This is a genomic window from Sphingobium sp. LB126 (assembly GCF_002795205.1).
Lineage (GTDB): Bacteria > Pseudomonadota > Alphaproteobacteria > Sphingomonadales > Sphingomonadaceae > Sphingobium > Sphingobium chungbukense.
Genome location: NZ_NETV01000001.1, coordinates 1,019,372 through 1,470,573 on the forward strand (window position 1 = coordinate 1,019,372; position 451,202 = coordinate 1,470,573).

Sequence of the window (451,202 nt, forward strand, 5' to 3'; positions counted from 1 at the left end):
CCCGTCACAGCGCGGCGGGCGAGTGGCTCTATGGCTATGAAATGGCCGTCGATCCCAAGCTGCGCGGCCTGCGCATCGGCCAACGCCTCTATGACGAACGCAAGGAACTGGCCGAGGAACTGGACCTGCACGGCATCGTCATCGCCGGCCGCATGCCCGGTTATGCCCGCGCCAAGCGACGCGTCCATGGCCCGGCCGATTATCTGGACAAGGTCGTCACCGGCAAGCTGCGCGACCAGGTGATCAGTTTCCAGCTCAAGAACCAGTTCGAACCGCTGGGCGTCCTGGAAAACTACCTGCCCGAAGACAGGCAGTCGGATGGCCACGCCGCCCATCTGGTCTGGCGCAACCCCTATGTCGATCCCGACGAAGCGCCCGAAATGCGCGTGCCCCGCGGCGTCGAGAGCGTCCGTCTCGCCACCTGCCAACTCCAGGCCCGCGCCGTGCAGGATTTCGACGAATTCGTCCGCAACATCGAATATTTCGTCGATGTCGCAGCCGATTACCGCTCCGACTTCATCGTCTTCCCCGAACTCTTCACCCTTCCCCTGCTCTCCTTCGAGACGAAGAAGCTCTCTCCCGTCGAGGCGATCGACAAGCTGACCGGCTACACCCCGCGCCTGACGAAGGAACTCACGCGGATGGCGCTGGAATATAATATCAACATCATCGGCGGTTCCCACCCGACCCGCGCCGAGGATGGGGATATCCAGAACATCGCCTATGTCGCCCTTCGGGACGGTTCGGTTCATACCCAGGAAAAGATCCACCCGACGCCCAACGAAGCCTTCTGGTGGAACATCAAGGGCGGGGATTCGCTGGACGTGATCCAGACCGATTGCGGGCCGATCGGCGTGCTCATCTGCTATGACAGCGAGTTTCCGGAACTCGCCCGACGGCTGGTGGACCAGGGTGCGCGGATCATCTTCGTGCCGTTCTGCACCGACTCGCGGCTGGGTTATATGCGCGTGCGCTATTGCGCGCAGGCCCGCGCGATCGAGAACCAATGCTATGTCGTGATGTCGGGCAATGTCGGCAACCTGCCCAATGTCGACAATATGGACATCCAATATGCCCAGAGCGCGATCCTGACCCCCTGCGACCTACCCTTCGCGCGCGACGGCATCGCGGCGGAATCGACGGAGAATGTCGAGACGCTGACCATGGCCGACGTGAACCTTGCGGACCTGAGCTGGGCACGGGCGGAGGGCACGGTCCGCAACCTGCGCGACCGGCGCTTCGACCTCTATCATATCGACTGGGACAGCAATCCCGACCATGCCCATGCGCAAAGCGGCGGCCCTGTGCCCGCGGGCGGGCATAACGCGCCGGGTGGCGGGTGATGATAGCCCGCACGACGGATGGGAGTGAAGCGCGGACATAACCGCCTCTCCCAACGGGAGAGGGAATGTCTGCAACCGGCCAACTCTGTTAAAAAAGGATGCCGCCTCAGGCCGCCTTGCGCGCCTTGTTCAGCTTCTTCATCAGCATGTCGCGCTTCAGGCGCGAGAGATGGTCGATGAACAGCACGCCCTGCAAATGATCCATCTCATGCTGGAGACAGGTGGCGAGCAGCCCTTCCAGCCGCTCTTCATGGATGCGCCCGTCACGGTCCATCCAGCTTGCCCGGATGCTCGCAGGCCGCTCGACCTCGGCAAACTGGTCGGGAACCGACAGGCAGCCCTCATTATAGACCGACAGGTCGTCCGAACCTTCGAGAATCTCGGGATTGATGAACACCAGCGGCTTCTTGACCGGCGGTGCGTCTTCCTCGTCCGATTCCGGTTCCTGAAGGTCGATCACCAGCATCCGCTTCGGCACGCCCACCTGGATCGCGGCCAGGCCGATGCCCGGCGCGTCATACATGGTCTCGAACATATCGTCGATCAGGCGCTGCAAATCGTCGTCGATCGCCTCCACCGGAGACGAAATGGTACGCAGGCGCGGATCGGGCGCCTCCAGGATGGGAAGAATGGCCATGCCCCCAAAATAATCGGACGGGCGGGAAAATTCAAGCGACCGCCCGATTCAGCCTGAGGCCGGCTTCAACCCAGCGGACGACGCGCCCGAAGCGCCTGCGCCAAAGTGCCTTCGTCCAGATAATCCAGTTCCCCGCCGACCGGCACGCCATGGGCCAATTGGGTCAGGCGCACGGGAAAGCGTTCCAGCCGCTCCGCCAGATAATGGGCGGTCGTCTGCCCCTCCAGCGTGGCGTTCATCGCCAGCACCACCTCGTCTATGCCGCCCGCCTCGACCCGCGCCACCAGTGCGTCGATGGAAAGATCCTCCGGCCGGACCCCTTCCAGGGCCGACAAGCGCCCGCCCAGCACATGGAAGCGCCCCGGGAACAGCCGCGACTTGTCCAGCGCCCAGAGATCGGCGACATCCTCCACCACGCAGAGCGCCCGCGCGTCGCGGCGCTGGTCGGCACAGATGCCGCAGGGATCGACGGTATCGACATTGCCGCATATGCCGCACGTCACCAGCCGGTCGTTCACCGCGTCCAGCGCCCGCAACAGCGGCTCCAGCGCGGATTCGCGCCTCTTGAGCAGGTGCAGGACGGCACGCCGCGCTGAACGCGGGCCAAGGCCGGGCAGGCGGGAGAGCGCCTGCGTCAGCGCTTCGATCTCTGGAGAAGCCATGGAACCGAGATAGGGGCTTGCAAGTCGTCGGCACAAGGTCTTTGAGGTGGCGTCATGCGCATAATCTATATGGGAACCCCCGATTTCGCCGTTCCGGCTCTGGTCTCGCTGGCCAAGGCAGGGCACGAGATCGTCGCGGTCTACAGCCAGCCGCCCCGTCCGGCGGGTCGGGGCAAGGCGCTGCGCCCCTCCCCCGTCCATGCCAAGGCCGTGGAAATGGCGATCGAGGTCCGCACGCCGGTTTCGCTGAAGGACCCGGACGTGCAGGCCGCCTTCGCCGCGTTGCAGGCCGATGTCGCGGTGGTCGCCGCTTACGGGCTGATCCTGCCGCGCCCGATCCTGGATGCGGCGCGCTTCGGCTGCATGAACATCCATGCTTCCCTCCTCCCCCGCTGGCGGGGCGCCGCGCCGATCCAGCGCGCCATCCTCGCCGGCGACAATGTCACCGGCGTCACCATCATGGACATGGAGGCGGGCCTCGACACCGGGCCGATGCGGGCCAAGCATGTCACCCCCATCGAAGGCAAGACCGCCGGCGAATTGACCGAGGAACTGGCTGAAGCCGGCGCGGAGCTGATGGTCGAGGTACTGGACGATATCGCGCTGCATCCGCCGGTGCCGCAGCCGGAAGAGGGCGTCACCTATGCCGCCAAGATCGACAAGGCGGAAGCGCGCATCGACTTCGGCCGCGACGCCCATCAGGTCGAACGGCAGATACGCGCCTTCAACCCGTTCCCCGGCGCCTTTTTCGAATATCGCGGCGAGCGTTTCCGTATCCTCGCCGCGCATGTCGAGGAAATGGCGGGCCCGGCCGGGGAATTGCTGGACAACAGCCTGCTCATCGGCTGCGGTCATGGCGCGATCCGTCCGACGCTGATCCAGCGCGCGGGCAAGGGCGCGATGTCGGCGGGCGAATTGCTGCGCGGCTATGACATGCCCGCGGGCAGCCGGGTCGACGCCTGAGCCGCCATGCCCCAGCCAACGACGCGCTTCGCCTTCACCGTCGAATTTGACGGCCGCCCCTTCATGGGCTGGCAGCGACAAGCCCATGGCCCCAGCGTCCAGCAGGCGATCGAGGACGCGATCTTCGCCGTCACGGGCGAGCGGGTCGCGATCCATGCCGCCGGACGCACGGACGCGGGCGTCCATGGCCTCGCCATGCGCGCCCATGCGGACATTGCGAAGGACATGGCGCCCTTCCGCCTGATGGAAGCGCTGAATGCGCGCCTGCGGCCCGATCCGGTCGCGATCCTGGCCTGCGAAATGGTGCCGGACGACTGGCATGCGCGCTTTTCCTGCACGGGCAGATCCTATGTCTATCGCATCGCCAATCGCCGGGCGCCGCTGACCTGGGAGAAGGGGCTATGCTGGCGGGTGATCCAGCCGCTGGACGAAGCCGCCATGCAGGAGGCCGCGCAACTGCTCGTCGGACGGCATGACTTCACCACCTTCCGTTCGGCCCATTGCCAGGCGGAAAGCCCGGTCAAGACGCTGGACCGGCTGGATGTGGAACGATCGGGCGATCGCATCGCCATCCATGCCGAGGCACGGTCCTTCCTGCATCATCAGGTGCGATCGATGGTGGGATGCCTGGCCATGGTGGGCATGGGCCGCTGGTCGATCGGCGATCTGGAGGCGGCGCGCGACGCGAAGGATCGCGCCGCACTGGGACTCAACGCGCCGCCGGACGGGCTGTATTTCGTGAGCGCCCGTTATCCCGACGCTCTATGAGAGGCTGGCGCGGAAGGGCGTGAAATTGGTGCCCTCATCGAACACGTCCAATCCCTCGGCACGCTTGAGGCCGCCGACCACCATATAGGTCACGGGCGTCAGCACCGCTTCCCAGGTCACCTTCATCAGCCAGTTGGTGATCATCACCGTCACCACCTGCGCATTGGTCCAGTCGCCATAGAAGGCCAGCGGATAGAAGAGCAGGCTGTCCACCCCCTGCCCCACGACCGTCGACCCGATCGTGCGCATCCACAGATGCTTGCCCTGCGTCAGCAGCTTCATCTTGGCGAGCACGAAGCTGTTGGCGAACTCACCCGCCCAGAAGGCGGCGACGGACGCGAAGACGATGCGCCAGGTGCTGCCGAACACCGCTTCATAGGCCTTCTGGTCGGGCCAGCCCTCCGACGGGGGCAGCTTCACCACCACCCAGCTCATCAGCGCCATGAACAGCATCGCGCCGAAGCCCGCCCAGACGCAGCGCCGCGCGCGGGCATAGCCATAGACTTCGGTCAGTACGTCGCCCAGCACATAGCCCAATGGGAAGAACAGGATACCCGCGCCGAAGGTGAAACCGCCCACGGTCGACAGCTTGGCCGCGCCGATCAGGTTGGAGAGCAGCAGGATCGCGACGAACCCCGCCATGCAGAAATCGAAATAGCGCAAGGGACGAGCGCCCAGCGCATAGGCATCGATTTTCCTGACCCCCGGTTCGCTCATGCCCCTGTGCATAAATAGCATTCCGGCAAAAGCAATGCCGCGCATGATCGCGCCACATGATTGCGCCACATGATTGCACTGGCGCCCAAGCCCGGCTATCGAACGCGCCGACGGCCCCGTAGCTCAGCTGGATAGAGCATTCGCCTTCTAAGCGAATGGTCACAGGTTCGAATCCTGTCGGGGTCGCCAATCCCGGCCTTCAGCCCTTCGACCCGCCGGCGCGCGCCGGCTTCATCGCCTCATAGACCATGCCCGTCAGCATCAGGCTGCCCTGCCGCGACAGATGATCGTCGTCGGAATAGAGCGGCACGCCCTGCGCCGTCATCGCGCAATGGCCGGTCCGGCACAGCAGCCGGTGCGGATAGAGGATCTTGACCGGGAAATGGCGCTGCATCTGGTCGAAGGCACTGAAGACGCCGCGCTGCCGACGCATATAGTCCGCCCTTGAAAGCACCAGCGGCGCCGGTTCGCTGTACAGTTCCGCCCGCGCCAGGGCCTCGGGCACATTGCGGCGGAATTCGGGAATGGGCGCGACCAGGATCACCTGCTTCCCCATGGCGGAGAGCGTCCGCACCGTTTCCTCAAGACCCGCCCGGAACAGCAGGGCGTCGCGGCCAAGGCTCCGGTCGTCATCCTCGCCCCGGCCGAGATAGCAGGGCGTGCCCCCTTCGGGCCGCTTGCCATTGGCGCACAGCCCCCAGCGGGACACGAGAAAGACCGTGTGGATGGATGGGCTGATGCGGAGCGTTTCCAGCACCAGCCGGTTGAACTCGCTGCAATCATGGGACGGCGGCTGGTCGAGCCGGTCGAGGCCGAGCAGCGTCGGGCAGGCGGGATAGGAGGCGATCCGTCCCGACAGCCCCAGCGCACTCCCGGCCCGGTCGAACGCCGGCTTCAGCGCATGGGCGTGGGAATCGCCCCAGAGGAGGAAGCTGGGGGCCGACCCGTTCCGCGCGCCGACCGGGCAGAGGCGGTGACGCCGCGCGGGCACCATGCCGGAACAGCGCGCGGGCAGATAGGCCATGCTCCGGCTGGCCGCGTCGAGCGCCGCGACCGACGGCGCGACCCGCGACGGCAGCCCGCCGGTCAGATACAGCATCGCCCCTGCGCCGCAGCCCATCATCACCATCGCCCCGGCAAAGGCGAAGGCGCGGCTTGTGGTGAAGCGGCGCGTCCGTCTGAACGGCTCCTCGATGAAACGCCAGGAGAGAAAGGCGACCGCGAGCGACAACAGCATGACCAGCATCTGCTCCCGCAAACGCCAGTCGCCATCGGTGCGGTAGGTCCAGAAGACGATGATCGGCCAGTGCCAGAGGTAGAGCGAATAGGAGATGCGGCCGATCGCCACCGGCACGGCGCTGCCCAGCAGCCGGTTGACCGCCGATCCGGCCTGTCCCGCATGCAGGATCAGCATGGCGCCGAGGACCGGGAACAGCGCATGGGCGCCGGGAAAAACAGTCGCATTCGAAAAGTGCAGGATCGCCCAGCCGATCAGCGCCAGTCCGGCGAGCGCGCAGAACTGCGCCGCGACGGCGCTGCGAAGAGCGGGCATCCGGCCGGTCCCCAGCAACGCCCCGCCCAAAAACTCCCAGGCGCGCGGGAAAGGCAGGTAGAAGGCCGCGACCGGTGACCGATCCACCAGCAGCAGCGCCGTACAGAAGGACAGCAGTGCCAATGTGCCGAGCAACAGGCGGAAGCGGCCTCCCACCCGGAAGGCGGTCAACATCAGCAGCGGGAAGAGGATGTAGAATTGCTCCTCCACCGCCAGCGACCAGCCGTGGAGCAGCGGTGCTTCCTCCGCCGCGCTGCCGAAATAGCCGCTGTGCCGCGCGAAATAGAGGTTGCTGGAAAACAGCACGGTCGCGACCGCGCTCATGCCCAAGGCGCGATAGTCGAGCGGCAGCAGGATCAGGCTGCCCACCGCGATGGTCACCGCGATCATCGCGAACAGCGCCGGGAATATCCGCCGGATGCGCCGCGCATAGAAGCCGGTCAGGCTGAACCGCCCCTCTTCCAGTTCGCGCGCGATGATCGAGGCGATCAGATAGCCCGAAATGACGAAGAAGATGTCGACCCCGACAAAACCTCCGGAAAAGGGCCAGAGGTCGAGATGGAAGAACAGCACCGGCAACACCGCCAGCGCGCGCAACCCGTCAATGTCGCGGCGATAGGCAAGGGCAGTCTGCCCCCCGCCTGCCGGCGAAACCGGCATGGCGGCAAGGGATGCGCTGGCAGCGATGCTCTTTCCCTCCGGTTTTCAAGGGGCTTGGGGGTAGAGCCATGGTGATAGCCGCTATGCCCGCCAGCGCATCGGCGCATGAGGGGCAGCGCGCAGGGCAAAGGTGGTAGGGCGATCGGTCAGGCGCGCGAACGCAGCAGCAGGTCGTCGGTCACGGTCATGGTGAAGATGGGATCGGCATCCGCCGGCACCTCCGCGATGGCATCGACGAAGGCGGCGCGCGTTTCCGGATCGTCATAGACCATCTTCCGGTCGAAAGCCGCCCGCCAGGTCGCTTCGTCGGGCCATTCGGCATAGCCGACGAAGCGCCCGTCCGCATCGCGGTGCAGGCGTGATCCGTAGCTGCCATATGTCTCGCGGATCAGATCGGTTCCCCGACGCCAAGCCTTGCGGAACTGTTCTTCCTTGCCGGGGTGGACGCGCCACCAATAGACCGCGACGAACATCGGCTCTCTCCTTTTGGAGGAAAGAATGATGTGGGTCGGCGGAGGTTGCAATCACCGTGCTCCTGCTTCCGCAGGAGCACGTCATTCCCCGGGGTCAGGCCTTGAAAATCAGAGAACCGACTGGCCCGTCTTCTCCCAGTCCGCCAGGAAGCCGGCAATGCCCTTTTCGGTCAGCACATGGTTGAACAGCGCCTTGATGACCGAAGGCGGCGCGGTCATGACATCCGCGCCGATCTTCGCGGCTTCCAGCACATGGATCGGGTGACGCACGCTCGCGACCAGGATTTCCGTGTCGAACGCATAATTGTCATAGATGAGGCGGATATCCTCGATCAGCTTCATGCCATCGAAGCCGTTGTCGTCATGCCGCCCGACGAAGGGCGAGATGAAGGTCGCACCCGCCTTCGCCGCCAGCAGCGCCTGATTGGCCGAGAAGCAGAGGGTCACGTTCACCATCACGCCCTCGCCGGTCAGCGCCTTGCAGGTCTTGAGCCCATCGATGGTCAGCGGCACCTTGATGCAGACATTGTCGGCGATCTTCCGCAGCACGGCGGCTTCCTTCATCATCGTCTCATGGTCGAGCGCGACGACTTCGGCCGACACCGGGCCTTCCACGATGCCGCAGATTTCCTCGACCACTTCCAGGAACTTGCGGCCCGACTTGTGGATCAGCGAAGGGTTGGTGGTGACGCCGTCCAGCAGGCCCGTAGCGGCAAGCTCGCGGATTTCACTGGTGTCGGCGGTATCGACGAAGAATTTCATATATCTGCTCCGGGGAGGGAAGGACGAATCGCGTTCCCTTTAGCGGCTCCATGACGGATTAGCCATTATTGCCCGAGTCCGGCCCTTTACCTGACGCCCGGCGCAACATTATGACGGCGGCACCTTTCCAAAGGACCGATCCATGCCTCGCTTCCGGCGTCCCCGCACAATATGGGACGCGCTTGCCGCCATCGCAATGGCCGCCGCCACGCCCGCCGCCGCCGCAACCAGCGAAACCCAGGGGTGGATGACCGAATCGCTGATCATCAAGGCCGGCGATGCCAATATGGTCAGCCTCGACATCAGCGAGCGCTTGCGCCGCGATGCCTCCAATGGCGACCAGCAGACCTTGCGTGTCATGATCGACCATCGCATCGCGACCGGCGTGCAGGTCGGCGGCGGCCTTGCCTATTTCCATTCGGGACCGGAGCAGGAAATGCGGCTGTTCCAGCAGGTCACGCTGACCCAGGGGATATGGATGAGCCGCACCCGGATCGAACAACGCTTCTTCGACACCGCCGATGAGGCGAGCTGGCGGCTGCGGCAACGGGGGCAGGCGTCGATCCCGCTCGACCGGGCAAAGCGATGGACGCTGGTCGCCGCGACGGAGCTGATGTTCCATCTCAACCGCGCCAAGCCCGGCGACAAGATGGGACTGGCCGTGATGCGCAACCAGGTCGGCCTGCGCCATCCGATCGGCAAGGCGCTCGAGGCGCAATTGCTCTATATGCGTCAGCAGACCTTCCGCGACGGACGCCCCGACGCGGTGGCGCACATCCCCTGGCTGACATTGAGCTGGAAAATCTGACGCTTCCCGACCTTGCGCGCCCCGCCCCTGCCATTAGGGAGGGAGCCATGAATTCGCGCGCCCGTGTCATCCTGCTGAACGCCGCCCTGGGGCCGCTGGATTATCGCGTGCCGCACGGGATGAGCGTCAAGCCGGGCAGCATCGTCGTCGCGCCGCTCGGCCCGCGCCAGATCGTCGGCGTGGTATGGGAGGAGGACAGTTTCCCAGACATAGAGACGGTGGGCGACAACCGCCTGCGCAACATCGCGGGGCTGGTCGACGCGCCGCCGGTGCCCGAAACGCTGCGCCGCCTGATCGAGTGGACGGCGGACTATTATCTCGCCCCTGTCGCCGCCGTGCTGCGCATGACGCTGGCGTCGATGGCCGCGCTGGAGGGCGCGCGCACCGTCATCGAATATCGCGCGACCGGCGACCTGCCGGACCGCATGACGGAACAACGCGCCCAGGCCATGGAACGCATCGGCGAGCGGCAGGGGCTGATCCGCGAACTGGCGATGATCGGCGGGGTCAGCGACGCGGTGATTCGCGGGCTGGTGAAGGCGGGCGCCTTCGAGGCGGTGGAGGTGAGCGTCGACACCCCCTTCCCCATGCCGAATCCCGACCATGCGCCGCCGCTCCTGTCGGACAAGCAGGGCGCGGCCGCCGACCAGTTCATCGAAGCGGTCGGCGCGCGGGAATTCGCCCCGTTCCTGCTGGACGGCGTCACCGGTTCCGGCAAGACGGAGGTCTATTTCGAGGCCATCGCCGCCGCCATCCGGGAAGGCCGGCAGGTGCTGGTGCTGCTCCCCGAAATCGCGCTGACCGAGCCGTTTCTGGAGCGCTTCGAAAAGCGGTTCGGCACGATCCCGGTGAACTGGCACAGCGGCCTGCGCCAGAGCGAGCGGCGGCGGGCATGGCGGGCGATTGCGGCGGGCGAGGCCTCAGTGGTCGTCGGCGCCCGCTCGGCGCTGTTCCTGCCCTATCCCGATCTCGGCCTGATCGTCGTCGACGAGGCGCATGAAGCCAGCTTCAAGCAGGAGGATGGGGTCCACTACCATGCCCGCGACGTGGCGGTGATGCGGGGCCTCATCGAAAAATTCCCGGTCATCCTCGCCTCCGCCACGCCCGCTATCGAGACCCGGCACCAGGTCGAACTGGGGCGTTATCGCGAGATCAAGCTCCCCTCCCGCTTCGGCGGAGCGGCGATGCCGGATATCGAGGGCATCGACCTGCTCACCGACCCGCCCGAGCGTGGCCGGTGGATCGCGCCACCGCTGGTCAAGGCGATCGACGAGACCATGGCGAAGGAGGAGCAAAGCCTCCTCTTCCTCAACCGCCGGGGCTATGCGCCGCTGACGCTCTGCCGTCATTGCGGCTATCGCTTCCAATGCCCCAATTGCACGGCCTGGATGGTCGAGCACCGGCTCACCCACCGCCTCGCCTGTCATCATTGCGGCCATGTCATCCCGGCGCCCCGCTTCTGCCCCGAATGCAAGGAAGAGGACAGCCTCGTCGCCTGCGGCCCCGGCGTGGAGCGGATCGCGGACGAGGTGAAGGCGCTGTGGCCCAATGCCCGCACCGCCATCGTCACCTCCGACACCCTCTGGTCCCCGGCCAAGGTGGCCGAGTTCGTGAAATCGGTGGAGGCAGGCGCGATCGACATCATCGTCGGCACGCAACTCATCACCAAGGGCTATCATTTCCCCAACCTGACGCTGGTGGGCGTGATCGACGCCGATTTGGGCCTGGAGGGCGGCGACCTGCGGGCGTCGGAGCGGACCTTCCAACAGATCGTGCAGGTGGCCGGCCGAGCAGGACGGGGACAAAAGCCGGGCCGCGTCTTCATCCAGACCCGCATGCCGGAGGCGGAGGTCATCAAGGCGCTGATCGCGGGGGATTCGGAACGTTTCTACGAAGTGGAAACGGCCAACCGCCGCCACGCGGGCGCCCCACCCTTCGGCCGCTTCGCCGCGATCATAGTTTCCAGCGAAAATGCGGACGAGGCCGCCGAGGTCGCCCGGCTGATCGGCAAATCCGCTCCGTCGATCGAGGGAATGCACGTCTACGGCCCCGCGCCCGCGCCGCTCTCCGTCCTGCGCGGGCGGCACCGCCACCGCCTGCTGATCCACGCCACGCGGCAGGTCGACGTGCAGGGCGCGATCCGCGAATGGCTGGGCAATCTGACCTGGAAATCGGGCACGAGGGTCGCCGTCGACGTCGACCCCTACAGCTTCATGTGATCGCCTGAGACCCCCATGGAAAGCCCCTGCGTCAACATCTGCAAGCTGGACAAGGCGGGGCGCATCTGCACGGGGTGCGGCCGCACGACGGATGAGATCGCGCGCTGGAGGGGCATGAGCAAGGCCGAGCGAAGGACGATCATGGAACGGTTGAGGAAAGGCTAGGCGCGCTTCTCCCTTTCCAGCAAGGCTTTCTTGCGCTCCACACCATAGGCATAGCCGCCCAGACTCCCGTCGCTCCGCAAGACCCGGTGACAGGGGATCAATACCACCAGCGCATTGTCGCCGCAGGCCGTCCCCGCCGCCCGCACGGCGCCAGGCTTGCCGATGGCCGCAGCGATTTCGCCATAGCTGCGCGTCTCGCCCGGCGGTATGGCGCGAAGCGCGGCCCATACGGCTTGCTGGAAAGCCGTGCCGCACACATCCAGCGGCAAATCCAGCGGACGCGCCGGATCGTCGATCAACTGCTCGACCTGCGCCGCCAATCCCTCCAGCCGGGCATCGGCGGGCAATATCGTCGCCTTCGGGAAGCGCTGCCGCAAATCCGTTTCATCCTCGTCGAAGCTGATCCGGCACAGACCCCGCTCCGTCCCGGCCACCAGCACCGGACCAAGGCTGGTCGCCCGCTCGGCATAGCGAATCACCACCCCCCGGCCGCCATCCTTCCAGGCGCTGGGCGTCATGCCCAGATGCCGTTCGGCATCGGCATAGGCACGGCTGGGCGCGTTATAGCCGGCTTCGTAGATCGCACCGGTAACGCTGCCGCCTTCCTCCAGGGCGTTCTTCAACCGTTCGGTGCGCAGCGAGCGGGCATAGGCCGCGGGCGTCATGCCCGTTTCCCGCTTGAACAGCCGGTGGAAATGATGCGGCGCATAGCCGGCATGGGCAGCCACCTGCTCCAGCGAGGGCGGTGTTTCGGCGGCGGCGATGAAGGCGACAGCCGCCTCCACCGCCAGCCGGTCGCGCCCCACCTCATCGGGGCGACAGCGCAGGCAGGCGCGGAACCCCGCCGCCCGCGCCGCCTGCGGGTCGGCCAGGAAGACCATATTCTCCCGCCGGGGATGCCGCGCGGCGCAGCTTGGCTTGCAATAGACGCCGGTGGTCAGCACGGCGCCCACGAATCGCCCGTCAAGGCCGCGATCCCGGCGAAGAAACGCATCCCAGCAGGCCTCCGCGTCCGGCATGGCTGGGGTCGGGGCTTCCATCTGTCTCATCTCGGTCATGCATATGGGATAGACGTCCCGACGTCGCCAGCCTTCCCGCCGCTTGCGGTCAAAAAGCGATGCCGCGCTTTTTGCGCATTGCCTCAATCCCATCATCGCATATGAATGCCCGAATTCATGGTCGCATTATTCCGTCGCCTCGCCCTGATCCTTGCCCTCATAGCGCCGCTGAGCGCGCGTGCGGAACAGCAGGATATCGCCGCCGCCGCCCGCGGCGTTGTCCGCGTCGTGCTGGTCGCGACCAACGGCTCCGACGCCTATTTTGTCGGCCATGGCAGCGGCTTTGCGGTCGCCCCCGACAAGATCCTCACCAACGCCCATGTTGTCGAACTGACCCGGCAGGAGAAGGATCTCGTCATCGGCGTCATCCCGTCGCAGGGGACCAAGACCTATGGCGGCAGGATCGTCGCCTATTCGCCGGGCAACGACCTGGCCCTGATCCAGCTGGAGGAAGGCAGCCTGCCGGTCAGCACCTTCTACGCCGGGGCGGTGAGCGACGGGCAGCATGTGACCGCCATCGGCTATCCCGGCACGGTCGACCGCGCACAGGGCCTGGGCCTCAAGCAACTGGTCGAACCGCTGGGGACGGTGAAGACCAGCGGCAATGTATCCTCCGGCCGGGCCAGCCAGAGCTTCGACACGGTGCTGCATACCGCGCCGCTGGCCGCGGGAAACAGCGGCGGCCCGCTGGTCGACGATTGTGGCCGGGTGCTGGGCGTCAACAGCTTCGGGTCGGTGTCCGACGGCAATGATGCCGAATTCGGCTTCGCGGTGTCGTGGCGCGAAATCGCCTCCTTCCTGCGGCAGGCCGGGGTGTCTTCGCTGCACACCGTCGTCCCCTGCCGCTCCATGGCGGAGGCCGACGCTGCCGAAGCGTCCCTCACCCAGCGCGAGGAAGCACAAAGCGAGCAATCCGAACGCGCGCGCGCCGACGCGCGCGAAGCGGCGATGAACAAGGCCCGCGACACCGCCGAACGGGACGTCATATCCGCGCGCGAAAACGCGATGGCGGGGGCGGCCGTGCTGCTGGCGCTGGCGGTGCTCGGCCTCGGTGCGGGCGGCCTGTTCTACAGCCAGGGCCGGGAAAAGCGTGCGACCTGGTGGCTGGCCGGGGGCGGCATATTGCTGTTCGGCGCGATCGGGCTGTTCTTTTTGAAGCCCAGCTTCTCCAGCATCGACGAACGCATCAAGCTGCCCGAGGACAAGAGCGTCACCGGCAATAACGCCTATGCCTGGGCCGGCGACAATATCTGCCGGGTGGACGTCAATCGCAGCCGCCTGACCATATCGGAACCCAATGACATCGGCTTCCACTGGGCCGATGGCGGCTGTGTCGACGGTAACAGCCAATATGTCACGTCGGGCACCGGCTGGCAGCGGGCCAACATCCCCGATGACCGCAATTTCGTCACCGTCAGCCGCTTCGATCCCGCCACCGGCACATTGCGGGTCCAGCGCTGGCTGCCGGACCTCGACACCATGGCGAAGGCCCGCGCCCTGCTGAAGAACGGCCCGATCAGGGGATGCGGCAGCGACTCCGCGCTCTTGGGGAAAATCGCCTCCCTACAGAATGATCTTTCCGCCCTGCTCCCGGCCCAGCCCAATGAGCGGATCGTCTATCACTGCCAAAAGGGGCGGCTGGCCCCGCTCGATGCCGGGAATAACCCATAAAAGGCGTTATTCGGGCATCATAAAAACTCAGTCAAATCGCGATGATTTCATCCTGAGGGTCGAATCGCGTTCCATGACTTGCATAGTCACAATCCCACTGCTAACCGGCCCCCCAACAGGGGACCGGGACGGATCAGAACCGCGCCCCCTTTTTGCATGACCGGCACATCAATTGCCAGGAATCAAGTGGAGGACGGTAAGCGCGTGGAGACGACCGGCGGTATTCAGGCCAGCCTCAGCGGCCGCTATGCGGTGGCGCTGTTCGATCTGGCCCGCGACGGCAAGACGCTCGACACCGTCGCGGCGAGTCTTGCGGCGCTCAAGGCGGCATTGGCCGAATCGGCTGATTTCAAGGGGCTGATCAACAGCCCGGTGCTCAGCCGCGACGCACAGGGCAAGACGATCGCCGCCGTCGCATCCTCCATGGGGATCGACGCGCTGACGACGAATTTCCTCGGCGTGCTGGCTCAGAACCGCCGCCTCTCGCAGCTGCCGGCGGTCATCCGCGCCTATGAGACGCTGCTGTCGAATCACAAGGGCGAGGCCCGCGCCGAAGTCACGAGCGCGCATCCGCTCAGCGGCACCCAGATCACCGCTCTGCAAAAGAGCCTGAAGGCCCGCGTCGGCCGCGAAGTCGCGGTCGATGCCAAGGTCGATCCCGCGATCCTGGGCGGGCTGGTCGTCAAGATCGGCAGCCAGATGATCGATTCCTCCATCCGCACCCGTTTGAACACGCTCGCCCACGCGATGAAAGGCTGAAAGGCTGAACATGGATATCAACGCCGCAGAAATTTCGAAGGTCATCAAGGACCAGATCGCCAATTTCGGCACCGAAGCGCAGGTGAGCGAAGTCGGTTCCGTGCTGACCGTGGGTGACGGCATCGCCCGCGTCCATGGCCTCGACAACGTCCAGGCGGGCGAAATGGTCGAGTTCGCCAATGGCGTGCAGGGCATGGCGCTGAACCTCGAAGCCGACAATGTCGGCGTCGTGATCTTCGGCTCGGACGCCGAAATCAAGGAAGGCGACACCGTCAAGCGCACCGGCACGATCGTGGACGTTCCGGTCGGCAAGGGCCTGCTCGGCCGCGTGGTCGACGGCCTGGGCAACCCGATCGACGGCAAGGGCCCGATCCAGTATACCGAGCGCAAGCGCGTCGAAGTGAAGGCGCCGGGCATCATCCCCCGCAAGTCGGTGCATGAACCCGTGCAGACCGGCCTCAAGGCGATCGACGCCCTCGTCCCCGTCGGCCGTGGCCAGCGCGAGCTGATCATCGGCGACCGCCAGACCGGCAAGACCGCCGTCGCGATCGACACCTTCATCAACCAGAAGGGCATCAACGCGGGCGACGACGAATCGAAGAAGCTCTACTGCATCTACGTCGCCGTCGGTCAGAAGCGTTCGACCGTCGCGCAGATCGTCAAGCAGCTCGAAGAAAATGGCGCGATGGAATATTCGATCGTCGTCGCCGCGACCGCTTCGGAACCCGCCCCGCTCCAGTATCTGGCGCCCTATACCGGCGTCACCATGGGCGAATTCTTCCGCGACAACGGCATGCATGCCGTGATCGTCTATGACGATCTTTCCAAGCAGGCCGTCGCCTATCGCCAGATGTCGCTGCTGCTGCGCCGTCCCCCGGGCCGCGAAGCCTATCCGGGCGACGTCTTCTACCTGCACAGCCGCCTGCTGGAGCGTGCAGCCAAGATGAACGACGCCAACGGCAATGGCTCGCTGACCGCGCTGCCGATCATCGAGACGCAGGCGGGCGACGTGTCGGCCTACATCCCGACCAACGTGATCTCGATCACCGACGGCCAGATCTTCCTGGAAACCAACCTCTTCTATCAGGGCATCCGTCCGGCCATCAACGTCGGCCTGTCGGTGTCGCGCGTCGGCTCGGCCGCGCAGACCAAGGCGATGAAGAAGGTTTCCGGCTCGATCAAGCTGGAGCTGGCCCAGTATCGCGAAATGGCGGCCTTCGCCCAGTTCGGTTCGGACCTCGACGCTTCGACCCAGAAGCTGCTGAACCGTGGCGCGCGCCTGACCGAGCTGCTGAAGCAAGCCCAGTTCTCGCCGCTGCCCTTCGAAGAGCAGACCGCGTCGATCTTCGCCGGCACCAACGGCTATCTCGACTCGATCCCGGTCAAGGACGTGACGCGTTATGAAGAGCTGATGCTCGCCTATCTGCGTCACGACCATGCCGATGTCCTCGCCGTGATCCGCGACAGCAAGGATCTGGGCGATGAGCCCAAGGCGAAGCTGAAGGCCGCGCTGGACTCGTTCGGCAAGACCTTCGCGTAACGCACCAACCCCGTCATCCCAGCGGAAGCTGGGATCTCAGGCCGGATAGGGCGACCCTAGAGGCACGAGATGCCAGCTTTCGCTGGCATGACGGAAAAAAGGAAGAACGAAGCTGCGATAATGCTGACCGCCCAATCCCTCCTCGCCTGGACCGTGATGTCGATCGGTCTGGTGCTGCTGCCGGGACCGGACACCATGTTGGTGGCCGGTCACGCGGCGCGCCGTGGGTTGAAGGCGGGGATGGCGGCGATCGGCGGCATCCAGCTCGGCGGGCTGTTCTACATGGCGCTGTGCGGCTTCGGCTTCCTGAGCGTGCTGAACGCCGTGCCCGGGCTGTTCATGGCGGTGAAGATCGCGGGCGCGATCTACCTCGCCTGGCTCGGCCTTTCGATGCTGCGTGGCGCTGTGAAGCCCTCACCCGCTTCGGAAGCGCCCAAACTGCGGATCGGCGGATCGCCCTTCACCCAAGGGTTCATCAGCACCGTGCTGAATCCGAAGGTCGCGATCTTCTTCCTCGCCGCGCTGCCGCAGTTCGTCGGCACCGGCCCGGACGCGCCGTTTCAGGGCATGCTGCTGATCGCGATCGTCTATGCGCTGGGTTTCGTCTGGTGCGCCCTCCTCGCCGTGCTTGCCACCAAGGCGGGGCGCAAGGTCGGGCAGAGCAGCGCGATGCGCTGGTTCGAAGGCGCCATGGGCGTCGGTTTCTTTGGTCTCGCGGGCCGTCTGGCCCTTGCTCGGAATATTTGAACTATGGCTAGCCTCAAGGAACTGAAGCTGCGCATCGGGTCGGTGAAGTCGACCCAGAAGATCACCAAGGCCAAGCAGATGGTGGCCGCGGCCAAGCTGCGCAAGGCGCAGGCTGCTGCCGAAGCTGCCCGCCCCTATTCGAGCCGCCTGGAAGCGGTCGTCGCCAGCCTCGCCTCGAAGATCGCGGGCGGTTCGGGCGAAGGCGCCTCCCCGCTGCTGGCGGGCACCGGCAAGGATGAAGTGCATCTGCTGGTCGTCGCCAACTCCGACCGTGGCCTTGCAGGCGCGTTCAACGCCAACATCGTCAAAGCCGCCCGCGCCAAGGCGGACGAACTCATCAAACAGGGCAAGACCGTCCGCTTCTACCTGATCGGCCGCAAGGGCCGCCCGGTCATCAACCGCACCTTCCCCGGCATGATCGTCGCCCAGTTCGACACGACCGGCGCCAAGGAACCGGGTTATGCACAAGCCGAGCAGATCGCCCACGAACTGACCGACATGTATCTGAACGGCAAGTTCGACGTGGCGCACCTGTTCTTCTCGCGCTTCAAGTCGGCCCTTGCCCAGATCCCGACCGAACAGCAGATCATCCCGGTCAAGATCCCGGCCGACGCCGACCGCGACGCCATCGGCGCGACGGTGGAATATGAGCCGAGCGAGGAAGCGATCCTCGACGACCTGCTGCCGCGCAACGTCACGGTGCAGATCTTCAAGGCGCTGCTGGAAAACAACGCGTCCGAACAGGGCGCCTCGATGACCGCCATGGACAATGCGACCCGCAACGCAGGCGACCTCATCAACAAGCTGACCATCCAGTATAACCGCAGCCGTCAGGCAGCGATCACCACCGAACTGGTCGAAATCATCTCGGGCGCCGAAGCCCTTTAAGATCACGCACGCAAGGAAGCAGTCATGGCAACCACCAACAATGTAGGCCGCATCTCGCAGGTCATCGGCGCTGTCGTCGACGTGACCTTCCCCGATGCTCTCCCCTCGATCCTCTCGGCGCTGGAAACCAGCAACAACGGCCAGCGCCTGGTGCTGGAAGTCGCCCAGCATCTGGGTGAGAACACCGTTCGCACGATCGCGATGGACTCGACCGACGGCCTGACCCGCGGTCAGGAAGTCACCGACACCGGCGCGCAGATCAGCGTTCCCGTCGGCCCGGCCACGCTCGGCCGCATCCTGAACGTCGTCGGTGAGCCGATCGACGAGCGCGGCCCGGTCGGCACCACCCTCTCCGCCCCGATCCACGCCAAGGCGCCTGAGTTTGTCGACCAGTCGACCGACGCCAGCATCCTCGTCACCGGCATCAAGGTCATCGACCTTCTCGCCCCCTACGCCAAGGGCGGCAAGATCGGCCTGTTCGGCGGCGCGGGCGTCGGCAAGACCGTGCTCATTCAGGAGCTGATCAACAACATCGCAAAGGGCCATGGCGGCACCTCCGTGTTCGCGGGCGTGGGTGAGCGTACCCGCGAGGGCAACGACCTCTATCACGAGTTCCTCGACGCCGGCGTTATTGCCAAGGACGCCGACGGCAACGCGATCAGCGAAGGCTCCAAGGTGGCCCTCGTTTACGGCCAGATGAACGAGCCGCCGGGCGCCCGCGCGCGCGTCGCCCTGTCGGGCCTGACCATCGCGGAATATTTCCGCGACCAGGAAGGCCAGGACGTGCTGTTCTTCGTCGACAACATCTTCCGCTTCACCCAGGCGGGCGCGGAAGTGTCGGCTCTGCTCGGCCGTATTCCTTCGGCCGTGGGCTATCAGCCGACCCTCGCCACCGACATGGGCGCCCTTCAGGAGCGCATCACCTCGACCAACAAGGGTTCGATCACCTCGGTGCAGGCCGTGTACGTCCCCGCGGACGACTTGACCGACCCGGCGCCGGCCACCAGCTTCGCGCACTTGGACGCCACCACCGTTCTCAACCGCGCCATTTCGGAACTGGGCATCTATCCGGCGGTCGACCCGCTGGACTCGACCAGCCGCGTTCTGGAACCCCGCGTCGTGGGGCAAGAGCACTACGAGACCGCCCGCGCGGTTCAGGCGATCCTCCAGAAGTACAAGTCGCTTCAGGACATCATCGCGATCCTGGGCATGGACGAGCTGTCCGAAGAGGACAAGCTGACCGTCGCCCGCGCCCGCAAGATCCAGAAGTTCCTGTCGCAGCCGTTCCACGTCGCCGAGGTCTTCACCGGCATCTCGGGCAAGTTCGTCCAGATCGAAGACACGGTGAAATCGTTCAAGGCCGTGGTCGAAGGCGAATATGACCATCTGCCCGAAAACGCCTTCTACATGGTCGGCGGCATCGACGAAGCCATCGAAAAGGCGAAGAAGCTGGCTGCCGAAGCGGCGTAAGCGAACTCATGACACCCCTCCCCACGCGGGAGGGGGCATAGGACATACAGAATGGCACTGCATTTCGAACTCGTGACCCCCGAAAAGCTCGTCCGCTCGGAAGAGGTCTATCAGGTCGTCGTCCCCGGCACCGATGGCGACTTCGGCGTGCTGGAAGGCCACGCGCCCTTCATGTCGACCGTCCGCGACGGATCGATCCAGATCTTCGCCAGCGCGGGCGCAGCACCGGAAGTCATTCCGGTCCGCGGCGGCTTTGCCGAAGTCAATGAAAAGGGCCTGACCGTCCTTGCGGAGCATGCCGGCTAGAGCGCGCTGCGTTAAATCGTACGCAAGTCGCGCGCTCTCAGCTTTTGTTGTCGCATCGCTTTAAGCGCAAAACCGGTTCCCACTTTTGCGCACGATGCTCTAGCGCAACGCACGGCCTGACCGCAAACCGAACCAAAAAGGCCGCGCTCCACCAAGGAGCGCGGCCTTTTTGGTTAAGCTGCTCTGTATAGCGGCCACTATCCGGCAGTATGCGCGTCGGCCGGCAACGCATCCGGCTGAGCGCGCGCCGCCCCGCGCTTCGTCACCCCACCATCCCCTCCGCATTAGCCATTTATCAAAGTTTCCACCCTATTCACCTTTAACCATCAGAGCTGATCCAGATCATTTCGGCGGAGAATTATGAGCGCGTTTGGACGAAAAAATGGACCCGCGGGCATCAAGCCGGGCTTCGGCATTGCCCGCCCCATGCAGGGCGGCGCGCCCCGGGAAGAGGTCAAGGGAGGCGAACAATTCCCCCCCTGGACATGACGGCCCTGCCCAGCGAGGCTCCCGTCGATCCGCTTTCCGCTCCAACCGGCCAGATGCAGCGCAACGCCGATGCCATGCAGCGCCTGTCGGAGCGCGCCAATGCCGAACATGCGACCGACACCGGCCCGCAGGGTTTTGAAGCATCGGTCCACACGATCAAGGAGCAGGTCCTCCCCCGCCTGCTGGAGCGCGTCGATCCCGAAGCCGCAGCGACGCTGACCAAGGATGAACTGGCCGAGGAATTCCGCCCGATCATCATGGAAGTGCTGGCGGAACTGAAGCTGACCCTCAACCGGCGCGAGCAGTTCGCGCTGGAAAAGGTACTGGTCGATGAACTGCTCGGCCTTGGCCCACTGGAGGAATTGCTGTCCGACCCGGACGTCACCGACATCATGGTCAACGGTCCGGAGCAGACCTATATCGAAAAGAAGGGCAAGCTCCAGATCGCGCCGATCAAGTTCCGCGACGAGGAGCATCTGTTCCAGATCGCCCAGCGCATCGTGAACAAGGTCGGCCGCCGCGTCGACCAGACCACGCCGCTGGCCGACGCCCGCCTGCCCGACGGCTCTCGTGTGAACGTGATCGTGCCGCCGCTGTCGCTGCGCGGCACCGCCATCTCCATCCGTAAATTTTCCGCGAAGCCGATCACGCTGGACAATCTCGCCCAATGGGGCGCGATGAGCCAGAAAATGTGCACCGCACTCAAGATCGCGGGCGCCTGCCGGATGAACATCGTGATTTCGGGCGGTACGGGTTCGGGCAAGACCACCATGCTCAATGCCCTGTCGAAGATGATCGATCCGGGCGAGCGCGTGCTGACGATCGAGGACGCGGCCGAACTGCGCCTGCAACAGCCGCACTGGCTGCCGCTCGAAACCCGCCCGCCGAACCTGGAGGGTCAGGGCGCGATCACCATCGGCGATCTCGTCAAGAACGCCCTGCGCATGCGTCCCGACCGCATCATCCTGGGCGAAATCCGCGGCGCGGAGTGTTTCGACCTGCTCGCCGCGATGAATACGGGCCATGACGGTTCCATGTGCACGCTCCACTCCAACAGCCCGCGCGAATGCCTGGGCCGTATGGAGAACATGATCCTGATGGGCGACATCAAGATCCCGAAGGAAGCGATTTCCAAGCAGATCGCCGATTCGGTCGACCTGATCGTGCAGGTGAAGCGCCTGCGCGACGGCTCTCGCAGAGTCACCAACGTGACCGAGGTGATCGGCATGGAAGGCGACGTCATCGTCACCCAGGAACTGTTCAAGTTCGAATATCATGACGAGGACGACAGCGGGAAGATCATCGGCGAATATCGCTCGATGGGCCTGCGCCCCTACACGCTGGACAAGGCGCGGCAGTTCGGCTTCGATCAGCCCTTCCTGGAAGCCTGCCTGTAATAACCGGGCTATAACGGCCGGGCCATGACAGCCCGACCGTAACAATCTGTTTCCGGCGGCGAATTTCACCGCCGTGCGGCTTGCATCGCGGATACGCGAACGGCACATCGGGAAACCTCACGATCAGGAGAGGATTCCCGATGAACCGTGTCGTCCATGCCGCCGCCCTGCTGACCGGCCTTACCCTGCCCCTTGCACCGCTCGTCGCGCAACATGCGGGGCATGGCGCGCATCGGACGGCCGATCCCATCGCGGCGGCCGTCGCGGCCACCAGCCGCACCCCGGCCAATCTGGCGCGCGACCGCTATCGCCACCCCGCCGAAACCCTCGCCTTCTTCGGCGTCAGGCCGGACCAGACGGTGGTGGAATATTCGCCGAGCGGCGGCTGGTACACGGAAATCCTCGCCCCGCTGCTGCATGACAAAGGCAGCTTCTACGCGCTCCAGCCGACCGGACGTTCCCTGGATAGCTACAAGGCTTTTCTCGCCGCCAAGCCGGAGGTCTACGGCAAGGTCACGCTGGTCCCCTTCCCCGACCAGACCGGCCTGATCCCGGCGGGCAGCGTCGACACGCTGCTGACCTTCCGCAATATCCACAATATGGTGATGGGCGGCACGGAAACGGCCACCTTCAAGGTCTTTTACGACCTGTTGAAGCCCGGCGGGACGCTGGGCATCGTCGATCACCGCCTGCCCGAGGGGCGCGACACGGCGCTGGAGAAGAGCAGCGGCTATCTCAAAGTGTCGACGGTCCGCCGCATCGCGGAGGCCGCCGGGTTCGAATATGTCGGATCATCGGAGGTCAACGCCAACCCGAAGGATACGGCCGACTGGGAAAAGGGCGTGTGGACGTTGCCCCCGACCCTGCGCAATGGCGAAGTCGACAAGGCGAAATATCTCGCCATCGGCGAGAGCGACCGGATGACGCTGCGCTTTCGCAAGCCAGTGAAGTAAGGCGGCGCGAATGGCGGTTTCGAAGCGATCGGAACCGATCGCCAGTCAAGAAATCGCGGCAAACAAAAGGCTTGGAGCGGCGATCTGATGCCATCAGATCGAAAACCGCTCTAAGCGGTTGCATCATGCTTCCGCCGGGCTAAGGCGATGCGGTGTCACCCGCTTCGCCTTCCGCACGCCCGCATCGCCCGCTCGCGGCCATCGGCCTGCGGCTGATCGCTGTGATCTGCCTGTCGGTCATGTTCATCGCGGTCAGGCTGGCCGATGCGCGCGGCGTGCATATCGTCGAATCGCTCTTCTATCGCCAGGCGCTGGCGCTGCCCGTGGCCGCCCTCTGGATCGCCATGACCACAGGCGTCGGATCGTTCCGCACCAGCCGCGTCGGCGCCCATGCCACACGCATGATCGTCGGCCTGACCGGCATGATCCTCAACTTTCTCTCCTATATCCTGCTGCTGCCGGCGGAAGCCGTGACCATCGGCTTCACCATGCCGATCTTCGCCACCATATTGTCCGCCCTGATCCTGCACGAAGCGACGGGCATCCACCGCTGGAGCGCCGTTCTGCTCGGCTTTGTCGGCGTGATCATCATGGTCCGGCCGGATGCGGGACATTTCCCCGCCACCGGCGTTGCCGTGGCTCTTGCCGGCGCGCTCTTCACCGCCAGCGTCAGCCTGATCCTGCGCCAACTGTCCCGGACGGAAAATTCCGGGACGATCGTCTTCTGGTTCACGCTGTTGTCCTTGCCGCCGTTGGGCGTCGCCATGCTATTCTATGGGCAGGCCCATGATGCCGCGACCTGGGGACTGCTGATACTCATCGGAGTCGCCGGTGGCATTGCGCAGATATGCATGACCGCCGCCCTGCGCTGGGCACCCGTGTCGGTGGTGCTGATGATGGATTATAGTTCCATCATCTGGACGACGCTGCTCGGTTGGGCGATCTGGGGCAATTGGCCGATGGTGACGACCTGGATCGGTGCCGCGCTGATCGTGGCCAGCGGTCTTTATATCACCTGGCGCGAACAGATCCGCGCCAGGCGCCTGACTTCAACTCAATAATTCGGCATCCAGGCTGATTTCGGCATTCAACAGCTTGGATACCGGGCAATTGGCCTTCGCCTTGGCCGCCAACTCCTGAAACTGCGCCTCTTCCGCGCCGGGAATCGTCGCCTTGAGGTTCAGCCTGCTCGCCGTGATGGCAAAGCCGCCATCCTGCTGCTCCAGCGTCACGACGGCATTGGTCTCCATCTTTTCCGCCGTCAGCCCCGCCTCGCCCAAAATCAGCGACAGCGCCATGGTGAAGCAGGAGGCATGGGCGGCCGCGATCAGTTCTTCGGGATTGCTGCCGGGCACCCCTTCGAATCGCATCGCAAAGCCATAGGGATGGGCGTCGAGCGCGCCGCTCTGAGTCGAGATCGCGCCCTTGCCGTCCTTCAGGCCCCCGCTCCAAACGGCCGACCCGCTGCGATTGATCTTCATATCCGTCCTCCTATGTTCCCGGAGGAACCCCGCCGGTCCCCCTTGGTTTCACCAGCATAAGGCGAAATTGCGCAGGAGAGTGACAATGACGGGTATGGCGATGGAAAATCATGGCGACCTGATCGCATCCGACCGGGTCGAAGGCACGGCGGTCTATAATCGCGCGGGCGAACGGCTGGGCCATATTTCCAATTTCATGGTCGACAAGCGCAGCGGGCAGGTCCGTTATGCCGTGCTGTCGTTCGGCGGTTTCCTGGGGATGGGACATGACCATTATCCCCTGCCCTGGTCGATGCTGAGCTATGACATCGACCAGGGCGGCTATGTGGTCGATCTGGCCAAGGAAGTCCTGGACGACGCCCCCCGGCACGAGCCGGACGAGCGCCCCGATTATGACGAAACCTACGGCCGCAGCGTCTTCCAATATTATGGGCTGGTCTATCCCTGGTAAGGATTTTCAAGGACTTGGTTTCTGGCCGCCGGACAGGGCCCGTGCGCCCTTGCGGCCTGCCTGCATGCTGTTGCCGAACGACATCCTTTGCGTTTGGCAGACGATGTTTTTAACATGAACGCCAGATGAATCGGGCTGCCTAAATTCAGACACATTTTGTCGCTTGCCCATTGTCTACTTAATAAATAGAATTATCTCTGTGCCTCAAACAGGATGAGGATGAGTCCATGGAGCGATTCGGACATTCAGGTGACGCGCGCCAGCCGGTCGTGCTGACCATTCCGGGCCTCAACAACAGTGGCCCCGGCCATTGGCAAACCCTTTGGGAAGAGACGCGCGGCGATTGCGAACGCGTCGATCTGGGAAGCTGGGCCAGCCCCAACCGCAACAGCTGGGTCACGCGGCTGGATGCGGCGATCCGGGCGGCGGATGGACCGATCATATTGGCCGCGCACAGCCTGGGCTGCCTGGCGGTCGCCTGGTGGGGCGCCTTGCAGAGCCAGGCCTATGGCTGGCCGGTGACCGGCGCGCTGCTGGTGGCGCCGCCCGATTGCGACCGGATGGAAACGCCCGAGACGATCGGCGGATTCGGCCCGACGCCGCGCGCGCAACTGCCCTTCCCCTCGATCGTGGTGGCGAGTCGCAACGATCCCTATATCTTCTTCGAGCGCGCCCACAGCATCGGCAAGAATTGGGGCAGCAGCTTCGTCGACGCCGGCTTTTGCGGCCATATCAACGCGGAATCGGGCCTGGGCGAATGGCGTTTCGGCCAGGCGCTGCTCGAAAAGCTGATCGACAACGCGCATGAGCAGGCCTCTGCCATGCGGCAATTACGGCCCGCCATACCTCTGGCCCATCAGGAGCGGCGACTGGCGGCGCTGAGGGTCAACGGCTGAGTTTTTCGGGGCGCGACAAGAGAAACTTGAGCGCCCCTTATATTTGCTTTTTTGTCTATCATAATAGTTGAGATAAAAGCGGCGAAGAGGTGTTTATGAGTGAAAACCGATCGATTGAATTTGCCCGGAACGGTCGCAGCGATGGGCAGCGCCATGATATCGCCGTTACGATCGACAAGGTGCGCAACGTATTGGAAGCGCTTCGTTTCGGATCTGTCACACTGACCGTGCACGACGCGCGCGTCGTGCAGATCGACGTGACGGAAAAAACACGCCTGACCGCCTGAAGGAAGCGCGGGGGCAAACAGGGTTGCTGAATAAAGGCCGCCTCAGGGCTGGCCGGATAACAGGCGGCAAGGGGTGGGCCGCACTTTACCATTCCCACGACCAACGGCTTTGAGCGGATCACCGCAGAGGCCGCGATCAACATTCACCGGACATCCGGAAGGGGAATTATCATGATTGCGCGTTTTCTGTGGCTCGCCGGGGTGGCGAGCGCATCCATCATTGCGTCCAACGCCCATGCGCAGGACACGGCTCAACCCGTTGCGGACAGCGCCGAACAGGCCACTGCCCGCGGGGAAGTGATCATCGTCACCGCCCGACGCCGCGCGGAAACCGCGCAGGAAGTGCCGCTGGCGATCTCCGTCATCCGCGGCGACAGCATAGAGGCCACAGGCAACTTCAACGTCGTGAAGCTCCAGCAGCTCGCGCCGACGTTGCAGGTCTACACCACCAATCCGCGCAACACCTCGGTCAACATCCGCGGCCTTGGCGTGCCGTTCGGCCTGACCAGCGACGGCTTCGAGCAGGGCGTCGGCATCTATGTCGATGACGTTTACAACAGCCGCGTCGCCGCCGCGACCTTCGACTTCCTGGACGTCGCCCAGGTCGAGGTGCTGCGCGGCCCGCAGGGCACGCTTTACGGCAAGAACACCACGGCCGGCGCGATCAACATCACGACCAACCAGCCGACCTTCGATTTCGAGGGCCGCGCCGAACTGACCGTCGGCAACCTCAATTACAGGCAGGCAAAGGCCGCCGTCTCCGGTCCGCTGTCGGATACGATCGCCGCCCGCATCGCCGTCGCCGCGACCAGCCGCCGGGGCACGCTGTACAACACGGTCACCAACCGCTGGATCAACGAACAGGACAATCTGGGTCTCCGCGGCCAGTTGCTGTTCAAGCCCTCCGACAATTTCAGCCTCACCTTGTCGGGCGACTACAGCAAGCAGGACCCGGAATGCTGCGGCACGGTGTTCGTGCGGGTGGGCACGACGCAGCGCCCGATCACGCGTCAATATGATGCGCTGGTCGCCGCGATCAACGCCGCCAATCCCGGCCGCAATTACGCAGTGCCCAGCCGCAATCCCTATGATCGTCTGACCGATCTCGACAGCAACCTGAACGCAGGCAACAAGATCGGCGGCGTCTCGGCCAAGATCAAATGGGATGTCGGCCCCGGCACGCTGACCTCCGTCACCGCCTGGCGCTTCTGGGACTGGAAGCCGGAGAATGACCGCGATTTCACCGGCCTCTCGGTCGTGTCGAAATCGCAGAACCCCTCGCAGCAGGACCAGTATAGCCAGGAATTCCGCTATAATTATGAAAGCCAGAAGATCGACTTCGTGGTCGGCCTGTTCGGCTTCAAGCAGCGGATCGACACCCAGGGCACAGAGCAACAGGGCGCCGACGCCAGCCGCTGGAGCCTGACCGGCACGCAGGCCACCACGCCCAGCATCCTTCAGGGTCTGACGGCCAGCAACACGCAATGGCTCAAAAGCACGAGCGCGGCGCTGTTTGGCCAGTTGAGCTGGAAGGTTACCGACGCGCTGACCATCCAGCCGGGCGCTCGCCTCAACTATGACAAGAAGTCGGGCTTCTACCAGCGTATCGTGACCAATGGTGCGGGCCAGGTCATTTCCTGCACGCCCACGCCAACCGCCGGCTCGGTGCTGGCGGCACAATGCGGCGTCTACCAGCCGCAGGTCAGTGCGCCGTCGGACAGCGCCTGGAACTTCACCTACGACTTCAACGTCAATTACAAGATCGCTCAGGACATCCTTGCCTATGCGACCTATGCCAAGAGCTTCAAGACGCTGGGCATCAACCAGAACGGCCTGCCGCTCAATTCGGACAATACGGTGAATTACGCCGCCGGCACGGTGAAGCCGGAATCGGTCAACCATTTCGAAGTGGGCCTCAAGACCCAGTTCTGGGACCGCCGCGCTACCTTCAACCTCACCGCTTTCCGCACGGACATCAAGAATTTCCAGGCGACGGTGAACGGCGGCCAGTTCGGCACGGTGCGCGGCTACCTTGCCAATGCGGACAAGGTCCGGTCGCAGGGCATAGAGGCCGACTTCAAGATCGTCGCCAGCGACCGCTTCACGGCCTATGCGAACGGCGCCTACACCGACGCCAAGTACAAGAAGTTCACCAATGCCCCCTGCCCGCCCGAACTGTCCGGCGGCACCTTCGTGACCGGCAACCAGACGCCCGATGCACCCGGCCAGGCCGGCAACACGCCCAGCCATCCCACCGCGTCGCTCAGCCCGCGGGCCTGCGACATCTCGGGCCAGGGCCTGCCCGGCGTGTCGAAATGGGCCTTCTCCTACGGCGCGGAATATAACATTCCGGTCACGCTGCTGGACAAGGACGGCCAGCTCTATCTGGGCGTGGACGGCAATTACCGGTCGCACTGGAACTCCAACGCCTCGCCGTCGATCTACACCGAGGTGAAGGGCTATGCGCTGACCAATTTCCGGGCTGGTTTCCGTGGCGAAGGGTTCGACATCTTCGGCTGGGTCCGCAACGCCTTCGACGTGAACTACATCGAAAACCTACAGGTCGCGCCTGGCAACACCGGCCTGATCGCCGGCCAGCCCGGCGACCCGCAGACCTGGGGCGGAACGATCAAATTCTCCTTCTGACCCTTTAACGAGGTTCACCCCCTGCGGGGAGCGACACAGCCCTGTCGCTCCCCGCATTTTTCGATGCCGCCCTGAACCGACTGGATACCTGCCCGATTTGCGCCCGGCGCGCCGCTGCGGTAGAGCGCGTGCCATGTCCACGACCTTCACGCTCGACACGTCGACCAGCCGCGCCAATCCGACCCCCGCGCCGATGAAGCGCCTGACCGTGCCCGCCATCCAGCGCCGCAAGTTCGAGGGGAAGACGGAACAACCGCTGGTGATGCTGACCGCCTATACGGCGCGGCAGGCGCAGTTGCTCGACCCGCATTGCGACATGCTGCTGGTGGGCGATTCGCTGGGACAGGTGATTTACGGCCTTCCCTCCACCCTTGCCGTCACGCTCGACATGATGATCGCCCATGGCGCCGCCGTGGTGCGCGGCAGCTACCACAGCGTCGTCCTCGTCGACATGCCCTTCGGCAGCTATGAAGCCTCACCCCAGCAGGCCTTTGCCAGCGCCAGCCGCATCATGGCCGAAACCGGCTGCGCGGGCGTCAAGCTGGAGGGCGGGGCCGCCATGGCCGAAACCATATCCTTCCTCAGCCAGCGCGGCATTCCGGTGATGGCGCATATCGGCCTCACCCCACAGGCGGTGAACGCGCTGGGCGGCTATGGCGCACGCGGCAAGAGTCAGGAGGAGCATGCCAAGATCATCTCCGACGCCCGCGCCGTCGCACAGGCAGGCGCCTTCGCCATGGTGCTGGAGGGGGTGATGGAAGACATCGCCGTCACCGTCACCGACAGCGTGGACGTGCCGGTGATCGGCATCGGCGCATCGGCCCATTGCGACGGCCAGGTGCTGGTGACGGAGGACATGCTGGGCATGTTCGAACGCGTGCCCCGTTTCGTGAAGCGCTATGAAAATATCGCGGAAACGATCGATCAAGCGGCCGCCCGCTATGCCGAGGATGTCCGAAACCGGAACTTTCCGACCGAAGATCAGGTCTATCGGCCCAAAAAGTGATTTGCGTGAGCCAAGAGCGCCGCTAATGATCGCGCCTTCCGCCTGCCTTTTCTGACGAATTTCTGGAGACCCAAGTGGCCCTGACGCCGCAAAATAGCGAAGCCTTCATGCGCGAGGTCGACGAGGCCGTCCGGCAGGACCAGTTGCTGACCTTCTGGCAGCGCTTCGGCCGCTGGATCGTTGCCGCGGTCGTCATCGGCCTCGCGGTCTTCGCCGGCTGGCTTTATTGGCAGCATTACACCAAGACGCAGTCGCAGGCCGTGTCCGAGCAAATGGACAAGGTGATCGCCACGGCGGTCGGCGGCGGCACGCCCGATGCGAAGGAACTGGACACGCTCACTCAGGCGAGCCAGCCCGGTTTCCGCGCGTCGGCCCTGCTGGTGAAGGCCGGGACTGCCGCGCGCAAGGGCGACAGCAAGGCCGCGATCGCCGCCTATAAGGCGATGGCCGATGACGGTTCGCTCGACCAGCCCTATCGCGACCTGGCGCTGATCCGCCAGACCACGCTGGAATATGAAAGCCTCGCTCCGCAACAGGTCGTCGACCGGCTGAAACCCCTGGCGGTCGAGGGTGCGCCCTGGTTCGGCAGCGCCGGGGAACTGGTCGCCATCGCTTATATGAAGATGCGCAAGCCCGACCTCGCCGGGCCGCTGTTCGCCGCCATGGCAAAGGACAAGAACGTGCCCCAGTCGATCCGTTCACGCGCGCGACAGATGGCGGGCTTATTGGGTGTGGATGCAGTCGAGACGCCGGACGCGGCGGGACAGGAATGATGGGGCGCATGGGGATGCACAGCATGACGAAATTTTCGGGCGCCGGTCGCGCCGTGACTGTTGCCATGATGATCGCCCTGCTTGCAGGCTGCGGCGTGATCGGCGGCAAGAAGGGTGGCCCCAAGACCCCGGTGGTCGGCAAGCGCACCTCGATCCTCAGCAATGAGCAGGGGGTGGAGGTCGACCCGACGCTGGCCGATGTGCCCGTGACCCTGCCCGAACCCTATGCCAACGACCAATGGTCGCAGCCGGGCGGCAGCCCCGCCAAGACGATGGGCAATCTGGCGCTGGGCGCGTCACCCTCGCAGGCCTGGACCGCCTCCATCGCAGGCAGCACGCCGCAGGCCCGCCTCGCCTCCGCCCCGGTGGTGGTCGGCGGCAAGCTCTATGTCATCGACGCCGATGCGCGGGTGATCGCGTTCGACGCCAATAGCGGTGCGAAGCTGTGGCAGACCGCCCTGCCCGCCGAGGGCAGCGGCCGCGCCCTGTTCGGCGGCGGCGTCAGCGTGATCGACGGCAAGCTCTATGCCAGCACCGGCGTGGGCGACGTTGCCGCGCTAGACGCCAATACGGGCGCGGTCCTGTGGAAGAAGCGCCCCGGCGGCCCGCTGCGCGGCGCGCCGACCCTGGCCAACGGCCATGTCTATGTGATGGGCCAGGACAATCAGATCTTCGCCCTCAATCAGAGCGATGGCGAAGTGCAGTGGACCGACAGCGGCACGTTGCAGGTCACGGGCATTTTCGGCGTGGCGGCTCCGGCCGCGGCGCAGGGCACAGTGATCGCTGGCTACAGTTCGGGCGAACTCACCGCCTATCGCTATGAAAATGGCCGGACGCTGTGGGGTGACGCACTCTCGCGCACCAGCATTTCCACCGCCGTCGCCACGCTCACCGACATCGACGCCGATCCGGTGATCGATCGCGGCCGGGTCTTCGCCATTGGCCAGGGCGGCCGCATGGCCAGTTACGAACTGGTGAGCGGCCAGCGCCTGTGGGAAATCAACATTGCGGGCATTTCCACCCCTTCGGTCGTGGGCGAATGGGTGTTCGCCGTCACCAGCGACGCGAAACTGCTCTGCGTCGCCCGCGCCACCGGCAAGATTCGCTGGATCAGCCAGCTTCGCCGCTGGGAAAAGGTGAAGAAGAAGGACAAGGCGATCCGCTGGACCGGCCCGCTCCTGGCGGGTGGGCGCCTGATCCTGGTGTCGACCCATGGCGACCTCAATTATGTCGATCCGACGACCGGCAAGATCGAGGCGGAACGCGACCTGAAGAAGTCCATGTCGCTTTCGCCGGTAGTGGCGAACAACACGCTGTATATCCTCGCCGATGACGGAAAGCTGACGGCGTTTCGCTGACGCCTTCAATAATGCTAAGTAACCGTGCTCCTGCGCAGGCGGGAGGCCAGTTCCGCCTTCTGGACTGGACTCCCGCCTGCGCAGGAGCACCACTATTTTAAAGGATACGGGCCTCTCATGCTGCCCACCGTTGCCATTGTCGGGCGCCCCAATGTGGGAAAGTCCACCCTCTTCAACCGTCTGGTCGGCAAGAAGCTGGCGCTGGTCGACGATCAGCCCGGCGTGACCCGCGACCGGCGGGAGGGGCAGGCCAATCTGCTCGGGGTCGATTTCACCATCATCGACACTGCCGGTTACGAAGATGAAGACCCGCAGACCCTGCCCGGCCGGATGCGCATGCAGACGCAGGCGGCCGTGGAAAATGCCGATGTCGCCCTGTTCGTCGTGGATGCCCGGGCCGGCATCACCCCGCTGGACGAGGAAATCGCCCGCTGGCTGCGCGAGGGCGACGCCCCCGTCGTGCTGATGGCCAACAAGGCCGAGGGCAGGGCAGGCGACGATGGCGTGATGGAGGCGTTCAGCCTGGGCCTGGGCGACCCTGTCCCCTTCTCCGCCGAACATGGCCAGGGACTGGCCGATCTGTTCCAGGCGCTGCTCCCCTATATCGACCGCGAGGAGGAGGAAGAGGAGGCTGAACCCGAAGAGGCCGATCTCGAATCCGCGCCGCTGAAGCTCGCCATCGTCGGCCGCCCCAATGCGGGCAAGTCGACCCTCATCAACCGGCTGCTGGGCGAAAACCGCCTGCTGACCGGCCCGGAAGCAGGCATCACCCGCGATTCCATCGCGGTGGACTGGCAATGGATCAGCCCCGACGGCGAAGAACGCCCCGTCCGCCTGATCGATACGGCGGGCATGCGCAAGCGCGCCAAGGTGCAGGACAAGCTGGAAAAGCTGGCCGTTTCCGATGGCCTGAACGCTGTGAACTTCGCCGAAGTCGTGGTGTTGCTGCTCGATTCCACCCGTGGGCTGGAGGCGCAGGACCTGCGCATCGCGGACAAGGTGATCGAGGAAGGCCGCGCCCTCGTCGTCGCGCTCAACAAATGGGACACGGTGGAACATGGCTCGGCGCTCTATCAGGGCATCAAGCAGGCGCTGTCGGACGGTCTCGCGCAGATACGCGGCGTGCCGATCATGACCGTCTCCGCCGCCACCGGGAAGGGGTTGGACGACCTCATCCGCGTCGCCTTCGAAACCCGCACCGCTTGGTCGCAGCGCGTTTCGACCGGCATCCTCAACCGCTGGTTCGAACGCGCGCTGGAGGCCAATCCGCCCCCCGCCCCCGGCGGCAAGCGGATCAAGCTGCGCTACATCACCCAGAACAAGACCCGTCCGCCGACCTTCGTGCTGTTCGGCACGCGGCTGGACGAACTGCCGGAAAGCTATCGCCGCTATCTGGTGAACGGCATCCGGAAAGAGCTGGGCTTTGGCGCGGTGCCGGTGCGCCTGACGCTGCGCAGCGCCAAAAACCCCTATGCCAGCAAGTGAAGGCGTGCATATCGACGCCAGGGGCATGAAATGTCCCTGGCCCGCGCTGCGCGCCGCCCGCGCCATGCGCTCGGCCAAGGCCATCACCATCGAGGCCGACGACCCCATCGCTCCCGCGGAACTGGAAGCGCTGGCCCGGCAACAGGGCTGGATCTTCACGGCCAGGGGACCGCATCTCTTCGCGATCGCCCTTGCGGTAACGGCTTAACCGGCTGTTTACGCCCCTCTTCTATACAGGCTGCGGCAAAACAGGGAGTGTCGCGAAGGTGTCATATCAAGAGGCCGAACTGGTCAACTGGACCGAGTTTGCCAAATCGCGGGGGGAACTGGGCAGCGCATTTCTGCGCATTCTCGGCTATTTCCGAGAAGATGGCGAAAAGGCCATCGGCGTGATCGAGGAAGCCTTCCGCGCACGCAGCGCCACTGCCCTGGTGACGCCCGCGCACACGCTGAAGGGCGAATCGGCCCAGTTCGGCGCCTATCGGCTGAGCGCCCTGGCGGAAAAGATCGAGATGGTCGCCCGCCGCTGCGTGGAAACCCGCGAAGAGCCCGATGAGCTGATCGAGGATGTCGTCGCCCTGCGCCCTTGCTTCACCGAAACCATGGCATTGCTCGACCGTGACGCCAATCCGCTGGTCGCTCGGCGCCCCACGGGTTTCGGCCGCCGCGTCGACGCACCGGCCCAGGGTTTCGGCCGCGCCGTCTGATCCTGAAAATCAGGTATTGAAATAAAACGGGTTATCGCCCCATATCCGGGGCATGACCCGTTTTTCCGTTTTGGACCTTGTCCCCGTCAATGAAGGCAGCACCCCCGGCGAAGCGCTGGAGCGGGCCGCAGCCTTTGCCGCCCATGCCGAAGCCCTGGGCTTCCATCGCTATTGGGTGGCGGAACATCACGGCATGGCGGGCATCGCATCGGCCGCGACTGCGGTGGTGCTGGCGCATATCGGCCGGGCGACGAGCCGCATCCGCATCGGCGCGGGCGGCATCATGCTGCCCAATCATGCGCCGCTGCTGATCGCGGAACAATTCGGCACGCTTGCGGCGCTGTTTCCCGGCCGCGTCGACCTGGGGCTGGGCCGCGCGCCCGGTTCGGACCAGCGCGTCGCCCAAGCCATGCGCCGGACGCTGACCGGCGGGCCGGACGAATTTCCCCGCGACGTCATGGAATTGCAGGCCTATTTCGCGGGCGACGCCCGCCTCGGATTTCAGGCGACACCCGGAGCGGGGGAGGATGTGCCGCTCTGGATTCTGGGTTCCAGCCTCTATGGCGCGCAACTGGCCGCCGCGCTCGGCCTGCCCTATGCCTTCGCCTCCCATTTCGCGCCCGGAGCGCTGGACGAGGCGATCGCCATCTACCGGCGCGATTTCAAGCCTTCGGCCCAGCTCAAATATCCCTATGTCATGGCGGGGTATAATGTCTTCGCTGCCGACACGGACGAGGAAGCGCGCCTGGTCGCCACCTCCATGCAGCAGGCCTTTGTCCGCCTGCGCACGGGCCAGCCGGGCAAGTTGCAACCGCCGGTTCCCGGCTATTATGAAAGCCTGCCACCGCAAGCGCAGGCGATGCTGGCCGATGCGCTGAACGCCTCCACCATCGGGACGCAAGCCGATGTCGAGCGCGACCTTGCCGCCTTCATCCGTCGCACCCAGGTCGATGAGATCATATTGGGCGGCCAGATTCATGATTTCGACGCCCGCAAACGCAGCCTGGAAATCGCCATGACCGCCGCGAAAGCAGTGTCAGGCGGCCATGAGGCGGCCGCCGCTGAGTAGCTTCGCCAGCCGCGGCGAGGCGCGGCTGAGCAGCGATCCCAGCAGGATCACGGCCACCAGCACCAGCAAAGGCTGCACCAGCAGATAGGCGGGATAGAAGGGCGAGCCGAGCTTTCCGAACAGCGCGCCCAGCACCGGCCCGCCCAGCCAGATCAAGATCAGGTGCGAGCAGAAGAGGAAGAAGGCGAACGGTTCGATCCGCAGCAGCATCCCCCGCGCCACGCTGGCAGCGAGGCTCCAGGCGAACCGCCAGAAGAAGACCGCTGCGGCGATCCGCACCGCCATGTCGAGCGTGGAAATGGCGACGCCCGGCATGCCGCTGCCGGGATGCAGCGAAACATAAAGCTGCGCGCTCATCAACAATGCGAAGGGCGCCGCCGCGACCATCCAGGGAAGCCCGGCCACCCGATCGGCCAGCCCTTCGCGGCGGGCGATGATGCCGATGACGAAGAAGAACAGGATCGACGCCCGCATCAGCACCGGCGGTCCCCAGCCCATGATCTGGCACAGCGCCGCCATGACCGCGATCGACCCCAGCAGCCAGCCGGGCAGCCGCACGAACAGGGGTGCCGCGAGCATGCACAGGAATAGGTCGCGCAGGAACGGCATCTGGACATTGATGTCGGGATTGCGGCTGACGATGAACAATTCCTGGAACATCCAGCCGGTCGACGACGGCACCGGCGCCGCCAGACCCAGCGCCCAGGCCGCGCCCGACACGAACAGGATCGCCAAACCGTTCCACAATATCATCGGCAACAATATGGTCCGGGCCTTGCGCCCGACATGCCGCACCCAGTCTTGCGTGCGCGCCGATCCGCCCACCAGCCAGCCGGAAATCAGGCCGAGCAGCGGCACCGCGCTCCGCCCGAAAATCTCCATCAGCGTCCAGCGCAGGCTTTCCTGAGGCGTGCCGCGCAGACCTTCCAGATCATGACCGCTCAGGCCCGTCCAGGCATGGACATAGACCACGCCCAATATGCAGATGACGCGGGCGATGGAAATCGCATCGGATCGGCGCGCCGCGTCGGTCGTCAGCATCTGGATCAAATGATTTTCCCGATTGTTGGCAAGTGTTTGAACGGCCAATTCCGACACAGGGTTCCTCTGGGCATCACGGCCCGAGCGATCGGCCGTTCCATCTTTATGGGGCCGGGATAAGCATATTCTTTACCAGTCCCCGGTTAAATCGGTCCGACGTGCCGGAATCCGGTCGGGACGAAAGGGGAAATAAAGGCTCATGACCCATATGCAAGGTGCTGAACATTTCGTCGGCGCGCAGGCGCACGCTTTTCAGGCACCTGCCGACGCCATGGGTATGGTTTTCCAGATCGCCGGGTCAAGCTCCCAGATCATCATCGACAGCACCCGGATCGCCGTTCTGGCCCATGATCCCGATCCCTGCATCGCCATGGCCGGACAGGTCGGCAGTCAGGTGAAGATGCGGGTCGGCCATGTCTGGCTGATCGCCAGCGTCCGGGCCATGGCGATGGACCGCCGCGACAGCAACAGCATCATCGTCGACATCGATTTTCTCGGCGAAGGTGACGAGGAAAAACTGACCGGCCGCATCTACCGCTTCCGCCGTGGCGTCACCCGCTATCCTGCTCCGGGGACGGAAGTCTATCCGGTGTCGAGCGCGGACATGCAGCAAATCTATTCGGCCGACGATCGCCCCCATGTGCAGATCGGTACCGTCTATCCGACCGCCGACACGCGTGCGGCGCTCTATGTCGATTCGATGCTGGGCAAGCATTTCGCGCTGCTGGGATCGACCGGCACCGGCAAGTCGACCAGCGCCGCGCTGATCCTCCACCGCATCTGCGACCTGTCGCCGCAGGGGCATATCGTGATGATCGATCCCCATGGCGAATATGGCGCGGCTTTCCAGACCAATGGCGCCGTGTTCGACGTCAACAACCTCGCCCTCCCTTATTGGCTGATGAATTTCGAGGAGCATTGCGAGGTGTTCGTCACTTCCGAGGGTTCGGAGCGGACGGTCGACTGCGACATCCTCGCCAAATGCCTGCTGGCGGCGCGATCGAAGAATCGGCTGGCCGAGAGCATCGGGCGACTGACGGTCGATTCGCCGGTTCCCTATCTGCTCTCCGACCTCACCAACATCCTCCAGAACGAGATGGGCAAGCTGGACAAGGGCACCGGATCGCTGCCCTATATGCGGCTGAAGACCAAGATCGACGAGATCAGGAGCGATCCGCGCTACAGCTTCATGTTCTCCGGCATGCTGGTCGCAGACACGATGCAGGAATTCATCGCCAAGATCTTCCGCCTGCCTTCGGGCGGCAAGCCGATCTCGATCATCGACGTATCCTCCATGCCGTCCGACATCACGTCGGTCGTCGTGTCGGTGCTCTCGCGGCTGGTGTTCGACTATGCCCTGTGGGCGCGCGACGAGCCGCAGCGGCCCATCCTTCTCGTCTGCGAAGAGGCGCATCGCTACATCCCCAGCAGCACCACCGGCGGCGGTCAGGCGGTACGGCGCATATTGGAGCGTATCGCCAAGGAAGGCCGTAAGTATGGCGTTTCGCTGGGGCTCATCACCCAGCGTCCGTCCGATCTGGCCGAAGGCGTGCTGTCGCAATGCGGCACGATCATCTCGATGCGCCTCAACAACGACCGCGACCAGGCCTTCGTCAAGGCGGCCATGCCCGAAGGCGCGCGTGGGTTCCTCGATTCCATCCCGGCGCTCCGCAATCGCGAAGCGATCATCTGCGGCGAAGGCGTCGCCGTGCCGATCCGCGTGGCGCTCGACAATCTGGAGGAGGAACGGCGTCCCGCTTCGGGCGATCCGAGCTTCACCGAATTGTGGCGGCAGTCCGGCGGCGAATCGGATATTCTCGACCGCACCATCACCCGTTGGCGCAGTCAGGGACGTTAACCTGCCGGAAGGCAAGCGGACCGCAACTCAGCCCGTCGGTGCAATCCGCCCGGCGGGCTCCCCTTCCGCATTGATCGCTTCGCGGCATTCCTCCTCATTGGGCGGCGCGAGCAGCTTCGCTTTCTTCCACCCGCCGCGGATATAATAAGCGAGGGCCAGCAACAGCGTCGCGCCCGATCCGATCGGGAAGCTCAGCCATAGCGCGTCCGCACCGATCGATCCGTAGCTGAGCTTGTAGAAGCCCAGCCGGACCACGAACATGGTGAAGGCCAGGATGATCAGCGGTCCCACCACGACGCCGTTCGCCCGCATCACGCCGAAGAAGATCATCGAGCAGCCGAAGAAGATGAAGCTCCAACTGGCCAGCAATTGCATGTGCCAGGCGACCGGAATGGCGGGACTGCCCGATCCCAGGAACAGCGCCAGCAAGGCTTCGTGGAACAGGAGCATCACCGCGACCATCGCCCCGGTGACGAGCAGCAGATAGCCGATGCCATAGGAGGCGATCCGCCCCACCCGGTCCCATCGCCCCGCGCCGATATTCTGCGCCGCCATGGCGCTGACCGCCGCGCCCATCGCCATGGCGGGCATCTGCAAATAGGTCCAGAGTTGCTGCGCCGCGCCATAGGCGGCGGTCGTCACCAGCCCCTCCCGGTTGACGAGGCCAATCATCACCAGCCCGGACGCCGACATGACGATCATCTGCAAACCCATGGGCAGCCCCTTGCCCACCAGCAGCCGGACCTGCTCAGCGGTGGGCAGCAGATAGGCGAGTTCCTCGCCCCGCAAGCGCAGCGGCAGGTCGTTGCGGTATATATAGACGATGACGCCGATCAGGCTGACGATGCCCGCCGCGGCGGTGGCGGTGGCCGATCCGGCTATGCCCATCTCCGGGAATGGCCCGATGCCGCGGATCAACACCGGGTTCAGCACCAGGTCGACGCCGACGCTGACGAACATGAAGATCAGCGGCGTGCGCGCATCACCCGTGCCGCGCAGCCCCATCATGATCATGACGCTAAGCAGCGTGGCAGGCATGGCGATGAAGATCACGCGCAGATAGACGAGTGCAGGATCGAAGGCTTCGGCGGGCGTCGCCAGCAGGCGCAGCAGGGCGGGCGCGCCCAGCCATCCCGCCAGCGCGACGACCAACGCCAATATCGTGCAGAAACCCACCGCCGAGCCGAAGGCCCGCCGCGCCGAGGCGATGTCCCGCGCACCGAAGGATTGGGCGATGACCACCGTCGCCGCCATGCCGAACCCGAAGACGATGGAGAACATGAGGAACATGATGATGTTCGCATTAGCCGTCGCCGCCAGCGCCCGCTCGCCCAGGAAGCGGCCGACCCAGATCGCGTTGATCGATCCGTTCAGCGATTGCAGCACGTTGGAGCCGAGCGTCGGCAGCGCGAACAGCAGCAGGGCCGGGCCGATCGGCCCCCGCGTCAAATCCCGTCCCTTTGCCCCTCCGTCCATCGTCCCTCTTCTTATGTCCTGTCGTCGATGGACGGAAGGCCGATCAGGCCAAGCGCTCCAGCGCAGCCTTCAATCTTTCGGCTTCGGCAGCCTTTTCAGCATGGTCCTCCCGTGCCTTGGCGACGGCTTCGGCTTTGGCCTTTTCGACGAAGCTGGGATTGGAAAGACGCCCGGAGAGCGAGTCCCGTTCCTTCTCCGCGCTGGCAAGCGCCTTGGCGAGGCGCGCCTTTTCTGCGGCGATGTCGATCACCCCTTCCAACGGCAGGATGAAGGTGGCTTCGTCGACAACGATCTGCGCCGCGCCGCCTTCAACCTTGTCGCCGAAAGACAGGCTCTCGACGCGGCCGAGCCGCGCCAGCGCCGTACCCTGACGATCAACGCGACGGCGGGTTGCCTCAGACGAGTCATGGACGACAACGCCCAGCTTCGCGCCCGGCGGGACGTTGAGTTCCGTGCGCGCCGTGCGCATCGCGCTGATCAGGCGGATCAGCCAGTCGATCTCGGCCTGCGCCTCACGGTCCACGGCATACAGAGCCTGCGGCCAGCGGGCGACGATAAGCTGCGTCTCGCGCGTACCGGTCAGGCTCCACAACTCTTCGGTGATGAAGGGCATGAAGGGGTGGAGCATCACCAATATCTGGTCGAACGCCCAGCCCGCGACGGCCTTCGTCTCCTCATCCATCGAACCCTTGGTGAGTTCGATATACCAGTCGCAAAACTGGTCCCAGACGAAATGGTAGATGGCGTTCGCCGCCGCGTCGAAACGCAGTTCGGCCATGGCGGTGTCGATCGCCTGCACGGTCGCGACCGTCTCGGCGACGATCCAGCGGTTGACCGGGGCGTCGGCATGGGGCGCCTCATGGCTGGTCGAGGCGGTGACGCCGTTGGATTGCAGGAAACGCGCCGCGTTCCACAGCTTGGTCGCGAAGTTGCGATAACCCTCGACGCGCTTCTCATCCATCTTCACGTCGCGGCCCTGGCTTTCCATGGCCGCCATGAAGAAGCGCAGCGCGTCCGCGCCGAACCTGTCGATCAGGCCCAGCGGATCGACGACATTGCCCTTGGACTTGGACATTTTCTGCCCGTCGGCGGCGCGCACCAGCCCGTGCAGGTAGAGTTTGCGCCACGGCACCTTTTGCTGCGGGTCGCTCCGCTCCGGGCCCATGAACTCCATCCCCATCATCGCCATGCGCGCATCCCAGAAGAACAGGATGTCGAAGCCGGAAATCAGCATGTCGTTGGGATAATGGCGCTTGAGCGTCTCCGTCTCTTCCGGCCAGCCCAGCGTGCCGAAGGGCCACAGCGCAGAGGAGAACCAGGTGTCGAGCACGTCGGGATCGCGGATGAGCTTCTTGTTGCCTGCGAGAGCCTGCGCCTCCCCTTCGCTCTCCGCGACATAGGGATTGCCGTCCTCGTCATACCAGGCCGGGATCTGATGTCCCCACCAGAGCTGGCGGGAGACGCACCAGGGCTGGATATTCTCCATCCAGTTGAAGAAGGTCTTTTCCCAGCTCTTGGGGACGATCTCGATCCGTCCGTCGCGCACCGCCTGCATGGGGGCAACCGCCAGCTTCTCCGCATCGACATACCATTGATCGGTCAGCCACGGCTCGATCACCACGCCCGAACGATCGCCGAAGGGGGTCTGGATCGTGCGCGGCTCGGCGTCGGAGAGGACTTCCTCGCCGTCCTTGGACTTGGTGACATGCGGCACCAGCAGACCCAGCGCCTTCATCTCCGCCACCACCAGCTCGCGCGCGCCGTCCACGCCGTCGCGGCGGAAACGGTGCAGCCCAAGGAAGCGATCCGGGATCAGACCGTCCGCGGTCTGCACCACATTCGCGTCGGCATCGAACATGTTGAGCATGTCGGCGGGTTTGAAGCCCGCCCGCTTGCCGACCTCGAAATCGTTGAAGTCATGGCCCGGCGTGATCTTGACCGCGCCCGACCCCAGTTCCGGATCGGCATGTTCATCCGCCACCACCTTGAACCGGCGGCCGGTAATGGGCTGGAGAATATCCTTGCCGATCACATCCTTGTAGCGCGGGTCCTCCGGATTCACGGCGACCGCCATGTCGGCCAACATGGTTTCCGGGCGCGTGGTGGCGACGACGATATGGTCCGCGCCGTTGGCCAGCTTCACGCCATCCGCCAGCGGATAGCGGAAGTGCCAAAAGCCGCCCTTCACTTCCTTCGTCTCCACCTCCAGATCGGAAATGGCGGACCGGAAATGCGGGTCCCAGTTCACCAGCCGCTTGTCGCGATAGAGCAGGCCGCGCTGGTGCAGTTCCACGAACGTCTTGATGACAGCCTTCGAAAAGCCCTCATCCATGGTGAAGCGCTCATTGGCCCAGTCCATCGAACAACCCAGACGACGAAGCTGGCGCGTGATCGCGCCGCCGCTTTCGGCCTTCCATTCCCAGACCTTGGCGACGAAATCGTCGCGGCTGAAGTCGGTACGCTTCTGGCCCTGCGCGTTCAATTGCCGCTCGACCACCATCTGCGTGGCGATACCCGCGTGGTCGGTGCCCACCACCCACAGCGCATCCTTGCCGCGCAACCGCTCGTAGCGGATCACGATATCCTGCAACGTATTGTCGAGCGCATGGCCGATATGCAGGCTGCCCGTCACGTTCGGCGGCGGATTGACGATGGTGAAGGGTTCCGCGTCCGGCCGTTCCGGGCGGAACAGACCCTTTTCCTCCCAATGGGCGTACCAGCGGGATTCGATTTCTGCGGGGTCGAAGGTCTTGGGCAATTCGGTCATGAGAAGGCGCCTTAGAGCATCGCGCGAAAAAGTGGGAACCGGTTTTTCGCTCCAAAAGGTGCGACCGTCAAAAAATCGGCCGCCTTCTCACGCCAATCCGCTTTACTTGCCGGTCCACTTGTCCAGCCAGCCCAGCGCCTCATCATACCATTGCAGCGAGTTGCGCGGCTTCAAGACCCAGTGATTCTCGTCCGGGAATACCAGCAGCTTCGACGGCACTCCCCGCCGCTGCAACGCAGTGAAGGCCGCCAGCCCCTGGGTGTAGGGGATGCGGAAGTCCTTTTCGCCGGTCACCACCAGCATCGGCGTCTTCCAGCTCGTCACATGGTTGACCGGGTTCCATTTCTCATATTGCCCGGCCTGTTCATGATAAGGCCCGCCATGTTCCCATTCGTCGAACCATAGCTCTTCGGTCTCATAGGCCATGGCGCGGGCGTCGAACACGCCGTCATGCTGGACCAGGCATTTGAACCCGTCGGGCCAGTTACCCGCGATCCAGTTCATCATATAGCCGCCATAGCTGGCGCCCAGCGCGCAGGCATTGCCCGCATCGACCTGCGCGTCCTTCGCCGCGGCCGCCGCGAGGCCGAGCTTCAGGTCCTCCAGCGGCTTGCCGCCCCAATCCTGGTTGATGCTGTCGACAAAGGCCTGGCCATAGCCGGTCGACCCGTGGAAATCGACGATCACCGCCGCATAGCCATGGCTCGCGAATGCCTTGGGATTCCAGCGATAGGACCAGCTGTCGTTGAAGCTGCCCTGCGGCCCGCCATGGACCAGGAAAGCCACCGGCAGCTTGCCCACCGCGCCTTTGGGCTTCACGATCTGGCCCCAGACGGTATCGCCATTGGCGCCCCTGAAGCTGTAGCGCTGGACCGACACATCATCGATTCCGGCCAGTTTCTCCGCATTGACGCTGGTAAGGCGCGCCGGCTTGACACCATTGCCCTTGCCGCCCGGCATTTTCCAGAAATCGGCGGGCGACTGTATGCTGTCGAGCGTATAGACGAAACCGCCCCTGGGCAGCGGCACGACGCTGCCCGCATGGCCCGCCTGCGTCAGCCGCACGACCTTGCCCGAAGCCGCGTCCACCCGGAACACCGGATGATCCAGCACATCATCGGCGGTCACGAGGATGCCCTTGCCATCCGCCTCCCAAACAATGGAGGCCACCGAACGGTCCCAGGCGTCGGTCAGCGCCTTCGTCTCGCCCGTCGCCAGGTTGCGCAGCATCAGCACCAGCCGGTCGCTCTCATAACCGGGCCGCTTCATCGCCGCATAAGCGAGCCATTTCCCATCCGGTGACACGGCGGGCATGGTGTCGGTCGCATCATTGGCATCGGTCAGGTTCACGGGCGCAGCGCTGGCGTCCGCCGGGACCGCGAAAATATCAAGATTGGTCGAGAGCGATTCGATCCGCCCCGCCTCGCGCAGCGCAAAGAACAGCGTCTTGCCGTCCTGACTCCACGCCATTTCCTCCGCCCCGCCAAAGGGTTTGGACGGGCTATCCCCGACCAGCGCTCCCATCACCGACACAGCCTTGCCGCTCCCGGCGCCACCGTCCAGCGGCATGACGAAGATTTGCGAGCGCTGTCCATCCGCCCATGTGTCCCAATGGCGCACGAACAATTGCTCATAGACGCGCCCGGTCCCCGCGCCGGGCGGGGGCGCCGACTTCGCATCGTCGAGCGTCTTCGCGCCGACCGGCCGGTCCGCCCACAAGGCGACCCGATCGCCCGCCGGGCTCAGCAGGAAACCCGAAATCCCGCCCGGCGCCTGCGTGACCTGCTCGGTCTGACCGCCCGTGACGGCCACCCGCCAAAGCTGATCGTCGCCGCTCTGGTTGGAGAGATAGTAAAGCGACTTGCCGTCTGTCGAAAAGACCGGCGCGCTTTCATTCTTGTCCGCGGCCGAGGCGATCATATGCGGAACCGCGCCCGCCTTGCTCAGGTCCAGCAGATAGAGATCCGTCCGCCCCTTGTTCCCGGCGAGATCGGTCGTGCGCAACTGATAGGCGAGCCACTGCCCGTTGGGCGAAACCGCGGGCGCCGACACGCGATACAGGCCGACCATATCGGCGGGCGTGAACGGCCGGGCAACGGCCGGTGCGGCAGCCAACGCCGCCTGGGCCAGAGCCAGCGCGCTCAGCCCCCTGTACAGAAGATCTTTCATGGAATGACACCCTCGGATCGGATCGCGCCGCGCCTTTTCAGAAGCGGCGACAGCTATGCGGGAGGGTGTAAGCGGCGCCTTGCCGACGCGCAAGGATCAATCACCGACGCGTAATAAAGAAACAAAGGCCGACTTTGCGATCATCCGGACGGCACAGCAAGCGATCGGGAAGGATGAGCCGTTCCCCCGCTTCCCATCCGTTCATGCGGCTATCTCAGCGGCCGGTGATCCGGGCGATTTCCTTCGCCACCATGTCCTCGACCATCTGCGGCAGCCGGGTGTCCAACCATTCCTTCAACATGGGCTTCAACAGCGAGCGGACCAGGCCGTCCAGCGTATTGTCCTCGCCATCCTTGGGCGCCACCAGCATCGACGACAGGGCCGACAGAGAATGACGCGCGGCCACCTCACTCTCGACCGATAGGATGGATGCGTCCGCTTCTTCAACGACGGGACGCGGCGCACGGGACGTTCGATGGGCAGGCATGGGTTCCTCCACAGCAACCGCGTCGGTCAATTCCAGCACTTCGTCGATCGCAGCTTCCGGCGCCGATTCCTCGGCAGCCTCCGGCGCGACGGGACTCCGTGGCGGCGCCTTGGGCGCGGCCTCGCCTCTTACCCGGCGCGGCAGCGTCTGTACGACCTCCTCGCCCTCTTCCGCGATGATCCGCTTGATGGACGAGAGAATGTCCTCCATCGAGGGTTCCTTGCTCATGTCGCCCATGGTCAACCCCTATTCCATTCCCCGTAACGCCATACCACCAAAGGAACGCTCTTGGGGTTAAAATTGCGTTAAGGCTGCGCCAAACCGGGGTCCACATTGGCATTTTGCGCCGGCGAGTCAACGGTCCGCGTCGCCTGCACCCGGGGTGGAGCATCGAAATCCCAGTCGAACCATTTGCCCTTCACCCGGTCATAATTGACCATCGGGTCGTAGAGCGTGCCCGCTTCGAGGCTAAGGTCGTCCGCCTCCGCATGCCCCATGGCGGCGAGCAGGGTGAAGCCCGCAACATAGGCATTACGCCGCGCCGTCACCAGTTGGACCTTGGCATTCACCGCTTCCTGCTCGGCATTCAATATGTCGAGGATGGTGCGGCTACCGACCGAATTTTCCGCCCGCACTCCCTCCAGCGAGAGGTTCGCGGCATCGACCGCCTTCTGGTTCGACTGGATGCTCTCCAGCGACGCCTGCCAGCTCGCATAGGCGGATCGGGCCTGCGCGATCACCGAGCGTTCGACCTCGATCTCCTTCTCCATCGCCTGCGACTCGAGCGCCTGGTTGCGCCGCACCTGCGCCGCCGGACGGCCGCCCTGATAGAAGGGAATGTTGAGCTGGACCCCGGCGGCCGCCTGCTTGTTGATCTGGGACCCTGTGGCGCTGCTGGTCAACGTGTCGAGATAATTGGTGTAACCGGCCTGGGTGAAGGCGGACACCGTCGGCAGCACCGTGCCCTTGGCCGCGCGCACGTCATATTCCTGCGCCTCCCGCAGCTTTTTCGCGGCGAGAATGTCAGGATTGTCCTTGAGCGCCACCTGCACGGCCGTGTCAGCGGAGGCGGGCAGGCCCGGCAGGGGCGGCGGCGGTTCCAGATTTTCCGGCACCTCGCCCACCAAAGCGATGTAATTTTCGCGGGCGGTGATGAGATTGGATTCGGCGCCTTGCAGATCGGACCGCGCGAGCGCGAGACGCGACTCGGACTGCGCGACGTCGGTGCGGGTCACATCGCCCACCTCGAAACGATCGCTCGTCGCCTGGAGATTGACCTCCAGCGCCCGGACATTGGCCTGGTTGAGCGCAACCACCGCGCTGTTGCGGATGACGTCCATATAGGCGGCGACGACCTGCGAAAAGATGCTGGCCTCCGTGCCGCGCAGATCGGCCTGTCCGGCCGCCACCCGCGTCTTGGCCGCCTTGATGCCGTTGCGCACGCTCCCGCCCGTATAGAGCGGCACGCTCAATTGCGCGTTCGCGCTCACCGTCCGCTGCGGCGAGGTGAAGCTGATCGTCGGCTTCAAGATGCTTTCGGAATAGTTGGCCGTCGCGTCCAGCGCAGGGCGCCCGGCCGCCTTCTGGATCGGGACATTTTCATCCACCGCCCGCTGGCCCGCCCGCGCGCCGGTCAGGACCGGGTTCGAGCGATAGGCCTTGGCCAGCGCGCCCTGCAGCGTTTCCGCCTGAACCGCCCCGGCCATGGCTGAGGAGACGAGGAGCAAAACCGATACGGCGTAACGCCGAACAACCTGATGCCTTGCCGTCATGTCGCCCCCAAGCTGTTCCTTCAGAACACAAATCGTTCCGGCGCGGCAAAGCCCGGAAGCACAACCATTTCCAAATCGGCGAGGCTGGCAAGCCCCAGCGCGCCGGCCACGACGCGGCCGCTGCACAGGCGCGTGACGCCACGTTCGACGATTCCCGTCGACACACGCGCGCCGTCGGCAAGCTGCTCAACGAGTGCGGCGGGAACTTCCTCCACCGCGCCTTCGATGAGCAGCACGTCATAAGGCGCACCGGCAGGGGCGCCCGCGTTCAGCGCGCCGCGCACCACGGTCACACCGGGCACGGCGATTTCCGGCCCGCCTTCTTCCTCGACCGCCGTCACCTGCGCGCCCATCGACGCCAGCAGCGCCGCGCTGTAGCCGGTGGCCCCGCCGATCAGCAGCACCTTGTCCCCCCGCGCGATCTGCGCTTCCTTGAGCAGGCGGCCCGTCACCAGCGGCGGATTGAGCGAGCGGCCGCTGGAGAGCGGGATCGGACGGTCGACATAGGTCATCGCACGACGCTCTGCCGGCACGAAATCCTCACGCGCGACATGCGCCATCGCGGCGATCACGCGCTGATCGTCCACATCGCTCGTGCGAAGCTGGCTTTCGACCATGGCGGTCCGCATCGATGAAAAATTCTGCTCGGTCACGACAATTCCCCGATTGGCACAACTGTATTATGAAAGCAATACAGCAAGGACATAATCGGACCTCTAAATCAGCGGACAGGCCACGCCAAGCGGCTTTGCGTGCGCCATCGCCAGAATCTTGCCCGACAATATCACAGCGCTGCTTGACTTTGCATCAAAAGCCGCACATTTGCGGCCACCCACGCCGAGGCCCGATGGCGGAGTGGTGACGCAGCGGACTGCAAATCCGTATACGCCGGTTCGATTCCGGCTCGGGCCTCCATAGTTTCGGCGATCAAGCGATCAGGCGCCACCCCACCACCACCAGCACTGCCGCCAGCAAGGGCTGGAGCACGCGGTCCGACGTGCGGGTGGCCAGCAGCGATCCGATCACGATACCGGGCAGCGATCCGGCCAGCAGGTTGACCAGCAGCGTGGGATTGACATTGCCGATCCACAAATGGCCCAGGCCCGCCACCAACGTCAGCGGCACGGCATGGACGATGTCGGTCGCCACCAGCCGGTGCATCCGCATGCGCAACGGATAGAGCGCCAGCAGCAGGGTCGCCCCGATCGCGCCCGCACCGACGGAGGTGAGCGTCACCATCGCACCCAGCAGCGCGCCCGCCAGCACGGTCAGCGCCGGTTGCCAGCGGGTGAAGCGGTCAGCCGTACCGACCCTGCGGGCCAGCGCCCAGGCGTGGAAACGCCCGCGCAGCAGCGTCGCGACCGCCGTCGCGATCAATACGATACCCAGTGCCCCTGTGATGACCCCGGTCTTGATCTGCCCCACATGCATTTGGGACAGGACCGTCAGCATGATCAGCGAGGCGGGAATGCTGCCGATCATCAGGCGCTTGATGACCTCATAATCCGGCCCGCCTTCGGGACCGCCATGATGGTGGTGCACCGCGCCGCCAACGGCCTTGGTAATGGACGCGAACCAGAGGTCGGTGCCGACCGCCGTCGTCGGCGCGACGCCGAACAGCAGGATCAAGATCGGCGCCATCAGCGACCCGCCCCCCACTCCGGTCATGCCGACCATCAGGCCGACGAACAAACCGGCGACCGCGTGCAACCAATCCATATTCCGCCCCGAATTCTCTATGATTAATTTGGTAGACATCTAGGGCTCAAAGGCCTCGCCAGCCAGCCCCCTTTTGGATTGGAAATTTATCGCCGCGGAAACAATTGCTGTTCGGGCGGAAGACGTGACGACGGCGATCCTCTCGACTTCCCTTCCCTCCCGCGTCTAAGACAGACGCATGATGAAGCTGTTCATTGGCAACAAGGCCTATTCGAGCTGGTCGCTGCGCGGCTGGCTGGCGTGCAAGCTTTCCGGACTGCCGTTCGAGGAAGTCGTGGTCCCGCTCTATGACGAAGCGTGGGAGAAGCGGCGTGAGGGCGACGAGTTCGCGCCCTCCTCAGGCAAGGTGCCGATTCTGTGGGATGGCGACGACATCGTCGTGTGGGACAGCCTGGCCATCGTCGAATATCTGAACGAGAAATCGGGCGGCGACATGTTCTGGCCCGCCGATACCGCCGCGCGCGCCATGGCCCGGTCGATGGCGGCGGAAATGCATTCGAGCTTTGCGGCGCTGCGGCGCGAGCACAGCATGAACATCCGCCAGATCTATGCGCCGGTTCCCCCGTCCGAAGCGGTGGCGCAGGACATCGGCCGCATCATGCAGATCTGGGCGGAGGCCCGCGCCCGTCATGGCGGCCAGGGAGAGTTCCTGTTCGGGGAGTTCGGCGCGGCGGACGTGATGTTCGCGCCGGTCGTGACCCGCTTCATCACCTATCAACTGCCCGTGGCCCGCTTTGCCGAGGCCTATATGCGCGCGGTCATCAACCATCCCTGGATGCAGGAGTGGATCGGCGGCGCCCAGGCCGAAGAATGGGTCATCGACAAGTTCGAGGCGCCACCGCAACCGGAGTGAGGTGGGTTTTGGCTAGGACCGGACATAAGCCCTTCACGCCCCGGGTTTGGTCCCGGACGGTGGGAAGGGCTGGAATCCACCCCGATCGGCCACGAAAAAGGGGCCGGCAGCACATCGCCCCGGCCCCTTTTCTACCACTGTCGTGCCGGATCAGCCGACGATTTCGTCAGCCTTGAAGAAATAGGCGATCTCGATCGCGGCATTTTCCTCGCTGTCCGAACCGTGGACCGAATTGGCTTCGATCGATTCGGCATAGTCCTTGCGGATGGTGCCCTCATCGGCATTGGCCGGGTTGGTGGCGCCCATGATGTCGCGGTTGCGCTTCACGGCATCTTCGCCTTCCAGCACCTGCACGACCACCGGGCCGGAGATCATGAAGGCGACGAGATCGGCGAAGAAGGGGCGTTCCTTGTGAACGGCGTAGAAGCCCTCGGCCTGCTCGCGGCTCATGCGGATGCGCTTGGAAGCGACGACCCGCAGGCCCGCTTCCTCCAGCTTCTTGGTCACGGCGCCCGTCAGGTTGCGACGGGTCGCGTCGGGCTTGATGATCGAAAAAGTGCGGGTCACGGCCATGAGGCTCAAAAGCTCCGAATTATGTGGGATAAGATGGCGCGCCCTTTAGACCGGGCCGAAAGCTATCGCAAGAGGGACTGGATTCACGGTCGCGCTAGGGACCTTGCACCCATTTTCGGCCTTCCTGCCGCCAGAATCGAGGCGTCACACCCTCGCGCTTGGCGAGATCGCGCCAGCTTGCGCGTGCCCCCTCGACGGTTTCCGCGTCGAAGAAATAGAAGACCCGCTCGAAACCCAGCGCTTCCTCTCGCCAGAGGCCGTCCACCAATGCGACATGCCGTGCCCCATTAGCGGCAGCACAGTCCATCGCCAGCAGCACCGGCTGTACCGACTCGGCGCCTTCGCCCGCCCGGCCATGCGCCAAGAAGCTCTCCGGCGGCCCCGCCCAGAGGCCTGCGGAAATCCGCTCCAGCCGATCGGGCTCCTGCGCCACCACCAGCAGCCGCGCGCCCATATCCAGGATGCGGCCGGCAATCGCGGGCAACACCTGTTCCACTGGATCGCGGCTGAGCTGGTAGAAATCGACCTGCATTATTGCTCGAACTTGTCCGCGACATAGCGGTCGAGCAGCCGCACGCCATAGCCGGTCGCGCCCTTGTCCCACGTCGCGCCGGGCTTGTCGGCCCAAACCATGCCGGCAATGTCGAGATGCGCCCATTTGACGCCATCATCGACGAAGCGCTTGATGAACTGCGCCGCCGTGATCGACCCGCCATAGCGCGGCCCGATATTCTTCATGTCGGCGATCGGACTGTCGATCAGCTTATTATAGGCATCGCCCAGCGGGAAGCGCCACAGCGGGTCGCCCGCCGCCTTGCCCGCCGCGATCAGATCGTCGGCGAGGCCGTCGTCATTGGAAAAGATGCCCGCATATTCATTGCCGAGCGAAATGACCATCGCCCCGGTCAGGGTCGCGAGGTCAATGACAACCTCCGGCGCGTAGGTCTTCTGCGCCCAGGTGATGACGTCGCACAGCACCAGACGCCCTTCGGCATCGGTGTTCAGCACCTCGATCGTCTGCCCGGACATGGAGGTGACGATGTCGCCCGGACGCTGCGCATTGCCGTCGGGCATATTCTCGACCAGGCCGCAAATGCCGACGACGCGGACCTTCGCCTTGCGGCCGGCCAGCGCCTTGATCGCACCTGCGACGGCGCCCGCGCCGCCCATGTCCCACTTCATGTCTTCCATGCCCGCGCCGGGCTTCAACGAGATGCCGCCCGTGTCGAAGGTCACGCCCTTGCCGACGAAGACCAGCGGCTTTTCGGTCGCGCCGCCAATCCCCGCCGAAGCCGTTCCGTCCCATTCCATCGCCAGCAGCCTGGGCTCGCGCACCGAACCCTGCGCCACCCCCAGGAGCGACCCCATGCCGAGTTCCGTCATCGCCGCCTTGTCGAGCACGGTGATCTTGACGCCCAGCTCGGCCAGATGCTGGCAGCGCTCGACGAAGCTTTCGGGATAAAGGATATTCGCCGGCTCCGACACCAGCTCGCGGGTGAAGGCCACGCCCGCCGCCACGGCCGCCTTGCGTTCCCAGGCCGCACCTGCGTCCGCCGAAACCAGCGTGATCTTCGCCAGGGTGGGCTTCGCCTTTTCCGCCTGTCGCGTGCGATAGGTATCGATCCTCCAGCCGCGCAAGGACGCGCCGAAGGCCAGCGCCGCCGCCTTGTCGCCGCTCGCGCCGCCGAAAAACTCGACCGCCGCATGGACGGCACCGCTGGTCGACAGGCGCGCCGTCAGAGCGCTGCCCGCGCGCTCATAATCGCCGTCGCTGCCCGCGCCGGTGCCGACCAGCACCACGCGGAGCACCTTGCCGCCTTCATCCACGAAACTCTCGAAGCTCGATCCCGCTTCGCCCGTGAAGCGTGCCGCCACGGCACCCGCCGCCAGCACCGGCGCGGCACTCAACGGCAGGGCGTCGAAACCGCCCTTGGGCACGGCGAACACCAGCGTATCGGCTTCGGGACGGACGGGGCTGAAAGCGATTTCCATCAAGGGTCCTTTATTTCCTGCAAGACTTTATATCTGTATCCCTTCAGATAGTGCGGGTTCGGTCGTCTGGCAAAGCCGTTCGACCGATTTTCCGGCAAAAGACTGGCCTTGAAAGATTGCGGCGCGCGCAAAGCAGTGCGATAGGCGGGAAACAAAGCGCCCCCGAAGAGGCCCCACCCTTTGCAGATTTCCCCTTTCCCCTTGCGTTTCAAACAGGCCCTGGCCGCGGGCGTCGCCTTTTCGTGTCTGGGCGTCGTCCCGCACGCAACGGCGCAGCAGCTTCAGGAACCGCAGACGACCGTCAGCGCCCCCGATGCCCCGGTGCCCGAAAGCGACGAGCAGATCGGCTTTGCCGCCGATGCGCTGGAATATGACAACAACAGCGAGGTCGTGACCGCCAGCGGCAATGTGCAATTGCTGCGGGAGGGCAACCGGCTGCGCGCCGACAAGGTCGTGTGGAACCGCAATACGGGAAAGGTCGAGGCGACCGGCAATGTTTCCGTCACCGACCCGGAAGGCAATATCGCCTATGGCGACCGGTTCGACGTCACCGACAGCCTTCAGGACGGCATGGTGCAGAACATGCTGCTGGTGCTGCAATCGGGCGGGCGCCTCGCCGCGGCCAATGGCGAGCGGGTGAAGGGCGTCTACACGCTGCACAAGGCCGCCTATACCGGCTGCGTGGTCGAGGACCATGATGGCTGCCCGAAGGAGCCGACCTGGCAGATCAAGGCGGTGAAGGTCGTCTACGACCCGGTGAAGGCCCGCGTCAAATATACCAATGCCAGTGTCGAGCTGTTCGGCCTGCCGCTGATCCCGCTGCCCGGCTTTTCCCATCCGGTGGGCGACAATGGCGGCAGCGGCCTGCTGGTGCCGAACCTGCGCTATGACCGGAACAACGGGTTCGAGGTCGCCCTGCCCTATTATCTGAAGCTGGCGCCCAATCGCGACCTCACCATCACGCCGCATGTCTACACCGGCACGCTACCGATGCTGGAAACCAATTACCGGCATTTGTGGGATCGCGGCGCCTACCAGATCACGGGCTACGCCACCTATGGCAGCCGCCTTGCCACCAGCGGCGCCGCATCCACCATCCCCGCAAACTCGCAGAAGGATTTTCGCGGCTATCTGGACGCCAGCGGCGCGCTGCAACTGACACCCGAATGGCGCATCGGCGGATCGATTCGCGCCACGACCGACCGGACCTTCCTGCGCCGCTACGACATCAGCAATGACGACCGGCTGCGCTCAACCCTCAATGCGCAACGGATCGGCGAGAGGAGCTATTTCTCCATTGCCGGCTGGGCGGTTCAGACGCTCCGCTCCGGCGATTCGCAGGGACAGCAGCCGATCGCGCTGCCCGTCATCGATTACCGCCTGCGCATGAAGGACCCATGGCTGGGCGGCATGGCCCAGTTCCAGCTCAACAGCCTCGCCATCACCCGCACCCATGGCGAGGATACGCAGCGCGCCTTCGCCGCCTTCGAATGGAACCTGCGCAAGCTGACCGGCATGGGGCAGGAACTGACCTTCACCACCTATTTGCGTGGCGACATCTATCACAGCAGCGACAATCTGCTGAGCAGCGTGGCGAGCTATGCCGGCGATCCGGGCTGGAAGGCGCGCGGCATCGCGGCGGCGGCGGTCGACATGCGCTGGCCCTTCATGGGAGAAGCCTTTGGCGGCGTGCAGCGCATCGCCCCGCGCGTCCAGATCGTCGCGGCGCCCAAGATCGCCAACCTTTCCGTCCCCAATGAGGACGCCCGCGCGATCGATCTGGAGGATAGCAACCTCTTCGCGCTCAACCGCTTTTCCGGCTACGACCGGTTCGAGGATTCGACCCGCGTCACCTATGGCCTGGAATATAGCCTGTCCTTGCCGAACTTCTCGCTGGAGACCGTGGTGGGGCAGAGCTATCGCCTCAACAGCCGCGAGAGCATCCTGCCCGACGGGACCGGCCTGGCGGATCGCCTGTCCGACATCGTCGGGCGCACCACCATCCGCTACAAGGATTTCATCAGCTTCACCCACCGTTTCCGCGTGGACAAGGACAAGCTGGCCGTCCGCCGCAATGAAATCGACGCGACCATCGGCAGCAAGAAGACCTACGCGATGGTCGGTTATCTGAGGCTCAACCGCGATGCCAACCTCAATCTGGAGGATTTGCAGGACCGTGAGGAACTGCGCCTGGGAGGCCGAATCCAGTTCGCGCGTTTCTGGTCGGTGTTCGGCTCGACCGTCATCGACCTCACCGATGCGAAGGAAGATCCGCTGAGCATGGCGGACGGCTATGAACCCGTACGCCATCGCCTCGGCATCGCCTATGAAGATGACTGCCTGACGCTCGGCCTCACCTGGCGGCGCGACTATCAGGTGCTGGGTGACGCACGAAAGGGCAACAGCTTCCAGCTTCGGCTGGCTTTTCGCAATATTGGCATATAAGGATCAGCCTTCCCGCTTCCTGCTCAGGGCCGGTTAAGGCGGATCGGCGCATCTCGTGCCGAACCGATTGGAGAGTTTTGTCGACGATGCAGCCTGTCGTTTTCCCGTTTTCCCGCCTTGGCAGCACGGCCACCAAGGGCCTGCGCACCCTGTTCCTGTCTTCCGCCCTGCTGGCGACAGGAGTGCATGGCGTAGCCGCCCAGACGGTGGGCGACGACGATGCCGTCGCCTCGCAGCAGCTCAACCTGCCCAAGGATGTGACGATCTTCGGCAAGAGCGATCCCAATGTCCGCAAGGCGACCGCCATCGTCAACGGCCGCATCATCACCGGCACGGATGTCGACCAGCGCCTGGCCCTGATCATCACCGCCAATGGCGGCAAGGTGTCGGACGAGGAGAAGGAGCGGCTTCGCGTCCAGGTTCTGCGCAACCTGATCGACGAGACGCTCCAGATCCAGGAAGCCGCCGCCAACGACATCAAGGTCGACAAGGCCGAGATCGAACAAAGCTATGAGCGGGTCGCGGCCAATTTCCGCCAGTCGCCCGCCCAGTTCGACCAGTATCTGCGTCAGCAGGGCAGCGCGTCCGCCAGCATCAAGCGGCAGATCGAGGGCGAACTGGCCTGGAGCCGCCTGCTCCGCCGCAACATCCAGCCCTTCGTCAACGTGTCGGAGGATGAGGTGAAGTCGGTGGTCGACCGCATGAACGCGGCCAAGGGCAGCGACGAGTTCCGCATCGGTGAGATCTACCTGTCGGCCACGCCGGAAAACCAGCAGCAGATCGTCGCCAACGCCCGCAACATCATCGAACAGATCAAGCAGGGCGGCAGCTTCGCCGCCTATGCGCGGCAATTTTCCGAAGCCTCGACCGCTGCGGTCGGCGGCGATCTGGGCTGGGTCCGCCCGGCACAGTTGCCCGATGAACTGGCGCAGGCCGCGAACGAGATGCAGGTCGGCCAGATCGCCGGCCCCATCAGCGTGCCCGGCGGCGTGTCGGTCATCTATGTCATGGACAAGCGCAAGGTGCTGACCGCCGACCCGCGCGACGCCCTGCTCAGCCTCAAGCAGCTTTCCGTCAGCTTCCCCGCCGGCACCACCAAGGAACAGGCGAGCACTAGGGCCGCCGCCTTCGCCGCGCAGGTCAAGACGATCAAGGGCTGCGGCCAGGCCAATGAGCTGGGCGGCAAGATCGGCGCCGACGTGGTCGACAACGACAATGTGAAGCTGCGCGACCTGCCGCCGCAGTTGCAGGACATTTTGCTCAACCTCCAGGTGGGTGAGGCGACGCCGCCCTTCGGCTCGATCGCGGACGGTGTGCGCGTGCTGGTCGTCTGCGGCCGTGACGAAGCATCCTCCGCTGCCGCGCCCAATGCCGAACAGATCATGGCGCAGCTTGAGGAAGAACGGGTGAACAAGCGCGCCCGCATCTACCTGCGCGACCTTCGCCGCGATGCCGTCATCGACTATAACTGATCCGGCGGACCCCCAGGCAATGGGGCCGCCCTTCGCCGTGTCGCTCGGTGATCCGGCGGGCATCGGCCCGGAAATCGTCGCCAAGAGCTGGGTGATGCGGGAGGCGCGCGGCCTGCCGCCCTTCTTCGCCGTGGGTGACGCCGCGTCGTTGCGCGCGGTCTGGCTCGGACCGGTCCAGACAGTCAGCACGCCGGAGGAGGCGGCCGATGTCTTCGACACCGCCCTCCCCTGCCTGCAAGTCGCGGACGCGGGAGACATCATGCCCGGCACGCCCAGCATCGACGGCGCACGCACCGCCTTCCAGGCGCTGGAAGTCGCGGTCGGCCTTGCGCGCAGCGGATCGGCGGCGGGCATCGTCACCGCCCCCGTGGGCAAGGAACAGCTTTACGGCGTCGGCTTCACCCATCCGGGCCAGACAGAGTTCATCGCCGAACGCTGCGGCGTCGCGCCGCACAATGCGGTGATGATGCTGGCCGGGCCGTCGCTGAAGGTCGTGCCGATCACCATCCATATCCCGCTGGCCGATGTCCCCTCCGTCCTCACGATCGACCTGATCCGCGCCCGCGCGATCACCACCGCCAAGGGGCTCCAGCGCAATTTCGGCATAGGCCGCCCGCGCCTCGTCGTCGCCGGTCTCAACCCCCATGCCGGCGAAGGCGGTGCGCTGGGCCGGGAGGAGATCGACATCATCCGGCCAGCGGTGGAGTCACTTCAGGCCGAGGGCTATGACATTACCGGTCCCCTCGCCGCCGATACGCTGTTCCACATACGCGCCCGCGAAACCTATGACGCGGCGCTCTGCATGTATCACGACCAGGCGCTGATCCCGATCAAGACGCTGAATTTCGATGAGGGCGTCAACATCACCCTGGGCCTACCCATCGTGCGCACCTCGCCCGACCATGGCACGGCCTTTGGCATAGCGGGCCAGGACAGCGCCAATCCCGGCGCGATGATGGCGGCGATCAGGATGGCCGCCGAAGCCGCCCGCGCCCGCCTGACCCCCGGTTGCTGAGGCCCATGACTGCCGATACCCGCACCCAGCTCCCGCCGCCCAAGCTCCCACCACTGCGTGACGTCATCGCCGCTCATGGCTTGCAGGCGAGCAAGGCGCTCGGCCAGAATTTCCTGCTCGACGAACAGTTGCTGGACCGCATCGCAGCCATTCCCGGTTCGCTCAGGGATCAGCCCGCCTTCGAGGTCGGCCCCGGCCCCGGCGGCCTCACCCGCGCGGTCCTGCGCGCGGGCGCGAAGCTGGTCGCCGTCGAGCGCGACCAACGCTGCCTTCCTGCCCTCGCCGAACTGTCCGATGCCTTTCCGGGCCAGCTCCGCGTCCTGTCCGGCGACGCCATGCAGGTCGACGCCCGCGCCGAAGCGGGTGACGGCGCGCATATCATCGCCAACCTACCCTATAATGTCGGCACCGCCCTGCTGATCGGCTGGCTCTCGGCGGAATGGACCCCGCTCCCCTGGTGGTCGACGCTGACGCTGATGTTCCAGATGGAGGTGGCGGAGCGCATCGTAGCAAAACCGGGCGGCGACCATTATGGCCGCCTGGCCGTGCTGTCCCAATGGCGCAGCGACGCCCGCATCGCGATGAAGGTCCACCGCAGCGCCTTCACCCCGCCGCCCAAGGTCATGTCGGCGGTCGTCCACATCACCCCCAAGCCCGCTCCCGAAGGCGTGCAACTCAAACATCTGGAGCGCCTGACCGCCGCCGCATTCGGCCAGCGCCGCAAGATGCTGCGCCAGAGCCTCAAGGGCCTTCCCGGCGCGCTCGAAGCGCTGGAAGCGATCGGCATCGACCCGCAGCGCCGCGCCGAAACCGTCAGCGTGGGAGAATTTGTCGAAGTCGCGCGTATAATGGGTAAATCCTGAACCGATAGGGGTGTCATGATCGCCAGAATCGCTCCGCTGACGCTCCTCGGCATGGCCCTTCTTCCAACGGCTGTCCGGGCGCAATTGCGCGACCTCTGCCCGGAACGGCCCGGCCTCGATACACCGCCCTGCATCCTCGACAAGGGACATGTCCAGATCGAAATGGGGCTTGCGGACTGGACCCGCGACCGCGACGCCGCCCAGTCCACCACAACCCTTTCACTGGGCGATACCGAATGGCGCTACGGGCTGGACGGCAACACCGAGCTGCGTGCGAGCTGGACCGCTTTCATCCGGCAAAGCGAGCATGACCGGATCAGTGGCGACCGCAACCATGCCTCAGGCACCGGAGATTTGAGCGTCGGCGTCAAGCATGCGCTATTCCATCCCGACGGAAGCGGCTTCTCGCTGGCGATCGCCCCGGGCATCACGCTGCCGACGGGCAGCCACGACGTCAGTGACGGCACATGGAGCGCTTCCCTGCTGATCCCGGCCAGCTATGCGCTGACAGAGGACATCAGCCTCATCGCCACGCCCGAAATCGACGCGGCCCCCGACGGGGACGGCCATGGCCGTCATCTCGCTTATGGCAGCGCGGCCGGTCTGTCCGTCGACCTCGACAAACAGGTCAATGTCTCTGTGGAAATGCAGGCCATCCACGATCGCGATCCTGCCGGCCCATCGACCCAGGCGCTGACGTCCCTCTCGCTATCGTTCCAGCCGGGCGCGTCATGGATGCTCGACGCAGGCGCCAATTTCGGCCTCAATCATGCCAGCCCCGACGCGGAAGCCTATATCGGCGTATCACGCCGCTTTTAGGACAACAGATAGCAGGCGAAGTTGTTTGGAAAGGCAGGAAGCCCACGCCTTTCCCATCCGCTGCATCACGGCGTTTCCGTGGCCTGCGCCTTGGGGGCGGGAACAACATCCTTGGCGCTCAGGACCGTAGCAGGCGGCCCCTTCTCGATCGCCGCAGCCAATTGCCCGACGGCCGCGCAACCCTGTTTACACAGGCTCTGTGCCTGGGCGAGATTTTCCTTCGCCTTGGCGATGGCGCCCTTCTCGACCATGGCTTCACCCTGGCCCACCAGCGCGGCGACATCGTTGGGTTCCAGCAGCAACGCCTCGCGGTAGAGACGGATCGCCTTGCCCTGCAAACCCTGCGCCCGTGCGACCTGCGCCAACTCGATATAGGCGATGCGATTGCGCGGATCGACGGCCAGCGCGCTTTCCAGCGCATCGGTCGCGCCCTGATAATTGCCCGCCTTGCGCGCGGCCTCACCCGCCTTCTGCCATTCGACCGACAGCGGTGAAATCTGCGAATCCGGCCGCTGCGAAAGGCCCGCGCTGGAAACGGTGGTCAGCAGGACAGCGAGAGCAATCGAAGCAGGGGTAAAGCGCATGCACAACTCCAGCCATGTTTCAGGCGTTGATTCCAGCCCGGAAGTGTCGCGATTTTGCGCCCGCTTGTCCATGACCTCTTTCACGGCATTCGTCGCAACCGGGCGAAATAGAAACCGTCGGTGCCATCATGCCCCGGCGTCAGCAGCCTTCCGTCGCCATGGGACCGCCCGAGGACGGCCGTCAGCGGTTCGACGGTCCATCCGTCATGCCGGTTCAGAAATGCCCGCACCTGATCCCGCCCCTCCCGGTCCGTCAGCGCGCAGGTAGCATAGACCAATGCGCCACCCGGTGCCAGCAAGGGCGCGGCAAAATCCAGAATCCGCGCCTGCTCCGCCGCCAACCGGTCGAGCCGGGCGGGCGTCAGCCGCCAGCGCGCCTCCGGGTTGCGTCGCCAGGTCCCCGTGCCCGAACAGGGCGCATCGACCAGCACGACATCCGCCCGCCCATGAAGGCGTGCCAGCGCGCCCGCCTCATGGCCCTGATCGAGCAGCAGCGTTTCGATGAAGGTTGCCCCTGCCCGCTCGGCGCGGGGGCCGAGCCGGGCCAGACGCGAACGGATGGTGTCGGCCGCAATCAGCGTGCCCTTGCCCGCCATCGCACTTGCCAGCGCCAATGTCTTGCCGCCCGCCCCAGCGCACAGATCGATCACGGTCATGCCCGGCCGGACCGCGCAGGCCGCCGAGATGAGCTGGCTTCCCGCGTCCTGCACTTCGACCAGCCCCTGTTTCCAGGGGTCGCTCTGCTCGACCGGCGCACCTTCGGGCAGACGCAGCGCATCGGGCAATCCCGCAAGTTCCACCGCATCGGGAAAGCAGGGCGCGACCCCGGCTGGCGTGGCCTTGAGCCGGTTGACGCGCAGATCGACCGGCGCCCGGCCGAGAAGCGCATTCCGCTCCACCGGCGCGGCCAGCAACGGTTCGATCCAGGCCGGCACGATACCCGGCGGGGCTCCCGTCTCCGCGATCGCGATCGGCGCAGGCGCATGGGTGGACCCATCGAACAAGGCAGCCAGTTCGGGCCGTTCGCTCGCCAGCCCCACCATGGCCGCGCGTCCGTCGACGGGCCGCTCCGCCACCCGGCGCACCGCGTCATAGACATGGTCGCGCACCGCCCGCCGGTCGCGCGACCCGGCATAGCGGCGTTCCTTGAAATAGCGGGCGATCAGGGTATCCGCCGCCGGTCCGCCGTCCCGCGCGGAGGCGATGATGGCGTCCAGCAAATCGATCGCGGCCTGCACCCGCGCGGAAGGCGTCATATGACGGCAGCCCGGTTTTGCCGCAGCAGCACATGGTACGGAAAACCGGTACCCACCGTCGCGCGCAAGGCTTCAGCGCGTCGGATAATTGGGCGCCTCGCGGGTGATCGTGACGTCATGCACATGGCTTTCCGACAGACCCGCATTGGTGATCTGGACGAAACGGGCGCGTTCCTGGAGGTCCTTGATCGTGCGGCTGCCGGTATAGCCCATGGCCGCCTTCACGCCACCCACCAGCTGGTGGATGACATCCTTGGCCGGCCCCTTGAACGGAACCTGGCCCTCAATGCCCTCCGGGACCAGCTTCATCTGGTCCTTGATGTCCGCCTGGAAATAGCGATCGGCCGAACCGCGTGCCATCGCGCCGACGCTGCCCATGCCGCGATAGCTCTTATAGGCGCGGCCCTGGTAGAGGAAGGTTTCGCCAGGTGCCTCCGCGGTGCCCGCCAGCAGCGAACCGACCATGACGCAGCCTGCGCCCGCCGCCAGCGCCTTCGCCACGTCGCCCGAGGTGCGCAGGCCGCCGTCCGCGATCACCGGCACCCCCTGCTTGGCGGCTTCTTCCGCCGAATCCATGACGGCAGTGAGCTGCGGCACGCCGACGCCCGCGACGACGCGGGTGGTGCAGATCGATCCCGGCCCGATGCCGACCTTCACGCAGTCCGCGCCCGCGCCGATCAGCGCCTTGGTCGCTTCGGCAGTGGCGACGTTGCCGGCGACCACCTGGACATGGTTGGACAGCTTCTTCACCGCCTCGACCGCGACGGCCACCTGCTTGCTGTGGCCATGGGCGGTGTCGATGACGATCAGGTCGCATTCCGCGTCGATCAGTGCCTTGCTGCGCTCCAGCCCCTTGTCGCCGACGGTCGACGCGGCGGCGACACGCAGGCGGCCCGAGGCATCCTTGGTCGCCTGCGGATAGGTGACGGCCTTTTCGATGTCCTTGACGGTGATCAGGCCGACGCAGTGATAATGGTCGTCCACCACCAGCAGCTTTTCGATCCGGCGCTGGTGCAGCAGGCGCATCGCCTCGTCCTGGCCCACGCCAGCCTTCACGGTGGCGAGGTTGTCATGCGTCATCAGCTCGCTGACCGGCTGGGTGGGGTTTTCGGCAAAGCGCACGTCGCGGTTGGTGACGATGCCGACCAGCTTGCCCGACGCCTCGACCACCGGAATGCCGCTGATCTTGTGGCGCGCCATCAGCATCTGGGCATCGGCCAGCGTCGCATTGGGGGTGATGGTGATGGGATTGACCACCATGCCGCTTTCGAAACGCTTGACCGCGCGCACCGCATCAGCCTGCTCCTCGACCGACAGGTTGCGGTGGAGCACGCCGATCCCGCCCAGTTGCGCCATGACAATCGCCATGTCGGCTTCCGTCACCGTGTCCATGGCGGAGGAGAGGATCGGGATGTTGAGCTTGATCTCGCGGGTCACATGGGTGCTGGTGTCCGCCTGGCTGGGCAACACATCGGATTCGGCGGGCTGCAACAGCACGTCGTCGAAGGTGAGGCCGAGGCGGATATCCATGTGAAAGCCACTTTCTGCTGCGCGGGCCGGGGGCAGGCCGCTGGGGATTCGTGGCGGCCCATGTAACCATTAAGCAGGAAAACGACCAGACCCCTTGGGGCATTTTATTGCGCGATGCGTCGGATCTGCCCGGCAGCACAGGATGAGGCGTCCGTCACCGGCCGACCTTTCCGCTTCAACCGTCGCTCTCGCTTGCCAGTCGATCCAGCCAGAGCTGCGCCTGTTTGGGTTCGCCAACGGCATGCGCGCTGACCGGACCGCGTGCCGCGAGAAATTGCTGCTGCAACGCGAACGGCTCCATCATCAACTGTTCGCGCAGATCATCGATCGCTTCGCCGATTTCCGCCAGATGAGCGATGACGGGCGCGGTCGCCGCGCGGGCCGCACGATCGCCATTATGATCGAAAAGACCCCATTTACCCGAAGCCGTGACCCGCAACGCCTCCAGCAGCGCGGCGCGATAGTCGGCCTCCAATTCCAGACGGCGGACGTCCATGCGTTCAAGTCGGTCAGCTTTGGCCATGCTCCGCCCCTATCGCACCAAGGCTGCCGTCGCAATCGTGCCTCTCCCGCGCCCGATAGACGAAGAAGGGCACCACCTCCCGGCAGCGCCCCTTTTCCCTGTCAACCCGAATATATCAGGCCCCGGCGGGCGTCGGATCACCGAACGGCCCCTTGCGCCGCCGCGTCTTCGGGATGGAAGACCCCGCCGCCGGAATCACCGAAGGCTTGATCGTCGTGCCGTCGTCGCGGGTGATCTCACCCTTGTCGAGCAGCGTCTTGATCTCCTCTCCACTCAGCGTCTCATATTCCAGCATCGCATTAGCGAGCAGGTGCAGCTGATCCTCATGACCCTTCAGCACTTCCTGCGCCCTTGCATAGCCCTGCTCGACCAGGCCACGGATTTCCTTGTCGATCAGCTTCGCCGTCTCGTCCGACATATGGACGCGCTGGCTCTGCGAATAACCGAGGAAGGTCTCGCCCTGCTGCTCCTCATATTGCAGCGGCCCCAGCTTGTCCGACATGCCCCATTGGGTGACCATGTCGCGCGCCAGCTTGGTGGCGTACTGGATATCGCCCGACGCACCCGACGACACCTTGTCGTAACCGAAGATGATCTCCTCGGCAACGCGGCCGCCCATGGCAACGGCCATGTTCGCGTGCATCTTGTCCCGGTGATAGCTGTAGCTGTCCCGCTCCGGCAGGCGCATCACCATGCCCAGCGCGCGGCCGCGCGGGATGATCGTCGCCTTGTGGATCGGGTCGGACGCCGGTTCGTGGACCGCGACGATGGCATGGCCCGCCTCATGATAGGCGGTCATCTTCTTCTCATCGTCGGTCATGACCATGGAGCGGCGCTCGCTGCCCATCATGACCTTGTCTTTGGCCGCCTCGAACTCGTCCATGGCGACCAGACGCTTGCCACGACGGGCCGCCATCAGCGCCGCTTCGTTGACCAGGTTCGCCAGATCAGCACCCGAGAAGCCCGGCGTGCCGCGCGCAATGGTGCGCGGATTGACGTCGGGCGCCAACGGCACCTTCTTCATATGGACGGCCAGAATCTTCTCGCGGCCCTCGATGTCGGGGCGCGGCACCACGACCTGACGGTCGAAACGGCCCGGACGCAGCAGCGCGGGGTCCAGCACGTCGGGGCGGTTGGTCGCCGCGACGATGATGATGCCTTCATTCGCCTCGAAACCATCCATCTCGACCAGCAGCTGGTTCAGCGTCTGCTCGCGCTCGTCATTGCCATTGCCCAGGCCCGCGCCACGATGGCGGCCGACCGCGTCGATTTCGTCGATGAAGACGATGCAGGGCGCATTCTTCTTCGCCTGCTCGAACATGTCGCGCACACGGGACGCACCGACGCCCACGAACATCTCGACGAAATCCGAACCCGAAATGGTGAAGAAGGGCACGCCCGCCTCGCCCGCAATCGCGCGGGCCAGCAGCGTCTTGCCCGTACCGGGCGAACCGACCAGCAGCGCGCCCTTGGGAATCTTGCCGCCCAGCCGCGCGAATTTGCTCGGGTCCTTCAGGAATTCGACGATTTCCTGCAATTCCTCGCGTGCTTCGTCGATGCCTGCAACGTCATCGAACGTCACCTTGCCATGTTTTTCGGTCAGCAGCTTGGCCTTGGACTTGCCGAAGCCCATGGCGCCGCCCGCGCCGCCGCCCTTCTGCATCTGGCGCAGCACGAAGAAGGCGATGCCCAAAATCAGCAGGAACGGCAGCGACTGGTAGATCAGGATCATCCAGAAGCTGGGCTGCTCCTCCGCCTGGCCGGAATATTTGACATTATAGTCGTCCAGCAGGCCGGTGAGGCCCGGATCGTTCACCGGAACCGTGCTGAATTTCTGCCCACTCGACAGCGTGCCGGTGATGCGGTCGGTGGCGACGGCGACGTCCTTGACCTGCCCTTCCTGCACCTTGGCGCGGAATTCGGAATAGGCGATGCCGGTCCCGGCGCTCGACGCCGTGCGGCTGTCGAACATCGACACGAACAGCAGAAGGGCGACAATCACCCCTGCCCAAATCATCGCGCTCTTGATCCAGGGATTACCCTGCGGGTCCTTCTCGTCGTTCATTCACCACTCTCTTTCACCCGGCAAGATAGGATGCCGCGGCAAAATCGCAAGCATGTGTCGCCCGCAGGCCGGCCGTCACCCGCCGACAAATTGCGACAGGGCAATATAGGCCAGGATCACCGCGATCCCCGCGGAAAGGCCGCACAGCAGATAGCCCGTGCAAAGCAACATCGGCGGATGCGGCAGTGCCAGCCGCCGGTTACGCTGCGCCGCCGAAAGGATGACACTGGCCAGCAGACCATAAGTCAGTGCCGCGAATTCCACCATGAATCGAAAATTCCCACGCTCTTGCATCCTCATTAACCAGCATAGGCGTTAAGGAAAGGTCATTGCGCCCTATCAATTCGACGGATTGTGGGAGTCGCGCGGTGGCCCGTGGAACTTTTCCGTAACGACCGTCATTGCCATCGTCGTGGGGGAGCGATCCGCATGGTCCAACACGGCCCGCCCTTCAACACCACGCGTCCCAGGCTGATCTTCGCCCCCGCACGGGCGGCGGCAATCGCCCGATCCAGAGCCTCACCACGCGGCGTGGCGGCCTCTGGCACCAGGCGATCCATCATCAGCAGCACCAGACGGCGCAACAATTCGCGCGGCAGGTCGGTCCGGTTCAACACCCATCCCTCGCCGTCGGGCAGGACATAGCGGGCCGCCAGCCCGTCCACCGTCCAGCCGAGCGCCTCTTCGGCCTCCGCCAGCGCCGTGGCGCTGCGGCCGACCGCCTCCGCATCGATCCAGTCTACCCCAGCCAGAGCCGTCCGCAGCGCAGCCCGATCGAAACGCGGATCGCTGTTTGACGGATCTTCCGCAAAAGGCAGCCTCCTCTCCTTCACATGATCCAGCAGGTCGGACTTGCGCAGAGCCAATAAGGGCCGCAGCACGACGCCCTGCCGCGCCCGCACCCCGGCCAGGCCGCCGACACCCGCGCCCCGGTTGAGCCGCATCAGCAGCGTTTCCAACTGGTCATCGGCATGATGCGCGGTCAGCAGCCAGTCCAGCCCGCGCTCGGTCCGCCAGCCCTCCAGCAAGGCATAGCGCTGCGCCCGCGCCCAGCTTTGCACATTGCCCCGCACCGCGCCGGATGGGTGCAGCGTGGCATGGGCGATCCCGGCATCCCGGCACCAGTCGGCGACCATCGCCGCCTCCGCAGCGGACGCCGCGCGCAGGCCATGATCGACCGTCGCTGCCTCCACCTGCCCGACGAAAAGGCGGGCCATGAGGTCCAGCAAGGCCATGCTGTCCGGTCCGCCCGAAACCGCGACGCCGAAACGCGCGTCGGCAGTATCCCCCACCAGCGCCCCGATCGCCTGCTTCAGGTGCGTTTCAAGGCCGCCTTCAGCCATGGGGCCTTCAGGCGCTGCACTTCGCCCTGGCACGGCCCTTGTCCATCATGCCGCGCAGGCTGGCCGACAGGCTGCCGCCATAGACCTGCTCCAGTTCCGCATAGACCTTGCAGGCATCGGCGGGTTTCTTGAGCTGGATCAGCGCTTCGCCCAGATAGGCGAGGCTGTCGGCCGCACGGTCGCCCTTGGGCCGCTTCTGGTAATTTTCATAGAAGGCAACGGAGGCCAATGCCGGCTTGCCGTCGTCCAGATAGGCACGGCCGAGCAGGTTAGCCGCCTTGCTCGCCACCGAAGAGGTGCCGAACTTGTCGACCGTCGATTTGAGCTGCGTCTGCGCCTCGGGATAGAATTTCGCGCCCCACAGGCGGAAGCCGTAGGTGTAGGCGTCGTCGGCTTCATTGCCGGTCGAGGGCCGCTCGATCGCGGCGACGGCGGTCTTGCGGTCCTCGCTCGCGCCCGTCGCGGCGGCCGGCTTTGGCGTGCTTGGCCGGGTCGCGGCGGGCGCGGGATCGGCTGGACGCGTGGCTGGGGGCACGACCACCGGCGCAGCCCGGCTTTCCTGCTCGGCCTTGTAGCGGTTGAACGCCTCCTCCAACTGCTTGAGCTTGAAGCCGTTTTCCTCGACCTGCCCGGTGATCGAGGCAAGCTGCGATTCGAGCGCGTTCACCCGCGCTGTCAGGTCCGCCACCGGCGTCGAACTGGGCGAACCCGGCACGACCGCGGGCGCGGCGGGCCTGGTGATCTCGGCCTCCAGCGGCGCGCCCGCCGGAAACACCTTGCGCTGCACCGCGCGCATTTCCTTTTCAAGCCGATCCACCCGCACGTCGACGCTGACATTCTGAGCCGCTACCGGTGAGGCCGACGCGAGCAGTACAGGCGCGAGCAACACAGGCGCGCCCAGCGCCAATGGGCCCGCAAGAAAGGCGTTACGCATGATCATCCCCGACTAAATATTCATCCTTAACCATAAGGCGAGATTTCGCGCGGTAAAGCACGACATTGACCGCCGGACGCCGAAGCGCTCCTGCTTGTCGCCTCAATCGTTCGCGGCAGGCGCGACGGGCACGGGCGCGGGCACGGCGGGTGCCGGTGCGGGCTGCGCCGATGCAGCAGGCGGAACCGGCGCCGTCACCTGGGAGGCGGGAGCAGCGCGGGCCAACAAGGCCTCCGCATTGACCGGCACGTCGGATATGGTGCGGTCCGGCGCCCCCAGCGGAGCCACCGGCTTGCCACCCACCGTCACCGTCAGTGCCTGCGGACGCCCGGTCAGGATCATCGGATTGCGCGCATTGGCGGGAAGGGTGAAGCTTTCGCCCTTCTTCATCAGGCCGTCCTTGAGCCGCTCGCCCGTTTCGTCATAGATGCGCAGCCATACATCGTCATTGGCGGTGAAGACGACCGTCTGGACCACCGGCGCGGCGGGCTGCGTGCCCGCGGCCGGCTTGGCCGCGGCGGGGGCTGGCGCGGTCTGCTGCGCGGCGATTTCCTCGGTCGTGGGCGGCGTCATGACCTGCGTGCGCCACACCGCGAAGCCCGCCACCAGGATCACGACGATCGCCGCCGCCGTCCAGGCCAACATGCGCGAAGGCACCCGCGCCGGATCGGCCGGTTCGAAGGCCTCGTAACGGTTCGCGCCCATATCCGAATTATGCACGGCATTGCGCACGTCGGCCGCGATCGCCACCTCGTCCACGTCGATGGCGCGCGCATAGGCGCGGGCGAAGCCGACCGCATAGGGAATGCCGGGCAGAGCGGCATAATCGTCCCGCTCGATCGCCTCCAACTGCCGCTGGGCGATGCGGGTGCGGGTCGCGACATCCTGTATCGACAGGCCTTGCGCCTCCCGCGCGGCGCGTAGGCGTGCGCCGGGAGTGCCTGGCCGTTCCGGCGCCGCGACGCCGGGTTCCTGTTCAACTTCTTCTGCCATGCTGCTCCGTGTCTCATTCCGAGACGGGGATTGTCAACGCCGCTTGCGGCCCGGTCGAACGGAAAAGGCCGCCACAATCCCGTTAATTCAATTCGATACCCCGTTCATCCGCCCAATCGGTCAGTGCCGCACGCATATCCACGACCCCCTTGTCCAGCAGGTCGCGCATCAAAGCGCGCAATTCCGCCACGTCGATGGCGCGGATCATCGCCTTGACCGGCCCGACCGAAGCCGGGGTGATCGACAACCGCCGCACACCCAGGCCGATCAGGGCCATCGCCTCCAGCGTCCGCCCGCCCATCTCGCCGCAGACGCCAACCGGCACCTCATAGGCCTCGCACGTGCGCACCACGCGGTCGAGGAAGCGCAATATGGCGATGCTCAGCCAGTCGTAGCGCTCAGCCAGCTTGGGATGGGCGCGGTCGGCGGCGAACAGGAACTGGGTCAGGTCGTTGGTGCCGATCGACAGGAAATCCAGCTTGGGCAGCAGCAGGTCCAGCACCTCCGCCAGCGCCGGCACCTCCAGCATCGCGCCATAGCGGATCGCCACCGGCAGCTTCTTCTTCTGCGCCACCAGCCATTCGCGCTGATGTTCGACCAGCGCCCTGGCCTGCTCATATTCCCAGGGTTCCGACACCATCGGGAACATGACGTGCAGCACCTTGCCCGCCGCCGCCTCCAGCAATGCGCGGGCCTGCGCCTTCATGAGGCCATCCCGGTCCAGCGCCAGCCGCAACGCGCGCCAGCCCATGGCGGGATTGTCCTCCAGCTCCTCCTCATCGTCGCGCGACATGTAGGGCAGCGCCTTGTCGCCGCCGATGTCGACGGTGCGGAAGATCACCGGCCGGTCGCCCGCCGCATCCAGCACGTCGCGATAGAGACGCTGCTGCTTCTCCCGCTGCGGCAGGGTGGCGGAAACCAGGAACTGGAACTCGGTGCGGAACAGGCCGATGCCGTCGGCGCCGACGATATCCAGCGCCTGCGCATCCTCGCGCAGGCCGGCATTCACCATCAATTCGATCCGCTGCCCGTCGGTCGTGACGGAAGGCAGGTCGCGCATCGCCGCGAATTCGGCCCGGCGCTTCTGCGTGACATGCAGCTTGTTCTCGAACGCCTCCTCCATGTCGGGCGTCGGGCGGATCAGCAGATTATTGTCGGCGACGTCCATCAGGATGAGGTCGCCCTCATTCACCTGACGGCGGATGTCGCGCACGCGGCCCAACACCGGCACCCCCATGGCCCGCGCGACGATGGTGACATGGGCGGTAAGCGATCCTTCCTCCAGGATGACGCCCTTCAACCGTCGCCGGTCATATTCGAGCAGCTCTGCCGGCCCCAGATTGCGCGCGATCAGGATCGCATCCTGGCGCAAGCCGAGTTGCGCCGCCGTCCCCAACTGCCCCGACACGATGCGCAGCAGCCGGTTCGCCATGTCCTCCAGGTCGTGCATCCGGTCCTGGAGCAGCGGATCGTCGATCTGGCGCATCCGCATGCGGGTGCGCTGCTGCACGCGCTCGATCGCCGCCTCTGCGGTGAGACCGCTGTCGATCGCCTCGTTGATGCGCCTGATCCAGCCCTCGTCATAGGCGAACATCTTGTAGGTTTCCAAAACCTCCTGATGCTCGCCCTCGGTGCCAAACTCGGCCGTGCCGGTCATCCGGTCGATCTGTTCGCGCATCTTGGTGAAGGCGGAAATGACGCGCTGGCGCTCGGCCTCCGTATCCTCGGCGACGGTATGTTCGATATGGACACGCGGCTGGTGGAACACCGCATGGCCGCGCGCCATGCCCATGACGAGTTGCAGCCCATGCAGGATCGCCGTGCCGGTATCCTGCACCCGCGCGTCGAGCGGCCCGTCATCGGCCAGTTCGGCATTGGCGATCAGTTCCGACAGCACCATCGCCACGGTCTGAAGCGCCTCGATCTCCACTTCCTCGTAGCGGCGGGGTTCGACATGCTGGACGCAGAGCACGCCGATCGCCCGTTCCCGCCGCACGATCGGCACGCCGGCGAAGCTGTGGAACAGTTCCTCACCGGTTTCGGGCCGATAGCTGTAGTCGGGGTGGGAGGCCGCTTCATCAAGGTTCAGCGTCTCGACATTGGTGGCGATCATGCCGACCAGCCCTTCGCCCATCGCCATGCGGGTGACGTGGACGGCTTCCTGTTTCAAACCCCGGGTCGCGAACAGCTCCAGCAACCCCTCGCGCACCAGATAGATGGAGCAGACCTCGCTCGACAGGGACTCGCCGATGATCTCGACCACCTTGTTGAGCTTCGCTTGTGCGCTGGTGCGCGCGGCCATGACTTCCTGCAAACGGATGAGGATCTGTCGGGCGGCGGCGGCGGGCGTACTGGGCATGATATGAGCGCTAACAGATCGCACGCCCGCTTTCCAAGGCGAATATGCGCGGTTGCGGCGGATTTTCCCTGCATGGACATGGCGGAAATGGAGCCTAGTTTCGTCTACAGCCGTAAAATCTCTTAAGTCAGCGAGTCAGGGAGACGAGCATATGGCAGAAATCGACACCCAAGCCTTCGAACAGGATCTGATCGACCGCGGCTATTCCCGCCGCCAGATGGGCAAGGTCGCTGCCCTGCTGGGCGCGGGCGCCGTCGCGATGCGCGCCGTCGGCGCTGCCGCGCAACAGGCCGCCAAGCCTGTCGAAGGCGCGGTGCGCATCGGCGCCAACGAATGCTGGACCGGTCCCTTCCCGATCGCCGCCGAAGCCGCCTTCAAGCTGGTGCAGGAAGGCAATCGCTACGAACCCAATGACGAGCATGCCAAGCTGTTCGCCGCCGTCGCCGCCGCGGAGGGCATCCCGGCAGACCGCATCACCGCCTGGCCGGGCTCCAGCGACCCGCTCAGCCGCGTCGCCGTTGCCTATGCCTCGCCCACGCGCGGCATCGTGACCGGCAACCCAGCCTATGAAGCGATCTGGCGCACCGGCGACTGGCTGGGCGCCAAGGTGACGAAGGTGCCGCTCACCAAGGATTACGCTCACGACGTGAAGGCGATGCTGGCGGCCGATCCCAATGCGGGGGTCTATTATATCTGCTCGCCCAACAATCCGACCGGCACGATGACGCCGCTGGCCGATATCCAGTGGCTGGCCGACAACAAGCCCAAGGACGCGATCCTGGTCGTCGACGAAGCCTATATCCACTGGTTCGACGGCCCCAATGCCGCGAAGATGGCGGCGACCCGTGACGACGTGCTGATCCTGCGCACCTTCTCCAAGCTGTTCGGCATGGCGGGCATGCGCCTGGGCCTCACCTTCTCCAGCCCTGCTATCATGGAAAAGATGATGCGCTATGACGGCGGACAGGTGACGGCGATGCTGCCGATGACCGCAGTCGCCTGCGGCACGGTGTCGGTGGCACAGGCCGACCTCATCAAGCAGCGCCGCGCCGAAATGGTCGCCGCCCGCGAAATGGCGATCACCCATCTCAAGAAGAAGGGTATCAAGGTCATTCCCGGCAGCCAGGCCAATATGTTCATGGTCGATTGGGGCAAGCCCGCCAAGGACATGCAGGCCGCGATCCTCGCGGAAAAGGTGCAGATCGGCCGCAACTGGCCGATCTGGCCCAATGTCTCGCGCATATCGGTCGGTTCGGCGGAGGAGATGAAGGCTTTCTGCGATGCCGTCGACAAGGTTTGGAAGGCCTGAGCCCGAACCCACGCATAAAATTCAAAATTTCCGGGGCGGCGCATTGTGGAAATGTGCCGCCCCTTTCGTTTCCCCCTTCGGAATAGGCGCAGTTTTGGAACAACAAGGGGAACAGACGACATGACCATGATGTTGGAAAAGGACGCCCGCGAAGACCTGCTCGAACGGGGTTATTCACGCCGCACGATCGGCAAGCTGTCCGCGCTGATGGCCGCCGGCGCCGCCGCCAATTCATTGCTGATCCAGCCCGCTTTCGCGCAGCAGCAGGCCGCGCGCGGGATCAAGGGCGCAGTGCGCATCGGTTCCAACGAATGCTGGACCGGCCCCTTCGAACCCGGCGTTCAGGCCGCCGCGAGGGCCGCCGCGCTCGGCAACTGGTATGACCCCGACAATTACAAGGGCGATCTGGTCGCGACCATCGCCAAGGTGGAGGGCATCCCTGAATCGCACGTCATGCTGTGGCCCGGTTCCGGCGGCCCGCTGGTCAGCACGGTCGCGGCCTTCTGCTCGCCGACCAAGGGTCTGGTCACCGCCGATCCGACCTTCGAATCCGCTTGGCGTACCGCCGACTATATGAACGCGCCCATTGCCAAGGCGCCCCAGGCCATCGGCAAGGGCCATGACGTCAAGGCCATGCTGGCCGCCAATCCCAATGCGGGCCTCTATTATATCTGCACGCCCAACAATCCGACCGGCACCGTTACGCCGCTGGCCGACATCGAATGGCTGCTCGCCAACAAGCCCAAGGATTCGGTGCTGCTGGTCGACGAAGCCTATATTCACTTCTCCGAAGCGCCGAGCGCGGCGAAGCTGGTAGCGGGCCGCAAGGACCTGATCGTCATGCGGACCTTCTCGAAGCTGTTCGGCATGGCGGGCGTTCGCCTGGGCCTGACCTTCGCGGACCCGGAAGTGCAGAAGCGGATCGGCCTGTTCGGCCCGACGGCGGGCGGCCTGTCGATCACCGCCATGGCCTGCGGCAATGCCGTCTATCCCGAAGCCGGCCTGATCAAGGCCCGCCGCGCGGAGATGATCGCCAACCGCGAGGAAACGATCGCCTGGCTCAACAAGAAGGGCCTGATGGTCCAGCCCGGCAGCCAGGCGAACATGTTCATGGTGGATTGGAAAAAGCCCGCCAAGGAAGTCCAGACGGCGCTTCTCGCTACCCCGGAAAAGGTGCAGATCGGCCGCAACTGGCCGATCTGGCCGACGGTATCGCGCGTCACCGTCGGCTCGGCGGACGACATGGCGAAATTCCGTTCCGCCGTGGAAAAGGTCACCAAGGCCTGAACCCTCCCAGAGGGCCCGGTGAAGGGCGCCCGGTGCGATCCGGGCGCCCTTTCTTCATGCGCTCACGGCCGAAGTCTCGCAAAGCGCCTTGAACTGCTCGGCCATCTGGTCCCAGCCCGGATGGAATCCCATTTCCTTGTGCTTCTCCAGCGCCCGCGCATCCCAATGGCGTGCCGTCGCGGTGAAGCACGTCCCCTCGCCCTCCTCGGCAAAGTGCCAGATCGCGGTCATGAAGGGCATCTGCGGAATCCAGCCCGAAGCATAGGCATCGGTCGTCACCACCTTTTCCTGGGGCACCACCTCCAGGATAATGCCCTCCATCGGCCCTGTATCCTCGCCATCGGGGCCAAGCATCCGGACAGCGCTGCGCCCGCCGGGCCGCAAATCCTCCTCGATCACCTCGGCCCGCCACGGCCTGGGGCAGAACCATTCGTCCTTGAGGTCGGTCCAGACCTTCCACACGATCTCCCGCGGCGCGGCGATATGGCATGTCACCGAGAGTTCGAATTCGGCCGCGCTCATACGCTTTCCCCTTCGAAAGCGGCCTTCATCCGGGCTGCGTCCAGCTTCTGCATGGTCATCATCACCGCCATCATCCGCTGGATGCCCGGCCCGTTGCCGCTCTTGTAGAGGGCCATGATCTCCCGCGGCACGATCTGCCAGGACAGGCCATATCTGTCCTTGATCCAGCCGCATGGCCCCGGCGATCCGCCCTCGGCGGTGAGCGCGTCATGGACCCGATCCACCTCCGCCTGATCCTTGCACGAAACCGACAGCGACACCGCTTCGGTAAAACCGAATTCCGGACCGCCGTTCAGCGCCTGATAGCTTTCCCCGGCCAGCGTGAATTCGACCATCAGCACTTCGCCCCCCTTGAACGGGCCGGGCGTCGGCTGATCATCCGGATAATGGCTGACGAAATCCACCGATCCGCCCAGGACCGAGACGTAGAAGCGCGCCGCTTCCTCCGCCTGCCCATTGAACCACAGGCAGGGTGAAATCTTCGACATGGCTTCTCTCCTTATGTCAGTTCCGGCGCCCGCATGCCGACCAGGGCGAACATCGCCCCCTGCGGATCGGTAGCCTGGATGATCCAGGCCCCGCCCGGCACCTCCATCGGCCCGTTCAGCACCGTTCCGCCGCCGGACCGCACCTTGTCCGTCGCCACGTCAATGTCGGGCACGACGAAATAGAAGAGCCAGAGGGGCTGATGCATTTCCTTGGGCAACGCCATGATGCCGCCGCTCATCTGCTGGAAATCCGTGGCCCCGCTTTGCGAAACGAGTTGGTAGCTGCCCATCTCGCCCATATCCATGGCCTCGCCCTTTCCCCATCCGAACTGGGATGTGTAGAAGCCGAGGTCGGCGTCGAAATTGCCGCTGTACAGTTCATGCCAGCCGACATGACCGTCCGCCATCGGCGGCGGGGCATCCATCCCATCCGGACTGGAGCCCTTGAGCAGCATGAACACCGCGCCGCCCGGGTCGCTCATCACCGCGAAGCGGCCGACACCCGCTATATCCTCCGGCGCCCGTTTCACAGTGGCGCCGGCCTCCGCCAGCCTTTTCACATCGGCATCCACATCGGCCGATCCGACATAGCCGCCCCACCAGGGCTTCATGCCGCATGATGCTGCCTCCGCGGGGATCGCCATCACCCCGCCCATGGGTCCGGCGCTGCCGGAAACCACCTGATAGTCATGGCCGCCGCCAAAGGCCTGCGCCGTCCAGCCCACCACATCGCCATAAAAGGCCAAGGCCGCCGCCGGATCGCTGGTCATCAGTTCGTACCAGAAGAATTTGCCGTTCAGATCGGTCATCTCACCTCTCCCGTTCAGGCCTTCGCGTCGAGCAACACCTCAAAGCCGCCATAGATCAGCCGCGCGCCGGAAAAGGGCATGTCTTCCCCTTCCTTCGGCTGCATCCGGGGATCGGCCATCACCTTCTCCGCGCCCGCATCGCGCGTCGCCTTGTCCGGCCATTCGATCCAGGAAAAGACGACGTCCTCATCCTCCTCCGCAATGACCGCGGTGCGGAAGTCGTTGACCTTGCCGGGCTTGATGTCGTTCGCCCAGCATTCCACGATCCGCAGCGCACCATATTCGATGAAGATCGGCGCGGCAAAGGCCGCGATTTCCCTATATTTCTCCTTGTTGCCCTTGGGCACCGGGATCACGAAACCGTCCATATAGCTCATGGCATCTCTCCTCTGCGCCCGCATTACGATCAGGCGGTGGCTTCCTTGTTCGCCGCCAGCGCCGCTTCGAGGTCCATCCATGTCACTTCCCAGATATGGCCGTCCAGATCGGCAAAGCTGCGGCCGTACATGAAGCCATGGTCCTGTTGCGGATTGGGTTCCGTCCCGCCCGCCGCCAGCGCCTTTCCGGTCGTGACATCGACCTGCTCGCGATTCACCTCGCTCAACGCCAGCAGCACCTGCGCGGTTTCATGCGCGTCGGGAATCCTGCGCGGCGTGAAACTGGTGAACCGCTCATGCGTCAGCAACATGACATGGATGCTGTCGGAAAAGCTCAGCATCTGGGCACTGTCGTCCGCAAAATCCTTGTTCGCGACCGCACCCACTGCCTCGTAAAAGGCGATCGAGGCGGACAGGTCCTTCACCGGCAGGTTCACGAAAATCATCTTCGGAGCGGAGGCATTCGACATCACACATCTCCTCTGGATTGTCTGGTCGCGATTCTCTTGCACGACTCATCGGCTTGAAACTTATGGACTGGTGGATTATTTTTAACAACATTTAAGTTATAAAAGATAACTAGAGGCGCAGGCAGGTGAAAAAAAGAGTATATCAGGACGGCTGCGCGACGGCCCATGCGCTGGATCTCGTCGGGGATCGCTGGGCCATGCCGATCATGCGGGAATTGATGCTGGGGCCCAAGCGTTTCACCGATCTGCGCGCCAGCCTGCCCGGAATCAGCGCCAATGTGCTGACACAAAGGCTGGAGGAGCTGGAGGCTGCCAGCATCCTCATCCGCCGCCGCCTGCCCCCCCGGCCGCCAGCCAGATCTACGAACTGACGGAATGGGGTCGCGAGTCGGAGATATTGTTCAAGGTGCTGGGCCGCTGGGCCTGCCGCTCGCCCACGATGCGGCCGGGCATGCCGATGAGCATCGTGTCGGTGATCCTGTCGATGCGTACGATGATCGACCACAGCCGCATCGGCGACATGGACGCCACCATCGGCCTGCGCTTCGGGGAGGAGGAGTTCCGCCTCGTCCTGAAGGACGGCGACTTCACTGCGGACCGCGGCCGGGCAACGGGTGCCGACGTGATATTTTCCGGCGACCAGAATGCATTCGCGGCCGTCGTTTATGGCGGCGTGCCGTTCGAGGATGTCGCGGGTGCGCTGGAGGTGGAGGGGAACAGGAGGCTGGCAGGGCGATTCGTCCGCCTCTTCCCCCTGCCTCCGAAGGCGCCTTCGACCGTCATGCCAGCTTCATGAGCACCAGTCCGCCCAGGATCATCATCGCGGCCAGCAGGCGCATGGCCGTCGCCGCCTCCCCGAGGAAAGCGATCCCGACCAGAAACGCGCCGACCGCGCCGATCCCGGTCCAGATCGTATAGGCGGTGCCGAGCGGCAGGCTTTTCATCGACAGGGACAGCAGGGCGAAACTGCCGATCATCGCGCCCAACGTCACCACGGTCGGCATCAGCCGCGAAAAGCCCTGCGACTGCTTCATCGCAAAAGCCCAGACGATTTCGAGCAGACCGGCAATGATGAGATAGACCCAGGCCATGGGACGGCCCTCCTTTGCAAGAGAGCCGGGCCGTCCCGGACTTGTATCCGCCATGCGGAGGAGGACGTGGCCTCGCTTGCAAGATGGGGTAGAGGGTTGGTTTCGCCTTCGCAAGCGAAGGACGGCGCAAATCCTCCCCATCGCTCGACAGGGAGGATCTAATCCCCGCTCAATGCGCCTCGTTCAACATCCCGAGCACCTGCGGGAACGCCCCGCGTTGCTCCGCTTCGCGCAGGAACTTCACCCGCTCGACGCAGATTTCCTCCAGCGCCGGTTCCTGCCGCAGCAGCCCCATGACCTCGGCAATATACTCGTCCAACGGCATCATCTGCGGATTGTCGGTTTGGCCGGGCATCAGGTCGGTCTGCACACCCGGAGGAGCCAGTTCGATCACCTCGACATGGGTGTCCTTGAGCTGATGCCGCATCGACAGCGACCAGTTGTGAAGCGCCGCCTTTTGCGGTGTCTGGGTCTGAGCGGAGCGCAATCTCGAGGCGGTGGAGGAATCGCGCCACCGCTTCGATACGCGCGGCAACACATGACGGCGCGCTATTTTACCGGAACAAATGTCTCGCGCATCGGCGTCAACGGAAAGGTCGGCACCTCGACCCGCACCGGCGCGCCCGGCATCATGGCCGACGGAGGCGTCATCGGAGCGCCATTGGGCGTAAAGCCCGGCGTCACTTCCCTGGGCGCCATGGGCGGCGGCGGCAGGGGCGTGGGCGACACCACCACGGTCACCGTCCCGCCGAAGCGCGATTGCCACTCCGCCAGGCGCCGCAGATAATCGGCATAGGCCTGGTAGAAATCCTGGAACGGCTTCTCCAGCGCGGTCAGCGCTTCGGGGGCATAGGCCAGCAACTGGCTGGAAGGCATGGCCAGGATTTTCGTGCCAACCTCGATCGCCACGGGACAGAAGCTTTTGGTGACCGGCGGCAGGGCGAAGAAATTATAGACGACGGTGTTCAGCAACTCCCGCGCCTTGAGGCCGCCGGTGCCGTACGCAGCCAGATAATTGCGGTCGACCGCCGCGTTGGCCTCCCGCAACGCCGCCTCATGCACATGCAATATCTGGTTATACTGAATGCGTGCGGGTTCATGGACGCCATGGCACGAAAGTGCCGCCACATTCAGCGCCATCCGCACATGCCACAGCGCGGTATTGGCGGTCACACCGCGATTGGGCGTCAGATATTCGCCGTCATCGCCGACTTCGGGGATGCTCATTTCCTCCACCGCGCCCATTGGCGGCAAAGGCTTGATCGTCGGCACGACCGGCGGCGGCGGCGTGGGCGGCGCTTTCTTCGCGGGCGTCGAACACCCTGCGATCAACGCCAGCACTGCTATCGATGCGATTCTGTAATTGCGACGAACGCCGGTACGCGACGGCACCCTCAAATCCTTTGTTCATGATCCGGACAGAGCAAACTCATGGCAAAGCCATGCGTTCCTGACGACTAAGCCACCGCTCGATCCGTCCGGCGAAGGATTCGCTTCGTCGCGTTCAGCCGCGCCGTTCCAGCGCCACGGCGGCTTCGTCCATCAACTGGGCGATGATGTCTGCCACCGGTTCCTCCTTCGACACCATGCCGACCGACTGGCCGGCCATCAGCGAACCGCCTTCGACATCGCCGTCGATCACCGCGCGGCGCAGCGCGCCCGCCCAATAATGTTCGATCTGGAGCTGCGCCTCGCCCATGTCGACCGCGCCGCTGTCGAGCAGATTGGCGACCTCGCGCTGCTTGGCGGTGAAGGCTTCGGTTCCGGCATTCTTGAGCGCACGCACGGGGATGACCGGCAGACGCGGGTCGATCTGCACGCTGGCGATCGCGTCGCGGGCCGAAGCGCGAAAAAAGCTCTTCTTGAAATTGGGATGGGCGATGCTCTCGGTCGCGCAGGCGAAGCGGGTGCCCAACTGCACGCCTGCCGCGCCCATTTCCAGATAGGCCGCGATCGCCTCGCCGCGCCCGATCCCGCCCGCGACGAACACCGGCACCTGCGATGCCATTTCGGGCAGGATTTCCTGCGCCAGCACGCTGGTCGCCACGGGACCGATATGGCCGCCCGCCTCCATGCCCTCGACCACCAGCGCGTCCACGCCCGAGCGCACCAGCTTCTTCGCCAGCGCCAGGGCCGGAGCGAAGCAGATCAGCTTCGCGCCCCCCCTCCAACCCGAGGCGCCTTGATCGCCTCTATGCTGCCCTTGGGCGGCAGGCCACCAGCGAGCACGACATGGCCGACCTCATGCCTGGCGCACACATCGATCAGATCGAACAATTGCGGGTGCATGGTGATCAGATTGACGCCGAAGGGCTTGGACGTCAGCGCCTTCGTCGCCGCGATCTCCCGGTCGAGCAGTTCCGGCGTCATGGCGCCGCAGGCGATCACGCCGAAGCCGCCCGCATTGGAGATCGCCGCCACCAGGTTACGTTCCGAAACCCAGCTCATCGCGCCGCACATGATCGCGACCTCGCAGCCGAGAAATTCGGTGCCGCGAGCCATCAGGGAAGCGAGTTTGGCGTTCGTCATAGTCCGTTCCATCGAATCAAAAGCCCCTCCCGCGCAGGGAGGGGGCATTGACGGGCAATCCGAAAGACCACCCTTCCGTCATTATCTTCCCTGACCGGGAGAAAGCCGGCGGTCAAGCCACCGGCGCGTCGAGGCCATAGGCCGTGTGCAGGACACGCACCGCCAGTTCGGTTTCATCCTCGTCGATCAGGACACTGACCTTGATCTCGCTGGTCGAGATGGCGAGGATGTTGATCCCGCGATCGGCCAGCGCCTTGAACATGGCCGATGCCACGCCCGCATGACTCTTCATGCCGACGCCGACGACCGACACCTTCGCGACCTTCGTATCCGGGATCACGCGGTTGAAGCCGATGACGTCCTTCTGACTTTCCAGCACGTCCAGCGCGCGGGCGAGGTCCGCGCCCGGCACGGTGAAGGTGACGTCCGTCTCGCCCTTGTCGCGGCCGACATTCTGGATGATCATGTCGACATTGATCGCGGCATCGGCCAGCGGCCCGAAGATGTGCGCCACGGCACCCGGACGATCCGGCACGCGGGTCAGGGTGATCTTCGCCTCATTCTTGTCATGGGCGATGCCGGTGATGAGCTGACGTTCCATCTTGTCTTCCTTGAGCTTGGCTTCCAGTTCCTCTTCGCTGACGATCAGCGTGCCGGGGAGGTCGTCCTGGGTGGGATCATCGAAGGAGGAAAGCACCTGCACGACCACGCCTTCCTTCATGGCGAGGCCGACCGAGCGGGTCTGGAGCACCTTGGCCCCGACCGAGGCCAGTTCCAGCATTTCCTCATAGGTGACGAGGTCGAGTTTGCGCGCCCGCGCCACGATGCGGGGGTCGGTGGTGTAGACGCCGTCGACGTCGGTGTAGATGTCGCAGCGATCGGCCTTCAGCGCCGCCGCCACGGCCACCGCCGACGTATCCGAGCCGCCACGGCCCAGCGTCGAGATGCGGCCATCCTCCATCATGCCCTGGAAGCCGGGAATGACCGCGACCGTGCCCGATCGCATGGAGGCGAGCAGGTCGATCGTATCGATCTCCCCGATGCGCGCCTTGGCATGGGCTTCGTTGGTGCGGATAGGGAGCTGCCAGCCGAGCCAACTGCGCGCATCGACGCCCATCGCCTTCAGCGTCATGGCGAGCAGACCGCTCGTCACCTGCTCACCGCTGGCGACGACCACATCATATTCCGCCGGATCGTAGAGCGCGGAGGCTTCCTTGCAGAAACCGACCAGCCGGTCCGTCTCGCCCGCCATGGCGGACACGACGACGGCGACTTCATGGCCCTGCTCGACGACATGTTTGACGCGCGCGGCCACGTTGCGAATTCGCTCCATCCCCGCCATGGAGGTGCCGCCGAATTTCATCACGATGCGCGCCATTTGCTTGTCGAGCCTGCCTGGTTGTAAGAAAGAAAATGTCCCGTAGGTACGAAAACGGCGCCTCTCTTAGCAGCGGAATTGAATATGGCAAGCAAACCCACCACCATCGACCCCCGTGAGGCCGCGCATTTCGGGACGATGGCGGCCGACTGGTGGGACCCGCGTGGATCGAGCGCGATGCTGCACAAGCTGAACCCGGTCCGGCTGCACTATATCCGCAACGCCATCGATCATCATTGGCCTCAGGGAAATGGCGGATTCCGGCCGCTGGAGGGCAAGCGGGCCATCGATGTCGGCTGTGGCGCGGGGCTGCTGGCCGAGCCGCTGGCGCGCTTGGGCGCGACCGTCACGGCGCTGGACGCCGCGGAGGAAAATATCGCCGTCGCCCGCGCCCATGCACAGGGCCAGGGTCTTGCCATCGACTATCGCGCAACGCCGGTTGAAGCGCTGGAGGCGGAGGGATTCGATCTCGTCACCTCAATGGAAGTGATCGAGCATGTCGCCGACCCCGCCGCCTTCGTCGCCGCACTGGCGGGCAAGCTGGCACGGGACGGGCTGCTGGTCATGTCGACGCCGAACCGCACGCCGCTGTCGCGCCTGGCCATGATCACCATCGGCGAAAGCATCGGCGGCATCCCCAAGGGCACGCATGACTGGCACAAATTCCTCAATCCGGAGGAACTCGCCGGCCTGCTGGAGGGAGCCGGGTTGGAAGTCACCGACGTCACCGGTCTCAGCTTCGATCCACGCTACGGCTTCGCCCTTTCGGCGAACAAGGCGATCAATTATCTGCTGACCGCCCGGCACCCGCGGGGCTGAGCCGCCACTGCGACCAAGCCGAGGGCGATGCCTGCATCGGACCTAAGGACATTCAGGCGGTGCCACGCTCCCCAACGGCGCGGTTCCCTTTCCGCCGGTCTCAGCTTACCGGCTTGGCCGACGCCATGACAGCCGGCTGTGCCTCAACCTTGCCGTCCGCAGGCGCATCCGCTGTCGCGGCAGGCTGCGTCTTGAGCGATGCCGCCGCCGTATGAAGCGCCGCCGCCGCCGCTTCGAGCGCCGCTGCCGCCGATTCCGGCGTCACTTGCTGAGGAACAGCAGGTGCGGCCGCAGCTGCGACAGCCGGGGCCGCGGGCGGATCGCTCGCCACCACCGTTTCCTTCGCCACGACCGGCGCACTCGCCGTTATCGCGCAGACATCGCCGACCCCGGCGGGTTTTTCCGAAAAATTCCGCGCGAGCACGGCGAATTCACTGTCATTGGCGTTGGTCGCCAATCCCAGCAGCGTATCCGCCATCTGGCAGAAACTCGCCGACTGCATATCGCCATGACTATTGGCCAGCCTCGTCAGAAAGTCATTATACGCGTCCTGCCCACCGGAAATCCCATTTTCCCGCATGAAACGCAGCTTCAACGCGTTATTATATTTATCGAGACCTCCCGATTTTGCATAAAATTGATCATATTTCGTTTGTATCTCGCTGTTGGTCGCCCGGCATTTCAGTGCACCGAGCATCAGCATGATTTGTAGATCTCGGACGCGTGCCGCCTCTACTTCATAAGGCTGCCAACATTGCGACTCCCCTGCCGCGGCAACCCCGCCGAAAAAGAGCGCGCCAAAACAGCAGGCGGCTCCCACCGCCATCCGCAATCTAGACATGATGGACCTCGCAGACTCACCCAGACCCCGCAAAGGAAATATTAACATTTTGCCATGAAATTGCCATGTTTATTCACTTGACAGTTGCAAAAAAGACGCAGCCGAAACGACTGCAAAAACTCCCCGCCTTTCTCTTCACTTACCGGGGAGCCACCCCTTCTCTCGCCACAGCGCCGAGGCGGAAAATTGTGCCGGAATGGGAAATCGCGGAATCTACAGCTTGCTTGCCCTATTCCCCCACGGCTTCCGCTCTGGCGATAAGCGCCTTGGCTTCCGCGACATGCATGCCTTCGACCATGCGCCCCTCGAAGCGCTCCGCGCCGCCCGTCACCGCCTCGATCAACCGGCGCGCATCCGCCACGGCCTGCGGGTCGGGGCCGAACACCTGATTGGCGACCGGCACCTGGCTGGGGTGGATCAGCGTCTTGCCGTCGAAGCCCAGCCCATGGCCAGCAGCGCATTCGGCCTCGAACCCAGCCTCGTCATCCAGCCGGTTGAACACACCGTCGAACACCGCGATCCCCGCCGCCCGCGCCGCGAGGATGACCGATTGCAGGGACAGCGCCAGCCCCTCGCGCCCGACCGACGGCGGGATGCCCAGATCCTGCCGTAGGTCATTATTCCCCATGAACAGCGCGGCGCAGCCTTCCACCGCCGCGATCGCGGGCGCCGCCATCACGCCCGCCGCGCTTTCGATCATCGCGATCACCGGTTTCTGGCAGACGCTGAACACATCCTTCACCTGTTTGGGATTTTCGGCCTTGGGCAACACCACATAATCAGCGGCAGACCCCTTTACCGCCACCATTTCCCGCCCATGCCAGGGCGTGCCCTCGATATTGATGCGCACCGCGACCAGACGTCCGCCGAACCCTTCCGCCACGGCATCGACCGCATGGGCCAGCGCCTCGTCCTTGCGGTCGTCAGGCACCGCGTCCTCGAGGTCGAGGATCACCAGGTCGCACGGCAGGGTCCGCGCCTTGGCGATGGCGCGGGCGTTCGATGCAGGCAGGAACAGCAAGGATCGGGCATGGCGCAACAACATGATGAAACTCCTATCGCTTTGCCTTTTCCCATTCATGATTTCACGTCATAGTCCAAGCGGATTCCGGGGGAGTACAGCCATGCTGACGACATTCGCGCTGACGGTGACATTTCTGGTGCTCTTCTATCTGGCGGTGAGCGTCAAGGTGGTGCGCCAGGGCTATCAATATACCATTGAACGGTTCGGCCGCTTCACGGAAGTCGCGCGCCCCGGCCTCAATTTCTATCCCGCCTTCTTCTATGCGGTGGGGCGGAAGATCAACATGATGGAGCAGGTGGTCGACATTCCGGGGCAGGAGATCATCACCAAGGACAATGCCATGGTCTCGGTCGACGGCGTCGTGTTCTTCCAAGTGCTGGACGCGGCCAAGGCGGCCTATGAAGTGTCGGAACTTTATGTCGCGATCATGCAGCTCGCCACCACCAACCTGCGCACGGTGATGGGGTCGATGGACCTCGACGAAACCCTATCCAAGCGCGACGAGATCAATGCGCGGCTGCTTTCGGTGGTCGATCATGCCACCAATGCCTGGGGCATCAAGATCACCCGCGTCGAACTCAAGGACATCCGCCCGCCCGCCGATATCGTCAACGCCATGGGCCGCCAGATGAAGGCCGAGCGCGAAAAGCGCGCCCTCATCCTGGAATCGGAAGGCCTGCGCGCATCGGAAATCCTGAAGGCGGAGGGACAGAAGCAGAGCCAGATCCTGGAAGCGGAAGGCCGCCGCGAAGCCGCCTTCCGCGACGCCGAAGCCCGCGAGCGCGAGGCGGAGGCCGAAGCCAAGGCGACGCAGATGGTCTCCGAAGCCATCGCATCCGGCAATGCGCAGGCGATCAACTATTTCGTCGCGCAGAAATATGTCGAGGCGGTCAGCCAGTTCGCCACCTCCCCCAATGCCAAGACCATTCTCTTCCCGGTCGAGGCGACCCAGTTGATCGGCACGCTGGGCGGCATCGGCGCGTTGGCGAAGGACGCACTGGGCGGCGAGACACCGCCCCCTGTCCCGCCCCGGCGCGCTCCCTTCGGACAGGGGCAAGGCTGATGGAATGGCTCAGCCTGCTGGACGACCATTGGGGTTGGCTGGTCTTCGCCGCGCTATTGGGCGTGGGGGAAGTGCTGCTGCCCGGCGTATTCCTCATCTGGGTGGCGCTGGCGGCGGCCGTGACGGGGCTGGTCGCGTTAATTCTTCCTGTTCCGCTGCCGGTGCAATTGCTGTTGTTCTCTGCGCTGTGCCTGGTTTCGGTCTGGGGCGGGCGACGCTGGTACAGCAGCAATCCGGTGGATTCGCAGGATCCGCTGCTCAACGACCGCACGGCGCGGCTTGTGGGCGAGATCGTCACTGTGGTCGAACCGATCGACAATGGCCGCGGACGGGTGAAGGTGGGAGACGGCGTCTGGTCCTGCCGTGGACCCGACGCGCCGGCAGGCACCAGAGTCCGGGTGATCGGCGCGGAAGCTTCGGTGCTGAAAGTGGAACTGGCCTGAGGGTGGTTTCGCATCCTTTCCCGTTCGTCAACCCCGACCGATCCGGTATCCCGCTTCCTATCATGGACGAAGCCAAGCGGCCTGTCCCCCAACTGGCCGAAGGGCTCCGCGGCGACGATCGTTGCATGATCGGGGGATAACCCGCTATCCCTTTCCCATGCCTCAGAATCATCTCTACCTCGTCGACGGCAGCGGCTACATCTTCCGCGCCTATCACCAGCTTCCGCCGCTCACCAACAAGCATGGCCAGCCCGTCGGCGCGGTCTATGGCTACACCACCATGCTCTGGAAGCTGGCGGACGAGTTGGGCAAGGCCGAGGGTCCGACCCATCTCGCGGTGGTGCTGGACAAGGGCAGCCACACCTTCCGCAACGACATGTACGACCAGTATAAGGCGAACCGCCCGCCCGCGCCGGAAGACCTGGTCCCGCAATTCCCGATGATCCGCGACGCCACCCGCGCCTTCTCCCTCCCCTGCATCGAGGAAGCGGGTTTCGAGGCCGACGACATCATCGCCAGCTATACGAAAGCCGCCGTTGCGGCGGGCTGGCACGTCACCATCGTCAGCTCCGACAAGGATTTGATGCAGCTCATCCAGCCCGGCGTCGACATGTATGACACGATGAAGAATGAGCGGCGCGGCGCCGACTATGTCATGACCAAGTTCGGCGTGCAGCCCGAACAATTGGGCGACGTGCTGGCGCTGATGGGCGACAGCGTCGACAATGTGCCCGGCATCCCCGGCATCGGCCCCAAGACCGCCGCCAAGCTCATCACCGAATATGGCAGCCTGGAAGCCGCGCTCGAAGCCGCGCCTTCAATGAAAAAGTCGAAGATGCAGGAAAATCTCATCGCCCATGCCGACATGGCGCGGCTGTCGCGCCGCCTCGTCGCGCTGCACGATGCGATGGACCTGCCCGAACCGCTGGACGACCTGACGCTAAAGGGCATCCCGCTCGAACCATTGCAGGCCTTCCTCGAACATCATGGCTTCAAGTCGCTGCTCGCCCGTGCGGGCGCGCCCGCTGCCGCTGTGGCCGTGGCAACCGCAGCAGCCGCCGTCACGCAAGCGACGCCCCCCGCCGCCCCGGTCCATGAGGAAGAGCCGCCGATCGACCGCAGCCTCTACGAAACGGTCGTTACCGAGGAAGCGCTCGACCGCTGGATCGCCGCCGCTCATGCTGAAGGTCTGGTCGCCGTCGACACCGAAACCGATATGCTGGACTGCGTCTCCTGCGCGCTGGTCGGCGTCAGCCTCGCCGTCGGCCCCAACGCCGCCTGCTACATCCCCGTCGGCCATGGCGGAAGGGACATGTTCGCGGAAAAACCCGACCAGCTCCCCCTCACCCTCGTCCTTGCCAAGTTGAAGCCCCTGCTCGAAGACGACAGCGTCCTCAAGATCGGCCAGAATCTCAAATATGACATGACGGTCCTGCGCCGCCATGGGATCGAGATCACGCCCTATGACGACACCATCGTCATGAGCTTCGACCTCGACGCAGGCCAGAGCCTCGCCGGCCACGGCATGGACGAGGCGGCACGGGTCCACCTCAATCATACATGTATCAGCTTCAAGGATGTGTGCGGCACCGGCAAGAGCCAGATCAGCTTCGCGGAAGTCCCGCTCGACAAGGCGACCGAATATGCCGCCGAGGACGCGGACGTCACGCTGCGCCTGTGGAAGCTGTTCAAGACCCGCGTCGCCCATGAAGGCGCGACCCGCGTCTATGAACTGGTCGACCGCCCGCTGGTCTCCGTGATCGCGAAGATGGAGCATGAAGGCATCAAGGTCGACCGCGAAGCCCTGTCCCGCCTGTCCGCCGAGTTCACCGCCGGCATCGCCGCGCTGGAAACGGAAATCCATGGCTTGGCGGGCCAGCCCTTCGCCATCGGCTCGACCCAGCAGCTTGGCGCGATCCTGTTCGAGAAAATGGGATATAAAGGCGGCAAGAAGGGCAAGTCCGGCGCCTATTCCACCGATGTCACCATCCTCGAGCAGTTGAAGGCCCAGGGCGCGGAAATCGCTGGAAAAATCCTCGACTGGCGCCAGCTTTCGAAGCTCAAATCCACCTATACCGACGCGCTCCAGGCCCAGATCAACAGGGACACCAGCCGCGTCCACACCAGCTACAGCCTGTCGGGCGCCCAGACCGGCCGCCTGTCCTCGACCGACCCCAATCTCCAGAACATCCCGATCCGCACCGAAGTCGGCCGCCAGATCCGTCACGCCTTCGTGGCCGAGCCGGGCAATGTCATCCTGGCGGCGGACTATAGCCAGATCGAACTGCGCCTCGCCGCCCATATGGCGGACGTGCCCGCGCTCAAGGAAGCCTTCGCCAATGGGGAGGACATCCACGCCGCCACGGCCCAGCAATTGTTCGGAGAGGTCAACCGCGACACGCGCGGCCGGGCCAAGACGATCAACTTCGCGATCCTTTACGGCATTAGCCGCTGGGGTCTCGCGGGACGGCTGGAGATCAGCGCCGACGAAGCGCAGGACATGATCAGCCGCTATTATGAGCGCTTCCCCGGCATCAGCCTCTACATCACCGATACCATCGAAAAGGCGCGGGAGCGCGGCTACACCGAAACCCTTTTCGGCCGCAAAACCTGGTTCCCACGGATCAAGGCGTCCGTCCAGCATGAACGCCAGGGCGCCGAACGCGCCGCGATCAACGCCCCGATCCAGGGCACCAGCGCCGACATCATCAAACGTGCCATGGCCCGCATGGGACCGGCGCTGGCGGCGGAAGGGCTGCATGACGTCAAGATGCTGCTGCAAGTGCATGACGAGCTGGTGTTCGAACTACCGGAGGGCGATGTGGAGCAGGCCAGTGCCATCATCCGCCGCGTCATGGAAGGCGCCGCCGAACCGATCGTGAAACTCAGCGTGCCGCTAGGCGTAGAAATCGGCCATGGTCCAAGCTGGGGCGCGGCGCACTAAAAATTCTTCCTGGCCCCGTCATCCCAGCGAAAGCTGGGGTGACGGATGAACGTTCACTTCCGCGCATACCTATCTTCATAACGGACGATATCATCCTCACCCAGATAGGTTCCGGTCTGCACCTCGATGAACACAACGGGAATCTTCCCCGGATTCTCGACCCGATGCTTCGCTCCGGCGGGTACATAAAGCGATTGGTTCTCGGTCAGCAGCGTCACATCGCCGTCCACCGTGACCTTGGCCGTCCCCTCGACGACGATCCAATGTTCCGACCGATGGAAGTGACTCTGTAAGCTCAGCGACTGGCCCGGCTGCACGGTAATCCGCTTCACCTGGAAACGCTCCCCCGCAAGCAGCCCTTCCACCCAGCCCCAGGGCCGGTGGTCCTTGGGAAAGCTCTCCGCCTGCACAGCGCCCTTGGCCTTCAGCGCCTCGACCGCCAGCTTCACATCCTGGGCCCGGCTCTTGTCCGCAATCAGCACCGCATCGTTCATCGCCACGGCAATGATGTTGCTGAGCCCGATGCCGACCAGTTCCATGCCCTCGCTGTCCGACCGCAGCAATGTGTCGCTGCAATCGATCGCCGTCGCTCCGCCGCTCACCGTGACGCCGTCCCCGTCCGGCCCGGCATGGCTCCACACCGCATCCCAGCCGCCCAGGTCCGACCAGCCGGAATCATAGGGCACGACCGACAGATTGCCTGCCCGCTCCATGATCGCATAATCGATGGAAATGTCCGGCGCCCGCCCCCAGGATTCCGGAGCCAGGCGCAGGAAACCAAGGTCGCCCTCCGCCTGCTCAACCGCAGGCACCACCGCCGCAAGGACATCGGGGGCATGCGCCTCGAACGCCGCGACCAGATCCTTCGCCGCGAACAGGAAAATCCCCGCATTCCAGAGATGATCGCCACGGGCCAGCATCTCGCCCGCCCGCTCGGCATTGGGCTTTTCGACAAAGCGGGCCAGCTTGATCGGCTCGCCCGACCCATCGGGCTTGGCGACGACCTGCAAATAGCCATAACCGGTCTCCGGTCGCGTCGGCGCAATCCCGAAGGTCACCAGATCGCCGGCACGAGCAGCGCCGAGGCCCCGGCTCACCGCCGCGCGGAAAGCATCGGCATCGGGAACCACCTGATCCGAAGGCGCCACCAGCATCACCGCTTCGGGGTCATGCGCGATCAGATGCAGTGCCGCCGCCAAAATGGCGGGCGCGGTATTGCGCACCGAAGGCTCGATCATGATCGCCTCAGCGTCGACGCCTTCCTGCGCGAGCTGCTCGGCCACGATGAAGCGGAAGGTCGCATTGGTCAGCACCACCGGACGAGCGAACGCATAGCCTTCACCCTCGCCCGACAAGCGCCGCACCACCGAACGGAACAGCGTATCTTCGCCCAGCAGGGGCACGAACTGCTTGGGATAGGATTTGCGCGACAAGGGCCACAGCCGCGTCCCCGATCCCCCTGCCAAAATAACCGGCGTAACCTTTGCGTTCAGATCCGACATGCAACCCACTTGTTCAAAACGGCAAAACGATCCCGCGGGACCATGATTTCCCTCCATATCGCCATTCCGTGAAAGCGCCTATGACGACAGCACAAAAAAAGCGGCCCGCAAATGGGCCGCTTTCCGTCAATCGAACAGCTCTTCGAGAAAGCTCTTCTTCCGCTTCTTCCGATCATATCGCCCATCGTCGCGATCCGGCCGGTAGCTGGGCTGCGGAGAGGGCGCCCCGCCCGCCGACCGCTCGATGATCTTGTCGAGTTCGCCACGATCGAGCCAGACCCCCCGGCATTGCGGACAATAGTCGATTTCGACCCCCTGCCGGTCCGTCATGGAGAGGCCCACATGGCAGACCGGGCAGAGCATGGCCGACACCGCAGCCTGATCCCGCATCGCTTACTCCCGCTCGCCGGTGAGGCTCAGCAGCATCTGGAACAGGTTGACGAAGTTGAGGTACAGCGACAGCGCGCCCATCACCTGCATCTTCTGCGCCACTTCATGGCCGGCGTAAGTGAAATATTCCGACTTGATGCGCTGCACGTCCCAGGCGGTGAGACCGGTGAACACCACCACGCCGATGATCGAGATCACCATCTGCATGGCGGAAGAACCCAGGAAGATGTTGATCAGGCTCGCAACGACGATGCCGATCAGACCCATCATCAGGAACGACCCGAATTTCGACAGGTCGCGCCCGGTGGTATAGCCCCACAGCGCCATGGCGAGGAACATCACGGCGGCCGAGAAGAAGGCCTGCGCGATCGACCCGCCGGTAAAGACCAGGAAGATACTGGCCAGCGACACGCCCATCACGCCCGAAAAGGCGTAGAAGGCCATGCGCGCGCCCGCGGTCGTCATCTTTTCGATGCGGAAGCTGAAGAAGAACACGAAGGCCAGCGGCGCGAAGATCGCCACCCACTTCAAGGGCGTGCCGAAGATCGCGGCGGCCAGCACCGGCGTATTGCCGATGAAAGCGGCGACCAGCCCGGTGATGACCAGGCCGATGCCCATATTGCGGAAAACGCCCAGCATGTGCGCGCGCAGCCCGGCGTCGGTCTGCGCCGTCTGGCTCGCACCATAGCCCGGCATACGAACGGGATTGTTCACGGCGTTATCACTCCATCCAAAACACTGTAACGGATCGAGTGGCCGGCGCGGTCTTCGTGAGGTCAGAGGGGGGCAAACACTCACGAACCTGCACCGAGCACACTCGATGCGGTCCGACATCACGGCTGGACATGTCACATCATCCAACCGCCAGAGGGGCCCGGCCCGCACAAGCAATATCGGTCGACCAACACGCCAATGCAAGGGATGGGGCAAGGGATCGGCGCCTCAGCAACAATTTGTTACAAATGCCAAGGCCAGTTGACGCCTCGATCCGATCGCCGCATGGCTGCGCCCATGAGCGACCAGTTCACCCCCGCCGAGCAGCATGCCGACGCGCCCCTGCGCCTGTTCAACAGCCTGACGCGCACCGTCGAACCCTTCGCGCCGATCGAGCCGAACCATGCCCGCGTCTATAGCTGTGGGCCGACGGTCTATAACTACGCCCATCTCGGCAATTTGCGCGCCTACGTCTTCACCGACACGCTCCGCCGCACGCTGTTGTGGAAGGGCCTCGACGTCACCCATATCATCAACATCACCGATGTCGGCCACCTGACCAGCGACGCCGATGCCGGCGACGACAAGATGGAGGCCGCCGCCCGCGCCCAGGCGAAGAGCATCTGGGACATAGCGGCCCATTATACCGACGCCTTCAAGCGCAACATCGCCGACCTCAACATCATCGCGCCCAGCGAATGGACGGTCGCCACCGACTATGTTCCGCAGATGATCGAATTCGCGAAGAAGATCGCGCCCGCGCATTGCTACGAACTCGATACCGGCCTCTATTTCGACAGCAGCACCGTCCCCGATTATGGCGCGCTGGCGGGCGGCCGCGACGACGCCGCCCATGCCCGCATCGATCCGGTCGCAGGCAAGCGCAACCCGTCCGACTTCGCCATCTGGCGCAAATCCCCGCCGGGCGAGCAGCGCCAGATGGAATGGGACTCCCCCTGGGGCAAGGGCGCGCCGGGCTGGCACCTGGAATGCTCGGTGATGAGCGAGGCGCGGCTTGGCCACCCGTTCGACATCCACACCGGCGGCATCGACCATCGCGAAATCCACCACCCGAACGAGATCGCCCAGAACCAGGCCTATTGCGGCTGCAACGACGCGCAGCCCGGCTTCACGGGCGCGAAATGGTGGATGCACAACAACTTCCTCGTGGACCGCCAGGGGAAAATGAGCAAGTCGAAGGGCGGCTTCACCACCCTCTTCTCGCTGATCGATGCGGGCGTGCATCCGCTGGCCTATCGCCTGCTGTGCCTGGGCGCCCATTATCGCAGCGAACTGGAGTTCAGCGCCGAGAGCGTCGGCGCAGCCCTGACGCGCCTCAAGCGCCTCGTGATGGGGGTCGAGAATCTCAAGGCCCGCGCCGAAGGCATCACCTGGCAGTCGCTCCGGCTCGACTGGCTGCGCGCCAACCTCCATCCGAAACTCGCCCCTCTGCTCGAACAATTCGACGCCGCGATCAGCGACGATCTGATGACCCCGCGCGCCCTTCCGCTGCTGGAAGAGACCATCGCGCTCAAGAAGGTGCCGGTGGATGAAAAACTCTGCCTGCTCGCGGCTTTCGATCAGGCTTTGGGCCTCGAACTGCTGACCATCGGCCGCGCCGACCTGCGCCTCCGGCCCAGGGACGCCGGGATCGCGCCGGAGGAAATCGAAGCCGAACTCGACCGCCGCCAGACCGCTCGCGCCGAAAAGAACTTCGCTCTGTCGGACGAAATCCGCGACGCGCTGATCGCGCAGGGGGTCGACGTCATGGACGGCGATCCGCTGCGCTGGGACTGGCGCCTTACCCTCACCTAGAGACGCCCCATGCTCCTGCGCAGGAGCGCGGCGATTCCTGGCAGCGGGCCTATCCTTTCGTCCGCTGGAAAACTGCCCCCATCTGAGGCAGGATGTGCGCGGGAAAGGTCGGCCCGTTTGGACAGGCCGCACCGAAACGGGCAGATTCCGCACATGCCAAGATATGCAATGGCAGCGTTCATCGCGCTCAGTGGAATGGCGGCACTCCCCGTTGCTGCACCTGCTCAAACCTATATGTTCGAAACCGGCAACACGCTGCTCGCCAAATGCCGCAACAAGGCGCCCGAATATGGGCTTGCCTGCACCGCCTATATCGTCGGCGCGGTGGACGGCATCAAGAAGGACGTGTTTATCGGCCGCGCCAAGCCCAGTTGCTGGCCCGCCCAGATGGATGCGGAGGAGGTGAAACGCATCGTCGTCGCCTATCTCACCCGCTATCCCGACCAGCGCAAGGCACCCGCCTCCGTCCTGGTGAGCGTGGCGCTCAACGAACACTATCCTTGCGAGAAATAACGCCGATCACCCTGATCGAAACCGTGCGTTAGGCAAAAGCGCGCCGCTACCGCTATAAACTTGCGTCAGGCTCTGGTTGCGCGTAGGTGCGGCCCCTATTTTATGATCTTTGGGAGACTCAAAGTGGCGGCGAAGTGGACGCCGGAAAGCTGGCGGGAGCATAAGGGCATTCAGATGCCCGTCTATCGGGATGCCCAAGCGCTTGGCGCGGTGGAGGCACAGCTCAGCCAGTTTCCCCCGCTCGTCTTTGCCGGCGAAGCGCGCAGCCTGAAGGCGGAGCTCGCCAAGGTGACGAATGGCGAGGCTTTCCTGCTGCAAGGCGGCGATTGCGCCGAAAGTTTCGCGGAGTTCCACCCGAACAACATCCGCGACACCTTCCGCGTGCTGCTGCAAATGGCGGTGGTGCTGACCTTCGCGTCCAAGCTGCCGGTGGTGAAGGTCGGCCGCATGGCGGGCCAGTTCGCCAAGCCGCGCTCCGCCGATACCGAGACGATCGGCGGCGTGGAACTGCCCAGCTATCGCGGCGACAATGTCAACGACATCGCCTTCACGCCCGAAGCCCGCGAACCCGACGCGCAGCGCATGATCCGCGCCTATAACCAGTCGGCGGCGACGCTGAACCTGGTGCGCGCCTTCTCGACCGGCGGCTATGCCAGCCTGGATCGCGTCCATGGCTGGATGCTCGATTTCATGGGCCGCTCGCCCTGGGCTGCGAAGTTCGAACAAATGGCCGACCAGATCGGCCAGGCGCTCGACTTCATGCGCGCCTGCGGCCTGTCGCCCGATACCGTGCCGCAATTGGGCGGCACCAGCTTCTACACCAGCCACGAAGCGCTGCTGCTCCCCTATGAGCAGGCGCTGACCCGGCAGGATTCGCTGACCGGCGACTGGTACGACACCTCCGCGCACATGCTCTGGATCGGCGACCGCACGCGGTTCGAGGGTTCGGCCCATGTCGAATATCTGCGCGGCATCGGCAATCCGATCGGCATGAAATGCGGCCCCAGCCTGGAGCCGGACGCGCTCATTCGCCTGCTCGACATCCTCAACCCCTCGCGAGAGGCTGGCCGCATCACGCTGATCACCCGCTATGGTCATGACAAGATCGAGGCGGGCCTGCCCAAGCTGGTCCGCGCCGTCCTGCGCGAAGGCCATCCGGTGGTCTGGTCCTGCGACCCGATGCACGGCAATGTCATCAAGGCGGCCAATGGCTACAAGACCCGTCCCTTCGACCGCATCCTGGCCGAAGTGCGCGGTTTCTTCGCCGTCCACCGCGCCGAGGGCAGCTTCGGCGGCGGCATCCATGCCGAAATGACCGGGCAGAATGTGACGGAATGCACCGGCGGCGCCATCGCCATCACCGACGAGGGCCTCGCCGACCGCTACCACACCCATTGCGACCCGCGCCTCAATGCGGCACAGAGCCTGGAACTCGCCTTCCTGCTCGCGGAAATGCTGAACGAGGAACTGAAGGAACGCCGCGCAGCCGCCTGATCCTCTCCACCGGACAGAAAGGCCCGTCTCCCGCGATGCCGGGGACGGGCTTTTTTTCGTCATGGTCGACGCGCCCAGCCCACCCGTCACGATCATCCGTCATCAAGGCGTAACAATGCCATGATTCAGCCCTTGCTTTGGCGGTGCAGCAAGATAGCCTCCGCGCATGGCAAAGGAACCGGCATTGGCGACCATCGCCGTCTACAGCCTCAAGGGGGGCGTTGGTAAGACGACCTTCGCGATCAACCTCGCCTGGGCATCCGCGAGCATCTCGAAACGCCGCACGCTGCTATGGGATCTCGATCCCCAGGCGGCGTCGAGCTGGCTGATCTCGACCGACATGGAAAGCCGGGATGCCGCGCACGCGATCTTCAGCAAGGATGTCGAGGTCCGCAAGCTGATACAGCCTTCGACCGTGCCGGGACTCGATCTGATCGCCGCCGATACCTCGCTGCGCAGCCTCGACCATCTCTTCCGCGAGATGGACAAGAAGAAGCGCTTGGCCAAGCTGATCGAGAGCCTTGGCAAGGATTATGACCGTATCATCCTTGATTGCCCGCCCGGCCTCACGGAGACCAGCGAACAGGTGCTACGTGCGGCGGACATGATCGTGATCCCCGTCATCCCGTCACCCCTGGCCCAACGCGCCATGGGCGAGGTCGCGCGCTATCTGGTGCAGCGCGGCGGCACCCATCCGCCGATCATGCCGGTCTATTCGATGGTCGACCGCCGCCGCGGCCTGCATCGCGCTGCGCTGGACGCCCAACCCGGCTGGCCCGCCATCCCGATGGCCAGTGCGGTGGAGCAGATGGCGGTCCGTCGCAAACCGCTCGGCGCCTTCGCCGCCTCTTCGCCCTCGGCGCAGGCCTTTGCCGGCCTTTGGACGACGATCGAACGGCAATTGCAGCGGCGTTAGAGCGATTTTCGATCTGACGGAATCAGATCGCCGCCTTTTGTCTGCCGCGATTTCTTAACCAGCAATCGATCCCGATCGCCTGGAAATCGCTCTAGGCCCGCGCCCGAAGCTGATCTGTCGGAAACAGCGCCGCCGCCTCGACGGCAGGCATCGGCCGCCCGAAATAATAGCCCTGCACCTTGCGGCAACCAAGGCCCCGGACCATCGCCAGTTCCGTTTCGGTCTCCACTCCTTCGGCGGTGGTGGCCATCCCCAGGCTGTCGGCCAGCGTCACGACCGCGCGGATGATCGCCAGGCTTTCCGCCTTGTTGTTCGACGCGCCCACCACGAAGCTGCGGTCGATCTTGATCGTGTCGAACCGCGTGCGGCTGAGATATCCCAGAGAGGAATAGCCCGTTCCGAAATCGTCGAGCGACAATTGCACCCCAAGGCCGCGCAACTGGTCGAGGATCTTGAGCGCCCCGGTATCGGCGTTGACGAACACGCTTTCGGTGACTTCCAGTTCCAGCCGCCGCGCCTCCAGCCCGCTCTGGGCCAGGGCCGATACCACCGCGCCCACGAAGCTGGGGTGCGACAATTGCTCGGCCGACACATTGACCGCGATGCGGACCGGCGCGGGCCAGCGCGACGCCTCCATACAGGCGGTCCGCAGCACCCATTCCCCGATCGGCCCGATCAGCCGCGCCTCCTCGGCCACAGGCACGAATTTCGCGGGAGAGATCGGCCCCATTTCCGGATGAGTCCAACGGGCCAGCGCTTCGAACCCGACGACGGTCCCCGTCTCGGCTTCCACCACCGGCTGGAACAGCACATGGAGCTGGTCCTTCTCCAGCGCATCGCGCAGCGCCAGTTCCAGTTGCCGCCGCTCTTCCGCCTGGGCATGCAATTGCGGCTCATAGGCGCAATGGACACCGCCCCCTTCGCTCTTCGCCTGATAGAGCGCCAGATCGGCGCTGCGGATCAACGCTTCGGACTCGCTGCCATCCTGCGGCGCCAGCGCCGAACCCACCGACGCCCCGACATAGAGCAGATGTTCGTCCACCTGATAGGGCGCGGACAGGCCGCTGATGATAGCCCCCGCCAGCGTGTCGATGCCGCGATTGGCCGCGACATGCGGGATCACCACGGCGAATTCGTCACCGCCGATCCGCCCGCAAAACTCGCTGCCCGAACAGATGTGCCTCAACCGCCGCGCCACCTGGGTCAGCAGCTTGTCTCCGACCTGATGGCCCAGCGTGTCGTTGACCGCCTTGAACCGATCGAGGTCGATCATGAGGAAGGCGCAGCCCGGCACGCCTGTCCGCATCCCGACCATGGACTTGTCCAATACCTCCCGCAGATGCGCGCGGTTGGGCAGGCCCGTCAGCGGATCGAACCGCGCCAGCTGGGTGATCCGTTCCGCCGACTCGCGTTGCTCGGTAATGTCGGAGCCCACACCGCGGAAACCCAGGAACACCCCCGTTTCATCATAGCGCGGCGACGCGGACAATTCCCACCACCGCACACCCCCTTGCGCCTCGACCGGCAAGGCGATGGCGCTGAAATTCTCCCGCCGCTTCAGATGATCGGCCAGTTCATGCAATTCGGCCGGGAACAGACCGCTTTCCCAGGCGCTGCCCGCCAATATCTGCACCAGCAACGTGCCTTCGACTTCCGCCGGGGTGCGCCCCAGCATTTCAGCCATGCGCGGCGACACGCCGTTCAACCGCCGCGCGGGATCGGTCTGCCACAGCCAGTCCGATGCGCCATGCTCATATTCGCGGAGCAGCAGGCTCACCACCTCGCTCTTTTCCTCCAGTTGCACGCTGGCGCTGTGCTGACGGGCGAAGGTACGCGCATAGATGAAACACCCCACCAGCAACGACAGCGCATAGCTGGTCGCCAGCGCGCGCAGGGGCAACTCCTCCGGACCGTCGAACATGAAGAACAGCCCGACGATGCACGGCAGCAGGAACCCGGTCGCGGCCAGCGGCGTCGCGGCATAGCTGATCGCCCCGCATATCATGATACAGCTGATCAGCGTCCAGTGCGCCACCAGTTGCGACGCGCTATGTCCCGAAGAGAACATCATCATGCATGCCGCCCAGACCAGCCCGTGCATCAGGCCGGTGCAGCCATGAACACGCAGGTCGGCGGCCGTCACCCCGGAACCCGTGCGACGGCGACGGTCCAGCAAGACCCCGCCGGCCATCGATGCCACCAGCCCGACGCTCCAGAGGATCAGCATGGATGCCGAGCCTTGATGGCCGAAAACCTGCCACAGGAACATGAGGCCGAAGACGTTCATCGCCTGCCGCAGCAGGGCGACGGCGGCGGCGGATTGTAATTGCCCCGCTATCACGCGCTCCACCGCGTCGCCCGACAAAGCGGTAAAGCCCATCATCGCCCGAAGCGATATGCGCTCCTGAGGTGCCTGGTCGGAGGATGAACTTTGCCCGCGTCTCACCCACCCGGCTTAGCAGCAAGCGGTTAGCAATCCGTAACGCCTGGGACGAACGCGGCAGAAAAATTGCAGCGCCGGGAAAGGCGCCGCGAAAGGATCAGGCGGCGATGTCGTAAGGCCGGATTTCGCCGGTCAGATAGAGATTGCGCGCCTTCGACCGGCTCAATTTGCCCGAGCTGGTGCGCGGCAGGGTACGCGGCGGCACCAGTTCGACCACGCAGTTCATGCCGGTGATCGCCCGCACCCGCTCGCGAATCTGGTCGCGCAGCCGCGTGCGCTCGTCATTGTCGGAGGTGCGGCAATGCACCAGCACGGCGGGCGCTTCCTCCCCGCCCGGCGTGGTGATGGCGAAGGCGGCGATGTCGCCCTGCTTGAAGCCGGGAAGCTGTTCCACCGCCCATTCGATATCCTGCGGCCAGTGATTCTTGCCGTTGATGATGATCATGTCCTTGGCGCGACCGACGATGTAGAGATAGCCGTCGCTCAGATAGCCCATGTCGCCGGTGTCGAGCCAACCGTCGAGCATGCAGGCGTCGGTCGCCTCCTGATCGCGGAAATAGCCGACCATCAGGCTCGGCCCGGTGGTCCACACCTTGCCGATCTGACGCTCGTTCAACTTGCCCCCATCCTCGTCACGAATCTCCACGATCATGTCGCGGGCGGGCTTGCCGCAATTGACGATGGAACGGAAACGCTGCGGACGACCCTCGGTCGCGTCGCCGCCCGACAGGTCGGTTTCCTCGACCAGTTCAACGATGATGCCCTCGCCCGGCGGCATGATGGTGACGGCCAGCGTCGCCTCGGCCAGACCATAGCTCGGCAGGAACGCCTTGGGCGAAAAGCCCGCATCGCCAAAGGCATCGACGAAGCTCTGCATCACGTCGGGGCGGATCATGTCCGCGCCATTGCCCGCCAGTCTCCAGCGCGACAGGTCGAAACGGTCCTGCGCCTTGGTCTGGCTCGACATGCGGCGGGCGCAGATGTCGTATCCGAAGGTCGGCGAATAGCTGATCGACGTGCCTTCGTTGCGGCTGATGAGGTCCAGCCACGCCAGCGGACGGCGGGCGAAATCCTCGGTCTTCATATAATCGGTCGATACCTGGTTGGCGACGACCGACAGGAAACAGCCGACCAACCCCATGTCATGATACCAGGGCAGCCAGCTGATGCAGCGGTCGCTGTCCTGCAATTCCATGCCATGGCTGTGCGCGGCAAGGTTGCTCAGCAGCGCATGGTGCGTCACCGCCACGCCATGGGGGAAGCGGGTCGAACCGCTCGAATATTGCAGATAGGCGATTTCTTGCGGCTGCGCCTGCGGCAGGTCGCAGGGCACGGCATCCCGCGCGATGAAATCCTCGAAAGCGATACTCTCGACCGCCTTCTGGCGACCGGACTCGCCCGCCATCTCCTCCAGTTCCTTGGGGAAGAGGAACAGCATCGGGTCGCAGCTCGACAGCTGGACGTTCAGCTGATCGATATAGCTTTCCTTGCCGCCGAAGCTGGTCGGCAGCGGCAACGGCACCGGCCATGCGCCGGCATAGACGATGCCGAAGAAAAGCTGGGCGAAATCGGGGGCCGTCTCCGCCACCAGCGCCACGCGATCCTCCGGCTTCACCCCATGGGCGATCAGCCGATGCGCACAGGCGATCGCGTCCTCGCGCAGTTCCGAAAACGGATAGGGGCGCGCCAGATTCCCCCGCGCATCGTGGAAATTCAGGCCACGCCGCCCGGTCGCAGCATAGTCCAGCGCTTCGCCCAGCGTCTCGAAATCCGAGAAGCGGCGGGGCAGATCGTCGGTGGTCGGCGTCGGTGCCATCATGCTTTGCGAACCCGTCATATTGGCGTCACCCAATGTCATGTTTGTCATATTCCGGCGCGCCGCTAACAGCTTTCAAGCCACTTTGCACCGGATAGTTGCATTCCAGCTTGGGCTTTTACCTCAAAAGGGGCGGTAAAATTCCGGCCCGACTGTGGCATAATCAAGGCGCAACAGGCATGAAGCATTGCCATGGCTGATAAACGCGCCCCTCCCCCGCTCGATGAAGAGGCCTTACGCGAGCTGGCGCTACGCTATGTCGGCCGTTTTGCCACCAGCCGCGCCAAGCTGCACGCCTATCTTGGCCGGAAGATAAAGGAACGCGGCTGGGGGGGCGAAGGGCCTGCCGACCCGCAAGCGCTGGTCGATCGGTTGAGCGATCTCAAATATGTCGACGACGCCAGCTATGCGGCGATGAAAAGCGCCTCGCTCGCCCGCCGCGGCTATGGCGCCCGGCGTGTTGCCGAAACCCTGCGTGCCGACGGCATAGCGGAGGCCGACCGCGAAGAGGCCGACGCCCGGACCGCCTCCGAAAGCTGGCAGGCGGCCGACCGTTTCGCCCGCCGCAAGCGCCTCGGCCCCTATGCGCTGGAACGCCCCGACCCCAAGCAACGCGAAAAGTGGATCGCCGCCTTCCTCCGCGCCGGCCACAGTTTCGCCACCGCCCGCCGCTGGACCGATGCCGCGCCGGGTGAAATGCCGGAAGAGGAAGAATAAATCACATGAGCCAGCCTAAAAACGCAGCGTTTTCAACCGTGAAGTTGCGCTACTCCGCAATCATGACATCCCTCTCCTTCTTCATCCTTCTCACCGCCTGCTCCCAATCCGCCCCCAAAACCGAAAACACCTCCTCCCCTGCCGCCACCCGGCAAGCCGCCCTCATCCCCCTCGCCATCCGCACGGCCAAAGCCACCCATCGCTTCACCGTAGAGGTCGCCCTCACCGAACAGCAGCAGGAACAGGGGCTCATGTTCCGTAAGACGCTGGCACCCGACTCCGGCATGCTCTTCCCGATGGAACCGCCGCGCACGGCCAGCTTCTGGATGAAGAACACAGTGATCCCGCTGGACATGCTGTTCATCCACACCGATGGCAGCATCGCCTTTCTCAAGTCCAATGCCGCGCCCTATTCGCGCGAGCCGGTGTCCGCGGGCATCCCCGTCGCCGCCGTCCTCGAACTGGCGGGGGGCCGCGCAGCGGAACTCGGCATCCAGCAGGGCGACCGTGTCAGCTGGGGCAATTGCGTCCTCGCCGCTCGCGCCGATCACGCAACGAACAGCCCCAAGGATCGCCTGAATTTCTGCCCGAACGACTGATCCGCCCTTGCCAAGCGCCAGCCCCAGCGGCTAAGCGCTTCGCCCATGGGAATCCTTGGCAAGATCTTCACCTGGTGGGATGGCGCGACCATCGGCACCGCGCTCTACACCTCCCGCAAGGGCACCAAGGTCGGTGAGGATCATCAGGGCAATGTCTATTATGAAGGCGGCACCGACCCCAACGGCCTGACCCGCCGCTGGGTGATCTATAACGGCGCCAATGATGCCAGCCGCGTGCCCGCCGAATGGCATGGCTGGCTGCACCATTCGATCGAAGGCGCGCCGGAAAGCTTCCTGCCACCGCCCCGCATCTGGGAAAAGGACTTCACCCCCAACGCTACCGGCACGGCCCAGGCCTACCGCCCTTCGGGCGCGCTGGAAAAAGGCGGCCTGCGCCAGAAGGCCACCGGCGATTATGAGGCGTGGAGCCCCGACGCATCATGACGCTGCGCCCGGCGGGACGTTTCCTGCCGATTCTCGGCTGCACCCTGATGCTCGCGGGCTGCGGTGGCGACGACATGCCCAGCGGGAACCGTACCGGTCCCGTCCGGATCGAAGGGCAGAAGATTCGCAACGGCGACGAATCGGCCCTGACCGGTACACCGATGAACGAGCGGGTCGCGGTGATCGGCCTGCTCAACAAGCGCAACGGCATCACCACCGACCTCAAGATGAAGCCCGGCGAAGCGCTGCGCGTGGGCGACGCCATCGTCCGGCTCCAAGCCTGCGAAACCACCGCCCCCTGGGAAAATGTTCAGGAAACCGGCGCCTTCGTGCAACTCGACGTGCGCAGCACCGCCGACAATAAATGGCGCCGCAACTTTTCCGGCTGGCTGTTCAGGGAACGGCCGGACCGCAATGTGGTCCAGCACCCGATCTATGACGTCTGGGTGAGAAGCTGCACGATGGCCTGGCCCGAAACCGGCCCCGACACGGTGAAGCTGGGCGACAAGGGCGATGTTCCGGACGGACCGGCCAAGTCATCCCCGGCGAGCGGCGAAAATGCCAGTTCCGCCCAGACACCCGAACCGCCGGCAAGCACGCCGCGCCCGGCGCCCAGCGCCACGCCGTCAAGCGCACCCGCCAACGATTGAAGATAATCGCACTGGCTGATCTCGATCGCGCCCAATGACCGCAGATGCTCGGTCATGAACTGGCAGTCGAGCAGGGCGAAGCCCCCGAACCGCATCCGCGCCGTCAACCAGGCCAGCGCCACCTTCGACGCGTCGGTGCGCCGCGACACCATGCTTTCCCCGAAAAAGGCGCGGCCCAGGGCGACTCCATAAAGCCCGCCAACCAGTTCGCCCTCCTCCCACACCTCCACCGAATGGGCGAAGCCGATCTCGTGCAGATGCCGATAGGCACGCTCGATCGGATGATTGATCCAGGTCGACGGCCGGTCTGGCGCTGCTTCCGCGCAAAGCTGGACGATCCCGCCAAAATCGCGATTGGCGGTAACACGAAACCGTTCCCGCCGGATCGTCTTGGCCAGCGAATGGGAGATATGAAAGCCGTCGAGCGGCATGATCGCCCGCCGCTTCGGCTCGATCCAGTAAACCTCGTCCGCTTCCCGGTCGTCCGACATGGGAAACACGCCGATGGCATAGGCCTGCAACAGCACCAGCGGATCAATCGTCATCAGGGAAAGACTAACCCGCCACGACGCAACGCGCCAGCCCGAGTTTGATCCAAACCATTGCCCACTTTCGAAAAATCACAAATGAGTGGTTTCCCGCCGGTCGCCACTCGTCACCGGACTTGATCCGCAGTGACGGGAACGGCATTTTTCTAAATTGACCAGGACAGGCCTTGTCCCGCAAGACAAAAGGGCCGGCATTTCGCCGGCCATTTTGTCTTGCATCATGAAATCAAACGATCAGCCGACAAACGCCCGCTCGATCACATAGGCACCCGGCGCGGCGTTGGAACCTTCGACGAAGCCATGCTCCTCGAACCATGCGCCGAACTGCTTGATCATCTCCATGCTCCCGCACATCATGATCCGGTCGGTTTCGGGATCGAATTTCGCCTCGCCCGCTATGCCCTCGAACAGCGCGCCGCTTTCGACCAACTTGTCGATGCGGACATTGTTGCGGAACGGCTCGCGCGTCACGGTCGGTACATAATGGAACTGCGCCGCCGCCTGCTCCGACACCAGTGGGTCTTCCGCCAGCTTGCCGGTCAGCTCGTCATGGAAGGCGAGATCGCTGACCCGGCGGACCGAATGGACCACCACGACCTGCTCGTAAAATTCATAGACGTCGGGGTCGCGCGCCAGGCTGAGGAAGGGCGCCAGCCCCGTGCCGGTCGACAGCATGAACAACCGCTTGCCCGGCAGCAGCGCGTCCGTCACCAGCGTGCCGGTCGGCTTGCGGCCGAGATAGATCTGGTCGCCCGGCTGGATCAGTTGCAACTTCGACGTCAGCGGACCGTCCTGCACCTTGATCGACAGGAACTCCAGTTCCTCGTCCCAGGCGGGGCTGGCGACAGAATAAGCGCGCAGCAGCGGCTTGCCGTTGTCGCCCTGCAAACCGATCATCACGAATTCGCCCGAACGGAAACGGAAGCTGGCCGGCCGCGTGATGCGGAAGCTGAACAGATGCTCGTTCCAGTGCTTCACCGACAGCACGGTTTCCACGGAGAGCGCGCCGGTCGGTTCCAGTACCGGCTTTTCGATGGTCACGTCGTTCAAAACCTTTTCCCCTGCCAAATCCACGAACCGCCGACGCTCGAAGGGAGCGCCAGTTGCGTGGGCTTCGCAATAAGCTATGCAGCGCGAATGCCCCCTGGGCCGCGCGAAGGCAAGGCGAAAAAAACTTGTCGCCGCGAAAGCTGGCGATCAGGCGCGCGGGCAGGTGCGCGGATTCACCCGGCGGGCAGGGACGCAGCAGGGGAAACCGCCCGGTGGCGACAAGCGAACACTTGTGCCGCCGCTCGCACAGGCTCCGTCCTGCCCGCGTTCATCCATCGGGCCTTCCTTCATCGGATAGTGGACACTCAATATCGCCACAAGGGCAGCGCCGCCCCGCAACATCTCCCCGATCATGGTCGCTTCCCCTTGCACGATCGCCACAGGCGTCCGTCCCCAAGGCAGGCCCATAGCCGTTTATCTATCCAAAGGCATACCTAAAGCAGGGTATTATTGTACGATATTGCAAAATGACGCTCGCCCACCGACAAAACCTGCCCGAAGGCCCCTCAGCCGAACAATCCCTTCGCCAGATTGCCCAGTTCGTTGAGCGGATTGCCGTCGCCGTCCCGGTCGAACAACCCGCCAATCTTCGACAATATGGCTTCCGGCCCACCGAAATGCGCGAAAAGTTCCTGCAATTTGTCCGCCGACACGCCATGCTCCGCCGCCGTCGTCGCCAACGCTGCGACATCGGTTTCGCCCGACGCGATCTTGCCGCCGATTTCGCTCATCAGCGCCTGCATCTGATCCGGCTGAAGGCCGATCTTCGCGGCAACCGCTTCCAGACCGCCCATATTGCCCAGCAAATCGTCAAATAGTGCCATAGCTCATATCCCGCTAAAAATTCGATGCAGGATAGCATTGCGCGCCGGCAACAGAAAGCAAAAGAGGCCGGAAGATCGCTCCCCGGCCCCTTTCGTTACGGATCGCTGCGCTGTCAGGCGGCGGTCAGCGCCGCATCGCGCACCGATGCGTCGACATGATCCTCGAACTGGGCGAAATTATCGACGAACTGCTTCACCAGCTTGCCGGCGGTCTCGTCATAGGCCGTCTTGTCGGCCCAGGTCGCGCGCGGATCGAGGATCGTCGCATCGACGCCCGGCACCGCCACCGGCACCTGGAAGCCGAAATTCGGATCGACGCGGAACTCGGCGCTGTTGAGGCTGCCATCGAGCGCCGCGTTGAGCAGGGCCCGAGTCACCTTGATCGGCATGCGTTTGCCGACGCCATATTTGCCGCCGGTCCAGCCGGTGTTCACGAGCCAGCAGGTGACGCCGCCCTTGTTGATCCGTTCCTTCAGCAGATTGCCGTAGACCGACGGATGACGCGGCATGAAGGGCGCGCCAAAGCAGGTCGAGAAGGTCGCCGAAGGCTCCGTCACGCCGATCTCGGTCCCCGCAACGCGCGCGGTGTAGCCCGAGAGGAAGTGGTACATGGCCTGATCCGGCGTCAGCCGCGCGATCGGCGGCAATACCCCGTAAGCGTCGGCGGTCAGGAAGATGATGTTCTTGGGCACCGGCCCCAGATTCTTTTCCGACGCGTTCGGGATGAAGTCGATCGGATAGGAACCGCGGCTGTTTTCGGCCAGGCTGTTGTCGTCCAGGTCGATCTCGCGGGTTTCCTCGTCGATCACGACATTTTCCAGCACCGTGCCGAACCGCTTGGTGGTGGCGAAGATCTCCGGCTCGGCTTCGGCCGACAGGTTGATCATCTTGGCATAGCAGCCGCCCTCGAAATTGAAGACGGCCGTGTCCGACCAGCCATGCTCGTCATCGCCGATGAGGGTCCGGGAAGCATCAGCCGACAGCGTGGTCTTGCCGGTGCCCGACAGGCCGAAGAAGACGGCGGTGTCGCCGTTGGGGCCGATATTGGCGGAACAATGCATCGGCATCACGCCATGGGTCGGCAGCAGATAGTTGAGGATGCCGAACACCGACTTCTTCATCTCGCCAGCATAGCGGGTGCCGCCGATCAGGATCAGCTTCTCGGTGAAGTTGACCGCGATCACCGTCTCGCTGCGGCTGCCGTGGCGGGCAGAATCGGCCTTGAAGGTCGGCAGGTCGATGATCGTATATTCCGGCGTGAAACCGGCCAGCTCATCCGCGCCCGGACGGACCAGCAGGGTCCGGATGAACAGGTTGTGCCAGGCCAGTTCGTTGATGACGCGCACATTGACGCGATGTTCCGGCTGCGACCCGCCATACAGGTCGGCGACGTAGAGCTTGTCCTTCTGCCCCAGCGCGGCGAAGAAATCGGCCTTCAGAGCCGCGAAATGCTCCGGCGTCATGGGCACGTTGGTCTTGCCCCACCAGACGGTGGATTCGGTTTCCGCATCCTTGACGATGAATTTGTCGCTGGCCGACCGGCCGGTATGCTTGCCGGTCTTGACGACCAGCGGGCCGTCCTTGGCCAATATGCCTTCGCCATTGGTGAGCGCGGCTTCGACGAGGGGCGCAGTGCCCAGATTCCAGTACTGAAGGGCGCTGGTGGAAATGCCCTGCTGATCGAGGGTGAACGAGGATTTGGCCTGCACGCCTTTGCTCCTGAATATCATTATGTCCGGCCGCCATCTTATCATGCTTACGACCGGTCCGCCTCTCGACGCCGCGATCTTCGGACCGCATGGCGCCATTTGCTGCAGACAAAGCGGGCATAAGCCTTTGCGGTAGGTGCGTCAAACCCCGGAAAAGGCCACAACTGCGGCATTTATCCCGAATTCCCATGGCTACGCCGCATAACCCGCCCCAACGGACCTTCCTTGCGGGGGGAGCCGCCATCGTCTAACGCAGGGGCATTCCCATGCCGAAGATTTTCCGGGACACAGCATGACCGCAACCATCGCTCTGGTGGACGATGACAAGAATATCCTGACCTCTGTATCCATCGCGTTGCAGACGGAAGGGTTCCTGACGCGCCTCTATTCCGACCCGGAAGCGGCGCTGAAGGCCCTGGTCGAAAACCCGGCCGACCTCGCCGTGTTCGACATCAAGATGCCCCGCATGGACGGGCTGGAACTGTTGCGGCGGCTGCGCGAGAAGAGCCAGATGCCGGTCATCTTCCTGACGTCCAAGGCCGATGAGCTGGACGAGGCGCTGGGCCTGGCCATGGGAGCCGACGACTATATCAGCAAGCCCTTTTCCCAACGGCTGCTGATCGCCCGCATCCGGGCGATCCTGCGCCGGGCGGAGGCGCGCCGGGTCGACGCCGCGCCCGACGAGCCGGTGGCCGAACCGATCGTGCGCGGCCGGCTGGAGATGGACCCGGCGCGCCACCGCGTGAAATGGATGGGCCGCGACGTGACGCTGACCGTCACCGAATTCCTGATCCTGGAAACGCTGGCCGCGCGCCCCGGCGTGGTCAAGAACCGCAACCAGTTGATGGACGCGGCCTATCAGGACGATGTCTATGTCGACGACCGCACCATCGACAGTCACATCAAGCGACTGCGCCGCAAGTTCCGCGAAGTCGACACCGAATTCAACGCGATCGACACATTATATGGCGCCGGTTACCGCTTCTCCGAAGAGGTTTGACCCGGTCGCCGGGTTGAGCTGGTCCGGCCGGATCAGCCTGACCCCGCGCATCCTGGCGGTCAATGTGTTCGCGCTGGCGTTGCTGGCGGGCGGCTTCTTCTATCTCGACAGCTATCGCACACGCATCGTCGATGATCGGCTGCAACAGTCGGCGCGGGAACTCCAATTGCTGGCGATCGGCCTGGAAAATGCGCCCGCCGACCGGCAGAATGCCCTGATCGCCGCCTATTCCCGCCAGACGGAGGATCGCGTCCGGCGCTATGATGCGCAGGGCACGCTGATCGCGGACAGCTTCACCATGAACGCGCCGCGTTATCGCCTGCGCCTGCCGGAGGAGGAGGAATGGCAGCGCCATGTCGCCCGCTTCCTCGACAAGGCGATCGACCGCATCGTTTCCGCCGACCGCCCGCCGAATTTCGAGGAACCTGCGGTCGACCGGGCGCAAACCTGGCCCGAACTGGTGGAGGCGCGCCGAACCGGCCGGATGCAGGCGATGAACCGCTATGCGCCCGACCGCACCTTCATGATTTCCGCCGCGGTGAACATGAAGGATGGCACCAGCCTGCTCGCCACCGAAAACGCCCGCGACATCACGCGAATCGTCCGGGCGGAGCGGTTCCGCCTGGGCATGGTGCTGGCTGCGGCGGTACTGGCGTCGGTGCTGCTCTCGCTCTTTCTCGCCCGGACCATCGTGCAACCGTTGCAGCGCCTCGCCCGCGCGGCGGTGCGGGTGCGCCTCGGCCGGGCGCGCGAAGTCACCGTGCCGCGCCTGCCCGACCGGCGCGACGAGATCGGCATGCTGGCCCGCGCCCTCTCCGACATGAGCCATGCGCTGCGCCAGCGGATCGACGCGACCGACGCCTTCGCCGCCGATGTCAGCCATGAACTCAAGAACCCCATCGCCTCGCTGCGGTCGGCCCTCGACGCGCTCGACCGGGTGGACAAGCCGGAGCTGCGCGCCCAGTTGATGGCGATCGCGCAGGACGATGTGCGGCGGCTCGACCGGCTCGTCACGGACATTGCCGAAGCCTCGCGGATCGACGCCCAATTGTCGCGCACCCGGTTCGAGCCGATCGACCTTGGCCTGCTGATCGAGCGGATGGTCGTCGCCCGCGAAGCGCGCGGCGTCCCCCGCGGCGTGCGCCTGGCCTTCGCCCGCCCGCGCAAGAATGTCGCGGTGGTGCTGGGCGAGGAGCAGCGGATCATCCGCGTGCTCGACAACCTCATCGACAATGCCGTGTCCTTCTCCCCCGATGGCGGGCTGGTCCAGATCGTCGCGACCGTGGCGGACAATGAAGTGCTGGTCAGCGTCGAGGATCAGGGTCCGGGCGTCCCCGAATCCGAACGGGAACATGTCTTCCGTCGCTTCCACAGCGTGCGCCCCGAAAATGAGGCGTTCGGCAAACATTCGGGCCTGGGCCTTGCCATCGCCCGTTCGATCGTGGAGGGACATCAGGGCAAGATCAGCATCGCGGACCGCCAGGATGCGCAAAGCGGCGCCTGTTTCATCATGCGCCTGCCCATGGCGGTGGAACGCGACCCCGGCATCGTTTCGGAATAGATTTGCCGGGATCAACCCCGGGTCACGGGAAGATAATGACGGAAAATGCGCATTTCCCGCCAACCCGCAAAGTGCGCCATAATGAGACCGCCCCGGTTAATTCGATTCCCACCAGCGCCAACAAGAGCTAGTATGGCGACGAAACGATAAGTTTGAACATGGCGTCGACACCTTCTTCCGAAACCCTTCATGCAACCAGCGTGGCGATCGACGGTCAGGCTGTGCTGCTCTGCGGCCCCAGCGGCATGGGCAAATCGGACCTGGCACTGCGCCTGATCGATCGCGGCGCCGTGCTGGTCAGCGACGACTATACCCGCGTGCTTGCGATCGAGGGCCGGCTGTTCGCCCGCGCGCCCGACCGGATCGTCGGCATGATGGAAGTCCGCGGCCTGGGCCTGGTCGACATGCCGCATGCGGACAATGCCCCCGTCGCGCTGGCCGTGGACCTGAGCGACGCGGTCGAGCGCATGCCGCTGGAGCCGGCGATGCGGGCCATGGCCGGTGTCGATGTGCCTGTCGTGCAACTCGCGCCGTTCGAAGCCTCCGCCCCGATCAAGGTCGAGCTCGCGCTCAGGAACATGGGCCTGAAGAGCGTCGGTCCATCATGAGTTTCGAAACACCAAAGACCATATTGCTCGTTTCCGGCCTGTCTGGCGCCGGCAAGACCACGGCGCTCAAGACGCTGGAGGATATGGGCTGGGAAGTGGTCGACAATCTGCCGCTGGTGCTGCTCGACCGGCTGCTCGACACGCCCCTGCCCGAGGGGCATGACGAGGGGACCGACCGGCCGCTGGCGCTGGGCATCGACGCACGGACGCGCGGCTTCGACGCGGCCGCCATAGCGCAGCGTATCAAGGCATTGCGATCCCGCCACGGCCATGATGTCGAGACGCTGTTCCTCGACTGTTCGGATGCTGAGCTGGAACGGCGCTTTGCCGAGACGCGCCGCCGTCATCCGTTGGCGACCGACCGTCCCGCCGCCCACGGCATCGCCCGCGAGCGCGAACTGACCGAGCCGCTGCGCCGCTGGGCCAATCAGGTGATCGACACCAGCAGCCTCACCAGCAACGCCTTGCAGCAGGAAATCCGCAACCGTTTCTCACGCGACGGGCTGTCGGACCCGGTGCTGACGATCATGTCCTTCGGCTATTCGCGCGGCGTACCGCTGAGTGCCGACCTGATGTTCGACATGCGGTTCCTGCGCAATCCGCATTGGGAGGAAGCGCTGCGGCCGAAGACCGGCCTCGATCCCGATGTCGCCGCCTATATCATGGACGATCCGGCCTATGAAAAGGCCGTCGGGCGGATCGAACAATTGCTGACGCTGCTGCTGCCCCGTTATGCCGAGGGCGGAAAAAGCTATGTTACCGTGGCGTTCGGCTGTACGGGCGGCCGGCATCGTTCGGTCCATGTGGCAGAACGCGTCGCCAGATACTTGCAAGATGCGGGCTTTTCGCCCACGGTCTCGCACCGCAATATGGAATCAGCGCCCCAGGACGCCCTGGAGAAGCGCGAACCGGGAGGCCCGAAAGCGTAATCCATGAAAAACAGGTGGGCCACGTAAGCAAGATGATTGGACTGGTACTCGTCACCCATGGGGCGCTGGCGACGGAATTCGTCGTGGCGATGGAGCATGTGGTCGGTCCGCAGCAGCAGATCGAGACCATCTGCATCGGCCCCGAGGACGACATGGAGATGCGTCGCGCCGACATCGCGGACGCGGTTGCCCGCGTCAATGACGGATCGGGTGTGATCCTGCTGACCGACCTGTTTGGCGGCACTCCGTCGAATCTCGCCATTTCGCTGCTAAAGGCAGGCGAGATCGAGGTGATCGCGGGCATCAACCTGCCCATGCTGATACGCCTGGAAAGCGCCCGCAAGGTGATGGACGTGCGTCAGGCCGTCGCCGCTGCGCGGGAAGCGGGTCAGAAATATATCAGCGTAGCGTCGGAACTGTTGGGCAGCACCACATGAGCGAAATCAGCCAGGAAGTCAGGATCAGTAACCGGCGCGGCCTCCACGCCCGTGCCAGCGCGAAATTCGTGACCCTGGCCAGCGGCCTGCCCGCGCAGATCACCGTGCGCAAGGACGGCAGCGAAGTCACGGGAACCTCCATCATGGGCCTGATGATGCTGGGCGCGGCGATGGGCGACAGCATCACCATCAGCGCGACCGGCCCGGAAGCAGCCGATTCGCTGGGCAAGCTGGTGACGCTGGTCGAGGACAAGTTCGGCGAGGAATAAGACGGATCACCGCCGCCAAATCTTTGTTAAGCCTCGCCCAGCCATTATCATAGGATAAGTTTGAACCAGAATCGCGGGGCGCGGCAGGCTGCGTCACCAGTTGAGGTGCCTTGGCAATGCTCGATCCGAAGCTGACAGACGAACCGGCCCGCCTCGCCGCGCTCGAACGCTATGAAGTTCTGGATACGCCAAGGGAACCCTCCTTCGATCGCATCACCGATCTGGTCCGCGGCATTTTGGGCGTGCCGATTTCCGCCGTCTCGCTGGTCGACGCCGATCGGCAATGGTTCAAGTCGCTGGCGGGCCTCGACGACAAGGAAACATCCCGCGACGTCGCCTTTTGCAACCATACCATCCGCCAGCGGGCGCCCATGGTCATCACTGATGCCAGGGAGGATGCGCGCTTTTGCGACAATCCGCTGGTAACGGGCGATCCCAATATCCGCAGCTATGCCGGTATCCCGCTGGAGACCCCCGACGGCTACAATATCGGTTCGCTCTGCGCGATCGACACGGTGCCCCGCCAGTTTGATCCCGGCCAGATCGCCATCCTCCAGAATCTCGCCGCGCTGGTGGTGGAGCAACTCGAACTGCGCCGCATCGCGGAACGCGATCATCTGACCGGCGCGCTCACCCGCCGCGCTTTCCTTAGTGAAATGAACCGCGCCATCGCCCTGTTCGAACGGCATGATCGGCCCGCGAGCCTGCTGCTGTTCGACATCGATCATTTCAAGCGGATCAACGATACGCACGGCCACCCCGCCGGCGACCAGGTGATCCGCGGCATCGCCCGGCTCTGTACCAGCCTGCAACGGCCCAGCGATTCGCTGGGGCGGTTGGGCGGCGAGGAATTCGGCATATTGCTGCCCGAAACCGCTGAAGAGGATGCCGCCAGGGCCGCGCAACGCTTCTGCGATGCGATTGCCGCGACCGAAATCCCCGGCACGCCGCCGCTGCACGTCACGGTCAGCTTCGGTGTGGCGGAACTGCGCGGAGATTGGCCGACGAGTGAAAGCTGGCTCGCGGTGGCGGACATGGCGCTCTACGAAGCCAAGCGCTCGGGCCGCAACCGGATCGCCATCGCCCGGCACGACGCGACGCACGCGACTTAGGGCGCGAAGGAGGCGGAAGGAAAGGCGGGTTCCCCGCGTCCTTTGGCGCAACGCTGGAGCGCGCTGCGTTAAATCATACGCAAGCCGCGCGCTCTCAGCTTTTGTTGTCGCATCGCTTTAAGCGCAAAACCGGTTCCCACTTTTACGTACGATGCTCTAGGTTTCCATACCGACGCCCATGCTGCGCGGGGCTTTCCACAAGGCGCCGGGTTTGGGCAGCAGGAAATGGCTGAACGGCAGGATTGCCGCACCGACCGCGGGGGCATCTTCGGACAGGGCGGCGCGCGCGACCGGGGCGACGGCGGGCAGGCTGGCCGCCATCTCCTGCATCCGCGCGTTGATCCGTTCCGCCAGCCGTTCCACCAGCCGCATCGGCAACCGGCCACCCAACAGCACCGCTGCGGGATTGACGAGGCAGTTCACCGCCGCCAATGGCTCGGCCAATTGCTGCGCCGCCAGGCTGATCCAGCGGTCGGCGCAGGCCGCGGCGTCCGTTTCCCCGCCGAAAGCGTCTGCCAAGGTGAAACCCTCCGCCGACAATATGTTGGCCAGGGCGGACAGTGAGACGATATTCTGAAGTTGCGCATCCGGGCCGCCGCCGACGCGATGCGCCTGCATGAAGCCGATCTCGCCGCTGCGGCCGTCCGCGCCGCGGACATAATTGCCGTCGATCACCAGCCCGCCGCCCAGGCCCGAGGATAGCAGGATGTAGAAGAAGCTGTTGATCTTCTGCCCCAGCCCCAGCTGCATTTCGCCCATGGCGGCGGCGGCGGCGTCATTTTCGGTGAAGACAGGCGGGCCGTGGGGGCCCGAAAAGAGCGCGGCCATGTCGGCGCCTTCCCATTCGGCATAGGCGGCGGGACGTCCGGGCAGGTCGATCGATCCAAGGTCGTCGGGCACCGCGACACCGATGCCGACCAGCTTGGCAGGGTCGACCCGGGCGCCTTTCAGCATATTTTCGATCGAGCGTTCGTAGAGCGCCTTCACATGACGGGGCAGGGCATAGTCGATTTCCTCGCTCGCCCGCGCCAGCGTCTGCCCGGCGAAGTCGACCAGCACGATGGTGATATGATCGCGGTCGATATTGATGCCGATCGAATAGCAGGCGTCTGGGCGGATCACGAGCTTGGTCGGCGGCTGGCCGCGTCCGCCGCGCCTTTGTCCCGCTTCCTCGATCAGTCCGTCCTGTAGCAGGCGCTTGGTGATGTTGGCGATGGCCGGCGCGGTGAGCCCCGTGATCCCCGCCAGTTCCACCCGCGTCAGGGCCCCGCACACCCGGATCGCATGCAAGGTGATCCGCTGATTATGGTCCGCCGCGCGCTCCAGATTGGTGCCGGACAGCCGGGGGCGCACGGAATGCAATATGCCGTTCATCGATGCCCCAGCCCATGGCCCGTCCGGGCTGCTTGAATGCGCGTCATGCTGCCGGTCTTTCATGCTGTACGGAACCCGTCAATGGTTGCTGCACCTCCTCCAGCGAGCGGCCGCTTGTTTCAGGGAAGTAGCGGCGGATCAGGATGAACTGGAGGAACATGGCGACAGCGAAAATCGCGAAAGGGACGGCGCGCGACCATTGGCCCACCACCGGAAAGCCGAAGGCGATCAGGGCATTGAGCAGCCAATGGGTTGCGCTGCCGATCGATTGCCCGCGCGCCCGGACGGCGGTCGGGAAGATTTCCGAGAGATAGACCCAGATGACCGCGCCCTGCGACACCGCGAAGAACAGGATGAAGACCACCAGTGCCGGGAGCAGCAGATATTGCCCCCGGCCGGTCGCGTAGATGGCGGCGACGCCGGCCAGGGCGAGAGCGGAGGGCGAGAGCGGTGCCGACCGCGCCGGTCCGCAGCAGCGGCTTGCGTCCGAAGCGGTCGATGACCGCCATGCCCAGCCCAGCGGAACTCAGGAGAAATTCATGGGTAAGGGCGCGGGTGACGCCCGCGATGACTGCCGTGTCGAAACCGAACAGCAGGCCCGCAGTCCCTCCGGCGATGATCGCGCTGGCCCGGAAACTGGCGGTTTTCGATCCCGGCATTCATCTCTCCTGCAAGGCTCCCGCTTGACTGCGGATTGAATAACGAAATTTAATGTATTAATTCGGCAGTCGATGCAACCGCCTAGGGCTTTTGCCGTTGCGGTTGCGATGAAGACGAGAAAAACAGGGGGCAGACGCGAGTGGGACAAGCGCGTCCGAACCATTAGAGCCGGGAGGCAATGGATCATGATCGGGCGAACCCTTTCCTTCACCCCCTTGCCCTTCGCTGCCGCGCTGCTGCTGTCCGTTTCGGCATGGCCGCTCGCCGCTGAAACGCCTGTGGACCCCCTGGCCTTCGTCGATCCCATGATCGGCACCGGTCCCGAGGGCCATACATTCCCCGGCGCCTCCGCACCCTTCGGCATGGTGCAGCTTTCGCCCGATACCGATGCGACCTGCCAGATTCGCGACTGCTATGCCCATGCCGCCGGTTACAGCTATCACGATCCGACTATCCAGGGGTTCAGCCATACCCATTTCTCGGGCGCGGGCCATTCCGATCTGGGCGACATCCTGGTGATGCCGCAAACCGGCGCGGTCCTGCTCGATCCAGGCGATCCGAAACAGCCACGCTCCGGCTACCGCCAGCGTTTCTCGCATGACAGCGAGAAGGCGAGCCCCGGCTATTATGCGGTGACGCTGGCCGATAGCGGCATCCGGGCCGAGCTGACCGCCGGCGAGCGGGTGGGCATCCACCGCTACGCCTTTCCCGCGGGGCAGGAGGCGCATCTGCTGATCGACTTGCGCTCCTCGCTTTACGATTATCCGGGCAAGATCCTCTGGTCCGGCCTGCACCTTCATCCCGACGGCACGCTGACCGGCTTTCGCGAGACGCGGGGATGGGCGCCGGGCCGCAAACTGTTCTTCGCCATGCGTTTTTCCGCGCCGCTCAAGGATCATGCCTTTCTCGACCGGGATCAGGCGGTTCCCTACAAGGGCTTTCAGGCGCCCGGCCGGGGCAACGACGCGCTGGCCGAAAAGCTGGGCAAGGCGCTGGAGGCGCGGCTCGATTTCGGCAGGCTCGCTGGCCCATTGGAGGTCCGCGTGGCGCTCTCCGGCGTGGACGAGGCCGGCGCCATTGCCAATCTCGATGCCGAAGGCGCCGACTTCGACACCGTCCGGAAAAGGACCGAGGACGCTTGGCGTCGGGCGCTCGGACGGCTGGAGATGGACGCGCCGGAGCCGATGCGCAGGAACCTCTACACCGCACTCTACCACACGCTGCTGGCGCCCAGCATCTGGAGCGACGTCGACGGCCGTTATCGTGGGCCGGACGATCAGGTCCGTCAGGCGAAGGATTTCACCTTCCGGTCCACCTTCTCGCTCTGGGACACGTTCCGCGCCGAACATCCCTTGCTGACGCTGGTCCAGCCGGAAAAGACGACATCCGACGTCGTCAATTCGCTGATCGCCAGCCAGCAGCACAGCCCGCATGGCATCCTGCCGGTCTGGCAATTCGCCGGGCGGGAAACCTGGACGATGATCGGCTATCATGCGGTGCCGGTGATTGCCGACGCCTATCTGAAAGGGTTCAGGGGCTTCGACGCGGACAAGGCGCTCGCCGCCATGGTCGCCAGCGCGGACTATGCCCCCTATGGCGGCCTGGGCGACTATATGAAGCTTGGCTATGTGCCGATCGACCGGGAGCCGGAGGCGGCATCGAAGACCGTCGAATATGCCTATGACGACTGGACGATCGCGCGCATGGCGCAGGCCATGGGGCGTGACGATGTGGCGAGGCGTTTCCTCGCGAGATCGGGCTACTGGCGCAACAGCTTCGACGTGAAGAGCGGCTGGCTGCGGGCGCGCAAGGCCGATGGCAGCTTCCGCACCCCCTTCGACCCCACGGCGATCAATTACGGGTCGGATTATACGGAGGGCAATGCCTGGCAATATAGCTGGTTCGTGCCGCAGGACCAGGCCGCTCTTTTCCGCGTGCTGGGCGGTGATGCGAAGGCGATCGCCAGGCTCGACGCCATGTTCGACTATGACATGTCGAAGCTCGACTATAGCCATGCGGAGGATATTGCCGGGCTGATCGGCCAATATATCCACGGCAACGAACCCAGCCACCATGTGGCCTATCTCTACGCCCATGCGGGCGCGCCCTGGCGGACGCAGGCGCGGCTGAAGCAGATTGTCGAGAGCCAGTACAAGCCGACGCCCGACGGGCTGTCGGGCAATGACGATCTGGGACAGATGTCCGCCTGGCTGGTCTTCACGGCCCTGGGTTTCTATCCTGTCACGCCCGGTTCGAACCAATATGTCATCGGCCGGCCCTTCGTCCGCCGCGCGGTGCTGACCTTGCCCGATGGACGGCATTTCACGGTGGAGGCGGAGAATATGTCCGACGCCAATATCTATGTCGGATCGGTGGAACTGAACGGCCGGCCGCTGGATCGAAGCTGGATCGCCGATGAGGATATCCGCAAGGGCGGCAGTTTGCGCTTCATCATGCAGTCCAGGCCCAATATCGAATGGGGGAAGGGAGCCGGCACGCGGCCTTATTCGCTTTCCACCGCCGCGCCGGCCCGCTGACGCCGCTTCGGCGGTGCCGTTTCGGGCAAGGTCCAGAAAACCGGCAGAACGCCGAGCGCCACCATCGCGATCATCAGGCCAGGCACCAACGGCCATCCGGTCCGATCGATCGACCACTGCGCCAGAAACGGCGTCAGCCCGCCGAACAGCGCCGTCGCGCTCGTCGCCCCGAAGGCAAGGCCGCTGAGGCGCCCTTCGCCCGGAAATTGTTCGGCGGTGGCGACCGCGCCCACGGCGCTGACCGCGCCCCCCAAGGCAGCGAGAAGAAGCGCGCCGGTCAGCGCGCTCCCGAAATCCCCCTGCATCATTAGCAGGAACAGACCCGTCGGCGCGAGCATGGCCGTCAGGGCCAGCGCGACCAATATGGGCCTTCGCCCGATCCAGTCGGCCAGCAGACCGGTCAGCGGCGTCACCAATATCACCACGACCGCCGCGATGGTCGACAACCAGAGGGCAGCCCCCTCCCCCATGGCCTTTGTGCCGGTGAGGAAAGTGGGGACATAAGTGATGCCGACATAATAAGTGATCGATCCCAGCGCCGAGATGGCAAAGCCGCGCGCTATGGCGGGGCGGTGGCGGCTCAGGCTGTGACGCAGCGGATGGCGCGGCACGGTTCGTTGCGCTTGTTGCCGTCTGTGTTGATTACCGTTGAGAAGTGACCCGGGAAGGGCCGATATTTCCACTGAGAAGTGACCCATGTTGAACTCACCCCTGGCATTGACGAGCGAGGGGTCATGGAGTGTTGGACATGGCGTTATTGAGCGTTATCCGGCGCTGGCATTTCCGCGATCATCTTTCGATCCGCGAGATTGCGCGGCGTACCGGGCTGTCACGTAATACGATCCGTAAATATCTACGTTCGGACACGATCGAGCCGCGGTTCAAGGTGCCCGATCGGCCGAGCAAACTGGACCCGTTCGCGGAGCGGCTGTCAGCCTGGCTGAGACGGGAGATGGGTCGGACCCGCAAGCAGAAGCGGACGATGAAGCAGCTGCATGCTGATCTGGTCAGCCTGGGCTATGACGGCTCCTACAATCGGGTGGCGGCCTTTGCCCGGGACTGGCGCGATGATTATCGTCGTGAGCAACAGATGAGCGGGCGCGGGACATTCGTGCCGCTGTCCTTCGCACCGGGGGAAGCATTCCAGTTCGATTGGAGCGAGGACTGGGCGATCATCGGCGGCGTGCGCACCAAGCTGCAGGTGGCGCACTTCAAGCTCAGCTACAGCCGGGCCTTCCTCGTGCGGGCCTATTTGCTCCAGACCCACGAGATGCTGTTCGATGCCCATAATCACGCATTCCGCGTGCTGGGCGGCGTTCCGCGCCGTGGGATTTACGACAATATGCGCACCGCCATCGACAAGGTCGGGCGCGGCAAGGAGCGCAACGTCAACAACCGCTTCCTCACCATGGTCAGTCACTATCTGTTCGAGGCCGAGTTCTGTAATCCGGCAGCGGGCTGGGAAAAGGGCCAGGTCGAGAAGAATGTCCAGGATGCCCGTCATCGGCTATGGCAACCCACGCCGCAGGCGGAAAGCCTGGATGCCCTGAACCTGTGGCTGGAGGAGCGCTGCAAGGCGCTGTGGCAGGATATCCCGCACGGGATCGAACCGGGTTCGGTCGCCGATGCCTGGGGCGATGAAGTGGAAAGCCTGATGCCGGTGGGCAGACCGTTCGATGGCTTTGTCGAATATGGCAAACGGGTCTCGCCAACCTGCCTGATCCACCTGGAACGCAACCGTTACAGCGTTCCGGCGTCCTTCGCCAATCGGCCCGTCAGCCTTCGGGTTTATCCCGATCGCTTCCTGGTCGTCGCAGAGGGACAGGTCATATGCGAGCATCAGCGCATCATCGACCGATCCCATGATGGTCCCGGCCACACCGTCTATGACTGGCGTCATTATCTCGCCGTCGTTCAACGCAAGCCCGGCGCCCTGCGCAACGGCGCGCCGTTCCTCGAACTGCCCGATGCCTTCCAGCGGTTGCAACGGCATCTGCTGCGCAACCCCGGCGGCGACAGGGAGATGGTCGAGATCCTGGCGCTGGTCCTCCATCATGACGAGCAGGCGGTGCTGACCGCCGTCGCCATGGCGCTGGATGCAGGCGTTCCGACCAAGACGCACATCCTCAACCTGCTGCACCGGCTGCTTGATGGAAAGCCGCTCTCGACGCCGCCGGTGACGGCGCCACAGGCGTTGAGGCTGGTCAGTGAGCCGATGGCCAATGTCGAACGCTACGATGCCCTGCGCCGGGAGAACCGTCATGCGTCATGATCCCGCCACCGGCGCCCTCGTCGTGATGCTGCGCGGCCTGAAAATGCCCGGCATGGCCCAGGCTGTGACCGACCTCATGCAGCAGGGATCGCCCGCCTTCGAGGCGGCGGTGCCGATCCTCTCCCAGTTGCTGAAAGCCGAAACAGCCGAACGCGAGGTGCGGTCTGTGGCCTATCAGCTCAAGGTCGCGCGGTTCCCCGCCTATCGCGACCTCGCCGGCTTCGACTTTGCCAGCAGCGAGGTGAATGAGGCGCTGGTGCGCCAGTTGCACCGCTGCGACTTCATCGACGTTGCCGACAATATCGTGCTGGTCGGCGGACCGGGCACCGGCAAAACCCATGTCGCCACGGCGCTGGGTGTTCAGGCTATCGAGCATCATCGAAAGCGCGTCCGCTTCTTCTCCACGGTCGAGCTGGTCAATGCCCTGGAACAGGAAAAGGCCCAGGGGCGCGCCGGGCAGATCGCCAACCGGCTCGTCCACTCCGACCTCGTCGTCCTCGACGAGCTAGGCTATCTGCCGTTCAGCGCATCAGGCGGCGCACTGCTCTTCCACCTGCTGAGCAAATTATACGAACGCACCAGCGTCATCATCACCACCAACCTGAGCTTCAGCGAATGGGCCACCGTGTTCGGTGACGCCAAGATGACCACCGCGCTCCTCGATCGGCTCACCCATCACTGCCATATCCTGGAAACCGGCAACGACAGCTTCCGGTTCAAAAACAGCTCGGCCCACCAGGCCAAACCCAGAAAGGAGAAACCTGCACCTTGACCCATCAATGACATCCGAAACATAATATCAGGCGGGTCACTTCTCGGTGGAAATCCCGGGTCACTTCTCAACGGTAATCAACAGACTGATGAAATAGGTGCCAGCTCCCAGAAATCCTAACAAACAGACATATAAGGAGCGCGTCAATGGTGCGCCTTGCGCTAATAGAGGCACGGCAAGGGCAAAGGAGGCCAGCGCAATCCAGATCGTACCTAAAGGATTGACGGGTAAGGCGCCTGGCGGATGCTGGATATATGCGAGGAATTCCCAGAGCTGAATCGTTCCTGCTGACAGAAGCCACAATGTCAGTGCTAGGCCGCAGGCGCCCGTAGCCAGGGCGCAGGCGCCTCGCAAACCACCCTTAGCGAGGGCGATGATGGCTCCCCGCCATCCACTGGCACCCTCGGCATCGCGCAGGGCGAGATAAGGCCACCAGATCAGTGTCCCGAAAAATGCTGCTTCGGGAGACCAAAAAAGATCGATCAGCCAGATGGCATGGCCAATCCAATCACGCCTGATCTTCCGCTGCTCGGCATAAAGGATGTGAAACAACAGGGCAGATATGGACAAAAAGCGTAGACCCGCCACCGAGGGCGTCATTGCGGGACCGGCAAAATCTATGGGGAAGCCTGTCCAGAAATATGTCGCGAAGAACATCGCGAGCAGCGCAAGCCATCGAACGCCTTGCGAGAGCTGAACTGTCATCAGGATCACGCTACCGCATAGTGTCGCGAAATACAGCGCATTGGCAATGACCGCGGTTTCGTACATGCCGCGCCAGCAATCCTGGCCGCAACTTGCCATCAGCACTAAAGTGGGACCCAGGCCATATTGGATTGGAAAATCGCGATAGGGGACGCCGCCGCCACGCCAGGCTTCGACCGGAGCAAGATAGGCGCCCCAATGATGCCATGCGAGATAGATCGTGTTGGACGCTTCGAACGGGGCAGTGAAAAGCCCCATTGCAAGGCCGATGATCCCGCAAAGAATCATGCGCGGAAACAGTTGGGGGGCGCTCGCAGCGGACACGCCTTTCCAGCGCGGCAGATATCCTGCAGCCAAAGCGAGTGCCGCTGCCAGCAGGGTTGGGATGAGGCCCAGTTGAAGGGATGATGGCCACCAGAGGGCTGTTGCGAACAGCATGGCGGCGGTTGCGCCTCCGAGAAGCGACGGGATACCACGTCCTATCAGTGGGATCAGTACAAAAACGCCGATCAGCGGGATGGCTCCATGCCGGACGATGGTCAGCGCGATGGCACACAAGAGCAGCAATGTGCAAATGACCCGGTCGGCAGTTGGCTTACGATCTGCGCGCGGCGGAAAAAAGGCCGAAGCATAAGGCGTCAACAGCGCTACGATGAGCAACGCTGCATAGATGGAAAGGATCATGGATGAGGTCATGGTCGAGCCTGCTGTTCGACGGTGGATCCGATCGGCATTTGCCAGGGATGGTCCCAGCAATCGGCTGGATTGACGCTATTTACCCTGTCCGCGGGATTGAGGGTGAATTTGAATGCGCTACGATCGGCAAAATAGGAACTATGCGGGGCGGAAAGGCCAATCTGATGATCCCAAACGCCAGTGAGCGAGCAATGCGGAACCGGTGAAGGCGCAAAGCGAAAGGCATTGGCGATCTCGATCACGCCGGTTACCGCGCCCAAGGCGATGATCGTCAGAAAGACGATCTTCGTGCGCCAGTGATCAAGGCGACAGGCCCAGTCGCCATAGGCTATGGCGATGAGCGCCAACGGCATGATCGATGCCCGCATCTGAAAATCGTTGAACATGCCGATCGTCCAACTCGGCATGAGGAAGAGACAAGCGCCTGATATGATGATTGTAGTTCGATCAATCCCGTTGTCGGTGTCGCGAAGCACTGGCAGGAGAAAGGGCATCACCTCAAGCAGGATGATCAGGACGTAGACGACGGCCTTTGGTGGGTTCAGGCCACTACCGACGGCTGTAGCACCGGTAGTCAGATAGATGAGCGCCGGGATCGCCAGACTCGTTGCGATCGTGCAGCACCGCACATCTCGCCAGTTCCATGTTTTGGTTGAAAGGGCGCGAAATCCCGCAAACAGGGCGAAAGGCATCGCTCCGAACAGAATGAGCGGTGACCACAGGGCCATTAAAGGCAGGATGGCCGCAAACACACCGATCGGTGCGAGATTCCTGCGCCAGAGCATATAGGTCAGGGCTGCGACCCAGCCGGCTATGGCATGCTGAGGAACCCAAAAAATCTGGGTGATATGGGAGCTAAATTGATAGCCGTCTCCCCAATCCTCGATATGGTCCCATCTTGCCTCACCGTTTGCCAACTGGACGAGGAGATTGCCCAGGACATCCAGTCCGCTGAAGGCCACGAAGACTATGAGCGCGATCAACCGCGCTCGGCGATCTTCGAACAGCGTCGAACCTTGGGCAAGCAAAAGGCCAAGGATGAGGCTGTTATGGGCGAACAATATCCAGTCGCGGCCAAGCTGGCTGGCGCCACCGAGCAGCGCGGGTACCAGATACATCCCGACCGGGGCGCGCAAAAGCTGCGATCGCCCGTCCAGCCAGTAATCAAAGGGCCAGCGATGGGTGCCCATATCCGCCAGTACTGCATCGCGAACCTGCCAATCGGGCGTGGCATATAGAAGGCGTCCTTCTCCGCCGAGCACCAGCAAAATGGCGGCGATCAGGAAGCAGAACATGACTGTCGGAACACCGATCCGGCAGGCGCCCGGCATGATCCTGTAAGTGATCATCGCCAGTGCCGATGGCAAGACCAACGCGATCGCCGCTACCAGTATGGACGGACTGCCGAGGAATCGCAGCAGCAACACATTGTCGAGCGCGAACAGCGCGAACATCGCTGTCGTCAGCGTCCGCAGGGGGAGGGAAGCGGGTATTTTGAACTGAACGCCTGTGAAATGCGGGAAAGTAGAGGCGCGTGTCACGCCGCCTCCGTACCCAATTTGCGCTGAAGTGTGTGGATCTGCTGTTCGCTGGCGGTTGTGCTCTCCATGTTGATCCGTTCCCGCTCGACAACCAGCGGACGCTTGCGGACTTGTGCGTGGATCGAGGTCACATATTCGCCCAATATGCCCATGAAGGCGAGTTGGAGACCAGATAAGAAAAAGAGCGCGACGATAAGCGTCATGGTGCCTCGGGGCGCAAGGTCAGGTCGTGCGATATAGAGACCGATGGAGACCAAAGCATAAAGGATGCATAGCGCCGCCATGACGATGCCAGCGAAGGTGCACAGACGCATCGGGACGTTCGTAAAGCTGAAGATGCCGTTCAGCGCCTGATCGATCAAACGGGGCAGGTTGTTCTTGGAAATGCCGGAACGGCGCTCCGCCCAGGTATAGGGGACAATTGCACGGCGGAAGCCGACCGACGCGATGATGCCGCGAATATAGGGGTAATGGTCGTCGTGGCTGACCACAGCTTCCCATACTTTGCGGTCCAGAAGTTGAAACTCGCCCACATTCAGAGGAATGTCGATATCGCTCAAGCTGCGCACGGTGCGATAGAAGATTGCCCGGCAGGTCCGTAACGCCAGGCTTTCCTGGCGGTTGACGCGAGCGCCCGCGACGACCTCCATGCCGCTTTCCCACAGTCTCACGAATTCCGGTATCATATCCGCGGGATCCTGGAGGTCGGCCGGCAGGAAAACCACTACCGCATCGCCGGTGGCGGCGCGGAGCGCGTTGAAGTTTGAACGGAACGGACCATAATTGCGGGCGTTGAGGATCACCTTCATCGACGGGTCGCTGGCGGCTAGCGCGCGCAGGATGTCCTGCGTGCCGTCGCTGCTGTCATTGTCGGCGAAGATATGCTCGCGGGCGTAAGCTGCCAGTGGTGCGCCCGGAGCGAACAGAGCGGCAACCGCATCACGGCATGCCTCCACATTATCCGCTTCATTAAAGCAGGGCGTCACGATGGAGATGGTCTTCATGATGTCTGCTCCGGCGAGGCCGCAAACACGAAGCGGCGCATGGCAAGAAAGGTGAGGGTAAAGATCGGCAGGACGATCGCCTGGGCGAGAAGCGGCCCCAATCCGGTGCGCATGGTGAGATCCAGCAACAAAATATTGAGGCCCATCATGGCTGCATAGACAGCCAGAAACCGCGGTAGCCGACGCAGATCACGCGAGCGGAAGACGGCGCTGGTCGTCAGGAAATTGAAGAGGATGCCGACTATGGTGCTGACGACCACGGCAACATGGGGGATTACGCCCAGCAGTATCTGAGCGGTGTACACGCTATAGCCGAACAACGTGTTGATGCCGCCCGAGAACAGGAAGGCGAAGAAGCGCCGATCGAAAGCGGGTGCCATCATGCTGCCTGCCTTAAAGCGTCGACGACCGTGACCAGGCCGTCCTCGATGGCGATGCGAGGTGCCCAGCCTGTGGCGGCGGCAAGACGGGTGCAATCGCCTTCGAGATGCATGATCTGGTTGGGACCGAACGGAATCTCGCCAAAGGTGAGGGGAAGGGCTGGGCAAGCCAGATCGCGGATATGTTCGACGATTGTGCGTACTGTGATGGCCCGGCCGCTCGACAGGTTGAAGACGCCTTGCGCGCTGTCGGTCAGCGCCGCGGCCATCACGCCTTCCGCTGTGTCGGCGATATGAAGATAATCCCATTTTTGGGTTCCCGCGCTGGTTCGCGGCGCCGTTCCAGTGAGGATTTGGGTCGCCACCGAGGGTATCAGCCAATTGGGATTGTCGCCCGGACCATAAGGCGAAAAGAGGCGCAGCCAGGCGAAGCCGATTCCGGCGTCGCTTGCACGTTGCCGTGTGAGATGGCAGGCGGAAAGCTTTGCGGCGCCATAGAGAAGGAAGGGCTCGGTCGGCGCGGTCTCATCGATCCGGCGATCATGGCGGCCATATTCGGCCTGGCTGCCGATGCCAACGAAGCGGCTGGCGCCCGTCGCGATAGCGGCATCGAGCAGCGCGACAGTGGTCCGGATATTATCAAGCTGGACATCGCTGGCACGGGCTGGGCCGCCAACGCCTTCCCAGGCGGAATGGATGATAATATCGGGACGGGCTTGCACAAGCGCGTCGCGCACAGCTTCGCCATGGGCCAGATCGGCAACAGTGATGTCGCAACGGTCGGCTAGTTCCACCACACGGGGCGCGGAGGGATTACGGACCAGCGCGGTGACCTGATGACCCCGCCGTGCAGCCAGGCCAGCAACGGCCGCGCCCACAAAGCCCCCTGCTCCAGTGACGAGGATGCGGCTCATGCTGGTACCATGGCGAGGAAAGCCTCGGCCTGTGCATGGGTCACGGCGCGTTTGTCGTCAGAACGATACCAGTCGGCAGTCAGTGCCAGTGCCTGGCTGAGCGGCAGGCGGGATCGCCAGCCCAAAGCTGTGGCCGCCGCGGATGAATCCAGAGTGAGCATAGCCGCTTCATGAGGGTGACTCCCTGGCTGCGCCATCCACGGTTGGGTCGCGCCCCAATGGTCAGCCAGCAGATCGATGACGTCGCGGACGGTAGCCATGTCGGCTGCCGCCGGACCGAAATTCCACCCCCGCGCAAACCGCGCCGGGTCGGTCGTCAGGGCTTGCGCGAGCAGGAGATAGCCGGTCAATGGTTCCAGCACATGCTGCCACGGGCGCACCGCATCGGGGTTACGGATTTCCAACGCGCGTCCTTCCAAAAAGGCGCTAATGGCATCGGGAACCAGTCTATCGGCGGACCAGTCGCCGCCGCCAATGACATTGCCGGCCCGTGCGGTGGCAAGTCCAACCCCGCGTTCGGCAAGGAAACTGTCGCGCCAGCAGGCACTCACCAGTTCCGCGCATGCCTTGCTGTTGGAATAAGGATCATGCCCCCCGAGCGGAGCGTCTTCGCAATAGCCCTCCATGCGGCCATCATTGGCATAGCATTTGTCGGTGGTGACGGAGACGATCGTACTCACGGACGGTGTCTTGCGGCATGCCTCCAGCACGTGGGCGGTTCCCATGACATTGGTTTGATAGGTGCCCAGCGGGTCGGCATAAGAGGCGCGCACCAGCGCCTGTGCGGCAAGATGCAGGACGATTTCCGGAGATGCACGCGTAACGATCGTTTCGACAGCAGCAGCATCGCGAATATCGGCGACATGATGTTCGCACAGCGTTGCGCCATCGATCAGGCCGAACATCGACGGAGTGGTGTCCGGCGCCAGTGACAGGCCGGTGACGTGCGCGCCAAGTGCTTCCAGCAGGACAAGCAGCCAGCTGCCCTTGAAACCGGTGTGGCCGGTCACCAGTACGCGCCGGTTCACCCAGAAGGCGGGGTCCGGCGCGAGCGCGTTGGCGTTGGTGCGCTTTAGTGCCAGGTCTTCCATGGTGCCTCTTGCCGCTCCCACATGCCTTCAAGCATCTGCCGATCGCGCAGTGTGTCCATCGGTTGCCAGAAACCATCGTGAAAAAAGGAGCGAAGCTCACCGTCCGAGGCAAGGCCCTCCAGCGGCTCGCGTTCCCAGACGCAGGCATCTGAATTGCCCAGATAGTTGCCGATCGACCGGTTCAGGACAAAGAAGCCACCGTTGATCCAGCCGCCCTCCTCCACTGGCTTTTCCGCGAAGGCCGCTACCCGGTCCCCATCCAGGTCGAGTTGGCCGTAGCGACTCGCCGGACGAACGGCGGTGACGGTTGCCTTTCGCCCGTGCGAACGATGGAATTCAATGGCCTCACGCACATTCAGGTCGCTGACACCATCACCATAGGTGAGGCAGAAATCATCATCATCGCCCAGATAATGCATCGCCTGTCGCAGGCGGCCGCCGGTCATCGTTTCGGCCCCTGTATCGATCAGGGAGATTTTCCAGTCCTCGCAGGCATTGCGGTGCACATCGGTCGTGCCGCGACGCAGGTCGATCGTCACGTCCGACATGTGCAGCGCGTAGTTGAAAAAATATTCCTTGATCATGTAACCCTTGTAGCCAAGGCACACGATAAACTCGTCTACGCCATGTTGTGCGTAGATCTTCATGATATGCCACAGGATCGGCTTGCCACCGATCTCCACCATGGGCTTGGGCCGGACTGACGTTTCTTCGGCGAGGCGGGTGCCAAGGCCCCCTGCAAGGATGATCGCTTTCATGGGTCAAATCCTATGAACAGGCATGGTAAAGAAATGGTTATACCGTGAGGCCGCCGATCCGGTTGAGCGTTGATTGACCGGCAACCAAGTCACAAATTTCCGCAGACAGTGCGATCGGCTGAACGCAGGCGGCAGCAGGCGTACCCGCGACCGATTCCGCCAGCCAGGAGCCGAAGCCGCCATCGGCCAGGTGATCTTCCAGCGTCGTTACCCGTTTGTGTCTCGCGATTTGGGAAGGCTGGTCTGCCTTGGCCGCCATGCTCCATAGCGGCAGCGACCAGACCGCGCTGCCATTTGCGCGCGCCACAGCAGCGCCAAGCGCGGCGCCAGTTGATAACAGGATCGATCTGTCATCGCCATCTCGGACCTGAACCCAGCCGCCGGGTGTAACGTTGGGCACGGTATCATGAAAGCGGGGTTCGCCTGCTTTTCCGAGGCGTAGATAGGAAGGGCCGGGATTCTGGACCAGCCAGCGCAGGCACGCTCGTGTTTCCAGCGGATCACCAGGTGCGGCAATGATCATGTTAGGCATCGCCCGTATCAGCGCATAATCCTGAACCGCGTGATGGGAGTAGCCCAAGGCCCCATAGGATACGCCGCCACCGACCGCTACCACCGTCACCGGCAGGCGATGATGATCGACATCGTTCCTGATCTGCTCGGCGCAGCGAAAGGTTGGGAAGTTGGCGATCGAATAAGTGAAGACATGATAACCTTCGCTCGCCATCCCGGCGGCCAGACCCGTCATATTCTGTTCTGCAACACCGGCATTGATGAAGCGGTCTGGAAAGCGTTCGGCAAAAGGCTCGATCACGTTGAAACCGAGGTCACCGACAATGAGGGCAATATTGTCATGTGTCTCGGCGAGCGTCGTCAGCTCATCGATGAATGCATCACGCATGGTTGTGCTCCCCAGCGCCACATCCTTGAATTTCCGCCAACGCGACCTCGAGCAGTTCAGGCGTGGGATTGCGATAATGCCATTCCACTTTGTTCTCCATGAAGCTGACCCCTTTGCCCTTGATGGTGTGCGCGATCAGCATCGTAGGCTTCCCGGTTACCAGAGGTGCTTTTTCCAACGCTTCGGTCAGCTCGCCATGGTCATGGCCATCGACTTCACGCACGGCCCAGCCAAAGGCTTCGAATTTTGAATGCAGGGGTTCGAGACGCAGGGTTTCATCCACTGTGCGCAGGCTTTGCAACTTGTTGTAGTCGATGATGCAGATGAGATTATCCAGGCCATGATGCGCTGCGAACAAGGCGGCTTCCCAGTTGCTGCCTTCGCCCCACTCCCCGTCGCTGGTGAGAACGACCGTTCGCCAAGCTTTGCCCTGCCTTTTGGCCGCCAATGCTTTTCCGGTGCCAAAGGGCAGGCCGTGTCCCAACGCGCCTGTGGAGAATTCCGCGCCGGGCACCTTGTGGCTGATATGCGCCATCAGCATCGATCCATCGGTCCCATAGCTATCCAGCAGTGCCGGATCGATGAAGCCGGTTTCCGCTAGTGTCGCATAGACGGCGACGCAAGCATGGCCCTTTGACAGGATGAAGCGATCCCGATCGGGATGGCGAGGGACTGCTGGATGGACTCGCAATTCCCGACCGTAAAGGACCGCCATAATATCAGCGATCGAGAGCGCCGAACCAATATGGGATGCCTTGGCTCGCGTAACCATGCGAAGGGCCTGACAGCGGATACGTTGCGCCAACGATTCCGTGCCGTATGGCTGGGCTGCGATGAGATGCGCTTCTTTCATGCCCCGCAAATTCCCCCGATATAGTTAACATTTGCTCAACCAACTGTCATTAGTCCAGCCATATGAAGAATGAATCCGCTGGCATTGCTCGTCTTTGTCCCCTCTGCGGAGCGGGATCGGATCAAGCTGAACCCTTTCTGTCCGATTCGCGGGACGAAAGCCGGATCAGCGCGTCGAGCTTCGCTTCCCGCAAGATTCCGGAATATATGAGCTATGCGATGGTTCGTTGCCGGTCTTGCGATCTGGCTTATGTGGACCGGCCCCCCAGCGTGGCTTCGCTCGCGGCCAGCTACCATGAGGCGGATTATGACAGCGCGGAGGAAGCCGAAGATGCTGCTGATGCCTATGCTCGTGCACTACAGCCGGTCCTTCGACTGCTGAAGGGGCGCGGCGCGGCGCTGGAAATCGGAACGGGCACAGCGGCTTTTCTTGAAAAACTAGGGGAGTCCGGTTTTGCGAAGCTCGTTGGCGTGGAGCCATCCCGGGCCGCGATCGCGGCCGCTCCTGCGCACCGTCAGCCATGGATTCGTGAGGGCATCTTCGAAGAAAACGATTTCGAGAGCGAAAGTTTCGATCTCATTTGTTGCTTTATGACTTTGGAGCATGTCCAGGATCCGGGTGCATTGATCGCTTCCGCCCATCATTTGTTGAAGCCGGGTGGCGTGTTTGTGGCGGTGACGCATGACCGGCGCGCGCTGCTCAACCGCCTGCTGGGGCGAAGGTCCCCGATCGTCGATATCGAGCATATGCAACTCTTCTCCGCCGAGAGTTCGAGGCGTCTGCTTCAACTTAATGGTTATGAAGCAGTCGATGGGGTGAGCTTTTGGAACAGCTACCGGCCGAGCTATTGGTTGCGACTGGTGCCTATGCCGGATGGGCTGAAGGGAGCGCTGAGCCGCATATTAAGGGGATCGTGGCTGGACCGCCGACGCCTTTCGGCCAATGTTGGAAATTTCATGAGTTGGGGCTTCAAGCCGCATTGAGATTGGTGGCTTTCTTGAACGCGGAAGATCGATAATGCCATTGGTCAACCGGATGGCAGCGCGCCTCAACCGGCATCCAATCGGCGAGCTGGCTATACGCTACCTGCCGGAAACCTTATTTTGCCTTGCCGCTATTGCTGCGCTGTTTTTGCTGCATGACATACCGATAACGCATGACGTCGTCTGGCAGTTCTGGGTTGCTCGTCAGATAAGCAACGGCTCGGTGCTTTATCGCGATATATGGGAAATCAATCCGCCGCTCTGGTTCTGGTCTGCGTTGCCCATTCACCATGCCGCTGCATGGCTACATATACCGCCGTTACGGCTGCTTGTGGCGGTTGTCATCGGGACCGGCGCTCTATCCGCGCTATTAACCGGACATCTTGCGGGCCTCTCTTCGCCGTTCCCACGATTGGCGATGATGCTGTTGATTTTGTGGCTTGTCGTGGTCATGCCAATCTATGATTTCGGACAGCGTGAGCAACTGGCGCTGATTGGCGCCCTGCCCTACGCTGCACTCATTGCGCGCCGGTCAATGGGGACTGCTATCCCGACAGCACTGGCGGTGCTCATAGGCACGATGGCCGCTTATGGCTTTGCACTGAAACATTATTTTGCCCTTATCCCGATCATGCTGGAGATCTGGTTGATCGTCCGGAAGCGTTCGCAATGGCGTGCGATTCGTCCGGAAGTTCTGGTTTTGGTGATTGGCGCTCTGATTTACGGCCTAGCCATAATCGCTTTTGCACCCGCCTTTTTTACCGAATCGGTGCCGATGGTTCGTGCGGCCTATCACGGATATGAATCGTCGTGGAAAATGATGTTCTTGAGGCCTTGGTTCTTGGTTTGGGCCTTTATGACTGCCTTCTTTCTCACTTTCGGTGGAGCTCTGGGGAAGAAGGCCAACCCCTTGGTTTCGACATTGCTGATTGTTGTTGTGGGATTCGCATTAGCCTACTTTCTGCAGCGCAAGGGATGGCTCTACCACAGCATACCGGTGACCGGCGCATTCGCTCTGGCGCTTGGCGTGCGGTTGGGAATGGTTGACCTGCGTCGGCCGATACCCCTCGTCATTGGGCCGATGATGCTGGTCTTGCCACTCCTTATGCCGTTTCTGACCGGTCAGTATTTTAACTGGTTCCGAGATGAAATAGATCCGATTTTAACCACAGTGCCGAAGGGTAGCGCAGTTTATATTGCAACGGCAGACCCGATGTGGGGATGGCCAACGGTGGAGGATCGGAACCTTATTTGGCCGTCGCGCCTTTCAGCTTTTTGGATGATACCTGCTATTGCGCATGGTGAAGTAATCGGGCCAAATCCTGCGCCACTGCGTCTGTTGGGAAAGCGGATACTGATTGAGGCGGATCAGGAAATACGTTGTTCATCGCCAACACTAATTTTTTTTGAGCGGCGAAAGAACTATATTTTTCAGCCCATGTCTTTTAATGTTCGTGATTTTTTTCTTCGTAATAATAATATTCGTTCCTACTTACTTAATAATTATGATGAATTAAAACCCACGCGGTGGCTTTATATCTATCGACGAGTTACTCCTGCGTATAGGGCGCTCAATGATCCGAGATGTCCGGACTTCAAGGCGCGGATCTCTTGACGCTGGATCGGTGGATTCCAGGCCGCGGCCCAGCATCGGCTGGAGCAATTAGGGCTGCTCGAGCTGCTATGGCGGGAAGATCCGCAAAATGGCGACATTGCCTACAACGCTCTGACCCAGCAGCGCGACATTGGGGTTGGCTGTCGGCCTGCTCATTGTAGATGCCGCGGACAAGGCCGGAAATGGCAAAGCCGTCAGAGTTGAAAGGGCGGCGGGTTTCGACATTGACCTGCTATAAATCACCTATATCGTGGTTTATAGAAAGGAGCATCGGGACCGTCGGAGAAGCCTTCGTTTGGGGTCGATCAAGGGCGGCGGTGGAGATGAGGGCGGGCCCGCTCGACGCCCGCTGCTGCTAGGACCATCGGTCCTCTCCGCTCTGGCCTTCGGAATTTTCGCGCATGTGAGATGCGAGATAATTCTTGCCCATCACGTCCATCATTGGGATTATTGCGCATCTGACATGCGAGATAATCATATGACGATCCATCTGGTGGGCGAGACGATCGATGCCAAGCGCGCGCACCAGCGCGCGCAAGCCGGCGAACTCGTGCAACTCGTGCGAGGCATATATGTCGATCAAGATGTCGATGCCGACGCCACAATAATGAATCATGCGATCCGCATCGCCCATTATCTCTATCCCCATGCCTATCTGTCGTCGGCGAGCGCCGTGCTGCTTGCGCCGACACCCGATGGCCGGCTCTTTATCAGCGGCAGGCGCAACCAGCGCACTAGGCTGCGCAGCCTGGAGATCGTCCAGAACGAAGCGCCGCCGCATCCTTCGACCGCGTCAGCGGTAGTGGGTGACGATCTGGGCGAGTTGCGCATCGACGCATCCTCACCCCGGCAGCGCTTTCTGGAAGCCTTTCGCCTGCGCAGCGAGCATGCCAGCGCCATTACTGCCGAGATGCGCGTGCAGATGGCCGCGCGCCTCGTCGAGGAGCATGGCGCGCCCAAGGGTGCCGCCGATGCAGTCTGGGCGCTGGCGCGCGAAAATGGCTGGTATCGCGAAGGCGAAGGCGCTGAACGCTTCCTCCTGGCGCAGCCGGGCACATCCAAAGCGCGCGTCAACAAGGCGGCGCTGGATCTGGTAATCGCCTGGCACGGCGAGTCGCTCGGCCGCCTCACTCATGACGGCTTTGAATGGCGCTGGAAGCCGGCCCGGCGTTCAGGACCGGCGCTCGTCCGGGAGACAACGCCCGGGAAACTTCCGGCATTTGTTGAATCCCTCTTACCGGAAGGCTGGCTCGCCCAGGTGCTTCGCGCGCGCGACGAGCGCGAGGCGTTGAAGCGTGGGCGGCGCTATATGTCGAACATCACCGTAGTCGAGGCCAGCGACGAGCTGGCGGCACTACCGGCGGACATTCTCACGACGAGGCTGAACGGCTTTATCGACGCAGGCCGCTTCACCGGCCGCTATGATGGCCCGGCGCGCGGCGCGATCGAGGAGAGTTTTGAGCAGAACCTCGCGCGCATGTTCGCTCGCGCGGAAACGCCGCGCCTGTCGGGCGTCCAGATCAAGGCGCCCATGCATCTGGCGCCCGATGGTGCACTCCTCCCGGCCATCGACCTGCCATTCACCCATATCCTCAAGCCGGCAGGCACCGCTGGCTTCGAGATGCTGCCGATCGTGGAATGGCTCTGCCTTGCGCTTGGCCGAGCGGCCGGCTTCGCGGCGCCTGACGTCGCCCTGACGGCGATGCCCGATGGCATGGCCCCAGCGCTCGTCGTGGAGCGGTTCGATATCCGCCAGGGACCGGGCGATCAAAGGCGGATCGCGCTTGAGGATTTCTGTTCGATCCTGGATCTTCCCGCCTCGGCCAAATATGATGGGACGATAGAGCGGATGGCGCGCGGACTGCGGCCGCTGTCGACCGACCCTGCGGCCGATCTCGACATTTTCTTCCGCCGCGCGGTTTTCGCCTGGCTGATCGCCGATGGCGACATGCACCTCAAAAACCTCGCGCTGCTCAAAATCGCCGAACCGGATGCCAAGGCATTTACCTCGGTTCGTTTCGCTCCGCTTTATGACGCCGTCACGACGCGGGTATTCCCGGGTCTTGGCGGCGATCGCATGGCGCTCAAGCTCAACGGCAAGGATGATCGGCTGACGCGCCGAGATTTCATGACGTTGGCGCGCACGATCGGCCTGCCTCAGAGCGATGCGGAGGCGGCGATCGCCGAATTGACGGGCAGCCTTGCACAGGCCGTCGAAACCGTCCGGCTACCGGCTTTTGCGGCGGAGGCCGAGGCCGCTGCTACCACCCAAAGCCAGATATTGGCCATCGTCAGCGAGCGCTGCACCGTGCTTGCCGGCGATGCGGGTTAGCGCTTGCAGGCGGTCGCATGCTTGTTCTTGATGGGCGAGCAGGATGAGAAAGGTGTAGGCCCATTATTTGGCGAATCGCAGCAGAAAACACACGGGTTTTTACGATTTGCGAATTTTGCTGCGCATTTCGGCCGAGTTTTTTAAATGGTTTGTTGACCGTCGCGTCAATATACCCATATTGCCGTGGAAACGCAAAGCAGAGAGAAAGGAGCTCGATATGCAATCAGTGCAAAAAAACCGTCGCGCTCCGTTGAAGGCGCGACCTCGCGAGGTGACCGACGCCGAGTTCGAGCAGGCTGTTCGTGATTTCAGCGACCGCTATAAGAAGACTCTCGAATACCTTGCCCGTTGAGCCCTTGTGGCTCTCCTACGAGCGCCTTCTAACAGTTCATGGCATTCAAATAGAGCGCTTTCGCGGCGTGCCGGGCGTCAAGGACCGGAACCTCGTAGAAAGCGCCCTGAGTAATCCTCGCAATCTCTTTCATTATGACGATGTCGATGATCTGCTGACGCTCGCCGTGCGGCTTTGCTACGCGATAGCGAAGAATCATGGCTTCAATGACGGCAACAAGCGCACGGCCTTTGCTGGCATGGGCGTCTTCCTCGAACTCAACGGCTTCACAATCGCCATGAACGATGACACGCTTGCGGGTCGGATGGTCGAAGGACTGATCGATGGCTCGATCAGCGAGGAAGAGTTCGCGGACGACATCGCGCCCTGGATCGTCTGCTTAGGCTGACCGAAGCGTCGCCACCGCTGGTGCCGCTTGTCGAAGCGATGGGACAATGGCTTCGCGCAGGAACATTATTTCATTGCCGTGCTTCTTGATTTCGCTGGAAATTGGAGCGAGCGAAGCAATTCGACCCTCGATCCAACCTTGGCAATGCGGCCATCCTCCGGGAACGCCCCCAAAACCCTCTTGGTCCCGACCACCGACTTCAATTCAGCTTGTTGATCGACTCCCGCATATGCTCCACGCTGACGCTGGAATAGCGCTGGACCATGCGCAGCGACTTCCAGCCGCCCATGTTCATGATGGTGATGAGGTCGATCCCCGCCATGACGCAGTGCGATGCCCAGTGGTGGCGCCAGTCATGGACGGTGAAATCCTCTACCCCTGCGCGCTTGCAGGCGGTGGCGTGCTGGTTCTTGATCGGATTGCCGCCGGGGGTCTTCGCCTTGCGCGTGTCCTGATAGGGTTTGCCGAACCGATTGAGGAAGACATGCTCCGTCGCCGGCTGGCCCCGCTTCTCCCAGATCGGGCGCAGCACGTCCATGACACGTGGATGCATCGGCACGGATCGGATGATCGCATTCTTGGTGTGATTGAGTCGGATCGAGCCCTCCTTCATATCGACGCCGTTCACGCCCCAGGGCAACTGCAACGCGGTCTGGATGCGTGGGCCATGGAAGGCGAGCAGGGTGATGATCGGCTGTATGTGGGGCGAGTAGGCCGCGATCAACCGGTCGCGATCCTCCTTGCTAAGGAAGCGTACCCGTTCATTGTTGAACGGGATCGCCTTGATCCGCAGGGGCGGGAGGTCGTGCAGCTCGTGATGGACATTGATGGCCGCCTGGAACACGGAGCGATAGCGATCCTGGCCCGCCGGATCGTGCCCGGTCAGATAGGCACGGCGGAAATGTTCCCATGCCTGTTTGGGCTCGCGCAGGGAAAAGTCGCCTATCAACCCGTTGAGCTTGCCGATGCGCAGGACATCGGACGGGCAAGGCGGCTTCGCCTTGGTCAGGTAGCTTTCAAAAGCGTCGGCTATTCTGCCTTGCGCCACGATCGCGGCCGGACCGAACATCAGCCGGTGCCGCAGCTTCGTCTCATGTTCCGCCATTAGGTGCGCCGCAGCATCGCGGTCACTCGTTCCTGTACTAAACTCCTTGACCTCAATATGCTTGTCGCCAAGCGTGACGGTGCCTCGGATATAATAAATGCCGTTCTTCCCACGGGTGCGGATGGAGAGCATCTTGTTTTCCTTTTGCATCTGATCGCGCGCTTGCGCCGGGAGTTCCGCTCCGAATGCATCAGCACGAGGCGCGACAGGTTTCATGAAGGTCTTAGGCATGCTGTCGTCCGGCTTGGTGCAGGCGCATGCTGAACCGGAACAGCGTGCCGTGCGACAGGATGGTGCTCATCCGTCACGCGGGGGCGCCCGGCTTCGTGGCAATGCGCGGTTGCGTCGTCCGGCAACGGCCGTGTTTGGTGAGCAGGACTGTGGCGGCTCCTGCGCGGCTGCGGGAGCGACCCTGCTCGCGACTGAAGGAGGCACATCGCCTGCCGACCGAGATAGTTTCAGCGGTGTACGCGACTCGGGATTTCGCTCCCGTCGCCCGGCATTTGTATGCCCAGAATTTGCCAAAACAGACCCGGACTTGCCCAGAATTTGCCCAAAAATCGCCGGGCACGGGGCTACTTCATGGTCTGCTCCAGGCAAACAAAAACCCCGCCAAACCGTTGATTTGACGGGGTTTTCGATGGTGGGCGTGGCAAGGATTGAACTTGCGACCCCTGCGATGTCAACACAGTGCTCTACCACTGAGCTACACGCCCACGGTGGAGTGGGCCAATAGCGGGGGGAGGCAGGTAGCGCAAGCGGGAAATTTCCCCTTTTCGCTATTCTTCTGGACAGCCGATGGCCAGCCCATATGCTGCGGCGCGAAAAGGGGACGCGAGACATCATGCTGCCATCGACCACGCCGCCTGACCGGGCCGTCCAGCGCCTGCCGCTCTATCGCCAGCTCTATGTCCAGGTGCTGGTCGCCATCGCGCTGGGCGTGGCGATCGGGCATTTCTTCCCGGACATGGGCGTCGCGTTGCAGCCGTTGGGCGAAGCCTTCATCAAGCTGGTGAAGATGATCATCGCACCGGTCATCTTCCTCACCATCGTCACCGGCGTCGCAGGGATGAAGGAACTGGGCGCGATCGGCCGCGTCGCGGCAAAGGCCTTCGCTTATTTCCTGACCTTTTCCACGCTGGCGCTGATCGTCGGGCTGATCGTCGCCAATGTCGTCCATCCCGGCGCGGGGCTGAACATCGACCCCGCGACGCTGGATGCGGGCAAGGTCGCCCAATATCAACAGCAGGCGCACGACCGCACGCTCACCGGCTTCCTGCTCGACATCATCCCCGGCACGCTGATCTCGGCGGTCGCGGACGGGCATAACATCCTTCAGGTGCTGTTCGTCGCAATCCTGTTCGGCATTGCGCTCACCATGGTGGGGGAGAAGGCGGAGCCGCTGATGACGGTGCTCGAATCTGCCAGCCACGCCCTTTTCAAGCTGGTGTCGTTGCTGATGAAGGCCGCGCCGCTGGGGGCATTCGGCGCCATGGCTTTCACGATCGGCAAATATGGCGTGGGCACGCTGGCCAATCTGGCCGGACTGGTGGCGACTTTCTACCTGACCTCGGCGCTGTTCGTGCTGGTGGTGCTGGGCATCGTGGCGCGTCTGGCGGGGTTCAACATCCTGCATCTGATCCGCTATCTGAAGGCGGAGCTGTTGCTGGTGCTCGGCACCTCTTCCTCCGAAGCGGCCTTGCCCAGTCTGATCGAAAAGATGGAACGCGCCGGTTGCCGCAAGTCGGTGGTCGGGCTGGTCGTGCCCACCGGATACAGCTTCAACCTGGACGGCACCAACATCTACATGACGCTGGCGGCACTGTTCATCGCGCAGGCGACCAATGTGCATCTGGGCCTGGAGGAGCAACTGCTGCTGCTGCTGGTCGCGATGCTGTCGAGCAAGGGCGCGGCCGGCGTGACCGGGGCGGGGTTCATCACCCTGGCCGCGACGCTGTCGATCGTGCCGTCGGTGCCGGTCGCGGGGATGACGCTGATCCTGGGTGTCGACCGCTTCATGAGCGAATGCCGCAGCCTTACCAATTTCATCGGCAACGCTGTGGCGACGGTCGTGGTGTCGGCCTGGGAGAAGGGGCTTGATCGCGAGCGTTTCGCCGCCGCCATGGCGGGCACGCCGCTGCCCCCCACGCCGGACATGGAGGAAGTGGTGGCCGCTTGAGGCCGACCCCGCCGAGATCGTCAGTTGAGGCCGGTCAGGCTCTCGCTGCCGAACATCCGCTCCACTTCCAGCACCAGTTCGCGCAGGTGGAAGGGCTTGGAGAGCACCTTGGCCTGCGGCACCGCCTTGCCGGCTTTCAGGGTGACGGCGGCAAAGCCGGTGATGAACATGATCCGCGTGTCCGGTGCGACGGAGGCGGTATGCTGGGCGAGTTCGATGCCGTCCATTTCCGGCATGACGATGTCTGTCAGCAGCAGGTCGAAGCGGTCGCTCTCGATATGCGGGACAGCCTGCGCGCCCGTGGCGACGGCGACGACGTCATAGCCCGACCTTTCCAGGGCGCGGGCCAGATAGGCACGCATGCTGTCATCATCTTCGGCTAGCAGAATTCGAACCATTGCCCCGTTTGTCTCGCCCCAGGCCCCGACCGGCCGTCCCCATGGATCGCCCCCTTCGCGGATGGCGTGTCGCCCCTATATATGCGACAAGGTGTAAATATTATCCAGCCGAGTAACCATTTTTGGGTGGCGGCGTGAAAGGGCATGATTTGGATCATAGCGCGCCATCCGTTCCCCGCCGATCCTGCGCCGCCTATGACCTCCATGGCCCGGAAGAGCCGATCAGTCCCGTCATCCTGTCCGTTCCCCATGCCGGCCGCGATTATGACGAGTCGCTGCTGGCGCAGGCGCGGGTCCGGCCGGAAATATTGCAGCGGTTGGAGGATCGCTGGGCGGACTTGCTGGCCCATCCGGTGATGGATGGCGGCCATAGCGTGCTGGTGGCGCGGGCGCCAAGGGCGATGATCGACCTCAACCGCCATGAACGGGAAGTCGATCCCGGCATGGTGACGGGCCTTCCACGCGATGTGGCCCTGCACAGCAGCGCCAAGTTGCGCGGCGGGCTGGGACTGATCCCCCGCCGTTTGCCCGGCGCGCATGAATTATGGTTGCGGCCGCTGGGCTGGACGGAGGTGCAGCGGCGAATCGAAACCGTCCATCGCCCCTATCATGCCGAACTGGCTCGGCTGATGCGGGCGGCGCGCGATCTTTATGGCCACGCGATCCTGATCGACCTTCATTCCATGCCGCCGCTGCCCCCACCCGCCGCTGGGCAGGCGCCGCCGGATCTCGTGCTGGGCGATCGTTTCGGGCGCAGCGCATCGGCCCGGCTGATGATGTTGGCGGCAGACGTGGCGGCCTCCCACGGTGTCACCGCGGCACTGAACCATCCCTATGCCGGCGGCCATATGATCGAGCGGCATGGCCATCCCGACCACGGCCTTTATGCCATGCAGTTGGAGTTCGACCGCAGCCTCTATCTGGACGCGGCAATGGAGCAGCCGGGGGAGGGATTGGATCGGATAAGGCGGGTCGTCTCATCGATCGTCGGTGCGCTGGCGGAGGAACTGCCACGATCGGGCTATGCCCTGGCGGCGGAATAGGTCGGCCTGCCCGCCATTGTCGCAAAAATGAAATATTACTGACGCTTCCATGTAATAATTAATTCATATTGGCGTCACCCGATATTTGTCGGGATTTCATTCATGCGGACCTCTCCTTGCGCCGGTATCTTGGGGGCTGGCGGACTCGCCCTCTGCCTGATGCCTTTACCCGCCGTCGCGCAGGCAATCAGCGAAACCGAGGCGCAGGAACTGCGCGCGCAGATCGCCACGCTCAAGGCGCAGGTCGATCGACTGGAAGCCCGCCTGGGGAGCGCCGCCCCAACGCCTGCGACCCCGCCACCGCCCGTACAGCCGGCAGCCCCGGCCACCAGCATCGGCTGGAAGGGCGGTCCGGTGTTCAGCAGCGGGTCGGCCAGCTTCAAGGTGAAGGGCCGCATCCAATATGATGCGGGCATGCTGATGACGCCGCCGAGCGTGCAGGATCGCGCCAAAGGATATTCCAACGAGTTGCGCCGGCTGCGCCTGGGTGGCGAAGGCAAGCTGGGCGGCGGTTTCGGTTACAAGCTGGAGACGGAGCTTTCCGACAATGGCGTCGATCTGGTCGACACGTTCATAACCTATGAGACGGGCAAATGGCTCGTCACGCTGGGCAATCACAACCAGTTCCAGTCGCTGGACGAACTGATCGGCGACACCACCGGCTCGGTGATGGAGCGGGCGGCCTTCACCGATGCCTTCGGTTTCGAGCGGCGACTGGGCCTGTCGGTGCAATATCAGGCCGGGCCGTTGCTGGCGCAGGCGGGCATCTTCTCCGACAGCGCCGACTCGCTGACCAATGACGCCGACGGGCCTGACGGAGGCGACGAGAATAACAGCTATGGCGTCGATGGGCGTATCGTGTTCGCGCCCAAATGGGGGGACACGCAGCTGCATTTCGCGCTGTCCGGCCATTGGCGCGATTTTCAGCGCCTGTCGGAAACGCCGCAGCGCTACCGGCAACGGGCCTATCTCCATAGCGCCAACAGCCGTTTCCTGGCCACGCCCCGGATCGCGGCCAAGGGGGAAAGCCATTACGGCGTGGAACTGGCCGGCACGCAGGGGCCGTTCTGGTGGGCGGGCGAGGCGCACTGGTTGCGGGTCGATCGGCCGTGGCTGGCCGATCCGACCTTCTTCGGCGGCTATGCCGAGGTCGGCCTGTTCCTGACCGGCGAGACCCGCAGCTACAAGAACGGCATTTTCGGCAGCACCAGGCCGAAAAAATCCGTCGGCAGCGGCGGCCTGGGCGCCTGGCAGGTGGCGTTGCGCTATGATTATCTGGATCTCAACGACCGGGACATCGTGGGTGGCACGCAGAATGCCTATGTCGCCGCGCTGGTGTGGACGCCGATCGAATATCTCCGCTTCAACCTCAACTATGCACGGATCGATTATCGGGATGCCGCGATCCTGGCGGGGACCAGGGCCGATTATGGGGTGAATGTGGTCGGCTGGCGGGCGGAACTGGACTTCTGATCCGGCCAAATCGACGGTGAAAGAAAAGCCGCACGGACATGGCCGGCGGCGGCTCGTGGGGCAACGGACGAGCCATCGGGGATAGAGGATGGCCAAAAGCTGACCATGAAAAAGGGCGGCACCTTCCGGCCCGCCCCCTTCTCATATCACCTGACGGTGCGCCTTAGTAAACGCGCGCCTTGGGCTTGATATATTCCGCCTCGTCCGTGAGCGTGTAGTCGTGCACCGGACGGTAATCGAGCGTCACCTTGCCGCCCTTGCCGCCCCAGCCTTCGAACCAGCTTACCGTGTGCTTCATCCACTCATTGTCGTCGCGGTTCGGGAAATCCTCATGCGCGTGGGCGCCGCGGCTTTCCTTGCGGTTTTCCGCGCTGACCATGGTGCAGACCGCCTGCGACATGAGGTTGTCCAGCTCCAGCGTCTCGATAAGGTCGGTGTTCCAGATCAGCGAGCGGTCGGACACGCCGACATCGGCCAGGCTCTGGTTGACCTGCGTCATCTTGGCGACACCCTCGGCCAGCAGCGCGCTGTCGCGGAACACGGCGGCATGCTTCTGCATGGTGTGCTGCATTTCGAGACGGATCTTCGCCGTGGGTGAACCGCCCTTGGCATTGCGATAATGGTCAAGGCGCGACAGCGCCAGATCGGCCGCATCGGCCGGCAGCGGACGGTGCGAACCGTTGGGCTTGATCGTCTCCTTGAGGTGCAGGCCGGTCGCGCGACCGAACACGACAAGGTCGATCAGCGAGTTCGAACCCAGGCGATTCGCGCCATGGACCGACACGCAGGCCGCTTCGCCGACCGCATAGAGGCCCGGCACCACCACTTCCGGATCGTCACCGACCTTGGTCACCACCTGGCCATGATAATTGCAGGGGATGCCGCCCATATTATAGTGGACCGTCGGCGTCACCGGCAGCGGCTGACGGGTGAGGTCGACGCCCGCGAAGATCTTGCCGCTCTCGGTGATGCCCGGCAGGCGTTCCGCCAGCACCTTGGGATCGATATGGTCGAGGTGCAGGAAGATGTGATCCTTGTTCGGACCGACACCACGCCCTTCGCGCATTTCCATCGCCATCGATCGCGACACGACGTCGCGCGACGCCAGGTCCTTCGCCGACGGGGCATAGCGCTCCATGAAGCGCTCGCCCTCGGAGTTGGTGAGGTAACCGCCCTCGCCGCGCGCGCCTTCGGTGATCAGCACGCCCGCGCCGTAGATGCCGGTCGGGTGGAACTGCACGAACTCCAGATCCTGGAGCGGCAGGCCCGCGCGCAGCACCATGCCGCCGCCGTCGCCGGTACAGCTATGCGCCGAAGTGGCGGAGAAGTAAGCACGACCGTAACCGCCGGTCGCCAGCACCACCGCCTTCGAACGGAAGCGGTGGATCGAGCCATCTTCCATGCAGATGGCGATCACGCCCCGGCACTCTCCATTTTCCATGATCAGGTCGATGGCGAAATATTCGATGTAGAAGTCGGCGTCATATTTCAGGCTCTGCTGATACAGAGCGTGCAGCATGGCGTGGCCGGTACGGTCGGCGGCGGCGCAGGTGCGCTGCACCGGCGGGCCGGCGCCCATATTCTGCATGTGGCCGCCGAAGGGGCGCTGGTAGATCGTCCCATTGTCGTTGCGGCTGAACGGCACGCCGGCATGTTCCAGCTCGATCACGGCGGCAGGCGCTTCGCGCACCATATATTCGATCGCGTCCTGGTCGCCCAGCCAGTCCGACCCCTTGACGGTGTCGTACATGTGCCAGGTCCAGTGGTCGGGCGAATTGTTGCCAAGGCTGGCCGCGATGCCGCCCTGCGCCGCAACGGTGTGGCTGCGGGTCGGGAACAGCTTGGTGATGCAGGCGGTCTTGAGGCCCGCCTCGGCGCTGCCCATGGTGGCGCGCAGGCCGGAGCCGCCAGCACCCACGACGACCGTGTCGTAGGTGTGGTCGATGATCTTGTAGGCTTCGCTCATTATTTGACGATCCCCGTGAAGGCGATCTTGGCGATCGCGAAGACGCCCGCGGCCGCGCCGCCAAAGGCATAGAAGTTCAGCAGCAGCATGGAGAGGAAGGCCAGCCCCTTGTCATGGACATAATCCTCCAGCATCACCTGCATGCCGAGGCGCAGGTGCCAGAAGATGCTGACGATCATCAGCATCAGCGGCACCGCGACCAGCGGATGGGCGATCCAGTTGTGAACGCTCTGATAATCCAGCCCCGGCAGGGCGATCAGGCTGAACAGCAGCCACAGCACCAGCAGCAGGTTGCCGACGGCGGTATAACGCTGCGCCAGCCAGTGATGTGCGCCGTGGCGGGCAGAGCCAAGACCACGGACGCGGCCGATTCCGGTTCCCGTTCCCATCAGAATTTCCCCGTGCAGATCGCGGCCCAGAAGGCCAGGGTGGCAAGCACCGAAAGGACGAAGGTCAACAGCGACCAGAGCTTGTTGTTCTTCAGCTCGTAGCCCGCGCCCATGTCGAGCACGAAATGGCGCAGCCCCGAAAAGAGATGCTGGAAGAAGAACCAGCTAAGGCCCGCCATCACCAGATAGCCGATGGGCGACGTCGCGCACTTCACGAAGGTCGCATAGGCTTCCGGTCCGCTTGCAGCGGCCATCAGCCACCAGACCAGACCCAATGCGCCGACCGTTGCCAGACCGTTGCCGGTCACGCGGTGCATGATGGAAACGGCCATCGCTGGCCCCCATTTCCAGATCGTCAAATGCGGCGAGAGCGGCCGGCTCGTGGTTCGCGCCATATCTTCCCTACGTCCCTGATGTTTGTCCCTCGAGTCCCGTCCCCTTAGGAGCGATCCGCGAAGAGGGCAAGCCGCCCTGGCCCTGCGGCGGACGGATAAAGGAAAGCAGACCGATATGAGCTAAGAAGTGATTAACCAAATGGCGCTATCCCGGCACGACCAACAAGACCAATTTGGGGTTCTGCCGCACATGACTTCCGCCGCCACGCCCAAAAACGCCATCCTTGCGATGATGAGGGAGGTCGACCCGCATGGTGAACTGGCGCAGGGCCTGCGCCAGATCCGCGACCTAGTGGGTGAAAATATGACGGTGGCGGCGCGCACTTTCTACGACGCCTATCTCGAACAGACGAATCTGCGTGCCAAGCTCAACCCCGCGACGCTCGCCAAGATCGAAACCGAAGCGCACGAATATGTGCGCCAGAAGCTCGGCTATTATGAAGCGGGCGAATGGGCATTGTCCTCGATCGCCTGCGTGCGCCATGCCCGCAAGCAGGGGGCGCCGTTGCGCGCTGTCCTGATGCCGGTGGCGGCGGCCAACGAAAAGCTGATCGATCTCATCTGGGAACGTACGGAGGTGGAAGCGGACCGCCGCCGGCTGGTCCATGTCATGATGCATGTCGGCATGATCGACGCCGGACTGATGGCGAATGTGCTCGCCAGCGATGAAGCGGAAGCCCAGCGCAACGAGCGCCAGCGCTTCGGCACCCTGTTCGAACAGCGGATCGTGGGCGAGATCGACGGCGCCTCGCAACTGGGCGAATCGCTGCGCGAACAGGCCAAGGACGCTTCGGCCGCCACGCGGGGCATGTTGGGCAAGGCGTCGGAAGTCGCCGCCGCCGCCGAACAATCCGCCCTCGCCATGCGCGAAGCGGCCCGTACCTCGGCCGGCCTCATCCGTGCGATCGAGGATGCCCGTACCGAGGTCGAAAGCGCGGCCGGCGTGGCCCAGCGCGCGGCACGCCAGTCAGGCGACGCGGTCGCCATGTCGACGACGCTGACCGATCATGCCAAGTCGATCGAATCGATCCTGGGCCTGATCCGCGACATTGCGGGCCAGACCAACCTGCTCGCGCTCAACGCCACGATCGAGGCCGCCCGCGCGGGCGATGCCGGACGCGGCTTCGCCGTGGTCGCGCAGGAGGTGAAGAGCCTCGCCAACCAGACCGCCCGCGCCACGGACGAGATCGCCGGCAAGATCGCCGACATCCAGGCCTCGACTCGCCAGTCGGTCGAAACCAACGAACGAATCCGCGACACGGTGGGCGAGGTTCAGGCCAGCGCCGAACGCATCCGCCACGCCATGGACGCGCAGGCGCAGACGGTGACGATGATCACCGCGGCGGTCGACGAAACAGCCCTGGCCGCCGACTCCATGTCCTCGACCATCAGCGCGATCCGCCAGGATACGGAAGTCGTGGCCTCCGAAATCGACCAGCTCGAACGGGGCTTCATGAGCGTGGAGGGCAAACTCTCCAGCCTGCGCGCGGCCTCCTCCGACTTCGGCAAGCAGGTCGCTTGACGGCGGCTTGGCCATGAACGGTCTCTCCTCGCTCCTTCTGGGCAGGGACTGAGCGAAGTCGAAGGCCCGTGTCGAAGGGGCCGCGCACAATCCTTCGGACGAACCGAACTGGAAAAGCCGACGGTCAACTCACCACCTGAAGCCACCCCGCTTCCCCTATCACGTCCAAAAGTCTAAAGGCGGCGGCATGACCGATGCCGCCTCCCCAACCCCCGAACCGGAACCAGCCACCCAAAGCTGGAAAGTCACCTTCCCCTGCACGCGCGCCGAGGCGGAGGCGCTGGACGGCGACATAGCGGCCTTCGCCCTGATGGACCGTCCGCCCGTGCTGATGACCAGCGAGGCGGCACCCGACGATGAAGAAAGCTGGCGGCTGGAAGCCTATTTCGAGGGTCAGCCCAGCTCCGCCGCGATCAAGCTGCTCCGTTCCCTGGTCCCCTCCGCCGCGGGTGTCAGGCCGCAGGTCGAACAGCTCCCCGACGAGGATTGGGTGACATTGAGCCAGCAGGGCCTGGAACCCGTCACCGCCGGGCGCTTCCACGTCCGCAATCTTGCCAGCGATCCGGAGCGACCCGGCCATGTCAATTTCCTGATCGAGGCAAGCCGTGCCTTCGGCACCGGCCAGCATGAAACCACGGCGGGTTGCCTGATCATGCTCGACCGGATGCGCCGCGTCGGCATGCGCTTCGGCAATGTCGCGGATATCGGCACCGGCACGGGTCTGCTCGCCTTCGCCGCCCTGCATCTGTGGCCGCGGACTTATGCGACGGCATCGGACATCGATCCGGTGGCCGTGGAGATCAGCGCGGCCAACGCCGCCGCAAACGGCATTGCGACCGGGAAGGGCCAGGGGCAGATCGCGCTCTATACGGCCGCGGGCGTCGACCACCCCGCCATCATCACCCGCGCGCCCTATGACCTTCTGATAGCCAATATACTGGCGGGTCCACTGATCGAACTGGCGCCTTCGCTTTGCGCCCTTGTGGAGGAAGGCGGCACCATCGTCCTTGCCGGCCTGCTCAAGGAACAGGCCGATGCCGTGCTGGCCGCCTACCGCGCCCAGGGTATGCGCCTTGCCGAACGCACCGATCGCGGCGACTGGCCAACGCTCCGTCTGCGCAAGCGCCCGCGCATCGGCTGGAAACGTCCGACCCGTCTCGACGGCAACGCCCGCGGCGAAGCGCCCGGCTTCGGCAGCCTGTGACCTACGGGAATGGGTGGGAAACGGGCAGCGGGCCCGATCTTAAGAGAAACGGAAAGGGCCTCGACAGGCTTGGCCCGAACGGCTTTCCCCCGGTCCGCTCGTGGCCGTTCCCACCCAAATCCTGACATTCCAAGCCCCCCCTACCCTTTTCCCCGCTCCCCCTATAGAGAGGCCGTTTCGGCGGACCTTCGAAAAGGCAAGAGACAGGATCGTGGCGCGAGAGATCACCGGATTTTCCAACCCGCTGGTGAAGCGCGTCCGATCCCTGCGCGAGAAGAAATTCCGCAAGGCCGAAGGGCTGTTCCTGGCCGAAGGGCTGCGCATCCTGACCGAAGCGCGCGAGGAAGGCGTGCTGCCCGAAATGCTGTTCCATGCCGGCTCGACCCATCCCCTCGCCGCCGATCTGATCGCGGCGATGGAGGCGGCGGGCGGCGATGTCATCGAAACCACGCCCGACATATTGGCCAAGATCAGCGGCAAGGATAACCCCCAGGCCGTGGTCGGCGTGTATCGCGACCGGCTGACCCCGCTGGCGAAGCTCGACAGAACCAAGGCCGATATCTGGATCGTCGCCCAATCGCTGCGCGATCCCGGCAATCTGGGCACGATCCTGCGCACCGGCGATGCGGTCGGCGCGGGCGGCCTCATCCTGATCGACGATTGCGTCGATCCCTTCTCCGTCGAATCCGTACGCGCCAGCATGGGCGCGCTCTTCACCCAGTCGATCACCCAGGCACGCTGGGGCGAGTTCATGCACTGGCTGCGCGAAGGGCCGGGCGAACTGATCGGCACCAGCCTGAAGGCCACGCACGACTATCAGGAACCGCGCTACCAAAGCCCCAGCTTCCTGCTGGTCGGCAATGAAGCGCAGGGCCTGCCTGAAAGCTATGAGGCGCAATGCGACCTGCTGGTGAAGATGCCGATGCTGGGCAAGGCGGACAGCCTGAACGCAGCGGTCGCTTGCGCGGTCATGGCCTATGAATTGCTGAACCAGAAAAGAGCGAAATGATGGCGACAGGGGCTGTGGCAGCGGGTTCGGGGGAAATGGACGGCATCGGCGCGATGCTGCGCCACAAGCGGGTGCTGGCGGCCAGCCTGATCGGCACGGCGGTCGAATTTTACGACTTCTATATCTACGCCACCGCCGCCAGCCTGGTCTTCGGCCCGCTTTTCTTTCCCTCCTCCTCCCCATCCGCGCAATTGCTGGCGGCCTATGGCAGTCTCGCCCTCGCCTTTTTCGCCCGGCCCTTGGGCGCGGCGGTGTTCGGCCATTATGGCGACCGCATCGGGCGCAAGACGACGCTGGTGACGTCGCTGATGCTGATGGGCGGATCGACCCTCGCCATCGGGTTCCTGCCGACCTATCAGAGCATCGGCTGGTGGGCGCCGCTGATCCTGTGCATCCTGCGCTTCGGTCAGGGCTTCGGCCTTGGCGGCGAATGGGGCGGCGCGGCTCTGCTGGCGGTGGAGAACGCCCCGCCGGGCTGGCGGGCGCGCTTCGGCATGTTCCCGCAACTGGGCGCGCCGGTCGGATTCCTCGCCGCCAACGGGCTGTTCCTGATCCTTGGCACCTTCCTCAGCGACGAGGATTTCTTCGCCTGGGGCTGGCGCCTGCCTTTCCTGGGCAGCGCGGTGCTGGTGTTGCTGGGCCTGTGGATTCGCCTGAAGCTCACCGAGACGCCCGAATTCGTGGCCGCCCGCACCGAGGCGCCGCCGCCCGCCGTGCCGCTCGCAACCTTGTTCCGCAGCCATCTCGGCGCCGCGATCGCGGGCACCTTCGCCTGCGCGGCCTGCTTCGCCGTCTATTATATCGCGACCGCCTTCGCGCTGGGCTATGGCACGACCACGCTCAAGATCGACCGCGAAACCTTCCTTGCGATCCAACTCGGCGCAATCCTGTTCATGGCGCTCAGCATCATCCTCGCCGGCTGGTGGGCGGACAGGAGCAGCCCGACCCGCGTGCTGGTGGCCGGCTGCATCGGCACGGTGCTGATGGGCGTGATTTTCGGCCCCGCCATCGGCACCGGGCAATTGCTGCCGATCTTCCTGATCCTCAGCCTCGCCTTGTTCCTGATGGGCTTCGTCTACGGGCCGCTCGGCGCCTATCTGCCGCATCTCTTTCCGGTGCAGCTCCGCTATACCGGCGCCTCCTTCGCCTTCAACCTGGGCGGGATCATCGGCGGCGCTCTGGCGCCGATCGTCGCGACCTGGCTGATCCAGGTTCAGGGGGTCGAACTGGTCGGGCTCTATATGTCGGCGGCGGCGGCGCTCAGCCTGATCGGCCTCTGGTTCACGAGTCGGAACTCCGGCCGCCGATAGGCTTGCGCATCAGGATCAGCGGCACGCCGCGATCCTCGAACGCATGCACATCGATGAAACCGAAGCTGCGATAAAGCGGCACGCCCGCCATGGTGGCGGACAGTTCCAGCGCGGAGAAACCCTCCATCCGCGCCGCCTGTTCGCAGAGTGACAGGATCAGCCTGCCAACGCCCTTCCTCACATGGTCGGGATGCGTGTACATCGCCCGCACCTTGGCCGCCTCTGTCCCCGGATCGAGCAGCCGGTCGTCACGGCCCTCACTATGATTGCCGCCATAAGCCGTCGCGCGCCGGCTCCAGCCGCCGCAACCGGCGATCTGCCCCTGATCCTCGATCACGAAATAAGTGCCGTCGCTGATCAACCGGCTGTCCAGCCCCATGAAGGCATGGCTGGCCCTCACCTGTTCCGGTGTCAGGAAGTCAGACTGCAAGCTGTCGATGGCCAGCGTCATGACATGCGCCAACGCCGGTTCATCGGCGGGAATGGCGAGACGGTGAAGGAGCGACATAGGCTGATGCACCAGGAAAAAGGAAAAGGCGGCGACGGTTCATGCCGTTCGCCGCCTCTTATCGAACAAGGGCCGAGCCGAGTGGCCCGTCCCTCTATTCTTAGAAGGTCACATTCACACGCGCATAATAATAGCCGCCATTGATGCCATAGGGCGAGATGAGCGGATATTTGCTCGTCGAATAGCCGCGTTCCATATTGGCCAATTCGGTGTTGCGGATGAACTCCTTGGACCGCTGGGTCGGATATTTGTTGAACAGGTTGTTCGCGCCCACGGAGATCTTGATCGGCTTCGCGATCTGATAGCCGAGTTCGAGATCGGTGAGGAACGCCTCCTTGACCGGGACCTTGATCAGATTGCCCGCATCCGGACCGCTGCGCGCATTTTCCAGCGTGTAGACCTGCGAATAATAGCTTTCGCGCAGGTTGGCGGTGAACTTGCCCCAGGTCCAGAAGGCGTTGAACGTCCCCCGGAAGCGCGGCGTGCTATGCTCCAGTTCCACCTCGCTCGACGCGTCGATCAGGCGCGTCAACTCCGGATTGACCGTGCTGGAATAGAGCGCGGCAGGAAGCGGATTGATCCCCAGAACCTTGTTCTGGTTGTAGTTGGCGGTCAAGGTCAGGTCGAGCTTGCCCAGATCGCCCAGATCGCCGAGGTAGCTCGCCACCAGATCGACGCCGCGGGTCCGCATCTTCACGCCGTTGACGAAGCTCTGCACCGACACGCCGCCCTCGGTATTGCGGTCGACGCCATTGTCCGCGAACAGCACATAGGCCGGGATGGCATCCGCCGTACGCCAATCGGTCACCGTGCTGCTGCCGCCCAGCGCCGCATTCACCGCGCTCAGCACCGCGAGCTGGTTGTAGATGGCATATTGGTCGGCATTGAAGGGCAGACAGGCCGCCGCATTGCTGCCGGCATAGCCCGCCGGGCAACGATTGCCGGTGAAGCCCGAGAAGGCCGTTGAGGTCATGATGCGGTTGCGGATCGTGATCTGATAGGCGTCGAGCGTAAGGGTGAAGTTCCGCGTTGGGTTGAAGACCGTACCTAGGCTGAAGTTGGTCGATTTTTCAGGCTTGAGACCGCCGAAGCCCAGCGATCCCGCCGCAGCGGAAGCAGGCGGAAGCACGCCGCCGATAAAGCCCGGACCCACGTTCAGGCCCGAATAGCCGCCTTCCGCCAAGGTCGGCGCGCGGAAGCCGGTGCTGACCGTGCCACGCAGCGCGAAGGCATCGGAAAAGTCATAGCGGGTGGTCAGCTTGAAGACCGTCGTGTCGCCGAAATCGCTATAATGTTCGTGACGCACCGCGCCGTCGACCAGCCAGTTTTCGACGGGCTTCAGACTGATGTCCAGATATTGCGAGAAATTGTCCCGCTTGTACTTGCCCGCGTCATTGGGGCTGTAGCCGAAGAAGGACTGCGCGCCGCCGCCATAATAGGAGGCCGGATCGCCCGCGCGGATACCATAGGTTTCGTGCCGGAATTCTAGGCCCGCGGCAACGTTGACCGGCTCCGACAGCCCCACGTCGAACGCATGGGTCAGGTCGAGCGTGTTGCTCCACTGGGTGTTGAAGAAATCGCCATTGTGGAAGGTTTGGGGCGTGAAGCCGGTATCGGCGTAAAGCTGGGCATTGGCCGAGTGGTAGACATAGACCTTGACCAGATCCTTGCCATAGGTGGACGCCAGGTCGAAGGTCGTGTCGCCCACGGTGCCGCGGAAGCCGCCGGTCACCGAATAGTCGGTCTCGTCGATGCGCTCCTGCGGCTGGAAGCCACCGGCATAATAGGGCACGCCGCTGGCGCTGACGACGGTCGTCGGCGGACGGGTGTTTTCATAGGCGGCGGCCTTCTTGTGGCCGTAGCTGCCGAAGCTGTAGATCTCATAATCCCCGAATTCATAGCCGGCATTGTAGTTCACGACCGTCTGGTCGATGTGCGGATCGCCGATGATCCGGTTGGTGTAGGGATAGCCCGGCAGATTCTTGATTGCGGGATAGGCGGTCGACAGCCGGATCGCCTGCGGATTGATGTCGCCGCGGAAGCTGAAACCCTTGTGCTTCTTCTGCGCGGAGATGTTCAGATAGGCGCCGTCGAAGGGCGCCATGCCGATATTGCCGCCGATCGCATAGGTCTTGCCGCCCTGATCATAATATTCGCCGCCGGTCAGGTTGATCGACCCGCCATGGTCGGCCTTCTTCTGGAGGAAGTTGATGACGCCCGCGATCGCGTCCGTGCCATATTGCGCCGCCGCGCCGTCCTGCAACACTTCGACCCGCTCGATCGATTCGGGCAGGATGAAGCTGATGTCCGGCGCCGCGCTGCCACCATAGGGGCCGCCGGCTACCGAGACGTTGGCGGTACCATGGCGGCGCTTGCCGTTGACCAGGATCAGCGTGTGGTTCGGGCTGAGGCCGCGCAGCTTCATCTGCAAATTATGCGCCTGAAGGTCGCCGCCGAAGGATTGCGCCTGAACCGAGGGAAGCTGCTGCGCCAGGCTCTGCATCAGGTCCGGCGACCCCGTGCGCTGCAATGTGTCCGCGCTCAGAAGCTGGATTGGTGCCGGACTATCGGCCGCCCTCATCCCGGTGATGCGCGTACCGGTGACGATGATCGCGGCGCCATCAGTAGCCGAAGCCGCCTGCGGATCGCTGGTCTGGGCCAGGGCCGAGGCTGAAGACGACAGCGCAATAATCATGGCCGTGCGGGAAACGAAACTCTTATAATTCATGAAATAGCCCCCTTGCTTTCTTATGAAGAGAGCCTCTCCTGGCCGATCTTTTATTTTTTCATTGTCCCAGTTTCGTTCAATATCTTCGAGACACACTCCCCCCGCGCCAGACCGACTGGTCTGGTCGTCGGAAATATTGAGTATTGTCTAGAAACGGAACGCTGACACAAAACCGCCATCAATGAGAAACGAATTTTGTTATTGGCGCAAAATCCGGTTCAGGCACCTGGCGCAATCAGGAAGCGATTTCGATCATATCATTGGAAAACAAAGAAAAAGGCGGCGCCCCATTGGGGTGCCGCCTGTATCTTTTATACAACTGTCAAGAACAGTTGAACGGGCGATCAGTCCTCGCCGCGCACGTCGCGGCGCTCGGCGATGCGAGCGCGCTTGCCGGTACGGCCGCGCAGATAATAGAGCTTCGCACGACGCACCACGCCCTTGCGGACGACGGTGATCGAATCGATGTTCGGCGAATAGAGCGGGAAGACGCGCTCCACACCCTCACCGAAGCTGATCTTGCGCACGGTGAAGTTGCTGCCCATCCCCTTGTTCGAACGGGCGATGCAGACACCTTCATAGTTCTGGACGCGGCTGCGGTCGCCTTCGACGACCTTCACACCGACGCGCAGCGTGTCACCCGGACGGAATTCCGGAATATCCTTGGCGAGGGCCGCGATGTTCTCGGCCTCGATCTGCTGGATCAAGTTCATGACTCAGGTCCTATTCTTCGCGTTGCGCACCAGAGGGCGACTGGTCCCGAACGCCGATATGACGTTCCCAAAGGTCCGGCCGCCTTAGCCGTGTATCGTCCTCCGCCCTTTGTTTCCGCCAGGCGGCGATCTTCGCATGATCCCCCGATCGCAACACTTCAGGGATCGTGCGCCCTTCCCATTCAACAGGTCGGGTATAATGCGGATATTCGAGAAGGCCGCTTTCGAAGCTCTCTTCATCCCCACTGGAAGCGGCGCCCATTACCCCAGGAAGCAGGCGGATGCAAGCATCCAGCAGCATCAGCGCGCCCATCTCTCCGCCGGAAAGGATGATGTCGCCCATGCTGATCTGTTCGACCGGGCGGGCCTCGAAAATCCGCTCGTCAAAGCCCTCGAACCGGCCGCAGAGGATGGTGGCGCCGGGACCGGCGGCAAGCGCGCGAATGCGATCCTGCGTGACTGGCGCCCCGCGCGGCGTCATCGCAAGCACGGGCAGGTCCGGACGCCGTGCCAGCGCATGATCGACGGCAAGGCCCAGTATGTCGGCGCGCAGCACCATGCCCGCCCCGCCACCAGCAGGGGTATCGTCGACCGTGCGATGTTTATCGGTGGCGAAGTCGCGAATGTGGATCGGATCGCACACCCATTTCCCCTCCGCCAGCGCCCGCCCGGCGAGCGACACGCCCAGCGGCCCCGGAAACATCTCCGGATAGAGGGTGAGGATCTGCGCGGCGAAGCTCATCGGTCAGGCCGCGAAAGCCGCCTCGATAACCGCCCGCTCATCCGCGATCGTGACCGCATGCATCGGCGCCATGAAGCGCTTCCCATTGGGCCGCTCCACCTCGATAATGTCGCCCGCGCCAAAATTCTCGACCGCGACGACATGACCCAGCCCTTCGCCATCACTGGAAAAGCAGGGCAGGTCGATCAGGTCGGCATGATAATATTCGCCCTCACCCAGCGCGGGCAAGGCGGAGCGGGGCACGGTCAATTCCGTCCCGCGCAGCCCTTCCGCCGCCGTGCGATCGCCGATCTCGGCAAAGCGCGCGACCGCGCCATTGGGGCCGGGGCGCACCGACTTCAACGTCAACATGCGCCCCGCCGCATCGAAGCTGCCATAGGATTTGAGCGTCTCCGCCCCCTCCCCGAACAGCTTCAGACGGACTTCGCCCGCCACCCCATGCGCACCGATGACGACGGCGAGAGTGACGGGCTTGTCGGTCAAAGGACTCAGCCCTCGGCCTGCTCGGCGGCCGCTTCTTCAGCCGGAGCGGCTTCTTCGGCAGGCGCTTCGGCGGGCGCGGCAGCAGCCTCGGCAGCAGCAGCCTTGGCCGCTTCGGCGGCTTCGGCGGCTTCAGCGGCCTTGGCGGCGCGATCTTCGGCGCGGTCCTTGGCCTTCTGACCCGGCTCCGCCTTCTTCGGGTTGTTGCGGGCGGCGCGTTCCTTCACGCCCGCGGCGTCGAGGAAGCGGGCCACGCGGTCGGTCGCCTGGGCACCGGCGGCAACCCAGTGCTTCGCGCGCTCGACGTCCAGAACGACGCGCTTTTCGTCGCCCTTGGGCAGGACGGGGTTGTAGCTGCCGATACGCTCGATGAACTTGCCGTCACGCGGAGCGCGGCTGTCGGCCACGACGATGCGATAATAGGGACGCTTCTTGGAGCCGCCGCGCGACAGACGGATGGAGGTTGCCATGGAACTTGCCTTTCTACTCTAAACCAAATGACTGAAAACGCTTATTTCTTCATGAAATTCTGAAATCCGGGCGGCAGGTTCGGCATATTGCCGCCCAGCCCCGGCAAGCCCTGCGGCGGCGCACCGCCACCGCCCAGCATTCCGTCGAGCCCGCCACCGGTGAACATCTTGGCCAGCCCTTTGAGGCCACCCATCTTGCGGATCTTCTTCATCGCCGTTTCCATTTCCTGATGCATTTTCAGGAGACGGTTGACTTCCTGCACGGTCGTACCGCTGCCCTTGGCGATGCGGATCTTGCGCTTGGCGTTGATCAGGGCGGGCTTCTCCCGCTCCTTGGGCGTCATCGACCCGATCATCGCATCGAGATGGATCAGCGTCTTGTCGTTGGCGCCGCTGTTCGCCATCGCCGCCTGCGCCTTCTTGAGGCCCGGCAGCATGCCCGCCAACGCGCCAAGGCCACCCATGCGGCGCATCTGGTTCAATTGGGCGCGCAGGTCGTTCATGTCGAACTGACCCTTGGCCATTTTCTTGGCGAGCTTGTCGGCTTCCTCGGCGTCGATCGTCTCGGCGGCCTTCTCGACCAGCGAGACGACATCGCCCATGCCCAGGATGCGCTGCGCCACGCGCGCCGGATGGAAAGGCTCGATCGCATCGAGCTTTTCGCCCGTGCCGGCGAACTTGATCGGCCGCCCCGTGACCGCGCGCATCGACAGCGCCGCACCGCCGCGCGCATCGCCGTCCATACGGGTCAGCACCACGCCGGTCAGCGGAACCTGCGCCGTAAAGCTGGTCGCGACATTCACCGCGTCCTGACCGGTCAGCGAGTCGACCACCAGCAGGATTTCCGCCGGGTTGGAGACTTCGGCCACCGCCTTCATCTCGTCCATCAGCGCCTGGTCGACGTGCAGGCGCCCTGCGGTATCGAGCATCACCACGTCGAAGCCCTGGAGCTTCGCCGCCTGCAAGGCCCGCCTGGCGATGTCGACCGGCTGCTGGCCCGGCACGATGGGCAGCGTCGCCACATCGGTCTGGGTGCCCAGCACCGCCAACTGCTCCTGCGCGGCGGGGCGCTGGACGTCGAGCGACGCCATCAACACCTTCTTGCGCTCTTTTTCCTTCAGCCGCTTGGCGATCTTGGCGGTGGAGGTGGTCTTGCCCGACCCCTGCAAGCCGACCATCATGATGACGGCGGGCGGGGTGACATCGATCAGCAGGTCGGAGGATTCAGAACCCAGCGTCTCGGTCAGCGTATCCGAGACGATCTTGACGACCATCTGCCCCGGCGTGACCGACCGCAGCACATCGCTGCCGACCGCCCGCTCCGTCGCCTGATCGACGAACTGGCGGACCACCGGAAGCGCGACGTCGGCCTCCAGCAGCGCGATTCGCACCTCGCGCATCGCGGCGCGGACATCGTCCTCCGTCAGCGCACCGCGCCCACGCAGCTTGTCGAATACCCCACCGAGACGATCGCTTAGCGAATCGAACATCATCACCTCATTTGGGCCGGAAGGCCCGGAAAACTGTGCTTACCCCGCCAAACGACAAAATCGCCGGCGGGCGAATCCTCGCCGGCCAGCGTCCATCCGGTGCCCCTCTTGGGCGCCATGGATCTGTCAGGGTATCAGGCGGCGGACCGCCCGATTGCAGGGGCGCCCTTAACGCAAGCGGGCGCCCGACGCAACCGAAACTCAGCCCGCCAAAGCCGAAGCGAGCCAGAGGAAGGGCGGCGTCGCGGCCAGCAGCGGCACGGCCAGCCCTTCGGCCAGGATCACCGCCGCACCGACACCATAGGCCGGATGCACCCGCCCGCGCGACACGAGATCATGGGCGATCGCCACCGCCACGAACAGCAATTGCCCGCCCATCACCGCAAGTCCGGCCCAGGGTCCCAGCAGCGGCATCGGCAGAATCCGCCCGAAAGCCGGTCCGATGATCGAGATCATGGTGCAGAGCATCAACCTCTTGTGCCATTCCATCCGGCGGCGCAGGCGGACGGCGGCGGTCAGCAGCGCGACGAAGGCGATCAGTTCCAACGCGCTCAAGGCCAGGAAGATCGGCATCGTGAAGAAAGGCGGCACGCGATCCAGCGCCACCGCCATGACGGCGGCGAACGCGCCCAGCGGCACCATCGCCGTCGCCATCCCCACCGCGACCCAGCCCAATCGCCGATGCAGCGCGATCGACTGGCGATGGGCCAGCGCATTCTGCGTGACGAACAGCAGCGTCCAGCTCACGAACACCGCGGCGTGCACATGCACCCAATAGGGCGCGCGCGAGACATCGACCAACCCCCGAAACGCGAAGGAGCCGAAACCGCCGATCACCGTCGCCGCGATGGCAACCGCCATTCCCAGATAAAAGCCGTTGTCCCGGGCCGATGCCGGGACGGTCGACGCAGCAGCATCCATGGGACGCCCTCCCCCCGAAAATTATACCGTCGCGACCTTTGTTTGCGGCTCCGTAACAGAATATCAGGGGAGTCGCGAGGGGCGGCGATCCACTGCCTTACATTTGTACAAAATTTTCTTGCCAGCCGCGCCATCAACGGCATGGTGCCCGCAAAAGGGGAAAAGACATGAGCTGGACGCGCCGCAAGCCGATGGAGGCGATGATGCCCGCCCATGAAGGGCACAGGCTGGCGCGCACCTTGTCCTGGCCGCACCTGCTGGCGCTGGGCGTGGGCGCGATCGTCGGCACCGGCATATTGACGCTGATCGGCGTGGGCGCGGACCGGGCCGGCCCTGCGGTGCTGCTGTCCTTCGCCATTGCAGGGGCCATCTGCGCCTGCGCGGCGCTGGCCTATGCCGAACTCTCGACCATGATGCCCGCCGCCGGGAGCGCCTACAGCTACAGCTATGTCGTCCTGGGCGAGGGCATCGCCTGGATCGTCGGATGGAGCCTGATCCTCGAATATTCGCTGGTGGTGTCGACCGTGGCGGTGGGCTGGTCCGGCTATGCCGCGCCTTTGCTGACCTCGGTGGGCTTCCCGGACCTGCTGACGAGGGGCCCGGAACTGGGCGGCTTCGTCAACCTGCCCGCCATCTTCATCATCGCCGTGGTGGCAGGGCTGCTGATGCTGGGGACGCATGAGAGCGCGCGGCTGAACAGCCTGCTCGTCCTCATCAAGATCGCGACCTTGAGCCTGTTCGTCGCCATCGCCCTGCCTGCCTTCGACGCACAGAATCTCCACCCCTTCATGCCCTTCGGCTTCGCCAAGTCGATGGGGCCCGATGGAGTCGAGCGCGGCGTCATGGCGGCGGCGGCGATCATCTTCTTCGCCTTCTACGGCTTCGACGCCATCTCCACGGCGGCGGAAGAGGCGAAGAACCCCGATCGGGACCTCGCCATCGCCATCGTCGGATCGCTGATCGTCTGCACACTCATCTATGTGCTGGTAGCGGCGGCGGCGGTCGGCGCCATGCCCTTCACCCGCTTTGCCGACAGCCCGGAGCCGCTCGCGCTGATCCTGCGCGAAATGGGCCAGGGACAGGTGGCGCGAATCGTCGCCATCGCGGCGGTGATCGCCCTGCCGACGGTGCTGCTCGGCTTCCTCTACGGCCAGAGCCGCATCTTCCTCGTCATGGCCCGCGACGGTTTCCTGCCGCAAAGGCTGGCCCAAATCTCGAAACGCGGCACCCCCGCCCGGATCACCGCCGTCACCGCCATATTGGTCGCGATCATCGCAGGCGTCCTGCCCATCGACGAGATCGCCGCGCTCGCCAATGCGGGCACGCTGATCGCCTTCACCGCCGTAGGCGCCTGCCTCCTCATCCTGCGCCGCCGCAGCCCCGCCATGAAACGTCCCTTCCGCACCCCCGCCGGTTGGCTGGTCGGCCTTGGCGCCATCGGCGGCTGCGCCTATCTGTTCATCAGCCTGCCGATGAAGACCATCCTCGCCTGCCTGATCTGGAACGCCATCGGCCTGGCCGTCTATTTCCTCTATGGACGCAAGCGCGCATCCTTGAGCGCCGCTTAGGGTGGCCTTTTCGTCTCACAAGCCCTACATGCGCCGCACTATGGGCCGTTTTTCGAAAATGCATGGATTGGGCAACGACTTCGTGGTGATCGACGCGCGGGAGACCGCGCTCGACATGACGGCGACGCGCGCCATGGCCATAGCCGACCGCCATGCCGGGATCGGCTGCGACCAGCTCATCCTGATAGGAAATTCCGACCGCGCCGACGTGTCGATGCGCATCTTCAACAGCGACGGCAGCGAGGTGGAGGCCTGCGGCAACGCGACCCGCTGCGTGCCCCTGTTCGTCGGCCGGGACGTGCTGATCGAGACGAAGGCGGGCCTGCTGGACGCAAAGGCCGTCGATGGCGGCGCCAGCGTCGACATGGGCGAGCCGCGCCTCGAATGGGACGCGATCCCCCTCTCCTACGCCATGGACACGCTGACCATGCCGGTAAGCTGGGAAGAGCTCCCCGCCCCGGTGGCGGTCAATGTCGGCAATCCCCATGTGATCTTCTTCGTGGACGATCTGGACGGTGTGAACTTCGACCGTCTGGGCCCGCTGATCGAGCATGATCCGCTCTTCCCCGCCCGCGTGAACGTGAACTTCGCACAGATCATCGGCGAGAATCACATTCGCCTGGTCGTCTGGGAACGCGGTGCCGGCCTGACCCGCGCCTGCGGCACCGGCGCCTGCGCGACCGCGGTGGCGGCGGTACGGCGCAAGCTGGTAAGCGGCCCCACGACGGTCAGCCTGCCGGGCGGCGATCTGGTGATCGACTGGGCGCCGGGCGGGCATATCATGATGACCGGCCCCGCCACCCATGTCTTCGACGGCGAGGCTGACTGGGCGCGCTTCTGACATGAGCGGGGCCCAGATCATCACGCTCGGCTGCCGCCTCAACATCGCCGAGAGCGAGGCGATTCGCGAAATGGCGGGCGGGCAGGATGATCTGATCGTCGTCAACAGCTGCGCGGTGACGGCCGAAGCCGTGCGCCAGACACGGCAAGCCATCCGCCGCGCCCGCCGGGACCGGCCCGATGCGCGGATCATGGTGACAGGCTGCGCCGCGCAGACCGAGCCGGAAACCTTCGCCCAAATGGCCGAAGTCGACGCGGTGATCGGTAATCGGGAAAAGATGGACCCGACTCACTACCGCCCGTTCGTTTCGAGCGGAGCGGGTGCCCAGGTCAAAGTCTCCGACATCATGTCGGTCCGCGAAACCGCGCCGCACATGGCCAGCGCCTTCGCCGAACATGCCCGCGCCTTCCTGGAGGTGCAGAATGGCTGCGACCATCGCTGCACCTTCTGCATCATCCCTTATGGCCGGGGGAACAGCCGCTCCGCCCCCGCCGGTGCGGTGATCGAAAAAGCCCGCGAACTGGTCGATGCGGGCTACAGGGAAATCGTCCTGACCGGCGTGGACGTCACCAGCTACGGCCCCGACCTGCCCGGCGCGCCCTCGCTCGGCCTGCTGATCGAACGCCTGCTGAAGGGCGTGCCAGAGCTCCCCCGCCTGCGCCTCTCCTCGCTCGACAGCGTGGAGATCGACGAGCGGCTGTTCGACCTGCTCGCGCATGAGCCGCGCATGATGCCGCACCTTCACCTCTCGCTCCAGGCGGGCGACGACATGATCCTCAAGCGCATGAAACGCCGCCACAGCCGCGCAGAAGCGATCCGCATCGTGGAAAGGCTGAAAACCGCCCGCCCCGACATCAGCATCGGTGCCGACATCATCGCCGGTTTCCCGACCGAGGACGAAGCGATGTTCCAAAACAGCCTCAGGCTGGTGGAGGAATGCGGCATCGTCCACGGCCATATCTTCCCCTACTCGCCGCGCACCGGCACCCCCGCCGCCCGGATGCCGCAGGTCGACCGCGCCGCCATCAAGGCCCGCGCCGCGCGCCTCCGCGCCGCCTGCGAAGCGCAGCGCCGGAACTGGCTGATGAGCCTGATCGGCTCGACCCAATCCGTGCTGGTGGAGCGCGACGGGCTTTCGGGTCATGCCGAAAATTTCGCCCCGGTGCGATTCCCCCGGCCGCAATCCCCCTCCTCCATCGTCCGCGCGACCATCACGGGCCTTGAGAATGGCGCGCTGATCGCGCAAGAGGCGCAGCAATGACTGAACCCGGCACAAGCTGGCGCGATCGCCTCTTCGGCGGCCTCAAGCGCACTTCCGACAAGCTCGGCGAGAATCTGACCGGCCTCTTCACCAAGGCCGCTCTCGACGAACAGACCCTGGACGAGATCGAGGAAGCGCTGATCGTCAGCGACCTTGGCCCCGCCATGGCCGCCCGCGTGCGCGACCGCCTGTCGGAGGGCCGCTATAATCGCGAACTCACGGAAGAATATCTGCGCGAGATCATCGCGGAGGAGATCGAGAAGACGCTCGCCCCGGTCGCCCGCCCGCTGGAGATAGAGGCCTTCCCGCGCCCGCAGGTGATTCTCGTCATCGGGGTCAACGGCTCCGGCAAGACCACCACCATCGCCAAGCTCGCCAACCTCTTCCTCGAACAGGATTATGGCGTGATGCTGGCGGCGGGCGACACATTCCGCGCCGCTGCCATCGGCCAGCTCAAGGTCTGGGCCGAGCGCCTCGGCATTCCCATCGTCGCGGGCAGGGAAGGCGGCGACGCGGCTGGCATCGTCTTCGACGCGGTGAAACAAGCCACGGCAACAGGCATCGACGTGCTGATCGTGGATACCGCCGGGCGCCTTCAGAACAAGACCGAGCTGATGGATGAACTGGCGAAGATCCGGCGCGTGCTGGGCCGGTTGAACCCGGCGGCGCCGCATGACGTCGTCCTGGTGCTGGACGCCACCACGGGCCAGAATGCGCTGAGCCAGATCGAGGTTTTCAAGGAAGTCGCGCAGGTGACCGGCCTGGTCATGACCAAACTCGACGGCACGGCGCGCGGCGGCGTGCTGGTCGCGGCGGCGGAGAAATATCGCCTGCCCATCCATGCCATCGGCGTGGGCGAGAAGATCGAGGACCTGCGCCCCTTCGATCCGGGCGACATGGCGCGGGCGATCGCTGGGACGGCCTATGCGCGGTGATCACTCCTCCTTCGTCATGCCAGCAATAGCTGGAATCTCGGGGCTCAACGGCACCACCCGACCGCAGGATATCCCCGCTTCCGCCGGGATGATGGAGCAAGCAGATGGCTGACGCCAAGAAACCCAAGCACAACGGCAATCTCAGCCTCGCCCTGGACTTCGGCCCGCTCCTTGTCTTCTTCCTGAGCTATAAGGGCGCCGGCTGGATATGGGGACCGGGCAATCCGATCACCGCCATGATGCTGGGCACCGCCGCCTTCATGGTCGCGATCATCATCGCCGTCATCGTGTCGAAGGTGAAGCTCGGCCGCGTGTCGCCGATGCTCTGGCTGTCGGCCATGCTGATCCTCTTCTTCGGCGGCCTCACCATCTATTTCCGCGACCAGAGCTTCATCCAGTTGAAGCCGACCATCATCTACAGCTTCTTCGCGCTGATGCTGTTCGCGGGTCTGATGCGGGGCAAGCCGCTGCTCAAATATCTGCTTCAGGCCGCCTATGACGGCCTTACCGAAGCCGGCTGGCGCAAGCTGTCGCGCAACTGGGCCTTTTTCTTCATCGCCATGGCGCTCGCCAATGAAGTGATGCGCCGGACCATGACGTTCGATAGCTGGCTCGCGGTCAAGGTGTGGGGCGTCACCATCGTGTCGATCGTCTTCGCCGCCGCCAATATCCCGATGCTGATGCGCCATGGCCTCGACCTCGGCGAGAAACTCGATAGCGAGGAAATCGGCGAAACGACGCCACCGCAAGGTTGAATTCGTCCCATTCTTGCGATCGTTTCGCAATAGGCACATATCTGTTTCCTTGGCGCTTTGGGGCGCATATGGGAAGGGCGCGGAGGCGTCCACGCCCCGACAGGACCATTGAACCAATCGGCCGCGTCATCCGTTTCCGCGGCCGATCCATAACGAGCCCGAGGAGTTCCGCCATGGCCTTTGTTCTTCCCGACCTGCCCTATGCCAAGGATGCATTTGGCGACATTCTGACCGCCGAAACCTTCGATTTCCACCATGGCAAGCACCATAATGCCTATGTCGTGAAGGCCAATGAACTGGTCGCCGCCGACGCCTCGCTCCATGGCAAGTCGCTGGTCGAGCTGATCAAGTCCAGCAAGGGCGGCCTGTTCAACCAGGTCGGCCAGATCTGGAACCACACATTCTACTGGCAGTCGCTTTCGCCCACGAAGACAGCGCCGAGCGGCGACCTGCTCGCCAAGATCGAGGAAGCCTTCGGTTCGGTCGACGCTCTGGTAGAGAAGCTCAAGGCCGAAGCCGTCGGCCATTTCGCCAGCGGCTGGGCCGCACTGATCCTGAAGGACGGCAAGCTCGAAGTCACCAGCTATCATGACGCCGACACGCCGGTCGCGCATGAAGGCCACGCGCCGCTGCTGATCCTCGATGTATGGGAACATGCCTATTATATCGACTATCGCAACGCCCGTCCCAACTATGCCGACCGCGTCCTCAAGGAAGCGATCAACTGGGACTTCGCCGCGCAAAATCTCGACGGCCAGGGCGTCAGCCGCGCGGACCAGCCCGCCTGATCCTTCAAGGGGTGCCCGTCGATCGGAACGATCATGGGCACCCCAGCCGAGCCCTTGAAATAGGATACAACTGTTTCTTAACCCGGCCATCGGAACATATGGTCGGGGACAGAGGGAAACAGTATATGGACCTCGACGAATTGCAGAGGCAGCATGACGAGATCGAGGCGCTTCTGGCCCGGTTCCGCCAGGCTATTGCAGACGACAGCAGCCCGCAAAGGCTCGGCGCGCTCCGCTGGCAGTTCGCGCGCCAGTTGATGGCGCATCTGGCGCTGGAAGACCGGATATTCTACCCCAATATGCAGCGGCAGCCGCACGACCGGCTGCGCGACACGGCTGCGCGGCTGGAAATGGAGATGGCGCCGATCGCCCAGAGCTTTTCGGCCTATATCGCCCGCTGGAGCGATGACAGGATCGAGCGCGAATGGGGCGACTTCTGCCGCGAAAGCCGGGAGGTTCTGGATAGGATCCTGCACCGGATGCACAAGGAGGAACGGCTTTTGATGCCGCTGCTCGCCGATGCCGGACTGGTGGAAACGCCGCGGATCAGGCAGGCGGGTTAGAGCGGCACTCTCCTGTTGCCGGAGCCAGATCCAGCGCCTGGGCCAGCGCTTCCAGATCGGTGCCCGGCCGCACCAGCAGCCAGTCGCGCGCCCGTGCGCCATTGACGACGGTCACCGCGCCCTTGGGACAGACACCAAGGCAGTTCACCTCGACGATACCTGCCAAAGCCTTGCGCCCCTTTTTCAGCGAGAGGTATCGGCGCAGCGCCTTGGCCAGCCGCTCATCGCCCGCGCGGCCGAAACCGCCATCCAGCTTCTTCGAACATTTGCGGCATACCAGCACCGCATGATCCCAGTTCGATCGGACCAGATCCTTCAATCCGCGCGCTCCCGCGGCTTCCATGTCCGCCGCTCCTCAGCCGCGCGCAACACTTCATAGGCGGCCTGGATCGTCTGGAACCGGACAGCGGCCTGCGCGTCGCCCGGCTTCACGTCGGGGTGATATTCCTTTGCCAGACGGCGCCAGCTTTTCTTCACCGCCTCGAAATCGGCATCGTCCTCCAACTCGAGCGCCTGGAGCGCGTGCAACTCGTCGCGCGAGCGGCTGCCGTCGCCGGGTCCGCCCCAACCATGATAGGCGCTGTTCTGATATGCACCTGCATCACGCCGCTCGGCGCGCTCGCGCTGCTCGCGTTCCTCCTGGTCGAGGCCCTGAAAATAATCCCAGTTGCGGTTATACTCCGCCGCATGATCGGTGCAGAAATACCAGCGCTCGCGGCTGTTGGGCGATTTTGGCGCGGGACAATCGCCCGGCCGGTCGCAGCCATATCGATCGCACAGGCGCACCTGTTGCGCCTCACGCGATGCGCCATAGCTGCGCCAGCGGGGAAAGCCCCAGTCATTGGATCGGCTGCTTCTTGCCATGTCATCCAATTAGGGAAAGCCCAGGGGGAAAACCACCCCGCAGGCGATGAAATTGCATGGCGGGATCAAGTCCGGGGCGACGAAAGGGGAATGGCGAGAGCCCACCCATGGCAGCCACGATTTCCCGCCACCCCCTACCATCTGCCACCGGCCTACGGACCCGGGCATCTGAAAGCGTGATCCACATGCGTAGGAACATCGCACGAAAGCCGCGCTTTTCCCTCTCTCCCACGCATTACCTTGTCCACCCAATCCAGGGGATCAGATTTCCCCGATCATCTCCGCCAGCACGCCCAGGCAATCCTTGGCAAGCTGAATCGAGCGGGCGGGCGACCAGCCGAAATCGGCATCGGGCAAGTCGTCATTGTCCTTGAACGGCATTTCCAGCGTCATCGCCACCGCGCCGAAGCGCTCGGCCAATTGGTTGGTGGACATGGACAGGTTCGCCTTGCCCGCCGGCGCGGTGGGATAACCCTTCCTCGTCTGGAAATCCGGCGTCCGCGCGGCCAGCGTTTCCCGGAAACGGTGGTACAGGGTCAATTGCCGTTCGGTGATCGAGGGAATTCCCTCGAACCCGGCCAGGAACACGGCCGCGATCGCCTCATCGCCGTGCACGTCCATGGCGAAATCCACGCCCGTCTCGTCCATCGCCGCGCGAACCAGAAACACTTCCGGGCTCTTTTCCATCGACGGCTCATGCCATTCGCGGTTGAGGTTGATCCCCACCGCGTTCGTGCGCAAATGCCCGCGCCGGCTGCCGTCGGGATTCATGTTGGGCACGATGTGGAAGGTCGCCCTCTTCCGCAGCAGCCGCGCCACGGCATCTTCTTCATCACAGAGCCGCTCCAGCGCCCCTTCCATCCACCACTCGGCCATGCTCTCGCCCGGATGCTGGCGGGCATAGAGCCAGACCTTCTTCGGCCCATCGCCCACCACCAGCAGGTCGAGCGGCTGCCTGTCGAGCGTCAGCCCCAGTTCGCGATGCTCCACCCCGGGCTGGCACGCCGCCCAGGCGACCAGATCATGGTGCCGTTCCATCGAATAGGGCGCGAAATAGGCGAGCCACACCGCATTGGCGTCCGGCGCCATGCGAATCGTCAGCGTCCCGTCGGCATAGCTGGTGTCCGCCAGCAGCCAGTTTTCCCGATCCTCGCTCACCCTTGCCTGATAGCCTGGCCAGCCATCGGGATAGGCCGACGCGCCGCAATTGGTGATCGCCAGTTCGACTTCCCGCCCGGCGACGCCCGCCATGCGGAAGTGGAACCATTGGTAGAAGTCACTCTGCCGGTCCTTGATGATCTCCAGCTCGGCGCGGACGCCGGCCGGACTATCGTTCAGGGAAACAAGGCGAATATTGCCGCTGTCGAAAGCGCTGGTGATGGAGACGGTCATTTGACGCTTATAGTCCGGCCCGATTCCCCCGGATAGTCCCCGATGAGCGCCGCCGCGAGCTTCTGCGCCGCGATGCCTGGCTGAGAGGCGGGCGTGCCTTCCCGCGCTTCGGTCTGCGCGCGGCCTTCCCAGATGGTGGTCGAATCAGCGCGGCGTCTGAGCTGCACCTGCAATTCGGTGACAACCTGCCCCTTCGGCTTGCCAGACAGGTTGATACCGATACCCAGGCCAAGCCCGGAATAGCCTCCGCTGCCCACGGCCCCGCCAACGCCGACACTCACCGGCTTGCCATTGGCGCCATAGCTGTTCGGCTCCCGGAAGGTCCGACGGAATCCGACCAGCGCGACATATTCACTCTTCGCGCTCTGTCCGGCACCATTGCCAACGGACGTGAAGCCCACCCGCTGCAATTCCTGATCCACGGCGGCGGCATAGGTCCGGAATTCCAGCCCGACGTCGGGATTGCCGGCCATTTCCTCGACCGCGACGGTCCCGCTGCGCACGGGATTATCGATATGGAATCGTGTCACCTCAACCGGAGGAATGGCGGTGGCGCAGGCGCTCAGGGAAAGGGCCAGCGGGAAAGAAAAGGCGATCTTTTTCAACATGGACTTGAACTCCGAAGATAATCACCCTCTACACGACACCGCGCGGCTAATCCCCTAAAAGCGTTGAAGCCATGGCTTTGCTGCACGGGGGATGAACGGAGCTGAAATGCGGGCAGTTCCCCTTGACTTTCGCCTGCCTCACCCATAGGGGCAGCGCTTCGATTTTCGATCACGCAAGATTCATTCAAAGGCTGGTTCCATGAAGATCCGCAATTCGCTCAAGTCGCTCAAGGGCCGTCACCGGGATAACCGTGTGATCCGCCGCCGCGGCCGCACCTATGTCATCAACAAGACCAACCGCCGCTTCAAGGCCCGTCAGGGCTGATCAAAGGGTGGGTATGGCCGCCGTCATCTTCGACGTCGGCAATGTCCTATATCATTGGAACCCAAGGGTTCTGTACGAGCGCCTGATCGACGACGATCGGGCGCTCGACGCGTTTCTCCGCGACGTGGTGACGCCGGAATGGCATTTCCAGCATGACCAGGGCCGTCCTTTCGCGGAAACCAGCGCCGAATTGATCGCGCGGCATCCGGAGCATGCTGGCCTGATTCGCCTCTGGGGCGACAAATTCATCGACAGCGTCGGCCCGACCATCGAGGGCATGCCGGACATCGTCCGCGAACTGGATGACAGCGGCGTGCCGCTTTTCGCCATCACCAATTTCAGCGATGAATTCTGGGTTCCCTTCCACAAACGGGAAGCAGCCCTATTCGCTCCCTTCCGCGACATCGTGGTCTCCGGCGCGGAAAAGCTCGCAAAGCCCGATCCGGCCATCTACCGGCTGGCGCTCGCCCGATTCGGCGTGGAGGCGGCGCAGGCCCTTTTCATCGACGACCGCGAGGACAATATCCGCGCGGCGCAAGCCGAGGGAATGCACGGACACCTGTTCCGCGACGCAGCCACGCTACGCCGGGAACTGACCGCGCTGGGCGTGCTTTAGGCTTCGTCCCGGCCCCGAAGCTCATCCCCGCGAATCGCTGCCACATGCAGCACGTTGGTCGACCCCGGCGTCCCGAAGGGCACACCCGCCAGCACGACGATCTTGCCGCCTTTCTCGACCATATCATGGCGCAGCGCCATGCGCCGCGCCTTGCCGATCATCTCCTCGAACGTGCCGATATCCTTGGTCCGCACAGCATGCACGCCCCATGTCAGCCCCAGCTTGCGGGCCGTGTCCTGCCGCGGGGTCAGCGCCAGGATCGGTGTCATCGGCCGCTCCCGCGCCACGCGCCGCACGGTGCTGCCAGAAGAGGTGAAGCAGGTGATCGCACTCGCACCGACCACCGAGACGATGCCGCCCGCCCCTTCCGCCAGCGCGTCGGCAGTCGTCGGATCGGGCTTCGTCTCGGTATAGTGCAGCCGTCCGAAATAGCCCGGATCGCGCTCGACGCTATGGGCGATACTGTCCATCATCGTCACCGCCTCGACCGGCCAGTCGCCCGCCGCCGTCTCCGCCGACAGCATGATCGCGTCCGCCCCGTCATAGACCGCCGTCGCCACGTCCGACACTTCGGCGCGGGTCGGCGTCGGCGCCTTGATCATCGATTCGAGCATCTGCGTCGCCACCACGACCGGGCGCCCCATGCGCCGCGCCGTCGCGACGATCTGCTTCTGGAGCGGGGGCACCGCCTGGGGCGGCAATTCCACGCCCAGATCGCCGCGCGCCACCATCACGCCGTCCGCCAGTTCGATGATTTCCTCCAGCCGCTGCACGGCGGCAGGCTTCTCGACCTTCGCCATCAGCGCGCCATAGCCGCCCATCAACTTGCGTGCCTCGGCCAGATCCTCGGGCCGCTGCACGAAGCTGAGCGCGATCCAGTCGCAGCCCTGCTCGACAGCAAAGCTTAGGTCCCGCCGGTCCTTCTCCGTCAGCGCAGGGACCGGCACCACCACATCGGGCACATTCACGCCCTTGCGGTTGGACAGTGTTCCGCCGACCTCCACCACCGTGTCGATGCGGTCGTCCGCCACCTTCTTGACCCGCAGCACCAGCTTGCCATCGTCCAGCAGCAGCCGGGTTTCCGGAACGAGCGCCGCGTAAATCTCTGGATGCGGCAGGTTCACCCGCCTGGCATCGCCCGGCGTCGGATCGCTGTCGAGTACGAAGGCCGCACCCGTTTCCAGCACCGCCAACCCGCGCTCAAAGGTCCCCACACGCAGCTTCGGCCCCTGAAGGTCGCCCAGGATCGTCGTCGGACGGCCGAATTCCTTTTCCAGCGCCCGGATCGCCGCGATGCGCGCGGCATGATCCTCATGCGCGCCATGGCTCATGTTGATGCGGAAGGCATCGGCCCCGGCAACGAACAGCGCGCGGATCATTTCCGGACTGTCGCTTGCGGGCCCAAGGGTCGCGAGAATGCGGACCTTGCGCGTGCGGGGCGGTAATTTCGTCATTCTTCCCAAACTCCTGACCGTCATGATCGCCGCTGGTTTGCCAGGGCGCGGTTTTCGATTATCCGTGCTGCACGACAGGATGATGTAGATCAGCGAAAGGTTCGCCGTGAGCGATAACATACTCAGCGACGCGGTTGCCGCAACCGCCTTCCGACGGCTGGTGGCGCATTTGCAGCACCGCACCGATGTTCAAAATATTGATTTGATGGGCACGGCGGGCTTCTGCCGCAATTGCCTGGCCGACTGGATCGCTGAGGCCGACGGGACGCTCGGCAAGGATGAAGCCCGCGCGATCATCCACGGCATGCCGTTTGCCGAATGGAAATCCCGTTACCAGAGCGACGCGACGCCCGAACAGATCGCACGCATGCAGGAGAGTGTGGCGAAGAACGCCGACAATCATTAGAGGCGTTCACCGACCGATTCACCCAACCGATTCACACAGACTGGAGATTCCCATGAGCGATGGCAATGTCGCCGCCGAACAGCTACGCCTTTTCATCGAGCGCATCGAACGCCTGGAAGAGGAAAAGAAGGGCATCGCGGACGATATCAAGGACGTGTATCTGGAGGCGAAGGCCAATGGCTATGATGTGAAGACGATGCGGTCGATCGTCCGCCTGCGCAAGATGGAGCGCAACGCCCGCATGGAGGCCGAAGCGCTGCTGGAAACATACAAGAACGCCTTGGGTCTGGAATAACCGAGTTCGCCGACAAAGGAGAGCACCCATATGTCCGAGATGATCGTCAGCACCACGCCCTCGCTGGAGGGACGCCCCGCTAAGGAATATCTCGGCATCGTCACCGGCGAGGTGATCGTGGGCGCCAATCTCTTCCGCGACCTGTTCGCCAGCGTCCGCGACATCGTCGGCGGGCGATCGGGCGCCTATGAGGACGTGCTTCAGCGCGCCCGCGAGCAGGCGATCGCGGAAATGCGCACCCGCGCCGCAACGCTGGGCGCCAATGCGGTCGTCGGCGTCGATCTCGATTATGAGACGGTCGGCTCCAGCGGATCGATGCTGATGGTCACGGCCTCGGGCACCGCCATACTCTACTGATGTCCCGACGGTTGCCCTCCCGCCATCCGCTGGTGTAAGGGCGCCCATCGATCCTCAACCGGCAGACAAGAATTCAGGACCCATGGCAGGCCATTCCAAATTCAAGAACATCATGCATCGCAAGGGCGCGCAGGACAAGAAGCGCTCCTCGATGTTCTCCAAGCTGAGCCGCGAAATCACCGTGGCGGCGAAAATGGGCATGCCCGACCCGGATATGAACCCGCGCCTTCGCCTGGCGATCAATGCCGCCAAGGCACAGTCCATGCCCAAGGACAATATCCAGCGCGCCATCGACAAGGCGATTGGCGGCGACACGGAGAATTACGAGGAAATCCGTTATGAAGGCTACGGCCCGGGCGGCGTCGCCATCATCGTCGAGGCGCTGACCGACAACCGCAATCGCACCGCGACCAACGTCCGCACGGCCTTCTCGAAAAATGGCGGCAATCTGGGCGCGTCGGGCGCGGTGAGCCATGGTTTCGACCGCATGGGCCTCATCACCTATCCGGCGAGCGCGGGCGATGCCGACGCGATCTTCGAAGCGGCACTGGAAGCGGGCGCGGACGACGTGTCGTCGAACGATGACGAGCATGAGATCTGGACCGCCATGGACGCGCTGCACGAAGTCGCCAAGGGTCTGGAGGCCAAGCTCGGACCGGCCGAAGGCGCCAAGCTCGCCTGGAGGCCGCAGACCACCGTCGAAGTCGACGAGAGCAACGCCGCGACGCTGATGAAGCTGGTCGACACGTTGGAAGACGATGACGATGTCCAGACCGTCTGGGGCAATTACGAAGTCTCCGATGAGGTCATGGAGAAGCTGGGCTGAGAACCCTGGCCCATAAGATCAGGCCATGATTATCCTGGGACTCGACCCCGGCCTTGGCACCACAGGCTGGGGCCTGATCGCTGCGGACGGCAATCGCCTGACCCATATCGCCAACGGGCAGATCAAGACCGATTCCGACATGGCGCTGGCAAGCCGCCTGCTGGTGCTGGACCTGGCGCTGACCGACCTGATCCTCGAACATCAGCCCAATGGCGCGGCGGTCGAGGAAGTGTTCGTCAACGTCAACCCGCAATCGACGCTGAAACTGGGTCAGGCGCGCGGCGTCGTGCTGCTGGCGGCGTCGCGTTCCGGCATGGAAGTGGGCGAATATGCCGCCCGCCTCGTCAAGAAGTCAGTCGTCGGCGTCGGCAATGCGTCCAAGGAGCAGGTCCACGCCATGGTGTCCCGCCTGCTCCCCGGCGCGAAAATCACCGGGCCGGATGCTTCCGACGCGCTGGCCGTCGCCATCACCCATGCCCATCATCTGGCAAGCGCTCGACGCATCCCGCGCAAATAGAGTATAACGCCGTCAACTTTGGGACGTCCTTGAAGGATTTGGCTGACCAAGGCGGCATGATAGAGGCACGGGAAAAGATCGCTTCATACGACATATCCTATCGCGATTTACCGCTTCATAAAGCCAGTTGGCTTTGCCTTCGATGCCGTAGGACGGAGGAATGTGCGACGGGTATTGGCCAAAACCCGTCAATCCGGCTAGAGCGCGCTGCGCTGAATCGTACGCAAGCCGCGCGCGCTAAGCTTTTGTTGTCGCATCGCTTTAAGCGCAAAACCGGTTCCCACTTTTGCGCACGATGCTCTAAAACTCTATTTATCCAAGCCGTCTAGACCGCCACGATCTCAGGCAGGATCGCATCCAGCAGCAACATGCCTGCCGGTCCTATGGACAGTTGCTGACCCCATTGCCGCACAAGGCCGTGACCCGCCAGCCGCGCGACGGCCTTCCCATCGACCAGAGCCTCGACCGCCAATCCCGACAGCCGCGCGATGCGGGCGAGATCGACGCCTTCCCCCAACCGTAACCCCATCAACAGCGCCTCCCGCGCGCGGTCTTCGGGAGCAAGCGGCTCCTCGCTTTGCAGCCCGTGTCCATTGCGGGCGACCGCATTCATCCAATTTTCCGGTTTCTTATGCCGCAGCGTCGCCAATCCTCCGCGCCGCCCATGCGCGCCCGGACCCACGCCTGCATAGTCGCCATAGCGCCAATAGGTAAGGTTATGGCGGCTTTCCTGGCCCGGCCGGGCATGATTGCTGATCTCATAGGCAGGGATGCCGGCCGCCGCCGTCATCGCCTGCGTCCGTTCATAGAGGGTGGCGGCATGATCCGGATCAGCGGGCATCAGCCTGCCCTGCGCCACCAGAGTCGCAAAGCGCGTGCCCGGCTCGATGGTGAGTTGGTAGAGTGAGAGATGATCGGTACCGAAGGACAAGCCTTGCGCCAGTTCCGTTTCCCAATCCGCCTCGCTCTGGCCGGGCCGCGCATAGATCAGGTCGAAATTCACCCGGCCGAATACCGACTGCGCAACGTCCAGCGCAGCGAGTCCCTCGCGGACATCATGGGCGCGGCCCAGGAAATGCAGCGCTTCATCCTCCAGCGCCTGAAGGCCGAGCGACACCCGATTCACGCCCGCCGCCGCCAGATCGGCGAAGCGCGCCGCCTCGACCGAACTGGGATTGGCCTCGAGCGTGATCTCGATATCGGGCGTCGGTGTCCAGTGGCGCGCCGCCGCGTCGATCAGCGCTTCGACGATGCGGGGCGGCATCAGCGAGGGCGTGCCGCCGCCGAAGAAGATCGACGACAGGGGCCGCCCGCCATTCAGCCCCGCTTCATACGCCAGATCGTTCAGCAGCGCATCGCGCCATGCATCACTATCGATCTCCGCCCGCACATGGCTGTTAAAATCGCAGTAAGGACATTTCGAAACGCAAAATGGCCAATGCACATATAGGGCTATGGGGGTGGCTGACGGCGCGGGGATCAAAGGGTTCGCGGACATGAGTGGGGGCGTTCTTAAAGGGCTTTGGCCAGCGCGGCTAGCATGGGCCGGCATTTTGCTGGCGGTGGCAGGACAGGCTGCCGCCGCGCCGTCGAAAAGCCCACGCCCCCTGCCGCCGGCTATGCCCGCCTCCTATTACGGCATGGAGGAGGCGGATCGCGATGACGGGCTGATGCGCGAAATCATCCTGGGCATGCACAATGAGGAACGCGAATCGCTGGGCCTTCCGCCCTTGGCTTGGGACAGCGCATTGGCGGCGGATGCGGCGCGCTATGCCGCGCAGATGGCGCAGACCAATATCTTCCGCCATTCCGCACGCGCCAGCCGCGCCACGCCCAGCGGCGAAAATCTCTGGATGGGATCGCGCGGCCTCTATGATTATGAGGTGATGGTCGGATCGTTCCTGGATGAGAAGCGCTATTTCCGGCGCAACGGCACCTTGCCCGATCTCAGCACCACCGGCCGGTGGGAAGATGTCGGCCATTACACCCAGATCATCTGGCGCGGCACGCGCAAGGTCGGCTGCGCGCTGGCGGAGGGGCAGAGCTACGACTATCTGGTCTGCCGCTATTTCCCGGCAGGGAATGTCTTCGGCCGCAACCCGCTGGACCGGGATGATGCCACGCCGTCCCAATATGCCGGTGGCGGCCGCTGATTGGCGGAACCATGCGCCTACGCAGGCAGGCATGGAACAGGTCTTCAATGGTCAGAAAACCGCAGCCACCAACTGAGCGAAGGCATCGGCGCGGTGGCTCATCGCATGCTTCTTCTCCGGCGCCATCTCACCGAAGCTGATGGCGTGCCCATGCGGCTGGAAGATCGGATCATAGCCGAAACCCCTGTCCCCTCGCGGCGGCCAGGTGATGATGCCATCGACGCGGCCTTCGAACGCCTCGACATGACCGTCCGGCCAGGCCAGTGCGAGCGCGCAGATGAAATGCGCGCCATGGCCCGCCTCCGGCCCCTTGGCCTGGATATTGTCCCAGACCAACTGCATGGCGAGGCCGAAATCCTTGCCCTCGCCGGCCCAGCGGGCGGAGAAGATACCCGGATCGCCGTTCAGCGCCTCGACGCACAGGCCGCTGTCGTCGGCGAGAGCAGGCAGGCCCGACAGGTCCGCGGCCTGCATCGCCTTCAGTTCGGCATTGGCGATGAAGGTGGTGCCGGTCTCGTCGGGTTCGGGCAGGTCCAGCGCGGCGGCGGAGACCGTCTCTATGCCATAGGGCGCGAGCAGCTCTCCGATTTCCCGCACCTTGCCCGGATTGTGGCTGGCGATCACCAGCCTGCCCGGCCCCAGCTTGCGGATCGCCTGTTCCTGTCCGAACTCGTCGCTCATCTTACCGTCCCGTAGCCTTGTCCTGCGCCGCGAAAATCTGCGCGCAGCCGATACGGGCGAGGCGCAGCAGGCGAAGCAGCTCTTCCTCGTCATAGGTAGCGCCTTCGGCGGTCGCCTGCACTTCCGCAAATTTGCCGTCGCCGGTCAGGATCAGGTTCGCGTCGGCCTCCGCATTGCTGTCCTCGGCATAATCGAGGTCCAGCACGGGGGTTCCGTTATAGATGCCGCAACTGATCGCGGCGACCTTCTGCACGATCGGGTCTTCTTTCAGCGCGCCCGATGCCAGCAGCTTGTCGATGGCGATGCGCAGCGCGACCCAGCTTCCTGAAATGGCGGCGGTGCGGGTCCCTCCATCGGCCTGGATCACGTCGCAGTCCACGACGATCTGACGTTCGCCCAGTTTCTGGAGGTCGACCACGGCGCGCAGCGAGCGGCCGATCAGGCGCTGGATCTCCTGGGTGCGGCCCGACTGCTTGCCCTTGGCGGCCTCCCGGCTGCCACGCGTGTGGGTGGCGCGGGGCAGCATGCCATATTCCGCCGTGACCCAACCCGATCCCTTGCCACGCAGGAAGGGCGGCACCTTCTCCTCGATCGACGCGGTGCAAAGGACCCGCGTGTCACCGAAGCTGACCAGACAGCTCCCCTCGGCATGGATGGTGAAGCCGGGCTCCATGGTGATCTCGCGCATCTGGTCGGGCGCGCGGCCGGAAGGACGCATAAATTTCTACTCCGAAGCGTTGTACGGGTGCGGCTTAGCGGCAGGCGTGCAGTCTTGCCAGTGGCGATATATGCGAAAGATGCTAGGAAACGGGGCATGGGGACGAAAACGATCATGATTTTGGCGGCGACGGCACTGCTCGGCGCATGCGCGACCGAGCAGGCCGAGCTGGAAAAGCCGACGGCGGCCGGGGACACGATCCGCTTTTCCGCCGGCCCCTGCTTCGGCGCCTGCCCCAGCTACACATTGCGCGTGACGCCGGACGGCTCCGGGCTGATCGAGCCTCAGCGTTTTACCGCCGTACCAGGACCGACGCGTTTCACCGTGACGCCGCTGCAATATCGCCGCTTCCGCGCGGCGCTCTTGCAGTTCCGACCTGCCCAGGGGACGGTCAAACGCATCGGTCAGGGGGAAAATTGCACCCGTTTCGCGACCGACATGCCGGGCTATGTGATCGAATGGACGCGCGGCGATGCGCAGCCGACGCGCCTGGAGTTCCAGTCGGGCTGCATGGACGCCGGCTATGGCAAGCTCCGGGCGACGATCGCCTCCATCCCCAAAATGCTCGACATCGCGGCGATGGTGAAACCGACGCCAGCCAAGGGCAAGTGACGGATGGGCTTGAGCGCGGCCGAAGCCTTGCCTAGATAACAGCCATGGCGGTCACACCGATCACCGAACTGAACGAGCGTGCCCGCGACGTATTCCGTCTGGTGGTCGAGAGCTATCTCGGCACCGGGCTACCCGTCGGTTCGCGCACGATCAGCAAGCTGGCGACCCTCAGCCTGTCGCCGGCCTCCATCCGCAACGTGATGCAGGACCTGGAGGAACTCGGCCTGCTTGCCGCACCGCACACTTCGGCGGGACGGATGCCGACCGAATCCGGCCTCCGGCTGTTCGTCGATGGCATGATGCAGGCGGCGGAGCCCTCCGTGGAGGAACGGCGCGCGATCGAGGCGGGAATTGCCGAGGGCGGACCGATCGAGGAAGCACTGTCGGCGGCGACCGCAGCATTGTCCGGCCTGTCCGCCTGCGCCGGGATCGTGATGGTGCCCAAACGCGAGCCGGTACTGCGGCAGTTCGGTTTCGTGCCGCTGAACGAGCGGCAGGCGCTGGCGGTGCTGGTGGGACAGGACGGGTCGATCGAGAATCGCGTGGTCGATCTGCCGCCGGGCGTGACGCCCATCATGCTGAATGAGGCGGCCAATTTCATGTCGGCGAGATTTGGCGGATTGACGCTGGCGCAAGCGGGCGAAGCCTTGCAGCGCGAACTGGAGCGGGAGCGCCATGCCTTGCAGGGCGCGGCCCGCGAACTGGTGGAACGCGGCATCGCGATCTGGTCGCAGGATGCCGACGAGCGGCCCGTATTGATCGTGCGCGGCCAGGCGCATCTGCTGGACGACGGCACTGCCGCCGATCTGGAACGGGTGCGGCAATTGCTCGAACAGCTTGAAGGCAAGCAGGAGATTTCCCGGCTGCTGGAAAGCGCGCTGGCGGGCAGCGCGACCAAAATCTTCATCGGCTCGGAAAACAAGCTCTTTTCCCTGTCGGGTTCTTCGGTCATAGCCGCGCCTTACCGGGGCGGTGACGGCCGGGTGGTGGGCGTAGTCGGCGTAATCGGCCCGACGCGCTTGAACTATGCGCGGGTGATCCCCATGGTGGACTTCACTGCGCAGACGCTGTCGAGATTGATGAGATGAGCGAAGACAAACAGAATATCGAAAACACCGAACTTGTGGACGAACTGCCCGAGGATGCGGCGCCGGCTGGCGACGCGGCGGCGGAGCGGATCGCCGCTCTCGAAAATGAGCTGGCGACCGCCAAGCAGGACGTACTCTACGCCCATGCGGAAACGCAGAATGTACGGCGGCGGCTGGAAAAGGAACTGGCCGATGCGCGCGCCTATGCATCGACGGCCTTTGCCCGCGATATGCTGTCGGTGGCGGACAATCTGGGGCGTGCGCTCCAGACGATCCCAGCCGATCTGCGTGAGGATGAGAAGTTCAAGGGGCTGGTCGCAGGCCTGGAAGCCACCGGTCGTGAACTGGAAGCCGTATTCGGCCGCAACGGCATCGAGAAACTCGTGTCGGTCGGCCAGCCGCTCGACCCCAACAAGCATCAGGCGATGATGGAAGTGCCCTCCGCCGAGGCGGAACCCGGTACGGTTCTGGTGGAGATGCAGGCGGGCTATACGATCAAGGATCGGCTGCTGCGCCCGGCGTTGGTCAGCGTGGCGAAGAAACCCGACTGATCACCGCATCGGTTGCAAATGACAAGGCCCGCCGGACCCATGTCCGGCGGGCTTTTTGCTGGGCGGGAGCCCGTCCCCGGCGTTGGAACCAGCGCCACCTTCGCAGGAGCATGTGGCTCTTTCGTCATAAGCGATATTAAAAGATATATCGTAATCCTTGACGAGGTCTGATTTTAAGATATATCTCAATACATCGAAAAACAGTTGAGAGATATATGATGCATTTTCATCATGCGCATCGCGGCTTGCGTGGTTTTGGGCGCGGCCATCATCATTTTGCGGGACCGGACGGCTTCGGCCGGGGCGGTTTTAGCGGTCATGGCGACGGACGCTTCGAAGGCGGGCCTTTTGGCGGAGGACGCGGAGGCGGCCGGCGGCGCCTGTTCGGCAACGACGCGCTGAAACTCATCCTCCTGAAACTGATCGCGGATAGTCCGCGCCATGGCTATGACCTCATCCGCGAGATCGAGGCATTGTCGGGCGAGGTCTACGCGCCCAGCCCGGGCGTGGTCTATCCGACGCTGACGTTGCTGGCTGACATGGACCTGATCGCCGAGCAGCCGGGCGAAAGCAGCCGCAAGCTCTTTGCCATCACAGAGGCGGGGACCGCCCATTTGGCGGAGCATGAGGCTGGCGTGCGGGAGGTCATGGACCGCCTGGGTTCTCTGGCGAAGAGGGCCGAGCGCACCGACGGCGCGCCGATTCGCCGGGCGATGCACAATCTGGGCATGGCGGTCCGGGCGCGGCTGGAAAAGGAAGGCGCCGATGCCCAGACCATGTTCGACGTCGCTTCGCTGATCGATGAGGCTGCCAGCAAGATCGAAAGGCTATAATCCATGACTTTGACCGCAAACGTACCGACCACCAACGCAAGCCGCTATCTCCAGCAGCTATGCAAGCATTGGAGCCACAAGTTCGAAACCGAATTCGACGCGCAAAATGGCAGGATCGCCTTCCCCATGGGGTCGATCCGGATGGCGGCGCAAGCCGAGACGCTCACCGTCACCATCGAACCGGAGGAGGGCGCTGATATCGAACGGTTCAAGCAGGTGCTGGCCGATCACCTCGACCGCTTCGCCTTCCGCGAAGCGCCCCTGAGTTTCGATTGGCGGTAGATGGGTGGAAAACGGACATTCCCCGTCCCGCCTGCGGAGGGGAATGTCTTAGATTGGCCATTTCCTGAAATTCCAAATCATCCGCGCAGCCTATGGCTTCATTCCTCCTCGTCCATATGCGCGATTTCCTTGTCGAGATCGCGCAACACGTCGGCGCGGATCTTGTCCGACATCCTCGCGGCGGCAGCAATCTGCGCGCGGGCGGCGATCAGCCCGACACGGGCGGCGCGATGCGCCTGCGCCGAAATCTGCGCCTCGCAGATGCGGACACGGATATGGCGGCGGCCGTCCGCATCCACGGTCTCGCGGCGATTGACGCTCCTGCCCTCTTCGCAACCGTTGGCGACATCGACATCCGGCACCGTGCGGCGGATTTCCGCTTCGCTGGGAATGGCATGGGACAGGGCACGGCCGTCTTCATCGCGCAAGCGCATCGGCTGCGCTGGAGGAAGCGGCGGGACCGGTGGGATCATGTCGGCGGCGGGCGCTGGAGGAATAGACGGGACGGCGGGCACCGACGGAACATTGGCGGCGGTGTCCCCTGTGCGGACATGGGGCGCAAGCTTGGGCGCGGAGGATGGTTCCGGCACCTGGGGAATCGCGATTTCAGTGGCGGAAGCGGGCTGCGCGACGAGATCGGCCAGCCGGCCGAAATTCATCGAGTCGACCTTTTCAGTGATCGCGGCGACCTGCTGCGCCGCCCGGCTGCCCGACGCGGTCAGCGCCAGACCCGACATGGTGACCAGAGCAACCGCCGCCATGCCCCAACTGATCCGGCGTAGCGACATTTCATGGGCAGAGAGCATTTTCAGCCTCCCTTTGAGCGCAGTGATGGGATTGAGGTGGCAGGCGCCGGCGAAGGGATGTCCCGCGGCAGCCTTCAATATCGCGCGTCCGTAGACAGGGGCCTGATCCTGTCCGTAAAGCGCCAGCACCCGCGCATCACAGGCCTGTTCCTGGTCGGCGCGATAGGCACGATAAGCGATCCAGGCGACGGGATTGCACCAGTGCAGCCCCAGCAGCAGCAGCGCGATCATATTGGCGGCCAGATCGCCACGCTGATGATGCGCACGCTCATGGGCGATCGCCATGGCCCGTTCCTGCGGATCGAAGCGCAGCGCAAAATCGGCGGGCAGCACGATGAAGGGTCGCAATATGCCGAACGCCAACGGTCCCCCGGCCCGTGGGCTGGAAACGATATGAATACGCCCCTCTTCGCCGACCGGCGTCGCGCCGTTCAGGATGAAGCGGCGGAAGCGCACATAGCCGACCGCCTGCACCGTCAGAAAAACGACCAGGCCGAGCAGCCAGAACGACACCCAGATCTCCAGCCAGGGAATGGTCGCTTCGGCGCGCGCCGGCAGTGCAGCCATCGCCGGTGCGGCGTCCAGCAAGGTCGGCAATCCCGCCCGGTCCACCGCCATCTGCAAGGGTGAGGGATAGACAACCTCCTGCGGCAGGGCGGGCAGCATCATGCGTGCCAGCGGCAGCAGCCACAGACAATAGGCTGTCCCTGCCCCCAACCACCGTGCCACCGGTCGCCGCAACAGCATGACGATAGCCATCAGCAGGGTCGTGGCGATCAGCGTTTCAGCGATCCAGACGCTCATGATTTCAATCCTTTCAGGATTTCCTCAAGCTCGGCGATATCTTCCGCGGTCAGCTGGTCCTGGCTGGCGAGATGGGCCACCAGCGGCGAGACACGCCCGCCAAACAGCCGGTTGACCAGCCGTCCCGACTCGCTGGCAACATACGCCTGCCGGGGGACGAGCGGGCGATAATAAAAGCGACGGCCATCCTGATCGGCGGCGATGACATCCTTGGCCATCAGGCGGGAGAGCAGCGTCTTGACCGTCTGGACGCTCCAATCGCGGTCGGCGGCGACGCGATCGGCCACTTCGGCCGCCGTTTGGGGCGCGGATTCCCACAGCGCCTCCATCACCACCAGTTCCGCTTCGCTGATCTTTTCGCTCACGACGGGTTCATCCAACCGGGACTCGACAACTACAAATGTAATCGCATCGATTACGTCTGTAGTCAAGACATGGGGCCGGAGTGTCGGCCTGCCTTACAGGTCCGGCTTCCGGTGGAGCGCTATTAACCCTCACAAGCACGGACATGCGGGCTTTTTATACCCTGGCACGCAGTTTGCGACGCTTTCCACATTCCGTTCAACTATCGGGAGGATACAGGCAACAGTCTCCGCCGTATCCTCCCACCCGGTTGTCTCAGGACAGATCAAGCAAGCCCTGTTCCTGCCTTCGCAGGAATGCATGGACGCGTTGTTCAACCGGCATGAAAAAGGCGGCCCGGAGAACCGAACCGCCTTTCCGACAGTTTTTCGGGAAAAGGCTCAGTTGGCCTGGGCGACGCCCTCATCGGCCATCAACTGCTGCAATTCGCCCGCCTCATACATTTCCATCATGATGTCGCTGCCGCCGACAAATTCGCCCTTCACATAAAGCTGCGGAATGGTCGGCCAGTCGGAAAAGGTCTTGATCCCCTGACGCACGCCCTGGTCCTGGAGGACGTCCACGCTTTCATAGGCGACGCCCAGATGTTCCAGGATCGCGATGGCGCGGCTGGAAAAGCCGCATTGCGGGAAGAGCGGCGTGCCCTTCATGAAAAGCACGACGTCATTGCCATTGACGATATCGGCGATCCGCTGCTGCACGGCGTCGGTCATCTTTTGGTCCATTCCTGTCAGGCGCCGCAGTCTGGCGCACATATTGTCCGATGGCCGTTAATTGGGAACGGCGGTGGTCAGTTGCAAGGCATGAAGCACGCCGCCCATGCGTCCGCCCAGCGCCGCATAGACTGCCCGCTGCTGCGCGACGCGGTTCATGCCCCGGAAACTCTCCGCAACGACGCGCGCTGCATAATGATCGCCGTCCCCGGCCAGGTCGGTGATCTCGACCTGCGCATCGGGGATTGCGGCGCGGATCATGTCCGCAATGTCTTCGGCAACCATCGGCACGGTGGAATGATCCTGATGCTTATTGGGCTTCGATGAACATGCGGCGGGCGATCACCTGCTGCTCGTCCAGAGCGGCGCGAACGCCCGCTTCGTCGATCTCGATACCGGCCTGGGTCATGTCGCCCAGCAGCTTGCGGATGACATCCTCGTCACCCGCTTCCTCGAAATCGGCCTGAACGACCGCCTTGGCATAGGCGTCGGTCTCTTCGGGCGTCAGGCCCATTTTCGCCGCCGCCCATTCGCCGAGCAGCCGGTTGCGCCGCGCCTGGATGCGGAACTGCATCTCCTGGTCGTGCGCGAACATGTTTTCAAAGGCCTTTTCACGGTCGTCGAAGGTGGTCATGCCTGTACCCTGTAAAGAAATGGGATCGTTTCGTCCGAAATAGGAGGATCGCGCCGCTTACGCAACGACGGGAACGAGCCAGGGCCGCGTTCCGGCATCCTTTGCCTCGAACTGGCTGATCGTATCCGCCTGTCCCAGCGTCAGGCCGATTTCGTCCAGCCCACCCAGCAAACAATGCTTGCGGAACGGATCGATCTCGAACTGGAAGCGGTCCTGGAACTGGGTCGTGACGGTCTGATGCTCCAGATCGACATGGATCGGATCGCTCTTGGCGACTTCCATGAGCCGATCGATCGCCTCCTGCGGCAGCACCACGGTCAATATGCCGTTCTTGAAGGCATTGCCCGAGAAGATGTCTGAGAAGCTGGGTGCGATCACCACCTTGATGCCAAGGTCGGCCAGCGCCCAGGCGGCATGTTCGCGGCTGGACCCACAACCGAAATTGTCGCCCGCGATCAGGATCGGACTGCCAGTATATTCGGGATCGTCGAAGACGTTGCCCGGTTCCTTGCGCAGCACTTCGAACGCGCCCTTGCCCAGGCCCGAACGGGAAATGGTCTTGAGCCAATGCGCCGGGATGACGATGTCGGTATCGACATTCTTCATCCCGAACGGATAGGCCCGGCCGTCGACGATATTCAGCTTTTCCATCAATGCGCCTGCTTTTCGCCGGGGTGCGTCTTCGAAGCGGTGAGCGTCTCTTCCGCGCGCCCCAGGGTCGCCGCCATGGCGGCACTGGCCAGCGCGCCCAGCGCCAGCAGCCAGAATACTTTCTTCATGCGACCGCCTCTCCCCTTTTTACGCCCATCAATTCGCGCACGTCGGTCAGATGGCCGGTGATCGCCGCGGCGGCGGCCATGACGGGCGAGACGAGATGCGTCCGCGCGCCGGGACCCTGCCGACCCATGAAGTTGCGGTTGCTGGTGGAAGCGCAACGCTCGCCCGCGGGCACCTTGTCCGGGTTCATGCCCAGGCAGGCCGAACAGCCCGGTTCCCGCCATTCGAAACCCGCATCCAGGAAGACGCGGTCCAGCCCTTCCGCCTCGGCCTGGCGCTTGACCAGGCCCGAACCGGGGACGACCATGGCATGTTTGATGCCAGCCGCGATATGGCGCCCCTTGAGCAGATCGGCGGCGGCGCGCAGGTCCTCTATCCGGCTGTTGGTGCAACTGCCGATGAACACATGCTCGATCGCCACATCCTCCAGCCGCTGTCCGGCGGTGAGGCCCATATAATCGAGCGACTTCTGCGCGGCAGCCCGCTTGGAGGCGTCCGCGAAACTCTCGGGATCGGGAACCACCCCCGTGACCGGCACGACGTCCTCTGGGCTGGTGCCCCAGGTGACGTTCGGCGCGATGTCGGCGGCGTCGATCACGACGCTCTTGTCGAACACGGCGCCTTCGTCCGTCACCAACGCCCTCCAATAGGCGATGGCTGCGTCCCATTCCGCGCCCTTGGGTGCCATGGGGCGTCCCTCCAGATAGGCAATGGTCTTCTCGTCGGGCGCGAACAGGCCGGAACGCGCGCCCGCCTCGATCGACATGTTGGCGACAGTCAGGCGACCCTCGATCGACATATCGCGGAACACCGAGCCGCGATATTCCATGACATAGCCGGTGCCGCCCGCCGTGCCGATCCGGCCGCAGATCGCCAGCGCCACATCCTTGGGCGTGACGCCCGGGCCCAGTTCGCCCTCCACCACGACTTCCATCGTCTTCGACTGTTTCAGCAGCAGCGTCTGGGTGGCGAGCACATGCTCGACCTCCGACGTGCCGATGCCGAAGGCCAGCGCGCCCAAAGCACCATGCGAACTGGTATGACTGTCGCCGCACACCAGCGTCGTTCCGGGCAGGGTGAAGCCCTGTTCGGGACCCACGACATGGACGATGCCCTGTTCCGCATCCGCATCGCCAATGTAACGGATGCCGAATTCGGGCGCGTTCTTTTCCAGCGCGGCCAATTGCTGTGCGCTTTCGGGATCAGCGATGGGAATGCGGTTGCCGGCCGCATCGCGGCGCGGCGTGGTTGGCAGGTTATGATCGGGCACCGCCAGCGTCAGATCGGCCCGGCGCACCTTGCGGCCTGCGAGCCTTAGCCCCTCGAACGCCTGCGGGCTCGTCACCTCATGCACGAGGTGGCGATCGATATAGATCAGGCAGGTTCCATCGGGACGGCGTTCGACGACGTGCGCGTCCCAAATCTTCTCATAGAGCGTGCGGGGCTGTACCATAGCCCCTTCCCCTAGCCCCAGACAGGACGAGGGAAAAGGGGGAAAGCAGCCAATTTTTGCTGTTGGCGCGGATAGCCATGCCGCGATGATGCAAGGTCGGGCAGTCAGACGGCGCGATGATCCTCGACGATGCGGCCGGCGGCGCCGATTTCCGCTTCATGGCTTTCCTCGCGCCATGTTTCGGCGAGCGCTGCACTTTCCCATTCGCGCATGGCGGGCAATGCCAGCATATGGTCGACCCAGGCCTTCGCGGCTGGTCCGACCTCCAGTCCATAGGTCCGCACGCGAAACACCACCGGCGCGTAGAAGGCGTCGACCGCCGTGAAGACCGGTCCGGCGAGAAACGGCCCACCGAAGCGGGACAACCCCTCCCCCCATAGTTCGGCAAGCCGCGCGACGTTCCGGTTGAGCGCGGGCGAGGGCAGATGCGGCTCCACCCGCACGCCGACGTTCATCGGGCAATCGTTGCGCAGCGTGGCAAAGCCGCCGTGCATTTCGGCCACGGCGCATTGCGCCCAGGCCCTCGCCCCCTCCGCCTGTGGCCAGACAGCGGGATGGCGATCCGCCAGATAAAGGGTGATGCCCAGCGAATCCCAGATGGCGCGGTCGCCGTCGACCAGAACCGGCACCTGACCCGTGGGCGAGAAATCGCGGAAGGCCGCGTAATTCTCTGCCGCTGCGAACGGTTCCACGCGGTCGGTGAAGGCGATGCCCAGCGCTTTCATCAGCACCCAGGGGCGCAGCGACCAACTCGAATAATTCCGGTTGGCGGTGATGAGGGTGTAGGACATGCGGCTTCTCCCCTTGCTGAAAGGCGCGCGGAGGATAGGCGCTCGCTCCTCCGGACAAAAGGCGGAACAGCCGAAGCGTTGACAAGCTGACCTTATGAAAAAACGGCCCGGAGCATGACGCTCCGGGCCGTCCAGTCCTTCCACCCTGATCGCGAAGCTTGCACCTCCGCGATCCGGACTTGTCAGCAGCCTTTCGGCGGCAAACTGGTTGCCCCGCGGCCTTTAGGCTGCAAACTGATTCCCCTGCGGCCTTTAGGCCGCAAACTGATTCATCGTGTTGTGGACGCCGCCGGCCTTCAGCGCCGCTTCACCCGCGAAATATTCCTTGTGATCATCACCGATGTCGGAGCCCGACATGTTCTGATGCTTGACGCAAGCGATGCCCTGGCGGATTTCCTTGCGCTGGACGCCCTCGACATAACCCAGCATGCCCGCCTCGCCGAAATATTCCTTGGCCAGATTGTCGGTCGACAAGGCAGCCGTGTGATAGGTCGGCAGGGTGATGAGGTGATGGAAGATGCCGGCCCGGGCCGCCGCATCCTTCTGGAAGGTGCGGATCTTCTCGTCGGCCTCAAGACCCAGTTCGGTCGTGTCATAATCCGCGCTCATCAGCTTCGCCCGGTCATAGCCGCTGACGTCCTTGCCTTCCGCCGTCCAGCGGTCGAACACCTGCTGGCGGAAGTTCAGCGTCCAGTTGAACGACGGCGAGTTGTTGTAGACCAGCTTCGCGTTGGGAACGACTTCGCGGATGCGGTCGACCATGCCGGCGATCTGCTCGATATGGGGCTTTTCCGTTTCGATCCACAGCAGGTCCGCGCCGTTCTGGAGCGAGGTGATGCAGTCGAGGACGCAGCGGTCCTCACCTGTGCCGGTGCGGAACTGGAACAGGTTGGACGGCAGGCGCTTGGGACGGAACAGCTTGCCGTCGCGGGCCAGAACAACGTCGCCGCGCAGCGTGTTGATGTCCGTGACCTCCTCGACGTCGAGGAAGCTGTTATACTGGTCGCCCAGGTCGCCATCTTCCTTGCTGTAGGCGATCTGCTTGGTCAGGCCCGCGCCCAGCGAGTCGGTGCGGGCAACGATGATGCCGTCGTCGATGCCCAGTTCGAGGAAGGCGTAGCGGACCGCGCGGATCTTCGCGAGGAAGTCCTCATGCGGCACGGTGACCTTGCCGTCCTGGTGGCCGCACTGCTTTTCGTCCGAGACCTGGTTCTCGATCTGGATGCAGCAGGCGCCCGCCTCAATGAACTTCTTGGCGAGCAGGTAGGTCGCCTCGGCATTGCCGAAGCCCGCGTCGATGTCCGCGACGATCGGGACGACATGGGTTTCATATGTGTCGATGTCGTGCTGGATCTTCTGCGCCTTGACCTCGTCGCCGGCTTCGCGGGCGGCGTCCAGGTCGCGGAACATCATGCCCAGTTCACGGGCATCCGCCTGCTTGAGGAAGGTATAGAGTTCCTCGATCAGCATCGGAACGCTGGTCTTTTCATGCATCGACTGGTCGGGCAGCGGGCCGAATTCGCTGCGCAGCGCGGCGACCATCCAGCCGGACAGGTACAGGTAACGGCCCTTGGTGGTGCCGAAATGCTTCTTGATGCTGATCATCTTCTGCTGGCCGATGAAACCGTGCCAGCAGCCCAGCGACTGGGTGTAGTTGGCCGGATCGGCGTCATAGGCGGCCATGTCGCGGCGCATGATGCCGGCAGTGTAGCGGGCGATGTCGAGGCCGGTGTGGAAGCGGTTCTGGAGACGCATCCGGGCGACCGATTCGGCTGCGATGCCGTCCCAATGGCCCTGACCGCCGATGGTGGTGCCGGCCTTCGTGATTTCCTGGCTGTAGGTCATGACTGCTCGATTCCATGAATGTGGTGGTGAATTGATGGCGCTTTTCTAGAAGGGCTTTCGCGGGTGCGGCAGAGGGCGTGAAGTTCAGTTGTAGAACTTTACAAGAATTGCGTGTAAAGTTGTAAAGGCTGCACAGGAGCGTTTGTCGAGATGGCCAAGGATCGTCCGGTTTACATGGGGCCGCGCCTGCGCAGGCTGCGGCGGGAATTGGGCCTGACGCAGGCGGACATGGCGGCGGACCTGGAGATTTCCGCCAGCTATGTGGCGCTGCTGGAGCGCAACCAGCGCCCGCTGACCGCCGACATGCTGCTGCGCCTTGCCCGCACGTACAAGATGGACATGAGCGAGCTGGCGGGCGACGGCGGCGCGGAGCAGACGGCGCGGTTGCAGGCGGTGCTGAAGGACCCGATGTTCGCGGACATCGACCTGCCGGTGCTGGCGACCGGCGATGTCGCGGTCAATTATCCGGGGATCACCGAGGCCTTGCTGCGGCTGCACACGGCCTATCGCGAGGAGCAACTGGCCCTCGCCGATCAGGGGGCGGAACGGCCCGAGGCCGCGGAGGCGCCCGATCCGGTCGCCGAATCGCGCCGTTTCCTGGGGGCGCGGCGCAACAGCTTTCCCCTGCTCGACGATGCGGGGGAGAAGCTGGCGGCGGAGGCCGAGGCGGCGGGCGGGCTGTCCGCCGGGGGATTGGCCGCATGGCTGAAGGCGAAGCATAATCTGCGGGTGCGGCGGCTGCCGACCGAGGTGATGGCGGGATCGATGCGGCGGCTGGACCGGCATCGCGACGCCGTGCTGCTGGACGATGCGCTGGACGGGGCGAGCACGGCCTTCCAGTTGGCGTTGCAGATCGCCTATCTGGAGATGCGGCGCGATTTCGAGGCGCTGCTGAAGGACGGCCAGTTCGCCAGCGAGAGCGGACGGCGGCTGACCCGGCGGGCGCTGGCCAGCTATGCCGCGGCGGCGATCCTGATGCCCTATGGCGCCTTTGCGAAGGCGGCGGAGGCGCGTCGATACGATGTGGAGGCGCTGGCCCGCCAGTTCGGCACCAGTTTCGAACAGACCGCGCATCGCCTGACCACGCTGCAAAAGCCGGGGCAGGAGCGCGTGCCTTTCTTCTTCCTGCGGGTGGACCAGGCGGGCAATGTCAGCAAGCGGTTGGACAGCGCGGGCTTTCCCTTCGCGCGCCATGGCGGTTCCTGCCCACTCTGGTCGGTGCACCATGCTTTCGAACGGCCGCGCGAAGTGCTGACCCAATGGCTGGAACTGCCGGACGGGCAGCGCTTCTTCTCCATCGCGCGGACGGTGACGGCGGGCGGCGGCGGCTGGGGCGTGCCGAAGATCGAGCGGGCGATCGCGCTGTGCTGCGCGGCGGAGCATGCGCACAAGCTGATTTATGCGGCAGGCGAATCTGCCGGTGAGCCGACCCCGATCGGCGTCACATGCCGGCTGTGCCATCGCAGCCAGTGCATGGCCCGGTCCGCCCCGCCGATCGGCCGCGACATGCTGCCGGAGGATTTCCGGCGGACCCATACGCCCTTCGGCTTTGCGGACAGGTGATGGCGGACGGACGATCATGGCGGGTCCGGCGGAGCTGCGCCGGACCCGTCCGCCCCTTTTTTCCCTCAAAACGGCTTTGCCGTCATTTCTGGGCCGTCAGATGATGCCATCCGAGTGGCCATCAATCTCTGGCCATCGATCTAACGCAGATGGGAGCCGGGCAGGTCATGCCTGGGCATATCATCCTGCGGCAACCGGGTCACGCGGGGCGCCATGCGGTGATCGACCGGCTCATGCACCAGATCGTCGAACAGCGCGCGATAGTGGATCATTGCCCGGCGGAGGTCTTCGGTATCCGCCTCGCCCCGCGCGTGGCGAACCGCGATGTCGTGGGCGGACCGATAATTCTGCACCACCTCGGGATGGTCGACCGACAGGTCGGCGGAACGCTGTTCGAAATCCGATAGGGGATAGCCGCGCACCTCCATCACTTCGGTCAGCAGCACGTCCGCGCGCGACACCGCGCCCTGCGGATCATCGACGAACTGCGCTTGCACCCGCACCCAGGCATCGGTGAAGGCATCGGCCTGCTGCGGCGAAAGCGGACGGATGGTGAAGGCGGCGACGCGCTTCTCGCGTTCCTGCAATTCGGCCTCGGCCTTGCGCTGGCTCCCGGTCATTTCAACCGTCCGGCCATATTCGGGGCCGAATTTGGCGCGCAGATTGGCACGGCGGCGATTGGCGGCGACCATCATCGCGATCGCAACCACCAGGACAAGCGCCAGAAGCGCCAAACCCACTTCCAGCGGGGTCAGAGTGACCATGACATCCTTCTCCTCACGGCCCCTTCAAAGCCGCAATCGACGCCCGCCGCCATTGCGGGAACAACCGGTTTTGGCCGGCTTTGTTCCGGCTATGGCGCGGGGGCGTGGGGGAAGAAAGGCTAACCCTCTATAAGATCGAGATAAGCCACCACATCATTGTCCGTGGCGAGGAACAGGCCGTCCTGCATATCCTGCGGCTGTTGCTCGGCAAGGAGCAGCGCCTCGTTCAAGGGGCCGTAGAACAGGGTTGTCGCCGCGCCGCCACCATCGGCGTCGCTGAGATGATAGAGGCGGACGGTGGCCGAGTTGTAGGTGGTGCGCATGGCGGGATTATCGGCGCGGTGGCGTGGGGGTGCAAGGGGGGCTTTTTGGGTGGTGAGCGGACTGTCAGGTTATAGGCTGGTAACAGCCAGAAACTGACGTTACCATTCTCTGATGGATTTATCGGGCTTCCTCCTGATCCCAGTCGCAGCGGTAATCGCTGCCGTCTGGATTGTTGGTACAGCCTTCATTTCGAAGCGAAGACTCGGCTTCCGCTCGCCGTTTCTACTCTCCTATGGGTTAGGCGTGATCTTCATGCAGCCCTGGAGAATATCGACTTGGGAGCATTTCGGCATGTTCACCATCATGCTTGTCATGCTCGTATTTTGGGTCGCAATAGGCTGCCTTATCGGCGGTTTACCGGCCACTTTGGCGGTTTCAATCGTGCGCAAATTGCGGCGGCGCATTATTAGCTGATAGTCGGCTGTTGGATTGGGAAGCCCACAAATCTAACGGCAACAAGTGGTCGCCTGCTGCTGAGATGCCATAATTAACGACAGGTCGTCGTGCGCCCCACGAACCTTCCACGCATCTCCGCTGCTTACAGAGACCGCTCTCCAACACATATTGGCGCACAAACGCGATCCGGCCTGATGGAGCGTCGGGTGCAAATTCGATCCACAAACGCCCCGCGCCGACGGGCATCGCCGCATACTGCCGAACGTAACGCACAAATTCAGCATCATCGAGCTTTTGACCGTTCCATTCGATGGTCCCGGAGCGTTGAACTTGCACAACATAGCCGTCGCGAAAACCGGTGCCATGATCAACCGGTATGGTCGCTTCACCTCCATCACACGCGGTGAGCGCCAATAGGATAAAGGGAATAGGGACAATCCGCATCACACTATCCTATGGAAGTGAAGGCATGTCCGCTATGAAGAAAGCACAGGCCGGCCCACAATGGCAATTTCTGGTCGTTTTAAGCCAAAAGCCATTCGTCATGGCGGGCTTGGTCCGGCATCCCGCTTTCTTTTCCACGGTCGGTCCGTGAAGAAGCGGGACCCCGGATCAGGTCAGGGCTGACGGTTGATTGAGGGTTTGATTGCGGGCGAGGGTCCTTCAGCGGCGGTCGGTGATCTTGATCCCGCTGGCCAGCCGGTTCGGGCCGATCCTTACCGCGTCGTCGGTGAAATTGGCGACGAAGCTGCTGCTGCGTTGCAGGCCCGGCACGAAGGAGGCGCTGTTGCCCGTGATGGTGAGGCCCGCGCTGTCCTGTTCGCGGCCCTCGGGCGCCACGGTGATGAAGGCGCTGTAATTGTCCTTGTCCCGGCCCTGCACCATTTCATTGCCGCTGATCGTGCCGCTGGCGCCATTGGACAGGTCGATCATATAGTTGGTGAGCCGTCCGGCGCTGTCGTCGAAGCTGTTGCCGGCGATCGTGACGCGGGGCGTGCGGGTTTTCAGATAATGGCCGCCATCGCCCTGGTCGAAGCGCGAGCGGGTGACGCTGAGGCTGCCATAGCGGCCCACATAGATGCCGTGGGCGCAGGCGAGATCGCGGTCGCAGCGGCCGAGATGGCGGAAGGTGGACTTGTCGATGCTGATGCTGTTGCCGGGGGCGTCGCCGGTCAAAATGCCTTCCTCGCTGTTGCGGAACAGGCTGTTGCTGACGGTGAGGTCGCCGCTTTCCAGGCGGATGCCCGCGCCATTGCCGTCGGGCACGCGCAGATTCTGGAAGATGAGGCCATCGATCGTGCTCGATCGGCCGCGCAGCACCAGCGCCGCCTTCTGTTCGCAGGCAACGCCGTCGAGGATCACGCTGCCGGGCTGCTTCGCCCGGATGGTGATGTCGCCACCCTGTTGCACCGCGCATTGGGCATAGCTGCCCGGTGCGACGATGACCGTGCCCTTGCCGTTGCCGATGGCCCGGATCGCATCGTTGAGCGTCGCATAGGCCCGCCCGCTTTCCGCCACGGTGAAGGGCGAGGCGACGCCCTGCGCCAGAGCGGTGGCCGTCACGGCGGCGGACAGCAGCAGGATGGTGGAAAAGGCGCGCATATCCAAAGTTATAGGCGCAGCGCGCGGTTCAGCCAAGGCCAAGTCATGGTTAACGAAAACTTGTTCCGCATTGGGACAGGATGGCGGCGGGACATGAGCGGTTGGCGGCGGCACTCTCCCGGGCTAAGCCTTTACCGGCATGTCCCTGGCCCCGCCCCGTCCCTTTCTCGCCTGCCTTGCCCTGCTGGGGGCGCTTTCCCTGCTGGGGACGCTGAGCGGCTGTTCCGACGAGGGCAGCGGGCCGGTGGCGGTGAGCGTCATCGGCACGCCCGCCGATTTCGCCACGCCGCTCGACTATCTTCCCGATCCGGGATCGAAACTGTATCTGGAGGCGACGGCGCAGGGGCTGGTCGCGTTCGATGCCGGGGGGGAGATATTGCCCGCGCTCGCCCAACGCTGGATCGTGCAGGATGACGGGCGCAGCTATATCTTCCGCCTGCGCCGTGCCTTCTGGCCCGACGGGGCGCGGGTGACGGCGAAGGATGTCGGGCGCATCCTGATGTCCCGCATCGACATGCTGCGGCGGCTGGACCCGTACGGACCGCTGGACGCGGTGCAGGATGTGGTGGCGATGACCGGCGAGGTGATCGAGATCCGGCTGGCCACGCCACGCCCCTATCTGCTCCAGATGCTGGCGCAGCCGCAAATGGCGGTGCTGTCGCGCGACGGCGGGACCGGACCCTATCGGCGCGTGGCGCTGGACAAGGCGCTGGGCAAGGCGCTGAAGCTGGTGCCGGTCGAGCGGGCGACCAACGAGTCGGGCGACGAACTGCCGGTGCCCGCCTGGCAGACGCGTATCCTGAGGGCGGAGCGGGCGGCGCTGGCGATCGTGCGGTTCCAGCAGGGCGAGGCGGCGCTGGTGCTGGGCGGGCGCTTTGCCGACCTGCCGCTGCTGGTGCCCGCCGGGGTGGATCGCGACGATGTGCGGATCGATCCGGTGCAGGGGCTGCTGGGGCTGGCGGTGACGGGAAACGGCACGCTGCTGGACGATGACGGCGTGCGGCGGGCGATCGCCATGGCCATCGACCGCAGCCAGTTGCCGGTGATGTTCCCGGTCGGCGGATGGGCCACGACCGAACAGATCGTGCCGGGGCAGATCGACCTGCCGGAACCGCCCGCCGTGCCCGATTGGTCCGGCATGGCGATGGCCGACCGATGGGCGCAGGGACAGGCGGTGATGAAGCGGTGGCGCAGCGAGCATGGCGATCCGCCGACGCTGCGCGTGGCGCTGCCCAAGGGGCCGGGCGCGACGATGCTGTTCGGGCTGGTGCGGCATGACCTCAGCATGATCGGCCTCACTGTCGAGCGGGTGGAGATGGAGGCGGAGGCCGACCTGCGGCTGGTCGACGAGGTTGCTGCCTATGACAGCGTGCTCTGGTATCTGGGGCGGATCGGCTGCGCGCGGAAGGTGCATTGTTCCGCGCAGGCGGAGGCGACGTTGCAGGCGGCGAGCACGGCCGGCAGCCTGGACGAGCGCATGGCACGGGTGGCGCAGGCCGAGGCGCTGATGCAGGCGCATAACGGCTATATCGCGCTGGGCGCGCCGGTGCGCTGGTCACTGGTGGCGCGGCGGCTGACCGGGTTCACGGCCTCGCCCCGGGCGCGGCACCCATTGAACCATCTGTTCCGGAGCACCAACTAGAGCATCGCGCGCAAAAGTGGGAACCGGTTTTGCGAAAAACGCGATGCGGCATCAAAAGCCGGTGTCTGGAGGACAGGATGATGGCGATTTCCCAGGAACAGTTCGACCGGATCGTGCGCGACATGCCGGGTTTCGGCCGCGATCCCGCTTCGGTGCGCAGGCGGATCGAGGCGATGGAGGCGTTGCTGGAGGGGCTGTTCGTCATCCCCGGCACCAACCGGCGGGTCGGGCTGGACAGCCTGGTCGGGCTGATCCCGGTGGTGGGCGATTTCGCCACGGCGGCGATGGGCGCGTGGATCGTGTGGGAGGCGCGGAACCTGGGCATGTCGAAATGGCAGCTGACCCGCATGGCGGCCAATGTCGGCTTCGACACGCTGGTCGGCGCGATTCCCTTTGCCGGGGATATTTTCGACTTTCTGTTCAAGTCCAACACGAAGAACCTGCAAATCATCCGCAGGCATCTGGACCGGCACCATCCCTCGACGGTGATTGTCGAGGGTTAGTCCTTCGGGATTTCCGCGTCGGGATCGAGGTCAAGGATCAGGCCGGCCCGGCTGGCGGGCACGACGCGTTTAGGATTGGGGATGTTCGGGCCGGGGGTGATGCGCAGCGAGGCCTTTTCGCTCGCACCGCCCTGATGTGCGGGGCAGCGGGCGAATTCCAGTGCTTTGTCCATGCAGAGCCAGATTTCATCAAGCCGGTTGTCGCGCGTCGTGGTGACGCGCATCATCTCGGCGCGCATCCCCTTATTGGCGGCGGCGAAGGCCTGTGCGAACTGGCTGACGGTGAGGTTCCTGTGGCGCGTCAGCGCGGCCATGTCGGGGTAGCGGATCAAGCGGTAGAGGGTGCGCGAAAGGTTGAAATAAAGCTCCGGCTTCGTCGTCATGCACGTGCCGTGCTTGGCCCATTCATGCTGGAGGAGTTGGATCGAGGGCGTCGAGCAGAGATTCTGGCGGATCACCGGCCGCGGCAGCAGGTCGGTCGCGCGGCAATATTGCGGCCAATCCTTACCCACGCCATCGGGCCAGAGGCCGTGGAGGGTGAAGCCGAAGCGGCCGTTGTGGCGCTTGCACTGGAAGGCATCGTCGCTGCCCTTGGCCGTGGCGCAATATTGCGGCGACCAGGTGAGCGCCAGCGTGTAGCCGCCGATCGGGAGCAGGCGACGGGGCTGATCGCTGTTCGGCAAATCCGGACGGGGACGGGGCATCTGCGGAGGAATATCGCATTGCGCCGCCTGCGCCATGGCACGAACAGGCGCCAGAAGCAGGAGAACGAGAAGCAGATATCTAAGCATAAGCGAAGTCCAGTCCGATATCGGCGGCGGGGGCCGACTGGGTCAGGCGGCCGACGCTGATATAGGTGACGCCGGTTTCCGCCCTGGCGCGGATGGTTTCGAGCGTGACGCCGCCCGAAGCCTCCGTCGGCACGCGGCCGCCGACCAGCGTGACCGCGCCGCGCAGGGTGGGCGCGTCCATGTTATCGAGCAGCAGATGGGTGGCCCCGGCGGCGAGCGCGGGTTCGATCTGGTCGACGCGATCCACCTCCACGATGATGCTGGCGATGCCGGCGGTGGCGGCGCGGCGGACGGCCTCCTCCACCGATCCGGCGACGGCGACATGATTGTCCTTGATCATCGCCGCGTCCCAAAGCCCCATGCGGTGATTGGTCGCGCCGCCCATGCGGGTGGCGTATTTTTCCAGCACGCGCAGGCCCGGAATGGTCTTGCGCGTGTCGAGCAGCGTCGCCCCCGTGCCCAGGATCGCATCGACATAGGCGCGGGTCATCGTCGCGATGCCGGTCAGATGCTGGACGGTGTTGAGCGCGGAGCGTTCGGCGGTCAGCATGGCGCGGGCCTTGCCCCGGATGCGCATGATGTCGGTGCCCGCCGCCACGCGGTCGCCATCCTGTTTCAGCAGCTCGATCTCCACATCCGGGTCGAGCGCGCGGAAGAAGGCGGCGGCGATCGGCAGGCCCGCCAGCGTCACGGCGTCGCGGCTGTCCATCACCCCGTCGAAGATCGCGTCGGCGGGGATCACCGCTTCGCTGGTGACGTCGCGGCCTTCCGGGCCGAGATCCTCCGCCAGGGTCGAGGCGATGAAAGCGCCAAGGTCGAAGCCGGGGAGCGAAAAAGGGGAAGAATCAGCGGTCATAGCGAGCGATGTGGCACAGTCGCCGGACGGTTGACAGTCCCTGATTAAAATTATATAGCCTTTTAGCTATATAGATGGAGAGCGATGTTTTGCAGCCTGCCGAGCTCGACCGGATTTTCAGCGCCCTCGCCGATCCCACGCGCCGGGCGATCCTCCACCGCCTGGCCAGGGGCGAAGCGACGGTGAACGCACTGGTCGCGCCGTCCGGCCTTCGCCAGCCGACCGTGTCGAAGCATCTGAAGATATTGGAGGATGCCGGCCTCGTGTCGCGGGGTCGCGCCGCGCAGACCCGGCCGGTGCGGCTGGAACCCGCGCCGCTCAAGGCCGCGGCGCAATGGCTGGGCGATTATGAAGCCTTCTGGAACGCCAGCTACGACCGGTTGGAAGCCTATCTGAAGGGAGAGGAAGCATGAGCGACGAACCCGAATCGGTGCGCGAGATTGTCATCACCCGGCTGATCGATGCACCCGCGCCTCTGGTCTTTGCCGCCCATGCCGATCCGGTGCATGTGAAGCGCTGGTTCGGGCCGGTCGGCTGGCCGCTGACGAAATGCGAGATGGATTTCCGGGTCGGCGGGCAGTTCCGGTTCCAGATGATCAGCAGCGAGGGGGAATTGGGACCGCCCTTTGGCGGCACCTATCTGGAGATCGTGCCCCATGTGCGGATTCGGTACGACAATGGTTTCGAGGCGCCCGGTTCGCCGGTGATGGTGACGACGATCAGCTTTGCCGAGGATGCGGAGGGGCGAACGTTGCTGACGCACCACACCCTGTTCGAGAGCAAGGCGATGCGGGACGAATATCTGGGCGTCGGCTTCGAGGAAGGGACGAATTCGGGGCTGGACCAGTTGGAAGGGGTCGTGGCGGAACTGGTGGCGGAGGTTGGCGGGGGTTAGGGCCCTCTCCCCGGAAGGGAGAGGGGAAAGACAGGTCAGCGGTTGCCCAGATCGCCCTGCCCCACCGTGCCGCTCGCCATTTCGAGCATCCGGTCGAGGCTCTTCTTCGCACCGAGGCGGAGTTGTTCGTCCATCTCGATGCGGGGCTGGAGGTCGCGCAGCGCCAGATAGAGCTTTTCCATCGTGTTGAGCGCCATGTACGGGCAGATATTGCAGTTGCAATTGCCGTCCGCGCCGGGCGCGCCGATGAAGGTCTTTTCCGGCACCGCCTTTTGCATCTGGTGGATGATGTGCGGTTCGGTGGCGACGATCAGCGTGTCGCCGGGCATCGTCTTCGAAAATTCCAATATGCCGCTGGTCGAGCCGACATAATCAGCATGGTCGACGATATAGGGCGGACATTCCGGATGCGCGGCGATCGGCGCGTCCGGGTGCTGGGCCTTCAATTTGAGCAATTCGGTTTCGCTGAACGCCTCATGCACGATGCACACGCCCGGCCAGAGCAGCATGTCGCGGCCGAGCTTGCGCTTGAGATAGCCGCCCAGATGCTTGTCCGGGCCGAAGATGATCTTCTGCTCCTTCGGGATCTGCGCCAGGATCTTTTCCGCCGAGGAGGAGGTGACGATGATGTCGCTGAGCGCCTTCACCTCCGCCGAGCAGTTGATGTAGCTCAAGGCGATATGGTCGGGATGGGCTTCACGGAAGGCCTTGAACTGGGCGGGCGGGCAACTGTCCTCCAGGCTGCAACCGGCATCCATGTCGGGCAGGACGACGATCTTTTCGGGGCTGAGGATTTTCGCGGTTTCGGCCATGAAGCGCACGCCGCAGAAGGCGATCACGTCCGCGTCCGTCTCCGCCGCCTTGCGCGAGAGTTCGAGGGAGTCGCCGACGAAATCGGACAGGTCCTGGATTTCGGGCTTCTGATAATAATGGCCGAGGATGACGGCGTTGCGTTCCTTGCGCAGCCGGTCGATCTCCGCGCGCAGGTCGATCCCCTGCGGGATGGTGGTCATCGCAGTCATGTGCCTCACTCCTCTCAGGCCTCCGCGCCCCCTCGGGGACTGCCCAGGCATGGCGTTCAGATGGTGCCGAGAAGTGTGATTTTCGAGTACCGGAGCGCAGCGTACTTCAGTACGTGAGCACCGGAACGGAGAAAATCGCGCTTCGCAGGCCCGTATGGACGCCATGCCGGGGCAGCCCCTAGCGGGACTGTCGCTTGTTGGCCAGTACCTCGTTGATGGGTGTAGTCACGTCCCATCGTTCGCGATTCCTGTCGGTGCGTTCCGGCGGGAAGGTGACGATCACCCGCGCGTCGCCATAGCCGAGCGCCCCAAGCGGCGCGCCGAGCAGCCTGCCGAGCGCGGCGCGGCCATAATCGCGGGCCTGCGCCATGCGTTCGGGCGAGCGGGCCTCCTTTTCGGCGCGGCCCTGCGCATGGGCCGAGGTGCGGCGGCTGAGTTCCTCGCCCGCCTTGCGGGTGACGATGAGACCGTTGGTCTGGACCAGCGTGCGGCGGCTTTCGTCGATATTGGGGCGGCCCGGCTTCACATCGGGCGCGTTGACGATGAGCGTGCGGGTCTTGTCGTTCCATTCCAGGTCGCTGGCGTCGATGCCGCTCACATCGATGAAATAATCCACCGAGAAGGGCATTTTGACGACCTGATCGGACTTGAGCCAGCCGAAGCCGCGCACATCCTGCGCCGTGCTCTGGATCGTGCCGGAGAGTTCGGACACCTTGAGGCTGGCGGCGCCCGCGAAACGCTCCGCAATGAGCTTCGTGACGGCGGTGCCGTCATCCTCCACGCTTACCGCATAGTCGCGCTGATAGCGGTGCCAGCCGACCAGCATGGCCGCGCCGACGATCAGGAGCAGCAGCGCGGCGGCGATGGCCCCCGCATGGCGTTTCAACGCAACTGCCATCGCCCATCCCCCGTCGCGGCGGCGATGCCGCGTCCGTCGAGGTCGATGAGATGCGCGAGGACCGAGCGCCCCGCGGCGCTGTGCAGGCGCGGGTCGACGCCCTTGTACATTTCAACGACCATATCGGGGATTTCCGAGGCGCCGTTGCGTTCGAGGAAGCGCACTATCTGGCCCTCACGCTGCTTGCGGTGGCCCATCATGCCGCGCACCAGGCGCCGGGGGCTTTCCACCGGGTCGCCATGGGCGGGATAGTAGATCAGGTCATCGCGGTCGAGCAGCCGCTGCATCGAGGCCATATAGTCGGTCATGTCGCCATCCGGCGGCGAGACGATACTGGTCGACCAGCCCATCACATGATCGCCGGTGAAGAGCGCATCTTCCTCCAGCAGCGCGAAGCAGAGATGGTTGGAGGTGTGGCCGGGCGTGGCGACGGCGGCGAGCGTCCAGCCCTGGCCGCCGAGCCGTTCGCCGTCGGCCAGCACCCGGTCGGGGCGATAGGCGGCGTCGAAGGCGGCGTCGGCGCGGGGGCCGTCATCGTCCAGCGTCAGCGGCGCGCAGCCGATGACGGGGGCGCCGGTCCGGGCGCTGAGCGGTGCGGCGGCGGGGCTGTGGTCGCGATGGGTGTGGGTGCACAGGATCGCCGTGACCGGGCGGCCGTCGATCGCGTCGAGCAGCGCGGCGAGATGCGCCGGATCGTCCGGGCCGGGATCGATGACGGCAACCTCTTCCACGCCCACGACATAGGTCTGCGTGCCGGTATAGGTGAAGGGCGAGGGATTGGGCGCCAGCACGCGCGCCACCAGCGGGGACAGCCGCATCAGCGTGCCCGTGGGAAGATCGGCCAGGTCGAAGGGAGTTGCCATGTCCATCCCCATGTGCCCATTTTCGGGCGGTTTTCAAGGGCGATCCCCTGCCCTACAGTGCACCCATGACGGCTTCAGGCGATCTTTGCGAACAGTGGCGGCGGCATCTGGCGCTCGACCGGCGGCGGTCGGTGCATACGGTGCGGGCCTATATGGCGACCGCCGAGCGGCTGGTCGCCTTCCTGGAGGAGCATCGCGGCGAGGCCGTGACGGCGGCGATGCTGGCAGGAGTCGAACAGGCGGATTTGCGGGCCTTCCTCACCGCCCGGCGGATGGACGGGATCGGCAATGTGTCGGCGGCGCGGGAATTGTCGGCGGTGCGCGGATTCCTGAAGTTCGTGGGCGGCGAGGATGCGCGGGTGCCGTTGATGAAAGGACCAAGGGTGAAGCGCGGGCTGCCGCGCCCGGTATCGCCCGATGAGGCGGTGGCGCTGGCGGAGGATATTGCCGAAACCGCGCGCGAGCCGTGGATCGGGGCGCGGGACTGGGCGGTGCTGCTGCTGCTTTACGGCGCGGGACTGCGCATCGGGGAGGCGATGGGGCTGACCGGGGCGGTGCTGCCGCTCGGCGAGACGCTGCGGGTGACGGGCAAGCGGGGCAAGACGCGCATCGTGCCGCTGCTGCCCAGGGTGCGGGAGGCGATCGAGGCCTATGTGGCGCTATGCCCCTTCGGGACGGAGAAAGACGCGCCGCTGTTCCGGGGGACACGGGGCGGGCCGCTGTCGCCCGCGCTGATCCGCCGGGCGGTGCAGGGGGCGCGGGGGCGGCTGGGGCTGTCGGACCGGACGACGCCGCATGCGTTGCGGCACAGCTTCGCCACGCATCTGCTGGGGCGCGGGGCGGATTTGCGGTCGTTGCAGGAATTGCTGGGCCATGCCAGCCTGTCCTCTACCCAGATCTATACGCAGGTGGATGCGGCGCATCTGCTGGACGTCTACCGGAATGCGCATCCCCGGGCTTAGCCGCGGGGTTTCCACGTCGCGAGGCGCCAGAGGTAGAAGAGCAGCGCGCCGATCACGCAGGCCGTTGCCGCCGGGCCGACATATTTGTCGATGTCGCGGAAATTCTGGCCAAGGACGAAGCCCGCATAGGCGAGGATGATATTCCAGATGAGGGCGCCCCCGGTCGTCCAGAGCAGGAAGCGGAGATGCCCCATGCGGAACAGCCCGGCGGGCAGCGAGATCATCGTGCGGAAGGCGGGCATGAAGCGGAACACGAACACGACGATCTGGCCATATTTGCCGAAGATATGGTCGAGCGCCTCGACATCCTTCCATTCCAGCGTGGCCCAGCGGCCATAGCGGTCGACCAGCGGCTTCAACCGGCCGAAGCCCAGATAATGGCCGATCAGATACCAGAAATAATTGCCGATGGTCGTGCCCACGGTGCCCGCGAAGAGCAGCAGCCCCATGTCCATCCGCCCCTGCCCGACGCGGATGCCGCCAATCCCCATGATGAGTTCGGAGGGGATTGGCGGGAAGACGTTTTCGATCACCATCAGGGCGAAAATGCCCCAATAGCCGCCCGCGTCGATCAGGCGGAGGACCCAGTCGGTCATGATGCGGCGTGGCGGTTCAGGCGGCCGCCCGCGCCGCCAGCCGGGCGTCGATCGCGTCCCAGATCATGCCGCCGGTGTCGGTGCCGTTGAAGGCGTCGATGGACACGATCCCGGTCGGCGACGTCACGTTGATCTCCGTCAGCCACTCGCCGCCGATCACGTCGATGCCGACGAACAGCAGGCCGCGGCGCTTGAGTTCCGGGCCAAGGGCTTCGCAGATTTCCAGTTCGCGTTCAGTGAGGACGGTCTTCGCCGCCGAACCGCCGACGGCGAGGTTGGATCGGATCTCGCCCGCGCCGGGGATGCGGTTGACCGCGCCCGCGACTTCGCCGTCGACCAGGACGATGCGCTTGTCGCCCTCCGCGACCCCGGGAATGAAGGCCTGGACCATGAAGGGCTCGACCCAGGAGGCGTTGAACAGTTCCACCAGCGCCGACAGATTCGCGCCGGACCGCCCGACATGGAAGACGGCGTTGCCCGCATTGCCGTAGAGCGGCTTCACCACGACTTCGCCATGCTGGGCGAGGAAGGATTTCACCTCCTCCAGGTCGCGGGTGATCATGGTCGGCGGCATGAAGCGCGCATAGTCGAGCACGAACAGCTTTTCCGGCGCGTTGCGGACGGATGCCGGGTCGTTCACCACCAGCGTCTCTTCCTGCACGCGCTCCAGCAAATGGGTGGCGGTGATGTAGCTGAGGTCAAAGGGCGGGTCCTGCCGCATCAGCACCACGTCGACGTCGCGGCCAAGGTCCAGCATTTCCGGCGCGCCGAAGGCATAATGGTCGCCCTCCACCTTCTGCACCTTCACCGGCCGCGCCTTCGCCAGCACGCGGCCGTCGCGGTAGGTGAGGTCGGTGGCGAGATAATGATAGAGGCGATGCCCCCGCGCCTGCCCCGCCAACATGATATGGAAGGTCGAATCGCCGCCGATCCTGATCCCCTCCATCGGGTCCATCTGCACGGCGACGGTGAGCGGGTTGAGCTGGGTCATGGGCGTCTTCAGTTCCTTCCGTTGGCGGCCAAAAAACCGGAAGGCAGCCTTACCCCCCGTGCCAGACATTGGCCAGATGGCGCGGCGGGCGCCCCGGCGCAAGGAGCATCACGTCGATTCGCATGTCGTCGCCCGGTTTTGCGAGCTGGTGGAAGAGGATTTCCGCCGCCGCCGCGACGCGGGAGAGGCGGCGTTCGTCGATGGCGAGATCGAGACCGGCGCTGGTGGCGCGGGCCTTGACCTCGACGAAGGCCAGCATATTGCCGCGCCGGGCGACGAGATCGACTTCCCCTGCCGGCGTGCGCATCCGGCGGCCGACGATCTGCCAGCCCTTGAGGCGCAGCCACCAGCCGGCGATGCGCTCGGCCTGGCGCCCACGCCTTTCGGCGGTCTGTTTCTTCACCCCTTGAGTTCCAGCGCGCGGTCGTAAAGGGCGCGGCGGTCGAGGCCGAGTTTCTTCGCCACCTCCCCCGCCGCCTTGGAGACGGGGAGGCGTTGCATCGCTTCGAGCAAGGCCGCGTCGGCATCCTCGGCGCTGGCGGGGGGTGCTTCGCCGGGCGGGCCGACGGTGACGACGATCTCCCCCCTGGGCGGCGCGTCGGCATAACGGGCGGAAAGTTCGGTGAGCGTGCCGGTGGCGGTTTCCTCGAACGCCTTGCTGATCTCGCGCGAGACGGCGGCTTCGCGGTCGCCCAGATGCTCCGCCATGGCGGCGAGGCTTTCCGACAGGCGCGGGCCGCTTTCGTAGAAGACCAGCGTGGCGCGCAGGGCGGCGACTTCGGCAAGGGCGTCGCCGCGCGCCTTCTGCTTGGAGGGCAGGAAGCCCATGAACAGGAAGCGGTCGGTGGGGAGGCCCGAGAGCGTCAGCGCGGCGATCGCGGCGCTGGGGCCGGGCAGCGTCGTGATCCGGCGTCCGGCGGCGCGGGCGTCGCGCACCAGCTTGTAGCCCGGATCGGAGATCAGCGGGGTTCCGGCGTCGGAAAGCAGCGCGACCGATTCGCTCGCCATCCGTTCGATCAGGCGCAGGCGCACCGCTTCGGCGCTATGGTCGTGATAGGGGACCATCGGCCGGTCGGACCCGGCATGGCGCAGCAGCCGTGCGCTGACCCGTGTATCTTCCACGGCGACCACATCGGCCAGCCGCAGGACTTCGGCCGCGCGAGGGGTTAGGTCTCCAAGGTTGCCGATCGGCCCCGCAACGATGTAAAGCCCAGCCTCAAGACGCATAATATCAGTTTCCATAAGGACGCCAGATGACAGAGACGGATGCCCCCCGGCAAGCGGACTTGTTCGCTTCGATGCAACGCGCCGGGCGGATTTTGTTCGCCGCCACCGCACTGCTGGTCGCCGCCTGTCAGTCGATCGTGCCCAAGGGGCCGGGACCGGGCCAGCCCGCCGGCCCCGTGGAGACCGGCCCCGAAGTGACGCAGGGCCTGCCCACCGACACGCTGCGCCATCGCGTCGCGCTGCTGGTGCCGATGAGCGGCCCCAATGCGGGCGTCGGCCAGTCGATCGCCAATGCGACCACGCTCGCCCTGCTGGACACCAAGGCCGACAAGGTGCGCATCACCACCTATGACACCGGCATCGGCGCGGCGGCGGCGGTGAACAAGGCGCTGGCCGACGGCAACAAGCTGATCCTGGGGCCGTTGCTGGCGGAGGATGCGCGGATCGCGGGACCGATCGCGGCGCGGGCCAATGTGCCGGTGATCAGCTTCTCCAACGACACCAGCGTCGCCGGGAACGGCGTCTACATCATGGGCTATAACCCCAACCAGTCGATCGAGCGGGTGGTGGAATTCGCCAAGGGCAAGGGCCTGTCGCATTTCGCCGCACTGGTGCCCAAGGGCGTCTATGGCGAGCGGTCGGGCACGGCGCTGCTGCGCGCGGTGGAGGGCGTGGGCGGGACCGTGGTGTCGATGCAGACATTCGACCGCAACCCGGCCTCGATCACCGCGGCGGTCCGGAAATTGCAGGCTTCGTCCAGCTATGACGCGCTGCTGATCGCGGACAGCGGCAAGGTGGCGATGCAGGTCGCGCCCATCGTGCGGAAGAATGGCGGCGCGACGGCGCGGCTGCTGGGCACGGAATTGTGGAATACCGACAGTGGCCTGGCATCCAGCCCGGTGCTGCGCGGCGCCTGGTTCGCCAGCGTGTCGGACGGGCTCTACAGCCAGCTCGCGACCAAATATCGGGCGCGCTACGGCAATGCGCCGTTCCGGCTTTCGGCACTGGGCTATGACGCGGTGCTGCTGACCGTGCGGATCGCGCGCGACTGGAAGCCGGGCACCACCTTCCCGGCGGCGCGCCTGCGCGATGCGGGCGGCTTTGCCGGAATCGACGGGGCGTTCCGCTTCGGGCGCGACGGGATTGCCGAGCGCGCGCTGGAAGTGTCGGAGATCGGCGCGGGGACCTTTACCGTGGTCGCGCCCGCGCCGCGGGCCTTTGCCGAATGACGATCAGCCCCTGATCCGCCCCATGGGCAGGATCAGGGGCCGGTCGCCCGCGGTTTCGATGCGGGCGGAAATGCCGTAGACGCGGGCGAGATTTTCCTCCGTCAGCACCTCCAGCGGCGCGCCGTCGGCCACCAATGACCCGCGATCCATCAGCAGCAGCCGGTCGCAATAGCGCGCCGCCATGCCGAGATCGTGCAGCACGGTGACGACCAGCGATCCGGCCTGCGCTTCGGCCTTGAGCAGGTCCATCACGTCGATCTGATGCCCCGGATCGAGCGCGGCCAGCGGCTCATCGGCGATCAGGGCGGGAGCGCCGACCGCCAGAGCGCGGGCGAGCAGCACGCGGGCGCGCTCGCCGCCGGAGAGTTCGGTCGCCACCCTGCCCTTCAGATGCAGCACATCGGCGCGGGCCAGCGCCGCGTCGATCTGTGCCTCGTCCTCCGCGGACAGGCGCGACAGGGGGCCGAGATGCGGCATCCGGCCGAGGGCCACGAGCCGTTCGACCGCCAGCGGCCAGTGCAGGGTCTGGCCCTGCGGCAGATAGGCGATGCGCCTTGCAACATCCCGCCGGGTCAGACGCGCGCTGTCGATGCCGTCGATCAGGACGGAGCCGTTCTCCCGCTTCACCAGCCCTAGCAGGGCGCGGATCAGGGTCGATTTGCCCGCGCCATTGGGACCGACGATGCCGACAAGCCGTCCCGGTTCCAGATCAAGGTCGATGCCGTTCACCGCCGGATGACGGCCGAGGCGGACGGACAGGCCCTGCGCGTGGATCGTCACCATAGCCGCCGCTCCCGCATCAGGTGGATCAGGAAGACGGGCACGCCGAGCAGCGCGGTCAGCACGCCGAGCTTGAGTTCGCTGCTGGTGGGGATCAGCCGCACGCCGATATCGGCCAGCGTCAGCAGCGCCGCGCCGCCCAGCATCGAGGGCAGCAGGATCGCGGAGGGCGAACGATCGGTCAGCGGGCGCACCAGATGCGGCACGATCAGGCCGACGAAGCCGATCGCGCCCGATACCGCGACCGCGCCGCCCACCCCGACCGCGACGCCCAGCATCAGGCGCAGGCGCGCGCGCCGCAGATCGATGCCGAGCGCCTGCGCGCCATCCTCGCCCAGGGTGAGCGCATCCAATGTGCGCCCGTCCGCGATCAGCAGCGCCGCGCCGACCGCCACGCAGGGGAGCGCGATCCAGACATGGCCGTAGCTGCGGTTTTCGAGGCTCCCCATCAGCCAGCTCATGATCTCCATCGCCGCGAAGGGATTGGGCGAGAGGTTGAGCGACAGGCTGATCCCCGCCCCCGCCAGCGTGGCGATGGCGATCCCCGCGAGGATCAGGGTGAGCGGGCTTTCGGCGGGACCGGCGAGCAGGAACAGCGCGCCGATACCGATCAGGCTGGTCGCGATGGCGAGCGCGGGGAGCGCCAGCGGGTGAAGCTGCGCCAATCCGAAATAGAGCGCGCAGACGGCGCCGAGGGCCGCGGCATTGGATGCGCCCAGTACCGAAGGTTCGGCCAGCGGGTTGCGCAGATAGCCCTGAAGCGCAGCGCCCGACAGGCCGAGCATGGCGCCGACGATGAGGCCAAGCAGCATGCGCGGCAGGCGCAGGTCGAGGAGGATGGCACGGGCGATCGCATCGCCGCCGCCGGTCAGGACCGCGAGGATGCGCGGGGGAGAGAGCGGCACGGCGCCGAGGGTGAGGGAGCCGAGGGCGGCGATCAGGGCGAGCGCGATCAGCGCGGGGATCAGCAGCGGGTGGCGGCGGGCGCTCATGGCTTGCGCGCCTCCCGATGCTTGCTACAGCGTCTCCTCCGGCGCTCCGTGCTCCTGCGAAGGCAGGAGTCCAGGCCCGCCGTTTGAACTGGGCTCCTGCCTTCGCAGGAGCACGGTGGTCTATCGGAGCGAATATCAGAGAAGACATGCGGCGTAGAATAATCACCACGGTGCTCTGCGCGCTTACGCTGACCGGCGCCGCACCCACGCCGCCCAAGCGGATCGTGTCGCTCAACGTCTGCGCCGATCAATATGTGCTGGCGCTGGCCGATCCGGGGCAGATCGCGGCGCTCAGCCCCTATGGCCATGATCCGGAAGTGTCGGCGGCGGTCGGCAAGGCGCGGGGCTTCCGGACCCTGAAACGCCCGGCCGAGGAAGTGCTGGCGATCCGGCCCGATCTGCTGGTCGGCTTTCCCTCCGGAGAGGGCGTGGTAGGCGCACCTCCGGGACAATGGCGAACTTTGGGACTGGCAAGCGCGGACAGCTATGCCATGATCCTGGCGCAGATCCGGCAGGTCGCGGCGGCGGTCGGCCATCCCGAACGGGGCGAGGCGATGATCGCGAAGATGAATCGCGAGTTGGCAGCGCTGCCCCGGGCGAAGCGCGGCGGGGTGGCGGCCTATTATCAGCGGCGCGGCTATATGACCGGGACGGGCACGCTGGTCGACGACATGATGAAGCGCGCGGGGCTGGTGAATCTGGCGGGGAAGTTGGGGAAACCGGCGCTCTCGCAAGTCTCGCTGGAAGAGATGATCGCGGCCCAGCCGGACTGGCTGATCGTCGAGAGCGGCAGCGAACAGGTCGTCGATCAGGGGACGGAAATGCTGCACCATCCGATCCTGCGCGCGATCCCGCGCATCCGCGTGCCGCAGGCGTGGACGGTGTGCGGCGGCCCCGCCTATGTCGAGGCCGTCCGCTCCATCGTGGCGCAGATCGACGGCGTCACGCATAAAGGCGTGGCACAGATCGACGGCTCCGCGCACAAAGGCGTGGCGCAGGTGAACGCTGCGCCACGCCGTTAGGTGTCCGTCAGAAGCGGACACGCACGCCGCCATAGGCCGAGCGGCCATAAGTGCCATAGCCATAGACCGTGGCATATTTCGCATCGGTGAGATTGTCGATGCGGCCGTAGATTTCCAGATTCTCCAGGATCGGGAAGGACGCCCGGACATTGGCCAGGGCATAGCCGTCCAGCCGGACCAGGTTGGTCGCGTCGTTGAAGCTGTCGCCCACCATCGTCACGGTCGCGCCGGTCGTGAGGCCGAAGGGCCAGACATAATCCGCCGAGACGCTGACCGCATTGGCCGCGCGGCGCGGCAGCCGGGCGCCGGTGTCGCGGTCGCGCGCATCGACATAGCTGTAGGCGGCCGTGACGGTCAGCGCGTCGACCGGCTTCAGGGTCAGCATCGCCTCCACCCCCTTGGCGCGGGTGCGGTCGATATTGTTGTACCCGCCATAGAGGCCGATCGAATAGTCGTAATTGATCTGGTCCTTCGTGACGCGGCGGAAAGCCGTGACGGAAAGGATCGCCCGGTCGCCGCCCAGCCGCTGGTCGAAGCCGATATCATAGCTTTTCGACCGTTCCGGGCGCAGGCCGGCATTGCCGACATCGGTGCCGTAAAGCTGGTAGAGCGAGGGCGCCTTGAACCCTTCGCCATAGCTGGCGCGGAAATTGGTCGCGCCGTTGTTGGGCGTGTAGTTCGCATTGGCGCCGAAGGTCGTCGCGCCGCCGAACTGGCTGTGATCGTCATGCCGCACGCCGCCGGTGACGGCGAGCCCAGTAAAGGGCTTCACGACCGCGAGCGCATAGACGCTGTCGATATCGGCCTTGTGGCTTTCGGTCGAACCGAAGCCGGAGAAGTCATAATCCGGCCGCTCATGTTCATAGCCGAAGATCAGCCTGGCCTGATCGACCGGCTGATAGACGCCTTCATATTCGAAGCGCAGATTGGTGCCCGAATAGCCGTAAGGCCCGAACGCGGACGTATAGTCGCGATCCATGCGGAACCAGGTGACGGCCGCGCGATTGGTGAGCCTGCCGTCGAACAGGGCGAGGTTGAGGCCGGCATAGCCGACATATTGATCCGATTTCGCGGTGTCGGCGGTGCTGTCGATCACGCCATTGTCGGTGTCCAGATCGGTATGGATATAATAGCCGCGCAGGTCGAGGCTGAGCGTGTCGGTGAAGGCCAGCTTCAGCTTGGCGTTGGCGGCGATATTCTCGTATCCGTCCTTTTCCGTGCCGTTGGCGGCGGCGGAAATGCCGTCGGTGTTGAAATAGGCGACGCCCACGCCGCCCGAGGCGATGCCGCTGCTGCCCGAAATATCGGCCTTGGCGTTCAATGTATCGCGATAGCCGTAATCGACCGAGGCGTTGCCCGCGAAACCGGCGGCGGGCGTGCCGGTCATGACGTTGACGACGCCGCCGATCGCCTGGCTGCCGTAGACGATCGAGTTGGAGCCGCGCAATATCTCGATCCGCTGGATATTGCCGGTCAGCAGACCGCCGAAATCATACATGTCGCCGATACCGCTGGTGTCGTTGACCTTGACCCCGTCGATCAGCACCAGCGTCTGCGTCGTTTCCGCGCCGCGTAGCGACACGCCGGTCACGCCGCCCAGGCTGCCGCTGCGGTTGAAGCGGACGCCCGGCGTGGTGGCGAGCAGATCGACGACGCTGACGCTCTGGCGGGTGCGGATGGTGTCGGCGTCGATGACGGTGACGGCCTGGCCGACTTCGTCGCGGGGCTGTTCGATGCCGAGCGCGGTGACGATGATCGCGTCATTATCCGCGTCGTCAGCCGCGAAGGCGGGCGTGGCCGCGAGCAGCGCGGCGAGAGAGATGGTGGCTTTCAACATTATGATGTTTCCCTGAGCGTCGCTGCGACTTCATGGCTCAGGGCATCCGCTCGCGCGGTCGGGACAGGGGACAGCCGACGCCAGTGTCCGCCCCCGCACCGATGCGGCCCTGCGCCGCTTCGTCGCTCAGACGGAAAACACCGTGCCTTGGCCAACCCCTGGACCAGGGCAAGAGCGACCATGCGCCGGCAGGTCTCCTGGCTCGCGGGTCAATGCGGCGATGCACGCCTTCCCGGACTTGGCGTCCAGTGGCCGGTCTTGCGACCGAAGTGCATCGCGCTCACCGCTTACAGTTGCAGGGACAGCCGCGGAATTGGACGGTTGCCCGTCCGCACCGCATTCCCGTTTTCAGCCCTTTCGGGCACCGGCGCGATCTTCTTTGCGGTCGAGGCTTTGCCCCGTCCGCGCCGCGCGCCATAAGGGAAAGCAGGGCTTCTGCCAAGCGGGTTGAGGAGGGACGGGATGCGATTGCTGGGCGCGGTGCTGGCCGGAGGGCGCTCCAGCCGCTTCGGTAGCGACAAGGCGCAGGCGATGCTGGCCGGGCGGACCTTGCTGGACCATGCGGCGGCGTCCATCGCTCCCCATGTGGAAAGCGTCGTGATCTGCGGGCGCGAGGGCGGGCTGGCGGATCGCCCGGCGCCGGATATGGGGCCGCTGGGCGGGCTGAACGCGGCGCTGCATCATGCGGCGGCGCGGGGCTATGGCGCGGTGCTGACGACCGGGTGCGACGTTCCGGTCTATCCCGAAGGGTTGGCGGAAGCGTTGATCGGGGATGGCGCGGCGGTCCTGAAAGGGCAGCAATTAGCGGGGTTCTGGCCCGTTTCATTGGCGGCAGAACTGGACGCGCATCTGGCCGAGGAGAATAACCGCTCCATTTATGGCTGGCTGGAGCGGATCGGCGCGCGGATCGTCGAGCGGCCGGAGTTCGTGCTGCCCAATATCAACCGGCCCGAGGATCTGGAGAGGTTGATCCTCAAGCCTTGACGGCGACGCCCGCCGCGATGTCCGCCGGAACATGGGTGGATGCCACCGCCTCGCCGATCAGCAGCAGGGTCGGGTGTTCGTCGCTGATCGTTTGCACCAGGAAGGCCAGCGCGGAGAGCTTGCCGCGGATCAGCCGTTCATGAGGCAGCGAGACATTGACCGCCACCATCACCGGCGTTTCGGGATCGCGCCCGGCGGCGATCAGCGAGCGGCTGATTTCTCCGGCGGCGGCGCGGCCCATATAGATGCCGAGCGTGCTGCCCGCGCTGGCCAGCGAAGCCCAATCCAGCTTCAACGGCTCGCCAGCCTTCCAATGCGCCGTCACCAGCGTCAGCCCGCGCGCGACGCCACGCAGGGTGAGCGAGGCTTGGCCGCTCGCCGCCGCCGCGCTGGCGGTGGTGATGCCGGGGCAGATGTGGAAGCGGATGCCGTCGGCGGCCAGATGCTCCATTTCCTCCGCCGAGCGGCCGAAGACCGAGGGGTCGCCGCCCTTCAGACGCACGACGCGCTTGCCCGCCTTCGCCGCCGCCAGCAGCAGGTCGTTGATGCTCTCCTGCGCCTTCGAATGGCGGCCGGAGCGCTTGCCGACGCTGACCCGTTCCACGCCTTGCGGGATGAGGTCGAGCACGCCCGGCCCGACCAGCGCGTCGTAGAAGACGATCTCGGCCGCCGCGATCAGCTTTTCGGCCTTGCGGGTCAGCAGGTCCGGATCGCCCGGCCCTGCGCCGACCAGCCAGACTTCACCGGGGGCGATCAGTTCATTCGGCTGCATGGAGCGTCTCCTGCGTGCTTTGGGCGAGGATATTGGCGATGGCCGGACGGCAGGACCCGCAATTGGTTCCGGCGCCGAGCGCCTTGCCGACGGCGGCGACATCGACCAGTTGCTGTTCGCGGATGGCGGCGACGATCTGGTTCAACCCGATGTCGAAGCAGACGCAGATGGTCGCGCCCTTGTCGGGCTGGCTACCGGGGCCGCGCGCCGCGAGGACGGAACCGCCCACCCCTTCGGCCTCCAGTTGCCGGATCAGCCAATCGCGCGCGGGCAGCAGGCCGGTCCGGGTCATGAACAGCACGCCGTTCAGCCTGCCTTCGCTGATCGTCGCGATGCGCCGGGTGCCGCGCGAGGCGTCCATCGCCTCGACACGGTCGCCCTTGGGTAGGAAGGCATCGAGCCGCGCCGGGTCGCCATTGCCCGCAATCTCATAGAGCGCGCCGCCGGGCACAGTGATCCGCGTCGACCAGAGGCAGGGCAGCTTTACCGGCTCGTCGCCGCGCAGGATCAGGAAGCCCTTCCATTCGGTCGCCACCTTCTCGACGCTGGCCGGGGTGGACTTGAAGCCGGGCTGGCCCGAATGCGGGTCGACCAGCGGACGCGGGAGCAGGCCGGTGCGGCCGCCGCTCGCCTGTTGGTCGGTCCAGTGGATGGGGGTGAAGATTTCCCCCAGGCGCTGGCCTTCGCTGATCGCGACGCGGAAGAGGCTGTTGCCCTGCGCGGTCTGGACGCGGGCCAGATCGCGGTCGACAATGCCCAGTAACTCGGCATCCTGCGGGTGGATTTCCACCAGCGGTTCCTCGCGATGGCGGGCGAGTTTCGGGGACAGGCCCGTGCGGCTCATCGTGTGCCACTGGTCGCGATAGCGCCCGGTGTTGAGCGTCATCGGCCACTGTTTCAGCGGCTCCTGAATCTCCATCTGCTTCGTCAGCACCAGCCGCGCCTTGCCGTCCGGCGTCGGGAAGCGGCCGTCGGAGAAGGGCCTTTCGCCACCCCAACGGAACGGTTCCATGGCGTCATAGGCATCATTGCTGATGGTCGCTTGGCGGCGCAGGTTCAGCACGCGCGCGCCATCATTCTGATAGGCGGTGAGGCGCGCATGTTCGCGCCAGATGTCGGCGGGCCGGTCATAGGCAAAGGCGTTGCGCCAACCCATGCGGCGGCCGACTTCCTTGACGATCCACCAGTCGGGCCTGGCCTCCCCCGGCAGCGCGAGGAAGGGCCGCTGGCGGCTGACGGTGCGGTCCGAATTGGTGACGGTGCCGTCCTTCTCCCCCCAGCCTGCGGCGGGCAGGCGGACATGGGCATGGGTGGAACTGTCGGTGTCCGCCATGATGTCTGACACGACGAGGAAGGGAACCGCCTGCAACGCCTCGCGCACGCGGCCCGCATCGGGCAGCGACACGGCGGGGTTGGTCGCCATCACCCAAAGCGCCTTGATCCGGCCTTCGTTGATCGCGCGGAACAGGTCGACGGCTTTGAGGCCCGGCCTGGTCGCCATGGCCGGCGCGGCCCAGAAGCGGCCGACGCGCTCCACATTGTCCGGGGCGAAGTCCATGTGGGCCGCCAGCGTCGAGGCAAGGCCGCCGACCTCGCGCCCGCCCATGGCATTGGGCTGGCCGGTGATCGAGAAGGGCGCCGCGCCCGGCTTGCCGATGCGTCGGCAAGCGAGGTGGACGTTGATGATCGCGTTGACCTGATCGGTGCCGCGGATCGACTGGTTGATGCCCTGGCTGAACATCGTGACGGTGCGCGGGGTCGCGGCGAACAGCTTGTAGAACTGTTCCAGCAGCGCGGGGGCGATGTCGCAGGTTTTCGCGGTGGTCCAAAGGTCGTGGCCGCTCCGGATATGCTCCCAGAAGCCTTCGGGCGCATTGACATGCTCAGCGAGGAAAGCGGGATCGGTGACGCCCTCTGCGTCGCACCATGCCAGCAGGCCGTTCATCAGCGCGACGTCGGTGCCGGGCTTGACCGGCAGATGCAGGTCCGCGCCCTCGCAGGTTTCGGTGCGGCGCGGGTCGATGACGACCAGCTTCGTGCCGCGCGCGGCGCGGGCCGCCTGGATGCGCTGATAGACGATCGGGTGGCACCAGGCGGTGTTGGAGCCGACCAATATGATCAGGTCCGCTTCCTCCAGATCGTCATAGCTGGCGGGCACCACATCCTCACCGAACGCCCGGTTGTGCCCGGCGACGGCGCTCGACATGCAGAGGCGGCTGTTGGTGTCGATATTGGAGGAGCCGATAAAGCCCTTCATCAGCTTGTTGGCGACATAATAATCTTCGGTCATCAACTGGCCGGAGACGTAGAAAGCCACACTGTCGGGGCCGTGGCGTTCGACGGTTTCGCGGAACTTCTTCGCGACAAGGTCCAGCGCCTTGTCCCAGCTTGCCCGCTTGGCGCCGATCATGGGCGCAAGCAGGCGGCCTTGCAGCCCCACAGTCTCGCCCAGATGCGTGCCCTTGGAGCAGAGGCGCCCGCCATTGGCCGGGTGCGCTTCATCGCCCAGAATCGTGACCGACCGCGGGCCGGTCGGCGTGGCCGAGATGCCGCAGCCGACGCCGCAATAGGCGCAGGTGGTGCGGATGGCCTCTGTCATGCCCTTACCTCATCTTCCTTGAGAGAGAATTGGGTGGAGGTGCGTGCCGCAAGGGATGGACAGCACACCCCCTCCACCCTGGCCCCTGCCGGCAAGAGCAGGGACCGGAAGCTCATGCCGCAGCCTTGAGCGAGGCCGGGCGGGCGATCAGGATGCGGCCGCCTTCCTGGCGAACCTCTATGGTCGGCGTGCAGCCCTCGTCATTGCCCTGCGCCTCGCCCGTCTTGAGAGCGATGTTCCAGTTGTGCAGCGGGCAGGCGACGCTGTGGCCATGGACGATGCCCTGGCTCAGCGGGCCTTTCTTGTGCGGGCATTCGTTGACCAGCGCGAAGACATGGTCGTCGCCGGTGCGGAATATGGCGATTTCCTTCTCCCCGGCGATCTGAACCGTGCGAGCGCCGCGCTGGGGAATGTCGGCCAGCGTTCCGATGTCGATCCAATCGGTCATGTCGTTCACTCCGCAGCGATGGCGATAGGGGCGAGAGGCTGGTGCAGTTCGCTGTCCGCACCCGCTGCGCGCTGGGCCCAGGGGTCTTCCTGGCTGAAGCTCTGCGAATAGAGGAAGCGGCTGCGGAGCGCCTCGCGGCCCGCATCGTCTTCCACGATCCGCTGCTTGACATAGTCCACGCCGACCCGCTCGATCCACGGCGCGGTGCGCTCCAGATAGCGCGCCTCCTCGCGATAGAGCTGGGTGAAGGCGGCGCAATAGTCCATCGCCTCCTGTTCGGTCGCGACCTTGCACAGCAGATCGGTGGCGCGGACATGGATGCCGCCATTGCCGCCGACATGCAGTTCGTAGCCCGAGTCCACGCAGACCACGCCGAAATCCTTGATCGTCGCCTCCGCGCAGTTGCGGGGGCAGCCCGACACCGCGATCTTGAACTTGTGCGGCATCCACGACCCCCAGGTCATCCGCTCGATCTTGACGCCAAGGCCGGTCGAGTCCTGCGTGCCGAAGCGGCACCATTCGCTGCCGACGCAGGTCTTCACCGTGCGCAGCGACTTGCCGTATGCGTGACCCGACACCATGCCGGCGGCATTGAGGTCGGCCCAGACGGCGGGCAGGTCTTCCTTCCTGATGCCGAAAATGTCGAGACGCTGGCCGCCCGTCACCTTCACCATCGGGGCATCATATTTCTCGACCACGTCAGCGATCGCGCGCAGTTCGGTCGGGTTGGTCAGGCCGCCCCACATGCGAGGCACGACCGAATAGGTGCCGTCCTTCTGGATATTGGCGTGCATGCGCTCATTCACGAAGCGGCTCTGCTGGTCGTCCTGATATTCGCCGGGCAGCGCGCAGAGCAGATAGTAATTGAGCGCGGGGCGGCAGGAAGAGCAGCCATCCGGTGTCGACCAGTGCAGCAACTGCATCACTTCCGGGATCGAGCGCATATTCTGCGCCACGATTTCGCGGCGGACGTCGTCGTGGGTGAAGCTGGTGCATTTGCACATCGTCTTGGGGCCGGACTGGACGTCGTCGCCCAGGACCACCGCCAGCAGATTTTCGACCTGCCCCGTGCAGCTTCCGCAGCTTGCCGACGCCTTGCAGGTGGCGCGCACCGCGTCGAGGCTGCATGCGCCCGCTGCAATGCAGGCGACGACCTGGCCCTTGCTGACGCCGTTGCAGCCGCAAATCTCGGCATCGTCCGAGAGCGCCGCAACGGCCGCCTTAGGGTCCAGCGCGCCCCCTCCCGAGGCGCCAAGAGCCGCATAAGCCTGGCCGAAGATCAGCAGGTCGCGAATGTCCGCGACATCCTCCTCGCGCTTGAGCATGTCGAAATACCAGCCGCCATCGACGGTATCGCCATAAAGCACCGCGCCGACGATCCTGTCGTCCTTGACGACGACGCGCTTGTAGACGCCGCGCGAGGCGTCGCGCAGGACGATGTCCTCGCAACCTTCGCCGCCCGAAAAATCGCCGGCGGAGAAGACGTCCAGACCCGCGACCTTGAGCTTGGTCGAAGTGACCGAGCCCTTATAGCCCGTATGCTGGTCGGTCAGGCCGTCAGCGAGGCTGCGGCACATCTCCCACAGCGGCGCGACAAGGCCGTAGACATTGCCGTCATGCTCGACGCATTCACCGACCGCGAGGACATCGGGGTCGCTGGTGACCATATGATCGTCGACCTTGATGCCGCGATTGACCTCAAGCCCGGCTTCGCGGGCCAGGGCGGTCGAGGGGCGGATGCCCACCGCCATCACCACCAGGTTCGCCGGGATTTCGGTGCCGTCCTTGAGGCGTACGCCCTCGACCTTGCCGTCGCCATAAATGGCTTCGGTGTTGGCGCCGGTCAGGATGGTCTGGCCGCGTCCTTCCAGCGCGCTCTTGAGCAACCAGCCCGCCGCTTCGTCGAGCTGCCGCTCCATCAGCGTGTCCATCAGGTGGATGACCGTCACCTTCATGCCGCGCAGAGTCAGGCCGTGCGCGGCTTCCAAGCCAAGCAGGCCGCCGCCGATCACCACCGCGCTGCCGCCGTTATTTGCGGCCTCCAGCATGGTGTCGACATCCTTCATGTCGCGGAAGCTGATGACACCGGGCAGATCCTTCCCCGGAACCGGGATGATGAAGGGGTCCGACCCGGTGGCGATCAGCAGCTTGTCATAGCCGACGGTGCGACCCGAATGGCTCGTGACGGTCTTGGCGGCGCGGTCCATGGCCGTCACCGGATCACCCGCGATCAGCTCGATATTATTCTCGCTGTACCAATCGCGGCTGTTGATGATGATGTCATCGAAGCTCTTTTCCCCGGCCAGAACCGGCGAGAGCATGATGCGGTTATAGTTCACATAGGGTTCCGCGCCGAAGATGGTGACGCGATAGCGATCCTTGTCGCGCGCCAGCAGTTCCTCGACTGCGCGGCAACCGGCCATGCCGTTGCCCACGACAACCAGATGTTCCCGAACATCCTCGGACGGCACGAAGATGTCCTCTTCGTTCGCCGTTTCCGGTCCGTTGTTCTGAAAATCCATCCCTTGACTCCAGAAAAAGAAAAAGGCCGCCATCCGGACCCCTGGGCTTTGAACCCAGAGGTCTGGATGGCGGCCTTGCCATCATTTGCGCTTTGCCGATCCGTCCCTGGACCAGCGCGGCTATGGAAGAAGGACAACCCTGTCCTTTGCATTGCAGCATATTCTTCTGACGATTCGCGTCAAGCGATTCCTCGCGCTGCGATGTATTTTACGCCGATGCCCGCCGCGCCTTATCGCAGACGCAAAAAATGGGCGGCGGCCTGTCACGGGCCGCCGCCTCCTCTCCTACCCGTTCATGCGCGATCAGATGCGGGCGGCGCCGGTCCAGGTCGCACGCCAGCGGGCACGGACCAGCGAGATGCCGAGGAACGCGACCAGGGCCAGCCCCGCGAAGATCAGGAAGCCGGGCGCGAAACTGCCGGTGAACTGCTTGGCGATGCCCAGCGACGAGGCGAGGTAGAAGCCGCCAATGCCGCCCGCCATGCCGACCAGGCCGGTCATGACGCCGATTTCCTGCGCGAAGCGCTGCGGCACGAGCTGGAAGACCGAACCGTTGCCGACGCCCAGCGCCAGCATCGCGGCGACGAAGAAGCCGAGCGCGGAGAAGAGCGTCGGCGCATAGGCAACCCCGGCCAGCGCCAGCGCGGCCATGATATAGACCATCATCAGCGCCTTGACGCCGCCGATCCTGTCGGCCAGCGCACCGCCCATCGGACGGACCAGCGATCCCGCGAAGACGCAGCCCGCCGTGCAATAGCCCGCGACCACCGGGGTCAGGCCGAACTGGTCGGTGAAATAGATCGGCAGCGAGGCGGCAAGGCCCACGAAACCGCCGAAGGTCACCGCGTAGAAGCCCATCAGCCACCAGGCGTCAGCGCTTTTCAGCGGATGGAAATAATCGACCAATTTCTTGGGCGCAGGCGCGTTGGGCGCGTTCTTCGCCATCAGCATATAGATGACGAAGACGATGGTCAGCGGAATGCAGGCCAGGCCCAGCACCGCGTTCCAGCCGAACGCCTTGGCCAGCATCGGCGCGAACAGCGAAGCCAGCACCGTGCCCGAATTGCCCATGCCCGCAAGCCCCATGGCCTTGCCCTGATGCTCGGCCGGATACCAGCGGCTGGCGAGCGGCAGCGCGATCGCGAAGCTCGCGCCCGCAAAACCCAGGATCACGCCCAGCGCCAGCGTGCCGCCGAAGCTGTTGACGCCCATCAGCCAGGCCGTGAACAGGCCCAGGATGACGATGACCTGGCTGATCGCGCCCGCCTGCTTGCAGCCGATACGGTCGACCAGCAGGCCGTTGACCACGCGCAATATGGCGCCTGCCAGCGTCGGGACGGCCACCATCAGGCCCTTTTCCGCGGGCGTCAGGCCCAGCGTCTTGGAGATGGAAGGCGCCAGCGGCCCCAGCAGCACCCACACCATGAAGGCAAGGTCGAAATACAGGAAAGCGGCGATCAGGGTCGGCGTGTGCCCGGCCTTCCAGAAGCTGGTCTGGCCGGTCTCCCCCTCCCCTTCCGGGCTATCCCAATAAGCAGTTGCCATGATGACGTCCTTCAATCCTTGTGAATTGGACACAAAAAAAGCCGCTTCCGGACCTCGTTCTTCACGAAATCCGGCCAGCGGCTTTGCTGCAAAATCTGAAGGAGAACGCGATCCCAGCCTTGGGAAGGGCTCATCCTGTAAAACGCGCTTCGTCGCGCGACTCCTACGTTATCCCGCGAATCGCTTCATGTTGCAAGGCACAAAATGGGAAGCCGCCAACGGGTCAGAAACCGGCGAGGAAATCCTCGATCCGTTCGGGGTCGAACACGCGGCCATCGAAAAAGCGGTCCGGCCCCAGGGTCAGTCCGCCCCGCTTCGACCCCACCGCCAGCGGAGAGGCCACCGCCCCTTCCACCTTCATGCTGGCGCCCGGTATCGCCACGTCGCTGTCGGCCAGCGCGCGGCGGAAGATGTCCGGGCGGAAGACCGATGCGGCCTTGGCGGCGTTGTCCGCGCTATGTTCCACCATCTTCCACCGGACGAGCTGCGAATAAATCCACAGCGCCTGGCTGCGCCACGGAAAGGGCGTCGCCTCGCGCGAGAAGAGCATGAAATCGGGCATGCCCATCGGCGCCATGTCGACACGCGGCACTATCCTGCCGGACAAGGCACGCAGGATAACCTCGGCCGGCTGGTCGACATAGTGCGGTTGCGAGAGCAGATGCGCCAGCGCCTCATGATGCTCCGGCTCGTCGCACCAGGTTGCGGCGCGGGCCAGTGCCCGCAGCAGCCGGTCGACGCTATCGGGATTTTCCTCCAGCCAGGGCGTGCGGAAGGCAAGTATCTTCTCCACCCCCCGTCGCCAGATGCGCTCACCGATCGCCACCGTTTCAGCGAGGCCCGCATCGATCGCCGCGCTGCCCCAGGGTTCGCCCGCGATGAAGCCGTCAATTTCCCCGGCGCGCATCGCCTCCACCGTCAGCGACGGCGGCAGCACCCGCAGCACCACGTCACGGTCCGGGTCGACGCCCGCGCTCGCCAGCCAGTAGCGCAGCATCACCGAATGGCTGGAAAAGCGGTGGACGACGCCGATCACCGGCTTGCGTTTCCACAGGCCGATGGCGGCGGCGAAATCATGCGCCGTGCCCAGCGGATCGTCGAGCCGCGCCGATATGTCGGGGTCCAGCGCCTGCGCGAATTCGCTCGCCATCACCAGCATGTTGCCGTTGACGTTGAGCTTGTAGGGGGCGGAGAGCGGCGCGGCCTGCTGGCTCAATCCCAGCGTCACGGCGACGGCGAGCGGCGCCAGCATATGCGCCGCCTGCACCTGCCCGAACACCAGCCGGTCGCGCAACGTCGCCCAGCTCGTCGTGCGGACGAGGTCCAGATGCAGCCCCTCCTCCTCCGCGAAGCCCCTTTCCCGCGCCACCGCCAGCACGGCGGCGTCGGTCAGCGGCAGGAAGGCGATGCGCAGGTCGGTCGTCATCACACTCCTCCCAACAAATCGCTGGCCGTGATGAGGGCCTGGGCGACATCCACGATCTTCTTCCCCTGATTCATCGCGCTCGACCGCAGCAGCGCATAGGCCTCCGGCTCGCCAAGGCCCCGCTGGCTCATCAATATGGATTTGGCGCGGTCGATGATCTTGCGGTCGGACAGCGCCGTGCGCGCCTCGTCCAGTTCGCTCTGGAGCCGGGCGAAGGCGTTGAAGCGCCGCACCGCCAGTTCGAGTACGGGCTTCACCCGTTCCTTGCGCAGCCCATCGACGACATAGGCGGAGACGCCCGCGTCGATGGCGGCGCCGATCATGGAGTCGTCCGACTGGTCGACGAACATGGCGATGGGCCGGGCCAGCGCGCGGCTGACGGTCAGCATCTCCTCCAGCGTGTCGCGGCTGGGGCTGCCCAGGTCCATCAGCACCACGTCGGGTGCCATGCGTTCCACCCGCGCGACGAAGCCGCCGCGCGGAGGGACGATGTGAATATCGTCATAGCCCGCCTCGCGCAGCCCTTCTTCCAGGACCGTCGCACGCAGGCCGCTGTCGTCGATGATGACGATTCGCATGGACCCCACCTTTTTGCCACTCACTGACCGCGATGCTGCGCCGCGTCAATCAGGCGCGCCATGCAGCGGTTGCCAGACACGGCCTGCCCCTGTATCAAGGCGCGGCGTTTCCCGGAGGACCCCATCATGGACAAGCATCTGATCGCAAAGCCCAATTGCTCTGCCGTCAGGAAAGTTTTCGTCCGTGCCCTCCATCACCATTTCCCAACTCAACTGGTCCACCCCTGACGGCATTCCCGTCCTTTCGGACCTTGATTTTCGTTTCACGACCGAACGACTCGGCCTTGTCGGGCGCAATGGCGTCGGCAAGTCGACCTTGCTGGGGCTGATCGCCGGAACCAGGATGCCTGGCAGCGGCATGGTGCAGGTCGATGGCAGCGTGGCGACACTGCGCCAGACGGTGCAGGTCGCGCCGGACGAACGGATCGCCGACCTGTTCGGCGTGCGCGGCGAGATCGCCCTGCTTGGCAAGGCGGAGCGCGGCGAGGCCGATATGGCGGAGCTGGAGGCCTGCGACTGGACGCTGCCCGGAAGGATCGAGGAAGCGCTGGCGGCCGTTGGGCTGGCGGCCGCCGCCGATACGCCGCTGCTCCAACTATCCGGCGGCCAGCGCAGCCGCGCGGCACTGGCAGCGGCAGTGTTTGCGCGGCCCGACTTCCTGCTGCTGGACGAGCCGACCAACAATCTGGATGCGGAAGGACGCGCCGCCCTGGTCGACCTGCTTGGGGGATGGAAGGCGGGCGCGATCGTCGCCAGCCATGACAGCGCCCTGCTGGAGGCGATGGAGGCGATCGCCGAGCTGACGAGCCTGGGCATCCGTCGCCATGGCGGCAACTGGACCGCCTATCGCGAGCGCAAGGCGATCGAACTGGCCGCCGCCGGACAGGCGCTGGAACAGGCGGAGCGGCGGGTGAAGGACATCGCCCGCCGGACACAGGTCGCGGCCGAACGCAAGCAGCGCCGTGACGCCGCCGGCGCGCGCAAGGGCGCGAAGGGCGACATGCCGCGCATCCTGATCGGCATGCGCAAGAACCGCGCGGAAGGCTCCGGCGGAGAGGCCGCACGGCTGGCGGAGCGGCTGGGCCGCGATGCGGCAGCGGCGGCACAGGCCGCGCGCGGGCGCATCGAGATCGTCGAGAGCCTGACCGTCGCCCTGCCCCCCACCGGCGTGTCGGCGGACCGACCGATCGTGCGGCTGGAGGATGTGACGGCGGGCTATCGACCCGACGCGCCGGTCCTGCGCGGGTTCAGCCTGCGCGTCTCCGGGCCGGAACGGATCGCCATCACCGGCCCCAACGGCGCAGGCAAATCGACGCTGTTGAAGCTGATCGCGGGCCAGTTACCGCCATTGTCCGGCACGGTGCGGTTATCGGTGGACTGCGCCCTGCTCGACCAGCGCGTCGGCCTGCTCGACCCGCAGGCCAGCATCGCCGACAATTTCGCACGGCTGCATCCGCAGGCAAGCGACAATGCCATACGCGCGGCGTTGGCCCGTTTCCGCTTCCGGGCCGATCTGGCGCTGCAAAAGGTGGGGACATTGAGCGGCGGGCAGCTTCTGCGCGCGGGCCTTGCCTGCGTGCTGGGTGGAGACAGCCTGCCACCGCTGCTGATGCTGGACGAGCCGACCAATCACCTCGATCTCGATTCCATCGCCGCCGTCGAACAGGGTCTTGCCGCCTTCGACGGGGCGCTGATCGTCATCAGCCATGACACCGCCTTTCTGGAAGCGATCGGCGTCACGCGCAAGGTCAGGCTGGGATAGACGATCCGCTCAATGCGCGGCCGAGCGGTCGACCGTTCCGGTCGGGCGCGGGGCGAGCCACACCACCGCAGCGGCCAGGAACAGCACCAGCGCGGCGATGAAGAAGACATGGTCCATCGACACCACCTGCGCCTGCGCATCGACCAGATTGGCCACCATCTGCCGCGCCTGATCCGGCGAAAAACCACGGCTCGTGAGGTCGGCGATGGTCGTATCGGCGTTGAGCCTGCCGACCATCTCGTTGCGCGATATGCGCTGTCCGTCACCCCAGCCGGTCAGCACGAGGGAGGTGGAAATGGCAACCGCCAGCGTGCGCAGGAAATTCTGCATCCCCGCGGCCGAAGCCGTTTCTTCCGGCCGGACGGACCCCAGGGTCAGCGTCGTCAGCGGGATCATGAAGAAGGGCATGCCGAAACCCTGGACAAGTTGCGGCAAGGCGATCGTCCAGAAATCCGCATCGGTGGTCCAGTGCGCCCGCCATAGCGTCATGAGGCCGATCCAGACGACCGCGCCGGAAATCATGATGCGCACGTCGGCCTTGCTGACCAGCCGCCCGGCAATCGGCGCCACGAAGATGGCGCTCATCGCCGTGAATGCGGTCGCGAGGCCCGCCCAGGCGGCGGTGTATCCCATCGAAATCTGCAACCATTGCGGGATGACGACGATGCCCGCGAAATAGGCGCCGAAGCACAGCGCCAGCGTGAACACGCCGGAGGTGAAGCCGACATGGCGGAACACGCGCAGGTCGACGATCGGATGTTCCTCCGTCAGTTCCCAGATGATGAAGACGCAGAAGCCGATCGCCGCCAGCACCGCCAGCATGACGATCAGCGGATCGCCGAACCAGTCGCGGTCACGGCCGATGTCCAGCATGATCTGGAGGCAACCGATCCAGAAGACCAGCAGCGCCAGGCCGATATAGTCGATGGGCAGCTTCACCCGGACCGTCTCCACCGGCCGCAGCAGCACCAGCGCGGAAAAGACGCACAGCACCGCGATCGGCAGGTTGATGAAGAAGATCCAGTGCCAGCTCCAATTGTCGCTGATATAGCCGCCGACGATCGGCCCCATGGCCGGGCCGAGGAGCGTCGTCATCGCCCACAGCCCCATGACGCGGCCGCGCTGATCGGGAGGGAAGATGCGCATCAGCAGCGTCTGGGACATCGGCATCAGCGGCCCGCCGCACAGGCCCTGGCCGATGCGGCACGCCACGATCATGCCGAGGCTCATCGACAGGCCGCACAATAGCGAGAACAGGCCGAAACCCACCATGCCCAGGATGAACAGCCGCACCGCGCCGAAGCGCTGCGACAGCCAGCCGGTCAGCGGCACGCAGATCGCCTCCGCCACGGCATAGCTGGTGATGATCCAGGTGCCCTGATCGGCGGAAATGCCCAGATTGCCGGCGATATGGGGCACCGACACATTGGCGATGGTGAGGTCGAGCACGACCATGAAATTGCTGAGCGCCAGCGTCAGCCCCGCCAGCAGACGGTGACGGGGCGACAGAAGCGAGAATGTCTCGGCAGGGCGGCTCACCAGCGGGCTTCCTTATTGGCCGGAAAGGTCGATCTCGGCTTCCATGGAGAGGCCGACCCGCAGCGGATGTTCGGCCAGTTCCCTGGGATCGAGCGCGATGCGCACGGGCAGGCGCTGCACCACCTTGATCCAGTTGCCGGTGGCGTTCTGCGCCGGGATCAGCGCCATGGAGGCCCCGGTGCCGCCGGAGAAGCCGACGACCTTGCCATGATAGACGACGCCGCTGCCATAAAGGTCCGACGTGACCGTGGCGGGCATGCCGACCTTCACCCGACCGAGCTGGCGTTCCTTGAAATTGGCGTCGACATAGACCTGGGTCAGCGGCACGATGCTCATGATCGGGCTGCCCTGCGCGACGCGCTGGCCGACCTGCACCTGCCGCCGCGTCACCACGCCGTCGATCGGCGCGCGGATGACGGAACGGCCAAGGTCGAGCCGGGCATTGTCCAGCTTCGCCTTGGCGGCCAGCACGGCGGGATCGGTGTCGACGGTCGATCCGCGCACCAAGGCGTCGTTGGCGGCAAGCTGCCCACTGGCCGCGCCGCGCGTCGCTTCCGCCGTCGCCACCCCGGCCTTCGCCAGATCGAGCGCCGCCTGCGCGGCCGCATAGCCCTTGCGCGCGCTGGTCAGTTCCTCGCCCGAGACGGCGCCGTTCGGCGCCAGCGCCTCGCGACGGCGCAGGTCGATGCGGGCCTTGTCGAAATCGGCCTGCGCGGTCGCCAACTGGGCGCGGGCCTGGTTGATGTCGGCGGCGCGGGCATCGACCTGCGCGGCCAGCGATCCGCTGGTCGCCACGGCCTGGCGGAAACGGCGCTTCGCCTCGGCAAGGTCGGCCTCCGCCTGCGCCACGGCGATGCGAGCGTTGGTGGGGTCGAGCTTCACCAATATGTCGCCGCGCTTCACCGCCTGGGTGTCGGTCACCAGCACCTCGACCGCCTGGGCGGAGATCAACGGCGTCACCTGGGCCACTTCCGCGTTCACATAGGCATTGTCGGTGCTGACATGGTTGCGGCCGACGAGCAGATACCAGGTCGCATAGACCGCCCCGACGAGCAGCACCGCCAGCGCGAGGCGCACCAGCCATTTCCTGCGGGTTTCCTGCCGCTGCATGGCGGCATCGGCCGCGTTTTCGGCCTGGCTCGCTTCGGCGGTGAATTCGGGCTTGGCGTCAGCCATGGGGGACATCCTTGGGCAACTGTTGGGCGTCGCTGGCGGCAAAACCGCCACCCAGCGCACGTATGAGGGCAATGTCGAGCGTGAAGGCGCTGGCCTCCAGCTCCGCGACGGTCTGGCGGGCGGCGAGAAGCTGGTCCTCGACGTTCAGCACGTCAAGATAGGTGCTGAGGCCCCCTTCATAGCGCTGGCGGGCAATGCCATAGGCCTCTTCCGACGCCGTCAGAGCAGCGCGCGCGTCGGCCAGTCGCTGGTCGAGCGTGCGGCGTCCGGTCACCGCGTCGGCCACCTGCTGATAGGCGCCGAGCACGGTCTTGTCGTAGGAGGCCACAGCCTCGTCATAGGTGGCCCGCACGCCGCGATACTGACCGCTGAGCGCGCCGCCGTGGAAGATCGGCAGGCTGACCGCCGGTCCCGCATTGCCGAACAGCGAATCCTTCTTGAACAGCGTGTCCGTGAAGGGGCTTGGTCCCCCGACGAACTGGCTGCCCTGAAGCAGGGTCTGGTAACCCAGCGACTGCACGCCGATCAGCGCGCTGAGGCGGATGGCGGGGAAGAAATCGGCGCGCGCCACCTTGATCCGCCTGGCCGCCGCCTCCGTCCGGGCCAGCGCCGCCGCGATGTCCGGACGGCGGGCGACCAGATTGGTGGTGACATCGGCGGGCAGGCCGAGCGGCCCCGGCTTGCCCAGTTGCGGCCGGGCGATGGCGAGACCCCGATCCGGCCCCGCGCCGATCAACGCGGCGATCTGATGCTGGCGGACCGCGATCGCCTGCTGCGCCCCGGCAAGCTGTGCCTTGGCGGAGGAAACGGTGGCATCGGCCCGCCGCTCGCTGCCGCGCGTCTCCAGCCCGTTGGCGCGGCGGTCCGCCACCAGTTTCTGGCTGGCGGTGCGGATTTCCAGGGCGCGGGCCTGAATGTCACGCTCGTCGTAGAGTTTGGCAAGGTCGGCATAGGCGTCAGCCACGCCGGTCGCCAGCGCCAGCCGCGCCTGCAGCGCGTCGATCCGCGCCGCCTGCGCCTCCGACGTGGCGGCCGCCAGCGCAGCGCGATTCTTGCCCCACAGATCGAGATCGAAGCCGAAATTCAGCGCCACCTGCCCGGCGCCCAACCAGCCCTTGGGCACGAATTCCTTGGGCATGCCCATATTATAGCTGGATTTGGTGACGCTGGTCTTCGCGTCGAGATCGACCGAAGGCAGCAGCGGCGCCCCGGACTGCTGCACGACCGCATTGGCCTGGGCGAACCGGGCAGCGGCGATGGTCACATCGGGCGACCCCTTCAGCCCTTCCTCGATCAGCGCGTCGAGCTGCGGATCGCCATAGGCCTTCCACCAGCCCTCCGACGGCCATTGCGCCACATTGTCGGCGGCGAGGCTCTGCTGCGCGGCGATGCTGTCGGGCGCGCGCGCGACCGGCTGGGGGCCGAGGTCAGGCACGGCGGCGCAGGCGGACAGCAGCAGCAGGGGCGCGGCAGGCTGGAAAAGGGGAGAGCGTTTGAAGGGACGACTCACGGACATATCAAACCGTACCAAAGAGTATGAAAATGGCCTTTGCGCCCGTTGCGAATCCTTGTCAACTGAAATGACGTACTATATGGTACGATTTTATGACACCGTCCGACACCCCTTTGATGAGCCGCCGGGAGGCACGCCGGCGCGACCGGCGCAAGGCGATCATGGAGGTCGCGGCGCGGTCTTTCCTGACCCATGGCTATGCGGCCACCACCATGTCGTCGATCGCCGCCGAACTGGGCGGATCGAAGGGTACGCTGTGGAGCTACTTCCCCTCCAAGGAGGCACTGTTCGCCGCCGTTCTGGATGAAGCGACCACCGCCTATCGCGCGCAACTGGCCGAACTGCTCGACCCCTGTGGCGATCTTCGGACGACATTGGAACGGCTGGGGCTCAACCTGCTGCAGAAGGTCACCTCGCCCACGGCGATCGCACTGAACCGGCTGGTCTTGTCGGAAGCGGCGCGCTTTCCCGAAATCGGAGCGATCTTCCACGAATATGGGCCGCTCCATACGCGCCGTCTGATCGCGGAATTCCTGGAGCGTGCCATGACCCGCGGCCTGTTGCGGACCGCCGATCCCCTGCTGTCCGCGCGCACCTATACGGTGCTGCTGATGTCGGGCTGTCACCAGATGCTGATGCTGGGCCTGATCCCGCAGGCAACGCAGGAACAGATCGCCGCCGATGTCGCCGTGGCGCTCGATTGCTTCATGCGGACCTATGCGCCCGACCCGGTGACGCCGCGCGCGCGTTAACCATTTCTTTGCGCGCCCGTCCTACCCTGCGCGCCGCAGGAGGTGGGACGTCATGCAATTCTGGAAGCGCGATGCGATTCGCCGGACCGAGCAGGAAGAGGCCTTGGAAGCCCCGCGAACGGGGCGGCGGCTGCGCCTGTTGCTGATCGATGAGGACGCCACCTCCCGCGCGGTGGTGGCGCGGCGGCTGTCGCATCTGGGCTATGACGTGGCGCTTGCCGAAACCGGCTTTTCCGCGCTGGGCATGCTGGTGACGCGGCCGGCGGACATCATCCTGATCGACATGGGGCTGACCCTGCTGCCGGCCATCGCCACCATGCGCAAGATCCGCGCGGCGGGCCTTGGGACCAGCGCCTGCTTCGTGATGATCGGCGGACGGCAGGACAGGGTTTCCGCCGTCGAGGCGCTGGAGGCCGGCGCCGACGATCATGTGGTGAAGCCCTATGATTTCGACCTGCTCGACGCGCGGCTGCGGCATCTGTGCGCGCGGGCGGAGCAGATGGGCGAACTGACCCGGCACAATGCAGAACTGGACGCCCGCATCGCGCGGCGCGCGCTGGAACTGGGCGAAACGCGCGACGCGCTGGCGGAGATGCAGGCGGATCGGGCGCGTCTGGTATCCTCGATCCAGGCGCTGCACGACGAGATCGCGCGGCTCAACGCCGCGCGCAACTGACCCGCTTCAGTTCACCCCAGCCCCTTTTTTTCACTTCAACCATTGGGTGGCGGCAAACCAGCCGCCAATCCCCGCCGCCATGGCCACGCATACCCCGACCACCCCCCAGAAGGCCCAGGGTTGATGGGCATAGGGGATTCCGTCCACATTCATGCCGAGCAGGCCGGTCAGGAAGGTCAGCGGCAGGAAGACCAGCGCCACGACGGAAATGATCAGCGCCTGCCGGTTCATCTGCTCGGCGCGCAGGTCGGTCAGCTCTTCATGGGCGAGCGCGGAGCGTTCGCGCACCGCCTCCAGTTCCTCGGCCATGCGGGCGCAGCGGTCGGCGGCTTCCTGCAAGTGCAGCCGGTCGTCGGGCTCCAGCCAGGGCGTGTCGGCGGCGGACAATCTTTCCAGCGCCTGCCTTTGCGGGGCGATGAAGCGGCGATAACTGATCGCCGTCGCCCGGATTTCCGACACGCGCCGCCGCGCCTCGGCCGGGCCATGTTCCGTCAGCGCGCTTTCGATCTCGTCCAGGCCGTCGCCCAGTTCCGCGACTTCGGGGTCGAGCGCTTCGGTGATCTGCTGCGCGAAGGCGGCGATCAGGTCGCCCGGATCGCGGATGAGGCCGCCCAGCATCTGCCGCCTGACCGGCTCCATCGCGGCAAGCGGGCGGTAGCTGACGGAGATGACGCGCGCCTGCTCGGCCCACAGGCGGATCGAGACGAGCGGGTCGCCCACATCCTCCTCCGTCGCGCCCAGCCCGCGCAGGTTCACCAGCGCGCCATGCGCCATCAGCGTGCAGCGCGGCCGGGTTTCCTGCGCCAACAGCGCGGACAGCGCGGCTTCGGGCATATGGTCGCAACGAGCCGCGACAGCGCGGGCATCCTCCCGCCAGCCATCGGCATGGACCCAGCTGAAGGGCGCATCCTGCGTCCGTGCGCAGAAATCCTCCAGCGAGATTTCATGCGCCTTGCCGCCGTCGAAGAGGAAGACCCGGCTCATGCCATCGTCTCCAGCCAGAGCGACAGGCCCCCGCCCGGCGCTTCGGGCTTGACCGCAGCCGGAATGCGCACCGCGTCGGCCCGTGCGCGGTCGAGGATCGCCGCAGGCACATCGGGCGCATGGTAGATGCGGTCAGCCGCCCCCAGCAGACGCGCGGCGCGCAGGGTCAGGTCGTCGGGATCGGAGGACAGCAGCCGGATGGTTTCCAGCCGGTCGGCGGCGGCATCCGCATTGTCGGCAAGCCAATCGGGCATGGCGTCGACGGCCTTGTCGGACAGCGGGTCGATCGGCCCGCCCGCCGCCAGCCCGGCGTCGATCCCCCGCCGCCGCGCCGCCGCCTCCGGCCAGCGGGCCCGGATGGCATCGCGTGCCTCGTGGAGGGCGACGGCCAGATTTCCCAGTCGCGCGGGCAGCAAGGCTTCGATCCGCTGGCGCAGCGCCTTGGCCAGCCCTGCCGAGGCGCCGCCCGTACCGATGGCGATCAGCACCGGATCACGGTCAATGATGGCGGGCAGGGTGAAATCGCACAGATCCGGCCGGTCGGTCGCGTTGACGAGGATACCCCTGGCCCGAAGCCTGGCCACGGTCGCCGCATCGCCGTCCGACACGATGGCGAGCGCCGCCTCTTGCGTCTCACCCACGACGCGCGCGCCCGCCCGCTCCAGCAGACGGCGCTTGGCGTCCGCAGCCTCGCCTTCGCCGGTCAGTATCACGGGCTTGCCCGTCAACCGCAGGAAGACGGGCAGGCTTTGCATCAGCTATTCACCCAGTCCGGGATGCTGTCCCCGTTGATCAGCGCCTCGATCGGCGGACGGGCGCGGACCACGGCCCATTTGTCGCCCGACACCAGCACTTCGGGGGTCAGGGCGCGGCTGTTATAGGTACTCGCCATGGTCGCGCCATAGGCGCCCGCGGTCATGAAGGCGACCAGGTCGCCCGCGCCCACCACATCCATGTCGCGGTGCATGGCGAAGGTGTCGCCCGTCTCGCAGACCGGGCCGACGACATTGGCGGCGGCACGGCTACCCTTGGGATGGACGGCGCGGATGTCGTGCCAGGCGTCGTAGAGGCTGGGCCGCAGCAGGTCGTTCATCGCCGCGTCGACGATCACGAACGGGGCCTGCGCGCCCTGCTTCACCCGCACCACCTGCGACAGCAGCACGCCCGCATTGCCGACGATCAGGCGCCCCGGCTCGAACATCAGGCGGACGTTCCAGCCCTGCGTCACCTTCGTCACCATCGCGCCATAATCGGCAGGGCTGGGCGGCAAGGGCTGCGAGGGATCATAGGGCACGCCAAGCCCGCCGCCGAGGTCGGCGGTGCGGATGTCATGGCCTTCGCCGCGCAGCTTCTCGATCAGCGCGCCGACCTTGATGAAGGCGGCTTCCAGCGGATTGAGGTCGGTGAGCTGGCTGCCGATATGCACCGCCACGCCCTGCACGTCGAGGCCGGGGAGGTCGCGGGCGGCGGCATAGCTGGCCAGCGCGCGGTCATAGGGGATGCCGAACTTGTTCTCCGACTTGCCGGTGGAAATCTTGGCATGGGTGCCCGCGTCGACATCGGGATTGATGCGATAGGCGACCGGAGCCTTCCTGCCCATCGACAGCGCCACTTCGGACAGCATCTCCGCTTCCGGTTCGCTCTCCAGATTGAACTGGTAGATGCCCTGCTCCAGCGCGATGCGCATTTCGTCCGCCGTCTTGCCGACGCCGGAGAAGACGATGCGGTCGGCCGGAATGCCCGCCGCGATGGCGCGCAGCAATTCGCCCGCCGACACAACGTCCGCGCCCAGCCCCAGCTTGGCCAGGGTCGCCAGCACGGCGGCGTTGGGATTGGCCTTCACCGCGAAGGCGATCAGCGGATCGGCAAGCTGCGACAGCCCGTCGCGGAACACGCCGACATGGCGGGTCAGGGTCGCGGTCGAATAGATATAGACGGGCGTGCCGACCTGCGCGGCGATCTCCGCCACCGGCACCTGCTCCACAAGCATCGCGCCGTCGACATAGTTGAAATGGTCCAAGTCAGTCTATCCTAGAGAAATTTGAGCGCCGAAAACCAACGCCAAAACCTTAACGAGGCTCGCTCTCGGGCGGCAGATCGAATTCGTCCTCGCCGCGCACCTTCGATTGGGTCAGCAGTTCGACATTCCGTTCCGGCCGCGCCTGGATCGAAGGCGCGGTGAGCTGCGCCGCCGTCGGTGCCGTGGCCGCGCCTACGGGCACGGCGGGCAATTTCTGCCCCGCGACGGGTTTGAGCGGCTGACGGCCGCCGCAGGACGCCAGCGCCAATGCCAGCCCGGCCAGCGCAACACCCCTGGCAATCCGTGCGATCGTCACGTCTTCGGCCCTTCCAAGTCCTTGCGCGCCTCGGCGATCCGCGCCCGCACCTGATCGGGGGCGGTGCCGCCATGGCTCTTGCGGCTGGCGACCGAGGCATCGACCGTCAGCACCGCATAGATACGCTCATCGATCCGCGCATCAATGGCCTTCAACGTCTCGATGGGCAGATCGGCGAGCTGCACGCCGGCCACCTCCGCCGCCGCGACCGCGCGCCCGGTGATATGATGCGCCTCGCGGAAGGGAATGCCGCCTTCCCGCACCAGCCAGTCGGCAAGGTCCGTCGCGGTGGCGAAACCGCTCTCCGCCAGGCCGCGCATCCGGTCGGTACGGAACGTCACCGTCTCGATCATGCCGGTCATCGCCGCGATGGAAAGGCCCAGCAGGTCGTGCGCCTCGAACACCGGCGGCTTGTCGTCCTGCATGTCCTTCGAATAGGCGAGCGGCAGACCCTTCATCGTCACGCAGAGCGCGTTCATGCAGCCCATGATCCGCCCGGCATGGCCGCGCACCAGCTCGGCCGCGTCCGGATTGCGCTTCTGCGGCATGATCGAGCTGCCGGTCGAATAGGCGTCGGGCAGCTTGACGAAGCCGAAGGGCTGGCTCGCCCAGATGATGAATTCCTCGGCCAGGCGCGACAGATGCAGGCTGCACTGGGTCGCCGCCATGAGGTAATCAAGCGCGAAGTCGCGGTCGGACACGCTGTCGAGGCTGTTGTCGGTCGGCTTGGCGAAACCCAGCGCCGCCGCCGTCGCATGCCGGTCGATCGGGAAGCCGGTCCCGGCCAGCGCCGCCGCGCCCAGCGGGCATTCGTTGAGCCGCGCGCGCGCGTCGGCAAAGCGGCTGCGGTCGCGGCGCACCATCTCATAATAGGCCATGAGGTGATGGCCCAGCGTCACCGGCTGCGCGGACTGAAGGTGGGTGAAGCCCGGCATCACCGCATCGGCATGTTCCTCGGCGCGGGTGAGCAGCATCGCCTGAAGGCCCTCCAGCCCCGCCTCCACCTCATCGATCGCGTCGCGCACCCAGAGGCGGAAATCGGTCGCCACCTGGTCGTTACGCGAGCGCGCCGTGTGCAGCCGCCCCGCCGTCGGACCGATCAGCTCGGCCAGCCGCGACTCCGTGACCATGTGGATGTCTTCCAGGTCCAGATCGACCGGCACGCCGTCGGCTTCATATTCGGCGGCGATACGGTTCAGCCCCTCGGTGATCGCCTGCGCGTCCTCACCGTCGACGACGCCCTGTTTCGCCAGCATCGCGACATGCGCCTTCGATCCGGCGATGTCCTGTTTCCAGAGGCGCTTGTCGAACGGGATGGAGGCATTTATCTCCCGCATGACCGAAGCCGGACCTGCCGCGAAGCGTCCGCCCCACATGCTGTTGGAGCTTTTCCCCGTGCGATCATCCTTACCCTGCGTAATGACACTGCTCCTGCTGGCTGGCCTTGGCGCGTGCGATAAGCAATCGCCGCCCGCCGGGCAAGGGCCGAAAGCCACCAGCGGCGAGGCGACCGGGCCCGCGCAGAGCGGCATTCCGGGCAAGGGGGGCGAGTTCAGCTATACGCTCGACAGGTCGAAGGCCGGCACCCCTGCCCCCGACTTCACCTTCCAGAACCCGGACGGCAGCGACGCGAAGCTCAGCGATTTTTCGGGCAAGCCGATGCTGGTCAACCTCTGGGCGACCTGGTGTGCGCCCTGCGTCGCGGAAATGCCCACGCTCGACGCTGTGGCCGCGGATTATGGCAAGAAGGGCCTCGCCGTCCTCACCATCTCCCAGGACAATCAGGGCGAGGCGGTGATCAAGCCCTTTTTCGAAAAGCATCCGCTGCCGCATCTCAAGGGCTGGATCGATCCGGAAAACCAGTTCGGCTTCCATTACAACACCGGCATGCTGCCTACGACGGTCATCTACGATGCGAAGGGCAAGGAAATGGTGCGGGTGGTCGGCGCGATGGACTGGAACAGCAAGGAAGGCCGCGCGCTCATCGAGGCAGCCATGGCGAGCTGAGATCATGCCGGTTTCCCACACCTGGCTGACGGAATCGCGGCATGCTCCTGCGGCGGCAGGAGCGGCACGACGATATAAACAGATGGCTTGGATTCGACTGAAACGAACTTCCGTCAGAAATACGCCATAGGCATTGCAAATGCGCCCGGATACATGCGCCCAATCTCTTGTCACGTTGCCGTGCAACATAGCATAGATTGATGATTTTCTAAGGAAACAGAGCAGAAATATTTCATATTCATTTAATTTTTGTGCAGCGCAGTAGGGGTTCCGTCCCCTTGGTTCGTTGATCCCCCTGTCATGGATAAAATGCAAACAGGGGGCATAGATGACACGATTTTCCGCTCTTCGCCTTTCACTTGTGCTGGCCTCGTCCTGGTCGGCCTGCGCGATGGCGCAGGAGGTTCCGCAAGCGCAGGCGCCGCAGGTCGATGACGGCGGCGCCATCATCGTCACCGGCACCCGCGCCGTCGGCATGCAGGCCGCGGAAAGCGCCGCGCCGATCCAGGTCTTGAGCCAGGAAGCGATCAGCCATGTCGGCCAGCCCAACCTCAACCAGGTGCTGACCCAGATCGTCCCCAGCTTCACCGCACAGACGCAGGGCACCGACCTTTCCAGCTTCTCGCTCTCCGCCCGGCTGCGCGGCCTCAGCCCCAACCACACGCTGGTGCTGGTCAACGGCAAGCGCCGCCACGGCAACGGCATCCTCCAGGTCATTTCCGGCGCGTTCCAGGGTTCGGCGGCGCCCAGCATCGACCTGATCCCGCCGGACGCCATCGCCCGCGTCGAAGTGTTCCAGGAAGGCGCGGCGGCGGTCTACGGCACGGATGCCATTGCAGGCGTCATCAACTTCATCCTCAAGGACAACAACGAAGGCGGCAGCTTCAAGGTCACGGGCGGCCAATATTATGACAGCGAGGGCGAGCTGTTCTCCGTCTCCGGCAATATGGGCTTCAAGCTGGGCGAGGACGGCTTCTTCAACCTCAGCCTCTTCCACCGCCGTCAGGATTACACCACCGTCGGCACCGGGCAGGTCCAGATCACCAAGCCGGACGGCACGCTCCAGTCCAACACGCCCACCCAATGGTCGAACCTGGCCGGCGACGCGCTGTCGGGCATCAACGGCGGCCAGCCCAAGACCTATCTGACCGAAGCCTTCTACAATATGGGCTATGATTTCGGCGGCATCGAACTCTACAGCTTCGGCGATTATGCCCGCCGCATCGGCTATGCCAAGCAGGGCTACCGCCATCCCAAGCGCATCTGCTACGAAACCGGCAATCTGGGCGGCAGCATCACACCCGCGGCCTATAATCCCAACATCTGCTATGGCGACACCGGCACCTGGGGCATGGTTCCGCTCCAGCATGTGATCGAGGACGAATATAGCTTCACCGTCGGCGCCAAGGGCGAGGTTTCGGGCTGGAACTACGACCTCAGCACCACCTATGGCCATCAGAAGGACGATATCTGGACCGAAAGCTCGGCCCATCGCGAAGTCTGGCAGGAAAGTTATGCCGCATCGTTGCAGGGCATCGGCAAACCCAACACGGTGGACAAGGCCTATGACGGCGGCTTCCGCCTGAGCCAGACCACCGTCACCGCCGACATCCGCAAGGAATTCGAGGTCGGCCTGGCCGGCCCCCTCACCTTCGCCTTCGGCGGCGAATATCGTCGCGACACCTATGAGATCGTCGCGGGCGATTATTATTCGACCTACAAGACCGGCGTTCAGTCCTTCCCCGGATACAAGGCGACCGACGCGGGCAAATTCCGCCGCAGTTCGCGCGCGGGCTATGTCAACCTGATCGCGGAGCCGGTGGAACATTGGTCCATCGACCTTGCCGGCCGTTATGAGGATTATACCGACTTCGGTGACACGACCATCGGCAAGATCACCACGCGCTACGACTTCAGCCCTGCCTTCGCATTGCGCGGAACGGTCAGCACCGGCTTCCGCGCGCCGACGCTGGCGGAGCAGAAATATTCGACCATCAACGTCGGCCCGACCAGCGCCATCGCCCAGCTTCCCGCCGGAACCCCGGCCGCCGCGCTGCTGGGCTTCGGCAGCCTGAAGCCAGAAAAGTCGAAGAATTTCTCGGCCGGCGTCGTGCTACGGCCAGTGCCCAAGCTGGCCATCACGGTCGACGGCTATATCATCAAGATCAAGGACCGCATCACCGGCACGGCAGCGCGCAACGCCGTCCTCAACGGCGTGCCGCAGCCCGGCGGCGCCGATATCCTGAACGCCCTGAACGCAGCGGGCATCGTCCTCGACAGCGCGCTGTTCACCAACGGCACGATCGGCGTGTCGAGCTTCACCAACGGCATCGACACCCGCACCTGGGGTATCGATTTCTCGGCCGCCTATCCGGTCGCGCTCGACTTCGGCACGCTGAACCTGTCGCTGACGGCGAACTACAACAAGACGAAGATCACCAACAACAAGGTCGGCTATCCGATCTTCAACGCAGCGTCCGAAAGCAATATCGAACGGTCCAACCCGGACTATAAGATCGTCGCGGGCGCCCTGTTCAAGAGCGGGAAGTTCGCGCTCAACCTGCGCGAGACCTTCTACGGCAAGACCAGCGTGCTGGTCCGTCCGGCATTCACGCCTTCCGGCGGCTTCATTCCCGAAGGCGGCTTCCTGATCGCCGACGGCGCTCTGGTGAACGGGGTGAACGCCAACCAGCTCTACTTCAACGGCGTGGTCAAGGCGGCGGCGCTGACCGATCTGGAGGCGAGCTACGACTTCACCGATGCCGTCACCTTCTCGGTGGGCGCGAACAACCTGTTCAACAAGCGACCGGAAGTACCCAAGATGATGCAGGGCGTGACCCCAGGCGCGGGCGTATCGCCCTATATCAACGGGGCGGGCGCCTATAACAGCTATTACGGCCACGGTCCCTACAGCACCTCGGGCGGCTATTATTACGCCCGCCTCGACTTCAAATTCTAAAAGCTTCCCAGCGTCACGAAGGAAGGGCCGGTCCGGAAAAGGGACCGGCCCTTTCCGTTTCTGGTCAATCGCGGCCTTTGCCGCCCCTCCACCAAATCCTATGGTCTCCTCCCGAATCACCCAAAGCCAGGAGCCCTCCATGACCATCACCCGCCGCGTCATCGTCCATGAAGGCGCTGATGGTCCGTTCGAGAGCATGGCCGTGTTCGACGCTGCGGCCACCGCGCCAAGCCCGGGCATCCTGCTTTTCCCCAATGTCCTTGGCACCAAGGAAACGGATTTCGTCTATGCCGAAAAGATCGCGGCACTAGGCTACACCGTCCTCGTGGCGGACGTCTTCGGCCAAGGCAGGCGCACGACCCGCACGGATCCCGAAATGGGCCGGTACATGGCCGAGCTGAATGCCGATCGCACCCTGCTGCGCGACCGGGTCAATGCCGCCCACGCGCTGCTGAAATCACTCGACGAAGCCGACGCGAACCGCACTGCGGCGATCGGCTTCTGCTTCGGCGGCCGATGCGTGCTCGACCTCGCCCGTTCCGGCGCCGACATTGCGGGCGGCGTCAGCTTCCACGGCGTCTATGAGGCCCCGCCCTTCCCCCATGCGGAGATCACGGCAAGATTGCTGATCTGCCACGGCTGGGACGACCCGATCGCCCCGCCCGAAGCCACCGTCGCCCTGGCGAAGGAACTGACCGAAGCCGGATGCGACTGGCAAATCCACGCCTATGGCCGCACCGGTCACGCCTTCACGGATCATGCGGTGAACATGCCGGAAAAGGGCCTCGCCTATCAGCCGGACGCCGACCGCCGCAGCTTCCGCTCCATGGTCGATTTCCTGGGCGACCTGTTCGGATAAATTGGAAACGGATGGCCATGGGCGGACGTCAACGACATCCCTCATCCCGGCAAAGGCCGGGATGACAGACTGGAGCGGTTTTCGATCTGATTGAATCAGAAAGCACCCAAAACGGCGAGCCCCCTCCTCGCGTTGCTCAGGGCGCCAGCCGTTTTACCCAGAATTGCATGCTGTGGTCGCTTTCCTCGGCGTTGCCCAAATCCTTCCAGCGGAACGTGCCGACCAGCCCCTCCACCGCGGCAAAGCCGCGCGCGTGCCAGAAGGGATCGAGCGGCGAATAGCCGCTCGGCCTGGCCGGATGATCGGGCGAGCGGACGACCGCGCAGAAGCTGGCCATGGCAAAACCCAGTTCCCGCGCCCTGGCCTCGCGCCGGTCGAAAAAGGCGTGGCCGATGCCACGACCGCGCCAGTCGGGCAGCAGCACCGATTCGCCGAAATAATAGATGCGGCCGATATCCATGCCCTTCTCCCGGAAGGGGGCAGCGAACTCGGCGGCATGATCGGCCATCGGCGCGGCGGTGGCGGCGCCGACCAGCCGGTCGCCCGCATAGGCGCCGACGACCAGCGCGCCGGGGCTTTGCGCATAAGCGGTGAGATAGTCCCGCTCATAGGCGCGGTTGCCGTCGTACAGATAGGGGAAGGCGCCGAATACCGCGATGCGCAGGTCCGCCAAGGCATCGAGCGCGGCAACCAGTGCCGCGCCCGTCAAATCCTCGATCCGGATGGGATCGTGGACCAATATCCCTTCAGTCGGTGCTTATTTGCCCGAGGCGTTTTCGGCCGGGGCAGCAGCGTTCGCCGCATTGCCTTCCGCCGTTGCCGCATTGTCGCCACCCGCTGCCGGTGCCGCGTCGGCGGCGGGCAGGGGCAGATTCGAACCCTGGGTGTTCAGCCAGGCGATGAGGTTCGCGCGGTCGGCCGGATTGCCCAGGCCCGCGAAGGTCATCTTGGTGCCGGGGGCGAATTCGCGCGGGCTGGTCAGCCAGTGATCCAGCGCCTCGAAGGTCCAGTTGCCGCCCTTGCTCTTGAGCGCGTCGGAGAAGGCGAAGCCGCCCTTGCCCTGGCCGACGCCTTCGCCGACTGTGGCATAGAGATTGGGACCGATGCCGTTGGCGCCGCCCTGGTTGACGGTATGGCAGGCCGCGCACTTGGCGAACACCTTCTCGCCCGCAGCGACGTCCGCGCTGGCGAGCAGGGTGTTGAGGCCGGGGCCTGCGGCCGCGCCGCCCGCGCCCTCCGCCTCGACGCCTTCAATGGCGTAGCCCATCTTCTCGGGCCGTTCCTCGTGGAAGAATTTCGAGCTGACGATCGCGCCACCCAGCGCGATGATACCCGCGAACAAAGCCCAACCAGCAGCGGTATTGAAACGATCGCCCATTCGCTCGGATTCCCCTGGATCTGTCTGGGCGCTTATGGTCGCGTCCCCTCTCGGTCGGATGCCATAATGGCGCAAACGCGAACGTGCAAGCGTTGGAATGAAGGGAAATGACGGGATTTTCGTGGGCTACTTCCCCTATGGATGCTTGCGCAGGCGCGAGCGAGTGAATAAGCGCGCTTCTGATCCATGGAAAACTATCCTGCCCCCGCCCGCGTCCTGGTCGCGGAAATGGCCGCGAAGGCCGCCGCCGATCCGGCCCGCGCCGTCTCTTTCCAGGGCGCGCCGGGCGCCAATTCGCACCTTGCCGCGCTGGGTTATGCGCCCGATTGCCAGCCCTTGCCCTGCTTCGCGTTCGAGGATGCGATCGACGCGGTGCGCAACGGTGAGGCCGCGCGGGCGATCATCCCGATCGAGAACAGCCTGCACGGGCGCGTTGCGGACATGCATTTCCTGCTGCCCGAATCCGGGCTGCACATCATCGACGAATATTTCCTGCGCATCCGGCATTGCCTGATGGCGCCCGACACCGCGCCGGTGAAGAGCGCGATCAGCCATCCGCAGGCGCTGGGCCAATGTCGCCATTATCTGCGCGAACGCGGCATCCAGCCGGTCAGCTATGCCGATACGGCGGGCGCGGCGGCTCTGGTAGCCGAAACGAAGGCGGCGGGCGAGGGGGCGATCGCGCCCTATCTGGCGGCGGAGCTGTACGGCCTGCAACTGGTGGCGGAGAATATCGAGGACAGCGACGACAATATGACGCGCTTCCTGGTGCTGGCGCGCGAGCCGAAGATGCCGGTGGCGGGCGTCGGGCCGGTGATGACCACCTTCCTGTTCGAGGTGAAGAACATCCCCGCCGCGCTCTACAAGGCGATGGGCGGTTTCGCCACCAACGGCGTCAACATGACCAAGCTGGAAAGCTATCAGCGTGGCGCCAGCTTTGCCGCGACCGAATTCTACTGCGATATCGAGGGGATGCCGGGCGATCCGGCGGTCGACCGGGCGCTGGCGGAGCTGGAATTCCACACCAAATGGGTGCGGATACTGGGCAGCTACCGGCAAGCAAGACCGCGCACGTGACGCCGGGCCCTGGGCTGCTATAGTTCGGGCCATGGCCACAGCCATCCTCCTGTCCGCCCTTGCGATGAGTGTCATTGTGGGCGTGCGCTACCTGCTGGCAAGCGGGGGCTTCGCGCTGGCGACGCGGGTGCGCAAACCAGGGCTGTATCGGGGCCTCGGCCGGCAGATCGGGCGGGAGATCGGCTGGTCGCTCGCCTCCGCGCTGATCTATGGCATTCCGGCGGGCGTTGTCGCCTGGGGATGGCAGGCGCGGGGTTGGACGCGCATCTACAGCGACATGCGCGATTTTCCGCTCTGGTACTGGCCGCTTTCGGTTCTGCTCTACCTGCTCGCCCATGACGCCTGGTTCTATTGGACGCATCGCTGGATGCACCGGCCCCGGCCGTTCCGCATCGCCCATGCCGTCCACCATGCCAGCCGACCGCCGACCGCCTGGGCGGCGATGAGCTTCCACCCCTGGGAGGCGCTGACCGGCGCGGTGGTGATCCCGGCGCTCGTGTTCCTCATCCCGATCCATGTGGCGGCGCTGGGCATGGTGCTGACGATCATGACCGTCATGGGGGTCAGCAACCATATGGGGTGGGAGATGTTTCCACATTGGATGGTGCGGGGGCCGCTCGGCCGATGGCTGATCACCGCCAGCCATCATCAGCGCCATCATGAACATTATGCCTGCAATTACGGGCTTTATTTCCGTTTCTGGGACCGGCTGTGCGGGACCGACAGGGGACTGGGCAGTTTCAGGGAGACGGCATGAACGGCATGAAGGACAAGGCGGGATGGCTGGTCGCGGCGGCGGCGATGACGATGGGTGCGGCGGCCCCCGGAACGGCGACGGGCGATCCGGCACAACCGCTCAGCATGGATGTGCAGGGCCTGCGGTCGGGCAAGGGCAATCTGCTGATCTGCGTCACCCGCGCGGCCGCGCATTTCCCCGATTGCCGCGACGATCCCGACGGACGGCATTTCACCGTGCCCGTCACCCGCGCCGCGATCGAGCTGGGGCGGATGGCGCCGGGCAATTACGCCATCGCCATCATCCATGACGAAAATGGCAATGGGAAGCTCGACACCTTTGCCGGCATCCCGCGCGAGGGGGTCGGCTTTTCGCGTAATCCGGCGATCCGCTTCGGCGCGCCGAGCTTCAAATCCGCGCAGTTCCAGATGATGAACGCAGCGGTGAAGCAGGATATAAAACTCAAATATTTCCTTTAGGAACGACTCGCCGGAACCTGCGGGGGCATCAGAACATTCTGATGTCCGACGAGTATTTCAGAACAGGGTCTTTATGTTTCATTGCCGTTATCTTGCCCCCGGGGCGATCGCCGCGGCCTTTTTCCTTGCGCACCCGGCTTTCGCGCAGGAGGAAGAGCATAGCAGCCTGACGATGGGCGTGGGCATTGCTGCCGTCCCCAGCTACGAAGGGTCCGATGACTATCGCGTGCTGCCGGTCCCGCAATTTCGGGGGAAGATAAAGGACTTCGCCTTCTGGACGCGCGGGACGGCGCTTTATGTCGACGCCATTCCGAACGGCGATCCCCAGGGTATCGATGTCGAACTGGGGCCGGTGGTGGCGGCCCGTTTCGACCGGTCGAGCCGCAAGAATATCAAGGACGACGCCGTGCGCCTGCTCGGCAAGCGCGACATCGCGGTGGAAGTCGGCGGCTTCGTCGGCATCGGCAAGACCGGGGTGATCACCAGCGCCTATGACAATCTGTCGGCGCGCATCGCCGTGACGAAGGATGTCGCGGGCGCGCATGGCAGCTATGTCGTCACGCCGGCCATCGAATATATGACGCCCCTGTCGCGGACGGCCTTCGTCGGGCTCGGCGTCTCGGCCGATTATGTCGGCAAGAAATATGGCCGCTATTATTATGATGTGGATGCCGCCGGATCGGCGGCGTCGGGCCTGCCGGTCTATGGCCGCGCGGGCGACGGCGCGGGGTTCAAGAAGGTCAATTTCAGCCTGGCGGGCGGCAAGTCGCTGTCGGGCGACCTGCGCCACGGCTGGGCGATCTTCGCGGCGGGCAGCTATTCCCGGATTCTGGGCGATTATGCCGATTCGCCCATCGTGTCGATCGCCGGATCGAAGGACCAGTGGATCGGAGCGATCGGCGTCGGCTACACATTCTGAGAGTCTGTTTGGAAATGCGCCTATCGGCGCATAGCCGCACCGAAATATGCTCTTGCGCGCATTTCCAGACAGAGTCTGAAGGCAGGCCGATCTCCCGCCGGATCTCCCTTGTTCCTATGGGGTGACGACCCACATAAGGCGCTGTATGGAAGCGGTCAGCAACCGCATCGGCAGCAGGAGATTATGACGTGGCGACCCTTGGACTGAGCGAGGCCGACAAGGCATCGGTGGAAACATTCCGCCGCGATGTGGTGGAGCCGTCGCGCACCAGTCTGGTGATCGTGGATTTCTGGGCGGAATGGTGCGGCCCCTGCAAGCAGTTGGGGCCGGTGATCGAGAAGGTGTGCGCCGACTATGCGACGAAGGGCGTGAAGCTGGTCAAGATCAACGTCGATGAGGACAAGTTCATCGCCGCCCAGTTCCGGGTCCAGTCGATCCCGACGGTCTACGCCGTGTTCCAGGGCCAGCCGGTCGCAGACCTCAGCCAGGCGCGAACAGAAGGGCAATTGAAGCAATATCTCGACCAGCTTCTCTCACAGCTTCCCATCGAATCGGACGAGAAGGCGCAGTTGCAGGAAATCGCGCCCCTGATCGCCATGGGAGAGGAAGTGCTGGCGGGCGGAGAGGCGGAACGCGCCCTTTCCCTGTTCCAGCAGATTGCCGAAATGGTGCCGGACAATGCCGATGTCGCCTCCGGCCAGGCGCGGGCATTGGTGGCGCTCGCCCGGCTGGACGAGGCGGAAGCGGTGCTGGCGGCGCTCCCCGCCGACGTCGCGAAGGATCAGGCGGTGGAACGCGCCCGCGCGGCGATCGCCCTGGCGCGCGATGCGAAGCCGGTGTCGGACCTTTCGGGCGTCGAGGCGAAGGTTGCCGCCGATCCCGACGATCATGAGGCGCGCTTCGAACTGGCGGGTGGGCTGATGGCCAATGGCGACCGGGACCGGGCGGCCGAGGAACTGCTGGAACTGGTGCGGCGTGACCGGGCCTGGAAGGACGGCGCCGCGCGAGCGCAGTTGCTGAAGCTCTTCGAGGCGACGGGACTGGAAGACCCCTGGGTCGCGGCGCAGCGGCGCAAGCTGTCCCAGATCCTCTTTTCCTGACCGGCACGGGCGTCATGTCGCGTGTCTCGATCTTTCCGTTGCCCGGCGCCCTGCTGCTGCCGGGCATGGAGTTGCCGCTGCATATCTTCGAGCCGCGCTATCAGGCGATGATCCATGACGCCATGGCGCGGGATCGGCGGATCGGCATGATCCAGCCGCGCGAGGAGGGGGTGAAGCCTGCCCTGTTCGATGTCGGCTGCCTGGGGCATATCACCCATATCGAGGCGCTGGAGGGCGGGCGGTACAATATCCTGCTGAAGGGGCTGGCGCGCTTCCGGGTGGTGCGCGAACTGGACGTGCCGACCGCTTTTCGCCAGATCGAGGCGGATGTCGAGTCGATCGGGCAAGAGGATGAAATCCTCTCCGCCGTCGAGCGGGCGGCGCTGGAGCAGGAATCGCGGCGCTTCGCCGACGCGCTGGGCTATGTAGTGGACTGGACGGCGGTCTCCCGGCTGGACGACATGGCGCTGGTGAACGGCATCGCGCAGATCGTGCCCTTCGATCCTGCGGCCAAGCAGACCTTGCTGGAGGCGGACACGCTGAACGAACGGGCGGACCGGATCATCCAGCTCATGCAGATCGTCGGGCGGATCGAGCGCGACGGCGGGGCGACGATGCAATGAGCGGCGCCCCTGATCCGGCGCTGCTCGCCAAGCTGGTGTGCCCGGCGACGCGCACGCCGCTGCATTGGGATGCGGAGCGGCACGAGCTGGTGTCGCAAGCGGCGGGACTGGCTTTCCCGGTGCGGGATGGCGTGCCGGTGCTGGTAGTGCGCGAAGCGCGTCCATTGGAGGATATGTGGCAGGGGTGAACGGCTGATTTGGGTGGATTCCTGCCATTAAGCCCCTCCCCTTCAGGTTCAAACGAGGCACGTGACTCGTTTGAAGGGTTGGGGTGGGGGAGTGCCGTTATGGCCCAACTTTCTCTTGGGGCACGCCCCCACCCCTCAATCCCCTCCCCTGAAGGGGAGGGGAAGACCCCACGTCCCCTGTTGGTCGTCAGCGGTCATAATCCGTACCGCCCATGCCGATCACACGCCGCACTTCGTCCAGCGCGATCACCAGGTCGGCCCGGCCCGGCATCTCGGCCAGAATATGCCGCGTCAGCCGCTCATAATGCTGGATGAAGCGTGTCACCTGGGCATCGGACATCACCCCGGCGCCCGCGCCTGCATCGCGCCGGAGATCATGCTCCTGCTGCGTGCGCCAGCGCCGGACGACCTCGAACCCCGGAGCGGCCAGCAGCAGCAGCCGGTCCAGCCGCGCGAACAGCGCCTGATAGTCGCCCGCCAGCGCCCGGTTCACATAAGCGCGCCAGACACCCTGCGCATCCTCTTCCCGTTCCAGCGCATTGACGGGTTCCGCCAGCGCCGCTGCCGCCTGGGGCCGCGCGCCGACGCACCAGCCCTCCAGCAGCAGCAGCCGGGTGCCTGCCGCCGCCCTTTCCCATCGCGCCACGGGCTGGCGATCGTCCGCCGCCTTGTCGAAGCGGGGCAGCGGGGCCGCCTCGCCCCGTGCCAATGCATCGATCACCCGCAGGCCCAGCGCCACATCATGCGTCCCCGGCACCCCGCGCGTGCGCAGCAGAGGATGCACGGTCTGGCCCAGTTCCTCCCGCTCCGCGCGGGTTCGATAGAGATCGTCGATGGAGAGGATCGCCGACGGAATTCCATCCCGCTCCAGCCGTTGCCGCAGCCCCGCCGCCAGCGTTGACTTGCCGCTGCCCTGCGCCCCGCACAGGCCGACCACCAGCAGCCCTTCGCGCCCTTCCAGCGTCCGCCTGACCAGCCCCTCGACCGCATCCAGCGCCGCGCCGGGCACGGTTCAGCGCTCCGCGACCAGCAGCTTGTCGATCTTGCGCCCGTCCATATCGACAATCTCGAAACGCCAGCCCTGATCGTCGATATAGTCGCCCACTTCGGGCAGGCGCTTCATCAGCCACAGCGCATGACCGGCGACCGTCGCATAATCGCGGTCCTCGGGCAGGTCGATGCCGATCCGCTCGGCCAGCAGATCGACCGGCATCTGGCCCGAAACCAGCAGGCTGCCATCCTCCCGCTCGACCAGATCGGGCTCATCCTCGCTGCCCTGGTCGGACACGAAATGCCCCGCAATGGCGGACAGCAGGTCGGCGGGCGTCGCAATCCCCTCGAAATGCCCATATTCGTCATGCACCATGACCATCGGCACCTCGGCGCGGCGCAGTACCTCCAGCGCGTCCATGGCGTCGACCTGATCGGGCACGACCTCCACCTTGCGCATCAGCGTCTCCAGGCTCAGGCCCTCGCCCCGGAACAGCGCGGTCATGATGTCGCGCGCCTGCACGACGCCGATGATGTCCTCCACCGTGCCCCGCCCCACCGGCAGGCGGGTGTGCGGCGTGTCGAGCAGCTTGGCGCGAATCGCCGCCTCATCGGCGTGGATGTCGATCCAGTCGACATCCATGCGCTGCGTCATCACCTCGCGCACTGGGCGGTCGGCCAGCCGCACCACGCCGGAGATGATGGCGCGCTCGCTTTCCTCGATCACGCCGGACTTGCTCGCCTCGGCCACGATCAGGTGCAGTTCCTCCGCCGTCACCTGATTTTCCGATTCGCGGGTCATGCGCAGCAGGCGGAAGATGAGCGCGCTCGACCCGTCGAGCACCCAGACGATGGGCGCCGTGACCTTCGCCAGCCACAGCATCGGCCCGGCGACCAGCACGGCGATCGGTTCGGGCGCGCGCAGGGCGAACTGCTTGGGCACCAGTTCGCCGACGATCAGCGAGGCATAGGTGGTAAGGCCGATCACCAGCGCGAAACCGGCATGTTCCGCGGCACTGGGCGACAGGCCCAGCATCGCCAGCCGCTCCCCCGTGGGGCCGCCCAGGCTGGCGCCTGAATAGGCGCCCGCGACGATGCCGATCAGGGTGATGCCGATCTGCACGGTGGACAGGAACTTGCCCGGATCGCTCGCCGCCGTCAGCGCGGAGCGCGCGCCGCGCCGCCCCGCTTTCTCCATCGCCTGAAGGCGCGGCCTGCGGGCGGACACGATCGCCAGTTCCGACATGGCGAACAGGCCGTTCAGCGCGACCAGCGCCAGGATGATGACGAGGTCGACCCAGGGAAAGGGCGTCGGAGCGTGCGGGGGGATATTGGCCATGGTGGTCGGGGCCACCTATAACCTCGTTTCTGTCAATTTCACAACCGTTCCATCATCCGCAGTTCAGTTCGCTTGTGGAACAAATGCCCCGTCTCGACCATTAGGGGTGCATCCGTCCCGTTCGGGTGCACGACAAAAAGGGAATTGAAATCCATGCGGAATCTTCATCGCATCATCGGCGCGGCCGGGTTGGCCGCCATGCTGGCTACCACCGCCTGCACCACCGACCCCAACACCGGCAACCGCACCATTTCGAAGGCCGCGATCGGCGGCATCGGCGGCGCGCTGGGCGGCTATCTGCTGGGCGATCTGGTGGGCGGGCGGCATGACCGCACCGAAAAGATATTGGGCGCGGGCATCGGCGCGGTCGCGGGCGCGGGTATCGGCGCCTATATGGACGCGCAGGAAAAGAAATTGCGCGAGGAAACCGCCGGCAGCGGTGTGGACGTGATCCGAGACGGCGACAATCTGGTGCTGCGCATGCCGTCGGGCATCACCTTCGCCACCGACAGTTCGGCCGTGCAGCCGCAATTCCAGCCGACGCTGAACGATGTGTCATCGGTGCTGGCGCAATATCCCAAGACCTATATCGACGTGTATGGCCACACCGACAGCGACGGCACGGATGCCTATAACCAGGCCCTGTCCGAACGCCGCGCGCAGGCGGTGGGGGATTATCTGACCAGCCATGGCGTGCAGTCGGCGCGCATCGCGACGCGCGGTTTCGGTGAAACGCAACCGATCGCCTCCAATGCGACGGCCGAAGGCAAGGCGTCCAACCGCCGCGTCGAAATCAAGATCGCGCCCGTCACGGAACAGGACGTGCGGAGCTGAGGCGGAAATTGGCCAAGGGCGGACATGAGGCGCGCCGTGTTCCTGCGAAGGCAGGAACCCAGTTCCCCCCTCAGTGAATCACCGCGACAAAGGAACTGGGCTCCTGCCTTCGCAGGAGCACGGTGTATTCCAGGAAAGCGACTGTCCGCCCTCCACCCAAAGCGGCCAACCCAGCCTAAAAACTCGCCTTCAGTCCGTCGATCACGAATTGCGCGGCCAGCGCCGCCAGCAACACGCCCAGCAACCGCGTGATCACCGCCTCGATCTTGCTGCCGAGCAGCGCCATGATCGGCCCCGCCGCCAGCAACGATCCCAGCATCAGCACCAGCGTCACCACCACCGCACCGATCACCACCAGCCGTTCGCTCAGGCCATCCGCTCGCGACATCAGCAGCATGACGGTGGCGATCGATCCCGGACCGGCGATCATCGGCATCGCCATGGGAAAGACCGACACATCCTCGACTTCCGGGGTTTCCGCGATCTTGTGCGCGCGGTCCTCGCGCCTTTGGGTGCGTTTTTCGAACACCATGTCCATGGCGATCATGAACAGCATGATCCCGCCCGCGATGCGGAAGCTGTCCAGTTCGATCCCCAGCACGCCCAGCAACTGCTTGCCCCAAAGGGCGAACAGCAGGAGGATGCCCGCCGCGATGCCCACGGCGCGGATCGCCATGCTGCGCCGCTGCGCCATGGTCGCCCCGGTCGTGAGGCTGGCATAGATCGGCGCACAGCCCGGCGGATCGATCACCACGAACAGGGTGACGAAGGCGGAGATGAACAGTTCCGTCATCCGCCCGCCGCCACCTTGTCGTCGATCACGGTCTCGTAATCCGTGCCGTTCCACATGCGCACGGTCACGCTGCGGCTGCCGTCGGTCGCGACGTCGGCGCTCCAGGTCAGGCTTTCATCCCTGGGCATGGGCGGCGTTTCGCCCTTGCCCCGCCCGGACCCCGGTGGCGGCCCGCCCCCACCGGGCCCGCGACGCTTGCAGGTCGCGACCTTGCCGACCAGGAATTCGGGCGCATCACGGGCGAGAGCGAGCGTATCGCCATGGTCCATGATCCACTTCCATTCGCCCTTTTTGTCGCGTTGCCAGACGGTGGTGAAATAGCCGACCGATCCGTCCGGCCGTTTCCAGTTGCCGGTGCTGGCCGCCAGATTGCCGTCGCAGGACACGAAGATGGTCGAAGGCGTCCAGCGCACCGACGCGGGCGGATCGGCCCGGCCCTTGAGCCACTGCTTCGCCAGCACCCGCTGCGGCACGAACATCACGGCTTCGTCCGCCGCCGTTTCGCGGAAGGCGGTCCACTGCCCCTTCTGCTGCGCCAGCCGGTTGAAGGCGAGTTCTGCGGCGAAGACGGAACTGGGATCGGGCTGATAGCGCATCGGCGGGCGCGCACCCACCAAGGCGAGAAAAGTCAGGACGATAAACGCGGAGCGCGCCTTCACAGCCCCTCCGGTTTCGCCAGCCCGGCTCGCGCATGCGCCGCCACCAGCGTGTTGCGCAGCAGCACGGCGATGGTCATCGGTCCGACCCCGCCCGGAACCGGGGTGATGGCGCGGACATGGGCCAGCGCCTCGGCCGTGGCGACGTCGCCTACGATGCGGCTCTTGCCGTCCTCCGTATCGGTGACGCGGTTGATGCCGACGTCGATCACGGTCGCGCCGGGCTTGATCCATTCGCCCTTCACCATCTCCGCCTGGCCCACCGCCGCGACCACGATGTCGGCACGATGCACGACCGAGGCCAGATCGCGGGTCCGGCTGTGCGCGATGGTGACGGTGCAATTTTCCGCCAGCAGCAATTGCGCCATCGGCTTGCCGACGATGTTGGAGCGGCCGACCACCACCGCCTCCATCCCCGACAGATCGCCCAGTTCATCCTTCAGCAGCATGAGGCAGCCCAGCGGCGTGCAGGGCACCAGCGCCTCCTGCCCGGTCGCCAGCCGGCCCGAATTGACCACATGGAAGCCGTCGACATCCTTGGCCGGATCGATCGTGCCGATCACCGAGGCTTCGTTGATATGGGCGGGCAGCGGCAACTGGACGAGGATGCCGTCCACCCGCTCGTCGGCGTTCAGTTCCTCGACCAGATCGAGCAGTTCCTCCTCACCGATCCCGGCGGGCAGCTTGAACTCCATGCTCTCCATGCCGACGGCGAGGGTCATCTTGCCCTTGTTGCGGACGTAGACGGAACTGGCCGGGTCCTCGCCCACCAGCACCACGGCCAGTCCCGGCTTGCGCCCGGCTTGCGCGGTGAAGGCGCTCACGCCGTCCGCGACCTTGCCACGGAGCGTCTCCGCGAAGGCCTTGCCGTCGATGATCTTGCCGATGGTCATGATGCTTCAACCCGTTCCCCGATGATGGCGGAAAGTCTTGCGAGCGACAACCGCTCACCACCGCCTTTGATCCGCAGCCGCTTTAGCCGGTTGGTGTCGCCCGATTCCAGCGAAATCGCGCTGCGCGGCCAATCCAGCCACTTGGCCAGCAACGCGACCAGCGCCGCATTGGCCTTGCCCTTTTCCGGCACGGCGCGCACGCGGGCGCTCAGCCATTCCGCGCCCTTTTCATCCGTCCAGACGCCGCCGATCCCCTCCTTCGTCGAGCCCGGCGTCAACCGGACGGTAAGCAGCAGATCGGTGCCGTCGCGGACGAAGACCGTCACACCAGCCCGAACAGCGGCGGCAATATCGCCTGGCGGATGATGAGGATGCCCAGCAGCACGACCATCGGCGACAGGTCGAGCGCACCCAGATCGGGCAGCACCCGGCGGATCGGATTGTAGATCGGCGCCGTCATCCGATCCAGCGCGACCATCACCGTGCGCACGAAATCATTGGAAAGATTGACGACGTTGAAGGCGATCAACCAGCTCATGATGGCCTGGATGATGATGATCCACCACAGCACATCGAGCAGGATGACGATGATCTGATAGAGGGCGTAGGCCATGCGATCTCCAATTTGATTGCGATCGGCTCTAGCCGAGGGGACGTCCGCGCCACAAGCATCCAGACGGAATATTCCACCAAATGCAGGGCGCGTTCGGCCAAGGGCATCCTGCGAAGGCAGGAACATGCGGCATTTGCCGGCTTGTTTACCGGCGCACTAAAGTGCCCGCACCGCGATCGGTGAAGATTTCCAGCAGCATCGCATGCGGCACTCGCCCGTCGAGGATGACGGCGGCGTCCACCCCGCCCTCGACCGCACGGACGCAGGTTTCCAGCTTGGGGATCATCCCGCCGCTGATCGTGCCGTCCGCCTCCAGCCCCCGGATCGCTTCGGGATCGAGGTCGGTCATCAACTGTCCCTGCTTGTCCAGCACGCCCGCGACGTCGGTCAGCAGGAAGAAGCGCGACGCGCCCAGTTCGGCGGCAATGGCCCCCGCCATCGTGTCGGCATTGACATTGTAGGTATGGCCGTCCGCACCGATGCCCACCGGCGCGACCACGGGAATGATGCCGTCCCGCGACAGCGTGTCGAGGATGCTGCGGTCGACCTTCACCGGATCGCCGACGAAGCCCAGGTCGACATTGCGCTCTATGCCGGAATTGGGGTCCGCCTCGCGCTTGCCCAGCACCTTTTCGCACAGGACCAGGCCGCCGTCCTTGCCGGAAATGCCGACCGCCCGGCCGCCCGCGCCGGAAATCCAGCCGACGATTTCCTTGTTGATCGATCCCGCCAGCACCATTTCGGCAATCTGCGCGGTTTCCTTGTCGGTGACGCGCAGGCCGCCGACGAACTGCGATTCGACGCCCAGCTTCTTGAGCATCGCGCCGATCTGTGGCCCACCGCCATGGACGACGACGACATTGATGCCGACCGCCTTCATCAGCACCACGTCTTCGGCGAAATCGCGCGCCGCCTCGGGATCGCCCATGGCGTGGCCGCCATATTTCACGACGAAGGTCTTGCCCGCATATCGCTGCATATAGGGCAATGCTTCGACGAGGGTTTCGGCCTTGGCGAGGAGCGCCGGATCGGGGGCGTGCTTGCTGTTCATGCGCGGGCGCATAGGGCACTAAGCCCGGCTCCGCAAGTTAGCGGTCCAGCCGCCGCCCCAGCGCGACCAGCGCATAGATGACCGGTGGCACCAACAGGGCCGACAAGGTGACCTTCGCCAGCATCTGGCCCAGCAACAGTTCCCCGATCGGGAAGACGCCGTAAAAGGCGATGGAAACGAAGAGCAGCGTGTCCGCGATCTGCGACAATATGCTCGCCACCGCGGCGCGCAGCCACAGCATGCGGCCACCTTCCTGTCCCTTGAGCGCGGCGAACAACGTGACGTTCAGCGTCTGCGAAATGCCATAGGCGACGATCCCGCCCAGCCAGATACGCGGCGTGCCGCCCATCATCAGCGCGAAGGCATCGCGCCGGGCCGGGTCCATATCGTTCGCGGCGGGCACGGACAGCACGACGATCGAGAGCAGGATGGAGGCGATCAGCGGCAGGAAACCCACCTGCACCAGCCGGTTGGCAACGGTCCGGCCATGCAGTTCGGCAACGGCGCTGGAGATCGTCACCAGCAGCAGGAAGGCGAAGATCCCGGCCTCCACCGCCAGCGGGCCAAGGCCGAACCAAGGGCCGATGGCGGAGAGCGGCCCCAGCGTGACCTGCTTGTTGCCCAGCACGCCCGCAATGCAGACCATGCCGCCATAGAAGATCGAGAAGACGAAAAGCGAACGCGCGATCGGCGCGGGATGGGAAGCCATGGCCGGGACTTAAAGGGATTTCATCGGGGTGGGAAGAGCGGAAGGCAAGCGGGACGGGCCAGAGGCGGACATTCCCGACCCTATCGGACCGCCGGCTCCAGCAGCCGGATCGTTCCGATATCCGCATCGATCTCCGCCCGGCAACCGACAGGCAGGCTGAACTGGCTGGCGACATGCCCGAACAGCGCACCCTGGAAGGCCGGGACCCCCAACGCGCCCAGATGCTGCTGCAACACCTCCGACAGCGTGAAGCCGCCATAGGACGCACCGCTCGGCCCGCAATCGGTGCACTGGCCGAACACCACGCCCGCGACCCTGCCCAGCACCCCGGACAGCGCCAACTGGGTCAGCATCCGGTCGATGCGGTAGGGTTGCTCGCTGACATCCTCGACGAACAGGATCGCCCCGTCGAAATCCGGCATCCAGGGCGTCCCCATCAGCGTCGACAGCACGGTCAGGTTGCCGCCCAGCAGCCGCCCGCTCGCCTTCCCGCCGCGAAAGGTCCGGATGCGCCCGCTGCGCTGGACCAGCCGGTCCTCATGCCCCTCCGGGTTGGCCAGCGTCGGCGTCGCCCCGTCAAAGGCCACCGCGCGGAAGGCGTCCCAGGAAAAGCGCGGCCAGCTGCTTGCCGCATTGGGTCCATGGATGGTGACGAACCCCGCTCGCGCGGCAAAGGCCAGGTGCAGCGCGGTGATGTCGGAAAAGCCGATCAGCAGCTTGGGATTGGCCCGGATCGTCCTGAAGTCCAGATAAGGCAGCACGCGCGCGCAACCCCAACCGCCCCGTGTCGCGAACACCGCCCGCACCTGCGGATCGGCAAACATCGCATTGATGTCCGCCGCCCGGTCCGCGTCCGTGCCGGCCAGATAGCCGTAGCGCTCGACCAGATGCTTCGCCGGTTTGGGGACCAGCCCCATGGCGAGGATCGTGTCCTTCACCAGATCGAGGTCGAAGGCGTCATCGGTGAAGCCCGCCGGTTCGACCAGTCCCACCATGTCGCCGGGACGCAGCCGGGGCGGCTTCACCACCCCGATCGGAGCCGCCGCGAGCCCCTTCGGCGCCACCATCGCCGCGCCCAGCACGGCCATCAACGCACGACGATCGAGACTCAAAATCGGCTCCCATCCTTGCGATGATAGGCTTCGCCCGACCATATCAGGTCTATGTCGGGATAATGCGCCCTGCCCTGCGGAACGCGGCCCACCGCCAGGAACACGCAATCCTCGCCGCTCTCATTGACCAGATGATGGCCATTGCCATCACCCTTGGGAAAGGAGGCCATGTCGCCCGCCCGCATCGGCATCCGGCCGCTGTCATCGACCAGCACCGCTTCCCCGCTCAGCATGACGACGAACTCGTCCTCATCCTCATGCCAGTGCCGCTGCGAGGACGCCGCGCCGGGATTCAGCACGACATGGCTGACCCCGAATTCGGAAAGCCCCGTCGCGGGCCCCAGCTTGCGCACCCATCGCCCCGCCACCGCTTCGGCAAATTCGGCGGGATAGCCGGTCCTGTTGGTCTGTTCGATGGCTGCCAGATCGATCTTGGGCATGATCTTTCCATTTGCTTTGTTTACCGCCGCATTTTGCGGGCCGTCGGCGGTTCCAGCCGACTTCAAAATGCTCTAACGCAAGCCGATGACCATCACCAGCACCGATGCCGACCCGATCGGCCTGACCGAAAGACTGATCGCCTGCCCCTCCATCACGCCCGCCACGGGGGAGGTCTTCGCGGTGCTGGAGGCGATGCTGAAACCGCTGGGTTTCACGGTCGACCGGTTCATCACCGGCGAGGCGCCGGACGGCCCGGTGGAAAATCTCCTCGCCTGGCGGACGACCGGCCCCGGCCCGCATTTCGCCTTTGCCGGCCATCTGGACGTGGTGCCGCCGGGCAATGGCTGGACCAGCGATCCGTTCACGCCGCAAAAGCGCGGCGAACTGCTCTATGGCCGCGGCGCCGTCGACATGAAGGGCGCCATCGCCGCCTATGTCGCCGCGCTGCACCGCCTGCCCGCCGACCTGCCCGGCACGATCAGCCTGATCATCACCGGCGATGAGGAAGGCCCGGCCGTCCATGGCACGCTGGCCCTCATGGACCGCATGGCCGCCCACGGCCTGCGCCCCGACTTCTGCCTGGTGGGCGAGCCGACCTCCTCGCAGCGGCTGGGCGACGTCATCAAGATCGGCCGGCGCGGCTCGGTGAACATGTGGATCAACGTCGAGGGCATGCAGGGCCATGTCGCCTATCCGCATCTGGCCGACAATCCGATCCCCCGCCTCGTCCGCATCCTGTCCGCCATCGACGCCATCGTGCTGGACCAGGGCAATGACTGGTTCCAGGCCAGCAATATCGAGATCACCAATCTGGACGTCGGCAACCCCACCACCAACGTCATCCCCGCCACCGCGCAGGCGCGCATCTCGATCCGCTTCAACAACGAACATGGCGGCGCGGAACTGGTGGAACGCATCACCGCCATCGCGGCGGCCGAAGGCGGCACGGTGGAAGCCAGGATCAGCGGCGAACCTTTCCTGACCGAACCCGGCATGCTGTCCGATCTGGTTTCCGGCGCCATCCGTGAAGTGACCGGGGTGGAGGCGGAATTGTCGACCACTGGCGGCACATCGGACGCGCGGTTCCTATCGCGCCTCTGTCCGGTGGTGGAATTCGGTCTCAACAATGCGACCATGCACAAGCTGGACGAGGCAGTCGCCCTGACCGACCTTGGCGATCTCACCGAAATCTACCGGCTGGTGACGGTGCGCGCCCTCAAGGGCTAGAGCGCGCTGCGTTAAATCGTACGCAAGCCGCGCGCTCTAAGTTTTTGTTGTCGCATCGTTTTAAGCGCAAAACCGGTTCCCACTTTGCGCACGATGCTCTAGACCGAGCGGCGCTCCGGGAGAGCCGTGGGCGCGGCGAAGCGGGTGAGATAATCCGCCTCACCCATCGGCCGCGCCAGATGATAGCCCTGGAACAGCGTGCAACCGATGACGCGCAGCATCTCCATCTGCGCCTGCGTCTCCACGCCTTCGACCACCACCTCCATGCCAAGGCCCTGGATCAGCCCGACGACCGCGCTGCAAATCGTCCGCGCTTCCGCGGAAATCGCAATGTCGCGCACCAGGCTGCGATCGATCTTCACCCGGTCGACCGGCAGATCGCGCAGACGGGAAAGATTGGAATAGCCGGTCCCGAAATCGTCGATGGCGATGCGCACCCCGTCGCGGCGCAGGGCCCGGAGCTGGTCGCGGGTATCCGGCTTCATCTCCATCGCCAGCGATTCTGTGATCTCCAGTTCCAGCATGGCCGGCGGCGCCCCATGCGCGTTGACGGCGTGGCGCAGGCGCATGAAGAAATCGGCCTGCGCCAGCTCGCGCGCGGAAATATTGATCGCGATACGCTGCGACATGCCCGCCTGCGCCCAGCGTGCCGCCGTTTCGCACACCCGGCTCATCACCCAGTCGCCCAGCGCCACGATCGCGCCGCTTTCCTCGGCGACGGGAACGAAGGAGCTTGGCATGACCAGATCCCGCTCCGGATGCACCCAGCGCACCAGCGCCTCCGCCGTGACCGCCCGCCCCGTGCCGATCTCGATCTGCGGCTGGAATTCCAGCAGGAATTCGTCGCGCTGAAGCCCCAACAGCAGATCGCGTTCCAGTTCGGCGCGGTCGGCGGCTTCCAGCGCCAGTTCGGGCGTGAACATCTCGGCCCGGTTCCGGCCCTGATGCTTCGCGTGATACATGGCGATGTCGGCCGAACGCAGCAGCGCGGGCAGCGTGTCGCCATGGTCGGGATAGCAGGCAATGCCGATCGAAGCGCCCAGATCGATATGCTGGCTGCCGAGATCGAAGCGCTCGCCCAGCGCGAACTTGATGGCGCGGGCGATCCGATGGGCGGTTTCCCGGTCGGCCATGCTGGGCACGAACAAGGTGAACTCGTCCCCCGCGAGGCGACCAATCAGGGCGTCGCCGACGCCCGCGCTGGCCTGCGCCATGGCGACTTCGCGCAGCCGCCCGGCGACGCGGGCGAGCAATTGATCGCCCGCCGCATGACCCAGCGTGTCGTTGACCGCCTTGAACCCGTCCAGATCGATGAAGAACAGCGCAGCGAGCCCCTCCTCGCTGCGTTCCGCCAGCATCCGTTCGACCTGGCGGCAGAAGCTGGTGCGGTTGGCAAGGCCCGTCACCTGATCGAACAGCGCCAGCGCCTGCACATGGTCGAGATTGGTGCGCACCTGGCTGAACAGGCTTTCCATCGCCACCGACAGGTCTGGCAGTTCCTGACCGATTTCCCTAGCCACGGCCGATTGCAGGTCGCCATGGGCGGCGTCCAGCAACCGTTCGGTCGCCCGGTCGATCGCGCTGGCGGTGGTCGCCACGGTCTGACGCGCGGAGCCCCAGCTCAGCGTGCCACACAGGATCGCGATGATGAGGGACCGGCCGATGCCTTCCATGTCCGTCGCCTGCCCCTGGCCCAGGACCAGCGACAGGATGAACACCAACGCCCCCGCGGCGCAGGCGAAGGCAGTGGCGCGGCTCGTCAATGTCACGCCCTGCATGAGTCTCCCTGCCCTGCGCAGCCCGGCGTTGGGCTGGATCAGCCGGATATGAAGGACAGTGGTTAAGAAAAGGTCAGTGCCTCACCCCAAAAAGGCTTATTTCTTGCGCCGCAAAATGACGTAGAGCGCGCCCTCTCCGCCATGGCGCTGATGCGCGATCCGCACGCTGGCGATACGGTCGGCATAGCTGCTGGTTTCCAGCCAATGGCCGATCTCGCCGCGAATGGCACCACGCCGCGCTCCCCCACCGGCAGAGCCGGTCTTGGGCGGCTTTCCCGTCACCACCAGCAGCACGCGGGCATCGCGTGCCCATGCCGCCGCCAGCGCCTGGTTAAGCCGGGCATGGGCCGCAGCCAGGCTGTGCCCATGCAGGTCAATCGCCATGTCGGGTGCCATATTTCCGCCACGGATTCTGCGTTCCCAACCCGAATCCAATATGGTGGACGGGGTACGCGCCGGCGGGGTCAGGGCGGGCTGGGCCGGGGCAGTTGTTAACCCTGTTTCCATCCTGGGCTTGACCGGCACGGCGGGCAGGGCGGATGCCCGCGCGCCGGGACGCAGCGGCCTTACCGATCGGGTCAGCGCCGTCCAGAGCGCCTGTTCATCAGAGGAGAGGTGTCGCCGGACCATGGCCGCATGGCATCAATTCTGGCCGAGCCGCGCCGCCGATCCGACCGGCAGCAGGATCAACGCGCTGCCCCGCGCCGACATGCCGCCCGCTATGCCGCGCGCATTGCTGCCCGCGCCCCAGAAGCTGTCGAAACGATTGGCGCCCTTGATCGCCCCGCCCGTATCCTGCGCGATCCAGATGCCATTGGGTTCGGCCCGGTCGAGCGAGAGCAGCACGGGCGCGCCCAGGGGCACATATCTGGGGTCGGCGGCCACCGTCGCTTCGGGCGTCACCGCCACGCCCATCGCCCCCAGCGGGCCGACCCCGGTCAGTTCGCGGAAGAAGACGAAGCTCTTATTCTCGTTCATGATCGCCGCGCCCTCTTCCGGGTGGGCGCGCAGATATTGCATGATATCCTGCATCGAACCGGCCTGGATAAGGCCCCGATCCTTCATCAGCTTGCCGATGCCGGTATAGTCGCGGCCATTCTGCCCGTCATAGCCGATGCGCATCACGCCGCCATCGGGCAGCAGCAACCGGCCGCTGCCCTGCACCTGGAGGAAGAAGAATTCGACCGGGTCGGCCGCCCAGGCCAGTTCCAGCCCCCTGCCCGCCAGCGATCCCGCCACGATCTGTGATCGATCATCGAAGGGGACGAAATTGCTGCCCTCCACCTTGCCGCGAATGGTCTTGCCCTTCAGGCTGTCGCTGAACAGGCCGAGATTGACGTCGATCAGATGGGACGGGCGGCGGTAGATCGGCACCTGATAGCCGGGCTGACGGCTGCGCGCACCGGCGATTTCCGGTTCATAATAGCCGGTGACGAAGGCCGTGCCCGCCCCGACCTGGACCGCTTCGAAATAACGGGAGAAAAATTCGTTGGCGGAACTTTCCGGCCAACTCGACGCTGCGGCGCAGGCATTGTTCCAGTCGGAACCGCTTGTCAGTCCGCTCTGGTCGGTCCGGCGCATCAGCGAGGGGCAGGACAGGCGGAACGCCTGCAATGCCTTGCGCGATCGTTCGCCAGGCGGGATCAGGCTGGCAATGTCCGGACCTCGCGCGATGCCCGCACTGACGGCGTTCGCGCTATCGGCGGGCGGGGTGGCGGTCGGCGGCGTGACGGGCAGGGTCGGCCGGGGCGTCGCGGGAACGGGGCTGGTCACCGTCTCTCCGCCACCGCGCGGCGGACGGACGGGAGCCGGACCGCCCGCGCCCGGCGGAATCACGCCGCCCGCACAAGCCGACAGCAGCAGCGCCGCGGCCAACGCGCCGCCCGACCGGCGCAAGCTCATGCGGCCTCGTCGGTCTCGCTGAGCTTCCAGTTGGGGTCGGTGCTGCGCAGGTCGCGCGTGAAGGTCCAGATGTCGTTGGTGCCGATCGCATCCGTCAGCGACCCGGCGACGACATGGCCGTCCTTGTCCCGGGTGACCGCCGCGATATCCGCTTCGAAGCGCAACGAGACCTCGGCCAGGCGACCCGTGACGCTGGCATCGATGATCTGCGCCTTTTCAATGCGGACCAGACGGTTGTCCAGCACATGGCCTTCCGCCTCGCGAGCCGCGATCGCCTCCTCGAAGGAGGCGAGAACATCGGCGTCGCAGAGCCATTCCAATTCCTGCCGGTCGCCGCGCCAGAAGGCTTCGAGCACCATTTTATAGGCGGCCTTGGCCCCGTCCACGAATTGCGGCACGTCAAAGCCGCGGTCCGCCGCGATCAACGCGCGAACGCCCGCCTCGCCGCCGGGTGCGATAAGGCCATCGGCCAGACGCACCGAATCGCCCGCCATTTCGGGCACGGGCCGGGGTTGCACGATCGTCACCTTGGCGCGTTCCTCGGCCGGGCGAAGCGCCGGCTCCTGCTCATGCCCCGTGCGCTTGCCCAGCACGGAATAGAGCCGCAGCGCCAGAAAACCGGCAATCATGGCGAGGATGACAATTACGTACACGGCAGTCAGGCACCTTTGGTCTGAATCTGGAAAAAACGAACGCAGTCAACATAGGCATGTTTCCCCGCATATTCAAATGGCGGCTTTGCGCGAGGTGCATTGCCCTGCCCATCCGCCCCTGCTAAGCGCGCGGGTCGAACATCATGCGGGCATTCCGCCTGCCAGCCAAACCATAAACCCAGGGAAATCAGATGGCCGAGGAAGCCGATACCATCCAGAGCAGCATCACCGGCAACGGCGCCGACACCGGCCCGCAGATCGCGCTGATCAGCCAATATGTGAAGGACCTGTCGTTCGAGAACCCGAACGCGCCCGCCGTCTATCAGTGGCAGGACCAGCCGCAGATCGACGTGCAGTTCAACATCGGCGCCGACAAGGTGGGCGAGGAAGTGGTCGAGGTCTCGCTGAAGATCGAGGTCAAGGCGACCGCGCCGCAGGGCACCGCCTTTGCCGTCGAACTGGTCTATGCGGCGATCTTCGGCATGCGCAACGTGCCTGAGGACCAGATGCAGCCCTTCATGCTGGCCGAAGCGCCGCGCCTGCTGTTCCCCTTCGCCCGCCGCGTGCTGGCCGACGCGATCCGCGACGGCGGCTTCCCGCCGCTGCTGCTCGATCCGATCGATTTCGGCGGCCTCTATGTCCAGCAGGCCGAAGCCATGGCGCAGACCGCAGGCGAACCGGCCGGTCACGCCTGAACCGATCGGGGACCATAGAATCCTATGAAACTGGTGCGGGCGCTTGGCTCGGTCGGCGGGCTGACGCTCGCCAGCCGGGTGCTTGCGCTGGTCCGGGATTCGCTGGCGGCGCGCTATGTCGGCGCGGGTTTCGCGTCTGACGCCTTCAACGGCGTCGCCTTCCGCCTGCCCAACATGTTCCGCGCCCTCTTTGCCGAGGGCGCCTTTTCCGCCGCCTTCATCCCCATGTTCAACCGCAAGGCGGCGGGACCGGGCGGGATCGCGGAAGGCTATCATTTCGCGGAGCGGGCGCTCGCCGTGCTGCTGCCGGTGCTGCTGGTCTTCACCGCCCTGCTGATCGCGGCGGCGTGGCCCATCACCTGGGCACTCTCCGGCGGGTTTTCGCGCCAGCATCCCAGCCCTGAGCAGTTCGCCTTCGCGGTCATGCTCTCGCGCATCACCCTGCCCTATCTGGCGTTGATCAGCCTCGCCTCGCTGCTGGGCGGGATATTGAACTCGCTCGACAGATTCTGGGTGAACGCGGCCGCGCCGATCCTGCTCAATGTCGCCATGATCGCAGGGCTTTGGCTGTTCCATGGCGCCGACGAATATGAAACCGCGCGGGTGCAGGCGATCTCCGTCACCGTGGGCGGGGCACTGCAACTGCTCTGGCTGATCTGGGCCTGCCGCCGGGCCGGCGTCTCGATGAAGCTCAAGCGGCCGCGCTTCGACGCCGATGTGAAGGAACTTCTCCGCCTGATCGTGCCGGCAGCGGCAGGTGCGGGCGCGTCGCAGATCAACCTGCTGATCTCCACCGCCCTGTCCGGCTGGCTGCTGGCTTCGGGATCGATCACCTATATCTATTATGCCGACCGGCTGAACCAGTTGCCGCTGGGACTGATAGGCATTGGCCTCGGCACCATCCTGCTGCCCACCATCTCGCGCCTGCTGTCGACCGGTCAGGAACAGGTGGCAATGGACACGCAGAACAGGGGCATCGAACTGGCACTGTTCCTGACCCTCCCCGCGACCGTGGCCTTCATCACCGTGGCGGAACCGATCGTGCGCGGCCTGTTCCAATATGGCCGCTTCACGGCGGAGGATGCGCAGCGCTGCGGCTGGGCTCTGTCGGCCTTTTCCATCGGCCTGCCCTCCTATGTCCTCGTGAAGGTGCTGACGCCGGGCTATTATGCCCGCGGCGATACCAGGACGCCGGTGCGCTATGCGATGCTGTCGATCGTCATCAACATCATCGGCAATTTCCTGCTGATCCCGCTGCTCGGCCGCGCAGGCATGGGCCATGTCGGGCCGCCGCTGGCGACGGCCTTATCCTCCACCGTCAATGTTGCGATGCTGTATTCGACGCTAGTGAAGCGCGGGCATTTCGCTGCCGATGGGCAGTTGCGGCGTCGCCTGCCCAGGCTTGCGATCGCGGCGGTCGCGATGGGCGGCGCGCTCTACGCGGGCGAAGGGCTGCTCGATCCCTGGCTCAGCGGTGTGATGGTCCAGCGCTATGTGGCGCTGGCCGTGCTTGTCGGAGCGGGAATCGCGCTGTACGGGGTGGCCTGTTTCGTCACGGGCGCCTATCGGCTGTCCGACCTCAAGGCGTTGATGCGCCGCAAAAGTGCAACCAAGACAGAGAACGGATAGAAGAATGCGCGTCCTTTCCGGCATCCAGCCGACCGGCAATCTGCACCTGGGCAATTATCTGGGCGCGATCCGCAACTGGGTGCGGATGCAGGATGAGATGGACAGTGAGAGCCAGTGCTTCTTCTTCCTGGCCGACATGCACTCGATCACCGTGCATGAGGGGCGCGAGCAGCGCATCCGCAACGTGCGCGACATGGCCGCCGCGCTCGTCGCTTCCGGGATCGACCCGGATCGCTCGGTTCTCTTCAACCAGGCGCGGGTGCCCGCCCATGCGGAACTCTGCTGGCTGCTGAACGGCACGGCGCGGATCGGCTGGCTCAACCGCATGACCCAGTTCAAGGACAAGGTGGGCAAGGACCGTGAGGGCGCCTCGATCGGTCTCTTCGTCTATCCGGTGCTCCAGGCCGCCGACATCCTCGTCTACAACGCCACCCACGTCCCGGTGGGGGAGGACCAGAAGCAGCATCTGGAACTGGCGCGCGACATCGCCGCCAAGTTCAACACCGATTTCGGCGTGGAATTGTTCACCCTGCCCGATCCGATCATTCCCAAGGAATCCGCGCGTATCATGTCGTTGCGCGACGGCACCGCGAAAATGTCGAAGTCCGACCCCAGCGACATGAGCCGCATCAACCTGACCGACGATGACGATGCGATCATGCAGAAGGTGAAGAAAGCCAAGACCGATCCCGAACCGCTGCCCGAAACTGCGCAAGGGCTGGCCGGGCGGCCGGAAGCGAACAATCTGGTCGGCATCTATGCGACGCTGTCGGGCAGGACCGCCGACGCCGTCTGCGCCGATTTCGCGGGCAAGGGCTTCGGCGCGTTCAAGCCCGCGCTGGGCGAGCTTCTGGTCGAAACGCTCCGTCCGATCCGGTCGCGGTTCATGGAATTGCGTACCGATGACGCGGCGCTGGACGCGATCCTCGAAAAGGGCGCGGCCAAGGCGGCGGCCGCCGCAGACCCCACGTTGCGCGCTGCCTATGACGCGATGGGACTGATGCGGTAATGCCACAGGGGCTGCGAAAGCGCCCCTCCTTCCCGTTCGCCTTCCCCTCCGTGACGGAATAATCATGCCCGCGCCGTCGTAGGGATGGCAGGACATGGTTTGCGCCCGTTCGCCCGTTTCGCGCGTTCAAACGATGTTCAGTTGCGTTTTGCCATGGCAGGGCGCAAGATGTTTGGCAGGCGTAGTGCCTGATACAGGACGCAGAAAAAATGATCCGTTTCAATAAGATCGGTCTGATGGCGGCCCCCGCTCTGGCGCTGGTGGCACTGTCGGGCTGCGCTACTTCCTTCAAGGCGGATGTCGCCCGCTTTCAGCAGCTTCCCGCGCCCGCCGGGCAGAGCTTCGCCGTCGTTGCGGACGATCCGCGCCTCGCCGGCGGCCTTGAATTTTCGCATTATGCCGATCTTGTCAGCCAGCGCCTGACCCAGACCGGCTATGTCGCCGCCGGCGATCCGGCGCGCGCCGATCTGATCGTCCGGGTGGCCTATGGCGTCGACAATGGCCGCGAAAAGGTACGCTCGACCGGCATCGGCACACCCGATCCCTTCTTCTACGGCGGCTGGGGCTGGCGCGGACGCTGGGGCCGCCCCTGGGGCTATGGCTTCTATGACCCGTGGTTGTTCGGTCCCGGCGGCTATAACGACATCAGCAGCTACACGGTCTATACCAGCGATCTCAGCATGAAGATCGATCGCGCTGCCGACAATCGCCGCCTGTTCGAAGGCAAGGCGCAGGCGCAATCGCTGTCGAATAAGCTGACCTATCTGGTGCCCAATCTGATCGACGCGATGTTCACCGGCTTTCCCGGCCAGAATGGGGAGAATGTGAAGATCACGCTGCCCCCCGAAAAAAAGGGTTGAGGCCATCATTCAAAGGGTGGCTCCCAGCCATGCCCTGTAGCCCGGCGGTCGATGATCGCCGGGCTTTTTGCTGGATCGAAGGGAAGAGGGAAGAACGGGAATCATTTGGGCACCCCGTTCATCGCATGCGCAACACCGAGGGGTAGTTGGCCTTTCAGGGAAGGCGCCGCGCCGTCACAATCTTCACGGGCCGCTCCAGCATCTGCCCCTTCATCACGCCTTCGCCGGCGGTGGGCGATTTGGGCGCAGCAACAATCGCCTTCACCACATCCAGCCCCTCGACCACATGGGCGAAGACGGCGAAGCCTTGATTGTCGCCGCTGGCCTCCGGATGCGCGTCCATGCCCGGCATCTTGCCGAGCACGATGAAGAAATCGCCTGTCGCGCTGCCCGGCGCATAACGGGCCATGGAGAGCGCGCCATCATCATGGGTGAGGCCGGTCTCCGTCGTCGGCTCATGCCTGATCGGCGGCAGGACCCGTTTGGGATCGTTCTGCGCACCGCCCTGCACGAACCCATAGTCCGCCGTGCCGACACCACGATAGAAGAGCGTGCCGTCCAACCGTTTCTGATCGACATAGCGCAGGAAATTGGCGGCCGTGACGGGCGCCTTGGCGACATGCACGGCCACGACGATTGGCCCGGCCTCCGTATCGAGAGCCACCCGGACATCTGCCGGCGGAGTTGCAGGCAACTGCGCGATCGCGGGCGCAAGGCCCACGAAAGCGACGAGGAAAAGGACAAGCTTCCCGATCATGGCGCGAAGCCTAGTCCAAAGCCGCTTCCCTGTCAGCCTTCCAGCAGGCGCTGAAGCGCGCGGATATCGGCATCGATGTCCGGATTGCTCTGCCGCAGCCCTTCGATGGTGCGGACCGCATGGATCACCGTGCTGTGATCGCGCCCGCCGAAGATGCGGCCGATTTCGGGCAGGGACCGCGGCGTCATCTTCTTGGCGAGATACATGGCCACCTGGCGCGGGCGCGCCACGGCGCGGGCACGGCGCTTGGACCGCATTTCGGCCGCATCGATCTTGTAATGCGCGGCGCAGACCTTCTGGATCTCGTCCACCGTGATCCGGCGGGCATTGGCCCGCACGGCGTCCGCCAGCATCGTCTGGGCAAATTCCAGATCGATCGAGCGGCCGGTAAGCTGGCCATAAGCGATCAGCTTGTTGAAGGCGCCTTCCAGTTCGCGGACGTTCGAACGGATCGAACGGGCCAGGAAATCCACCACCGCGTCGGGCACCGGCGGATCGCCGGCGATGGCGCGCTTGGCCTCCAATATGGCGAGGCGCAGATCGAGACCGGCCGGGCGGATATCCGCGACCAACCCACCCGCCAGGCGCGAAAGGATGCGCGCGTCGATGGCGTCCAGCATCTGCGGAGCGCGGTCGGCGGTCACGACGATGCGCGCGCCGGCATCGATCAGATCGTTGATGGTGTGCAGAAATTCCTCCTGCGTCGACCCCTTGCCGGCAATGAACTGGATATCGTCGATCAGCAGCAACCGCGCGGCGCGCAACCGCGCCTTGAACATCATGGTTTCGTTCGCGCGCATCGCGTTCACGAATTCCATCATGAAACGCTCGGCCGACATGTAGAGGACCGGCGCCAAAGGCGAATGCACGGAAAAGGCCTGGGCAATGGCGTGCAGCAGGTGCGTCTTGCCCTGCCCCGTGCCGCCATGGATGAAGAGCGGACTGAAGCGCGGCGAGGCCTCGCCAGCCATCGCCTGGGCCGCCGAAAAGGCGAGATGATTGGTTTCGCCCGTCACGAACTCGTCGAAGCTGTGGCGCGGCTGGAAATTGGAGCTGGGCTGCGGCGCGGCGATCGTCTCTTCCACGTCGGCAGCGGGCGCCGCCGACATTTCCAGGACGCGGGGGCCGACGGCATTGGGCGCCCGTCGAAGCCGCACCTCACGCACCCCCGCACCGGCGCACCGCCACGCCATGCGCAGCCGGTCCCCGAACTGCCCCGATACGAAATTGGCCGTGAAGTCGGATGCGAACAGCAGATCGAGGGTCTGCGATTCGGGACAATATTCGCCAAGCTGCGCAGCCTTCAGCCACTGATCGAACATGCGCGCGCCGATGTCCCGGCGCAGACCGGCACGAATGGTCGCCCAGGCCGTCTCCAGGCGCGCATTCTGCTGCGTGTCGAGACCGCTGAAACTTCCAATCACTGCCGTAATATCCTTCATAAACAGTCGACCCCCATCAACTGCGCCCCCGATAGGCAGGGAACGAATTGCAAAGACGCAGAACGGCATTCGGAAAAGCCCTCGGGCCTTCCGAGCTTCATGCATCAACTAACCTTATGATGACCGCCGGAAATTCGATTCGAATGGCGGTCAGAAACTGAAAATAGACAGGCCTGCTTCGCCGGATCAAGGGCATGGCCGGTCAAAAATGTGAAATAAAGCCGTTGACTCGGCAAATCGGCGGAAAACGAAGCTTTGAAAAAATATCGTTATTTTTCAGATATTTGATTGACTTCATTTTTGGAACATTCCCTCGAATCGGACGAGAATCGCCGGGAATCCGCAGGTCGTCGAAAATGACTGTTCGGTGAATGAAACATGAAAAGCCCGCCCCGCGAAGGCGGGGCGGGCATATTCGAGCTGACGACGATAGTGGCTAGAGCTTAGCCGAGCGCGGCAACGCGCTTCGTCAAGCGGCCGAACTTGCGGGCCGCCGTGTTCTTGTGCAGCACGCCGCGGGCAACGCCGCGCGCGAGTTCCGGCTGCACCGCCTGAAGCGCCGTGGTCGCAACGGCCTTGTCGCCAGCGGCGAGAGCGGTTTCGACCTTCTTCACCAGGGTGCGGATCCGGCTGATGCGGGCGCCGTTGATCTCGGCACGGCGGGCGTTGCGACGGATGCGCTTCTTGGCTTGCGGCGTATTGGCCATTTACTGTCCTCGGTTCTCGTCAAATCTCGTGAAAAGGGCCTGTCGGAATCGCCAACCGGCCCTCGTGAAGGTGCGCCCCTTACCGGGGAACGCCCATGCCGTCAACAAAAGCTGGGCGCCAACCGCCGACCGGCCTGCTATTTCTGGCATTTCGGGCAGAAAAAGGTCGATCTGCCGCTGTCCACGCGGCGGCGGATCGGCGTGCCGCAATGGCATGGCTCCCCCTCCCGCCCATAGACTCGCCATTGCTTGGAGAAATAGCCGAGCTCGCCATCGGGGCGGGCATAGTCGCGCAGCGTGGACCCCCCGGCGGCGATCGCGGCGGTCAGTACCTCGCGAATCGCCTCCACCAGAAGGACGAGCCGGGGACGGCTGATCCGGCCCGCCTCCCGGGTGGGGGCAATGCCCGCCATGTTGAGCGCTTCGCAGACATAGATATTGCCAAGGCCCGCGACGATGCGCTGGTCGAGCAATGCGGCCTTGATCGATGTCGCCTTGCCCTTGAGCGCGGCGGCCAGGCTGGCCGCGGTGAAGTCCGGGCCGAGGGGTTCGGGACCCATGCGGGTGAAGGGGTTGTGGCTTTCCCACGCCTCGCTGCGCACGAGGTCCAGCGAACCGAAGCGGCGGGGATCGTTCAGCGACAGAAGCCGCCCCGCGCCGGTCTCGATCAGCAGATGGTCGTGCGCGCCGATTTCCGCCGGATCGATTCGCCAGCGGCCCGACATGCCCAGATGAAAGATCAGCGTGTCGCCCCGGTCGGTGTCGATCAGCCCATATTTGGCACGACGGGACAGGGCGGTGACGGTCGCGCCGGTCAGCCGCTGGCGCAGGTCGACGGGGATCGGGAAGCGCAGGTCGGCCCGGCGCGGCTCGACGCGGGTGAGGACGGCGCCCTCCAGGACCGAACGGAGGCCAGCGACGGTGGTTTCGACTTCGGGAAGTTCGGGCATCGGTTCCAGGCGAGTTACAGGTGGCGGTTTCGAGTGACGGTGGCGGCACGACGGAAGGGTGGATGCGCAAGGGTTCGGGCACACCTTCCCCTATCGTGGTTTAGCGGCTCTGGGGCTGTGCAGGACAGGGGAATTTTTCAAGGGGCGTGGGTGACGATCCTCCCGGCGCCGGCCTGGGACATTTTAGCTGATCTGGGGTGTTTCCTCCGCGCCCGAAAATGCTCTAGGAGGCTCGGCCATGAGTGAAACCGCTTCCTTTGGCTATCGCGATGTCGAAGCCGCCGAAAAGCAGGGGATGGTCCGCGCCGTCTTCTCCAACGTCGCGTCCAAATATGACCTGATGAACGACGCCATGTCGGCGGGCGCGCACCGGCTGTGGAAGGACCAGTTCGTGGGTCGCGTGAAGCCGCGCCGGGACGAACGGATTCTCGACATGGCGGGCGGCACCGGGGACGTCGCCTTTCGCCTGGCCAGGCATGGCGCGCATGTCACCGTGTCCGACATCAATCCCGAAATGCTGGCCGTCGGCGTCGAGCGGGCCAAGAAGAAGGGCCTGGAAGGGCTGATCTGGTCGGAGCAGAATGCGGAGGAGCTGAGCTTCGGCGAACGGGATTTCGACGCCTATACGATCGCCTTCGGCATCCGCAACGTCACCCATATCGACAAGGCGCTGCGCGAGGCCCATCGGGTGCTGAAGTTCGGCGGGCGTTTCTTCTGCCTCGAATTTTCGACCACGACCTGGCCGGGATTTTCGGATGTCTATGACGTCTATTCGCATCGGCTGGTGCCCAAGCTGGGCAAGCTGCTGGCCGATGACGAGGACAGCTATCGTTACCTCATCGAATCGATCCGCCGCTTTCCGCCCATGCCGGAATTCGAGCGGATGATCCGCGAGGCGGGATTCGTCCAGACCAAGGTGGAACCGATCCTGGGCGGACTGGTCGCGATCCACAGCGGCTGGAAGATCTGACGCCTCGTGCCTTCCCACATCACGCATATCTGGCGGCTGCTGAAATGGGGCCGCACCCTGGCGCGTCATGGCGCGTTGCGCGGGATCGAGCGCGATCCGTTCACGCCCGCGCCGGTGCGGCGGCTGGTGCGGGTGGCCCGCTTCGGTGCGCGTGTCCCCAGGCAGCCGCGCTATGCCGATGCCTTCCAGGCCATCGGTCCGGCCGCGATCAAGCTGGGGCAGACGCTGGCGACGCGGCCCGACCTGGTGGGGGACGAGGCCGCCAACGATCTGCTGCGCTTGCAGGACGCGCTGCCGCCGGTGCCCTTCGCCACCATCAGGGCGCAGATCGAGCAGAGTTTCGGCCGGCCGCTGGAGGCGCTCTACAGCCGCTTCGACGAGGAGCCGGTGGGCGCGGCCTCGATCGCGCAGGTGCATCGGGCGGTCACGACCGAGGGGCGCGACGTGGCGGTGAAGGTGATCCGCCCCGGCGTCACCGACCAGTTCAACCGCGATATCCAGACCTACGAATGGGCGGCCGCCCATGTCGAGATGCTGGGCGGCGAAGTCGCGCGGCTGCGGCCCCGCCTCGTCATCGCGAACATGAAGCGCTGGACGGCGCGCGAACTCGACCTGCGGCGCGAGGCGGCCTCGGCCTCCGAGCTTGGCGAAGCGATGGAGGCGATGCCCGGCTATCGCGTGCCCGCGATCGACTGGGACCGCACCAGCGGCAAGGTCATGACGATGGAGTGGATCGACGGGGTGAAAATCTCCGATCGGGACGCGCTGATCGCCGCCGGCCATGACGTGCAGGAGATTGCGGCGCGGTTGGTGAACGCTTTCCTGCGGCAGGCGATCGCCGAGGGTTTCTTCCATGCCGACATGCATCAGGGCAATCTGTTCGTCACCGCCAATGGCGATATCGTCGCCATCGATTTCGGCATCATGGGGCGGATCGACCGGCGCGCGCGGATGTGGCTGGCGGAGATTCTCTACGGTCTCATCACCGGCAACTACAAGCGCGTGGCGGAGATTCACTTCGAGGCGCAATATGTGCCGGGCCATCATAATGTCGAGGAGTTCGCGACGGCGCTGAGGGCCGTGGGCGAACCGATGCGGGGCAAGCCGGTGCGCGAGCTGTCGGTCGGCGGGATGCTGGACGGGCTGTTCGCGATCACCCGCGATTTCGACATGCAGACCCAGCCGCATCTGCTGCTGCTGCAAAAGACCATGGTGATGGTGGAGGGCGTGGCGACCTCGCTCGACCCCGACATCAACCTGTGGGAGACGAGCGGGCCTTATGTGAAGGAATGGCTGAGATCCGAATTGGGGCCGGAGGCCAAGGCGGCCGATGCCCTGATCGAGAATTGGCGCATCTTGCAGCGCCTGCCGGGTCTGGTGAAGCGGATCGAGGAAGCCTTCCCGGAAAAGGGCGGCGCGCCGCCGCCGCCGCCTTTGGCTGAGGTGCGGCTGATCCGCGTCGGGGCCGGATGGCGCTATGTGGTGGTGGCATTGCTGGCCGGGGTCGTGGGCGCGGGCGCCATGGCAGCGGCGATGACCTTCTTATAAGATCTCCACGATTTGCCGGGTCGGTCCGGCCCCTTTCATGAACGGAAATCAGAATGAAGACCAAGCACAGCCTGGAAGCCAGTGACGTCAAGGCCATTTTGGCCGCAGGGGAGGCGGAAGCCCGCGCCAATGGCTGGGCGGTGACGATCGCGGTCGTCGATGACGGCGCGCATCTGCTGGGTCTGCTGCGACTCGACGGCGCGTCGGCCAGTACGGCCCAGATGGCGCCGGCCAAGGCGACGACATCCGTGCTGGGACGCCGGGAATCGAAAGTCTATGAGGATCTGATCCTGGGCGGCCGCATCACCATGCTCTCCGCGCCGGGAATGCAGGCCATGCTGGAAGGCGGCGTGCCGATCATCGTGGACGGCGACATTGTCGGCGCCGTCGGCGTGTCGGGGGTGAAGTCGGATCAGGACGCCCAGATCGCGCGCGCGGGTATCGCGGCTATCCTGTAAGGGGTGGCCTGTAAGAGCTGGCCTGTAAGGGCTGGCCTGTAAGGGCTGGCCTGTAACGGCTGGACAAGGGCCCCCCGCTTGACCAAATGATGGGCCTGTCATGACCAAGCGCATCCTTCTCATCATTTCGGGCGGCATCGCCGCTTACAAGTCGCTGGAGCTGGTGCGGCTGCTGCGCAAGCGGGGCCTGGCCGTGCGGGCCGTGCTGACGGAGAGCGCCGCGCAGTTCGTGACGCCGCTCTCGCTGGGCGTGCTGACCGAGGACCATGTCTTTGGGCAGTTGTTCGACCTCAAGGAAGAGCGCGAGATCGGGCATATCCAGCTTTCACGCCAGGCCGATCTGGTGGTGGTGGCGCCTGCCACCGCCAATATCCTCGCCAAGATGGCGGGCGGCATTGCCGATGATCTGGCGACCACGCTGCTGCTGGCGACGGACAAGCCGGTGCTGGCCGTGCCCGCGATGAACGTGCGCATGTGGCATCATGCCGCGACCCGGCGGAACATCGCGCAGCTCAAGGCCGATGGCGTGCATGTCATGGAACCGGACAGCGGCGAAATGGCGTGCGGCGAGTTCGGCAAGGGGCGTCTGCCCGAGCCGGAAGCGATTGCGGCGGAGGTGGCGCGGTTGCTGGCGCTGCCGCTGGCCGCCGATCCTCTGGCGGGGCAGCCCGATTTCGAGACGGCGGATGCGCCCTTGGCCGGGCGGCATGTGCTGGTGACGGCCGGGCCGACGCATGAGCCGATCGATCCGGTACGCTATATCGCCAACCGTTCCTCGGGGAAGCAGGGCTTTGCCATTGCCGCAGCAGCAGCGCGGGCGGGGGCGCGGGTGACGTTGGTGGCGGGGCCGGTGCATCTGCCGACGCCCGCCGGGGTGGACCGGGTCGATGTCGAGACGGCGCGGGAGATGCTGGGGGCCGTGGAGGCTGCGCTCCCCGCCGATGCCGCGATCATGGTGGCGGCGGTGGCGGACTGGCGTACCGCGGATGCGGCGGATCAGAAGCTCAAGAAAAATGGGTCGGGCAAGCCCGCGCCTTTGGCTCTGGTCGAGAATCCGGACATTCTTGCCACGCTGGGGCGGCATGCAAAGCGCCCTGCCCTGCTGGTGGGCTTTGCCGCCGAGACGCAGAAGATCGCCGAACATGCGCAGGCCAAGCTGGCGCGCAAGGGGGCCGACTGGATCGTCGCCAATGACGTGTCGGGCCCACCCGGATCAAGCGTGATGGGCGGCGATCGCAACAGCGTGCATATCATTTCCAAGAATGGCGTCGACAGTTGGGAGAATCTGCCCAAGGACGCCGTCGCCACTCGTTTGATAGAAAAGGTCGCTCATGCCCTCTCCCCAGATTCTTTCTGAAACTCGGCCGATTGAAATCCGTCTGAAGCGCCTGCCCCATGGCGAGGGGCTGCCGGTGCCCGCCTATGCGACGGCGCATGCGGCGGGGATGGATGTGGTGTCGGCGGAGGATGTCATTCTGGTGCCCGGCGGGCGGCATGCGGTGGCGACGGGTTTCGCCATGGCGATCCCGGAGGGCTATGAGGTGCAGGTGCGGCCGCGCTCGGGACTCGCGCTCAAGCACGGGATCAGCCTGCCCAATACGCCCGGCACGATCGACGCCGATTATCGGGGCGAGTTGAAGGTCATCCTGATCAACCTGGGCGCTGACCCCTTTGTGATCGCGCGGGGCGACCGGATCGCGCAACTGGTGGCGGCGCCGGTGCAGATGGCGCGCTTTGCCGAAGTCGAGGAACTGGACGAGACGGTTCGCGGGGCCGGCGGTTTCGGGTCGACAGGGGTGAAATAGCCATGCCCCCTACCCCGATCACCGACGAGCAACTGGAACGCTATGCCCGCCATATCGTGCTGAAGGAGATCGGTGGCGCGGGGCAGGCCCGGCTGTTGTCGGCCGATGTGGCGGTGATCGGCGCCGGCGGGATCGGCAGCCCGGCGATCCTCTATCTCGCGGCGGCAGGGGTCGGCACGATCCGGGTGATCGATGACGATGCGGTCGCCCTGTCCAATCTGCAACGGCAGGTGCTGTTCGGGACCGGTGACGTCGGCGCGCCCAAGGCCGAGAGCGCGATGGCGGCGGTGGCGCGGCTCAATCCGGACGTGAAGCTGATCCCGATCAATACGCGGATCGATGCGGACAATGCCGCGCTGATGCTGCGCGAGGCCGATGTGGTGCTGGATGGCTGCGACAGTTTCGCGACACGGCTGGCGGTGGCGGATTGCACGCAGACATTGCGGATTCCCCTGGTTTCCGCGGCAGTGGGGCCATTTGAGGGGCAGCTTTCCACCTATCGCGGATGGGAGGCGGACAAGCCCTGCTATCGTTGCCTGGTCGGATCGCCGCAGGATGCCCCGGAGCGGAACTGTTCCGAAACGGGCGTGATCGGCGCGTTGACCGGGATGATGGGCAGCCTGGCGGCGCTGGAGGTGATCCGCGCACTGGTGCCCTTTGGCGAGGACATGGCCGGGCGGTTGCTGCTGGCGGACCTCTTGTCGATGCGGTTTCGGACCGTGACGGTGCCCAAGGATCCGGCCTGCCGGACATGCGCCGCGGAATTATGCGCGCACTGAGGATCGTCCTTCTGACGGCGGATGCCGAGCGCCTGCGCGGGGCGCTGGTGATGGCGGCGGCCCAGGCGGCGCTGGGCGGCGAGGCGGCGGTTTTCCTGCAACTGGATGCCGTGGGGTTGCTGCGGGCGCCGATCGTGGCGCCGGGGGATGAGGCGCACCGGGCGGCGGGACTGCCTTGGCTGGGGGCTTTGGTGGACGAGGCTTTGGGATTGGGCGTGACCCTGCTGGCCTGTCAGAGCGGCCTGGCCCTGTGCGGGCTGTCGGTGGCGGATTTGCCCCAAGGGGTCGAGGTCTGCGGGCCGGTGGGCTTTCTTCAGCAGACGGGAGATGAAGCCCGGCTGCTTTTCGCCTAAAGCGCGCTGCGTTAAATCGTACGCAAGCCGCGCGCTCTCAGCTTTTGTTGTCGCATCGTTTCAAGCGCAAAACCGGTTCCCACTTTTGCGCACGATGCTCTAAAGGCCGCGCCCCCAGAATTTGGCGACGCCCGGATCGGCGGCGCAGGAGCCGCGCAGCGCCTGCCATTGCGCTTGGCTGAGCGCGGGACGATAGGGCACGCCGGGCTTGACGGCTGCGGCGAAGCGGCGACGACGATCAGCGGAGAGCGGGTGGGAGGAGAGCCAGGTCATCGCACGCGCCTCCGTACCATCATCCTTGCCGCCAAGCCGTTCGAAGAAGGCAGCGGTGGCGGCGGGGGAAATCCTTGCCTCGCCCATCCGGTCGATGGCGACGCCGTCCGCCGCATTTTCCGCGCCCCGGCCATAGCTCATCGCCAGAACGCCGTTCAGATAGCCGCCCACATTGCCCCCGGCCCCGCCCAGCACCGCGCTGAGGCCGAGTTGGCGGATCAGGCCGGTCATCGTGTCGCGGCGACGGACATGGCCCAATTCATGGCCCAGGACGCCCGCGACCTCGTCAGGCGATCCGGCTTGCTGGAGCAGTCCGTCGAACAGGATGATCCGCCCGCCCGGCAGCGTCACCGCATTCACCATGGGGATATTGGCCAGGGCGACTTGGCGCGCTTCGCGATGAGGGTCGATCTGCGCAACAAGGGCCTGCAACGCTGCGTCACCGGCGGGCGTGTGGCAGAAACGGCCGCCGAAATCGCCGACCATGGCGTCGCCCATGCGGTTTTCCCAGCTTTGCGGTACAAGCGGCGCGATGACGCCGGGGGCCTCCAGCGCCCCCCAGACGATCAGCGCGGCGACCAGCGTGAACGCGCCGGCAGCCTGCCAGAAGCCGAAGCGGTCGATCCAGCGGCCATAGCGCTCCCCCCTTGGCAGATGCGCGGCGATTTGCGGAGGCGCTTCGCCGGAAAAGCCCATGCGCCAGCCGGGAATGGCGCTGTGACCATAAGCCGAGCGACTGCCCTCGGTGCCGACGACGGTAAGGTCGCTCCAGTCGGTCGGCGCGCCGATCCAGCCGCTTTCCGGTTCCTCCAGCACGAAGCCCGCGCCCGCAGGGTGGAGCAGCACGCTCCGCCGGACCGCGGTGACCCCGTCATAATGCCAGAACCGGAAATCCGACATGCCGGTCAGAAGGCCCCCACGTCGAGGGCGTCGAGCAGACCTTCGCCATGGCGGCTGGTCTTCGTCTGGGATTGGGTGAGTTCGTCGGTGTAGATGGTGCCGGTCGCGCCCATATGGGTCACGAAGAATTTCCAATGGCGATATTGCAGGAAGATCGCACCGATGCCGAGCGTGCCGATCACCAGCCCGATATCGCCCAGGAACAGCAGGAACCAGTCCTTGGTGCGGGCATGGAAATGGAAATTGAGGCCGGTGAGCGACAGGCCCGCAACCGCTTCGCGGAAGAATTTGGCGTAGAAGGCGAGCGCGATCAGGCCGAGGCCCGCATAAATGCCGAGGACGAAAAGGCCCATGACCAGGACCATGGCGCCCAGCCTGCCTGCATTGCCGCCCGGTTGCAGACCGCCCATCGGCGCGGCGGCAAAGGCGAAGACGACGCCCAGCACGACCGCCGCTATGGGAAAAAGATAGAAGAGCAGAAAACGCCGGAAGGTCGGGCCGTCATTGCCCGCCGACTGGAACATGTGCGGGCCGAAGCTCATCTTGTTCCACCGCTCGTTCCAGAGCGACATCATCGACCAGGGGATCATCAGGCCCAGCACCAGGCTGCCCACGGCGGTCTTCCACAGATAGGAAAGGCCGTAGCCGAAGCCCTGGTCGTCGCTGCCGCCGCGAATGCCGTGCCACCAGGTCCGGCTGAGCCGGTAACGCAGCGCGCGGAAGCGGGCGAGGCCGACCATGTAGAAGATGGTAACGAACGCCGCGAGGGTCAGGATGGCGGCAAGGCCGCCATGCCCCTGAAGCACCAGCGCCTGCGCGCCGAATTGCAGGAAGAGGAACGGGATGCCGATCAGCACCAGCACCATCAGGAAACCAAGGAACAATTCCCGGCCCGTGCCGGTCCATTCCAGCCGGTCGTCGATGAAGCGGGTATTGGCCCAGAGATAGCGCCGCGTGCGCGTCGTCGCCCAGAAGCGATAGATGCCCAGCGTGACGATCGTCAGCAGCAGGTTGGTGAAGGCGATGGGCGCATAGTCGCGCCAGTTTCCTTCAAAAGCGAAGCCGTCGCCGCCAATGCGTTCCTGATCCATGAAAGGCCCCCCTGTCGTCCCCCGGCGAGAAGACTATGCCGCAAGCGATCGGTCAAGCGGAGATTGGCGCCGCTTTGGCGGCTATCGCCCTGAAAGGACTGGCCGCGTTGCGGACCGGACCCGTGCCCCCGAACTTCGCCCCTTTCAGAAGCGGGCGTAACGTTCGTTGCCGATGAAACCCAGCTTCTTCACCCCGGCGCGGCGGATGTCGGCCAGCACTTCGTCGACCGTGACATAGCGGGCGGCGGCGTCGGGCTGGAACTGGAGTTCGGGCTCGACCGGCATCCGCAGCGAGGCGGCGAGATATTGGCGGAGAGTCAGACGGTCGACCGCCGCGCCGTTCCAGTGGATGACGCCCTGCGCGTCGATACTGACCCTGTTCCTGACCGGATCGGGTTCAGGGAAGCCCGGCCGGTTGTGGGGCAGATCAATGCCGACCTGGTGCGTCTGGATCGGGATGGTGATGATGAACATGATCAGCAGCACCAGCATCACGTCGATCAGCGGGGTGGTGTTCATGTCGGACAGGGGCGCCTCCCCCCCGGTGCCGCCATGCCCGTCGCTGCGTCTTGCGAAGCTCGAAGCCATTTGCATCCCTCCCGTTGAAATAATGATATAACAACACATGTAACATGCCGTACCGGCCGGCCCATGGCAAGACCCTTCTATTGACAGGGCGGGCGGCCCATTTATGGGGAAGGCACGGCTTTTTCAGCCCAAGCAATCTGCAATCTTCACAGAAAGACCACCCGTGTCCGCCATGCTCAAGATCACCCTGCCCGATGGTTCCGTGCGTGAAGTCGCGCCCGGCACTACCCCGGCGGACATTGCGGCGGCGATCGGGCCGGGCCTGGCCAAGGCCGCCATCGCCGCGCGGGTCGATGGCGAACTGCGCGATATCATGCGGCCGCTGGAGCAGGACTCGCAACTGGCACTGGTGACGGCGAAGGACGAAGCCGACGCGCTGGAGCTGGCGCGGCATGACTTCGCGCATGTGCTGGCCGAGGCGGTGCAGGCGCTGTTTCCGGGGACGCAGATCACCTTCGGGCCTTCGACCGATGACGGCTTTTATTATGACTTCGCGCCGCCAGTCGTCGATGGAAAGCCCCGCCCCTTCACCGAGGAGGATCTCCCGCTTGTCGAGGCGAAGATGCGGGAGATCATCGCCGCCGACAAGCCGCTGCGCCGCGAGGTGTGGAAGCGCGAGGATCTGATCGCGCGCTGGCAGGCCGAGGGCGAGACGTTCAAGGCCGAATGGGCCACCGAACTGCCCGAGGGCGAGGAACTGACCGTCTATTGGTCGGGTGACGAGTGGCTCGACATGTGCCGGGGACCGCATCTGGCCTCCACGGGCAAGCTCGATCCGGCGGCGTTCAAGCTGACCCGCGTGTCGGGCGCCTATTGGCGCGGCGACCAGAAGAATGCGATGCTCAGCCGCATCTACGGCACCGGCTGGCTCAACCGGAAGCAACTCGACGCGCATCTGACGCGGCTGGAGGAAGCGGGCAAGCGCGACCATCGCAAGCTGGGCGCGGAGATGGACCTGTTCCACCTCCAGCAGGAAGCGCATGGATCGGTCTTCTGGCATCCCAAGGGCTATATCATCTGGCGCGCGCTGGAAGCCTATATGCGCCGCGCCATCGACGATGCGGGCTATCGCGAGGTCAAGACGCCGCAGGTGATGGACGCGCGCCAGTGGGAGCAGTCCGGCCACTGGGGCAAATATCGCGAGAATATGTTCGTGATCCCGGATGAGGTTCCGAACGTCGAGGATGAAGGGCCGCTGGTGTCCGACAGCGCCGACTGGATGGCGCTGAAGCCCATGAACTGCCCGGCGCACGTCCTGATCTTCCGTCAGGGGATCAAGAGCTATCGCGACCTGCCGCTGCGCTTCTACGAAAATGGCTGCTGCCACCGCAACGAGCCGCACGGGGCGCTGCACGGGCTGATGCGCGTGCGCCAGTTCACCCAGGACGATGCGCATATCTTCTGCCGCGAGGACCAGATCGTCGAGGAAGTGCGGGCCTTCTGCGCATTGGCGGACCGCATCTACAAGGATTTCGGCTTCACCTATTCGATCAAGCTGGCGCTGCGTCCGGAGAAACGCTTCGGCACCGAGGAAATGTGGGACAAGGCCGAGGAAGAGCTACGCAATGCGGTCGCGGCGGCAGGACTCAACACGCCCGAATATGGCTGGGAAGAGCTGCCGGGCGAAGGCGCCTTCTATGCGCCCAAGCTGGAATGGCACCTGACCGATGCGATCGGGCGGACATGGCAGGTGGGCACGATCCAGTCGGACCGCGTGCTGCCGGAGCGACTCGACGCGTCTTACGTCGCCGAGGATGGCGAACGGCACCGGCCGGTGATGCTCCATCGCGCGATTTTCGGTAGCTATGAGCGCTTCATCGGCATCCTGATCGAACATTATGCGGGCAAATTCCCGCTCTGGCTGGCGCCGGTGCAGGCAGTGGTGGCGACCATCGTGTCGGATGCGGACGGCTATGCGCAGGCGGTTGTCGAGAAGCTGCGCGCGGCCGGAATCCGGGCGGAAACCGACGTGCGGAACGAGAAGATCAACTACAAGGTGCGCGAGCACAGCCTGGCCAAAGTGCCCAATCTGCTGGTCGTGGGACGCCGCGAAGCCGATGAGGGCACGGTCGCGCTGCGCGAACTGGGCAAGGAAGGACAGGCCATCCTTTCGGTCGAGGATGTCATCGCCCGGCTTGCAAAGGAAGCCCTTGCACCCGATATGCACTGAGGCAGCAATGCCACATGGGGCCGGTGAATCCGCAACTGCGGGCTTGCCGCCCCTTTCGGCTTTGCGCTAAAGGGCCGCCAGATTCGGTATTTCAACTGTCGTAGGAGAAGCTGCTATACGTCCCCCAATGATGCGCCGCCCGATGGCGCCGCCGCCTAAGTCTGGTCCCCGTTATAACGAGTTCATCACCGTGCCCAAGGTGCGCGTGATCGACGACGAAGGCGAAAATCTGGGCGTGATGTATACGCAGGAGGCGATCGAGCGCGCCTATGAGATCGGGCTGGACCTGGTCGAGGTGTCGCCCACCGCCGATCCGCCGGTCTGCAAGTTCCTCGACATCGGCAAGTATAAGTACGAAGCCCAGAAAAAGGCGAATATCGCCCGCAAGACCCAGAAGACGCAGGAACTCAAAGAGATCAAGATGCGTCCCAACATCGACGATCATGACTATGATACGAAGATGAAGAAGGTCCATGATTTCATCGGTGACGGCGACAAGGTGAAGATCACCCTGCGCTTCCGTGGCCGTGAGCTGAGCCACCAGCAGCTCGGCATGCAATTGCTCCAGCGCGTGGCGGAAAATGTGGCCGAGGTCGCCAAGGTCGAGGCCTATCCGCGCATGGAAGGCCGCCAGATGCTGATGGTGCTGGCGCCGAAATAAGCGCGGCGGCTTTTCGCGACCAAGCGTGTCGGGCGGGGTCTGGATGCAGGCTCCGCCCTTTCCGTTAGGGTCGATCACCAGGCCAGCCGGTACTTCACCCCCATCGCCTGCGCCAATTGCCGCTGCCGCCGTTCGACCGCTTCGCCGAACAGGTCCACATCCATACCGCGCAGCCGCAGTTCGAGGACGTCGCCCTCCATCTCCAGCCGCGATGCCAGCAGCGGCCCTTCGACACCCCCGGACAACCGCTGGCCCAGCCGGATCGCCAGCCCCCAGAGCATCGCCCGCTTGAGCGCATCGGGCGAGGCAAGGCCTTCTATACCGGCGGGCGGTACCAGGCCGCCGCCGAAATTGCTGTGCAGCGCCTGCGCCAGCATCGCCCGTTCCGCCGTCGTGATGCCCACCCAATTGCTATGCAGCGCGATCTCGACGCCGCGTTCCGACCGGAAATCGGGATTGGCACGCCAGCCCACATCGGCGAGCAGGCAGGCGGCCCGGCGAATCCGGCGCCAGGCGCTGCCATCCTCCAGGAATAGCGGCGCGATCCAGCGCTCGATCATGTCGCCATGACCGGAAAAGCGCGCCTGCGCCTCCCCCTCCGCCTCGGCCGCGACCAGCAACGGGTCATGCGCCTGGATGTCGGGCGGCAGATCGCCGAACAACAACCCCTCGCGCAGGCCGTAAGCCGACACCATCAACGCGCTCGACTTCAATTGCCGCACGATGACCGACAACAGCGCGGCGGCATCGGGCAGGGTCGGCACGCGCGATCCGGTGATCTGCGGAATGTCCTTGAACCGCGTTCGGTCGACGTGGGACACGATCCGGGTCAGCTGTTCGGCGCGGCGGGCCGGCATTTCATATTGATGCACCACCGGCAGCGGGAAATGGGTGAGTTCCATGTCGAACCGCGCCAGCGCGCGCCATGACCCCCCGACCATGTAGAAGGGCAGACCCGGTTCCGCCCGCCAGCCGGCCTTGTCCAGCGCCTTCTTGACCTGCCGCTCCAGCGCGCCCGGCCCCTTGGCCCGGATCTGCGGCAGGCGCAGCACGCCCAGCGGCAGGGAGATCGTCTCATGCACCGCGCCGTCGCGCACACGGGCCAGTTCCAGGCTGCCGCCGCCCAGATCGCCGACGATGCCGTTCGCGCCCGGTATGCCCGACAGCACGCCATGGCCCGCCGCAATCGCCTCCTGCGCGCCGGAGAGCAGGTCGACGGTCAGCCCCATGGCTCTGGCCCGATCGATGAACTCCGCGCCATTTTCCGCGTCCCGGACGGCGGCGGTGGCGACGCAGCGCAGCTCCTCCACCTCCATTTCGCGGCAGAGATGGGCGAAGCGCCCCACGGCACGCAGGCCGCGATCCATGGCGTCGGGCTCGATCCGGCCGGTCCGTCCCAGCGACGCGCCCAGGCCCGCCATCACTTTCTCGTTGAAGAGGATGAAGGGAATGCGACGCGGCCCGTCATAGACGACCAGGCGTACGCTGTTGGAGCCGATGTCGATGATCGCCGTCCGCGCCCGCGCATGCTCGGGCGATGTGGCCATCGTCTCGGCGATGGCCCGGACCTGGCTCAGCATGGAATTCATGTGGCTCAGGCCCGTCCGCGCAGGCGCAAGGTGGGCACCGCCTCGCTCTCCAGCGCAGCGCCACGGCCCGACAGGGAGGGATTGGTCATGAAATAGCGGTGCAGGTTGAACGGCCGGTCGGTCGCCTCGACGCGATGATATTGCCCCTCGCTGTCCAGTTCCCAGCTCTGTTCGGTGTCGATCAGATTGGCGACCATGACCTGATCCAATATCTGGTCGTGGACGGTCGGATTCTCGACCGGCGCCAGAAACTCCACGCGCCGGTCGAAGTTGCGCGGCATCCAGTCGGCCGAGCTGATATAGACCTTCGCGCCGTTATTGGGCAGCGCCTTGCCATTGCCGACCACGGTGATGCGGCTATGCTCCAGGAAGCGGCCGACGACCGACTTCACCCGGATATTCTCCGACATGCCCGGCACGCCCGGCCGCAGGCAGCAGATGCCGCGCACGATCAGGTCGATCTGCACGCCCGCATTGCTCGCCGCATAAAGCTTTTCCATGATCGCCGGGTCCACCAACGAATTCATCTTCGCCCAGATCGTCCCCGGCCGGCCGGCGCGGACATGTTCGATCTCCGCGTCGATCAACGTGCAGAGATGATTGCGCAGGTCGCGGGGCGACATCACCAGCTTTTCCAGACGCTGCGGCTCGACATAGCCGGTGATGTAGTTGAACAGCGCCGCCGCATCGCGCCCATAGGCCGGGTCGGCGGTGAAGAAGCTCAAATCGGTATAGATGCGCGCCGTCACCGGATGATAATTGCCGGTGCCGAAATGGCAGTAGGTGCGGAACGCCTCCCCTTCGCGGCGGACGACCATCGACACCTTGGCATGGGTCTTCCAGTCGATGAAGCCATAGACCACCTGTACGCCCGCGCGTTCCAGCGCGTCGGCCCACATCAGATTCTGTTCCTCATCGAAACGGGCCTTCAGCTCCACCACGGCGGTCACGGACTTGCCCGCCTCCGCCGCGTCGATCAGCGCACGGATGATCGCGGACTGCTTGCCCGCGCGGTAGAGCGTCTGCTTGATCGCCACCACATCGGGGTCGGACGCCGCCTGCTTCAGGAAGGACACCACCACGTCGAACGCTTCATAGGGGTGGTGGACGACGATGTCCTTTGCCCGGATCGCGGCAAAGCAATCCCCGCCATATTCGCGGATGCGCTCAGGGAAACGCGGCGCATAGGGTTCGAATTTCAGGTCCGGCCGGTCCTCGTCGACCACGCCGGACAGGTCGCCTATACCGACGAACCCCTCGACCTCGGCGATGATCGCTTCATGGCCCTGGAGCATGTCCTGCAACATCTCCTCGACCGGTTCGGGGATGCGTTCCTCTATCTCCATGCGGATCACGCGGCCCCGGCGGCGGCGCTTGATGGCGCTGCGGAAATAGCGGACCAGATCCTCCGCCTCTTCCTCGATCTCGATATCGCTGTCGCGGATGATGCGGAACACGCCACTGTTGCGCACCCGGTATCCGGGGAAGAGATCGGCGGAAAAGCGGCGGATCACCGCTTCGAGCGCCATGTAGCGCGCCGTTTCCCCCGGCATCCGCACGAAGCGGGCGAGCGAGGACGGGATCATCACCAGTTCGCGGATCGATTCCTTGTCCGACAGGCGTTCCAGGTCGAAGACGATCGACAATCCCTGGTTGGGGATGAAGGGGAAGGGATGCGCCGGGTCGAGCGCCTGGGGGGTGAGGATCGGGAAGACCTGACCCAGAAAATGGTCGCGCAGCCAATTCTCCTGAGCCGGATCGAGCGCGCTGGACGGCCCGATCACTTCGATCCCCACCTTCGCCAGTTCCCCGTGCAGCGCGCCCCAGACCTTCTGCTGCGCGCCCATCAACCGGGCGGTTTCGTCGGTGATCGCGGCAAGCTGCTGCGCCGGGGTCAGCCCGTCGGCCGACCGCATGTCGACATCCTGCAACTGCTGCCCTTTGAGGCCCGCCACGCGCACGGAAAAGAATTCGTCCAGGTTGGCGCCGGAGATCGACAGGAAACGCAGCCGCTCCAGCAAGGGATGCGCCCGGTTCATCGCCTCCTCCAGCACGCGCTGGTTGAACGCCAGCCAGGACAGCTCCCGGTTGAAATAGCGGTCGCTGGGCAGGGTCAGGCTGGTGGAGGGGTCGGCTTCGGCCACGTCTCTCTCATCGGTCGGACTGAAGGGTCAGTCGGGAAGTATAGGCAAAAATCCTGCGGCGTGCAGGGCCTCTTTCGCCATAGCGACGGAAATCTTACGTCCGGATGACAGCGCCGCCTCATCCAGCAGCCGCGTGACCGCGGCGATGGCGGCGTAGCTGCGTTCGATCCGGCGCAGCAGCCAGTCGGGCAGGTCGGCGGCATAGCTCGCCCCGGCCGAGGCCAGCGAACGTTCGATCAGGGCATGGGCCAGCGCCTCGTCCGGCTGCTCCAGCGCGACATGCGGCACGGCGGCCAAGCGGGATCGCAGGTCGGGCAAGGCCACCTGCCATTGCTGCGGCGGCGCGTCGCCGATCATCAGCAGGGGGCGCCGGGCCGTCTGCGCCTCGTTCCAGGCGTTGAACAGCGTCCGATCGTCCTGCGCCTGCGCATCGTCGATCACCGTGCCGCCGCTCATCGCGACGAAATGGCGGCCCAGCGTCGAACGCCCGGACAAGGGCGGCCCGCTCAGCACGCTGATCGCCAGCGGCCAGCTCTGCCAGTTTTCGAGATGGCGGACGGCGATGCGATTGGCGTCGCTGACCAGGAATTCATCACCCACGTCCTGGGCGCCCGCATGACCCGGTCGGTCGAACGGCAGGCTGATCTGTCTCATCGCGCCCTTCATCGCGCCTCTCATTGTGCGGCGCCTGCTCCCGTCGAAGCCTGCCTCCGGATGCGCAGCGTATTGCCCGAGGCCGCGACGCTGTAGCCCCGCGCCTGGAGCGCAGCCTTCAGCGTATCGATGGTGCCGTCGAAGCTGACCTGCATGACCGATGTGCCGCCGAGCGCCAGGCTGCTGGTCGCGGCCGACCGCACGCCGGGGATGGAACGCAATGCCGCCTCGCCCTGCGCCACCGACCCCACATCGGGCGTGTCGAACTGGATCGCGAAGCTGCCGGTCGCCGCGGCCGGCGCGGGAACATTCAGCTCCTCGACGGGCTGCTCCGACGCATTTTCGATCGCCAGCGCGTCCACATCCACCGGTTCCTCGATGATCAGCGACGGATCGGGCCGCAGCCGGCCGTCGTTCAGCGCTTGGGTGTAAAGCTGGTCGATCCGCTGCGCCGCCTGGTCCATCATCTGCGGAATCGCATTTTCGTTGGAGGCGCGCAGCGAGAAGCTGCCGATCAGGAAATTGTCCGGCCCATAACGCGCGGTGAAGGTGCCGGTGACAGGGCCGCCGGGATATTGGCGGTCGAGCCGGGCGATGGGGATCACCACATCGGCCGCGCCATATTGGTCGAGCAGAACGCGCCACCACAGCCGCCCGCGTCGCCCCGTCTGCCCCGCGTTCAGCAGGATGGGATCGGCGATCGACCCTGCCACGCGCACATAATCGATGGCGCTGTCGCCGGTGCGGAAACGCGCCCAGGCCTTCTGCCATTCGTTGATTCGCTCATAGGAAACGGCAGAACCACCGTCCCACATCACCGGAATCACCAGCAGCGGCGGGGAATGCACGACATTGCTGCCGGTGACGCCCAGCAACTGGCCGGTCCGCGCCCGGTCGAACATCACCCCCAGCGTCGCCACATAACGGTTCGGCCCGGCCTGCTCATATTCGATCTCGATGCCCGAGATCATGCCTTCGAGCTGCGAATCGGAAAGTCCGGGAGCCCCGGCGCCGCCATGGGTGCGCGCCCAGAGCATCTGCCAGGCCCGCCGCTGCGCCAGCCGCCAGCCCGCCTGGCGCGCGCTGGCCGCATCCTTGGCGAAGACGTCGACCTTGACGTGGCTCACCTGAAAATCGCCGCCGCTGGCGATCGGCGGCACGCCGCGTTCCCCCTCCATCTGCGCGAACAGGGCCGCGGCGGCGAGGCCGAGCGCGACGGCGCACAGGATCTGGAGTGGTCGCGACAGCATCCGCATCGGGATGCGAATCAGGTTCAGAGGCCGAAGGGAAAGGCCGCGAAGGACAAAGGGCAGGCTCACGCGCGTCCTTTTGGCGGGATTTGCCTGCCCTGCCAAGCGGCAACCCATTTCCCGTTCCGTTTTCCTCTCCTTTGTGCGTTATTGGGCTTGCCGCATTTTCCGAGCCGTCAGATGTTTCCATCCGACTTGAAAATGCTTAGGGGCGACGGCCATGAGCGAGAACGAATCCTACAGCTACGCCAAGGCTGGCGTCGACATCGCCGCAGGCAATGCGCTGGTCCGCGCCATCGCCCCGCTGGCCAAGGCCACCCGCCGCCCCGGCGCCGATGCGGAACTGGGCGGCTTTGGCGGCTTCTTCGACCTGAAGGCGGCGGGCTATGACGACCCGCTGCTGGTCGCGGCCAATGACGGCGTCGGCACCAAGCTGAAGCTCGCGATCGACCACAACGCCCATGACGGCGTGGGCATCGACCTGGTCGCCATGTGCGCCAACGACCTGATCGTCCAGGGCGCCGAGCCGCTGTTCTTCCTCGACTATTATGCCACCGGCAAGCTGGAGAGCGGCGTCGCCGAACGCGTGATCGCGGGGATCGCGGAAGGCTGCAAGCAGGCCGGTTGCGCGCTGATCGGCGGCGAAACGGCCGAAATGCCGGGCATGTACGGGCCGGGCGACTATGACCTGGCCGGTTTCTGCGTCGGCGCCGTGGAACGGTCCCAGGCGCTGACCGGCAACAGGGTGAAACCGGGCGACGTGCTGATCGGCCTCGCCTCCTCCGGCGTGCATTCGAACGGCTTCTCGCTGGTGCGCCGCCTGGCGGCCGACAAGGGCTGGAAGCTCGACCGCCCGGCGATCTTCGACAATGAAGTGCTGCTGATCGACGCGCTGATGGCGCCGACGCGCATTTACGTGAAATCGCTGCTGCCGCTGGTCCGGGCTGGCCGGATCAACGCCCTCGCCCATATCACCGGCGGCGGCCTGCTGGAGAATATCCCCCGCGTACTGCCCGACGGCTGCCATGCGGTGGTCGATGCCGACGGCTGGGAACAACCCCGGCTGATGGCCTTCCTGCAAGCGCAGGGCCATATCGAGCCGGAGGAAATGGCGCGCACCTTCAACTGCGGCGTCGGCATGGTGCTGGCGGTGGACGCGGATGCAGCCGCGGACGTCACCGCCGCGCTGGAAGCCGCGGGTGAAACCGTGGTCCGCGTCGGCATCGTCGAAGCGGGCGAAAAGGGCTGCACGGTCAAGGGTTCTCAGGAAACCTGGAGCGCCAGGGCCGACTGGACCGCCACGCATCTGGGGTGACCTCATGCAAAAAGCCAAGGTCGGCGTTCTGATTTCCGGGCGCGGCTCGAACATGGCGGCGTTGCTCTATGCCGCCAGGCATCCGTCCTGCCCCTATGAGATCGTGCTGGTCGCCGCCAACGATCCGGACGCCGCCGGGCTGACGCTCGCCGCTGCCGAGGGCGTCGCCACCTTCGGCCAGAACCACAAGGGCCTGAAGCGCGCCGAATTCGATGCGATCATCGATGCGCAGCTTCGCAAGGCGGGCGCCGAATATGTCGCGCTGGCCGGCTATATGCGCCTGCTCTCGCCGGAATTCGTGGCCGGATGGGAAGGCCGGATGCTCAACATCCATCCCAGCCTGCTGCCCAAATATAAGGGCCTCGACACCCATCAGAAGGCTCTGGACGCGGGCGACAGCCATGCAGGCTGCTCGGTCCATATCGTCACCGCCGAACTGGACGACGGCCCGGTGCTGGGCCAGACCGAAGTCGCGATCCTGCCCGGCGACACCGCCGACAGCCTGGCCGCGCGCATCCTGATCGCGGAGCATCAGCTCTATTCCCGCACCCTCGCCGACTTCGTCACCCGCGAGCGCCAGCCCGAATGGCTGCTGAACAAGGTGCGCGAACGCGCCCTCGCCTTGCCGCAGGTGGATGAGGTCACGTCCCACGGCATGCCCTGCTTCGGCATCGAGAAGGGCAAGAAATTCGCCTATTTCACGCAGGATCATCATGGCGACGGCATCATCGCCATCCTCGTCAAGACGACCGCGCCGGAAGAGCAGGCGATGCTGATCGAAAGCGATCCCGTCCGCTATTACCGCCCCGCCTATTTCGGCGACGGCTGGGTCGGCATCCGGCTCGACCTCGGCGACACCGACTGGGACCAGATCGGCGAACGGCTGCATCGCAGCTGGCGCGAGGTCGCCCCGCGCAAGCTCACCGCCCTGCTGGACGCCGCCGACGAATTTTAACGGCGCCCTTTCCTTTCCGATGGCACAACCCCACTATAGGCAGCCATGACCGACATGCCCCAAGCCGCTCCCGCCATCGAGATCACCAACCTCAGCAAGGTGTACAAGGGCGGCAAGCGCGCGCTCGACAATATCAATCTCACCATTCCGCGCGGGCAGATCTATGGCCTGCTCGGCCCCAATGGCGCGGGCAAGTCGACAACGATCAACATCCTTGCGGGCCTGGTCAACAAGACCAGCGGCACGGCGAAGATCTGGGGCTTCGACATCGACCAGAACCCCCGCAACGCCAAGAACAGCATCGGCATCGTGCCGCAGGAGATCGTGTTCGATCCCTTCTTCACCCCGTTCGAGACGCTGGAGAATCAGGCGGGCTATTATGGCGTGCCGAAAGAACGCCGCCGCTCGATGGAATTGTTGCGCGCCGTGCATCTGGAGGACAAGGCCGATGCCTATGCCCGGACGCTGTCGGGCGGCATGAAACGCCGGCTGCTGGTCGCGAAGGCGATGGTGCACAGCCCGCCGATCCTGGTGCTGGACGAACCGACCGCGGGCGTCGACGTCCAGCTCCGCCAGCAGCTCTGGGCCTATGTCCGCGAACTCAACCGGCAGGGCGTCACCATCGTCCTGACCACCCATTATCTCGAAGAAGCCGAGGAGCTGTGCGACCGCATCGCCATCATCAACCATGGCAAGGTCATCACCGACAAGACGACCCGCGAACTGATCGCCATGGCGCAGGAAAAGGTGGTGCAGGTGACGGTCGACCGCGACATCGTGACGCCACCTGCCGACCCCAGCTTCGAGAAGATCGAACTGTCGGACGAACGCACGCTGACCATCACCTATATGAAGAACCGCGCCAATGCGGGGCAGGTGCTGAGCGCCGTGCAGGCGAGCGGCCTTTCCATCGTCGATGTGGTGACGCGCGATCCGGATCTGGAGGATGTGTTCCTGAATTTGACTGCCGCGGCGTGAGGGAGGGGGATGCTTCTCCCCCTCCCGCAAGCGGGAGGGGGCCGGGGGGTGGGCTTGCGCGACCTTTCAAAAGTAGAAACACCGCCCGCGCCAAATCCCTGAGAAACGACTCCTCCCCGCCCGAACGCCTCCTCTGGCAGCACCTCCGCAACCGCCAGCTCGACGGTCGCAAATTCAGCCGCCAAATCCCGGTCGGTCCTTATTTTTGCGACTTCCTCTGTCGCGAGGCGAAGCTCATCATCGAACTGGACGGCTCCACCCACGACAACGGCGCCGATTATGACGCCCGCCGCGATGCCTATTGCCGCACCCAAGGCTATAGCATCTTGCGCTTCACCAATGCAGATGTGCTAACCAATCTCGAAGGCGTGCTGTCGCATATCCAGACGACGCTCGCGCAAGCCCACCCCCAACCCCTCCCGCCTGCGGGAGGGGAGTAAGAAGACCCTATGCCCATCACCACCTATGACGTCGTCATCATCGGTTCCGGCGCGGCGGGGCTGACAGCCGCCATCAACCTTGCGCAGGACCGCAAGGTCGTGGTTCTGGCCAAGGGCGCGCTCGACGGCGGATCGACCAACTGGGCGCAGGGCGGCATTGCCGCCGTACTCGATGCCGGTGACAGTTTCGAGGCACATATCGAGGACACGATGGTCGCGGGCGCGGGCCTGAACGACCGCAGCACCGTCGAATTCGTGGTCTCCGAAGCCCCCGCCGCGATCGAACGGCTGGCGGAACTGGGTGTGCCCTTCAATGGGGGCGAGGAGTTCGGCGAACGCTGGCACCTCACCCGTGAAGGCGGCCACAGTCACCGCCGCATCGTCCATGTCGACGACGCCACCGGCCATGCGGTGCAGGTCGCGCTGCTGAAGGCAGCGCGCGCCAATCCGAACATCACGCTGCTGGAGGATATGGTCGCGCTCGACCTCATCACCAGCCGCCATGGCGAGAAATATTCGGGCGATGGCCATGTCTGGGGCATCTACGCCTTCAACAAGCGGACCGATCATGTCGACGCCATATTGGGCCGCGCGACCATCCTGTGCACCGGCGGCGCGGGCCGCACCTATCTCTTCTCGACCGCGCCCAGGGGAGCGACCGGCGACGGCATCGCCATGGCCTGGCGCGCGGGCTGCCGCGTCTCCAACATGGAGATGAACCAGTTCCACCCGACCTGCCTCTACAATCTGGAGGTCAAGAATTTCCTGATCACCGAAGCCGTGCGCGGCGAAGGCGGGCATCTGAAACTCCCCCCCGGCGTTCCCGGCGGCGGCGAGCGCTTCATGCCCCGCTTCGACGAGCGCGCCGAACTCGCCCCCCGCGACATCGTCGCCCGCGCCATCGACCATGAGATCAAGCGGCTCGGCCTCGACTATGTCCATCTCGACATCAGCCACAAGCCGCCGGAATTCGTGCGCACCCATTTCCCGACCATCTATGCGCGGCTGCTCGACCTCGACATCGACATCACGAAGGAGCCGATCCCGGTCGTCCCGGCGCAGCATTATACCTGCGGCGGCGTGGTGATCGACCTCGATGGCCGCACCGACCTGCCCGGCCTCTATGCGGCGGGCGAAGTCACCGAAAGCGGCCTGCACGGCGCCAACCGGCTCGCCTCCAACTCGCTGCTCGAATGCTTCGTCTTCGGGGAGGCCGCCGCCCGCCATATCCGCGCCCATTGGGACGAGCTGCCCGCGCCCCCGCTAATCCGTCCCTGGGACGAAAGCCGCGTCACCAATTCCGACGAAGAGGTCATCGTCCAGCACAACTGGAAGGAAATCCGCCGCTTCATGTGGGACTATGTCGGCATCGTCCGCACCACCAAGCGGCTGGAGCGCGCCCAGCATCGCATCGACCTGCTGGCCAAGGAAGTGGACGAATATTACGGCCATTTCCGCGTGACGCCCGACCTGATCGAGCTGCGCAACCTGCTGGAGGTCGCGCGCCTCGTCGTCCGCTCCGCCCTGCACCGCAAGGAAAGCCGCGGCCTGCACTATACGCTCGACTATCCCGACATGCTGCCGCAGGCCATCGACACGGTACTGGCGCCATGAAGGAAAAAAGTGGCGCAGCGGCCCATCGCGCTGCGCCATCAGTCGAGGAGTGACGCGGAGGTCGGCGTCGAACTCCTTCTAGACCAGCCATGGCGTGCCGCCTTTGATCGGCGTCAAAAGCCTTTCAGAAAATCGCCCAGCACCGCGTTGAAGCGCGCGGGCTGGTCCGCCATGACGACATGGCCGCTGGGACCGATCGGCACCAGCCGGACATCACGCTTGGCCGCATAGGCGGTGCGGAAGGTGCGGCCGATCTCGCCCGCCTGCGCCCTATCGCTGCCCACGGCATAGACCACCTCCATGGGTGCGGCCAGCCGCGCCAGTTGCGGCCCCAGATCGACATTGGCGAGATCGCGCAGCGCATTGGCGATGACGTCGGGATCGCTCCCCCTCGCGCCCGGCATGTCCGCCAGCATCTGCGCCAGATAGGCGCGTCCCGCCTTGGTGCCGGTGAGATATTGCCCCAGTTGATCGGCCAGGAAACCCATGCCCTGCGCCGTGCCGCCGACCATCGCCGCGCCTTCGGGCAGCATGTCGACCACCATCAGCCTTCCCGACAGCCCCTTCAAACCCAGCATCATCGCCAGCGTACCGCCCATGCTGTGGCCGACGATCGCAGGCCGATCCAGCCCAGCCGCCGCGATATAGCGGGCGATCTCGTCCGCCACCGGCTGGACCAGCGGCCCGCTGGCGTTGGCGTCCGCGGCGAGGCCCGCAAAGCCCCGCACATGGACCAGATGCCAGCGATAACCGGAAAGCGCGCCGACCACCCCGTTCCACAGTCCCGGCCCGCTCGCCAGCCCGGCGATCAGCACGACGTCGCGCCCCGCTCCCCGCGTGGTCACCGCGATCCGGCGCGAGGCGAAGGGCGCCGCCCAGGCCTTTGGTGCCAGCACGCCACCCGCCAGCAAGGCGGCGGCGGCGCGCATCAGGGTCCGTCTGTTCATCACTTGCTGCATCCACACCCTCTTGCAGCCCGCCGCCTGAACCTCAACTGAGTTAAGGCATCCCTCGTTCAGCCTCCTTACATCGCATTTGTGGAATCGTTCGTCGCATGATTCTTGTCACCCGATGCACGCGCAAAGCCTAATAGGAGAGGAGAGTGCGGGGATTTTGATGACCATGTTGAAGGGAGGGCGCGGCAAGCGCCCAAATGGCGGCGGCAATAGCGGCTCGGCTCGTCTTGTCCTGTTGATGGCGGCGCTGTCGGCTTGCGTCAGCGCGCCGCAGCAACCTTATGCGGCCGTCCAGCGACCGCAACCTACAACGTCGACCTATCCGATCAAGCCGGTCGCCAATCCGCCCAAACCCTTCCAGGCCCTCGACGTCGACCAGCGGGAGGCACCTCCGCCCGCACTGGTCAGCGTCGTGCGCAACCTCGGCCAAAGCTTCAACGGCAAGGTCGGCATCGCCGTTCGCCGCATCGGCAGCGACTGGACGGTCGCCTGGAACGGCAATCTGCTCTTCCCGCAACAGAGCGTGTCGAAACTCTGGGTGTCGATGGCCTTCCTCGACGCGGTCGACCGGGGCAAGATCCGCCTCAGCGACAGCACCACCATCACGAAGAAGGACCTGACCCTCTTCCACCAGCCCACCGCCGCGCTGGTGGGCAATTCGGGCTGGACCACCACCTATTCCGACCTGATGCGCCGCGCCATGACGCAGAGCGACAATACCGCCAACGACACGTTGCTGCGCGCCGTCGGCGGGCCGGACGCCGTGCGCGGCTATCTCGCCCGCCGCTATATCAGGGACATACGCTTCGGCCCCGGCGAGCGGCTGCTGCAATCGACGACGGCGGGCCTGGAATGGCGGCAGGATTATTCGATCGGCCGCAATTTCTACGCCGCCCGCGCCAAGCTGCCCATGGCGGCGCGGCAGAAGGCGCTGGACAATTATCTCGCCAGCCCACCGGACGGGGCGGCGCCCTCCTCGATCGTGCAGGCGCTGGCGAAGCTCAAGCAGAACGACATGCTGTCGCCCGCTTCCTCGCAACTGCTGATGTCGATCATGAGCGAGGCGAAAACCGGGCCGCAGCGGATCAAGGGCGGCGTGCCGGCGGGCTGGCATTATCTGCACAAGACCGGCACGGGCCAGGAACTGGGGGCGCGTTCGACCGGGTTCAACGATATCGGCATCATGACCGCGCCCGACGGCACCAGCTATGCGGTCGCGGTGATGATCGGCAGCACGACCGAACCGATCCCGACGCGCTGGCAACTGATGCAGGCGGTGGCGAAGGCGGTCGCGGCCAACCACGAGGCGCGGTGAATAGCTAACCACCGTGCTCCTGCGCAGGCAGGAGCCCAGTCCTAACGTTGCCATGACAATCAAACGACAGAACTGGGTTCCTGCCTCCGCAGGAACACGCTGTTCATAAGGTCGGGCGTTAGTCCAAATTCGGCCGCAGCCAGCGCTCCGCCGTTTCCAGGTCGACGCCGCGCCGCTTGGCATAATCCTCCAACTGGTCGCGGCCCACGCGCGCCACGCCGAAATATTCCGCCTGCGGGTGCCCGAAATAGAAGCCGCTGACCGCCGCCGTCGGCAGCATCGCAAAGCTCTCCGTCAGCGTGATTCCGGTCGCATGATGCGCGTCCAGCATGTCGAACAGCAGCGGCTTCAAACTATGCTCCGGACAGGCCGGATAGCCGGGCGCCGGGCGGATGCCGCGATATTGCTCCCTGATCAGCGCTTCATTGGTAAGCTGCTCGCCCTCCGCATAGCCCCAGAGCGCCGTCCGCACATAATGGTGCAAGCGCTCGGCAAAGGCCTCCGCCAGACGGTCCGCCAACGCCTTCAGCAATATGTCCGAATAATCGTCGATGGCATTTTTGAACCGCGCCAGATGCGGCTCGATGCCGTGGATCGACACCGCGAAGCCGCCCATCCAGTCGCCGTCATGGCTGATGAAGTCGGCGAGGCACATATTGGCCCTGCCCTCCCGCTTGGCGATCTGCTGGCGCAGCATCGGCAGGGTGACATGCTTCTCATCCTCGACATGGACGATGATGTCGTCGCCCTCGCGGCGGCAGGGCCACAGGCCTGCCACGCCCCGCGCCGTCAGCCATTTCTCGTTGATGATGCGGTCGAGCATCGCCTGTGCGTCGTTGAACAGGCTGGTCGCGCTCTCGCCCACCACCTCGTCTTCGAGAATCGCCGGATAATTACCCGCCAGTTCCCAGGCGCGGAAGAAGGGCGTCCAGTCGATATAGTTGCGCAGGTCCTTCAAGTCCCAGTCCGGGAAGCGATGGACGCCGGGCAGGCGCGGCTTGCCGGGCTTCAGGCTCTCATCGATCTCGAAGCCATTGGCCCGCGCATCCTCGATCGGCACCAGCGCGCTCTGCCCCTTATTGGCGCGGGCGACGCGGACATGCTCATAATCGTCCTTGGTCTTCTGGACGAAGTCGGTCTTCTGCGTCTCCGACACCAGCGCGGTCGCCACGCCGACCGCGCGGCTGGCGTCCAGCACATGCACCACCGGCCCCTCGAAGGCCGGATCGATGCGCAGCGCGGTATGCACCTTCGACGTGGTCGCACCACCGATCAGCAGCGGCATGGTCATTTTGGCGCGCTGCATTTCGGCGGCGACCGTCACCATCTCGTCCAGCGAGGGGGTGATGAGGCCCGACAGCCCGATCATGTCGGCGTCATGATCGTTCGCGGCCTTGATGATGTCCTGCCAGGGCACCATCACGCCCATGTCGACCACTTCGAAGCCGTTGCACTGGAGCACTACGCCGACGATATTCTTGCCGATGTCATGGACGTCGCCCTTGACGGTCGCCATGATGATCTTGCCCTTGCCCTTGGCGCCCGGTTCCTTCGCCGCCTCGATGAAGGGCAGCAGATGCGCCACCGCCTTCTTCATGACGCGGGCGGATTTCACCACCTGCGGCAGGAACATCTTGCCCGCGCCGAACAGGTCGCCCACGACATTCATGCCGTCCATCAGCGGGCCTTCGATCACCTGAATAGGCTTTTCGGCGGCGAGGCGGGCTTCCTCCGTATCCTCGACCACATACATGTCGATGCCCTTGACCAGCGCATGCTCCAGCCGCTTGGCGACCGGCCAGCCGCGCCATTCCTGCGCTGCCTTTTCGGACGCCGCGTCCTTGCCCTTGTAGCTTTCGGCCAGCGCGACGAGGCGATCCCCGGCTTCGGGATCGCTGTTCAGCAGCACATCCTCGCACGCCTTGCGCAGCGCCGGATCTATGGCGTCGTAGACGTCGAGCTGCCCCGCATTGACGATCGCCATGTCCAGCCCCGCCGGAATGGCGTGGTAGAGGAAGACCGAATGCATCGCCCGCCGCACCGGCTCATTGCCGCGGAAGGAGAAGGAGAAGTTCGACAGGCCGCCCGAAATATGGACATGCGGGCAACGCTTCTTGATCTCGCGACACGCCTCGATGAAATCGACGCCGTAATTGTTATGCTCCTCGATCCCCGTCGCCACGGCGAAGATATTGGGGTCGAAGATGATGTCCTCGGGCGGAAAGCCGATGGTCATCAGCAGCTTGTAGGCCCGCTCGCAAATCTCGACCTTGCGCGCCTGGGTATCCGCCTGCCCCGTCTCGTCGAAAGCCATGACGACCACCGCCGCGCCATAGGCCATGCAGAGCTTCGCATGATGCAGGAAGGCTTCCTCGCCCTCCTTCATGCTGATCGAATTCACGACCGGCTTGCCGCTGACGCACTTCAACCCCGCCTCGATCACTTCCCATTTGGAGCTGTCGATCATCACCGGCACGCGGCTGATATCCGGCTCGGAGGTCATGAGCTTGAGGAAGGTCGTCATCGCCTCCACGGCGTCGAGCAGCCCTTCGTCCATGTTGACGTCGACGATCTGCGCGCCGTTCTCCACCTGATCGCGGGCGATGTCGATGGCCGCGGCATAGTCGCCCGCCATGATCAGCTTCTTGAACTTGGCCGAACCGGTGACGTTGGTGCGCTCACCGATATTGACGAAAGTGGCGGTCGATTGCTGGGTCATGTCATTCTCTTCCCCCCTCCCGCAAGCGGGAGGGGCCGGGGGTGGGCTTTCTTGGGATGGCGCCTGGACCGGCCCACCCCTAACCCCTCCCGCCTGCGGGAGGGGGAACAATCTTACGCCGCGATATGCATCGGTTCGAGGCCCGCGAGCCGCGTCACCACCGGCAATTCCGGCACGACACGCGGCTTCTGCCCCGCCAACGCCTTCGCCACCGCACCGATATGCGCGAGCGTCGTGCCGCAGCAGCCGCCGACCATATTGACCAAGCCTTCATCCACCCACTGGCGGATCAGGCTCGCCGTCGTTTCCGGCAGCTCATCATATTGCCCCAACTCATTGGGCAGCCCCGCATTGGGATAGGCCAGGATCAGCGTATCGGCATTCTTCGCCAGTTCGGAAAGATAAGGCCGCAGCAAATCCGCCCCAAAGGCACAGTTCACCCCGATGGTGAGCGGCTTCAAATGCCGAAGCGAATACCAGAAGGCGTTGATCGTATGCCCCGACAGGTTCCGCCCGGACATATCGGTGATGGTGAAGCTCAGCATCAGCGGTACAGGCCGCCCCGCCGCCGCCTCGGCCTCCCGCGCCGCCATGCCCGCCGCCTTGGCGTTCAGCGTATCAAAGCAGGTCTCGACCAGCAGGAAATCCACCCCACCCTCGATCAGTGCATCGCACTGCTCGCGATAGTCGGCCTTCAGCGTATCATAATCGACCTCGCGATAGGCCGGATCGTTCACATCCGGCGAGATCGACAGCGTCTTGTTCGTCGGCCCGATCGACCCCGCCACGAAACGCGGCCGCCCATCCTTCGCCGTCGCGGCCTCGCACGCCTTGCGGGCGATCCGGGCAGCGGCGATGTTGATCTCCCGCACCAGATGCTCGCAGCCATAATCGGCCATGGCGATCTTGGTCGACGAGAAGGTGTTGGTCTCGATCATGTCCGCCCCGGCGTCGAGATAGGCGGTGTGGATGCCCTCGACGATGTCCGGCCGGGTCAGGCAGAGCAGGTCGTTATTGCCCTTCTGATCCTTCGCCAGATCGAGCGACCCTCGATAATCCGCCTCGCTCAGCCCATGTTTCTGGATCGACGTGCCGTAGCCGCCGTCGAAGATCATGATCTTCTCCGCCGCAACGGCGCGGAAGCGTTCCTCAGCGGTCATGCCGTCTTCTCCAATGTCGCCGGCCGCAGCCCGAGCAGATGGCAGATCGCATAGCTCAGTTCCGCCCGGTTGAGCGTATAGAAATGAAAGTCGCGCACGCCGCCCGCATAGAGCTTGCGGCACAATTCCGCCGCCAGCGTCGCGGACACGAGCTGCCGCGCAGCGGCGTGATCGTCCAACCCCTCGAACAGCTTGCCCATCCATCCGGGCACATCGGTGTTGCACATGGCCGACATGCGCTGGACCGCCGCGAAATTGCTGACCGGCATGATGCCGGGGATGATCTCCGCATCGATCCCCGCCGCCGCCACCGTGTCGCGAAAGCGGAAGAAGGTGTCCGGCTCGAAGAAGAATTGCGTGATCGCTCGGCTGGCGCCCGCATCCAGCTTGCGCTTGAGATTATCAATGTCGCTCTGCGCGCTCAAAGCATCCGGATGGGTTTCGGGATAGGCCGCGACAGAAATCTCGAACGGATGCCGCTTCACCAAGCCCTCGACCAGCTCCGCCGCGCCCTTATAGCCCTCAGGATGCGGCTCGAACTTCGAGCCCGCTTCCGGCGGGTCGCCCCTCAGCGCCACGATATGCCGCACCCCCGCTTCCCAATAGGCGTCCACGACTTCGTCAATCTCGGCCTTGCTCGCCGCCACGCAGGTGAGGTGCGCCGCCGCCGACAGGGGCGTTTCCTTCGCGATCCGCGCCACCGTATTGTGCGTCCGCTCCCGCGTCGAACCGCCCGCGCCATAAGTCACCGAAACGAATTTGGGCGCCAGCGGCGTCAGCGTCTGGATCGCGGACCAGAGCTGCTCCTCCATCTTCTCCGTCTTGGGCGGGAAGAATTCGAAGCTGACGTTAACGTCGCCCGCCAGATCGGCATAGAGCGGCGCTTGCCAAGCCTGCGAGGCCTCTTCGACGGAGGGGAAGCTCAAGGTCATGCGGAAAGTCGTCCTTCATGTCGCAGGACACGCGCGCCCCGGCGCCGCCCCAACCATAATTGCACCGTCAGTTCCTGGCCGGGCAGTACCTCCACCCGCTCCAGTTCCAGGCCCGCCTCCGCGAACCAGCCTTCGATCTGCTCGTCGGAAAAGCCCAGCCGCGCATGCTGGTCGCGCAGCCGCAGTTCTTCCCGTTCATGCGCCGCGAAATCCGCGATCAGCACGCGGCCGCCCGCCGCCGTCACCCGCGCCGCCTCGCCGATCACCGCCTCGGGCGCCTGCGCATAGTGCAATACCTGATGCAGCACCACCGTATCGACGCTGCCCGATTCCACCGGCAAGGCGCCGAAATCGCCCAGCACCAGCGCATATTTGTCACCCGCATCATGCGGCAGCTTGGCCCGCGCCAGCCGTAGCATATCGGGGCTGCGGTCCAGCGCCGTCACCTGATCCGCCGCAGGGCCGAACAATTCGATCATCCGTCCGGTGCCGGTGCCGATGTCGAGCAGATGCCCGATCGGCTCCGCCCCCAGCAGCGCCTTCATCGCGCTTTCCACATCCCCTTCGGGCACATGAAGCGACCGGATCGCGTCCCACAATTCGGCATGTTCGGCAAAATAGCTTTCCGCCGCCTGTGCCCGATCGGCACGTACCGCCGCCAGCCGGGCCAGATCCGCCTTTTGCCACAGATCCTCATTCTCGGAAGGGACAAGCTGGTCGAAAAGCGCCCAGAAAGGCACGATCTCCGTCTTTTTGCCCAACCGGAGGAAAACCCAATTGCCTTCCTTGCGCCGCTCAACCAGACCGGCTTCGGCCAGGATGCGGACATGGCGCGACACGCGCGGCTGGCTTTGCCCGACGACCTGCGCGATCTCGCCCACGGCCAGTTCCATGGCGCGCAACAAATGGATGATGCGCAGCCGCGTCGGGTCGCCCAATGCCCGGAAAATGTCGAGTGCCGCGCTCATGAAATGATCATATAAAGAAATCTTTATATACGTCAATCACCGTTGGGCACGGACCCGTCCGACCCTCTTCAGCCCCAAATCACGGGCTTAACGCATGATTGGGATTGCCATGAGTCGCCGGATTCATTACGAATCGCGGCGCAGACGCAATGGGGGGTGAACTTTTCTCCGAGAGTGGTCTGCACCGTTTTTATTCTCAGAGAGGGGTTTAGCCCATGACCAAGTCGATTGCTCTTTCGCTCGTTCTCGCTGCCTCGCTGGGCCTGGCCGCTTGCTCGGGTCACGCCGACAACGCCGCCAACGCTGCTGCGAACGCCGCCGACAACGCTTCGAATGCTGCCGACAACGCCATGAACGCCGCGATGAACGCCGCCGACAACGCCGGCAACGCTGCTGCGAACGCGACCAACGCTGCCGCGAACGCCGCTTCGAACGCGATGTAATTCCCTCCTCGGGGAATGTCTGAATGGGGCCGCGCCGGTAACGGGGCGGCCCTTTTCGTTGGGCGAAGGCCCTTCGATGAAAATGAAAAGGGCCGCCCCACCGGGGCAGCCCTCATGCTTTCATCCCGTCAACGTCGACGGATCAGCAATCCCGGTCGATCGCCCGGCCCGCCAGCGCGCCTACACCCGCGCCGATGATGGCGCCCGTGGTGCCGTCGCCGCGACGGCCATAACGGCCACTGCCCTTGCCGACTTCGTTACCGAGCAGACCGCCGGCGATCGCCCCGATGATGGTGCCGCCCGTGCCGTTGTCCCGGCAGCGATAGCCGCCACGATAACCCCGGTAACCGCGATAATAGCCATCGTCACGATAATAGCCGCCACCGCGGTAATAGCCGTCGCGATAGCCGCGATAGCCGCGGTCGCCACGATAATAATCGCCACGTTCATAATGGCGGCCCCAACCGTCGCGCGCCATGGCAGGCGTCGCGGTGACGGCGAGCGAGGCAGCGCCCATGGCAAGCGCCGCTCCCATATTGATCAGAAACTTGGTCTTCATGGCGTTGCTCCTCATTTGCCATCGATCTTCGGCGGCCCTTCCCCAAAAGGCGGACTCACCATCGATTGAAGCCCTTTTGCCCGATTCGCGTTGAGCCGAGCCTGAATGGCGATGACAGCGATCGTTCAGCTTGACCGGGGCCCATCATCGCCCCTTTCGGTCCGGAAAGCCAGCGGGACGAAAAGGCGCGCAACCGGTCCGATATTGCACTATGGCCAGCAGCGATGCGTCGAATCCTGATCGTCCTGCTGCTTGCGATCCTGCTCCTGCCCGCGCCGAACAAGAACAAGCCGGAACTGTTCGGTCCCGGCCCGCTGCTGGTGACGGCGCGCGCCCTGCCGCTCAGCTCGACCGATCCGGCGCTGCGCAGGATCGGCCGCCTCACCTATCTGGACGGCTGGCAGCTCCGCAGCCCCCATCATGGCTTTGGCGGCATATCCTCGCTGCTGGCCGAACCGGACGGGCAGATATTGGCGCTCAGCGATTCCGGTACGCTGATGGGCTTCCATATCGGCCCCGGCGCGCCCGCCCGCCACCCCTTCATCGCGCCGCTGCCGGTCCGCCCGCGGGATCGCGACAAGCCCTGGTGGGCCTGGGATTCGGAAAGCCTGACCCATGACCCCGCGACGGACCGCTATTGGGTGGGATTCGAACTGCAACAGATGATCTGCCGCTATGCGCCGGGCTTCGCGCGGGTGGAGGCCTGTCGCACCTGGCCGGAGATAGAAGCCTGGCCGGAAACCGGCTCCATCGAATCGCTCGCCCGGTTGCCCGATGGACGTTTCCTGGCGATCGCGGAAATGGGCATGACCGCCGACGGCAGCCACGACACGCTGCTCTTCGCCGGCGATCCGGCCGAGGGCGGCACAGCCGCCCCCCTGCATCTGCGCTACGTACCGCCGCGCGGCTATCGCCCGACCGATGCGGTGGCGCTGGATGCCCGGCGCCTGCTCGTGCTGAACCGGCGGCTGACCGTGCAGGACCTGTTCACGGCAACGCTGGCGATCGTCGAGCTGCCGGAAAACCCTCGCCCCGGCGACCGGCTGAAGGCCCGAACCCTGGCGCGCCTGGCGCCCCCCTTGCTGGCGGATAATTTCGAGGGGCTGGCCGTCACCCGCGAAGGCGATCGCCGGATCGTCTGGATCGCATCTGACGACAATCACGAATTTTTCCAGCGCAACCTGCTGCTGAAGTTCGCGCTGGACTGACGGGAATGGCCTTGTCGTAAACCCGAAGCCCTCATATCGCAGGCAACGCAAAAAAGCGGCCCGTCACCGGACCGCTTCTTCAAGCGAACGAATCGAAAGCGATCAGGCCGCGACGGCGGCCTTCTTCTTCGCGATGTCGCGCTTCAGGCGGCGCGCCTTCAGCGACAGCTTGTCGTCGCTGGTCTTCAGCAGCCAGTTGTCCAGGCCGCCATTATGCTCGACCGAACGCAGACCATGGGTCGACACGCGCAGCTTCACGGTCGTTTCCAGCGCTTCGGAGATCAGCGACACATTCTGCAGGTTGGGCAGGAACACACGCTTGGTCTTGTTATTGGCGTGGGAAACATTGTGACCCACCTGGCGGCCCTTGCCGGTCAGCTCGCAAATGCGCGACATAGTCAATCAACCTTGTAATTCGGGTTCGTTCGGAAAGCGGCGCCGATAACGGGATTCCCGACGCACGTCAACCCGCACAGAGCCTTTCGGGGCCGCAACCCTTTCCGACTCATGCGCGTTGACGCCCCATAACGTAGAGGAGGCCGAAATGCGATTCATTGGTGGCTTGTTGCTGATCGTGCTGCTGGTGCTGGCCGGCGGCATCGCCACCGGCTTCATCGACCTGCAAAAGACGCGGGAAGGAAGCCTGCCGCACGTCGCGGTCCAGGGCGGCTCCCTGCCCAAATATGAAGCCAATGTGGCGAAGGTCGAAGTCGGCAAGCGCAAGGAAACGGTCGAAGTGCCGACGGTCGATGTGAAGAAGCCCTGATTCTTTCCTTCCCCGCGTTCGATCCTGTATGGGCGGGGCATGGCCACGCCCTTCCCCTTGCCCGATCCCATGCGCCGCGCGCTGGATCTTGCCCGCGCCGCCGAACAGGCGGGCGAAGTGCCGATCGGCGCCGTCGTGACGCTGGACGGCCGGATCATCGGCGAGGGTGAAAATCGCAACCGCCGGGACAATGATCCCACCGCCCATGCCGAGATGGTCGCCATCCGGGCGGCGGCCGCGCATCTCAAGGACTTCCGCCTGACGGGCTGCGACCTCTGGGTGACGCTGGAACCCTGCCCGATGTGTGCGGGCGCCCTTTCCCACGCGCGGATCGCCCGGCTCTATTATGCCGCCGCCGATCCCAAGGGCGGAGCGATCGAACAGGGACCACGCCTCTTCACCCAGCCGCAATGCCTGCACCGGCCCGAAGTCTATGGCGGCATCGCCGAGACCGAGGCTTCGGCATTGCTGCGCGATTTTTTCCTGGCCCGGCGCTGAGGTGGCGAAAACGGCCTCCGCTATCGCGGCGCGCCGTAATCGATGCGGTAGAGGGTATAGGGCAGGGTGATGCCCGTCTTGAGCGCCACGGGCTCCAACCAGTCCGGCACCTCACCCCGCATCAGCCCCGCATAAAAGCCCTTGGGACTGCGCGCCTGATAGATGGTGCCCTCCGGGAAGCCCGGGCAGACCAGCAAATAGGTCGCATGATGCCTGGCGGCGATCGGGCGGAAGGCCGCCGCCGGACCGTCATAGGCATGGTGCATGTCGAGGATCACTGCCCCGTTGCGATGATAGGGGCCCGCTACCGCGCTGTGATGCGTCACCGCGATCAGGCGCGGGCCAAGGTCGACCATGGTGAAGATGGTGGCGGCGGGCAACTGGTCCAGCACCTGCAAGGACGGCAGGGTGCGGCAACGGCCATTGGCCTTGTCGATCGCCTTCCGGCGCGCCTGCACCGCCGGCTTTTGCGGCTTGGTCTGCGCGCCGGTCGCCGTGGTCCACAGCAGGTTGATCTGCGGATAGAGCGGCGTTGCGAAGGCGACCGCCGCCAGCAACAGCATCCCGACCAGCGCCAGCCCGCGCACCAGCGGCCGCCCCGTGCCAAGCGCACAGAGCAGCCGATAGGCCGCCCAGGCGGCAGGCGGGATCGCCAGCAATTGCGCCGCCGGACCCGCACGGAGCTGCCAGAAGAGCAGCGCTGTCGAAAACAGCATCATCAGGCCGACCGTGGCCCAGGCCCAGAGCCGGTCGGTATCGCGCCGGGAATCCCACAGGGCCCAGATCAGGCCGATCAGGCCCGCCGCCGGGATCGCCATCAACGGCACGATCAGGCTCCAGGGCTGCACCGTGATCGGCTTGGCCTCCCGGATATTGGCCAGCCAGAGCCGCTCAAGCTCGGGCGAGATCTGATAGGCGCCGGTCAGGCATTGCGGCCAGTTCAGCCAGGCGAAGACCGCCACCGCCGCCCCGACGACGATCCCCGCCCCCAGCCGCGCCGGCCAGCTTCGGAGCGGCAGCAGCGCCAGCAACGCCATCCCCGCCGAGGCGGCGGCGAAGATCGCGACCCAGATGGGCGAGATCGCGTCGCACACCATCTCCCGGTTGGCATGGCTGGCGAACAGCAGGAAGGAGAGCGACGTCGCTCCGGCCAGGCTGAGCGCATAGGGCAGCATCCGCCGCGCCGCGCCCTCCTTGAACACCCAGCGCAGCGCGATCAGCGCGCCCCCGGCCGCCAGATAGACGATCATCTCCATGCCGATGGCGATGGAGAGGGCGCTGCTCACCCCCGCAACGATGCCACCGCGCAGCCAGTTGCGGTCGATCAGCCCCGCCAGCATCAGCACGGTGAAGGCGAGTTGCCAGCCATGATGGTCGATCCGCATCGGCATGAACATGCCGATGCCCATCTGCGCGGCGAAGGGCGCGAGCGCCGCCAGGAACCAGCTGTTCCCCCCGGCCAGCCGCCGCGCGATGAAGCCCAGCCCCAGCATCAGCGGCAACAGCGGCAGCATCGGCGCGATGCCGCAGGCCAGCCGGTCGGCCAGTCCCTGATCGACGAAGGCGCGGAAGAACAGCATCAACCCCGCGATCGGCAGGTCGACCAGCCGCGACCAGTGGATGTTGAACCCGGCGGGCGGATCGAGCCGATATTGCCGCAGATCGTACCAGCCCTGCCCCGCCAGCCAGTCCTTCACCTGCACATAGCGGATATTGTCGTCGGTATCGCTGAGCGTCAGCCAATGAATCTGCGGCCAGCGCATCGCGATCAGCCAGGCCATGGCGAAAATCCACAGCAGGACCGTCAGCCATTTCCAGTGCCGCTCGGCATAAAGGGAAAATCCTGCCGCCATGGACAGGATACGGGCGCGCAGGCCAGGCCAGCTTTGCAAGTTCATGGGCGGTGGATTAGAGGCTGCGCATCAAAGCGCAACGGGGCGGCATGAAAATCCTCCAAATCTTGACAGCGGAAAAGCAGGCCCTGTTCTGGCAGATCGTCCGCTACGGCCTGACCGGCCTGTTCGTGACGGCGTGTCAGGCCAGCATCTACTGGACTCTGGCGGCGCCGGTCGGCCTGCATCCGCAGCTCGCGAACGGCATCGGCTATCTGGCGGCGGTGCTGATCGGCTATGTCACCCACAGCGCCTTCACCTTCCGCGGCCATGGCAGCCGCGACAATCAGGCCGCACGGGGCGTCCGCTTCGTCGCGGTGTCGCTGGTGAGCTATGCGCTGAACGCGCTCTGGGTGTGGCTGTGCGTCACCCATATGCAATGGCCGGAATGGTCGCCCATCCCGGCCATGCTGTTCATCACCCCGGCCGCAGTGTTCGGCCTCAACCGGCAATGGGTGTTCAGATAGCATCGTGCGCAAAAGCGGGAACCGGCTTTACGCTTAAAACAATGCGACAACAAAAGCTTAGAGCGCGCAGCCTGCGTCCGATTTACGCAGCGCGCTCTTGGATCAATGCACGAACCGCGCCACCACGTCGCGGTAGGACCGGCTGACCTTCACCTGCGCGCCGGATTCGAGCACCAGGAAGCATTCGCCGTTGGTATGCGGCTTCACCTGCCGCACCTGGCTCAGATTGACGATGGTCGACCGGTGCACCCGCTGGAAATTGCGCGGGTCGAGCCGCTTTTCCAGATCCTTCATCGTCTCGCGGAGGATCAGCGAATTGTCGGCGGTATAGATGCACATATAGTCGCCCGCCGCGTCGATCCGCTCGATCGAATCGACATCCACGCGGAAGATCTGCCCGCGATCCTTGATGTTGATGAGCTTTTCGAAGCGATTGGCGGCCGGCGCCTCCTCATCGGCGTTGAATTCGTGCATCGCGTCCGGCGCGACTTCCGCCAGCACCTCGCGCAGCTTTTCGGCTTCCTGCACCTGCTTCTTTTCGGACAGCCGCTGGCGCACCCGGTCGAGCGCGTCGGCCAGCCGCCCCTCCTCCACCGGCTTCATCAGATAGTCGACCGCCTGCGCCTCGAAGGCGCGGATCGCATGGTCGCTGTAAGCGGTGCAGAAGATGAAAAGCGGCGGTTCGACCTCCATCAGCCCCTGCACGACGGAAAAGCCGTCGAAGCCGGGCATCTGGATGTCGAGGAACACAAGGTCGGGTTTATGCGTCTTGATGGCGCGGATCGCTTCCCGGCCGTTGGAACAGGTTTCTACGATTTCGACATCCTCATGCGCTTCCAGACGCAGCTTAAGGCCTTGTATAGCCAGGCTTTCGTCGTCGACGAGGATTGTTCTGATGGTCATGCGGCCACTCTCGATGGTTCATCCAAATTTAGCGGCATTTCGATCAGGACCGAAAAGCCGCCAGGCGTGGAACGCGTTTCGAAGCTCTGTCGTTCCCCGAAGGCCTGAATCAGCCGGTCGCGGATATTCGCCAGGCCGACACCCGTTCCTTCGCTGACATGATTGTTCGGGCGCGTGAACCCCTCATTCAATCCCGGACCCGTGTCGGATACGATGATCCGGACGTTTTCACCGGCAGGCTGCGCCGTGACGGAGATTTCCGCGCCCTCTTCCTTGGGCGTCACGGCATATTTGATGGCGTTTTCGACCAGCGGCTGGAGCAAAAGAGAGGGCAGGCGTGACTGCGCCACCGCCGGATCGATGTGGAAAACCGGCCGCAATCGGTCCTCGAACCGCATCTTCTCGATCTCCAGATACAGCTTCAACGTCTCGATCTCCTGCTCGATCGTGACCTGCGCGGTCGGCTCGTTGATCAGGGTATAGCGCAAAAAGGACGACAGGCGGGAAAGCATCGCATTGGCCCGGTCGGTCTGCTTGAGCAGCACCAGGGTCGAGATGCTGTTCAGCGTATTGAACAGGAAATGCGGATTGAGCTGATAGCGCAGCATGGCGAGCTGCGCGCTCGACGCCTGGCTTTCCAGATGCAATAGCTGATCCGCCTGCTCCTCCACCGTCAGGTAGAAGTTGATCGCATAATAAAGCGCCGACCAGGCTCCCAGCAACGTCATGCTGAGATAGAAGGCGCCCAGGAACAATTGCAGCCCCGCCGTGTCGCTGCCCCGGTTCTGGGTCGAGAACACCCAGGCGTCGATGAACGCCACCAGCCCCGCCGCAACCACCACCGTCACGATCGATGCGCCCCAGGTGACGATCGGCCGCTGCCGCTGGAGGAAACGGAAGACCACCGCGATCAGCAGCGTCACCGAATAGCCCGACACGGTCGAGATCATCACCGGGATCAGGCTGGAAAGCGGTTGCCCGTTGGCGATGGTGGAGGAGCCGCGCAGCAGGAAGGCGCCCGCCCATCCCACCGACTGGAGGTTCCAGAAAGCACGGTTCTTGTCCGCGAAAAAGGGCTGAGGCTGGAAGCGATGGACTGACATTGCGTTCAGCCTAAAGCATCAGGCAAAAAAGTGGGAACCGGTTTTTGCAAAAGCCGATGCGAAAACCAGCGCGCGCCATTGGGCGGCGGTCCCTGTCAGGCCGCCTTCACCGTCTCGGGCGAGCGCGCGTCCGCCACCGGCGTTTCCTCGTCGACGCACAGCCACACCAGATCGCTGAGGTCCAGCGTGCGGCCGTCATGGGCCTGTATGGTCATCTTGCGGATCGGCTGCCGGTCGCGGCCATCGGCCAGCACCTGGCAGGAAATGGGACCGCAGCCCCATTTCTCGCCCCACTGGCGCAGGGCGATCATGGCGGGCGCCAGATCCTCGCCCTTTTCGGTCAGGCGATATTCGACCTTGCGCCGGTCGCATTGCATCGGCTGGCGCAGCATGATGCCGTTTTCCACCAGCCGGGCGAGCCGGTTGGCCAGGATATTGCGGGCAATGCCGAGGGTCGACTGGAACTCCTCGAAATGGCGGATGCCCGAAAGAGCGCCCCGCAAGATGAGGAACGACCAGCGTTCACCCATCGCCTCCAATGCGCTCGGCAGCGCGCATTGTTCCAGATCCTGCGCCAGATTATGCTTCATGGGTCTCATAGATAGCTCAAAGCCATCGCTGTTGCAAAAGTGCAGCGCGTTTATCGCTAAATGGGATTTTTTTGTTGCACTGCAAGGGGCATCGCGGACAATCGGCATACGATGTTACGTCAGTATGAACTAGTTGAACGGGTAAAGCGCTACGATCCGGATGCGGACGAAGCGATGATCAACCGCGCCTATGTCTTCTCGGTCCAGAAGCATGGCAGCCAGAAACGCGCCAGCGGCGACCCCTATTTCAGCCATCCGATCGAAGTCGCCGGTATCCTGACCGATTTCAACCTCGACGACCAGACCATCGTGACCGCGCTGCTGCACGACACGATCGAGGATACGCTCGTCACCTATGAGGAGATCGAACACGCCTTCGGCAAGGACGTCGCCAAGATGGTCGACGGCGTGACCAAGCTGTCGAAGATCGAGGCGATGTCCGAAAATGAGCGGGCGGCAGAGAATCTGCGCAAATTCCTGCTCGCCATGTCGGACGATATCCGGGTGCTGCTGGTGAAGCTGGCCGATCGCCTCCACAATATGCGCACGCTGCACTTCATCAAGAATGAGCAGAAGCGCCGCCGCATCGCCCGCGAGACGATGGACATCTATGCCCCGCTGGCCGAGCGGATCGGCATGTACGACTTCATGCGCGAGATGCAGCTTCTGGCTTTCCGCGAACTGGAGCCGGAAGCCTATGACAGCATCACCAAGCGGCTGGAGCAGTTGAAGGAAGGCGGCCATGACAAGGTCGACCGGATCGGCGCGGAACTGCAATTGCTGCTGGGCGGCAAGGGGCTGCCGGTCACCGTGTCGGGCCGCGAAAAGCATCCCTATTCCATCTGGAAGAAGATGCAGGAACGCCATATCAGCTTCGAACAGTTGACCGACGTCATGGCGTTCCGCGTCATCACCGAGACGACGGAGGATTGCTACCGCGCGCTGGGCGTCATCCACCAGACCTACAAGATGGTGCCGGGCCGGTTCAAGGATTACATCTCCACGCCCAAGCGCAACGGCTACCGCTCGCTGCACACCACGGTCATCCATCAGGACAATGCCCGGATCGAGGTGCAGATCCGCAGCCGCGACATGCATCATGACGCCGAACTCGGCCTCGCCGCGCATTGGGCCTACAAGCAGAAGGGCGACGCCGGCGACCATCAGGCCGCATGGCTGCGCGACCTCGTCGAAATCCTGGAGCAGAGCCAGGACGCGGACGAGCTGCTCGAACATACCCGCATGGCGATGTATCAGGACCGCATCTTCGCCTTTTCCCCCAGGGGCGAACTGCACCAGTTGCCCAAGGGGTCGACGCCGGTCGATTTCGCCTATGCGGTGCATACGTCGCTGGGCAACCAGACGGTCGGTGCCAAGGTCAACGGCCGAGTCGTGCCGCTGCGCACCACGCTGGAAAATGGCGACCAGGTCGAAATCCTGAAGTCGGAGGGGCAGGAACCGCAGCCCGGCTGGCTGACCTTCGCCATCACCGGCAAGGCTCGCGCCGCCATCCGCCGCTATATCCGCCAGAAGCAGCGCGGCGAGGAAGTGGCGCTGGGCGAGAAGCTGTACGAGGAAATCATCGGCCGTTTCTCCCCCGAACTGGCGAGCGAGCTGGGCGACAAGGCGCTGAAGGCGGCGCTCAAGCGCCTGAAGCTGGACGACCGCGCATCCCTGATGGTCGCCATCGCCACCCACCGCCTGCTCGATTCAGAAGTGATGGAGGCACTGATCCCCGGCTCGACCAGCGCGGAAGGGATGGAGGAAGCCCATCCGCGCCAGCACGCCCCGGTCTCGATCCGCGGCCTGACGCCGGGCATCGCCTATAATCTGAGCGACTGCTGCCATCCCGTGCCGGGCGACCGCATCGTCGGCGTGCGCCGCACCGGCGAACCGATCGAGGTCCACACCATCGACTGCCGCTCGCTGGAAGTCGACCAGAATGACGATTGGGTCGACCTCGCCTGGGACAGCAAGTCCAAGGGCGGCACCGCGCGCCTCCAGGTGATCGTCAAGAACCAGCCGGGCGCGCTCGCCGCCGTCACCAACGTCTTCGGCGCGACCAAGGCGAACATTCTGAACCTGCAACTGGTGAACCGCGAAGGTCCCTTCCACACCGACATCATCGATCTTGAGGTGGCGGATGCGCAACATCTCAACCGCATATTATCGGCGTTGCGCGGACTGGACACGGTGGTGCAGGCGGATCGGGTTTAGGGTAGCGAAGGGTGGGAAGCGGACCGCCTGCTTTCCTTGAAATACACCGTGCTCCTGCGAAGGCAGGAGCCCAGTCCCGCCGTCTGTGGATCATCGCACCGTTTGAACTGGGCTCCTGCCTTCGCAGGAGCACGATGCGCTTAACGGCTGAGAATGACCGCAACTGGCCATTTCCAGCCATGCCCTTCGCCACGCCGGACTAGACCGGCATCCCGCCTTCTTTTTCACAGAAGGTCGAGGTCGGGGTGACGTCGGTACAGAACTCCGCTTCGATCGAAGTCCGAACTGTCTCTTCACACTGTGACCTCCGCGCCACGCCTCGCAAAAAAAGCATCCTATTCCCATCGGCCCCCGCCTTTATCCTGTCCTACATCCCCCGGCCCCGCCTATCCCGCCCCCGTCTTTGAAAATGTCGATCCGCCTCCCACGTCGCCTACGCGCGCTCGCTCACGCGCGCGCATATGGTGTGAACTTCGATGAGAAAACGACGCTTTTCCGCCGCTTTGCACAGCCATCGCCAGATTCTGCGTGACAGGACGCCGCCAACTCTGTAGGGGCGCCCGCAGCGGACCTTTGGCAGCAATGCCGATGGTCTTCCGTCCGAGACAGTTGGTGAAGGGAATATGCCCTTCTTAATGTCCAGCCTAGACGGGGAAAAGTTCTTTACCGGCGGGCTCATGCCCTGTCCGGGTCTGCCTGTTCTCTTTTGAGGATACGGGCCGGTTGATCTCTCCCCTTCGGACCAATGCCCCGCGAGAAATCGCGGGTTTTTGCCGTTCATCGGGTCGTCCGGTGAACATGAAGTGGAGTAATGGCATGGATCGTAATCAGAAAGCTGAGGTCGTTTCCGCGCTGAACGCACATCTGGCAGAGGTCGGAGTGGTCGTCGTGACCCGCAACCTCGGCATGACGGTCGCCCAGTCGACCCAATTGCGCCAGAAGATGCGCGAAGCCGGCGGCACCTACAAGGTTACGAAGAACCGCCTCGCCAAGATCGCCCTTGGTGGCACCGATTATGCCGGGATCAGCGACCTGCTGACCGGCCCGGTCGGCCTCGCCTCCTCGGCCGATCCGGTCGCAGCCGCCAAGGTTGCGGTCGAATTCGCCAAGACCAACGACAAGCTTGAGATCGTTGGCGGCGCGATGGGCGATGTGATGCTGAACGCCGAAGGTATCAAGGCGCTCGCCTCGATGCCGTCGCTGGATGAACTGCGTGCGAAGATCGTCGGGCTGCTCGTTGCACCCGCGACCAAGCTCGCAACCGTCACCCAGGCACCGGCTGCCCAGCTCGCACGGGTCTTCAACGCCTATGCGGAAAAGAACGCGGCCTGATCGCCGCGCCCTTTGCGCAAGTAACGTTTTCAACTCTCAATTCAGGGGCACAGGCCCCACCCAGAAGGGAATATTAACATGGCAGATATCAATGCTCTGGTCGACCAGCTCTCGGCCCTGACCGTCCTCGAAGCCGCCGAACTGTCGAAGGCTCTGGAAGAAAAGTGGGGCGTTTCGGCCGCCGCTGCCGTCGCTGTTGCCGGCCCCGCCGCTGGCGCCCCGGCTGCCGCCGCTGCTGAAGAGCAGACCGAATTCGACGTGATCCTGACCGGCGACGGCGGCAAGAAGATCAACGTCATCAAGGAAGTCCGCGCCATCACCGGCCTGGGCCTGACCGAAGCCAAGGCGCTCGTCGAAGGCGCGCCGAAGGCGATCAAGGAAGGCGTCAGCAAGGACGAGGCCGAGAAGGTCAAGAAGCAGCTTGAAGAAGCCGGCGCGACCGTCGAACTCAAGTAAGCTCGGCTCCGGCCCCGCACCAGCGGGGCCTCGCTGGCCGGCGTTGCGCCGGAGGAAATCAGGGCGGTGCCGTCACGGCGCCGCCCTTTTCCTTTTGGGAGATCAACCGTGCCGGCAGCAATGGGTGGATGGCACTACGTCCAACCCAATCCCTCATCGCCCCTTAGAGCGGATTCCGATCTGATTGAATCAGATCGGCCGCTCTAAGCCTTTTATTTGCCGCGATTTCTTAACCGTCAGATGATGCCATCTGACTGGAAATCGCTCTAAGTCGGCTGAACCCCGAATGATGGCGGCCGCTGGCGCGGCTCGACACCGAAACGCGACGGGCGGGCCCCCATGACGAACAGCAGTTCGCCACCCTGCACCAGCTCGGCATGGCCGATCCAGTTGCGGTCATGCATCCTGCCGTTCCAGCGGACGGACTGGACATAGGGGCTGTCCGGGCCATTGCCCGCCGCGCGCACCCTCAAGCTCCGACCATGGCCCAGATCGACCCTCGCCTCATCGAACAGGGGCGATCCCAGCACATAGAGCGCGCTCACCGGATCGACCGGATAGATACCCAGGGCGCTCAGCACGAACCAGGCGCTCATCTGCCCGCAATCGTCATTGCCGATCACGCCGTCGGGCGCGGCCTTGTACATCTCCGTCAACAGCCGTCGCACCATCGCCTGCGTCTTGGCCGGTGCACCGCAATAGGCATAAAGATAGGTGGCATGCTGGTCCGGCTCATTGCCATGGGCATATTGGCCGACCAGCCCGCTAATGTCCGGCGGCGCATTGGCAGGCAGCACCGAGGGCGCGTTGAAGAAGGCGTCGAGTTTCTTCTCGAACGCCGCGTCGCCGCCGAAATGGTCGATCAGGCCGTAAATATCATGCTGGTTGAGGAAGGTCGCCTGCCAGCCATTGGCCTCCGTATAGTCGCGGTGACGCGCCGGATCGTGGCCGATCTGGATCGGGTCATAGGCCTCCCACCAGCGCCCGTCGGCAAAGCGCGGCCGGGCGAAGCCGATCTTGGGATCGATGACGTTGCGGTAATTGCGACTGCGCTCCTTCAGCCGCCTTGCATCCTCGCTCGCCCCGGCCACCTCGGCCAGATGCGCCATAGCCCAGTCGTCATAGGCATATTCCTGCGTCCGGCTGACCGATTCCCAGATCTTGTCTGCGGGGATGTAGCCGAGATCATGGTAGAAACCGCGCCCGAGCGTGCTGTCGATGTCCGGCATGGCAGGATCGAAGGCACGACGTCGGATGGCCGGCCAGGCGGCGGCATAGTCGACCGGATAGAAGCCCATGGCGCTCATTACATACCAGGAGGATGTCGCGCCCTGATCGTCCATCCCGGCATAGCCGTAACCGGCCGCATCGCTGCCGTACATCTCGTCCAGGATGCGCCGCACCAGCGCCTGCGTCTTCCAGGGCTGGCCGCTCCAGTCATAATAATAGGGCACCTGCTGGTCAGGCTGATTGCCATGAACATATTGTCCGATCAGGCCCGTGCAGTCGCGGCAGATGCCCTTGGACGCATAAGGCGTGGAGAAGAACCGGTCGAGCTTCGCATTGAACGCGCCCCGCCCGTCCAGCAGCGCCATCAATCCCTTCACGTCGTGCGGCGCCAGCCAGAGCGTGGACCAGCCCGACGCTTCCTTCATCATGAAATTATAATAGGGTTCCTGCGGATCGAAGGGCGCGATCCACTGGCCGTCCGCCGTCCGTCCCCGGATGAAGCCGGTCGATTTGTCGAAGACACGGGCATAGTTGCCCGCCCTCTTCAGAAGGCGGTCCGCATCCTCCGTCTTGCCGAGACGCCGCGCATAATCGGCCAGCGCATGATCGTCCCAGGCATATTCCAGCGTGGTCGCCGCACCCGCTTTTCCCCCGGCATAGGGCGGACTGGGATTCCCGGCCGGCACGATGTCCGCGATCCACCCATTGCGGTCGTATTCGGCCAGATAATCGCGCGGCCCCTTGGGATCGATCGCATTCCGGCGCAGATAGTCATAGACCCCGGCATAGTCGAAGGGGATGCCGCGCTTCCACGCGCCCAGATAGAGGAGCACCGCATTGTCGCCATGGAAGGAGGTGTTCATATACCCCTTCTCCTGCGCCATCTCATATTCCGACTGCATGATGTCACGCACAACATCCGGCTCCATCAGTTCCAGCAGCACGATCTGGTTGCGCCCGGTGTCCCAGAAAGGCACCGGGCCATAGCGATCATGGGTCGCCGTGCGGACCTTGCCCGTCATGTCGGTGAACTGCTCGCCCTTGGCGGCGATCAGCCGGGGACTGGCGAAGGATTGGAACAGCGTCGAATAGAAGAGCATGCGCTGCTTTTCCGTGCCGCCCGTGACCTGTACCCGGTCCAGCAGCCTGCTCCATTCGGCGCGCGCCTGATCGCGCACCCGCGCGAAGTTCCAGCCGGGCAGTTCGTCGCGCAACCGCTGCGCCGCCTGTTCGTGGCTCGTGCCATGCGCCATCTTGACGAGGATCGTCTCGCCCGCGCCTGTGCGGAAGGTCACATAGCTCCCCTCCATTGTCCGCCCACCCCGGACGACCTGCTTGTCGCCGATGCCCCAGCCCTTGGCCTCGCCCGGCGCCTTGCGGAACGTACCGAAGTCCGTGAAGGGCCGGGAAAATTCCGCGACGAAATAGGCTCCGTCGATCGCCTCCCGTCCGTTGGACATGCCGCGCACGACATGATCGCCCACGACCTCGATGCTACCGCCATGGCCGAGCAGGTTCATCGGTACGTTCGCCCGGTCGCTCTGCGGAAAGGTGAACTGCATCAGGCTCGCCCAGCGCGTCCCGGTCAGTTCCACCTGCGTCCGGAAACTGTCGAGGAAGACCGAATAATAGCCGGGCGAAGCGATCTCGCGCTTCTTGTCATAAGCCGCTTGGCTATAAGCGGGTGGCGCTGACCAGTGCCCACCACCGGCATGATCATCGGCTCCGCATTGCCGCCATAGGTCGAGCCCCCTCCGCCGGTGAAGCCGATCATGGTCGGGTTGGTGTAATAATCGGGAACCGGCACCCCGTTGGGATAGGTGAGCGCGATATTGTTGTTGACCGGCGCCGCTTCGACCGAACTGTGCGGCAGCCGCGCACCGGGAGAGGTCTGCCCGGAATAGACCGGCTCGCCCGGCGGCAGCGCATTGCCGATCAGCGCCTGCCGGTCCAGGGGCGCAGTGCCTACCAGCGGGTTGACCAGATCGACCGTTGTCTGCGCACCCCCCGCCGCCCCTGCGCCCTGTCCCGCATTCAGCAACAGCGCGCCCAGACAGCCGAAGGCGGCCCGCCCCAGCGAACGATCCCGCGCGCCCGCGCCGGAACGGATTTTCAGGCCGAGCATCATCCCCTGTCTCCCATATGGTCTTCGCCATTTGTCGCGGGTCCATTGACCCGATCATCGACTCCGCTCAAATTATTAAAGCAATTTGTTTTGTCAATTTGATCGTTGCATCATAGAAGGCGGTTTCGAGAAAACCCGGATCGTGGCGGAACCGACAGCCGTCCTGTTCGGGACTTGAGAGGATTGGGCCGATAGGATTGGACTGCCATGATGGATGCTGAACCGATACTGGCCGGGGTCGAGCTCGGAGGAACCAAGGTCTTCGTGCTGCGCGCGAGCGGTCACACGATTCAGGACCGTGAGATGATCCCCACCACGACCCCGGCCGAAACGCTCGCCAGGGCCGTTGCGATCCTCGAACGCTGGCATGCCGGGACTCCCTTCACGGCGATCGGAATAGGCAGCTTCGGCCCCCTTCGCCTCGACCGCCGCGCTCCCGATTTCGGGGTCATGCTGCCCACGCCCAAGCCGGGATGGGCGGGCGCGGATATTTTCGGCACGCTGACGGCTCCCTTCGATTGCCCGGCCGCGATCGATACCGACGTCAATGGCGCTGCCCTCGCGGAACTGCGCTGGGGCGCCGGCGCGCAAGGGGACGCGCCGTCAGACAGCCTGTGTTACATCACCATAGGCACTGGCGTGGGTGGCGGCTTCGCCTTCAACGGCCGCACCGTTCACGGCGCCATGCATCCGGAAATCGGACATATCCGGGTGCCCCGCGCCGCGGGCGATCGCTTCAGCGGCCGCTGCCCCTTTCACGGCGACTGCATTGAGGGACTGATATCCGGCCCTGCATTGGCCGAACGCTTCGGCGTTCCCGGTGATGAGATCGACCCTGCTGATTCGCGATGGGACGACGTCGTAAATGACATCGCCCATCTGGTCTCCACCATCCTGCTCAGCACGGCGGCACGGCAGCTGTTGATAGGCGGAGGGGTAGGCATGGGCCGCCCCGACCTGTTGGACCGCGTCCGCAAGAAGGTCGTCGCCCAACTGGGGGGGTATCTGCCCTATGTCGACGATGACAGCATCGAGCGGATCGTGGGTGCACCGCTGCTCGGCGATCAGGCGGGTCCCTTGGGCGCGGTGGCCCTGGCCATGGATGCGCTGGAAGGCCGGAGGATCAGTTGATCCCTTCCTTGCGAAAGAGCGGCAGGAAGATCATGGGGACGATCACCGCCATCACGCCCGCGACGAGTGGATCGTCGACCAGTCGATAGATGGTGGTGAAGAACATCAGGATCGCTGCAACCGCCAGCGAGGGAAGAAGGAGGCGAACCAGCCCCTCCTCCACCTGCGGCAGGATTCGCCGTGCCAGGGCCATGAGCGAATCATCCTTCCCAAGGGTCGGACGGCCGTCAGGCGAACGCATGTTGAAGCTTCTTGGTTTGCCGGGCCGGTTCATGGGAGGCTGGTCCTCGTTGATATACTAGTTTCATTTAGCAACTAGAATGCCGATTTACAGGTGCGAAGATCGCTACGAAATGTTTCCGGTTCAGCTATGAACGAGGCGCTGCCGTCGCCGCGGCGGGCTTTCCCGGACCACAATAGCCGACACGGAACTAGCGGTGGCACTTGCCCATCGGGACGGACAGACCATAAGGAATCGCATGACCATCACCCGCCTCGACGCCCATATGGTGGAAAAGCCCTGGGGCCGTACCGACATTCCGGCCCATATCGCCGCAAGCGACGGTCGGCAGATCGGCGAAGTCTGGTTTTCGGCCGACCGCGAAAAGGCACCGCCGCTGCTGGTCAAATATATCTTCACCAGCGAAAATCTCTCGGTGCAGGTTCACCCCGATGACGCCCAGGCACGGCAACACGGCCTGACGGGCGGCAAGTCGGAATGCTGGTACATATTGGATGCGGAACGCGACGCCCAGCTCGGCATCGGCCTGACCCGCGAACTGACGCCGCACGAGTTGCGCGCCGCCGCGCTCAACGGCAGCATCGAGCGGCTGATGGATTGGAAGCCGGTGAAAGCGGGCAGCTTCTATTATATTCCGGCGGGCACCGTCCATGCCATCGGCGGTGGCGTGACGCTGGTGGAGGTACAGCAGAATAATGACGTGACCTATCGCCTCTACGACTATGGCCGCCCGCGCGAACTGCATCTGGATGAAGCCATGGCGGTCAGCAATGCCGTCCCCTATGCCCTTCCCGACCGCATCGTGCCGGTCGCGGCGGAGGAAAGCCTGGTCACCGGTCCCGGCACGCCCTTCCTTCTCGACATGGTGCACGGCACGGCGGGAACCGACCGAACAGTTGAAGGCGAGATGCTGTGGTTCATTCCCCTCGCCGGAACCGGCATGATCGATGGCCAACCCTGGCGCCGGGGCGAATGCTGGCTGATCGAGCAAGGTGCCGCCATCGCCGCCGATACGGATATGAGCGCGCTGCTCGCCCGCCTGCCCTGAACCGACGGACAAGGGGAACAGCCATGCCAAAAGGAAAGATGATCGCGGACAAGCGGGTCCTGTTCGTGATGGCGGTGGAGGACGAATATGGCCCTCACCTCAAGGCACGCTTCGATCCGCTCATGATCGGCGTCGGGCCGGTGGAGGCCGCGCTCAGCACCGGCCTCGCGCTCCAGCGGCTGGATCGGGAGGGGGACTTGCCCGATCTGGTCGTGTCGCTGGGATCGGCGGGATCGCGGCTGTGCACGCTGGGGGAAGTCTATCAGGTCGCCAGCGTTTCCTGGCGCGACATGGACGCCTCTCGCCTGGGCTTCCCCAAGGGCGTGACCCCCTTTTCCGACCACCCGGTTGAAATAGCGCTGCACACCCCGCTGAAACTACGCGCGGCCCGGCTTTCCACGGGCGCGAATATCGTCGGCGGTCAGGATTATGCCGCCATCGATGCCGACATGGTCGACATGGAAACCTTTGCCGTGGTCCGCGCCTGTCAGCGTTTCGGCGTACCCGTCATGGGTCTGCGCGGTGTTTCCGACGGCCCTGGCGAACTGGCCGACATGTTGGGCTGGACGCAATTGCTGGCCCTGCTCGACGAAAGGCTAGCGCAGGCAGTGGATATGCTGGAGGATGCGCTTCGGGACTGATCCGGCTGGTGGGGAATGGAAAGCGGCGGCTCCAGTCGTTCCCGGCCTTCGTCCCGCGAGCCTGACCCCAGTTCCCACTTTTCTTCCGTGCGCAGTTGGAAAAACGGTGGCTCCCTGGGACAAGCCCGGGGCGACGTGATAACAAGGGTCGCGAACTGCTCATTCCCGCCCTGAGCGTCTCCGTCGTCAATGCCCCCCGAATGCGATGATCGCCGTCGACGCCACGCCGTCCGCCTCCAGTGCCGCCATGCCCCCCAGATCGGGCAAGTCGATGGCGAAAAGTGCCATCAGCACGGTCGCGCCCTGCTCCCGGACAAGCTGAGCCGCCGCGAGCGCGGTCCCGCCGGTCGCGATGAGATCGTCCACAAGCACCACGCGCGCGCCGTCCGGAATCTGCCCTTCATGCAGTTCCAGCCGGTCGGTGCCATATTCCAGCACATAATCGATGCCGACGGTCTTTCCGGGCAGCTTGCCCTTCTTGCGCACGGGCACGAAGCCGACGCCCAGTGCATGGGCCAGCGCCGCACCCAGGATGAAGCCTCGCGCCTCGACGCCGACGATGAACGCAGGATCGAGCGGTCGGGCGACAGTTGCCATGCGCTCCACCAGTTCGGAGAGGCCCTGCCCGTCCGCCAGCAGGGTCGTGATGTCGCGGAACTGGATACCCGCCTTGGGAAAGTCGGGAATGGTGCGGACCAGGGCCGCCAGACTGTCTGCACTCATAATGCCCTCATAAGAAAAGGGGGCCCGGTTTCCCGCGCCCCCTCCCATTTTCCGTTTCCGGTCGCGATCAGGCGGCCTTCTTCTTGTCCGCCCAGATATTCTGATAGGCCATATAAGCCAAGCCCGTTGCGATCAGCAGGAAGAAGATCGTCGCCAGACCCGCCCGGCGGCGGTTTTCCAGCTTGGGTTCGGCGGTCCAGGTCAGGAAGGCCGCGATGTCCTGCGACATCTGGTCGACCGTCGCCTTGGTGCCGTCGCCATAGGTCACCTGCCCATCCGCCGTCAGCGGCGGCGCCATGGCCAGGTTCAGGTTGGCGAAATAGGGGTTGTAATGCAGCCCCTCCGGCGTCTTGGCATCGGGGAATTCCTTCAGCAGCTCGGCCGGCTGCGCCTGGAAACCCGTCAGCAGCGAATAGACATAGGCGCTGCCATGGTGGCGGGCCTTGGTCATCAGCGACAGATCCGGCGGGATCGCATTGTTGTTCGCCGCCGCCGCCGCGACATTGTTCGCGAAGGGCTTGGGGAAATAATCCGCCGGGATCGGGGCGCGGGTCGACATCTCGCCCGTCTTGGGATCGACGTCGGGGGTCTTGATCGCCCAGTTCTTGGCGATCGCCTTGATCTCCGCCTCGTTATAGCCAATGCCCTTGAGATCGCGGAAAGCGACGAACTTCAGGCTGTGGCAGGCCGAGCAGACCTCCTTGAACACCTGGAATCCACGCTGCAACTGCGCCTGGTCGTACTTGCCGAAGGGGCCGTCGAACGAGAAGGCGACATGTTTGGGATCGCGGTGGAATTCATGTTCCACCGTGACCGCGGGCGGATCGGTGACATAGGCCACCGCGCCCACCAGGAAGGAAACCAGCAGCCAGCCCGCGAAGAAGAGGCCGACGAGAAATGCGCCAATGCGAACCATATTCCGTCTACCCCCTTATTCGGCCGCAACCGCGACGGTTTCGCCGTCGGTCTTGCCATATTTCGCCAGCACCGCCTCGGTGATCGAGTTCGGCAACGGCAGCGGCTTTTCGAAGCGCGAGATCAGCGGCAGGATGATCAGGAAGTGGGCGAAATAATAGGCCGCCGCGATCTGGGAGATCATCACATAGGGCTCAGCCGCCGGAGCGCCACCGCAATAGCCCAGGATCAGCACGTCGATGATGAGGATCCAGAAGAATTTGCGGAAGGTAGGCCGGTAGCTGCCCGAACGCACCGCCGAGGTATCGAGCCAGGGCAGGAAGAAGAGCAGCAGGATCGACGCGAACATCGCCAGCACGCCCAGCAGCTTTGCAGGCACGAAGAAGAAGTCGACGGTGAAGGCACGCAGGATCGCGTAGAAGGGCCAGAAATACCATTCAGGCACGATATGCGCGGGCGTCGAGAGCGGGTTTGCCTCGATATAATTGTCCGGGTGGCCCAGATAGTTGGGCGCGTAGAACAGCAGCACCGCAAAGAGGATCAGGAAGATGCCCGCCCCGAAGCCGTCCTTCGCCGTGTAATAGGGGTGGAAGGGCACGGTGTCCTGGGGACCCTTCACTTCCACGCCGGTCGGGTTCGAGGAGCCCGGAATGTGCAGTGCCCAGATGTGCAGGATCACGACCGCCGCGATCACGAAGGGCAGCAGGAAGTGCAGCGAGAAGAAGCGGTTGAGCGATGCATTGCCGGGGGCGAAACCGCCCAGCAGCCAGGTCTGGATCGGCTCGCCCACCACAGGAATCGCACCGAACAGGCCGGTGATCACCTTCGCACCCCAATAGCTCATCTGCCCCCAGGGCAGCACATAACCCATGAATGCGGTCGCCATCATGAGGAGGAAGATGACGAGGCCAAGCAGCCACACCATTTCGCGCGGCGCCTTGTAGGAACCGAAATAGAGGCCGCGGAAAATGTGCAGATAGACAACGATGAAGAAGAAGCTGGCACCATTGGCATGCGCATAGCGCATCAACCAGCCCGCATTCACGTCGCGCATCGTCTGTTCGACTGTGCCGAAGGCGACCAGCGTATTGGCGCCGTAATGCATCGCCATGATGACGCCGGTGACGATCTGGATCACCAGCGCAAGGCCGGCCAGGACACCGAAGTTCCAGAAATAATTGAGGTTGCGCGGCACCGGATAGCCGGCGCCCACGGCATTGTAGACGAGGCGCGGCAAAGGCAGCTTCTCGTCGACCCACTGCATCACCGGATGCTTGGGGGTATATTGCTCAGCCCATGGAAAGCTCATTTTCTACCCCCTCAACCCACAAGAATGGCGGTATCGGAAGTGAAGCTGTACTTCGGCACTTCCAGGTTCTTGGGGGCAGGCCCCTTACGGATGCGGGCCGCGGTGTCATAGGAGGACCCGTGGCAGGGGCAGAAATAGCCGCCGAATTCGCCGCGATTCTCACCCTCGCCCGCGCCCAGCGGCACACAGCCCAGATGCGTGCAGACGCCCATGGTGATCAGCCATTGCTTCTTGCCGTCGACGGTCCGCTGCTCCAGCGTCTGCGGATCGCGCAGCGTGGAGGGATCGACCTTGTCGGCCTCGGCGATTTCCTTGTCGGTCAGATGCCGCACGAACAGCGGCTGCGAGCGGAAGGTCGTCTTGATCGCCTGTCCCGGCTGGATCGCCGACAGATCGACCTCGGTCGAGGCAAGCGCCAGCACGTCGGCGCTGGGGTTCATCTGGTCGACCAGCGGCACCACCACCGCGACTGCACCGACGCCGGCGAAACTCACCGCCGCGATATTGATGAAATCACGGCGACGAACGCCATCGCTGCCGCCTCCGCTGGAGACGGCCGCCCCCTCACTCTCCAAATGTTCCACGATCGCCATGCACCTCAACCCTTGCAAGAACGTCCCTGACCTCGCCCCATTGCCGTCTTCAGCTATGAATGTCCGGAAGATCCGCGGGCGCCCAAGCAAATGGATGCCGCATTCCCCCTTTTGGCGCGGTTTGATGGCCTGATAACCGTAGGATGCGCCATTTGCCAAGCAATTTAGACGGGCTATGACAAATTGCCGGGCTGTTCTATGGCGCGAGCCATGCGTATCGCCCTCTATCAACCCGAAATCGCCGGCAATGTCGGCGCGATTCTGCGCCTCGCCGCCTGTTTTTCCGTACCGGTCGACATCATCATGCCGATGGGATTCGCCTTTTCCGATGCGAAGCTGAAGCGCGCGGCGATGGACTATGGCGCGTCTGCCGACATCACCCGCCACGCCAATTTCGAGGCTTTCGACGCTGCCCGCCGGGCGCAGGGGCGACGGCTGATGCTGATGAGCAGCCATGCGTCGCAGCGTCTGCCCGATGTCGAGTTCCGCAAGGACGATATATTGCTGATGGGATCGGAAAGCGCAGGCGTGCCCGACGGCGTGCGCGATCTGGCGGATGTTCGCGTGCGCATTCCGATGGCGCCGGGCTTCCGGTCCTTGAACATCGCCGTTTCCACGGGCATCGCGGTTGCCGAGGCCCTTCGCCAGACTGAAAGTTTCCCGCAATGACCCTGATCCTCGACCCGCAACAGCAATCCGCCCGCACCTGGTTCGAATCGCTGCGCGACCGCATCTGCGCCGAATTCGAGGCGATCGAGCGCGAGGCGGGTTCCGATGCCCGCTTCGACTATATCGCCTGGGACCGCGAGGCGCCCGGCCTACCCGCTGGCGAAGGCGGTGGCGGCGTGCGCGGCGTCATGAAGGGCAAGGTGTTCGAGAAGGTCGGCGTCAACGTTTCGACCGTCGGCGGGACCTTCTCCCCGGAATTCGCGAAGACCATTCATGGTGCGGGCGAAGACCCGAATTTCTTCGCTACCGGCATCAGCCTCGTCGCCCACATGGCCAATCCGCACGTGCCCGCAGTCCATATGAACACCCGCTTTCTGGTGACGGCGAAACGCTGGTTCGGCGGTGGCGCCGACCTCAACCCCCCACTCCCGCGCGACGAGGACACGGCCCATTTCCACGATGCGCTCAAGGCCGCCTGCAACGCCCATGACCCCGACCATTATCCCCGCTTCAAGGCGTGGGCCGACGACTATTTCTTCATTCCCCATCGCAACGTCCACCGTGGCGTCGGCGGCATCTTCTACGACCATCTGGAATGTGCGGACGATGCCGCGTTCAATGCGCATTTCGCCTTCACCCGCGATGTCGGTGATGCCTTCCTCAAGGCCTTCCCGCCCATCGTCCGGCGGCGAATGAACGAAGGCTGGTCGCAGGAGGACTATGCCCGGATGCTGGAATGGCGAGGCCGCTATGCCGAATTCAACCTGGTCCATGATCGCGGCACGCTCTTCGGCCTCAAGACCGGCGGCAATATCGACGCCATATTGATGAGCCTGCCGCCGATGGCGAGCTGGAGCTGAACCGTTGAGCCTCACGCCTGTCGCCAACGACCGGATCGCCACCATCGTCACCCATCTGGAGATGCGGGAGCGGCCGAAACCTGCCCCTGTCCCGCCCGCACCGCTGCGGCTGGTGCCGTGGAAGGCGCCGGCACTGGACGGCTATCGCGCGTTGTTCCGGCGCGTGGGCGAGCCCTGGCTCTGGTTCTCCCGGCTGGTGATGGGCGATAAGGAACTCAGCGCCATCATCCACGATCCCGCCGTCGAAATCTACGCCGTCACGGACACGCGCGGCGTGGAGGTCGGGCTGCTGGAACTGGATTTCCGCGCGATGCCGGATTGCGAACTGGCCTTTTTCGGCCTGATCCCGGAACTGAACGGCAGGGGATTGGGCCGATGGCTGATGGCGCAGGCCAAGGCGCTGGCGTGGCGCAAGGACGTGACCCGTTTCTGGGTGCATAGCTGCACGCTCGACAGCCCTTCAGCCTTGGGTTTCTACCGCAAGTCAGGCTTCACGCCCTATAAGCGCGAGGTGGAGATTTTCGCCGACCCCCGCCTCGCCGGCCTGCTGTCGCGCGAAGCGGCGCCGCATGTGCCGCTGCTGGATCAGCCGGCGACGGCCTGACGATAGAGTCGGGCGAGCATCACCAGCATATAGACCTGCACGACGGTCGAAACGGCGGCGGCCACCACGCCGCCGATCAACCGCGCGCCATCGGCGCCGACCAGCACGCGGCCAAGGATGCCGAACACCGCCTGCGCCGCGGTGCTGGCGACGAGAGACAGAAGCGTCAGCACGGCGATCAACCCGAACAGATGCCAGAAATGGCCCTTGGTCAGCCGCCAGCTTCGCTTCAACGACGCGACCACGCCGTCCTGCCCGTCGATCACCACGGGATTGAGCAGCACGAGCCGCACGCCGACAAAGGCCAGCCCCCCCACCATGGCCGCCGCCAGCAGGGGCGCAAGCAGTGCGGGGGACGCCGCGGCGATCACCATTCCCACCAAGGCCAGCAGCAGCATCGCCAGCGCAATCGCCCCTCCGGCAAGGAAGCTGGTCCCGATCAGCACGGGCAAACGCGCCAGACTGAGCCGCAGCGCCTCGCCCACGCTGATGCCGGGGCGCAATGCCAGCGCGAACAGGGCGAGCGACCCGAACCAGATCAGCACTGCCGTCAGCAACATCGCCAGCACATAGGTAGCGGGAATGGGCGGCAGCGCGCCGCGCGGCTGCGATGCCGCCCAAGCCGTCAATTCGGGTGGCGTCATTTCGCCCAGGATGATGCTGGGCAAGGCGATGAACAACAGGGCGACGGGGAACAGCAGGCTGCTTTCGCGCTGAACGAAGGCGACCGCCTCTTCCCAAGCCTTGCCGATGGACATTGTCGCCATATCTTTACGCCCCATGAAACACTCTAAAATGTGAAGCTATTCAAAAATCGCGGAGGAGACTTGATCGCTCGCTCTGCCCAAGTCAAGGAAGCCCCATGTCGTCCCCGCCTCTGGAACCAGCCATGGAATGGCGCATCGAAATCGCCCCAATGGATTACCCTGCCGCATTGGCGGACATGGAGGCACGGGCGGCGGCGATCTTCGAAGGGCAAGCCGGCGAACGGGTCTGGCTGCTGGAACATCCACCGCTCTACACCGCGGGCACCAGCGCCGATCCGGCCGAACTGCTCGACCCGCGCTTTCCGGTGCATGCCGCCGGGCGCGGCGGACGTTATACCTATCATGGTCCTGGCCAGCGCATCGGCTATCTCAACATCGACCTGCGGGAACGGGGCAAGGATGTGCGCAATTTCGTCCATCATCTGGAAGGCTGGATGATCGACGCCTTGGGCGACCTCGGCATCGCCGCCCGCCGCGCGGAGGGACGCATCGGCATCTGGACAGACGACCTGCAAGGCCGGGAGGCAAAGATCGGCGCCCTCGGCATCCGGGTGCGGCGCTGGATCACACTTCACGGCTTTTCGATCAATGTCGATCCCGACCTGTCCCATTTCGGAGGCATCGTGCCGTGCGGCCTGGCCGAATATCCCGTGACCAGCATAGCCGCCCTGGGCGTAAAAGCGTCGATGGCCGATCTGGACGCTGCGCTTTACGCGCATTTCCCAGCCTTTATCAGCCGATTGCGGCGGTGCGGACCGGATGGCTCCACGGGGGTTGAGCAATGCGGGACAGGCCGCTAGGGTCACGGCTTTCGCCAGGTGGGGGGCTACCGGGCATGCTGAAACAGGCTTGATGGAGACCCGGATGCGCCTTGACGCGAAGATGGTTTATACGACGCTGATTTTATCGGGCTGCATCGCCCTTGGGGCTTGCGGCGGTAAGGAAAAGAACAGCACCGCTGTTCCCATGAACCATATGGAGGTGGTGGACGGCACCGCCACCGATGCCATGACGGATCTGGACGGGGTACAGAGCGAAGGCACCGCGCTGGCGCTGCCCGCCAACCGCAGCGACAATGCCAGCTCGCCCGCCCCGGCGAAGAATGAGAGCGCGGAAAAGTCAGCCCCCGATACGGAAGTGCTTTCGGATCAATAAGCTGGCGTCCGCGTTCAGGCGTGATACAGACGGCCGACAGATAGTGCGCATCGCTCGTTTCAAAGAGGGGTTTCGATGAATTTCCGTTCCATTGGCCGTTCCACCGCGCCCAGGTCCGCCCTGGGACTGGCCGCCTTGGGATTGGCTGTGCTGGCATCACCGCTGCTGACACAACCGGCGGCAGCGCAATTCTTCTGGTCCCCGCCCGATTTTTCGACACCCCCGCTGACCGATGCGGAAGCGGCGACCGCGCTGGGCCTGCCCGGGGCGACCCCGGCGGAGATCAAGGCGGGACTGGTGTGGAACCTGCGCGCGGCGCTGAATGTCGCCGCGCTTCAATGCCAGTTCGAACCGACCCTGCTGTCGATCAGCAACTACAATGCCATGATCGCCCATCATGACGCGGAACTGGATTCGGCGCAGGCCGGCATCCTCGGCTATTTCCAGCGCACCGTGGGCAAGGGCAAGCCGGGCCAGATGGCATCGGACCAATATGGCACGCGCATCTATTCGGGCTATTCGACGGTACAGGCGCAACGCGGCTTCTGCCAAGCGGCGGCGCTGGTCGGACGGCAGGCGATCTTCGCCCAGCGCGGGACGCTCAACGAAGTGGCCCGCAACGGCCTGGGATCGATCAAGAAGTCGCTGATCCTGGCGGGCGAGCAATTTTACGGCGATCCGGGCCGCAGCTATTCGCTGACGCTGCCTTCCTTCGATCCCAAATGCTGGAAGAAGGGCAAGATGCTACCCGCCTGCCAGATCGCCTGGAACCAGAAGACCGGCGCGCAACCCTGAGAGACTGGCGGCGGTGATCGGCCGTGAGCGGATGTCGGATGTTGGTGGGGATCGGGTGGAATCCACCCCGTTATCGCAATCCCAGATATTTGTGCGACTGAAGGCTTAGCCGCCAGCGCGGCCGGTCCATCACCAGATCGACCGCCGCCTGGGCATTGCGCACCGCATTCGGATCGTCCAGCGGCTGCACCAGCAGATGGTCGAACGCCCAGCCTTCCATCTCCTCGACATCGGCCAGGCTGTGCCCCTGTCCCGGCTGCGGCCAGACCAGCTTCAATTCATTGCCGCTGCGCTGCACCACCTCGCTGCCGGCCTTGGGGCTGATACAGACCCAGTCCAGCCCCGGATGCGCGGGCAGGGTGCCGTTGCTCTCAATCGCGATGGCGAAACCCCGCGCATGCAGCGCATCAACCAGACCGTCGTCGATCTGAAGCATCGGCTCCCCGCCGGTGAGTACGATATAGCGCCCCTCCCACCCCTCGCCCCAAAAGGCCAGCGCCGCATCGGCCAGACCATCGGCATCGGCGAACCTGCCGCCGCCATCGCCGTCCGTGCCGACAAAGTCCGTGTCGCAGAACCGGCAGATCGCGCTTGCCCGGTCCTGCTCCCGCCCGGACCAGAGGTTGCAGCCGGCAAAACGCATGAACACCGCCCGCCGTCCGGCGTGCACGCCCTCGCCCTGCAGGGTCAGGAACATCTCCTTGACGGCATAGCTCATGGCGTCAGGGCTTCACCGCATAGATGGTGGGGTCGGGCAGGCCGGCCTCCACGAAACCCTTCGACCGCAGGCGGCAGCTATCACACTGGCCGCAATGCTTGCCGTCGGGCGTTGGGTCATAGCAGGACCAGCTCAGCCCGGCGTCCAGCCCAAGCCGGTGCGCTTCGCGCACGATATCGGCCTTGCTCATATGCTGGAGCGGCGCGTTGATGCGGATCGGATGCCCCTCCACCCCCGCCTTGGTGGCCAGCGCCGCCATTTTCTGGAACGCCTCGATGAACTCCGGGCGGCAGTCGGGATAGCCCGAATAATCGAGTGCATTGACGCCGATGAACACATCGCTCGCCCCCGACACCTCTGCCAGCCCCAGGGTCAGCGACAGGAAGATGGTGTTGCGCGCGGGCACATAGGTCACCGGAATACCCGGCCCGACCCCGCCTTTCGGCACGGCGATGTCGGCGGTCAGTGCCGACCCGCCAAATGCCGTAAGGTCCAGCGGCAGCACGATATGCGAAATCGCGTTGAGCGCGGAAGCGATCCGCCCCGCCGCCTGCAATTCCAGACGATGGCGCTGATTATAATCGATCGAGAGCGCGAACACATGATAACCGGCCTCTCGCGCGAGGCCCCCCGCGACCATGGAGTCGAGTCCGCCGGACAGCAGGACGACGGCAAATTTTCCGCTATTGGCAACCATAAGCGCCGCGCTACCCTTCCGGGCGCGTCAACGCAAGCCGGTGGCGCCTAATGGCAGGCCCCTACCCATCGCCCCTCCAGCGAAAAATCGAACGGCGCGCCCCTGGCGATGCCCTGCGACTGGATCTGGACCAGCCGCGCGGTTTCGATGCGAAGGTCGGTCCGCCCATTGCCCGCGGCGCCGCATTCATAGGTAACGACCAGCCGCCTCTGCGTTTCGCTCACGGTGAAGCTCTTGCAGCTATTGCCCGCATGGCGGCTTTGCAAAAGCTGGTTCAGATGGGCGACGCATATCCTGCGCACTGCGCCGTCCGTTCCCCGCTCGCGCAATTCCCACTCGCCCGTTTCCAGCCCCTTGGGCAGGCGCGGCAAAGGGGCCGCCGCCTGAACGGCAGGCGCTATCGCCATCATCATCGCCAAGGCCGCCCCAAGGGCGCACCGTCCTGCCGTCATACCGATCCCCCACACCGATCATGCGCGAACCCGCATCTCTCTTGCCCATGAATTGCGGCAATTTGATAGCGGAACCGAATCGACCGGCCATAATGGTGCGGCCAGCCTCTATCCGAAGCTGTCGAGCGCCACCGGAAAGAGCCGTGAGCAGAAAGCGCAATCGACGCCTATGATCCCCTGATCGTCGGCCATTTCCGCCCGCTCGGCGGCCGGGAAGCGGCCGATGACGCTGCGGATATGACCGAGATCGCAGCGGCAACCCTTGCTGAGCACCGTCGGATCGGTGACGCGCACCTCATCCTCTTCATGGAACAGCCGCCACACGATGTCGGCCAGCGGCAGGTCGCGATCGGTCAGTTCCGCGTCCTTCAGCGTGTGCGCCAGCGCCTGCACATGCTCCCATTCCGGGTGGTCGTGGCGGACATGCAGCCGCTCGCGCCCGACCTCGCCCTCGGGCAGGTGCTGGAGCAGCAGGCCCGCCGCCAGACATCCCTCGCCCGCATCATGGCGGGTGGCGATCTGTATGATGCTGGGGATCTGTTCGGACTGGAAGAAATAATGCTCCGCGGCGTCCGCCAGCGATTCGCCGTCCAGCGGCACGATCCCCTGATAACGCTCGCCGCTCACCGCCTGATCGAAGGTGATGGCCAGATAGCCCTTACCGAACAGCCCGAACAGCGTCGGATCGGGGCCGAGTTCGGCCAGCCGGTCGGCGTCGAACTTGGCATAGCCGCGCACTTCGCCACCCTTGTAATCGGCCACCAGCAGGCTGACGACGCCATTTTCGGTCTGCGCCTGAAGGGTCAGCTGTCCACCCGCATCCTTGAGCGTCGTGCCGAGCAGCGCCGCCAGCACCAGCGCGGAGGCCAGCAGCCGCTCGATCTGCGGCGGATAGGCATGGGCGGCCAGAACATCGTCGAGGACCGGCCCCAGCCGCACGATCCGCCCGCGCGCATGGCGCGAGGGGATGGTGAAGCCAAGGGCCTGGTCGAGAGAGGCGGAAGAGGTCAAATCAGGCTCCGTGCGGCCCGCATTCCTGCGGGCCCATGCTGCAAAGGCGCTTAGATAGGATGGCTCGGGCCAAACTCAACCAAGACGGCCCAGCGCCCAGAGCAGCACCGACTTCTGCGCATGGATGCGGTTTTCCGCCTCGTCCCAGATCACTGATTGCGGGCCGTCGATCACCGCCTCCACCACTTCCTCGCCGCGATGGGCGGGCAGGCAGTGCAGGAATTTCGCCGTCGGCCTGGCCAGCGCCATCAGTTCGGGCGTCACCTGATAAGGCATCATCGCCGCCAGCTTTTCCTCGGCATGGGATTGGCCCATGGAGATCCAGGTGTCGGTGACGACGATATCGGCGCCCGCCACCGCCGCCTGCGGATCGCGGCTGTGGATGATCTGCGCGCCCCGCGCGCGGGCTTCGGCTTCGAAAGACGGGTCGGGATCATAGCCTTCGGGCACCGCAATCCGCACATCGAACTTCATCAGGCCCGCCGCCTCGACGATCGAATGGAGGACGTTGTTGCCATCGCCGAGCCAGGCCCACTGGCTGCCCGGCAGCGCCACGCCATGTTCCACCACGGTCAGCAGGTCCGCGACGATCTGGCAGGGATGCGACAGGTCAGTGAGACCGTTGATCACCGGAACGCTGGCATGATGCGCCATTTCCTCGATCTTCGCATGATCGTCGGTGCGGATCATGATGGCGTCGCACATGCGGCTGAGCACCCGCGCCGTGTCGGCAACGGTTTCTCCGCGTCCGAGCTGGCTGGTCGCGCCGTCCAGGATCAGCGACGTGCCGCCCAATTGGCGGATCGCCATATCGAACGATACGCGGGTCCGGGTCGAATTCTTCTCGAAGATCATCGCCAGCGTATGCCCGGCCAGCGGCGAATCCGCATCGGCCTTGCCCTTGGGTTGCCCCAGGCGCGCGGCCTTCCGATCGATGGCGTCGGCAATCATGGCGGCGATCGCATCGCCACCGGCATCAGAAAGATTCAGAAAATGTCTGGTCATGATAACCCCCACTTCCACCCTCCGTTCGTTTCGCGCGAACGGAGGAGGATGTCCGGTGTCAGGCCGCGTCCGCGTCCCCAAAGCTGCGCGCCCCGGCCGAAAGCCTTTCAATGCACTCGGCGACGTGGCTTTCCTCGATCACGAGCGGCGGCAGGATGCGCACGACATTCTGCCCCGCCGACACGGTCAGCAGGCCATGATGGTCGCGCAGATGCGCCACGAAAGCGCGGGCGTCGTAGCTGTCCTTCATCTTGACGCCCAGCATCAGCCCCATGCCACGCACATCCTCGAACATGTCGTGATTGGGGATGAGCTGCTCCAGCGCCGAGCGCAGGCGCGCGCCGATGGTCTTCACATGGTCGAGGAAACCCTCGCCCAGCACTTCGTCGAGCACGGTCATGCCAACCGCCATGGCCAGCGGATTGCCGCCATAGGTCGACCCATGGGTGCCGAACACCATGCCCTTGGCCGCTTCCTCTGTCGCGAGGCAGGCGCCCAGCGGGAAGCCCGCGCCGATCCCCTTGGCCACCGCCATGATGTCGGGCGTCAGGCCATATTGCTCATGCGCGAAGAAGGTGCCGGTGCGGGCATAGCCGCACTGCACTTCGTCGAGGATCAGCAGCAGCCCCTTCTCGTCGCACAGCTTGCGCAGGCCGGAAAGGAAATCCTGGGTCGCAGGCGTGACGCCGCCCTCGCCCTGCACCGGCTCCAGCATGATCGCGGCGGTATCGTCATCGACCGCGGCAGTGGCCGCCGCCAGGTCATTGAACGGCACCACGTCGAAACCGGGCAGCAGCGGTTCGAAACCGTCGCGCATCTTGGGCTGGCTGGTCGCGGAGATGGTGCCCAGCGTCCGCCCGTGGAAAGCGTTGTCGAAGGTCACGATCTTGTGCCGGTGCGCCTCGCCATTGGCGTAGTGATAGCGGCGCGCGGTCTTGATCGCGCATTCCACGGCCTCGGCGCCCGAATTGGTGAAGAACACCGTATCGGCAAAGGTCGTGTCGACCAGACGCTGCGCGAATTTCTCGCCCAGCGGCATGCCGTAGAGGTTCGATGTGTGCATCAGCGTCGCGGCCTGATCCGCGATCGCCTTGACCAGCTTGGGATGGCCATGGCCCAGCAGGTTGACCGCGATGCCGCTGGCGAAATCCAGATAGCGCTCACCGCGCTCCCCGATCAGATAGCAGCCCTCGCCTCGGACCGGGCGTACATCGCACCGGGGGTAAACGGGCATGAGCGGCGTAATCGACATGGTCCTTCCCTTTCTGGGCTGATGCAAACACTTCCGAAACGCAAAAAGGCGGCCCCCGCCGGGCCGCCCTTTGCGAGCGCTGCCTATACAGGCGCGCCTTTGATGGCGCAACCCCATGCAATGAACGTCGTCCCAGCGCAGGCCGGGATGACGGATGTCTTACGCGATCTGGTTCCAAGCCTCCGCGATCTCGCCGATCATGACGCGGGCCTGATCCACTGGGGCGGCATCATGTTCTTTCGCGCCAGCCAGCAGCAAGCGACGAGCCTCGCGATAGATTTGCGCCAGGCCAGTGGCGATGTCGCCGCCCTTGTCGAAGTCCAGGCTCGATTCGAGTGCGAACAGGATCGACATCGCGCGGGCCTGCTTGTCCGACACCTTCAGGCGGTCGCCATTGCGTTCGGCCAGAGCCGTCGCGTCCAGCGCCAGCAGCAGCTCGTCGAACAGCACCTTGACCAGCGCATGGGGCGTCGCGCCCTCGATCCGGCTGCCGGTATGAACCGCCGCATAACGCCGCGCCGCCGCGCCACCGAAACCGCCATGATTATAGAACATGATCTTCCTGACCCTTTTGTATCAATTGTTGCTTTTGGTCCACAGCGCCACCTGCTGCGTCAGATAGCTCTGTGTTGCCTTGAGGGCGGACAGCCGGGTTTCCATGGCCGAATAGACCTTGGTGAGCTGCTCCTGATAATCGGTCATCTGGGTGTCGAGCTTCTCGAGCTGCCCGGCCAGATCGGTCGCCAGCGCCTTATACTTGCTCTGCGAGGAGGCGAGCGGGCCGTCGGTCTTCTGGATATTGTCGCGCACGCTGTCCATCAGCCCGGCGAGCCCGGCATTGGTCGCGGTCTTGACCGACGGGTTCAGCATCTGTGTGATCGCCGTCGGGTCGGCCGCGATCGCCTTGTCCAGCGCCGTCGTGTCGAGCGCGATCGTGCCGTCGCGATTGGTGCTGATACCCAGATCGTTCAGCGTCTTGTAGGCACCGGTTGCGGTAAGCTGCGTCGAGACCATTGCCGACAATTGCCGCTTCATGTCGCGGATCGAGGATTCGCCGTTCAGCACGCCCGCATTGGATTGGTCCGTGCCGGTCGAGGTCGCCGTGTTCAGCGCCTTCATCAACGTGTTGTAGGCGTCGACGAACTCGACCATCAGGTCGCGCATGGAGGTGGTCGGCTCGGTCGTGGCGAGCGTGACGCTGGTGCCCGGCGCGGCCTTGTTCAGGTCGATGCGCAAAAAGGGGATCGCGCTGTCGATCGTGTTGCCGGCATAATGCTGCTCCACCCCGTCGAGCAGGATGATCGCATCCTTGGGCTGGGCGGCGGAACTCATCCTGCTGCCCGCCGGCGGTGTCGTCGCAGAGAAGGCGAACTGGGAGAGGTCCGCACCCGTCGTCGCGTCGGTGGTGGAGGAAACCGTGGTCAGCGAGATATCGTTCGCCGCACCGGTCGGCCCCTTGAGCATCAGCCGCGTGCCCTGCGAGTCCGTGACGACGGTCGCGGTGACGCCCGCCCCCGAACCGTTGATCGCGGCGGCCAGGCCCGTATAGCTGTTGTTGGCCGCGGTGATCGTGATGGAAACGGGATTGCCGGTACCGACCTTCAGCGACAATTCCCCGATGCCGACAGTGGCCGCCGCGCCTTGCGCCGCGTCCTGATTGGCGTTGACCGCAGAAACCAGGGTCCTCGATGAAGCGAGCTGATTGACGACGATCTGCGCCGGAAGGCCGGTCGGCGTGCCGCCCGGCAGCGCGCTGACGGACGCGATGCTGGCGTCGTTGGAGGCTGGCGTACCCGAATAGCCGGTGCCCGCAAGCAGGCTGTTCAGCGCATCGGCAAAGGTATCGAGCGAGCTGGAGGCGGAGGCCAGGGCGGAAATACGCGCGCTGTTCAGCGTCTGGCGATTGGTGATCGCCGCTTGCTTGGGCTCCTTGGCGGCGCTGACCAGGCTGGAGACGAGCGAGGCGGTATCGATGCCCGATCCCGCGCCAAGCGCCGTCAAGATGCTGCTGCTCACCGAAGTCATTGGGCCGTCCTTTCAAATACAAGAACGGCCCTATGCCCAAGACCTTTAGGAATGATTTGCGCGGGAGCGGAAAAAGCATGTGGGAAGACCGCTTCCACGCGCCGGGAAACGGATTGCGCCTGCACTCAATGGGGGCAGATCAGCCGCCGATGGTCACGACCTGATCGACCGCTCCGTGCCGGATATTGGCCTGTGCGACATGGGCAATGGCGGCCTGCTCGGCTATGCGCTTGGCGATGCGGATGGTGCTTTCCACGGCTTCCTTCGAAGCGGGCGGCAGCGGCACGAGCACTTGCGGTGCAGGCAGCATCGACTGGATTTCATCCGCTGCACCCTGGACGGTGGCGGTGGTGCCCTGGACGCGCAGTTCCGCCAATATGTCGGCGATGCGGGCATGCACCTTGGCATATTCGGCGCTGCTGGCGATGCGGTCTTCCGATCCGGGCTGATCGTCGGGCGCTGTCTGCGAAGACGATCCACGGCCCTGGCGAACCGTTTGGGATGTGGAGGAAACCGGCTGAACGGCGGACACGGCCGAAGGCGCGCGGGTAGCGCTGCGTTCAACCGGCGAAATATCGCTCCGCGAAAAATAGTCGTTCATGACGCACCATCTTAATGCGTCCCCATCAACATTATACGGACAATCAGTCCTAAACTTTAGTTAAGCATCGTATTTTTGCGAAATTCATTCTCAACACAATGAAATCACGTAATTTTCCTGCCATCCGCATCAAAGCGCAGATCGTCCGGCACGGTGATGAACGGCCGGTCCATCTCGCTGCCCAAGCGATTCTCCACCCGGAAGACGAAGGCCAGCACGGTCGCGACCGCCATATAAAGACCCTCGTTCACGATCTGCCCGGCGCGCGAGGTGAAGTAGATGGCGCGCGCCAGCTCGGGATATTGCAGCACCGTCACGCCATTCTGGTCCGCCAACTCGCGGATCGCCGCCGCAATGGCATCGCATCCCCGCGCCACCACGACGGGCGCGGCGTCCTGCCCCGGCTTGTAGCGCAGGGCGACGGCGAAATGCGTCGGGTTGGTGATGATCACGCTGGCTTCCGCCACAGCCTTACGGGTCGAACCGCTCAGCACTTCATATTGCTTGCGGCGGATATGCCCTTTCAGTTCGGGCGAGCCTTCGCTCTCCTTATGCTCGTCCTTGATTTCCTGCTTGGTCATCGCCAGCCGCTTGGACCGCTGGATAAGCTGCGCCGGCACGTCGATGCCCGCGATCAGGAACAGGCCGCCCGCCATCACCAGGCATGTCATGATGAACATATTGCCCAGGTCCGACATGGCGGGCGCCAGCCCCGCCTTGCCCAGGCCGACAATGTCCGTCATCCGGTCCCAGATCATCCACACGCCGATCGCACCCAGCAGCGATACCTTGGCGATCGACTTCACCAGTTCGATCAGCCCATGCATACCGAACATGCGCTTGAGGCCTGCGGCCGGATTGAGCTTCGACGCCTTGGGCGCGAAGGCACCGGGGCGGAAACCGAGCGACCCCAACAGTGCCGGTCCGGCAATGGCGGCCAGCAATGTCGCCAGCAAGATGCCCGCCACTGGCAGCGCAATCCCCGACAACAGGGCAAAGCCCCGGTCGGCGGGCGCGAAATTGACGATATCCTCGCGCCGGAAACGCAATGCCTCGATCAGCATCTCCGACAAGGACTCCACGACCGAAGGCCCGGTAACGGCGATGCAGCCGATGCCCGCCATCACCACCAGCGCCGTCGCCAGATCGCGGGACTGGAGAATGTCGCCGTTCTTCGCGGCATCCTTCAGCTTCTTGGCTGTCGGTTTTTCGGTCTTTTCGCCGCCGCCATTGCTCTGTGCCATGGTTCAGCGCCCTTCCGACAAATATTGGGCCTGGTCCAGCCCGGCCTTCAGCGCGGCGGTGATCCCCTCGCCCATGATCGGCGCGGTGACCGCCAGCAGGATCAGCCCCGCCATCAGCGCCACCGGCATGCCGACCGCGAACAGGTTGAGCGCGGGCGCGGTGCGCGCCAGCATGCCCATGACGATCTGCACCAGCACCAGCGCGAAACCGACCGGCAGCGCGATGATGACGCCCGCGCCCAGCAGCGCGCCGCCGAACTCGATCAGATGCCAGACCGCATCATTGCTCAGCATCGCGCCGCCCGGCGGCATCGCCTGATAGCTTTGCACGACAAAGCTCACCAGCATCAGATGCCCGTCCATCGCCAGCAGCAGGAAGGTGGCGAGGATGGAAAGGAACTGACCCACCGCCTGTGTCGACTGACCCGATGAGGGATCGACCATCGCCGCGAAATTGAGGCCCATCGTATTGCCGATCGCTTCGCCCGCGACCAGCGCGGCGGCATAGCCGATCTGCACGGCAAAACCCATGGCCAGGCCCGCCAGCACCTCGCCCGCGACCAGCATGATGCCTTCGAAACTGGCGACGCCGTCCTGCGGCAGCACGATATGCACGCTGTTGAGCGCCGCCATGCCCAGCGCCAGCGACAGGATCAGGCGCAGTTGCAGCGGGACGGCAGGCGCGCCGAAAATGGGCGCCGCCATGAAGGCCGCGCCGGGACGGATCATGGCGATCAGCCAGATCCAGAGCTGGACCTCGACATTGGCGAAGCCCGGCGCGATCATTGCAGCAGGTCCGGTATGCGCTCGAAAATCTCGCGCGTGAAATCGGCGATCAGCACCATGATGGAGCCACCGAACAGCACCAGCATCGCGCCGACAACGATGATCTTGGGAATGAAGGCCAAAGTCTGTTCGTTAATCGAGGTCGCCGCCTGGATCATGCCGATCAGCACGCCCGCGACCAGCGCCGGAATCAGGATAGGCGCTGCCGCCAGCGCCGTGATCCACAGCGCCTGCTGCGCCAGCCCCATGAAGAAATCGGCGTTCTCCATTGCGGGCCTCCCTAGAGCATTTTGAAGTCGGCTGGCACAGCCGACGGCTCGCAAAATGCGGCAAACAAAAGACCATGAGGCATGTTCAATCTCATTGAAACATGCCTCATGTCGCGAAGGAGCCGGCAAGCGACCCCATCGTCAGCGCCCAGCCATCCACCAGCACGAACAGCAACAGTTTGAACGGCATGGAGATGATCGTCGGCGACAGCATCATCATGCCCAGCGCCATCAACGTGGAGGCGACCACCAGATCGATGATGAGGAACGGCAGGAAGATCATGAAGCCGATCTGGAACGCGGTCTTCAGTTCCGACGTCACGAAGGCGGGCAGCAGGATGGAGAAGGGGATGTCGGCGGGCGACTTGAACGCCGGCGCCTCGGCCAGATTGGCGAACAACTTGAGGTCGGTCTCGCGCGTCTGCTTGGCCATGAAACCGTGCAGCACCTTGCCCGAACGGCCCACCGCCTCCTCGATGGAAATCTGCCCCTTGCCATAGGGGTCGAAGGCTTGCGCGTTGATCTGGTCGACATAGGGCCGCATCACGAACAGCGACAGGAACAGGGTCAGGCCCACCAGCACCTGATTGGGCGGCGTCTGTTGCAGGCCCAATGCCTGGCGCAGCAGCGACAGCACGATGATGATGCGGGTGAAGCTGGTCATCATCAGCACCAGCGACGGCAGCACCGTCAGCAGGCTCATGAGGATCAGGATTTGCAGGGACAGCGACAGCGAGCGGCCGTCGCCCGAAATCTGCCCCATGGCGCGGGTCAGCGCGCCGCCATTATCGAGAGGCGGGGGCGCAGCGGGCGCAGCCTGCGCGAAAGCGGGAAAGGCGGTGAACAACGCCGCGATCAGAAACGCCGCCGCGACCCATTTCATCATCCCCGTCACAGGCCGGGCAAGGGGAAACAACTCAGCGCCCGGCACGATAGGACCCGAGATTGCCGGTATCGCCTTCCGCGATCTTCTCGATCCGGCCGCGCGTCACGGAGAGCAATATCTTCTTGCCCTCGAACTCCACCACGGCGAGCTTGCCGAACGTCCCCATAGGCAGCGCTTCCAATATTTTCAGGGAACGGTCGTTCTGCCCGACCATCATGCCGGGCTGATATTTGCGCCACAGCCACAGCGCACCGAAGGCCATGCCCCCTACCAGCGGCAACAGGATCAGCAGCTTGACGAAGTACCAGATCATGAACGGGCTTTCGCGACTAGAGTGATTTCAAGGTAGATGGCCTCATCTGGCGACTCGGAAATCACGGCAACCAAAATTCATGGATTTGGCCGGTTCCATCAGAACCGGATCAAATTCATGGTTAATCCGTCACGCGGTCTGCCAATAATGGCGCGCAAGGCAAGCGGTAAATCAGCAAGGTCGCCGTTTCTGGCAATCACCCCCGCCGTTCGACCCCGGCCAACCGGGTTTCGGTCGCCGCGATCTCCACGATGCGTACGCCGTAACGGCCGTTCACCGTCACCACCTCGCCCTTGGCGATCAGCGCGCCGTTGACCATGATGTCGAGCAGATCATCGGCCTGGCGGTCCAGTTCCACGACGCTGCCTTCGGCCAGGTCCATGACCTCGGCCAGACGCAGGGAGGTCGACCCGACCTCCACCGACATGCGCACCGGAATATCGGCCAGCAGGCGGAATTGCCGGTTGTTCACCATGCGGCTGACGCTGTCCTCGCCGATGCCGTCCAGGCGCGGGGCTTCACTCATATCGCTCATTGTCCGGGTTCCTGTGCAAGCTTTTCAATCTGGAATGCGGCGCGGCCGTCCTGGTCGCCGATCGAACCATGGGCGACGATGCGGTCCCCCACGATCAGCGGCAGGCTGCGGTTGATGGTAACGGGAATGACGTCCCCGGCCTTGAGCTGCATCAGTTCGGCCAGCGACAGATGGGGGCGCGCCAGCACGGTGCGGGCGGGCAGGCGGATGTCATTCATGCGCGACGCGATGCGCGCCTGCCAGACCGGATCGATCCGCGCCTCATCCACCGGTACCCTTGCGCCCATCAGCGGCTCCACCGCGCGCAGCGAGGCCAGCGGGAACAGCAGATCGACCGGCCATTCATCGTCGCGGCTGATGCTGATCATGAAACGTTGCAGCACAACCTGCTCGCCCGGCTGCGCGGCGGCGGCAAAGCCGACGCCCGCCTCGCGTACGATCAGGCCCGGCTCCAGCGCCAGCATATCGCCCCAGCATTCGACCAGCCGGGTCATGAAACCATCGGAAATGCGCGCGATCAGCCTGTCTTCGGTCGGCGTGAACTCGCCGCGCGCTGGCAATGCCCGATTGCCGATGCCGCCATAGAAACAGTCGACCAGCGTCGAGATCATCGCCGCGTCCAGCCGCAACAGAACCTGGCCCTTGAGCGGCGCAAGACGATAGACGCCGATGCTGGATGAAGCGGGCACTTCGGCATTCCAGGCGCCGAATTCCAGCCCCCGTGCATCCTGCGCGACGATATGCGGACGGACGCCGGCAATCGGCTCGATCAGGGCGCGCAAACGCCGGCCGAGCTTTTCGCCCAGCCGGTCCAGCCCTGACAGCATCAGTGGCGCCTGCGATTCCCCCCGCCCGAAGGCGTAGGCTTGAACGTCGGTCATTTCGGTCCCCTGCCGTCCCGGGCGGGGGACTTCCCGCACGTTCAGGCAGCCCTATTGAATAACGAAATTGGTAAAATAAACGTTATCGACGCCGCCATAGCCCGTCTTTTGCTTCAAAATGTCGTTAATGATGGCCTTGATCTTGCCCTGGAGCGCGCGTTTGCCCTGCGGCGTAGAGAGCGCCTCAACCGGCTGTTCGGCCAGCATCATCAGCACCTGGCTGCGAATCGCCGTCTCATGGGCCTTGATCGCCTCGACAACGCGAATGTCGTAATAGGTCGAAACGGCGAGCGATATCTGCGCGAACGCGTCCGTGTCGGACATGTTCGAGGTGAAGGGGGTCTGGAGCTGGAAATAGGTCGCCTGATAGGCGGCCGGGTTCGCTGGGGTCGGCAGGTCGATGCCCTTGGCCGGAACATGGACGCCGGACGCGACATGACCACCACCGCTACCGCCCTCATGGCCGCCGCCTTCGCCACCGCCACCGCCGGCATAGCCATGGGCCTTGGCGACTTCCTCGGCGCTTTCGCCGGCCAGGACAAGCACGGGCTTGTTGGGGTCTTCCTTCGGCCCTTCCGCCTTCGGGCTGAAGAAACCGGCGGCGTACAATCCGCCAGCGGCGCCCGCCCCGCCGACCACCATGGCAATGACGATCAGCAGGATCATCTTCATGCCCCCACCCTTTTTCTTCTTCGGCTTCGCGTCGTCACTCATGGAAAATCCCCCGTCTCGATCGGGCCCGGTCTCAATCAGGCATAGCGCGCGCGCAGGGAGTCATGGCTCGCCCGGCGCGCATCGTCAGGGTTGAGAACGGCAGGATCGCCGGAATTTTTAGGGGAAAAAGCACCATTTTCCGACGCGCGCCAACGACCCTGCCCCTGTGCTTGCCCGTGCGCCTGCCCTTGGGACTGCGCCATGTTCTGGCCGTTATTCGCCCAGCCATTGGGGGTCTGGGAAGATTGCTGCGAGCCTTGCTGACTCGCGCCGTCCGCCCGCGCGGCTTCGGCGACATGCGGCGCGCGCTCGATCTTCACCTCGGCGATGCGCACCGCGGACAGGCTGGCGTCAAGACGCAACCGATCACTGTCCTGGCGCAGCGCCATTTCGGCGGCCTCGCTGGCGACGGTCAGGCTGACCGCCGCGCCGTCGCTGCCATGACGGATGTCGACCTGCACGGGCCCAAGCTGATCGGCATTGATCTGGAATCGACCCTGTGCCCCATTGGCGGAAAGGCCGGCAATCTCGCGGGCGAGGCCATCGATCCACTGGCCGGAAACCCCCATGTCCACCACCTGCGCGCCCAGGCTGGCGGACAGGTCCACCGTGGGCGGCGCGATGACGGCCGTTTGAACCGCGGGACCGGCGGACGGCTGGGCGAGCGGCGGCACCGACGCAGCATCGGTCGGGACCGGCTGAGCGGTATTGGCCGGGGCCAGTTCCGCCGCAATGCCCGCGCGGCCGCTCTTGACGCGCGCCGCGACCGGTTCCCCGGCGCGGACCGGCATGCCCGGCTGGCGGCCAGCGACCTGATCGCGCACCAGTTGCAGCAGGGCTATGGCTTCGGATTTCACCGGACGGCGCTCACCCTGCGGAGTCACCGGAAGGGAAAGGTCGGCTGACGCCGACGTCGGCGCGGCGGAAATGATCTGTTCGCCAGCCGCGGGCTGCATCAACGCCTCTGCCGGCAGATTCTTGCCGCTATCCGGCTTCACCGCTGCCGCCTCGCCCTGCCGCGCGGATGTCGGCAATGGCTGCGCAGGAGCGGCTGGCGGCATCGGCGTCTGCACGGCTGCGACAACGGGCGAGGGCATGGCCTGGGCCCTTTCCTCCGGCTTGTCCTTATCGGTCCGATCGGCATGGTCCCGATCGGCGTCGGCCTTTACCGGCTCATCCGGTCGGGTCGTTACAGGCGTTTCAGGCAAAGTCTCGGCTTGTTCCAGCTTCGCCTCCTTGACCGGGCGGGCTGCCTCGGGCTGCTCACCAGGCAGAATGACGGGCATTTCCTGCGCCTCGCCTGCGCCATTCTCGGCAACCGCGGGCACCGGTTCGCCCACCTGCGCGGGCGTTTCCGCGGCGACCTCTTCGACAGGCTCGCCATCTACGGCGGGCGTTGGAAGCGCATCGGCGGGCGCTGCGGGCTCAGCGAGCGCCTCTGTCTTCCTCGCAAGCCCAGGCGGCAGCGGCAGCGTCTCCTTGCGATGGCTCTGCACGGCCTTCAGGGCGTTCGCCAAACCGAAAGGCAAGGGAAGGACCGTTTCGGCCTCTCCCTCTTCGGCCTTGGCGCCATTGAGTCTGGCAGGCGCGAGACCTTCGCCGTCCAATGCCGTGCCTTCGACCGCCACGGCATCCGCCGCAACGGTCGGCGCGGTCGCTTGCGGAAGTCCCGGCATCTCCGGCGCGGCGTCCATCGTGCCATCCAGCAACTTCGCAAAATCCACCGCCCCCTCCGGCGGAACGGCGCCCGCGCCCTCGGCGGGCATCTGCGTCGAGGCCGACGAAAAGAGCAAGGCCTTGAGGCTGGTCAGCATGTTCACGTCAGACATCTCCTGTCCTCTGCATCCGGCGATAGCGCGGCAGGGCCGCGAGTTTATTCTCCCGCCATTCCTCCAGGTCCGCGCGTGCGCGATCCTTGAGCTTCACGGCGATTTCGCGATCCCGATTGGCCGCGAGGGACAGGCCTTCCTTGGCCTCCACCTTGCGGCGCGCATCGTAGAGCGCACCATCCAGTTGCCGCCCGGCCTGTTCCAACCGCCCGGCAAGTTCCTGCATCGCTGCAAAATTCGCGCCAGTTGCGATGCCCTGCCCCGAAAAAAGATCATTGCGCACATTGCGCAGCCGTTCGACATTGCGGGCGATACCCTCCGCCTCGTCGCGCGCGCGGGCGGTTTCGGCCACCGCCATGGCATGCTGCACATGGCGGACGCGCAGCACGCGATTGCGGCGGGCGACTTCCCCCTTCATGCGCCGAACTCGGCGATCAGGGCGTTGGCGCTGGTATCAAGGTCGATGAAGCTCTTCTGATCCTGCCGGATGAAGTCGAGGATTTCCTGCCGCCGCTGCACCGCCTCGTCGATCACCGGATCATTGCCGGGCCGGTAGGCGCCCATCAGGATGAGGTCGCGATTTTCCTCGTAGGCTGCCCAGAGGCGGCGATAGGAGGCAGCGGCCATGCGATGCTCGTCCGGCACCACATCGGCCATGACGCGCGACAAGGACTTGCCGACATCGATGGCCGGGAAGATCGCCTGTTCCGACAGGTGACGCGACAGCACGAAATGCCCGTCGACAATGGCGCGGGCCGCGTCGACGATCGGATCGTCGGTATCGTCGCCATCCGCCAGCACGGTGTAGAGCGCAGTGATCGAACCGCCACTGCGGCTATCGACGCCGGCACGCTCCACCAGACGCGGGATCAGCGCGAGAGCCGAGGGCGGATAGCCCTTCATCGCGGGCGGCTCGCCCAATGCCAGCCCGATCTCGCGCTGGGCATGGGCGCAGCGGGTCAGGCTGTCGATCAGCAGCAGCACCTTCTTGCCCCGCGCGCGGAAATATTCGGCAATGGCGGTCGCGCGAGCGGCGGCGCGCAGCCGCAGCACCGGCGGATGATCGGCAGGCACGGCGACGACGATGCTCTTGTGCATCGCGCCCTTCAGCTTGGTTTCCAGGAAGTCGCTGACCTCGCGGCCGCGTTCCCCGATCAGGCCCGCGACGACGATGTCGGCTTCGGCGCCCTGGATCATCTGGCCCATCAGCACCGACTTGCCGACGCCCGACCCCGCAATGATCGCGATGCGCTGGCCGCGCCCGGCGGTCAGCAGCGCGTTGACGGCCCGAACCCCCAGATCGAAAGGCTCGGTGACGCGCCCCCGGTCGAGCACATTGCCCTTGACCCCGTTGAGCGGCCAGCTTCCGCCCGCGATGATCGGCCCCTTGCGGTCCAGCGGCTGGCCCATGGCGTCGATGACACGACCGATCAGGCCGTCGCCCACCTGCACCTTGGTCGCCTGGCTATCCGGCTCCACCCGCGCGCCATTTTCCAGCGGCGCATCGGCGTCGAGCGGCACCAGCAAAGTCTTGTCGCCGCGAAAGCCCACGACTTCGGCCCGGCAGACCGTCCCGTCCGATGCGATCAGCCGCGCGCCCGCGCCGATGGGACGGCGGAAACCGGTGACTTCCAGCATGCCCGCATCATGGCTGACCAGCCGGCCGACATGGCGAGGCGCACGGTTCTGCACCTGCATATGGTCGAACAGCGCCTCCGCCTGGGCCAGCGCGGTGTTGATCATCAGGCCTTACCCTCCATATCGTCGAGCAAGGCGCGCAGCCGCGACAGCCGCACATCCGGCCCATCCTCGACCCAGCCGTCGGCCGTTTCCAGCCGGACGCAGCCGCGCTGCATCCCCTTGTCCGCGACCAGCTTCACCCCGACCGCCTCGCCTTCCAACAGTTCGATATCCTCGGGATGGAGGTGCAGCGCGCTCTTCTCGTCATTGTCCTCGATGAAGGCTGCGACGCTGTCGCAGCGCTGGAGCAGCCGTTCGATATCGATCTCGACCTCGCCGACAATCTGCTCGACCAGCCGGACCACGGTGGCGGACAGCATGGTCGACAACATCCCGCTCGGCGCGGGGGCCAGCATTTCCATCGCTTCTGCCAGCCGCTGGCGCGCCTGCGCATCGGCGGTATTGGCGTCCGCAGTCACCCGGCACCCCTCATCGAACCCCATGGCGAAGGCTTCTATGCGTGCCTGCTCCAGCGGGTCCTCTTCGCTTTCCGGCAGGCTGTCATGCACCGCCTGGCCGGGCAAGGTAGGCGCTTGCACAAACAGGTTGCGGAAGCCTCCGCTCGTCACCTGCCCCATGCCGCCCAGCGGAATGCTGGCGACGTCGGCATTGGCCCAGCCCTTATACAAAGTCGTTCCCCTTGCCGCCCAGCATGATGGTACCCGCATCGGCCATGCGGCGCGCGGTGGCGATGATCAGCTTCTGCGCATCGATCACTTCGGCCAGGCGGATCGGCCCGCGTTCCTCGATCTCGTCGGAAATGGCCTGGGCCGCGCGCGCCGACATCGAACCGAAGATCTTGCCCTTCAATATGTCGTTCGCGCCCTTCAGCGCCACGACCAGCACGGCACTGTCGACGGTGCGCATCAACGTGCCCAGATTCTTGTCGTCCATGTCGATCAGATTGTCGAAGACGAACATCTCCTCCTCGATCGTCTGGGCGACCATCTTGTCCCGCTTGGCCAGCGCCTTGATGATGCGCTGTTCATTGTCCTTGCGGACATTGTTCATGATCGCCGCCGCCTCGACCGTGCCGCCGCGCTGCGACGCGCCGCCCTGCTTTTTCGCCATATTGCCGCGCAGCAGGAGCTGCTCCAGGTCGTCCAGCGCCTCGTTCGACACCGGGCCGAGCGTGGCGATGCGGTAGACGATCTCTTCCTGATATTCGGTCGGCAGCAATTGCAGCACATCGGCGGCGATCGGCGCCTCCAAATGGGCGAGCACGATCGCCATGATCTGCGGATGCTCCGCCTCGATCAGCACGGCGATCTCCTTGGCGTCCATCCATTTCAGCATCTCAAGCTGGGTGGAGCGGGTCGGCGGGGTGATGCGGGCCAGCATATTCTCGGCCCGTTCCTCGCCCAGCGCCTTGGTCATCGCGCCGCGGATATGACGGGTCGCCCCATAGCCTATGGTGGTGCGCTTCTTCGCCTTGGTGACGAAATGGTCGAGCGCTTCGTTGACTTCCTCAACCTGCACGTCGGCCACGTCATACATGGCATAGCCAAGCTGGCGGACTTCCTCGGGTTCCAGGCGCGAGAGGATCTGCGCGGCTTCATCCTCATCGAACAGCATCAGCAGGACGGCGGCGGCGGCGCTGCCCTTGAGCGCCGTGGCGGTGGCGACGTCAGGCATTTTCCTTCTTCCCTTCCTTCAGAAGGTCGCGGACGACCAGGGCGGCGCGATCGGGGTCCTGCTTCACGAAATTGCGGATCAGGTCGGCGCGCTGGGCGTAGTCATAAGTGGAGGAGATCATGTCGAGCGTGACCGGCGTCGAACCATCGGGATTGACGGTCGCCTGCCGGGTGATCTCGGTCGAGATTTCCCGGCCGATCTTCTGCCCTTCGGCAGCGACCTGCTCGGCGGCGGCGGCCTGAGCGGCGGCGCGGCGCTTCAGCAGCGGGCGACCGATGCCGAAAATAACCAGCAGCGCGACCAGCAAAGCCGAGACATTGCGCACCAGCGGCGAAACCCACGAAGCTTCATACCAGGGGGTGGCGACTTCCTCCGCCTTGGCGAAGCTGCGCGAGGACAGGGCGACGACGTCGCCACGCGCCTGATCGAAACCGACCGCACCTTTCACCAGAGCCTCCAGCGCAGCGATTTCCTGCGCCGAACGGGGCTTGCCGTCCGCGCCATTGTCCAGCGCGACCGCGACCGAGAGTCGCTTGACCGTGCCGATGGCGTCCTTGGTCACGGAGACCTCGCGGCCCAGTTCGAAGCTGCGATTGAAGGTTTCTTCCGTCTTCATCAGCGGATTGGGCGGCGTGCCCGGCTGGGCGGCGGTCTGCGCACTCTGCGTGCCTTGAGCGACGGCCTGACCGTTGGGATTGGTCTGGGTCACGGTCGGGTTGACAGGGGCCTGATTGGAGAGCGCGCCAGGAATGCCGCTCGCCTCGCCGCCCGCGCCTTGGCCACGCGGGTCGGACTGCCAACTGCCGGTCTCGGTGCGCAGGCGCGCTTCATCCTGCGGATAGGTTTCGCGGGTCGCCTGCCGCTCGGCGAAGTTGAGTTCGGCATGCACCTCGGTCGAGAATTTGCCGGCTCCCAGGATCGGCGTCAGCAGCGCGATCACCGACTGGCGATAACGATCCTCCATCCTGGTCTGGACGGCCAGTTGCCGATCGTCGGCGGCATTGCTGTCATTATTGCTGAGCAGGCGGCCATTCTGGTCGACGACCGAGATGTCCTCCGGATTGAGTTCCGGGATCGAGGAAGCGACCAGATGCACGATGGCGCTCACCTGCGCATCGGTGAGCGAGCGGCCCGAAGCCAGACGCAGCATCACGGAAGCGGAGGGCTTGGACCGCTCGCGCAGGAACACGCTCGGCGGCTCGACGGCGAGGTGCACCTTGGCGCTCTCGACGCTGTCGATCGCTTCGATGGTGCGGGCCAAGTCCATTTCGCGGGCGGAGCGCAGCTTTTCGCCCTCGACGGCGCGGCTGGCGCCCATGGGCAGGCTGTCGATCATGCTGTTGCCGTCGGGCGCGCTCTTGGGCAGGCCCTGCGCGGCGAGCATCATCTTCGCCTTGAAATAATCGTCCTGTCCGACAGTCATGCTGCCCGAATTGTCGAAATCGTAGCGGATGCCATTCTGGTCCAGCACCTGCGCGACCGCCGACTTGTCGGCATCGGGCAGAGCGCGGAACAGGTCACGCTGCGGCGGTTCGCGCAGAGCCAGCCAGGCCGCGCCAGCCGTCGCGACGACGCCCAGCAGGCCCAGCAGCGGCAGGCTCTTCGCCACCGCCGGCTGCTTGATGAAGCCGGTGAAGCGCGCTTTCAGCGCATCGACGCCCTTCGCGCCGCCCGAAAAGGCGGGGCTGGTGGCCGGGAGAGCGGCAGCGCCGCCAACGGAGGGGGTGAGTGCGTTCTCGCTCATGGATTACACCGGCATGCTCATGATGTCCTTGTAAGCGGACAACAATTTGTTGCGGACCTGAAGGGTGGCTTCGAAGCTGACGGAGGCCTGCTGCTTGGCCAGCATGACCCCGGCAATATCGGTGGTTTCCCCCCGTTCGAACGAGGCGGCTGCTTCACCCGCCTGATTTTGCAGGCCGTTGACTTGGCTTAGCGCCGATTTCAGCGCGTCGGTGAACCCGCCCGGCGCGGTGGCGCCGTTGGTGCCGACCGCTGCGGGACCGCCGGTGTTGCCGGTCTGGGCGACATCGCGCAGAGCGGCGTTTTTCTGAAGGATGGCGTTGCGGATCGCCATCACGCTGTCGGTGGGGGAAATGCCGGTCATGCCCTATCCTCCCTTAAGCGGCCAGCTCGCGCATCTCGGCGAGCCGATAGCGCAGCGTGCGTTCGGAAATGCCCAGCTTGGCGGCGGCCGCAGCGCGGTGGCCGTCGGTCTCGCGCAGCGCGGCGCGGACAGCCTCGAGCTTGCTATTGTGGGCAACGTCACGCAGGCGGATCGGCTCGGCGGTTTCCAGCACCTTGGCCTGCACCACGCGAAGCTTCGGCGCGCCGGAAATGTGCAGATCGTCGGCATCGATCCGGTCGCCGTCCCGCAGCACGACCGCGCGCTGGAGGACATTGCCCAGCTCGCGGGCATTGCCGGGCCAGACATGGGCGGTCAGCTTTTCCAGCGCGTTGGCGGTCGGCCAAATGAATTCAGGCTGGCGCAGCAGCATCGCGGCGGCGATGGCGGCGATGTCGCCCGGACGCTCGGCCAGCGGCCGCAGTTCCAGCGGCATCACGTTGAGGCGCCAGTAAAGATCCTCGCGGAACCGCCCGGCGGCGACTTCGGCGGCCAGGTTGCGGTTGCAGGCCGCGATGATGCGGACATTGACAGGCACCGGATGAGTCGCGCCCACGGGCAGCACTTCGCCTTCCTGCAACGCGCGCAACAGCTTCGCCTGAAGCGCCAGCGGCAGTTCAGCGATCTCGTCGAGGAACAACGTGCCGCCGTCCGCCGCCAGGAACAAACCTTCCGAAGCATTGGCCGCGCCGGTGAAGCTGCCCTTCCTGTGGCCGAAGAGCATGGCTTCCATCATCGTTTCGGGCAGCGCCGCGCAATTGACGGCGATGAAATCGCGCGTCACGCGGCCGGACTGCGCATGAAGGAAGCGCGCCATGCCTTCCTTGCCGGTGCCGGTGTCGCCCTGGATCAATACGGTGGCGTCGCTGCGGGCGACGCGCCCGGCCATCGTCATCAGCCGCGCGCTCGCCGCATCGCCCACGGCGGGCAGCGCCGCAGGACGGGCCAGTTCCGCGATCAGCGCGAAGGCAAAGCCCATATCCTCCAGGCCGAATGCCACGCGAGCAGGCAGGCCGTTGGCGGCGGATACCAGCGAAGGCGCGCCATCGACCAGGTTGATCAATATGTCGCGATGGGTCGCATGGCCGATCTCGGTCGCCAGCAACACGCGGCGGTCGTCACGCTCACGCGGACTTTGCGCCTCCACGATGCGGACAGTGAAGAACGCATTTTCCAGCCAGTGCTGCAGGCCCGGAACAAGCGCGCAGACTCCTCGGCTCACGTCGAGTGATGACATGAACTTACAACCCCATATTTTGGTAGGATTGTGCCCCCGCACGCCCCTGACCCCTTCGATGAGGTGAAACTGCCCGACTGTGGTTAGCATATGGTTAATGCGGCAAATCTCTTGCCGCAGGCCGGCAATTTTTTTCCGCCGCCACGGAACCTTTCGCCCGCCATTGCGTATGGGCGTCCGCAAAACCCCGCCATTTCCGGGCTTTTACAAGAATCTTCGAAAAAAATCGCGCCAGGCCTAAAAGCTTTTTTCGCCGCGCCGTTATCCCCTTTCGAGGCCGCAAGCAGCCTGATGGCAGCGACCTGATAGTGAACGGAAAGGGATTATCATGACTGTTATCGGAACCAACTCCTCGGCGCTGCGCGCTCAGAACGCTTCGGCCATGGCCAACAAGGCTCTGGGCACCGCGATGGAACGCCTGTCGACCGGCAAGCGCATCAACAGCGCGAAGGACGACGCCGCCGGCCTCGCCATCGCCTCCACCATGACCTCGCAGATCCGTGGCATGACCCAGGGCATCCGCAACGCCAATGACGGCATCTCGCTCGCCCAGACGGCGGAAGGCGCGCTCGGCGAAGTCAGCAACATGCTCCAGCGCATGCGTGAACTGACCGTTCAGGGCCTGAACGGCACCAACGACACCAAGTCGCAGGGCAACATCAAGAATGAAATCGACCAGCTCGCCAAGCAGATCGATTCGGTCCTGAGCAAGACCCAGTTCAACGGCAAGGATCTGTTCTCCGCGACCGCTCCGGCCACGATCAGCGTCCAGGCCGGCGCCGGCGGCACCGACACCGTTGCCATCACCTTGGGTCAGCTCGACCTGTCCGCCGTCGCCACCTCGACCGGCGGCGCGCTGAGCGGCACCGTGGCCGCCCCTGCTTTCGCAGCGGCCGACCTGACCGCCTATGACACGGCGCTGGCGACCGTCGCCACCAAGCGCGCCGATCTTGGCGCGGCGCAGAACCGCCTCGAATCGACGGTCAACAACCTGACGGCCAACGTCACCAACCTGACCGACGCCCGCAGCCGCATCGAAGACGCCGACTTCTCGGCCGAAACGACCGCGCTGGCCAAGCAGCAGATCCTGAGCCAGGCCTCGACCGCGATGCTGGCCCAGGCCAACCAGAGCCAGCAGGGCGTGCTGAAGCTGATCAGCTAAAGCCCAACAAGGGATTGACCGGCTGAGGTCTTGGTCACCTGACAGCCAGTCATGCCGCCCCCGGCACATTAACAGTCCCCACCGTGCCGGGGGTAAACACTTCGATGAAACGACCAGCTTAACGAAGCCTCCGTCCCCCGGGCGGAGGCTTCATCGCATGTGTCGATCGGCCATTTTCCAGTCGATGCGGGATCGAAACACTTGCTTTGGCGGTTGTCGCACCCATGATGCCCATCATGTCCAAAGCTTCCATGACCCAGATCGATCGCCGCACGATGATCGCCGCCTCCGGCGCAGCGCTGCTGCTTCCCCGCTCCGCGTCCGCCCAGGGTAAGGCAGAAGCCTTTTCCTGGGAGATGGTGATCGCCCGCGCACAGCGGCTGACCCGCGCGCCCTTTGCCGTCACGCCCTTCTTTCCCGGCGCGGACAAGATCGGCTATGACGCCTTCAACCAGGCGCGCTTCCGGGACGAGCGGACGATCTGGAACGATCTGGGCGGCGACACCGGCATCCGCCTTTTCCCGCTGAGCGGCACGGTGCAGCAACCGGTCGAGATTGCGCTGGTGGAAAGGGGACGGGCAACACCGCTGCGCTACGATCCCGACATGTTCGACGCCCCGCCCGGCAATGCGGTGCGCAACCTTGGTCCGGATGCGGGCTTTTCCGGTTTCCGCATCATGAATGCGGCGCGGGACGGCGACTGGCTGTCCTTCCTCGGCGCCACCTATTTCCGCGCCCCTGCCGAAAAGCAGTTCGGCCTGTCGGCCCGGGCCGTCGCGATCAACACCAGCATCGCGGGCAAGGAGGAATTTCCCCGCTTCACCCATTTCTGGCTGGAACGCACCGGGCGCAGCAGCGTCGCCGTCTACGCGCTGATGGACAGCGCTTCGCTGACCGGCGCTTTCCGCTTCGCCAATGAGCTGACGCCGCAGGGCGTGCGGCAGGATGTCGACGCCGTGCTGTTCGCGCGCAAGGCGATCACGGAACTGGGTCTGATGCCGATGACCAGCATGTTCTGGTATGATCAGGCCGACCGGCGCACCCGCACCGACTGGCGCCCGGAAATCCATGACAGCGACATGCTCTCCATCGCCAGCGCCGACGGTACCGCCCATTGCCGCCCGCTGGTTAATCCCTCCGCCCCACGCGTCGATGTCTTTGCCGAACGCAATCCCAGGGGCTTCGGCCTGCTCCAGCGCGACCGCGATTTCGACCATTATCAGGATGACGGCGTCTTCTACGAACGCCGCCCTTCGCTCTGGGCGACCAGCCGCAAGCCGCTGGGCGCCGGGCAGGTCAGGCTCTACGCCTTCCCGACCGACAGCGAATATACCGACAATGTCGCCGCTTACTGGACCCCCGCCGCCCCCACCCGCGCGGGCAGCCGGATCGAGGCGAGCTACCGACTCGACTGGTCTGCGGCGCGAACACCCGCCTCCACGGGCCTCGCCACGGTCGAGAATATCTGGACCGGGCAATCGGGCGAAGCCGGGGTCGACCGCTTCCTGGTCGATTTCACCGGGGTTCCGGCCAGCACAAGGCCCGACATATGGGTCGATCTGGCAGGCGGCACGCTGGTCAAAAAGGCGGGCTATCCCGTCCTGCATCAGAAGGACATGTTCCGCATCGTCCTGGATATCCGTCGGGACAAGGGCAAGCCGACCGATATCCGCGCTCAACTTCGCGCTGGCAATCGCCCGTTCAGCGAATATGTGCATTACCCGCTCGGCGCCTGAGGGCGGGCAAAAGGGAACCAGCCGGCGATGGGGCGGTTCTTGTGACGGGTTCGAATCCAAAACGGATCAGGCATGAAAGCGACGGGTGGCGTGCACAGCGATAAAGCGAGCGGATCGGCGCCGAGCCGGGCGTTCGAACATCTTCCGCCCGAAAGGCGGCTGGCCATGCCTGCGCAGGATTTTGCCGCGGCCCCGCGCGACCTGCCGCATCGTCCCTTCAACACCGACCTCTGGGCCCGGCGGATGCTGGTCGTGCTGCTTGCCCTGCTGCCTGCCTCCATGGCAGCGCATGAGATGCGGCGGTCTATTGGCCTGGACGGCATTTCCACCTGGGAGGGGATTTACCTCGCCCTCTTCATCCCACTGTTCGCCTGGATCGCCTTCGGTTTCGCCACCAGCCTGATCGGTTTCCTGCTGCTCACCATGGGCAAGGGGCAGGGGGTGCGCCCCTATCGCGCACGCGCCATGGCGCCGCTGCGCGGGCGAACCGCCGTTCTGCTGCCGGTCTGCAACGAGGATTTTCAGGGCGTTCTGGGCCGCCTGTCGATCATGGAGCGCTCACTGGCGCAGGTGATGGGCGGGGAACGCTTCGAATTCTTCATCCTGAGCGATTCCAACGCCATCAATGGCGAGATCGAACGCGTCGCCTACTTGAAGATGCGCAAGGGCTTTTCGCGCCCGGTCCATTACCGCCGCCGCGCCCTCAATATCGGCCGCAAGCCCGGTAATATCGCCGAATGGGTCCAACGCTTCGGCGGCGCCTATGATTATATGATCGTGCTGGACGCCGACAGCGTGATGAGCGGCCAGACCATGGCGCGCTTAGCCTCCGACATGGAGCGCCATCCCCATGTCGGCTTGATCCAGACCGTGCCGTCGATCGTCGGCGCCACGACCTTCTTCGCCCGCTGGCAGCAATTCGCCAGCCGGCTCTTCGGGCCGATCTCCGCCGCCGGGATGATCTGGTGGGCGGGATCGGAAGGCATGTTCTGGGGCCATAACGCGATCCTGCGCACCCGCGCCTTCGCGCAGAGCTGCGGCCTGCCCGAACTGCCCGGCCGCGCGCCTTTTGGCGGCCACATCATGAGCCATGACATGATCGAGGCCGCGCTGCTGCGCCGCCGCGGCTGGGACGTGCACATCGTCATGGCCGACGACAGTTTCGAGGAATTTCCGCCCTCCCTGCCCGATCTTGCGACCCGCGACCGCCGCTGGTGCCAGGGCAATATCCAGCATGTGCCCCTGCTCTCGAAGATCAAGGGCATGCATCCGGTCAGCAAGTTCCAGTTGTTCGTCGGCGCGTCGGCCTATTGCACTTCGCCGCTCTGGCTGGCGCTGATGCTGGTGGTGCTGGGCGGCGCGGCGGCGGGCGTCTGGCCGCCCAGCGCGATCCTGCCCTCGGGCAGCCTGCTGGCGCTGACCGCCGTGCTGCTGTTCGGACCGAAGCTGCTGGCGCTGCTCTGGGCACTGGCCGATCCGGCGCGGCGCATCGGCTTTGGCGGCGGGGTACGCATGGTACGGGGCGTGCTGGCCGACATCGCGCTCTCGATCCTGATGGCGCCGGTCAGCATGTTGACGCAAACCATCAACCTGTTCGGTATCCTGATGGGCCGCAAGAGCAGTTGGAACGGCCAGACCCGCGACCGCGACGGCATGGCGATGCTGCCCGCGATCTGGCTGTTCAAATGGCATATATTGCTGGGTGCGGGGCTGACGCTGCTGGCGGTCAGGTCCGGCACCTCGCTCGGCTGGATCATGCCGGTGGCGGCGGGACTGGTGCTGGCGCCCCTCTTCGCGGCCTTCACCGCGCGCAAGGATTGGGGCAGCCATGTCGCGAAAAGCGGCCTGTTCCAGGTGGCCGAACCTTGGTGGCGGATGCAGAACTACCAGAAGACGCGCTATCGCCAGTTGCAGTTGGACAATGCGAAGCTGCCCTTCGACCCGCTGTCCAATGCAGCGAACGACAGTTGATCAATCCCAATCGCGCAATTTCTCGCGCAGCTTGTCCAGCGCCGCCTTCTTGATCTGACAGACCCGCGCCGCGCCGATATCCAGCGTCGCGCCAATTTCCTCCAGATTGAGCTCCTCGACGAAATAGAGCTGAAGCACCAAGGCCTCGCGCTGCGGCAGATCGCCAATGCATTTGGCGAGCGCAGCCTTGAGCGATTCCCGCTCCATCACATCGTCGGCGCGGTCCTCGACATCGGCGAACCACATGGACTGGTCGGAATAGACCTCGTCCATGCTCGTATGCTGCACCATCTCGCAACTGTCCGCCACTTCGCGATAGGCGGCGGCGTCCAGCCCCATCTCGGCGGACATTTCCGCTTCCAGGGGCACCCGACCGAGCTTCTGTTCCAGCCGGCTGCGAATACCCGCCATGGTCTTGCGCTGGGCCATGGCTGACCGCGTCATCGTCGCCTGACGGCGCAGATGGTCGATCATCGCCCCGCGCACACGCATCTGGGCATAGGAGGCAAAGCCCAACCCCCGATCCTCGAACCCATTGGCCGCCTCCACCAGCGCGACCATGCCGATCTGGAGCAGATCCTCGATCTCGATCGCGCTCGATACCCGGCCATGGACATGCCAGGCGATCTTGCGGACCAGCGGCATATATTGGCGCGCCAGCCGTTCGGGAGAATTGGCATTGCCGGGCCGGCCGTAAACATTGGCATCGGAACCGGCGACGACCCTGTTCATGAACATGAGCTTGGCTCCTTATGCGACGCGTTCGCGAGCAGGCAGGGGATCATGGCGCGGCGCGGGCCGCTGCTCACCGCCGACCACGGCGACGACTTCCACGCCCTTGCCATCGGGAATTTCGAGGAAGGACAGCACCGGCGTTTCGGGCAGGTGCGGCTTGAACAGGCGGGCCAGCGCTCGGCGCGCGACCGGCGAGGTGACAATGGCGAAGTTACGCGCCTGCCCCAGCAACGGCCGGGCGGCGGTCACCACCGCCTCGATGATGCGGTTGGCCAGCGCCGGTTCGATCGGATGCCGGGCATCGCCCGCAACCCGCATCGCCTGCGCCAGCAGCGCTTCCAGATCGCCGTCCAGCGTGATCACCGGCAACGGCATCTTCACCGGCACCAGCCCCTGGATGATCAGCGAACCGATCCGCTGACGCACCGCTTCGACGAGTTGGTCCAGGTTCATGTCGGGCCGCGCCGCATCGACCATCGCCTCGCAGATGCGGCGGAAGTCCTTGAGCGGGATACCTTCCGCCAGCAGGGCGCGGCAGAGCGCCGAAATCTGCGTCAGGTTCAGCAGGCCGGGCGTCAGTCCCTCGACCAGTTGCGGCGCGGCATCCTTGAGGTTGTCCAGCAGCTTGCGCGCTTCGTCGAGGCCGAACATCTCGCTGGCGTTCATGGCGATCAACTGATTGAGATGGGTCGCAACCACCGTCGGCGGATCGACCACGGTATAGCCCGCGACCACCGCCTCGCTGCGCTTGTCGGGCGAAATCCAGACCGCATCCAGGCCGAAGGTCGGGTCCTTGGCCTCGCGGCCCGAAACCGTGCCCTCCAGCGCGCCGCTATCCAGCGCCAGCAGATCGTCGGGGAAAATCTCGTCCTCGCCGACGACGACACCGGCAATGGTGATGCGATACTGGTTCGGCTCCAGCGCCAGATTGTCCTTCACGCGGACCATCGGCACGACGAAGCCCAGTTCCTTGGACAATTGGCGGCGGATGCCGGTGATGCGGGCCATCAGCGGCGCACCCTTGCGCTCGTCGACCAGAGAAATCAGGCCATAGCCGATCTCCAGCCCCAGCACCGCGCCGTCCGACACGTCATTCCATTCGATCAGCGCCGGATTGGGCGGCGGCGCGACGGGTTCAGGCTCGGCCGCCTTGCGCTGGCTCGACTTGCGGAGCTGCCATGCAATGCCGCCAGCCACAGCCGCGGCCGACAGGATGATCATGTGCGGCATGCCCGGCAGGATGCCCAGGAAAGTCAGGATCGCCGCCACCGGAATCCAGGCCTTGCCCGAACCGAACTGGCTGGTGATCTGGTTCGACAGATCGTCCTCGCTGCCGACGCGGGTGACGATGGCGGCTGCGGCGATGGAGAGCAGCAGCGCCGGAACCTGCGCCACCAGCGCGTCGCCGATCGCCAGGATGATATAGGTCTGAGCGGCTTCCCCGATGCTGAGCTTGTGGCTGACCACGCCCAATATGATGCCGCCGACGATGTTGATCGCCAGGATCAGGATGCCCGCGACCGCATCGCCCTTCACGAACTTGCTGGCACCGTCCATCGAGCCGTAGAAATCCGCCTCGGTCGCGACTTCGCGGCGGCGGACCTTGGCTTCCTCGGGTGTCAGCAGGCCCGCATTCAGATCGGCGTCGATCGCCATCTGCTTGCCCGGCAGGGCGTCCAGGGTGAAGCGCGCGCTGACTTCAGACACGCGGCCCGCGCCCTTGGTGATGACGACCAGGTTGATGATCATCAGGATCGCGAAGACGAAAATGCCGACGACATAGTCGCCGCCGATCAGGAAATGACCGAACGCCTCGATCACATGACCCGCCGAATCAGTGCCTTCATGGCCGTTCACCAGCACCACGCGGGTAGAGGCGACGTTCAGCGCCAAACGCAGCAGGGTGGCGAACAGCAGCACCGTCGGAAAGCTGGAAAAATCCAGCGGCTTGGCCGCGTTCAGCGCCACCATCAACACCGCCAGCGAGATCATGATGTTGGTGATGAAGCCCACGTCCAGCATGAACGCAGGCACCGGCACCATCATGAACAGCACGACCATCAGCGTCGCAATGGGCAGCACCGCGCCCTTGGCGGTGCTCATCCAGATCTTCGCTTTGACTTGGGCAGGAGTCATCTTTGGCCGTTACCTTCCGAGGGTGGCGAGCATGAGATAGGCGAGACGCGCCGTCTGCGGTTCCGGCCGGACGGTGACGTCGGCGGCGGTCGCAAGGCGCTGGGTTTCGATCCGCACATAATCGACGGGCTGCACGGTCTTCGCGCCAGAGGGCAACGAAGCATCGGCATATTGGATGTCGCCGGTCCCGACCGAATCGAAGCCCTTCTGGAGCTTGGCGGCAAAGCGGTCGCGGATTTCGGCAAAGCTGCGGGGATTGCCCTGCTTGTCGTAGAAGATCGAACGGTTGGCCCGCGCCGCCGCCGGGAACATGGAGGCCGCCGCCGCATTGGGCGCCGCCTCCTCCATCGACAGGAACTTGCTCGCCCCGCCGACGCCCAGGAAATGGGCCATGTAAAGGTCGACCGGCTCAGCCTCGCGGCCCAGCCGCTGTTCCAGAGTGGCCTTGTTGTCGGCGGCATGTTCGGCGGCCATCACCGAAGTGGTCTCGGGATGCTTGCGCAGGTCCAGTATCTGCTGGCGCAAATCGGGGTCGGACACATAATAGCGGCCGTTGCTGCCCCGGCTGATCGCGTCGGCGGCCCAGCCCAGGCCATATTCGCTGCCATGCCTGTCGATGACGGCCAGCCAGCTCTGGTCGACGAACTGGTACAGCCCGGTCGCGGACGATGTCGCCGCGCGGGCGGTGGGATTGAGGCTGCTCTCGATCTTGGCCTGGCCGAGCAGATAGGCGAAGTCCACGCCCGTCCGCCGGCTGGCCATGGCGATCGCGTTGGTCACGCGATTGCCCGCCGAAGCGCCTGTTGCTGATATGTCTGCGAAAGCCGACACTGATGACATCATCCCCGTTGGTACCGGGGGTCATTAGAGCAAGGCTTGTGCCAAGATTTGGTTAACGCGCGCTCATAATTCGATTTTCCTCATGCGCCCTGACGCAAAAAAGGCGCCCGCGGGCGCCTTCATAAATACCGGAAAACAGGGGATTTTCAGCGGCCGTAGACCAGAGGCGCGGTCTCCGCGCCCTGTGCCGCCAATATACTCAACCGCTGATTCGCATGATCCGTCAGCAGGTTGGTGCGAATCCGCACAGATTCCATGACCGGCACCAGCGCCTTCAGCCGATCCTTCACCGCATCGTCCGACCGCCAGACACCGATGGCGCGCACAGCGGCAGCGGCCTTCGCGATTCGGCCGGTCGCCGATTCGATCGCCGCCGGGTCCGTGCCGTCCAGAACCGCGCGCAACTCTTCGAAAGCGGCGTTCAGTTCATCCAAAGCTGCCAGACCAAGCGGCATGGGCTCAACCGGCCGTGGGCAGGTCGAGCGCGATCATGCGCTCCGCAATGGCGGAGGCATCGACCGGATAATTGCCTGACGCGATCGCTGCCTTGATCGCGGCCACGCGGTCCATATCGACCGGCGCGCCCTCCGCCGCCATGCGGGCAGCGGGGCTGGCCGAACTGGCCGAGGAGGAGGCCGTGGCGCTCGAACCGGTCGCCGACGACGCACGCGTCTTGCCGCCTTCCTTCAGGCGGGTCGCCTCGATGGCGGCGCTGATATTCTGGCCGACAGACTTAATCATGGTCTCATTCCTTCACTCGTCCCGCACAGCCTATATACGGACGGGTTCAAAAATTATTAAATCCCGGAATACGAACTATTCCCATTTCCACGACCTGCGCCAGAATCGGCGCTGATTTCTTGTCCTCGCGCACGCGGATCGTCTGCCCCACCGCGCCATCCTCATCCGCGACCATCATGCGGGACACGCTGAAAGCCGCGTTCCCGGCCATGAGTTGCACCGGATCGCCCTTCTTGACGATGGCTTCCCTAGGCACGGCCCGCGCCGCAGGCGCATAGCGCGCCACCGGCCCCGAAGCCGCCGCAGCGCCCCCCGCGACCAAAGGCACGCGAATCCGCCAGCCCAGCGCATCGCACTTCACAATCGCCGCGCCGAACACCGGCCCGTCGACGCTGGGCGTCGTGGGGCAGGCGGCCAGCCGCAACCGCCGGTCGACCGGCGCCATCGGCCCGCCCGGCTCGCCCATATTGGCGCCGACCGTCATCGCGACCAGACTGTCGACGCGGTCCAGATTCTCGAACTTCTGCTGCGCCAATGCGGGATCGGAAGCCGATACGGACAGCGCCAGAAGGAGGATCTTGGGCAATAAGTTCACGGTATCTCTCCGATGAAGCGGACAGGATTAACCATGAGATACGCAATTATCGTGCCAGATAGCGCCGATCAGCGCGTCGCTTCACCGGCCACGATGCGCAGCACCTGCCCCTTGCCGCTTTCTCCATCAAGCTGGTCCAGCCCGCGTATCGCCAGCCGGTCCCGGCCCACGCCCGCATCCTTCAGCGCCCGCGCCACCGCGCCCAGTCGCGCCGCCGCCAGATCCCATCCATCGAACCGCTGCCGCCCGGAATCGCTCCCCCGGCTACTCACTTCCAGCCGCTCGCGGCCCTTGGCGAAACGCGCGCCCAGCGCCTTCAGCCGCGCGTCACCCGCGGGCGTCAGCATCGCCTCACCCGGCTGGAACAGCTCGGCCGCGCGGATTTCCGTCGCCTGCGCCGCGGCCCGCCCGCCAAATTGCGCGCGCACCTGCGCCAGCATCGCGTCCTTGCGCTGGCCGCTCGCCTGCAACATCACGAAAAAACCGAGCAGCAGCAGCAGCAGATCGGCAAAGCTGATCGCCCAGCGGCTGCGCCGGGCGCTGGAGGCGGTCGCGGCGCTCATGCGACCTCGCGGATCGAGGCGCGGCGCAGCGGCACATTCTCCCGCCGCGCGATCGCCGCCATGCGATCGGCCACCTCCTTCTGCCAGGCCAGTTCCCGTTCGGACAGGTCGGCCAGCCGCGCCGCCACCGGCGCGGCAAGCAGATTGGCGATCACCACGCCGTAAAAGGTGGTGAGCAGCGCCAGCGCCATGGACGGCCCCAGCGACGCCGGATCGTCCATCCCCGCGAACATGCCGACCAGGCCGATGATCGTCCCCGCCATGCCCAGCGCGGGCGCGGCATCGGCAATCGACAGCCAGAATTTGCAGGCCGTGCCATGGCGCTCGGCCCGGTCGGCCAGCGTCTGCGCCGCCCACAGCTCGAACTGTTCGGGCTTCTCGCTATTGGCCAGCTTGCGCGCCGCCTCGGTCAGGAAGGGATTGGCGGTCTTCACCCGGTCGGTGCAGGCCAGGCCGCGCAGTTGCGCCACCTGGTCGATCTTCAGCATCGCCGCCCGCGCCGCCGCCCGGTCCTTGGCCGGATCGGCACGCAATAAGGGGCCGAGGGCCGCAAAGCCCCGCCCCATGGCGCGCCAGCCATTCTGGAACAGCACCACCGCGCCGATCCCCGCCAGCATCGCGAGCAATGTCAGGGGATCGAAGAGATGCGCCATTATTCCGATCATCGTTCAAGTCCCCATCGATCCCGGCAAAGCCCTGCCACCGACCGGCAAATTTTTGCCGCCCTTGCCGCCGCACCCCCGCAATCCCGCTGATTTCCGCCGTTTCCCGCCTGCCGATGCGTCACCCACGCAAATTGGCACGGCTCTTGCGATTATCAGGCTGGATCACCCGCAGTTCACGCCATCAGGCCTCAGAACGGCGGATGAAGCGGAACTTTTAGGCCTCTCGGGGCAAAAAAGATGGAAGACGGAAAAATGTCGCTGGAAGACGGATTGTTCGGGATACATGGAAAGGCGCTGGCGCTTCGCTCGCAGCGGCTGTCCCTGCTCGCGTCCAACATCGCGAACGCCTCGACCCCCGGTTACAAGGCGCGCGACATCGATTTCGAGTCCGCGCTGAAGGAAGCCACCACCCGGCAGGGCAAATCCGCCGCCGACGTGTCCCAGGCCGTCGATGACTCGATGGGCTATCGCGTGCCGCTGCAACCCAGCCTCGACGGCAACACCGTCGAACTCAGCACCGAACAGACGCTGTTCGCGGAAAATGCCGTCAAATATCGCACGACCCTCTCCTTCCTGGAGGGCCGCATCAACACCGTCACCCGCGCCTTGAAAGGAGAATGAGCATGAGCGGTTCTGGTTCTTCAGGCTCTGGCCCCATGAACGTCTTCGACATTGCCGGCCGCGCCATGAGCGCGCAGCTCGTGCGGCTAAACGCCACCGCCTCCAACATGGCGAACGCCGGCAATGTCACCGGCAGCGCGGCGGAGGCCTATCGCGCGATCAAGCCGGTGTTCCAGTCGGTTACCGACAGCCCCGGCGTCTCGACCGTCAAGGTCCAGAATGTCGTCACCACCAACGCGCAGCCCACCAAGCGCCACGATCCCAACCATCCGCTGGCCGACAAGAATGGCGATGTCTGGGAAGCCGCCGTGGATAGCAGCGCGGAGCTGGTCGACATGATCGAGACGGCGCGCATGTACCAGAACAATGTGCAGGTGCTCAACACCGCCAAATCCCTGATGATGGAAACCATAAGGATCGGCAAATGACGACCACGACCGCCACCGACGGCGCGGGCCTGTCCGTCTATAACCCCTATGCCAATGTCGGCACGGGCAAGTCGGAAATGGGCCAGGCGGACTTCCTGCGCCTGCTGACCGCGCAGATGCAGACGCAGGACCCGTTCGAACCGATGGACAACGCCCAGATGGTCTCACAGATGGCGACCATCACCAACAGCAGCGGCATCGCGGAAATGAACCAGACGCTGAAGAATCTGGCGTCGCAGATGACCGGATCGCGCCTTGGCGACGCGGCGAGCTGGATCGGCAAGTCGATGCTGATCCAGAGCAATATCGCTGCCCCCGACGCGGCCGGCCAATATATGGGTCAGGTGAGCTTCGCCGATGCGACCAGCGGCGCTTCGGTCGATCTGGTCGACGGCAACGGCAATGTCGTCAAGACGATCGAGCTCGGCGACCAGCCCAAGGGCGACATCAACTTTTTCTGGGACGGCAAGGATGAGGCGGGCAACACCGTCGCTACCGACGCGCTGAAGATCAAGGTCAACGGCGCAAACCCCGGCCGCGTCGCAAGCTGGGCCACCATCGCCGCCGTCCAGTCACCCGCCGACGGCAGCGCGTCCAAGCTCATCACCGCGCTCGGCACCTATTCGCCGTCGGACGCCATTTCCCTCGCCTGATTCAAACGAAATCCTTTTCACCTCCAGAATCCTTTTCACCCAAGGAGCAACGCCATGTCCTTCTACATCTCGCTTTCGGGCCTCAAGGCCGCCCAGACCGACCTGTCGACCACGGCGAACAATGTCGCCAACGTCAATTCGACCGCCTTCAAGAAGAGCAAGGCCGTGTTCGGCGACATCTTCGCCGCCGCGCCGATGCAGACCACCACGCAGGTCGCGGGTCAGGGCGTCCGCACCCAGGGCATCAGCCAGCAGTTCACCCAGGGCACGATCGAAACCACCGACAAGACGCTGGACCTCGCCATCACCGGCGAAGGCTTCTTCACGGTGAAGCGCAGCGCCGATGACCAGATCGGCTACACCCGCAACGGCGCCTTCTCGGTCGAGGAGAGTCGCTATGTCGTCGACACCACTGGCGCCCGGCTCCAGGTGGTTCCGCTCGATCCCACCACCGGCGTTCCGACGGCGACGGGCACCTTGACCCCGGCCTCGCTCACCGATCTCAAAATCCCCACCAACTGGCCCGACGGCGGCACCGGCAACCAGCTGACCAGCGTGGGCGTGTCGGAAGAAGGCAAGATCACCGGCGTCTACGCCGACGGTTCCACCGTCTATCTGGGCGCCACCGCGATCGCCGCCTTCAACAGCCAGGAAGGGCTGCGCCAGAGCGGCGACGCCCACTGGACCGCCACCAACGCCAGCGGCGCGCCGATGCTGGGCACCGGCAATAGCGGCCTGTTCGGCTCGGTTCGTTCGGGCGCGCTGGAACGGTCCAACGTCGACATCACCGAAGAGCTGGTGAACCTCATCTCCGCCCAGCGCAACTTTCAGGCGAACTCGAAGGCGATCGAAGCGGCCAACACGCTGTCGACCACCATCGTCAACATGCGGACCTAAATTGACGGATCAATCCGCCATCCCCGCGAAAGTGGGGATGGCGGAAGATTATCACCCGCAGGAAACAGGACACTCCCATGGACCGGCTCGTCAACACGGCACTCACCGCGATGCGCGGCGCGATGGCGCGGCAAGCGGCGATCTCCAACAATCTGGCGAACGTCAACACCACCGGATTTCGCGCGGAAATCGCCAATGCCGAGACGCGCTGGATCAAGGGCGACACGTTCGACACGCGGGCGCAAGCTTCGGAACAGGTGATCGCCGCCGACATGGCGCAAGGCGCGGTCACGCAGACCGGCAATCCGCTGGACGTGGCCATGAACGGCGATGCGATGCTGGCCGTTCAGGCCGCGGACGGCAGCGAAGCCTATACGCGCCGGGGCGACCTTAAGGTCACCGACAGCGGCCTGCTCACCACCGGCGACGGCCTGCCCGTGCTGGGCGAAGGCGGCCCCATCACCCTGCCGCAGATGGACAGCGTCTCCATCGCCAAGGACGGCAGCATCTGGGGCGTGCCGCAGGGCGGCGACCCCGCCAACCCGCAGCAGATCGACAAGCTGAAACTGGTGAACCCCGTCGGCTCCAGTATCGCCAAGGGCACGGACGGCCTGTTCCGCGAAGTGAATGGCGGCGTCCTGCCCGACGATCCGATCGCCACCGTGACTGGCGGCGCGCTGGAAGGATCGAACGTCAACGCCACCTCGGCGCTGGTGCAGATGATAGAGGCCAGCCGCGCCTGGGAAACCCAGGTCAAGATGATCGACACCGCCAAGCAGCTCGACGATGGCGGCGCGTCGCTGATGAAGCTGGATGGTTAATTTTGGCACACCTCTTGCTTTGAAGCCCGCATGACCATGTGTCGTGGAGATAACAGACGATGACCAACGCAGCCCTTCATGTCGCCCGCACCGGCCTCGACGCGCAGAACACGAAGATGCGCGTGATCGCCAACAACCTGGCGAACGTCAACACCACCGGCTTCAAGCGCGACCGCGCCGATTTCGAGACGCTGGCCTATCAGCAGATCGTGGCGGCGGGCGCGAACAGCGACAGCCAGAACAAGTTCGCGACCGGCCTCAACCTGGGTTCGGGCGTCGCGATGCAGGGCACCAGCAAGATCAACGAGCAGGGCACGCTCAATCAGACCGGCAACACGTTGGACATGGCGATCGAGGGATCGGGCTATTTCCAGGTGCAGCAGCCCGACGGCTCGATCGCCTATACCCGCGCGGGCAATTTCACGACCACGGCGGAGGGCGTCGTCGTCACCAGCGACGGCCTGCCGCTGATCCCGCAGATCACCGTGCCCGAAGGCGCGACCAGCGTCACCATCGGCAATGACGGCACCGTCTCCGCCACGCTTCAGGGCCAGACCGAACCGACCCAGCTCGGCCAGATCGAACTGGCCAGCTTCATGAATCCGGGCGGCCTGACCTCGGTGGGTGGCAATCTGCTCAAGGAAAGCGCCGCCAGCGGCACGCCGCAGGTCGGCGTTGCGGGGCTGGACGGGCGCGGCGTCGTCCGCTCGGGCTATCTCGAAACATCGAACGTCAACGTCGTGGAAGAGCTGGTCGACATGATCGAGACCCAGCGCGCCTATGAGGTCAATAGCAAGATGATCAAGGCGACCGACGAGATGCTCCAGTACGTCAACCAGCAGCTCTGAGGATGACGATGCGCCTCGCCTCCACCTCCCTGCTCGCCCTGTCGATGGTCATCCTGGCCGCCTCCCCGGCCATGGCCGGCAAGAAGCGCGATGCCGAGCGGCAATTTTATGCCCCCTCGGTCGTTGCCGCGCCTGCCGCCCCGGCGGCGAACGGCTCGATCTTCCAGGCGTCGATGGGCTATACGCCGCTCACCAGCGGCGCGCGGGCGACCAGCGTGGGCGACATCATCACCATCGTCCTGGTCGAACGGACCCAGGCGACCAAGAGCAACAGCGCCGACACCAAGCGCGACGGCAGCATCGCGCTGACCCCGCCCAGCACCGGCCCGCTCTCCAAGATCTTCTCTGCCAGCGACATCGGCTCCAGCGGCAGCAACGCCTTCACCGGCAAGGGCAACGCCACCCAGTCGAACGCGCTCAACGGCGAAATCACCGTGACCATCGCGGCGACCTATCCCAACGGCACCATGCTGGTGAAGGGCGAAAAGGCGCTGACGCTCAATCGCGGCGACGAATATATCCAGATCAGCGGCCTCGTCCGCCAGGCCGATATCGGCCCGGACAACCGCATCGCCTCGACCCGCGTGGCCGACGCCAAGATCATCTACACCGGCAAGGGGGAAATCGCCCGCGCCAGCCGTCAGGGCTGGTTGCAGCGCTTCTTCTCCATGATCAGCCCCTTCTAGATGGACATGCCCGCCATGACCCGCCTGTTGCGTTTCCTGCTGCCCCTGATGGCGATTTTCGCTCCTCTGGCCTCTGGCCCGGCCCATGCCGAGCGGATCAAGGATCTCGGCACCTTTCAGGGCGTGCGTCCCAACCAGCTCACCGGCTACGGCATCGTCGTCGGCCTCGCGGGCACGGGCGACGACAGCCTCGATTATGCGACGCAGGGCATGAAGGGCGTGGTCTCGCGTTTCGGCCTCACCCTGCCGCAGGGGATCAACCCGGCGCTCAAGAACGCGGCGGCGGTGCTGGTGACGGCGGACCTGCCCGCCTTCGCCAAGCCCGGCCAGCGGCTCGACGTCACCGTCTCTGCTCTCGGCAAGGCCAAGTCGCTGCGCGGCGGCACGCTGATCATGACCCCCCTGCGCGGCGCGGACAACGAAATCTACGGCATGGCGCAGGGCAATCTCGCCGTCGGCGGCCTCGGCGTCTCCGGCGCGGACGGCAGCCAGGTGTCGGTCAACATCCCTTCCGCCGGCCGCATTCCGGGCGGCGCAACGGTCGAACGCGCGGTCGCCACCGGCTTCGACACCGCGCCCACCCTCACCTTCAACCTGTCCGAAGCCGACCTCACCACGGCCCTGCGCGTGGCGGACGGCATCAACCGCACCTATGGCGACCATCGCGCCAAGGCCGTGGACGCCGTGTCGGTCACCATCGACGCCGCGCCCGGCGCTTCGGACCGCATCATGATGATGGGCATGATCGAGAATATCGAGGTCTCGCCCGCCGACGCCCCGGCCAAGGTCATCGTCAACGCCCGCACCGGCACGGTCGTCATCAACGGCGCGGTGAAGATCCATCCGGCCGCCATCGCGCACGGCAAGATCACGGTCAGCGTCAACGAATCCCCTCGCGTCGTCCAGCCCGCCCCCTTCTCGCAGGGGCAGACGGCGGTGGAGCAATCCAGTTCGATTTCGATCGATCAGGAAAAGAAACCGATGATTAATTTTAAAGGTGGAGCCTCTCTGGCCGATATAGTCAAAGCGGTGAACGCCATCGGCGCCTCCCCCGCGGACATGGTCGCGATCCTCGAAGCGCTCAAGCAGGCGGGTGCGCTCAAGGCTGAACTGGTGGTGTTGTGATGCAGATTGGTGCGACTTCGGGAACGGCAGCCCAGGCGGGCGGAACCCAGAACAAGGCGTCGCTGGAAAAGGCGGCGCAACAGTTCGAGGCAATCTTCCTGCGCCAGATGATGGGCGCGATGCGCTCGGCCAGCCTGGCCGAGGGCATCAGCGATTCCAGCGCCACCGACCAGTTTCGCGACATGGCCGACGCCCGCACCGCCGACAGCATGGCCAGCCGGGGCACGCTGGGCATCGCCGAAATGCTGATGCACCAGTTCGGCGCGAAGGTCGCGATACCCGCCGCCGCCCCTGCCGGGGATAAGGCCGAATGAGCGACCTCTTCATCATCGGCGCCTCGGGGACCAAGGCCTATCGCTCGGCGATGGCAGCGATTTCCGAGAATATCACCAATGCCAGCACGGAGGGCTATACCCGCCGCTCCGTGACGACGGTCGAATCCGGTTCGTCGACCGCGACCATGGCGATGTACATCGCCCGCGCCAATTTCGGCGGCACCGACGTCAAAAGCGTCAACCGTGCCACCGATCCCTATCTCGATGCGACGGTCCGCTACACCAACATGGCGCTGGGCAGCGCGACCGCGAAGCTGCGCTGGCTGACCGATTCGGAAACCGCGCTCAACGACACCGAAACCGGTGTCGGCCAGCTCATGACAGCCATGTACCAGAATATGGACAAGCTGGCCGCCAGCCCCAGCGACAATTCGCTGCGCGTGACCACGCTGGACAGCATCAGCCGCGTCGCCCAGGCCTTCAAACAGACTTCGGCCGACCTGCAACAAGTGTCGACCGGTATCGCGACCGAAGCGCAAGCGGCCGTCACCACCGTCAATCAGGCACTCAACGCGCTGGCCGACATCAACAACAGCCTGCTGCGCGCGCAGCCGGGCACGTCCGCCTATGCCCAACTGCTCGACAGCCGCGACGCGGCGCTCGGCACGCTGTCGTCCAATCTCAATATCGACATCAGCTTCGGCACGCATGACCAGGCCATCGTCTCGCTGAACGGCCAGACTCTGGTCCAGGGCGCGACCGCCACCACCCTCGCCCTCACGGCGAACAGCGACGGCACGCTGGCGCTCGCCACCAGCGGCGGCACCGCGCTCGCCGCTCCCACAAACGGCGCGCTTGGTGGCCTCTTTTCCGCCGCCGGCACCGTGACGCAGCGTCGCACCAGTCTCGACACGCTGGCGCAACAGTTCGTCACCGACATGAACGACTGGCATGGACAGGGCGTCACCGACGCGGGCACGGCTGGCGCCCCCCTGCTCTCGGGCACGACTGCGGCCACCGTCACCGCACTGATCAGCGATCCCAGGCAACTTGCCACCAAATCCTCCGACGGCACGGCGAACGGCAATCTCTTGACCGTGTCCACCGCCCTGCGCGGCAACGGCAGCGTCGAACAGGGCTGGACCTCGCTGATCGCCAATCAGGCCAATCTTCTGTCCTCCACCAAGGCGGAACAGACCACGGCGCAAAACCGCAGCGACCAGGCCGTCGCCGCGCGCGAAGCGGTCAGCGGCGTCGACCTCGACATGGAGGCGGCCGATCTGCTCCGCATCCAGCAGGCCTATTCGGGCTGCGCGAAAATCCTTCAGGTGGCGAAGGAAACCGTCGACGCCATCCTCCAGCTCATCTGAACGGAAGGGACTTCAAGCCATGGTAGGCATCACCAATAAGGTCCTTCTGGCCGAAATCCGGCGCCAGCAACAGCTTTCGACGGACATCGTCAACGGCCAGACCGCGATTTCCACCGGCAAGACGCTGAACAAGCCGTCGGACAACGCCCTCGCCTGGGTGCAGGTGTCGGACATCGGCCGCGCGCAGGCGCAGCAGGCCGCCTGGCAGTCCAATGTCAGCACGGGCACGACCCGCGCCAAGACGGCCGAATCCAATCTCGACGAGATGAACAATCTGCTCACCCGTGCGCAGGAATTGCTGACCTCCGCTCGCAACGGGGCGATGAACTCCACCGGCAAGACCGCGATCATCGAGGAAATGAAGACCATCCGCTCGACGATCGACGCGCTGCTGAACCAGAAGGATTATAACGGCATCCCCACCTTCGACGACCAGCAAAGCGTGCTGGTTCCCGTCAGCCGGGGCCTCAACCTGGCCGTGGTCGGCACCAAACAGGAAGTGTCGGAGGGCATCGACGTCAACGGCACGCCGATGACGCTGGACGCCATATTGAGCCAAAGCATCACCGCGCTGCAAAGCGGCACCGACAGCGATGTCGCCGCCAGCCTGGACGCGATCAAGGCGGGGCAACAGCATATCGTGCTGGAACTGACGAAACAGGGCGTACGCAGCGACCGGCTCGACACGATCGGCACGCGCCTCACCGACATCGACCTCGACCTGACGGAACGGCGCAGCGACCTTGAATCGACCGACCTTACCAAGGTCATCTCCACCGTCGCGGCCAAGCTGCTCCAGCTCAACGCGGCCCAGTCCTCCTTCGCCCGGATCAACCAGCAGACGCTGTTCGACCTGATCAAGTAGTCGGAAAAAGCCCAGATACTTCCCATGAGACGCCCTGTTCCTGCCCTTGCAGGAACAGGGCGTCTCATCAGGCTTTTCCCGCCGAAAATGAAATCGCTGAATTTTCGACCGGTGGCCTAAACCACATCCTAACCAAGCCGTATTAACCAATCGGGAGCGTCTTCATGCGACGCTCGGAATTGAGACGGCGCCTTCGGGCAGATTTTTCGGGGATAATCATGTTCGCAATCATCGGCCTGGTCGTGCTGCTCGCCATGGTGTTCGGCGGCTTCATCTTCACCGGCGGCGACATCGGCCCGGTTCTGCACGCCCTGCCGCATGAAATGATCATCATCGGCGGCGCCGCGGTCGGCGCGCTCATCATCGGCAATTCAGGTTCGGACCTGAAGGCGCTGGGCGGCGGCCTCGCCAAGGTGTTCAAGGGGCCGAAATACAAGAAGCAGGATTTTCTCGACTGCATCTTCCTCGTCTCGCGCCTGATGAAGACGCTGCGCGTCGAAGGCCCGGTGGCGCTGGAACCGCATATCGAGGATCCGGCCAGTTCGGCGATCTTCTCCGAATATCCGCGCCTGATGGGCGACAAGACCCTGATCCACCTGATCAGCGACACGCTGCGCCTGGTGGTCGTGTCCTCCGGCACGCTCGATCCCCATGCGGTCGAGGAGGTCATGGATAATGCGCTCAAGACCCATCATCATGAATCGCTGAAGCCCGCCGACAATCTTCAAGGCCTCGCCGACGCGCTTCCCGCGCTGGGCATCGTCGCGGCGGTGCTGGGCGTGGTCAAGACCATGGGCTCGATCGACCAGCCCCCGGCCATCCTGGGCGGCATGATCGGTTCGGCGCTGGTCGGCACCTTCCTCGGCGTGCTGCTCGCCTATGGCATGGTCAATCCCTTCGCCAATCGCTGCCGCGCGGTGATCGAGGCCGACGGCTCCATGTATCATGTGGTGAAACAGATCATTGTCGCCTCGCTGCACGGCCACCCGCAACCGCTGGTGATCGAGGCCGCGCGCTCCAGCCTCACCCATGCGAACCAGCCGGCCTTCGCCGAAGTGTTCGACGGCATGCGGGGCAAATAAGCCATGGCCGAGAAGAAGCGCGGCGCGAACGAGCCCGAACCCAGGCCGATCATCGTCAAGAAGATCATCGTGGAGGGCCATGGCGGCCATCATGGCGGCGCGTGGAAGGTCGCCTATGCCGACTTCGTGACGGCGATGATGGCCTTCTTCCTGCTGATGTGGCTGCTGGGCGCGACCACCGAAAAGCAGCGCAAGGGCCTGGCCGACTATTTCACGCCGACCCTGGTGCAGATGAAGGAAAATTCCGCAGGCTCCAACGGCCTGTTCGGCGGCGACAGCATGATGGGCAAGGAAAATTACCCGACCACCGGCGGTCAGGGCAACCTTGCCATCACCATCCCGCGCGACGCCTCGGGCACGAAGGACCAGGGCGGCAAGGCCACCCGTGCGGCGGATCGCGCAAAGTTCGAATCGATCAAGAAGGAGCTGGAAGCCCGCATGGCCAAGCGCCAGGGCATGGCCAAGCTGCGCAAGAATATCCGCTTCACCGAAACCCGCGAGGGGCTGCGCATCGACCTGATCGACGAGGCCGATTTCGCGATGTTCGCCATGGGCACCGACCGCCTGCTGCCGCAGGCCCAGCAACTGGTGAACGAGGTCGCGCAGACCATCCGCACCATGCCCAACCCGCTGATCGTGCGCGGCCATACCGACGGCCTGCCCTACAGCTCGGGCCAGACGATGAACAATTGGATGCTCTCCTCCGCCCGCGCCGAAGCGACGCGCAAGGCGCTGGCCGGCAACGGCATCGGCAACGACCGCTTCGCCCGGATCGAGGGTGTCGCCGACCGCGAACCCTTTGCCAAGGACGATGCCTACGACCCGCGCAACCGGCGCATGTCGATCATCCTGGGCTGGACCCGCGGCGCCGACAATGGCGATCCCGACGAGCAGCTCGACGCCGAAACCAGGGCCGCGATCAAGGAACGCGACAATCCGGGACAGGTCGCCCGGACCGAGGCGGCGAAGCTCGACATGGGCGGCACCGGCCTCCCCGCCGGCGCCCAGTTGATCAACCCGACGGCCAAGGGCACATCGAACAAACCGGGCAAGCATTAAGGTCATTACGGACCGGCGACTTGGGGAAGGCGGAATGGCAGTTTTTTAAGCGTCTCCTGTTCTGCCAACGCTCTCGCGAGCCACTTGTCTCGTCGAGTGCCTGGGCAGGAGCACCATGCGCTCAATGACTCAGTGTGGGCGGGAGCGGCTTCATCTGCCCCACAGCCTCACCGCCCCACACGGCTCGTTCAACCGTCATTCCATCTCTGGCAAACGCACGCTGAAAGGCCGCTTTTCCGCGTCCTCATCATATCACCCATGTTGCAAAGGAAAGCGGCGGAAAGCCGCTCATTCCTTCCGCTGCGGCACCGTGAAAGTACCCGACACACGCCCGCTCGCGCTGCCCGTCACACCCGAAGCAGCACCACCTGCCGCCCGCCCGTCCACGGTCGATCGCCCGCTGGTCAGGTCGATCACCAGCCGCCCTCCGGTCAGCCGGTTCGTCCCCTGCGTCAACGACACATTGCCCAGCATGGTGATCAGCTTGCTGTTGAGGTCATAGATGGCGACATTGCCCTTCGCCGTCTGGTCCGCCTTGGTGACGACGACATTACCGGAAGCATCGATCCGGTCGATCTCGACCCCATTGGTCCCGGTTCCGCCACCTGGCTGGTTCCGGTACGCCACGGTCATCCGCGCGGCATTCAGCGTCATGCCCGCCTGCGTCACCTCGACATGGCCGGACACGATCACGCGATCGGCGCGGTCCTGCACCTCGATCCGGTCGGCGGTGAAGTTCACCGGCGCATTGCTGTCATGATTCTTCAGCACCTGCGCATCCGCCCCGGCATAGACGAGGCCAGCCGCGCCCAGAGCGCTCAACGACACCAGAAAAAGGGTCTTTTTCATCACTTCCGCCCTTTGAGGCCATTTTGTTCGATACGCAAGCTCGCACGCCCGTTCAGCGTCACCGTCCGCGCGCCCAGGTCCGCCTCCAGATGGTCGCCGCTGAACGTGCCGATGGGTATCCGCCCGTCCACGCGCCCGGCGCTCTGCATCCGCCGGGATTTCAGGTCGACGCCCACGTCCCGCGTCGTCATCCGGTATCCGCCCTCAGACTGGAACTGCACCGGCCCGTCGATGGCGACCCGCTCCGTATCCATGTCGTAGCGGCCCTTCTGCGCCCGCAACAGCGCCTGCCCGTCGGACAGCAATATCCGCGCCGACATGTCGTTGAGGTCGACGATCGGTTCGCGCGAACTCTTCTGCACGGCCGATCCCGCCCGCAGGGAAAAGGGCTGTCCCTTGCTGTCCTCCCCGCGATAGAGCGCTTCGGTCACGCGCATCCGCTCCTTCGCCACCTCGACCTTGTTCTTGTCGAGGACGAAGCTCACCTTGTCCCCGCCGGTGAAGGGCGCGGTCGCCAGCAGCGCCGCCAGCACGCCCACCGACACGGGCAGCCAGTTCTTGAGCAGCCCGACCAGCCGGTCATGGCTCCCCCCCGGCCGCGCCCAGTGGCGGCGCATATCGCGTTGCTGATCGGCCTGTAACGACATGGCGACCTCACATATGCGCGAAGATATCGATCTCCGGCCATCCCGCCAGGTCCAGCGCGGCGCGGTGCGGCAGGAAATCGAAACAGGCCTGTGCCAGTTCCATGCGCCCCTCACGCACCAGCCGCTTGTCCAGCTCGGCCTTCAGCGCGTGCAGGAACCGGACGTCGGACGCCGCATAATCCTTCTGCGCGTCGGACAGCACCGGCCCGCCCCAGTCGCTCGACTGCTGCACCTTGGACAGTTCCTGCCCCAGCAGTTCGCGCACCAGTTCTTTCAACCCATGGCGGTCGGTATAGGTCCGCACCAGGCGCGATGCGATCTTGGTGCAATAGACGGGCGCGGCCACCACGCCCAGATAATGCTGGAGCGCGGCGATATCGAACCGCCCGAAATGATAGAGCTTGAGCCGCTCCGGATCGGCCAGCACCGCCTTCAGGTTCGGCGCGGCATAATCGCTGCCGGGGTTGAAGCGCACCAGATGCTCGTCCCCCTTGCCGTCGCTGATCTGCACGACGCACAGGCGGTCTCGCGGGGTGATCAGCCCCATGGTTTCGGTATCGACGGCGATCGGGCCGGGGGCAAGTACGCCCTCGGGCAGATCCTCTTCATGAAAATGAACGGTCATGATTCCCCTCTATGGCGAAACGGTCCACGCCGCAATCACCCGCTGCCCCACCGTCGATTTGCCCGGAAAAGCCCATGGGACGGCATATTTGCAGCCTTTGCCCCCGATTGACGCCGATACGTAAAATCGTTCGCACGCCTGAGAAAAGTTGATATAGTGATTCTCAAACCGCGCTTTGCGGTGGATTCTGCATGTCATTCGCCCGACATGTTTGTCCGGTTTAGTCTGGGGCGAAGCGAAAGTGACCAACAGGGCATGAGTTTTGACAGAGGGCGCCGCGGCGGTCGCGGCAAGGACAAGCGCGACGGTATCGGCGAGGATAGTTTCTATGAAGGTGGCCGCGGCGGCTTCGGCGGCGGTTTCGATCGTGGTGGCTTCGGTGGTGATCGCGGCGGCTTCGGCGGTGGCGATCGCTTCGGCGGCGGTGGTGGTTTCGGCGGCGGCGACCGCGGCGGCTTCGGTGGCGGCGGTGGTCGTGGCGGCTTCGGCGGCGGCGGCGGTGGTGGTTTCGGCGGCGGCCGTGGTGGCGGCATGCCCGCCCAGGTCGTCGGTGAAGGCACTGGCGTCGTAAAATTCTTCAACGGCCAGAAGGGTTTCGGCTTCATCGTCCGTGACGATGGCGGCGAAGACGTGTTCGTCCACATCAGCGCCGTCGAGCAGGCGGGCCTGACCGGCCTGGCCGAAGGCCAGCAGCTCGGCTTCACGCTGGTGGATCGTGGCGGCAAGGTGTCGGCGACCGACCTCAAGATCGAGGGCGAACCGCTCCCCGTCACCGAACGCGCGCCCCGCGAGCCCCGCGCTGGTGGTTTTGGCGATCGTCCGGGCGGCGGCGACCGCGGCCCGCAGCGCCAGCTCACCGGCGAGCGCGCGAGCGGCACGGTCAAGTTCTTCAACGCCATGAAGGGCTTCGGCTTTATCCAGCGCGACGACGGCCAGCCCGACGCGTTCGTTCACATCAGCGCCGTAGAACGCGCCGGCATGAGCGCTCTCAACGAAGGTGATCGCCTCGACTTCGAACTCGAGGTTGACCGTCGCGGCAAATATGCGGCCGTGAACCTTCAGACGAAGGCGGACTGATCCAGACCTGACCGCTTTCGCGGACAACATAGAAGGGGTCGCCTGCCCGGCGGCCCCTTTTTTCTTTAAACTCGCTCAAGGTAACTTCGCGCCATTCTCGATCATCCTGCAGACGGTCATCATCTCCCACAGCGACCCGGCCGATCGTCCATAAGCGGCATGCAGTGATGTTCGAAATATGTTTCCGTATCTCCTAGTGACCCGAATCTGAAGTTCGTCACATTGTTGGGCAGGCGTTGAACGAACTTCAGATTCATCAGGGTCACTAGCAAATATATGTTTCTAATGTGGTTTATGGATTTGAAATACGCTCCCCACCTGGCCGCTATAATGAGGCGTATTTCAAATCCACCACACTAGAGCGATTTCCAGTCAGATGGCATCATCTGACGGTTAAGAAATCGCGGCAAATAAAAGACTAAGAGTGGCCGATCTGATTCAATCAGATCGGAATCCACTCTTGCGACTGAATGATCCGAAAAGCCATCAGAATTCTGTGACGGCAACAGCCAATAAGATTGGTGGATCCGCCGGAACGCGCCCTCCTCCCTGAGCCAATGCTCAAGCGCATCAGAACCAGAAGCGGATACCGGCCACGAAGCTTGTCGACTCCACATCCTCGCCGGCCAGGCGCGCGAAGCGGGCCGTATCACCGATCCTCCGTTCCCAGGATAGGCCGACATAGGGCGCGAATTCCCGGCGCATCTCGTATCGCAGGCGTAACCCCAATTCGGCGGCCGATACGCCGGAACCGATCCGGCTTTCGGGGATGTCCTGCGCCGCAAAGGCGATCTCGGCTCTTGGCTGGAGGACGAGACGCTGGGTAATGCGTTGATCGTAATAGCCTTCGACGCGTGCGAGCAGATCACCCTTGTTGGAAACAAACAGCGCGGCATCGGTCTCGAACCAGTAAGGTGCCAGGCCCTCGACGCCGACGACGGCGTAGGTCCGGCCCGGACCGGACCCGAAATCCTGACGGACGCCGATTTGGAGGTTCCAGTAAGGATCGATGGCGCGCGAATAGAGCGCCTGCATCTCGGCCGCGTCGATGTCCCGGCGGAAGCTGCCTTCGCCCTCGCTTTTCACGACGAACCTGTTGATGTCGCCACCGAACCAGCCTTCGCCCGCCCAGCGATAGCCATCACGGCCCTTGCGCGCCTGATATTCGGCGAGGTTGAACATCACCTGATGGTAGGTCATCCCGCCATGCGAGCTCATCAGCCGATCCTCGGCCTCGGCCATGGCGGTCGCGCCATAGAAGCGGTCGGCGCTGCGGTCGTGCGCGACCGGCGGAGGAGGTGCATCGCCCGCCGGAAGGTCGGTTCCGCTCGGCGCGGTCATGCCAGCATCAGCCTTGGAGGCTTGATGCTGCTCATGTCCTTCATGCGCCTTATCCGGGGGCGGCACGTCCATGCCCGGCATGTTGGACATGTCATGATCAGCATGGTCGCCTCGCGGCGCAGCAGGAGCCATGTGCTGCTTATGTTGAGGGGCGCCCGAAGGCGCAGGGTGTGGCTGGTGCGGCGCCGGTTTCGCATGCGGCTTGGCGGGCACCATCGGCATGGTCATTCCCGGCATGTCCATGTCGTACGTCTGGGCTATGGCAGGAAGGCTCACTGCCAGGGACACGAGGCCGAGCAGAAACAGGCGTTTCATGCCGGCTCTCCTTCCATCGGACGGACCTGGACGACACGCATCATTCCCGCCGCCATGTGGAAGAACATATGGCAATGGAAGGCCCAGTCGCCGGGGATCGCCGTCACGTCCCAACTCACCTTGCCGCCGGGCGGGACATTGACCGTATGCTTGCGCGGACCATGATCGCCATGGCCGGTTACCAGCTCGAACAAATGCCCGTGCAGATGAATGGGATGGGCCATCATCGTATCGTTGACGAGTGTCACCCGCACGCGCTCACCGGCGCGCATGGGGATCGGCTCATGCGCCTCGGACATGGTCTGCCCGTCCATGGACCACATGTAGCGTTCCATATTTCCGGTCAGATGCACCTCGATCTGGCGCGCGGGCGCCCTGACATCGGGGTTGCGGTCGAACGCCACCAGATCGCGATAGACCAGAACCCTGTGACCCGCGTCGGCCAGCCCCTGGCCCGGCTCTCCCGTTCGATCGACCGGCATCGGCGCGATCGTCTGGACGCCGGGGCCAAGCCTCACCTGCGGCGCGTTGCGTGGATCGCGCATCCCCATGTTTCCGGCGCCGTGGTCGCCCGATGGCGGCGGGTTGTTCTGCGCATGTGCGGCCATCATGCCGTGATCCATGCCAGGCATGCCCGCCATGTCATCCATTTGCCCCTTCGCTCCATGCGACATGGCGGACATGTCCATCCCCATATCCCTCATCGTGGCGACCGGCCGCGGCCGGAGCGGCGGAACGGGCGCGATCATGCCGGCGCGAGGCGCGAGCGTCGCGCGTGCCATGCCCGAGCGATCGACCGACTCGCCGACGATGGAAAAGGCGCGATCTTCGGTCGGAGTGACGATCACGTCATAGGTCTCGCCGGGCGCGAACTGGAACTCGTCCACCTCGACGGGACGGACCGCCTGCCCATCGGCGTGGACGATCGTGAGTTTAAGGCCGGGAATGCGGACGTTGAAGATGGTCATACCGGCGGCATTGATGAACCGCAGCCGCACCCGCTCTCCCGGCCGGAACAGCGCGGTCCAGTTGTCCGCCGGCCCGTGGCCGTTGACGACATAGGTGAACACGGCGCCGGTCACGTCCGAGATGTCGGCCGGGTCCATGCGCATGGCGGCCCAGCGCAGGCGCTCCGCCAGCGGCTGGTCCTTGCCCTTGAGCAAGCCGGCGAGCGTCTGGCGCTGGCGGTTGAAGTAGCCGGGCTCCTGCTTGAGCTTCATGTAGATGCTGTGCGGGTGCATCTGGCTGTGGCCGGAGAGCATGATCACATGCTCCCGGTCGGCCTTGACCGGATCGTCGCCGGCAGGCGCGATGACGATCGGCCCGTAGAGACCCATCAGTTCCTGAAGGCCCGAGTGGCTATGATACCAATAGGTGCCCGCCTGGACGATCGGGAAGTCGTAAGTGAAGCTCGAACGCGCCTTGATGCCGGGGAAGGACAGGCCGGGCACGCCGTCCATCTGGGTCGGCAATATGAGGCCATGCCAGTGGAGCGAGGTCTCCTCATCCAGATCGTTGCTGACGTGCAGGCGAACCGTCTGCCCTTCGCGCAGGCGCAGCAGCGGCGCCGGCACGGTGCCGTTGATGCCGATCGCAGCCGCCCACCGACCGTCGACGATCAGGCTCCGGCCGGCAATCCGCAACGAGATATCTTCCCCGCCCAGTTCGGGAATGGCCGCTGTCGTTCCCGTGGAGACCGGCTGCGCCCAGGCAGGAAGCCAGCCAGAAAGCGCGGCAGCGCCCGTGGCACTCGCGGCCTGCAGGAAGCGGCGACGGTCGAGAGGCAAGTTCATCGAAAGTCCTTCGGTGCGTTTATCAACTGCCGTGACGCTCCTTACCGGAGGTGCGGCCGATCACGGTGTCGCCATGCGAGATGCCCTCCAGGATCGGGCAATCGGGGCGATGGTCCCCATGGCAGGCGTCGGCGAGATAGAGAAGGGACTGGCGCATGGCTTCCAGCGCCTTCGCTTTCCGATCCAGCTCTTCCGCCCTCGCGAGGGCCAGCGCCTTCACCTCGGAACTGGCGCGATGGGTGTTCGACCAGAGCGCGAGCAGCGTGCCGATCTCCTCGATCGGAAAGCCGAGGTCGCGGGCATTGGCGATGAAGCGCAGCCGGTTGACGTCGGCGTCGGAATAATCGCGATAGCCGCTGTCGCGCCGGGGCGCCTGCGGCACCAGGCCGATCTTCTCATAATGGCGGATCATGCGCTCGGACACGCCGCTCGCCTTGGAAGCCTGTCCGATATTCATAATGACTGCCTGTTGAGCCTGAGCGCGTTGGTGACGACGCTGACAGAGGACAAAGCCATCGCGGCGGCGGCGATCATCGGGGAGAGCAGGATACCGAACAGCGGGTAGAGCAGGCCGGCCGCGACCGGTATCCCCGCCGCGTTGTAGATGAAAGCGAAAACCAGGTTCTGGCGGATATTGGACATGGTCGCCTGCGACAAACGCCGCGCCCGGACGATGCCGTTGAGGTCGCCCTTGAGCAAGGTGACGCCCGCGCTCTCGATCGCCACGTCGGTGCCCGAACCCATGGCAATGCCCACATCGGCGGCAGCCAGAGCCGGCGCGTCGTTGACGCCGTCCCCGGCCATCGCCACGACCCGGCCCTCCTTCTTGAACTTCGCGACGACCGCACTCTTCTGGTCGGGCAGGACTTCGGCCTCGACTTCCTCGATCCCCAGCTTCGCCGCGACCGCCTCGGCCGTCGTCCGATTGTCGCCCGTCAGCATGACGACCCGGATGCCTTCCTCACGCAGCGCCGCAAGCGCCTGGGGCGTCGTTTCCTTGACCGGATCGGCGATCGCGAAGGCGCCCGCGACTTTGCCGTCGACACCGATGAAAATGGCGGTGGCGCCGGTACGACGAAGGTCATCCGCCTGCGCGCTCAGTTCAGAGGTGTCGATCCCCTGATCCTTGAGGAACACAGCGTTCCCCAGCACGATCCGCTTGCCGTCGACGGTGCCTGATGCGCCCCGTCCGGTGGGCGAGTCGAAGTCGGTGACCTCAGGCGGGTCGATCTGCCGCGCCTTGGCGGCCTCGACGATGGCGAGCGCGAGCGGATGCTCCGATGCGCGCTCCACCGCCGCCGCCAGCCGCAGGATTGCCGCTTCATCGGCGCCGGTTGCGGGCACGATCCCGGTCACGGCGGGACGCCCTTCGGTGAGGGTGCCGGTCTTGTCGACGACCAGCGTGTCGACCTTCTCCATATGCTCCAGCACTTCGGCATTCTTGATCAGCACGCCGAGACCCGCGCCGCGCCCGACGCCGACCATGATCGACATCGGCGTCGCGAGACCCAGGGCGCAGGGGCATGCGATGATCAGCACCGCCACGGCCGCGACCAGGCCATAGGCGAAGCGCGGCTCCGGACCCCAGATGCCCCAGCCGACGAAGGCGAGCATGGCGATGCCGATGACGACGGGCACGAACCAGCCCGAGACCCGATCGGCCATGCGTTGGATCGGCGCGCGTGACCGCTGGGCCTCGGCCACCATCTGGACGATGCGGGCCAGCATCGTATCGCGCCCGACCTTCTCGGCGACGATCACGAGCCCGCCGGTCTGGTTGAGCGTGCCGCCGATCAGCTTGTCGCCCGCCGCCTTGGTGACCGGCATCGATTCCCCCGTCACCATCGACTCGTCGAGCGAGGAACGGCCATCGGCGACGACGGCATCGACCGGCACTTTCTCGCCGGGGCGGACGCGCAATCGGTCTCCGACGGCGACCAGATCCATGCCGATCTCTTCGTCGGTGCCGTCCGGCCTGATCCGGCGCGCGGTCCTGGGGGCGAGATTGAGCAGCGCCTTGATCGCGCCCGAGGTGCGCTCACGCGCGCGAAGCTCCAGCACCTGCCCCAGCAGGACCAGCACCGTGATCACTGCGGCGGCCTCGAAATAGATGGCGACGCTGCCGTCGGCTCCCCGGAAAGCGGGCGGGAACATACCGGGCGCAAGCGCCGCGACCATGCTGTAGGCCCAGGCGACCCCGGTGCCCATCGCGATCAGCGTGAACATGTTGAGGTTGCCGCTCTTGAGCGATGCCCAGCCGCGCTCGAAGAACGGCCGGCCCGCCCACAACAGCACGGGCGTTGCCAGCACCAGCTGGATCCAGGTCGAGACCCTCATCGGCACGAGGTGGTGGAGAGCAGGGAAGATGTGCCCGCCCATCTCCAGCAGGAACACCGGCAGAGCGAGCAAGAGCCCGATCCAGAAGCGGCGAGACATGTCGCGCAGTTCGGGACTCGGTCCGGTTTCGGCCGTGACCGTGGCAGGCTCCAGCGCCATCCCGCAGATCGGGCAGGCGCCCGGATGATCCTGACGGATTTCGGGATGCATCGGGCAGGTCCAGATCGTCCCTGCGGGAACATCCCCCTGCGGCGCAGGGGGACCGAGATAGCGCTCGGGATCGGAGACGAATTGGGATCGGCAGCCGGCGCCGCAGAAGTGGTAGGTCACCCTGGCATGACCCGCATGGTGGGGCGTCCTTACCGGATCGACCGACATCCCACAGACGGGATCCTTGGCCTGAGTCCCGTCCGAGGCCTGAGTCCCGTCGGAAACATCCGCCTTATCATGATGATGTTCATGCGCCATCGAACAGCTCCTGTGGGCTGAACTTGTGCACCCTGACATAGTGTCAAGGTCAAGGGCGCAATGTCACTGTTCGACCCGCTTCGACCCAAACCGTCGGGAAATGGCATGCCGTCCCCACGCAAAGCTCTCGACCAGGCCGAGGAAGAAGCTCCACCAGCTTATGCGTTGGAAGCCGGGCAGGAGAATCGAGCGTGGGGCATGGCTGATCGGCAGTCCCGGGAAAGCAGATGGGGCAGGAATCCGAACAACGGATTTTTCGTGAGATTTTCTCCGACGCAACGGGAAATAGAAGGAGGTACTACCGCGCTTGTCCTGGCCCAGCGGGGCCGGCCATGCGGGCGCCGTTGACGCCCACAGCCGGCGGCCAAAACACCAATCGCTCCCGCCGGACCACTGCAACAGCCAGCTTCTCAATCATGCTCCCGACCGCCAGCACCCATATAAAGCTCGCTGCCGGTCTGCCGGAAGATTTCGCTCATCTCCGCCATGCCCTTTTCGGCATCCTCCGCCGCGATGAATGCGTCCGCGGGCTGATTCTGCTTCGCCGCGAAATCGCGCACCTCCTGCGTGATCTTCATCGAGCAGAATTTGGGACCGCACATGGAGCAGAAATGGGCACTTTTCGCGCCTTCCGCCGGAAGCGTCTGATCGTGATACTTCTCTGCCGTGTCGGGGTCGAGCGACAGATGGAACTGGTCGCGCCAGCGGAATTCGAAGCGGGCACGGCTCAGCGCATCGTCGCGGACCTTGGCGGCGGGGTGGCCTTTCGCCAGATCGGCGGCGTGGGCGGCGAGCTTGTAGGTCACGACACCAACCTTCACGTCGTCGCGGTCGGGCAGGCCCAGATGTTCCTTGGGCGTGACATAGCAGAGCATCGCCGTGCCGTACCAGCCGATCATCGCGGCGCCGATGCCGCTGGTGATATGGTCGTAGCCGGGCGCGATGTCGGTGGTGAGCGGCCCGAGCGTGTAGAAGGGCGCCTCACCGCAGGCCTCGAGCTGCTTGTCCATATTCTGCTTGATCTTATGCATGGGCACATGGCCCGGCCCTTCGATCATCACCTGCACATCCTGTTCCCAGGCGCGCTTGGTGAGTTCGCCCAGCGTGTACAGCTCGGCGAACTGCGCCTCGTCATTGGCGTCCGCGATCGAGCCGGGGCGCAGGCCGTCGCCCAGGCTGTAGGCGATGTCATAGGCCTTCATAATCTCGGTGATCTCGTCGAAATGCTCGTAGAGGAAGCTTTCCTTGTGATGGGCGAGGCACCATTTCGCCATGATCGACCCACCGCGCGAGACGATGCCGGTGACGCGCTTGGCCGTCATCGGGATATAGGGCAGGCGCACGCCCGCATGGATGGTGAAATAGTCCACGCCCTGCTCGGCCTGCTCGATCAGCGTGTCGCGGAAGATGTCCCAGGTCAGTTCCTCGGCAATGCCGCCGACCTTTTCCAGCGCCTGATAGATGGGCACGGTGCCGATCGGGACCGGCGAGTTGCGCATGATCCATTCGCGGGTATCGTGGATGTTGCGGCCGGTCGACAGGTCCATGACCGTGTCGGCGCCCCAACGGATCGACCAGACCAGCTTGTCGACCTCGCTCGCCACGTCGGAGGCGACGGCGCTGTTGCCGATATTGGCGTTGATCTTCACCAGGAAGTTGCGGCCGATCGCCATCGGCTCACTCTCAGGGTGGTTGATGTTCGACGGAATGATGGCGCGGCCACGCGCGACCTCGTCACGGACGAATTCGGGGGTCACATAATCGGGGATTTCCGCGCCCCAGTCATGGCCGTCGCGGACATATTCGGCGAGGCGGGCACGGCCCAGATTCTCGCGCTCGGCCACATATTCCATCTCCGGCGTGATGATGCCGCGGCGGGCATAGTGCATCTGGGAGACGTTCGCTCCGGCCTTGGCGCGCAGCGGGCGTTTGACGGTATTGGGGAAGGGCTGGACACCACCGCTGCGGTCGGGGCCTTTCAAGCCGTTATCCTCGGGCTGGATGGTGCGGGCGTCATATTCCTCGACGTCGCCACGGCCGATGATCCAGTCGCGGCGCAGCGCGGGAAGACCGGCCATGATGTCGATGCGGGCGTTCGGGTCGGTATAGGGACCAGAGGTGTCGTAGACGCGGACGGGCGGCTCGCCGCTGCCGGGTTCGAGATCGATCTCTCGCATGGCGACCTTCAAGGGGCCGACATGGATTTTGCGCGATCCACGTATCGGACCGGTGGTGACGCGCATTTCGGTGCGGGCGGGAACATCGGCCATGGATTTTCCTTTCAGACGATAACGGTGGCGCGACCCGTGAGGCCGGCGAGGAATAGGAGGATGCCGAAGACAATGCTGACGATCGCCCAGGCACGGGTGAAGTTGAGCGACCAGCGGCCGATCCTGAGGAGCGGCGCGGGCACGGCGAGCAACAGGGCGCCTTCGATCAGCACCACATGGCCGATAGCCGAGACGATGACGGACAGCGGATCGCGCCAGATGCTGTGGATCAGCACCAAGGCCGCGCCGACTGCGAAGACCGAAAACCCCAGCGCCATGACCAGGGCCGGCGAATGTTCCAGATCATCCATCATCTGCCGCCAGCGCAGCGGCGCGCCAAGGCCGCCTATGCCGATGACGATCATGTAGAGGCCGATGAGTTCGGCCAGATGCAGGGTCAGGACGGAAATGCTGTCCATATATGCCGTCCTCCTCTTACGCTCATGGACGGAGGACGGGCGCGGGTTGCTTCATCTGAACAAGCCCTTCCCTCCCTACGCCGGTCTTATCCGGATCAGGTTCAGCGGGTCGCGGCCACATCAGCCGCCTCTCAACCGTCTGTGGACGGTCCCCCGGGGATCGCTTCCGCATGTAGCCGATGCGATGCAGGAACGGAAGCCCCTTCGCCACGCTGGACAGAGCGCCACGCTTTCCGCTTTTATATCGGTCATGAAGCATCACGACCTGTCCACCAAAGAGGGCCGCAAGGCGCATCGGCATGAACTGCGCATGATTGCGGTGCGGCCACGCCGCTGGGGTCTGTGGCTGCTCACGGCGGGATTCCTGCTGTTGCTGACCCCCTCGGCGCTGGATGTACACAGCCTGTTCGGGCTTTGGCCACCGATGCTGGGGGCATTGTGCATCATCCTGGGCGTAGCCTTGCTGGGCGCGAGCGTGGTGCTGAAACGGCGCTATATGCGGCAGCGAATGGCGGGGCAGGCGATGGTCGGGCGGATCAAGGGATAGGGCGTGACGAAAGGAGGGATGCGGCCTCGAACATCAGCTTCATCCCTTTTCGCGGCCGGATGGTCAGGCGGCTGATCGGTTCGGGCTTGAAACCTTGCGGCACCGACAGACGATAGCGGCGCACGACGCTGGCGATCACCGTCATCACCTCCTGCTGGGCGAAACCGGCGCCCACGCAGACGCGGGGGCCGCGGCCGAAGGGGAACCAGGCCTGTTTCACCATGTCCGCATTGGCGGGGTCTTCGAAGCGTTGGGGGTCGAAGCTATGGGGGCAGGCCCAATTGTCCTTGTTACGCTGCGTCAGCCAGGGAGCGACGACCAGCATGGCGCCTTCCTCCAACTGCTTGTCGCGCATCGGCATGGGACATGTGACTTCGCGCGGAAAGAAGGCAACCGGAGGGTAAAGACGCAGCGTTTCGCGGAAGATGTTGCGGATGGCGTCCATGTCCTTGAGCATCGCGGCCTCCAACGGCACGCTTCCGGCGATTTCCGTCACCTCGGCGCGGGCGGCGGTCTGGACATGGACGCATTCGGCCAGCATGTAGAACGCCCAGGTCATGGTGCTGGCCGAGGTTTCGTGGCCGGCGAGGAAGACCGTCGACACCTGGTCCATCACCTGTTGCAAGGTGAAGGGTTCGCCGGTTTCGGGATGCCTGGCCTCGATCAGGGACTGGAGGATGTCCTTGTGCGGCGCCTCGCCGCGCTGGTGGAAAGCCGCGTAGCGTGCCTCGACGATGGGCCGGAAAACATCGTGAATCGCCTTGGCAGGTTTCAGGGACCGCTTCTCGAACCAGCGGGCCGGAAAACCGTAGAGACGAAGCATCGAGGCGCTATGGGCGAGGCGCTGGAACTTGCCGAAAGCGGTGTGGATGATGTTGGAGCGCCGCTCATCCAACGCTTCGGAGAAGAGCGTGCGGAAGATGATGTCGGCCGCCACATGGGTCATCATGGGATCGATGTCGACCGGCCGGCTTTTGTCCGCCGCGTCGATGCGGACAAGCAGATCGTCGGCGGCCGCCACCATCAGCGGCATGGACCGGTTGAGCGCGGTATGGGCGAAGGCCGGGTTCACCATGGCGCGCTGGCTTTCCCAATCCTCGCCATTGGCGGAAAAGACCGAATTGCCGATTAGCGGCGAGAGGTTGCGGACCAACTCGCGATGCTTCGGGTACGCCGTGCCGCCGCGCAGGATCTGGTCCACCAGCGGCAGTTCATTGGCGATATACATGGTCTGGCCGGGCATGCGGATTTCGCCCAGCTTCATTGTATAGCTCTTTTCGAACAGCACATGAATCCAGCTATGCCAGCCGCGCAGGAAGCGCTTTGCAAGGCCGCGCTTGGTGCGGGGCGGTTCGGGGTAAGGCGGGGTAAAGGGCGGCGTCACGGGATCGTCCTGAATGCGGCTATCGCTTCGTCGATGGTGCGGCGACCGGCGGTCAGGCTGACATAGTCCACCGGCGAGAGGCGGTCGCCCACGCGCAGATAGTCGAAATGCGCCTCATATTTGTTCGACCAGCCGCTATGGTAATTTTCCGGATCGTAGAAGAGGTGGAAGCGCGGCGAGAGCAGGTCGACGCGGGCGGCGCATCGATCCGAGACAAGGCGGATCGGGTGGACATCATAATAGGCCGCGCCGTCCGGCGGGGCGGAGAAGTCGACGAGGCGGAAGGGCTTGTCGTCCAGTGCCTTGAGGTCGGCATGATACCAGCGCGCGTCCTTGCGCAGCGCGATGACGGGGACGACCTGCCCCAATGTCAGGACGGTGAAATTGTCGGGCAGCGTGCCGCGTAGTTCGAGGATGCGACGCAGGACGCTCATCGCATAGATGGTGCCGTTGCTGTGGGAAGCGAAGATGACCTCATCATAGGGGCCATCCATTTCCTCGACAATGCGGGCGGCGAACTGGTCGAGGCGCTCGTCCATCTCCGCGCCGGGGCCGTCGGCGGCGACCGAGTGGTTATAATACATGAAGCGCAGCAGCCAGGGCACGATCAGCTTGTTGAGCAGGCGACCGGAAAGGAGCGCGCTGATGGCGATGCCGATGAGCGCGCTCGCCCAGAAGGGAAGCAGCAGCGAGAGCAGCAGCGTGGGGATCAGCGCGAGGGCGAGCGGGATGAGGACCGCCAGCAGCGGCGGGTAGAGGATGGTGATGACCGGGCCTTGCCGCAGTTTCCGCATGCGCAGGAACTGCATGTGCCGGGCATGGGCGCTGTAGGTGGCGATGGAGCGCCAGGCCAGAGCCAGGGGATTGCGTATCCACACCTTGCCGACCAGATCCTCCCAGCGAAGGAATTCATAGTCGGTTTCGACGCCCGCGCTGTGGTTGGTGACGGTCCAGAGAGCGGAGGAAGCAGGGCCGGAACGGCGGGCGCTGACCTCCACCCGCTCGCCCGACAGGCGCGCGTAATTTTCCGCCTGCTCGCGATACATCTGGTGGTAGAAACGCACCCCGCGCGGGTCGAAGCCGCCAAGGTAGAAGAGTTTGCGCTTGAACTTTTCCATGGCCCCTGTTCCACATCGGGCCATGACGACACCCGAACGCGACTACTGCTATTTCATAGACCACCGCAAATACAACCGAAACATCGGTTGTCGGCGCCATGACAATGCCTATGGCATCAATGGCGGCGGCAGCGAGCGGGATCGGTGGCGGGCGGACTTCGCCTTCTATCGCCACATGAAGGGGGAAGGCGATCCGATGGCGCTGCCTTCACTGCTGGCATGCCTCGTTTTCGGCTGGTTCTGCTGGAATTATCATGAGGGCAAGGGGCTGTGGCGGGGGCAACTCTTGCGCCGCTTCGTGAAAGCGCCGAAGTGAACGGCATGAGCAAACATGTTTCCATCGGGCCGCTTACGGTCGGCAACGACCTGCCCTTCGCCCTGATTTCCGGTCCCTGCCAGATTGAAAGCCGCGATCATGCGATGATGATGGCGGAAAGATTGTCCGGCGTGGCGACACGAGCGGGCGTGCCATTCATATTCAAATCCTCCTTCGACAAGGCGAACCGGACTTCGGTGTCGGGGCAGCGGGGCGTCGGGATCGATGCGGGGCTGGCGATCCTGGCCGAGGTGAAGGCAAGCTTCGGCTGTCCGGTGCTGACCGACGTGCATGAGGCGGGGCAGGTCGAAGCTACGGCGCAGGCTGTGGACATCCTCCAGATTCCCGCCTTTTTGTGCCGCCAGACCGACCTGCTGCTGGCGGCAGGCAAGACAGGCGCGGTCGTCAATGTGAAGAAGGGGCAGTTCCTCGCCCCCTGGGATATGGCGGCGGTGGCGCAGAAGGTCGCTTCGACCGGCAATGAACGCATCCTGCTGACCGAGCGCGGGGCGAGTTTCGGCTACAATACATTGATCAGCGACATGCGGTCGCTGCCGGTGATGGCGCAGACGGGCTATCCGGTGGTGTTCGACGCCACCCATTCGGTGCAGCAGCCGGGCGGCCTGGGATCGGCTTCCGGCGGGCAACGGGAATTTGCGCCGGTGCTGGCGCGGAGTGCCGTCGCGGCGGGGGTCGCGGCGATCTTCGCCGAAGCGCATGACGATCCCGATAACGCACCTTCGGACGGGCCGGTGATGCTGCCGGTAGAATGGGTCGGGCCTTTGCTGGAGAAGCTGAAGGCGATCGATGGGGCGGTGAAGGGGTAGCCCCCCCTCCCCCGTTCCGGACAGATTAGCGAATTACGGCCGCGTCTGCCCCGTTCCGCGTACCAGCCATTTATAGGTGGTAAGGCCTTCCAGCGCGACCGGCCCGCGGGCATGGAGGCGCCCCGTGGAAATGCCGATTTCCGCGCCCAGACCGAATTCGCCACCATCGGCGAACTGGGTGGAGGCGTTCCACATCACGATGGCGCTGTCGACCGCGTTCAGGAAACGCTCCGCGCGGTCGGCGTCTTCGGTGATGATCGCGTCGGTATGATGGCTGGCATGGGCAGCGATATGAGCCAGCGCCTCGTCCAGCCCATCGACCAGCCGGATCGACACGATGGCATCGAGATATTCGGTGTCCCAGTCCTCTTCGGACGCTGCGATCACCCGGTCGTCCATCGCCTGCACCGCGTCATCGCCACGCACCTCGCATTTGGCGTCGAGCAGTGCCCTCACGATGGCGGGCGCCGCCCCGAACGCCTTGTCGATCAGCACCGTTTCGGTCGAGCCGCAAATACCGGTGCGTCGCATCTTGGCGTTCACCACCAGCTTCTGGGCCATGTCCGGATCGGCGGCACCGTCGACATAGCTGTGGTTGATACCGTCGAGATGGGCGAGCACGGGTACACGCGCCTCCTCCTGCACGCGAGCGACCAGGCTCTTGCCCCCGCGCGGGACGATGAGGTCGATGAATTCGGCCGCTTTCAACAGCGCGCCCACGGCCGCGCGGTCGGTGGTGGGGACCAGTTGCACCGCATCGGCGGACAGGCCGGCGGCGGCAATGCCCTCCGCCATGGCGGCGTGGATGGCGCGGTTGCTTTCCTTCGCCTCGCTGCCGCCACGCAGGATCACTGCGTTGCCGGCGCGCAGGCACAGCGCGGCCGCATCGGCGGTCACATTGGGGCGGCTTTCATAGATGATGCCGATCACGCCCAACGGCACGCGCACGCGGGAAAGCTCCATGCCATTGGGGCGGACCTGCCGGTCGATCACGCTGCCCAGCGGATTGACGAGGGTCGCCACCTGATCCACGCCCGCCGCCGTCGCGAGTATACGGTCCTCGTCCAGCCGCAGCCGGTCGAGCAGAGCGGGGGACAGGCCGTTGGCCGCGGCATTTTCCATGTCGCGGGCATTGGCGGCGATGATCTGCGGCGCCTGATCCCGCAGCGCTTGCGCGGCGCGGCGCAGCGCGTCGATCTTCTGCGCGTCGCCGGCCGATGCCAGTGCCGCCGCCGCCGCACGGGCACGGGCGCCCATGGTCGCGATCAGCATTTCGGGGGTCTGGGTCAGGTCGTTCATGATATTCTCGCCGTGTTTCGCGGGGCCTTATCATGAAAGCACGCCAATGCGAAACCATCGGTTGCGGCAAACAGGCATCGAACTGACGACCGGGCCATGGGTCGCAAAATGACCCGGCCGCCAGCGGACAGTAGAACTGCCACTTCTTCAGCGGTTAGCGAGCAGGCTCGACGCCCGCATACCCTGAATGGGGTATATGCGTGTCAAAGGCCAAAAATTCCCTGCGGAAAATCAGCGAAATGCAAATGGAACGCGTAACGATCAGGCCGCCTGCGCCAGCATTTCCCGCTTCGTGGCGGTGAACATGCGACAGGGCGGGATGTTGCGCCATTCCACCCGCTCGTGAATCTCCTCGAACTGCGCGGACAGCAGACGGCGCATATAGGCGGAATATTGATAGACCAGGAAAGCGCCGTCCGGCCTCAGCGCGGAACGCGTTTCGGCACAGATCGCTTCGCCCACCCCGGCGGGCAGGGTCGAAAAAGGAATGCCGGACAGGATGAAGTCCGCCTGCCGATGCCCCGCCTCTCGGATGAAACGGCGCACGTCGGCCGCCGACCCATGCACCACGCGCAGGCGGGGATCGTCGATTTGCGCTTCCAGGAACGCGACGAAATCGAGGTTGAGGTCGATCGCCAGCAGGATCGCATCCGGATGCATCCGGTCGAGGATGGTCTGCGTGAAGGTGCCAACGCCTGGGCCATATTCGACGAACAGCCGCGTATGCGCCCAATCCACATCGGCCAGCATCGCATCCACCAGCGACGCGGACGATGGGATGACCGACCCGATCATGCCCGGATGCTTGACGAACTGTTTGAAGAACATCCCCCATTGAGCCAGGAAATTGGAGCGCTGGACCAGATGCTTTTTCTTCAAGGGAATGGAGGCCATTAATTCTCGCCTGATTGCCTTCATACGCCCGACTCGCAAAAATCCCGCGGCCTTGCAAGCGCCTTCGCGCCGGAGGGGAGGGAGGGTCGCAGCATTTTGCGGGGAGCAAGGCGGGAGAAGGACACCCTTCCCCCGCCTTCGGTCAAGCCTTGCCGGCGCGGGGGCGCAACATGCCGGGGGCGACGAAACCGATCGGATCCACCTGCATCACGCTCTGCTTGAGCGTGGCCTGGATCTGCTCATATTCACGTTCCATTTCGGGCGTGACGGAGGCGCGGGTATCCTCCAGCGCCGCTTCGAAATGGGCCTGCGTCACCTTGTCGACAGAGAGCGACTGGCGCAGCGCGATCAGGCCCGCACGGCGGACCAGATCCTCAAGATCGGCGCCCGTGAAGCGCTCGGTCCTTTCGGCCAGCAGGTCGAGATCGACATCATCGGCAAGCGGCATCTTGCCCGTATGGATGGACAGGATCCGCTTGCGCCCGGCCTGATCGGGCACGGGGACATAGATCAGCTCGTCGAACCGGCCCGGCCGCAGCAGCGCCGGATCGATCAGCGTCGGCCGGTTGGTGGCGCCGATGACGACGACCGATTGCAGTTCCTCCAACCCGTCCATTTCGGCGAGGATGGTGTTCACCACCCGCTCCGTCACCTGCGGTTCGCCCAGGCCGCCGCCGCGCGCCGGAACCAGGCTGTCCAGTTCGTCTATGAAGATGACGGTCGGCGCCACCTGCCGCGCACGGGCGAAGAGGCGGGCGATCTGCTGCTCGCTCTCCCCATACCATTTGCTCAGCAGGTCGGACGATTTCGTGGCGATGAAATTGGCCTGCGCCTCCCGCGCGACCGCCTTCGCCAGCAAGGTCTTGCCAGTGCCGGGCGGGCCGTAGAGCAGGAACCCCTTGGCCGGGCGGATGCCGATGCGGCGGAAGGCATCCGGGTCCTTGAGCGGCAGTTCCACCCCTTCCTTGAGACGCATCTGCGCATCGTCCAGACCGCCAATGTCGGCCCAACCGATATTCGGCGCCTGTACCATCACCTCCCGCATGGCGGACGGCTGGACTCGCTTGATCGCGGCCATGAAGTCCTCCCGCGAGACGGAGAGTTCCTCCAGCACGTCGGACGGGATCGTTCCTTCCTCCAGATTGAGGCGCGGCATGAAGCGGCGGACCGTCTCGATCGCCGCTTCACGGGTCAGCGCCGCGAGATCGGCGCCGACAAAGCCATAGGTCATACGCGCAAGCTCGCTAAGGTCCACCTTGTCGCCCAGCGGCATGCCACGGGTGTGGATACCCAATATCTCGCGCCTCCCGCGCTCGTCGGGAACGCCGACGATGATTTCGCGGTCGAAACGTCCGGGGCGGCGCAGCGCCTCATCGATCGCCTCGGGCCGGTTGGTCGCGGCGATGACGACCAGGTTGGTGCGCGGTTCCAGCCCGTCCATCAGCGTCAGCAACTGGGCGACGAGGCGCTTTTCGGTCTCACCGGTCACATTGCCGCGTTTGGGCGCGATCGAGTCGATCTCATCGATGAACAGGATCGACGGCGCGGCCTTGGCCGCCGCCTCGAAAATCTCGCGAAGCTGCTTTTCCGATTCCCCATAGGCTGATCCCATGATCTCCGGCCCGTTGATCAGGAAGAATTCAGCTTCCGACTCATTGGCAACGGCACGGGCAAGCCGGGTCTTGCCGGTGCCCGGCGGGCCGTGCAACAGAACCCCCTTCGGCGGATCAACCCCCAGCCGCTCGAACAATTCGGGATAGCGGAGCGGCAGTTCCACCATCTCACGCAACTGATCGATCGCCTCCGCCATGCCGCCGACATCGTCATAGGTGACGTCGGCCCGACGGGATTCGCGCGGTTCCTCATATTCCGCGCGCAGCTCCACCTCCGTATCGGCGTCGATATGGACGAGCCCCTTGGGCACCGTCGACACCACCACCAATCGAATTTCCTGCAAGGCATAGGCTGGCGCCGCCAGCATCTGGCGCAGATGCGGCGGCATGTCGCCGGGCGGGACCTGTTGCTGCCCCGCCGTCGCGACGACATCGCCCGATGCCAGCGGACGTTGAAAGAAGACGCGTTTCAGGGCTTCGGGGTTGCCCTGCAACCGCAAATTATTTTGTGCAGGAGCGAACACGACCCTTTGGGCGGGCCTTGGCTCGACCTTCCGAATCTGCACGAAATCGCCCGAACCAACCCCGGCATTGGCGCGTTGAAGCCCGTCGAGGCGAAGGACGTCCAGCCCCTCATCTTCCTTATAGGGACGCACGACGCGGGCGGGTGTCGCACGCTTCCCCGCAATCTCGATCACATCGCCTTCGGCCAGATGAAGCTCAGCCATCACTGCCAGAGGAAGTCGCGCAAGGCCGCGCCCCGCATCTTCCGGCCGTGCATTGGCCACCTGAATCCTGCGTCCCGCGCTTTCTTCCTCAGCCACTCGCCATCCCCATTCTTGTCACTGCGTAACGAGATAGGAAACGTCATAGCGGAGCAAAAGGGGGCGCGTCATGGCTCCGAACGAATAAAAAAAGGGCCAGCCCAAAGGCCAGCCCGGAAAGTTTATAGGAGAGGATGCCTGAAAGGCCTTTCCTATGTGCAGTGCGGGATGTATTTTCGCAAGTGCGAAAAGAATCGAGGAGTTGCATTTTTTGCATCTTGCCAACCGCCCTTTTTTCCTGCTCAGTGGCCTGAAGTTTGGGAATGAGGATGCTTGGGAGCCGGGTCGCGCGTCGTTCGAGAAGTATAATGATGCGTCGCAGCGGATCGGCCGGATGAAATTGACGATTTATGCGTAGATTGCCGCCCCTTACGGCCCTGGAGGCCTTTGTGCAGGTCGCGCGCCTTGGCTCGGTCAAGGCCGCTGCGGAGGAGCTTGCGTTGTCGACTCCGGCATTGAGCCGCCGGGTGCAGGCCCTGGAGCGGTTCATCGGGCGCCCGCTGTTCGACCGGAAGCATCAGGCGCTGGAAATCAATGCCGACGGACAGAGGCTGCTGGACGATATCGCCCCGGCGCTCGATTCGTTGAACCAGGCGTTGGAGAATATCCAGAGCGGCGGCAACCAGTTGCGGTTGCGGCTGGCGGTGATGCCGCTGTTCGCGACACAACGGCTCTTCCCGCATCTGGGCGAACTGCGCCAGCGCCATCCGCAGCTGCATATCGACATCGAAACCACACCCTATGCGGTGGCGCGGCTGGGCGAAGGACTGGACGCGGCGATCGTGCTGGCCAAGGATATCGACCCGGCGCTCTATGCCCATGAGCTGGATCAGGACGAGGTCTATCTGATCGGGCGCAAGGCGCTCCAGGATTCGCCGCAGGCGCTGACATCGCCGCAGGAAATCGCCCATCATACCGTGCTGCTCCACCGCGACATGGGCCTGGCCTTCGACGCATGGAAGGAGGCGGTCGGCCTGACCGATCTGCAACCGCAGGCGATCGACAATTATGATTCCGGCCAATTGATGCTGGAGGCGGCCGCCCAAGGCCTGGGCATAGCGGTCATGCACGCCGGCCATTATAATGAGGCCCAGGATTCGCGGCTGGTCCGGCTGTTCCCGGAAACCCGGGTGGAAAGCCCCTATCGCTATTATTTCGTATGCCGCCCCCGCGCCTTGCAGACCCGGGCGGTGAGGATTTTCCGTGACTGGCTGATCGGAGCGGACATATAAATCCGCCAATCCAACCATTTACGCTTTTTCGCTGGCGATGTCTTAACCTTGTTTGGCCGCGGTCGTATTGATGGCCATGACTGGGGCATCATCATCCACCGCCAATGCGCAGCACGGCTTGACCGATCGTCTCGCCCGCTGGGCCCGTGGCCTTTCGGGAAAGGCCGATCATGAGGAGGCTGAGGAGCCGCCGGAAATGCCGCAGCGCGCCCGTTCAGGCAGCCCGTCCAGCCGGGAGATCACCCGGCGGCGCAAGCTGTACGAAGATATCGGCGATTTCCTGTTTGCCCATGATCTGGACCTGACACCGCTCAATTTCGGGGTCGCCCATGATTATCTGACCGGCACCCATATCGGGGTCGAAAAGGCGGTGAAGGCGGTGCTGGCCGAGCGCGGCAAGATCACCAACGGGTGGATCGAAAATGTCGCCGCCGAACAGCGCGCCGATGAGATCACACCTGAAGCGCTGGGGACCATGCTCGACAAGGTCGAGGAAAATCTGGCCCAGTTCACTGGCCTTATGACAGAATCGCGCAATTCGGCCAAGGACTACGGCGCGGCCTTGCAGGAAGAGGTCAAGGGGCTGTCCGCCGGTGCCGATAGCCAGCCGATCCTCGCACGGCTGGTGGCGCTCACCCGGTCCATGGTGGAAAAGACGCGGCAGGTCGAGAACCAGCTCCGCGACAATCAGAAACAGACGCAGTTGCTCAAGTCCAATCTCGACAGCGCGCGCCGGGCCGCCGAGCACGACCATCTGACCGGCCTCCCCAATCGCCGCGCCTTCGAAACCGTGTTGCGCGACGAATTGAAGCTGGCGCAGGAACAGGGACAGGCACTGGCCGTCGCGTTTTGCGACATCGACCATTTCAAGGTGATCAATGACACCCACGGCCATGACACGGGCGACCGCGTACTGAAATTCGTGGCGGGGCTGCTGGCCAAGATCAGCAACGACCAGTGCCATGTCGCCCGCCATGGCGGCGAGGAATTCGTCATGCTGTTCCGTGGCAAGACCGCGCCCGAGGCCTGCGAGGCGGTGGACGGCGTTCGGGAGGATCTCGCCACCCGCAGCCTGGTCAACCGATCCAATGGCGAACGGATGGAGCGAGTGAGCTTTTCCGCCGGAGTTTCCAATGTGCTGGCCTATGACGACCCTCGCGCTGCGCTGAAGGCCGCGGACCGGGCACTGTATCTGGCCAAGGAACATGGCCGCAACCGAGTCTATCTGGCAGCGGAGGCGGATTGATCACCCTGCCCTTCCGAACGGGAAGGAATCGACGTCAAAAATCGGGTTTTTCATAGTGCGGCGGGGGCGTGATGACCTCCATCCGCTCCGACAGCAGCGGCCGGAAGGACGGGCGCGACTTGAAGCCGGCATACCAGCGCTTCACCGTTTCATGCCCGGCCCAGTCGATGCCGCCGAGATAGTCGGCGACCGACAGATGCGCCGCCGCCGCGATGTCGGCCAGACTGAGCGTGGCTCCCGCCATCCAGCTCCGGTGATCGAGCAGATAGTCCATATAGTCCATATGGACATTGGCCCGCTTCATCGCTTCACGCAGGACACGGGCGTCCGGCGGGGCGCGCTCGATCAGGCGCTTCTTCATCCGCTCATGCAGCAGCGGACCGACGACATCGCCGTAGAAATTCTGGTCGAAGAAGGCGGTCAGCCGCCGCACTTCCGCCCTGCCCGCGGCCGTGCCCGAGATCAGCGGGAATTTTTCCACCGTCTCCTCGAAATATTCGCAGATCGCCTGGCTGTCGATCAGGGTGATGCCCTTTTCCTCATCCACCATCACCGGGGTCGTGCCGGCGGGATTGAGATCGAGAAATTCGTCGCGCGCTTCCCATGGCGATTCGCGCACCAAGTCGTAGCCAACGCCCTTCTCGCCGAGCAGCAGGCGGACCTTGCGCGAAAAGGGACAGAGCGGAAATTGGAAAAGTTGCCACATATTCCCTTCCTGTTAGGCCGAGCGGACGCGTGCGAAAAGCGGCAAATGGCAAGGCTCCGCTGAATTGCGCGGCGATATGGAGAGAAACTTTGGCGCGGCAGCAACGATCCGGACTTCCGGTCGCCGAGGTCTGCCTCTAGCATCGGCGCCAAAGCGGTATTTCGCAAAGGAAAGGATGCTGGATGTCTGACGATTTTTTCTCGGTTCCTGATGAATGGGCAGCCTCGGCGCTGCTGGACCGGGAAGGGCGCGCGGCGGACTATGCACGGTCGATCGGGGATTCGGACGCCTACTGGCTGGAGCGGGCGAAGCGGCTGGATTGGGTGAAATTCCCCAGCCTGACCGACGAGAGCAGCTTTGCGGAAAGCGATTTCGGCGTGAAATGGTTCGCCGACGGCATACTCAACGTCAGCGCCAACTGCATCGACCGGCATCTGGCGGACCGTGGCGATCAGACCGCGATCATCTGGGAACCGGATTCGCCCGAGGAAGAGCCGCGCCGCTACAGCTATGCGCACGTCCATGAACAGGTCTGCCGCTTCGCCAACGTGCTGAAGGGCGCGGGCGCGAAGAAGGGCGACCGCATCACCGTCTATATGCCGATGATCCCGGAGGCGGCCTTCGCCCTGCTCGCCTGTGCGCGGATCGGCGCGATCCACAGCGTCGTGTTCGGCGGCTTTTCGCCCGATGCGCTGGCGGGCCGTATCATCGACTGCGATTCGACGCTGGTGATCACCGCCGATGAAGGCCGTCGCGCGGGGAAGACCGTGCCGCTCAAGGCCAATGTCGACGCCGCGCTCCAGGAATGCACCAGCGTCCGCAAGGTCGTCGTGGTCAAGGCGACCGGCGGCGCGGTCGACATGGCCGAAGGCCGGGATCTTTGGTTGCACGAGGAAGCGGCCAAGGTTTCCGCCGATTGCCCGGCGGAACCGATGAATGCGGAGGATCCGCTGTTCATCCTCTACACTTCGGGTTCCACGGGAAAGCCCAAGGGCGTGTTGCACACCACCGGCGGCTATCTGCTCTGGGCCAGCCTGACGCATGAGCTGTGCTTCGACTACCGTCCGGGTGACATCTATTGGTGTGCGGCCGATATCGGCTGGGTCACGGGGCACAGCTATATCGTCTATGGCCCACTGGCGAACGGCGCGACCACGCTGATGTATGAGGGCGTACCCAATTACCCGACCCCGGCGCGCATCTGGGAAGTGGTCGACCGGCATCAGGTGCAGACCATCTTCACCGCGCCGACCGCGCTGCGCGCGCTGATGAAGGAGGGCGACGATTTCGTGGCACGCACCAGCCGTCGGTCGCTGCGCCTGCTGGGCACAGTGGGCGAGCCCATCAATCCGGAGGCCTGGCGCTGGTATCATCATGTCGTGGGCGAGGACCGCTGCCCGATCATCGATACCTGGTGGCAGACCGAGACGGGCGCGGCGATGATCGCGCCGATGCCGGGCGCGACCGATCTCAAGCCCGGCTCCGCCACCTTCCCCATGCCCGGCGTGGTGCCGCAGATCGTGGATTCGGAGGGCAAGGTGCTGGAGGGCGCGGCCGAGGGCAATCTGGTCATCGCGCAGAGCTGGCCGGGGCAGATGCGCACCGTCTGGGGCGATCATGAGCGCTTCTTCCAGACCTATTTCACCACCTTCCCCGGCAAATATACGACCGGCGACGGCGCGCGGCGCGATGCGGACGGCTATTACTGGATCACGGGGCGCGTCGACGACGTCATCAATGTGTCGGGCCACCGCATGGGCACGGCCGAGGTCGAAAGCGCGCTGGTGCTGCATGAGAGCGTGGCCGAAGCCGCGGTCGTCGGCATGCCGCACGACATCAAGGGGCAGGGCATCTACGCCTATGTGACGCTGAACAGCGGCGAGGAACCGACCGAGGAACTGCGCAAAGCCCTGATCGCCTGGGTGCGGACCGAAATCGGCCCGATCGCCACGCCCGACGTCATCCAGTTCGCGCCGGGCCTGCCCAAGACCCGGTCGGGCAAGATCATGCGCCGCATCCTGCGCAAGATCGCGGAAGGCGAAGTGTCCGCGCAGGCTCTGGGGGACACAAGCACACTTGCCGATCCGTCCGTGGTGGATAATCTGGTCGCCAATCGTCAGGGATAGCAACTGAAGGAGTATTGGATGGATCGCTACGGTTCCGTTGCCCGCGCGCTGCACTGGATCATCGCGATCCTCATCCTCTTCAACCTCTTCCTGGGTTTCGCGCATGAGGCGCTGCCCAGGGACTGGAAGGTGATGCCAGTCCACAAGTCGGTCGGACTGACGGTGTTGGCGCTGACGATCCTGCGCATAGTGTGGCGGTTCACTCATAAGGCGCCGCCCCTGCCCGCCGCCATGCCGCGTTGGGAGAAGGGCGCGGCGCATGCCACGCATTTCGCCTTCTACGCATTCATGCTGATCGTACCGCTGACCGGATGGATCATGTCCTCTTCCGGCGACCGGCCGCTCACCTGGTTCTTCCTGTTCGACGTACCGAAGTTCACAGTGTCCAAGGGGGATGCGATCGTCGGGATTTCTGGCGAAACCCACGAGATTGGGGGCTTCGTCTGGGCGACACTGATCGTCGTCCATATCCTCGCAGCACTGCGCCATCATTTCATTCTGAAGGACGATGCGCTGCGGCGGATGATTTGAATTGGACAGTTGGACTCCTGACCGCGCAGGAGCACGGCAGGCTTGATGTCCGGTCCGTTTACACCATCTCGCCTGTCAGCAACCGGGGAAGCGCACCCGATTGCCCCCGTGCTTCGGCCATGAAGCGGTTCTTGAGCAGCGACGTGCGCTGAACTGCCGCCAACCCCGCACGCCGGACGAGCGAAGGAATGCGGCCCGGTATGTCGAACAGCCGGACCAGGCCGTCCATCGCCACGCTGGTCATCATCGCGTCCAGCCCGCGCCAGCGCTGATAGCGTGCGAGCAATTGCGCATCGCCCGGATCGAGGCCGAGGCGCATCCCTTCGACCAGCACCTCGACCAGCGCGGCGACATCGCGGAAGCCGAGGTTGAGGCCCTGTCCGGCGATCGGGTGAATGGCATGGGCGCTGTCCCCCACCAGCGCGAGGCGGGTGTCGGTGATGCGCGCGGCATGGTGGAAACCCAGCGGATAGCTAGAACGCGGCCCGGCCATCGCAATCTCGCCCAGAAAGCCACCCATGCGCTTCTGCGCTTCGGCCAGCCAGCCGCGTTCGGAAAGCTTGAGCATTGCGGGCGCCTGGTCCGTCGGAACCGTCCAGACGATGGCGGAACGCGTACCCGGCAGCATCGGCAGCAACGCGAAGGGGCCGCCGGGATAGAAAATCTCGTAAGCCGTGTTCGCGTGCGGCACTTCATGGTCGATGGCGGTGACCATCGCGACATGCTTGTAATTCCAGCGGGTGGTGTTGATACCTGCCGCTTCCCGGGTCGGGCTGTTGCGGCCCTCCGCCGCGACCAGCAGAGCGCCGTGGATGGTCTCGCCGCTCGCCAGCGCCAGCGTCACGCCATCGGCGTTGCGGTCGACATGGAGGGCACGGTCGGGCTGGAAGCAGGTGAGATTTTCGGCCTGTCCAGCCGTCTGCGCGAGGGCGACGCGCAGGGTGCGATTGGGGAACATGATCCCCATCACGCCGTCGTCCGCATCCGGCGCGAAGTCGAGCGCCCCCGGCTCCAGCCCGTCGCTCACCCAGATACGGTCGATCGGGCAGCCCTTGCCATGGAGATGTTCGGCCACGCCGATGGCCGAAAGCATGGCATAGCTGGTCGAGCTGATCGCCGAAACCCGGCCGTCGAAGCCCACAGCGGTGGTATCCACCGGATCGGCCGGATCGATCACGGCGCAGCGAACGCCATGGCCGGAAAGCGCGATGCCAAGGGTCAGGCCGACAAGGCCACCGCCCAATATGACGACGTCGAAGCGTTGCATGGGGGCGGTTCTAGGCTGGTCCGAGAAGTTTGGGAAGGGCGGCAATTTCCCCAAGAAATGCAGTACTCCTGCGCGGGCGGGAGCACTTCATTCCATATCGGGCGCTACAGTTTGCGAACCCAGTTCGCCGGGTCGGCCACGGTGCCGCGCTGGATGCCGGTGAGCTCCGCGCGCAGCGTCTCGGTGACGATGCCGCCATCGCCATTGCCGATGGTGAAATCGCCATCGACGCTCTTCACCATGCCGATGGCGGTCACGACCGCCGCGGTGCCGCAGGCGAAGGCCTCGCGCAGATTGCCGCTGGCGGCGTCGGCGCGCCACTGCGCGAAGCTGTAGGGTTCCTCGCGCACCTCATGCCCCTTCGCACGGGCGAGCGAAATGATGCTGTTGCGGGTGATGCCGGGCAGGATCGTGCCGCCCAGCGGGGGCGTCACGATCGAGCCGTCATCCATCACGAAGAAGACGTTCATGCCGCCCAGTTCCTCGACCCACTTATTCTCGGCGGCATCAAGGAAGACGACCTGATCGCAGCCATGCTTGCTGGCTTCGGCCTGCGCGACGAGCGATGCAGCATAGTTGCCCCCGCATTTGGCCGCCCCCGTACCGCCACGCGCCGCGCGGGTGAAATGGTCCGACACCCAGAGCGTGACCGCTTTCTTGCCGCCCTTGAAATAGGCACCGGCAGGCGATGCGATGACGCAGAAGATATATTCGTTCGCCGGGCGCACGCCCAGGAAGGTCTCGCTCGCGAACATGAAGGGGCGCAGGTACAGGCTGCCCTCGCCGCCCGGAATCCAATCGGCGTCGATCTTCACCAATTCTTCGACCGCTTCCAGGAACACATCCTCCGGCAGGACCGGCATTGCCATCCGCTCGGCCGACTCGGCGAAGCGGCGCGCATTTTCCTCCGGCCGGAACATGGCGATGCTGCCGTCTTCCAGCCGATATGCCTTCATCCCTTCGAAGATTTCCTGCGCATAATGCAGAACCGCACAGGCCGGATCGAGCTGGAACGGTTCGCGCGGGCCGACGGCATGGCTATGCCAGCCCTGCCCATCGGTGTAGCGAATCGTGACCATATGGTCGGTGAAGAGCTTCCCGAAACCGGGGTCCGCCAGCGAGGCTACGCGCTGGTCAGCCGATACAGCCTTGCTGCTGCGGGTGACGGTGAAGCGCGATGTCTGCTGGACGTCCATGACGTGAAACTCCTTTGGTTGGACGGGCCGCCTATGTCACAGATGGCAGCATGAAACAATCGGTCAATATTACTGACCCATAATATGGCCTATGGCCGCTCCTTCCACGGTGGCATCTTGGCGCTGCAACGCGGCGCGGCTATTCCATGCCGCATGCACTTTTTTTCCGATAATGCGACGCCGGTTTGCCCGGACGTCATGGCGGCCATGGCGGCCGCCGACCGAGCCGACCACGGCTATGACGGCGACATTTGGAGCGCACGGCTGAACGGCGTCTTCTCCGATCTGTTCGAGACACCGGTCGAGGCGCTTTGGATCGCAAGTGGCACGGCGGCGAACAGCATCGCGCTGGCCTGCCTCTGCCCGCCCTATGGCGGGGTGCTGTGCCATGAAGAGGCCCATATCGTCGTCGATGAATGTGGTGCACCGGGCTTCTATACCCATGGCGCAAGCCTGATGGCGCTGCCCGGCGCGGGCGCGAAGCTGTCGCCGGATATCGTGACGGAACGGCTGAAAGCAATCCGTCCCGATGTGCATCAGGTGCCGGCGCGGGCGATCAGCATCACGCAGGCGACCGAATATGGATTGGCCTATACGCCCGATGAGGTGGCGGCGCTGGGTGCCGTGGCGCGCGAATATGGGCTTGGCTTCCACATGGATGGGGCGCGTTTCGCCAATGCGGTCGCGCATCTGGGTTGCCATCCGGGCGATGTGACCTGGCGGGCGGGGGTCGACGTCCTTTCCTTCGGCTGCGTCAAAAATGGCGGGATGATCGGGGAGGCACTCCTCTTCTTCGGGGACCGGGCGCAGGCGCGGGCGGCCGAGGCGGCGCGCTGGCGCAAGCGGGGCGGACATCTCTTTTCCAAGGGCCGCTATCTCGCCGCGCAGTTGCTGGCGATGGTCGAGGGCGATCTCTGGCTGCGCAATGCGGAGGCGGCCAATGCGGCGGCGCAGGCTTTGGCGGCAGGCGCGGCGGGACGGCTGATGTACCCGGTCGAGGCGAATGAACTGTTCATCCGGCTGACGGCGCAGGAGGCTGCCGCGCTGCGAGCACAGGGTTTCGATTTTTACGATTGGAGCGAGGGCGCGGCACGCCTCGTCACCAACTGGTCGCACGATGCCGCCAGCGTGAAGCCGCTGGCCGATGCCCTGGGGACGCTGAGCGCGTGACGGAGGGCAAAGGCGGCATCATATGGCCTTTCATCCTCGTCACCCTGATCTGGAGTTCGACCTGGATCGTGATCCGCGACCAGTTGGGCAGCGTGCCGGCAAGCTGGTCGGTCTGTTACCGCTTCCTGCTGGGCGGCGTGGCGATGGCGGCCTTTGCCAGGGCGCGCGGCATATCGCTCCGCATCGGCGGCAGGGGGATGGTCTTTGCTGCCTTGCTGGGCGTGGCGCAGTTCGTGATGAACTTCAACTTCGTCTATCGCGCGGAGCATTATCTGACATCGGGCGTGGTCGCGGTGGTCTATGCGATGCTGCTGATCCCCAACAGCATCCTGGCCTTCCTCTTCCACCGCCAACCGGTGAGCCGGGCCTTCGTGCTGGGATCGGTGGTCGCGGTGACGGGCATAGCCCTGATGCTCGCCCATGAATATCGTGCCGCGAGCGTGCGGCCCGACATGGTGTTGCTGGGCGCGGCGCTCTCGGTTGGCGGGTTGCTGAGCGCATCGGCGGCCAATGTCATGCAGGGCATGGAGATTGCGCGGCGGCTGCCGATGGTGGCGGTGCTGGCCTGGGCGATGCTGATCGGATCGGGCCTGGATGCACTGTTTGCGTGGGTGACGACCGGACCGCCGGTCTTCGAGGCGCGGCTGGGCTATATATTGGGGATAGGCTGGCTGGGGCTGGCGGGATCGGTCGTCACCTTCCCGCTGTACTTCCGGCTGATCCAGCGCATGGGCGCGGGACGCGCGGCCTATACCAGCGTGCTGATCCCGGTGATCGCGATGCTGATCTCCACGTTGGTGGAGGGCTATCGCTGGACGACATTGGCCGGTGTCGGCGCGCTGCTGGCGATTGCCGGAATGGTGGTCGCCTTGCGGACGAAAGCGGCTTAACGGCGGACGCCCGGCTGGTAGAGGCGCTTGGCCGCGTTCACCCTGTCGATCAGGCTGGTCAGCGGGACCGGAGCCGGGGCCGTGCGTTGCGGCATGGACAGGCCGTTGATGCGCTGGCCGAGGGCGGTGAAGGCGTTGTCGAAACGGTCCATGATCCTGTCCTTACGTGGTGACAGGTCTTCCATCGGGCCGGGATGGTTAAGAAGGCGTTAGGGATGTGGACGCTTTGCGACGGGATGATTCACAGACAGGCGGCAAGGCCTTCGCGATAGGTCGGATAGCGTGGCGACCAGCCCAGCAGGCGCTTGGCCCGGCCGTTCGCGACGCGGCGGTTTTCCGCGTAGAAGGATTGCGCCGTCGGAGACAGTTGCGCCTCTTCCAGCGTCAGCAGGGGCGGGACGGGTTGGCCAAGCAGTTCGCAGGCTGCTTCGATCAACCAGTTCTGGGCACAGGGCAGGTCATCGGACAGATTGTAGATGCCCGGTGGCCCGGCATGGATCGAGGCGATCACCCCCGCGACGATGTCGTCGACATGGGCGCGGCTGAACACCTGGTCAGGCAGGTCGATGCGATGCGCGCGCCCTTCCCTGACGCGATCGAATGCCGAGCGGCCGGGGCCGTAGATACCGGGCAGGCGGAAGCGGCGCATGTCGGGACGGAGGGCACCCCAATCCGCGTCGGCCCGTGTGCGGGCGGCGCGGCGGCCGAAGCCGACCGGGCTGGATTCGTCGACCCATGCCCCTGCCGCGTCGCCATAGACGCCGGTGGAAGAGAGATAGCCGGTCCAGATGGCGGGAGCTAAGGCGATGTCGGGGCCATAGCGGGCCAGGACGGGATCGGCGTCGCCCTGGGGCGGGACGGAGGACAGAATGTGGCTGGCCCGTGCCATGGCGGCGCGAACGGCGCCTTCGTCATCGAAGGCGAGTGCTTCGGCATCGGCGGTCCGGCGGACCCCGGTGATATGCCAGCCGTCTGCGCGCAGGCGGGTGGCGAGGCGCGATGTGGTATAGCCCAGCCCCAGGATCAGCATATGGGGCATGGCAGCGTCGCTCAGACCGTGAAGCTCTCGCCGCAGCCGCAGCTACCCTTGGCATTGGGGTTGTTGAAGACGAAGCCGGCGGTGAAATCGTCCTCCACCCAGTCCATGGTCGAGCCGACAAGATAGAGTATCGAGGCGCCGTCGATGTAGAAGATGCCGCCGGGAGTCTCGATCTTCTCGTCGAACTTGGCTTCCTCGCTCACATAGTCGACCGAATAGGCAAGGCCCGAACAGCCCCGGCGCGGGGTCGACAGCTTGACGCCGACCATGCCTTCGGGGGCCTGGGCCATCAGGTCCGCGATGCGCTGCTCCGCGGCGGGCGTCAGGATGACGGCTGCTGGGCGGGCGCGGATTTTCGTCTCGCCGTTGGGAGGTGGGGTCATCATAGCATTCCCAGTTCGAGCTTGGCCTCGTCCGACATCTTCTGCGGGTCCCATGGGGGGTCCCAGACGAGGTTCACCTGCGCATCGCCAACGCCCGGCACGGCGCCGACGCGCAGTTCGACTTCGCCCGGCATGGATTCGGCCACCGGGCAGTGCGGCGTGGTCAGCGTCATGGTGACGACGGCATGGCCGTCCTGCGTCACGTCGACGCCGTAGACGAGGCCGAGATCATAGATATTGACCGGGATTTCGGGATCGTAGATTTCCTTGAGCGCATCGATGATCGCGTCATAGAGGCTGCCGCCCGGTTCGCCCTTGGGCGCTTCCGCCGGCTTCTGGGCAAGGAAACCGTCGAGATAATCCCGCTGACGCGTTTCATCCTCGACCCGCGCCTTGGGCGGGGTTTCCACCGTCTCGACCTCTTCCACCAATATCTTCCGTTCCTCGGTCATCCGAAGATTTTCCTCACTCTTTCAAGCCCCAAGACCAGCGCATCGACATCGCTGTCGTCGCTGTAGATGCCGAAGCTGGCCCGCGCCGTCGCCTCTACGCCCAGATGGCGCATCAGCGGCTGCGCGCAATGATGCCCCGCCCTTATGGCGACACCCGTTTCGTCCAATATGGTGCCGACATCGTGCGGATGAACCCCCTCGACCTCGAAGGAGAGGATTCCCGCGCTGTCCTCCGGTCCGAAGACACGCGCGCTATTGAGGCTTTGCAACGCGGCGCGGGCCTTGCCGACCAGCGCGCATTCATGGGCATGGATCGCGTCGAGGCCGATCGCCTGCACATAGTCGATCGCCGCCGACAGGCCGACGACGCCGGTGATATGCGGCGTCCCCGCCTCGAACCGGGTCGGTGCGGGGGCGTAAGTGGTCTTTTCGAACGTCACCTTGTCGATCATCGACCCGCCGCCCTGATAGGGCGGCATGGCGTCGAGCAGTTCCTTGCGGCCCCACAGCGCGCCGATGCCGGTCGGGCCGTAGAGCTTGTGCGCGGAAAAGACGTAGAAATCGCAGTCCAGCGCCTGCACATCGACAGCCAGGCGAGGCACCGCCTGGCAACCGTCGATCAATATCCTCGCGCCGACGCCATGCGCAATGTCGGCGGCGCGGCGGACGTCGAGCACGCTGCCGAGCACGTTCGACACATGGGCCAGCGCGACCATCTTGTGCGCGGGCGTGATCATCGCCTGCATGGCGTCGAGATCGATCTTGCCGTCCGCCGTCAGCGGCACGACGTCGATCTGCGCCCCGACTTTTTCGGCCACGATCTGCCAGGGAACGATATTGCTGTGATGCTCCAGCATCGAGAGCAGGATGCGGTCGCCTGCCTTCAACTGCGAGCCTGCCCAGCTTTGCGCGACGAGGTTGATGCCTTCGGTCGCGCCGCGGACATAGACGATCTCGCCGTCCGACGCCGCGCCGATGAAGCTCGCTACCTTGCGGCGGGCAGCCTCATAGGCGAGCGTCATGTTGGCCGAGCGCTCATAGACGCCGCGATGGACCGTCGCATAATCCGGGCCGTAAGCGCGGGCGATGGCGTCGATCACGGCGTTCGGCTTCTGCGCGGTGGCGGCGCTGTCGAGATAGTGCCAGTCACCCACACCCGGAAAGTCATGGCGCAGGTCGAGCCGGTCGAAGGCGTTGACGGTCATACCAGCGTCTCCAGCTTGGCAAGCGCTGCGGCTTCGAGTCGGTCCTTGACCGCTTCGTCCGCCACATCATCGAACACACCTGCCACGAAGGCCTTGAGCAGCAATGTCTTGGCCATTGCCGGGTCCATGCCGCGGCTGGCCATGTAGAACAGCGCCTGCTTGTCGAGTTCGCCCACGGTCGCGCCATGGGCGCATTTCACGTCGTCGGCGTAGATTTCCAGCTCAGGCTTCGCATTGGCCGTGGCGGTGCGGTCGAGCAGCATCGCCTTGACCGACTGGAAGGCGTCGGTGCGCTGCGCGTCGCGCGCCACGTTGATCGAGCCAAGATAGCTGCCGGTGGCATGCTGACCCAGGATCGAGCGGATCGTCTGGCCGCTGGTGGCATCCGGCTGCGCATGGGTGACGGCGGTGATGATCTCCAGCACCTGATCGCCGCCGCCGATGATCGCGCCGTTCAATTCGAAATGTGCGCCCTTGCCCAGCGTGACGTCGAAGGTCACACGGCCGAATTTGCCGCCGATGTTGAGGAGGTGGAAATCGCAGCGCGCGCCATCCGCGATGCTGATCGCATAATCATGCACCGCCGCAGCGCCGTCGGCCGCGTCCTGCAACAGATGATGGCGCGCGCTTTCCCCGGCGGCGACATCGATGCGCGTCGGCGCGGGCGTCGGCCAGATGGTCGCCAGCGCGTCGAGATCGCTGTAGCGCCATTCTTCAGCCCTTCGTGTGGGCAAGGGGCGCGTGGGAAGGGTGAGCGTGGTCACGCCGCAACCACCTCCGCCCCGACCACATCGGCATAGCCCTCGCGCTCCAGCTCCAGCGCCAGTTCGGGACCGCCCGATTTCACGATCCGGCCAGCGGCGAGAACATGCACGAAGTCCGGCTTCACATAGTCGAGCAGGCGCTGATAGTGGGTGATGAGCAGCACCGCCTTGTCGGGCTTGCGCATGATGGCGTTGATGCCCGCGCCCACGATCTTGAGCGCGTCGATGTCGAGGCCGGAATCGGTCTCGTCCAGGATCGCCAGCCTGGGGTCGAGGATGCCCATCTGCACCATTTCGGCGCGCTTCTTCTCGCCGCCGGAAAAGCCGACGTTCACCGGGCGCTTCAGCATCTCCATGTCGAGACCCAGCAAACCCGCTTTCTCCTTGGCGAGCTTGATGAACTCGCCGCCCGACAGCGGTTCTTCTCCGCGCGCCTTGCGCTGGCTGTTCAGGCTCTCGCGCAGGAATTGCAGGTTGGAGACCCCGGGGATTTCGACCGGATATTGGAAGCCGAGGAACAGGCCTGCGGCGGCGCGCTCGTGCGGCTCCAAGCTGAACAAGTTCACACCGTTGAAAGAGGCTTCGCCTCCGGTGACTTCATAGCCGGGGCGGCCGCCCAGCGTATAGGCCAGCGTCGACTTGCCCGCGCCGTTGGGACCCATGATCGCGTGGATCTCGCCCGCCTTGATGGAGAGCGACAGGCCCTTCAGGATCGCCTTGCCGTCGATTGCGTTGGTGAGATTGTCGATGGTCAGCATGCTTCAACCCTTATGCGCGCGCTGGAGCGTCCGCGCGGTCCAGAAGGCCATGTCCCGCACATCGCCCGGCGCAGGGAACAGCGTGTCGATATGGCGCTTGATCGGCATATAGGGCCACCAGTCGGCGCAGGGTTCGGGTGCACCCTTTTCCAATATGCCGGTCACGAATTCGGTCACAGGCCCCATCCGGGCGAGATTGGGCGCCTTGGCCTTGTGGAAGGCCTTGTCGGATTTCAGCTTCTCGGTGAAGGCGGCGTCGCCCTTGTCCAACGCCTCGCGGCATTCGGCCTGATAGGCGTCGAGGTCACCGAAATCCTTGGCGGCGCGGGCTGCAAGTTCGCCCTCTTCCAGCTCATAATCTTCCGTCAGAATGCGAATCGCGGCGGTCCATGCCTGGCCATTGCCGACATCCTCCGCGAAATCGGCAAGGGCATCTTGAATATCGTCTTCGTCGCTCAAGTCACTTCATCCTCATTAAGCCCCTCCCCTTCAGGGGAGGGGTTGGGGTGGGGGCTGTGCCAGCGATCCGGCGCGGCGTTCAAGACCGCCAGCAACCGTTCGCACACGCCTTCCAAATTCGTCGTCACATCATGATTGGTAAAACGGACGACCTGATAGCCAAGGTCCACCAGCCTCCGATCACGCATAGCATCCGATCCATCGGCATGGGTATCGCCGTCAATCTCCACGACCAGCGCCTTTTGCGGGCAGAGGAAATCCGCAATGTTCGCGCCAATAACGGCCTGCCGCCGGAACTTGTGACCGCCTAGCTTTGCACCCGACAGCACCCGCCACAGCCGTTTTTCCGGTTCGGTTGGTTCAAGGCGCATGGCGCTGGCGCGCTGCCGCATCGTCGCAAGCTGCCGCACGGACAGCCCCCACCCCCGGCCCCTCCCCTGAAGGGGAGGGGAGTTCAAGGGTTGGCCCCTGTCGATCAACCGACGCTTCCTTCCAGTGAAATGCCGAGCAGCTTCTGCGCCTCGACGGCGAACTCCATCGGGAGCTGTTGCAGCACTTCCCGCGCGAAGCCGTTGACGATCAGGCTGACCGCCGCCTCCTGATCCAGTCCGCGCTGCGTCGCGTAGAAGAGCTGGTCGTCGCTGATCTTGCTGGTGGTCGCTTCATGCTCGATCTGCGCGCTTGGGTTGCGCACCTCGATATAGGGGACGGTGTGCGCGCCGCACTGGTCGCCCAGCAACAGGCTGTCGCACTGGGTGAAGTTGCGCACGCCCTCCGCGCCGGGCGCCACGCGCACCAGCCCGCGATAGGTGTTGTTGCTGCGCCCCGCCGAGATCCCCTTGGACACGATGGTCGAGCGCGACCCCTTGCCATTGTGGATCATCTTGGTGCCGGTGTCGGCCTGTTGCAGATTGTTGGTCAGCGCCACCGAATAGAACTCGCCCACGCTGTTCTCGCCGTTCAGCACGCAGCTGGGATATTTCCAGGTGATGGCAGAGCCGGTTTCGACCTGGGTCCAACTGACCTTGCTGTTGCGCCCCTGGCAGAGCGCGCGCTTGGTCACGAAATTATAGATGCCGCCCTTGCCGTTCTCATCGCCCGGATACCAGTTCTGGACGGTGCTGTACTTGATCTCCGCATCGTCCAGCGCGACCAGCTCGACCACTGCGGCGTGAAGCTGGTTCTCGTCGCGCATCGGCGCGGTGCAGCCTTCGAGATAGGAGACGTAAGACCCCTCGTCCGCGACGATCAGCGTGCGTTCGAACTGCCCAGTATTCTCCGCATTGATGCGGAAATAGGTGCTGAGTTCCATCGGGCAGCGCACGCCCTTGGGGATGTAGACGAAGGTGCCGTCGGAAAAGACCGCGCAGTTCAAGGTGGCGAAATAATTGTCGTGCATCGGCACGACCTTGCCCAGCCACTTCTTCACCAGATCGGGATATTCGCGCACCGCCTCGCTGATGGAGCGGAAGATGACGCCCGCTTCCTCCAGCTCCTTGCGGAAGGTGGTGGCGACCGAGACGCTGTCGAACACCGCATCGACCGCGACCTTGCGGCTGCCCTTCACCCCGGCCAGCACTTCCTGCTCGGCAATGGGAATGCCCAGCTTCTGATAGGTCGCCAATATCTCCGGATCGACCTCATCCAGCGAATTCAGCTCCGCCTTCTTCTTCGGCTCGGCATAATAATAGGCGTCCTGATAGTCGATCGGCGGGATGTTGAGCTTGGCCCACTCCGGCGCTTCCATCTTCTGCCACATGGCGAAGGCCTTCAGCCGCCATTCGAGCAGCCATTCCGGCTCCTTCTTCTTGGCCGAAATGAAGCGGACCGTGTCCTCGTTCAGGCCCTTGGGCGCGAAGTCCTGCTCGATGGCGGAGGACCAGCCATGCTCGTAGGTGGAGGCACGCTCGGCGGCCTCATGCGCTTCGAGATTACGGACAGTCGTAGCTTCTTCGGTCATGCCATTTCTCGGGTAAGACTAGCGATGGTGACGCCCGCGAGCGCCTGCCGGATCGCGTTGTTCGCGACATTCATATGCGGGCGCACGCGGCATTCCTGCTCCAGCGAGCAGTCATGCGCGCCCATTTCGGTGCAGGCCGTCATGGCGATGGGGCCTTCCACCGCCTCCACCACATCGGCCAGCGTAATCGTTGCGGGCGGACGGCTGAGGCGGACGCCACCCCCGGTTCCCCGGCTCGATTCGAGCAGGCCGGCGGCGGACAGGCGGCTCACCAGCTTCTGTGCGGTGGGCAGGGGGATGCCGGTTTCCGCCGACAGGGTGGTCGCATTCATCTTCGCCGCACCGCAATGGCGGGCGGCGGCGGACATCAGCACCACGGCATAATCTGCGAAACTCGAAAGCCTCATGCGCTACGTCTTTGCGAACCATTCTCAAATCGGATCGAATCAATCCGATTGCGCATGTGGTCCCGCACGGCTGCTGAATCAAGGCATTTTTATTCGGTGACGTGGCCGGGTTGCCGGCGCTCAACTGAAACGGTTGATGACCGCCACATCCCCGCCCAGTGAGCGGCGCAGCAAGGTAAGCTGGGCCACGGCGGTCGGTTCGGTCTGCAACTGGTGCGGAGTCAGCCCGATGAAATGCTTGATCTCCCGGATGAAATGCGACTGGTCGTAAAAACGCCCATCCTCGCACAGGGCCTGCCAGCTTTCATGGTCGAGGGCGATCCGCGCGCTGCACCGGAGCGCCCGATATTTGCGCGCCAGCAGCTTGGGCGGGCAGCCATAATATTTGTTGGTCAGGCGCGCGAGTTGACGCGGCGAGAGGTCCGTGAGGTCGGCCAGGGTTTCGATTCGGGGAGACCCCTCCCCCATCAGCCAGCCGTCGACCGCCTCCAGCAACCGCCACGTCGATTCGGGCAGCGCAACCAGCCGTTCCGCGAGAAAATCCCAGCACAGGGCGGCCATGGCCTCCGCATCTTCGGCCGCGCGCAGCCTTTCAAGCAGTTCGCGATAGCCCGGCTGATGGCCCATATCCTGCACGCGATCGGTGAGGCCGCTGGCATCGCCCCCATGCAGAGCGATCCATCCCGCGGGCAGCAGGGAAATGCCGACCACGCGGCCCGGACTGTTCAGTTCGAACCGGGTTGCGCCCAGCGTCGGCCCCAGCAGGCATATCTCGGGAGTGGGCGCCGTCGTTCCGTCATGGAAATGATAATGGCCGCTGCCGTCCAGCATGAAGCGAAGTTGCGGAACATCCGCCCGTGTCACATCCGAATAATGATCGGCCGTTTCGCTAAACACATAGAAGGAGCCAAAATAGGCGTTCAATTGTTCAGGCAGCGCAAAATATCGCAACCGGACCGGTCCCTGCGCCGCATCGACGGTATAAGACAACGGCAGTTGATCGTCTCTTGCCCTGATATTCGGCGTCCCCCCGGACGCTGCGCCATCATGCGACCGCATATTTCACCCCGAGCCGCACTATGCGCCATTATAGCCACGGCGCAAGCGCTATACTTAACGGAATATCGCTTTCCGGGCGGTTCGGGACGATGAACCAAAAAATGACCCGGCGATTTTCACCACCGGGTCAGTAAAAGGTCTCGTCGGCCATGGGCCTAGAGCCTTCGGGTCGCAGGACTCTCTTACGTCCGAATCGGGGAAATTTTATTGGATGGATCGGACATTAGCCGGACCAAAACGGGACGAATCCCAATGAATCTTGTTAAGAAATGTCGATCCTTATCTACTGTTGCCGCGGCGCAACAGTGACTCGACGCCGGCCGCCGGCACTGGCATAGCGCCGCCATGCCATACCGCCTTATCCGACCACTTTTCTTCGCGCTGGAAGCCGAACGGGCCCATCATCTGTCGATCAGGCTGCTCCGGCTGATGCCGACTCCCGCACCGCTCGCACCCGATTCGGCGCTGGCGCAGACGGTGGCGGGAATCGCCTTTCCCAATCCGGTGGGGCTGGCGGCGGGCTATGACAAGGAAGGGCTGGTCGCGCACAAGATGCACGGGCTGGGCTTCGGCTTTGCCGAGTTGGGGACGCTGACCCCCTTGCCGCAGCCGGGAAATGCCCTGCCCCGTCTGTTCCGGCTGGTGGAAGATCGCGCGGTCATCAACCGCATGGGCTTCAACAATGGCGGCCAGGCCGCCGCGGCGGAACGGATCGCCAAGCGGAAGCGCCCCGGCGGCCCGATCATCGGCATCAATATCGGCGCGAACAAGGACGCGGCGGACCGAATCGCGGATTACGCCACGGGCGTCACCTGCATGGCACCGCTGGCCGATTATCTGACGGTCAACATCTCCTCCCCCAATACGCCGGGCCTGCGCGCCTTGCAGGACCGGGCTGCGCTCGACCAGTTGCTGGGCGCGGTGATGGCGGCGCGGGGGAGCGGCAAGACGCCGATTTTCCTGAAGGTGGCGCCGGACCTGGAACCGACCGATGTCGAGGATATCGCGGCGGCCTGCATCGACCATCGGATCGACGCGCTGATCGTCTCCAACACCACCATTTCCCGGCCCTCGCTGCATTCGCCCCACGCCGGCGAGGCGGGCGGCCTGTCGGGCGCGCCGCTGCACGACATGGCACTGCAACGGCTGCGCGACTTCCGCCGGGCGCTGGGCACGCGCCTGCCGTTGATCGGGGTGGGCGGGATCGCCAATGCGGAACAGGCCTATGCCCGCATCCGCGCGGGAGCGAGCCTGATCCAGCTCTACAGCGCGCTGGTCTATGAGGGGCCTTATCTTGCTAAGCGAATCAATGCGGGGCTGAAGATGCTGATGGCGCGCGACGGGGTGAAGAATATCGGCGAGATAGTGGGTATCGACGCCTGATCCGTCCTATGGGTTGCAGGACGCAACGCAGCGATTAGGGTGCCGGACATGATTTCTCGCCTTTCCGGCCTGCTGGCTGCCTTCGCCCTTTGCCCTCTCCTCCCCACCCCGCTCGCCGCGCGGGAACCGGTGTCGGTCAACGCCACGGTTTCGGCCGCCGATCCCCGCGCCGCCGAAGCGGGGCAGGAAATCTTGCGCAAGGGCGGCAGCGCCACCGACGCCGCCATCGCCATGATGCTGACGCTCAACGTTGTCGAGCCGCATAATAGCGGCATAGGCGGCGGTGGCTTCCTGATGCACCATGACGGGGAGACCGGCGTGCTGGAGTCGATCGATGGACGCGAAACCGCTCCCGCAGCGGCACGGCCGGATCGCTTCATGGGGGCGGACGGCCAGCCCCTCCCCTTCCTCAAGGCCTGGCCGGGCGGCTATTCGGTCGGCGTGCCCGGCAATCTGCGGCTGGCCTGGGAGGCCCATCGCAAATGGGGCAAGCTGCCCTGGGCCGAGTTGTTCCAGCCCGCCATCCGCTTTGCCGAACAGGGGTTCGAGGTGCGCCAGCGGCTCGACACGGCGATGAAGGCGCTGGAGCCGATCTGGGCCGATTTTCCCGAAATCCGGCAATATTTCTGGATCGACGGCAAGCCCGCGCCGATGGGAACGATCCTCAAGAATCCGCCGCTGGCCGCATTGTTCAAGCGAATCGCGGCGGAGGGACCGGACGCCTTCTATCGGGGCGAAAACGCCAGGATCATCGCCGAAACCGTCACCCAAGCCCCGAAGAACCCGGTGCCGATGACGGAGGCCGATCTTGCCGGCTACCAGGCCAAGGCGCGCAAGCCGGTCTGCGGCCCTTATCGCATCTATACCGTCTGCGGCATGGGACCGGCTTCGGCAGGCGGGATCACCGTTTTGCAAGTGCTGGGCATGGCCGAACGCTTCCCGCTGGCGCAATGGGGCAAGGATGATCCCCGGTCCTGGCACGTCATCGGGGAGGCGATGCGCCTCGCCTATGCGGATCGCGAAACCTATCTGGGCGATCCCGAGTTCGTCGCCGTGCCGATCGCCGGGATGATCGATCCCGCTTATCTGAAGCGGCGGTCGGCACTGATCAGCATGGGCAAGGCACTCAACGACTACCGGCCCGGCACACCCCCCGGCGCGGCAAAGCGGACCGCCGCCCTGCCCCAGCCGGAATCGGGCACCAGCCATTTCGTCGCGGTGGACCGCCATGGCGACATCGCCGCCTGGACATCCACCATCGAAAGCTTCTTCGGCAGCCAGCTTATCGCCAACGGTGTGATCCTGAACAATGAACTGACCGATTTCAGCTTCACCCCCGAAAAGGACGGCGCGCCGGTCGCCAACCGGGTCGAGCCCGGCAAGCGGCCGCTGTCGTCCATGTCGCCCACCATCGTCTATGACGCGGCGGGGACTCCGATCTTCACCGTCGGCGCGGCGGGGGGGAAGACCATCATCATGCAGGTCGCCAAGGCACTGATCGCGCATTTCGACTGGGGTCTGTCGGCGCAGGATTCGATCGCGCTGGGGTTCGAATTCTTCGACAAGGACGGGCTGGTGCTGGAACAGGGCACGTCATTGGAGGCGATGAAGGCGCCGCTGGAAAAACTCGGCCATAAGGTGTCGATCAGCCGTTTCGGGCTGAAGGCCAATGCGGCGGAACGGCAGGCGGACGGCCATTGGGTCGGCGGCGCCGATCCGCGCAGCCCGGGCGTGTCCTTGCAGGAATGAAGAATATGACCGTCATGCCAGCTTACGCCGGGATGACGGTTCAGCTTTTCAGATCCAGTCCCGCGACGTTGAACTGGAACGGAAAGCTCTTGTCCTTCGGTCCCACCACCAGATTCACCTTGATGGTCTTATTGTCCTTGATCGCATCATAGGCCTTGGCCGCGGGCAGCAGTTCGATGCCGTCCTTATTGTCGGTCATCCGCCCTTTCCATTCGTGGGTCTTGCCGTCCTGCGTCGTTGCGGTGACGCGGCAGTCGGACAGGTCGCAGGTGAAGGGGGCACCCACCAGCTTCACCGTGACGTCGGCCTGGCCCTTTTCCATAGGCTGGACCAGCAGCACGGCGAAAGTGTCGCCCGCCGTCATGGTCTGGACCGTGTTGGCGCTGCCGATATAGGCGACCTTCGCCTTTGCGCCCGTTCCGCCTTCATATTTCCAGACCTGCCCGATCTGGTCGCGCTGGGTCGGCGCCTTGTCCTCCGGCGAGGAGCAGGCAACGATCAGCCCTACGGCAGCCAGTGCCCAAAGGGTTCGCATCTCTTCTCTCCTGTCCCGTCATCATTACGGGAAGAGAACGCGCCAGCGCGGGCCTGTTTCCCTTGGCTCAGCGGTAACGTGCGGCGGTTTCCCGGATCAGCGCGATCATGTTGGGAATCCCCTGCGTCCGGTTGGAGCTGAGCTGGTTGCGCAGATCGAAGGGCGCAAGCGCGGCTTCAATGTCGGTCGCGGCGATCGCGGCGGGCGCCCGGTCTTGCACCGTCAGCAGAACCAGCGCGATGATTCCCTTGGTGATCGCCGCATTGCTGTCTGCCAGGAAATGGAGCTTCGGCCCAGCGTGAGACTGAGCTTCCAGCACCGTGGGATAGACCCACACCGCCGCGGAACAGCCCCGCACCAGCGTCGCATCGGTCTTGAGCGCGTCGGGCATCGGCTCCAGCGCCCGGCCCAGATCGATCAGCAGCCGATAGCGGTCGTCGGCATCGAGAAATTCATATTCCTCGTAAAGATCGGCAAGGGCGGCATGATCGGTCATAGCCGCCATATAGGAGGAAAAGCGGCAGACGAAAGCCGCTTTTCCTCCTGAAAAGCATTACAGATCGACGCCCGCGGCGATCGCCTCCAGCTTGCGGATGCGTTCCTTGAGGTCCGCGACCTCGATCCGCGTCGCGGCCGATGGCGGCGCGGCTTCGTCCGTCCGCCGCGCCAGTTCCGCGCGCTTCAGGTCCAGCCAGCCGTTCCAGCCACGCAGGGCGGTCATGGCGACGATGACGAGTCCCGACAAACCCGCCACCGCCAATGTCAGAGTGATAAGGGGGTCCTGCATATTGTCCTCCCTAAGGCATGTTTCCTTCAGGCCGCGTCAGTCGCGGTCCCTGAGCTTGTCGAATTCCCGTTCCAGCGCGGTGGAACTGTCGGTCGCCAGCCGTTCCAGCACGGCGACGCGATCCTTGAGCGCCTTCACCTCCGCCCGCAGCCGTTCCGCTTCCGGATCGGGACCGCGCTGGATGAAGTCCTCGCCCTTGTGCCGGCGTACGACACCATATTTGGCACGCACGACGCTGGCGATGGCGGTGATCGCGACGATGGCGACGACCATTTCGAACGGATTCATCTGTCTGTCTCCCTTGCTCCGTCTCGGCACGCCCAGGGTGGCAACCCTGGGGCGACAACCGATGCGGCGCCTTTCAGCTTTTCGTTTTCATGAAAGCGCGCAGCCTGGTTTCGACCGGCGCCGCTATCGGTTCGATGAACGGCGTTCCCCTTGCCGCTCAGCGCAGGCTGTCGATCTCGTCGGCCAGGCGGGTGTTGCGGCTGGTATAATAGGTTTCGATGTCGGCCAGACGGCGGTCGATGTCACGGAACTTCGACCGGACATCGCGGGTGGAGCGCGCCGGATTGGTGCGCACGCCCTGCCAGAATTTCTCGTCATCGCGGTCGGCATAGAGGCCCACCGGCTTGTTCTCGGCAAAATAGGCAACCACGAAATAGGCGATCAGCGTCCAGGGGAAGGCCCCCATCAGCGTCACCAGCACGGCACCGACCCGGACCCACAGCACGTCGATCCCCGTATAGTCGGCAATACCGGCGCATACGCCCATCCACTTGCCGTTCTGCTTGTCGAGATAGAATTTGGTGCGACGGGCAGCCATCTCAGTTTCTCCGGTCAAAATCATAACCATCGTCCTGCGACGGACGGGCGGGGCGGAAATCGGGGTTGTCGGCGGCGACGATCCGTTCGACCGTCTGCAGCCGCTCCTCCAGCCGCCGGGCGAGCAAATGCAGTTCGTCCAGCAGCCGCTCATCCTCATCGGTGATCTTGGGGGCCTGTTTCCACTTGGTGACATAGTGGAAGATCAGCCAGGGCATGCCGATGAACAGCATGCCGCAGATCATGATGGGCAGGAACACGTCCTCCATGCGTCATTCTCCCTTCTGCATGCTGGCCCCGCCCATTTGGGCCTTGAGGGCGGCGAGTTCGGCATCGACCTTGTCGCTGCTCCGCAGCTCGGCAATCTCTTCCTCCAGCGTCTTGGGCTGTTGGCCAAGGCCGGCGGCATCGGCGCGGCCTTCGGCCATGTCGACGCGGCGCTCCAGCATCTCGAAGCGGGCGAAGGCGTCGTTCACCTTCTCGCCGGCATAGGCTTCACGGACGCGGAGGCGATTCTGGGCGCTTTCCATCCGGGTCACAAGGCTGTTCTGGCGGGCACGGGCCTCGCGCAGCTTGGCCTGGAGCTTGGCGATATCCTCTTCCGAGGCGCGCAGCGATTCATCCAGCACTTCGATCTCATGGGAAAGCTGCTCCGCCATGTCGGCCGCCTTCTGCTTTTCGAGCAGAGCGGCCTTGGCCAGATCCTCACGCTCCTTGCTGAGGGCGAGCTGGGCCTTTTCGGTCCAGCTATCCTGCAAGCCCTGAAGCTTGGCGATGTGACGCCGCATTTCCTTCTGGTCGGCGATGGTGCGGGCGGCGGACGCGCGCACCTCGACCAGAGTCTCCTCCATTTCGAGGATGATCATGCGGATCATCTTCGCCGGGTCTTCCGCCCGGTCGAGCAGGTCGGTGACATTGGCGGCGATGATGTCGCGGGTGCGGGAGAAAATACCCATTTGAACTTCACTCCTGGTACGAACTGTGAGGCGGCCTTACGCCAGATAATGCTGGACCGCGGGGCAATCATGGTTCGCGAGCATGGGCCCTTCGCTGGCACGGGCCGGGCCGACCGCCGAAAGGATCAAGGTCGATCCGAACAGGACGGAGACGATGGCGACGGACAGGAACTGGCCGATTTCGCGAACGCTGCTGCTTTGCTTTTCCATGTTATACTCCTGAACCCTGGCCTTCAAATATGTGCCGCTTGATCTGTCAGCGGCTTCGCCATCCGACTTTGCAGAAGCCGTGCCAATTTCAGGAAATGGCGGAATTTCGAGGTTTTTTACACGCGTCCAAGAATAACGCTTGCCGAAAGGTGGGAAATTTCACCATAAGTTGGCGCATGGAGAAAAATACCCAGTTCGTCGGTCAATCGCTGGCCTTTCTGGACGCGGTCGAACAGGCGGGGCGGGCCGCCGAGCTGAACCGACCGGTCCTGGTGATCGGGGAACGCGGGACGGGCAAGGAACTGATCGCCGAACGCCTCCATCGCCTGTCGCCGCGCTGGGACGGTCCGCTGATCATCATGAATTGCGCGGCGCTGCCGGAAACGCTGATCGAGGCGGAATTGTTCGGCCATGAGCAGGGTGCCTTCACCGGGGCGGCACGGGCAAGGGCCGGGCGGTTCGAGGAGGCGGATGGCGGCACGCTGTTCCTGGACGAGCTGGGCACATTATCCATGGCCGCGCAGGAACGGCTGCTCCGCGTGATCGAATATGGCGAGGTGACGCGGATCGGCGCGTCGAAGCCGATCATGGTGGACGTCCGGATCGTCGCGGCCACCAATGAGGATCTGCCTGCCGCCGCCGATGCCGGACGGTTCCGGCCCGACCTGCTCGACCGGCTGAGTTTCGAGGTCATCACCCTGCCGCCGCTGCGAGCGCGGGAAGGGGATGTCCCGGTGCTTGCCGACCATTTCGGGCGGCGTATGGGAGCGGAGATCGGCTGGCCGCAATGGCCGGGCTTTTCGGCCGCCTGCATGGCCGAACTGGAAGCGCATGACTGGCCCGGCAATGTGCGCGAACTGCGCAATGTGGTGGAGCGGGCCGTCTATCGCTGGAACGAACCGGCGCGGCCGATCGCCGCGATCATGTTCGATCCCTTCGCCTCGCCGTGGAAACCCAGGCCGTTGATGGCGACCGCGCCTGTCGCAGGAATGGCAAGCGCGCCACCCGCCGCTGCGCCCGCCATCAGTTTCGAGATCATCAGCGACCTCAAATCCGCCGTCGACGCGCATGAGGCGGCGATCGTGCGGGCCGCGCTGGAGCGCTATCGCTACAACCAGCGCGCAACCGCCAAGGGATTGGGGCTAAGCTATGACCAGCTTCGCCACTGCATGAAGAAGCATGGATTGAGTGCGGGGTAAGGCGCCGATCCCATCCCACCTCCGTCACCCCGGATTTGATCCGGGGCGACGACCAGAGGGAGAGCGTCTCCCCTCCTATCGCGTCGGAACCGGCTCCGCGCCCGAATAGTCGTAGAAGCCCTTGCCGGTCTTGCGGCCCAGCCAGCCCGCCTCGACATATTTGACCAGCAGCGGCGCGGGGCGATATTTCGGATCGCCGGTCGTCCCCTGAAGCACCTTGCAGATTTCCAGGCAGGTATCGAGACCCACGAAATCCGCCAGGGTCAACGGGCCCATGGGATGGTTGAGGCCCAGCATCACGCCCTTGTCGATGTCGACGACGCTGCCCACGCCCTCACCCAGGGCGAAGATCGCCTCGTTGAGCATCGGCAGCAGGATACGGTTCACCACGAAGCCCGGCGCGTCGAAGGCATGCACCACCTGCTTGCCGAGGCTGGCGGCGAAGGCTTCGACCGCGCTCACCGTTTCCGCGCTGGTGGCGAGGCCGCGAATGACCTCGACCAGCGCCATCACCGGCACCGGATTGAAGAAATGCACGCCCACGAAGCGGCTGGCATCGGGCGCCGCCTGCGCCAGCCGAGTGATCGGGATGGAGGAGGTGTTCGACGCCAGGATCGCGTCCTGCCCCAGCAAGGCGCCGACATTGGCGAAAATGGCGCGCTTGATCTCTTCCCGCTCGGTCGCGGCTTCGATCACCAACTGGCAGGCGGCCAGCGGCGCGACTTCGCCCACCGGCGTGATCCGGGCGATGGCGGCGTCGGCGTCGACCTGTGCCAGCTTGCCCTTTTCCACCGCCTTGGCCAGCAGGCGGATGATGCCGTCGCGGCCCTTTTGCGCGCGCGGCAGGTCGACGTCGGACAGGATCACCTCATAGCCTGCCTGCGCCGCCACCTGCGCGATGCCCGCGCCCATCTGGCCTGCGCCGATCACTCCCACCGTTCGGATATCTGTCATTCCTCGAACCTTTCTGCACTGAATCGGCCTTTGTCGGTCTTGCCAGTCCCCGTAACGCCATGACAGGCAGGCCGCCAGAGCTTCCAGACGGATGAAAGCGGACGGAAAGCCCCGGACGGTCGGCGGAGTGCTGATCTTTCCGTAATTTCCGGCTTTGCGCCGTGCCTGCTTGATGGTTAAAAGCCCCGGCATGTCCGTTTCAGACCTGCTGCCCGCGCCGGCGACCGGAAGGTTCATCGCCGCCGTGCATCATTTCCCGCTGCGCGTCTATTTCGAGGATACCGATCTGTCCGGCCTCGTCTACCACGCCAATTATCTGCGCTATATGGAGCGGGCGCGGTCGGACATGCTGCGCGTCGCGGGGATCGACCAGCGCGGCAATCTGGAGGAGGGCGAGGGCGTCTATGCCGTCACCGACCTCCAGCTCCATTATCGCCGCCCCGCTCGGCTGGATGATGACCTGATGGTGGTGAGCCGCGTCACGAAAGTCGGCGCCGCTTCATGTTCCATTCATCAGACGGTCATGCGCGATGGGGAAATACTGACGCAGGGCGATGTTTTCGTCGCCTTTCTGACACCCCAGGGCCGCCCGCGCCGGCAACCAAAGCCCTGGATCGACATTTTCAGCCGCTTGATGAGAGGGGAAGACATCAACCCATGAGCCTTTCGATGCCCGACGTTGGCCTTGCAGTCGGCAATGCCGCGCAAGCCGCCACCATTTCGCCGCTGGCCCTGTTTCTTCAGGCCGACATCGTCGTGAAGGTGGTGATGCTGGGCCTGCTGCTGGCCAGCATCTGGACCTGGGCGATGATCATCGGTTTCAGCTTCACGCTGCGCAAGGCGAGCCGGCAGAGCCGCGCCTTCGAACAGGATTTCTGGAAGGCGGAGGATATCGACCGCTTCTACGAAGCGCGCGGCAAGGCGGAATTCCCCGCCGCCAAGGTGATGGCCGCAGGCGTCACCGAATGGCGCCGCTCGACCGCGCAGAAGGTGATCGACCGCGACGGAACGCGCGACCGCCTGTCCACCGCCATGACCAGCACCATCGGCGCGGAGGTCGACCGGCTGTCGGACCGGCTGAACATCCTGGCCACCATCGGATCGGTCGCGCCGTTCGTCGGGCTGTTCGGCACGGTTTGGGGCATCATGCGGGCCTTCACCAGCATCGCAGCGGAGCAGAACAGCTCGCTCGCGGTCGTGGCGCCGGGCATTGCCGAGGCGCTCTTCGCCACCGCCATCGGCCTGTTCGCGGCGATCCCGGCGGTGATTGCCTATAACCGCTTCAGCCATGGCATCAATCGCATGGAATCCGGGCTGACGCGCTTTGCCGACGGTTTCTATTCGACGCTGAGCCGGGAGCTGGAGGCGCAGCGGTGACGATGTTGTCCCACAACATCGTCATCCCAGCGGAAGCTGGGATCTCGTGCCTCAAGCGCAGCCCTATCCGGCCTGAGATCCCAGCGGAAGCTGGGATGACGGAGGGGCGGTTATAATGGCCATGTCCGGACCGCCCTCCAGCCGCCGGGGCCGTCATCGCGCGCCCATGGCGGACATCAATGTCACGCCGCTGGTCGACGTCATGCTGGTGCTGCTGATCATCTTCATGGTGACGGCGCCGCTGCTGGTGACGGGTGTGCCGGTGAACCTGCCCGAAACCCGCGCCAAGGGGCTGGACCAGGACCAGAAGCCGACGGTGGTTTCGATCGACCGTGATGGCGGCGTCTTCATCGACGATGCGCAGATCAGCGATGCCGAGCTGCCCGGCCGCCTGGCAGAGATCATGTCCGCCCATGCCGGCAAGGAAGAACCGCCGCAGATCTTCCTGCGCGCCGACAAGGGTCTGGACTATGGCCGGGTGATGCTGGTCATGGGTGAGCTGAACCGGGCGGGCCTGAACAAGGTCGCGCTGGTCAGCACCGGCACCGAAGACGGCGGCGCAAGCCGCGGTTCAGAATAGGGACCGTAGGTCTTGGCTATGGATCGTGCGGAGAAAATCGGCCTGGGGGTGGCGACGGCGGGACATGTCCTGCTGTTCGGCCTGCTGTCGTCCGGTTTCCTCGCCACCCCCAATCCGTTGAAACTCAACTCCCCGCCCATGGACGTCAGCCTGGTGGACGAGGTGGCGTTGAAATCCATGGCGCCGCAGGTTTCGACCCAACCTCCGCCGCCCAGCGTCGCGCCGGACCAAGGCCCGACCGAGGATGCGGCGCCCGCGCCTGAGCCCGAACCGGCGCCCCGGCCCGAGCCCACCCCGGCACCGCCCGCGCCCAAAGCCGCGCCGCCCAAGCCGGTGGCAAAGCCTGCGCCGCCCAAAGCGGCCCCCGCACCGCCGAAGAAGGACGTGCCGGCCGCCAAACCGAAGCCGCAACCGGCGGCTGAAAAGCCCGCCCCCGCCAAGCCCAAAGCGGCCCCGGAAAAACCCCGCCCCGACGCCGCCGCTCCGGCCAAGGCATCGCAAAAGCCCGCGACCAGGCCGCAGCCCGCCGCCCCCGCCCGCGCGTCGGGCCAGGGCAAGGCCGAAAAGCCGAAAGGCTCGCTGCTCGGCAGGGATTTCCTCAAGGGCATCAACACGGAGGACGACGCGCCGCGCAAGCCCGCGCCGCCGCCCGCCGCCGCCATGGGTCCGGCGCAGAAGGCCGCGCTGGACGCGGAAATCCGCCGTCAGCTCAAACCCTATTGGAAATCGCCCAGCGGGGCGGACATCGAGCAGCTCCGCACCTTCGTCGACGTGCAGCTTTCCCGCGACGGCTCGCTCGCGGGGCAACCGCAGGTCGTCAACACCACCGGCATCACCGCCAGCAACCGGACGCAGGTGACGCTGCACCAGGAACTCGCGGTCAAGGCGATCCGCCTGGCCGCGCCCTTCAAGCTTCCACCCGATCTCTATGACGGCTGGAAATCCCTCCGCATCTCCTTCGACAAGAGGCTATCGCAATGACCCGACCCTTCAGGACAGGAAAACTGGGGGCCGCGCTGGGGGCGCTGCTGCTGCTGGCGTTCGCGCCCACCTCACTGGCGCAGCTCAGCGTCGATGTGACGGACGAATCCTCCTCCAACCTCAAGATCGTCGTTCCGGCGCTTCCGGCACAGGCCGAGGTATCCACTCCGGCCGGTTCCTCGAGCGAACTGGGGCGCAAGATCGCCGAGGTTATCGCCGCCGACCTCAAGGGGTCGGGCCTGTTCGATCCCTCCGGCCCCAGCGGCATCCCGACCATCGCCTTTCCCGAAGTCACCAGCCCGGCCTATGACAAATGGGGCGCCTATCAGGCGCTGGTGCAGGGCTTCGTGCGCACGACCGGGGGCGAAGCGGATATCACCGTCGGCTGCTATCTCTACGACGTGGCGCTGAAGCAGGAATTGACGCGGCAGGGCTATGTCGTCGCCCCGCGCGACTGGCGCCGGGCCGCGCATAAATGCGCCGACGCCATCTATGCGCGCCTGTCGGGCGAAAGCCCCTTCTTCGACAGCCGCATCGCCTATATCGCGGAAAGCGGCCCCAAGGGGAACCGTACGAAGCGCCTGGCCATCATGGATTCGGATGGCGCCAACCACCGCTTCATCACCAACGGCCAGTCGATCGCACTGACCCCGCGTTTCTCGCCGGATTACAAGTCGATCGTCTATGTGAGCTACCTGAACAACCGGGTGCGCATCTATATCTACGACATCGGCACCGGACGGCAGCGGCTGGTGACGGAAAGCAGCAACCCGACCTTCGCACCGCGCTGGTCGCCCGATGGCCGCAACATCCTCTTCTCCATGGCGATCGCGGGCAATACCGATATCTATCGCGTAGCGGCGGACGGCGGCGCGCCTGTGCGTCTGACGACCGCGCCGGGCATCGACGTGGGCGGCAGCTATTCGCCCGACGGCCGCCAGATCGTATTCGAAAGCGACCGGTCGGGCAGCCAGCAAATCTATGTGATGAACGCCGACGGATCGGGCCAGCGCCGGATCAGCCATGGTGGCGGCCGCTATGCGACGCCCGAATGGAGCCCGCGCGGCGACCTGATCGCCTTCACCAAGATTTCGGGCGATTTCAAGATCGCGGTGATGACGCCCACGGGCGGCAATGAGCGCATCCTGACCAATGGCTGGCAGGACGAGCAGCCGAGTTGGTCGCCCAATGGCCGCGTGCTGCAATATTTCCGCACCACGCCGGGCCGCGACGGCAACAGCCAGGTGTGGCAGGTCGACCTGACCGGCGTGAACGAGCGGCGGATCCCGACGCCGCTCAGCGGTTCCGATCCGGCCTGGGGTCCATTATTGCCCTGATCTACATTGTATCGGAACCGAATCGTCCCGATTACGTAACGACTTTAGAACATGTGTTGAGGAGCAACCCGATGAAACTTTCCCGTACCCTGCTGGTGGCTACCGCCATTGTGGCGCTTGCCGCCTGCTCCAAGAAGGCGCCGAAGGAATTGCCGCCGCCGCCCGCCGACACCTCCACGCAGACCACGGGTCCGGCCACGCCTTCCGGCCCGGTCAAGGGCAGCCAGGAAGATTTCGTCGCTTCGGTCTCGTCTGACCGCATCCTGTTCGGCACCGACCAATATGATGTCGACGCGCAGGACCAGCAGATCCTGCAAAGCCAGGCCGCCTGGTTGCAGCAGAACCCCAATGTCCGCGTGACCATCGAAGGCCATTGCGACGAGCGCGGCACCCGCGACTACAACATCGCGCTGGGCGAGCGTCGCGCCAATGCCGCGAAAAACTATCTCGCCTCGCTGGGCATAGACGCCGCCCGCATCACCACCGTCAGCTATGGCAAGGAACGCCCGGCTGCCCTGGGGTCCGACGAATCGGCCTGGGCGCAGAACCGCCGCGCGGTGACGGTCACGGTCCAATATTGATCATGTGAAGCTTTTGGGTCGCACCAACTTCACGCCCGCCGGTCTCCAGGGACCGGCGGGCTTTTCTTTTCAGGACCAGCCGCCCCCAAGCGCGAGGAAGATGGCGATCTGATCCTGCACCAGTTGCACCCGCGCCGCCGCCGCCGAGGCCTCCGCGCCGGCGAGCGACCGCTGCGCATCCAGCAAGGACAGGAAATCGCCGCGCCCGAAGCGGAACAGCTTGCCCGCCTGCCCCGCCGACACGCCCGCGCTGTCCCGCGCCCGGTCGAGTGCAGCCGCCTGTTCGGCATGGCGGCGATAGATCTCCAGCGCCGTCTCCGTTTGCCGCAACGCCTCCAGCACGGTTCCGTCGAAATGCGCCAGATCGGCCTGCACCTGCGCATCGGCCTGGGCGATCCGCGCCTTCACGACCGGTCGGTTCGGAAAGCTCCAGCTCAGAAGCGGCCCCAGGCTCATGCCGAAGCTGGTTCCGGACCCGAAGCTCTTGAGCGGCCCGCCAAGCCCCAACGATCCGCCGATGCTGATCTGCGGATAGAGATCCGCCGTCGCCACGCCGACGCGGGCCGTATCGGCCGCGATGCTGCGTTCCGCCTGCCTGATGTCGGGGCGCCGCCGGATCAGCGCCGCGCCATCGCCCGCCGGCAGAGGCGCGTGCAGCACGGGCAGGATCGCGCAATCCTCCACTTCTTTCGGATAATCAGCGGGCGGGCGGCCGAGCAGAGTCGCCAGCAGATATAGCCCGTTCTGCCGCTGCGCCTCGAAAGCGGGCAGGCTCGCCGCGCTGGCGTCGACCGCCGCCCGCGCCCGGCTGACGTCGAAAGCCGTGCCGCGCCCGCCCTTGAACAGCCGCTGCGTCGCATCGAGCGTCTCGCGCTGTAGGGCCACCACCCGGCGGTTGACGGTCAGCGAATAATTGGCGGCGCAGACCTGGGCATAGGCCCGGGCCGTCGCCGCTGCGACACCGACGCGGACATAGTCGCGCGCCGCCACCACCGTTTCCAGATCGGCGGTGCTCGCCTCGATCGCGCGCTTGATCCGGCCGTTGAGGTCGAGCGGATAAGAGGCGCTGAGGCCGAGATCATAGCCGACCACGCCCGGCAGGCTCTCGCCCGTGCCCGAAGGCCGCGCCAGCGTCACGCCGCCGCCGACCGCCGTGCCGATGGTGCGTCCTGCCTCCGCCTCGCGCAGCACGGCTTCCGCCGCCGCCAGATTGGCGTCGGCCACGCGCAGGTCGGTATTGGCCGCCAGCGCCTGCTCGACCAGCATATCCAGCCGGGGATCATCATAGAGCCGCCACCAATGGTCGGGCAGTTCGGCATTGCTGAAGCCCGCGCCCTGAGCCGAGAGGAAAGCCCCCCGCGCCTCCGGAGCCGTGGCCGCCGACTTTTCCGGTGGCCGGTAGTCCGGCCCCGCCGTCGCACAGGCGGCCAGAACCAACGCCAACACAGGCGTCCCGATCGTCTTACGCATGGCGGCAGGCCCCCGGCTTCGCACCCTTCCTCGCCGGTTCGATCGTCACCGTGGCGGTGCGCCCGGCGATCAGCTTCACCTCCGGGGGCACCTTGGTCAGCTTGACCCGTACCGGAATGCGTTGGGCCAGGCGCACCCAGGAAAAGGTCGGCTCGACCGTCGGCAGCAGGTTGCCGCTGTCGCTCCGGCTCGAATCATTGATGCCGTAGGCGATGCTGTCGACCCGCCCGTGCAGGTCCTGTTCCTCGCCCATCAACCGCACCGTCACCGGTGCGCCGATGCACACGATCGGCAGCTTGGTTTCCTCGAAATAGCCCTCGATCCGCAGGCTGTCGCGGTCGACCAGCGCCATGGCCTGCTGCCCGGCCGCGACGAAATCGCCCGGATGCAGGTCCAGGTTCGTGACCACACCGTTGACCGACGCCACCACCTGGGTCCGCTTGAGGTTGAGCCCGGCGGCGTCCCGCGCGCTCATCGCCTCGGCCAGCGCGGCCTCCGCCGTCGCGACGCGCGCGACATTCTGCTCATGGGCTTCCTTCGCCACCAGATCGCCCAGCGCGACGTCGCGTGTCGCCTCGCGCCGCGCCTGACCCAACGTCGCCTTCGCGCTGGCGATCCGCGCCTCCGCCTGCTCCAGCGCCAGCGCATAGCGAGGCCGGTCGATCACGAACAGCAGGTCGCCCGCCTTCACCGCCTGATTGTCATGCACCGCAACGGAGGTGACGAGCCCGCCGATATCCGGGGTCACCCGAACCACATCGGCGCGCACGCGTCCGTCACGAGTCCAGGGGCTGCGTTCATAATGGTTCCACATCCACACCGCCACCAGCACGGCGGCAATGACGATGACGATGGTGGCAGCACTCCTGATCAGCATGGCGGTAAGGCGGTTCATAGACGGATTCCAAGGGAGGGAACGAGGATGGCGAGCGCACCCAGCATCAGCACGAAAATGCTGAGGTCGACCGCCGCCCGATAGGCAAGGAAACGATAGAGGCCGAGGGCGCCGATCAGCCGGGTTATGCCCCAGCTCAAGATCAGCGCGACCAGTGCCAGCAGCAACAGGGTCGGTACATAGACGCCCCCCAATGCAATTTCTCCGGTCATGCAGCGACCCTCCGATAGCCTTCGCTGTCGGGGAACAGGTTGCGGCGCAGGCTGACCAGCGCGAGGACCGCCTCCCGCCGGATCAGGCCGCTGGGATTGCGCGAGAGGTCGCCGATCGCCCGGTCGATGGCGTCCAGCAGGGCGGGCGGCGCGGGCTGGGGGGCGTGGGGATCCAGCCCGCGATAATGCATGCCCACGCCCGTCAGCACCTCGGCCAACGGCGCCGCTTCCCACGCGGGCAGGTCCAGCCGCAATTGCCGCAGTTCACCGATGGCGACACCGGTTCGCAGGTCGCGCAGCGCATCGTAAAGCGGCCGCCCGCTGTCCGACCGCGTAGCAGCCAGCCGTGGCGCGAGCAACGCAATGCGGTCCAGCATCCGGTTTATCCAGCCGCGCACGTCGGGCGGGGTCATCAGCGTGGCGCGATTGGCGATATCGTTCCAACCCGCGCGCATCGTCCGCCGGACCGCACCTTCGACGCCTGCCGACTGCAACAGCCCGGTCATGATGATCGCGAACCAGAGGCCGACCAATTGCGCCACGGTGCCGTTCGCGTAAAGCGCAAAGGCATCCCTGTAGCGATCCGACAGCAGCACCGGGCTGCCCAGCCCGAGTAATGTGGGCACAGCGATGCCGGCCCAGCGCGGCGACGCGATCATCGTCCCCAGCAACAGCAGCATCGGCGCATAGGCCGCCGCCAGCAGGGCAAATCCGTCGAGCCGGGGCATGATCGCATAGCCGTAGATCGCGCCCAGCAATGAAGCGGCGATGGTACCGATCATGAAGCCCTTGAGCGGCGCCAGCGGATTGTCGGACGCGGCGAAAAGCGAGAGGAACACGCCCGCCAGCATCACCGCCGTGCCGCCGTCCCGCCAGCCGCTGCCGATCCACAGGGCGCATCCCAGGGCGAGGGTGACGAAGGCGCCGAAGGCACCGCGCGCCGCCCTGGCATAATCCTTGTGCAGTTCACGGTTGCGACGCCCCTCCAGCAATTCGCCGACGCGGGGGCTGACGGCTTCGCGCCTGTGTGTCACCATCTGGTCGTAAAGATCACGGCAATCGCGATGCGCCGCGATCAAGGCCGCCAGCCGCGCGAGCATGCTAAGACGCATCATGTCGGCCCAGCCCATTTCCGCCCGGGCCGCCGGCTCCAGGGCCGCGCAACGCGCGATCAAGGCGTCCGCCGCAACGGTGCGGGCCGCAATCTCATGGCCGGGGTTCACGATCCAGGTGCGCGCATCGCCGATCAGCCCGGCGACCTTCGGCGGCACGATGCCGTCATTCGCGGCCTTGAGCATCGCCAGCCGGTCTTCCACCGCGGCCCCCAATGGCAGCAACAGGGAAAGCTGGTCCTGCATCGCACGCACCGTGCGGACGCGCGGCGCGAGGCGGGAAATGTCGAAGGGCAAATGCACTGACATCTGATGCAGTTCGGTAATGTCCTGCGCCAGACGACGACGCTCCTGCGCCAGTCCTTCCACCGGTTCGAGCGCAATGGCGTCATGCGACCAGCGTTCGGCGTCGCGCAGCATCGCCTCCACCCGCGCCAGCAGCAAATTGGTGATGGAACCGGGGAAAACGACACCATGGACAAGGCTGCCGCACAATATGCCGATGGTGATTTCCTGGACGCGCAGCGTGGCCACGGTGAAGATGGTCTGCGGCGTGTCGACGTCCGGAAAGACGATCAGGCAGGCGCTGTAGCCCGCCAGCACGAACATATAGGAGCGCGGCGTGCGGTCGAGCAGGGAGACGAACACGCAGACGGCCAGCCACAACGCCATGGCGAGCGACAGCATTTCCGGCGCGTTGACCAGCGGCGGGACGACCGCCACCGAAAAGATCGCGCCGACCATCGTGCCGATGATGCGGAACACCGCCTTGGAAATCACCGCCCCGGCAAGCGGCTGGGCCACGATATAGCTGGTGAGGAACGCCCAATAGGGCCGCTCCAGCCCAATGCTGAGCGCGACGAAGAGCGCCAGCATCGCCGCGGCGAAGCATTTCAGGGAAAAGAGCGCGGCGGGCCAGCCGATACGCTCGCCAAAGGCGATCATCTCGGCGCTCGCATCATCATGGCGCTCATATCGGACCAGCCATCAGGACTGTCCTCTCCGTTCCCCCATACGCCGTTCCAGCAGGCTCAGCATGTTGACGGCAATCTCGATCGCGGCGTCGGGGACACCGTCCAGCAGCTCGCGCCGCAGATTATCCAGCCTGGCTTCGATCTGTCCCACGAGTTCCTGCCCCTCCGGCGTGAAGGCGACTCGGTTCGAACGGCGATCATCCGGGTTGGGCACGCGCTCGACAAGTCCCGCGGCCTGCAACTGGTCCAGCGTCCGCACCAGCGAAGGCTGGGCGATACCCAGTTCTTCCGCCAGATCCGCCTGCCGCATATCCGGACCCAGCCGGTCGAGATAGATCAAGCACCATCCCGCGCTGTTCGACACGCCCAGTTCGGCAAGCGCAAGATCGGCAAGCTGCCGCCACTGACGCGCCACCTGGGGCATTTTATGTGCCAGCGCGCGTTTCAATTCCGAAGGGGACATTTTCCTTAGATAGCTAACTAATATCTTGGGTCAAGAGATTCGTTTCGATCCGCGCCCCAATTCCCATCCCGACCGCATCAGACCGGTTTTCGACGGCACGAAAAAGGGCCGGGAACTTCGCGGTTCCCGGCCCTTCCAAACTTCGCCGTCCATTCAGTTCCGGCGCGTACCCGAAAAACCGGCCGCACCGAAGGCGCCGAGCTGCATCGTCCCGGTGATGCTGTCCCCGCTAACCTCGGCCTCGCATTCGAGGGTCATCGGCATCGGGATGGTCATGTTCATCTTCCAGCTCAGCTTGTTGCCGTCGACCTTGCCCTCGGCCACGTCGAGCGAACCCATCATGCCGGCAAAAGTGCCATGGAAGCTGTCGCCCGAACTGATGACGGTCAACACACCGTTCTGGTCGCCCATCGGCGTCTTCGCCACGCAATCATAGGCACCGTCCACTGCTGCCATAGCACTTCTCCTTTACGTAATCGTCAATCGGCCAATGTGCCCATTTCCACCGGAAGGCCAACGACGTCAAGCTGTGGTTTCACGAGTTTCGCGTCGCCCACGACGACCCAGATCAGCCGGTCGGGATTGATCGCCTCCCGGGCCGCCTTGTCGAGATCGGCGGCGGTCATCGCGCGGTAGACGCCCGGCAGGCTGGCATAATAATCGTCCGGCCGCCCCAGCATCCGGTTGCGCATCATCGCGCCCAGCAGGTCGGAGGAGGTTTCGAAGCTGCCGGGCAGCGACAATATCTGGCTGTTGATCGTCTGGTTGCGTTCCGCCTCGGTCGTGCCCTTGGCGGTCAGGAAGTCGCTGATATCCTTGCGCGCGGCGACGATGGATTCGCCGGTCTTGTCGGTCTGCACCGGGGCATAGACCAGCAGCGGGATCGTTTCCTTGACGCCCGGCAACCCGGTTCCGGCATAATAGGCCCAGCCCTTGCTCTCGCGCAGGTCCATGATGAGGCGCGAGGTCGAGCTGCCGCCCAATACTTCATTGGCGGTGATCAGAGTCACGGGATTGTCGGTGCCCGCCTTGTTGGTGAGCAGGCCGGCGAGGATCATCGACTGCGGGCTTTGCGGCTTGTCGACCAGGATGATCCGCGACGGCCGCATCATGCGGTCCATGCGGAACAGCTTGGTGCCCTTGGCGACCTTCGGCGCTTTCCAGTCGCCGAAACGCTTTTCGAGCAGCGGCATCACGTCGGCCAGGGTGGTGTCGCCGGTCACGAAGATGGTCGCATTGTCGGGCCGCAGCCATTTGTCATGGAAGGCGACCAGATCAGCCCGCGTCACGGCCTTGACCCCGCTTTCCGTGCCGGAACCGGTGAAGGGAATGCCATAGGGATGCGCCTGACCATAGAGCAGCGGCGGCAGCAGGCGCTGCGCGATCGGCATGGGTTCGGTCTTTTCCGCCTTGATGCGGGTGAGCACCTGCCCGCGCAGGCGCTCCACCTCGGTCGGCGCGAAGGCGGGATTACGGATCACGTCGGCCAGCAGGCCCAGCGACGCATCCAGATTGGGCTTCAGCGCATAGAGCCCCACATTGGTGGCATCCATGCCGTTGCCCGCGCTGATCGAGGCGCCCAGCCGTTCCTGTTCCTCGGCGATCTGGACCGAACTGCGGGTGGTCGTGCCTTCGTCCAGCAGTGCGGTCGTCAGTCCCGCCGTGCCCAGCTTCGCCTTGTCGTCGGCGGCATTGCCGGCATCGAAGGACACCGACACCCGCACCACCGGCACCGTCGCCCGGCGCGCGAAGACGACGGGAATGCCGTTCTTGAGCGTCGCATGCTCGACGGCCGGGAATTCCAGATCCTTGACCGGCTCGATCCCCGGTTCGGCGATCTTGGTGGGCGGCGGCGGGGTCACCGCGACCGGCGCGGGCTTTTTGGGATCGCGGAAATAGGCCGGATGATGGGTCGCATTGCCCGCCAGCGCATTATCCTCGGCCGACCGTTCGCCCGGCGCCACGGTCAGGCGGAACACCGGCCGCGACAGCCATTTGCGCGCCGCCTCGCTCACCGACTGCGGTGTGGCGGCGGCGGCGGCCTCCAAGTCCTGCTTATATTTCGCCGGATCATTGGAATAGACCGCCCCCTCGGCCAGCGTCACCGCCTTGCCGCTGAAGCCGCCCACCTTCTCCAGACCGCCGATCGTGCCGGAAAGCTGCTGCGTCGCGGCGCGCTGTACCTCGTCCGCGCTCGGTCCCTTGGCGAGATAATCGGCAAGCAGCTGGTCCAGCCGCTTGCCGACGGCCACCGGGTCCTGCCCCGGCTTCACATCGACCGTGATCTCGGCGATGGAGAGCTTCTCGAAGGGCTGGATGCTGGCCTTCACCCCCACGGCGACCTTCTCGTCCCGCACGAGGATATTGTCGAGCCGCGAGGATTTGAGGCCGCCAAATACCGCCATCGCGAGATTGAGTTGCGTCAGATCGTCGGAATTGACGCCCGGCACGATCCAGTTGCGATAGAGCCGGGTGGCCGCCACATTGTCGTGCATCACCTTTTCGACATCCTGCCCCAGCGTCGGGACCGTCGCATCCACATCCTTGGGTGCGGGGCCGGCAGGGATGTTGCCGAACCACTTTTCCACCTTCGCCTTCGCCGTCGGCACGTCGATGTCGCCCGCCAGCACCAGCACCGCGTTATTGGGGCCGTAATGCGTCTTGAACCAGGTCTGCACGTCGGCCAGGCTGGCCGCGTTCAGGTCCGCCATCGAACCGATGGTCGAATGGCGATAGGGATGCCCCGCCGGCAGCATCGCGGCGAGCTGGGCGTATTCGACCAGGCCATAGGGCTCATTCTCGCCCATGCGCTTTTCGTTCTGCACGACGCCGCGCTGGGTATCGAGCTTGGTCTGGGTGACCGCGCCCAGCAGATGGCCCATACGGTCCGATTCCAGGAACAGCGCCCGGTCGAGCGCGCCGGTCGGCACCGTCTCGAAATAATTGGTGCGATCGAACCAAGTCGTGCCGTTCCAGTCGGTCGCGCCGATATCCTCCAGCCGCCCGAAAAACGGCCCGTCGGCATTTTCCGAACCATAGAACATCAGATGTTCGAAGAGATGGGCGAACCCGGTCTTGCCCGCCGGTTCGAAGCGCGATCCGACATGATACCAGATCGATACGCCGACGACCGGCGCCTTGCGGTCGGTGTGAACGATGACGCGCAGGCCGTTTTTCAGCGTGAATTCCTCGTAGGGAATGTTCACCGCCGCCACCAGGCTGGAGAGCGGCGCGGGCGCTTCCACGCCGGTTGCCGCGGGCGCCTTCGGCGCCGCCACCGCCGGCATGGTCGGCAGGAGAGCGAGCGAGGACAGGCCCAACATCAGGGCTACCCGGCAGGAAAATGGGGAAAAGGTCATGAGCGCCTCATGAAGAACAATGGATCGGCGGGCAGCATAGCGAGGCGTTTTAGACGCGCAACACGCATATGGGGGAAGACATGGGCTGGACAGGCGAAACCGGCACGTTAGGCTCCCCATTCGACCATAAAAGAGAGGTTTCGCACCCGATGCGCCTTCGCTCCTTCGCCTTCGCTTCCTCCCTCGCCCTTGCGCTTGCCACCCCCAGCCTCGCCTCTGCCGAAACCGGCCCCGCCATCACGGGGGAAGCCATCCGTGCCGATATCGGCTTCCTGGCCGACGATCTGCTCGAAGGCCGCGATGCCGGGACGCGCGGCTATGACATCGCCGCGCGCTATGTCGCCGCGCGGTTCGAAACATTGGGCCTGCAACAGGCCGTACCCAATAGCTGGTATCAACCGGTGACGCTCGCCGTCGCACAGCTCGACAAAGCGTCCCCGCCTTCGCTCACCATCGGGGACAGGCGCTTCGCCAATGGCGAAGACGTCGCGATCGCCGCTTTCGGCCGCGAACTACGCCAGAGCATCGGAGCGCAGGCGGTGTTCGTGGGATATGGCCTGAAATCCGATCGGGAGAAGATCGACGACTATGCGGGCCTTGATCTCAAGGGCAAGTTCGCGGTCGCACTTTCCGGTTCGCCGATCGGCATGCCGAGCGAGATCGGCGCGCATCTCGCCTCCGAAAAGGCACTGGCCGCGCAGCAGGCGGGCGCGATCGGCCTGATCACCATCCCCACCGCCAGCTATCTCAACCGCACGGCCTGGGAGAAGCTGCGCGAGCGGGCGCAGAGCCCGACAGTGAGCTGGCTCGACGCATCGGGCCAACCCTATGTCCGCACCCCGGCCATTCGCGGCACCGGGACCGTGACCGGGGCGGCGGCCGAGGCGCTGCTCGCCGGGTCGGGCAAGACCCTGACCATGATCCGCGCGCAGGCGGAGAAGAAGGGTGCGCGGCCAAGGGGCTTCGCGCTCAAGCCCAGCGTCCGGATCGACCGCACCAGCACCGTCGAGACGGCGCCCAGCCGCAATGTGCTGGCGGTGCTGCCCGGATCCGACCCGGCGCTGGCCGGGGAATATGTGCTGCTGATGGCCCATCTCGACCATCTGGGAGTCAAGGAAAGCGCCCAGGGGCCGGACAAGATCTATAATGGCGCGATGGACAATGCCTCCGGCGTGGCGACCATGCTGGCGGTGGCGAAGGCCTTTGCGCAAAGCGGGGAACGGCCGAAGCGCTCCATCCTGTTCGCGGCGGTGACGGCGGAAGAGGATGGACTGTTGGGGTCGCAGTTCCTGGCGAAGAATCCCGTGCTGCCGCAGGGCGCGAAGCTGGTCGGCGTGGTCAATCTGGACATGCCGATCCTGACCTATGATTTCCAGGATGTGGTGGCGTTCGGCGCGGAGCATTCAACCCTTGGCCCGATCGTGGAGAAGGCCGCCAGGGCGGAGGGCGTCTCGCTATCGCCCGATCCGTTGCCCGCCGAGGGGCTGTTCACCCGGTCCGACCATTATCGCTTCGTGCAGGAAGGGGTGCCGGCGGTGTTCCTGATGACCGGATTCGCCGGGCCGGGACGGGAAGCGTTCGAACATTTCCTCAAGACCGACTATCACCAGCCCTCCGACCAGATGAGCCTGCCCTTCCACTGGGAGGCGGCGGCCAAGTTCGCCAAGGTCAACTATGCCATCGCCCGCGAGATTGCCGACGAACCGGAGGCACCGCGCTGGTATAAGGGCGATTTTTTCGGAGATGCCTTTGCGCCGGGTGTGCCCAAGGCGGTGAAACCATGAACCTCGTCGCGAATTGAACGCGGTTAGGGATATTTGCGTAGCGCCCCTTGTGTTGCTTTTATGCAACATTACATCGTGACCAGTTTCACGAAGGACCAAGTTCGCAAGGGGACGTTATGAACCTCGAAAAATTCACTGACCGCGCCAAGGGCTTTCTCCAGTCGGCGCAGACCGTCGCGATCCGGATGAGCCACCAGCGCATCAGCCCGGAGCATTTGTTGAAGGCGCTGCTGGAGGACCAGCAGGGCATGGCGTCAGGCCTCATCAAGGCGGCGGGCGGCGACGCTGGCGTGGCGCTGCGCGAAACCGATGCGGCGCTGGCCAAGGTGCCGTCCGTTTCCGGCAGCGGCGCGCAGCAGACCCCCGGCCTCGACAATGATGCCGTGCGCGTGCTCGATTCCGCCGAGCAGGTGGCGGGCAAGGCGGGCGACAGCTTCGTCACCGTGGAGCGGCTGCTCCTCGCGCTGACCCTTGCCACCACCACGGCGGCGGGCAAGGCGCTGGCGGCTGCGGGCGTGAAGGCGGAAGGGCTCAATGCCGCGATCAACGCCCTGCGCGGCGGGCGCACCGCCGATACGGCGGGGGCGGAGGACCGCTATGACGCGCTCAAGAAATTCGCCCGCGACCTGACGCAGGCGGCGCGGGACGGCAAGCTCGATCCGGTGATCGGCCGCGACGAGGAAATCCGGCGGACCATCCAGATTCTAGCGCGCCGGACCAAGAACAACCCCGTCCTGATCGGCGACCCCGGCGTTGGCAAGACCGCCATTGCCGAGGGCCTTGCGCTGCGCATCGCCAATGGCGACGTGCCCGATACGCTGAAGGACCGGACCCTGATGGCGCTCGACATGGGGTCGTTGATCGCGGGCGCCAAATATCGCGGCGAGTTCGAGGAGCGCCTCAAGGGCGTGCTGGACGAGGTGAAGGGCGCGGAAGGACAGGTCGTCCTGTTCATCGACGAGATGCACACGCTGATCGGCGCGGGCAAGTCCGAAGGTGCGATGGATGCGGGCAATCTGCTGAAGCCTGCGCTGGCGCGGGGCGAACTGCACTGCATCGGCGCGACGACGCTCGACGAATATCGCAAATATGTCGAGAAGGACCCCGCGCTCCAGCGGCGGTTCCAGCCGGTCTTCGTGGGCGAGCCGACGGTGGAGGACACCATCTCCATCCTGCGCGGGCTCAAGGAGAAATATGAGCTGCACCATGGCGTGCGGATCACCGACGGCGCGATCGTGTCCGCGGCGACGCTTTCCAACCGCTACATCACCGACCGTTTCCTGCCGGACAAGGCCATCGACCTGATGGACGAAGCGGCTTCGCGGCTGCGTATGGAGGTGGAGTCCAAGCCCGAGGAGATCGAGACGCTCGACCGCCGCATCATCCAGCTCAAGATCGAGCGGGAGGCGCTGAAGAAGGAGACCGACAAGGCTTCGCAGGACCGTCTGGCAGCGCTGGAGGAGGACCTTGCCAATCTGGAGCAGCAGTCGGCCGAACTCACCCAGCGCTGGCAGGCGGAGAAGGACAAGATCGCGGGCGAGAGCAAGCTCAAGGAACAGTTGGACGCCGCTCGCGTCGAACTGGACCAGGCGCAGCGCGCCGGTGATCTCGCCAAGGCGGGCGAGCTGGCTTATGGCCGCATCCCCGAACTGGAGCGCAAACTGGAAGAGGCGCAGAACGTCACCCAGGGTGCGATGCTGCGCGAGGAAGTGACGCCGGAGGACATCGCCTCCGTCGTCAGCCGCTGGACCGGCATCCCCGTCGACAAGATGATGGAGGGGGAGCGGGAGAAGCTGCTCGCCATGGAAGCCGAACTGGGGCGTCGCGTCATCGGGCAGGCCGATGCGGTGAAGGCCGTGTCGACCGCCGTGCGCCGTTCGCGGGCGGGCTTGCAGGACCCGAACCGGCCGCTGGGGTCGTTCCTGTTCCTCGGCCCCACGGGCGTCGGCAAGACGGAGCTGACCAAGGCGCTGGCGGGATTCCTGTTCGACGACGACAGCGCGATGGTGCGCATCGACATGAGCGAGTTCATGGAGAAGCACTCGGTCGCGCGGTTGATCGGCGCGCCTCCGGGCTATGTCGGTTATGAGGAGGGCGGCGTGCTGACCGAGGCCGTCCGCCGCCGCCCTTATCAGGTGGTGCTGTTCGACGAGGTCGAAAAGGCGCATGGCGACGTGTTCAACGTGCTGTTGCAGGTGCTGGACGATGGCCGCCTGACCGATGGACAGGGCCGCACGGTGGACTTCACCAACACGATCATCGTGCTGACGTCCAATCTGGGCAGCCAGTTCATCGCCTCCCTCGCCGACGACGAGCCGGTGGAGAAGGTCGAGGATCAGGTGATGGACATCGTCCGGGCGCATTTCCGGCCGGAATTCCTGAACCGGCTGGATGAGGTGATCCTGTTCCATCGGCTGGGTGCCGCCCATATGGCGCCGATCGTCGACATTCAGGTGGCGCGGATCGGCAAGCTGTTGAAGGACCGCAAGGTGACGCTGGACCTGACGGATGGGGCGCGGGCCTGGCTGGGACGGGTCGGGTACGATCCGGTCTATGGTGCGCGGCCGTTGAAGCGGGCTGTGCAACGTTATTTGCAGGACCCGCTGGCCGATCTGATCCTGCGCGGCGAGGTGCCGGACGGGTCGACGGTGCGGGTCGATGAAGGGGATGGGGCGTTGAAGTTGGGTATTGGCTAACGTTCAGGAACGTCCCTCCGGATATGAAAAAGGGCGGCTTCCATCGGGAAGCCGCCCTCATCATTTCCAGGTCAGGTCGATTTAGAAATCGACCTTCGCGCCGACGCGGAAATACCGACCGATGAACAGACGGTCCGCCCAGGCGGGGTTGAACTGATAGATGGCGTAGCCTGCGTTCACGTCAAGCGGCGGCCGATCGTTCAGGACGTTGAGCATGTCCGCGTACAGGGTGAACCTGTCGGCAACCTTGACCTCGGTATGGGCGTCAAGGTTGAACGTCGCCTTGACATGGCACTGCACCGGATCGCCATTGTCGTAAACGATGAGCTGGCCATCCGCGGCGCTCTGTGCGCAGTCCTTGTAGGTGCCACCGGAGTCAGCCGCCGTCGGCGAATAGCCGGCGGTGTAGCTGGCCGTCAGCGTGAAGCTGAACTTGTCGTTGAAGTCCAGCGTGTTCTGCCAGGTCACACGCCATTTCGGCGCACCCGAGCAGGACGTCCAACCGCAGGGACCGAGCGTGCCGTCAGCGCGCCACACCGTACCGTCGTCATTCTCCTGCTGGAGCTTCATCAGGTAGGATGCATTGGCGACGCTGCGCAGCGTGACGGTGTTGCTGATCGGCAGCTTGACGTCGGCCGACAGATCGATGCCTTCACCCAGGAAAGCGTTCGCATTGCGGAACGGCGCTTCGATGAAGCCCAGCAGCGGCAGTGCGTTCGGGTTCTGCGGGTCGGCTGCACCCGGGATCACGTTGATGCCCGGAATATTCACGACGCCATTATTGGTATAATATTGCTCGTAAATCTCGGCCGAGGCCGAGGCCGGAACGATCAGATTCTTGATCTTGGTCCGCCAGTAATCGACCGTGAAGGTCATGTTCGAGCGCGGCTGGAACACCGCACCCAGCGTATAGGCCGTCGACTTCTCCGGCTTCAGGTCGGGGTTACCCGACGATGTGAGGCCCGGGGAATAGCCACCCGTGTAATAGGTGGGGTTGCTGGCGTGCGCGGCGCAGAACGCCGCATAGGTCGGCTGCGAGCAGACGATCGTGGCAGCGGTATAGCCGGTGCCCGGCAACTGGAACGATTCGTTGAAGTTCGGCGCACGGAAGCCCCGCGACCAGGTGCCGCGCAGCTTCAGTTCCTTGATCGGCGTGAATTCGGCTTCGAACTTGGGCGAGAAAGCCTTCTGTCCAGTCGAATAATGCTCATAGGAACCCGACGCCTTCACGCGCACCGAATCGAGGATCGGCGCCGCGATCTGATAAGAAGCCGACCAGATGTCGCGTTTGCCCTGAACCGCCACGGCATTGATCGTATAATAGCGCGCGTAGGGGTTCGCGTCGTCCGCGGGGTTCGAACTCGGATTGTTCAGCGCTTCATGACGGAACTGTCCGCCCACCGCGACGTTCAGCATGCCGCCTGGCAGTTCGAAGACATCCTTGGCGAGCGATCCCTGAATCTGGAACAGCTTCGAGGTGGAAGTCTTGTGCTGTTCCGGGAACACCTGGTCGATCGCAGCCTGGCTGTTCGCCGCCGGATTGACGAAATTGTAGGTTCCCTGCGCAATCGCATTCATCAAACCCTGCAGGTAGATGTAGTTGCGATTGGTGACATCCAGATTCACCTTCGACGCCGTTACGCCGAGATTATATTCCCAGCCCTCGCCGAAGGTACCGTGGGCACCAAGTGCAGCACGATAGACCTTCGAATTGGTCAAGGTCTGGATACCACGATCGGGCACGCCCAGCAGTTGGGCGACGTTGCCGGAAGCCGCGAACGGATTGTTCGGGTTGAGAACGCCGTTACCGGCGTTGCAGCCGGACGCCACCAGGTCGCCGCTGATATTGCCGGTTGCCGGGTTGGCGCCGACCACCGCCGTCCCCTGCGGACAGACATAAGCTGGCAGGAAGATGCGGCTTACCGTCACGCGGCGGCCGCCTGCCGCCGTGGAAGTGGCCCAACCGCGCGGCGAACCTTCATTGAAGGTCGTCGTGTTGTAATAGTTGAACATCGCGAAGACTTCCGAGTCACCGAAAGCCTTCGTCGCGCGTAGCGTACCGCCCCGGCGGGTGATCTCCGCATTGTACATCTGATATTTGCCGACGACGGTGTCTTCCTGGCAGACTACGCCATTGGCGGGCGCCGTCGACGTGAGCTGGCCGGGAGTCAGGGTGATGGAACCCAGGCCGTTACAGCCGTTCAGATATTGATAGCGAGCGTCAAGCGGCGTGGTCAGATTGTTCGGATCGAATGGTCGCACCGCGTTAGCCTGCGTGCCCTGGAAGCCGAGGTAGCTGCCGTCATATTGGATGCCGTTGCGGATCGCGTTGGTCAGGCAGCCCTGCTCCGCAGTGCCGCAGATGCGGCTCAGATCGGCGGTGTTGAACGGGTAGCCGCGCTGGTTCGAGTAGAGCGAGTCATTATGCTGATATTCGGCGCTGACGTAGACGTTGAAGCCATCTTCGTCGATATCACCATAACCGTAGCTGCCGCTGATGCGCTGCTCACCCGCGTCGCCGCGTTGCGAGATGCCCATCGAGCCATTGAGGTGCAGGCCCTTGATCTCGCGCTTGGTGATCACGTTGACCACACCGGCGATCGCGTCGGAACCGTAGGTCGCCGAGGCGCCGTCGAGCAGCGTGTCGATGTTGCCGATGATGGAGTTCGGAATCGTGTTGATGTCGACGATGTTGCGCTGCGTATCGTCGGCCAGCGGATAAACGGCCGTGCGCATGCCGTCGAACAGGACGAGCGTGTAGGAGTTGTTGAAACCGCGCAGCGAAGGCGCGCTTGCGCCGGTCGTGAAGCCGAAGGCCGACCAGCTCGGGGGGATGGTGCCCGCATTGTTGGCGGTCAACGTCTGAAGATATTCGGTCGCGGTGGGAATGCCGCGCTTCTGAAGATCGTCGGCGGTGATCGACACCACCGGCGACGCCGTGGCGGCCGCCGGATTGCGCGTGATCGAGCCTGTGACAATGATGGTGTCTGCCGGCGCGCTGTCATCAGCGGTCTGAGCAGATTGAGGCGCCTGGGCGAAAGCGGGTGCGGAGAAGGCCGCGAGGCCGGCGCCGACGAGAGTCAACGCCTGAAGAGCCGCGCCACCGCGCAGCCCGATCTTGGTTATGGTCTTCACTATCCAGTCCCTTGCTCTGGAGGCTCGCGGATTGCCCCGCGTGCTTTTTTGACGCGTGAAGAGAGCGAAAGGAGCCCGACAGCAAACCCTCTTCACACGTACTACCAGCTACTGTGAGCAGTCGTTTTATGAGTGTAAAGCAGGCTCTAGCGTCGGAAATCGCATTTGATCGAAACTGTAGCAATTATGCCACAATCGCGCCAAATGGTGATTGAACGGCCGTATAACAACATTGTTGCATGCCTGTGTTTACGGGAAAAACTTTTGCATGCGACGCGCGTAAACGAACAAAGAAAATTATAGTTCCGTGAAATATTGCTTCAATTTCCGGGCATGGGCCCAGCGAGCAGAAGCGGGTCGATGCGCACATCGTTCCACTTCATCCCCCAATGGAGATGGGGTCCGGTGGCCCGGCCGGTCGCGCCGACCGCACCGATGCGCTGTCCCTGAAGCACATGTTGGCCGAGAATCACGTCGATCCGCGAGAGGTGCAGGAAGGCGCTGTTGAGGCCATGGCCATGGTCGATCATCAGCAGATTGCCCTCCAGCGTGAAGGGGTGGCCGGCGGCCAGTATCACCACGCCGTCGGCCGGGGCGACGACAGGATCGCCCGGGGCACCCGCGACGTCGACGCCGCCATGATAGGCGCCCGGCTGCCCCTGATAGATGCGCTGCGATCCGAACAGGCCCGAGATGCGGCCGGTGCGCGGCCAGATGAAGCGCTGGCGCCAGCCGGTCGCATCGGTCACGATGGCGCGGGCGGCGGCGATCTGTTCCAGTTCGGGCTTGCGGAGGGCGAGAAAGGCCTCGCTGTTCTTCGTTGGACGCAGTGGAACGTCGACACGCTCGATCCGCCAGGCGCGCGGCGCTACGGTCAGCGCCTGGTCGAGCGTGCGGCCATCGGCCAGGCGCGCGGACAGGCTGGCCTGCGGTGCGGCATCGCGGTCGAAGGCGACGAGGAAGCGGCCGTCGGCGTCGACCGGCACCGGCTGGCCGTCGAAGCGGAGGTCGACGGTTCCCGACGGCACGGTGCCGATCAGCGTGCCGCCCTGGATCGGCGTGCCGGTGAGGGCGATGCGGGTGGCGGAAGGAGGGCTGGCCGAAGGGGCTGCCGACGACGCAGCCGTCGCGCCGGCCAGCGCCAGCGCAACGGCGGCGATCCGGTTCCTCATTTAAAGGCCGCGCGCCTTCAGTTCGGCCTGGGCGGAGATTTCGGCGCTGGCATAGGGTTCCTGCCGGGCGATGCTCCAGTAGCGCAGATCGTCCAGCGGGATCTTCCGCCCGCTGACGGCGCAGACGACATGGTCGCCGGTCTGGAGCACGCGGAAGCTGTAAGCCATATAATGCAGCCGGGCCGGGCGATCGCGGTTGGACATCAGCATGGGATCACTCGGCCTTTCTTGTGCGGCGACGGCATCAGGAGAACAGGTCCTGCTGTCCGCTTTCCTGCCCTTCGCGCGATTTGCGCGGAGGGCGGGATGGAGACGATATAGCCTCGACGGGCGGCTTCTCAAGAGGCGTGCCGCCTTCGATCGTCGCGCCGACAGCGCCGTCGCGGAAGTGCAGGCTGACGGCACCCGCCGCCTGCGCATCCGCCACCGATCTGACCAGCCGGTCGCCCGCCATCACCCGCGCGAACCCGCGGGCCAACGGCAGATCCGGATCGACCGAGGTGAACAGGCGCGAGACGCGGTCGAAGGCGGTCGCGCGGTCCTGGTAGACGCGCGCCAGATAGTCGGGGCGCAGTTGCAGGCGGGCGACACGCTCTGCCGCGCGGCTGACATATTGGCGCAGCAGCGCGGGACGCAGGGCGCCGCCCGCCTGCCCCAGATGGGCGCGGGCATCGGCGACGCGGTGGCGCAGGCCGCTGGCGAGGCCGTCGGAAAGCTGGTCCAGCCGCTGGCGCTGGGGCGCGAGCAGCGTGTCGGGCGTGGGCATCAGCCGCATCTGCATGTCCAGCCGCTCGCGGGCCTGCGCGGCGCCACGCCGCACCGCCCGATCGATGCGGAGGCCCTGCTCGGTCAGCATGGCCAGCAATTCGGCCCGCACGGGCACCGCCATTTCAGCGGCGGCGGTCGGTGTTGGCGCGCGCATGTCGGCGGCATAGTCGCACAGCGTCGTGTCGGTTTCATGCCCCACGGCGGAGATGATCGGGATCGAGCATTCGGCCACCGCGCGGACGACGATTTCCTCGTTGAAGCTCCACAGATCCTCGATCGAGCCGCCGCCGCGCGCGACGATCACCAGGTCGGGCCGGGGCAAGGGACCGCCGAGCTGCATCGCGCTGAAACCTCGCACGGCCCGCGCCACCTGTTCCGCCGCGCCCTGCCCCTGCACCAGTACCGGCCAGAGCAGCACCTGCGTCGGGCAGCGGTCCTCGAGACGGTGGAGAATGTCCCGGATGACCGCGCCGGTGGGCGAGGTCACGACGCCGATGACGCGCGGCATGAAAGGCAGGCGGCGCTTGCGTGTCGCCTCGAACAGGCCTTCTGCCGCCAGCTTCTGCTTGAGCTTTTCCAGCAGCGCCATCAGCGCGCCTTCGCCCGCCAGTTCCATCCGATCGATCACGATCTGATATTTGGAGCGGCCGGGATAGGTGGTGAGCTTGCCGGTGGCGATCACCTCCACCCCGTCCTGCGGCGCGAAGGGCAGGCGCGCCGCCCCGCCCTTCCACATCACGCCGTCGATCACGGCATTGTCGTCTTTGAGGCAGAGATAGATGTGGCCCGAACCCGCCCGCTTGAAGCCGGAAATCTCGCCCCGGATGCGGACATGGCCGAAACGGTCCTCGACCGTGCGCTTCAACAGGGCGGACAATTCGCTGACCGACAGCGGCGGCGCGTTGTCCCCTGCGCGTTCCTCGGCTAACAGGCGGCCCGAGACATCGAAACCAGCTTCATATTCCGGGGACATGGGCGAAATGAACATCCTTCTGTTGGGCGGCGGCGGCCGCGAACATGCGCTGGCGTGGAAGCTGGCGCAATCGCCTGCCCTTAACACCCTTTATGCCGCGCCGGGCAATCCCGGCATAGCCCAGCATGCGACATTGGTCGACCTGGATGCCACGGATCATCGCGCGGTCGTCGATTTCTGCCTGCGCCACAGCATCGGCCTGGTGGTGATCGGACCGGAAGCGCCGCTGGTCGACGGGCTGGCCGACAATCTGCGGGTCAAGGGCTATCCGGTCTTCGGTCCGGGCAAGAAGGCGGCGCAACTGGAAGGGTCCAAGGGTTTCACCAAGGACCTGTGCAAGCGCGCCCATATCCCGACCGCCGCCTATGAGCGGCTTTCCAGCAAGGATGGCGCGCTGGCCGCGCTCGACGATTTCGGCCTGCCGGTGGTGATCAAGGCGGATGGCCTGGCGGCGGGCAAGGGCGTCATCATCGCGGAAACGCGCGAACAGGCGGTCGAGGCGATCGAGGACATGTTCTCCGGCGCGTTCGGCGCGGCGGGCGCGGAAGTGGTGCTGGAAGAGTTCATGGTCGGGGAGGAGGCGAGCTTCTTCGCGCTGACCGACGGCAGCGCCATCCTGCCCTTCGGCTCTGCGCAGGATCACAAGCGTGTCGGGGACGGCGATACCGGCCCCAACACGGGCGGCATGGGCGCCTACAGCCCGGCCCGCGTGCTGACCCCCGAACTGGAAGCGGAAGTGATCGAGAAGATCGTCCGCCCGACCGTCGACACGCTGGCCGCCGAGGGCATGCCCTATAGCGGCGTGCTTTATGCGGGGCTGATGCTGACCGCCGAGGGGCCGAAGCTGATCGAATATAATGCGCGCTTCGGCGATCCGGAATGCCAGGTGCTGATGATGCGCTTCGACGGCGATCTGGTGGAATTGCTGCTTGCCGTGGCGCAGGGCAGGCTAGCCGAACAGGGGCCGGTGCAGTTGGCCGATCGCACCGCGTTGACCGTCGTCATGGCCGCGAACGGCTATCCGGGGACGCCGGAAAAGGGCGGGGTCATCACCGGCATCGACGCCGCCGAGGCCACCGGGGCGCGGGTCTTCCACGCGGGGACTGCGGACAGGGACGGGGCGATCGTTGCGAATGGCGGGCGCGTGCTGAACGTCACGGCGACCGGCGAAACGGTGAAGGCCGCGCAGCAGGCGGCCTATGCCGCGGTCGATGCGATCGGCTTTCCCACCGGCTTCTGCCGCCGCGATATTGGCTGGCGGGAAGTCGCGCGTGAGGAAGGGGCGCGCTGATCCCCTTGCCCTGCCCGTGCAAGCATCCTTAAATAGGGCAAAGTCAGACAGGGAGGGACGAGCGATGCAATTTTTCACGGACTATGGCCTTTGGCTGCTGATCGCGCTGCTGGTCATCATCGGCATCGTCTTCCTGCTGTCGGGGCGCAGCAAAACGCCCGAACCGCCGGTTGTGGAGGTGAAGCATCCTGTCGCTCCGGCGGTTTCGGCGCCTGCGCCGGAGCCGGCCGAAGTCGTCCCGGTCCGGTCCGCTGCGGCCGAGCCGGTCGCGGTCGCGCCGGTCGAGCCCGCCCCCCCACCCGTCGCCGCCGCACCCGAACCGATTCCGGTCTCTCCGGCCGTGACCGCTGCGGTGGATGGCGCGGTGGATGGCGCGGTGGATGGCGCGGACGATCTGTTGAAGCTGAAAGGCATAGGCCCCAAGCTCAACACGCTGCTGATCGAGCTGGGCGTCACCCGCTATGCGCAGATCGCCGGGTGGACCGAGACGGATATCGCCGCGATCGACGCGAAGCTGGGCAATTTCAAGGGCCGCCCCGTGCGCGACCAGTGGGTCGATCAGGCGAAATATCTCGCCGCCGGCGATGTGGCCGGGTTCGAAGCCAAATATGGCAAGATCTGACGCCTCAGGCCGGTAGCGGCGCGGCGGGCAGCGCAGGCGGAGCGCTCTGCCGTTCCGGCACGCTGCCGAACAGAAGCGGCAGCAGCGTCCCGCGCGCCGTCAGCCGGTTGGCGAAGGCCAGCAGCAGGATCGACAGGGCCAGCGTCGCCACGGGCCCCACGCCGGTCATCATCATTCCCCCCATGATCAGCGGGTGCCAGAGATAGAAGAACAGACTGTCGCGCCCGATCGCGTTGACCGGCGCGCATTCGAGCCGCAGCGCCGAGAGCATCGGCAACAGGGCGATGAGGCCGAGGCACATCAGCAGCCTTGCCGGGACGAAGGCCAGTTCATTGTCGCCGTCGTAAAGCCCGGACCACCAGAGGAGGCCCAGCACGGCGACCATCAGCGCGATCGGCAGATAGCGCATGGAAATGCGTCGTTCCGCCATCAGCATGCCGAAGAAGAAATAAATGGGATAGCGCAGGAAACGGCTGTCGAGCGAAAGCAGGCCGTCGCCGACCGGCCCGTGACCGAGGCCGAAACCATACATGACGGCGAGGCTGACCGGCGTGCCGATGGCGAGCAGCACCAGCGGCGAAAAAGGCAGCAGCCGCGTCAACATGATCAGGAAGAACAGCGCGGGCACGTACCAGAGATGGAAGGGCGGCCGGAACAGCAGGTCGAAGGGCAGGGTCCAGTGCAGCGCCTCCCCCCGGCCAGCATGTAGACGATGCCGGCAAAGGCCCAGGGCAGCAGCATGCGCCGGCCATAGCGCGAGAACAGGGTGGAAGCGGAATCACTGCGCGTCCGGTTGATGTTGAGCAGATAGCCTGAAATGCCGACCATCATCGGCATGCGGAAACCCGACCCGACCCACAGCACCAGGTCATGGCCGCCGGTCAGTTCCATCACATGCCCGCCCATGACGAGCAGGATCAACACGCCTTTCAGCAAGTCAATCGTCGGATTCTTGGCCACGATATTGCCCTAACGCCCCGAATTGGAACGATAACGTCACAACCGTTGCCACATCGTTAACGATGCGTACCAAAGACTGCTTTCCAGCCGGAAAAAAGGCGTTACATATATCCTTCGATGAAGACGCCGCTGCTGCAACGCCTCGACGCCTCGCCTGTTGCCAAGATGGGGATGGCAATATTGATCTTCTGCCTGATCGTCGGCGGATGGCTGGCGCTTCAGCATCATCGGGAGGCGACCGCCACGCTGCCGGACGACGAACAGCGGCAGGGCGACTGTTCGCTCTGGTTCGTGGGTAGTTCGTCCATGCACCGCTGGACCAACCTCAACCGCGACATGGCGCCGTGGATCGCGCATAATCGCGGCATCAACGACGCGACCTATGCCAGCATATTGCCGCGCTTCGCCAATAGCGCAGAGGATGGACAGCCGGTCGCCATCATCCTCTATGCCGGGGAAAACGACATCGCCAATGGCGTGGCGGTTCGCACGGTGGTCCGCGACCTCGCCCGGTTCCTGGAGTTGCGCGACCGTACCATGCGCGACGTGCCGGTGTTGATATTGTCGATGAAGCCCAGCCCCACGCGCCGGGCGAACTTCCAGGACCAGCAATTGTTCAACGCCGCGGCGCAGCGGCTCATCCCCCATGCGCGGCTTGCCTATTATGCCGACATCACCACGCCGCTGTTGAAGGACGGGCGAACGGGCGACAATTACCAGCCCGACGGCGTGCACATGAACCCGGCGGGATACCGGATCTGGGCCAAGGTAGTCCGCCAGCGGCTGAAGGAGACATTACCGCCGGAAACGTTGCGGCGCTGCGCGCCTTGATGATGGAGCGGGTCCGCTCGGCACATTCCGCGACCGACCAAATCCGGCAACCGATCGAACGATACTATCCCCGCCCCAATATCTCCCGCGCCCGCGGGGCCAGCCGTTCCGCCGCAGCGCCGTGAATGCCCGGCGCGGCGCAAAGCAGGCCGAAGGCGGTCGGTTGCGGCCGGTTGAAGGAGAAGGGATCGCCCAATGCATCGGTGACGATCGCCCCAGCCTCCTGCGCGATCAGCGCGGCGGCGGCGACATCCCATTCATTGCCCCAACGCACGGTGGCGACCAGATCCGCCTCGTCGGCGGCGACCATCGCCATGCGCAGCGCGATGCTGTTGGGCTTGTCCACGGTGACGAGATCGCGGTCGTGGCGGGGAAGCTGGTCGGCGGGAACGCGGGCACCCGGCAGCATCGTGCGGGGACCTGCCTGCAAAATCCGGCCGTTGCGGGTCGCCCCCGCGCCCGCCTGGGCGATCCACAATTCGTTGCGAGCGGGCGCGGCCAATATGCCCACGCGCACCGCGCCATGTTCCACCAGCGCCACCGACACCGCCCAGCCGGGCTTGCCGCGCAGATAATCGCGCGTACCGTCGATCGGATCGACCACCCAGACGCGCGGCAGATCGAGGCGATGCACGGTGTCGGCGGTTTCCTCCGACAGCCAACCCGCCGACGGATCGAGCGCATAAAGCCGATCGCGCAGCATCGCGTCCAGTTCCAGGTCGGCCTCGCAGACCGGGTGACCGGGCACCTTTTCCCACTGGCGCACGCGCGTTTCCCCGCCTGCCCAGAGAGTCAGGGCGCGGTCGGCCGCATCCGACACGACCGCCACCAGATCGCGCAGGGGAAACTCAGCCGCCGGCAATGGTCATCCCGTCGATGCGCAGGGTCGGCACGTTCATGCCGTAGCGGAAGAGAAGATCATTGGCCGGCACCAATGCGCGGAACATATCCTTCAGATTGCCGGCGATGGTGATTTCCGACACCGCCTGCGCCACCGCGCCATTTTCGATGAGGAAGCCCGCGGCGCCCCGGCTGTAATCGCCGGTGACGCCATTGACGCCCATGCCGATCAGTTCGGTGACATAGAGACCGCGCTTCACGTCCGCCATCAGTTCGCCGGGGGAAAGCGTGCCCGGTTCCATATGGACGTTGGTGACGCCCGCGCCCGGCGCGCCGCTGCCGCCCCGGCTCGCGTGGCCCGTGGGTTCGAGGCCGAGCTGCCGCGCCGAGGCGCTGTCCATCAGCCAGCCGGTGAGCACGCCCGCGTCGATCAGCGCCCGGCGTTCGACCGGCAGCCCTTCCCCGTCAAAGGGTCGCGAGCGCAGTCCGCGCGGGCGCAGCGGATCGTCGATGATGGTGATGGGGGCGTTGAACAGCTTTTCACCCAGCGACTCCAGCAGGAAGCTCGACCGGCGCGCGATCGCCGGGCCGACCATGCCGCCGATCAGATGTCCGACCAGGCTGGCGCCGATGCGCGGGTCGAAGATCACCGGCATGACGCCGCTTTCCACCTTCACCGGATGGAGCCGCGCCACCGCCCGGTGTCCGGCACGGGTGCCGACCGTTTCGGCGTCATCCAGATCCGCGATGTGGCGGACGCTATGACTGGCATGGTCGCGCTGCATGTCGGCGCCGGTTCCGGCCAGCACGCTGACCCAGGTCGAATGGCTCGTCCCGGCATAGGCCCCGGCAAAGCCATGGCTGGTGGCAAGCGCCATCTGGCTGCGGCCCGTCGCCGCACCGCCGCCTTCGCTATTGGTCACACCCTGCACCGCGCGCGCGGCCTCCTCCGCGATCATGGCGCGCTCCCGCAGGTCCGCCGGCTCCGGTTCGAAGGGATCGGTCAGGTCGAGCGCGGGCAGCTTCCTGCGCAACAGCCGGTCCTCCGGTGCCAGACCCGCATAGGGGTCCTCCGGCGCCTCCCGCGCCATGGCGATGCAGCGGTCCACCAGCGTCGCCAGCGTCGCGGGATTCATGTCCGAGGCGGAGATGCTGGCCGAACGCTGGCCGACGAAGACGCGCAGGCCGATCTCCTCCCCCTCGGATCGCTCCACATCCTCCAGCGCGCCGAGGCGCACCGACACATTGGTCGAGGCGTTGCAGGCATAGATGGCATCCGCCGCATCCGCCCCCGCCCGGCGCGCCGCCGCGACCAGATCCACCGCGCGAGACTGGGCTTCTTCGAGGCTGAGCATGGGTCTATCGGATTCCTCTAGGGGGCAGGAGCATGCGGCCTTACGCGCTTGGGGTGCGGCCCGCAACCTGCCCATCCAGCCAATGACGCAGCAGATGCCAGGCGACGGCCAATGGCGGCGGGGCGAGGAAAGGCGCGCCTTCCTCCTCGTCCATCGCCGCGCGCACCCCTTCGGCATCGCACCAGAAGGCATGTTCGATCTCGGTCTCGTCGATCTTGAGCGCATCGTCGTCGGCCAGCGCCGTGCACGCGATCATCAGCGACGAAGGGAAAGGCCAGGGTTGGCTCATGACGTAGCGGACCGAATGGACGGCGACGCCCGCCTCTTCCTTGATCTCCCGCGCCACGGCCTCCTCCAGCGTCTCGCCCGGCTCGACGAAGCCGGCGAGCGCGGAATAGCGCCCCTGCGGCCAGCCATGCTGGCGGCCCAGCAGCACCCGTCCGCGATGCTCGGCCAGCATGATGACCACCGGATCGACGCGGGGGAAATGTTCCGCCTCGCACGAGCCGCAGCGGCGCGACCAGCCCGCCTTGGCCGGGGCGCTGCGTTGCCCGCAGACGGAGCAGAAGCGATGCCGCGCATGCCAGGACAGCAGGCTGCGCGCCGTGCCGTAGAGAGCGGCCTCATGCCCCGGCACCTCGCTCACCAGCGAACGGCTGCGTGCCGAGGGCATCACATTGTCCGGGGTATCCGCCAGCAGTTCCGCGAAGATGGGCCGTTGCCCCTCATCCACGCCCAGCAGCACATGATGCTCGATCCAGGCATCGGCAGGCAGGGGTTCCATCGCCAGATGACCGCCCTCCACGACCGGCTCCAGCCCCTCCAGCACGACCCGCCGGGCGAGCGGCGAGGCAAAGGCCTGCGCCAGCAGATCGGAATTGGTGCGGATATGGTCGACCCGGTCCAGCCGCCCCCCGGCATAACCCAAAAGCTGTGTTTCGGGGGCGTTAGAGCCGTGCATCTTTCTTTCCCTCCTTCATCGCGGCTTCGGCCGCGCGGGCGAACAGGGTCGGCAGGCCGGCCCTTCCGATCTCGGCCACCGGCCACCATTCGCCATCGCCGGGCGGCATCGCATCCTGCCCGACATGGGCATGATGCACCGTCAATGCGAGGGAGAAATGCGTAAAAACATGGGCCACCGGTTCCGCGACGCGTCGCCAGCGCGCGACCAGGGGCGGTGTCGCATCGGGCGCGTCGTTCCATTCGGAGGAGGGCAGCGCCCGCATGCCGCCCAGCATCCCCTTGTCCGGCCGCCGCACCAGCCAGACATGGCCGTCGGGCCGTTCGATCCACCAGCCATGGCCCAGGCGGTGGGGCCTGGCCTTTTTCGCGGCCTTGATCGGGAAAGCGGCAGGGTTGGCGGTCAGGACGGCCGCGCAATCGTCCCGCAAGGGGCAGATGCCGCAGGCCGGATTGCGCGCCGTGCAGATGGTCGCGCCCAGATCCATCATTGCCTGCGCGAAGTCCCCGGCGCGCAGATCGGGCGTGATGACGTCGGTCGCCGCCCGGATTTCCGGGCGCGCCGCGGGCAAGGGCGTGGCAATGGCAAAGAGCCGCGCCACCACCCGCTCGACATTGGCGTCGACCACCACGGCGCGGCGCCCGAAGGCGATCGCCGCCACCGCCGCCGCAGTATAGGCGCCCACCCCCGGCAAGGCGCGCAGTCCTTCCTCCGTATCGGGGAAGGTCCCGCCATGCGCATCCGCCACGGCCCGCGCGCAGGCCAGCAGATTGCGGGCGCGGGCATAATAGCCAAGGCCGGCCCAGGCGGCCATGACCTCCGCATCCTCCTCCGCGGCCAGAGCCGCCACATCGGGCCAGCGCTTCGTGAACTTCGCGAAATAGGGGCCTACCGCCGCCACGGTCGTCTGCTGGAGCATGACCTCCGACAGCCATATGCGATAGGGGTCGGCGGCATTGGCGCCCGGCGGCGCGCGCCAGGGCAGCTTTCGCGCATGGACGTCGTAATAAGCGAGCAGGTCTGCCGCTATTTTCTTGATGTTATCCTCGACGCGCATGGTGGCCCTATGCCATGATGACGGCGATGACGGAACGCCCCGCAACACCCAAAATGAAAAGCCGCAAGGCGCCAGCGGAGGACCGCCCGCGCATCGGCGCGCCGCGCCAGATCGCGGACCTGATGCCGGCCATCGGCGCCGCGGCCTTCCGCAAATTCGGCTTCGTGCAATCGAGCATCGTCACGCGCTGGGCGGAAATCGTCGGCGCCCATTATGCGGCGATCAGTGAACCCGAATCGATCCGCTTCCCGGCCGGCAAGAAAGCGGGCGGCACGCTGCAACTCACCGTGATGAGCGGCCATGCGCCGATGATCCAGCATGTGTTGCCCGACATCGTCGACCGGGTGAACCGCTTCTTCGGCTATGCCGCCGTCGCCAAGGTGGCGATGAAGCAGGGCATGGTGAGCCAGGCCGAACCCGAGCGCCGCCCGCCGCCGCGCAACCTGAAACCGATTCCGCTGGAGCTGGGCGATTCGCTGCGGGATATCGGCGATCCGGAATTGCGCGCGGTACTGGAATCGCTTGCGCAGGGGCTTGCCAATTCATCCGGTTTGCCCAAGATCAGCTGAAATTTCCCGCCGCCGCGCAGGGGCGGCGCTTCATTGGACCATCGCATGACCGCAATCCGTCTGCTTCTGCTTGCCCTGCTCGCCCTTCCGGCGAGCGCCCCAGCCGCTGCCCCGGCGCCCGATTGGGTGGCCCAGGTGACATTGTCCCCGACCGGCGGCCATGTGCTGGGCAATCCCGCCGCGCCGAACAAGCTGGTCGAATATATCAGCTATACCTGCCCCCATTGCGCGCATTTCGTGGGCGAGGCGAGCGCGCCGCTCAAGGCCAATTATGTGCGGACCGGCAAAGTCAGCGTCGAGGTGCGCAACGCCGTACGCGACAAATATGACCTGACCGTCGCCCTGCTCGCCCGCTGCGGTGGCCCCAAACGCTTCTTCGGCAATCACGAGGCGCTGTTCGCCAATCAGGAAGGCTGGATGGAGAAGGTCGTCGCCTATGACAAGGACGGGGCCAAGCCGACCGAGCAGAAGGCGGCGCTGCGCGATATCGGGCAGAAGACGGGTCTCTACGCCTTCATGGCCAAGCGCGGATACAAGCCGGCCCAGCTCGACGCCTGCATCAACGACCCCAACGCGATGAAGCAGGTGCTGGCCATGACCGACGAGGCTTGGAACAAGGTGCAGATTTCCGGCACGCCCGGCTTCACCCTGAACGGGACGTTGATCCGCGGTTCGGACTGGACCCATGTTCAGGCCGCATTGCCCGACGTCTCCCAGTAATCTAAACCATCCCCATTCTCGCCCGACAACGGAGCCAAAGACACGTGAAAGCCCTGTCCGGACTTGCCCTTATCGCCCTTTCCCTGACGCTCGCCTCCTGCGGCAAGAGCGACAGCGGCAACAGCCAGCCCACCGGCGACCCGATCGCCGCCGTCGCCGCACCCGCGGGCACGAGCTGGTCCACCACCTTCAACACGACCCCCGAGGGGCAGTTCGTGATGGGCAATCCCAATGCCAAGGTGAAGCTGGTCGAATATGGCAGCTACACCTGCTCGCACTGCCGCGATTTCTCCGCCGAAGCGTCGGAGGAGATCAGGCAGATGGTCGACACCGGCAAGATGAGCTACGAATATCGCAACTATGTGCGCGATCCGATCGACATCTCGACCGCGCTGCTGGCGCGCTGCGGCGGCAAGGATATCTATTATCCGCTGTCGGAACAATTCTTCACCAACCAGAACGCGATGTTCGAAAAGGCCCAGGCCCTGGGCGACGCCCGGTACCAGGCGCTGATGAGCGCGCCTCCGGCGCAGCGCTTCGGCCAGTTGGCCGCGGCCGTCGGCCTGATCGACTTCGCCAAGCAGCGCGGCATTTCGGAGGATCAGGCGAAACAGTGCCTGGCCGACACCGCCGCTGCCGAGAAGCTGGCCAAGGGGGTGGAAGCCGCCAATCAGCAGTACAAGATCGAAGGCACGCCGACCTTCATCCTGAACGGCGTGATGGTCGAGAACACCGCCGCCTGGTCGGCGCTGAAACCCAAGCTCAAGCAGGCGGGACTCTAAAGGTCAGGGATCGGGATTGGAGCAAAGGGGGCTGACATCATCGATCCGGCTTCCCGCGGAAGGCGGGGCGGCTTTGCGCTGCCCTGACCGGCCCCTTGCCGACGCACGGGGCTCTTTCCCATGCAGATAAAGCGCCTCAAGCTTTCCGGCTTCAAGAGCTTCGTCGACCAGACGGAGCTGCGCATCGAACCCGGCCTGACCGGCATTGTCGGGCCGAACGGCTGCGGCAAGTCGAACCTGCTGGAGGCGATACGCTGGGTCATGGGCGAATCCAGCGCCAAGTCGATGCGCGGCGGCGGCATGGAGGATGTGATCTTCGCGGGCACATCCACGCGGCCCCAGAGGGATTTCGCCGAAGTCTCGCTGCTGACCATCCAGGAACAGGGCGAACTGTTCAACGCGGTCGAGGTCGGCACCGACGGCGAGCTGGAAGTCACCCGCCGGATCGAGCGCGGCGCGGGCAGTGCCTACAGGGCCAATGGCCGCGACGTGCGGGCCAAGGACGTATCGTTGATCTTCGCGGATGCCGCCACCGGGCCGCATAGTCCAGCGCTGGTCAGCCAGGGTCGCATCGCCGCCGTCATCGCCGCCCGCCCGCAGGAACGCCGCGCCATGCTCGAAGAGGCAGCGGGCATTTCCGGCCTTCACGTCCGCCGCAAGGATGCCGAGCAGAAGCTGCGCGCCGCCGAGGCGAACCTGATGCGGCTGGACGAGATCCTGTCGGACATGGACGCGCGCGCCAGCAGCCTGCGCCGCCAGGCCAAGGCGGCGGAACGCTATATCCGCCTGTCCGAGCAGATTCGCATCGCCGAGGCGCGGGTGATCTTCGCGCGCTGGCGCGAGGCCGCCGCCGCTGCCGAGGCCGCGCGCGCAGAGGCCAGGCAGGCCGAAAGCGCCGTGATCGCGGCGCAGGAAGCGCAGCAAGCCGCCGCCGTCCATGCCAACGCCGCCGTCGAGACGCTTGCGCAGAAACGCGCCGCCGCCCAGGCCGCCCGCGACGCCGCCAGCGAGGCGGGACACAGGCTTGCCGTGTTGCGTACCGAGCGCGACGGAGTGGTGCGCCGCCTGCATGATCTGGCGCAGCAGGCCGACCGGCTGGAGGAAGACCGGGAGCGCGAAGGCACGCTCGCCAATGACGCGGCGGAGGCGATTGCCCGCCTGACCGACGAAATCGCCGCGCTGAAAAACCGCATCGCCGAAACCGAAGCCATGCGTCCCGATTTCGCGGGCCGCATCGCCCGTGCCGAGGGTGCGGCCCGGGACGCCGAACTCGACCTTGCCAAGGCCATGGCCAGGCAGGCGGGCGAGCAGGCCGAGTTGCGCGTGGCCGAAGCCGCGCTGGCCGCCGCGCAAAGCCGTCTAGACCGTGCCGCCCGAGAAACCCAACGCCTGGAAGCCGAAGCCGCCGCCTTGCCCGACGCCGCTCCGCTCGAAGCCAGGCGCACCGAAGCGCTGACCGCGCAGCAACAGGCGAGCGTCGACCGCGACGCGGCCGAAGCCGCGATCCGCTCCGCCGAAAACATCCGTGCCGAAGCCGCCGAAGCCCGCGCCAACGCCGAAGCCGCGCTGGCCTCCGCCCGCGCCGGGCTGGCCGCGCTGGACAGCGAAGCCGCCGCCCTCAAGCGCGCGGTCGACAGCGGCACCGGCAACCGCAGCCGGGCGCTCGACCAGTTGAAGGCCGCGCCCGGCTATGAACGAGCGCTGGCCGCTGCCCTGGGCGATGATCTGGAAGCGCCGATCGCCGCGGAGGGCAAGCGCCGCTGGGCAGGCGCCTTGCCGCTGGATAACGACCCCGCGCTGCCCATCGGCTGCACCCCACTGTCCGCCCATGTCACCGCTCCGGCCGAACTGGATCGGCGTTTGGCGCAGGTCGCGGTGGCGGACAAGGATGACGGCCAGGCCCTCGCCGTGGGCCAGCGGCTCGTGACAAGGGACGGTCAACTCCGCCGCTGGGACGGTTATGTCGCGCTCGAAGGTGGCGCTGCCGCGGCCGAACGGCTGATCCGTCTCAACCGCCTGGAGGCCATCGCCGCCGCCCGGCCCGCGGCAGAGGCCGAAGTCGAAGGCGCCCGCACCGCACAGGACGCCGCGTCCATATGCGAACGCGACGCCGCGCAGGCCCTCGCCACCGGGCGCACGCAGCTTGCCAATGCCGACCAGCGCCTGCGCACCGCCCTGCGCGCCGCCGATGAGGTCGCCACTGCGCTCGAACGACTGGTCGGCCGGCGCGAGGCGATCGAGGAACGGCTGAACGAAGCGCGCGCCGATCTGAGCGCCGCGCAGGGCGAGCATGACAAGGCGCAGGCCAGCCGCGCCGCCATGCCCGACGGCGAGGAAACCCGCACCCTCGTCGCCACCCTGCAACAGGCGAGCGAAAAGGCCCGGCTGGCCGTCAGTCAGCTACAGGCCGATCAGGCGCTGGCCGACCGCGCCCTGACCAACGACCGCGAACGCATGACCGCCGCCGACGCCGAAGCCAGGGGCTGGCGTGCGCGGGCGGGTGAAGCGGCCAAGCGCATCGCCGCGATGGTGGAGCGGGGCGAGGCGATCGCCAGGGAACGCGCCGAAATCGCGGACCAGCCGGACAGCCTGGCCACGACCATCTCCGTTCTCAGCGAACAGGGCGACACCCTCACCCAGGCCGCCGATGCCGCGCGCCGCGAGGAAAATGAGGCGGAAGCCGCGCTGCGCACCGCCGAACAGCGCGCCGCCCAGGCCGGGGAAAGCCTGGCCGAGTGCCGGGAAGCCCGCGCCACTGCCGTCGCCCGCGCCGAAGCCGCTGATGAAAAGCGCATCGAGACGAACCGACTGTCGGGCGAACGCTTCGAATGCCCGCCGCCGGTCCTGCCGGAGAAACTGGGCTTCGCCAGTGCCGACATCCGCATCGCCCAGAACGAACAGGCCGAGCATGACCGCCTTTCCACCGAGCGCGAGCGGATCGGGCCGGTCAATCTGGTCGCCGCGCAGGAGCTGGAGGAACTGGAGACCACCCAGGCCAACAGCCGCGCCGAGAGCGAGGAACTGACGCAGGCGATCAACCGCCTGCGCGGATCGATCGGCAGCCTCAATCGCGAGGGGCGGCAACGGCTGCTCGCGGCGTTCGAGGCGGTGGACGGGCATTTCCGGCGGCTCTTCACCACCCTGTTCAACGGCGGGCAGGCGCATCTGGAACTGATCGACAGCGACGATCCGCTGGAGGCGGGGCTGGAGATCATGGCGCAACCGCCGGGCAAGAAGCTGGCGGCGCTGACCCTGCTGTCGGGGGGCGAGCAGGCGTTGACCGCCGTGGCGCTGATCTTCGGGCTGTTCCTGACCAATCCCGCGCCGATCTGCGTGCTGGACGAAGTCGACGCGCCGCTGGACGACGCCAAT

The 451,202-nt window shown here is 64.8% G+C and carries 450 protein-coding genes, 3 tRNA genes, 6 pseudogenes and 2 riboswitches (2 of these 461 running past the window's edge); of the genes and pseudogenes, 199 read left to right on the plus strand and 260 right to left on the minus strand.

All coding sequences use genetic code 11. The features are described from left to right. Positions 1-1,343: the 3' portion of a bifunctional GNAT family N-acetyltransferase/carbon-nitrogen hydrolase family protein gene (locus CAF53_RS04945; protein WP_046764863.1), read on the plus strand. 271 nt of this gene lie to the left of the window's left edge; 1,343 of the gene's 1,614 nt are visible here — the last part of the coding sequence; the start codon falls outside the window, past its left edge; it ends in the stop codon at positions 1,341-1,343. A gap of 106 nt (positions 1,344-1,449) precedes the next feature. Here CAF53_RS04945 and def read toward each other — a convergent pair whose 3' ends face one another. Then, positions 1,450-1,980: a peptide deformylase gene (gene def, locus CAF53_RS04950; RefSeq protein ID WP_100237481.1), complete on the minus strand. Its 531-nt coding sequence runs from the start codon at positions 1,978-1,980 to the stop codon at positions 1,450-1,452. A 65-nt stretch (positions 1,981-2,045) separates the two neighbouring features. Further along, the gene (recR, locus tag CAF53_RS04955; protein ID WP_100237482.1) at positions 2,046-2,642 is read right to left on the minus strand and encodes a recombination mediator RecR; all 597 of its coding nucleotides are present in this window, start codon (positions 2,640-2,642) and stop codon (positions 2,046-2,048) included. Between the two features lie 54 nt (positions 2,643-2,696). On the opposite strand from recR, the gene fmt reads away from it, so the two are divergent. Then, positions 2,697-3,605, plus strand: coding sequence for a methionyl-tRNA formyltransferase (fmt, locus tag CAF53_RS04960; protein ID WP_046764866.1), 909 nt, complete (start codon positions 2,697-2,699; stop codon positions 3,603-3,605). 6 nt (positions 3,606-3,611) lie between these two features. Continuing rightward, a complete protein-coding gene (gene truA, locus CAF53_RS04965; protein ID WP_046764867.1) occupies positions 3,612-4,373 on the plus strand; it encodes a tRNA pseudouridine(38-40) synthase TruA in 762 nt (253 codons plus the stop codon). On the opposite strand, the gene CAF53_RS04970 is transcribed toward truA, so the two are convergent. Next, positions 4,368-5,090 (minus strand): queuosine precursor transporter, encoded by a 723-nt coding sequence (locus tag CAF53_RS04970; protein WP_100237483.1) that lies wholly within the window; start codon positions 5,088-5,090, stop codon positions 4,368-4,370. The two genes, truA and CAF53_RS04970, sit on opposite strands and share 6 nt — an antisense overlap. 112 nt (positions 5,091-5,202) lie before the next feature. Here CAF53_RS04970 and CAF53_RS04975 point away from each other — a divergent pair. Further along, positions 5,203-5,279, plus strand: a tRNA-Arg gene (locus CAF53_RS04975). Between the two features lie 10 nt (positions 5,280-5,289). Here CAF53_RS04975 and CAF53_RS04980 read toward each other — a convergent pair. The 3 genes from CAF53_RS04980 to fsa all read right to left on the minus strand — a co-directional run bounded on the left by CAF53_RS04980 (position 5,290) and on the right by fsa (position 8,537). Then, a complete protein-coding gene (locus tag CAF53_RS04980) occupies positions 5,290-7,302 on the minus strand; it encodes an acyltransferase family protein (RefSeq protein ID WP_100237484.1) in 2,013 nt (670 codons plus the stop codon). A 146-nt stretch (positions 7,303-7,448) separates the two neighbouring features. Then, positions 7,449-7,775 (minus strand): antibiotic biosynthesis monooxygenase, encoded by a 327-nt coding sequence (locus CAF53_RS04985; protein WP_046764870.1) that lies wholly within the window; start codon positions 7,773-7,775, stop codon positions 7,449-7,451. A gap of 108 nt (positions 7,776-7,883) precedes the next feature. Then, the gene (gene fsa, locus CAF53_RS04990; protein ID WP_046764871.1) at positions 7,884-8,537 is read right to left on the minus strand and encodes a fructose-6-phosphate aldolase; all 654 of its coding nucleotides are present in this window, start codon (positions 8,535-8,537) and stop codon (positions 7,884-7,886) included. Between the two features lie 142 nt (positions 8,538-8,679). Between fsa and CAF53_RS04995 the strand changes: the two genes are divergently transcribed. The 3 genes from CAF53_RS04995 to CAF53_RS05005 are packed head-to-tail and all read left to right on the plus strand — an operon-like array spanning position 8,680 to position 11,729. Next, the gene (locus CAF53_RS04995; RefSeq protein ID WP_100237485.1) at positions 8,680-9,345 is read left to right on the plus strand and encodes a DUF2490 domain-containing protein; all 666 of its coding nucleotides are present in this window, start codon (positions 8,680-8,682) and stop codon (positions 9,343-9,345) included. Between the two features lie 47 nt (positions 9,346-9,392). After that, on the plus strand, positions 9,393-11,564 hold the full coding sequence (locus CAF53_RS05000) for a primosomal protein N' (RefSeq protein WP_046764873.1): 2,172 nt from the start codon (positions 9,393-9,395) through the stop codon (positions 11,562-11,564). A 15-nt stretch (positions 11,565-11,579) separates the two neighbouring features. Continuing rightward, positions 11,580-11,729, plus strand: coding sequence for a DUF1289 domain-containing protein (locus CAF53_RS05005; RefSeq protein WP_084733227.1), 150 nt, complete (start codon positions 11,580-11,582; stop codon positions 11,727-11,729). On the opposite strand, the gene ada is transcribed toward CAF53_RS05005, so the two are convergent. Beyond that, positions 11,726-12,778 carry a bifunctional DNA-binding transcriptional regulator/O6-methylguanine-DNA methyltransferase Ada gene (gene ada / locus CAF53_RS05010; RefSeq protein ID WP_100238694.1) on the minus strand — a complete coding sequence of 351 codons (1,053 nt, stop codon included), beginning with the start codon at positions 12,776-12,778 and terminating at the stop codon, positions 11,726-11,728. The two genes, CAF53_RS05005 and ada, sit on opposite strands and share 4 nt — an antisense overlap. Positions 12,779-12,904: 126 nt before the next feature. Here ada and CAF53_RS05015 point away from each other — a divergent pair, with 126 nt between their 5' ends. The 10 genes and pseudogenes from CAF53_RS05015 to CAF53_RS05060 all read left to right on the plus strand — a co-directional run bounded on the left by CAF53_RS05015 (position 12,905) and on the right by CAF53_RS05060 (position 24,068). Continuing rightward, positions 12,905-14,458, plus strand: coding sequence for a serine protease (locus CAF53_RS05015; protein ID WP_100238695.1), 1,554 nt, complete (start codon positions 12,905-12,907; stop codon positions 14,456-14,458). A 204-nt stretch (positions 14,459-14,662) separates the two neighbouring features. Beyond that, on the plus strand, positions 14,663-15,217 hold the full coding sequence (locus tag CAF53_RS05020) for a F0F1 ATP synthase subunit delta (RefSeq protein WP_046764874.1): 555 nt from the start codon (positions 14,663-14,665) through the stop codon (positions 15,215-15,217). Positions 15,218-15,227: 10 nt separating this feature from the next. Beyond that, positions 15,228-16,757, plus strand: a complete 1,530-nt coding sequence (atpA, locus tag CAF53_RS05025; protein ID WP_100237486.1) for a F0F1 ATP synthase subunit alpha — start codon at positions 15,228-15,230, stop codon at positions 16,755-16,757. 120 nt (positions 16,758-16,877) lie between these two features. Further along, positions 16,878-17,504 (plus strand): LysE family translocator, encoded by a 627-nt coding sequence (locus CAF53_RS05030; protein ID WP_100238696.1) that lies wholly within the window; start codon positions 16,878-16,880, stop codon positions 17,502-17,504. A 3-nt stretch (positions 17,505-17,507) separates the two neighbouring features. Next, positions 17,508-18,392 (plus strand): F0F1 ATP synthase subunit gamma, encoded by an 885-nt coding sequence (locus CAF53_RS05035; protein ID WP_046764877.1) that lies wholly within the window; start codon positions 17,508-17,510, stop codon positions 18,390-18,392. 24 nt (positions 18,393-18,416) lie between these two features. Further along, positions 18,417-19,862 (plus strand): F0F1 ATP synthase subunit beta, encoded by a 1,446-nt coding sequence (atpD, locus tag CAF53_RS05040; protein WP_046764878.1) that lies wholly within the window; start codon positions 18,417-18,419, stop codon positions 19,860-19,862. A 51-nt stretch (positions 19,863-19,913) separates the two neighbouring features. After that, positions 19,914-20,168 (plus strand): ATP synthase F1 subunit epsilon, encoded by a 255-nt coding sequence (locus tag CAF53_RS05045; RefSeq protein WP_046764879.1) that lies wholly within the window; start codon positions 19,914-19,916, stop codon positions 20,166-20,168. Positions 20,169-20,528: 360 nt separating this feature from the next. Further along, a pseudogene (locus tag CAF53_RS05050) lies at positions 20,529-22,054 on the plus strand (CpaF family protein). Positions 22,055-22,194: 140 nt separating this feature from the next. Next, positions 22,195-23,007, plus strand: coding sequence for a class I SAM-dependent methyltransferase (locus CAF53_RS05055; protein ID WP_100237487.1), 813 nt, complete (start codon positions 22,195-22,197; stop codon positions 23,005-23,007). Between the two features lie 152 nt (positions 23,008-23,159). Next, positions 23,160-24,068: a DMT family transporter gene (locus CAF53_RS05060; protein WP_100237488.1), complete on the plus strand. Its 909-nt coding sequence runs from the start codon at positions 23,160-23,162 to the stop codon at positions 24,066-24,068. Here CAF53_RS05060 and CAF53_RS05065 read toward each other — a convergent pair. Next, positions 24,057-24,488 carry an OsmC family protein gene (locus CAF53_RS05065; protein ID WP_100237489.1) on the minus strand — a complete coding sequence of 144 codons (432 nt, stop codon included), beginning with the start codon at positions 24,486-24,488 and terminating at the stop codon, positions 24,057-24,059. The two genes, CAF53_RS05060 and CAF53_RS05065, sit on opposite strands and share 12 nt — an antisense overlap. An 85-nt stretch (positions 24,489-24,573) precedes the next feature. Here CAF53_RS05065 and CAF53_RS05070 point away from each other — a divergent pair, with 85 nt between their 5' ends. From CAF53_RS05070 to CAF53_RS05120, 11 genes are all read left to right on the plus strand, one after another. Then, a complete protein-coding gene (locus CAF53_RS05070) occupies positions 24,574-24,939 on the plus strand; it encodes a PRC-barrel domain-containing protein (RefSeq protein ID WP_046766129.1) in 366 nt (121 codons plus the stop codon). A gap of 227 nt (positions 24,940-25,166) precedes the next feature. Continuing rightward, positions 25,167-25,835, plus strand: a complete 669-nt coding sequence (locus tag CAF53_RS05075) for an alpha/beta hydrolase (protein WP_046766130.1) — start codon at positions 25,167-25,169, stop codon at positions 25,833-25,835. A 95-nt stretch (positions 25,836-25,930) separates the two neighbouring features. Then, positions 25,931-26,122: a YezD family protein gene (locus CAF53_RS05080; RefSeq protein ID WP_046766131.1), complete on the plus strand. Its 192-nt coding sequence runs from the start codon at positions 25,931-25,933 to the stop codon at positions 26,120-26,122. A gap of 171 nt (positions 26,123-26,293) precedes the next feature. Beyond that, positions 26,294-28,768, plus strand: a complete 2,475-nt coding sequence (locus tag CAF53_RS05085) for a TonB-dependent receptor (RefSeq protein WP_046766132.1) — start codon at positions 26,294-26,296, stop codon at positions 28,766-28,768. Positions 28,769-28,901: 133 nt separating this feature from the next. Next, positions 28,902-29,774 carry a 3-methyl-2-oxobutanoate hydroxymethyltransferase gene (gene panB, locus CAF53_RS05090; protein ID WP_046766133.1) on the plus strand — a complete coding sequence of 291 codons (873 nt, stop codon included), beginning with the start codon at positions 28,902-28,904 and terminating at the stop codon, positions 29,772-29,774. A gap of 74 nt (positions 29,775-29,848) precedes the next feature. Continuing rightward, positions 29,849-30,547: a tetratricopeptide repeat protein gene (locus CAF53_RS05095; RefSeq protein WP_100237490.1), complete on the plus strand. Its 699-nt coding sequence runs from the start codon at positions 29,849-29,851 to the stop codon at positions 30,545-30,547. Between the two features lie 8 nt (positions 30,548-30,555). After that, a complete protein-coding gene (locus CAF53_RS05100; protein ID WP_197707367.1) occupies positions 30,556-31,905 on the plus strand; it encodes a PQQ-like beta-propeller repeat protein in 1,350 nt (449 codons plus the stop codon). A 117-nt stretch (positions 31,906-32,022) separates the two neighbouring features. After that, complete coding sequence (gene der, locus CAF53_RS05105) at positions 32,023-33,390, plus strand: ribosome biogenesis GTPase Der (protein ID WP_100237491.1); 1,368 nt, start codon at positions 32,023-32,025, stop codon at positions 33,388-33,390. After that, positions 33,377-33,598: a sulfurtransferase TusA family protein gene (locus tag CAF53_RS05110; RefSeq protein ID WP_100237492.1), complete on the plus strand. Its 222-nt coding sequence runs from the start codon at positions 33,377-33,379 to the stop codon at positions 33,596-33,598. Before der ends, CAF53_RS05110 begins: the two co-directional genes overlap by 14 nt. 58 nt (positions 33,599-33,656) lie before the next feature. Continuing rightward, positions 33,657-34,097, plus strand: a complete 441-nt coding sequence (locus CAF53_RS05115; RefSeq protein ID WP_046766138.1) for an Hpt domain-containing protein — start codon at positions 33,657-33,659, stop codon at positions 34,095-34,097. Positions 34,098-34,149: 52 nt separating this feature from the next. Continuing rightward, the gene (locus CAF53_RS05120; RefSeq protein ID WP_100237493.1) at positions 34,150-35,166 is read left to right on the plus strand and encodes an LLM class flavin-dependent oxidoreductase; all 1,017 of its coding nucleotides are present in this window, start codon (positions 34,150-34,152) and stop codon (positions 35,164-35,166) included. On the opposite strand, the gene CAF53_RS05125 is transcribed toward CAF53_RS05120, so the two are convergent. Continuing rightward, a complete protein-coding gene (locus CAF53_RS05125) occupies positions 35,134-36,207 on the minus strand; it encodes an acyltransferase (RefSeq protein WP_197707439.1) in 1,074 nt (357 codons plus the stop codon). The two genes, CAF53_RS05120 and CAF53_RS05125, sit on opposite strands and share 33 nt — an antisense overlap. Positions 36,208-36,406: 199 nt before the next feature. Between CAF53_RS05125 and CAF53_RS05130 the strand changes: the two genes are divergently transcribed. Beyond that, positions 36,407-38,065, plus strand: coding sequence for an ATP-binding protein (locus CAF53_RS05130; RefSeq protein WP_100237494.1), 1,659 nt, complete (start codon positions 36,407-36,409; stop codon positions 38,063-38,065). Between the two features lie 27 nt (positions 38,066-38,092). Here CAF53_RS05130 and CAF53_RS05135 read toward each other — a convergent pair whose 3' ends face one another. The 6 genes from CAF53_RS05135 to CAF53_RS05160 all read right to left on the minus strand — a co-directional run bounded on the left by CAF53_RS05135 (position 38,093) and on the right by CAF53_RS05160 (position 47,389). Then, complete coding sequence (locus CAF53_RS05135; protein WP_100237495.1) at positions 38,093-39,541, minus strand: MATE family efflux transporter; 1,449 nt, start codon at positions 39,539-39,541, stop codon at positions 38,093-38,095. 43 nt (positions 39,542-39,584) lie between these two features. Further along, positions 39,585-42,308 carry a valine--tRNA ligase gene (locus tag CAF53_RS05140; RefSeq protein ID WP_100237496.1) on the minus strand — a complete coding sequence of 908 codons (2,724 nt, stop codon included), beginning with the start codon at positions 42,306-42,308 and terminating at the stop codon, positions 39,585-39,587. A gap of 102 nt (positions 42,309-42,410) precedes the next feature. After that, complete coding sequence (locus CAF53_RS05145) at positions 42,411-44,477, minus strand: S9 family peptidase (protein WP_100237497.1); 2,067 nt, start codon at positions 44,475-44,477, stop codon at positions 42,411-42,413. Between the two features lie 214 nt (positions 44,478-44,691). Beyond that, a complete protein-coding gene (locus CAF53_RS05150) occupies positions 44,692-45,201 on the minus strand; it encodes a DUF2497 domain-containing protein (protein WP_100237498.1) in 510 nt (169 codons plus the stop codon). 68 nt (positions 45,202-45,269) lie between these two features. Beyond that, positions 45,270-46,736: a TolC family outer membrane protein gene (locus tag CAF53_RS05155; protein WP_100237499.1), complete on the minus strand. Its 1,467-nt coding sequence runs from the start codon at positions 46,734-46,736 to the stop codon at positions 45,270-45,272. Between the two features lie 20 nt (positions 46,737-46,756). Beyond that, complete coding sequence (locus CAF53_RS05160) at positions 46,757-47,389, minus strand: protein-L-isoaspartate O-methyltransferase (RefSeq protein ID WP_046766145.1); 633 nt, start codon at positions 47,387-47,389, stop codon at positions 46,757-46,759. 188 nt (positions 47,390-47,577) lie between these two features. Here CAF53_RS05160 and CAF53_RS05165 point away from each other — a divergent pair. Continuing rightward, positions 47,578-47,651 (plus strand) — tRNA-Cys (locus CAF53_RS05165). Positions 47,652-47,663: 12 nt separating this feature from the next. Here the strand turns inward: CAF53_RS05165 and CAF53_RS05170 are convergent. Next, the gene (locus tag CAF53_RS05170) at positions 47,664-48,455 is read right to left on the minus strand and encodes a sulfite exporter TauE/SafE family protein (protein WP_100237500.1); all 792 of its coding nucleotides are present in this window, start codon (positions 48,453-48,455) and stop codon (positions 47,664-47,666) included. Positions 48,456-48,633: 178 nt separating this feature from the next. Between CAF53_RS05170 and CAF53_RS05175 the strand changes: the two genes are divergently transcribed. After that, on the plus strand, positions 48,634-49,308 hold the full coding sequence (locus CAF53_RS05175) for a glutathione S-transferase family protein (protein WP_197707368.1): 675 nt from the start codon (positions 48,634-48,636) through the stop codon (positions 49,306-49,308). Positions 49,309-49,458: 150 nt separating this feature from the next. On the opposite strand, the gene ndk is transcribed toward CAF53_RS05175, so the two are convergent. The 3 genes from ndk to CAF53_RS05190 form a co-directional block, all read right to left on the minus strand. Continuing rightward, the gene (gene ndk / locus CAF53_RS05180) at positions 49,459-49,881 is read right to left on the minus strand and encodes a nucleoside-diphosphate kinase (RefSeq protein WP_046766171.1); all 423 of its coding nucleotides are present in this window, start codon (positions 49,879-49,881) and stop codon (positions 49,459-49,461) included. A 94-nt stretch (positions 49,882-49,975) separates the two neighbouring features. Beyond that, positions 49,976-50,413: a DNA polymerase III subunit chi gene (locus CAF53_RS05185; protein ID WP_046766172.1), complete on the minus strand. Its 438-nt coding sequence runs from the start codon at positions 50,411-50,413 to the stop codon at positions 49,976-49,978. Beyond that, complete coding sequence (locus tag CAF53_RS05190; RefSeq protein ID WP_100237501.1) at positions 50,413-51,873, minus strand: leucyl aminopeptidase; 1,461 nt, start codon at positions 51,871-51,873, stop codon at positions 50,413-50,415. Before CAF53_RS05190 ends, CAF53_RS05185 begins: the two co-directional genes overlap by 1 nt. 180 nt (positions 51,874-52,053) lie before the next feature. Here CAF53_RS05190 and lptD point away from each other — a divergent pair, with 180 nt between their 5' ends. From lptD to CAF53_RS05215, 5 genes are all read left to right on the plus strand, one after another. Continuing rightward, entirely contained in the window at positions 52,054-54,318 is a 2,265-nt protein-coding gene (gene lptD, locus CAF53_RS05195) for an LPS assembly protein LptD (protein WP_100237502.1), read from the plus strand. 86 nt (positions 54,319-54,404) lie between these two features. Further along, a complete protein-coding gene (locus CAF53_RS05200; RefSeq protein ID WP_100237503.1) occupies positions 54,405-55,790 on the plus strand; it encodes a peptidylprolyl isomerase in 1,386 nt (461 codons plus the stop codon). Between the two features lie 19 nt (positions 55,791-55,809). Then, on the plus strand, positions 55,810-56,805 hold the full coding sequence (pdxA, locus tag CAF53_RS05205; RefSeq protein WP_100237504.1) for a 4-hydroxythreonine-4-phosphate dehydrogenase PdxA: 996 nt from the start codon (positions 55,810-55,812) through the stop codon (positions 56,803-56,805). A 5-nt stretch (positions 56,806-56,810) separates the two neighbouring features. Beyond that, positions 56,811-57,668 (plus strand): 16S rRNA (adenine(1518)-N(6)/adenine(1519)-N(6))-dimethyltransferase RsmA, encoded by an 858-nt coding sequence (rsmA, locus tag CAF53_RS05210; protein WP_046766177.1) that lies wholly within the window; start codon positions 56,811-56,813, stop codon positions 57,666-57,668. Positions 57,669-57,683: 15 nt separating this feature from the next. Beyond that, positions 57,684-58,487 carry a transporter gene (locus CAF53_RS05215; protein ID WP_100237505.1) on the plus strand — a complete coding sequence of 268 codons (804 nt, stop codon included), beginning with the start codon at positions 57,684-57,686 and terminating at the stop codon, positions 58,485-58,487. 65 nt (positions 58,488-58,552) lie between these two features. On the opposite strand, the gene CAF53_RS05220 is transcribed toward CAF53_RS05215, so the two are convergent. From CAF53_RS05220 to ptsP, 10 genes are all read right to left on the minus strand, one after another. After that, positions 58,553-59,071, minus strand: a complete 519-nt coding sequence (locus CAF53_RS05220; RefSeq protein WP_100238699.1) for a tetratricopeptide repeat protein — start codon at positions 59,069-59,071, stop codon at positions 58,553-58,555. 80 nt (positions 59,072-59,151) lie between these two features. Further along, entirely contained in the window at positions 59,152-60,327 is a 1,176-nt protein-coding gene (locus tag CAF53_RS05225) for an RsmB/NOP family class I SAM-dependent RNA methyltransferase (protein WP_100237506.1), read from the minus strand. Between the two features lie 72 nt (positions 60,328-60,399). Then, positions 60,400-61,857: an IMP dehydrogenase gene (guaB, locus tag CAF53_RS05230; RefSeq protein ID WP_046766180.1), complete on the minus strand. Its 1,458-nt coding sequence runs from the start codon at positions 61,855-61,857 to the stop codon at positions 60,400-60,402. 175 nt (positions 61,858-62,032) lie between these two features. After that, positions 62,033-62,380: a hypothetical protein gene (locus tag CAF53_RS05235; RefSeq protein ID WP_046766181.1), complete on the minus strand. Its 348-nt coding sequence runs from the start codon at positions 62,378-62,380 to the stop codon at positions 62,033-62,035. A gap of 115 nt (positions 62,381-62,495) precedes the next feature. Continuing rightward, complete coding sequence (ftsH, locus tag CAF53_RS05240; RefSeq protein ID WP_100237507.1) at positions 62,496-64,445, minus strand: ATP-dependent zinc metalloprotease FtsH; 1,950 nt, start codon at positions 64,443-64,445, stop codon at positions 62,496-62,498. A gap of 75 nt (positions 64,446-64,520) precedes the next feature. Beyond that, a complete protein-coding gene (locus tag CAF53_RS05245; protein ID WP_046766183.1) occupies positions 64,521-64,712 on the minus strand; it encodes a hypothetical protein in 192 nt (63 codons plus the stop codon). Between the two features lie 131 nt (positions 64,713-64,843). Continuing rightward, a complete protein-coding gene (tilS, locus tag CAF53_RS05250) occupies positions 64,844-65,788 on the minus strand; it encodes a tRNA lysidine(34) synthetase TilS (RefSeq protein WP_100237508.1) in 945 nt (314 codons plus the stop codon). Between the two features lie 7 nt (positions 65,789-65,795). Further along, complete coding sequence (locus tag CAF53_RS05255; protein WP_100238700.1) at positions 65,796-66,722, minus strand: hypothetical protein; 927 nt, start codon at positions 66,720-66,722, stop codon at positions 65,796-65,798. A gap of 102 nt (positions 66,723-66,824) precedes the next feature. Next, the gene (locus CAF53_RS05260) at positions 66,825-67,715 is read right to left on the minus strand and encodes a helix-turn-helix domain-containing protein (RefSeq protein ID WP_100237509.1); all 891 of its coding nucleotides are present in this window, start codon (positions 67,713-67,715) and stop codon (positions 66,825-66,827) included. An 82-nt stretch (positions 67,716-67,797) separates the two neighbouring features. Then, positions 67,798-70,074: a phosphoenolpyruvate--protein phosphotransferase gene (ptsP, locus tag CAF53_RS05265; RefSeq protein WP_100237510.1), complete on the minus strand. Its 2,277-nt coding sequence runs from the start codon at positions 70,072-70,074 to the stop codon at positions 67,798-67,800. Between the two features lie 151 nt (positions 70,075-70,225). Here ptsP and CAF53_RS05270 point away from each other — a divergent pair, with 151 nt between their 5' ends. Both CAF53_RS05270 and CAF53_RS05275 read left to right on the plus strand, forming a co-directional pair. After that, entirely contained in the window at positions 70,226-71,383 is a 1,158-nt protein-coding gene (locus CAF53_RS05270) for a pyridoxal phosphate-dependent aminotransferase (protein WP_100237511.1), read from the plus strand. A gap of 120 nt (positions 71,384-71,503) precedes the next feature. Beyond that, entirely contained in the window at positions 71,504-72,670 is a 1,167-nt protein-coding gene (locus tag CAF53_RS05275) for a pyridoxal phosphate-dependent aminotransferase (RefSeq protein ID WP_046766188.1), read from the plus strand. Between the two features lie 54 nt (positions 72,671-72,724). Here the strand turns inward: CAF53_RS05275 and CAF53_RS05280 are convergent, their stop codons facing one another. From CAF53_RS05280 to CAF53_RS05300, 5 genes are read right to left on the minus strand one after another with little or no spacing between them, the layout of a single operon-like run. Further along, positions 72,725-73,192: an SRPBCC domain-containing protein gene (locus CAF53_RS05280; protein WP_100237512.1), complete on the minus strand. Its 468-nt coding sequence runs from the start codon at positions 73,190-73,192 to the stop codon at positions 72,725-72,727. Continuing rightward, positions 73,189-73,680: a VOC family protein gene (locus CAF53_RS05285; RefSeq protein WP_100237513.1), complete on the minus strand. Its 492-nt coding sequence runs from the start codon at positions 73,678-73,680 to the stop codon at positions 73,189-73,191. Before CAF53_RS05285 ends, CAF53_RS05280 begins: the two co-directional genes overlap by 4 nt. A gap of 11 nt (positions 73,681-73,691) precedes the next feature. Then, positions 73,692-74,489: a VOC family protein gene (locus CAF53_RS05290; RefSeq protein WP_046766191.1), complete on the minus strand. Its 798-nt coding sequence runs from the start codon at positions 74,487-74,489 to the stop codon at positions 73,692-73,694. 14 nt (positions 74,490-74,503) lie between these two features. Next, positions 74,504-74,866, minus strand: coding sequence for a DUF1428 domain-containing protein (locus CAF53_RS05295; protein WP_046766192.1), 363 nt, complete (start codon positions 74,864-74,866; stop codon positions 74,504-74,506). Positions 74,867-74,895: 29 nt separating this feature from the next. Then, on the minus strand, positions 74,896-75,336 hold the full coding sequence (locus tag CAF53_RS05300) for a VOC family protein (protein WP_046766193.1): 441 nt from the start codon (positions 75,334-75,336) through the stop codon (positions 74,896-74,898). Positions 75,337-75,461: 125 nt separating this feature from the next. Between CAF53_RS05300 and CAF53_RS27990 the strand changes: the two genes are divergently transcribed. Beyond that, the gene (locus CAF53_RS27990) at positions 75,462-75,707 is read left to right on the plus strand and encodes a helix-turn-helix domain-containing protein (protein WP_242443386.1); all 246 of its coding nucleotides are present in this window, start codon (positions 75,462-75,464) and stop codon (positions 75,705-75,707) included. Positions 75,708-75,733: 26 nt separating this feature from the next. Further along, on the plus strand, positions 75,734-76,132 hold the full coding sequence (locus CAF53_RS27995; protein WP_242443387.1) for an alkyl sulfatase C-terminal domain-containing protein: 399 nt from the start codon (positions 75,734-75,736) through the stop codon (positions 76,130-76,132). On the opposite strand, the gene CAF53_RS05310 is transcribed toward CAF53_RS27995, so the two are convergent. From CAF53_RS05310 to CAF53_RS05330, 5 genes and pseudogenes are all read right to left on the minus strand, one after another. Then, on the minus strand, positions 76,116-76,427 hold the full coding sequence (locus CAF53_RS05310; protein WP_100237514.1) for a multidrug efflux SMR transporter: 312 nt from the start codon (positions 76,425-76,427) through the stop codon (positions 76,116-76,118). The genes CAF53_RS27995 and CAF53_RS05310 overlap by 17 nt on opposite strands. Positions 76,428-76,596: 169 nt before the next feature. Continuing rightward, positions 76,597-76,884, minus strand: a pseudogene (locus CAF53_RS05315) (oxidoreductase); the annotation flags it as partial. Between the two features lie 92 nt (positions 76,885-76,976). Next, a complete protein-coding gene (locus CAF53_RS05320; RefSeq protein WP_100237515.1) occupies positions 76,977-77,819 on the minus strand; it encodes a hypothetical protein in 843 nt (280 codons plus the stop codon). 112 nt (positions 77,820-77,931) lie between these two features. After that, positions 77,932-78,956 (minus strand): annotated as a pseudogene (locus CAF53_RS05325) (nitronate monooxygenase). A 112-nt stretch (positions 78,957-79,068) separates the two neighbouring features. Beyond that, positions 79,069-80,334, minus strand: coding sequence for an aspartate kinase (locus tag CAF53_RS05330; protein WP_046766199.1), 1,266 nt, complete (start codon positions 80,332-80,334; stop codon positions 79,069-79,071). 84 nt (positions 80,335-80,418) lie between these two features. Between CAF53_RS05330 and ubiG the strand changes: the two genes are divergently transcribed. After that, on the plus strand, positions 80,419-81,153 hold the full coding sequence (gene ubiG, locus CAF53_RS05335; protein ID WP_100237516.1) for a bifunctional 2-polyprenyl-6-hydroxyphenol methylase/3-demethylubiquinol 3-O-methyltransferase UbiG: 735 nt from the start codon (positions 80,419-80,421) through the stop codon (positions 81,151-81,153). A 100-nt stretch (positions 81,154-81,253) separates the two neighbouring features. On the opposite strand, the gene CAF53_RS05340 is transcribed toward ubiG, so the two are convergent. Further along, positions 81,254-81,748 (minus strand): hypothetical protein, encoded by a 495-nt coding sequence (locus CAF53_RS05340; RefSeq protein WP_242443389.1) that lies wholly within the window; start codon positions 81,746-81,748, stop codon positions 81,254-81,256. A gap of 475 nt (positions 81,749-82,223) precedes the next feature. Next, positions 82,224-83,039 (minus strand): CoA ester lyase, encoded by an 816-nt coding sequence (locus CAF53_RS05345; RefSeq protein ID WP_046766202.1) that lies wholly within the window; start codon positions 83,037-83,039, stop codon positions 82,224-82,226. A 79-nt stretch (positions 83,040-83,118) separates the two neighbouring features. On the opposite strand from CAF53_RS05345, the gene CAF53_RS05350 reads away from it, so the two are divergent. From CAF53_RS05350 to polA, 3 genes are all read left to right on the plus strand, one after another. Continuing rightward, positions 83,119-84,081 carry an SPFH domain-containing protein gene (locus CAF53_RS05350; RefSeq protein ID WP_100237518.1) on the plus strand — a complete coding sequence of 321 codons (963 nt, stop codon included), beginning with the start codon at positions 83,119-83,121 and terminating at the stop codon, positions 84,079-84,081. Further along, positions 84,081-84,524, plus strand: a complete 444-nt coding sequence (locus CAF53_RS05355) for an NfeD family protein (protein WP_100237519.1) — start codon at positions 84,081-84,083, stop codon at positions 84,522-84,524. Before CAF53_RS05350 ends, CAF53_RS05355 begins: the two co-directional genes overlap by 1 nt. Before the next feature lie 157 nt (positions 84,525-84,681). Then, positions 84,682-87,468, plus strand: coding sequence for a DNA polymerase I (gene polA, locus CAF53_RS05360; protein ID WP_100237520.1), 2,787 nt, complete (start codon positions 84,682-84,684; stop codon positions 87,466-87,468). Positions 87,469-87,521: 53 nt separating this feature from the next. On the opposite strand, the gene CAF53_RS05365 is transcribed toward polA, so the two are convergent. The 3 genes from CAF53_RS05365 to CAF53_RS05375 form a co-directional block, all read right to left on the minus strand. Further along, the gene (locus CAF53_RS05365) at positions 87,522-88,970 is read right to left on the minus strand and encodes a mannose-1-phosphate guanylyltransferase/mannose-6-phosphate isomerase (protein ID WP_100237521.1); all 1,449 of its coding nucleotides are present in this window, start codon (positions 88,968-88,970) and stop codon (positions 87,522-87,524) included. 126 nt (positions 88,971-89,096) lie between these two features. Then, positions 89,097-89,360: a zf-TFIIB domain-containing protein gene (locus CAF53_RS05370; protein ID WP_100237522.1), complete on the minus strand. Its 264-nt coding sequence runs from the start codon at positions 89,358-89,360 to the stop codon at positions 89,097-89,099. 3 nt (positions 89,361-89,363) lie between these two features. Further along, positions 89,364-90,056 carry a Bax inhibitor-1/YccA family protein gene (locus tag CAF53_RS05375; RefSeq protein WP_046766208.1) on the minus strand — a complete coding sequence of 231 codons (693 nt, stop codon included), beginning with the start codon at positions 90,054-90,056 and terminating at the stop codon, positions 89,364-89,366. A 315-nt stretch (positions 90,057-90,371) separates the two neighbouring features. On the opposite strand from CAF53_RS05375, the gene cysS reads away from it, so the two are divergent. The 4 genes from cysS to CAF53_RS05395 all read left to right on the plus strand — a co-directional run bounded on the left by cysS (position 90,372) and on the right by CAF53_RS05395 (position 94,812). Continuing rightward, a complete protein-coding gene (gene cysS, locus CAF53_RS05380) occupies positions 90,372-91,889 on the plus strand; it encodes a cysteine--tRNA ligase (RefSeq protein WP_084733356.1) in 1,518 nt (505 codons plus the stop codon). A gap of 195 nt (positions 91,890-92,084) precedes the next feature. Next, entirely contained in the window at positions 92,085-92,402 is a 318-nt protein-coding gene (locus CAF53_RS05385; RefSeq protein WP_046766221.1) for a Rap1a/Tai family immunity protein, read from the plus strand. A gap of 123 nt (positions 92,403-92,525) precedes the next feature. Continuing rightward, positions 92,526-93,896 carry a 3-deoxy-7-phosphoheptulonate synthase class II gene (locus CAF53_RS05390; RefSeq protein ID WP_100237524.1) on the plus strand — a complete coding sequence of 457 codons (1,371 nt, stop codon included), beginning with the start codon at positions 92,526-92,528 and terminating at the stop codon, positions 93,894-93,896. Positions 93,897-94,062: 166 nt separating this feature from the next. Continuing rightward, positions 94,063-94,812: a ParA family protein gene (locus CAF53_RS05395; protein WP_100237525.1), complete on the plus strand. Its 750-nt coding sequence runs from the start codon at positions 94,063-94,065 to the stop codon at positions 94,810-94,812. 91 nt (positions 94,813-94,903) lie between these two features. On the opposite strand, the gene CAF53_RS05400 is transcribed toward CAF53_RS05395, so the two are convergent. Together CAF53_RS05400 and CAF53_RS05405 are read right to left on the minus strand one after the other, a co-directional pair. After that, the gene (locus CAF53_RS05400; RefSeq protein ID WP_100237526.1) at positions 94,904-97,195 is read right to left on the minus strand and encodes an EAL domain-containing protein; all 2,292 of its coding nucleotides are present in this window, start codon (positions 97,193-97,195) and stop codon (positions 94,904-94,906) included. 157 nt (positions 97,196-97,352) lie between these two features. Next, positions 97,353-99,113: a fatty acyl-AMP ligase gene (locus CAF53_RS05405; protein ID WP_100237527.1), complete on the minus strand. Its 1,761-nt coding sequence runs from the start codon at positions 99,111-99,113 to the stop codon at positions 97,353-97,355. A 150-nt stretch (positions 99,114-99,263) separates the two neighbouring features. Here CAF53_RS05405 and CAF53_RS05410 point away from each other — a divergent pair, with 150 nt between their 5' ends. The 4 genes and pseudogenes from CAF53_RS05410 to CAF53_RS28000 form a co-directional block, all read left to right on the plus strand. Continuing rightward, positions 99,264-99,788: a regulatory protein RecX gene (locus CAF53_RS05410; RefSeq protein WP_100237528.1), complete on the plus strand. Its 525-nt coding sequence runs from the start codon at positions 99,264-99,266 to the stop codon at positions 99,786-99,788. A 62-nt stretch (positions 99,789-99,850) separates the two neighbouring features. Continuing rightward, entirely contained in the window at positions 99,851-100,387 is a 537-nt protein-coding gene (locus CAF53_RS05415; RefSeq protein WP_100238701.1) for a DUF192 domain-containing protein, read from the plus strand. 45 nt (positions 100,388-100,432) lie between these two features. Beyond that, on the plus strand, positions 100,433-100,831 hold the full coding sequence (locus CAF53_RS05420) for an NADH:ubiquinone oxidoreductase subunit NDUFA12 (RefSeq protein ID WP_046762701.1): 399 nt from the start codon (positions 100,433-100,435) through the stop codon (positions 100,829-100,831). 227 nt (positions 100,832-101,058) lie between these two features. Continuing rightward, positions 101,059-101,229: pseudogene (locus CAF53_RS28000) on the plus strand (DUF2155 domain-containing protein); the annotation flags it as partial. 35 nt (positions 101,230-101,264) lie between these two features. On the opposite strand, the gene aat reads toward CAF53_RS28000, so the two are convergent. The 5 genes from aat to CAF53_RS05450 form a co-directional block, all read right to left on the minus strand. Next, positions 101,265-102,026, minus strand: a complete 762-nt coding sequence (gene aat / locus CAF53_RS05430; RefSeq protein WP_046762699.1) for a leucyl/phenylalanyl-tRNA--protein transferase — start codon at positions 102,024-102,026, stop codon at positions 101,265-101,267. Between the two features lie 237 nt (positions 102,027-102,263). Beyond that, the gene (locus CAF53_RS05435) at positions 102,264-103,079 is read right to left on the minus strand and encodes a ferredoxin--NADP reductase (protein ID WP_046762698.1); all 816 of its coding nucleotides are present in this window, start codon (positions 103,077-103,079) and stop codon (positions 102,264-102,266) included. A gap of 147 nt (positions 103,080-103,226) precedes the next feature. Next, complete coding sequence (locus CAF53_RS05440) at positions 103,227-103,460, minus strand: hypothetical protein (RefSeq protein ID WP_242443391.1); 234 nt, start codon at positions 103,458-103,460, stop codon at positions 103,227-103,229. Between the two features lie 125 nt (positions 103,461-103,585). Further along, complete coding sequence (locus CAF53_RS05445; RefSeq protein WP_046762696.1) at positions 103,586-103,903, minus strand: hypothetical protein; 318 nt, start codon at positions 103,901-103,903, stop codon at positions 103,586-103,588. A 113-nt stretch (positions 103,904-104,016) separates the two neighbouring features. After that, complete coding sequence (locus CAF53_RS05450) at positions 104,017-105,612, minus strand: phosphoenolpyruvate carboxykinase (RefSeq protein ID WP_100238703.1); 1,596 nt, start codon at positions 105,610-105,612, stop codon at positions 104,017-104,019. A gap of 292 nt (positions 105,613-105,904) precedes the next feature. On the opposite strand from CAF53_RS05450, the gene CAF53_RS05455 reads away from it, so the two are divergent. From CAF53_RS05455 to CAF53_RS05485, 7 genes are all read left to right on the plus strand, one after another. After that, positions 105,905-106,612 carry a response regulator transcription factor gene (locus CAF53_RS05455; protein WP_046762695.1) on the plus strand — a complete coding sequence of 236 codons (708 nt, stop codon included), beginning with the start codon at positions 105,905-105,907 and terminating at the stop codon, positions 106,610-106,612. After that, positions 106,578-108,173, plus strand: a complete 1,596-nt coding sequence (locus CAF53_RS05460) for a stimulus-sensing domain-containing protein (RefSeq protein WP_046762694.1) — start codon at positions 106,578-106,580, stop codon at positions 108,171-108,173. The genes CAF53_RS05455 and CAF53_RS05460 overlap by 35 nt, the downstream gene beginning before the upstream one ends. A gap of 158 nt (positions 108,174-108,331) precedes the next feature. Beyond that, positions 108,332-108,781: an HPr kinase/phosphatase C-terminal domain-containing protein gene (locus tag CAF53_RS05465; RefSeq protein WP_046762693.1), complete on the plus strand. Its 450-nt coding sequence runs from the start codon at positions 108,332-108,334 to the stop codon at positions 108,779-108,781. Continuing rightward, positions 108,778-109,710: an RNase adapter RapZ gene (rapZ, locus tag CAF53_RS05470; protein ID WP_046762692.1), complete on the plus strand. Its 933-nt coding sequence runs from the start codon at positions 108,778-108,780 to the stop codon at positions 109,708-109,710. The genes CAF53_RS05465 and rapZ overlap by 4 nt, the downstream gene beginning before the upstream one ends. Before the next feature lie 32 nt (positions 109,711-109,742). Next, positions 109,743-110,147 carry a PTS sugar transporter subunit IIA gene (locus tag CAF53_RS05475; protein ID WP_007687176.1) on the plus strand — a complete coding sequence of 135 codons (405 nt, stop codon included), beginning with the start codon at positions 109,743-109,745 and terminating at the stop codon, positions 110,145-110,147. Beyond that, on the plus strand, positions 110,144-110,416 hold the full coding sequence (locus CAF53_RS05480) for an HPr family phosphocarrier protein (protein WP_020818371.1): 273 nt from the start codon (positions 110,144-110,146) through the stop codon (positions 110,414-110,416). The genes CAF53_RS05475 and CAF53_RS05480 overlap by 4 nt, the downstream gene beginning before the upstream one ends. 116 nt (positions 110,417-110,532) lie before the next feature. Beyond that, complete coding sequence (locus CAF53_RS05485; protein ID WP_100237529.1) at positions 110,533-111,528, plus strand: sensor domain-containing diguanylate cyclase; 996 nt, start codon at positions 110,533-110,535, stop codon at positions 111,526-111,528. Positions 111,529-111,684: 156 nt separating this feature from the next. Here CAF53_RS05485 and CAF53_RS05490 read toward each other — a convergent pair whose 3' ends face one another. Further along, positions 111,685-112,902 carry an ROK family transcriptional regulator gene (locus tag CAF53_RS05490; protein WP_100237530.1) on the minus strand — a complete coding sequence of 406 codons (1,218 nt, stop codon included), beginning with the start codon at positions 112,900-112,902 and terminating at the stop codon, positions 111,685-111,687. Positions 112,903-112,945: 43 nt separating this feature from the next. Beyond that, positions 112,946-113,266: an MFS transporter gene (locus CAF53_RS28005; RefSeq protein ID WP_242443392.1), complete on the minus strand. Its 321-nt coding sequence runs from the start codon at positions 113,264-113,266 to the stop codon at positions 112,946-112,948. Between the two features lie 86 nt (positions 113,267-113,352). Between CAF53_RS28005 and CAF53_RS28010 the strand changes: the two genes are divergently transcribed. Together CAF53_RS28010 and CAF53_RS05500 are read left to right on the plus strand one after the other, a co-directional pair. Continuing rightward, positions 113,353-113,589, plus strand: a complete 237-nt coding sequence (locus CAF53_RS28010; RefSeq protein WP_242443393.1) for a hypothetical protein — start codon at positions 113,353-113,355, stop codon at positions 113,587-113,589. 158 nt (positions 113,590-113,747) lie between these two features. Beyond that, the gene (locus CAF53_RS05500; RefSeq protein WP_100237531.1) at positions 113,748-116,099 is read left to right on the plus strand and encodes a GH92 family glycosyl hydrolase; all 2,352 of its coding nucleotides are present in this window, start codon (positions 113,748-113,750) and stop codon (positions 116,097-116,099) included. Here CAF53_RS05500 and CAF53_RS05505 read toward each other — a convergent pair. Beyond that, positions 116,066-116,728: pseudogene (locus CAF53_RS05505) on the minus strand (MFS transporter); the annotation flags it as partial. The gene CAF53_RS05500 and the pseudogene CAF53_RS05505 sit on opposite strands and share 34 nt — an antisense overlap. Positions 116,729-116,847: 119 nt before the next feature. Here CAF53_RS05505 and istA point away from each other — a divergent pair. Further along, positions 116,848-118,371 carry an IS21 family transposase gene (gene istA / locus CAF53_RS05510; protein WP_100236964.1) on the plus strand — a complete coding sequence of 508 codons (1,524 nt, stop codon included), beginning with the start codon at positions 116,848-116,850 and terminating at the stop codon, positions 118,369-118,371. After that, complete coding sequence (istB, locus tag CAF53_RS05515; RefSeq protein WP_100236963.1) at positions 118,361-119,143, plus strand: IS21-like element helper ATPase IstB; 783 nt, start codon at positions 118,361-118,363, stop codon at positions 119,141-119,143. Before istA ends, istB begins: the two co-directional genes overlap by 11 nt. Before the next feature lie 60 nt (positions 119,144-119,203). On the opposite strand, the gene CAF53_RS05520 is transcribed toward istB, so the two are convergent. Genes CAF53_RS05520 through CAF53_RS05560 form a run of 9 tightly spaced genes read right to left on the minus strand, consistent with a single transcriptional unit; the run spans position 119,204 to position 127,986 of the window. Next, positions 119,204-120,532, minus strand: a complete 1,329-nt coding sequence (locus CAF53_RS05520) for a hypothetical protein (protein WP_157801224.1) — start codon at positions 120,530-120,532, stop codon at positions 119,204-119,206. 8 nt (positions 120,533-120,540) lie between these two features. After that, positions 120,541-122,085: a hypothetical protein gene (locus CAF53_RS05525; protein WP_157801225.1), complete on the minus strand. Its 1,545-nt coding sequence runs from the start codon at positions 122,083-122,085 to the stop codon at positions 120,541-120,543. Then, positions 122,082-123,089 carry a glycosyltransferase family 2 protein gene (locus tag CAF53_RS05530; RefSeq protein ID WP_100237535.1) on the minus strand — a complete coding sequence of 336 codons (1,008 nt, stop codon included), beginning with the start codon at positions 123,087-123,089 and terminating at the stop codon, positions 122,082-122,084. The genes CAF53_RS05525 and CAF53_RS05530 overlap by 4 nt, the downstream gene beginning before the upstream one ends. Then, entirely contained in the window at positions 123,086-123,469 is a 384-nt protein-coding gene (locus tag CAF53_RS05535) for a GtrA family protein (protein WP_157801226.1), read from the minus strand. The genes CAF53_RS05530 and CAF53_RS05535 overlap by 4 nt, the downstream gene beginning before the upstream one ends. Further along, on the minus strand, positions 123,469-124,383 hold the full coding sequence (locus CAF53_RS05540) for an NAD(P)-dependent oxidoreductase (RefSeq protein ID WP_100237537.1): 915 nt from the start codon (positions 124,381-124,383) through the stop codon (positions 123,469-123,471). The genes CAF53_RS05535 and CAF53_RS05540 overlap by 1 nt, the downstream gene beginning before the upstream one ends. Then, a complete protein-coding gene (rfbG, locus tag CAF53_RS05545; protein ID WP_100237538.1) occupies positions 124,380-125,474 on the minus strand; it encodes a CDP-glucose 4,6-dehydratase in 1,095 nt (364 codons plus the stop codon). The genes CAF53_RS05540 and rfbG overlap by 4 nt, the downstream gene beginning before the upstream one ends. Next, positions 125,456-126,232, minus strand: coding sequence for a glucose-1-phosphate cytidylyltransferase (gene rfbF / locus CAF53_RS05550; RefSeq protein ID WP_100237539.1), 777 nt, complete (start codon positions 126,230-126,232; stop codon positions 125,456-125,458). The genes rfbG and rfbF overlap by 19 nt, the downstream gene beginning before the upstream one ends. A gap of 37 nt (positions 126,233-126,269) precedes the next feature. Then, positions 126,270-127,133 (minus strand): transketolase, encoded by an 864-nt coding sequence (locus CAF53_RS05555; protein WP_100237540.1) that lies wholly within the window; start codon positions 127,131-127,133, stop codon positions 126,270-126,272. After that, positions 127,126-127,986, minus strand: coding sequence for a transketolase (locus CAF53_RS05560; protein WP_100237541.1), 861 nt, complete (start codon positions 127,984-127,986; stop codon positions 127,126-127,128). Before CAF53_RS05560 ends, CAF53_RS05555 begins: the two co-directional genes overlap by 8 nt. A 62-nt stretch (positions 127,987-128,048) precedes the next feature. On the opposite strand from CAF53_RS05560, the gene CAF53_RS05565 reads away from it, so the two are divergent. The 5 genes from CAF53_RS05565 (at position 128,049) to CAF53_RS05580 (ending at position 133,656) form a co-directional block, all read left to right on the plus strand. Next, on the plus strand, positions 128,049-128,969 hold the full coding sequence (locus CAF53_RS05565; protein WP_242443394.1) for a class I SAM-dependent methyltransferase: 921 nt from the start codon (positions 128,049-128,051) through the stop codon (positions 128,967-128,969). A gap of 34 nt (positions 128,970-129,003) precedes the next feature. Beyond that, positions 129,004-130,584 (plus strand): hypothetical protein, encoded by a 1,581-nt coding sequence (locus CAF53_RS05570; protein WP_100237542.1) that lies wholly within the window; start codon positions 129,004-129,006, stop codon positions 130,582-130,584. Between the two features lie 478 nt (positions 130,585-131,062). Then, on the plus strand, positions 131,063-132,916 hold the full coding sequence (locus tag CAF53_RS05575) for a HipA domain-containing protein (RefSeq protein ID WP_100237543.1): 1,854 nt from the start codon (positions 131,063-131,065) through the stop codon (positions 132,914-132,916). 67 nt (positions 132,917-132,983) lie between these two features. After that, positions 132,984-133,268 carry a hypothetical protein gene (locus CAF53_RS27015; protein WP_157801227.1) on the plus strand — a complete coding sequence of 95 codons (285 nt, stop codon included), beginning with the start codon at positions 132,984-132,986 and terminating at the stop codon, positions 133,266-133,268. After that, positions 133,219-133,656 carry a type II toxin-antitoxin system death-on-curing family toxin gene (locus CAF53_RS05580; protein WP_157801228.1) on the plus strand — a complete coding sequence of 146 codons (438 nt, stop codon included), beginning with the start codon at positions 133,219-133,221 and terminating at the stop codon, positions 133,654-133,656. The genes CAF53_RS27015 and CAF53_RS05580 overlap by 50 nt, the downstream gene beginning before the upstream one ends. A 199-nt stretch (positions 133,657-133,855) precedes the next feature. Here the strand turns inward: CAF53_RS05580 and CAF53_RS05585 are convergent, their stop codons facing one another. Both CAF53_RS05585 and CAF53_RS05590 read right to left on the minus strand, forming a co-directional pair. Then, positions 133,856-134,893, minus strand: a complete 1,038-nt coding sequence (locus CAF53_RS05585) for a site-specific integrase (RefSeq protein ID WP_100238705.1) — start codon at positions 134,891-134,893, stop codon at positions 133,856-133,858. Between the two features lie 509 nt (positions 134,894-135,402). Continuing rightward, positions 135,403-135,477: transfer RNA gene (locus tag CAF53_RS05590), tRNA-Val, on the minus strand. Between the two features lie 128 nt (positions 135,478-135,605). On the opposite strand from CAF53_RS05590, the gene CAF53_RS05595 reads away from it, so the two are divergent. Beyond that, the gene (locus CAF53_RS05595) at positions 135,606-136,940 is read left to right on the plus strand and encodes a dicarboxylate/amino acid:cation symporter (RefSeq protein ID WP_100238706.1); all 1,335 of its coding nucleotides are present in this window, start codon (positions 135,606-135,608) and stop codon (positions 136,938-136,940) included. Positions 136,941-136,960: 20 nt separating this feature from the next. Here CAF53_RS05595 and CAF53_RS05600 read toward each other — a convergent pair whose 3' ends face one another. Beyond that, a complete protein-coding gene (locus tag CAF53_RS05600) occupies positions 136,961-137,338 on the minus strand; it encodes a response regulator (protein WP_046762502.1) in 378 nt (125 codons plus the stop codon). A 149-nt stretch (positions 137,339-137,487) separates the two neighbouring features. On the opposite strand from CAF53_RS05600, the gene CAF53_RS05605 reads away from it, so the two are divergent. After that, complete coding sequence (locus tag CAF53_RS05605) at positions 137,488-138,381, plus strand: N-formylglutamate amidohydrolase (protein WP_046762501.1); 894 nt, start codon at positions 137,488-137,490, stop codon at positions 138,379-138,381. Between the two features lie 159 nt (positions 138,382-138,540). Next, positions 138,541-139,854, plus strand: a complete 1,314-nt coding sequence (locus CAF53_RS05610; RefSeq protein ID WP_242443395.1) for a porin — start codon at positions 138,541-138,543, stop codon at positions 139,852-139,854. A 163-nt stretch (positions 139,855-140,017) separates the two neighbouring features. Here the strand turns inward: CAF53_RS05610 and sdhA are convergent, their stop codons facing one another. The 3 genes from sdhA to sdhC are packed head-to-tail and all read right to left on the minus strand — an operon-like array spanning position 140,018 to position 142,604. Further along, the gene (sdhA, locus tag CAF53_RS05615) at positions 140,018-141,820 is read right to left on the minus strand and encodes a succinate dehydrogenase flavoprotein subunit (protein ID WP_100237546.1); all 1,803 of its coding nucleotides are present in this window, start codon (positions 141,818-141,820) and stop codon (positions 140,018-140,020) included. Continuing rightward, positions 141,820-142,209, minus strand: a complete 390-nt coding sequence (gene sdhD / locus CAF53_RS05620; protein WP_046762498.1) for a succinate dehydrogenase, hydrophobic membrane anchor protein — start codon at positions 142,207-142,209, stop codon at positions 141,820-141,822. Before sdhD ends, sdhA begins: the two co-directional genes overlap by 1 nt. After that, complete coding sequence (gene sdhC, locus CAF53_RS05625) at positions 142,209-142,604, minus strand: succinate dehydrogenase, cytochrome b556 subunit (protein ID WP_046762497.1); 396 nt, start codon at positions 142,602-142,604, stop codon at positions 142,209-142,211. Before sdhC ends, sdhD begins: the two co-directional genes overlap by 1 nt. Positions 142,605-142,794: 190 nt before the next feature. On the opposite strand from sdhC, the gene CAF53_RS05630 reads away from it, so the two are divergent. From CAF53_RS05630 to CAF53_RS05645, 4 genes are all read left to right on the plus strand, one after another. Next, complete coding sequence (locus CAF53_RS05630; protein WP_197707369.1) at positions 142,795-144,126, plus strand: methyl-accepting chemotaxis protein; 1,332 nt, start codon at positions 142,795-142,797, stop codon at positions 144,124-144,126. A 187-nt stretch (positions 144,127-144,313) separates the two neighbouring features. Beyond that, on the plus strand, positions 144,314-145,330 hold the full coding sequence (locus CAF53_RS05635) for a 50S ribosomal protein L11 methyltransferase (RefSeq protein WP_100237547.1): 1,017 nt from the start codon (positions 144,314-144,316) through the stop codon (positions 145,328-145,330). A 211-nt stretch (positions 145,331-145,541) separates the two neighbouring features. After that, a complete protein-coding gene (locus CAF53_RS05640) occupies positions 145,542-146,339 on the plus strand; it encodes an RNA methyltransferase (protein ID WP_046762495.1) in 798 nt (265 codons plus the stop codon). Continuing rightward, on the plus strand, positions 146,336-147,649 hold the full coding sequence (locus tag CAF53_RS05645) for an MFS transporter (protein ID WP_242443396.1): 1,314 nt from the start codon (positions 146,336-146,338) through the stop codon (positions 147,647-147,649). The genes CAF53_RS05640 and CAF53_RS05645 overlap by 4 nt, the downstream gene beginning before the upstream one ends. Here the strand turns inward: CAF53_RS05645 and CAF53_RS05650 are convergent. The 8 genes from CAF53_RS05650 to CAF53_RS05685 all read right to left on the minus strand — a co-directional run bounded on the left by CAF53_RS05650 (position 147,621) and on the right by CAF53_RS05685 (position 155,701). Beyond that, positions 147,621-148,157 carry a GNAT family N-acetyltransferase gene (locus CAF53_RS05650; protein ID WP_100237549.1) on the minus strand — a complete coding sequence of 179 codons (537 nt, stop codon included), beginning with the start codon at positions 148,155-148,157 and terminating at the stop codon, positions 147,621-147,623. The two genes, CAF53_RS05645 and CAF53_RS05650, sit on opposite strands and share 29 nt — an antisense overlap. Before the next feature lie 100 nt (positions 148,158-148,257). After that, positions 148,258-150,885: a TonB-dependent receptor gene (locus tag CAF53_RS05655; protein ID WP_242443397.1), complete on the minus strand. Its 2,628-nt coding sequence runs from the start codon at positions 150,883-150,885 to the stop codon at positions 148,258-148,260. Positions 150,886-151,229: 344 nt separating this feature from the next. Further along, on the minus strand, positions 151,230-151,598 hold the full coding sequence (gene rplS, locus CAF53_RS05660) for a 50S ribosomal protein L19 (RefSeq protein WP_046762492.1): 369 nt from the start codon (positions 151,596-151,598) through the stop codon (positions 151,230-151,232). A 10-nt stretch (positions 151,599-151,608) separates the two neighbouring features. After that, entirely contained in the window at positions 151,609-152,340 is a 732-nt protein-coding gene (gene trmD, locus CAF53_RS05665; RefSeq protein ID WP_100237550.1) for a tRNA (guanosine(37)-N1)-methyltransferase TrmD, read from the minus strand. Positions 152,341-152,343: 3 nt separating this feature from the next. Further along, positions 152,344-152,823, minus strand: a complete 480-nt coding sequence (gene rimM / locus CAF53_RS05670) for a ribosome maturation factor RimM (protein ID WP_046762490.1) — start codon at positions 152,821-152,823, stop codon at positions 152,344-152,346. A 5-nt stretch (positions 152,824-152,828) separates the two neighbouring features. Then, positions 152,829-153,290, minus strand: coding sequence for a 30S ribosomal protein S16 (rpsP, locus tag CAF53_RS05675; protein ID WP_046762489.1), 462 nt, complete (start codon positions 153,288-153,290; stop codon positions 152,829-152,831). Between the two features lie 41 nt (positions 153,291-153,331). Then, entirely contained in the window at positions 153,332-154,783 is a 1,452-nt protein-coding gene (gene ffh, locus CAF53_RS05680) for a signal recognition particle protein (protein WP_046762488.1), read from the minus strand. A gap of 198 nt (positions 154,784-154,981) precedes the next feature. Further along, entirely contained in the window at positions 154,982-155,701 is a 720-nt protein-coding gene (locus CAF53_RS05685; RefSeq protein ID WP_100237551.1) for a hypothetical protein, read from the minus strand. Positions 155,702-155,868: 167 nt separating this feature from the next. Here CAF53_RS05685 and CAF53_RS05690 point away from each other — a divergent pair, with 167 nt between their 5' ends. From CAF53_RS05690 to CAF53_RS05720, 7 genes are all read left to right on the plus strand, one after another. Beyond that, positions 155,869-157,269 (plus strand): amino acid permease, encoded by a 1,401-nt coding sequence (locus CAF53_RS05690; protein ID WP_100237552.1) that lies wholly within the window; start codon positions 155,869-155,871, stop codon positions 157,267-157,269. 40 nt (positions 157,270-157,309) lie between these two features. Beyond that, positions 157,310-158,110 carry a diaminopimelate epimerase gene (gene dapF, locus CAF53_RS05695; RefSeq protein WP_100237553.1) on the plus strand — a complete coding sequence of 267 codons (801 nt, stop codon included), beginning with the start codon at positions 157,310-157,312 and terminating at the stop codon, positions 158,108-158,110. Between the two features lies 1 nt (position 158,111). After that, positions 158,112-159,371, plus strand: a complete 1,260-nt coding sequence (gene mtaB / locus CAF53_RS05700; RefSeq protein WP_100237554.1) for a tRNA (N(6)-L-threonylcarbamoyladenosine(37)-C(2))-methylthiotransferase MtaB — start codon at positions 158,112-158,114, stop codon at positions 159,369-159,371. Beyond that, positions 159,368-160,306: a signal recognition particle-docking protein FtsY gene (gene ftsY / locus CAF53_RS05705; RefSeq protein WP_046762483.1), complete on the plus strand. Its 939-nt coding sequence runs from the start codon at positions 159,368-159,370 to the stop codon at positions 160,304-160,306. The genes mtaB and ftsY overlap by 4 nt, the downstream gene beginning before the upstream one ends. A 104-nt stretch (positions 160,307-160,410) precedes the next feature. Further along, positions 160,411-161,061, plus strand: a complete 651-nt coding sequence (ispZ, locus tag CAF53_RS05710; protein ID WP_046762482.1) for a septation protein IspZ — start codon at positions 160,411-160,413, stop codon at positions 161,059-161,061. A gap of 173 nt (positions 161,062-161,234) precedes the next feature. Next, positions 161,235-161,849, plus strand: a complete 615-nt coding sequence (locus CAF53_RS05715; protein WP_100237555.1) for a superoxide dismutase — start codon at positions 161,235-161,237, stop codon at positions 161,847-161,849. Positions 161,850-161,974: 125 nt separating this feature from the next. After that, positions 161,975-162,412 (plus strand): hemerythrin domain-containing protein, encoded by a 438-nt coding sequence (locus tag CAF53_RS05720; RefSeq protein WP_100237556.1) that lies wholly within the window; start codon positions 161,975-161,977, stop codon positions 162,410-162,412. Here CAF53_RS05720 and CAF53_RS05725 read toward each other — a convergent pair. From CAF53_RS05725 to CAF53_RS05740, 4 genes are all read right to left on the minus strand, one after another. After that, positions 162,396-162,755 (minus strand): hypothetical protein, encoded by a 360-nt coding sequence (locus CAF53_RS05725; RefSeq protein ID WP_046762479.1) that lies wholly within the window; start codon positions 162,753-162,755, stop codon positions 162,396-162,398. The genes CAF53_RS05720 and CAF53_RS05725 overlap by 17 nt on opposite strands. Continuing rightward, on the minus strand, positions 162,728-163,276 hold the full coding sequence (locus CAF53_RS05730; RefSeq protein ID WP_100237557.1) for a J domain-containing protein: 549 nt from the start codon (positions 163,274-163,276) through the stop codon (positions 162,728-162,730). The genes CAF53_RS05725 and CAF53_RS05730 overlap by 28 nt, the downstream gene beginning before the upstream one ends. Before the next feature lie 261 nt (positions 163,277-163,537). Next, on the minus strand, positions 163,538-164,668 hold the full coding sequence (locus CAF53_RS05735) for a M14-type cytosolic carboxypeptidase (RefSeq protein WP_100237558.1): 1,131 nt from the start codon (positions 164,666-164,668) through the stop codon (positions 163,538-163,540). Then, entirely contained in the window at positions 164,665-165,276 is a 612-nt protein-coding gene (locus tag CAF53_RS05740; RefSeq protein WP_046762476.1) for a hypothetical protein, read from the minus strand. The genes CAF53_RS05735 and CAF53_RS05740 overlap by 4 nt, the downstream gene beginning before the upstream one ends. A gap of 199 nt (positions 165,277-165,475) precedes the next feature. Here CAF53_RS05740 and ykgO point away from each other — a divergent pair, with 199 nt between their 5' ends. Further along, positions 165,476-165,601 (plus strand): type B 50S ribosomal protein L36, encoded by a 126-nt coding sequence (gene ykgO, locus CAF53_RS05745; protein WP_004210176.1) that lies wholly within the window; start codon positions 165,476-165,478, stop codon positions 165,599-165,601. Between the two features lie 13 nt (positions 165,602-165,614). Next, on the plus strand, positions 165,615-166,217 hold the full coding sequence (locus CAF53_RS05750; protein WP_100237559.1) for an HAD family phosphatase: 603 nt from the start codon (positions 165,615-165,617) through the stop codon (positions 166,215-166,217). Here the strand turns inward: CAF53_RS05750 and pyk are convergent. Continuing rightward, a complete protein-coding gene (gene pyk, locus CAF53_RS05755) occupies positions 166,214-167,671 on the minus strand; it encodes a pyruvate kinase (RefSeq protein ID WP_084733023.1) in 1,458 nt (485 codons plus the stop codon). The two genes, CAF53_RS05750 and pyk, sit on opposite strands and share 4 nt — an antisense overlap. 106 nt (positions 167,672-167,777) lie before the next feature. Between pyk and CAF53_RS05760 the strand changes: the two genes are divergently transcribed. The 5 genes from CAF53_RS05760 to ruvC all read left to right on the plus strand — a co-directional run bounded on the left by CAF53_RS05760 (position 167,778) and on the right by ruvC (position 170,072). Further along, positions 167,778-168,077, plus strand: coding sequence for a DUF1244 domain-containing protein (locus tag CAF53_RS05760; RefSeq protein ID WP_046762474.1), 300 nt, complete (start codon positions 167,778-167,780; stop codon positions 168,075-168,077). Between the two features lie 52 nt (positions 168,078-168,129). After that, positions 168,130-168,372: a DUF2312 domain-containing protein gene (locus CAF53_RS05765; RefSeq protein ID WP_013848733.1), complete on the plus strand. Its 243-nt coding sequence runs from the start codon at positions 168,130-168,132 to the stop codon at positions 168,370-168,372. 30 nt (positions 168,373-168,402) lie between these two features. Then, a complete protein-coding gene (locus CAF53_RS05770) occupies positions 168,403-168,729 on the plus strand; it encodes a heavy metal-binding domain-containing protein (RefSeq protein WP_197707370.1) in 327 nt (108 codons plus the stop codon). A gap of 82 nt (positions 168,730-168,811) precedes the next feature. After that, the gene (locus CAF53_RS05775) at positions 168,812-169,555 is read left to right on the plus strand and encodes a YebC/PmpR family DNA-binding transcriptional regulator (RefSeq protein WP_046762473.1); all 744 of its coding nucleotides are present in this window, start codon (positions 168,812-168,814) and stop codon (positions 169,553-169,555) included. A gap of 25 nt (positions 169,556-169,580) precedes the next feature. Next, on the plus strand, positions 169,581-170,072 hold the full coding sequence (gene ruvC, locus CAF53_RS05780) for a crossover junction endodeoxyribonuclease RuvC (RefSeq protein WP_046762472.1): 492 nt from the start codon (positions 169,581-169,583) through the stop codon (positions 170,070-170,072). 325 nt (positions 170,073-170,397) lie between these two features. On the opposite strand, the gene hemW is transcribed toward ruvC, so the two are convergent. Next, positions 170,398-171,570: a radical SAM family heme chaperone HemW gene (gene hemW, locus CAF53_RS05785; protein ID WP_100237560.1), complete on the minus strand. Its 1,173-nt coding sequence runs from the start codon at positions 171,568-171,570 to the stop codon at positions 170,398-170,400. Here hemW and CAF53_RS05790 point away from each other — a divergent pair. Beyond that, on the plus strand, positions 171,569-172,225 hold the full coding sequence (locus tag CAF53_RS05790) for a CAP domain-containing protein (protein WP_046762548.1): 657 nt from the start codon (positions 171,569-171,571) through the stop codon (positions 172,223-172,225). The genes hemW and CAF53_RS05790 overlap by 2 nt on opposite strands. Positions 172,226-172,276: 51 nt before the next feature. Here CAF53_RS05790 and rdgB read toward each other — a convergent pair whose 3' ends face one another. Both rdgB and rph read right to left on the minus strand, forming a co-directional pair. Next, complete coding sequence (gene rdgB / locus CAF53_RS05795; RefSeq protein WP_046761772.1) at positions 172,277-172,906, minus strand: RdgB/HAM1 family non-canonical purine NTP pyrophosphatase; 630 nt, start codon at positions 172,904-172,906, stop codon at positions 172,277-172,279. 1 nt (position 172,907) lies between these two features. Further along, entirely contained in the window at positions 172,908-173,624 is a 717-nt protein-coding gene (gene rph, locus CAF53_RS05800) for a ribonuclease PH (protein ID WP_046761773.1), read from the minus strand. Positions 173,625-173,720: 96 nt separating this feature from the next. Here rph and CAF53_RS05805 point away from each other — a divergent pair, with 96 nt between their 5' ends. From CAF53_RS05805 to CAF53_RS05825, 5 genes are all read left to right on the plus strand, one after another. Further along, on the plus strand, positions 173,721-174,236 hold the full coding sequence (locus CAF53_RS05805; protein ID WP_046761774.1) for a DUF6438 domain-containing protein: 516 nt from the start codon (positions 173,721-173,723) through the stop codon (positions 174,234-174,236). Between the two features lie 44 nt (positions 174,237-174,280). Then, complete coding sequence (gene hrcA / locus CAF53_RS05810; protein WP_046761775.1) at positions 174,281-175,324, plus strand: heat-inducible transcriptional repressor HrcA; 1,044 nt, start codon at positions 174,281-174,283, stop codon at positions 175,322-175,324. Continuing rightward, entirely contained in the window at positions 175,321-175,875 is a 555-nt protein-coding gene (gene grpE, locus CAF53_RS05815; protein WP_100237561.1) for a nucleotide exchange factor GrpE, read from the plus strand. The genes hrcA and grpE overlap by 4 nt, the downstream gene beginning before the upstream one ends. A 215-nt stretch (positions 175,876-176,090) precedes the next feature. Continuing rightward, the gene (locus CAF53_RS05820) at positions 176,091-176,708 is read left to right on the plus strand and encodes a PadR family transcriptional regulator (protein ID WP_100237562.1); all 618 of its coding nucleotides are present in this window, start codon (positions 176,091-176,093) and stop codon (positions 176,706-176,708) included. A gap of 3 nt (positions 176,709-176,711) precedes the next feature. Further along, positions 176,712-176,990, plus strand: a complete 279-nt coding sequence (locus CAF53_RS05825) for a DUF2218 domain-containing protein (protein WP_100237563.1) — start codon at positions 176,712-176,714, stop codon at positions 176,988-176,990. Positions 176,991-177,088: 98 nt separating this feature from the next. Here the strand turns inward: CAF53_RS05825 and CAF53_RS05830 are convergent, their stop codons facing one another. From CAF53_RS05830 to CAF53_RS05870, 10 genes are all read right to left on the minus strand, one after another. After that, positions 177,089-178,600 (minus strand): M56 family metallopeptidase, encoded by a 1,512-nt coding sequence (locus CAF53_RS05830; protein ID WP_100237564.1) that lies wholly within the window; start codon positions 178,598-178,600, stop codon positions 177,089-177,091. Continuing rightward, entirely contained in the window at positions 178,597-178,965 is a 369-nt protein-coding gene (locus tag CAF53_RS05835) for a BlaI/MecI/CopY family transcriptional regulator (RefSeq protein ID WP_046761780.1), read from the minus strand. Before CAF53_RS05835 ends, CAF53_RS05830 begins: the two co-directional genes overlap by 4 nt. 378 nt (positions 178,966-179,343) lie before the next feature. Further along, entirely contained in the window at positions 179,344-179,676 is a 333-nt protein-coding gene (grxD, locus tag CAF53_RS05840; protein WP_046762549.1) for a Grx4 family monothiol glutaredoxin, read from the minus strand. A 57-nt stretch (positions 179,677-179,733) separates the two neighbouring features. Further along, complete coding sequence (locus CAF53_RS05845; protein WP_100237565.1) at positions 179,734-179,967, minus strand: BolA family transcriptional regulator; 234 nt, start codon at positions 179,965-179,967, stop codon at positions 179,734-179,736. 19 nt (positions 179,968-179,986) lie between these two features. Next, complete coding sequence (locus CAF53_RS05850) at positions 179,987-180,310, minus strand: DUF1476 domain-containing protein (protein WP_046761782.1); 324 nt, start codon at positions 180,308-180,310, stop codon at positions 179,987-179,989. A 57-nt stretch (positions 180,311-180,367) separates the two neighbouring features. Next, positions 180,368-180,961, minus strand: coding sequence for a 3-isopropylmalate dehydratase small subunit (gene leuD, locus CAF53_RS05855; RefSeq protein ID WP_046761783.1), 594 nt, complete (start codon positions 180,959-180,961; stop codon positions 180,368-180,370). Beyond that, positions 180,961-181,089 (minus strand): hypothetical protein, encoded by a 129-nt coding sequence (locus tag CAF53_RS29010; RefSeq protein ID WP_269748601.1) that lies wholly within the window; start codon positions 181,087-181,089, stop codon positions 180,961-180,963. Before CAF53_RS29010 ends, leuD begins: the two co-directional genes overlap by 1 nt. Continuing rightward, positions 181,086-182,540 carry a 3-isopropylmalate dehydratase large subunit gene (gene leuC, locus CAF53_RS05860; RefSeq protein WP_046761784.1) on the minus strand — a complete coding sequence of 485 codons (1,455 nt, stop codon included), beginning with the start codon at positions 182,538-182,540 and terminating at the stop codon, positions 181,086-181,088. Before leuC ends, CAF53_RS29010 begins: the two co-directional genes overlap by 4 nt. 104 nt (positions 182,541-182,644) lie before the next feature. Continuing rightward, entirely contained in the window at positions 182,645-183,331 is a 687-nt protein-coding gene (locus CAF53_RS05865; RefSeq protein ID WP_100237566.1) for a glutathione S-transferase family protein, read from the minus strand. A gap of 252 nt (positions 183,332-183,583) precedes the next feature. Next, the gene (locus tag CAF53_RS05870; protein ID WP_100237567.1) at positions 183,584-185,176 is read right to left on the minus strand and encodes an isocitrate lyase; all 1,593 of its coding nucleotides are present in this window, start codon (positions 185,174-185,176) and stop codon (positions 183,584-183,586) included. A 150-nt stretch (positions 185,177-185,326) separates the two neighbouring features. On the opposite strand from CAF53_RS05870, the gene CAF53_RS05875 reads away from it, so the two are divergent. Then, the gene (locus CAF53_RS05875) at positions 185,327-186,739 is read left to right on the plus strand and encodes a helix-turn-helix transcriptional regulator (RefSeq protein WP_100237568.1); all 1,413 of its coding nucleotides are present in this window, start codon (positions 185,327-185,329) and stop codon (positions 186,737-186,739) included. Positions 186,740-186,879: 140 nt separating this feature from the next. On the opposite strand, the gene CAF53_RS05880 is transcribed toward CAF53_RS05875, so the two are convergent. From CAF53_RS05880 to CAF53_RS05895, 4 genes are all read right to left on the minus strand, one after another. Then, positions 186,880-187,503 carry a hypothetical protein gene (locus CAF53_RS05880; RefSeq protein ID WP_197707371.1) on the minus strand — a complete coding sequence of 208 codons (624 nt, stop codon included), beginning with the start codon at positions 187,501-187,503 and terminating at the stop codon, positions 186,880-186,882. A 119-nt stretch (positions 187,504-187,622) separates the two neighbouring features. After that, the gene (locus CAF53_RS05885) at positions 187,623-187,826 is read right to left on the minus strand and encodes a hypothetical protein (protein WP_046761788.1); all 204 of its coding nucleotides are present in this window, start codon (positions 187,824-187,826) and stop codon (positions 187,623-187,625) included. 376 nt (positions 187,827-188,202) lie between these two features. Beyond that, the gene (locus tag CAF53_RS27020; RefSeq protein WP_157035774.1) at positions 188,203-188,667 is read right to left on the minus strand and encodes a hypothetical protein; all 465 of its coding nucleotides are present in this window, start codon (positions 188,665-188,667) and stop codon (positions 188,203-188,205) included. A 219-nt stretch (positions 188,668-188,886) separates the two neighbouring features. Then, a complete protein-coding gene (locus tag CAF53_RS05895) occupies positions 188,887-189,825 on the minus strand; it encodes a right-handed parallel beta-helix repeat-containing protein (protein WP_100237569.1) in 939 nt (312 codons plus the stop codon). 139 nt (positions 189,826-189,964) lie between these two features. On the opposite strand from CAF53_RS05895, the gene CAF53_RS05900 reads away from it, so the two are divergent. After that, entirely contained in the window at positions 189,965-191,467 is a 1,503-nt protein-coding gene (locus CAF53_RS05900; RefSeq protein WP_100237570.1) for an ABC transporter substrate-binding protein, read from the plus strand. 80 nt (positions 191,468-191,547) lie between these two features. Continuing rightward, the gene (locus CAF53_RS05905) at positions 191,548-191,970 is read left to right on the plus strand and encodes a DUF4112 domain-containing protein (protein ID WP_100238708.1); all 423 of its coding nucleotides are present in this window, start codon (positions 191,548-191,550) and stop codon (positions 191,968-191,970) included. Here CAF53_RS05905 and CAF53_RS05910 read toward each other — a convergent pair. Then, entirely contained in the window at positions 191,967-192,761 is a 795-nt protein-coding gene (locus CAF53_RS05910) for a ribonuclease T (protein WP_100237571.1), read from the minus strand. The genes CAF53_RS05905 and CAF53_RS05910 overlap by 4 nt on opposite strands. Continuing rightward, a complete protein-coding gene (gene nadC, locus CAF53_RS05915; protein WP_100237572.1) occupies positions 192,754-193,617 on the minus strand; it encodes a carboxylating nicotinate-nucleotide diphosphorylase in 864 nt (287 codons plus the stop codon). The genes CAF53_RS05910 and nadC overlap by 8 nt, the downstream gene beginning before the upstream one ends. A gap of 74 nt (positions 193,618-193,691) precedes the next feature. Between nadC and CAF53_RS05920 the strand changes: the two genes are divergently transcribed. Both CAF53_RS05920 and CAF53_RS05925 read left to right on the plus strand, forming a co-directional pair. Next, positions 193,692-194,030, plus strand: coding sequence for a metalloregulator ArsR/SmtB family transcription factor (locus CAF53_RS05920; RefSeq protein WP_100237573.1), 339 nt, complete (start codon positions 193,692-193,694; stop codon positions 194,028-194,030). Next, the gene (locus CAF53_RS05925) at positions 194,027-194,512 is read left to right on the plus strand and encodes an SRPBCC domain-containing protein (protein ID WP_100237574.1); all 486 of its coding nucleotides are present in this window, start codon (positions 194,027-194,029) and stop codon (positions 194,510-194,512) included. Before CAF53_RS05920 ends, CAF53_RS05925 begins: the two co-directional genes overlap by 4 nt. 35 nt (positions 194,513-194,547) lie before the next feature. Here CAF53_RS05925 and nadA read toward each other — a convergent pair whose 3' ends face one another. From nadA to CAF53_RS05940, 3 genes are all read right to left on the minus strand, one after another. Next, entirely contained in the window at positions 194,548-195,534 is a 987-nt protein-coding gene (gene nadA, locus CAF53_RS05930) for a quinolinate synthase NadA (protein WP_100237575.1), read from the minus strand. Positions 195,535-195,712: 178 nt separating this feature from the next. After that, complete coding sequence (locus tag CAF53_RS05935; protein ID WP_100237576.1) at positions 195,713-196,432, minus strand: DUF4230 domain-containing protein; 720 nt, start codon at positions 196,430-196,432, stop codon at positions 195,713-195,715. Then, positions 196,417-197,295, minus strand: coding sequence for an MBL fold metallo-hydrolase (locus CAF53_RS05940; protein ID WP_100238709.1), 879 nt, complete (start codon positions 197,293-197,295; stop codon positions 196,417-196,419). The genes CAF53_RS05935 and CAF53_RS05940 overlap by 16 nt, the downstream gene beginning before the upstream one ends. A gap of 65 nt (positions 197,296-197,360) precedes the next feature. Here CAF53_RS05940 and CAF53_RS05945 point away from each other — a divergent pair, with 65 nt between their 5' ends. After that, positions 197,361-198,257: a tyrosine recombinase XerC gene (locus CAF53_RS05945; RefSeq protein WP_100237577.1), complete on the plus strand. Its 897-nt coding sequence runs from the start codon at positions 197,361-197,363 to the stop codon at positions 198,255-198,257. Here the strand turns inward: CAF53_RS05945 and CAF53_RS05950 are convergent. The 4 genes from CAF53_RS05950 to rsmI are packed head-to-tail and all read right to left on the minus strand — an operon-like array spanning position 198,254 to position 201,086. Beyond that, positions 198,254-198,853 carry a DedA family protein gene (locus CAF53_RS05950; RefSeq protein ID WP_100237578.1) on the minus strand — a complete coding sequence of 200 codons (600 nt, stop codon included), beginning with the start codon at positions 198,851-198,853 and terminating at the stop codon, positions 198,254-198,256. The genes CAF53_RS05945 and CAF53_RS05950 overlap by 4 nt on opposite strands. A gap of 16 nt (positions 198,854-198,869) precedes the next feature. After that, complete coding sequence (gshB, locus tag CAF53_RS05955; protein WP_100237579.1) at positions 198,870-199,844, minus strand: glutathione synthase; 975 nt, start codon at positions 199,842-199,844, stop codon at positions 198,870-198,872. Positions 199,845-199,893: 49 nt separating this feature from the next. Beyond that, a complete protein-coding gene (locus tag CAF53_RS05960; protein WP_046761800.1) occupies positions 199,894-200,247 on the minus strand; it encodes a YraN family protein in 354 nt (117 codons plus the stop codon). Continuing rightward, complete coding sequence (gene rsmI / locus CAF53_RS05965) at positions 200,244-201,086, minus strand: 16S rRNA (cytidine(1402)-2'-O)-methyltransferase (protein WP_046761801.1); 843 nt, start codon at positions 201,084-201,086, stop codon at positions 200,244-200,246. The genes CAF53_RS05960 and rsmI overlap by 4 nt, the downstream gene beginning before the upstream one ends. A gap of 56 nt (positions 201,087-201,142) precedes the next feature. Between rsmI and CAF53_RS05970 the strand changes: the two genes are divergently transcribed. Beyond that, on the plus strand, positions 201,143-202,300 hold the full coding sequence (locus CAF53_RS05970; protein ID WP_100238710.1) for a penicillin-binding protein activator: 1,158 nt from the start codon (positions 201,143-201,145) through the stop codon (positions 202,298-202,300). A gap of 3 nt (positions 202,301-202,303) precedes the next feature. Here CAF53_RS05970 and CAF53_RS05975 read toward each other — a convergent pair whose 3' ends face one another. Both CAF53_RS05975 and CAF53_RS05980 read right to left on the minus strand, forming a co-directional pair. Further along, the gene (locus tag CAF53_RS05975) at positions 202,304-203,083 is read right to left on the minus strand and encodes an ABC transporter ATP-binding protein (RefSeq protein WP_100237580.1); all 780 of its coding nucleotides are present in this window, start codon (positions 203,081-203,083) and stop codon (positions 202,304-202,306) included. Continuing rightward, positions 203,077-204,072 carry an iron ABC transporter permease gene (locus tag CAF53_RS05980; RefSeq protein WP_100237581.1) on the minus strand — a complete coding sequence of 332 codons (996 nt, stop codon included), beginning with the start codon at positions 204,070-204,072 and terminating at the stop codon, positions 203,077-203,079. Before CAF53_RS05980 ends, CAF53_RS05975 begins: the two co-directional genes overlap by 7 nt. A gap of 146 nt (positions 204,073-204,218) precedes the next feature. Between CAF53_RS05980 and CAF53_RS05985 the strand changes: the two genes are divergently transcribed. Then, positions 204,219-205,094: an ABC transporter substrate-binding protein gene (locus CAF53_RS05985; RefSeq protein WP_100237582.1), complete on the plus strand. Its 876-nt coding sequence runs from the start codon at positions 204,219-204,221 to the stop codon at positions 205,092-205,094. A gap of 7 nt (positions 205,095-205,101) precedes the next feature. Here the strand turns inward: CAF53_RS05985 and CAF53_RS05990 are convergent, their stop codons facing one another. Continuing rightward, on the minus strand, positions 205,102-206,931 hold the full coding sequence (locus tag CAF53_RS05990; protein ID WP_100237583.1) for a TonB-dependent receptor: 1,830 nt from the start codon (positions 206,929-206,931) through the stop codon (positions 205,102-205,104). Positions 206,932-207,100: 169 nt separating this feature from the next. Then, positions 207,101-207,315, minus strand: a riboswitch (cobalamin riboswitch). A gap of 78 nt (positions 207,316-207,393) precedes the next feature. Between CAF53_RS05990 and CAF53_RS05995 the strand changes: the two genes are divergently transcribed. After that, entirely contained in the window at positions 207,394-207,915 is a 522-nt protein-coding gene (locus CAF53_RS05995; protein WP_100237584.1) for a molybdenum cofactor guanylyltransferase, read from the plus strand. Here CAF53_RS05995 and cobA read toward each other — a convergent pair. The 7 genes from cobA to CAF53_RS06030 all read right to left on the minus strand — a co-directional run bounded on the left by cobA (position 207,905) and on the right by CAF53_RS06030 (position 217,805). Next, complete coding sequence (cobA, locus tag CAF53_RS06000) at positions 207,905-208,687, minus strand: uroporphyrinogen-III C-methyltransferase (protein ID WP_100237585.1); 783 nt, start codon at positions 208,685-208,687, stop codon at positions 207,905-207,907. The two genes, CAF53_RS05995 and cobA, sit on opposite strands and share 11 nt — an antisense overlap. Next, entirely contained in the window at positions 208,674-211,286 is a 2,613-nt protein-coding gene (locus CAF53_RS06005) for a nitrate reductase (RefSeq protein WP_100237586.1), read from the minus strand. Before CAF53_RS06005 ends, cobA begins: the two co-directional genes overlap by 14 nt. A 112-nt stretch (positions 211,287-211,398) precedes the next feature. Continuing rightward, the gene (nirD, locus tag CAF53_RS06010) at positions 211,399-211,734 is read right to left on the minus strand and encodes a nitrite reductase small subunit NirD (RefSeq protein ID WP_100237587.1); all 336 of its coding nucleotides are present in this window, start codon (positions 211,732-211,734) and stop codon (positions 211,399-211,401) included. A gap of 5 nt (positions 211,735-211,739) precedes the next feature. Next, positions 211,740-214,256 (minus strand): nitrite reductase large subunit NirB, encoded by a 2,517-nt coding sequence (gene nirB, locus CAF53_RS06015; protein ID WP_100238711.1) that lies wholly within the window; start codon positions 214,254-214,256, stop codon positions 211,740-211,742. Between the two features lie 303 nt (positions 214,257-214,559). Next, positions 214,560-215,801, minus strand: a complete 1,242-nt coding sequence (locus tag CAF53_RS06020; RefSeq protein ID WP_100237588.1) for a nitrate/nitrite transporter — start codon at positions 215,799-215,801, stop codon at positions 214,560-214,562. Positions 215,802-216,024: 223 nt separating this feature from the next. Beyond that, complete coding sequence (locus tag CAF53_RS06025; RefSeq protein WP_100237589.1) at positions 216,025-217,227, minus strand: CmpA/NrtA family ABC transporter substrate-binding protein; 1,203 nt, start codon at positions 217,225-217,227, stop codon at positions 216,025-216,027. Then, positions 217,227-217,805, minus strand: a complete 579-nt coding sequence (locus CAF53_RS06030; protein WP_046761812.1) for an ANTAR domain-containing protein — start codon at positions 217,803-217,805, stop codon at positions 217,227-217,229. The genes CAF53_RS06025 and CAF53_RS06030 overlap by 1 nt, the downstream gene beginning before the upstream one ends. 184 nt (positions 217,806-217,989) lie before the next feature. On the opposite strand from CAF53_RS06030, the gene CAF53_RS06035 reads away from it, so the two are divergent. Further along, on the plus strand, positions 217,990-219,567 hold the full coding sequence (locus CAF53_RS06035) for an ABC-F family ATP-binding cassette domain-containing protein (RefSeq protein ID WP_100237590.1): 1,578 nt from the start codon (positions 217,990-217,992) through the stop codon (positions 219,565-219,567). A gap of 9 nt (positions 219,568-219,576) precedes the next feature. Here CAF53_RS06035 and CAF53_RS06040 read toward each other — a convergent pair whose 3' ends face one another. Genes CAF53_RS06040 through CAF53_RS06050 form a run of 3 tightly spaced genes read right to left on the minus strand, consistent with a single transcriptional unit; the run spans position 219,577 to position 223,798 of the window. Then, on the minus strand, positions 219,577-221,106 hold the full coding sequence (locus CAF53_RS06040; RefSeq protein WP_046761814.1) for a DHA2 family efflux MFS transporter permease subunit: 1,530 nt from the start codon (positions 221,104-221,106) through the stop codon (positions 219,577-219,579). A 12-nt stretch (positions 221,107-221,118) separates the two neighbouring features. Beyond that, on the minus strand, positions 221,119-222,282 hold the full coding sequence (locus CAF53_RS06045; protein WP_100237591.1) for an EmrA/EmrK family multidrug efflux transporter periplasmic adaptor subunit: 1,164 nt from the start codon (positions 222,280-222,282) through the stop codon (positions 221,119-221,121). Beyond that, a complete protein-coding gene (locus tag CAF53_RS06050; protein ID WP_100237592.1) occupies positions 222,275-223,798 on the minus strand; it encodes an efflux transporter outer membrane subunit in 1,524 nt (507 codons plus the stop codon). The genes CAF53_RS06045 and CAF53_RS06050 overlap by 8 nt, the downstream gene beginning before the upstream one ends. Before the next feature lie 89 nt (positions 223,799-223,887). On the opposite strand from CAF53_RS06050, the gene CAF53_RS06055 reads away from it, so the two are divergent. Together CAF53_RS06055 and CAF53_RS06060 are read left to right on the plus strand one after the other, a co-directional pair. After that, a complete protein-coding gene (locus CAF53_RS06055) occupies positions 223,888-224,547 on the plus strand; it encodes a TetR/AcrR family transcriptional regulator (protein ID WP_242443398.1) in 660 nt (219 codons plus the stop codon). Positions 224,548-224,599: 52 nt separating this feature from the next. Then, positions 224,600-225,223, plus strand: coding sequence for a response regulator (locus CAF53_RS06060; protein ID WP_046761817.1), 624 nt, complete (start codon positions 224,600-224,602; stop codon positions 225,221-225,223). Between the two features lie 30 nt (positions 225,224-225,253). On the opposite strand, the gene CAF53_RS06065 is transcribed toward CAF53_RS06060, so the two are convergent. Genes CAF53_RS06065 through argH form a run of 5 tightly spaced genes read right to left on the minus strand, consistent with a single transcriptional unit; the run spans position 225,254 to position 229,919 of the window. After that, positions 225,254-226,207, minus strand: coding sequence for a zinc transporter ZntB (locus CAF53_RS06065; RefSeq protein ID WP_046761818.1), 954 nt, complete (start codon positions 226,205-226,207; stop codon positions 225,254-225,256). Next, complete coding sequence (locus tag CAF53_RS06070) at positions 226,204-226,962, minus strand: bifunctional precorrin-2 dehydrogenase/sirohydrochlorin ferrochelatase (protein ID WP_100237593.1); 759 nt, start codon at positions 226,960-226,962, stop codon at positions 226,204-226,206. The genes CAF53_RS06065 and CAF53_RS06070 overlap by 4 nt, the downstream gene beginning before the upstream one ends. Beyond that, entirely contained in the window at positions 226,962-228,227 is a 1,266-nt protein-coding gene (lysA, locus tag CAF53_RS06075) for a diaminopimelate decarboxylase (RefSeq protein WP_046761820.1), read from the minus strand. The genes CAF53_RS06070 and lysA overlap by 1 nt, the downstream gene beginning before the upstream one ends. A gap of 49 nt (positions 228,228-228,276) precedes the next feature. Then, on the minus strand, positions 228,277-228,537 hold the full coding sequence (locus CAF53_RS06080; protein ID WP_046762556.1) for a hypothetical protein: 261 nt from the start codon (positions 228,535-228,537) through the stop codon (positions 228,277-228,279). A gap of 2 nt (positions 228,538-228,539) precedes the next feature. Next, positions 228,540-229,919, minus strand: coding sequence for an argininosuccinate lyase (argH, locus tag CAF53_RS06085; protein ID WP_100237594.1), 1,380 nt, complete (start codon positions 229,917-229,919; stop codon positions 228,540-228,542). A gap of 43 nt (positions 229,920-229,962) precedes the next feature. Here argH and CAF53_RS06090 point away from each other — a divergent pair, with 43 nt between their 5' ends. The 3 genes from CAF53_RS06090 to CAF53_RS06100 all read left to right on the plus strand — a co-directional run bounded on the left by CAF53_RS06090 (position 229,963) and on the right by CAF53_RS06100 (position 234,368). Continuing rightward, on the plus strand, positions 229,963-230,550 hold the full coding sequence (locus tag CAF53_RS06090; protein ID WP_197707373.1) for a TlpA disulfide reductase family protein: 588 nt from the start codon (positions 229,963-229,965) through the stop codon (positions 230,548-230,550). 328 nt (positions 230,551-230,878) lie between these two features. After that, positions 230,879-233,509 (plus strand): TonB-dependent receptor, encoded by a 2,631-nt coding sequence (locus CAF53_RS06095; protein ID WP_100237596.1) that lies wholly within the window; start codon positions 230,879-230,881, stop codon positions 233,507-233,509. 139 nt (positions 233,510-233,648) lie between these two features. After that, the gene (locus CAF53_RS06100) at positions 233,649-234,368 is read left to right on the plus strand and encodes a dienelactone hydrolase family protein (RefSeq protein WP_100237597.1); all 720 of its coding nucleotides are present in this window, start codon (positions 233,649-233,651) and stop codon (positions 234,366-234,368) included. A 136-nt stretch (positions 234,369-234,504) separates the two neighbouring features. Here CAF53_RS06100 and CAF53_RS06105 read toward each other — a convergent pair whose 3' ends face one another. Next, positions 234,505-235,077 carry a GNAT family N-acetyltransferase gene (locus CAF53_RS06105; RefSeq protein ID WP_046762557.1) on the minus strand — a complete coding sequence of 191 codons (573 nt, stop codon included), beginning with the start codon at positions 235,075-235,077 and terminating at the stop codon, positions 234,505-234,507. Positions 235,078-235,125: 48 nt separating this feature from the next. After that, on the minus strand, positions 235,126-235,746 hold the full coding sequence (locus tag CAF53_RS06110; RefSeq protein WP_046761825.1) for a cytochrome c family protein: 621 nt from the start codon (positions 235,744-235,746) through the stop codon (positions 235,126-235,128). A gap of 186 nt (positions 235,747-235,932) precedes the next feature. On the opposite strand from CAF53_RS06110, the gene CAF53_RS06115 reads away from it, so the two are divergent. From CAF53_RS06115 to CAF53_RS06145, 7 genes are all read left to right on the plus strand, one after another. After that, positions 235,933-236,823 carry a prephenate dehydratase gene (locus tag CAF53_RS06115; protein ID WP_046761826.1) on the plus strand — a complete coding sequence of 297 codons (891 nt, stop codon included), beginning with the start codon at positions 235,933-235,935 and terminating at the stop codon, positions 236,821-236,823. 31 nt (positions 236,824-236,854) lie between these two features. Next, positions 236,855-237,580, plus strand: coding sequence for a sterol desaturase family protein (locus CAF53_RS06120; protein ID WP_100237598.1), 726 nt, complete (start codon positions 236,855-236,857; stop codon positions 237,578-237,580). Positions 237,581-237,585: 5 nt separating this feature from the next. Then, on the plus strand, positions 237,586-238,038 hold the full coding sequence (locus tag CAF53_RS06125; protein ID WP_046762558.1) for a DUF2141 domain-containing protein: 453 nt from the start codon (positions 237,586-237,588) through the stop codon (positions 238,036-238,038). 73 nt (positions 238,039-238,111) lie between these two features. Beyond that, positions 238,112-238,957, plus strand: coding sequence for a MipA/OmpV family protein (locus tag CAF53_RS06130; protein ID WP_100237599.1), 846 nt, complete (start codon positions 238,112-238,114; stop codon positions 238,955-238,957). 188 nt (positions 238,958-239,145) lie between these two features. Then, complete coding sequence (locus CAF53_RS06135; protein WP_100237600.1) at positions 239,146-240,057, plus strand: tetratricopeptide repeat protein; 912 nt, start codon at positions 239,146-239,148, stop codon at positions 240,055-240,057. Between the two features lie 14 nt (positions 240,058-240,071). After that, positions 240,072-240,680 (plus strand): LON peptidase substrate-binding domain-containing protein, encoded by a 609-nt coding sequence (locus CAF53_RS06140; RefSeq protein WP_100237601.1) that lies wholly within the window; start codon positions 240,072-240,074, stop codon positions 240,678-240,680. Beyond that, positions 240,677-240,868, plus strand: a complete 192-nt coding sequence (locus tag CAF53_RS06145) for a Trm112 family protein (protein WP_046761831.1) — start codon at positions 240,677-240,679, stop codon at positions 240,866-240,868. The genes CAF53_RS06140 and CAF53_RS06145 overlap by 4 nt, the downstream gene beginning before the upstream one ends. Positions 240,869-241,055: 187 nt before the next feature. Here CAF53_RS06145 and CAF53_RS06150 read toward each other — a convergent pair whose 3' ends face one another. Continuing rightward, on the minus strand, positions 241,056-241,877 hold the full coding sequence (locus CAF53_RS06150; RefSeq protein ID WP_100237602.1) for a kinase: 822 nt from the start codon (positions 241,875-241,877) through the stop codon (positions 241,056-241,058). A gap of 3 nt (positions 241,878-241,880) precedes the next feature. Next, positions 241,881-243,197: a hemolysin family protein gene (locus tag CAF53_RS06155; RefSeq protein ID WP_046762559.1), complete on the minus strand. Its 1,317-nt coding sequence runs from the start codon at positions 243,195-243,197 to the stop codon at positions 241,881-241,883. A 153-nt stretch (positions 243,198-243,350) separates the two neighbouring features. Between CAF53_RS06155 and CAF53_RS06160 the strand changes: the two genes are divergently transcribed. Further along, the gene (locus CAF53_RS06160; RefSeq protein ID WP_046761834.1) at positions 243,351-244,031 is read left to right on the plus strand and encodes an OmpA family protein; all 681 of its coding nucleotides are present in this window, start codon (positions 243,351-243,353) and stop codon (positions 244,029-244,031) included. A gap of 175 nt (positions 244,032-244,206) precedes the next feature. Here CAF53_RS06160 and CAF53_RS06165 read toward each other — a convergent pair whose 3' ends face one another. From CAF53_RS06165 to CAF53_RS06205, 9 genes are all read right to left on the minus strand, one after another. Next, positions 244,207-244,824 carry a MarC family protein gene (locus CAF53_RS06165; protein ID WP_046761835.1) on the minus strand — a complete coding sequence of 206 codons (618 nt, stop codon included), beginning with the start codon at positions 244,822-244,824 and terminating at the stop codon, positions 244,207-244,209. Continuing rightward, positions 244,821-245,483, minus strand: coding sequence for a hypothetical protein (locus tag CAF53_RS06170; RefSeq protein WP_100237603.1), 663 nt, complete (start codon positions 245,481-245,483; stop codon positions 244,821-244,823). Before CAF53_RS06170 ends, CAF53_RS06165 begins: the two co-directional genes overlap by 4 nt. Beyond that, positions 245,480-246,373 carry a bifunctional methylenetetrahydrofolate dehydrogenase/methenyltetrahydrofolate cyclohydrolase FolD gene (folD, locus tag CAF53_RS06175; RefSeq protein ID WP_046761837.1) on the minus strand — a complete coding sequence of 298 codons (894 nt, stop codon included), beginning with the start codon at positions 246,371-246,373 and terminating at the stop codon, positions 245,480-245,482. The genes CAF53_RS06170 and folD overlap by 4 nt, the downstream gene beginning before the upstream one ends. Next, positions 246,370-246,699 carry a DUF167 family protein gene (locus CAF53_RS06180; RefSeq protein ID WP_100237604.1) on the minus strand — a complete coding sequence of 110 codons (330 nt, stop codon included), beginning with the start codon at positions 246,697-246,699 and terminating at the stop codon, positions 246,370-246,372. Before CAF53_RS06180 ends, folD begins: the two co-directional genes overlap by 4 nt. Continuing rightward, complete coding sequence (locus CAF53_RS06185) at positions 246,696-246,986, minus strand: YggT family protein (RefSeq protein ID WP_007688568.1); 291 nt, start codon at positions 246,984-246,986, stop codon at positions 246,696-246,698. Before CAF53_RS06185 ends, CAF53_RS06180 begins: the two co-directional genes overlap by 4 nt. 145 nt (positions 246,987-247,131) lie before the next feature. After that, entirely contained in the window at positions 247,132-248,049 is a 918-nt protein-coding gene (argB, locus tag CAF53_RS06190; RefSeq protein ID WP_100237605.1) for an acetylglutamate kinase, read from the minus strand. Between the two features lie 25 nt (positions 248,050-248,074). Next, complete coding sequence (locus tag CAF53_RS06195; protein ID WP_046761840.1) at positions 248,075-248,746, minus strand: queuosine precursor transporter; 672 nt, start codon at positions 248,744-248,746, stop codon at positions 248,075-248,077. A gap of 80 nt (positions 248,747-248,826) precedes the next feature. Next, positions 248,827-249,834 carry an LD-carboxypeptidase gene (locus tag CAF53_RS06200; protein ID WP_197707440.1) on the minus strand — a complete coding sequence of 336 codons (1,008 nt, stop codon included), beginning with the start codon at positions 249,832-249,834 and terminating at the stop codon, positions 248,827-248,829. 20 nt (positions 249,835-249,854) lie between these two features. Beyond that, on the minus strand, positions 249,855-250,298 hold the full coding sequence (locus tag CAF53_RS06205) for a cupin domain-containing protein (protein WP_100237607.1): 444 nt from the start codon (positions 250,296-250,298) through the stop codon (positions 249,855-249,857). Between the two features lie 85 nt (positions 250,299-250,383). Here CAF53_RS06205 and dapE point away from each other — a divergent pair, with 85 nt between their 5' ends. Beyond that, positions 250,384-251,526, plus strand: coding sequence for a succinyl-diaminopimelate desuccinylase (gene dapE, locus CAF53_RS06210; RefSeq protein ID WP_046761842.1), 1,143 nt, complete (start codon positions 250,384-250,386; stop codon positions 251,524-251,526). A gap of 98 nt (positions 251,527-251,624) precedes the next feature. Here the strand turns inward: dapE and CAF53_RS06215 are convergent, their stop codons facing one another. The 4 genes from CAF53_RS06215 to CAF53_RS06230 form a co-directional block, all read right to left on the minus strand. After that, positions 251,625-253,304 (minus strand): EAL domain-containing protein, encoded by a 1,680-nt coding sequence (locus tag CAF53_RS06215; protein ID WP_100237608.1) that lies wholly within the window; start codon positions 253,302-253,304, stop codon positions 251,625-251,627. A 96-nt stretch (positions 253,305-253,400) separates the two neighbouring features. Beyond that, entirely contained in the window at positions 253,401-253,934 is a 534-nt protein-coding gene (locus CAF53_RS06220) for a Smr/MutS family protein (RefSeq protein WP_100237609.1), read from the minus strand. 12 nt (positions 253,935-253,946) lie between these two features. Further along, the gene (locus tag CAF53_RS06225; RefSeq protein ID WP_100237610.1) at positions 253,947-255,206 is read right to left on the minus strand and encodes a murein transglycosylase A; all 1,260 of its coding nucleotides are present in this window, start codon (positions 255,204-255,206) and stop codon (positions 253,947-253,949) included. Beyond that, the gene (locus tag CAF53_RS06230) at positions 255,203-255,859 is read right to left on the minus strand and encodes a Tim44/TimA family putative adaptor protein (RefSeq protein WP_046761846.1); all 657 of its coding nucleotides are present in this window, start codon (positions 255,857-255,859) and stop codon (positions 255,203-255,205) included. The genes CAF53_RS06225 and CAF53_RS06230 overlap by 4 nt, the downstream gene beginning before the upstream one ends. Before the next feature lie 191 nt (positions 255,860-256,050). On the opposite strand from CAF53_RS06230, the gene secB reads away from it, so the two are divergent. The 4 genes from secB to CAF53_RS06250 all read left to right on the plus strand — a co-directional run bounded on the left by secB (position 256,051) and on the right by CAF53_RS06250 (position 260,052). After that, positions 256,051-256,554, plus strand: coding sequence for a protein-export chaperone SecB (secB, locus tag CAF53_RS06235; RefSeq protein ID WP_046761847.1), 504 nt, complete (start codon positions 256,051-256,053; stop codon positions 256,552-256,554). A 24-nt stretch (positions 256,555-256,578) separates the two neighbouring features. Further along, positions 256,579-258,183 carry a murein biosynthesis integral membrane protein MurJ gene (murJ, locus tag CAF53_RS06240; protein WP_046761848.1) on the plus strand — a complete coding sequence of 535 codons (1,605 nt, stop codon included), beginning with the start codon at positions 256,579-256,581 and terminating at the stop codon, positions 258,181-258,183. A 4-nt stretch (positions 258,184-258,187) separates the two neighbouring features. After that, a complete protein-coding gene (trpS, locus tag CAF53_RS06245) occupies positions 258,188-259,192 on the plus strand; it encodes a tryptophan--tRNA ligase (protein WP_046761849.1) in 1,005 nt (334 codons plus the stop codon). A gap of 209 nt (positions 259,193-259,401) precedes the next feature. Further along, complete coding sequence (locus CAF53_RS06250; protein WP_100237611.1) at positions 259,402-260,052, plus strand: DUF4136 domain-containing protein; 651 nt, start codon at positions 259,402-259,404, stop codon at positions 260,050-260,052. A gap of 154 nt (positions 260,053-260,206) precedes the next feature. Here the strand turns inward: CAF53_RS06250 and CAF53_RS06255 are convergent, their stop codons facing one another. From CAF53_RS06255 to mutM, 4 genes are all read right to left on the minus strand, one after another. Beyond that, positions 260,207-260,809: a peptidylprolyl isomerase gene (locus tag CAF53_RS06255; protein ID WP_100237612.1), complete on the minus strand. Its 603-nt coding sequence runs from the start codon at positions 260,807-260,809 to the stop codon at positions 260,207-260,209. A gap of 32 nt (positions 260,810-260,841) precedes the next feature. Next, positions 260,842-262,251 carry a chromosomal replication initiator protein DnaA gene (gene dnaA, locus CAF53_RS06260; protein WP_100237613.1) on the minus strand — a complete coding sequence of 470 codons (1,410 nt, stop codon included), beginning with the start codon at positions 262,249-262,251 and terminating at the stop codon, positions 260,842-260,844. Between the two features lie 443 nt (positions 262,252-262,694). Continuing rightward, positions 262,695-262,958, minus strand: coding sequence for a 30S ribosomal protein S20 (rpsT, locus tag CAF53_RS06265; protein ID WP_046761853.1), 264 nt, complete (start codon positions 262,956-262,958; stop codon positions 262,695-262,697). A gap of 137 nt (positions 262,959-263,095) precedes the next feature. Then, positions 263,096-263,908, minus strand: a complete 813-nt coding sequence (gene mutM, locus CAF53_RS06270) for a bifunctional DNA-formamidopyrimidine glycosylase/DNA-(apurinic or apyrimidinic site) lyase (RefSeq protein WP_046761854.1) — start codon at positions 263,906-263,908, stop codon at positions 263,096-263,098. A gap of 238 nt (positions 263,909-264,146) precedes the next feature. Here mutM and CAF53_RS06275 point away from each other — a divergent pair, with 238 nt between their 5' ends. The 7 genes from CAF53_RS06275 (at position 264,147) to CAF53_RS06305 (ending at position 269,821) form a co-directional block, all read left to right on the plus strand. Then, complete coding sequence (locus tag CAF53_RS06275; RefSeq protein ID WP_100237614.1) at positions 264,147-264,878, plus strand: class I SAM-dependent methyltransferase; 732 nt, start codon at positions 264,147-264,149, stop codon at positions 264,876-264,878. Between the two features lie 6 nt (positions 264,879-264,884). Then, on the plus strand, positions 264,885-266,426 hold the full coding sequence (gene ubiB / locus CAF53_RS06280) for a 2-polyprenylphenol 6-hydroxylase (protein WP_100237615.1): 1,542 nt from the start codon (positions 264,885-264,887) through the stop codon (positions 266,424-266,426). A 53-nt stretch (positions 266,427-266,479) separates the two neighbouring features. Next, entirely contained in the window at positions 266,480-266,884 is a 405-nt protein-coding gene (locus tag CAF53_RS06285) for a heme-binding protein (protein WP_100237616.1), read from the plus strand. A 100-nt stretch (positions 266,885-266,984) separates the two neighbouring features. Beyond that, a complete protein-coding gene (coaBC, locus tag CAF53_RS06290; RefSeq protein ID WP_100237617.1) occupies positions 266,985-268,241 on the plus strand; it encodes a bifunctional phosphopantothenoylcysteine decarboxylase/phosphopantothenate--cysteine ligase CoaBC in 1,257 nt (418 codons plus the stop codon). After that, positions 268,216-268,689: a dUTP diphosphatase gene (dut, locus tag CAF53_RS06295; RefSeq protein ID WP_100237618.1), complete on the plus strand. Its 474-nt coding sequence runs from the start codon at positions 268,216-268,218 to the stop codon at positions 268,687-268,689. Before coaBC ends, dut begins: the two co-directional genes overlap by 26 nt. Before the next feature lie 2 nt (positions 268,690-268,691). Beyond that, positions 268,692-269,468 carry a HesA/MoeB/ThiF family protein gene (locus tag CAF53_RS06300; protein ID WP_100237619.1) on the plus strand — a complete coding sequence of 259 codons (777 nt, stop codon included), beginning with the start codon at positions 268,692-268,694 and terminating at the stop codon, positions 269,466-269,468. After that, positions 269,456-269,821 carry a DsrE family protein gene (locus CAF53_RS06305; RefSeq protein ID WP_046761861.1) on the plus strand — a complete coding sequence of 122 codons (366 nt, stop codon included), beginning with the start codon at positions 269,456-269,458 and terminating at the stop codon, positions 269,819-269,821. Before CAF53_RS06300 ends, CAF53_RS06305 begins: the two co-directional genes overlap by 13 nt. Positions 269,822-269,920: 99 nt before the next feature. Here the strand turns inward: CAF53_RS06305 and CAF53_RS06310 are convergent, their stop codons facing one another. From CAF53_RS06310 to CAF53_RS06320, 3 genes are all read right to left on the minus strand, one after another. After that, the gene (locus tag CAF53_RS06310; RefSeq protein WP_100237620.1) at positions 269,921-270,994 is read right to left on the minus strand and encodes a M48 family metallopeptidase; all 1,074 of its coding nucleotides are present in this window, start codon (positions 270,992-270,994) and stop codon (positions 269,921-269,923) included. 5 nt (positions 270,995-270,999) lie between these two features. After that, positions 271,000-272,085, minus strand: coding sequence for a YjgN family protein (locus tag CAF53_RS06315; RefSeq protein ID WP_046761863.1), 1,086 nt, complete (start codon positions 272,083-272,085; stop codon positions 271,000-271,002). 144 nt (positions 272,086-272,229) lie between these two features. Beyond that, a complete protein-coding gene (locus tag CAF53_RS06320) occupies positions 272,230-272,673 on the minus strand; it encodes a biopolymer transporter ExbD (RefSeq protein WP_046761864.1) in 444 nt (147 codons plus the stop codon). Between the two features lie 172 nt (positions 272,674-272,845). Here CAF53_RS06320 and thrS point away from each other — a divergent pair, with 172 nt between their 5' ends. Both thrS and infC read left to right on the plus strand, forming a co-directional pair. Then, positions 272,846-274,843: a threonine--tRNA ligase gene (thrS, locus tag CAF53_RS06325; RefSeq protein WP_100237621.1), complete on the plus strand. Its 1,998-nt coding sequence runs from the start codon at positions 272,846-272,848 to the stop codon at positions 274,841-274,843. Positions 274,844-274,970: 127 nt separating this feature from the next. Beyond that, the gene (infC, locus tag CAF53_RS06330; protein ID WP_046761866.1) at positions 274,971-275,504 is read left to right on the plus strand and encodes a translation initiation factor IF-3; all 534 of its coding nucleotides are present in this window, start codon (positions 274,971-274,973) and stop codon (positions 275,502-275,504) included. A gap of 74 nt (positions 275,505-275,578) precedes the next feature. Here infC and CAF53_RS06335 read toward each other — a convergent pair whose 3' ends face one another. The 4 genes from CAF53_RS06335 to CAF53_RS06350 are packed head-to-tail and all read right to left on the minus strand — an operon-like array spanning position 275,579 to position 281,141. Continuing rightward, entirely contained in the window at positions 275,579-277,093 is a 1,515-nt protein-coding gene (locus tag CAF53_RS06335; RefSeq protein ID WP_100237622.1) for a Ppx/GppA family phosphatase, read from the minus strand. A 5-nt stretch (positions 277,094-277,098) separates the two neighbouring features. Beyond that, entirely contained in the window at positions 277,099-279,237 is a 2,139-nt protein-coding gene (locus tag CAF53_RS06340) for an RNA degradosome polyphosphate kinase (RefSeq protein WP_100237623.1), read from the minus strand. A gap of 27 nt (positions 279,238-279,264) precedes the next feature. Beyond that, the gene (locus CAF53_RS06345) at positions 279,265-279,891 is read right to left on the minus strand and encodes a chromosomal replication initiator DnaA (RefSeq protein ID WP_100238713.1); all 627 of its coding nucleotides are present in this window, start codon (positions 279,889-279,891) and stop codon (positions 279,265-279,267) included. Positions 279,892-279,911: 20 nt separating this feature from the next. Then, entirely contained in the window at positions 279,912-281,141 is a 1,230-nt protein-coding gene (locus CAF53_RS06350; RefSeq protein WP_100238714.1) for a hypothetical protein, read from the minus strand. Positions 281,142-281,361: 220 nt separating this feature from the next. Here CAF53_RS06350 and purM point away from each other — a divergent pair, with 220 nt between their 5' ends. Genes purM through nadB form a run of 5 tightly spaced genes read left to right on the plus strand, consistent with a single transcriptional unit; the run spans position 281,362 to position 286,443 of the window. Beyond that, a complete protein-coding gene (gene purM / locus CAF53_RS06355; RefSeq protein ID WP_100237624.1) occupies positions 281,362-282,456 on the plus strand; it encodes a phosphoribosylformylglycinamidine cyclo-ligase in 1,095 nt (364 codons plus the stop codon). Positions 282,457-282,460: 4 nt separating this feature from the next. Next, entirely contained in the window at positions 282,461-283,411 is a 951-nt protein-coding gene (gene purN / locus CAF53_RS06360) for a phosphoribosylglycinamide formyltransferase (protein ID WP_100237625.1), read from the plus strand. A gap of 45 nt (positions 283,412-283,456) precedes the next feature. After that, the gene (locus tag CAF53_RS06365; RefSeq protein WP_100237626.1) at positions 283,457-284,389 is read left to right on the plus strand and encodes an ABC transporter ATP-binding protein; all 933 of its coding nucleotides are present in this window, start codon (positions 283,457-283,459) and stop codon (positions 284,387-284,389) included. After that, positions 284,386-284,829 (plus strand): endonuclease domain-containing protein, encoded by a 444-nt coding sequence (locus CAF53_RS06370; protein WP_046761872.1) that lies wholly within the window; start codon positions 284,386-284,388, stop codon positions 284,827-284,829. Before CAF53_RS06365 ends, CAF53_RS06370 begins: the two co-directional genes overlap by 4 nt. Before the next feature lie 9 nt (positions 284,830-284,838). Continuing rightward, positions 284,839-286,443: an L-aspartate oxidase gene (nadB, locus tag CAF53_RS06375; RefSeq protein ID WP_100237627.1), complete on the plus strand. Its 1,605-nt coding sequence runs from the start codon at positions 284,839-284,841 to the stop codon at positions 286,441-286,443. Positions 286,444-286,556: 113 nt separating this feature from the next. On the opposite strand, the gene CAF53_RS06380 is transcribed toward nadB, so the two are convergent. Further along, positions 286,557-287,393, minus strand: a complete 837-nt coding sequence (locus tag CAF53_RS06380; RefSeq protein WP_100238715.1) for an alpha/beta hydrolase — start codon at positions 287,391-287,393, stop codon at positions 286,557-286,559. A gap of 166 nt (positions 287,394-287,559) precedes the next feature. Here CAF53_RS06380 and CAF53_RS06385 point away from each other — a divergent pair, with 166 nt between their 5' ends. Continuing rightward, a complete protein-coding gene (locus CAF53_RS06385) occupies positions 287,560-288,714 on the plus strand; it encodes a serine hydrolase (protein WP_046761873.1) in 1,155 nt (384 codons plus the stop codon). Between the two features lie 118 nt (positions 288,715-288,832). On the opposite strand, the gene metH is transcribed toward CAF53_RS06385, so the two are convergent. The 4 genes from metH to CAF53_RS06405 form a co-directional block, all read right to left on the minus strand. Next, positions 288,833-291,433 carry a methionine synthase gene (gene metH / locus CAF53_RS06390; RefSeq protein WP_100237628.1) on the minus strand — a complete coding sequence of 867 codons (2,601 nt, stop codon included), beginning with the start codon at positions 291,431-291,433 and terminating at the stop codon, positions 288,833-288,835. 113 nt (positions 291,434-291,546) lie between these two features. Then, entirely contained in the window at positions 291,547-292,593 is a 1,047-nt protein-coding gene (locus CAF53_RS06395) for a homocysteine S-methyltransferase family protein (RefSeq protein WP_100237629.1), read from the minus strand. Next, positions 292,590-293,525: a methylenetetrahydrofolate reductase gene (metF, locus tag CAF53_RS06400; RefSeq protein ID WP_100237630.1), complete on the minus strand. Its 936-nt coding sequence runs from the start codon at positions 293,523-293,525 to the stop codon at positions 292,590-292,592. Before metF ends, CAF53_RS06395 begins: the two co-directional genes overlap by 4 nt. Further along, on the minus strand, positions 293,522-294,493 hold the full coding sequence (locus CAF53_RS06405) for a metalloregulator ArsR/SmtB family transcription factor (RefSeq protein ID WP_046761877.1): 972 nt from the start codon (positions 294,491-294,493) through the stop codon (positions 293,522-293,524). The genes metF and CAF53_RS06405 overlap by 4 nt, the downstream gene beginning before the upstream one ends. Positions 294,494-294,708: 215 nt before the next feature. On the opposite strand from CAF53_RS06405, the gene CAF53_RS06410 reads away from it, so the two are divergent. After that, positions 294,709-294,936, plus strand: a complete 228-nt coding sequence (locus tag CAF53_RS06410; protein ID WP_046761878.1) for a hypothetical protein — start codon at positions 294,709-294,711, stop codon at positions 294,934-294,936. Positions 294,937-295,078: 142 nt separating this feature from the next. On the opposite strand, the gene CAF53_RS06415 is transcribed toward CAF53_RS06410, so the two are convergent. Next, complete coding sequence (locus CAF53_RS06415) at positions 295,079-295,495, minus strand: glycine zipper 2TM domain-containing protein (RefSeq protein ID WP_046761879.1); 417 nt, start codon at positions 295,493-295,495, stop codon at positions 295,079-295,081. 224 nt (positions 295,496-295,719) lie between these two features. Here CAF53_RS06415 and CAF53_RS06420 point away from each other — a divergent pair, with 224 nt between their 5' ends. Next, the gene (locus CAF53_RS06420; RefSeq protein ID WP_100237631.1) at positions 295,720-296,703 is read left to right on the plus strand and encodes an esterase-like activity of phytase family protein; all 984 of its coding nucleotides are present in this window, start codon (positions 295,720-295,722) and stop codon (positions 296,701-296,703) included. A 102-nt stretch (positions 296,704-296,805) separates the two neighbouring features. Here the strand turns inward: CAF53_RS06420 and rpmB are convergent, their stop codons facing one another. Continuing rightward, positions 296,806-297,099 (minus strand): 50S ribosomal protein L28, encoded by a 294-nt coding sequence (gene rpmB, locus CAF53_RS06425; RefSeq protein ID WP_007687480.1) that lies wholly within the window; start codon positions 297,097-297,099, stop codon positions 296,806-296,808. 148 nt (positions 297,100-297,247) lie between these two features. Here rpmB and CAF53_RS06430 point away from each other — a divergent pair, with 148 nt between their 5' ends. Both CAF53_RS06430 and CAF53_RS06435 read left to right on the plus strand, forming a co-directional pair. After that, positions 297,248-297,469 carry a hypothetical protein gene (locus tag CAF53_RS06430; protein ID WP_046761881.1) on the plus strand — a complete coding sequence of 74 codons (222 nt, stop codon included), beginning with the start codon at positions 297,248-297,250 and terminating at the stop codon, positions 297,467-297,469. Between the two features lie 39 nt (positions 297,470-297,508). Then, entirely contained in the window at positions 297,509-297,967 is a 459-nt protein-coding gene (locus CAF53_RS06435) for a nucleoside deaminase (protein WP_046761882.1), read from the plus strand. Between the two features lie 20 nt (positions 297,968-297,987). Here the strand turns inward: CAF53_RS06435 and CAF53_RS06440 are convergent, their stop codons facing one another. Continuing rightward, the gene (locus CAF53_RS06440; RefSeq protein WP_100237632.1) at positions 297,988-299,865 is read right to left on the minus strand and encodes a hypothetical protein; all 1,878 of its coding nucleotides are present in this window, start codon (positions 299,863-299,865) and stop codon (positions 297,988-297,990) included. A 44-nt stretch (positions 299,866-299,909) separates the two neighbouring features. Between CAF53_RS06440 and CAF53_RS06445 the strand changes: the two genes are divergently transcribed. Continuing rightward, positions 299,910-300,326: a GtrA family protein gene (locus CAF53_RS06445; RefSeq protein ID WP_100237633.1), complete on the plus strand. Its 417-nt coding sequence runs from the start codon at positions 299,910-299,912 to the stop codon at positions 300,324-300,326. A gap of 102 nt (positions 300,327-300,428) precedes the next feature. Here the strand turns inward: CAF53_RS06445 and CAF53_RS06450 are convergent, their stop codons facing one another. The 3 genes from CAF53_RS06450 to CAF53_RS06460 all read right to left on the minus strand — a co-directional run bounded on the left by CAF53_RS06450 (position 300,429) and on the right by CAF53_RS06460 (position 302,922). Then, positions 300,429-301,229: a LytTR family DNA-binding domain-containing protein gene (locus CAF53_RS06450; protein WP_046761885.1), complete on the minus strand. Its 801-nt coding sequence runs from the start codon at positions 301,227-301,229 to the stop codon at positions 300,429-300,431. Next, on the minus strand, positions 301,226-302,332 hold the full coding sequence (locus tag CAF53_RS06455; protein WP_046761886.1) for a histidine kinase: 1,107 nt from the start codon (positions 302,330-302,332) through the stop codon (positions 301,226-301,228). The genes CAF53_RS06450 and CAF53_RS06455 overlap by 4 nt, the downstream gene beginning before the upstream one ends. 95 nt (positions 302,333-302,427) lie before the next feature. Next, a complete protein-coding gene (locus CAF53_RS06460) occupies positions 302,428-302,922 on the minus strand; it encodes a helix-turn-helix domain-containing protein (protein ID WP_100237634.1) in 495 nt (164 codons plus the stop codon). A gap of 111 nt (positions 302,923-303,033) precedes the next feature. Between CAF53_RS06460 and CAF53_RS06465 the strand changes: the two genes are divergently transcribed. The 3 genes from CAF53_RS06465 to rplL all read left to right on the plus strand — a co-directional run bounded on the left by CAF53_RS06465 (position 303,034) and on the right by rplL (position 306,927). Next, a complete protein-coding gene (locus CAF53_RS06465; protein ID WP_046761888.1) occupies positions 303,034-305,139 on the plus strand; it encodes a bifunctional (p)ppGpp synthetase/guanosine-3',5'-bis(diphosphate) 3'-pyrophosphohydrolase in 2,106 nt (701 codons plus the stop codon). 816 nt (positions 305,140-305,955) lie between these two features. After that, the gene (rplJ, locus tag CAF53_RS06470) at positions 305,956-306,471 is read left to right on the plus strand and encodes a 50S ribosomal protein L10 (RefSeq protein ID WP_046761889.1); all 516 of its coding nucleotides are present in this window, start codon (positions 305,956-305,958) and stop codon (positions 306,469-306,471) included. 78 nt (positions 306,472-306,549) lie between these two features. Then, complete coding sequence (rplL, locus tag CAF53_RS06475) at positions 306,550-306,927, plus strand: 50S ribosomal protein L7/L12 (protein WP_046761890.1); 378 nt, start codon at positions 306,550-306,552, stop codon at positions 306,925-306,927. 266 nt (positions 306,928-307,193) lie between these two features. Here the strand turns inward: rplL and CAF53_RS28015 are convergent, their stop codons facing one another. Beyond that, positions 307,194-309,803, minus strand: coding sequence for a GH92 family glycosyl hydrolase (locus CAF53_RS28015; protein WP_242443474.1), 2,610 nt, complete (start codon positions 309,801-309,803; stop codon positions 307,194-307,196). Then, positions 309,743-310,285 carry a hypothetical protein gene (locus CAF53_RS28020; RefSeq protein WP_242443485.1) on the minus strand — a complete coding sequence of 181 codons (543 nt, stop codon included), beginning with the start codon at positions 310,283-310,285 and terminating at the stop codon, positions 309,743-309,745. The genes CAF53_RS28015 and CAF53_RS28020 overlap by 61 nt, the downstream gene beginning before the upstream one ends. 204 nt (positions 310,286-310,489) lie before the next feature. On the opposite strand from CAF53_RS28020, the gene CAF53_RS06485 reads away from it, so the two are divergent. Then, positions 310,490-311,413, plus strand: coding sequence for an ROK family protein (locus CAF53_RS06485; RefSeq protein WP_197707375.1), 924 nt, complete (start codon positions 310,490-310,492; stop codon positions 311,411-311,413). Here the strand turns inward: CAF53_RS06485 and CAF53_RS06490 are convergent. Continuing rightward, entirely contained in the window at positions 311,406-311,654 is a 249-nt protein-coding gene (locus CAF53_RS06490; RefSeq protein ID WP_100238717.1) for a hypothetical protein, read from the minus strand. The two genes, CAF53_RS06485 and CAF53_RS06490, sit on opposite strands and share 8 nt — an antisense overlap. Before the next feature lie 238 nt (positions 311,655-311,892). Here CAF53_RS06490 and CAF53_RS06495 point away from each other — a divergent pair, with 238 nt between their 5' ends. Beyond that, the gene (locus tag CAF53_RS06495; RefSeq protein ID WP_100237636.1) at positions 311,893-312,702 is read left to right on the plus strand and encodes a class I mannose-6-phosphate isomerase; all 810 of its coding nucleotides are present in this window, start codon (positions 311,893-311,895) and stop codon (positions 312,700-312,702) included. 38 nt (positions 312,703-312,740) lie between these two features. Further along, positions 312,741-313,343, plus strand: a complete 603-nt coding sequence (locus tag CAF53_RS06500; RefSeq protein WP_046761894.1) for a 5'-methylthioadenosine/S-adenosylhomocysteine nucleosidase — start codon at positions 312,741-312,743, stop codon at positions 313,341-313,343. Between the two features lie 186 nt (positions 313,344-313,529). Here the strand turns inward: CAF53_RS06500 and CAF53_RS06505 are convergent, their stop codons facing one another. The 4 genes from CAF53_RS06505 to petA form a co-directional block, all read right to left on the minus strand. Continuing rightward, the gene (locus tag CAF53_RS06505) at positions 313,530-314,066 is read right to left on the minus strand and encodes an adenine phosphoribosyltransferase (protein WP_046761895.1); all 537 of its coding nucleotides are present in this window, start codon (positions 314,064-314,066) and stop codon (positions 313,530-313,532) included. A 67-nt stretch (positions 314,067-314,133) separates the two neighbouring features. After that, complete coding sequence (locus CAF53_RS06510) at positions 314,134-314,982, minus strand: cytochrome c1 (RefSeq protein WP_046761896.1); 849 nt, start codon at positions 314,980-314,982, stop codon at positions 314,134-314,136. A gap of 15 nt (positions 314,983-314,997) precedes the next feature. Beyond that, positions 314,998-316,290, minus strand: a complete 1,293-nt coding sequence (locus tag CAF53_RS06515; protein WP_046761897.1) for a cytochrome b/b6 — start codon at positions 316,288-316,290, stop codon at positions 314,998-315,000. A gap of 11 nt (positions 316,291-316,301) precedes the next feature. Beyond that, positions 316,302-316,883, minus strand: a complete 582-nt coding sequence (petA, locus tag CAF53_RS06520) for a ubiquinol-cytochrome c reductase iron-sulfur subunit (protein ID WP_046761898.1) — start codon at positions 316,881-316,883, stop codon at positions 316,302-316,304. A gap of 198 nt (positions 316,884-317,081) precedes the next feature. On the opposite strand from petA, the gene CAF53_RS06525 reads away from it, so the two are divergent. The 3 genes from CAF53_RS06525 to CAF53_RS06535 are packed head-to-tail and all read left to right on the plus strand — an operon-like array spanning position 317,082 to position 319,016. Then, positions 317,082-317,552, plus strand: a complete 471-nt coding sequence (locus CAF53_RS06525; protein WP_046761899.1) for a tRNA (cytidine(34)-2'-O)-methyltransferase — start codon at positions 317,082-317,084, stop codon at positions 317,550-317,552. Next, positions 317,549-318,412, plus strand: a complete 864-nt coding sequence (gene hemF, locus CAF53_RS06530) for an oxygen-dependent coproporphyrinogen oxidase (protein WP_100237637.1) — start codon at positions 317,549-317,551, stop codon at positions 318,410-318,412. The genes CAF53_RS06525 and hemF overlap by 4 nt, the downstream gene beginning before the upstream one ends. A gap of 4 nt (positions 318,413-318,416) precedes the next feature. Further along, positions 318,417-319,016 (plus strand): GNAT family N-acetyltransferase, encoded by a 600-nt coding sequence (locus CAF53_RS06535; protein ID WP_100237638.1) that lies wholly within the window; start codon positions 318,417-318,419, stop codon positions 319,014-319,016. Here the strand turns inward: CAF53_RS06535 and CAF53_RS06540 are convergent. Then, positions 318,998-319,783, minus strand: a complete 786-nt coding sequence (locus CAF53_RS06540; RefSeq protein ID WP_046761902.1) for a glycerophosphoryl diester phosphodiesterase membrane domain-containing protein — start codon at positions 319,781-319,783, stop codon at positions 318,998-319,000. The two genes, CAF53_RS06535 and CAF53_RS06540, sit on opposite strands and share 19 nt — an antisense overlap. 95 nt (positions 319,784-319,878) lie before the next feature. Here CAF53_RS06540 and lipB point away from each other — a divergent pair, with 95 nt between their 5' ends. From lipB to CAF53_RS06555, 3 genes are all read left to right on the plus strand, one after another. Continuing rightward, positions 319,879-320,583, plus strand: coding sequence for a lipoyl(octanoyl) transferase LipB (gene lipB / locus CAF53_RS06545; RefSeq protein WP_100237639.1), 705 nt, complete (start codon positions 319,879-319,881; stop codon positions 320,581-320,583). A gap of 64 nt (positions 320,584-320,647) precedes the next feature. Then, entirely contained in the window at positions 320,648-320,938 is a 291-nt protein-coding gene (locus CAF53_RS06550) for a hypothetical protein (protein WP_100238718.1), read from the plus strand. A gap of 75 nt (positions 320,939-321,013) precedes the next feature. Then, positions 321,014-321,733 (plus strand): hypothetical protein, encoded by a 720-nt coding sequence (locus CAF53_RS06555; RefSeq protein ID WP_100237640.1) that lies wholly within the window; start codon positions 321,014-321,016, stop codon positions 321,731-321,733. Positions 321,734-321,803: 70 nt separating this feature from the next. On the opposite strand, the gene queE is transcribed toward CAF53_RS06555, so the two are convergent. From queE to CAF53_RS06680, 25 genes are all read right to left on the minus strand, one after another. Further along, positions 321,804-322,451, minus strand: a complete 648-nt coding sequence (gene queE / locus CAF53_RS06560) for a 7-carboxy-7-deazaguanine synthase (protein ID WP_100237641.1) — start codon at positions 322,449-322,451, stop codon at positions 321,804-321,806. Between the two features lie 4 nt (positions 322,452-322,455). Continuing rightward, positions 322,456-323,148: a 7-cyano-7-deazaguanine synthase QueC gene (gene queC / locus CAF53_RS06565; protein ID WP_046761906.1), complete on the minus strand. Its 693-nt coding sequence runs from the start codon at positions 323,146-323,148 to the stop codon at positions 322,456-322,458. Positions 323,149-323,195: 47 nt separating this feature from the next. Beyond that, positions 323,196-323,600, minus strand: coding sequence for a DUF3617 family protein (locus tag CAF53_RS06570; protein WP_100237642.1), 405 nt, complete (start codon positions 323,598-323,600; stop codon positions 323,196-323,198). 108 nt (positions 323,601-323,708) lie between these two features. Next, entirely contained in the window at positions 323,709-324,611 is a 903-nt protein-coding gene (locus tag CAF53_RS06575) for an Hsp33 family molecular chaperone HslO (protein ID WP_100237643.1), read from the minus strand. A 75-nt stretch (positions 324,612-324,686) separates the two neighbouring features. Then, positions 324,687-325,616 carry an ornithine carbamoyltransferase gene (argF, locus tag CAF53_RS06580; protein ID WP_100237644.1) on the minus strand — a complete coding sequence of 310 codons (930 nt, stop codon included), beginning with the start codon at positions 325,614-325,616 and terminating at the stop codon, positions 324,687-324,689. Positions 325,617-325,674: 58 nt separating this feature from the next. Next, positions 325,675-326,868: an aspartate aminotransferase family protein gene (locus CAF53_RS06585; RefSeq protein ID WP_100237645.1), complete on the minus strand. Its 1,194-nt coding sequence runs from the start codon at positions 326,866-326,868 to the stop codon at positions 325,675-325,677. 159 nt (positions 326,869-327,027) lie between these two features. Beyond that, positions 327,028-327,423 carry a flagellar protein FliS gene (locus CAF53_RS06590; RefSeq protein WP_046761911.1) on the minus strand — a complete coding sequence of 132 codons (396 nt, stop codon included), beginning with the start codon at positions 327,421-327,423 and terminating at the stop codon, positions 327,028-327,030. Positions 327,424-327,444: 21 nt separating this feature from the next. Further along, positions 327,445-328,893, minus strand: a complete 1,449-nt coding sequence (gene fliD, locus CAF53_RS06595; protein WP_100237646.1) for a flagellar filament capping protein FliD — start codon at positions 328,891-328,893, stop codon at positions 327,445-327,447. A gap of 139 nt (positions 328,894-329,032) precedes the next feature. Next, a complete protein-coding gene (locus CAF53_RS06600) occupies positions 329,033-329,494 on the minus strand; it encodes a hypothetical protein (RefSeq protein ID WP_100237647.1) in 462 nt (153 codons plus the stop codon). Positions 329,495-329,598: 104 nt separating this feature from the next. After that, positions 329,599-330,738, minus strand: coding sequence for a flagellar type III secretion system protein FlhB (locus tag CAF53_RS06605; protein ID WP_100237648.1), 1,140 nt, complete (start codon positions 330,736-330,738; stop codon positions 329,599-329,601). Positions 330,739-330,741: 3 nt separating this feature from the next. After that, the gene (fliR, locus tag CAF53_RS06610) at positions 330,742-331,524 is read right to left on the minus strand and encodes a flagellar biosynthetic protein FliR (RefSeq protein WP_100237649.1); all 783 of its coding nucleotides are present in this window, start codon (positions 331,522-331,524) and stop codon (positions 330,742-330,744) included. After that, complete coding sequence (gene fliQ, locus CAF53_RS06615; RefSeq protein ID WP_046761916.1) at positions 331,521-331,793, minus strand: flagellar biosynthesis protein FliQ; 273 nt, start codon at positions 331,791-331,793, stop codon at positions 331,521-331,523. Before fliQ ends, fliR begins: the two co-directional genes overlap by 4 nt. Before the next feature lie 106 nt (positions 331,794-331,899). Next, complete coding sequence (gene fliP, locus CAF53_RS06620; protein WP_046762567.1) at positions 331,900-332,679, minus strand: flagellar type III secretion system pore protein FliP; 780 nt, start codon at positions 332,677-332,679, stop codon at positions 331,900-331,902. 31 nt (positions 332,680-332,710) lie between these two features. Next, positions 332,711-332,992 carry a flagellar biosynthetic protein FliO gene (locus tag CAF53_RS06625; RefSeq protein ID WP_046761917.1) on the minus strand — a complete coding sequence of 94 codons (282 nt, stop codon included), beginning with the start codon at positions 332,990-332,992 and terminating at the stop codon, positions 332,711-332,713. Positions 332,993-333,188: 196 nt separating this feature from the next. Continuing rightward, positions 333,189-333,527 (minus strand): flagellar motor switch protein FliN, encoded by a 339-nt coding sequence (gene fliN / locus CAF53_RS06630; protein WP_046761918.1) that lies wholly within the window; start codon positions 333,525-333,527, stop codon positions 333,189-333,191. Next, positions 333,524-334,408 (minus strand): FliM/FliN family flagellar motor switch protein, encoded by an 885-nt coding sequence (locus CAF53_RS06635; RefSeq protein WP_100237650.1) that lies wholly within the window; start codon positions 334,406-334,408, stop codon positions 333,524-333,526. Before CAF53_RS06635 ends, fliN begins: the two co-directional genes overlap by 4 nt. Positions 334,409-334,459: 51 nt before the next feature. Next, entirely contained in the window at positions 334,460-335,122 is a 663-nt protein-coding gene (locus CAF53_RS06640) for a flagellar basal body-associated FliL family protein (RefSeq protein WP_046761920.1), read from the minus strand. 35 nt (positions 335,123-335,157) lie between these two features. Then, complete coding sequence (locus tag CAF53_RS06645; RefSeq protein ID WP_100237651.1) at positions 335,158-336,951, minus strand: flagellar hook-length control protein FliK; 1,794 nt, start codon at positions 336,949-336,951, stop codon at positions 335,158-335,160. Then, positions 336,944-337,369 (minus strand): hypothetical protein, encoded by a 426-nt coding sequence (locus CAF53_RS06650; protein ID WP_046761922.1) that lies wholly within the window; start codon positions 337,367-337,369, stop codon positions 336,944-336,946. Before CAF53_RS06650 ends, CAF53_RS06645 begins: the two co-directional genes overlap by 8 nt. Continuing rightward, the gene (locus CAF53_RS06655) at positions 337,366-338,694 is read right to left on the minus strand and encodes a FliI/YscN family ATPase (RefSeq protein WP_100237652.1); all 1,329 of its coding nucleotides are present in this window, start codon (positions 338,692-338,694) and stop codon (positions 337,366-337,368) included. Before CAF53_RS06655 ends, CAF53_RS06650 begins: the two co-directional genes overlap by 4 nt. Continuing rightward, positions 338,694-339,269, minus strand: a complete 576-nt coding sequence (locus tag CAF53_RS06660) for a FliH/SctL family protein (RefSeq protein ID WP_197707442.1) — start codon at positions 339,267-339,269, stop codon at positions 338,694-338,696. Before CAF53_RS06660 ends, CAF53_RS06655 begins: the two co-directional genes overlap by 1 nt. A gap of 43 nt (positions 339,270-339,312) precedes the next feature. After that, positions 339,313-340,326: a flagellar motor switch protein FliG gene (fliG, locus tag CAF53_RS06665; protein WP_046761924.1), complete on the minus strand. Its 1,014-nt coding sequence runs from the start codon at positions 340,324-340,326 to the stop codon at positions 339,313-339,315. Further along, positions 340,319-342,070: a flagellar basal-body MS-ring/collar protein FliF gene (fliF, locus tag CAF53_RS06670; protein ID WP_046761925.1), complete on the minus strand. Its 1,752-nt coding sequence runs from the start codon at positions 342,068-342,070 to the stop codon at positions 340,319-340,321. Before fliF ends, fliG begins: the two co-directional genes overlap by 8 nt. 3 nt (positions 342,071-342,073) lie before the next feature. Then, positions 342,074-342,433 carry a flagellar hook-basal body complex protein FliE gene (gene fliE / locus CAF53_RS06675; RefSeq protein ID WP_046761926.1) on the minus strand — a complete coding sequence of 120 codons (360 nt, stop codon included), beginning with the start codon at positions 342,431-342,433 and terminating at the stop codon, positions 342,074-342,076. A gap of 13 nt (positions 342,434-342,446) precedes the next feature. Then, on the minus strand, positions 342,447-343,688 hold the full coding sequence (locus tag CAF53_RS06680) for a sigma-54 dependent transcriptional regulator (protein WP_100237654.1): 1,242 nt from the start codon (positions 343,686-343,688) through the stop codon (positions 342,447-342,449). A gap of 328 nt (positions 343,689-344,016) precedes the next feature. On the opposite strand from CAF53_RS06680, the gene CAF53_RS06685 reads away from it, so the two are divergent. The 3 genes from CAF53_RS06685 (at position 344,017) to mdoH (ending at position 348,557) form a co-directional block, all read left to right on the plus strand. After that, entirely contained in the window at positions 344,017-344,850 is an 834-nt protein-coding gene (locus tag CAF53_RS06685; RefSeq protein ID WP_046761928.1) for a flagellin, read from the plus strand. 251 nt (positions 344,851-345,101) lie between these two features. Further along, positions 345,102-346,586, plus strand: coding sequence for a glucan biosynthesis protein (locus CAF53_RS06690; protein ID WP_100238719.1), 1,485 nt, complete (start codon positions 345,102-345,104; stop codon positions 346,584-346,586). A 72-nt stretch (positions 346,587-346,658) separates the two neighbouring features. After that, a complete protein-coding gene (gene mdoH / locus CAF53_RS06695; RefSeq protein WP_100237655.1) occupies positions 346,659-348,557 on the plus strand; it encodes a glucans biosynthesis glucosyltransferase MdoH in 1,899 nt (632 codons plus the stop codon). Here the strand turns inward: mdoH and CAF53_RS06700 are convergent, their stop codons facing one another. The 8 genes from CAF53_RS06700 to CAF53_RS06735 form a co-directional block, all read right to left on the minus strand. Beyond that, complete coding sequence (locus CAF53_RS06700; RefSeq protein WP_100237656.1) at positions 348,558-349,295, minus strand: FliA/WhiG family RNA polymerase sigma factor; 738 nt, start codon at positions 349,293-349,295, stop codon at positions 348,558-348,560. Positions 349,296-349,307: 12 nt separating this feature from the next. After that, on the minus strand, positions 349,308-351,428 hold the full coding sequence (gene flhA / locus CAF53_RS06705) for a flagellar biosynthesis protein FlhA (RefSeq protein ID WP_100237657.1): 2,121 nt from the start codon (positions 351,426-351,428) through the stop codon (positions 349,308-349,310). A gap of 9 nt (positions 351,429-351,437) precedes the next feature. Then, positions 351,438-352,259, minus strand: a complete 822-nt coding sequence (locus tag CAF53_RS06710) for a flagellar biosynthesis protein FlgJ (protein WP_100237658.1) — start codon at positions 352,257-352,259, stop codon at positions 351,438-351,440. 155 nt (positions 352,260-352,414) lie between these two features. Beyond that, positions 352,415-352,723 (minus strand): hypothetical protein, encoded by a 309-nt coding sequence (locus tag CAF53_RS06715; protein ID WP_100237659.1) that lies wholly within the window; start codon positions 352,721-352,723, stop codon positions 352,415-352,417. A 4-nt stretch (positions 352,724-352,727) separates the two neighbouring features. Then, positions 352,728-353,009 (minus strand): flagellar biosynthesis anti-sigma factor FlgM, encoded by a 282-nt coding sequence (gene flgM / locus CAF53_RS06720; protein ID WP_046761934.1) that lies wholly within the window; start codon positions 353,007-353,009, stop codon positions 352,728-352,730. 46 nt (positions 353,010-353,055) lie between these two features. Beyond that, positions 353,056-353,604 (minus strand): flagella basal body P-ring formation protein FlgA, encoded by a 549-nt coding sequence (locus CAF53_RS06725; protein WP_046761935.1) that lies wholly within the window; start codon positions 353,602-353,604, stop codon positions 353,056-353,058. Between the two features lie 68 nt (positions 353,605-353,672). Continuing rightward, entirely contained in the window at positions 353,673-354,167 is a 495-nt protein-coding gene (locus CAF53_RS06730) for a flagellar motor protein MotB (RefSeq protein ID WP_100237660.1), read from the minus strand. Next, a complete protein-coding gene (locus CAF53_RS06735; RefSeq protein ID WP_100237661.1) occupies positions 354,164-354,832 on the minus strand; it encodes a MotA/TolQ/ExbB proton channel family protein in 669 nt (222 codons plus the stop codon). The genes CAF53_RS06730 and CAF53_RS06735 overlap by 4 nt, the downstream gene beginning before the upstream one ends. Before the next feature lie 252 nt (positions 354,833-355,084). On the opposite strand from CAF53_RS06735, the gene flgB reads away from it, so the two are divergent. The 13 genes from flgB (at position 355,085) to CAF53_RS06800 (ending at position 365,562) form a co-directional block, all read left to right on the plus strand. Continuing rightward, positions 355,085-355,453, plus strand: a complete 369-nt coding sequence (flgB, locus tag CAF53_RS06740; protein ID WP_046762570.1) for a flagellar basal body rod protein FlgB — start codon at positions 355,085-355,087, stop codon at positions 355,451-355,453. Positions 355,454-355,488: 35 nt separating this feature from the next. Next, positions 355,489-355,881, plus strand: coding sequence for a flagellar basal body rod protein FlgC (gene flgC / locus CAF53_RS06745; protein WP_046761938.1), 393 nt, complete (start codon positions 355,489-355,491; stop codon positions 355,879-355,881). Further along, positions 355,878-356,534, plus strand: a complete 657-nt coding sequence (locus CAF53_RS06750; protein ID WP_100237662.1) for a flagellar hook capping FlgD N-terminal domain-containing protein — start codon at positions 355,878-355,880, stop codon at positions 356,532-356,534. Before flgC ends, CAF53_RS06750 begins: the two co-directional genes overlap by 4 nt. Positions 356,535-356,588: 54 nt before the next feature. Further along, positions 356,589-357,431, plus strand: a complete 843-nt coding sequence (locus tag CAF53_RS06755; RefSeq protein WP_046761940.1) for a flagellar hook-basal body complex protein — start codon at positions 356,589-356,591, stop codon at positions 357,429-357,431. Between the two features lie 77 nt (positions 357,432-357,508). Beyond that, entirely contained in the window at positions 357,509-358,252 is a 744-nt protein-coding gene (locus CAF53_RS06760) for a flagellar basal body rod protein FlgF (RefSeq protein WP_046761941.1), read from the plus strand. A 59-nt stretch (positions 358,253-358,311) separates the two neighbouring features. After that, on the plus strand, positions 358,312-359,100 hold the full coding sequence (gene flgG, locus CAF53_RS06765) for a flagellar basal-body rod protein FlgG (RefSeq protein WP_100237663.1): 789 nt from the start codon (positions 358,312-358,314) through the stop codon (positions 359,098-359,100). An 8-nt stretch (positions 359,101-359,108) separates the two neighbouring features. After that, the gene (locus CAF53_RS06770) at positions 359,109-359,786 is read left to right on the plus strand and encodes a flagellar basal body L-ring protein FlgH (RefSeq protein WP_046762571.1); all 678 of its coding nucleotides are present in this window, start codon (positions 359,109-359,111) and stop codon (positions 359,784-359,786) included. A 15-nt stretch (positions 359,787-359,801) separates the two neighbouring features. Beyond that, complete coding sequence (locus CAF53_RS06775) at positions 359,802-360,911, plus strand: flagellar basal body P-ring protein FlgI (RefSeq protein WP_232307419.1); 1,110 nt, start codon at positions 359,802-359,804, stop codon at positions 360,909-360,911. Next, positions 360,911-361,225 (plus strand): rod-binding protein, encoded by a 315-nt coding sequence (locus CAF53_RS06780; RefSeq protein WP_046761944.1) that lies wholly within the window; start codon positions 360,911-360,913, stop codon positions 361,223-361,225. Before CAF53_RS06775 ends, CAF53_RS06780 begins: the two co-directional genes overlap by 1 nt. After that, the gene (gene flgK / locus CAF53_RS06785) at positions 361,222-362,556 is read left to right on the plus strand and encodes a flagellar hook-associated protein FlgK (protein WP_046761945.1); all 1,335 of its coding nucleotides are present in this window, start codon (positions 361,222-361,224) and stop codon (positions 362,554-362,556) included. The genes CAF53_RS06780 and flgK overlap by 4 nt, the downstream gene beginning before the upstream one ends. A gap of 19 nt (positions 362,557-362,575) precedes the next feature. Further along, complete coding sequence (locus CAF53_RS06790) at positions 362,576-363,421, plus strand: flagellin (RefSeq protein WP_046761946.1); 846 nt, start codon at positions 362,576-362,578, stop codon at positions 363,419-363,421. A 218-nt stretch (positions 363,422-363,639) separates the two neighbouring features. Then, a complete protein-coding gene (motA, locus tag CAF53_RS06795; RefSeq protein ID WP_046761947.1) occupies positions 363,640-364,503 on the plus strand; it encodes a flagellar motor stator protein MotA in 864 nt (287 codons plus the stop codon). A 3-nt stretch (positions 364,504-364,506) separates the two neighbouring features. Then, positions 364,507-365,562: a flagellar motor protein MotB gene (locus CAF53_RS06800; RefSeq protein WP_046761948.1), complete on the plus strand. Its 1,056-nt coding sequence runs from the start codon at positions 364,507-364,509 to the stop codon at positions 365,560-365,562. 288 nt (positions 365,563-365,850) lie between these two features. On the opposite strand, the gene CAF53_RS06805 is transcribed toward CAF53_RS06800, so the two are convergent. From CAF53_RS06805 to CAF53_RS06815, 3 genes are read right to left on the minus strand one after another with little or no spacing between them, the layout of a single operon-like run. Then, positions 365,851-366,411 carry an LptA/OstA family protein gene (locus CAF53_RS06805; protein WP_100237664.1) on the minus strand — a complete coding sequence of 187 codons (561 nt, stop codon included), beginning with the start codon at positions 366,409-366,411 and terminating at the stop codon, positions 365,851-365,853. Then, positions 366,411-367,058 (minus strand): hypothetical protein, encoded by a 648-nt coding sequence (locus CAF53_RS06810; RefSeq protein WP_046761950.1) that lies wholly within the window; start codon positions 367,056-367,058, stop codon positions 366,411-366,413. The genes CAF53_RS06805 and CAF53_RS06810 overlap by 1 nt, the downstream gene beginning before the upstream one ends. 7 nt (positions 367,059-367,065) lie before the next feature. Then, entirely contained in the window at positions 367,066-367,683 is a 618-nt protein-coding gene (locus tag CAF53_RS06815; protein ID WP_046761951.1) for a ribonuclease D, read from the minus strand. A 255-nt stretch (positions 367,684-367,938) separates the two neighbouring features. On the opposite strand from CAF53_RS06815, the gene CAF53_RS29015 reads away from it, so the two are divergent. After that, positions 367,939-368,760, plus strand: coding sequence for a cold-shock protein (locus CAF53_RS29015; protein WP_046761952.1), 822 nt, complete (start codon positions 367,939-367,941; stop codon positions 368,758-368,760). Positions 368,761-369,330: 570 nt separating this feature from the next. On the opposite strand, the gene CAF53_RS06825 is transcribed toward CAF53_RS29015, so the two are convergent. The 6 genes from CAF53_RS06825 to CAF53_RS06855 form a co-directional block, all read right to left on the minus strand. Continuing rightward, complete coding sequence (locus CAF53_RS06825) at positions 369,331-370,416, minus strand: copper resistance protein B (RefSeq protein ID WP_046761953.1); 1,086 nt, start codon at positions 370,414-370,416, stop codon at positions 369,331-369,333. Beyond that, the gene (locus CAF53_RS06830) at positions 370,413-372,209 is read right to left on the minus strand and encodes a copper resistance system multicopper oxidase (protein ID WP_100237665.1); all 1,797 of its coding nucleotides are present in this window, start codon (positions 372,207-372,209) and stop codon (positions 370,413-370,415) included. Before CAF53_RS06830 ends, CAF53_RS06825 begins: the two co-directional genes overlap by 4 nt. Before the next feature lie 22 nt (positions 372,210-372,231). Further along, positions 372,232-372,666 (minus strand): Cu(I)-responsive transcriptional regulator, encoded by a 435-nt coding sequence (cueR, locus tag CAF53_RS06835; RefSeq protein WP_046761955.1) that lies wholly within the window; start codon positions 372,664-372,666, stop codon positions 372,232-372,234. Then, positions 372,663-374,924, minus strand: coding sequence for a heavy metal translocating P-type ATPase (locus CAF53_RS06840; RefSeq protein ID WP_242443475.1), 2,262 nt, complete (start codon positions 374,922-374,924; stop codon positions 372,663-372,665). Before CAF53_RS06840 ends, cueR begins: the two co-directional genes overlap by 4 nt. Before the next feature lie 500 nt (positions 374,925-375,424). Continuing rightward, a complete protein-coding gene (thiC, locus tag CAF53_RS06850) occupies positions 375,425-377,284 on the minus strand; it encodes a phosphomethylpyrimidine synthase ThiC (RefSeq protein WP_100237668.1) in 1,860 nt (619 codons plus the stop codon). 11 nt (positions 377,285-377,295) lie between these two features. After that, positions 377,296-377,703 (minus strand): DUF2065 family protein, encoded by a 408-nt coding sequence (locus CAF53_RS06855; RefSeq protein WP_100237669.1) that lies wholly within the window; start codon positions 377,701-377,703, stop codon positions 377,296-377,298. A 55-nt stretch (positions 377,704-377,758) separates the two neighbouring features. Then, a riboswitch (TPP riboswitch) is annotated at positions 377,759-377,869 on the minus strand. 84 nt (positions 377,870-377,953) lie between these two features. On the opposite strand from CAF53_RS06855, the gene CAF53_RS06860 reads away from it, so the two are divergent. Continuing rightward, positions 377,954-378,250: a hypothetical protein gene (locus tag CAF53_RS06860; protein WP_100238720.1), complete on the plus strand. Its 297-nt coding sequence runs from the start codon at positions 377,954-377,956 to the stop codon at positions 378,248-378,250. On the opposite strand, the gene CAF53_RS06865 is transcribed toward CAF53_RS06860, so the two are convergent. Beyond that, on the minus strand, positions 378,240-379,634 hold the full coding sequence (locus CAF53_RS06865; protein WP_100237670.1) for a cytochrome P450: 1,395 nt from the start codon (positions 379,632-379,634) through the stop codon (positions 378,240-378,242). The two genes, CAF53_RS06860 and CAF53_RS06865, sit on opposite strands and share 11 nt — an antisense overlap. Then, complete coding sequence (locus CAF53_RS06870; protein ID WP_100237671.1) at positions 379,631-380,752, minus strand: hypothetical protein; 1,122 nt, start codon at positions 380,750-380,752, stop codon at positions 379,631-379,633. The genes CAF53_RS06865 and CAF53_RS06870 overlap by 4 nt, the downstream gene beginning before the upstream one ends. Positions 380,753-380,774: 22 nt before the next feature. Between CAF53_RS06870 and CAF53_RS06875 the strand changes: the two genes are divergently transcribed. After that, complete coding sequence (locus CAF53_RS06875) at positions 380,775-381,068, plus strand: hypothetical protein (protein ID WP_046761961.1); 294 nt, start codon at positions 380,775-380,777, stop codon at positions 381,066-381,068. Positions 381,069-381,073: 5 nt separating this feature from the next. Further along, entirely contained in the window at positions 381,074-381,895 is an 822-nt protein-coding gene (gene kdsA / locus CAF53_RS06880) for a 3-deoxy-8-phosphooctulonate synthase (RefSeq protein ID WP_100238721.1), read from the plus strand. 33 nt (positions 381,896-381,928) lie between these two features. On the opposite strand, the gene CAF53_RS06885 is transcribed toward kdsA, so the two are convergent. The 3 genes from CAF53_RS06885 to CAF53_RS06895 form a co-directional block, all read right to left on the minus strand. Then, positions 381,929-383,194 carry a glutamate-5-semialdehyde dehydrogenase gene (locus tag CAF53_RS06885; protein ID WP_100237672.1) on the minus strand — a complete coding sequence of 422 codons (1,266 nt, stop codon included), beginning with the start codon at positions 383,192-383,194 and terminating at the stop codon, positions 381,929-381,931. Between the two features lie 261 nt (positions 383,195-383,455). Continuing rightward, positions 383,456-384,088, minus strand: a complete 633-nt coding sequence (locus tag CAF53_RS06890) for a methyltransferase (protein ID WP_100237673.1) — start codon at positions 384,086-384,088, stop codon at positions 383,456-383,458. Between the two features lie 142 nt (positions 384,089-384,230). After that, positions 384,231-386,525, minus strand: coding sequence for a CDC48 family AAA ATPase (locus tag CAF53_RS06895; protein ID WP_084732999.1), 2,295 nt, complete (start codon positions 386,523-386,525; stop codon positions 384,231-384,233). A gap of 350 nt (positions 386,526-386,875) precedes the next feature. Between CAF53_RS06895 and CAF53_RS06900 the strand changes: the two genes are divergently transcribed. After that, positions 386,876-387,757, plus strand: a complete 882-nt coding sequence (locus CAF53_RS06900; RefSeq protein WP_046761965.1) for a LysR substrate-binding domain-containing protein — start codon at positions 386,876-386,878, stop codon at positions 387,755-387,757. A gap of 76 nt (positions 387,758-387,833) precedes the next feature. Then, entirely contained in the window at positions 387,834-389,003 is a 1,170-nt protein-coding gene (locus CAF53_RS06905; RefSeq protein ID WP_046762575.1) for a GGDEF domain-containing protein, read from the plus strand. A 34-nt stretch (positions 389,004-389,037) separates the two neighbouring features. On the opposite strand, the gene CAF53_RS06910 is transcribed toward CAF53_RS06905, so the two are convergent. Further along, positions 389,038-389,709, minus strand: coding sequence for a glutathione S-transferase family protein (locus CAF53_RS06910; protein ID WP_046761966.1), 672 nt, complete (start codon positions 389,707-389,709; stop codon positions 389,038-389,040). 182 nt (positions 389,710-389,891) lie between these two features. Between CAF53_RS06910 and acs the strand changes: the two genes are divergently transcribed. Both acs and CAF53_RS06920 read left to right on the plus strand, forming a co-directional pair. Then, on the plus strand, positions 389,892-391,835 hold the full coding sequence (acs, locus tag CAF53_RS06915) for an acetate--CoA ligase (RefSeq protein WP_100237674.1): 1,944 nt from the start codon (positions 389,892-389,894) through the stop codon (positions 391,833-391,835). Between the two features lie 18 nt (positions 391,836-391,853). Beyond that, positions 391,854-392,366: a cytochrome b gene (locus tag CAF53_RS06920; protein ID WP_046761968.1), complete on the plus strand. Its 513-nt coding sequence runs from the start codon at positions 391,854-391,856 to the stop codon at positions 392,364-392,366. A 58-nt stretch (positions 392,367-392,424) separates the two neighbouring features. Here the strand turns inward: CAF53_RS06920 and CAF53_RS06925 are convergent, their stop codons facing one another. Together CAF53_RS06925 and CAF53_RS06930 are read right to left on the minus strand one after the other, a co-directional pair. Further along, positions 392,425-393,633: an FAD-dependent monooxygenase gene (locus tag CAF53_RS06925; protein ID WP_100237675.1), complete on the minus strand. Its 1,209-nt coding sequence runs from the start codon at positions 393,631-393,633 to the stop codon at positions 392,425-392,427. 104 nt (positions 393,634-393,737) lie between these two features. Next, positions 393,738-394,829: a branched-chain amino acid aminotransferase gene (locus CAF53_RS06930; protein ID WP_046761970.1), complete on the minus strand. Its 1,092-nt coding sequence runs from the start codon at positions 394,827-394,829 to the stop codon at positions 393,738-393,740. 153 nt (positions 394,830-394,982) lie between these two features. On the opposite strand from CAF53_RS06930, the gene CAF53_RS06935 reads away from it, so the two are divergent. Together CAF53_RS06935 and CAF53_RS06940 are read left to right on the plus strand one after the other, a co-directional pair. Further along, entirely contained in the window at positions 394,983-395,999 is a 1,017-nt protein-coding gene (locus tag CAF53_RS06935; protein WP_100238722.1) for a beta-eliminating lyase-related protein, read from the plus strand. Further along, positions 395,996-396,889, plus strand: coding sequence for a DMT family transporter (locus CAF53_RS06940; protein ID WP_100237676.1), 894 nt, complete (start codon positions 395,996-395,998; stop codon positions 396,887-396,889). The genes CAF53_RS06935 and CAF53_RS06940 overlap by 4 nt, the downstream gene beginning before the upstream one ends. On the opposite strand, the gene CAF53_RS27490 is transcribed toward CAF53_RS06940, so the two are convergent. From CAF53_RS27490 to CAF53_RS06995, 12 genes are all read right to left on the minus strand, one after another. Continuing rightward, positions 396,886-397,041 (minus strand): hypothetical protein, encoded by a 156-nt coding sequence (locus CAF53_RS27490; RefSeq protein ID WP_197707376.1) that lies wholly within the window; start codon positions 397,039-397,041, stop codon positions 396,886-396,888. The two genes, CAF53_RS06940 and CAF53_RS27490, sit on opposite strands and share 4 nt — an antisense overlap. Before the next feature lie 89 nt (positions 397,042-397,130). Then, positions 397,131-397,928, minus strand: coding sequence for an epimerase (locus CAF53_RS06945; RefSeq protein ID WP_046761972.1), 798 nt, complete (start codon positions 397,926-397,928; stop codon positions 397,131-397,133). 11 nt (positions 397,929-397,939) lie between these two features. After that, positions 397,940-398,311 (minus strand): iron-sulfur cluster assembly accessory protein, encoded by a 372-nt coding sequence (locus CAF53_RS06950; RefSeq protein WP_100237677.1) that lies wholly within the window; start codon positions 398,309-398,311, stop codon positions 397,940-397,942. Continuing rightward, positions 398,311-398,763, minus strand: a complete 453-nt coding sequence (locus CAF53_RS06955; protein ID WP_046761974.1) for an SUF system Fe-S cluster assembly protein — start codon at positions 398,761-398,763, stop codon at positions 398,311-398,313. The genes CAF53_RS06950 and CAF53_RS06955 overlap by 1 nt, the downstream gene beginning before the upstream one ends. Continuing rightward, complete coding sequence (locus tag CAF53_RS06960) at positions 398,760-399,968, minus strand: cysteine desulfurase (protein WP_046761975.1); 1,209 nt, start codon at positions 399,966-399,968, stop codon at positions 398,760-398,762. The genes CAF53_RS06955 and CAF53_RS06960 overlap by 4 nt, the downstream gene beginning before the upstream one ends. Beyond that, positions 399,965-400,732, minus strand: a complete 768-nt coding sequence (locus CAF53_RS06965) for a SufD family Fe-S cluster assembly protein (RefSeq protein WP_046761976.1) — start codon at positions 400,730-400,732, stop codon at positions 399,965-399,967. Before CAF53_RS06965 ends, CAF53_RS06960 begins: the two co-directional genes overlap by 4 nt. Further along, positions 400,729-401,490, minus strand: a complete 762-nt coding sequence (gene sufC, locus CAF53_RS06970) for a Fe-S cluster assembly ATPase SufC (RefSeq protein WP_046761977.1) — start codon at positions 401,488-401,490, stop codon at positions 400,729-400,731. The genes CAF53_RS06965 and sufC overlap by 4 nt, the downstream gene beginning before the upstream one ends. 3 nt (positions 401,491-401,493) lie before the next feature. After that, positions 401,494-401,949 carry a hypothetical protein gene (locus CAF53_RS06975; RefSeq protein ID WP_046761978.1) on the minus strand — a complete coding sequence of 152 codons (456 nt, stop codon included), beginning with the start codon at positions 401,947-401,949 and terminating at the stop codon, positions 401,494-401,496. After that, complete coding sequence (locus tag CAF53_RS06980; protein ID WP_100238723.1) at positions 401,946-402,341, minus strand: endonuclease domain-containing protein; 396 nt, start codon at positions 402,339-402,341, stop codon at positions 401,946-401,948. Before CAF53_RS06980 ends, CAF53_RS06975 begins: the two co-directional genes overlap by 4 nt. A gap of 83 nt (positions 402,342-402,424) precedes the next feature. Further along, the gene (gene sufB, locus CAF53_RS06985) at positions 402,425-403,909 is read right to left on the minus strand and encodes a Fe-S cluster assembly protein SufB (protein WP_046761979.1); all 1,485 of its coding nucleotides are present in this window, start codon (positions 403,907-403,909) and stop codon (positions 402,425-402,427) included. After that, a complete protein-coding gene (locus CAF53_RS06990) occupies positions 403,906-404,316 on the minus strand; it encodes an Rrf2 family transcriptional regulator (RefSeq protein ID WP_046761980.1) in 411 nt (136 codons plus the stop codon). Before CAF53_RS06990 ends, sufB begins: the two co-directional genes overlap by 4 nt. A 120-nt stretch (positions 404,317-404,436) precedes the next feature. After that, on the minus strand, positions 404,437-405,267 hold the full coding sequence (locus tag CAF53_RS06995) for a helix-turn-helix domain-containing protein (RefSeq protein WP_084733045.1): 831 nt from the start codon (positions 405,265-405,267) through the stop codon (positions 404,437-404,439). A 453-nt stretch (positions 405,268-405,720) separates the two neighbouring features. Between CAF53_RS06995 and CAF53_RS07000 the strand changes: the two genes are divergently transcribed. Both CAF53_RS07000 and ggt read left to right on the plus strand, forming a co-directional pair. Then, a complete protein-coding gene (locus CAF53_RS07000; protein ID WP_100237678.1) occupies positions 405,721-406,758 on the plus strand; it encodes a quinone-dependent dihydroorotate dehydrogenase in 1,038 nt (345 codons plus the stop codon). Positions 406,759-406,806: 48 nt separating this feature from the next. Then, complete coding sequence (ggt, locus tag CAF53_RS07005) at positions 406,807-408,507, plus strand: gamma-glutamyltransferase (protein ID WP_100237679.1); 1,701 nt, start codon at positions 406,807-406,809, stop codon at positions 408,505-408,507. A gap of 40 nt (positions 408,508-408,547) precedes the next feature. Here the strand turns inward: ggt and CAF53_RS07010 are convergent, their stop codons facing one another. The 8 genes from CAF53_RS07010 to CAF53_RS27495 all read right to left on the minus strand — a co-directional run bounded on the left by CAF53_RS07010 (position 408,548) and on the right by CAF53_RS27495 (position 411,820). Next, a complete protein-coding gene (locus CAF53_RS07010) occupies positions 408,548-409,042 on the minus strand; it encodes a hypothetical protein (protein WP_046761983.1) in 495 nt (164 codons plus the stop codon). Positions 409,043-409,109: 67 nt separating this feature from the next. Further along, on the minus strand, positions 409,110-409,538 hold the full coding sequence (locus CAF53_RS07015) for a SufE family protein (protein ID WP_100238724.1): 429 nt from the start codon (positions 409,536-409,538) through the stop codon (positions 409,110-409,112). A gap of 57 nt (positions 409,539-409,595) precedes the next feature. Further along, complete coding sequence (locus tag CAF53_RS07020; protein WP_100237680.1) at positions 409,596-409,829, minus strand: hypothetical protein; 234 nt, start codon at positions 409,827-409,829, stop codon at positions 409,596-409,598. Between the two features lie 36 nt (positions 409,830-409,865). Then, positions 409,866-410,117 carry a hypothetical protein gene (locus CAF53_RS07025; RefSeq protein ID WP_046761986.1) on the minus strand — a complete coding sequence of 84 codons (252 nt, stop codon included), beginning with the start codon at positions 410,115-410,117 and terminating at the stop codon, positions 409,866-409,868. A 157-nt stretch (positions 410,118-410,274) separates the two neighbouring features. After that, positions 410,275-410,655, minus strand: coding sequence for an envelope stress response membrane protein PspC (gene pspC / locus CAF53_RS07030; protein ID WP_046761987.1), 381 nt, complete (start codon positions 410,653-410,655; stop codon positions 410,275-410,277). 1 nt (position 410,656) lies between these two features. After that, a complete protein-coding gene (gene pspB / locus CAF53_RS07035) occupies positions 410,657-410,923 on the minus strand; it encodes an envelope stress response membrane protein PspB (RefSeq protein WP_046761988.1) in 267 nt (88 codons plus the stop codon). 3 nt (positions 410,924-410,926) lie between these two features. After that, positions 410,927-411,610, minus strand: a complete 684-nt coding sequence (pspA, locus tag CAF53_RS07040) for a phage shock protein PspA (protein ID WP_046761989.1) — start codon at positions 411,608-411,610, stop codon at positions 410,927-410,929. Between the two features lie 36 nt (positions 411,611-411,646). Further along, entirely contained in the window at positions 411,647-411,820 is a 174-nt protein-coding gene (locus tag CAF53_RS27495; RefSeq protein WP_197707377.1) for a hypothetical protein, read from the minus strand. 176 nt (positions 411,821-411,996) lie between these two features. Between CAF53_RS27495 and pspF the strand changes: the two genes are divergently transcribed. Beyond that, positions 411,997-413,019 carry a phage shock protein operon transcriptional activator gene (gene pspF, locus CAF53_RS07045; protein ID WP_046761990.1) on the plus strand — a complete coding sequence of 341 codons (1,023 nt, stop codon included), beginning with the start codon at positions 411,997-411,999 and terminating at the stop codon, positions 413,017-413,019. A gap of 75 nt (positions 413,020-413,094) precedes the next feature. Here pspF and CAF53_RS07050 read toward each other — a convergent pair whose 3' ends face one another. Then, positions 413,095-413,973, minus strand: a complete 879-nt coding sequence (locus CAF53_RS07050) for a 3-hydroxybutyryl-CoA dehydrogenase (RefSeq protein ID WP_100237681.1) — start codon at positions 413,971-413,973, stop codon at positions 413,095-413,097. Between the two features lie 190 nt (positions 413,974-414,163). Between CAF53_RS07050 and CAF53_RS07055 the strand changes: the two genes are divergently transcribed. From CAF53_RS07055 to pal, 6 genes are all read left to right on the plus strand, one after another. Beyond that, positions 414,164-414,634: a YbgC/FadM family acyl-CoA thioesterase gene (locus CAF53_RS07055; RefSeq protein WP_100237682.1), complete on the plus strand. Its 471-nt coding sequence runs from the start codon at positions 414,164-414,166 to the stop codon at positions 414,632-414,634. Continuing rightward, positions 414,631-415,350 (plus strand): protein TolQ, encoded by a 720-nt coding sequence (tolQ, locus tag CAF53_RS07060; protein WP_046761993.1) that lies wholly within the window; start codon positions 414,631-414,633, stop codon positions 415,348-415,350. The genes CAF53_RS07055 and tolQ overlap by 4 nt, the downstream gene beginning before the upstream one ends. 115 nt (positions 415,351-415,465) lie before the next feature. Beyond that, entirely contained in the window at positions 415,466-415,930 is a 465-nt protein-coding gene (gene tolR / locus CAF53_RS07065) for a protein TolR (protein ID WP_046761994.1), read from the plus strand. A gap of 18 nt (positions 415,931-415,948) precedes the next feature. After that, the gene (locus CAF53_RS07070) at positions 415,949-416,911 is read left to right on the plus strand and encodes a cell envelope biogenesis protein TolA (RefSeq protein ID WP_100237683.1); all 963 of its coding nucleotides are present in this window, start codon (positions 415,949-415,951) and stop codon (positions 416,909-416,911) included. Continuing rightward, positions 416,908-418,248: a Tol-Pal system beta propeller repeat protein TolB gene (tolB, locus tag CAF53_RS07075; RefSeq protein ID WP_100237684.1), complete on the plus strand. Its 1,341-nt coding sequence runs from the start codon at positions 416,908-416,910 to the stop codon at positions 418,246-418,248. Before CAF53_RS07070 ends, tolB begins: the two co-directional genes overlap by 4 nt. A 71-nt stretch (positions 418,249-418,319) precedes the next feature. Beyond that, positions 418,320-418,829 (plus strand): peptidoglycan-associated lipoprotein Pal, encoded by a 510-nt coding sequence (gene pal, locus CAF53_RS07080; protein ID WP_046761996.1) that lies wholly within the window; start codon positions 418,320-418,322, stop codon positions 418,827-418,829. A 69-nt stretch (positions 418,830-418,898) separates the two neighbouring features. Here pal and CAF53_RS07085 read toward each other — a convergent pair whose 3' ends face one another. From CAF53_RS07085 to CAF53_RS07115, 7 genes are all read right to left on the minus strand, one after another. Beyond that, the gene (locus CAF53_RS07085; RefSeq protein WP_100237685.1) at positions 418,899-420,299 is read right to left on the minus strand and encodes an efflux transporter outer membrane subunit; all 1,401 of its coding nucleotides are present in this window, start codon (positions 420,297-420,299) and stop codon (positions 418,899-418,901) included. Continuing rightward, positions 420,292-421,194, minus strand: coding sequence for an efflux RND transporter periplasmic adaptor subunit (locus CAF53_RS07090; protein WP_046761998.1), 903 nt, complete (start codon positions 421,192-421,194; stop codon positions 420,292-420,294). The genes CAF53_RS07085 and CAF53_RS07090 overlap by 8 nt, the downstream gene beginning before the upstream one ends. Beyond that, positions 421,191-421,406 (minus strand): DUF1656 domain-containing protein, encoded by a 216-nt coding sequence (locus tag CAF53_RS07095; RefSeq protein ID WP_046761999.1) that lies wholly within the window; start codon positions 421,404-421,406, stop codon positions 421,191-421,193. Before CAF53_RS07095 ends, CAF53_RS07090 begins: the two co-directional genes overlap by 4 nt. After that, a complete protein-coding gene (locus CAF53_RS07100; RefSeq protein WP_100237686.1) occupies positions 421,403-423,463 on the minus strand; it encodes an FUSC family protein in 2,061 nt (686 codons plus the stop codon). The genes CAF53_RS07095 and CAF53_RS07100 overlap by 4 nt, the downstream gene beginning before the upstream one ends. Before the next feature lie 42 nt (positions 423,464-423,505). Beyond that, positions 423,506-423,955, minus strand: a complete 450-nt coding sequence (locus CAF53_RS07105) for a MarR family transcriptional regulator (RefSeq protein ID WP_046762001.1) — start codon at positions 423,953-423,955, stop codon at positions 423,506-423,508. Between the two features lie 153 nt (positions 423,956-424,108). Then, the gene (locus CAF53_RS07110) at positions 424,109-424,411 is read right to left on the minus strand and encodes a hypothetical protein (RefSeq protein ID WP_046762002.1); all 303 of its coding nucleotides are present in this window, start codon (positions 424,409-424,411) and stop codon (positions 424,109-424,111) included. A 23-nt stretch (positions 424,412-424,434) separates the two neighbouring features. After that, the gene (locus CAF53_RS07115; protein ID WP_100237687.1) at positions 424,435-427,314 is read right to left on the minus strand and encodes a pitrilysin family protein; all 2,880 of its coding nucleotides are present in this window, start codon (positions 427,312-427,314) and stop codon (positions 424,435-424,437) included. Between the two features lie 149 nt (positions 427,315-427,463). Here CAF53_RS07115 and CAF53_RS07120 point away from each other — a divergent pair, with 149 nt between their 5' ends. Continuing rightward, positions 427,464-429,098, plus strand: coding sequence for a M28 family metallopeptidase (locus CAF53_RS07120; RefSeq protein WP_100237688.1), 1,635 nt, complete (start codon positions 427,464-427,466; stop codon positions 429,096-429,098). A 116-nt stretch (positions 429,099-429,214) separates the two neighbouring features. Beyond that, the gene (gene clpB, locus CAF53_RS07125; protein ID WP_100237689.1) at positions 429,215-431,794 is read left to right on the plus strand and encodes an ATP-dependent chaperone ClpB; all 2,580 of its coding nucleotides are present in this window, start codon (positions 429,215-429,217) and stop codon (positions 431,792-431,794) included. A gap of 81 nt (positions 431,795-431,875) precedes the next feature. Here the strand turns inward: clpB and CAF53_RS07130 are convergent, their stop codons facing one another. From CAF53_RS07130 to xseA, 4 genes are all read right to left on the minus strand, one after another. Next, the gene (locus CAF53_RS07130) at positions 431,876-434,929 is read right to left on the minus strand and encodes a TonB-dependent receptor (RefSeq protein WP_242443399.1); all 3,054 of its coding nucleotides are present in this window, start codon (positions 434,927-434,929) and stop codon (positions 431,876-431,878) included. 320 nt (positions 434,930-435,249) lie between these two features. Next, positions 435,250-436,101, minus strand: coding sequence for a M23 family metallopeptidase (locus CAF53_RS07135; protein WP_100237690.1), 852 nt, complete (start codon positions 436,099-436,101; stop codon positions 435,250-435,252). Next, positions 436,102-436,311: a DUF2093 domain-containing protein gene (locus CAF53_RS07140; RefSeq protein WP_013848005.1), complete on the minus strand. Its 210-nt coding sequence runs from the start codon at positions 436,309-436,311 to the stop codon at positions 436,102-436,104. It abuts the gene before it with no gap. Positions 436,312-436,345: 34 nt separating this feature from the next. Beyond that, entirely contained in the window at positions 436,346-437,842 is a 1,497-nt protein-coding gene (xseA, locus tag CAF53_RS07145) for an exodeoxyribonuclease VII large subunit (RefSeq protein ID WP_100238726.1), read from the minus strand. Between the two features lie 7 nt (positions 437,843-437,849). On the opposite strand from xseA, the gene purD reads away from it, so the two are divergent. After that, a complete protein-coding gene (gene purD, locus CAF53_RS07150; RefSeq protein WP_100238727.1) occupies positions 437,850-439,133 on the plus strand; it encodes a phosphoribosylamine--glycine ligase in 1,284 nt (427 codons plus the stop codon). Positions 439,134-439,197: 64 nt separating this feature from the next. Then, on the plus strand, positions 439,198-439,755 hold the full coding sequence (locus CAF53_RS07155) for a hypothetical protein (protein WP_100237691.1): 558 nt from the start codon (positions 439,198-439,200) through the stop codon (positions 439,753-439,755). A 4-nt stretch (positions 439,756-439,759) separates the two neighbouring features. Here CAF53_RS07155 and CAF53_RS07160 read toward each other — a convergent pair. Then, positions 439,760-440,661: pseudogene (locus CAF53_RS07160) on the minus strand (acyltransferase family protein). Positions 440,662-440,832: 171 nt separating this feature from the next. On the opposite strand from CAF53_RS07160, the gene CAF53_RS07165 reads away from it, so the two are divergent. After that, complete coding sequence (locus CAF53_RS07165) at positions 440,833-441,546, plus strand: GDSL-type esterase/lipase family protein (protein ID WP_100237692.1); 714 nt, start codon at positions 440,833-440,835, stop codon at positions 441,544-441,546. A 64-nt stretch (positions 441,547-441,610) separates the two neighbouring features. Here CAF53_RS07165 and CAF53_RS07170 read toward each other — a convergent pair whose 3' ends face one another. From CAF53_RS07170 to CAF53_RS07185, 4 genes are read right to left on the minus strand one after another with little or no spacing between them, the layout of a single operon-like run. Then, on the minus strand, positions 441,611-442,408 hold the full coding sequence (locus CAF53_RS07170; protein ID WP_100237693.1) for an inositol monophosphatase family protein: 798 nt from the start codon (positions 442,406-442,408) through the stop codon (positions 441,611-441,613). Beyond that, positions 442,395-443,741, minus strand: a complete 1,347-nt coding sequence (locus CAF53_RS07175; protein WP_100237694.1) for a TldD/PmbA family protein — start codon at positions 443,739-443,741, stop codon at positions 442,395-442,397. The genes CAF53_RS07170 and CAF53_RS07175 overlap by 14 nt, the downstream gene beginning before the upstream one ends. Positions 443,742-443,781: 40 nt before the next feature. Beyond that, positions 443,782-444,702 (minus strand): NAD(+) diphosphatase, encoded by a 921-nt coding sequence (gene nudC, locus CAF53_RS07180; RefSeq protein ID WP_046762013.1) that lies wholly within the window; start codon positions 444,700-444,702, stop codon positions 443,782-443,784. Continuing rightward, positions 444,689-445,759: an A/G-specific adenine glycosylase gene (locus CAF53_RS07185; RefSeq protein ID WP_100237695.1), complete on the minus strand. Its 1,071-nt coding sequence runs from the start codon at positions 445,757-445,759 to the stop codon at positions 444,689-444,691. Before CAF53_RS07185 ends, nudC begins: the two co-directional genes overlap by 14 nt. A gap of 26 nt (positions 445,760-445,785) precedes the next feature. Between CAF53_RS07185 and CAF53_RS07190 the strand changes: the two genes are divergently transcribed. From CAF53_RS07190 to CAF53_RS07205, 4 genes are all read left to right on the plus strand, one after another. Then, complete coding sequence (locus CAF53_RS07190) at positions 445,786-446,328, plus strand: DciA family protein (protein ID WP_046762579.1); 543 nt, start codon at positions 445,786-445,788, stop codon at positions 446,326-446,328. Positions 446,329-446,373: 45 nt separating this feature from the next. Further along, the gene (locus CAF53_RS07195; RefSeq protein WP_100238728.1) at positions 446,374-447,048 is read left to right on the plus strand and encodes a thioredoxin domain-containing protein; all 675 of its coding nucleotides are present in this window, start codon (positions 446,374-446,376) and stop codon (positions 447,046-447,048) included. Between the two features lie 44 nt (positions 447,049-447,092). After that, the gene (locus CAF53_RS07200; RefSeq protein ID WP_100237696.1) at positions 447,093-447,830 is read left to right on the plus strand and encodes a thioredoxin domain-containing protein; all 738 of its coding nucleotides are present in this window, start codon (positions 447,093-447,095) and stop codon (positions 447,828-447,830) included. 120 nt (positions 447,831-447,950) lie between these two features. After that, a protein-coding gene (locus tag CAF53_RS07205; protein ID WP_100237697.1) for an AAA family ATPase crosses the window boundary here: on the plus strand, positions 447,951-451,202 show its 5' portion. Its footprint extends 192 nt past the window's final position; the window shows 3,252 of its 3,444 coding nt (coding positions 1-3,252); the start codon lies at positions 447,951-447,953; its stop codon lies off the right edge, out of view.

Coding starts and splice junctions, on each gene's coding strand:
- fliG (WP_046761924.1), bottom strand. CDS start 340,326: ATGCCTGACGTCGCCACCGCCACGGCGCTCAAGGGCAGCGCCGCCGCC.
- CAF53_RS06655 (WP_100237652.1), bottom strand. CDS start 338,694: ATGATCAACACCGCGCTGGCCCAGGCGGAGGCGCTGTTCGACCATATG.
- CAF53_RS05910 (WP_100237571.1), bottom strand. CDS start 192,761: ATGCTTAGATATCTGCTTCTCGTTCTCCTGCTTCTGGCGCCTGTTCGT.
- CAF53_RS05285 (WP_100237513.1), bottom strand. CDS start 73,680: ATGTCGAAGATTTCACCCTGCCTGTGGTTCAATGGGCAGGCGGAGGAA.
- fliP (WP_046762567.1), bottom strand. CDS start 332,679: ATGATGAAATGGGTCGCGGCGGCGTTTCTGATCGCGGCGTTGTTCACC.
- CAF53_RS06495 (WP_100237636.1), top strand. CDS start 311,893: ATGACCATCACCCGCCTCGACGCCCATATGGTGGAAAAGCCCTGGGGC.
- ykgO (WP_004210176.1), top strand. CDS start 165,476: ATGAAGATCCGCAATTCGCTCAAGTCGCTCAAGGGCCGTCACCGGGAT.
- CAF53_RS06050 (WP_100237592.1), bottom strand. CDS start 223,798: ATGTCCGTGAGTCGTCCCTTCAAACGCTCTCCCCTTTTCCAGCCTGCC.
- metH (WP_100237628.1), bottom strand. CDS start 291,433: ATGACCCAGCAATCGACCGCCACTTTCGTCAATATCGGTGAGCGCACC.
- leuC (WP_046761784.1), bottom strand. CDS start 182,540: ATGGTACAGCCCCGCACGCTCTATGAGAAGATTTGGGACGCGCACGTC.
- CAF53_RS06990 (WP_046761980.1), bottom strand. CDS start 404,316: ATGAGGCTTTCGAGTTTCGCAGATTATGCCGTGGTGCTGATGTCCGCC.
- CAF53_RS06980 (WP_100238723.1), bottom strand. CDS start 402,341: ATGCGGCAGCGCGCCAGCGCCATGCGCCTTGAACCAACCGAACCGGAA.
- CAF53_RS06825 (WP_046761953.1), bottom strand. CDS start 370,416: ATGAAACGCCTGTTTCTGCTCGGCCTCGTGTCCCTGGCAGTGAGCCTT.
- argH (WP_100237594.1), bottom strand. CDS start 229,919: ATGTGGGGCGGACGCTTCGCGGCAGGTCCGGCTTCGGTCATGCGGGAG.
- CAF53_RS28020 (WP_242443485.1), bottom strand. CDS start 310,285: ATGATGCTCGGCCTGAAAATCCGTTCCGGCGCGGGCGCGCGGGATCGT.
- secB (WP_046761847.1), top strand. CDS start 256,051: ATGGCCGAGGAAGCCGATACCATCCAGAGCAGCATCACCGGCAACGGC.
- CAF53_RS06605 (WP_100237648.1), bottom strand. CDS start 330,738: ATGGCACAGAGCAATGGCGGCGGCGAAAAGACCGAAAAACCGACAGCC.
- CAF53_RS06960 (WP_046761975.1), bottom strand. CDS start 399,968: ATGACCGTCAACGCCTTCGACCGGCTCGACCTGCGCCATGACTTTCCG.
- rfbF (WP_100237539.1), bottom strand. CDS start 126,232: ATGAAAGCGATCATCCTTGCAGGGGGCCTTGGCACCCGCCTCGCCGAA.
- CAF53_RS06310 (WP_100237620.1), bottom strand. CDS start 270,994: ATGTCGGATTTCCGGTTCTGGCATTATGACGGGGTCACCGCGGTCCGG.
- CAF53_RS06505 (WP_046761895.1), bottom strand. CDS start 314,066: ATGAGTGCAGACAGTCTGGCGGCCCTGGTCCGCACCATTCCCGACTTT.
- CAF53_RS05485 (WP_100237529.1), top strand. CDS start 110,533: ATGCTCGATCCGAAGCTGACAGACGAACCGGCCCGCCTCGCCGCGCTC.
- CAF53_RS29015 (WP_046761952.1), top strand. CDS start 367,939: ATGAGTTTTGACAGAGGGCGCCGCGGCGGTCGCGGCAAGGACAAGCGC.
- atpD (WP_046764878.1), top strand. CDS start 18,417: ATGGCAACCACCAACAATGTAGGCCGCATCTCGCAGGTCATCGGCGCT.
- istA (WP_100236964.1), top strand. CDS start 116,848: ATGGCGTTATTGAGCGTTATCCGGCGCTGGCATTTCCGCGATCATCTT.
- CAF53_RS06510 (WP_046761896.1), bottom strand. CDS start 314,982: ATGGTTCGCATTGGCGCATTTCTCGTCGGCCTCTTCTTCGCGGGCTGG.
- dut (WP_100237618.1), top strand. CDS start 268,216: ATGCCCTCTCCCCAGATTCTTTCTGAAACTCGGCCGATTGAAATCCGT.
- CAF53_RS06465 (WP_046761888.1), top strand. CDS start 303,034: ATGTTACGTCAGTATGAACTAGTTGAACGGGTAAAGCGCTACGATCCG.
- CAF53_RS05125 (WP_197707439.1), bottom strand. CDS start 36,207: ATGCTGACGACCGACGCGGCGCGCCGATCCGATGCGATTTCCATCGCC.
- CAF53_RS06440 (WP_100237632.1), bottom strand. CDS start 299,865: ATGAACTTGCAAAGCTGGCCTGGCCTGCGCGCCCGTATCCTGTCCATG.
- CAF53_RS06140 (WP_100237601.1), top strand. CDS start 240,072: ATGTCGCGTGTCTCGATCTTTCCGTTGCCCGGCGCCCTGCTGCTGCCG.
- rpsT (WP_046761853.1), bottom strand. CDS start 262,958: ATGGCCAATACGCCGCAAGCCAAGAAGCGCATCCGTCGCAACGCCCGC.
- ffh (WP_046762488.1), bottom strand. CDS start 154,783: ATGATGTTCGATTCGCTAAGCGATCGTCTCGGTGGGGTATTCGACAAG.
- hemW (WP_100237560.1), bottom strand. CDS start 171,570: ATGTCCGCGAACCCTTTGATCCCCGCGCCGTCAGCCACCCCCATAGCC.
- CAF53_RS06320 (WP_046761864.1), bottom strand. CDS start 272,673: ATGGCTTCGAGCTTCGCAAGACGCAGCGACGGGCATGGCGGCACCGGG.
- CAF53_RS05645 (WP_242443396.1), top strand. CDS start 146,336: ATGATGGCGACAGGGGCTGTGGCAGCGGGTTCGGGGGAAATGGACGGC.
- CAF53_RS06415 (WP_046761879.1), bottom strand. CDS start 295,495: ATGAAGACCAAGTTTCTGATCAATATGGGAGCGGCGCTTGCCATGGGC.
- CAF53_RS06255 (WP_100237612.1), bottom strand. CDS start 260,809: ATGATCGGGAAGCTTGTCCTTTTCCTCGTCGCTTTCGTGGGCCTTGCG.
- ggt (WP_100237679.1), top strand. CDS start 406,807: ATGATTTCTCGCCTTTCCGGCCTGCTGGCTGCCTTCGCCCTTTGCCCT.
- CAF53_RS05730 (WP_100237557.1), bottom strand. CDS start 163,276: ATGGCAAGAAGCAGCCGATCCAATGACTGGGGCTTTCCCCGCTGGCGC.
- CAF53_RS07140 (WP_013848005.1), bottom strand. CDS start 436,311: ATGCTGATGTCCAACCGCGATCGCCCGGCCCGGCTGCATTATATGGCT.
- rfbG (WP_100237538.1), bottom strand. CDS start 125,474: ATGGAAGACCTGGCACTAAAGCGCACCAACGCCAACGCGCTCGCGCCG.
- murJ (WP_046761848.1), top strand. CDS start 256,579: ATGAAACTGGTGCGGGCGCTTGGCTCGGTCGGCGGGCTGACGCTCGCC.
- CAF53_RS07115 (WP_100237687.1), bottom strand. CDS start 427,314: ATGACCTTTTCCCCATTTTCCTGCCGGGTAGCCCTGATGTTGGGCCTG.
- mtaB (WP_100237554.1), top strand. CDS start 158,112: ATGAGCGGGGCCCAGATCATCACGCTCGGCTGCCGCCTCAACATCGCC.
- CAF53_RS05595 (WP_100238706.1), top strand. CDS start 135,606: ATGCTGCCATCGACCACGCCGCCTGACCGGGCCGTCCAGCGCCTGCCG.
- CAF53_RS06680 (WP_100237654.1), bottom strand. CDS start 343,688: ATGTCATCACTCGACGTGAGCCGAGGAGTCTGCGCGCTTGTTCCGGGC.
- CAF53_RS06275 (WP_100237614.1), top strand. CDS start 264,147: ATGAGTGAAACCGCTTCCTTTGGCTATCGCGATGTCGAAGCCGCCGAA.
- flgK (WP_046761945.1), top strand. CDS start 361,222: ATGAGCGACCTCTTCATCATCGGCGCCTCGGGGACCAAGGCCTATCGC.
- CAF53_RS05520 (WP_157801224.1), bottom strand. CDS start 120,532: ATGATCCTTTCCATCTATGCAGCGTTGCTCATCGTAGCGCTGTTGACG.
- CAF53_RS06365 (WP_100237626.1), top strand. CDS start 283,457: ATGACCGACATGCCCCAAGCCGCTCCCGCCATCGAGATCACCAACCTC.
- coaBC (WP_100237617.1), top strand. CDS start 266,985: ATGACCAAGCGCATCCTTCTCATCATTTCGGGCGGCATCGCCGCTTAC.
- CAF53_RS05345 (WP_046766202.1), bottom strand. CDS start 83,039: ATGTTGTTGCGCCATGCCCGATCCTTGCTGTTCCTGCCTGCATCGAAC.
- rsmI (WP_046761801.1), bottom strand. CDS start 201,086: ATGGAAACTGATATTATGCGTCTTGAGGCTGGGCTTTACATCGTTGCG.
- CAF53_RS06445 (WP_100237633.1), top strand. CDS start 299,910: ATGAAAATCCTCCAAATCTTGACAGCGGAAAAGCAGGCCCTGTTCTGG.
- CAF53_RS05130 (WP_100237494.1), top strand. CDS start 36,407: ATGACCCATATGCAAGGTGCTGAACATTTCGTCGGCGCGCAGGCGCAC.
- CAF53_RS05715 (WP_100237555.1), top strand. CDS start 161,235: ATGGCCTTTGTTCTTCCCGACCTGCCCTATGCCAAGGATGCATTTGGC.
- CAF53_RS06115 (WP_046761826.1), top strand. CDS start 235,933: ATGGAAAACTATCCTGCCCCCGCCCGCGTCCTGGTCGCGGAAATGGCC.
- fliD (WP_100237646.1), bottom strand. CDS start 328,893: ATGACTTCGGTGAGCAGCAGCATCTTGACGGCGCTTGGCGCGGGATCG.
- CAF53_RS05170 (WP_100237500.1), bottom strand. CDS start 48,455: ATGGATTGGTTGCACGCGGTCGCCGGTTTGTTCGTCGGCCTGATGGTC.
- CAF53_RS06100 (WP_100237597.1), top strand. CDS start 233,649: ATGACCATCACCCGCCGCGTCATCGTCCATGAAGGCGCTGATGGTCCG.
- CAF53_RS05865 (WP_100237566.1), bottom strand. CDS start 183,331: ATGTCCTACACCCTCATCACCGCCAACCGGAATTATTCGAGTTGGTCG.
- purM (WP_100237624.1), top strand. CDS start 281,362: ATGAGCGAGAACGAATCCTACAGCTACGCCAAGGCTGGCGTCGACATC.
- CAF53_RS05490 (WP_100237530.1), bottom strand. CDS start 112,902: ATGAACGGCATATTGCATTCCGTGCGCCCCCGGCTGTCCGGCACCAAT.
- CAF53_RS05120 (WP_100237493.1), top strand. CDS start 34,150: ATGACCCGTTTTTCCGTTTTGGACCTTGTCCCCGTCAATGAAGGCAGC.
- grpE (WP_100237561.1), top strand. CDS start 175,321: ATGAGCGAAGACAAACAGAATATCGAAAACACCGAACTTGTGGACGAA.
- CAF53_RS06395 (WP_100237629.1), bottom strand. CDS start 292,593: ATGACCGCTGAGGAACGCTTCCGCGCCGTTGCGGCGGAGAAGATCATG.
- CAF53_RS05085 (WP_046766132.1), top strand. CDS start 26,294: ATGATTGCGCGTTTTCTGTGGCTCGCCGGGGTGGCGAGCGCATCCATC.
- flgG (WP_100237663.1), top strand. CDS start 358,312: ATGACCAACGCAGCCCTTCATGTCGCCCGCACCGGCCTCGACGCGCAG.
- CAF53_RS06805 (WP_100237664.1), bottom strand. CDS start 366,411: ATGAAAAAGACCCTTTTTCTGGTGTCGTTGAGCGCTCTGGGCGCGGCT.
- CAF53_RS06685 (WP_046761928.1), top strand. CDS start 344,017: ATGACTGTTATCGGAACCAACTCCTCGGCGCTGCGCGCTCAGAACGCT.
- CAF53_RS05475 (WP_007687176.1), top strand. CDS start 109,743: ATGATTGGACTGGTACTCGTCACCCATGGGGCGCTGGCGACGGAATTC.
- CAF53_RS05110 (WP_100237492.1), top strand. CDS start 33,377: ATGCCAGCAAGTGAAGGCGTGCATATCGACGCCAGGGGCATGAAATGT.
- CAF53_RS06700 (WP_100237656.1), bottom strand. CDS start 349,295: ATGTTCATGAACAGGGTCGTCGCCGGTTCCGATGCCAATGTTTACGGC.
- rpmB (WP_007687480.1), bottom strand. CDS start 297,099: ATGTCGCGCATTTGCGAGCTGACCGGCAAGGGCCGCCAGGTGGGTCAC.
- CAF53_RS05650 (WP_100237549.1), bottom strand. CDS start 148,157: ATGTCGCTCCTTCACCGTCTCGCCATTCCCGCCGATGAACCGGCGTTG.
- CAF53_RS06095 (WP_100237596.1), top strand. CDS start 230,879: ATGACACGATTTTCCGCTCTTCGCCTTTCACTTGTGCTGGCCTCGTCC.
- CAF53_RS05150 (WP_100237498.1), bottom strand. CDS start 45,201: ATGGGCGACATGAGCAAGGAACCCTCGATGGAGGACATTCTCTCGTCC.
- sdhD (WP_046762498.1), bottom strand. CDS start 142,209: ATGGGAACGGGAACCGGAATCGGCCGCGTCCGTGGTCTTGGCTCTGCC.
- CAF53_RS06090 (WP_197707373.1), top strand. CDS start 229,963: ATGACACTGCTCCTGCTGGCTGGCCTTGGCGCGTGCGATAAGCAATCG.
- CAF53_RS06385 (WP_046761873.1), top strand. CDS start 287,560: ATGACCATGTTGAAGGGAGGGCGCGGCAAGCGCCCAAATGGCGGCGGC.
- CAF53_RS05775 (WP_046762473.1), top strand. CDS start 168,812: ATGGCAGGCCATTCCAAATTCAAGAACATCATGCATCGCAAGGGCGCG.
- tolB (WP_100237684.1), top strand. CDS start 416,908: ATGACCCGACCCTTCAGGACAGGAAAACTGGGGGCCGCGCTGGGGGCG.
- CAF53_RS04985 (WP_046764870.1), bottom strand. CDS start 7,775: ATGTTCGTCGCGGTCTATTGGTGGCGCGTCCACCCCGGCAAGGAAGAA.
- CAF53_RS06625 (WP_046761917.1), bottom strand. CDS start 332,992: ATGATCTGGTACTTCGTCAAGCTGCTGATCCTGTTGCCGCTGGTAGGG.
- CAF53_RS06455 (WP_046761886.1), bottom strand. CDS start 302,332: ATGTCAGTCCATCGCTTCCAGCCTCAGCCCTTTTTCGCGGACAAGAAC.
- sufB (WP_046761979.1), bottom strand. CDS start 403,909: ATGACCGAAGAAGCTACGACTGTCCGTAATCTCGAAGCGCATGAGGCC.
- CAF53_RS07015 (WP_100238724.1), bottom strand. CDS start 409,538: ATGACCGATCATGCCGCCCTTGCCGATCTTTACGAGGAATATGAATTT.
- ptsP (WP_100237510.1), bottom strand. CDS start 70,074: ATGCCCAGTACGCCCGCCGCCGCCGCCCGACAGATCCTCATCCGTTTG.
- infC (WP_046761866.1), top strand. CDS start 274,971: ATGATGCGCCGCCCGATGGCGCCGCCGCCTAAGTCTGGTCCCCGTTAT.
- CAF53_RS05190 (WP_100237501.1), bottom strand. CDS start 51,873: ATGGAAATCGCTTTCAGCCCCGTCCGTCCCGAAGCCGATACGCTGGTG.
- CAF53_RS06755 (WP_046761940.1), top strand. CDS start 356,589: ATGTCCTTCTACATCTCGCTTTCGGGCCTCAAGGCCGCCCAGACCGAC.
- CAF53_RS06910 (WP_046761966.1), bottom strand. CDS start 389,709: ATGTGGCAACTTTTCCAATTTCCGCTCTGTCCCTTTTCGCGCAAGGTC.
- CAF53_RS07185 (WP_100237695.1), bottom strand. CDS start 445,759: ATGCGCGTCGAGGATAACATCAAGAAAATAGCGGCAGACCTGCTCGCT.
- CAF53_RS05275 (WP_046766188.1), top strand. CDS start 71,504: ATGACCATGATGTTGGAAAAGGACGCCCGCGAAGACCTGCTCGAACGG.
- CAF53_RS05565 (WP_242443394.1), top strand. CDS start 128,049: ATGAAGAATGAATCCGCTGGCATTGCTCGTCTTTGTCCCCTCTGCGGA.
- CAF53_RS07055 (WP_100237682.1), top strand. CDS start 414,164: ATGTCCGTTTCAGACCTGCTGCCCGCGCCGGCGACCGGAAGGTTCATC.
- CAF53_RS06055 (WP_242443398.1), top strand. CDS start 223,888: ATGACACCGTCCGACACCCCTTTGATGAGCCGCCGGGAGGCACGCCGG.
- CAF53_RS05880 (WP_197707371.1), bottom strand. CDS start 187,503: ATGGTCACTCTGACCCCGCTGGAAGTGGGTTTGGCGCTTCTGGCGCTT.
- ruvC (WP_046762472.1), top strand. CDS start 169,581: ATGATTATCCTGGGACTCGACCCCGGCCTTGGCACCACAGGCTGGGGC.
- CAF53_RS05175 (WP_197707368.1), top strand. CDS start 48,634: ATGATGAAGCTGTTCATTGGCAACAAGGCCTATTCGAGCTGGTCGCTG.
- CAF53_RS05220 (WP_100238699.1), bottom strand. CDS start 59,071: ATGCGCTTTACCCCTGCTTCGATTGCTCTCGCTGTCCTGCTGACCACC.
- CAF53_RS06870 (WP_100237671.1), bottom strand. CDS start 380,752: ATGGAAAAGTTCAAGCGCAAACTCTTCTACCTTGGCGGCTTCGACCCG.
- argB (WP_100237605.1), bottom strand. CDS start 248,049: ATGCGCCCGCGCATGAACAGCAAGCACGCCCCCGATCCGGCGCTCCTC.
- CAF53_RS06950 (WP_100237677.1), bottom strand. CDS start 398,311: ATGACCCCACCTCCCAACGGCGAGACGAAAATCCGCGCCCGCCCAGCA.
- CAF53_RS06285 (WP_100237616.1), top strand. CDS start 266,480: ATGAAGACCAAGCACAGCCTGGAAGCCAGTGACGTCAAGGCCATTTTG.
- polA (WP_100237520.1), top strand. CDS start 84,682: ATGCCTCAGAATCATCTCTACCTCGTCGACGGCAGCGGCTACATCTTC.
- CAF53_RS05410 (WP_100237528.1), top strand. CDS start 99,264: ATGGCTGATAAACGCGCCCCTCCCCCGCTCGATGAAGAGGCCTTACGC.
- CAF53_RS05235 (WP_046766181.1), bottom strand. CDS start 62,380: ATGGCCAAAGCTGACCGACTTGAACGCATGGACGTCCGCCGTCTGGAA.
- CAF53_RS06515 (WP_046761897.1), bottom strand. CDS start 316,290: ATGAGCTTTCCATGGGCTGAGCAATATACCCCCAAGCATCCGGTGATG.
- CAF53_RS06935 (WP_100238722.1), top strand. CDS start 394,983: ATGCACTTTTTTTCCGATAATGCGACGCCGGTTTGCCCGGACGTCATG.
- rdgB (WP_046761772.1), bottom strand. CDS start 172,906: ATGAGCGACGAGTTCGGACAGGAACAGGCGATCCGCAAGCTGGGGCCG.
- tolQ (WP_046761993.1), top strand. CDS start 414,631: ATGAGCCTTTCGATGCCCGACGTTGGCCTTGCAGTCGGCAATGCCGCG.
- clpB (WP_100237689.1), top strand. CDS start 429,215: ATGAACCTCGAAAAATTCACTGACCGCGCCAAGGGCTTTCTCCAGTCG.
- dapF (WP_100237553.1), top strand. CDS start 157,310: ATGGGCCGTTTTTCGAAAATGCATGGATTGGGCAACGACTTCGTGGTG.
- acs (WP_100237674.1), top strand. CDS start 389,892: ATGTCTGACGATTTTTTCTCGGTTCCTGATGAATGGGCAGCCTCGGCG.
- CAF53_RS06855 (WP_100237669.1), bottom strand. CDS start 377,703: ATGGACAGCATTTCCGTCCTGACCCTGCATCTGGCCGAACTCATCGGC.
- CAF53_RS06550 (WP_100238718.1), top strand. CDS start 320,648: ATGCGCCTTGACGCGAAGATGGTTTATACGACGCTGATTTTATCGGGC.
- CAF53_RS04970 (WP_100237483.1), bottom strand. CDS start 5,090: ATGAGCGAACCGGGGGTCAGGAAAATCGATGCCTATGCGCTGGGCGCT.
- CAF53_RS07010 (WP_046761983.1), bottom strand. CDS start 409,042: ATGCGAACCCTTTGGGCACTGGCTGCCGTAGGGCTGATCGTTGCCTGC.
- CAF53_RS06335 (WP_100237622.1), bottom strand. CDS start 277,093: ATGAATTCCATGCTGAGCCAGGTCCGGGCCATCGCCGAGACGATGGCC.
- rph (WP_046761773.1), bottom strand. CDS start 173,624: ATGCGTCCTTCCGGCCGCGCGCCCGACCAGATGCGCGAGATCACCATG.
- CAF53_RS06830 (WP_100237665.1), bottom strand. CDS start 372,209: ATGAACTTGCCTCTCGACCGTCGCCGCTTCCTGCAGGCCGCGAGTGCC.
- gshB (WP_100237579.1), bottom strand. CDS start 199,844: ATGACCCAGCTCAACCCGCTCACCGTCGCCGTGCAGATGGACCCGATG.
- pspC (WP_046761987.1), bottom strand. CDS start 410,655: ATGGCTGCCCGTCGCACCAAATTCTATCTCGACAAGCAGAACGGCAAG.
- CAF53_RS06840 (WP_242443475.1), bottom strand. CDS start 374,924: ATGTCGGTCGATCCGGTAAGGACGCCCCACCATGCGGGTCATGCCAGG.
- nadC (WP_100237572.1), bottom strand. CDS start 193,617: ATGACCGCTGATTCTTCCCCTTTTTCGCTCCCCGGCTTCGACCTTGGC.
- nirB (WP_100238711.1), bottom strand. CDS start 214,256: ATGGATTTTCAGAACAACGGACCGGAAACGGCGAACGAAGAGGACATC.
- ispZ (WP_046762482.1), top strand. CDS start 160,411: ATGGCTGACGCCAAGAAACCCAAGCACAACGGCAATCTCAGCCTCGCC.
- CAF53_RS06955 (WP_046761974.1), bottom strand. CDS start 398,763: ATGACCGAGGAACGGAAGATATTGGTGGAAGAGGTCGAGACGGTGGAA.
- CAF53_RS05000 (WP_046764873.1), top strand. CDS start 9,393: ATGAATTCGCGCGCCCGTGTCATCCTGCTGAACGCCGCCCTGGGGCCG.
- CAF53_RS06110 (WP_046761825.1), bottom strand. CDS start 235,746: ATGGGCGATCGTTTCAATACCGCTGCTGGTTGGGCTTTGTTCGCGGGT.
- CAF53_RS06220 (WP_100237609.1), bottom strand. CDS start 253,934: ATGGTCCGGCGACACCTCTCCTCTGATGAACAGGCGCTCTGGACGGCG.
- ada (WP_100238694.1), bottom strand. CDS start 12,778: ATGAGACAGATGGAAGCCCCGACCCCAGCCATGCCGGACGCGGAGGCC.
- CAF53_RS07095 (WP_046761999.1), bottom strand. CDS start 421,406: ATGACCGGAGAAATTGCATTGGGGGGCGTCTATGTACCGACCCTGTTG.
- tilS (WP_100237508.1), bottom strand. CDS start 65,788: ATGGCTGAAGGCGGCCTTGAAACGCACCTGAAGCAGGCGATCGGGGCG.
- CAF53_RS05630 (WP_197707369.1), top strand. CDS start 142,795: ATGACTTCCGCCGCCACGCCCAAAAACGCCATCCTTGCGATGATGAGG.
- CAF53_RS05685 (WP_100237551.1), bottom strand. CDS start 155,701: ATGGATGCTGCTGCGTCGACCGTCCCGGCATCGGCCCGGGACAACGGC.
- CAF53_RS05900 (WP_100237570.1), top strand. CDS start 189,965: ATGTCCCTGGCCCCGCCCCGTCCCTTTCTCGCCTGCCTTGCCCTGCTG.
- CAF53_RS05070 (WP_046766129.1), top strand. CDS start 24,574: ATGACGGGTATGGCGATGGAAAATCATGGCGACCTGATCGCATCCGAC.
- CAF53_RS05255 (WP_100238700.1), bottom strand. CDS start 66,722: ATGCGTAACGCCTTTCTTGCGGGCCCATTGGCGCTGGGCGCGCCTGTG.
- CAF53_RS05530 (WP_100237535.1), bottom strand. CDS start 123,089: ATGAAGACCATCTCCATCGTGACGCCCTGCTTTAATGAAGCGGATAAT.
- CAF53_RS06065 (WP_046761818.1), bottom strand. CDS start 226,207: ATGAGCCGGGTCTTCCTCTTCGACGGCGGCAAGGCGCATGAAATCTCG.
- CAF53_RS07195 (WP_100238728.1), top strand. CDS start 446,374: ATGACCGCAATCCGTCTGCTTCTGCTTGCCCTGCTCGCCCTTCCGGCG.
- CAF53_RS06650 (WP_046761922.1), bottom strand. CDS start 337,369: ATGAAGGGGGAAGTCGCCCGCCGCAATCGCGTGCTGCGCGTCCGCCAT.
- CAF53_RS06030 (WP_046761812.1), bottom strand. CDS start 217,805: ATGCGAATCGTCATCATCGACGACAGCGGCCTGCGTGCGACGGTCCTG.
- der (WP_100237491.1), top strand. CDS start 32,023: ATGCTGCCCACCGTTGCCATTGTCGGGCGCCCCAATGTGGGAAAGTCC.
- metF (WP_100237630.1), bottom strand. CDS start 293,525: ATGACCTTGAGCTTCCCCTCCGTCGAAGAGGCCTCGCAGGCTTGGCAA.
- CAF53_RS06600 (WP_100237647.1), bottom strand. CDS start 329,494: ATGAACGACTATTTTTCGCGGAGCGATATTTCGCCGGTTGAACGCAGC.
- CAF53_RS06585 (WP_100237645.1), bottom strand. CDS start 326,868: ATGTCGATTACGCCGCTCATGCCCGTTTACCCCCGGTGCGATGTACGC.
- CAF53_RS05820 (WP_100237562.1), top strand. CDS start 176,091: ATGATGCATTTTCATCATGCGCATCGCGGCTTGCGTGGTTTTGGGCGC.
- CAF53_RS05560 (WP_100237541.1), bottom strand. CDS start 127,986: ATGAAAGAAGCGCATCTCATCGCAGCCCAGCCATACGGCACGGAATCG.
- CAF53_RS06045 (WP_100237591.1), bottom strand. CDS start 222,282: ATGGCTGACGCCAAGCCCGAATTCACCGCCGAAGCGAGCCAGGCCGAA.
- CAF53_RS05805 (WP_046761774.1), top strand. CDS start 173,721: ATGGGGACGAAAACGATCATGATTTTGGCGGCGACGGCACTGCTCGGC.
- CAF53_RS27490 (WP_197707376.1), bottom strand. CDS start 397,041: ATGGACCGTTTCGACAACGCCTTCACCGCCCTCGGCCAGCGCATCAAC.
- CAF53_RS05145 (WP_100237497.1), bottom strand. CDS start 44,477: ATGAAAGATCTTCTGTACAGGGGGCTGAGCGCGCTGGCTCTGGCCCAG.
- CAF53_RS05300 (WP_046766193.1), bottom strand. CDS start 75,336: ATGTCGAATGCCTCCGCTCCGAAGATGATTTTCGTGAACCTGCCGGTG.
- CAF53_RS06420 (WP_100237631.1), top strand. CDS start 295,720: ATGCGTCGAATCCTGATCGTCCTGCTGCTTGCGATCCTGCTCCTGCCC.
- truA (WP_046764867.1), top strand. CDS start 3,612: ATGCCCCAGCCAACGACGCGCTTCGCCTTCACCGTCGAATTTGACGGC.
- CAF53_RS05875 (WP_100237568.1), top strand. CDS start 185,327: ATGGCCAAGGATCGTCCGGTTTACATGGGGCCGCGCCTGCGCAGGCTG.
- nadA (WP_100237575.1), bottom strand. CDS start 195,534: ATGACTGCGATGACCACCATCCCGCAGGGGATCGACCTGCGCGCGGAG.
- CAF53_RS07155 (WP_100237691.1), top strand. CDS start 439,198: ATGCAATTTTTCACGGACTATGGCCTTTGGCTGCTGATCGCGCTGCTG.
- fsa (WP_046764871.1), bottom strand. CDS start 8,537: ATGAAATTCTTCGTCGATACCGCCGACACCAGTGAAATCCGCGAGCTT.
- CAF53_RS06350 (WP_100238714.1), bottom strand. CDS start 281,141: ATGCTGTCGCGACCACTCCAGATCCTGTGCGCCGTCGCGCTCGGCCTC.
- CAF53_RS05290 (WP_046766191.1), bottom strand. CDS start 74,489: ATGACCGATCTGAACGGCAAATTCTTCTGGTACGAACTGATGACCAGC.
- CAF53_RS05585 (WP_100238705.1), bottom strand. CDS start 134,893: ATGCTCTCCATCCGCACCCGTGGGAAGAACGGCATTTATTATATCCGA.
- panB (WP_046766133.1), top strand. CDS start 28,902: ATGTCCACGACCTTCACGCTCGACACGTCGACCAGCCGCGCCAATCCG.
- flgM (WP_046761934.1), bottom strand. CDS start 353,009: ATGATTAAGTCTGTCGGCCAGAATATCAGCGCCGCCATCGAGGCGACC.
- CAF53_RS07175 (WP_100237694.1), bottom strand. CDS start 443,741: ATGCTCAGCCTCGAAGAAGCCCAGTCTCGCGCGGTGGATCTGGTCGCG.
- pspA (WP_046761989.1), bottom strand. CDS start 411,610: ATGGGTATTTTCTCCCGCACCCGCGACATCATCGCCGCCAATGTCACC.
- CAF53_RS06460 (WP_100237634.1), bottom strand. CDS start 302,922: ATGAAGCATAATCTGGCGCAGGATCTGGAACAATGCGCGCTGCCGAGC.
- CAF53_RS06185 (WP_007688568.1), bottom strand. CDS start 246,986: ATGGCCTACGCCCTCTATCAGATCATCGTCATCCTGCTCGATGTGCTG.
- CAF53_RS05330 (WP_046766199.1), bottom strand. CDS start 80,334: ATGGCGCGCATCGTGATGAAATTCGGCGGCACCTCCATGGCGGGGATG.
- sdhC (WP_046762497.1), bottom strand. CDS start 142,604: ATGGCGCGAACCACGAGCCGGCCGCTCTCGCCGCATTTGACGATCTGG.
- CAF53_RS05790 (WP_046762548.1), top strand. CDS start 171,569: ATGAGTGGGGGCGTTCTTAAAGGGCTTTGGCCAGCGCGGCTAGCATGG.
- CAF53_RS05245 (WP_046766183.1), bottom strand. CDS start 64,712: ATGGTGGAATTCGCGGCACTGACTTATGGTCTGCTGGCCAGTGTCATC.
- CAF53_RS07105 (WP_046762001.1), bottom strand. CDS start 423,955: ATGTCCCCTTCGGAATTGAAACGCGCGCTGGCACATAAAATGCCCCAG.
- CAF53_RS06570 (WP_100237642.1), bottom strand. CDS start 323,600: ATGACGGCAGGACGGTGCGCCCTTGGGGCGGCCTTGGCGATGATGATG.
- CAF53_RS06405 (WP_046761877.1), bottom strand. CDS start 294,493: ATGAGCGCGGCACTCGACATTTTCCGGGCATTGGGCGACCCGACGCGG.
- CAF53_RS05445 (WP_046762696.1), bottom strand. CDS start 103,903: ATGGCACTATTTGACGATTTGCTGGGCAATATGGGCGGTCTGGAAGCG.
- CAF53_RS07070 (WP_100237683.1), top strand. CDS start 415,949: ATGGATCGTGCGGAGAAAATCGGCCTGGGGGTGGCGACGGCGGGACAT.
- CAF53_RS05075 (WP_046766130.1), top strand. CDS start 25,167: ATGGAGCGATTCGGACATTCAGGTGACGCGCGCCAGCCGGTCGTGCTG.
- CAF53_RS06780 (WP_046761944.1), top strand. CDS start 360,911: ATGCAGATTGGTGCGACTTCGGGAACGGCAGCCCAGGCGGGCGGAACC.
- rpsP (WP_046762489.1), bottom strand. CDS start 153,290: ATGGCAACCTCCATCCGTCTGTCGCGCGGCGGCTCCAAGAAGCGTCCC.
- CAF53_RS05310 (WP_100237514.1), bottom strand. CDS start 76,427: ATGGCCTGGGTCTATCTCATCATTGCCGGTCTGCTCGAAATCGTCTGG.
- CAF53_RS06165 (WP_046761835.1), bottom strand. CDS start 244,824: ATGACGGAACTGTTCATCTCCGCCTTCGTCACCCTGTTCGTGGTGATC.
- CAF53_RS06020 (WP_100237588.1), bottom strand. CDS start 215,801: ATGGCAACTGCTTATTGGGATAGCCCGGAAGGGGAGGGGGAGACCGGC.
- CAF53_RS05395 (WP_100237525.1), top strand. CDS start 94,063: ATGGCAAAGGAACCGGCATTGGCGACCATCGCCGTCTACAGCCTCAAG.
- atpA (WP_100237486.1), top strand. CDS start 15,228: ATGGATATCAACGCCGCAGAAATTTCGAAGGTCATCAAGGACCAGATC.
- CAF53_RS06800 (WP_046761948.1), top strand. CDS start 364,507: ATGGCCGAGAAGAAGCGCGGCGCGAACGAGCCCGAACCCAGGCCGATC.
- recR (WP_100237482.1), bottom strand. CDS start 2,642: ATGGCTTCTCCAGAGATCGAAGCGCTGACGCAGGCGCTCTCCCGCCTG.
- CAF53_RS05850 (WP_046761782.1), bottom strand. CDS start 180,310: ATGACCACCTTCGACGACCGTGAAAAGGCCTTTGAAAACATGTTCGCG.
- dnaA (WP_100237613.1), bottom strand. CDS start 262,251: ATGAAGGATATTACGGCAGTGATTGGAAGTTTCAGCGGTCTCGACACG.
- rplL (WP_046761890.1), top strand. CDS start 306,550: ATGGCAGATATCAATGCTCTGGTCGACCAGCTCTCGGCCCTGACCGTC.
- CAF53_RS05400 (WP_100237526.1), bottom strand. CDS start 97,195: ATGATGGGCTTTACCGCTTTGTCGGGCGACGCGGTGGAGCGCGTGATA.
- thiC (WP_100237668.1), bottom strand. CDS start 377,284: ATGGCCGATGTTCCCGCCCGCACCGAAATGCGCGTCACCACCGGTCCG.
- CAF53_RS06775 (WP_232307419.1), top strand. CDS start 359,802: ATGACCCGCCTGTTGCGTTTCCTGCTGCCCCTGATGGCGATTTTCGCT.
- ftsH (WP_100237507.1), bottom strand. CDS start 64,445: ATGAACGACGAGAAGGACCCGCAGGGTAATCCCTGGATCAAGAGCGCG.
- pspB (WP_046761988.1), bottom strand. CDS start 410,923: ATGGAGGACGTGTTCCTGCCCATCATGATCTGCGGCATGCTGTTCATC.
- CAF53_RS07120 (WP_100237688.1), top strand. CDS start 427,464: ATGCGCCTTCGCTCCTTCGCCTTCGCTTCCTCCCTCGCCCTTGCGCTT.
- CAF53_RS05100 (WP_197707367.1), top strand. CDS start 30,556: ATGGGGATGCACAGCATGACGAAATTTTCGGGCGCCGGTCGCGCCGTG.
- guaB (WP_046766180.1), bottom strand. CDS start 61,857: ATGGATATCCGCCTCGGCCTCACCTTCGACGACGTGCTGTTGCAGCCC.
- CAF53_RS06300 (WP_100237619.1), top strand. CDS start 268,692: ATGCCCCCTACCCCGATCACCGACGAGCAACTGGAACGCTATGCCCGC.
- CAF53_RS07025 (WP_046761986.1), bottom strand. CDS start 410,117: ATGAATCCGTTCGAAATGGTCGTCGCCATCGTCGCGATCACCGCCATC.
- CAF53_RS06215 (WP_100237608.1), bottom strand. CDS start 253,304: ATGCAGGGCGTGACATTGACGAGCCGCGCCACTGCCTTCGCCTGCGCC.
- CAF53_RS05690 (WP_100237552.1), top strand. CDS start 155,869: ATGAGCTGGACGCGCCGCAAGCCGATGGAGGCGATGATGCCCGCCCAT.
- CAF53_RS06930 (WP_046761970.1), bottom strand. CDS start 394,829: ATGGACGTCCAGCAGACATCGCGCTTCACCGTCACCCGCAGCAGCAAG.
- CAF53_RS05385 (WP_046766221.1), top strand. CDS start 92,085: ATGGCGGCACTCCCCGTTGCTGCACCTGCTCAAACCTATATGTTCGAA.
- CAF53_RS06875 (WP_046761961.1), top strand. CDS start 380,775: ATGACGACACCCGAACGCGACTACTGCTATTTCATAGACCACCGCAAA.
- CAF53_RS06660 (WP_197707442.1), bottom strand. CDS start 339,269: ATGGGGCAGGTGACGAGCGGAGGCTTCCGCAACCTGTTTGTGCAAGCG.
- CAF53_RS05950 (WP_100237578.1), bottom strand. CDS start 198,853: ATGACCGACTGGGTCCTCCGCCTGATCGACGCGGGCGGCTATTGGGGC.
- fmt (WP_046764866.1), top strand. CDS start 2,697: ATGCGCATAATCTATATGGGAACCCCCGATTTCGCCGTTCCGGCTCTG.
- CAF53_RS07050 (WP_100237681.1), bottom strand. CDS start 413,973: ATGACAGATATCCGAACGGTGGGAGTGATCGGCGCAGGCCAGATGGGC.
- motA (WP_046761947.1), top strand. CDS start 363,640: ATGTTCGCAATCATCGGCCTGGTCGTGCTGCTCGCCATGGTGTTCGGC.
- CAF53_RS05735 (WP_100237558.1), bottom strand. CDS start 164,668: ATGACCGTCTCCATCACCAGCGCTTTCGACAGCGGCAATATTCGCCTT.
- sufC (WP_046761977.1), bottom strand. CDS start 401,490: ATGCTGACCATCGACAATCTCACCAACGCAATCGACGGCAAGGCGATC.
- kdsA (WP_100238721.1), top strand. CDS start 381,074: ATGAGCAAACATGTTTCCATCGGGCCGCTTACGGTCGGCAACGACCTG.
- CAF53_RS05260 (WP_100237509.1), bottom strand. CDS start 67,715: ATGGCAGAAGAAGTTGAACAGGAACCCGGCGTCGCGGCGCCGGAACGG.
- CAF53_RS05765 (WP_013848733.1), top strand. CDS start 168,130: ATGAGCGATGGCAATGTCGCCGCCGAACAGCTACGCCTTTTCATCGAG.
- fliQ (WP_046761916.1), bottom strand. CDS start 331,793: ATGGAGAACGCCGATTTCTTCATGGGGCTGGCGCAGCAGGCGCTGTGG.
- CAF53_RS06345 (WP_100238713.1), bottom strand. CDS start 279,891: ATGAGACAGATCAGCCTGCCGTTCGACCGACCGGGTCATGCGGGCGCC.
- CAF53_RS05135 (WP_100237495.1), bottom strand. CDS start 39,541: ATGGACGGAGGGGCAAAGGGACGGGATTTGACGCGGGGGCCGATCGGC.
- CAF53_RS06195 (WP_046761840.1), bottom strand. CDS start 248,746: ATGGCTTCCCATCCCGCGCCGATCGCGCGTTCGCTTTTCGTCTTCTCG.
- CAF53_RS05500 (WP_100237531.1), top strand. CDS start 113,748: ATGATCGGGCGAACCCTTTCCTTCACCCCCTTGCCCTTCGCTGCCGCG.
- CAF53_RS06770 (WP_046762571.1), top strand. CDS start 359,109: ATGCGCCTCGCCTCCACCTCCCTGCTCGCCCTGTCGATGGTCATCCTG.
- CAF53_RS05140 (WP_100237496.1), bottom strand. CDS start 42,308: ATGACCGAATTGCCCAAGACCTTCGACCCCGCAGAAATCGAATCCCGC.
- nadB (WP_100237627.1), top strand. CDS start 284,839: ATGCCCATCACCACCTATGACGTCGTCATCATCGGTTCCGGCGCGGCG.
- CAF53_RS06200 (WP_197707440.1), bottom strand. CDS start 249,834: ATGGCCGTGCTGGGCGCGGCGATGGTGGCGCCGAAGGGGCTCGCGGCG.
- cobA (WP_100237585.1), bottom strand. CDS start 208,687: ATGCAGCCGAATGAACTGATCGCCCCCGGTGAAGTCTGGCTGGTCGGC.
- CAF53_RS07190 (WP_046762579.1), top strand. CDS start 445,786: ATGACGGAACGCCCCGCAACACCCAAAATGAAAAGCCGCAAGGCGCCA.
- CAF53_RS07090 (WP_046761998.1), bottom strand. CDS start 421,194: ATGAACCGCCTTACCGCCATGCTGATCAGGAGTGCTGCCACCATCGTC.
- petA (WP_046761898.1), bottom strand. CDS start 316,883: ATGGCGATCGTGGAACATTTGGAGAGTGAGGGGGCGGCCGTCTCCAGC.
- CAF53_RS07085 (WP_100237685.1), bottom strand. CDS start 420,299: ATGCGTAAGACGATCGGGACGCCTGTGTTGGCGTTGGTTCTGGCCGCC.
- CAF53_RS05990 (WP_100237583.1), bottom strand. CDS start 206,931: ATGTTGAAAGCCACCATCTCTCTCGCCGCGCTGCTCGCGGCCACGCCC.
- nirD (WP_100237587.1), bottom strand. CDS start 211,734: ATGACCGATTGGATCGACATCGGAACGCTGGCCGACATTCCCCAGCGC.
- CAF53_RS05940 (WP_100238709.1), bottom strand. CDS start 197,295: ATGGCAACTCCCTTCGACCTGGCCGATCTTCCCACGGGCACGCTGATG.
- grxD (WP_046762549.1), bottom strand. CDS start 179,676: ATGACCGACGCCGTGCAGCAGCGGATCGCCGATATCGTCAATGGCAAT.
- CAF53_RS05065 (WP_100237489.1), bottom strand. CDS start 24,488: ATGAAGATCAATCGCAGCGGGTCGGCCGTTTGGAGCGGGGGCCTGAAG.
- rsmA (WP_046766177.1), top strand. CDS start 56,811: ATGACTGCCGATACCCGCACCCAGCTCCCGCCGCCCAAGCTCCCACCA.
- CAF53_RS06450 (WP_046761885.1), bottom strand. CDS start 301,229: ATGACCATCAGAACAATCCTCGTCGACGACGAAAGCCTGGCTATACAA.
- folD (WP_046761837.1), bottom strand. CDS start 246,373: ATGACCATCGGCAAGATCATCGACGGCAAGGCCTTCGCGGAGACGCTC.
- CAF53_RS05935 (WP_100237576.1), bottom strand. CDS start 196,432: ATGGCAGTTGCGTTGAAACGCCATGCGGGGGCCATCGCCGCCGCGCTG.
- CAF53_RS06070 (WP_100237593.1), bottom strand. CDS start 226,962: ATGCAAAGCCTGCCCGTCTTCCTGCGGTTGACGGGCAAGCCCGTGATA.
- rapZ (WP_046762692.1), top strand. CDS start 108,778: ATGAGTTTCGAAACACCAAAGACCATATTGCTCGTTTCCGGCCTGTCT.
- fliF (WP_046761925.1), bottom strand. CDS start 342,070: ATGAGCGAGAACGCACTCACCCCCTCCGTTGGCGGCGCTGCCGCTCTC.
- CAF53_RS06155 (WP_046762559.1), bottom strand. CDS start 243,197: ATGGCCAATATCCCCCCGCACGCTCCGACGCCCTTTCCCTGGGTCGAC.
- CAF53_RS06485 (WP_197707375.1), top strand. CDS start 310,490: ATGATGGATGCTGAACCGATACTGGCCGGGGTCGAGCTCGGAGGAACC.
- CAF53_RS06500 (WP_046761894.1), top strand. CDS start 312,741: ATGATCGCGGACAAGCGGGTCCTGTTCGTGATGGCGGTGGAGGACGAA.
- CAF53_RS06815 (WP_046761951.1), bottom strand. CDS start 367,683: ATGACCGTTCATTTTCATGAAGAGGATCTGCCCGAGGGCGTACTTGCC.
- CAF53_RS06130 (WP_100237599.1), top strand. CDS start 238,112: ATGTTTCATTGCCGTTATCTTGCCCCCGGGGCGATCGCCGCGGCCTTT.
- hemF (WP_100237637.1), top strand. CDS start 317,549: ATGACCCTGATCCTCGACCCGCAACAGCAATCCGCCCGCACCTGGTTC.
- CAF53_RS05460 (WP_046762694.1), top strand. CDS start 106,578: ATGGCGCCGGTTACCGCTTCTCCGAAGAGGTTTGACCCGGTCGCCGGG.
- CAF53_RS06790 (WP_046761946.1), top strand. CDS start 362,576: ATGGTAGGCATCACCAATAAGGTCCTTCTGGCCGAAATCCGGCGCCAG.
- dapE (WP_046761842.1), top strand. CDS start 250,384: ATGACCATCACCAGCACCGATGCCGACCCGATCGGCCTGACCGAAAGA.
- CAF53_RS05945 (WP_100237577.1), top strand. CDS start 197,361: ATGACGGCTTCAGGCGATCTTTGCGAACAGTGGCGGCGGCATCTGGCG.
- CAF53_RS05295 (WP_046766192.1), bottom strand. CDS start 74,866: ATGAGCTATATGGACGGTTTCGTGATCCCGGTGCCCAAGGGCAACAAG.
- CAF53_RS06225 (WP_100237610.1), bottom strand. CDS start 255,206: ATGAGCTTGCGCCGGTCGGGCGGCGCGTTGGCCGCGGCGCTGCTGCTG.
- CAF53_RS06060 (WP_046761817.1), top strand. CDS start 224,600: ATGCAATTCTGGAAGCGCGATGCGATTCGCCGGACCGAGCAGGAAGAG.
- fliN (WP_046761918.1), bottom strand. CDS start 333,527: ATGAGCGATATGAGTGAAGCCCCGCGCCTGGACGGCATCGGCGAGGAC.
- CAF53_RS06590 (WP_046761911.1), bottom strand. CDS start 327,423: ATGTTCTATAATCATGGCGGTTTCGGTGGCGCGGCGGCGCGGCGTTAT.
- CAF53_RS05200 (WP_100237503.1), top strand. CDS start 54,405: ATGCAGCCTGTCGTTTTCCCGTTTTCCCGCCTTGGCAGCACGGCCACC.
- pyk (WP_084733023.1), bottom strand. CDS start 167,671: ATGACGAAATTACCGCCCCGCACGCGCAAGGTCCGCATTCTCGCGACC.
- CAF53_RS05455 (WP_046762695.1), top strand. CDS start 105,905: ATGACCGCAACCATCGCTCTGGTGGACGATGACAAGAATATCCTGACC.
- CAF53_RS05720 (WP_100237556.1), top strand. CDS start 161,975: ATGGACCTCGACGAATTGCAGAGGCAGCATGACGAGATCGAGGCGCTT.
- CAF53_RS05370 (WP_100237522.1), bottom strand. CDS start 89,360: ATGCGGGATCAGGCTGCGGTGTCGGCCATGCTCTGCCCGGTCTGCCAT.
- cueR (WP_046761955.1), bottom strand. CDS start 372,666: ATGAATATCGGACAGGCTTCCAAGGCGAGCGGCGTGTCCGAGCGCATG.
- CAF53_RS04995 (WP_100237485.1), top strand. CDS start 8,680: ATGCCTCGCTTCCGGCGTCCCCGCACAATATGGGACGCGCTTGCCGCC.
- CAF53_RS05725 (WP_046762479.1), bottom strand. CDS start 162,755: ATGGAAGCCGCGGGAGCGCGCGGATTGAAGGATCTGGTCCGATCGAAC.
- CAF53_RS05215 (WP_100237505.1), top strand. CDS start 57,684: ATGATCGCCAGAATCGCTCCGCTGACGCTCCTCGGCATGGCCCTTCTT.
- CAF53_RS06750 (WP_100237662.1), top strand. CDS start 355,878: ATGACGACCACGACCGCCACCGACGGCGCGGGCCTGTCCGTCTATAAC.
- CAF53_RS05415 (WP_100238701.1), top strand. CDS start 99,851: ATGACATCCCTCTCCTTCTTCATCCTTCTCACCGCCTGCTCCCAATCC.
- sdhA (WP_100237546.1), bottom strand. CDS start 141,820: ATGAGCGAAGCCTACAAGATCATCGACCACACCTACGACACGGTCGTC.
- CAF53_RS06305 (WP_046761861.1), top strand. CDS start 269,456: ATGCGCGCACTGAGGATCGTCCTTCTGACGGCGGATGCCGAGCGCCTG.
- CAF53_RS05610 (WP_242443395.1), top strand. CDS start 138,541: ATGCCTTTACCCGCCGTCGCGCAGGCAATCAGCGAAACCGAGGCGCAG.
- CAF53_RS06925 (WP_100237675.1), bottom strand. CDS start 393,633: ATGCAACGCTTCGACGTCGTCATATTGGGCGGTGGCCTTGTCGGCCTG.
- CAF53_RS05905 (WP_100238708.1), top strand. CDS start 191,548: ATGGCGATTTCCCAGGAACAGTTCGACCGGATCGTGCGCGACATGCCG.
- CAF53_RS05870 (WP_100237567.1), bottom strand. CDS start 185,176: ATGACCTACAGCCAGGAAATCACGAAGGCCGGCACCACCATCGGCGGT.
- cysS (WP_084733356.1), top strand. CDS start 90,372: ATGAGCGACCAGTTCACCCCCGCCGAGCAGCATGCCGACGCGCCCCTG.
- CAF53_RS06810 (WP_046761950.1), bottom strand. CDS start 367,058: ATGTCGTTACAGGCCGATCAGCAACGCGATATGCGCCGCCACTGGGCG.
- CAF53_RS05555 (WP_100237540.1), bottom strand. CDS start 127,133: ATGCGTGATGCATTCATCGATGAGCTGACGACGCTCGCCGAGACACAT.
- CAF53_RS05770 (WP_197707370.1), top strand. CDS start 168,403: ATGTCCGAGATGATCGTCAGCACCACGCCCTCGCTGGAGGGACGCCCC.
- CAF53_RS05985 (WP_100237582.1), top strand. CDS start 204,219: ATGCGGCGTAGAATAATCACCACGGTGCTCTGCGCGCTTACGCTGACC.
- CAF53_RS06525 (WP_046761899.1), top strand. CDS start 317,082: ATGGCGCGAGCCATGCGTATCGCCCTCTATCAACCCGAAATCGCCGGC.
- trmD (WP_100237550.1), bottom strand. CDS start 152,340: ATGAGCTTCGCCGCGCAGATCCTCACCCTCTATCCGGAGATGTTTCCG.
- xseA (WP_100238726.1), bottom strand. CDS start 437,842: ATGTCCCCGGAATATGAAGCTGGTTTCGATGTCTCGGGCCGCCTGTTA.
- pal (WP_046761996.1), top strand. CDS start 418,320: ATGAAACTTTCCCGTACCCTGCTGGTGGCTACCGCCATTGTGGCGCTT.
- argF (WP_100237644.1), bottom strand. CDS start 325,616: ATGACCAGACATTTTCTGAATCTTTCTGATGCCGGTGGCGATGCGATC.
- CAF53_RS06120 (WP_100237598.1), top strand. CDS start 236,855: ATGGCCACAGCCATCCTCCTGTCCGCCCTTGCGATGAGTGTCATTGTG.
- CAF53_RS06490 (WP_100238717.1), bottom strand. CDS start 311,654: ATGCGTTCGCCTGACGGCCGTCCGACCCTTGGGAAGGATGATTCGCTC.
- CAF53_RS05480 (WP_020818371.1), top strand. CDS start 110,144: ATGAGCGAAATCAGCCAGGAAGTCAGGATCAGTAACCGGCGCGGCCTC.
- def (WP_100237481.1), bottom strand. CDS start 1,980: ATGGCCATTCTTCCCATCCTGGAGGCGCCCGATCCGCGCCTGCGTACC.
- nudC (WP_046762013.1), bottom strand. CDS start 444,702: ATGCACGGCTCTAACGCCCCCGAAACACAGCTTTTGGGTTATGCCGGG.
- CAF53_RS07000 (WP_100237678.1), top strand. CDS start 405,721: ATGCCATACCGCCTTATCCGACCACTTTTCTTCGCGCTGGAAGCCGAA.
- CAF53_RS06635 (WP_100237650.1), bottom strand. CDS start 334,408: ATGACCGACGTTCAAGCCTACGCCTTCGGGCGGGGGGAATCGCAGGCG.
- CAF53_RS05970 (WP_100238710.1), top strand. CDS start 201,143: ATGCAACGCGCCGGGCGGATTTTGTTCGCCGCCACCGCACTGCTGGTC.
- CAF53_RS06640 (WP_046761920.1), bottom strand. CDS start 335,122: ATGAGTGACGACGCGAAGCCGAAGAAGAAAAAGGGTGGGGGCATGAAG.
- CAF53_RS05030 (WP_100238696.1), top strand. CDS start 16,878: ATGCTGACCGCCCAATCCCTCCTCGCCTGGACCGTGATGTCGATCGGT.
- CAF53_RS06315 (WP_046761863.1), bottom strand. CDS start 272,085: ATGGATCAGGAACGCATTGGCGGCGACGGCTTCGCTTTTGAAGGAAAC.
- mdoH (WP_100237655.1), top strand. CDS start 346,659: ATGAAAGCGACGGGTGGCGTGCACAGCGATAAAGCGAGCGGATCGGCG.
- CAF53_RS07110 (WP_046762002.1), bottom strand. CDS start 424,411: ATGGCAGCAGTGGACGGTGCCTATGATTGCGTGGCGAAGACGCCGATG.
- CAF53_RS05920 (WP_100237573.1), top strand. CDS start 193,692: ATGGAGAGCGATGTTTTGCAGCCTGCCGAGCTCGACCGGATTTTCAGC.
- CAF53_RS06005 (WP_100237586.1), bottom strand. CDS start 211,286: ATGACAGAGGCCATCCGCACCACCTGCGCCTATTGCGGCGTCGGCTGC.
- CAF53_RS06715 (WP_100237659.1), bottom strand. CDS start 352,723: ATGCCGCTTGGTCTGGCAGCTTTGGATGAACTGAACGCCGCTTTCGAA.
- CAF53_RS06920 (WP_046761968.1), top strand. CDS start 391,854: ATGGATCGCTACGGTTCCGTTGCCCGCGCGCTGCACTGGATCATCGCG.
- CAF53_RS05635 (WP_100237547.1), top strand. CDS start 144,314: ATGACCGATGCCGCCTCCCCAACCCCCGAACCGGAACCAGCCACCCAA.
- CAF53_RS05005 (WP_084733227.1), top strand. CDS start 11,580: ATGGAAAGCCCCTGCGTCAACATCTGCAAGCTGGACAAGGCGGGGCGC.
- ftsY (WP_046762483.1), top strand. CDS start 159,368: ATGACTGAACCCGGCACAAGCTGGCGCGATCGCCTCTTCGGCGGCCTC.
- CAF53_RS06435 (WP_046761882.1), top strand. CDS start 297,509: ATGGCCACGCCCTTCCCCTTGCCCGATCCCATGCGCCGCGCGCTGGAT.
- CAF53_RS06760 (WP_046761941.1), top strand. CDS start 357,509: ATGGACCGGCTCGTCAACACGGCACTCACCGCGATGCGCGGCGCGATG.
- CAF53_RS05925 (WP_100237574.1), top strand. CDS start 194,027: ATGAGCGACGAACCCGAATCGGTGCGCGAGATTGTCATCACCCGGCTG.
- mutM (WP_046761854.1), bottom strand. CDS start 263,908: ATGCCCGAACTTCCCGAAGTCGAAACCACCGTCGCTGGCCTCCGTTCG.
- flgC (WP_046761938.1), top strand. CDS start 355,489: ATGAACGTCTTCGACATTGCCGGCCGCGCCATGAGCGCGCAGCTCGTG.
- CAF53_RS05740 (WP_046762476.1), bottom strand. CDS start 165,276: ATGTTGAAAAAGATCGCCTTTTCTTTCCCGCTGGCCCTTTCCCTGAGC.
- CAF53_RS06160 (WP_046761834.1), top strand. CDS start 243,351: ATGCGGAATCTTCATCGCATCATCGGCGCGGCCGGGTTGGCCGCCATG.
- aat (WP_046762699.1), bottom strand. CDS start 102,026: ATGACGATTGATCCGCTGGTGCTGTTGCAGGCCTATGCCATCGGCGTG.
- CAF53_RS05980 (WP_100237581.1), bottom strand. CDS start 204,072: ATGAGCGCCCGCCGCCACCCGCTGCTGATCCCCGCGCTGATCGCGCTC.
- CAF53_RS05420 (WP_046762701.1), top strand. CDS start 100,433: ATGGGAATCCTTGGCAAGATCTTCACCTGGTGGGATGGCGCGACCATC.
- lipB (WP_100237639.1), top strand. CDS start 319,879: ATGTCGTCCCCGCCTCTGGAACCAGCCATGGAATGGCGCATCGAAATC.
- ndk (WP_046766171.1), bottom strand. CDS start 49,881: ATGGCCGTGACCCGCACTTTTTCGATCATCAAGCCCGACGCGACCCGT.
- CAF53_RS05825 (WP_100237563.1), top strand. CDS start 176,712: ATGACTTTGACCGCAAACGTACCGACCACCAACGCAAGCCGCTATCTC.
- CAF53_RS27495 (WP_197707377.1), bottom strand. CDS start 411,820: ATGGAAAAGCAAAGCAGCAGCGTTCGCGAAATCGGCCAGTTCCTGTCC.
- CAF53_RS05185 (WP_046766172.1), bottom strand. CDS start 50,413: ATGCAGGTCGATTTCTACCAGCTCAGCCGCGATCCAGTGGAACAGGTG.
- CAF53_RS05895 (WP_100237569.1), bottom strand. CDS start 189,825: ATGCGCGCCTTTTCCACCATCCTGCTGCTGTCCGCCGCCGTGACGGCC.
- queE (WP_100237641.1), bottom strand. CDS start 322,451: ATGAGCTATGCCGTCAAGGAGATGTTCCTGACCCTGCAGGGCGAGGGC.
- CAF53_RS06555 (WP_100237640.1), top strand. CDS start 321,014: ATGAATTTCCGTTCCATTGGCCGTTCCACCGCGCCCAGGTCCGCCCTG.
- purD (WP_100238727.1), top strand. CDS start 437,850: ATGAACATCCTTCTGTTGGGCGGCGGCGGCCGCGAACATGCGCTGGCG.
- CAF53_RS04980 (WP_100237484.1), bottom strand. CDS start 7,302: ATGCCGGTTTCGCCGGCAGGCGGGGGGCAGACTGCCCTTGCCTATCGC.
- CAF53_RS06905 (WP_046762575.1), top strand. CDS start 387,834: ATGACTGGGGCATCATCATCCACCGCCAATGCGCAGCACGGCTTGACC.
- rplJ (WP_046761889.1), top strand. CDS start 305,956: ATGGATCGTAATCAGAAAGCTGAGGTCGTTTCCGCGCTGAACGCACAT.
- CAF53_RS05575 (WP_100237543.1), top strand. CDS start 131,063: ATGACGATCCATCTGGTGGGCGAGACGATCGATGCCAAGCGCGCGCAC.
- istB (WP_100236963.1), top strand. CDS start 118,361: ATGCGTCATGATCCCGCCACCGGCGCCCTCGTCGTGATGCTGCGCGGC.
- CAF53_RS06145 (WP_046761831.1), top strand. CDS start 240,677: ATGAGCGGCGCCCCTGATCCGGCGCTGCTCGCCAAGCTGGTGTGCCCG.
- CAF53_RS05280 (WP_100237512.1), bottom strand. CDS start 73,192: ATGAGCGCGGCCGAATTCGAACTCTCGGTGACATGCCATATCGCCGCG.
- CAF53_RS05355 (WP_100237519.1), top strand. CDS start 84,081: ATGGAATGGCTCAGCCTGCTGGACGACCATTGGGGTTGGCTGGTCTTC.
- CAF53_RS06885 (WP_100237672.1), bottom strand. CDS start 383,194: ATGAACGACCTGACCCAGACCCCCGAAATGCTGATCGCGACCATGGGC.
- CAF53_RS06025 (WP_100237589.1), bottom strand. CDS start 217,227: ATGACGACCGACCTGCGCATCGCCTTCCTGCCGCTGACCGACGCCGCC.
- hrcA (WP_046761775.1), top strand. CDS start 174,281: ATGGCGGTCACACCGATCACCGAACTGAACGAGCGTGCCCGCGACGTA.
- leuD (WP_046761783.1), bottom strand. CDS start 180,961: ATGGAAAAGCTGAATATCGTCGACGGCCGGGCCTATCCGTTCGGGATG.
- CAF53_RS05045 (WP_046764879.1), top strand. CDS start 19,914: ATGGCACTGCATTTCGAACTCGTGACCCCCGAAAAGCTCGTCCGCTCG.
- CAF53_RS06125 (WP_046762558.1), top strand. CDS start 237,586: ATGAAGGACAAGGCGGGATGGCTGGTCGCGGCGGCGGCGATGACGATG.
- CAF53_RS29010 (WP_269748601.1), bottom strand. CDS start 181,089: ATGAAGAAAGTATTCTGGCTGCTGGCGCTGGGCGCGCTGGCCAGTGCC.
- CAF53_RS07135 (WP_100237690.1), bottom strand. CDS start 436,101: ATGAGGAACCGGATCGCCGCCGTTGCGCTGGCGCTGGCCGGCGCGACG.
- CAF53_RS05750 (WP_100237559.1), top strand. CDS start 165,615: ATGGCCGCCGTCATCTTCGACGTCGGCAATGTCCTATATCATTGGAAC.
- CAF53_RS05655 (WP_242443397.1), bottom strand. CDS start 150,885: ATGAATTATAAGAGTTTCGTTTCCCGCACGGCCATGATTATTGCGCTG.
- queC (WP_046761906.1), bottom strand. CDS start 323,148: ATGGTTGCCAATAGCGGAAAATTTGCCGTCGTCCTGCTGTCCGGCGGA.
- CAF53_RS05015 (WP_100238695.1), top strand. CDS start 12,905: ATGGTCGCATTATTCCGTCGCCTCGCCCTGATCCTTGCCCTCATAGCG.
- CAF53_RS05055 (WP_100237487.1), top strand. CDS start 22,195: ATGAACCGTGTCGTCCATGCCGCCGCCCTGCTGACCGGCCTTACCCTG.
- pdxA (WP_100237504.1), top strand. CDS start 55,810: ATGGGGCCGCCCTTCGCCGTGTCGCTCGGTGATCCGGCGGGCATCGGC.
- CAF53_RS05035 (WP_046764877.1), top strand. CDS start 17,508: ATGGCTAGCCTCAAGGAACTGAAGCTGCGCATCGGGTCGGTGAAGTCG.
- pspF (WP_046761990.1), top strand. CDS start 411,997: ATGGAGAAAAATACCCAGTTCGTCGGTCAATCGCTGGCCTTTCTGGAC.
- CAF53_RS06430 (WP_046761881.1), top strand. CDS start 297,248: ATGCGATTCATTGGTGGCTTGTTGCTGATCGTGCTGCTGGTGCTGGCC.
- CAF53_RS05225 (WP_100237506.1), bottom strand. CDS start 60,327: ATGACGCCTTCCGCGCGGGTGCAGGCCGCGATCGATTTGCTGGACGCC.
- trpS (WP_046761849.1), top strand. CDS start 258,188: ATGCGCGTCCTTTCCGGCATCCAGCCGACCGGCAATCTGCACCTGGGC.
- CAF53_RS05405 (WP_100237527.1), bottom strand. CDS start 99,113: ATGACATTGGGTGACGCCAATATGACGGGTTCGCAAAGCATGATGGCA.
- CAF53_RS05535 (WP_157801226.1), bottom strand. CDS start 123,469: ATGGCACCCGCTTTCGATCGGCGCTTCTTCGCCTTCCTGTTCTCGGGC.
- CAF53_RS06730 (WP_100237660.1), bottom strand. CDS start 354,167: ATGAGCGCCGCGACCGCCTCCAGCGCCCGGCGCAGCCGCTGGGCGATC.
- CAF53_RS05570 (WP_100237542.1), top strand. CDS start 129,004: ATGCCATTGGTCAACCGGATGGCAGCGCGCCTCAACCGGCATCCAATC.
- CAF53_RS07165 (WP_100237692.1), top strand. CDS start 440,833: ATGAAGACGCCGCTGCTGCAACGCCTCGACGCCTCGCCTGTTGCCAAG.
- purN (WP_100237625.1), top strand. CDS start 282,461: ATGCAAAAAGCCAAGGTCGGCGTTCTGATTTCCGGGCGCGGCTCGAAC.
- CAF53_RS06540 (WP_046761902.1), bottom strand. CDS start 319,783: ATGGCGACAATGTCCATCGGCAAGGCTTGGGAAGAGGCGGTCGCCTTC.
- CAF53_RS05350 (WP_100237518.1), top strand. CDS start 83,119: ATGCTGACGACATTCGCGCTGACGGTGACATTTCTGGTGCTCTTCTAT.
- CAF53_RS05270 (WP_100237511.1), top strand. CDS start 70,226: ATGGCAGAAATCGACACCCAAGCCTTCGAACAGGATCTGATCGACCGC.
- tolR (WP_046761994.1), top strand. CDS start 415,466: ATGGCCATGTCCGGACCGCCCTCCAGCCGCCGGGGCCGTCATCGCGCG.
- CAF53_RS05600 (WP_046762502.1), bottom strand. CDS start 137,338: ATGGTTCGAATTCTGCTAGCCGAAGATGATGACAGCATGCGTGCCTAT.
- CAF53_RS06735 (WP_100237661.1), bottom strand. CDS start 354,832: ATGATCGGAATAATGGCGCATCTCTTCGATCCCCTGACATTGCTCGCG.
- CAF53_RS06205 (WP_100237607.1), bottom strand. CDS start 250,298: ATGCCCAAGATCGATCTGGCAGCCATCGAACAGACCAACAGGACCGGC.
- CAF53_RS05465 (WP_046762693.1), top strand. CDS start 108,332: ATGGCGTCGACACCTTCTTCCGAAACCCTTCATGCAACCAGCGTGGCG.
- CAF53_RS07020 (WP_100237680.1), bottom strand. CDS start 409,829: ATGCAGGACCCCCTTATCACTCTGACATTGGCGGTGGCGGGTTTGTCG.
- flgB (WP_046762570.1), top strand. CDS start 355,085: ATGTCGCTGGAAGACGGATTGTTCGGGATACATGGAAAGGCGCTGGCG.
- CAF53_RS05885 (WP_046761788.1), bottom strand. CDS start 187,826: ATGCGCACCACCTACAACTCGGCCACCGTCCGCCTCTATCATCTCAGC.
- CAF53_RS05975 (WP_100237580.1), bottom strand. CDS start 203,083: ATGGTGACGATCCACGCGCAGGGCCTGTCCGTCCGCCTCGGCCGTCAT.
- CAF53_RS05540 (WP_100237537.1), bottom strand. CDS start 124,383: ATGAGCCGCATCCTCGTCACTGGAGCAGGGGGCTTTGTGGGCGCGGCC.
- CAF53_RS05375 (WP_046766208.1), bottom strand. CDS start 90,056: ATGCCGGGCTATGGTGCGAGCCAGACGGCGCAGACCGACGCCGGGCTG.
- CAF53_RS06860 (WP_100238720.1), top strand. CDS start 377,954: ATGAAGCATCACGACCTGTCCACCAAAGAGGGCCGCAAGGCGCATCGG.
- CAF53_RS06890 (WP_100237673.1), bottom strand. CDS start 384,088: ATGGCCTCCATTCCCTTGAAGAAAAAGCATCTGGTCCAGCGCTCCAAT.
- CAF53_RS06900 (WP_046761965.1), top strand. CDS start 386,876: ATGCGTAGATTGCCGCCCCTTACGGCCCTGGAGGCCTTTGTGCAGGTC.
- CAF53_RS06945 (WP_046761972.1), bottom strand. CDS start 397,928: ATGCCCCATATGCTGATCCTGGGGCTGGGCTATACCACATCGCGCCTC.
- CAF53_RS05080 (WP_046766131.1), top strand. CDS start 25,931: ATGAGTGAAAACCGATCGATTGAATTTGCCCGGAACGGTCGCAGCGAT.
- ubiG (WP_100237516.1), top strand. CDS start 80,419: ATGGCAAGCAAACCCACCACCATCGACCCCCGTGAGGCCGCGCATTTC.
- CAF53_RS27020 (WP_157035774.1), bottom strand. CDS start 188,667: ATGCGGATTGTCCCTATTCCCTTTATCCTATTGGCGCTCACCGCGTGT.
- CAF53_RS06690 (WP_100238719.1), top strand. CDS start 345,102: ATGACCCAGATCGATCGCCGCACGATGATCGCCGCCTCCGGCGCAGCG.
- CAF53_RS05365 (WP_100237521.1), bottom strand. CDS start 88,970: ATGTCGGATCTGAACGCAAAGGTTACGCCGGTTATTTTGGCAGGGGGA.
- CAF53_RS06250 (WP_100237611.1), top strand. CDS start 259,402: ATGATCCGTTTCAATAAGATCGGTCTGATGGCGGCCCCCGCTCTGGCG.
- CAF53_RS05155 (WP_100237499.1), bottom strand. CDS start 46,736: ATGACGGCAAGGCATCAGGTTGTTCGGCGTTACGCCGTATCGGTTTTG.
- fliR (WP_100237649.1), bottom strand. CDS start 331,524: ATGATCGCGCCGGGCTTCGCCAATGTCGAGGTCCAGCTCTGGATCTGG.
- CAF53_RS05830 (WP_100237564.1), bottom strand. CDS start 178,600: ATGAGCGTCTGGATCGCTGAAACGCTGATCGCCACGACCCTGCTGATG.
- rplS (WP_046762492.1), bottom strand. CDS start 151,598: ATGAACTTGATCCAGCAGATCGAGGCCGAGAACATCGCGGCCCTCGCC.
- CAF53_RS05995 (WP_100237584.1), top strand. CDS start 207,394: ATGCGATTGCTGGGCGCGGTGCTGGCCGGAGGGCGCTCCAGCCGCTTC.
- CAF53_RS06645 (WP_100237651.1), bottom strand. CDS start 336,951: ATGTCTGACGTGAACATGCTGACCAGCCTCAAGGCCTTGCTCTTTTCG.
- thrS (WP_100237621.1), top strand. CDS start 272,846: ATGCTCAAGATCACCCTGCCCGATGGTTCCGTGCGTGAAGTCGCGCCC.
- fliE (WP_046761926.1), bottom strand. CDS start 342,433: ATGACCGGCATTTCCCCCACCGACAGCGTGATGGCGATCCGCAACGCC.
- CAF53_RS07100 (WP_100237686.1), bottom strand. CDS start 423,463: ATGATCGCCTTTGGCGAGCGTATCGGCTGGCCCGCCGCGCTCTTTTCC.
- CAF53_RS06410 (WP_046761878.1), top strand. CDS start 294,709: ATGACCAAGTCGATTGCTCTTTCGCTCGTTCTCGCTGCCTCGCTGGGC.
- flhA (WP_100237657.1), bottom strand. CDS start 351,428: ATGACTCCTGCCCAAGTCAAAGCGAAGATCTGGATGAGCACCGCCAAG.